This is a genomic window from Aeromonas sp. 600527, from assembly GCF_049175415.1.
In the GTDB taxonomy this organism is placed as follows: domain Bacteria; phylum Pseudomonadota; class Gammaproteobacteria; order Enterobacterales; family Aeromonadaceae; genus Aeromonas; species Aeromonas veronii_A.
Window position 1 is genome coordinate 403,701 of record NZ_JAAKVA010000001.1, and the last position, 386,720, is coordinate 790,420.

At 58.5% G+C, this 386,720-nt stretch carries 320 protein-coding genes, 1 tRNA gene, 3 other RNA genes, 3 pseudogenes and 1 riboswitch (1 of these 328 only partly in view); of the genes and pseudogenes, 147 read left to right on the plus strand and 180 right to left on the minus strand.

Features of this window, described 5'->3' with window-relative positions; genetic code table 11:
• The 3 genes from G5154_RS01790 to asd form a co-directional block, all read left to right on the plus strand.
• On the plus strand, nucleotides 1-1,151 hold the 3' portion of the coding sequence (locus tag G5154_RS01790) for a cryptochrome/photolyase family protein (protein WP_421250189.1). 370 nt of this gene lie to the left of the window's left edge; only the last 1,151 of its 1,521 coding nucleotides appear in the window; its start codon lies off the left edge, out of view; the stop codon is at nucleotides 1,149-1,151.
• 157 nt (nucleotides 1,152-1,308) lie between these two features.
• Nucleotides 1,309-2,616 (plus strand): D-amino acid dehydrogenase, encoded by a 1,308-nt coding sequence (locus G5154_RS01795; protein WP_421250326.1) that lies wholly within the window; start codon nucleotides 1,309-1,311, stop codon nucleotides 2,614-2,616.
• Between the two features lie 361 nt (nucleotides 2,617-2,977).
• Nucleotides 2,978-4,090 carry an aspartate-semialdehyde dehydrogenase gene (gene asd, locus G5154_RS01800; RefSeq protein WP_040065702.1) on the plus strand — a complete coding sequence of 371 codons (1,113 nt, stop codon included), beginning with the start codon at nucleotides 2,978-2,980 and terminating at the stop codon, nucleotides 4,088-4,090.
• 100 nt (nucleotides 4,091-4,190) lie between these two features.
• On the opposite strand, the gene fdhD is transcribed toward asd, so the two are convergent.
• From fdhD to G5154_RS01825, 5 genes are all read right to left on the minus strand, one after another.
• On the minus strand, nucleotides 4,191-5,051 hold the full coding sequence (gene fdhD, locus G5154_RS01805; RefSeq protein WP_421250190.1) for a formate dehydrogenase accessory sulfurtransferase FdhD: 861 nt from the start codon (nucleotides 5,049-5,051) through the stop codon (nucleotides 4,191-4,193).
• Nucleotides 5,048-7,177, minus strand: coding sequence for a sigma 54-interacting transcriptional regulator (locus tag G5154_RS01810; RefSeq protein ID WP_421250191.1), 2,130 nt, complete (start codon nucleotides 7,175-7,177; stop codon nucleotides 5,048-5,050). The genes fdhD and G5154_RS01810 overlap by 4 nt, the downstream gene beginning before the upstream one ends.
• Before the next feature lie 416 nt (nucleotides 7,178-7,593).
• A complete protein-coding gene (locus tag G5154_RS01815; protein ID WP_421250327.1) occupies nucleotides 7,594-7,992 on the minus strand; it encodes a hypothetical protein in 399 nt (132 codons plus the stop codon).
• A 97-nt stretch (nucleotides 7,993-8,089) separates the two neighbouring features.
• The gene (gene fdhF, locus G5154_RS01820; RefSeq protein ID WP_421250192.1) at nucleotides 8,090-10,234 is read right to left on the minus strand and encodes a formate dehydrogenase subunit alpha; all 2,145 of its coding nucleotides are present in this window, start codon (nucleotides 10,232-10,234) and stop codon (nucleotides 8,090-8,092) included.
• 46 nt (nucleotides 10,235-10,280) lie between these two features.
• On the minus strand, nucleotides 10,281-10,880 hold the full coding sequence (locus G5154_RS01825) for a 4Fe-4S binding protein (protein WP_040065709.1): 600 nt from the start codon (nucleotides 10,878-10,880) through the stop codon (nucleotides 10,281-10,283).
• A 565-nt stretch (nucleotides 10,881-11,445) separates the two neighbouring features.
• On the opposite strand from G5154_RS01825, the gene G5154_RS01830 reads away from it, so the two are divergent.
• The 19 genes from G5154_RS01830 to hypA all read left to right on the plus strand — a co-directional run bounded on the left by G5154_RS01830 (nucleotide 11,446) and on the right by hypA (nucleotide 32,851).
• Complete coding sequence (locus G5154_RS01830; protein ID WP_421250193.1) at nucleotides 11,446-12,294, plus strand: hypothetical protein; 849 nt, start codon at nucleotides 11,446-11,448, stop codon at nucleotides 12,292-12,294.
• A 48-nt stretch (nucleotides 12,295-12,342) separates the two neighbouring features.
• Nucleotides 12,343-13,197 carry a hypothetical protein gene (locus G5154_RS01835; protein WP_421250194.1) on the plus strand — a complete coding sequence of 285 codons (855 nt, stop codon included), beginning with the start codon at nucleotides 12,343-12,345 and terminating at the stop codon, nucleotides 13,195-13,197.
• 541 nt (nucleotides 13,198-13,738) lie between these two features.
• A complete protein-coding gene (gene kup / locus G5154_RS01840) occupies nucleotides 13,739-15,607 on the plus strand; it encodes a low affinity potassium transporter Kup (RefSeq protein WP_421250195.1) in 1,869 nt (622 codons plus the stop codon).
• 490 nt (nucleotides 15,608-16,097) lie between these two features.
• Nucleotides 16,098-16,763 carry a 4Fe-4S dicluster domain-containing protein gene (locus G5154_RS01845; RefSeq protein ID WP_005351526.1) on the plus strand — a complete coding sequence of 222 codons (666 nt, stop codon included), beginning with the start codon at nucleotides 16,098-16,100 and terminating at the stop codon, nucleotides 16,761-16,763.
• On the plus strand, nucleotides 16,763-18,634 hold the full coding sequence (gene hyfB / locus G5154_RS01850) for a hydrogenase 4 subunit B (protein WP_421263851.1): 1,872 nt from the start codon (nucleotides 16,763-16,765) through the stop codon (nucleotides 18,632-18,634). The genes G5154_RS01845 and hyfB overlap by 1 nt, the downstream gene beginning before the upstream one ends.
• A gap of 1 nt (nucleotide 18,635) precedes the next feature.
• A complete protein-coding gene (locus G5154_RS01855; protein ID WP_171280661.1) occupies nucleotides 18,636-19,589 on the plus strand; it encodes a respiratory chain complex I subunit 1 family protein in 954 nt (317 codons plus the stop codon).
• 80 nt (nucleotides 19,590-19,669) lie between these two features.
• Nucleotides 19,670-21,388, plus strand: a complete 1,719-nt coding sequence (locus tag G5154_RS01860; RefSeq protein WP_017784116.1) for an NADH-quinone oxidoreductase subunit C — start codon at nucleotides 19,670-19,672, stop codon at nucleotides 21,386-21,388.
• A 9-nt stretch (nucleotides 21,389-21,397) separates the two neighbouring features.
• Entirely contained in the window at nucleotides 21,398-21,943 is a 546-nt protein-coding gene (locus G5154_RS01865; RefSeq protein ID WP_421250197.1) for a formate hydrogenlyase complex iron-sulfur subunit, read from the plus strand.
• The gene (locus G5154_RS01870) at nucleotides 21,943-22,758 is read left to right on the plus strand and encodes an NADH-quinone oxidoreductase subunit B family protein (RefSeq protein ID WP_335841364.1); all 816 of its coding nucleotides are present in this window, start codon (nucleotides 21,943-21,945) and stop codon (nucleotides 22,756-22,758) included. The genes G5154_RS01865 and G5154_RS01870 overlap by 1 nt, the downstream gene beginning before the upstream one ends.
• On the plus strand, nucleotides 22,751-23,164 hold the full coding sequence (locus G5154_RS01875; protein ID WP_160880495.1) for a formate hydrogenlyase maturation HycH family protein: 414 nt from the start codon (nucleotides 22,751-22,753) through the stop codon (nucleotides 23,162-23,164). Before G5154_RS01870 ends, G5154_RS01875 begins: the two co-directional genes overlap by 8 nt.
• Nucleotides 23,164-23,655 (plus strand): hydrogenase maturation peptidase HycI, encoded by a 492-nt coding sequence (gene hycI, locus G5154_RS01880; protein WP_421250198.1) that lies wholly within the window; start codon nucleotides 23,164-23,166, stop codon nucleotides 23,653-23,655. Before G5154_RS01875 ends, hycI begins: the two co-directional genes overlap by 1 nt.
• Nucleotides 23,656-23,868: 213 nt before the next feature.
• Nucleotides 23,869-23,960, plus strand: a tRNA-Sec gene (locus G5154_RS01885).
• Between the two features lie 314 nt (nucleotides 23,961-24,274).
• Nucleotides 24,275-25,753, plus strand: coding sequence for an L-seryl-tRNA(Sec) selenium transferase (selA, locus tag G5154_RS01890; RefSeq protein ID WP_421250199.1), 1,479 nt, complete (start codon nucleotides 24,275-24,277; stop codon nucleotides 25,751-25,753).
• A 4-nt stretch (nucleotides 25,754-25,757) separates the two neighbouring features.
• Complete coding sequence (gene selB, locus G5154_RS01895) at nucleotides 25,758-27,641, plus strand: selenocysteine-specific translation elongation factor (RefSeq protein WP_421263852.1); 1,884 nt, start codon at nucleotides 25,758-25,760, stop codon at nucleotides 27,639-27,641.
• Complete coding sequence (gene hypF / locus G5154_RS01900; protein WP_421250200.1) at nucleotides 27,638-30,076, plus strand: carbamoyltransferase HypF; 2,439 nt, start codon at nucleotides 27,638-27,640, stop codon at nucleotides 30,074-30,076. The genes selB and hypF overlap by 4 nt, the downstream gene beginning before the upstream one ends.
• Nucleotides 30,077-30,081: 5 nt before the next feature.
• Entirely contained in the window at nucleotides 30,082-30,333 is a 252-nt protein-coding gene (locus G5154_RS01905; protein ID WP_216962483.1) for a HypC/HybG/HupF family hydrogenase formation chaperone, read from the plus strand.
• Nucleotides 30,327-31,439, plus strand: a complete 1,113-nt coding sequence (hypD, locus tag G5154_RS01910) for a hydrogenase formation protein HypD (protein ID WP_421250201.1) — start codon at nucleotides 30,327-30,329, stop codon at nucleotides 31,437-31,439. The genes G5154_RS01905 and hypD overlap by 7 nt, the downstream gene beginning before the upstream one ends.
• Entirely contained in the window at nucleotides 31,436-32,440 is a 1,005-nt protein-coding gene (gene hypE, locus G5154_RS01915) for a hydrogenase expression/formation protein HypE (protein WP_421250202.1), read from the plus strand. Before hypD ends, hypE begins: the two co-directional genes overlap by 4 nt.
• Nucleotides 32,441-32,509: 69 nt before the next feature.
• Nucleotides 32,510-32,851, plus strand: coding sequence for a hydrogenase maturation nickel metallochaperone HypA (gene hypA / locus G5154_RS01920; RefSeq protein WP_421250203.1), 342 nt, complete (start codon nucleotides 32,510-32,512; stop codon nucleotides 32,849-32,851).
• Here the strand turns inward: hypA and G5154_RS01925 are convergent.
• Nucleotides 32,829-33,200, minus strand: coding sequence for a hypothetical protein (locus tag G5154_RS01925; protein WP_421250204.1), 372 nt, complete (start codon nucleotides 33,198-33,200; stop codon nucleotides 32,829-32,831). The two genes, hypA and G5154_RS01925, sit on opposite strands and share 23 nt — an antisense overlap.
• Here G5154_RS01925 and hypB point away from each other — a divergent pair.
• Entirely contained in the window at nucleotides 33,081-33,935 is an 855-nt protein-coding gene (hypB, locus tag G5154_RS01930; RefSeq protein WP_421250328.1) for a hydrogenase nickel incorporation protein HypB, read from the plus strand. The genes G5154_RS01925 and hypB overlap by 120 nt on opposite strands.
• A 392-nt stretch (nucleotides 33,936-34,327) precedes the next feature.
• Here the strand turns inward: hypB and G5154_RS01935 are convergent, their stop codons facing one another.
• From G5154_RS01935 to G5154_RS01995, 13 genes are all read right to left on the minus strand, one after another.
• Nucleotides 34,328-34,969, minus strand: a complete 642-nt coding sequence (locus G5154_RS01935) for an ATP-binding cassette domain-containing protein (RefSeq protein WP_421250205.1) — start codon at nucleotides 34,967-34,969, stop codon at nucleotides 34,328-34,330.
• Nucleotides 34,969-35,757 (minus strand): ATP-binding cassette domain-containing protein, encoded by a 789-nt coding sequence (locus G5154_RS01940; protein ID WP_421263853.1) that lies wholly within the window; start codon nucleotides 35,755-35,757, stop codon nucleotides 34,969-34,971. The genes G5154_RS01935 and G5154_RS01940 overlap by 1 nt, the downstream gene beginning before the upstream one ends.
• Nucleotides 35,751-36,566 (minus strand): ABC transporter permease, encoded by an 816-nt coding sequence (locus G5154_RS01945; protein WP_421250207.1) that lies wholly within the window; start codon nucleotides 36,564-36,566, stop codon nucleotides 35,751-35,753. The genes G5154_RS01940 and G5154_RS01945 overlap by 7 nt, the downstream gene beginning before the upstream one ends.
• Nucleotides 36,556-37,566 (minus strand): ABC transporter permease, encoded by a 1,011-nt coding sequence (locus G5154_RS01950; protein ID WP_421263854.1) that lies wholly within the window; start codon nucleotides 37,564-37,566, stop codon nucleotides 36,556-36,558. Before G5154_RS01950 ends, G5154_RS01945 begins: the two co-directional genes overlap by 11 nt.
• Nucleotides 37,551-39,161: an ABC transporter substrate-binding protein gene (locus G5154_RS01955; RefSeq protein WP_421250209.1), complete on the minus strand. Its 1,611-nt coding sequence runs from the start codon at nucleotides 39,159-39,161 to the stop codon at nucleotides 37,551-37,553. The genes G5154_RS01950 and G5154_RS01955 overlap by 16 nt, the downstream gene beginning before the upstream one ends.
• 131 nt (nucleotides 39,162-39,292) lie before the next feature.
• Entirely contained in the window at nucleotides 39,293-39,832 is a 540-nt protein-coding gene (hybE, locus tag G5154_RS01960) for a hydrogenase-2 assembly chaperone (RefSeq protein WP_421250210.1), read from the minus strand.
• Nucleotides 39,814-40,344, minus strand: a complete 531-nt coding sequence (locus G5154_RS01965) for a HyaD/HybD family hydrogenase maturation endopeptidase (protein ID WP_005351464.1) — start codon at nucleotides 40,342-40,344, stop codon at nucleotides 39,814-39,816. The genes hybE and G5154_RS01965 overlap by 19 nt, the downstream gene beginning before the upstream one ends.
• Nucleotides 40,344-42,047, minus strand: a complete 1,704-nt coding sequence (hybC, locus tag G5154_RS01970) for a hydrogenase 2 large subunit (protein ID WP_421250329.1) — start codon at nucleotides 42,045-42,047, stop codon at nucleotides 40,344-40,346. Before hybC ends, G5154_RS01965 begins: the two co-directional genes overlap by 1 nt.
• A gap of 8 nt (nucleotides 42,048-42,055) precedes the next feature.
• Nucleotides 42,056-43,243, minus strand: a complete 1,188-nt coding sequence (gene hybB / locus G5154_RS01975) for a Ni/Fe-hydrogenase cytochrome b subunit (RefSeq protein WP_421208417.1) — start codon at nucleotides 43,241-43,243, stop codon at nucleotides 42,056-42,058.
• Nucleotides 43,236-44,282, minus strand: a complete 1,047-nt coding sequence (gene hybA / locus G5154_RS01980) for a hydrogenase 2 operon protein HybA (protein ID WP_421250211.1) — start codon at nucleotides 44,280-44,282, stop codon at nucleotides 43,236-43,238. Before hybA ends, hybB begins: the two co-directional genes overlap by 8 nt.
• Nucleotides 44,283-44,284: 2 nt before the next feature.
• The gene (hybO, locus tag G5154_RS01985; RefSeq protein WP_216978671.1) at nucleotides 44,285-45,418 is read right to left on the minus strand and encodes a hydrogenase 2 small subunit; all 1,134 of its coding nucleotides are present in this window, start codon (nucleotides 45,416-45,418) and stop codon (nucleotides 44,285-44,287) included.
• 957 nt (nucleotides 45,419-46,375) lie between these two features.
• A complete protein-coding gene (locus G5154_RS01990) occupies nucleotides 46,376-50,398 on the minus strand; it encodes an ATP-binding protein (protein WP_421250212.1) in 4,023 nt (1,340 codons plus the stop codon).
• Nucleotides 50,395-51,564: an HD domain-containing phosphohydrolase gene (locus G5154_RS01995; RefSeq protein ID WP_421250213.1), complete on the minus strand. Its 1,170-nt coding sequence runs from the start codon at nucleotides 51,562-51,564 to the stop codon at nucleotides 50,395-50,397. Before G5154_RS01995 ends, G5154_RS01990 begins: the two co-directional genes overlap by 4 nt.
• Before the next feature lie 362 nt (nucleotides 51,565-51,926).
• Between G5154_RS01995 and G5154_RS02000 the strand changes: the two genes are divergently transcribed.
• From G5154_RS02000 to G5154_RS02010, 3 genes are all read left to right on the plus strand, one after another.
• Nucleotides 51,927-53,540 carry a response regulator gene (locus G5154_RS02000; protein ID WP_421250214.1) on the plus strand — a complete coding sequence of 538 codons (1,614 nt, stop codon included), beginning with the start codon at nucleotides 51,927-51,929 and terminating at the stop codon, nucleotides 53,538-53,540.
• Between the two features lie 363 nt (nucleotides 53,541-53,903).
• Nucleotides 53,904-56,702 (plus strand): HD domain-containing phosphohydrolase, encoded by a 2,799-nt coding sequence (locus G5154_RS02005; RefSeq protein ID WP_421250215.1) that lies wholly within the window; start codon nucleotides 53,904-53,906, stop codon nucleotides 56,700-56,702.
• Nucleotides 56,703-57,004: 302 nt separating this feature from the next.
• Nucleotides 57,005-58,051 carry a diguanylate cyclase domain-containing protein gene (locus G5154_RS02010; protein ID WP_421250216.1) on the plus strand — a complete coding sequence of 349 codons (1,047 nt, stop codon included), beginning with the start codon at nucleotides 57,005-57,007 and terminating at the stop codon, nucleotides 58,049-58,051.
• 44 nt (nucleotides 58,052-58,095) lie between these two features.
• Here the strand turns inward: G5154_RS02010 and G5154_RS02015 are convergent, their stop codons facing one another.
• Genes G5154_RS02015 through G5154_RS02030 form a run of 4 tightly spaced genes read right to left on the minus strand, consistent with a single transcriptional unit; the run spans nucleotide 58,096 to nucleotide 63,226 of the window.
• A complete protein-coding gene (locus tag G5154_RS02015; RefSeq protein WP_421250217.1) occupies nucleotides 58,096-59,232 on the minus strand; it encodes a glycosyltransferase family 4 protein in 1,137 nt (378 codons plus the stop codon).
• Nucleotides 59,233-59,244: 12 nt separating this feature from the next.
• The gene (locus G5154_RS02020) at nucleotides 59,245-60,516 is read right to left on the minus strand and encodes a glycosyltransferase family 4 protein (protein ID WP_421250218.1); all 1,272 of its coding nucleotides are present in this window, start codon (nucleotides 60,514-60,516) and stop codon (nucleotides 59,245-59,247) included.
• Nucleotides 60,513-61,919, minus strand: a complete 1,407-nt coding sequence (locus G5154_RS02025; RefSeq protein ID WP_421263855.1) for an O-antigen ligase family protein — start codon at nucleotides 61,917-61,919, stop codon at nucleotides 60,513-60,515. The genes G5154_RS02020 and G5154_RS02025 overlap by 4 nt, the downstream gene beginning before the upstream one ends.
• A complete protein-coding gene (locus tag G5154_RS02030; RefSeq protein WP_040069216.1) occupies nucleotides 61,907-63,226 on the minus strand; it encodes a lipopolysaccharide biosynthesis protein in 1,320 nt (439 codons plus the stop codon). The genes G5154_RS02025 and G5154_RS02030 overlap by 13 nt, the downstream gene beginning before the upstream one ends.
• A gap of 299 nt (nucleotides 63,227-63,525) precedes the next feature.
• Here G5154_RS02030 and G5154_RS02035 point away from each other — a divergent pair, with 299 nt between their 5' ends.
• Genes G5154_RS02035 through G5154_RS02050 form a run of 4 tightly spaced genes read left to right on the plus strand, consistent with a single transcriptional unit; the run spans nucleotide 63,526 to nucleotide 68,502 of the window.
• Nucleotides 63,526-64,281, plus strand: coding sequence for an acyltransferase (locus G5154_RS02035; RefSeq protein WP_421250220.1), 756 nt, complete (start codon nucleotides 63,526-63,528; stop codon nucleotides 64,279-64,281).
• The gene (locus G5154_RS02040) at nucleotides 64,278-65,477 is read left to right on the plus strand and encodes a glycosyltransferase (RefSeq protein ID WP_421250221.1); all 1,200 of its coding nucleotides are present in this window, start codon (nucleotides 64,278-64,280) and stop codon (nucleotides 65,475-65,477) included. The genes G5154_RS02035 and G5154_RS02040 overlap by 4 nt, the downstream gene beginning before the upstream one ends.
• Nucleotides 65,474-68,014 carry a hypothetical protein gene (locus G5154_RS02045; protein ID WP_421250222.1) on the plus strand — a complete coding sequence of 847 codons (2,541 nt, stop codon included), beginning with the start codon at nucleotides 65,474-65,476 and terminating at the stop codon, nucleotides 68,012-68,014. The genes G5154_RS02040 and G5154_RS02045 overlap by 4 nt, the downstream gene beginning before the upstream one ends.
• An 11-nt stretch (nucleotides 68,015-68,025) precedes the next feature.
• Entirely contained in the window at nucleotides 68,026-68,502 is a 477-nt protein-coding gene (locus G5154_RS02050; RefSeq protein WP_100653878.1) for a hypothetical protein, read from the plus strand.
• Here the strand turns inward: G5154_RS02050 and G5154_RS02055 are convergent.
• Together G5154_RS02055 and G5154_RS02060 are read right to left on the minus strand one after the other, a co-directional pair.
• Complete coding sequence (locus G5154_RS02055) at nucleotides 68,480-68,926, minus strand: hypothetical protein (protein WP_421250330.1); 447 nt, start codon at nucleotides 68,924-68,926, stop codon at nucleotides 68,480-68,482. The genes G5154_RS02050 and G5154_RS02055 overlap by 23 nt on opposite strands.
• A gap of 90 nt (nucleotides 68,927-69,016) precedes the next feature.
• Nucleotides 69,017-69,784, minus strand: coding sequence for a hypothetical protein (locus G5154_RS02060; protein ID WP_258720639.1), 768 nt, complete (start codon nucleotides 69,782-69,784; stop codon nucleotides 69,017-69,019).
• Nucleotides 69,785-69,942: 158 nt separating this feature from the next.
• Here G5154_RS02060 and G5154_RS02065 point away from each other — a divergent pair, with 158 nt between their 5' ends.
• Complete coding sequence (locus G5154_RS02065) at nucleotides 69,943-70,788, plus strand: DUF1194 domain-containing protein (RefSeq protein ID WP_113739425.1); 846 nt, start codon at nucleotides 69,943-69,945, stop codon at nucleotides 70,786-70,788.
• 169 nt (nucleotides 70,789-70,957) lie between these two features.
• Here G5154_RS02065 and G5154_RS02070 read toward each other — a convergent pair whose 3' ends face one another.
• The 3 genes from G5154_RS02070 to G5154_RS02080 form a co-directional block, all read right to left on the minus strand.
• Nucleotides 70,958-71,581: a DUF6988 family protein gene (locus G5154_RS02070; protein WP_139478191.1), complete on the minus strand. Its 624-nt coding sequence runs from the start codon at nucleotides 71,579-71,581 to the stop codon at nucleotides 70,958-70,960.
• Nucleotides 71,582-71,871: 290 nt separating this feature from the next.
• A complete protein-coding gene (locus G5154_RS02075; protein ID WP_421250223.1) occupies nucleotides 71,872-72,801 on the minus strand; it encodes a hypothetical protein in 930 nt (309 codons plus the stop codon).
• A gap of 393 nt (nucleotides 72,802-73,194) precedes the next feature.
• Nucleotides 73,195-74,610, minus strand: coding sequence for a GumC family protein (locus G5154_RS02080; protein WP_421250224.1), 1,416 nt, complete (start codon nucleotides 74,608-74,610; stop codon nucleotides 73,195-73,197).
• Between the two features lie 157 nt (nucleotides 74,611-74,767).
• Between G5154_RS02080 and G5154_RS02085 the strand changes: the two genes are divergently transcribed.
• Genes G5154_RS02085 through G5154_RS02095 form a run of 3 tightly spaced genes read left to right on the plus strand, consistent with a single transcriptional unit; the run spans nucleotide 74,768 to nucleotide 77,776 of the window.
• A complete protein-coding gene (locus tag G5154_RS02085; RefSeq protein WP_421250225.1) occupies nucleotides 74,768-75,919 on the plus strand; it encodes a glycosyltransferase in 1,152 nt (383 codons plus the stop codon).
• Nucleotides 75,920-75,950: 31 nt separating this feature from the next.
• Nucleotides 75,951-77,144 (plus strand): glycosyltransferase family 2 protein, encoded by a 1,194-nt coding sequence (locus G5154_RS02090; RefSeq protein WP_042010803.1) that lies wholly within the window; start codon nucleotides 75,951-75,953, stop codon nucleotides 77,142-77,144.
• The gene (locus G5154_RS02095; protein ID WP_005333398.1) at nucleotides 77,141-77,776 is read left to right on the plus strand and encodes a sugar transferase; all 636 of its coding nucleotides are present in this window, start codon (nucleotides 77,141-77,143) and stop codon (nucleotides 77,774-77,776) included. Before G5154_RS02090 ends, G5154_RS02095 begins: the two co-directional genes overlap by 4 nt.
• Before the next feature lie 285 nt (nucleotides 77,777-78,061).
• Here the strand turns inward: G5154_RS02095 and G5154_RS02100 are convergent, their stop codons facing one another.
• From G5154_RS02100 to G5154_RS02125, 6 genes are all read right to left on the minus strand, one after another.
• Nucleotides 78,062-79,063 (minus strand): glycosyltransferase family 4 protein, encoded by a 1,002-nt coding sequence (locus tag G5154_RS02100; protein WP_421250226.1) that lies wholly within the window; start codon nucleotides 79,061-79,063, stop codon nucleotides 78,062-78,064.
• An 80-nt stretch (nucleotides 79,064-79,143) separates the two neighbouring features.
• Nucleotides 79,144-80,634 (minus strand): SpoIIE family protein phosphatase, encoded by a 1,491-nt coding sequence (locus G5154_RS02105; protein ID WP_421250227.1) that lies wholly within the window; start codon nucleotides 80,632-80,634, stop codon nucleotides 79,144-79,146.
• Nucleotides 80,635-80,657: 23 nt separating this feature from the next.
• The gene (locus G5154_RS02110) at nucleotides 80,658-81,326 is read right to left on the minus strand and encodes a tyrosine-protein kinase family protein (RefSeq protein ID WP_076493047.1); all 669 of its coding nucleotides are present in this window, start codon (nucleotides 81,324-81,326) and stop codon (nucleotides 80,658-80,660) included.
• Nucleotide 81,327: 1 nt separating this feature from the next.
• The gene (locus G5154_RS02115; protein WP_005360128.1) at nucleotides 81,328-83,433 is read right to left on the minus strand and encodes an SLBB domain-containing protein; all 2,106 of its coding nucleotides are present in this window, start codon (nucleotides 83,431-83,433) and stop codon (nucleotides 81,328-81,330) included.
• A gap of 18 nt (nucleotides 83,434-83,451) precedes the next feature.
• Nucleotides 83,452-83,868 carry a hypothetical protein gene (locus G5154_RS02120; RefSeq protein ID WP_005351415.1) on the minus strand — a complete coding sequence of 139 codons (417 nt, stop codon included), beginning with the start codon at nucleotides 83,866-83,868 and terminating at the stop codon, nucleotides 83,452-83,454.
• Entirely contained in the window at nucleotides 83,865-84,215 is a 351-nt protein-coding gene (locus tag G5154_RS02125) for an STAS domain-containing protein (protein WP_005333409.1), read from the minus strand. The genes G5154_RS02120 and G5154_RS02125 overlap by 4 nt, the downstream gene beginning before the upstream one ends.
• Nucleotides 84,216-84,553: 338 nt before the next feature.
• Here G5154_RS02125 and G5154_RS02130 point away from each other — a divergent pair, with 338 nt between their 5' ends.
• Nucleotides 84,554-85,045 carry a molybdopterin-dependent oxidoreductase gene (locus G5154_RS02130; protein WP_005351410.1) on the plus strand — a complete coding sequence of 164 codons (492 nt, stop codon included), beginning with the start codon at nucleotides 84,554-84,556 and terminating at the stop codon, nucleotides 85,043-85,045.
• Nucleotides 85,046-85,053: 8 nt separating this feature from the next.
• Entirely contained in the window at nucleotides 85,054-86,877 is a 1,824-nt protein-coding gene (locus tag G5154_RS02135; protein ID WP_227340675.1) for an ATP-binding protein, read from the plus strand.
• 325 nt (nucleotides 86,878-87,202) lie between these two features.
• Here the strand turns inward: G5154_RS02135 and ffs (G5154_RS02140) are convergent.
• Nucleotides 87,203-87,296, minus strand: an RNA gene (gene ffs, locus G5154_RS02140) — signal recognition particle sRNA small type.
• Nucleotides 87,297-87,565: 269 nt separating this feature from the next.
• Between ffs (G5154_RS02140) and G5154_RS02145 the strand changes: the two genes are divergently transcribed.
• On the plus strand, nucleotides 87,566-87,748 hold the full coding sequence (locus G5154_RS02145; protein WP_021230269.1) for a hypothetical protein: 183 nt from the start codon (nucleotides 87,566-87,568) through the stop codon (nucleotides 87,746-87,748).
• A 278-nt stretch (nucleotides 87,749-88,026) separates the two neighbouring features.
• Here the strand turns inward: G5154_RS02145 and G5154_RS02150 are convergent, their stop codons facing one another.
• From G5154_RS02150 to radC, 6 genes are all read right to left on the minus strand, one after another.
• Nucleotides 88,027-88,770: a hypothetical protein gene (locus G5154_RS02150; protein ID WP_421250228.1), complete on the minus strand. Its 744-nt coding sequence runs from the start codon at nucleotides 88,768-88,770 to the stop codon at nucleotides 88,027-88,029.
• 26 nt (nucleotides 88,771-88,796) lie between these two features.
• The gene (locus tag G5154_RS02155; protein WP_016350879.1) at nucleotides 88,797-89,348 is read right to left on the minus strand and encodes a recombinase family protein; all 552 of its coding nucleotides are present in this window, start codon (nucleotides 89,346-89,348) and stop codon (nucleotides 88,797-88,799) included.
• 240 nt (nucleotides 89,349-89,588) lie between these two features.
• Complete coding sequence (locus tag G5154_RS02160; protein ID WP_005345168.1) at nucleotides 89,589-89,732, minus strand: hypothetical protein; 144 nt, start codon at nucleotides 89,730-89,732, stop codon at nucleotides 89,589-89,591.
• On the minus strand, nucleotides 89,729-89,869 hold the full coding sequence (locus G5154_RS02165) for a hypothetical protein (protein WP_005324906.1): 141 nt from the start codon (nucleotides 89,867-89,869) through the stop codon (nucleotides 89,729-89,731). Before G5154_RS02165 ends, G5154_RS02160 begins: the two co-directional genes overlap by 4 nt.
• 5 nt (nucleotides 89,870-89,874) lie before the next feature.
• Nucleotides 89,875-90,243: a DUF2787 family protein gene (locus tag G5154_RS02170; protein ID WP_421250229.1), complete on the minus strand. Its 369-nt coding sequence runs from the start codon at nucleotides 90,241-90,243 to the stop codon at nucleotides 89,875-89,877.
• Nucleotides 90,240-90,707 carry a RadC family protein gene (radC, locus tag G5154_RS02175; protein ID WP_421250230.1) on the minus strand — a complete coding sequence of 156 codons (468 nt, stop codon included), beginning with the start codon at nucleotides 90,705-90,707 and terminating at the stop codon, nucleotides 90,240-90,242. Before radC ends, G5154_RS02170 begins: the two co-directional genes overlap by 4 nt.
• Before the next feature lie 206 nt (nucleotides 90,708-90,913).
• Between radC and G5154_RS02180 the strand changes: the two genes are divergently transcribed.
• A complete protein-coding gene (locus tag G5154_RS02180; RefSeq protein ID WP_421250231.1) occupies nucleotides 90,914-91,264 on the plus strand; it encodes a hypothetical protein in 351 nt (116 codons plus the stop codon).
• Between the two features lie 163 nt (nucleotides 91,265-91,427).
• On the opposite strand, the gene G5154_RS02185 is transcribed toward G5154_RS02180, so the two are convergent.
• The 7 genes from G5154_RS02185 to G5154_RS02215 form a co-directional block, all read right to left on the minus strand.
• Nucleotides 91,428-91,604 (minus strand): hypothetical protein, encoded by a 177-nt coding sequence (locus G5154_RS02185; RefSeq protein WP_254196548.1) that lies wholly within the window; start codon nucleotides 91,602-91,604, stop codon nucleotides 91,428-91,430.
• Nucleotides 91,601-93,304: a hypothetical protein gene (locus G5154_RS02190; protein WP_421250232.1), complete on the minus strand. Its 1,704-nt coding sequence runs from the start codon at nucleotides 93,302-93,304 to the stop codon at nucleotides 91,601-91,603. Before G5154_RS02190 ends, G5154_RS02185 begins: the two co-directional genes overlap by 4 nt.
• 2 nt (nucleotides 93,305-93,306) lie before the next feature.
• Nucleotides 93,307-93,825 carry a hypothetical protein gene (locus tag G5154_RS02195; protein ID WP_421250233.1) on the minus strand — a complete coding sequence of 173 codons (519 nt, stop codon included), beginning with the start codon at nucleotides 93,823-93,825 and terminating at the stop codon, nucleotides 93,307-93,309.
• Nucleotides 93,826-93,942: 117 nt separating this feature from the next.
• Nucleotides 93,943-94,461, minus strand: a complete 519-nt coding sequence (locus G5154_RS02200) for a hypothetical protein (protein WP_421250234.1) — start codon at nucleotides 94,459-94,461, stop codon at nucleotides 93,943-93,945.
• A gap of 70 nt (nucleotides 94,462-94,531) precedes the next feature.
• Complete coding sequence (locus G5154_RS02205; RefSeq protein ID WP_421250235.1) at nucleotides 94,532-95,071, minus strand: hypothetical protein; 540 nt, start codon at nucleotides 95,069-95,071, stop codon at nucleotides 94,532-94,534.
• A gap of 256 nt (nucleotides 95,072-95,327) precedes the next feature.
• Nucleotides 95,328-96,065, minus strand: a complete 738-nt coding sequence (locus tag G5154_RS02210) for a DUF4123 domain-containing protein (RefSeq protein ID WP_421250236.1) — start codon at nucleotides 96,063-96,065, stop codon at nucleotides 95,328-95,330.
• 1 nt (nucleotide 96,066) lies between these two features.
• On the minus strand, nucleotides 96,067-98,103 hold the full coding sequence (locus tag G5154_RS02215) for a type VI secretion system tip protein VgrG (protein WP_421250237.1): 2,037 nt from the start codon (nucleotides 98,101-98,103) through the stop codon (nucleotides 96,067-96,069).
• Nucleotides 98,104-98,580: 477 nt separating this feature from the next.
• Here G5154_RS02215 and G5154_RS02220 point away from each other — a divergent pair, with 477 nt between their 5' ends.
• Complete coding sequence (locus G5154_RS02220; protein WP_421263856.1) at nucleotides 98,581-101,256, plus strand: phage/plasmid primase, P4 family; 2,676 nt, start codon at nucleotides 98,581-98,583, stop codon at nucleotides 101,254-101,256.
• Nucleotides 101,257-101,386: 130 nt separating this feature from the next.
• On the opposite strand, the gene G5154_RS02225 is transcribed toward G5154_RS02220, so the two are convergent.
• The 10 genes from G5154_RS02225 to G5154_RS02270 form a co-directional block, all read right to left on the minus strand.
• A complete protein-coding gene (locus tag G5154_RS02225) occupies nucleotides 101,387-102,478 on the minus strand; it encodes a M14 family metallopeptidase (protein ID WP_421250239.1) in 1,092 nt (363 codons plus the stop codon).
• Nucleotides 102,479-102,809: 331 nt separating this feature from the next.
• Complete coding sequence (locus G5154_RS02230) at nucleotides 102,810-103,949, minus strand: tyrosine-type recombinase/integrase (RefSeq protein ID WP_421250240.1); 1,140 nt, start codon at nucleotides 103,947-103,949, stop codon at nucleotides 102,810-102,812.
• 84 nt (nucleotides 103,950-104,033) lie between these two features.
• Nucleotides 104,034-104,130, minus strand: an RNA gene (gene ffs / locus G5154_RS02235) — signal recognition particle sRNA small type.
• Nucleotides 104,131-104,232: 102 nt separating this feature from the next.
• Entirely contained in the window at nucleotides 104,233-105,021 is a 789-nt protein-coding gene (locus tag G5154_RS02240; protein WP_042052835.1) for a sulfite exporter TauE/SafE family protein, read from the minus strand.
• A 105-nt stretch (nucleotides 105,022-105,126) separates the two neighbouring features.
• A complete protein-coding gene (gene arcD, locus G5154_RS02245) occupies nucleotides 105,127-106,563 on the minus strand; it encodes an arginine-ornithine antiporter (RefSeq protein WP_421250241.1) in 1,437 nt (478 codons plus the stop codon).
• A gap of 358 nt (nucleotides 106,564-106,921) precedes the next feature.
• Nucleotides 106,922-107,701 carry an SDR family oxidoreductase gene (locus G5154_RS02250; RefSeq protein ID WP_042052836.1) on the minus strand — a complete coding sequence of 260 codons (780 nt, stop codon included), beginning with the start codon at nucleotides 107,699-107,701 and terminating at the stop codon, nucleotides 106,922-106,924.
• A gap of 52 nt (nucleotides 107,702-107,753) precedes the next feature.
• The gene (gene mmsB, locus G5154_RS02255) at nucleotides 107,754-108,674 is read right to left on the minus strand and encodes a 3-hydroxyisobutyrate dehydrogenase (protein ID WP_421250242.1); all 921 of its coding nucleotides are present in this window, start codon (nucleotides 108,672-108,674) and stop codon (nucleotides 107,754-107,756) included.
• A gap of 51 nt (nucleotides 108,675-108,725) precedes the next feature.
• Nucleotides 108,726-109,838, minus strand: coding sequence for an enoyl-CoA hydratase/isomerase family protein (locus G5154_RS02260; protein ID WP_421250243.1), 1,113 nt, complete (start codon nucleotides 109,836-109,838; stop codon nucleotides 108,726-108,728).
• Between the two features lie 18 nt (nucleotides 109,839-109,856).
• Nucleotides 109,857-110,639 (minus strand): enoyl-CoA hydratase, encoded by a 783-nt coding sequence (locus tag G5154_RS02265; RefSeq protein WP_421250244.1) that lies wholly within the window; start codon nucleotides 110,637-110,639, stop codon nucleotides 109,857-109,859.
• A 140-nt stretch (nucleotides 110,640-110,779) separates the two neighbouring features.
• Nucleotides 110,780-111,937 (minus strand): acyl-CoA dehydrogenase family protein, encoded by a 1,158-nt coding sequence (locus G5154_RS02270; RefSeq protein ID WP_421250245.1) that lies wholly within the window; start codon nucleotides 111,935-111,937, stop codon nucleotides 110,780-110,782.
• A gap of 319 nt (nucleotides 111,938-112,256) precedes the next feature.
• On the opposite strand from G5154_RS02270, the gene G5154_RS02275 reads away from it, so the two are divergent.
• The 9 genes from G5154_RS02275 (at nucleotide 112,257) to G5154_RS02315 (ending at nucleotide 123,881) form a co-directional block, all read left to right on the plus strand.
• Nucleotides 112,257-113,399, plus strand: a complete 1,143-nt coding sequence (locus G5154_RS02275) for an isovaleryl-CoA dehydrogenase (protein WP_139407787.1) — start codon at nucleotides 112,257-112,259, stop codon at nucleotides 113,397-113,399.
• The gene (locus tag G5154_RS02280; protein ID WP_421250246.1) at nucleotides 113,396-114,997 is read left to right on the plus strand and encodes a carboxyl transferase domain-containing protein; all 1,602 of its coding nucleotides are present in this window, start codon (nucleotides 113,396-113,398) and stop codon (nucleotides 114,995-114,997) included. The genes G5154_RS02275 and G5154_RS02280 overlap by 4 nt, the downstream gene beginning before the upstream one ends.
• Nucleotides 114,998-115,007: 10 nt before the next feature.
• Nucleotides 115,008-115,862: an enoyl-CoA hydratase-related protein gene (locus G5154_RS02285; protein WP_421250247.1), complete on the plus strand. Its 855-nt coding sequence runs from the start codon at nucleotides 115,008-115,010 to the stop codon at nucleotides 115,860-115,862.
• A complete protein-coding gene (locus G5154_RS02290; protein ID WP_421250248.1) occupies nucleotides 115,859-117,829 on the plus strand; it encodes an acetyl/propionyl/methylcrotonyl-CoA carboxylase subunit alpha in 1,971 nt (656 codons plus the stop codon). The genes G5154_RS02285 and G5154_RS02290 overlap by 4 nt, the downstream gene beginning before the upstream one ends.
• The gene (locus G5154_RS02295) at nucleotides 117,826-118,794 is read left to right on the plus strand and encodes a hydroxymethylglutaryl-CoA lyase (RefSeq protein ID WP_421250249.1); all 969 of its coding nucleotides are present in this window, start codon (nucleotides 117,826-117,828) and stop codon (nucleotides 118,792-118,794) included. Before G5154_RS02290 ends, G5154_RS02295 begins: the two co-directional genes overlap by 4 nt.
• A gap of 2 nt (nucleotides 118,795-118,796) precedes the next feature.
• Nucleotides 118,797-119,207, plus strand: a complete 411-nt coding sequence (locus G5154_RS02300; protein ID WP_266133925.1) for a MerR family transcriptional regulator — start codon at nucleotides 118,797-118,799, stop codon at nucleotides 119,205-119,207.
• 36 nt (nucleotides 119,208-119,243) lie between these two features.
• Nucleotides 119,244-120,005 (plus strand): substrate-binding periplasmic protein, encoded by a 762-nt coding sequence (locus G5154_RS02305; protein ID WP_421211266.1) that lies wholly within the window; start codon nucleotides 119,244-119,246, stop codon nucleotides 120,003-120,005.
• Nucleotides 120,006-120,057: 52 nt separating this feature from the next.
• A complete protein-coding gene (locus G5154_RS02310; RefSeq protein ID WP_421263857.1) occupies nucleotides 120,058-123,060 on the plus strand; it encodes a DUF748 domain-containing protein in 3,003 nt (1,000 codons plus the stop codon).
• A 224-nt stretch (nucleotides 123,061-123,284) separates the two neighbouring features.
• Complete coding sequence (locus G5154_RS02315) at nucleotides 123,285-123,881, plus strand: acetate uptake transporter (RefSeq protein WP_005345103.1); 597 nt, start codon at nucleotides 123,285-123,287, stop codon at nucleotides 123,879-123,881.
• Between the two features lie 80 nt (nucleotides 123,882-123,961).
• Here G5154_RS02315 and G5154_RS02320 read toward each other — a convergent pair whose 3' ends face one another.
• Entirely contained in the window at nucleotides 123,962-124,732 is a 771-nt protein-coding gene (locus G5154_RS02320) for a zinc-dependent peptidase (protein WP_421250331.1), read from the minus strand.
• 71 nt (nucleotides 124,733-124,803) lie between these two features.
• Complete coding sequence (locus G5154_RS02325) at nucleotides 124,804-125,241, minus strand: GNAT family N-acetyltransferase (protein ID WP_216978638.1); 438 nt, start codon at nucleotides 125,239-125,241, stop codon at nucleotides 124,804-124,806.
• Between the two features lie 349 nt (nucleotides 125,242-125,590).
• On the opposite strand from G5154_RS02325, the gene G5154_RS02330 reads away from it, so the two are divergent.
• The gene (locus tag G5154_RS02330) at nucleotides 125,591-127,090 is read left to right on the plus strand and encodes an alanine/glycine:cation symporter family protein (RefSeq protein ID WP_421250251.1); all 1,500 of its coding nucleotides are present in this window, start codon (nucleotides 125,591-125,593) and stop codon (nucleotides 127,088-127,090) included.
• 70 nt (nucleotides 127,091-127,160) lie between these two features.
• Here G5154_RS02330 and G5154_RS02335 read toward each other — a convergent pair whose 3' ends face one another.
• Nucleotides 127,161-127,967, minus strand: a complete 807-nt coding sequence (locus G5154_RS02335; RefSeq protein ID WP_337072130.1) for a crotonase/enoyl-CoA hydratase family protein — start codon at nucleotides 127,965-127,967, stop codon at nucleotides 127,161-127,163.
• 168 nt (nucleotides 127,968-128,135) lie between these two features.
• Between G5154_RS02335 and G5154_RS02340 the strand changes: the two genes are divergently transcribed.
• The 5 genes from G5154_RS02340 (at nucleotide 128,136) to G5154_RS02360 (ending at nucleotide 134,391) form a co-directional block, all read left to right on the plus strand.
• Entirely contained in the window at nucleotides 128,136-129,923 is a 1,788-nt protein-coding gene (locus tag G5154_RS02340) for a putative nucleotidyltransferase substrate binding domain-containing protein (protein ID WP_421250252.1), read from the plus strand.
• 2 nt (nucleotides 129,924-129,925) lie between these two features.
• Nucleotides 129,926-130,552 (plus strand): 3'-5' exonuclease, encoded by a 627-nt coding sequence (locus G5154_RS02345; RefSeq protein ID WP_157160655.1) that lies wholly within the window; start codon nucleotides 129,926-129,928, stop codon nucleotides 130,550-130,552.
• A 105-nt stretch (nucleotides 130,553-130,657) separates the two neighbouring features.
• Nucleotides 130,658-130,969, plus strand: a complete 312-nt coding sequence (locus G5154_RS02350; protein ID WP_157160654.1) for a DUF485 domain-containing protein — start codon at nucleotides 130,658-130,660, stop codon at nucleotides 130,967-130,969.
• Between the two features lie 11 nt (nucleotides 130,970-130,980).
• Nucleotides 130,981-132,633 (plus strand): cation acetate symporter, encoded by a 1,653-nt coding sequence (locus G5154_RS02355; protein WP_026035062.1) that lies wholly within the window; start codon nucleotides 130,981-130,983, stop codon nucleotides 132,631-132,633.
• 165 nt (nucleotides 132,634-132,798) lie between these two features.
• A complete protein-coding gene (locus G5154_RS02360) occupies nucleotides 132,799-134,391 on the plus strand; it encodes an ABC-F family ATPase (RefSeq protein ID WP_005336974.1) in 1,593 nt (530 codons plus the stop codon).
• A gap of 230 nt (nucleotides 134,392-134,621) precedes the next feature.
• Here the strand turns inward: G5154_RS02360 and ppiD are convergent, their stop codons facing one another.
• The 6 genes from ppiD to tig form a co-directional block, all read right to left on the minus strand.
• A complete protein-coding gene (ppiD, locus tag G5154_RS02365) occupies nucleotides 134,622-136,535 on the minus strand; it encodes a peptidylprolyl isomerase (RefSeq protein ID WP_421250253.1) in 1,914 nt (637 codons plus the stop codon).
• Between the two features lie 150 nt (nucleotides 136,536-136,685).
• A complete protein-coding gene (hupB, locus tag G5154_RS02370) occupies nucleotides 136,686-136,958 on the minus strand; it encodes a nucleoid-associated protein HU-beta (protein WP_005315375.1) in 273 nt (90 codons plus the stop codon).
• A 240-nt stretch (nucleotides 136,959-137,198) separates the two neighbouring features.
• On the minus strand, nucleotides 137,199-139,553 hold the full coding sequence (gene lon, locus G5154_RS02375; RefSeq protein WP_421250254.1) for an endopeptidase La: 2,355 nt from the start codon (nucleotides 139,551-139,553) through the stop codon (nucleotides 137,199-137,201).
• Between the two features lie 141 nt (nucleotides 139,554-139,694).
• Nucleotides 139,695-140,969, minus strand: coding sequence for an ATP-dependent protease ATP-binding subunit ClpX (clpX, locus tag G5154_RS02380; RefSeq protein ID WP_201938413.1), 1,275 nt, complete (start codon nucleotides 140,967-140,969; stop codon nucleotides 139,695-139,697).
• A gap of 70 nt (nucleotides 140,970-141,039) precedes the next feature.
• A complete protein-coding gene (clpP, locus tag G5154_RS02385) occupies nucleotides 141,040-141,663 on the minus strand; it encodes an ATP-dependent Clp endopeptidase proteolytic subunit ClpP (protein ID WP_005336979.1) in 624 nt (207 codons plus the stop codon).
• A gap of 86 nt (nucleotides 141,664-141,749) precedes the next feature.
• A complete protein-coding gene (gene tig / locus G5154_RS02390) occupies nucleotides 141,750-143,060 on the minus strand; it encodes a trigger factor (protein ID WP_005345092.1) in 1,311 nt (436 codons plus the stop codon).
• Between the two features lie 441 nt (nucleotides 143,061-143,501).
• Here tig and G5154_RS02395 point away from each other — a divergent pair, with 441 nt between their 5' ends.
• Entirely contained in the window at nucleotides 143,502-143,936 is a 435-nt protein-coding gene (locus G5154_RS02395) for a YccF domain-containing protein (protein WP_421250255.1), read from the plus strand.
• A 92-nt stretch (nucleotides 143,937-144,028) separates the two neighbouring features.
• Nucleotides 144,029-144,619, plus strand: a complete 591-nt coding sequence (yfbR, locus tag G5154_RS02400; RefSeq protein WP_139401703.1) for a 5'-deoxynucleotidase — start codon at nucleotides 144,029-144,031, stop codon at nucleotides 144,617-144,619.
• An 87-nt stretch (nucleotides 144,620-144,706) separates the two neighbouring features.
• Here yfbR and lolE read toward each other — a convergent pair whose 3' ends face one another.
• The 3 genes from lolE to G5154_RS02415 form a co-directional block, all read right to left on the minus strand.
• A complete protein-coding gene (gene lolE, locus G5154_RS02405; protein ID WP_005336986.1) occupies nucleotides 144,707-145,948 on the minus strand; it encodes a lipoprotein-releasing ABC transporter permease subunit LolE in 1,242 nt (413 codons plus the stop codon).
• Complete coding sequence (lolD, locus tag G5154_RS02410; RefSeq protein WP_198303926.1) at nucleotides 145,948-146,646, minus strand: lipoprotein-releasing ABC transporter ATP-binding protein LolD; 699 nt, start codon at nucleotides 146,644-146,646, stop codon at nucleotides 145,948-145,950. The genes lolE and lolD overlap by 1 nt, the downstream gene beginning before the upstream one ends.
• Before the next feature lie 97 nt (nucleotides 146,647-146,743).
• A complete protein-coding gene (locus tag G5154_RS02415) occupies nucleotides 146,744-147,979 on the minus strand; it encodes a lipoprotein-releasing ABC transporter permease subunit (protein WP_005345085.1) in 1,236 nt (411 codons plus the stop codon).
• A 76-nt stretch (nucleotides 147,980-148,055) separates the two neighbouring features.
• On the opposite strand from G5154_RS02415, the gene G5154_RS02420 reads away from it, so the two are divergent.
• Nucleotides 148,056-148,631 carry a hypothetical protein gene (locus G5154_RS02420; RefSeq protein ID WP_005336991.1) on the plus strand — a complete coding sequence of 192 codons (576 nt, stop codon included), beginning with the start codon at nucleotides 148,056-148,058 and terminating at the stop codon, nucleotides 148,629-148,631.
• A gap of 55 nt (nucleotides 148,632-148,686) precedes the next feature.
• Nucleotides 148,687-152,154 carry a transcription-repair coupling factor gene (gene mfd / locus G5154_RS02425; RefSeq protein WP_421250332.1) on the plus strand — a complete coding sequence of 1,156 codons (3,468 nt, stop codon included), beginning with the start codon at nucleotides 148,687-148,689 and terminating at the stop codon, nucleotides 152,152-152,154.
• A 100-nt stretch (nucleotides 152,155-152,254) separates the two neighbouring features.
• On the opposite strand, the gene fbp is transcribed toward mfd, so the two are convergent.
• The gene (fbp, locus tag G5154_RS02430) at nucleotides 152,255-153,289 is read right to left on the minus strand and encodes a class 1 fructose-bisphosphatase (protein ID WP_421250256.1); all 1,035 of its coding nucleotides are present in this window, start codon (nucleotides 153,287-153,289) and stop codon (nucleotides 152,255-152,257) included.
• A 382-nt stretch (nucleotides 153,290-153,671) separates the two neighbouring features.
• On the opposite strand from fbp, the gene G5154_RS02435 reads away from it, so the two are divergent.
• A complete protein-coding gene (locus G5154_RS02435) occupies nucleotides 153,672-155,288 on the plus strand; it encodes a peptide ABC transporter substrate-binding protein (protein WP_421211287.1) in 1,617 nt (538 codons plus the stop codon).
• A 105-nt stretch (nucleotides 155,289-155,393) separates the two neighbouring features.
• Here the strand turns inward: G5154_RS02435 and G5154_RS02440 are convergent, their stop codons facing one another.
• The 3 genes from G5154_RS02440 to sixA all read right to left on the minus strand — a co-directional run bounded on the left by G5154_RS02440 (nucleotide 155,394) and on the right by sixA (nucleotide 157,283).
• The gene (locus G5154_RS02440; RefSeq protein ID WP_421211289.1) at nucleotides 155,394-156,311 is read right to left on the minus strand and encodes a DMT family transporter; all 918 of its coding nucleotides are present in this window, start codon (nucleotides 156,309-156,311) and stop codon (nucleotides 155,394-155,396) included.
• Nucleotides 156,312-156,475: 164 nt separating this feature from the next.
• Entirely contained in the window at nucleotides 156,476-156,682 is a 207-nt protein-coding gene (locus G5154_RS02445) for a DUF1107 domain-containing protein (protein WP_005336998.1), read from the minus strand.
• 133 nt (nucleotides 156,683-156,815) lie between these two features.
• Complete coding sequence (gene sixA, locus G5154_RS02450) at nucleotides 156,816-157,283, minus strand: phosphohistidine phosphatase SixA (RefSeq protein ID WP_021230584.1); 468 nt, start codon at nucleotides 157,281-157,283, stop codon at nucleotides 156,816-156,818.
• Between the two features lie 162 nt (nucleotides 157,284-157,445).
• Here sixA and G5154_RS02455 point away from each other — a divergent pair, with 162 nt between their 5' ends.
• Nucleotides 157,446-160,232 carry an insulinase family protein gene (locus G5154_RS02455; RefSeq protein ID WP_421250257.1) on the plus strand — a complete coding sequence of 929 codons (2,787 nt, stop codon included), beginning with the start codon at nucleotides 157,446-157,448 and terminating at the stop codon, nucleotides 160,230-160,232.
• 330 nt (nucleotides 160,233-160,562) lie between these two features.
• Here G5154_RS02455 and G5154_RS02460 read toward each other — a convergent pair whose 3' ends face one another.
• The 3 genes from G5154_RS02460 to G5154_RS02470 all read right to left on the minus strand — a co-directional run bounded on the left by G5154_RS02460 (nucleotide 160,563) and on the right by G5154_RS02470 (nucleotide 163,906).
• Complete coding sequence (locus tag G5154_RS02460; RefSeq protein WP_421250258.1) at nucleotides 160,563-161,210, minus strand: thiopurine S-methyltransferase; 648 nt, start codon at nucleotides 161,208-161,210, stop codon at nucleotides 160,563-160,565.
• Between the two features lie 282 nt (nucleotides 161,211-161,492).
• A complete protein-coding gene (locus G5154_RS02465) occupies nucleotides 161,493-162,863 on the minus strand; it encodes a leucine-rich repeat-containing protein kinase family protein (RefSeq protein ID WP_421250259.1) in 1,371 nt (456 codons plus the stop codon).
• A gap of 251 nt (nucleotides 162,864-163,114) precedes the next feature.
• Nucleotides 163,115-163,906: an alpha/beta fold hydrolase gene (locus G5154_RS02470; RefSeq protein ID WP_216978623.1), complete on the minus strand. Its 792-nt coding sequence runs from the start codon at nucleotides 163,904-163,906 to the stop codon at nucleotides 163,115-163,117.
• A 117-nt stretch (nucleotides 163,907-164,023) separates the two neighbouring features.
• Between G5154_RS02470 and G5154_RS02475 the strand changes: the two genes are divergently transcribed.
• The 3 genes from G5154_RS02475 to G5154_RS02485 are packed head-to-tail and all read left to right on the plus strand — an operon-like array spanning nucleotide 164,024 to nucleotide 165,273.
• Nucleotides 164,024-164,407, plus strand: a complete 384-nt coding sequence (locus tag G5154_RS02475) for an MmcQ/YjbR family DNA-binding protein (protein WP_216978622.1) — start codon at nucleotides 164,024-164,026, stop codon at nucleotides 164,405-164,407.
• Nucleotides 164,404-164,880, plus strand: a complete 477-nt coding sequence (locus tag G5154_RS02480; protein WP_216978621.1) for a GNAT family N-acetyltransferase — start codon at nucleotides 164,404-164,406, stop codon at nucleotides 164,878-164,880. The genes G5154_RS02475 and G5154_RS02480 overlap by 4 nt, the downstream gene beginning before the upstream one ends.
• Before the next feature lie 57 nt (nucleotides 164,881-164,937).
• Nucleotides 164,938-165,273: a DUF3802 family protein gene (locus G5154_RS02485; protein ID WP_216978620.1), complete on the plus strand. Its 336-nt coding sequence runs from the start codon at nucleotides 164,938-164,940 to the stop codon at nucleotides 165,271-165,273.
• A gap of 245 nt (nucleotides 165,274-165,518) precedes the next feature.
• On the opposite strand, the gene msrA is transcribed toward G5154_RS02485, so the two are convergent.
• Nucleotides 165,519-166,151, minus strand: coding sequence for a peptide-methionine (S)-S-oxide reductase MsrA (gene msrA / locus G5154_RS02490; protein ID WP_005352745.1), 633 nt, complete (start codon nucleotides 166,149-166,151; stop codon nucleotides 165,519-165,521).
• A gap of 270 nt (nucleotides 166,152-166,421) precedes the next feature.
• Here msrA and argA point away from each other — a divergent pair, with 270 nt between their 5' ends.
• Both argA and lysC read left to right on the plus strand, forming a co-directional pair.
• Complete coding sequence (argA, locus tag G5154_RS02495; protein WP_005345063.1) at nucleotides 166,422-167,750, plus strand: amino-acid N-acetyltransferase; 1,329 nt, start codon at nucleotides 166,422-166,424, stop codon at nucleotides 167,748-167,750.
• 107 nt (nucleotides 167,751-167,857) lie between these two features.
• A riboswitch (Lysine riboswitch) is annotated at nucleotides 167,858-168,081 on the plus strand.
• 90 nt (nucleotides 168,082-168,171) lie between these two features.
• The gene (gene lysC / locus G5154_RS02500; RefSeq protein WP_421250260.1) at nucleotides 168,172-169,524 is read left to right on the plus strand and encodes a lysine-sensitive aspartokinase 3; all 1,353 of its coding nucleotides are present in this window, start codon (nucleotides 168,172-168,174) and stop codon (nucleotides 169,522-169,524) included.
• A gap of 82 nt (nucleotides 169,525-169,606) precedes the next feature.
• Here lysC and G5154_RS02505 read toward each other — a convergent pair whose 3' ends face one another.
• Nucleotides 169,607-170,692 carry a hypothetical protein gene (locus tag G5154_RS02505; protein ID WP_421250261.1) on the minus strand — a complete coding sequence of 362 codons (1,086 nt, stop codon included), beginning with the start codon at nucleotides 170,690-170,692 and terminating at the stop codon, nucleotides 169,607-169,609.
• A gap of 255 nt (nucleotides 170,693-170,947) precedes the next feature.
• On the opposite strand from G5154_RS02505, the gene G5154_RS02510 reads away from it, so the two are divergent.
• The gene (locus G5154_RS02510) at nucleotides 170,948-173,203 is read left to right on the plus strand and encodes an LTA synthase family protein (protein ID WP_421250262.1); all 2,256 of its coding nucleotides are present in this window, start codon (nucleotides 170,948-170,950) and stop codon (nucleotides 173,201-173,203) included.
• A 92-nt stretch (nucleotides 173,204-173,295) separates the two neighbouring features.
• Here G5154_RS02510 and aroG read toward each other — a convergent pair whose 3' ends face one another.
• From aroG to G5154_RS02535, 5 genes are all read right to left on the minus strand, one after another.
• Nucleotides 173,296-174,351, minus strand: a complete 1,056-nt coding sequence (gene aroG, locus G5154_RS02515; protein WP_005345047.1) for a 3-deoxy-7-phosphoheptulonate synthase AroG — start codon at nucleotides 174,349-174,351, stop codon at nucleotides 173,296-173,298.
• Nucleotides 174,352-174,571: 220 nt separating this feature from the next.
• Entirely contained in the window at nucleotides 174,572-175,855 is a 1,284-nt protein-coding gene (gene aroA / locus G5154_RS02520) for a 3-phosphoshikimate 1-carboxyvinyltransferase (protein ID WP_005351267.1), read from the minus strand.
• 224 nt (nucleotides 175,856-176,079) lie between these two features.
• Complete coding sequence (gene serC, locus G5154_RS02525; RefSeq protein WP_120414429.1) at nucleotides 176,080-177,168, minus strand: 3-phosphoserine/phosphohydroxythreonine transaminase; 1,089 nt, start codon at nucleotides 177,166-177,168, stop codon at nucleotides 176,080-176,082.
• 225 nt (nucleotides 177,169-177,393) lie between these two features.
• The gene (locus G5154_RS02530; protein WP_421250263.1) at nucleotides 177,394-178,320 is read right to left on the minus strand and encodes an electron transfer flavoprotein subunit alpha/FixB family protein; all 927 of its coding nucleotides are present in this window, start codon (nucleotides 178,318-178,320) and stop codon (nucleotides 177,394-177,396) included.
• The gene (locus tag G5154_RS02535) at nucleotides 178,317-179,084 is read right to left on the minus strand and encodes an electron transfer flavoprotein subunit beta/FixA family protein (RefSeq protein ID WP_139412005.1); all 768 of its coding nucleotides are present in this window, start codon (nucleotides 179,082-179,084) and stop codon (nucleotides 178,317-178,319) included. The genes G5154_RS02530 and G5154_RS02535 overlap by 4 nt, the downstream gene beginning before the upstream one ends.
• Nucleotides 179,085-179,253: 169 nt before the next feature.
• Between G5154_RS02535 and G5154_RS02540 the strand changes: the two genes are divergently transcribed.
• From G5154_RS02540 to G5154_RS02590, 11 genes are all read left to right on the plus strand, one after another.
• Complete coding sequence (locus G5154_RS02540; protein ID WP_421250264.1) at nucleotides 179,254-180,897, plus strand: electron transfer flavoprotein-ubiquinone oxidoreductase; 1,644 nt, start codon at nucleotides 179,254-179,256, stop codon at nucleotides 180,895-180,897.
• 292 nt (nucleotides 180,898-181,189) lie between these two features.
• On the plus strand, nucleotides 181,190-182,137 hold the full coding sequence (gene corA / locus G5154_RS02545; protein WP_421250265.1) for a magnesium/cobalt transporter CorA: 948 nt from the start codon (nucleotides 181,190-181,192) through the stop codon (nucleotides 182,135-182,137).
• 150 nt (nucleotides 182,138-182,287) lie between these two features.
• Nucleotides 182,288-182,764 (plus strand): DUF2919 domain-containing protein, encoded by a 477-nt coding sequence (locus G5154_RS02550; protein ID WP_421250266.1) that lies wholly within the window; start codon nucleotides 182,288-182,290, stop codon nucleotides 182,762-182,764.
• Nucleotides 182,765-183,013: 249 nt separating this feature from the next.
• Entirely contained in the window at nucleotides 183,014-183,463 is a 450-nt protein-coding gene (locus G5154_RS02555; protein WP_421250267.1) for a hypothetical protein, read from the plus strand.
• Nucleotides 183,464-183,467: 4 nt separating this feature from the next.
• Nucleotides 183,468-186,458 carry a YncE family protein gene (locus G5154_RS02560; RefSeq protein WP_421250268.1) on the plus strand — a complete coding sequence of 997 codons (2,991 nt, stop codon included), beginning with the start codon at nucleotides 183,468-183,470 and terminating at the stop codon, nucleotides 186,456-186,458.
• Nucleotides 186,458-187,297: an FTR1 family iron permease gene (locus G5154_RS02565; RefSeq protein WP_371177720.1), complete on the plus strand. Its 840-nt coding sequence runs from the start codon at nucleotides 186,458-186,460 to the stop codon at nucleotides 187,295-187,297. The genes G5154_RS02560 and G5154_RS02565 overlap by 1 nt, the downstream gene beginning before the upstream one ends.
• Before the next feature lie 102 nt (nucleotides 187,298-187,399).
• Nucleotides 187,400-188,824, plus strand: coding sequence for an NAD(P)/FAD-dependent oxidoreductase (locus G5154_RS02570; RefSeq protein ID WP_421243710.1), 1,425 nt, complete (start codon nucleotides 187,400-187,402; stop codon nucleotides 188,822-188,824).
• 34 nt (nucleotides 188,825-188,858) lie between these two features.
• Nucleotides 188,859-189,419 carry a hypothetical protein gene (locus G5154_RS02575; protein ID WP_421250269.1) on the plus strand — a complete coding sequence of 187 codons (561 nt, stop codon included), beginning with the start codon at nucleotides 188,859-188,861 and terminating at the stop codon, nucleotides 189,417-189,419.
• A gap of 106 nt (nucleotides 189,420-189,525) precedes the next feature.
• The gene (locus tag G5154_RS02580; RefSeq protein WP_421250333.1) at nucleotides 189,526-190,854 is read left to right on the plus strand and encodes a hypothetical protein; all 1,329 of its coding nucleotides are present in this window, start codon (nucleotides 189,526-189,528) and stop codon (nucleotides 190,852-190,854) included.
• 58 nt (nucleotides 190,855-190,912) lie between these two features.
• The gene (locus G5154_RS02585; protein WP_421263858.1) at nucleotides 190,913-192,607 is read left to right on the plus strand and encodes a hypothetical protein; all 1,695 of its coding nucleotides are present in this window, start codon (nucleotides 190,913-190,915) and stop codon (nucleotides 192,605-192,607) included.
• 113 nt (nucleotides 192,608-192,720) lie between these two features.
• Nucleotides 192,721-193,932: a Bcr/CflA family multidrug efflux MFS transporter gene (locus G5154_RS02590; RefSeq protein WP_337072109.1), complete on the plus strand. Its 1,212-nt coding sequence runs from the start codon at nucleotides 192,721-192,723 to the stop codon at nucleotides 193,930-193,932.
• Nucleotides 193,933-194,022: 90 nt separating this feature from the next.
• Here G5154_RS02590 and nhaD read toward each other — a convergent pair whose 3' ends face one another.
• Both nhaD and G5154_RS02600 read right to left on the minus strand, forming a co-directional pair.
• Nucleotides 194,023-195,447: a sodium:proton antiporter NhaD gene (gene nhaD / locus G5154_RS02595; protein ID WP_421250271.1), complete on the minus strand. Its 1,425-nt coding sequence runs from the start codon at nucleotides 195,445-195,447 to the stop codon at nucleotides 194,023-194,025.
• A 107-nt stretch (nucleotides 195,448-195,554) separates the two neighbouring features.
• On the minus strand, nucleotides 195,555-196,022 hold the full coding sequence (locus G5154_RS02600) for a DUF4357 domain-containing protein (protein WP_158112251.1): 468 nt from the start codon (nucleotides 196,020-196,022) through the stop codon (nucleotides 195,555-195,557).
• Between the two features lie 197 nt (nucleotides 196,023-196,219).
• On the opposite strand from G5154_RS02600, the gene G5154_RS02605 reads away from it, so the two are divergent.
• The 5 genes from G5154_RS02605 to G5154_RS02625 all read left to right on the plus strand — a co-directional run bounded on the left by G5154_RS02605 (nucleotide 196,220) and on the right by G5154_RS02625 (nucleotide 202,612).
• A complete protein-coding gene (locus G5154_RS02605) occupies nucleotides 196,220-196,900 on the plus strand; it encodes an ABC transporter ATP-binding protein (protein WP_421250272.1) in 681 nt (226 codons plus the stop codon).
• A 30-nt stretch (nucleotides 196,901-196,930) separates the two neighbouring features.
• Nucleotides 196,931-199,360, plus strand: a complete 2,430-nt coding sequence (locus G5154_RS02610) for an FtsX-like permease family protein (RefSeq protein WP_421250273.1) — start codon at nucleotides 196,931-196,933, stop codon at nucleotides 199,358-199,360.
• A gap of 185 nt (nucleotides 199,361-199,545) precedes the next feature.
• The gene (locus tag G5154_RS02615) at nucleotides 199,546-200,586 is read left to right on the plus strand and encodes a lipocalin-like domain-containing protein (protein WP_421250334.1); all 1,041 of its coding nucleotides are present in this window, start codon (nucleotides 199,546-199,548) and stop codon (nucleotides 200,584-200,586) included.
• Nucleotides 200,587-200,969: 383 nt separating this feature from the next.
• Nucleotides 200,970-201,734, plus strand: coding sequence for an SDR family oxidoreductase (locus tag G5154_RS02620; RefSeq protein ID WP_337072106.1), 765 nt, complete (start codon nucleotides 200,970-200,972; stop codon nucleotides 201,732-201,734).
• Nucleotides 201,735-201,784: 50 nt separating this feature from the next.
• Nucleotides 201,785-202,612, plus strand: coding sequence for a bifunctional transcriptional activator/DNA repair enzyme AdaA (locus G5154_RS02625; protein ID WP_216978599.1), 828 nt, complete (start codon nucleotides 201,785-201,787; stop codon nucleotides 202,610-202,612).
• A 316-nt stretch (nucleotides 202,613-202,928) separates the two neighbouring features.
• On the opposite strand, the gene G5154_RS02630 is transcribed toward G5154_RS02625, so the two are convergent.
• The 4 genes from G5154_RS02630 to guaB form a co-directional block, all read right to left on the minus strand.
• The gene (locus G5154_RS02630; protein ID WP_337072105.1) at nucleotides 202,929-206,777 is read right to left on the minus strand and encodes a hypothetical protein; all 3,849 of its coding nucleotides are present in this window, start codon (nucleotides 206,775-206,777) and stop codon (nucleotides 202,929-202,931) included.
• Between the two features lie 299 nt (nucleotides 206,778-207,076).
• Nucleotides 207,077-207,349 (minus strand): hypothetical protein, encoded by a 273-nt coding sequence (locus tag G5154_RS02635; protein ID WP_010633780.1) that lies wholly within the window; start codon nucleotides 207,347-207,349, stop codon nucleotides 207,077-207,079.
• A 378-nt stretch (nucleotides 207,350-207,727) separates the two neighbouring features.
• A complete protein-coding gene (gene guaA, locus G5154_RS02640) occupies nucleotides 207,728-209,317 on the minus strand; it encodes a glutamine-hydrolyzing GMP synthase (RefSeq protein ID WP_019445882.1) in 1,590 nt (529 codons plus the stop codon).
• A gap of 84 nt (nucleotides 209,318-209,401) precedes the next feature.
• Nucleotides 209,402-210,865, minus strand: a complete 1,464-nt coding sequence (guaB, locus tag G5154_RS02645; RefSeq protein WP_005360033.1) for an IMP dehydrogenase — start codon at nucleotides 210,863-210,865, stop codon at nucleotides 209,402-209,404.
• Nucleotides 210,866-211,491: 626 nt separating this feature from the next.
• On the opposite strand from guaB, the gene G5154_RS02650 reads away from it, so the two are divergent.
• Nucleotides 211,492-212,238 (plus strand): lysozyme inhibitor LprI family protein, encoded by a 747-nt coding sequence (locus G5154_RS02650; RefSeq protein ID WP_337072103.1) that lies wholly within the window; start codon nucleotides 211,492-211,494, stop codon nucleotides 212,236-212,238.
• A gap of 147 nt (nucleotides 212,239-212,385) precedes the next feature.
• Entirely contained in the window at nucleotides 212,386-213,765 is a 1,380-nt protein-coding gene (gene xseA, locus G5154_RS02655) for an exodeoxyribonuclease VII large subunit (RefSeq protein WP_337072102.1), read from the plus strand.
• Nucleotides 213,766-213,892: 127 nt separating this feature from the next.
• On the opposite strand, the gene G5154_RS02660 is transcribed toward xseA, so the two are convergent.
• Complete coding sequence (locus G5154_RS02660) at nucleotides 213,893-214,612, minus strand: GntR family transcriptional regulator (protein WP_043851054.1); 720 nt, start codon at nucleotides 214,610-214,612, stop codon at nucleotides 213,893-213,895.
• 247 nt (nucleotides 214,613-214,859) lie between these two features.
• On the opposite strand from G5154_RS02660, the gene mngA reads away from it, so the two are divergent.
• Together mngA and mngB are read left to right on the plus strand one after the other, a co-directional pair.
• Nucleotides 214,860-216,806, plus strand: coding sequence for a PTS 2-O-a-mannosyl-D-glycerate transporter subunit IIABC (mngA, locus tag G5154_RS02665; RefSeq protein WP_337072101.1), 1,947 nt, complete (start codon nucleotides 214,860-214,862; stop codon nucleotides 216,804-216,806).
• A gap of 86 nt (nucleotides 216,807-216,892) precedes the next feature.
• On the plus strand, nucleotides 216,893-219,547 hold the full coding sequence (mngB, locus tag G5154_RS02670) for a mannosylglycerate hydrolase (protein ID WP_421250274.1): 2,655 nt from the start codon (nucleotides 216,893-216,895) through the stop codon (nucleotides 219,545-219,547).
• 168 nt (nucleotides 219,548-219,715) lie between these two features.
• Here mngB and G5154_RS02675 read toward each other — a convergent pair whose 3' ends face one another.
• Nucleotides 219,716-220,705, minus strand: coding sequence for a D-alanine--D-alanine ligase (locus G5154_RS02675; RefSeq protein WP_040066371.1), 990 nt, complete (start codon nucleotides 220,703-220,705; stop codon nucleotides 219,716-219,718).
• 204 nt (nucleotides 220,706-220,909) lie between these two features.
• Nucleotides 220,910-221,518: a 2OG-Fe(II) oxygenase gene (locus tag G5154_RS02680; RefSeq protein ID WP_337072099.1), complete on the minus strand. Its 609-nt coding sequence runs from the start codon at nucleotides 221,516-221,518 to the stop codon at nucleotides 220,910-220,912.
• Between the two features lie 349 nt (nucleotides 221,519-221,867).
• Between G5154_RS02680 and G5154_RS02685 the strand changes: the two genes are divergently transcribed.
• On the plus strand, nucleotides 221,868-222,344 hold the full coding sequence (locus G5154_RS02685) for a glutathione peroxidase (protein WP_337072098.1): 477 nt from the start codon (nucleotides 221,868-221,870) through the stop codon (nucleotides 222,342-222,344).
• A gap of 182 nt (nucleotides 222,345-222,526) precedes the next feature.
• On the plus strand, nucleotides 222,527-223,921 hold the full coding sequence (locus tag G5154_RS02690) for a DEAD/DEAH box helicase (RefSeq protein WP_421250275.1): 1,395 nt from the start codon (nucleotides 222,527-222,529) through the stop codon (nucleotides 223,919-223,921).
• Nucleotides 223,922-224,032: 111 nt separating this feature from the next.
• On the opposite strand, the gene hutW is transcribed toward G5154_RS02690, so the two are convergent.
• Nucleotides 224,033-225,394: a heme anaerobic degradation radical SAM methyltransferase ChuW/HutW gene (gene hutW, locus G5154_RS02695; RefSeq protein WP_421250276.1), complete on the minus strand. Its 1,362-nt coding sequence runs from the start codon at nucleotides 225,392-225,394 to the stop codon at nucleotides 224,033-224,035.
• A gap of 255 nt (nucleotides 225,395-225,649) precedes the next feature.
• Between hutW and G5154_RS02700 the strand changes: the two genes are divergently transcribed.
• Nucleotides 225,650-227,245 carry a methyl-accepting chemotaxis protein gene (locus G5154_RS02700; RefSeq protein ID WP_421250277.1) on the plus strand — a complete coding sequence of 532 codons (1,596 nt, stop codon included), beginning with the start codon at nucleotides 225,650-225,652 and terminating at the stop codon, nucleotides 227,243-227,245.
• A gap of 102 nt (nucleotides 227,246-227,347) precedes the next feature.
• On the opposite strand, the gene G5154_RS02705 is transcribed toward G5154_RS02700, so the two are convergent.
• The gene (locus G5154_RS02705) at nucleotides 227,348-228,364 is read right to left on the minus strand and encodes a S66 family peptidase (RefSeq protein ID WP_421250278.1); all 1,017 of its coding nucleotides are present in this window, start codon (nucleotides 228,362-228,364) and stop codon (nucleotides 227,348-227,350) included.
• 265 nt (nucleotides 228,365-228,629) lie between these two features.
• On the opposite strand from G5154_RS02705, the gene G5154_RS02710 reads away from it, so the two are divergent.
• The 5 genes from G5154_RS02710 (at nucleotide 228,630) to cysG (ending at nucleotide 234,171) form a co-directional block, all read left to right on the plus strand.
• Nucleotides 228,630-229,472 carry a patatin-like phospholipase family protein gene (locus G5154_RS02710; protein WP_042053080.1) on the plus strand — a complete coding sequence of 281 codons (843 nt, stop codon included), beginning with the start codon at nucleotides 228,630-228,632 and terminating at the stop codon, nucleotides 229,470-229,472.
• A 200-nt stretch (nucleotides 229,473-229,672) separates the two neighbouring features.
• Nucleotides 229,673-230,731, plus strand: a complete 1,059-nt coding sequence (gene asrA, locus G5154_RS02715) for an anaerobic sulfite reductase subunit AsrA (protein WP_043819574.1) — start codon at nucleotides 229,673-229,675, stop codon at nucleotides 230,729-230,731.
• 1 nt (nucleotide 230,732) lies between these two features.
• A complete protein-coding gene (gene asrB / locus G5154_RS02720; RefSeq protein WP_216978590.1) occupies nucleotides 230,733-231,572 on the plus strand; it encodes an anaerobic sulfite reductase subunit AsrB in 840 nt (279 codons plus the stop codon).
• 11 nt (nucleotides 231,573-231,583) lie between these two features.
• Nucleotides 231,584-232,594, plus strand: a complete 1,011-nt coding sequence (gene asrC, locus G5154_RS02725; RefSeq protein WP_040066440.1) for a sulfite reductase subunit C — start codon at nucleotides 231,584-231,586, stop codon at nucleotides 232,592-232,594.
• Nucleotides 232,595-232,791: 197 nt separating this feature from the next.
• Complete coding sequence (cysG, locus tag G5154_RS02730) at nucleotides 232,792-234,171, plus strand: siroheme synthase CysG (protein ID WP_216978589.1); 1,380 nt, start codon at nucleotides 232,792-232,794, stop codon at nucleotides 234,169-234,171.
• 108 nt (nucleotides 234,172-234,279) lie between these two features.
• Here the strand turns inward: cysG and G5154_RS02735 are convergent, their stop codons facing one another.
• From G5154_RS02735 to G5154_RS02770, 8 genes are all read right to left on the minus strand, one after another.
• Nucleotides 234,280-234,597, minus strand: a complete 318-nt coding sequence (locus tag G5154_RS02735) for a heavy metal-binding domain-containing protein (RefSeq protein WP_216953896.1) — start codon at nucleotides 234,595-234,597, stop codon at nucleotides 234,280-234,282.
• A gap of 171 nt (nucleotides 234,598-234,768) precedes the next feature.
• Nucleotides 234,769-235,563: a cell division protein DedD gene (dedD, locus tag G5154_RS02740; RefSeq protein WP_337072093.1), complete on the minus strand. Its 795-nt coding sequence runs from the start codon at nucleotides 235,561-235,563 to the stop codon at nucleotides 234,769-234,771.
• A gap of 74 nt (nucleotides 235,564-235,637) precedes the next feature.
• Nucleotides 235,638-236,897: a bifunctional tetrahydrofolate synthase/dihydrofolate synthase gene (folC, locus tag G5154_RS02745; RefSeq protein ID WP_421263859.1), complete on the minus strand. Its 1,260-nt coding sequence runs from the start codon at nucleotides 236,895-236,897 to the stop codon at nucleotides 235,638-235,640.
• 2 nt (nucleotides 236,898-236,899) lie between these two features.
• Entirely contained in the window at nucleotides 236,900-237,763 is an 864-nt protein-coding gene (accD, locus tag G5154_RS02750; RefSeq protein WP_005344944.1) for an acetyl-CoA carboxylase, carboxyltransferase subunit beta, read from the minus strand.
• 119 nt (nucleotides 237,764-237,882) lie between these two features.
• Nucleotides 237,883-238,692 (minus strand): tRNA pseudouridine(38-40) synthase TruA, encoded by an 810-nt coding sequence (gene truA / locus G5154_RS02755; RefSeq protein WP_337072091.1) that lies wholly within the window; start codon nucleotides 238,690-238,692, stop codon nucleotides 237,883-237,885.
• A gap of 188 nt (nucleotides 238,693-238,880) precedes the next feature.
• A complete protein-coding gene (locus tag G5154_RS02760) occupies nucleotides 238,881-241,073 on the minus strand; it encodes a FimV/HubP family polar landmark protein (protein ID WP_216978585.1) in 2,193 nt (730 codons plus the stop codon).
• A gap of 271 nt (nucleotides 241,074-241,344) precedes the next feature.
• Complete coding sequence (locus G5154_RS02765; protein WP_216978584.1) at nucleotides 241,345-242,361, minus strand: aspartate-semialdehyde dehydrogenase; 1,017 nt, start codon at nucleotides 242,359-242,361, stop codon at nucleotides 241,345-241,347.
• Between the two features lie 193 nt (nucleotides 242,362-242,554).
• Complete coding sequence (locus G5154_RS02770; RefSeq protein ID WP_216978583.1) at nucleotides 242,555-243,676, minus strand: 4-phosphoerythronate dehydrogenase; 1,122 nt, start codon at nucleotides 243,674-243,676, stop codon at nucleotides 242,555-242,557.
• Nucleotides 243,677-243,922: 246 nt separating this feature from the next.
• Between G5154_RS02770 and G5154_RS02775 the strand changes: the two genes are divergently transcribed.
• The 26 genes from G5154_RS02775 (at nucleotide 243,923) to G5154_RS02900 (ending at nucleotide 277,574) form a co-directional block, all read left to right on the plus strand.
• Nucleotides 243,923-244,666 (plus strand): phosphatase PAP2 family protein, encoded by a 744-nt coding sequence (locus G5154_RS02775; RefSeq protein ID WP_421250279.1) that lies wholly within the window; start codon nucleotides 243,923-243,925, stop codon nucleotides 244,664-244,666.
• 99 nt (nucleotides 244,667-244,765) lie between these two features.
• Nucleotides 244,766-245,443: a ribonuclease T gene (gene rnt, locus G5154_RS02780; protein WP_005344934.1), complete on the plus strand. Its 678-nt coding sequence runs from the start codon at nucleotides 244,766-244,768 to the stop codon at nucleotides 245,441-245,443.
• Between the two features lie 262 nt (nucleotides 245,444-245,705).
• Entirely contained in the window at nucleotides 245,706-247,028 is a 1,323-nt protein-coding gene (locus G5154_RS02785; protein WP_421263860.1) for a Na+/H+ antiporter family protein, read from the plus strand.
• A 364-nt stretch (nucleotides 247,029-247,392) separates the two neighbouring features.
• Nucleotides 247,393-248,151 (plus strand): flagellar motor protein, encoded by a 759-nt coding sequence (locus G5154_RS02790; RefSeq protein WP_335843154.1) that lies wholly within the window; start codon nucleotides 247,393-247,395, stop codon nucleotides 248,149-248,151.
• Nucleotides 248,126-249,004: a flagellar motor protein MotB gene (locus G5154_RS02795; protein ID WP_181363243.1), complete on the plus strand. Its 879-nt coding sequence runs from the start codon at nucleotides 248,126-248,128 to the stop codon at nucleotides 249,002-249,004. Before G5154_RS02790 ends, G5154_RS02795 begins: the two co-directional genes overlap by 26 nt.
• Nucleotides 249,005-249,166: 162 nt before the next feature.
• Entirely contained in the window at nucleotides 249,167-251,305 is a 2,139-nt protein-coding gene (locus G5154_RS02800) for a TonB-dependent hemoglobin/transferrin/lactoferrin family receptor (protein ID WP_335837487.1), read from the plus strand.
• A complete protein-coding gene (locus G5154_RS02805; RefSeq protein ID WP_304520818.1) occupies nucleotides 251,305-253,311 on the plus strand; it encodes a prolyl oligopeptidase family serine peptidase in 2,007 nt (668 codons plus the stop codon). Before G5154_RS02800 ends, G5154_RS02805 begins: the two co-directional genes overlap by 1 nt.
• Nucleotides 253,308-255,755 carry a proprotein convertase P-domain-containing protein gene (locus G5154_RS02810; RefSeq protein WP_421250280.1) on the plus strand — a complete coding sequence of 816 codons (2,448 nt, stop codon included), beginning with the start codon at nucleotides 253,308-253,310 and terminating at the stop codon, nucleotides 255,753-255,755. Before G5154_RS02805 ends, G5154_RS02810 begins: the two co-directional genes overlap by 4 nt.
• Before the next feature lie 59 nt (nucleotides 255,756-255,814).
• Nucleotides 255,815-257,254, plus strand: a complete 1,440-nt coding sequence (locus G5154_RS02815) for a DUF1566 domain-containing protein (protein WP_421250281.1) — start codon at nucleotides 255,815-255,817, stop codon at nucleotides 257,252-257,254.
• A 13-nt stretch (nucleotides 257,255-257,267) separates the two neighbouring features.
• On the plus strand, nucleotides 257,268-257,837 hold the full coding sequence (locus G5154_RS02820; protein WP_421250282.1) for a DUF1566 domain-containing protein: 570 nt from the start codon (nucleotides 257,268-257,270) through the stop codon (nucleotides 257,835-257,837).
• A gap of 377 nt (nucleotides 257,838-258,214) precedes the next feature.
• Nucleotides 258,215-258,619 carry an NADH-quinone oxidoreductase subunit A gene (locus tag G5154_RS02825; RefSeq protein WP_005344919.1) on the plus strand — a complete coding sequence of 135 codons (405 nt, stop codon included), beginning with the start codon at nucleotides 258,215-258,217 and terminating at the stop codon, nucleotides 258,617-258,619.
• A 29-nt stretch (nucleotides 258,620-258,648) separates the two neighbouring features.
• Nucleotides 258,649-259,323: a NuoB/complex I 20 kDa subunit family protein gene (locus G5154_RS02830; RefSeq protein WP_005344917.1), complete on the plus strand. Its 675-nt coding sequence runs from the start codon at nucleotides 258,649-258,651 to the stop codon at nucleotides 259,321-259,323.
• A 2-nt stretch (nucleotides 259,324-259,325) separates the two neighbouring features.
• Nucleotides 259,326-261,131: an NADH-quinone oxidoreductase subunit C/D gene (gene nuoC, locus G5154_RS02835; protein ID WP_103251695.1), complete on the plus strand. Its 1,806-nt coding sequence runs from the start codon at nucleotides 259,326-259,328 to the stop codon at nucleotides 261,129-261,131.
• 87 nt (nucleotides 261,132-261,218) lie between these two features.
• Nucleotides 261,219-261,761, plus strand: coding sequence for an NADH-quinone oxidoreductase subunit NuoE (gene nuoE / locus G5154_RS02840; RefSeq protein ID WP_005337236.1), 543 nt, complete (start codon nucleotides 261,219-261,221; stop codon nucleotides 261,759-261,761).
• Nucleotides 261,758-263,143 carry an NADH-quinone oxidoreductase subunit NuoF gene (gene nuoF, locus G5154_RS02845; protein WP_421250283.1) on the plus strand — a complete coding sequence of 462 codons (1,386 nt, stop codon included), beginning with the start codon at nucleotides 261,758-261,760 and terminating at the stop codon, nucleotides 263,141-263,143. The genes nuoE and nuoF overlap by 4 nt, the downstream gene beginning before the upstream one ends.
• 41 nt (nucleotides 263,144-263,184) lie before the next feature.
• On the plus strand, nucleotides 263,185-265,941 hold the full coding sequence (gene nuoG, locus G5154_RS02850) for an NADH-quinone oxidoreductase subunit NuoG (RefSeq protein ID WP_421250284.1): 2,757 nt from the start codon (nucleotides 263,185-263,187) through the stop codon (nucleotides 265,939-265,941).
• Nucleotides 265,938-266,906 (plus strand): NADH-quinone oxidoreductase subunit NuoH, encoded by a 969-nt coding sequence (nuoH, locus tag G5154_RS02855; RefSeq protein WP_005337244.1) that lies wholly within the window; start codon nucleotides 265,938-265,940, stop codon nucleotides 266,904-266,906. The genes nuoG and nuoH overlap by 4 nt, the downstream gene beginning before the upstream one ends.
• 10 nt (nucleotides 266,907-266,916) lie before the next feature.
• Nucleotides 266,917-267,459: an NADH-quinone oxidoreductase subunit NuoI gene (gene nuoI, locus G5154_RS02860; RefSeq protein WP_005337245.1), complete on the plus strand. Its 543-nt coding sequence runs from the start codon at nucleotides 266,917-266,919 to the stop codon at nucleotides 267,457-267,459.
• Between the two features lie 10 nt (nucleotides 267,460-267,469).
• Nucleotides 267,470-268,021, plus strand: coding sequence for an NADH-quinone oxidoreductase subunit J (gene nuoJ / locus G5154_RS02865; protein ID WP_005359828.1), 552 nt, complete (start codon nucleotides 267,470-267,472; stop codon nucleotides 268,019-268,021).
• Nucleotides 268,018-268,326: an NADH-quinone oxidoreductase subunit NuoK gene (nuoK, locus tag G5154_RS02870; protein ID WP_005337247.1), complete on the plus strand. Its 309-nt coding sequence runs from the start codon at nucleotides 268,018-268,020 to the stop codon at nucleotides 268,324-268,326. Before nuoJ ends, nuoK begins: the two co-directional genes overlap by 4 nt.
• Nucleotides 268,323-270,170 carry an NADH-quinone oxidoreductase subunit L gene (gene nuoL / locus G5154_RS02875; protein ID WP_421250285.1) on the plus strand — a complete coding sequence of 616 codons (1,848 nt, stop codon included), beginning with the start codon at nucleotides 268,323-268,325 and terminating at the stop codon, nucleotides 270,168-270,170. Before nuoK ends, nuoL begins: the two co-directional genes overlap by 4 nt.
• Before the next feature lie 98 nt (nucleotides 270,171-270,268).
• On the plus strand, nucleotides 270,269-271,813 hold the full coding sequence (gene nuoM, locus G5154_RS02880; RefSeq protein WP_421250286.1) for an NADH-quinone oxidoreductase subunit M: 1,545 nt from the start codon (nucleotides 270,269-270,271) through the stop codon (nucleotides 271,811-271,813).
• Nucleotides 271,810-273,273, plus strand: a complete 1,464-nt coding sequence (gene nuoN / locus G5154_RS02885) for an NADH-quinone oxidoreductase subunit NuoN (RefSeq protein WP_421250287.1) — start codon at nucleotides 271,810-271,812, stop codon at nucleotides 273,271-273,273. Before nuoM ends, nuoN begins: the two co-directional genes overlap by 4 nt.
• Nucleotides 273,274-273,464: 191 nt before the next feature.
• Nucleotides 273,465-274,595 carry an FIST signal transduction protein gene (locus tag G5154_RS02890; protein ID WP_216978569.1) on the plus strand — a complete coding sequence of 377 codons (1,131 nt, stop codon included), beginning with the start codon at nucleotides 273,465-273,467 and terminating at the stop codon, nucleotides 274,593-274,595.
• Nucleotides 274,592-276,022, plus strand: a complete 1,431-nt coding sequence (locus G5154_RS02895) for an HD domain-containing phosphohydrolase (RefSeq protein ID WP_216978568.1) — start codon at nucleotides 274,592-274,594, stop codon at nucleotides 276,020-276,022. Before G5154_RS02890 ends, G5154_RS02895 begins: the two co-directional genes overlap by 4 nt.
• Nucleotides 276,023-276,038: 16 nt before the next feature.
• Nucleotides 276,039-277,574, plus strand: coding sequence for an HD domain-containing phosphohydrolase (locus G5154_RS02900; RefSeq protein ID WP_254204468.1), 1,536 nt, complete (start codon nucleotides 276,039-276,041; stop codon nucleotides 277,572-277,574).
• Between the two features lie 64 nt (nucleotides 277,575-277,638).
• Here the strand turns inward: G5154_RS02900 and purL are convergent, their stop codons facing one another.
• A complete protein-coding gene (gene purL, locus G5154_RS02905) occupies nucleotides 277,639-281,562 on the minus strand; it encodes a phosphoribosylformylglycinamidine synthase (protein WP_421250288.1) in 3,924 nt (1,307 codons plus the stop codon).
• A gap of 149 nt (nucleotides 281,563-281,711) precedes the next feature.
• Here purL and mltF point away from each other — a divergent pair, with 149 nt between their 5' ends.
• Both mltF and G5154_RS02915 read left to right on the plus strand, forming a co-directional pair.
• Nucleotides 281,712-283,196, plus strand: coding sequence for a membrane-bound lytic murein transglycosylase MltF (gene mltF, locus G5154_RS02910; protein ID WP_421250289.1), 1,485 nt, complete (start codon nucleotides 281,712-281,714; stop codon nucleotides 283,194-283,196).
• 176 nt (nucleotides 283,197-283,372) lie between these two features.
• Nucleotides 283,373-283,519, plus strand: coding sequence for a hypothetical protein (locus tag G5154_RS02915; RefSeq protein WP_227273859.1), 147 nt, complete (start codon nucleotides 283,373-283,375; stop codon nucleotides 283,517-283,519).
• A 50-nt stretch (nucleotides 283,520-283,569) separates the two neighbouring features.
• Here G5154_RS02915 and G5154_RS02920 read toward each other — a convergent pair whose 3' ends face one another.
• The 20 genes from G5154_RS02920 to trmJ all read right to left on the minus strand — a co-directional run bounded on the left by G5154_RS02920 (nucleotide 283,570) and on the right by trmJ (nucleotide 302,669).
• The gene (locus G5154_RS02920; protein WP_005344872.1) at nucleotides 283,570-283,794 is read right to left on the minus strand and encodes a zinc ribbon domain-containing protein; all 225 of its coding nucleotides are present in this window, start codon (nucleotides 283,792-283,794) and stop codon (nucleotides 283,570-283,572) included.
• A gap of 123 nt (nucleotides 283,795-283,917) precedes the next feature.
• On the minus strand, nucleotides 283,918-285,414 hold the full coding sequence (der, locus tag G5154_RS02925; RefSeq protein WP_043823902.1) for a ribosome biogenesis GTPase Der: 1,497 nt from the start codon (nucleotides 285,412-285,414) through the stop codon (nucleotides 283,918-283,920).
• A gap of 74 nt (nucleotides 285,415-285,488) precedes the next feature.
• Nucleotides 285,489-286,673: an outer membrane protein assembly factor BamB gene (gene bamB / locus G5154_RS02930; RefSeq protein ID WP_421250290.1), complete on the minus strand. Its 1,185-nt coding sequence runs from the start codon at nucleotides 286,671-286,673 to the stop codon at nucleotides 285,489-285,491.
• Nucleotides 286,666-287,316, minus strand: a complete 651-nt coding sequence (locus G5154_RS02935) for a YfgM family protein (protein ID WP_421250291.1) — start codon at nucleotides 287,314-287,316, stop codon at nucleotides 286,666-286,668. Before G5154_RS02935 ends, bamB begins: the two co-directional genes overlap by 8 nt.
• A 3-nt stretch (nucleotides 287,317-287,319) precedes the next feature.
• Nucleotides 287,320-288,597 (minus strand): histidine--tRNA ligase, encoded by a 1,278-nt coding sequence (hisS, locus tag G5154_RS02940; protein ID WP_005344864.1) that lies wholly within the window; start codon nucleotides 288,595-288,597, stop codon nucleotides 287,320-287,322.
• A 138-nt stretch (nucleotides 288,598-288,735) separates the two neighbouring features.
• A complete protein-coding gene (gene ispG / locus G5154_RS02945) occupies nucleotides 288,736-289,851 on the minus strand; it encodes a flavodoxin-dependent (E)-4-hydroxy-3-methylbut-2-enyl-diphosphate synthase (protein WP_288728027.1) in 1,116 nt (371 codons plus the stop codon).
• A gap of 10 nt (nucleotides 289,852-289,861) precedes the next feature.
• On the minus strand, nucleotides 289,862-290,830 hold the full coding sequence (gene rodZ / locus G5154_RS02950) for a cytoskeleton protein RodZ (protein WP_421250292.1): 969 nt from the start codon (nucleotides 290,828-290,830) through the stop codon (nucleotides 289,862-289,864).
• Nucleotides 290,820-291,611, minus strand: coding sequence for a PilW family type IVa pilus biogenesis/stability lipoprotein TapF (gene tapF, locus G5154_RS02955; RefSeq protein ID WP_085943024.1), 792 nt, complete (start codon nucleotides 291,609-291,611; stop codon nucleotides 290,820-290,822). Before tapF ends, rodZ begins: the two co-directional genes overlap by 11 nt.
• A gap of 11 nt (nucleotides 291,612-291,622) precedes the next feature.
• Nucleotides 291,623-292,726, minus strand: coding sequence for a bifunctional tRNA (adenosine(37)-C2)-methyltransferase TrmG/ribosomal RNA large subunit methyltransferase RlmN (locus G5154_RS02960; protein WP_033136073.1), 1,104 nt, complete (start codon nucleotides 292,724-292,726; stop codon nucleotides 291,623-291,625).
• A gap of 167 nt (nucleotides 292,727-292,893) precedes the next feature.
• A complete protein-coding gene (gene ndk / locus G5154_RS02965) occupies nucleotides 292,894-293,322 on the minus strand; it encodes a nucleoside-diphosphate kinase (protein ID WP_005333805.1) in 429 nt (142 codons plus the stop codon).
• A 267-nt stretch (nucleotides 293,323-293,589) separates the two neighbouring features.
• Nucleotides 293,590-294,873 (minus strand): aminopeptidase PepB, encoded by a 1,284-nt coding sequence (pepB, locus tag G5154_RS02970; RefSeq protein WP_421250293.1) that lies wholly within the window; start codon nucleotides 294,871-294,873, stop codon nucleotides 293,590-293,592.
• The gene (gene pepB / locus G5154_RS02975; RefSeq protein ID WP_421250294.1) at nucleotides 294,870-296,174 is read right to left on the minus strand and encodes an aminopeptidase PepB; all 1,305 of its coding nucleotides are present in this window, start codon (nucleotides 296,172-296,174) and stop codon (nucleotides 294,870-294,872) included. The genes pepB (G5154_RS02970) and pepB (G5154_RS02975) overlap by 4 nt, the downstream gene beginning before the upstream one ends.
• Nucleotides 296,175-296,347: 173 nt before the next feature.
• Entirely contained in the window at nucleotides 296,348-296,686 is a 339-nt protein-coding gene (gene fdx / locus G5154_RS02980; protein WP_042063440.1) for an ISC system 2Fe-2S type ferredoxin, read from the minus strand.
• A gap of 1 nt (nucleotide 296,687) precedes the next feature.
• Nucleotides 296,688-298,535, minus strand: a complete 1,848-nt coding sequence (gene hscA / locus G5154_RS02985) for a Fe-S protein assembly chaperone HscA (RefSeq protein WP_005344848.1) — start codon at nucleotides 298,533-298,535, stop codon at nucleotides 296,688-296,690.
• 28 nt (nucleotides 298,536-298,563) lie between these two features.
• On the minus strand, nucleotides 298,564-299,082 hold the full coding sequence (gene hscB, locus G5154_RS02990; protein ID WP_042013204.1) for a co-chaperone HscB: 519 nt from the start codon (nucleotides 299,080-299,082) through the stop codon (nucleotides 298,564-298,566).
• 236 nt (nucleotides 299,083-299,318) lie between these two features.
• A complete protein-coding gene (gene iscA, locus G5154_RS02995) occupies nucleotides 299,319-299,642 on the minus strand; it encodes an iron-sulfur cluster assembly protein IscA (protein ID WP_005333812.1) in 324 nt (107 codons plus the stop codon).
• Nucleotides 299,643-299,657: 15 nt separating this feature from the next.
• Nucleotides 299,658-300,041, minus strand: coding sequence for a Fe-S cluster assembly scaffold IscU (iscU, locus tag G5154_RS03000; protein ID WP_005333813.1), 384 nt, complete (start codon nucleotides 300,039-300,041; stop codon nucleotides 299,658-299,660).
• 41 nt (nucleotides 300,042-300,082) lie between these two features.
• Entirely contained in the window at nucleotides 300,083-301,297 is a 1,215-nt protein-coding gene (locus G5154_RS03005) for an IscS subfamily cysteine desulfurase (RefSeq protein WP_013723838.1), read from the minus strand.
• A 53-nt stretch (nucleotides 301,298-301,350) separates the two neighbouring features.
• Nucleotides 301,351-301,854 (minus strand): Fe-S cluster assembly transcriptional regulator IscR, encoded by a 504-nt coding sequence (gene iscR / locus G5154_RS03010; RefSeq protein ID WP_026035025.1) that lies wholly within the window; start codon nucleotides 301,852-301,854, stop codon nucleotides 301,351-301,353.
• A 92-nt stretch (nucleotides 301,855-301,946) separates the two neighbouring features.
• Nucleotides 301,947-302,669: a tRNA (cytosine(32)/uridine(32)-2'-O)-methyltransferase TrmJ gene (gene trmJ, locus G5154_RS03015; protein ID WP_407957894.1), complete on the minus strand. Its 723-nt coding sequence runs from the start codon at nucleotides 302,667-302,669 to the stop codon at nucleotides 301,947-301,949.
• Nucleotides 302,670-302,856: 187 nt separating this feature from the next.
• On the opposite strand from trmJ, the gene G5154_RS03020 reads away from it, so the two are divergent.
• Nucleotides 302,857-303,273, plus strand: a complete 417-nt coding sequence (locus tag G5154_RS03020; protein WP_005359788.1) for a hypothetical protein — start codon at nucleotides 302,857-302,859, stop codon at nucleotides 303,271-303,273.
• On the opposite strand, the gene ubiT is transcribed toward G5154_RS03020, so the two are convergent.
• Entirely contained in the window at nucleotides 303,226-303,759 is a 534-nt protein-coding gene (gene ubiT / locus G5154_RS03025) for a ubiquinone anaerobic biosynthesis accessory factor UbiT (protein WP_101530750.1), read from the minus strand. The two genes, G5154_RS03020 and ubiT, sit on opposite strands and share 48 nt — an antisense overlap.
• Nucleotides 303,760-303,948: 189 nt before the next feature.
• On the opposite strand from ubiT, the gene ubiU reads away from it, so the two are divergent.
• Both ubiU and G5154_RS03035 read left to right on the plus strand, forming a co-directional pair.
• The gene (ubiU, locus tag G5154_RS03030) at nucleotides 303,949-304,944 is read left to right on the plus strand and encodes a ubiquinone anaerobic biosynthesis protein UbiU (protein ID WP_042080116.1); all 996 of its coding nucleotides are present in this window, start codon (nucleotides 303,949-303,951) and stop codon (nucleotides 304,942-304,944) included.
• 11 nt (nucleotides 304,945-304,955) lie between these two features.
• On the plus strand, nucleotides 304,956-305,828 hold the full coding sequence (locus G5154_RS03035) for a U32 family peptidase (RefSeq protein ID WP_323935154.1): 873 nt from the start codon (nucleotides 304,956-304,958) through the stop codon (nucleotides 305,826-305,828).
• Between the two features lie 82 nt (nucleotides 305,829-305,910).
• On the opposite strand, the gene ppsA is transcribed toward G5154_RS03035, so the two are convergent.
• Nucleotides 305,911-308,283, minus strand: a complete 2,373-nt coding sequence (gene ppsA, locus G5154_RS03040) for a phosphoenolpyruvate synthase (protein ID WP_421250295.1) — start codon at nucleotides 308,281-308,283, stop codon at nucleotides 305,911-305,913.
• 347 nt (nucleotides 308,284-308,630) lie between these two features.
• Here ppsA and ppsR point away from each other — a divergent pair, with 347 nt between their 5' ends.
• Complete coding sequence (gene ppsR, locus G5154_RS03045; RefSeq protein ID WP_005344832.1) at nucleotides 308,631-309,443, plus strand: posphoenolpyruvate synthetase regulatory kinase/phosphorylase PpsR; 813 nt, start codon at nucleotides 308,631-308,633, stop codon at nucleotides 309,441-309,443.
• A gap of 239 nt (nucleotides 309,444-309,682) precedes the next feature.
• Here ppsR and G5154_RS03050 read toward each other — a convergent pair whose 3' ends face one another.
• Nucleotides 309,683-309,979, minus strand: coding sequence for a hypothetical protein (locus G5154_RS03050; protein ID WP_421250296.1), 297 nt, complete (start codon nucleotides 309,977-309,979; stop codon nucleotides 309,683-309,685).
• Between the two features lie 386 nt (nucleotides 309,980-310,365).
• Here G5154_RS03050 and G5154_RS03055 point away from each other — a divergent pair, with 386 nt between their 5' ends.
• Nucleotides 310,366-311,748 carry an amino acid permease gene (locus tag G5154_RS03055; protein WP_005352966.1) on the plus strand — a complete coding sequence of 461 codons (1,383 nt, stop codon included), beginning with the start codon at nucleotides 310,366-310,368 and terminating at the stop codon, nucleotides 311,746-311,748.
• Between the two features lie 99 nt (nucleotides 311,749-311,847).
• Here the strand turns inward: G5154_RS03055 and G5154_RS03060 are convergent, their stop codons facing one another.
• Nucleotides 311,848-312,174: an ArsR/SmtB family transcription factor gene (locus G5154_RS03060; RefSeq protein WP_005344826.1), complete on the minus strand. Its 327-nt coding sequence runs from the start codon at nucleotides 312,172-312,174 to the stop codon at nucleotides 311,848-311,850.
• Nucleotides 312,175-312,280: 106 nt separating this feature from the next.
• On the opposite strand from G5154_RS03060, the gene G5154_RS03065 reads away from it, so the two are divergent.
• Entirely contained in the window at nucleotides 312,281-313,351 is a 1,071-nt protein-coding gene (locus G5154_RS03065) for a permease (protein WP_216962066.1), read from the plus strand.
• Between the two features lie 127 nt (nucleotides 313,352-313,478).
• Here G5154_RS03065 and G5154_RS03070 read toward each other — a convergent pair whose 3' ends face one another.
• The gene (locus G5154_RS03070; protein ID WP_421250297.1) at nucleotides 313,479-314,189 is read right to left on the minus strand and encodes an HAD family hydrolase; all 711 of its coding nucleotides are present in this window, start codon (nucleotides 314,187-314,189) and stop codon (nucleotides 313,479-313,481) included.
• A 203-nt stretch (nucleotides 314,190-314,392) separates the two neighbouring features.
• On the opposite strand from G5154_RS03070, the gene G5154_RS03075 reads away from it, so the two are divergent.
• Nucleotides 314,393-315,946, plus strand: coding sequence for a methyl-accepting chemotaxis protein (locus G5154_RS03075; protein WP_421243758.1), 1,554 nt, complete (start codon nucleotides 314,393-314,395; stop codon nucleotides 315,944-315,946).
• A gap of 90 nt (nucleotides 315,947-316,036) precedes the next feature.
• On the opposite strand, the gene gcvP is transcribed toward G5154_RS03075, so the two are convergent.
• The 6 genes from gcvP to G5154_RS03105 form a co-directional block, all read right to left on the minus strand.
• Nucleotides 316,037-318,913: an aminomethyl-transferring glycine dehydrogenase gene (gcvP, locus tag G5154_RS03080; protein ID WP_421250298.1), complete on the minus strand. Its 2,877-nt coding sequence runs from the start codon at nucleotides 318,911-318,913 to the stop codon at nucleotides 316,037-316,039.
• Between the two features lie 298 nt (nucleotides 318,914-319,211).
• Nucleotides 319,212-319,601 (minus strand): glycine cleavage system protein GcvH, encoded by a 390-nt coding sequence (gene gcvH, locus G5154_RS03085; protein WP_005333898.1) that lies wholly within the window; start codon nucleotides 319,599-319,601, stop codon nucleotides 319,212-319,214.
• A gap of 85 nt (nucleotides 319,602-319,686) precedes the next feature.
• Nucleotides 319,687-320,784: a glycine cleavage system aminomethyltransferase GcvT gene (gene gcvT, locus G5154_RS03090; RefSeq protein WP_421250299.1), complete on the minus strand. Its 1,098-nt coding sequence runs from the start codon at nucleotides 320,782-320,784 to the stop codon at nucleotides 319,687-319,689.
• A gap of 416 nt (nucleotides 320,785-321,200) precedes the next feature.
• Complete coding sequence (locus tag G5154_RS03095) at nucleotides 321,201-322,469, minus strand: FAD-dependent 2-octaprenylphenol hydroxylase (RefSeq protein ID WP_421250335.1); 1,269 nt, start codon at nucleotides 322,467-322,469, stop codon at nucleotides 321,201-321,203.
• A gap of 122 nt (nucleotides 322,470-322,591) precedes the next feature.
• Entirely contained in the window at nucleotides 322,592-323,815 is a 1,224-nt protein-coding gene (gene ubiH, locus G5154_RS03100) for a 2-octaprenyl-6-methoxyphenyl hydroxylase (RefSeq protein ID WP_421250300.1), read from the minus strand.
• A gap of 177 nt (nucleotides 323,816-323,992) precedes the next feature.
• A complete protein-coding gene (locus G5154_RS03105; protein ID WP_005346580.1) occupies nucleotides 323,993-324,562 on the minus strand; it encodes a UPF0149 family protein in 570 nt (189 codons plus the stop codon).
• A gap of 173 nt (nucleotides 324,563-324,735) precedes the next feature.
• Here G5154_RS03105 and zapA point away from each other — a divergent pair, with 173 nt between their 5' ends.
• Together zapA and ssrS are read left to right on the plus strand one after the other, a co-directional pair.
• On the plus strand, nucleotides 324,736-325,068 hold the full coding sequence (gene zapA / locus G5154_RS03110) for a cell division protein ZapA (RefSeq protein ID WP_005333910.1): 333 nt from the start codon (nucleotides 324,736-324,738) through the stop codon (nucleotides 325,066-325,068).
• Nucleotides 325,069-325,084: 16 nt separating this feature from the next.
• A non-coding RNA gene (gene ssrS, locus G5154_RS03115) (6S RNA) lies at nucleotides 325,085-325,266 on the plus strand.
• 165 nt (nucleotides 325,267-325,431) lie between these two features.
• Here ssrS and G5154_RS03120 read toward each other — a convergent pair.
• Together G5154_RS03120 and G5154_RS03125 are read right to left on the minus strand one after the other, a co-directional pair.
• Nucleotides 325,432-327,723, minus strand: coding sequence for an FdhF/YdeP family oxidoreductase (locus G5154_RS03120; RefSeq protein WP_421250301.1), 2,292 nt, complete (start codon nucleotides 327,721-327,723; stop codon nucleotides 325,432-325,434).
• Nucleotides 327,710-328,403 (minus strand): annotated as a pseudogene (locus tag G5154_RS03125) (formate dehydrogenase accessory sulfurtransferase FdhD). The gene G5154_RS03120 and the pseudogene G5154_RS03125 overlap by 14 nt, the downstream one beginning before the upstream one ends.
• Before the next feature lie 161 nt (nucleotides 328,404-328,564).
• Between G5154_RS03125 and G5154_RS03130 the strand changes: the two are divergent.
• Nucleotides 328,565-329,358 (plus strand): annotated as a pseudogene (locus G5154_RS03130) (LysR family transcriptional regulator); the annotation flags it as partial.
• A 128-nt stretch (nucleotides 329,359-329,486) separates the two neighbouring features.
• Here G5154_RS03130 and emrD read toward each other — a convergent pair.
• The 3 genes from emrD to G5154_RS03145 form a co-directional block, all read right to left on the minus strand.
• Complete coding sequence (gene emrD, locus G5154_RS03135; RefSeq protein ID WP_005333920.1) at nucleotides 329,487-330,683, minus strand: multidrug efflux MFS transporter EmrD; 1,197 nt, start codon at nucleotides 330,681-330,683, stop codon at nucleotides 329,487-329,489.
• 261 nt (nucleotides 330,684-330,944) lie between these two features.
• On the minus strand, nucleotides 330,945-331,607 hold the full coding sequence (locus G5154_RS03140; RefSeq protein WP_421250302.1) for a glutathione S-transferase family protein: 663 nt from the start codon (nucleotides 331,605-331,607) through the stop codon (nucleotides 330,945-330,947).
• 168 nt (nucleotides 331,608-331,775) lie between these two features.
• Nucleotides 331,776-332,231 carry a hypothetical protein gene (locus G5154_RS03145; RefSeq protein ID WP_421250303.1) on the minus strand — a complete coding sequence of 152 codons (456 nt, stop codon included), beginning with the start codon at nucleotides 332,229-332,231 and terminating at the stop codon, nucleotides 331,776-331,778.
• A gap of 199 nt (nucleotides 332,232-332,430) precedes the next feature.
• On the opposite strand from G5154_RS03145, the gene suhB reads away from it, so the two are divergent.
• The 7 genes from suhB to pseC all read left to right on the plus strand — a co-directional run bounded on the left by suhB (nucleotide 332,431) and on the right by pseC (nucleotide 339,441).
• Nucleotides 332,431-333,234, plus strand: a complete 804-nt coding sequence (gene suhB, locus G5154_RS03150) for an inositol-1-monophosphatase (protein ID WP_033137241.1) — start codon at nucleotides 332,431-332,433, stop codon at nucleotides 333,232-333,234.
• Between the two features lie 323 nt (nucleotides 333,235-333,557).
• Entirely contained in the window at nucleotides 333,558-334,490 is a 933-nt protein-coding gene (locus tag G5154_RS03155; RefSeq protein ID WP_421250304.1) for a ZIP family metal transporter, read from the plus strand.
• Between the two features lie 168 nt (nucleotides 334,491-334,658).
• Nucleotides 334,659-335,351: a 5'-methylthioadenosine/S-adenosylhomocysteine nucleosidase gene (gene mtnN, locus G5154_RS03160; protein WP_005333935.1), complete on the plus strand. Its 693-nt coding sequence runs from the start codon at nucleotides 334,659-334,661 to the stop codon at nucleotides 335,349-335,351.
• Nucleotides 335,348-336,310, plus strand: a complete 963-nt coding sequence (locus G5154_RS03165) for a cobalamin biosynthesis protein CobD/CbiB (RefSeq protein ID WP_421250305.1) — start codon at nucleotides 335,348-335,350, stop codon at nucleotides 336,308-336,310. Before mtnN ends, G5154_RS03165 begins: the two co-directional genes overlap by 4 nt.
• Nucleotides 336,303-337,148 carry a cobalamin-binding protein gene (locus tag G5154_RS03170; RefSeq protein ID WP_421243763.1) on the plus strand — a complete coding sequence of 282 codons (846 nt, stop codon included), beginning with the start codon at nucleotides 336,303-336,305 and terminating at the stop codon, nucleotides 337,146-337,148. The genes G5154_RS03165 and G5154_RS03170 overlap by 8 nt, the downstream gene beginning before the upstream one ends.
• Nucleotides 337,149-337,303: 155 nt before the next feature.
• A complete protein-coding gene (gene pseB, locus G5154_RS03175; RefSeq protein WP_005346596.1) occupies nucleotides 337,304-338,308 on the plus strand; it encodes a UDP-N-acetylglucosamine 4,6-dehydratase (inverting) in 1,005 nt (334 codons plus the stop codon).
• Nucleotides 338,305-339,441 carry a UDP-4-amino-4,6-dideoxy-N-acetyl-beta-L-altrosamine transaminase gene (pseC, locus tag G5154_RS03180; RefSeq protein ID WP_421250306.1) on the plus strand — a complete coding sequence of 379 codons (1,137 nt, stop codon included), beginning with the start codon at nucleotides 338,305-338,307 and terminating at the stop codon, nucleotides 339,439-339,441. The genes pseB and pseC overlap by 4 nt, the downstream gene beginning before the upstream one ends.
• Before the next feature lie 26 nt (nucleotides 339,442-339,467).
• On the opposite strand, the gene G5154_RS03185 is transcribed toward pseC, so the two are convergent.
• The 25 genes and pseudogenes from G5154_RS03185 to G5154_RS03305 form a co-directional block, all read right to left on the minus strand.
• Nucleotides 339,468-340,742 carry a radical SAM protein gene (locus tag G5154_RS03185; protein WP_216978539.1) on the minus strand — a complete coding sequence of 425 codons (1,275 nt, stop codon included), beginning with the start codon at nucleotides 340,740-340,742 and terminating at the stop codon, nucleotides 339,468-339,470.
• Nucleotides 340,743-340,783: 41 nt separating this feature from the next.
• The gene (locus tag G5154_RS03190; protein WP_144715584.1) at nucleotides 340,784-341,563 is read right to left on the minus strand and encodes a cephalosporin hydroxylase family protein; all 780 of its coding nucleotides are present in this window, start codon (nucleotides 341,561-341,563) and stop codon (nucleotides 340,784-340,786) included.
• Complete coding sequence (locus tag G5154_RS03195) at nucleotides 341,553-342,281, minus strand: WbqC family protein (RefSeq protein WP_216978538.1); 729 nt, start codon at nucleotides 342,279-342,281, stop codon at nucleotides 341,553-341,555. Before G5154_RS03195 ends, G5154_RS03190 begins: the two co-directional genes overlap by 11 nt.
• Entirely contained in the window at nucleotides 342,281-342,967 is a 687-nt protein-coding gene (locus G5154_RS03200) for a formyltransferase family protein (RefSeq protein ID WP_216978537.1), read from the minus strand. The genes G5154_RS03195 and G5154_RS03200 overlap by 1 nt, the downstream gene beginning before the upstream one ends.
• Nucleotides 342,964-343,656 (minus strand): class I SAM-dependent methyltransferase, encoded by a 693-nt coding sequence (locus G5154_RS03205; RefSeq protein ID WP_421250307.1) that lies wholly within the window; start codon nucleotides 343,654-343,656, stop codon nucleotides 342,964-342,966. The genes G5154_RS03200 and G5154_RS03205 overlap by 4 nt, the downstream gene beginning before the upstream one ends.
• A gap of 4 nt (nucleotides 343,657-343,660) precedes the next feature.
• Nucleotides 343,661-344,773: a DegT/DnrJ/EryC1/StrS family aminotransferase gene (locus tag G5154_RS03210; RefSeq protein ID WP_144715576.1), complete on the minus strand. Its 1,113-nt coding sequence runs from the start codon at nucleotides 344,771-344,773 to the stop codon at nucleotides 343,661-343,663.
• Entirely contained in the window at nucleotides 344,770-345,993 is a 1,224-nt protein-coding gene (locus G5154_RS03215) for a class I SAM-dependent methyltransferase (protein ID WP_144715574.1), read from the minus strand. The genes G5154_RS03210 and G5154_RS03215 overlap by 4 nt, the downstream gene beginning before the upstream one ends.
• Nucleotides 345,990-346,550: a dTDP-4-dehydrorhamnose 3,5-epimerase family protein gene (locus G5154_RS03220; protein ID WP_216978535.1), complete on the minus strand. Its 561-nt coding sequence runs from the start codon at nucleotides 346,548-346,550 to the stop codon at nucleotides 345,990-345,992. Before G5154_RS03220 ends, G5154_RS03215 begins: the two co-directional genes overlap by 4 nt.
• Nucleotides 346,547-347,650, minus strand: a complete 1,104-nt coding sequence (rfbG, locus tag G5154_RS03225; protein ID WP_319890029.1) for a CDP-glucose 4,6-dehydratase — start codon at nucleotides 347,648-347,650, stop codon at nucleotides 346,547-346,549. Before rfbG ends, G5154_RS03220 begins: the two co-directional genes overlap by 4 nt.
• Nucleotides 347,611-348,384 carry a glucose-1-phosphate cytidylyltransferase gene (gene rfbF, locus G5154_RS03230; protein ID WP_216978533.1) on the minus strand — a complete coding sequence of 258 codons (774 nt, stop codon included), beginning with the start codon at nucleotides 348,382-348,384 and terminating at the stop codon, nucleotides 347,611-347,613. Before rfbF ends, rfbG begins: the two co-directional genes overlap by 40 nt.
• A 5-nt stretch (nucleotides 348,385-348,389) precedes the next feature.
• The gene (locus G5154_RS03235) at nucleotides 348,390-349,226 is read right to left on the minus strand and encodes a glycosyltransferase family 2 protein (protein WP_216978532.1); all 837 of its coding nucleotides are present in this window, start codon (nucleotides 349,224-349,226) and stop codon (nucleotides 348,390-348,392) included.
• 57 nt (nucleotides 349,227-349,283) lie between these two features.
• A complete protein-coding gene (locus G5154_RS03240) occupies nucleotides 349,284-349,919 on the minus strand; it encodes a class I SAM-dependent methyltransferase (protein ID WP_216978531.1) in 636 nt (211 codons plus the stop codon).
• A complete protein-coding gene (locus G5154_RS03245) occupies nucleotides 349,885-351,054 on the minus strand; it encodes a glycosyltransferase (protein WP_005346631.1) in 1,170 nt (389 codons plus the stop codon). The genes G5154_RS03240 and G5154_RS03245 overlap by 35 nt, the downstream gene beginning before the upstream one ends.
• 78 nt (nucleotides 351,055-351,132) lie before the next feature.
• Complete coding sequence (locus tag G5154_RS03250; protein ID WP_421250308.1) at nucleotides 351,133-352,320, minus strand: glycosyltransferase family 2 protein; 1,188 nt, start codon at nucleotides 352,318-352,320, stop codon at nucleotides 351,133-351,135.
• Nucleotides 352,321-352,327: 7 nt separating this feature from the next.
• A complete protein-coding gene (locus G5154_RS03255) occupies nucleotides 352,328-353,443 on the minus strand; it encodes a class I SAM-dependent methyltransferase (RefSeq protein WP_005346638.1) in 1,116 nt (371 codons plus the stop codon).
• 40 nt (nucleotides 353,444-353,483) lie between these two features.
• Nucleotides 353,484-354,707, minus strand: a complete 1,224-nt coding sequence (locus tag G5154_RS03260) for a hypothetical protein (protein WP_337073748.1) — start codon at nucleotides 354,705-354,707, stop codon at nucleotides 353,484-353,486.
• A gap of 71 nt (nucleotides 354,708-354,778) precedes the next feature.
• Nucleotides 354,779-355,714 (minus strand): glycosyltransferase family 2 protein, encoded by a 936-nt coding sequence (locus G5154_RS03265; RefSeq protein WP_419772936.1) that lies wholly within the window; start codon nucleotides 355,712-355,714, stop codon nucleotides 354,779-354,781.
• A gap of 39 nt (nucleotides 355,715-355,753) precedes the next feature.
• A pseudogene (gene glf / locus G5154_RS03270) lies at nucleotides 355,754-356,851 on the minus strand (UDP-galactopyranose mutase); the annotation flags it as partial.
• A gap of 44 nt (nucleotides 356,852-356,895) precedes the next feature.
• Nucleotides 356,896-357,867, minus strand: coding sequence for a glycosyltransferase family 2 protein (locus tag G5154_RS03275; RefSeq protein ID WP_421250309.1), 972 nt, complete (start codon nucleotides 357,865-357,867; stop codon nucleotides 356,896-356,898).
• Between the two features lie 169 nt (nucleotides 357,868-358,036).
• Nucleotides 358,037-359,242 (minus strand): acyl-CoA reductase, encoded by a 1,206-nt coding sequence (locus tag G5154_RS03280; RefSeq protein WP_421250310.1) that lies wholly within the window; start codon nucleotides 359,240-359,242, stop codon nucleotides 358,037-358,039.
• Entirely contained in the window at nucleotides 359,221-360,276 is a 1,056-nt protein-coding gene (locus G5154_RS03285; protein ID WP_421243766.1) for an acyl-protein synthetase, read from the minus strand. Before G5154_RS03285 ends, G5154_RS03280 begins: the two co-directional genes overlap by 22 nt.
• The gene (locus G5154_RS03290) at nucleotides 360,273-361,631 is read right to left on the minus strand and encodes an AMP-binding protein (RefSeq protein WP_421243767.1); all 1,359 of its coding nucleotides are present in this window, start codon (nucleotides 361,629-361,631) and stop codon (nucleotides 360,273-360,275) included. Before G5154_RS03290 ends, G5154_RS03285 begins: the two co-directional genes overlap by 4 nt.
• Entirely contained in the window at nucleotides 361,628-362,377 is a 750-nt protein-coding gene (locus G5154_RS03295) for an SDR family NAD(P)-dependent oxidoreductase (protein WP_337073751.1), read from the minus strand. Before G5154_RS03295 ends, G5154_RS03290 begins: the two co-directional genes overlap by 4 nt.
• Nucleotides 362,377-362,610, minus strand: a complete 234-nt coding sequence (locus G5154_RS03300; protein WP_005346661.1) for an acyl carrier protein — start codon at nucleotides 362,608-362,610, stop codon at nucleotides 362,377-362,379. Before G5154_RS03300 ends, G5154_RS03295 begins: the two co-directional genes overlap by 1 nt.
• Nucleotides 362,607-363,143 (minus strand): GNAT family N-acetyltransferase, encoded by a 537-nt coding sequence (locus G5154_RS03305; RefSeq protein WP_041234299.1) that lies wholly within the window; start codon nucleotides 363,141-363,143, stop codon nucleotides 362,607-362,609. The genes G5154_RS03300 and G5154_RS03305 overlap by 4 nt, the downstream gene beginning before the upstream one ends.
• Before the next feature lie 163 nt (nucleotides 363,144-363,306).
• Between G5154_RS03305 and pseF the strand changes: the two genes are divergently transcribed.
• From pseF to G5154_RS03335, 6 genes are read left to right on the plus strand one after another with little or no spacing between them, the layout of a single operon-like run.
• The gene (gene pseF, locus G5154_RS03310; RefSeq protein WP_337073752.1) at nucleotides 363,307-364,002 is read left to right on the plus strand and encodes a pseudaminic acid cytidylyltransferase; all 696 of its coding nucleotides are present in this window, start codon (nucleotides 363,307-363,309) and stop codon (nucleotides 364,000-364,002) included.
• On the plus strand, nucleotides 363,992-365,248 hold the full coding sequence (gene pseG / locus G5154_RS03315; protein ID WP_421250311.1) for a UDP-2,4-diacetamido-2,4,6-trideoxy-beta-L-altropyranose hydrolase: 1,257 nt from the start codon (nucleotides 363,992-363,994) through the stop codon (nucleotides 365,246-365,248). The genes pseF and pseG overlap by 11 nt, the downstream gene beginning before the upstream one ends.
• A gap of 6 nt (nucleotides 365,249-365,254) precedes the next feature.
• Nucleotides 365,255-366,301: a pseudaminic acid synthase gene (pseI, locus tag G5154_RS03320; protein WP_421250312.1), complete on the plus strand. Its 1,047-nt coding sequence runs from the start codon at nucleotides 365,255-365,257 to the stop codon at nucleotides 366,299-366,301.
• Complete coding sequence (locus G5154_RS03325) at nucleotides 366,294-367,589, plus strand: motility associated factor glycosyltransferase family protein (RefSeq protein ID WP_421250313.1); 1,296 nt, start codon at nucleotides 366,294-366,296, stop codon at nucleotides 367,587-367,589. The genes pseI and G5154_RS03325 overlap by 8 nt, the downstream gene beginning before the upstream one ends.
• Nucleotides 367,586-367,846, plus strand: a complete 261-nt coding sequence (locus tag G5154_RS03330; RefSeq protein WP_010635733.1) for a hypothetical protein — start codon at nucleotides 367,586-367,588, stop codon at nucleotides 367,844-367,846. The genes G5154_RS03325 and G5154_RS03330 overlap by 4 nt, the downstream gene beginning before the upstream one ends.
• Nucleotides 367,846-368,592 (plus strand): crotonobetainyl-CoA--carnitine CoA-transferase, encoded by a 747-nt coding sequence (locus G5154_RS03335; RefSeq protein ID WP_421243772.1) that lies wholly within the window; start codon nucleotides 367,846-367,848, stop codon nucleotides 368,590-368,592. The genes G5154_RS03330 and G5154_RS03335 overlap by 1 nt, the downstream gene beginning before the upstream one ends.
• Here G5154_RS03335 and G5154_RS03340 read toward each other — a convergent pair.
• The 12 genes from G5154_RS03340 to flaA form a co-directional block, all read right to left on the minus strand.
• Nucleotides 368,574-369,935 (minus strand): DUF4910 domain-containing protein, encoded by a 1,362-nt coding sequence (locus tag G5154_RS03340; protein WP_421250314.1) that lies wholly within the window; start codon nucleotides 369,933-369,935, stop codon nucleotides 368,574-368,576. The genes G5154_RS03335 and G5154_RS03340 overlap by 19 nt on opposite strands.
• On the minus strand, nucleotides 369,932-370,336 hold the full coding sequence (locus tag G5154_RS03345; RefSeq protein WP_421250315.1) for a VOC family protein: 405 nt from the start codon (nucleotides 370,334-370,336) through the stop codon (nucleotides 369,932-369,934). Before G5154_RS03345 ends, G5154_RS03340 begins: the two co-directional genes overlap by 4 nt.
• Complete coding sequence (locus tag G5154_RS03350; RefSeq protein WP_419772935.1) at nucleotides 370,333-371,088, minus strand: AAC(3) family N-acetyltransferase; 756 nt, start codon at nucleotides 371,086-371,088, stop codon at nucleotides 370,333-370,335. The genes G5154_RS03345 and G5154_RS03350 overlap by 4 nt, the downstream gene beginning before the upstream one ends.
• Nucleotides 371,085-371,318, minus strand: coding sequence for an acyl carrier protein (locus tag G5154_RS03355; RefSeq protein ID WP_216954016.1), 234 nt, complete (start codon nucleotides 371,316-371,318; stop codon nucleotides 371,085-371,087). Before G5154_RS03355 ends, G5154_RS03350 begins: the two co-directional genes overlap by 4 nt.
• The gene (locus tag G5154_RS03360; protein ID WP_421250316.1) at nucleotides 371,311-372,930 is read right to left on the minus strand and encodes an HAD-IIIC family phosphatase; all 1,620 of its coding nucleotides are present in this window, start codon (nucleotides 372,928-372,930) and stop codon (nucleotides 371,311-371,313) included. Before G5154_RS03360 ends, G5154_RS03355 begins: the two co-directional genes overlap by 8 nt.
• 85 nt (nucleotides 372,931-373,015) lie before the next feature.
• Nucleotides 373,016-375,100, minus strand: a complete 2,085-nt coding sequence (locus G5154_RS03365) for a 6-hydroxymethylpterin diphosphokinase MptE-like protein (RefSeq protein ID WP_421243776.1) — start codon at nucleotides 375,098-375,100, stop codon at nucleotides 373,016-373,018.
• Nucleotides 375,101-375,106: 6 nt separating this feature from the next.
• Complete coding sequence (locus tag G5154_RS03370; protein WP_005346693.1) at nucleotides 375,107-375,415, minus strand: hypothetical protein; 309 nt, start codon at nucleotides 375,413-375,415, stop codon at nucleotides 375,107-375,109.
• Complete coding sequence (fliS, locus tag G5154_RS03375) at nucleotides 375,412-375,834, minus strand: flagellar export chaperone FliS (protein WP_005346697.1); 423 nt, start codon at nucleotides 375,832-375,834, stop codon at nucleotides 375,412-375,414. The genes G5154_RS03370 and fliS overlap by 4 nt, the downstream gene beginning before the upstream one ends.
• Before the next feature lie 25 nt (nucleotides 375,835-375,859).
• On the minus strand, nucleotides 375,860-377,278 hold the full coding sequence (gene fliD, locus G5154_RS03380; protein WP_421250317.1) for a flagellar filament capping protein FliD: 1,419 nt from the start codon (nucleotides 377,276-377,278) through the stop codon (nucleotides 375,860-375,862).
• A 26-nt stretch (nucleotides 377,279-377,304) separates the two neighbouring features.
• Nucleotides 377,305-377,745, minus strand: coding sequence for a flagellar protein FlaG (locus G5154_RS03385; protein WP_216978512.1), 441 nt, complete (start codon nucleotides 377,743-377,745; stop codon nucleotides 377,305-377,307).
• Nucleotides 377,746-377,778: 33 nt separating this feature from the next.
• Complete coding sequence (gene flaB / locus G5154_RS03390; RefSeq protein WP_005346708.1) at nucleotides 377,779-378,684, minus strand: flagellin B; 906 nt, start codon at nucleotides 378,682-378,684, stop codon at nucleotides 377,779-377,781.
• A gap of 580 nt (nucleotides 378,685-379,264) precedes the next feature.
• Nucleotides 379,265-380,176, minus strand: a complete 912-nt coding sequence (gene flaA / locus G5154_RS03395) for a flagellin A (protein WP_005346712.1) — start codon at nucleotides 380,174-380,176, stop codon at nucleotides 379,265-379,267.
• A 382-nt stretch (nucleotides 380,177-380,558) separates the two neighbouring features.
• Here flaA and G5154_RS03400 point away from each other — a divergent pair, with 382 nt between their 5' ends.
• Both G5154_RS03400 and G5154_RS03405 read left to right on the plus strand, forming a co-directional pair.
• Complete coding sequence (locus G5154_RS03400) at nucleotides 380,559-381,191, plus strand: trimeric intracellular cation channel family protein (protein ID WP_033138630.1); 633 nt, start codon at nucleotides 380,559-380,561, stop codon at nucleotides 381,189-381,191.
• A 101-nt stretch (nucleotides 381,192-381,292) separates the two neighbouring features.
• A complete protein-coding gene (locus tag G5154_RS03405) occupies nucleotides 381,293-381,685 on the plus strand; it encodes a hypothetical protein (RefSeq protein WP_005346723.1) in 393 nt (130 codons plus the stop codon).
• Between the two features lie 98 nt (nucleotides 381,686-381,783).
• Here the strand turns inward: G5154_RS03405 and G5154_RS03410 are convergent, their stop codons facing one another.
• The 3 genes from G5154_RS03410 to G5154_RS03420 form a co-directional block, all read right to left on the minus strand.
• Nucleotides 381,784-382,503: an SIMPL domain-containing protein gene (locus G5154_RS03410; RefSeq protein WP_421250318.1), complete on the minus strand. Its 720-nt coding sequence runs from the start codon at nucleotides 382,501-382,503 to the stop codon at nucleotides 381,784-381,786.
• Between the two features lie 55 nt (nucleotides 382,504-382,558).
• On the minus strand, nucleotides 382,559-383,119 hold the full coding sequence (locus tag G5154_RS03415) for a hypothetical protein (RefSeq protein ID WP_236348911.1): 561 nt from the start codon (nucleotides 383,117-383,119) through the stop codon (nucleotides 382,559-382,561).
• A gap of 85 nt (nucleotides 383,120-383,204) precedes the next feature.
• Nucleotides 383,205-386,705 (minus strand): type I secretion C-terminal target domain-containing protein, encoded by a 3,501-nt coding sequence (locus tag G5154_RS03420; RefSeq protein WP_421250319.1) that lies wholly within the window; start codon nucleotides 386,703-386,705, stop codon nucleotides 383,205-383,207.
• Nucleotides 386,706-386,720: the final 15 nt, after the last annotated feature.

Below are 386,720 nucleotides of genomic sequence, written 5' to 3' on the forward strand. Positions count from 1 at the left end.
AGGTGGAGAGCGAGCATTTTCTCACCCCCCGCGATGGCTGGCAGCGCTATCCTCACAGCCGGATGGAATTCTTCTACCGCGCCCTGCGCAAGCAATATCAAGTGCTGCTCGATGAGCGCGGCCAACCCCTTGGCGGGCGCTGGAACTTCGATGACGAGAACCGCGCCAAGCTGCCGGAGCGTCAGCCGATCCCGGAACCTCTCACCTTTGCCAACGAGGTGAGCGAGATTGATACCATGCTGACCCGCCACGGGGTCAGCACCATAGGCGAGGCGGATGCCAGCCAACTGCCTTGGCCCATCACAAGACGTCAGAGTCGCGAGCTGCTGGCCCATTTTCTCACCCACTGCCTGCCCCACTTTGGCCGCTATCAGGATGCCCTGAGCGAGCGGGGCTGGAGCCTGTTTCACAGCCGTCTGTCGTTTTCACTCAACAGCAAGATGCTTCATCCGCTTGAGGTGATCCGCGTCGCCGAGACCCACTGGCAGGCCAATCAGGCCACCATCACGTTGGCGCAGGTGGAGGGTTTTATCCGCCAGATCCTCGGCTGGCGCGAGTTTGTCCGTGCCCTTTACTGGGAGAAGATGCCCGACTACCAGCAGACCAATTTTCTCGGGGCCAACCGGCCGCTGCCCGGTTTCTTCTGGAATGGAGAAACCAGGATGGCCTGCGTGCGCCACGCCATTCGCCAGTCTCTGGAGCATGGTTACGCCCACCATATCCAGCGGCTGATGGTGACCGGCAACTTTGCCCTGCTGTCGGGGATCGATCCTGACGAGGTGGATGACTGGTATCTCGGCATCTATGTGGATGCCATCGAGTGGGTGGAGCTGCCCAACACCCGCGGCATGAGCCAGTTTGCCGATGGCGGCCTGATGGGCAGCAAGCCCTACGCCAGCAGCGGCGCCTATCTCGAGCGGATGGGCCACTACTGCAAGGGGTGCCACTATCAGATCAAAGCACGCCACGGCGACGGAAGTTGCCCCTTCAACAGCCTCTACTGGCACTTTCTCTGGCGCAATCGGGACAAACTTGGCGGCAATCCCCGCCTCGCCCTCCCCTATGCCAACTGGGATGGCCAAGCCGCAGCGCAGCAGCAGGCCATTCTGGCCACCGCGGAGCACTACCTGATCAAGCTGGAGCAGTTGTAAGCGGGCCATGTCCCCTGGCACAGTCACACTGACAAGAGCGCAGCGATTTACGCTGGCAATCAGGCTCACCATCGCACCAAACACCAGCTTGTGACTGGCAAGCAGACGGAGATCCCAATCCTGCGTAGAGCGGTTGAATATCCTGTGGCGGCTGATTATGGTGGTGGCCACATCAGGAGATCAGTCAAGGAAAGACGATATGGAGATAGTGGTTCTCGGTGGCGGCGTGATTGGGGTAACCAGCGCCTGGTATCTGGCCAAAGCGGGCCACAAGGTGACCTTGCTCGAGCGACAGGGGGGCGTCGCCCTTGAAACCAGCCATGCCAACGCCGGGCAGATATCCCCGGGCTATGCGGCCCCCTGGGCGGCCCCCGGCATCCCGCTCAAGGCCGCCAAATGGATGCTGCAAAAGCATGCCCCCTTCACCGTGCGCCCCACTGCCGACCCCTTCCAGCTGCGCTGGATGCTCAGAATGCTCGCCAACTGCACCCCGACCGCCTATGCCACCAACAAGGGCCGCATGGTGCGCCTTGCCGAATATAGCCGCGACTGCATGAAGCAGCTGCGCGACGAGCTGAACATCGATTACGAAGGGCGCCAGCTCGGCACCCTGCAGCTGTTTCGCAGCCAATCCCAGCTCGATGCCAGCCAGCGCGATATCGAGGTGCTGGAGGAATACGGCGTCCCCTACCAGTCCCTCGATGCCAGCGGCTGCGAAGCGGCAGAGCCTGCGCTGGCGCGGGTGCGCGGCAAAATCGTTGGCGGCTTGCGTCTGCCCGGCGACGAGACCGGCGACTGCTTCCGCTTCACCAAGGCCCTTGCCCTTGAAGCCGAGAAGCTCGGGGTCAAGTTCGTCTTCAACTGCGACATCGACGAGATTGAGCAAGCCCGCGGCCGCGCCGTGGCGGTGCGGGCCGGCGAGCAGCGCTATCGCGCCGATGCCATCGTCTGTGCGCTGGGCAGCTATGCCACCGGCTTTTTGCGGCCGCTGCTGCGCCCGCTCGGGCTGGAGCTGCCTGTCTATCCGGTCAAGGGCTACTCCCTCACCCTGCCGATGATCAATGCCGAGGCCGCGCCGCGCAGTACCGTGCTCGACGAGACCTACAAGGTGGCCATCACCCGCTTTGACGAGCGGATCCGGGTCGGCGGCATGGCGGAGCTGTCGGGCTACAACCTCGCCTTGAATCCGAGACGCCACGACACGCTGGCAATGGTGGTCGGCGATCTCTTCCCCGCAGGGGGCGATATCAGCAAGGCCGAGTTCTGGACCGGCCTGCGTCCCATGACACCGGATGGCACCCCGCTGGTGGGGCCGAGCCCCATTCCCGGCCTCTGGCTCAATACCGGCCACGGTACCCTGGGCTGGACTATGGCGGCCGGTTCGGGTCAGCTGTTGTGCGATCTGATCAGCGGCAGCGAGCCCGCCATCAGCGATGAGGGGCTCACCTTGGCCCGTTACGGCTAAGCGCCTACGCTGTCAGGCTGTTTCACTCGCCAACTACGCACTCAGACAACAGCAGAGGACGTTCCCAACCGCTTTATTGACAGGCCACCGCCAAAAACGGTGGCCTTTTCGTCTGATGTTGACCTTCTCCCTCCCCGTCTGCCTGAGCGGTGCTCTGGCTGCCGGTTAATGCAGCAAACGGCACAGAATATTGCGCAATTCGACTTGCGCAAGCCGTCACAATCCGTAATGTGGATAGACGCATTTTTCGCAGCGCATATTTTTTAAATGGCCTGTAAACCGCTTGTAAACAGGCGTCGCCAGACAAGGGGTTACGGGTGTCACCGCGAGTTTCTTTAGCAGCAATCCAGGGTAGGACAATATGAAAAAAGTAGGTTTGGTCGGTTGGCGTGGCATGGTGGGATCGGTTCTGATGAGCCGGATGCAGGAAGAGCAGGATTTCGCCCATATTCAACCCACATTCTTCACCACCTCCCAGGCCGGTGAGGCCGCTCCCAACTTCGGCGTCGATGCCGGTACTCTGCAGGACGCCTTCGATATCGAGGCGCTGGCCAGGCAGGATATCATCATCACCGCGCAGGGCGGCGACTACACCAAGGATGTCTATCCGCGCCTGAAAGCCGCTGGCTGGCAGGGTTACTGGATTGACGCAGCCTCCTCCCTGCGGATGGAGAAAGACGCCGTCATCATTCTGGATCCGGTCAACGGCGACGTCATCGAGCAGGCCCTGAACGATGGCATCAAGACCTTCGTTGGCGGCAACTGCACCGTCAGTCTGATGCTGCTGGCCCTCGGCGGCCTGTTCAAGGCCGATCTGGTGGAGTGGGTGAGCGTGGCCACCTATCAGGCTGCCTCCGGTGGCGGTGCCCGCCATATGCGTGAGCTGGTGACCCAGATGGGGATGCTGCGCGACGAAGTGGCGGTCGAGCTGGCGGATCCCGCCTCCGCCATTCTCGACATCGAGCGCAAGATCACCGAGAAGACCCGCTCCGGCACCCTGCCGGTCGACAACTTCGGCGTACCGCTGGCCGGTGGCCTTATCCCCTGGATCGACACCAAGCTCGACAACGGCCAGAGCCGTGAAGAGTGGAAGGGTCAGGCCGAGACCAACAAGATTTTGGGTATCGAGAACGCCGTCATTCCGGTGGATGGTCTCTGTGTGCGGATCGGTGCCCTGCGCTGCCACAGCCAGGCGTTCACCATCAAGCTGAAAAAAGATGTGCCGCTGGCGGAGATCGAAGCGCTGCTGGCTGCCCACAACGACTGGGTGAAAGTGATCCCCAACGATCGCGACATCACCGCCCGCGAGCTGACCCCGGCGGCCGTTACCGGCACCCTCAGCATTCCGGTGGGTCGTCTGCGCAAACTCAATATGGGCCCTGAGTATCTGGCCGCCTTTACCGTGGGTGACCAGCTGCTGTGGGGCGCCGCCGAGCCGCTGCGCCGCATGCTGCGTATCCTGCTGGCGCGCTAATCCGCTCAAGAAGCAGATACAACAAGGGCGGGGAGTCACACTCCCCGCCCTTTTTTATTGCCAGTTTTCGTGCCCTGTTTAGCGGGTCACGGCCTTGTCACTACTTGAGCAGAATGCGCTGGCAGCCGCTGTAGATCTCGGCCCGCCCGGGACGGCAAAAGCCCACCAGCGTCAGCCCGGTCTGCTCGGCCCGCTCGACCGCAAGCTCGGTGGCAGCGGAGATGGCGAGCAGGATCTCGACCCCGGCGCTGGCGCACTTTTGCACCATCTCGAAACTGGCGCGGCTGGTCACCAGAATGGCACCGTCACGGCGGCCCGTGCGGCACAAGTGGCCCACCAGCTTGTCCAGCGCAATATGGCGTCCCACATCCTCGCGGATGGCGAGAATGTTGCCCTCACCATCCAGATGCACCGCCGCATGGGTGGCGCCGGTGCGCTGACCCAGCAACTGGAGCGGGCGCAGCGCGCTCAGCACCTTGTCGATATGCCCTACCGCCAGACGCTGACTATCGGGCAAGCTTGGCTGGGTGCGGATCACCTGATCCAGACTCTCGCTGCCACAGATGCCGCAACCGGTGCGCCCCGCCAAGGTGCGCCGCTTCTCTTTGAGGCGATGGACGCAGCGGTTGGCCAACGTGATATGCAGCTCAATCCCCTGACAGCCGTCAATCTGCTCAATGTCGTGGATATCGAGCAGGCTGTCGATGATCCCCTCGGATAGCGAGAAGCCGATGGCAAAATCCTCCAGATCGGAGGCCGAACACATCATCACGCTGTGGGCGATACCGTTGTAGACCAGCGCCACCGGCGTCTCGGAGGGGAGCGCCATCTCGCTGTCGCAGGTCAAGGTATCGGCGCGGTAGTGCACCACCTCGCGGTGGATGGCGCAGCGGGCCAGTTCGTTCTGTTCGCTCTGCTCGCTAAGCTCGTCACGCACCTCAAGCTCAAGTAGCTCTCTCATGGTGCAACCCCGTCAATGATCTCGGGATCTCTGGCCGAAATGCCGAGCCGCTTCATTTTCGAAAGCAAGGTGGTGCGCTTCATGCCAAGGCGGTTGGCCGCTCCCCGCTCGCCAGCGACGATGCCGTTGCAATCGCGCAGGGCGGCGATGATCGCCTCGCGCTCATCCTCCGGCCCCTCGGCAAAGAGCGGTGTAGCGGGCTCGTCATAGACCAGGGTCTCGATCTTGTGGTAGCCCTTGAGGGGCATCAGCTCCTCCGGCGAGAGGTTGAGCACATGACCGCGGGTCATCACCACGGCGCGCTCGATGACGTTCTCCAGCTCGCGGATATTGCCGTACCAGGGGAGCGATACCAGCATTTTCATCGCATCGGCGGGGATCGAGGTGATGGTGCGGCGCATCCGCTTGGCGATCTTCTTGATAAAGAAATTGACCAAGAGCGGAATGTCCTCGCGCCGCTCGCGCAGCGGCGGCAGCTCGATGGGAAAGACGTTGAGGCGATAGTAGAGATCGCTTCGAAAGCGCTTGTTCTTGACCATGGAGAGCAGATCGCAGTTGGTGGCGGCCACCAGCCGCACATCCACCGCGATGGGGTTGCTGTTGCCGACCCGCTCCAGCTCGTGTTCCTGCAATACCCGCAAGAGTTTGGGCTGCAGATCCAGCGGCATATCCCCCACTTCATCGAGGAACAGGGTCCCCTTGTGGGCCCGCTCGAAGCGGCCGATGCGCTGGGTCAGGGCGCCGGTAAAGGCCCCCTTCTCATGGCCAAACAGATCGCTCTCGATAAGGCCGGTCGGGATGGCGGCGCAGTTCACCTTCACCATCTCGTGATCGTGGCGGGCACTCAGGGCGTGAATGGCCTGGGCGATCAGCTCCTTGCCGGTGCCGGTCTCGCCGAGGATCAGCACGGTGCTGTCGCTCTCGGCAACCAGCCGCACCTTCTCCAGCACGCTCTCCATCACCGCGCTCTGGTAGATGATGTGGGGGAACTCCCCCTGCATCTGGGGCTCGTTGATGCGAATGGTCTTCTCTTTGGCACCGTTGGTGTTGGAGATCTCCTGCTGTGCCTGCACGTTATTCATGGCTATGGCCGTGCGCGCCGCCACCTGCTCCAGCAAGGAGATATTGATATCGGCAAAAAAGTCGGCGTTGGGGTGCGAGAGGATCAACACCCCCAGCAGGTTGCCCCGATAGCGCAGCGGCAAAATGCAGGAGCTGTCGGCCTCGGGCGGCAGGATCTGGGAGGTAAACCGGCAGCGATTGCTGCAGCCGTGACCGTGTTCGCGATAGACAAAAAACGGCTCACTGTGGCCAAGGGCCCCCTGCAGACACTTCTTTTCAAAACAGGAGTGATCGATGATGCCCGGCTGATCGATCTGGTGCTGATTGACCAGATAGCTCTTGAAGCTGTCGGAGGTGGCGTTGTATTCGGCCAGACACAAGCTGCTGATGCCGAAGTGGTGGTGCAGGATGGCAAACAGGCTCTTGGGCAGTTCGGCGATGCGCACCAGCTTGATCACCGCGTTGGTCACATCCACCAGAATTTTGCAGCTGTCGCGCTCAAGGCGCAGGGAGTTGGCCTGCTCCAGGGTGCGCTCCTTGTCGAGCACGTTTTCCAGCGCAATGGCGATAATGGCCGCCAGCTGGGTCAGCTTGGCGAGGGTCTCCATGGTGAAACTGTCGAGCTGGGTGTTGATAAACTCGACCCCGCCAAGGTGGCTGCGGGCGGTGGTGATGGGGAGCTGGCAGTAGGAGCGCAGCCCCCCGTAGACCCCTTCGCGATCCAGCGCCGGGCAGCGATTCTCAAAGCGGGCGGCAGCGAGAATGATGGCCTGTTCCGGGGTCTCTTTGGTCGGACGGGGGGAGAGGTGCAGCTCTGCCTTGGGGCAGACAAGATGCTTTGGGCCGGAATGTCCCATGAAGTAGAAGATGGCCTCCTCGTCCGCACCCATGTTGAGGATCAGGTTGACCCGGGTCACGCCGCCGAAGCTGGCATCTATCTTGTTGAGTTTGTGGATAAAATCATCGAGCGTCACGGCCGACAGGAGAGATTTGGAGAGCAGGAGGAAACCGTCGTCCCAGATGGGAGAGATCTCGTCCAGGGGGATGGCACTCACATTTAGCATTGCGGCCTCACGTTATATCGATTTAGTCACCAGTCAGGCTGTCCATGCCATCGCATCACGACAAGCACTCGTCACCAAAATAAATAGCCGCAGCCCGTAAAAGCGGCTGCCAATAAGAAAAGCGGTGACGAAAATTGTCGCATGTTGCAATTCCAGAGTTGTTATTAACGAACGACAACAAAAAGTAACATCGTTATCGGGGGATATATTGGAATGGCGACTCATCATAGATGAGCTCAAATTTCATTACAATCCGATTTAATATATCTGATGGCCATATTTAACCGGTTATTTCATCAGTTCTTGATCTCAATTAAGGCGCCCGAAAAGTGGGCCGCCGTCAACTGTCAGATCTGCCTCTCCTCTTCGCTGACTGCGGGTTTCAAGATGGCATTTGCTGCCCATCCATTAGCAATTTACGAAGTGATGATCCGGCTATGGCAGCACTTCAGGCCACCGAAGATAAAGAGGGCCGACAAGCTCTGGAAGGCCATCAGCAGCCAGCTGGCGTTGTCGGCAAGCTCGGCGGTGACGCTCTGGTGCGTGAGATAGATCAGCAGGGTGATCGCCCCCAGCAGCAGGCCGTTGATCAAGGTGGTGTAGATAAACCCGATCAGCCAGGCACTGGAAATACTCAAGGCGGAAAAAACGCTGCCCATGGCGAGTCGTGCTGCCATAAAACAGCCGAAAAAACCGAAGCCGAGCAGAAATATCATCTCGTCGCGCCAAATATAGCAACCTATTCCCAGCAATATCGCCGCCAGATAGGTGCCAATATAGAAAAGTCCGAATAAGCGACCAATTTCATGTTGCATCATTTATCCCCTGTTTTTGGGTAATAAAAGGGTGCCCGACTCGATAAATCCGAGTCGGGTTCCCTTATTTGTGCAGAACGTCCTTTTTTAGGGCGGGTCAGCCTTTGGCTGCGCTGCGCAATTTCGCCTTGAGCGCGCTGTATTCAGTCTGGACGTACACTTCCGCCTCAGGCTGATTGTCGATGCGCTCGATCTTCACCGCGCAGTACTTGTACTCCGGCGTGTGGGAGACGGGATCGACGTGCTCGATGGTGAGCTCGTTGCAGGCCCCGATCCACCACTGGTAGGTCATATAGACCACCCCGGCGTTGACCCGGTCGTTGTAGTTGGCGCGGGTGATCACCTTGCCACGGCGCGACGAGATCCAGACCAGCGCCTGATCCTTCACCCCGAGCTTTTTGGCATCGCTCGGGTGGATCTGCACATAGCCCGGCTCATCGGCCAGGGTCTGCAGCGCCGAACAGTTGCCGGTCATGGAGCGGCAGGAGTAGTGACCCACCTCGCGCACGGTGGAGAGCACCAGCGGGTACTCGGCACAGGGCTGCTCCAGCGGCGGCCGCCACTCGGAGGCAATCAGCTGGCCCTTGCCGCTCGGGGTGGTGAACACGTTCCCCTCGAACAGAGTGCTGGTGCCCGGGTGATCCTCGGTCGGGCAAGGCCACTGCACACTCTTGAGATCGGCCATCTTGTCGTAGCTGACCCCGGCATAGAGCGGGCAGAGCGCTCGCATCTCGTCCCAGATCTGTTCGGTGTTGTGGTACTCCATGGGATAACCCATGGCGGTCGCCATCAACGAGAAAATGGCCCAGTCCGGTTTCACGTTCTCAGGGGGCGTCACCGCCTTGTAGAAGCGCTGGAAGCCGCGATCCGCCGAGCTGTAGACCCCTTCATGCTCGCCCCAGCTGGTGGCGGGCAGAATGACGTCAGCCATCTCGGCAGTCTGGGTCATGAAGATATCCTGCACGATCACCAGCTCCATCCCCGCCAGAGTGCGGCGGAACTGCCCCAAGTCAGCCTCGGTCTGGGCCGGATCTTCACCGAAGATGTAGAAGGCCTTGCACTTGCCCTCCTCCACCTTGTGGCCAAGCTCGGTCAGGCGATAGCCGGGTTTCTGGGAGAGCGACGCCACGCCCCACGCCTTGGCGAACTTGGCGCTGATGGCGGGATCGGCCACCGACTGATAACCCGGGAACTGGTGCGGCAGCATCCCCATGTCACAGGTGCCCTGCACGTTGTTCTGACCACGCACCGGCCCGCAGCCGGTGCCACGGCGACCGAAGTTGCCGGTCAGCAGCGCCAGACCCGCCAGCCCCTTGACCACGTCCACTGCCTGACCGTACTGGGTCACCCCCATGCCCCACAGGATCATGGACGCAGGCGACTCGGCATAGGTGCGAATGGCGGCGCGGATATCGGCGGCTTTGAGGCCAGTGATCCCCTCCACATATTCCGGGGTGTACTTGGCCACCGTCGCCTTGAAGGTCTCGAACCCTTCGGTGTAGTTGGCGACAAATGCCTTGTTGTAGAGCCCTTCATTGATCAACACGTTGGCGAAGGCGTTAACCAGCGCCATGTTGGAACCGTTTTTGAGCGGCAGCCACTGATCGGCGATACGGGCGGTCTCCACCATACGGGGATCACACACAATCACCTTGGCCCCGTTTGCCTTCGCCTTGAGGATATGGCGGGCGACGATGGGGTGAGAGTCAGCAGCGTTGTAACCAAACACCAGCAGGCACTTGGTCTCTTGAATTTCGGGAATGGCGTTGCTCATGGCGCCGTTGCCTACAGTTGTCTCCAGACCGGAGACTGAGGGTGCGTGTCACACCCTCGCGCAGTGGTCGACGTTGTTCGTCCCAATCACCGCACGGGCAAATTTCTGCATCACATAGTTGGCTTCATTGCCCGGGCCACGGGCAGAGCCGGTGGTCATGATGGCGTCCGGGCCATATTTCGCCTTGATGGCAGAGAGACGGCTGCTGGCGAACTCGATGGCTTCGTCCCAGGAGACTGCCTCGAACTTGCCACCGCGCTCGCGGCGGATCATCGGGCTCTTGAGACGGGGGGTCAGCAGGTTGGTGTCGTTCAAAAAATCCCAACCGTAATAGCCCTTGAGGCAGAGCTGCCCCTCGTTTGTCCGGCCGTTGGCGCCTTCGGCCCCCACCACCTTGTCGTTTTCAACCAGCAGGTTGATTTTGCAACCGGTGCCGCAATAGGGGCACACGGTAATGACTTTTTTCATGACTCACACTCTTGTTTGTTAACGAAAAACGGCTCGGCAAGCCCGCTCACACCCGCGCCGGCATCGCCAGCAGTGCCTCGGCACTGGCCAGCTGTTTCTGCCGATTCAGGGTTTCAAGATGCTCCGGCGTGACCAGCCGCAGCGCCTGGGTCGGACACACCTCGACACAGGCCGGGCCCGCCTCACGGTGACGGCAGAGATCGCACTTGAGCGCCTGCGCCTTGGTCTGCGGACGCTTGAAGAGCGAATCGGCAGCGGGTGCCACCTCTTTGAGCACCACCGCCATGGCGCCGTAAGGACAAGCCACCACGCAGGACTTGCAGCCGATGCAGCGCTCCTGCAACACCTTGACACAACCATCCTCACTGACGATGGCATTGTTCGGGCAGGCCATGGCGCACGGCTTGTCTTCACACTGGCGGCAGAGCACCGGCGTGGTCACCTTGCTGCCCACGATCACCTTCAGGCGCGGCTGAAAGTAGCTGTCCTTGGAGACCAGATGTCCATCCTCGATGGCAAGATGCAGGCCGCCCTCCCGCTCAAGGGTCCCGCTGCAAGACCCTGACTGGTGTGAAACGGCGCAGGCCACCTCACAGGTACGACACCCAATACAGAGACTGGGATCTGCAATCACGAAGCTGTTCATAGAGAGGGATCCTAAATGGTTCGTTACACCGGGCCGCCCGCCGACAGGCAAAGAGGCGGCCAGCCCCCCACAAAGCATTTATCAGACCAAAACGGGAAAAGGGTGCAATAAAAATTTACAACCAACTGAAAATAAAGGAGTAATCGGCAAGAGTGGCTTGCTGTTTACCACTACTGACGAGAGTGACGACGGGCTGGGAAGTGTGATCGACACGACAAAAGTGACGAGCTCGACACCGGCTGACCAAGGTGTATCACCCTGCCTTTCAGCACAAGCGGGCAAACAGCGACCAATCAATGACTAATTTATTGATCTTGGACAGATTTTGCGCAGATCAACCTTTTTACCCCCTACCCGATTGGATAGCATGCTTCAGTTGGCAACCAGCTTCATTAGGGAAGTTTTTCATAACACTGCTGGAGCTAACACAGAGATTCATCTGAAAGGCCATAAATAGGGATTGAACATGACCTTTCATTTAACTTTCAGAGGTAGCATGTACGTAGCATCATCATTATCTAGTTTATGTAACTATTACCGCGAAGGCCTATCACGAGAAAGTGTGATGAAGCGATATGCTCTTCTTTACGATAACGTTATTTTTAATCGTCGCGGAATTGGTATAGGCCCTGGCAACTTCGCGGAAAGTCTAGGTGAAGCCGTATCAATGATTATTCATCCTGGAAAAACTTTAGCTGAAAGAAAGTCATATGGTAAAAATGATGAATTTTGTAAGATATTTATCGATTGTTGGGAGTTTACAGAAAACGCTGCTAAATTCGAAAGTAGAATTCATGATGCAATGTCAAATGAATCAAAAAAAAGAATTGGTGAGTTCTGTCATGAAGAGTTGAAAAGAGTTCATGGTGATCATGGTTATAACATTGACGACGCCAGAGAATTGTACGGCGATCTAAGCGCAGACCTTGGAATAAACCAACTACTTCAAGATGAAGGGGTTGGCATTATTTCAAGTTATGCCCCAATAGTTGGACGAGCTTTAAAAAATGAATATACCCATAACAAGATAGATTGCCATGAATTATTTAAAAATGATTTGTTAATTCCTAATTTCGATGATTTAACATGGGATGAAATAATTGAGTTAAGAAGTGACAAACACATTCATCATTTTCGAGAAATGGTCTTTGAGAATACCATTGACACTCCTGAAAAACCTGATTTAGCATTAATTTACAAAGTTCAATCTGACCTCAGGAATTTAGCTAGAGAAGTCAAACCAAACATAACAGAAACTTTTCTTACAGGCTTCCTTGGTAATCTACCAAGTCCATTGATACTAAATCCGGTTGGTCTATGCTCAGCAATTGCGCAGACATATGAGGCAAAACAGAGATCTGATAAGTATGGCCATGTATTCTTCATACAAGATGTTCGAGATAAAATAAACTAGTATGAATACTCGGCCTGCGAATCGACAAATAATACCTAGAGAATCACAATGAACAAAATGCAATTTAAGATTGACGGCAAAAAACTTAAGGATGGTGTTCCATTGCACATAGCAGTTGCTGCATTAGATCAATTTCAAAAGATTGTCGATAAATCATATCTAGGTGTAAGTGGAAGTAAACGCCTCACTCAGAGGGAGCGAGATAAATTTTTCATTCGTACAACAGAGATTAAGCATGGTTCACTTCTCACCTACTTTGACATTGCACTACAAGGTGTCCAATTAGGACTACCTTTTGTTTCCGCATATGGCCCTCAAAACATTTGGGATGCGACAAAGGATACGTTTAATTTTTTGAGGACTGTTTGCACTGCTGTGCAAAATGGCAAACAGCCAGTCTACGAATTCAACAACGATGGAGATGCCGAAGTGCATATAGGAGATGAAGTTCATCACTATCATGGCACTGTAATTCAAATTGGCAAGATGGCTCTTCCAAACTACCAAGAATTAGCAACATTGCTGGGAAAAAACAAGTTAAATGAAATATCTGCTGGCCCAATTAATAATGAAGTGAAAGATATTTTCCTTGGTGCAGAGGATAGTGATGCTTTTCGTATACCAACAAAAATACAAAAAGATACTATTGAGTTATATTGCGAAGTATTTGACTTCAATAAATATAAAAATGCAGGAAAGCTAAATGTCAGTGTGGCGGGGCAAGACATTCCTGTTGGTGAATATAGCTTCTCTATTTTTGGAAACCAAGATAACGTTGATTATATTTACTCAATGCTGAAACCTGTTGTAATACTAAATTGTCTAGTTGAATTAGCCATAAGCCCATTTGGTGGTGAGGAAATTCATCTATTACACGTAATAGGAATTGGCACGCAGTCGTAATCAAAATGTACGTACTACGTAGGGTGCAATAAGCGCAGCGCATTGCACCTCTTGCCTCTTTTAATATTTGGTGCAATTCACTTCGTTCATTGCACCCTACATTTTCCCCTCCAAAATAAAGACTCCATTGCTACCCAGCGCCCTCCCCTTTGCCGTCCTGCCAGCAATTAATTAGTCACTATTTTATCGTCTGTTTTTCACTCACTTCGGTAAAAAATAGTGGCCAAACCACTTCCCCAGATAAAACAAACGGTTGCCCGCAGAGCGGGTGAATATTTCAATCAACGGCCAATTAATAACCTTACTCAAAAGGGCGTTTTGATTATTTATACCTGAGCATGAACCCGCAGAGTGTGTGTCATTATAAGCTTAACGACAGATGAACAGACTGTGTCCCATGAAACGCATCTTTATATCCGATTAGCTCCCTTCCCATCGCAATCCTTTGATTTCCCCCCGATGTTGTATCCACACATACCTGATGTGTTCGGGGCGATCTGCTGTGGCAAACGTGTAAACATCAAACTGACAAGATGAACTCATGAACTGTGATAAACAACAAGCCATGTCCGGCGTCATGCTGGCGGCGATTGGCGTAGTCTATGGCGATATCGGCACCAGCCCGCTCTATACCTTGCGCGAGTGCCTGTCAGGTCAATTCGGGTTCGGCGTCGAGCCGGCCTCCATTCTCGGCTTTCTCTCGCTGATCTTCTGGCTGCTGATCCTGGTGGTGTCGGTCAAGTACCTCTCCTTTGTGATGCGGGCCGACAACGCCGGCGAGGGTGGCATTCTCACCCTGATGTCGCTGGCAACCCGCAACGCCTCCACCCGCTGGACGCCGCTGCTGATCATCCTCGGCCTGATTGGCGGCAGCTTCTTCTATGGCGAGGTGGTGATCACCCCGGCGATGTCGGTGATGTCAGCCATCGAGGGTCTGAGCATTCTCACCCCCGCCCTCGCCCCCTATATCGTCACTCTCTCGGTGCTGGTGCTGACCCTGCTGTTCGCCATCCAGAAACATGGCACCGCCATGGTGGGCAAGCTGTTTGCCCCCATCATGCTGATCTGGTTTATGACGCTGGCGGTGCTGGGGCTGCGCGGCATCATCCACAACCCCGAGGTGCTGGGTGCGCTCAACCCCATCTGGGCGGTGCGCTTCTTTGTCCAGTACCAGACCACCTCCTTCTTTGCCCTCGGCGCCGTGGTGCTGGCCATCACCGGGGTGGAGGCGCTCTACGCGGATATGGGCCACTTTGGCAAAAATCCAATTCGCCTCGCCTGGTTTATCGTGGTGCTGCCCTCTCTGGTGCTCAACTACTTCGGTCAGGGGGCGCTGCTGCTAAGCAACCCCGCCGCCATTGCCAACCCCTTCTTCCTGCTCGCGCCGAAATGGGCGTTGGTGCCGCTGCTGCTGCTGGCAACCATGGCGACGGTCATCGCCTCGCAGGCGGTGATCTCCGGGGTCTTCTCCCTGACCCGTCAGGCGGTGCGGCTCGGTTATCTCTCCCCCATTCGCATCGTTCATACCTCCGAGCAGGAGTCCGGCCAGATCTATATTCCGGTCATCAACTGGATGCTCTATATCTCGGTGGTGATCGTCATCATGAGCTTCGAGCACTCCAGCAATCTGGCGGCGGCCTACGGCATCGCGGTGACCGGCACCATGGTGCTCACCTCCATCCTCTCCTGCTCGGTGGCCAAGAACAGCTGGCACTGGAACAAGTATCTGGTGGCCATCCTGTTTGCCGCGCTGCTCTGTATCGACGTGCCGCTGTTTGCCGCCAACCTCGCCAAGATCTTCTCCGGTGGCTGGTTGCCGCTCACCCTGGGCGCGGTGATGTTCACCGTGATGACCAGCTGGAAGAGCGAGCGTTTCCAGCTTATTCGTCGCCTGAACGAACACGGCAACTCCCTTGAGCCGATGATCGCCTCGCTGGAGAAATCCCCGCCGACCCGGGTGGCCGGCACTGCCGTCTATATGTCGCGGGTGGTCAATGTGATCCCCCATGCGCTCCTGCACAACCTCAAGCACAACAAGGTGCTGCACGAGCGGATCATCCTGCTCACCCTGCGGGTGGAGGATGTGCCCTACGTCCACAATGTGCGCCGGGTCTGCATCGAGCAGCTCTCCCCCACCTTCTGGCGGGTGGTGGCAAGCTACGGCTGGCGCGAGACTCCGAACGTGGAGGAGATCTTCCACCGCTGCAACGCCGAGGGGCTCAGTTGCCGGATGATGGAGACCTCGTTCTTTATGGCCCACGAGTCGCTCATCATGAAAGACCGCCCCTGGTATCTCTATCTGCGCGGCAAGCTCTTTATGCTGCTGCAGCGCAACGCCCTGCGCGCCCCGGATCAGTTCGAGATCCCGCCCAACCGGGTTATCGAGCTGGGTTCGCAGGTGGATATCTGATATCGGCTTGCTGGCCTCTAAAAGGCATAGAAAACCTCAGCAAATAGAGAGGGAGGCATTGGCCTCCCTCTCTTGTTTCCGTTAACCCAGTTACCGGCCCCCTCATCCCCACCCCTTCTCCCGCAAGGGGAGAAGGGAGCAAACCACGGCAAATCGAACCAGCTCATTTCCCCTCACACAACAGCCGTAGGGTGCAACAAGCGCAGCGCCGTGCACCGCACACATATGTTGGAGAGCGGTGCAATTCACTCCGTTCTTTGCACCCTACTCATACTGCTTTTTCCATGGTGACGAACCCTCCCGATGGCTTCGTCACAAGTGACGAACGTCACAGTTCGACAGCCACATTCACGCGTTCACTCACCCACATGAAGATTTTTATTTATTTAAAAACATACACTTAAAATCAATTTTGCTGCAAAAACCATTCTGGCCCGTATCTTGCCAACCTGCCCCTACTTTCTCCGTTCGCGACACGACAAGGTAGGCTATGAACCGCTTCGTTATCGCTGACCCCAAGCTTTGTATCGGCTGTGGCACCTGTATGGCGGCCTGCAGCGAGGTACACAAGGCGCAAGGTTTGCAGCAAGCCCCCCGTTTAACCGTTATGCGACACGAGCAGGCGACCATGCCGGTTCAGTGCCGTCACTGTGACGATGCCCCCTGCATCAAGGTGTGCCCGGTCGAGGCAATTCGCCAGACCGGCGATTGCGTGCAACTCAACGAGTCGCTCTGCATCGGCTGCAATCTCTGCGCCGTGGCCTGCCCCTTTGGCGCCATCCAGAGCGGCGGCAGCCGTCCGGTGGCCGTGGCCACCAGTTACGACACCTATATCCCCTGCTCCATCCGCTCCAGCAACCCCTCCACCTCCGCCGGCCTGCGCTGCTTTGGCGAGGATCTGCTGAGCTGGGAACCGGGGGTGCGCAGCATCGCGGTCAAGTGCGACCTGTGCGAGTTTCGCGCCGATGGCCCAGCCTGTGTCGGTGCCTGCCCCTCCCAGGCACTGAAGCTGGTCAATGACGGCGACACCGAACGCGCCGCCCGTATCCGTCGCCAGCAAGCGGCCGACACCAACCCGCAAGGGGCCTCTGCCTTCTCGGCGCCTGCCACGGCGCTCCCTGCATCCGATTTATCTACCACAGAGGGAGTTCGCTGATGTTGTCCCCCCTTGTAATGGCCACGCTCCTGCTCTTTTTGCTGGGCGCTGCCGCCGGTTTGCTCCTGCAAAAGCTGCCCGCACTGGCCAACCGTCTCAACAGCGGTTTTGCCCTGCTGGGCTCGCTCGCGGGTCTGGTCGCCGCCATCCAGATCTTTGCCCAAGGCGCCCCCGTCGACGGCCAGCTCTGGCTGCTGGGCTCGGTTCATCTCGACATGCTGGCCGCGCTGATGCTGCTGGTGATTAGCACTGTCGGCGTCGCCGTCGCCCTCTACTCCTTTGCCTATATCCGCGAATATCAGGGCAAGGGGGATGTGGCCATCGGCGCGCTGATGAACCTCTTCCTCTTTGCCATGGTGGGCATGGTACTGGCCGACAATGCGCTCGGTTTCTTGCTCTGTTACGAGCTGGTGACCCTCACCACCTACTGGCTGGTCAAGACCAACCCCGAGGCCGCCAAACAGAGCCGCCTCTATCTGGTGATGAACCATATCGGCATGGCTCTGGTGCTGATCGCCTTCTGGCTGCTCTGCCGCGAAAGCGGCTCGCTGGAATTCGCCGCGCTGCGCGAGCACCATCTGGCGGGCGGATTGGCCTCTCTGGTGTTCCTGCTCAGCTTCTGCGGTTTTGGCCTGCGCGCCGGTTTCGTGCCGCTGCACGGCTGGCTGCCGGTGGCCGAGCCCGTTGCCCCCTCCCATATCTCGGCGCTGATGTCCGGCGTGATGGTAAAGCTCGGTCTCTTTGGCATCTTGCGGGTCAGCATCGATTTTCTCGGCGCCAGCCAGCTCTGGTGGGGCTATGTGGTGCTGATCTTCGGCGCCTGCTCGGCAGTGCTCGGGGTGCTGTTTGCGCTGGCCGAGCATGACCTCAAGCGGCTGCTCGCCTACCACACGGTGGAGAACATCGGCATCATCCTGATGGGGATGGGCATCGGCATGATCGGCATCGCCAACCAGCAACCGGCACTGGTGGTGCTGGGGCTGCTCGGCGCCCTCTATCACCTGCTCAACCACGCCATCTTCAAGAGCCTGCTCTTTATGGGCACCGGCTCTGTGATGTTCCGTCTGCACACCCGTGACATGGACAAGATGGGGGGGCTGGCCAAGCTGATGCCCTGGACTGCGCTGGCGTTCCTGATCGGTGCCATGGCCATCTCGGCGCTGCCGCCGCTCAACGGCTTTGTCAGCGAGTGGTTTATCTACCAGTCGCTGCTCTCCATGACCAAACTCGGCACCTCTGTCGTCGCGCCGCTCGCGGTAGTAATGCTAGCGGTAACCGGCGCCATGGCGGTGATGTGTTTCGTCAAGGTGTACGGCATCTGCTTCTGCGGCGCACCGCGCAGCGAACACGCGAGCCACGCCCGCGAAGTGCCGGGCACCATGGTGGCAGGCACCCTGCTGCTGGCCGCGGTCTGTTTGGTGCTGGGTCTGGGCGCCCCCTGGATTGCCCCCCATATCGCCAGCTATGGCCAAGCCTTGGTTGCCAGCCAAATGAGTGTCGCCACCGGCGCCACCCTGCTGCCACTCGATAGCAGCCAGGCGATCCTCTCCCCACCCGTTATCGCCATCACCTTGCTGGGTCTGTTCCTCATCCCGTTGCTGGTACTGGCCATCTTCAAGGGCCCCAAGCTGGGTCGTCGTCACGCTGGCACCCCGTGGGCCTGTGGTTACGCCTATGAGGAGCGCATGAGCCTTACCTCCGGCGGTGTCACCCACACCTTGCGCCAACTCTGCGCGCCGCTCTATCGCAAGCAGCCGCAGCTCGATCTGGCCAGCGCCCTGCACGGGGTGAGCGATACCAGCGGGACGACCGGCTGGCTGCTGCACGGCATTGTGCTGGCGCTCTTTATCCTGATGGCTGTAGGAGTCTGATATGCCTGTTCTTGAAATGCCGAGCTGGGGCATGGTTGCCCTCGCCCTGACCCAGGCCATCGCCATGCTGGCGCTGGCGCCGCTGGCCACCGGTTTCAACCGGGTGCTGCGAGCCAAGATGCACTCCCGCCAAGGGCCGGGCCTGCTACAGGATTACCGGGATATCGCCAAGCTCCTGCGCCGTCAGGAGGTAACTCCCGAGCCTGCCGGCATCATCTTCAACCTGATGCCTGCGCTGCTCATCGCCGCCCTGTTGCTGGTGGGGATGGCGCTGCCGACCCTGACTCATGAGTCCCCCTTCCCCATCGCCGGGGATCTCATCACCGATATCTATCTGTTCGCCATCTTCCGCTTCTTCTTCTCCCTCTCGGGGCTCGACAGCGGCAGCATGTTTGCAGGGATCGGTGCCCGCCGCGAACTGACCCTCGGCATTCTGGTGGAGCCCATTCTGGTGCTCGCCTGCTTCATCATGGCGATGATGGTGGGCAGCTCGGATCTGGGCAACATCAGCAGCTATGTAGCGACCCAGCCACTGGCCGCGCCCATCGCCACCCTCTTGGCCGGCGCCGCCTGTGCCTTTGCGGTGTTTGTCGAGATGGGCAAGCTGCCCTTTGACTGCGCCGAAGCCGAGCAGGAGTTGCAGGAGGGGCCGCTCACCGAGTATTCCGGTGCGGGCCTCGCCCTGCTCAAGCTCTCCATCGGCCTCAAGCAACTGGTGGTGGTGCAGCTCTTTCTGGTGATTTTCCTCCCCTTCGGCAAGGCGGCCAACTGGAGTCTGCCCGCGCTCATCGGTGCTGCGCTGCTCCTCGCCTGCAAGCTGCTGGTGGCCTTTTTTCTGGCCGGCATCATCGAAAACGCCATGGCCCGCACCCAGTTCGTGCGCACCCACAAGCTCACCCGCTACGGGTTGGGGCTGGCCCTGCTGGCGCTGCTCGCCTATCTGGTCGGGATCTGAACCATGCCCGCCAGCACAGCAACTTTTTCCGATTTCATCATTTGTGAATGCTCATTCCCGAACATTAAAGTGAGAACTGCATGACCATCGCCATTTCGGATCGCATCGGCTGCGACTACATCCAGCAGGTGCGAGCACAACTGCCCCACGCCATCGTCGACGAGGAGTGGCAAACCGCCGATCAGGCCACCATTACCGTCAAGCCCACCAGTCTGGTCGAAACGGCCAGCCTGATCTTCCACCAGCTGGGGGGCTGGCTTCCGCTCTCCTTTGCCAATGACGAGCGCAGCCTCAACGGCCACTTCGCCGTCTACCACGTCTTCTCCATGGAGGGCGACACCAAGTGCTGGATCACCGTCAAGGTGCTGGTGGATGCCGATACCCAGGAGTACCCCTCCATCACCCCGACCATTCCGGCGGCGGTATGGGGCGAGCGGGAGATCCGCGATATGTATGGCCTGCGCGCCATCGGTCTGCCGGACGAACGTCGTCTGGTACTGCCGGATGACTGGCCGGAGGATATCCACCCCCTGCGCAAGGACGCCATGGATTATCGCCAGCGCCCTATGCCCACCACCGACACCGAGACCTACCCCTTCGTCAATGAGCTCGGCAGTGATGCCAACCGCATCGTGCCGGTCGGCCCGCTGCACATCACCTCGGATGAACCGGGCCACTTTCGTCTGTTCGTCGATGGCGAAGACATCATCGATGCCGACTACCGCCTCTTCTATGTCCATCGCGGCATGGAGAAGCTGGCGGAAACCCGGATGGGCTACAACGAAGTGGCGTTTCTGACCGACCGGGTCTGCGGCATCTGCGGTTTTACCCACAGCGTCGCCTACACCACCTCGGTGGAGAACGCCATGGGCATTCCGGTGCCGGAGCGGGCCAAGATGATCCGCGCCGTGCTGCTGGAGGTGGAGCGCCTGCACAGCCATATCCTCAACATCGGCCTGTCGAGCCACTTCACCGGTTTCGACACCGGCTTCATGCAGTTCTTCCGGGTGCGGGAAAAATCCATGACCCTGGCCGAGCTGCTGACCGGCGCGCGCAAGACCTATGGTCTCAACCTGATTGGCGGGGTGCGCCGCGACATCTTCAAGGAAGATCGCATCAAGGGTGCCCAGCTGGTGCGGGAGCTCCGTGATGAGCTCAAACCCCTGGTGGCCATGCTGCTGGATACCGCCAACATCTCTTCCCGCCTCATCGGCATCGGCAAGCTCGACCCGCAAATTGCCCGCGATTTCAGCTGCGTCGGCCCCATGGTGCGGGCGAGCGGCTTCAAGCGCGACGTGCGTCGGGTCCACGACTTTGCCGGCTACCGCGAGCTGCCGATGGAGATCCAGACCAAGGCGGGTTGCGACGTGCAATCCCGGGTGCTGGTGCGGATCCACGAGCTCTACGACTCCCTCGACATGATTGAGTTCGGCCTGGAGCACCTGCCGGAAGGGCCGCTGTTGACCGAAGGGTTCACCTACCAGCCGGGCAAGTTTGCGCTGGGCTTTACCGAAGCGCCCCGCGGCGAGAACGTCCACTGGAGCATGACCGGGGACAACCAGAAGCTGTTCCGCTGGCGCTGCCGCGCCGCCACCTACGCCAACTGGCCTGCCCTGCGTTACATGCTGCGCGGCAATACCGTAGCGGATGCGCCGCTCATCATCGGCAGTCTGGATCCCTGCTACTCCTGTACCGACCGGGTCACCCTGGTCGACCCCAAGAAGGGCAAATCCACCGTGGTCTCCTACAAGGAGATCGAGCGCTACGGCATCGATCGCAAAAACTCTCCGCTGAAATAAGGGGTCATCATGATCAAGCTGTTCAAGACCATCCTCAAGGCTGGCACCCCGACCGCCAAGTACCCCTTCGCCCCTTACGAGGTGAATCGGGATTTTCGCGGCAAACCCAAATATCAGGCGGATCAGTGCATCGCCTGCTCCGCCTGCACCAAGGCCTGCCCGGCCAACGCGCTGGTGATGGAAGTGGATATGGAGACCGGCGAACGGCGCTGGGAGATCTCCATGGCGCGCTGCATCTTCTGCGGCCGCTGCGAGGAGGTTTGCCCGACCCGCGCCATCGCCCTCTCACCCGAGTTCGAGCTGGCGGTGACCAACAAGGCGGATCTCTATGAGGAGGCCCGCTTCGCGCTGGCCCCCTGCACCCTGTGCGGCACCTACTTTGCCCCGAGCAAGCTGGTGGCGCTGGTGGAGGACACCCTCAAGCAGGCGGGCACACCGCTCGCGACCCCGGAGCGGCTGCATCACTGCCCCGACTGCAAACGAAAACAGAGCATGCTGAGCCAGCCTGACTCGGCCCTGATCACACCGATGGCCGCACAAAAGGAGTGGATGTGATGAGCAAGATCAAAGGCATAGAACCGGTTGTCGGCCATGCCCATACCCGCGCCGTGCCGCTGGCACAGGATCCCGAGATCACCAAACTCAAGAAGACCCTGCTCAAAGACATTCGCCGCTCGGCCTATGTCTACCGGGTCGATTGCGGCGGCTGCAACGCCTGCGAGATCGAGATCTTCGCCACCATCACCCCGCTGTTCGATGCCGAGCGTTTCGGCATCAAGGTGGTCGCCTCCCCCCGCCACGCCGACATCCTGCTCTTTACCGGCGCGGTGACTCGGGCGATGCGGGTGCCGGCCATGCGCGCCTACGAGGCGGCACCCGATCCCAAGATCTGCATCGCCTACGGCGCCTGCGGCTGTGACGGTGGCATCTTCCACGACCTCTACTGCGTCTGGGGCGGCACCGACAAGATCGTGCCGGTGGATGTCTATATCCCCGGCTGCCCTCCGACACCGGCGGCCACCATCTACGGCTTTGCCGTGGCGCTCGGTCTGCTTGAGCAGAAACTCAAAGCCACCAGTCACGAGGTGCAACCGGGTGAGCGGGTCGAACTGCGCCACACCGGCATCCCCAATGAAATCCGGGTGATGATCGAGCGCGAAGCGCGCCGCATGGCCGGTTATCGTCAGGGGCGGATCATCGCCGACGAGTTTATGGCCCTGCTTGAAGGGGCGACCCAGCAGGATGTGGATCTGCGTATCCAGAGCTACCTCGATCAGCACGACGATCCGCGCCTCTCGGAGATCGTCAACAACCTCGCAAACGCCTGCCTCAACCGGGCGGCCGGCAAGGGAGAGGCGGTACATGGCTGACGAGGTTTTTTTCTATCGCCTCTCGCGCAAGTTCGTCGATGAGCAGTTCGACGTGCCGGAAGAGGCCAAGGAGGTGATGTACTACAGCCTCGCCATCGGCCACCACCTCGGCATCGTCGATTGCCTGCGAGCAGACCTGGTCTGCTCGCTGACCGGTTATCGCGACTGGGTGGCCAAGCTGCCCGTCGGCAGTGAAGCACGCCGCAAGATGGAGGGGTTTCTCACCTTTGGCGAGATCACCATCTATCGCGAGCACTGCCATATGCTGGCCTGCGCCTTCGACCGACTGCGCAAAGCCGACAATCTGCTCGATGAGCAGGAGCTGGGCTGGACCAATACCTTTATGGATCAGCTCACCGCCCTCTTTAACGACCCCCATATGTACCTGATGGTAAGGAGCCGCTGATGGGCTGCAATCTCGTGTTGACCGTGGGCAATGCCATGATGGGGGACGACGGTGCCGGCCCCTATCTTGCCGACAAACTGCAAGCCGCCCCCCTGCCCGGCTGGATCCATATCGACGGCGGCATCGCGCCGGAAAATGTGGTCTACAAGGTGCGGGAGCAGCAACCTGAGCGGGTGGTGCTGGTGGATGCCGCCGAGATCGGCGAGAAGGCGGGAACCCTGCAGGTGATCCCCCCCGAGACCATCGCCGAGATGTTTATCTTCTCGACCCACAATATGCCGCTCAATTTCCTGATCGACGAGCTCAAGACCTTTGTCCCCGAGGTGATCTTTGTCGGGGTACAACCGGCCATCGTGGCGTTCTCCTTCCCGATGACCGAGATGGTGAGCGAAGCGATGGATTATCTTTATCAGCATCTTGATGTCGCCAGGGATACCGGTCTGTTAATAGATAAACTGGATCAGTGGAATATTGCCAACGCCAACCGGTGATTATTTATCGAGTTGTTAACGACCGTTATTGACCGACGGTTCCGGCAATGTGATCGAGGCCCGATGTTAAATTAAAAACATCGGGCTAATTGTGCTGAACTTGATATAAAACAAGGTTCTTTGATTTTTTCAAAAAATCGCTAACTCTCGATTTTTTATGACAAAAAAAGCGTTGCCAGTCACAGAAATTTGCCACAAAATGGCGACCGTTACGGAAGTTGATGGGGTCTGGTGGCCTCCTCGGTCTTCAAAACCGATGTGAGCCGAGAAGGCTTTGGCAGGTTCGATTCCTGCCTCTTCCGCCAAATTCATCTATTGAACAAATACTCTCCCGCTGAATTTTTCGGCCTGGATGTTATTTCCATTGTTTGTTCAATATGTTTGAAGTAATACCTTAAAAAAGGTGCTTGCCGCTTGCCAATATAATCCGAACTCAGGTTATCTCGCTGGCCAAAAATTAATTTATCAGCATCGATGCAGCATTAATTTATACCCGCTCATTGATGCATCCAGTTTGCAGTCATCCGCAAAGCGCCAGCAGTGCCATAACCCGTCAGCTCGGCCTCTCTATCGGCAAACCGGTGCGCATCCCGAACCCACGCACTGCACTGGTAATCCCATGCCGAACTCGTCTCACGCGTCAGCCATCCCCCACCGCCAGCCCGCATCAGGTACGGCTGCCGACGATTCACTGCCAGATTCACAGCAACAGCCCGGCCAGCAACAAACGCGCCGTTTGCCGCAAGTGGAGCAGCTGCTGCAGCAACCCTTTCTCGCCGGTTTTATCGAGGCGCTGAGCCGCCCGCTGGTGACTCAGGCGGTGCGCGACACCCTGAGCGAGCTACGCCAGAGCGAAGATTTTCGCCAGCATGGCGTTGCCCCCGAGCAGATCGAGGCGCTGATTGCCAAGCGTTGCCGACAGCAGTTGCGCCAGCGTCAAACCCGGGTGATCAACGCCACCGGCACCCTGGTGCATACCAATCTGGGGCGCTCGCCATTAAGTCACGAGCTGTGGGACGAGGTGCGCGACCTCAACACCGGGTACAACAATCTGGAGCTGGATCTCGCCACCGGCAAGCGCGGCGGGCGCAAGGGGCTGATCGCCCCCCTGCTCCGTTGCCTCACCCGGGCCGAGGATTCGCTGGTGGTCAACAACAACGCCGCCTCGCTCTTTTTGCTGCTGCAGGAGGTGGCCAAGGGGCGCGAGGTGATCGTCTCGCGCGGCGAGCAGATCCAGATTGGCGGTGGCTTTCGCATTCCCGATATTCTGGCGCTCTCCGGTGCCAAACTGGTGGAGGTGGGCACTACCAATATCACTACCGCCAAAGATTACCTCGATGCCATCACCGATCAGACCGCGCTGGTGCTGATGGTGCACAGATCCAATTTCGCCATTCGCGGCTTTACCGAATCCCCCGATATCGGCGAGGTGGCCCGCGCCCTGCCCGAGCACGTGGTGCTGGCGGTGGATCAGGGGTCGGGCTTGACCACCGAAGAGTTTGCACCGGATGAAACCTCGGTGCGCCAGTACATCAAGGCGGGGGCGGATCTGGTCTGCTACTCAGGCGACAAGCTCTTGGGGGGGCCGCAATCGGGCATCATCAGTGGCCGCAGCGACCTTATCAAGCGACTGGAAAAACATCCCATGATGCGCACCTTCCGCCCGAGCCGCATCGTCTACTCCCTGCTCGAACGCCTGCTCATCCACAAGCTCAACAAATCCCCCATCGGTGAGGGTATTGCCCAGCGCACCTTGAGCAACCCAGCAGCCATGCAGGCGAGAGCCTCCCGGCTGATGGCCGCCCTGCCCGGCTGCTTTGTGCCGGTCCCAGCCCAGCTGGTGGTGGGCGGTGGCACCTTGCCGGACGAGTTTTACCCGGCCCCTGCGCTGGAGTGCACCGACCCGCGTCCGGCCCAGCAGCTGCTCGATGATTTGCGCGAACTGCCGGTGCCGGTCATCGCCACCGTGCGCCAGCAGAAGGTGCTGCTCAATATGGCCACCCTGCTGCCGACCGAGATGGAACTGCTGATCGCCCAACTCAAGGAGTTGCTGCTCCCCGCCCCGTTCAATGCAACAAATGCGACCGAGGAGCCCTGATCCCATGACCCCCTATCGCGCCGTTATCGGCCTTGCCGGCCACGTGGATCACGGCAAGACCCTGGTGATCAAGGCCCTCACCGGCATCACCACCGCCCGTGCCCACGAGCAGGCCATCGGCATGACCCAGGATCTCGGCTTTGCCCACTTCGACGACGGTCAGGGCAACACCATTGGCGTCATCGACGTGCCCGGCCACGAGCGCTATATCCGCAACATGGTGGCAGGGCTCTGGAGTCTGGATCTGGTGCTGCTGGTGATTGCCGCCGACGAGGGGTGGATGCCGATGACCGGCGATCACCTGCGCCTGCTCAGGGCGATGGGGGTGCCGCGCCTCTTGGTCTGTATCAACAAGTGCGATCTGGTCTCCCCTGACGAGCTTTTGCTGTTGGAAGAGAGCCTGCTGGAGCGGGTAATGGACGAGAGCGGCATGGTGCTCGATATCGTCAGCGTCAGCGCCAAAACCGGTGAGAATATGGCGGCCCTGCACACCGCCATCGTGCGCCAGCTTGCCGAACTGCCAGCCTCACACGCTGCCCGCGAGCAGAGCGCCCCGCGACTGTATGTGGACAGAGTCTTTACCGCCAACGGCACCGGCACCGTGCTTACCGGCACCTTGCAGCAGGGCAACCTCAAGGTGGGGGACAAGCTGCGCCTCTACCCCGCCGATCGGGAGGTGCAGGTGCGCTCCCTGCAAGCCTATCACCAGAGCGTCGACGAGATTGGCGCCGTCTGTCGGGTGGCGGTGGGCCTTAAAAAAGTGCCCCACAAGGAGGTGGCCCGCGGCCATTGCCTTACCAGCGCCGCTGGCCAGTGCGAGGCGGCAACCCACCTTATCGTGCGACTCAACGCCGAGAGCCTGAGTAGCAAGACACTGCGCACGCAGGAGGTGGAAGTAGCCCTCGGCAGCTGGCATGGCCGGGCCCGTTTCGTGCCCATCAAGGATACCCGGCTGGCGCGGCTGATCTTTACCAGCCCCATTCCCTGCTTCTTCGGCCAGCCGCTCGCCATCATTCGCCACGGCAGCAGCGAACTGCTGCACGGCGCCCGCATCGTCTGGTGCGGCGACATCCACCCCGCCAGACGCAAGGCGCTGCACGCCCTGCTGGGCGAGCTGCCTGATGACTTGGAGCACTACAACCCGGCCACCCTGCAACTGGGGCTCAATGGCTATGTGCTGGCCAGCCGCTTTGACCAGCAGCCAGAGCAGGTCACCCCCCTCGGTGACTGGCTGCTGGACAACCACTGGCTGGCCCAAAGCCGCGACCAGCTGCTGGCTACGCTGGCCAGCGAACCGCTGAGTGCCGCCGAGCTGGCAACCCGCTTTGGCATCGCCCTGCCAGTCATTCAGGCCCTGCTCCAGAAGCTCAAGAGCGAGCAGCTTGTTCGCCTGCACCATGACAAGTGGCAGCAGGGCAGCGGCGAGTCGGAAGATGATCTGGGGGAAGAGGCACAGCTGGTGCTCAAGGTGGTGCGAGATCAAGGCAAGGAGGGTTACGAGCCCGGTAAACTGGGCCCCGGCGGCGTAGAGCTGGATCCCTTTATCACCCGCAAGCTACCCGCCGCCCTGCAGCAGGGCTTACAGCAAAAAGGCGCGTTGCAAAAGCAGCTGCGCAATCTGGCGCGACTCAAGTATCTGGTGCAGCTCGATGGCCCCATCTACTACGACGCCGAGCTTTACAACCAGATGGTCGCCGCCGTGCTTGCGGGCCAGCAGGTGGGAGATCTGATCGACATGGCATCCCTCAAGGAGATCACCGGCTTGTCGCGTAAATACGCCATTCCGTTCTGCCTGCGCATGGAGATGGATGGCTGGGTGCGGCGCGAGGAGAACGAGCGCCGAGTGCTGCGTCTGCCGCAGACTCAAGATGAGATGGAGCCGGCATGAGCGCCACCATCGCCCCCTCTGGCTCTGCCAATCCTGTGGCCAACCGGCTGCGCCGCGAATTTCATATCGACGGCATCGTACAGGGGGTCGGCTTTCGCCCCTTCGTCTATGGGCTGGCGCTGCGCCACGGCCTTGCCGGTTATGTCTTGAACGATGCCAACGGCGTCACCATAGGTGCCGAAGGATCGCCTGAGCAGCTCGCCGCCTTTGCCCGCGAACTGCGGGAACTGGCGCCGCCACTTAGCCGCATCGATCGTTTCAGCGAGCGGGAACTGCCCCTTGCTCATGATCCCGACTTCGATGGCCAATTTCATGGCCAGTTTCGAATTAAAGCGAGCCAGCAGCAGAGCGCGGCCACGGTCGCCATCTCGCCGGATCAGGGAATGTGCGAGGCATGCGCCCGGGATGTGGCCAGCCCCAACGATCGCCACCATCGCTACCCTTTTACCAACTGCACCCACTGCGGCCCGCGCTACACCATTATCCGCCGCCTCCCCTACGACCGCCCCCATACCGCCATGGCGGGCTTTGCCATGTGCCCGCGCTGCGCGGCAGCCTATGAAAACCCGCTGGATAGACGCTACCACGCCCAGCCGGTGAGCTGCCCCGAGTGCGGGCCCCATCTCAGCTGGCGCAGCGGCCACGGCGATGCGCTGGCCGAACGCGAAGAGGCCCTGCAGGCCGCTGCCCGCGCCCTGCAAGCGGGAGCACTGATCGCAGTTAAGGGGATGGGGGGGTATCACCTGATATGTGATGCCCGCAATGAACAGAGTGTGGCTAGATTGCGAACACTCAAGCGGCGCGCGCGCAAGCCGCTGGCGGTGATGATGGGCTCCCTTGCCGAGGCCAAATTGCATGTCACCGGCAGCGAAGACGAGTGGAAGCTGCTCGCCTCTCAGGCCAGACCCATCACCCTGCTGCGCAAGCGCAAAAATGATGATCGGCACTCAGAATCTGGACCGTCAGCCGCGCCGCTGGCCGAGGGGATCGCCCCCGGCATCCCCTACCTTGGGGTCATGCTCCCCTATACCCCGCTGCACCAATTGCTGCTGGACGCCTGCGCCATGCCGCTGGTGGCCACCAGCGCCAATGGTCGCGGCAGCCCGATCCTTATCGAGTGCGAGGCGGTGGTCAGGGAACTCGGCAGCGAGATTGACGGCATCCTGGATCATAACCGCCCCATCCTGCGCCCGTGCGACGACAGTCTGGTGCAGTGGGCGGGCGGACGGCGCCAGACGTTGCGGCTGGCCCGGGGCTATGCCCCCTGCACCCCCAGCCTGCGAGAGGCGGTCAGGGTGCCGCTCTTGGCGGTCGGGGCGCAGCAGAAGAACCAGCTGGCGCTCGCCTTCGGCCGCCTGCGCATCTACAGCCCCTATATCGGCGATCTGCATAGCCTGCCGATGCAGGAGCACTTCGAGCAGACCCTGGCGACCTTCCGCGATCTCTACGATCTCAAACCCCAGCTGCTGGTATCGGATCGCCACCCGGGCTACCTCAGCCACCAGTGGGCCAAACGCTATTGCCAGGATCAGGGTGCAACTCACCTCGAGGTGCAGCACCATCACGCCCACCTGCTGGGGGTGATGGCCGAGCACGACATCACGGGCCCGGTGCTGGGTGTTGCCTTCGATGGCACCGGCCTTGGTGATGACGGCACCCTCTGGGGCGGCGAGCTGCTGATCGCAGACGTTAAGGGATTTGAGCGGGTTGCTCACCTCGCACCTTTCAAGCTGATCGGCGGCGAGGCGGCCATTCGCGAGCCGGCGCGCCAGCTGCTGGGGCTGCTGTTTGAATCGCACAGCCCTGAGCAGATCAGTGCCCTCGATATTCCGTTGATCAAGCAACTGCCCCTTAAGCGGATCAACAACCTGCACCAGCTCTGGCAGCTGGGTCGCAACGCCCCCTACACCAGTTCCATCGGTCGGCTGTTCGATGCGGTGGCGGCGCTCTTGGGAGTGATCGACACCCCGGATTACGAGGGCGAAGCGGGGCTATTGCTGGAGGCGGCTGCCTTGCAGCTGGCTCCCGATGAACAGCCCTTCCCCCTCTCCTTTGATCTCAGCCAATCAGCGGAAGGGCCGCTGCAGATCAAGTGGGCCGAGCTCATCAATACCCTTGTCAGCGAGCGGCGCAAAGGTACCTCCACCGCCAGCCTGGCCGCCGGTTTTATCCGCGCCATCAGCAATCTGGTGGTTGCCCTGGCCGAGCGCTTCCCCGGCTATCCGGTGGCGCTCGGGGGCGGCGTCTTTCAAAACCGGGTGCTGATGGACCAGCTGGTGCCCGCTCTCAAAGCGGCTAGCTGGCAGGTATTGACCAGCGAAACCCTGCCGCTCAATGACGGTGGCATCGCCGCCGGTCAGCTCTGGTTTGCCATCCACCATCTTGCCACGCATCAGCCTGCCACAGCCGGTTGTGCCACCTTGTCGGAGTCCTGAAATTCATGTGTCTATCCATCCCCTCTCAGGTGGTGCAGCTGCACCCCGAAGATAACTGCGTCACCGTCGATACCCTGGGGGTGCAGCGGCGCGTCAGCTGCATGCTGCTCGAAGAGCCTCTCCAGGAGGGCGACTATGTGCTGCTCCATATCGGCTTTGTGATGAGCAAGATTGACGAAGAGGAGGCGCAGGCCAGCCTCGAGAGCTTCCGCCAGATGGTGGCCCTGATGCCAAAACAGGATATCTTGCCATGCTGACCTTGAATGATCTCTTTCAGGGCTTTCGTCAGCCCGAGGTGATCCGTGCCCTCGCCGCCCAGATCACCGAACTGGCCAAGGATCTGCCCGAGCCGCTGCGGGTGATGGAGGTGTGCGGCGGCCATACCCACACCATCATGAAGTACGGCCTGCACCAGCTGCTGCCCGCCAGCATCGAGTTCGTTCACGGTCCCGGCTGCCCGGTCTGCATCATGCCCAAAGAGCGCATCGATCAGGCCATCGAGCTGGCGAGTCAACCGAATGTCATTCTGGTCACCCTGGGGGACATGATCCGGGTGCCGGGCTCCAAAGGCACGCTGGCCCAGCAGCGGGCCAAGGGGAGCGATATCCGCCCGGTCTATGACCCCCTCGACGCCCTGCGCATCGCCCGTGAGAATCCGGAGAAAACCGTGGTCTTCTTCGCCATCGGCTTCGAGACCTCTACCCCGATGACAGCGGCGCTGCTGGCTGCCGCTGAAGCTGAGGGGGTCGAGAACCTCCTATTCCATATCAACCATGTGCTGGTGCCGCCAGCCATTCATGCGGTGATGGCCGATGGGGTGGCCAAGGTGAACGCCTTTATCGGCCCCTCCCACGTCAGCGTCATCACCGGCGCCGATATCTACCTGCCCATCGTCGATCGTTATCAGGTGCCTGTGGTGGTGAGTGGCTTCGAACCGGTGGATGTGATGGAGGCGCTCTTGATGATGGTGCGCCAGAAGGTGGAGGGTCGCTACGCGCTGGAGGTGCAGTACAGCCGAGCCGTCACTGCCAGCGGCAATAAAGCCGCCCAGCGGCTGGTCGAGCGCTTTTTCGAGACCCGCGAGCACTTTCGCTGGCGAGGTCTGGGGGATATCAACGCCTCCGCCCTGCGCCTGCGCGATGCCTTTGCCAAGCGCGATGCAGAGCGCCACTTCCAGCTTGATCAGACGCCCATCGATGACCACAAGGCGTGCCAGTGCGCCGATATCCTGCGCGGCCTGGCCAAACCGAACCAGTGCAAAGTCTTTGGCCGGGGCTGCACCCCGACCCAGCCCATGGGCAGCTGCATGGTCAGCTCCGAGGGGGCCTGCAATGCCTACTACCGATATATGGGGATCCAATGAGAGAAATTCAGTTAAGCCACGGCGGCGGCGGTGTCGAAATGAACCAGCTGATCAATCAGCTCTTCTTTCGCCACTTTGGCAACGAGATCCTGCTGCGCGGTGAAGATGCCGCGCTGCTGCCGGTAAGCGGCCCCGTCGCCTTCACCACCGACAGCTTTACCGTCTCGCCGCTCTTCTTCGAGGGGGGTGATATCGGCAAGCTGGCCATCGCCGGCACGGTCAACGATCTCGCCATGATGGGGGCCAAACCGGAATACCTCAGTTGCAGCTTTATCATCGAGGAGGGCTTCCCCTACGCCGATCTTGCCCGCATCGTCGAGTCGATGGCCTCAGAGCTGGCCAAGAGCGGTGCCCGCATCGTCTGCGGCGACACCAAGGTGGTGCCCAAAGGAGCGGCCGACAAGATCTTTATCAACACCAGCGGGGTCGGCACCTTCCCTCTGCCTGAGCAGAGCCGGGGCATCTCGGTACGCAACCTCAAGGCCGGTGACGCCATTCTGGTGTCGCGGGATATCGGCAGTCACGGCGCCTGCATCCTGATGGCCCGTGACGCCCTGCAACTGGGATCCGATCTCAAGAGCGACTGCACCACCCTCTGGCCGCAGGTCGAAGCGCTGCTGCAGGCTGGCATTACCCCTCACGCCCTGCGCGACGCCACCCGCGGTGGCCTTGCCGCCGTGCTCAACGAGTGGAGCTGCGCCTCCGGTGTTGCCATCGAGCTGGAGGAGTCAGCCATTCCGGTGTGCGATCCGGTGCGCGGCCTGTGTGAGCTCTACGGTTTCGAGCCCCATGATCTCGCCAACGAGGGAACCATGGTGCTGGCCCTGCCTGCCGAACAGGCGCAGGACGCGCTGGGCATCTTGCGGCAATTCAACCCCGCCGCCAGCCAGATCGGCGTGGTGCAGGCGAGCGATCGCCACAAGGTGATCCTCAACAACCCCTGGGGCAGCCGCCGCTATCTGGAGCTGCCGCAAGGGGAGCTGCTGCCGCGGATCTGTTGAGCAGCCATGCCGTTTCGTCAATTACAGGGAGGAGTCACTGCTTCTCCCCATAACGGTTAAGGAGTCACCATGCACGAAATGTCTCTGGCCATGGCTGCCATCGATCTGGCGGCCGAGCAGGCCACCCAGCGGGGGTTTACCAGGGTGACCGCCCTCTGGCTCGAGGTCGGCAGCTTCTCCTGCGTCGACCCGGACACCATTGCCTTCTGTTTCGAGGCGGCCGCCAAGGGCACTGCCGTCGAAGGGGCCCAGCTTCACTTTCAGCACCAGGTGGCCGAGGCCTGGTGTTACGACTGCAACCAGACGGTCACCCTCACCGAACGCGGGCAGGCCTGCCCCGGGTGTGGCGGATACAAATTACGAGTCGCGCAGGGTGATAGCCTGCGCATCACCGACATCGAGGTAAGTTGATATGTGTAGCGTATGCGGATGCGGCCAGGCGCGGATCGCCGGCCATGAGCATGATCATGAGCACGGTCATGAGCATCATCACGAACATGCTCATGAACATCACCATGAACATGGTCATAAGCACGACCATCATGACCACGAGCAGAGTGCGCCGCGCACCCTGATCATTCACCACCACTACCACCATCAGGGGGATGTCCATCACCACTACCACGGGGTGCGGGCTCCCATAAGCCATGAGGGGCATGATCAGCCACATGATCACCCCCACGACCATCATCATGAACATGCCCACTCTCATGACCACGGCCATTCCCACGCACATCCCCATGATCACAGCCACGACCATGACCATGACCATGACCATGACCATGACCACCAGCAGGGTGATCTGCACTATGGCAAAGGGGAAGCGGGACTGTCGGTGCCCGGCATGGGGCAGCGCCAGCTGATCGCCATCGAGATGGATGTGCTGGCCAAGAACAATGCGCTGGCCGCCCACAACCGCGAGCACTTCACAACCGCCGACCAGCTGGTTCTCAATCTGGTCTCTAGTCCGGGTTCAGGCAAAACCACTTTGCTGTGCGAAACCCTGCGCCTGCTGGCCGAAAAACGCCCCTGCGCCGTGATCGAAGGGGATCAGCAGACCAGCGCCGATGCGGATCGCATCCGCGCCACCGGCGTCCCTGCCGTGCAGATCAACACCGGCAAGGGCTGCCATCTGGACGCCAAAATGGTTCACGACGCCTGCCACCAGCTGCCCGCCAATCAAGGGGGTATCCTCTTTATCGAGAACGTGGGCAATCTGGTCTGCCCCGCCAGCTTCGATCTCGGTGAGAAGTACAAGGTGGCGATCCTCTCCGTCACCGAGGGGGAAGAGAAGCCGCTGAAATACCCGGACATGTTTGCCGCCGCCCAGCTGATGGTGATCAACAAGATCGATCTGCTGCCCTACGTCAGCTTTGACGTGGCCCGCTGCATCGAGAACGCCAAACGGGTCAACCCCTATATCCAGGTGATCCAGGTCAGCGCCACCACAGGCGAAGGGATGGATGCCTGGCTCAACTGGCTGGCGACTGCCTGAGTGCGGATAGATCACAACCGCTGATAACGGTGGATAACAAAAGAGGGAGGCTGATGTCTCCCTCTCTTTATCTGCGAAATCTGCGAACCTTGTCAGGCGCTCTCTCTATACCGAATAGCCAGCGTTTCATACTCGCCCCCTCACCCTAACCCTCTCCCCAAGGAGAGGGAACCGGTTCGTGGATGCCACCTTCCGCTCCCGTCTCAACAGGGAAAGGAGAACCTGTTCATGGATGCTGGCAATATGCTCGAAATATTCGCCCCCTGAGAGGGTCTGCGAGCATACACCTGCCATATTTCCCAAATTCCAAACCCCGAGCCTGGCGAAATGGCACCGTCTGCTCCCTTCTCCCCTTGCGGGAGAAGGGTTGGGGATGAGGGGAAAGCCAATCCTCAGGCCACGCTACGGGCCATCGCCTCCTGCTCCGCAGGCACCTCACCAAAACGCAGCACACGATGGCAGATCTGGCGCAATAATGCCTGCTGGTGACTGAATATCACCATACCAAGCCCGCGCTGCTCGCACTCCATCATCAACTCCCGCCAGAGCTGGCGCTGGATTTGCGGATCCAGCTGGGCGGTCACCTCATCGGCAATCAGCAGACGGGTACGGGGATCGAGGGCGCGCAGCAACGCGATGCGGGCCAGCTCGCCGCCGGAGAGTTGACCGGGTTTACGGCCGAGCCACTCAGGTTTGACCATAAAGCGGGCCAGTATGGCGTCATCGGGGCGCCATACATCCCACAACGCCTGCCCGGTGGTGCGATAGGGATTGAAGGTGAGTTCCGGGTGCTGGGGCACCAGCTGGATGGGGTTATAACCTTTTACCTGTTCAGGTACTGGCTGCCCATCCAGCAGGATCTGCCCGCCGGCCCCAACCGGTTGCCAACCCGCCAATACCCGCCCCAGCGTGGTCTTGCCATAACCGCTCGGGGCGGAGATACCGAGCCGTTCGCCCGCTTTCACCGTCAGCGATAACCCCTGCCAGAGGGGATGTTCCCCCTGGGCGATAGTGAGATTTCGTACTTCAAACATCAGGACACCTCCGGCACAGAGAAGAGCGCGTTGAATTCCGGCAGTGCCTGCCAGTGGGCGCGGAGCATCTCGCTCCCCTGCCCCTGGCGCAGATGGTGGCAGCTCAAGGTATCGCTCACCTGCCCCTGATGCAGCGCCACAATGCGATCGGCAAAGCGGGCCGCCAGCGCCAGATCGTGGGTCACCCAGAGGATACCGCTGCCCTGATTGGCCAATTCACGCAACTGGCCGAGCAGCAGACAGGCTAACCCCTCGTCGAGCCAGGCAGTGATCTCGTCTGCCAGAATGTAGCGGGCACCGCCAAGCGCCGCGGTGCAGGCCAGAATGCGCTTGGCCATGCCGCCGGAGAGCTGGCGTGGGTACCTGTCCAGGGTGGTCGCGGGCAGCTGGTAGCGCAGCAGCTGCTCGCCGAGCCGATCGCGAGAACCGCTCTGGCCGCAGAGGCGTGCCGCACGTCCCAGCTGACGCTCCACCGTCAGCAATGGATTGAGGGCGCTTACCCCCTGTGGCACATAGCAGAGGGTGTGACCGCGCAGACGGGCCCGGCTGGCGTCGCACAGAGGCGTGCCATCGAGGGAGATGCTGCCGCGCATCCGCAGGTTGTCCGGTAGTAGGGTCAGAGCGCTTTGCAGCAGCAGGCTCTTGCCCTCGCCGCTCCCCCCCACCAGCGCCACTATCTCCCCCGGTGCCAGTTGCAGGCTGATATCGGTCAGCAATGGCTGCCAGCTGCGTCGCCCCAGCCAGGAGTAGTGGGCCGCCTCTATGGTCACCTGGTCAAAACTCAGCATGGTTCACTCCTGTGCCACAGCAGCTGTTGCAGAGCGCGGGTAGCCTGATCAAACAGCAAAACCAGCAGCAGCAACATCAGCCCCGGGAAGAGGGCCAGCCACCAACCGCCACCGGCCAGATAACGCAGGGCATCGGCCAGCAGCAGGCCCAGCGAGGCCTCGTGGGCCGCCAGCCCAAAGCCGAGAAAGCTCAAGGCCGCGCTGTGCAGCACCGCATGGGGAAACATCAGCAAGGTGCCAATAAACCACTGGGGCAACAGCCCCGGCAGCAGGTGGATGCGCCAGCGACGCAGCGCCCCCATCCCCTGACAGCGGGCCAGCACCACATAGTCGCTGCAGGCGATCCGCCGCGCTTCTGCGCAAAGGATCAGCGCCAACTTGGGCCAGTGGGTGAGCGCCACCGCCAGGATCACCCCGCGCATCCCCCCTCCCACGGTAAAGCAGATCAGGATCAGCAGCAGCATATGGGGCAGCGCCAGCATGGCGTCGATCACCATTCGCACCGCCGCATCGCACTTGGGATGAACCAGCGAGAGGCTCGCTGCCACCATAGCCAGCAGACCGCTGCACAGGGCCGTGCTGATGCCGAGTTCCAGACTGGTGAGGGTGCCCTGAAAGGCCCGCAACCAGAGATCCCGCCCCATCTGATCGGTGCCGAACCAGTGGGTCAGCGAGGGAGGCTGCTGGCGCGCCAGCAGATCCATCGGCACATCCTGATGAGAGAGGCTCCAGCCGTAAGTGGCCAGCAGCGCCAGCCCGATCATTGCCACGGCCAAGCGCACCATAGAGGGAAGCGGGTTAAACAGCATGCTCGCCCTCCCAACCCCGATTGATGCGCGCCAGCAGCAAACTGGCCACCGTGTTGCCAATAAAGACCAGCAGGGTGCAAAAGAGCACTATGCCCATCAGCAAGGGGATATCCCCCCGCAGCCCCGCATCCACGGTGGCCTGGCCGAGCCCCGGGTAGGAGAAGACCTTCTCGGCCAAGAGCGATCCGCCAATCAGTTCACCAAGGGAGGCAAACTGCAGGCAGAGCGCCGGGGTCAGAGCGTGGCGCAGCACATGAAAACGCAGCATGGGCCAGCCGCCATCCCCCTGAGCACGGGCGTAGCGGATAAAGTCGCTCTCCAGCACCTCGGCCACCCGCGCCCGGGTATGCAGGGCAATGTTGCCCACCCCGAGCAGCGCCAGGGTCGTCACCGGCAGCAACAGATGGCGCGCTCGCATAGCCCAATCTGCCTCATCGGCGGAGAGACCCGGCGTCCAGGCGCAGCAGACCGGCAGTAGTGGCCAATGCACCGCAAACAGGGCGAGCAGCAACAGGCCGACCCAGAAGGTGGGCAGGGAGGCGAGCAGGTAGGCGAAGCGGCAAATCAGGCGATCGGGCCAGTGATTGAGATAGCGACCGGCGCAGAGGCCCAGCAGAATGCCGAAACAGCCGGAGAGCAGCCAGGCACCCGCCAGCAGCAGGAAGGAGGCAGCAAAGCGCTGGCCTATGACCTCACCCACAGGTGCGTTATAGAGCATGGAGTAACCGAGATCCCCCTGCAGCACCTGAGTAAACCAGTGCCAATAGCGCAGCCAGAGCGGCTGATCCAGCCCCCAGCGGGCGGCGATGCGGGCGTACTGCTCCGGTGGCACATGGAGCAGATCGTTGCCGATATAGGCCTTGATGGGGTCGATGGGGGAGTAACTCAGCAGCACAAAGGTGGCGACCGAGACCAGACATAACAGCCCTGCCAGACGCAGCAGGGCTTTTAGCAACAGATAACCTGAATGACTCAAGGGCGAACTTAACGGCACGTCCACCGCCAATCCTGCAGGTTGTTGAGGAGTGACCAGCTACCGTGGATTTCCGGCGCCCCCTTGCCAAGATCGATGCAACGGTTAGCGAGATAGGTGTGCTGCACATTGAGCAGCCAGGCCCAGGCGGCATCTCCCTGCACTCCGGCGCCCGTTTTGCCATCCCACTCCACCTGCTGCCAGAACGGCACGGCCGCCTGCCAGTTCGGGGCATCCAGCGCCTGCTTGAGGTGACCATCCACCACAGGGTTGCTGTAGTAGCCCGGATTGTAGAACTCCACGCCACCGGAGCCGCTCTGGTAGTGGTGATAGAGCTCCATGGGATCCAGACTCCCCCACCCCATCAGCACCGGATTGGCGTGCATCTCCCGCTCCACCTGCTCCCAGCTGCCGGACTTGAGGCTCACCTCAAGACCGATGGGCTTGAGCATGGCACGCACCGCTTCCGCCAAATCCCGGCGGGTGCTGTCGCCACTGGTGTACCAGAGGGTAAAGGCGGCGCGCAGGGAGCCCTTGTGGCGAATGCCGTCACTGCCCATCTTCCAACCCGCCTCGTCGAGCAGGGCGTTGGCGTGGGCGGCATCGCCATCCTTGAAGGCGGTGGCCTTGTTCAGCCAGGGCAAACCTTCCACCGCGCTGTAGGCGGGGATGGCATGTCCTTCCAGCAGCTGATCGGCCAGCAGCTTGCGATCGATGGCGTAGTTGATGGCGCGGCGCACCGCCACGTCCGAGGTCACGTCGTTGCCGATGGGATAACCCTTGGCATCTTTGCTGCCCGCCGGCGGAATGGGGAAAACGATGCCGCGATTCTCCACGCTCGGCCGCACCCACAGCTTGAGGGAGGCAGGCACGGTGGGCGCCAGTGACGGGGCAATGCGCACCACATCGAGCTGGCTACTCTGGGCCGCGGCGTAGGCGCTCTCTTCATCGATAAAGACAAACACCAGCCGCTTGAAGTCATTGTTGCCACCGGCGTAATAGGGGTTCGCCTCTACCACCAGCTGTTGGCCGGGCAGGAAGCTCACCAACCGGTAAGGGCCGGCACCGACCGGCTTTTGGGCATATGCTTTTGCGTCGTAATCCTTCTTCGACACTATCCCCAAGGATCCCAGCACGTTGACGAAGGTGCTCTGGGGGGCACTCAGGGTGATGGCAACCTCGGTGGGCGAGAGCACCTTGGCCGAGACAAAGTTGCCCATGTCGATCTTGCCGCCACCCTTGGCTGCGCTGTTGTAGGTAAAGGCCACATCCTCGGCGGTAAGCGGTGCGCCGTTGGAGAATTTCAAATCCGGCTTGAGGGTAATAAGCCACCCCTTGCCATCCTTGTTCGGGGTCACCGCTTGGGTGAGCACATTCTGCCAGCTGAGATCGGCGTTCTGCTTGAGCAGCGGGCTATGCAGCAGCAGGTAGCTGCCGTGGCTCCAGCCAAGCAGAGGGTCAAACCCTTCGGTGGGTTCAGCTCCGATGGCGAGCTTGAGCTCGGCAGGCACAGGTTGGGCTGCGGCCAGCGCCGCGTGAGAGGCAGTGCCCAGCAGCAGAGTCAACAGGGCGGCAGCACTGGTGCCACAGTAATGGCGAAGGGAATTGCGTGGAACAGTCATGGGGATCCTTCTTGTTTTGTACCACTCACGGATCATCACTCAAAAAAGAGGTGGAATGCGTGTCTGAACATGGGAGTGAGGGGCCAAAATGGCCCCCTATTCTAAACTTGATTTCGCGTGAAACCTAGCGACTATGCCGGTTGACCGCGCCGGGCACCGAATAGTCGTCTGCGACCCAGATCCACGCCGCCAGTCCCTTGCTGCACCGGCAAGGAGAGCAGCATCTTGAGGGTGCTGCTCACCAGCGCCCGCCCCTGCTCGGCACCGAGATGGGGATCGAGCGGCGACATCAGGGAGCAAGCCAGCAGCTGTCCCGTCTCGGGCAATTCACCCACCATAAAGGTCATGTTGCCGCAGGGGAGCTGCAGGGCGAGCCGATCGCTGCTGCTGCGAACCGGCCAAAGCTGATCCGGCCCCGGCAACACCACCACGCTCAACATCCAGGGGGTGAGCACGCAGCCGAGCCACTGACCTTCAAACAACGTGCACTCCGCCACTATAGGCATGTCCGGGTGATAGAAAGGCAACGCCTGCATCTCCTCCCGAGCGATCCGCTCGTACTGGGCTACCAGCAAGGGTGCTGGATTGGTGGCAAAACCGGCAAACTCCTGCGCTGTCTCCGGTACTATCTCCAGCACTCTCTCAGCCTCGCTTAAATGGGACTGCGCCATAGGCCCTCCCGTGCTTGTTCAGCTTTCTCCTGCTCAGAGAGCACAATGGCGGGCGCACCAACGGCAGCCAGCAGGGTCAAAATCCGATCCGTCGCCTCACCCATGGCAGCCGCCACCACAGGGGTGAGGCCGATGCGGGGCTCGAGGGATTCAGGCTCGACCCCGATCAGGGTGAGCCGCTTGGGCGACTCCCCCGTCATGTGCAGCGCCGAGAGCACGTCCGCCAGCCCCAGCTGGTGCGGGGATATCTTGCGACCAAACAGGGTCGGGATCTCCTCATCCTTCAGGGTCACGACGGTGCCCGGCGGATTACCGCTGCGCACCGCATCCACCAGAATGATGTGATCGCGACTGGCCATCGCTTCGAGCAACTCCATGCCGGCGGTACCGCCATCGAGCAGCTCGATACCGGGGGCGAAACGGTATTCACGCCCCAGCGCCTCGACGATGCGCACACCGACGGCTTCGTCGCTCAAGAGCAGGTTGCCTACGCCCAGGATCAGGGTATTCATCACAACACCTTCACCTGAGTCGTTTCGCCATTCTGGGTATCCACCACGTGGACCGCGCAGGACATGCAGGGGTCGAACGAGTGGATGGTGCGCACCACCTCCAGCGGTTTGGCCGGATCGGCCACCGGGGTGCCCACCAGCGCCTGCTCGTAGGGGCCGGGCTCGTCATTGAAGTTGCGCGGGCCCGAGTTCCAGGTCGATGGCACCACCGCCTGATAGTTCTCGATCTTGCCCCCCTTGATGACGATCCAGTGGGAGAGCATGCCGCGCGGAGCCTCTTCAAAGCCCACTCCGCGAAACTCCTTGTCCGCCGGGATCTCCGCCTTGATATAGGCGGTGGTGTCCCCCTTGCCGATGTTGTCCACCAGCGCCTTCCACTGATGAGACAGGGTGTCTTTGAGCACACAGCAGCGCACCGCGCGGCCGATGATGCGGCCCAGGGTCGAGTGCAGCTGTTCAGTCTTGATGGCAGAACCGGTGAGCGTTTTGTAGAGGCCGTTCAGCTGATCGAAGTGCGCCACCGTCTCCGGGTGTTTGGCGGCGAGCTTCACCAGCAAATCGGCGAGGGGCCCCACCTCCACCACCTTGCCGTAGAAGGTGGGGGACTTGACCCAGGAGTATTTGCCGTCATCCTGCCAGCCGGTGTAGTCGGGCTCGGTCTTGCCCTCCCACGGCTTGAGGGGCTCGTCATCCTTGTACCAGGCGTGCTTGTTGCTCTCGGCGATGCCATCCATCAGCCAGCCATCCTGATGGCTCTCGATGGGGCGATAACCCGCCAGATTGCCATTCTCGATATAGCCGCCCGGCATCAGGAAGCTGCCGCCGTTGGCATCGGTGGGCAGCTCCGGCACGCTCAGGTAGTGCTTGGCACCCTGCCCCAGCGTCAGCCACTCGGGATAGTGCGCGGCTATGATGGCGGCATCCACCTTGTAGACCTGCTCGATAAACTCGCCGAGCCGGTCGATAAAGCTCTTCACATAGAGCAGCCGTTCCAGGTTGAGCACACTCGGTGCATCCAGATTGATGGGGTTGGCCACGCCGCCCACCGCCAGATTCTGGATGTGCGGGCTCTTGCCACCGAGGATGGCGACAATGCGGTTGGCATCGCGCTGGCACTCCAGCGCCTGCAGGTAGTGGGCCACGGCGATGAGGTTTACCTCCGGGCTCAGCTTCATCTCCTTGTGACCCCAGTAACCGTTGGCAAAGATGCCGAGCTGGCCGCTCGCCACCAGCGCGCGGATCTTGTCCTGCACCTTGGTCAGTTCATCGGCACTGTTGAGGGACCAGGTTGATACCCCCTTGAGCATGTCCGCCGCTTTTTGCGGATTGGCCTCAAGGGCCGCGGTGATGTCCACCCAGTCCAGCGCGGAGAGCTGGTAGAAGTGGACGATGTGATCGTGGATGTTGTGGGCCGCGATGATGAGGTTGCGGATGTACTGGGCGTTGACCGGCACCTTGGCGCCAATGGCGTTCTCCACCGCCCGCACCGAGGCGATGGCGTGAATGGAGGTACATACCCCGCAGATGCGCTGCACTATCATCCAGGCATCGCGCGGGTCGTTGCCCTTGACGATCTCCTCCATGCCGCGCCACATGGTGCCGGACGACCAGGCTTTGGTCACTTTACCGCCTTCGATTTCGCAGTCGATACGCAGGTGCCCCTCAATGCGGGTGATGGGGTCTATGGTGATACGTTGGCTCATACGTTGGCTCATACGTTGGCTTTCCCTCGGGCCTGATAATCTTGGTGAACACGTTCAAGTGATGGCAGTACCGGCAAGAGCCGGATCAACAGCAAATAGGCACACACCTCGATGGCAACAAAGCCCAGGGAGATCAGCACCTCCTCCGCAGAGGGGAAGTAGTGGTAGCCATTGCCGGGGTTGAAGGCGAGCAGGGAGTAATCCAGCCGCCAGAGGGCGGCGCCCAGCAGCATGCTGAGGGCCCCCAGGAACAACATGCGCGAATCCCGGCGGCTCTTGTCCCAGTGGAACACCAGCAACGGGAAGATCATCAGCGCAATCTCGCTCCAGAACATGATGGAGTAGCGATTGAACTCGGAGAGGTAGGCCGACTTGTCGTGGATGACGATCTCGGCAAAACGCAGCGCCACAAACAGGATCAGGAAGATATCGATCACCTGGGTCAGCTTGTAGAAGAGCGACTTCTCGTTGGGGCCCCGCCCCGCCAATCCGGCCTGCACCAGGGATCCTTCAAACACCACAATGGAGAAGCCCATGATAAATGCGGTCAGCAGCGAAAAGACCGGCAGCAGCTCGTAGCTTTGCCAGAGCGGATGGATCTTCTCCCCTGCCACTATCATCAATGAGCCCATCGAGGACTGGTGCATGGTGGGCAGCAACGCCCCCAGCGCCAGCACGAAGAACATGATCTTGTTGAGGCGAATAAGTGACGCCTTCCAGCCGAACTTCTCCAGCAGCACGGGAGCGAACTCCAGCGCCATCACCCCGATATAGATGGTCATGCAGACCGCAGTTTCGAACAGCACCGAGGAGGTGTTGAAGTGACCGGGCAGGTAGAAGTACGGCAGGTTCCAGTAACGGCCGACGTCAATGGTGATGGAGAGGCCGCCCAGCGAGTAGCCAAACAGGCTCGCCAACAGGGCCGGTCGCACCAGCGGGTGATACTCGCCCCGGTTGAACACATAGACAGCCCAGGCCAGCGCCCAGCCGCCACAGGCGAAACCGGTACCGATCAAGAGATCAAACGAGATCCAGAGCCCCCAGGGGTAGCCGCCATTCAGATCTGTGACCGAGCCCAGCCCGAAGACGAGGCGTTTTAAAATCAACATGCCGCACAGCACGGCAAAGGGGGCCAGCACCAGTACAGGCCAGCTGACCAGCTTGCCACCGAGGGGATACGCCTTGTGATTACTCATGATCCTTGCCTCCCTTTGTGGTGCCCTGATCCTTGATCTGCGCACTCCCCTGATCATGGCCATCGTCATGATGGTGTTCGTGACCATTCTTGGTGTTGCGGCGAATGAGCACCGAAAGGCCGGTCAGCACCACCATGGGCAGCACCATCCCCTTGTAGAGGGTGTGCTGGATATGCTCGGAGCGGGCACCGGAGGAGAGCTCCGGCAAGTCGGGCATGTCGAGCTTGGTATAGGGCACCCCGGCCAGCACCAGCACCTGGGTGCCGCCCCCCTCCTTCTCGCCATAGACGTAGGGCTGGTAGTTGGGCACTTCGTGCAGGTAGGGGTCGTTGGCCTTGAGGGTCTGGCGCGGATAGGCATATTCACTGCCCGGAGTCGCCAGCAACCGGCGCTTGGCCTCGGCCATCAGCTCCTCGCGGGTGCCGAAGATGACGGCGCCGGTGGGGCACACCTCGACACAGCCGGGCAACTTGCCCTGATCAATTCGCTCAAGCCCCTTCTGGTTGCAGAGCTCGCACTTGTGGATCGCCCCCAGCGGATTGTCATAGTCATATTTGGGTACATCGAACGGGCAACCCACCATGCAGTAGCGGCAACCGGTGCAGACGCTCGGGTCGTAGTGAACGATGCCGGTCTTGGGATCTTTTTTAAGAGCCTGCACCGGACAGACAGAGACGCAGTTGGGATCGACGCAGTGCATGCACTGCTTCTTGATGTAGGCATAGCCATCCACCAGCTGATCCTTGTGCTCGCCAGTGCCGCTTTTCCACACCTGAATGATGTTGTTGGTGTAGGGGGTCAGCTTGTCGTTGTTGGACCAGGTCTGCGCCCCTGCCGGGTTGACAGGATTGCCATTGAGGCGCTGACACTCCGCCACACAGGCCTGACAGCCGACGCAGAGGGTAGAGTCGTAGAGCATGCCGAGCGCGCCGGGAATGGGCGGCTTGTTCTCGGCCGCCGCCAATGCGCTGCCGGAGACGGTGGTGCCCGCCGCCAGCGCGCCGACGGAGGCAAATTTGAGGAAGTTGCGTCTGTTCACGGTCACTCCTCCCGTGATGGGTGCTGCCCGGCTTCGTGGCGCTTCTGCTGGCGACCGAGTTCACGCACCGTCATCAGACTCACCCCGACCAGCACCCCGAGGGCGCCACCGATCAGGCCGGTCGCGGTGGGCGAGGTATAGCCCCCCTCCTGGATCTTCACATCTGGTTTATCCACCCTCGGAGTCGGGTTCTCGACCTTGGCGAGCTGGAAGATCCCCTTGCTAAAACCGACCCCCTGCTCGTTGCAGCCATAACAGGGGTGACCGATGCCGACCGGCCAGATGCCGCCGCCCACATCGCAGAACTCCAGGGTCGAGCAGTTGCCGTAGGTCTCCGGCCCCTTGCAGCCCAGATGGTAGAGACACCAGCCCTGACGGTGCCCCTCATCGCCAAACTCCTTGGCAAAACGCCCTGCGTCGAAGTGCGGACGACGCTCGCAGTTCTCGTGGATCAGTCGCTCATAGGCAAACAGCGGACGTTTCTTGCTATCCAGCGCTGGCAGCTTGCCGTAGGTGATGTAGTAGGCAACCGTGGTGAGGAAGTTGTGAGGATTGGGCGGGCAACCCGGGATATTGATGATGGGGGTGCCGATATTGCCGAGCGCCTCTTCAAGGCTGACAGCGCCGGTCGGGTTGCCACCACTGGCAGGGACGCCACCCCAGGCTGCACAGGAACCAATGGCAATGACGGCAGCCGCATCGGCAGCCGCACGGCGAATATGGTCGACGATGGGCTCACCGGCCACCATGCAGTAGACGCCACCATCCTTGAGCGGAATGGAGCCATCCACCACCAGCACATACTTGCCTTTATAGCGCTTGATGGCGTTGTGCTTGTTCTCTTCCGCCTGATGACCAAAGGCCGCCGAGAGCACCTCGTGGTACTCCAGCGAAATGGTATTGAGGATCAGGTTCTCGATGGTGGGGTGGGTGGCGCGCAGCAGCGACTCGGTACAGCCGGTGCACTCCTGCGCCCCTATCCAGATCACCGGCGGCCGCTCGGGGCTGGTGAGCGCAGTGGCCATCTTGGCGACGGCATTCTGACTTAATCCCAGGGTTGCGGCCATCCCGGCACACAATTTCATAAAATCACGGCGATTAATCCCATGAGCCGATAAAAAATTATCCTCGACCATTCTTCTTATTCCCGTAGTGAGCACTTGTTTGGTAAATGCTTAATAGGAGAAATGCTAAGGACTCACCCACATCACAGTATTGATCTCTATCAACTTCGACCGGCTTACCCCTATTTCCATAGCGAGCCACATCACAAACGAAATTAATTACCCCCAAAGAGATATTTGGCTGCCTAATAAATTTTATGCACTTAATTGGATATAAAATAATTAATCGCCGCATCTCCCTCTCTTTCGCTGCGAGCCAAATTAACATGACTGAAATCTTGGCTGTACCGCTTATTTAACAATACTGATGCCCACCAATAAATGATCCATTGAATATATCTTTACTCATCTCATTGCATATTCCATACAGTCATCCACGGGACAACCTCCTGACTTGCCTCCCCATACCAGAACGGTCTCACGGCCAGCTACCACCGGTAGCAAGCACGGCCTGCACGGCACGATTTACCTGAATGTCGCTTGGTTTCAGTTTGCATTTTACCTGCGCTTCAGTGCGACCGTTCTACTGCTAGCCCACACAGCACAACCCCGCTTGTCCTCCCTGACGTTTAACACCGCTTAATGAAAATATGCCGCCGAGGTATGCATATCAGTATGACCTCCCACCACTATTTATTGTCTTGGATGCGGGTGAGTAAAATATCGCACTCACGGATATGTTTACGCATCATCGTGAATCTGCATTCAAATTAACAGTGAGAGAAATGGCAAGTTGGACGGCTGCAGCAACATAGTTATCGATATTTAAATCGAGATATATTTGCTCATCCGGTTACAGATGTTACCGCCCACAGTCACACTATTTACCTTCACGTCACCCTGCGTAATTAACCAGAGCGTAAATATCCACCTCCATCGATGTGGATGATAATTATTCTTGTTCAATGGTAACAAAAAGAAATGAGTAGGGGTGACGATGATCATGACAAACGATCAATGTATTAATCATCAGCCGAGCAGTGGCTCCAGCAACTGCAACGCCTGATCGAACTCAAACTCGTTGACCACCCGACTCACCTCTTGAAACGCAGTCCGCAGCGGCAATTCACTGCCAGCCAGATCAGCCTCTATCTGCTGACAGAGCGCCAACGCCTGGGCATCGCTCTGTGCCAACAAGGCCCTCAACTGCCGCAGTTGCAACGCCAGCATCTCGGTATCGATACCCCGGGAAGTTACCACCGCCATGGTGGACGATGCCAGCACGGCTTCCAGCCCAGACAACAGCGGTATCAGCTCTGCCATCAGGGATGGCAAGCGGGTTGCAACCCCTGCGCAATCCGCCTCTTCACAGGCGCGCTCGAGCAGCGCAGCCTGTGCCGCCACACCGGTTGCGCCTATGGTGCTGGCACTGCCCTTGAGGGTGTGAGCCAGACGCCGGGCCGTCCCCTTGTCATCCGAGGCCCACGCTGAGTGGAAACTGGCTTCAAATCCCTGCTGTCCCTGGCAGAAGCGCTGCAACATATTTCGGTAGAGCACACTGTCCCCCCCCATTACTGTCATGCCCCATTGCACATCAAGACCGAGCACATCTTGCCAAGGGGTCACATCGTCTGACACCTGCGAGTTGCTAGCGGCTCCCAGCGGTCTGGCAGGTTTAATCCAGTGCGAAAGGGTCGCCAGCAACAGCGACATATTCAAAGGCTTGGCGATATGAGCATTCATGCCGGCCGCCAGCGCCTTCTCTTTATCTGTGGCCATGGTGCTGGCAGTCATGGCGATAATGGGGATCGCGGACAGCGCCGGATCGGCGCGGATCAACCGGGTCGCGGTATATCCGTCCATCACCGGCATCTGGCAATCCATCAGGATGCCGTCAAACCCGCGATCTTGCGCCAGCAGGGAGAGCGCTTGCGCCCCATCACAGGCACAGACCAGCGTGATCTGCTCCTTGCCCAACAGGGCCAATGCCACCTCCCGGTTCATGTCGTTATCATCTACCAGCAGCAGACGAGCCCCCGCCAGCCCATGACCGGGCAGCGCCACCGGATGATGAGGGCTTGTATCAGATAACGCCTCCCCCACGACGGCGTTGCCACTCAGCGCCTGGCGCAATGCCTGCGGAGTAAACGGATGGGCAAGTACATCACTCGGCGACAGCCCCTGCACCGCGACATGACTGGCAACCAGTGCAGGATCGCCAGAGGTGATCAGCAAGATCGCGGGCGACACTGCCAGCATGGCAATCTCCTGCAACACCTCTGACAACCAGCTCTCCCCCTCCTGCCAGCCCAGCACCACTCGCTCACAGGGTTTACCCGCCGCGATACCTTGATGCAGCAGTGCCAGCACTGCTGCGGGAGCGTCCGCGTAGACAAGCTCAACCGGCTGCGCCGACAGCTGGTGAAGGATGGCTGCTCGCGAAGCAGGGTGCTGCTCCAGCAACATCACTCGCCGTGGCGCCAGCGGCATCTCAACACATTGCTCTTGCCGCTTATCCTGATCCGCCACGATCGCAAGCCGAATACGGAAGTGGAACCCGCTGCCCTGCCCAAGGGTACTCTCCACCCGGATCTCCCCATCCATCAGCTGCACCAGATTGTTTGTGATGGCCAAACCAAGGCCGGTGCCACCATATTTGCGGGTGGTCGAGCTGTCAGCCTGCTCAAAGGAGTGGAAGAGACGCTGACACTGCTCTGCCGTCATGCCGATACCGCTATCCTGGACACAGCCCTGCAGCCAGATCGCACAATCATTCTCGTCACTGCGTGCCAGCCGGACAATCACCTCTCCCTGCTCGGTAAACTTGATAGCATTGCTGGTCAGGTTGAGCAGGATCTGGCCAAGTCGCAGGGGATCACCGCGCAAACGCTCAGGCAGATCACCAGCCAAATCGAACAGCAGCGCTAGCCCCTTTTCCCGCGCCCGAAACGCCGTCAGATCAGCTAGCCACTCGAATACCTCGTTGAGCCGGAAATCCACCTGCTCCAGTTGCAACTTGCCCGCCTCCATCTTGGAAAAATCGAGGATGTCGTTGAGGATCCCCAGCAAGTTGTTCGCCGCACGGTCTATTTTGCTTACATAGTTATGCTGCTCGGGGGAGAGGCTGGTTTGTAGCGCCAGATGGACCATTCCGATGATGGCATTCATCGGCGTGCGGATCTCATGGCTCATGTTGGCCAAAAATTCGCTCTTGGTTCGGGTGGCGTCTTCGGCGATCCGCCGGGCTTCAAGCATGGCGTCCTCCGCCTGCTTGCGGTCGCTGAAATCGAAGATGATCCCGTCCAGATAGGCGGCCTTACCATTTGCGTCATAGGTAGCGAGCCCGATGGAGTAGACCCAGCGGATCTGGCCCCAGCGATCGAAGATGCGATACTCGTTGATATATTGCCGGTGTCCGGCAATCGCCTCGATGGTGTTGCGGTTGCTCAGTTCGAGATCATCGGGATGGATCAAGTCAACAAAATCGCGACTGTTACCATCACCGACAAAATCGCTGGCAGGATAGCCAGTCAATTTCTCCGCCTCGTCGCTGACGAACAACATGGTCCAGGGGGGATGAGGCAAACAGCGATAGACCATACCCGGCACGTTGCGCACCATGGAGTGGATCCGTTGTTCGCTCTCATGCAATCGCTGGCGATCCGCCGCTATCCGATCATGGGCCTCCCGCATGGCCTGCTCGGCAGCACGGATCGGGGTGATGTCGACCAGGCTGCCGACCGCACCGCTTCGCTCGCTCTCGGCAAGTTCAATTCCCGAAAGAAAATAGAGCATGTCCATAGGAAGCCCATCCTGCGAGAACATACGCACTTCATGCTGTGTTCTGACCTGACTGCCAACCACCCTCTGTATGGTGCTGTCCTTATCTGCCTCATCCAGTACAGCCAGCTGGGGCAGCTCAGCCAGCCGCTTGCCCTCGACTGGCTGGACACTGCCAAATGCGCTGGTAAAAGCGCGATTTACGCCCAACAAACAACCCTGATTGTCGGTATAGAAGAGAGGATGTGGCAGGGTATCGATCAACGCCTGTTGAAAGGCAAACTGCTCGTTGCGCTCGCGAATGCTGCGGCGACGCAACATCCGGCCCTGCCAGAGCAGAGCAGATATCAGACAGATCAACAGAGCTGTGCCGAACAAGGCCACTCGCCGCCATCCTGATACGGCCTGCTCAGCATTACCCAGTAACAGCAGCGTCCATTGCCCTTTGGCATCGTGCCACTCGATGGGCAGGCGGCTTACCAGATAGCTTTCCTCCCCTATCCTCACCTCACTGCCATCAAGCACAGGCAGGATCACCGGCTGGCGATCCGCTGCAAAATAATGTCCGTACTGGCGAGATGCCAAGAGCTGCTGCTGCCTTGCGACAGAGTTTGGCCCCACCACTGCCATTTGCCATTCACTCTTGTTGCTGGCCATCACCACACCATCTGGCGAGACCAACAAGCCGATGGTATTACCCCACCCTGCCAGAAAGGTATCGAGCAGTGTCATCTCGTAACGAGCCACCACCACTCCGGAAATTTCGCTTCCTTGCGCCCGATCGTGAGAAACTGGCGCAGCAACATAGATCATCCGCTTGCCGGTATTGAGGCTCACCCCGGCATCCACCGTTTCCATCCCCCTGATCCCTTGCCTGAAGTAAGAGCGAAAAGATACATCCTGCCCAACAACATGTCGGCCGAGCGCATCCCAGTCACGGACGATCACCCCTGCCTTGTTGGTAACAAAGGCATGATTGGCTTTCACCCCTTGCGCCAGTACCTGCAGTGCCTCGCTGGGGCTCAGGTCCCCCCGCTCAAGCAGTGACGATTGCTGGATCTCGCGGTTGAGACGGCCAGCCAGTTGAACGGCCCCCATCCCCTTGCTTGAGAGGGTCAATTGCTGCAGATTCTCGCCCTCGCGCTGAATGCGGGTATCCAGCGACTGGCGATACTCCTGCCGCTCCAGTTCCAGATAGAAAGCATCAACCAGACTGGCCACCATCAAGGAAAGCAACAACACGGCGACCATATGCCAAAGACGGGATTTCATGGTGTATGGCATGCTCCGTCAGCCACTCCGCCAAGCGGGAATGTCGGCGCCAGAGCGACAAAACAATCCAGCAGCAGAGGATCAAACTGGCTGCCTCTCCCAGCCATCATTAGTGCCAGTGCCTGCTCGCGGGAGAAAGGCGGACGATAGGGTCGTTCACTAAGCAGAGCACCATATACATCGACGATAGCCATCAGGCGCGCTACCAACGGGATCTTTTCTCCCGCCAGACCATCGGGATAGCCGTTGCCATCCCAGCGCTCATGATGATGACGAGCCAATATCCCGGCGAGGGCAAACCCGGTGAGTAGCCTATTAGTACTGTTATCAGCACAACACTCTTCCCCCAGGTTCTCAGAGGCGACAGACTCCTCAACCCACCCCGCCAACCGGGCGATCGCAACTTCTCCCCACTCAGGATGGCGGACGATCTGCTCACGCTCTGACAGAGTCAGTGGCGCAGAGTTACACTGGACGGTTTCCGGAACACTTAACATCCCCACATCCCTCAGCAAAGCGGCCTGATAAAGCAGCTCGAGATCGAGCCCAGCCAACGCATCCCGATAGTGCGACTGATTTACCAGCTGGCTAACCAGCGCTTTGAGGCAGGATTGGGTGTAAAAGACATGAGGTTGCACATCAAGGACACGCTGCGCGGCAAACGTAGCCAGCAACAAAGCGGCACCCAGTGCAAGGGCGTGATGAGGCGTTGCTTGCCCTGCATGCTGACACGCCAGCTGGTGACGAGATGCACGCAGTTGATCCGCCGCTCGCTTGAGCATCAGGTGAGTGTCGATGCGGGCCAACAGGATCGGCGGGCTGATGGGTTTGGTAATGTAGTCCGCGGCACCTAGTGCAAATCCCTGCCGCTCATCCTCGATCTGCGCCATGGCGGTCAGAAAAATCACCGGGATTTCGCTTGTCTTTGGATCGGCTTTCAGTTGACGGCACACCTCATGTCCATCCAGATCCGGCATCATGATATCGAGCAGCACAAGGTCGGGAGGCGTGTCGGCAAGGGCTATCTCCAGCGCCTTGCGACCCGTGGTCGCCAGCTTGATGATATAGCGAGCACTGAGCAGTGCATTCATCAAATTGAGGGTGCCGGTATCATCATCAACCACCAGCACCACAGGACGAATTGCGTCCAGGGCAAGATGTTCCATATCTTGTGATTCTCCCTGCCATGATGGAAGGCTGTGAACCTTTACAGCCCTTCTCACACCATAACGGATCCACCGGCTGGCAGCCATGGCAACCCGGTTGAAATATGCGGTCTAACCAATGGAGTCAACAGTTGGCCAAGAAGACAGCGGATATGTGATTGCGGCAGTTTTGTTGCGTCACAGGATGGCTTACGCCCACTGTCGCTGTGACATCAGATCAGATTGAGCCGTTAATCCAGTTGAAGATATGTGCCTCTGTATAGATTTAGATCTCCAGCACAAGATAACCGCAGTATCGGTTGACCAAGGTCATGCACTCTATATTATCATGCTCAGAATGAGCTGGCAGGATACAGCAACAGATGGGCACATCAGATAGCCATATGGACATAGCAAAAATCATTGCCGGGCCCACGCTGGTACTGGAAAAAGATAATGTGCATAGTGATGCGCTCTGCCAGCAGTTACGTGCCATTGGCATAAGCCAGATTACGGTGGTGGAGAGTGTAGAGGCGCTGGAACGTTGCATATCTGACGGCCCCGTTGCCATGATCATCTGCAATATCGATATCGACTCGGCGAATCTGCTCACACTGCTGAAAAATATCCGCAGCACAGCCCCTTATCACACACTGCCTTTTTTGACCCTGACCTCAGGGATCGATCGCTCACGGATCGAACAATTTGTTCAGGCGAAAGTCTCTGACATTATTTTGACCCCGCTCAAACCCGATGTACTTAAAAACAGGATCGCTCGGCTGCTTTTGGCAACCAGTCAATCGCAACTCCAGCTATCTCAATTCGATTTTGGTCGTTTGCACCGTTTTTCCAACAGCGATCTGATCGCCAGCAATCAGGACAGTCCCACTATTCTGGTGGTTGACGATGTTCCAGATAATTTGATGCTGATCACCTCGGTATTTCGCAAAGAGTTTCATCTCAAGCTAGTCAAGGATGGCGAAAAGGCGATCAATATCTGCCAGTCGGATAATCCACCCGACCTGGTGCTGCTGGATATCATGATGCCCAAGCTGAACGGATTTGATGTCGCCAGAATTTTGCGTGAACACCCCCATTCAGAACATATTCCCATCGTCTTTATGACGGCACTGGATGATATCTATTCCCGTAAACGGGCGATGAAACTGGGAGCAGTCGATTTTATCACCAAGCCGATCGACATCGAGATGCTGCGTTTCCGTATTGCCAATCTGATGCGGCTGGTGCATGCCAGAAAAGACCTGCAAAAAGAGTTCGATCAGATGCTGGAGCTCAACAGGCTCAAAGAGAGCCTCGAGTTCAATATCCGCTATGAAATCCGGGAGCCCCTGCTCAATGCGGTGCATCTGTTGGAAGAGCTGGCGGCCGATCCATCGCTCAACATGATCCAGAAGACACAGCTCTCCATTACCAGAAAATCAGTGGGCGATGCGCTGGAATTGACCCGTCTGGCCACCGAGATCTATCAGATTGAAACCGGTGCCTTTGTTTTGAAAGCGGGAAAAGTCCAGCTCTTTGAGATATTCAACCGGCTCTCGGTACAATTCAAAAATCTCTATGCCGAGAAAAAGCTCGATATCAAGCTGACCAAACCCAAAAATTATCTCTATGACGAGCTGTTCATCGCCGGTGACGAATTTCTCTGTTATTCCGCATTTCAAATATTGATACGGCTCGCTTGTGAACATGCAGCGCCCTCCTCCTGCGTGGAGATTGTCTGTCTGAAAAAACCAGACAGCATTATCTTGAATATTGATAGCTCTAGCATGCTGGATATCAGCAGTGTCTCATCTCTGTTCGATCAACTCTCCTCCTCAGATAATAAAGAAATGCACAGTCGCAATGGTTATCATGGAAAAATCATGCTGGAAGCTAATGGCGCTACCGTTACTGCATCGCTTGACGAAGAATCCCATCTGCTTAATATCTCAGCAATTTTCCCGCAAAAAGAGGATTTCAATCCATATCCAGAATGAACCGGATCAAGGTCCCCGTGTTCAGCCGTGACACCGCCGCAAATTATTTTCTGCTTATGTGATGGGTGAGTAACACACGATGGGTTTTCTCCGTCCTTTCCATTGATCTTCATCTTGTGGTGTAACACAACGGGGTAATCTTCATGTATGCAGCAGGCAGGATGAACACAATAATACTGTCAATGATCCCGTTGGGTTGTCTGTTCTATGGCTCATTTCATGACCCCATTTACCTGAGGAGATAACATGAATCTTTTTCGCCGTGTTATCCCCTTGTATGTCCATATTGCACATCTTTTCTTAGGTTTGTTGCTGGTGTTTGCCCTGATCACTCTCGGCCACCAATACCGACAGACAAAAATCATGCTGATGAAGGAAGCCGAAGATAGATTCAGCCTGATCGGCCAACTGACGATTCAAGAGCTGGAGGGGCTATTTCGACCTGCGGCACTGAGCACCAATATGCTCGCCCAGCAACGCTTGATCGAGGCAACAACATTAGCTGCTCGCATGGCTAACCTTCCTTACATGGCAACCTTGCTAAAAGGACAGCGCTCAGCCAATGGGGTTTATGCCGGGTACCACAACGGCGATATGTTCTGGCTTATGCGCTGGCCTGCCGATGCAGAGGTGCAACGCCTGACCCCTCCAGCCAATACCCACTGGATATTGAAAAGCGTTCGGCACCAAGAGACTGCGACCCTCACGGACATCTTCGCGCTGACCGACAATCTCACCATCATCGAACACAAACAGGTATCAGGGCAGCTCTTTGATGCCAGAACGCGCCCATGGTTTATTCAAGCCAAACAGGCTGGACGACTGGTGCAAACGCCACCTTATATCTCGATCGATACTCAGGAGATAAACCTGAGCTTTGCCAAACCGATGCAGAACGGGGCTGGCGTCGTCGGGGTAGACCTGAGTCTGAGATCCATCGAACGCTTGCTCAAATCTGCCATGATCACCCCAAATATGCGGCAGGCCATCGTCAATGAGATGGGGGAATTGGTTACCAGTCATAAAGGCGGCATGATCATTCACGGTGAGAACGGGGCATATCGGCTAGCTAAGGTCGCTGAGGCAGAGCTCCCCATGCTGCAACATCTGATAGATGCCAGCCAACACCAGAACATAGATAAACTGACGTTTCACTCGGAAGGGCACGATTGGCAAGGAATGCGCATTGATCTGCCGGATGCGGATGAATCACGGCTATCACTCTGGATTGCGGCACCTGTCGATGAATTACTGGCTACCGCCATCACCATTCGCAACCAGACCTTCCTATTGTCGGGGATATTTCTGATTCTTGCCCTTTTCGCAGCAATAATGCTTGCCAGAACCGCCGCCAAGCCTCTTGATGCCCTGACGCAAGAGGCAGGAAAAATTGCCAGCTTCGACTTCCATGACCCTGTCCGGGTCAACACATATATTGCCGAAATCATCGATCTATCCCAGGCCATGGGTAACATGAAATCGACGATCCAGCACTTTTTGCAGCTTTCCACGTCACTCTCAAGCGAGACCAGCTTCCCCCGCTTGCTTTTACGGCTACTCAGCGAAATGCAGCAACTCACCGGTGCAACAGGCTGCATGCTCTACCTCTCCGATAACGGCAACAAGACGCTGGATCTGGCTGGGTTGTGCTGGAATGGTGAGGTACAGGAGCAAAAGCCAACCCACAGTATCGGGTCCCTCAATCAACCCAAACATCCACTGTTCCAGAGCTTGCAAGGAGTTGAACTGGAACCCGTCGCGTTGGTCACCAGCGAATTGCAGATCCTTTTTCCATACATCGAGGAAAGTGACACACCATTGACTTTCTGGCCGATAGCCCTGAAAAACCGCGATGGCCAACTGCTCGGCACCCTGGTGTTTTTGATCGATGAACAGCAGAAATCCCTGACCCCGCAGCGGATGTCCTTTGTCAAAGCCCTCTCCTCCACCGCCGCCGTAGCGCTCACCACCCAGCGACTGCTAGAGGAGCAGCGCAATCTGCTGGAAGCCTTTATCCAGCTCATCGCAGGGGCCATCGATGCCAAGAGCCCCTATACCGGTGGCCACTGTCAGCGAGTCCCCGAACTGACCAAGATGCTGGCAGAAGCGGCATGTGAGGCCAAGGAGGGCCCCTTCCAACACTTTTCGCTCGATGAAAAACAGTGGGAAGCAATACATATCGCGGCTTGGCTGCACGATTGCGGCAAAGTCACCACTCCGGAGTTTGTGGTCGACAAGGCCACCAAGCTGGAAACCCTGTGCGATCGCATTCACGAGGTCAGGATGCGCTTTGAAGTGCTGAAACGGGATGCCGAGATTGCCTACTGGCAGGCACGTCTCCATGGGGGTGATGAGGCCACGTTACAGGCCACGCTGCAACAGCAGTGGCAACAGCTGGATGAGGAGTTTGCCTTTATCGCCCGTTGCAACGAAGGGGGCGAATTTATGGCCACAGAGGATATTGCAAGGCTGCAGCAGATCGCGGGCCGCACCTGGCAGCGCACGCTCTCCGATCGGATTGGGATCTCTCAGGATGAACTGGCGCGCAAACAGCGGGCCGCGGAGTCACCGCTGCCGGTCACCGAACCCTTGTTGGCCGATCGCCCGGATCACCTCTTCACCCGCAGCAACCGCGACCGCCTTGCCCCTGACAACCCTTGGGGATTTCAGGTCAACACCCCTGAATACCTCTATAACCGCGGCGAGCTCTACAACCTCGCCATCCGCCGGGGCACCCTCACAGATGAGGAGCGCTACAAGATCAACGAGCACATGATCCAGACCATCATCATGCTCGAAAAACTCCCCTTCCCCGCCAACCTGAAACAGGTGCCGGAAATCGCAGGGGGACACCATGAGAAGATGGATGGCACTGGTTATCCCAAGCGGCTGAAACGGGACGAGATGAGCATCCCTGCCCGGATGATGGCCATCGCCGATATCTTCGAGGCGCTGACCGCTGGCGATCGCCCCTACAAGAAAGCCAAATCTCTTTCGGAGGCCATCCGCATCATGGGATTCATGCAACAGGATCACCATATCGACCCCGAGATGTTTGCGCTCTTTCTCCGCTCTGGCGTCTACCTGCGCTATGCCAAGCGTTACATGAGCCCGGAGCTCATTGACGAGGTGGATATCAGCCCCTATCTCGCCAGCCATTGATCGCCGCGAGGCACTCTGGGTTACCTGATGCCTGCAATCTGGGGATCTGCATGCAGACCCGCCGTCTTGTCACCGGTGGTCACCCCGATGCGCAATAGAGATGGGGAGGATATGCACCGGACAGCCATGCTAATCCTCTCCATGGCACCTTGTTCTGACTGACCTTACGGACACTTGCCAATAACGGTAATCGAACAAAAAAACGATAAAAATCAAGATAGATAGCCAATTAAAACGACATAATTGACTATAGTTCAATCGAACGTTTTAAAAACGTGACCACTTCACATGGGCCCAGCGCAATGACCACTGAACGGGAACCGTTGATCCGCTCACTGTTTGATGAGTACATCGAGCTGTATTCATCACGGGATGATCGGCTCACCACGCGGTTTAGCGACAATTTCAGCGGTTTTGCCGGCAGCAGTGATGTTCTGGTTACCGATAAAGATGAGTGGATCCGGATAACCCGCCGCGATTTTGCCCAGATCCCGAGCAGGATCCGCCTGGAAATACTCGATGTAACCCTGCAAGATCTGGCCGCTGATGTGGTGGCTGTCACCGCCTTCTTCCATATCCATCTACCGAAATCAGAACCTATCCTCTCCCGCAGAACCGCCAGGTTGGTGCTGATTTTTCGACACGAAGCCATGGCGTGGAAAATTGCTCACAGCAGTATCTCCATCCCTTACAGTGCTGCTCGGGAAAGCGAAATTTACCCGATGACCAGTCTGGAGGAGCGCCAACATGAGCTGGAGCTCATTATCGAGCTCAGAACCAAGGAGCTGGCGGAAGCGAACCGGAAACTGGAAGCGCTCAGCAATACCGACGGGCTCACCAATATCGGCAACCGTCGTCTGTTCGACAACTCATTGAACCAGGCCTGGGAACACTGTATTCAGACAGAGATGCCGATTGCGCTCATCATACTCGACATCGATCATTTCAAGCAGTTCAACGATCTCTATGGCCACGTTGCTGGTGACGAGTGCCTTCGATTGCTGGCCCATACCCTGGCGCAATCCGGGCGCCGCTCGGGGGAGTTGGTGGCTCGCTACGGCGGAGAGGAATTTGTCATCCTGCTGCCACATGTCGAGCGTCAATCCGCCTATGAAATTGCCCAACATATCCAGCGACTGATTTTTGCACTGGCGCAGCCACACGCACAAAATGCCACCGGTCTGGTGACCGTTAGCATGGGTGTTGCCTGCCTCAGACCATCGAGTCACTGGCAGCCGTCTGAACTGGTCAAACTGGCTGATTCTGCGCTCTACACCGCCAAATCATCCGGCCGTAACTGCATCAGAGTGGCGGAGTCACCCAGCCTCCCGCAACCAGTCTGCCCATAAGTCCCTCATACGCCCCCATCCTCCTCACGGGAAACCACTGCGCGCTAACCATGCACGGCAAGGCTCAACGCATCCCATCGCAACATACCTTCCCACTGATCCAGTGTGCTTTGATAGGTATCCGCCGCGTTGTAATGGGCCATGGCATGCAGGCGGGCATGATGGCCAAGTCGCTTGACCACATCGGGCATGGTGTTGAGGCTGGCCAGCACCTGCGCCAGATCGCCGGGATCGTTTGGCTGATATTTGCGGCAATTCACGTCATCGGTGAGGTGTCGATCCCACCAGGCGCCATCGGCCGGGATCACTACGCATAATCCCGCCGCCATGGCCTCCAGAATGGAGAGACCAAAGGGTTCCTGGTGACTCGTGGAGACAAAAATGCCGCATTGAGATCGGATCTCGTCAAGATTGGCGGGGTTGGCATACCAGTGCGTGTCTGGCAGCTGTGGCTGAGGCTGGCTACAGGGCTGCAGCGTGCCCTTGGGCTGCAGATAGCACACCATCAGCTCGGGGCGAGCATCAGGGATCAGTTGATGGGCGGCCAGCATGGTCTCCAGCCCCTTCCAGCGCAGCAACGAGGCCGCCCACAAAATACGAGGCCCCCCCAGAGTCGCTTTGGGCCAATCAATCTCGCTCAAACCGTTGGTAAATGGCTGCCAGTGTGACGGGAACTCGGTCTCGCCAAGCCGGGCCAGCAGCGCCGCCAGGGAGCTGCGGGTCGATTCGAGATAAAACACAAAACTCGCCCGTTGCAAGGCTCTGGCAGAGAGCCCCGAACACCCCACAGGGCCATGGATCAGCTGAACCACCCGGCACCGCAACCAGCGGGCCGCCCAGTAACAGCAGAGATCCACCCCCGGCCCGGACGCCGCCACCAGACACTTCACCTGCCCCAAGCGCAGCACAAGCCAGAGGATCAGCAGGGTCTGCCACCCCTGTTTGAGCAGATAGCCGATGCCGGACTCCCGCCCCTTCAATATGTGGGGCAGCCAAAGAGGATGATGCTGACAACGGGACCAGGAGTCGGGATCCTGGGTCAACACATGGCATGTTAGCCCGGGCATCCGTTTGGCCAACTCATCGAGCAGCACTTCGGTCGCAACCTTGGAGCCACCGCGAAACGGGATGGGATCCACGACGATGACCTTTCCAAACACCGGCTCAGTTTGCATGCTCATCTTGCTGCTCCCTTACTCTGGTACCTTGCGGCGGCCAAACCCCAACTGCACTTTTTGCGCCACTCTTGCCATCCCACTCGCCAGCATATTGCGCCCTCTGGCAAGGAGTCGTTGCCCCGCCCAGTGAATGAGTGGTCGGAAGGGTGTGGGGGCCGTGGCGTGCCAACGACCAGCCAGCGCGGCGTCCCACACCGCCGTGACCCCGTCGACATAGCGCGCCACCGTGAACAACTGTGCAGCACGCAACTGAGCGGCCCGCCCCATCGCACATCGGCGCTGCGGATTGCTCAATTGCCGCCAGTGATCAGCCATCTCGGCCCAATCCCCCGGGGTTGCCAGCAAGCCGGTCACTCCCTCCTCCACCACTTCGGGGATGCCGCCCACTTGGTAGGCACTGACCGGAAGCCCCAACATGCCCGCCTCCGCCAACGTCAGACCAAACACCTCCTCACGGGCGCCGGAGACCAGCAGATCCACCCCGCCCCGCAAGATAGCGGCACTGTCCGGTCGCTCGCCGAGAAAGTGGACGCGCTCGGCCACCCCGAGCTCGACAGCCAACGCCATCAATGCTTCCCGCTCCGGGCCGCTGCCAATAATCAGCAACTGAGCCTCCTCCCCCGAGGCCATCAGGGCAGCCAGCGAGCGGATCAGCAGATCAATCCCCTTGCGTTTGATCAATGAGCCGACGGTGGCGATGATCATATCCCCCGGGGGTAAGCCCAACATGCCGACGACCGGCCAGTGAGCACCGCCATTCAGGCGAGCGGCATCCACCCCGTTGGGTACCCGGATCAACCGCTCGGCCGCGCAGCCATCCTGGCGCCAACCGGTCAACACCGGCTCGCTCACCCCGATCAGCACGCTTGCCTGATGAACCCGCAGGCTGAATCTGTCTCTGGGCTGATAACGGGCATGGAGGTGGCACACCAGCGGTACCTGCAACACTCGACAGACACCCACCAGCCACTGACAAGGGGCCGCGCTGTTTGCATGTACCAGCCCAATCTGCCGCTCGGTGATGAGCTCTCTGGCTCGCCCGGAGAGGCGCCGATGGGCTGCAAGATCAAAACGGGGCGCCTGCCATCCCAGCAGCAGGCTGAACGGCTCGACCATGGTTTCTACCCCGAGGGTGGCCGCCTCTGCCGCCAGCGTCGGGCTATTGCACCAGAGCAGGGGCGTAAACCGGCTGCGATCGAGGTGGGCCAGCAGATCCAGCAGGCAGCGTTCGCTGCCGCGGATCCAGTCCTCTCCGTAGTGAACCAGCAAAACAGGGGTTGCGTTCATCCTCTTGCTCCCTTTGGTGGCACTGCCGGCAACCGGGTTGCCTCCTGATGATCCGCAGCGGTGGCCTTCACCTCTGTGGCCGCCTGCTGCACGTACTTGATGGCGGCGACGGCCAGCGCCAGCTCCAGATAGATGGGCCAGGTAAAGCCCTGGGTCAGGAAGGATCCCGAAATCACAAACCCCACCATGCTGGCCATCACCCCCTGCACAGCCGTGATCACTGCAGGAGGCATGCCAGCAAGCTGGCAACGCCAGCAACTGCGCAGGGTCACCGTCACCATGCCGATAAACAGCGCCAGCCCGACAAAACCGGTTTCAGCCAGCACCCCGAACCAGGTGGAGTGCACCGCATGATTGAGCCCGTCCCAATGGGGGCTGTAGAAGAAGTAGTTGTAATAGAAATTGGACAAGCCCACCCCCACCAGCGGATGGCCCAGCGCCATGCCCCAGGCCGCTTGCCAGGCGTAGATCCGCCCCATGGCCGAGGCATCGACCCCGCTCTCGGCGGCGCCGCCAGATGCCCGATCGCTGATCCCGGCGGCGGCAAACAGCACCACCAGCGCGACCATCCCCATCGAGATCAACAGGGTTTTCGACTTCACCCGCTGCCAGGCAAACAGGCCGCTGACCGCACACACGCCAAGCAAGCCACCGCGGCTCTGGGTGGCGATAATGGCGGCCGCAGTCAGCGCAAAGCCGAGCCCCCCCAGTAAACGCCCCCCCACCCCATTGCCCTGATTGAGCAGCAAGCTCAGCGAAAAGCCGGCAGGAAAGAGCAGCACCAGCGCCAGATCGTTGGGATCCCCCAGCACAGAGCCCAGCTCGCGCCCTATGGTTACCCGGGTCCCCTCCACCAGCCCAATTCCGCTCGCCTTGTTGTAGAGGGCCACCAGCGCCACCAGACAGCCCGCCACCACGAAGGTGCGCACCGCCAGCGCAAAATCCCCCGGAGTGCGCACCAGCCAGGCGGTGGCCAGGGTCATCAGATAGATCTTGCTATAGCTGCCGGTCCAAGTGGCGATCGCCTCGCCCCGGTTGCTGGCAGACAGCACACCGATGGAGACCATCACAAAGAAGGCCGTCAGCCAGCTCAGGGCTGGACTCCAGTAGGGCTTGATCCGGCCGGTCAGCAAAATGTGCCAGACCAGCGCGCCGATGGCGGCCAGCGAGAAGAGCAGCGGGATCTTGAGGGGATAGAGCTGGGGGAACACTTCATGCAGCCGAAAGAAGGAGAAAGTAACAAACCCCAGCACCATCAAGAAGGGCCAGCGCAGGGCAAACCAGATGGCGGGAATGGCAAGGCCGAGCACCGGTAGCAGCAAGGGATGGGGCAGCCGCCACCAGAGCAGGGCCAGCACCAGACAGATGGCGCTTGCCCAGATGGCTGGCGTTAGACGAGCCATGATCCTGCCCACCATTGGCCGAGCCAGACCATCGCCAGCGCCCCGAGCGAACTGGCCCAGAGGGTCGAGAGGCGATACGGCAGCGGCAGCAACCGCTGGCTCACCAGATAAAAGGCGAGCGCCCGCACCAGATAGACCAGCAGCAGGGTCCAGATCACCCCGGCAACCCCGAAGGGGGGGATGGCGAGCAGAAAGCCTGCCACCCCAAGGGCGCTGCAGCCCAGATTGATCACCATCTGGGCATTGCTCTTCTCGCCGCTAAAGCAGCCGACATTGAGCAAGTCCGAAACATTGCGCACCGCCATACCCAGCACCAGCAGCGGAATATAGGCGATCGCCCCGTGATAGCTCTCCGGGGTCAGCCAGCGAATGAGCAAGGGGGCCGTGAGCCCGACAATCCCCGCGGTGACAAACCCCAGTACCGACCCCATCACGCTGTAGTGGGCATTGAGCCGCAGTCCATCCGGCTCGCGCAGCAGCATGAAACGGCGGGGATACCACCAGAGGGCAAAGGGTTGCAGCAACAACCCCACTGCCAGCGCCAGCTTGCCCGCCACCGCGTAGTAGGCAAGCAGCGCCTCACCCACCACATCGGCCAGCAGCCAGCGATCCAGTCCGCTCAGGGCAAAGCCTGCCAGCCCGCTCACCACCAGGGGCAATCCATAGCGCAGCAGCGGCCGATAGTGTTGCCAGTCAAAGCGGATCCCGCTATCTCGCCACTGCCAGAGGCTCAGCAGCAGCGCCAGTGCAACGCAGGTCAGGGTGCCGGAGGCCAGCACCCCGCTCACGCCCCAGCCGAGCCAGAGCCACCAGCCGGTCAACACCGACTGGATCACCGCCTTGCCTGCGGTCGCCACGAAAAAGAGCTGCGCCTGATTGCGCATCCGCAGCCATGCCAGTGGCACGCCGATCACCCCTTCAAACGGCAGGGCGCAGAGCACCCAGCGCACATCCGCAAGACGGGTTTCCACCGGCAGCCAGGCTTGCACCACAGGCGCCAGCAGCCAGAGCAGCACCAGACTGGCCAGGGCGATCAGCCAGACCAGCCCAAACATGCGGGCCACCACCTGCTGGCGCTCCTGCTCATCTTTCGCCAGTCCGGCAAAGCGGTAGAGGGCATCCACCAGCCCGAATCCAAGGATCAGGGAGCCCAGATTGATAAGGGTGAGCAGCACCTCCAGCTGACCGTATTCACGAGGGAGCAGCTGATGGGTCAGCACCGGCAACATCAGCAGGGAGATCCCCTTCATCAGGAGCAAGCCACCGGCGTAATAGAGCATGGCAATCTGGTTCACACCAAGTTTCATAGGGCCTCCCAGCCTCCCGAAGCATCCTGCTCCGGGTCAGCTACCGCTAATGCAAAGCCCACGCCACTCACTCCCGCCCAGAAGCGATAGCCCCTCTGCGCGGCTTAACCGGTCTGAACAAGCCCAGAATGAGACTGGCATTTGCGTTTTGCACAATGCGGGCTGCAAATTGCACCGACCGGCGCAATCTGCCCCTCCTCTTAGCCCCATTTAGCTCGTTCTAACAGGGGTCGTCCTGTTGGCCCGATCCCTGCTTTCTGCATAGCGAGCAACGGACTGCACCAGAGGGAGAGGTCGCCATGAACACCATCAACCTGCACCGGATGAAAAGCTGGGCCAAACAGGGGGAGACGCCACTGGCCCGCCGGGTATGGCGACTGGCCAAAAGTGCCCGCTACTGGTCATGCCCCGTGATCCCTCCCCTGCATCGGCTGCTTTATCGGCTCTATCTGCTGGGCAGCAACGCGCTGGCGACCCTGACCCGCACCCTCTGGTGGACCCCCTTGTTTCAATCTCGCCTGACGGCCCCCGCCCCGCGCCTCTACCTCTATGGCGGCATCCCCTATATCAGCGGTCCGGTCACCATCGAGATCGGCGCCGACTGCCGCCTCAGCGCCGCCATGACCATCAGCGGCCGGGCATCGAGCCAGACACCAAGGCTGGTCATTGGCCGCAATGTCGGGATTGGCTGGCAGACCACCCTGGCGGTGGGCAGCAAGATAGTACTGGGGGATAACGTCAGAATTGCTGGCCGTGCCTTTCTGGCGGGCTACCCGGGGCACCCGGTCAACGCCCGCGATCGCGCCCTTGGCAAACCGGATCGCGATGAACAGGTGGGGGCCATTGTGCTGGAGCAGGATGTCTGGCTTGGCACCGGGGTGATGGTGATGGCCGGTGTCACCATAGGCGCGGGCACCATTGTCGCCGCTGGCAGCATCGTCACCCGGGATCTGCCTGCAGGTGTGCTGGCAGCGGGTGTACCGGCCACAGTACTGCGCCCGTTGCAGCCACAAGATCACAGCGACCCCGCACACGCTTCGGAGACCTTTGCATGAAACTACACTCACTGCCGCAACTGGTGGTATTGGGAGAGGATTGGGGCCAGCACCCCTCCAGCACCCAACACCTGATCAAGCGTCTGTTGCTTGATTATCAAGTGCTCTGGGTCAACTCCATCGGCATGCGCTGTCCCCGCTTTACCCTTCACGATCTCACCCGTATCGTCCACAAACTGGGGGCGGTGCTGCGCGGTGCGCGCCATGCTGGCGGCCAGTCGGTTGCGCCATCACAGATCAGCAGCCCCCGGGTTCTGCCGCCGCTCGCCTTGCCACTGCCGGGCAGTCGTCTGGCGGGCAAAATCAATGGCCACTGGCTGGCGGCGCAGATCCGGCGTCAGCTGCCCGAGCTGGATCGCCCCTTGCTCTGGATCTCCCTGCCCAGCGCCGTCGATCTGATTGGCAAGCTCGAAGAGCGGGCGGTGATCTACTACTGCGGCGATGACTTCTCGGCGCTGGCAGGAGTGGATCATCAGGCCATTGCCCACTGCGAGGCCCGACTGGTGGAAAAAGCCGATCTCATTCTGGCCGCCAGCCCCGCGCTGGCCAGCCGGTTTCCGCCCCATAAAACCCGGCTGCTCAGCCACGGCGTGGATCTCGAGCTGTTTATGCCCCCCAGAGAGCGCCCAGCGGATCTCCCCTCCGGCCGTCCCATTGCCGGATTTTACGGCAGCCTGAGCGACTGGATTGATATCCCCCTGCTGGCAGAGACAGCTGCCGCCCTGCCCCACTGGGATCTGGTGCTGATTGGCCCGGTCCAGACCGATATCTCCCCCCTCAAGGGGCTCCCCAATATCCATCTGCTGGGGCCCCGTCCCCACCACACCCTGGCGGCCTATGCCCAGCACTGGCAGGTGAGCCTGCTGCCCTTTGTCGACAACGCCCAGATCCGTGCCTGCAATCCATTGAAATTGCGCGAATATCTGGCCGCAGGGCGACCCATCGTCAGCACCGATTTTCCGGCCCTCGATGGCTATCGGGATCAGATCCAGCTCCCCCAGGATGGGGAGAGCCTGGCCCAGGCCATCAACCGGGCCGCCTTTGATCAATCCAATCCGGGCTGGTTTCAGGAGAGTGGCTGGGAGGGGCTCACCCGCAGCGAAGGGCGCCACACTCGCCAACAGCAGGTGGCCCTGCAAAGCTGGGATCACAAGGCTGCCGAGCTGAACAACTGGTTGAAGGGGCTGCCCGGATGAGCAGAGGGCTCTGGCTGGTTATCCTGCTCTGCGCCAATGCAGCGATGGGCGCCACCCGGCTGGAGGGACAGACCCCGCTGTCCCTGACGGGCAACCAGACACCCCAGCGGCTCGATCTGAGCTCCCACAACTGGCCAATAGGCAGCGATGATGAACTGGTGATCGAGGGCCATAACCCCAGCGCTCACCCGCAAACCCTGATCCTGCGTATCGACGATAACGCCTCGGTCAACTACCGCAGCCGGGTCAATCTGGAGCGGATTGTCGCCCCCGGCCCCTTCACCCAGCGCTTTGCCTTGAGTGAGTGGCGCACCAGCCAGCCCAGAGCGCTGGCGCTGGACAAACTCACCAAGCTCTATCTCTTTATGGCCGATAACGCCCCCTCAATGACCATTCACCGCTGGTACTGGGAGCCCGGTCTGACTCTGCCTGCGGGCACCATTGCGCTGGATCTGGGGGCGGCGGCTGCGCCCCGCTTTACCGGCTTTGAGCCCCTGAGCCCGGGGGATCCCCGGCTGATTGGCCACCCCACCGCCATCTTGCGCCCCTCCGGCGATGCCCTGGTGCGCGATGGGCTGCGCAATCTGGATGGCGTACGGTTGGAGGTCGCCAAGGGGCGCTACCAGCTCACCCTCTGGCTCGATGACCCCGGCGAGTGGGAGTATCTGCCCCACCCCTTCGAGCGCAGCGTGCTGGTCAATGGCGAGCCCATCTGGGCCGAGCAGTGGCAACCGCAGGAGTGGCTAACGCAGCGCTATCTGGCGGGACAATCCCGCGAGGCACTGCCAAACCCGGATCCCTGGCAGCTGTTCGGGGCACGACAGGGCGGCCCCGTTCATGTCACCCTGAACCACCCAGGCGGCCCGCTCACTATCACACTGGTAGGTCACTCACCGGATGCCAAGTACCTGGCGGGACTGCTGCTTGCCCCCTATCCGGCCCCCACCAGCAAAGAGGCGCTCCCGAATAGTGGGAAAGATCACGCTGTATTGGCCGACGCTACCGCCATCGTGCTGACCAAGCAGCGCCAGCTGTTTTTGGAGAAGTGGACTCTGGCCCCCTATTCCCCAACCCCAGCCCCTGCTTCGCAGCAACTGAGCCTCACGCCGATTACAGATGCCGCCCCAACCCTGCAGATCGCCCCGCTATCTGCGGCCGATGCGTTGCAGCAGGCTTCACAACCGGTGCTGGCCGCCCGTGGCAGCCAGCTGTTGCTGGAGTTTGCCATACACGCCGCCACCGACGATCCGGCCCCCTTGCTGGTGATCCAGCCCCCCGAACAGGCAGGATCACCGCTGGCGCTGATCCCCTATTACGGCAAGTGGCATCTGGTTCGCCCGCAGGCGAGCGGCACCCTGTTGGCCCCCTCGGATCAGGAGCTGGTCGAGGGGATCGCCGGGCTCACCCTACTGGCAGGGGTGCCACGGCGTCTGGTGCTGCAAATGACCGTCCCCAGAGACGCCCCGGCGGGACGCTATCTGGGCAATATTCAGCTGCTCAGCCAACAGCAACTGGTGCAGCTGCCACTGACTATCGAGGTGCTGCCGTTGACCCTGCCCGCGGCCAGCAAGCCGGTCGGCATCTATGTCGAAGCGCCCCCCTATCTGAACTGGCTAAGCCCAAACCCCGAGGCGCTAAAAGAGCAGATCGCCACGGCCAGTCGCTGCGATCTGGAGCGGCTCGCCAAGCTGGGGATCAGCGGCCTCTCGCCCGCCCTGCCACAAGATGAAGCAGGGATGCGGGAGATCATGGGAGAAGCGGCCGGGCTCGGCTTTGTGCCCCCCCTGCTGGCCTATACCCCGCTCAAACGCTGGGGGGGCGACCCTGCCAGCCAGCTTGATCAGTGGCAAGCGCGGCAACAGGGGCTGACCGCCAGCGGCTTGCCCCCGCTGGCATGGAGCCTGTTTGATGAGCCGGATCTTGCCACTCTGCCCGCCATTACCAGCCTGGCGCGGGAGATGAAACGGCGGGATCCGGCGGTGCTCCGCGCAGGTCACTTCAATCATCCGGGTCAGGCTGGTCTGCTGGCAGAGGTGGAGATTGCCTTGATCAACGCAGGCTTTGGCGCCGACAAGGCCGATGTGGCGCGGGTACGCCAGCACAAGGTCACCCCCTGGTTTTACAATCTGGGCACCCTGAGAGCCGCCGGGTTCTATCTGTGGCAAAGCGGCGCCGAAGGCTATTTGCAGTGGCATGGCCGCATGCCCACCGCCCTGCCCTATGACCCCACCGACGGGCGGGAGAGCGACTTTATGCTGCTCGGCCCACAAGCCTGCGAGGCGCACCGCCTCTCTCACGATCTGCTGCTGTTGCAGCAAGCCATCGAAGATCTGCGCTGGCTCGCCTGGCTGGAGCAGGAGGCCCGCTATCAGGTGGAAGCCGCCCTGCTGCTGGAGCGTCTGCGCGATCAGCTGCCGACCCGCTGGCAGGTGGCAGAGCAACTGCCCTCTGCCGCCTGGATCCAGTGGCGCCGCGAGATTGAACAACTGGCCAAGGGATTGAAAACATTGCAAACTGGTGCCAACTCATCCTCCTGAAGTGACTGCGTATGGCCAACCAGACTCCCCGCTCCACAGCCAAAGACAGCGCCCTGCGCTGCCTGTTGCCCCTAATGCTGCCATTGCTGATCCTCACCGGTTGCGCCCGTCAGGAGCCGGTCAATGAGACCCTGCCGATCCTCAACCAGTTGCGGGAACAGCAACTGGCCGAACAGCCCCAGCTGCAACTGCAGTACCAGCAAGCGGAGACACAACTGCCAGCGGATCAGGAGCAGCTGCTGCATCAGTTTTTAGGACGCAAGGATCCGGCCCGAATTGCGCTGGTAAGCGGCCCCGGGCTGCAAACTGACATGCTGGAGAGTGCGCGGATGGCGAGCGTGCGACTGACCGCCCTCACCCGTTTGCTGGGAGCTCGCGCCATTGAGCTGGAGCCCCGCTATGACCCCATGTTGGCTCCCAATACCTTGCTGATCCGCATTCTGCCAAACGGTGAATCGGGGTCGGTCACCCCAGCGGCGGCGCAATAAGGCCGAGGCAAGAGGTTGGCAAAGCCACCCGATAGAGGGGATAAGGGGCCAGCCCCCACAACTTGCGCCAACCCTGGGTAAGACGGTACGAGAGCAGCGGCGGGCTCTGGTGCAGCTCGCCTAAAAACATCACCCCCTGACTCATCCCTTCACCCGCCAGCGTCACTGACATCGCCTCGCTATCAGGCGCCACCAGCATGGCCTGCAGCAGGCCGTCACAGCGGGGATGGGCCAGCTGATAGCTGACATAGGTGCCGCCCAATACCGGCGTGGCCACCCGCAAGCGCCAGCCCAACTGGACCAGCTCCAGCAGCATGGGTTTGGCCCCCTCATTGATCGCCCGGTTCTGATAACGCCAGCCCATAGCGGCAGCACTGAGCAGTGCCACCAGCAACAGCAACAGATATCCCCTAGATAGACCCATCACGGCGCCCCCTTAGAAAGAGGATGGTCATCACCAGCAGCATCATATTGACCACCCGGCTCTGATAACGCCACCAACCGCAGATATCCCTTAGACAGACCCATCACGGCGCCCCCTTAGAAAGAGGATGGTCATCACCAACAACATGATGGCCCACTGGTAGAGCTGGGCCAGCGAGCCGGTATGCAGCCAGCCATACCAGCGCAGATCCAGGCTCATCAGCACCAACCGCAGCTGATTGGCCCCGATATAGAGCAGGCAAACCAGCAGCAACATGGGCCACTGCCGGTAGAGGGGGCGCTCCGGCGCCAGCCAGCAGCAGGAGACCAGCCAGGAGAGCACCACCAGATAGAGTTGAGAAAACGAGGAGCACCCCTTGAGCACGATCAGCGCATGGCCCCCCAACCGCTCGATACGATTGCCATCAAGGCGAGTCTCCCAGCCCAGCAGCTGCAACCACTGGCCCACCCCCCAGGCATCGAGCGCCAGCACAGGGCCAGAGAGCAGGGCAAACACCTGCTGCCCCCACAACACCGCCACGGTAAAGGCGAGCACAATCTGCAACACCGCCCGCTCATCGCCACTCTGATGACGGCGCCACAGCGAGGCCACCAGCAACAGACAGGCCAGCGCCTTGCAACTGGCGCTGGGGATCAGGATCAGCAGGATAAAGAGGGCGAGCGCCAGTGGATGCGGGCGCCAGCTCGGTGCAACCCGCGATGCAATTTGCCACCAGATAGCAATCAGCAACACCACCAGCAGGTTGAAGTGGCCCATATTGAGCCACACCATGCCCCACTGATTGGCCAAACCAAGTAGCAGCCAGTTGGGTGCCCACTGCCAGGGACGGATCTCCATCGCAACTCCTGCCGGTTATCAGCGCTTTTGACCGCTGTCGCAAGTTCCATGCCTGCCCGCTCTCACCCGGACCAAGCCAAGTCAGAGGATGCAACAAAGCTGGCACGCTTTATTCATTCCACCCTGCTGGCACTAGCGCCAGGGAGAAGGAGTGAGCAATGAAACTCAAACCGTTGGCAGGGCTGCTGGGGATGTTGTTGGTAACCTCCCCCGCATACGCCTTGACCGAAGTCGATACCGAACTGCAACTGCTGATGGATGTGTCGGGCAGCGTCAGTTCATCGGAATTCAATCTGCAATTACAGGGGTATGTGGACGCCTTTTACAGTCAGGATGTACAAAGCGCCATCCTCGACACCAGTGGTGGCAAACTCGGGTCCATCGCCGTACAGATGATCATGTGGAGCAGCAGCAACCAGCAGAGCGTGATGACTGACTGGTTCCACCTCTACGACATGACCTCCATCAACAACTTCGCCGCCACCCTGGATGCCCTGGTGCGCCCCTATGCGGGGATGACGGCCCCCGGTTCGGCCATGGCCTTTGGTGCCCAGCAGTTTGATACCAACAACTACACCGCCGCCCGCCAAGTGATGGATGTGTCGGGTGACGGGATCCAGAACAACGGGCTGGATACCTCTACCGTGCGGGATCAACTGCTCGCCTCCGGCATCGATACCATCAACGGCATCACCATAGGTCAGGACTATGCCGATGGGGTGTTGCAAGAGTGGTATGTGGAAAACGTGGCGGGCGGTCAGGATGCATTTGTCATCAATGCCACCACCTTCGCCGACTTTGGCAATGCGCTGGAGCTCAAACTGGCTGCCGAAATTGAGGGGGGCATTATTCCGGAAGGTGCACTGGCCGCCCCCATCGAGGAGATCCCGCTGGCCGCCCAGCTGCTGCTCGGTATGCCGCTACTGCTAGCCTGGCGCTATCAACGCCGTAATCAGGGACGCCTGCAGCCCGCCAACGGGCAACTGGCACCCGCCATCGGCTGATTTATCCCCCCGTGTGTTGCGATTAGGGAGCTATGGCTCCCTGATTTTTATCTGGAAACAAGGATAAGTGGCTGAGCATATACAGCAGTTGTGCTCATGATTGGGCTGAGGCAGGCTACTCGACTAAAACATGGGGCTGGCGGCTCTTTACGACACTTCTTATTGAAATTTACAACTTGGTATCAGGTAGACAATCAGCAAACTCTCTTTGAATACGTGGGATTTTACCTACCTGCTCACCACCACCATGCAATATAACTAACAGCATGCCCACCATTAACGACACCCCGTTGGATATTCTGACCATCTGTTCAAGTAAAGGAAGTGGATAACCCTTACTGTGGCGATGGATTGCATGAAGTCCACCGTGGATGAACGAACTAAGAGGTTTCCAAGAATACTCTTTGAATTCTCTCAACATATCCAACGGTTCTTGAGGGGACTTTCCTTGTAGTTTTTCTAACATTTCGCTGAGCATAGGAAGCTTATTTGCCTTATTTGCCGTCTCCTGCGTCAGCTCGCTGGTTAACTTTAAAACATCTGTATCGGTTGCAGCGTAGAGCAGCCACATTGCCCGAACCAGTGCCTCATATTGAAGACGAACAAGCCCCGTAGACGAGGTTAGATTACCTGCTGATATAAGCATTTTAGCACTTTCAGCATGCTCGAAAGCAATACTACACATGACTCTGCTCACCATGATTCTTTGTGAGTCATCGAAGGGAGGCAGTACTAAAAATTCCAGTAAGTTTTTTTCAAGTTCAGCAGAGCGTGACAACAGATGATTTATCAATATAGTCTCTCCTCATTACGATTTTTTAAGGGCAGTAGGTTCGATTAGCGAAGCGTAATCGGACGTTCGCGGTCTTTCTGCAACATTTCTATTTAACTCGCTAAAACCCTTCCATCTTGCCACTTCTCCCCCTCCCACAAAAAATCACCCTCGAACTGGCACCGGTCGGGGCGTAGTTACAGCATTGAAGTGGAGTGTCACAGCGAGCATCCGATTATTCCTACCACCCGCTAATCGAACCTACGCGCTGTAAACACCATACGTTGGCAGCCCCCCTATTCAAGGGCTTGTTAGGCTACCTGACCACCGAACAAATCAATGAATTTTATTGGCTGGCGCGCTTTAGAACGTTTATCAAGATACTCTTTCTGCTCTTTTTCATGCCGTTCTCTCTCAATTTGGGCACTTTGCTTAATAACAGATTTATCTAGGCTCAATAAGTATTTATCTAATGCTTCAATTGTATCAACTGAAGATATGACATCTTCGACCGTCGGCTCAAGGCGGCCATGTGCTGCCATGTTTCTTAATCGACGTGCTTCATGGAAACGGTCACTCAATCCATCAGGTACCGCTACACCGAATCGCTCCCAACGACCATTGACCAGATCTGTGGTTGCAGGGCGACGTTGGAGAAATTTTATGCCTGTTTCCTCTGCAAATACTTCAACTTCTTTTTCGAGATATGTCCAAGCCGAGAGTAATGCACCTAAAGGATGTATTTTAGCTAAATCTTTAAGCTTGTCTAATTCTTGGTCATTACTTGGATCACTCAATTTATACTCAAGCAAGTCAGACTCATACGAAAACTGCACTATAATTTCATCATACTCCTGACTGTAATATTTTTTCAGAACCTCTCGAAAAAAGTTCTCTGCTATATTTATGTAAAAAATACTGGTCAATTCATTCGGAGAACCAAAACGATGCTGTAGAGCATTTCTTTCGTCAACTAACAACTCTATCTTATTTAGTAAGGGTAGACTTATAGACTTATCTTGCAATACTTTTATACAACCTTGAATAGTAATTGTTTCCTTTGGCCCTTTGTATATAGATTCACCAGAGTCAAGCACTAAATCTTTCAATATTAATTCCACTGCATTTGCCAAATGCAAAATCAACAATTTTCGGTCTAGCTCTTTCTTACCATTGTAATGTGTAATAGAGTGACCAAGTAACTCCATTGCACTCTGAAATAATGGTGATTCTATTGCCAAAGTTTATCCCTCATAATTTCAAGCCAGCCTTAATATCGCCTAACGGTAATAGGATGGAAAACACTATTAATGCCTTCGTAACGCCTTCCATCTAGCTCTGCCCTACCACTCGTCATCACAACCAATAGATAATATTAAAATCACTGTATTACCAACCAGCATCTGACTTATAAGTCCTTCTTATAGGTCTATTATCAATAGCCTTGCGCCGGTTCCACTTGTACCACTGGATAAAACCACAGTCAACAAACGGAAATATAAAATGCAGCCTATCTCCTCTTTTATCGGCTTGCCGCGATGTTTACTCCGCTATTTGCATGATATAAAAAGGCCTCATTAAGAGGCCTAATCAGAAATATTCAGATTCCGGCTGATAGCCAGCTTTTGTGGCAATCAACTCGGTTCTGGTGACAAGGGCAACACCTGCCCATCGAGCGCCTGATCACTATGGGATGGATAGTCCGGCACCGGCTCGCAGTAGGGAATCCGGCTTAGAACCGGTGCCTTGACCAGGGCGGCCAGCTGATCGGAGCGGCGCAGGCTGGCATCCGCCAGTTCGGCCACCAGCGCAAGACCGCAGCCGAGCCCCAGCCCGCCAACAATGCCCGCCAGCAGAAACAGCCAGAGCGGGTAGTTGCTCGGCTTGCTGGGGGCAAAGGGCTTGTCGATCACCTTGATCCGCTCCCCCTGCTCGAAGTTGCCCAGATCGCCGGTCACCTTGGCCTTCTCATAGCGCAGCAGCAAATCCTGATAGAGAGTGCGCTTGACCGCAAGATCCCGCTCCAGCTCGGCGAGCTGGCGCTCGGTATCCCCCTGGGAGTCGACCACCTTGTCCAGCCCATCCAGCTGGCTCTTCAAGCCGGCGGCGTTTTGCTCCGCCTCCGTCAGCTGCGTCTGGGCTAGCTGCCACTCGGGCCCGCGGGCCATATCCGGCTGGGATTTGAGCTGCTCGAACTCCTGCTGCAACTGGTCAATCTGATAGCGCAGACTCTGCACCTTGCTGTGCTCGTCGCTGTAGCGGGCCCGCAGCAACACCAGCTCGGTGCGCATCAGCTGCAGCTTCTCATCCAGCTGGCGGGCCAGCTGACTCTCCTGCCCCAGCGATAGCTGATCGACCCGGGCCTTGGCCTGCTGCAAGGTGATCAGGCTCTCGGCATAGCGCTCCTGCAAACCATAAAGACGGGCGACGTTGGTACTCTGCTGCTGGGGCAAGGCGCTGGCATGCTCCCGTTTAAAATCGGCGAGCAGCTGCTCGGCCGCTTGCAGTTCGCTGCGGCGGCTGTCGAGCTGGCTTTGCAGGAAACGTTCGGACGATTCCGCCGACTGGCGCCCCTTGCTGAGCAGGTTGAAGAAAAAGCGCCGCGAAATGGCTTCGAGCAAACCGGCGCTGTTGGCCGCCGAATCCGCCTTGACCTTTATCTCGATCACCTCATCGCCGATCAGCCGCAGCGAGACGGCACTCGAGAGCCAGTCCATGATGGCATCGCGCTGGGCTGGGGGGGTCTCATCATTGACCAGACCGCGATCCCGCGCCACCCCATCCAGTACATAACGGCTGCGCAGCAGGGCTTCAAGCACCGCAAAGCGATCTTTCAGGCTCTCCTGAGTGATCAGATCCTTGAGGGTCGGTGTCTGGTTGGCATCTTGCGGCACCATAAAGGTGGTGCGGCTCTCATACTCCTTGGGGGTGAGCAAGCCGACCGTCACGCCCACCAGCGGCATCACCAGTACCGGGATCACCAGCAGATAGCGACGGCGCCAGGCGGCAAAGAGAATGATGTAGAGGTTGTAATAGAACTGGACAGGCATGGCATCACTCCCTGAGAAAAGCGCTCCCCTCGCACGATGCAAAGGCAGTGCCACCAGAGGAGCTGATCGCCTCTGTGGGCAGATCGCAAGAGTGGTACAAGATTCGCATTCTCCCGCTATCCGGGGTGTTACCCCTTCCCTTGCCGGAGCGCGAACCATGTTGTCATCAACCCCGTCGCACAGACCCCATCCCCGCGGGAGCGCCAGCGCCAAGCCCATCGTGCAACCTGCCCTGCAACCTGTCGTACAAATCGTGCAGCACCTGCAGCCCGGCGGGCTGGAGACCATGGTGCTCAACCTCACTCAGGCAAGCCCGGCCGATCAGCCGGTGCATATCATCTCCCTTGAAGGGCGCAAAACGGATGTGCTAAACGCCTGGCCCGCCCTGCATCCCTTTGCTGGCAATATTCACTGTCTGGAAAAGCCTGCGGGCTGGTCGCTGGCGACCCTCTGGCGGCTCACCCGGCTGCTGCGCCAACTCAAGCCCATCGCGGTACATACCCACCATCTGGGGCCCATGCTCTATGGCGGCTTGGCCAGTCGGCTGGCCCGGGTGCCCACCCTAGTACACACCGAGCACGATGCCTGGTATCTCGATAACCCGCATCAGCGCACGCTGGCACTCTTGGGTGTGCGCATCTTGAAACCCGTTCTGGTGGCGGATGCCACTTTGGTCGCCAGTCAGCTGCAAGCCAAGCTTGGCCAACTGTCACCGACCGTCATTCCCAATGGCATTGATGAACAGCGCTTTGCGCCGGGCGCCATCAACCCCGCCCGCCATGAGTTGGGGCTGCCCCAAGAGGTCAAACTGATTGGCTGCGCCGCCCGCCTTGAGTCGGTCAAGGGTCACACTCTGCTGCTGGAGGCGATCCGCGCCCTGCCGGAGGAGGTGCATCTTGCGTTGGCTGGGGTCGGCAGTTTGCAAAATGCGTTGCAACAACAGTGTCAGCAACTGGGGATCGCCCATCGGGTCCATTTTCTGGGGCTGGTCGAAAACATGCCGCGCTTCTATCAGGGGCTGGATCTCTTCTGCCTCCCCTCGCTGGCGGAGGGGATGCCGCTTTGCGTGCTGGAAGCACAGGCCTGCGGGGTACCGGTGGTGATGAGCGATGTGGGGGCGGCCAGAGAGATCGTCTGCCAGGCCAGCGGCCATATCCTGTCGGAGCGGGATCCCGACCGCCTTGCCCAGCTTCTGGCACAAGGGTTGCTGCAGTGCCATAGCCTGCGTGCCGTCACCCGTGAGTTTGTGTGCCAGCAAAGCAGCTTGAGCCGGATGGCTCAGGCCTATCAGCAGCTTTACAGCCGCTGATCAAGCGACCCGATGACCAGAGGTGCATCCCATGGAATGGATCATGATCGTGTTCTGGCTGTGCGCTGTACTGGTGGTCTACCACCATGTCGGCTATCCCCTGCTGCTCAAATTCGGTGGTCGGCAGGCGCGCAAGGTAGCCAATCCACCGCGCCCTCTGGATCGAGGGTTCAAAGCAGACGCCACCGATGAGGCGCTGCCGACCATCACTTTGCTGATGCCGGTCTACAACGAGGCGGCGACCATCGCGGCCAAGCTGCAAAACCTCGCCAGCCTCGATTACCCCGCCGACAAGCTGTGGGTACATGTGCATTTCGACGGCTGCAGCGACAACAGTTACCCCATTGCGCTGAGCCAGCTCGGTGATCCCGCCCTGCAGCAGTTGCAGATCAGGCTGTTTGATCACCCCCGCAATCGCGGCAAGGTCGCCGTGCTCAACGAGGCCATGACCCGGGTGCACAGCGATCTGGTGGCCCTCACCGATGTCTCGGCCCTACTGCCCATCGACAGCCTGCTGCTGGCGGTCGCCCATTTTGCCGATCCCAAGGTAGGGGTGGTCGGGGAAGCATACCGGTTCTGGCAACCGGGCTCTCAGGGCGAGGAGAGTTACTGGCACTATCAAAGCCAGATCAAGCTCTGCGAGTCGGCCCTTGGCGGCATGCTGGGGGCCCATGGGGCCTTTTACATGATGCGCCGGGAGTGCCTCACCCCACTGGCCGCCGATACCATCAACGACGATTTCATCCTGCCGATGCAGGCCATCGCCAAGGGGTATCGGGCGGTCTATGACAATCGCTGCGCCGCACTGGAGCTGGAAGTTTCCGATGCCGCGCTGGAGGCGACACGGCGCAAGCGGATCGGGGCTGGCAACACCCAGCAGCTGTTGCGGTTGCTGCCCCTGCTGCACCCCAAGTTCGGCTGGGTTGCCTTCAACTTTGCCAGTGGCAAGGGGCTGCGGGTGTTGATGCCGCTCTGCCTGACCCTGCTGTGGCTCTGCGCCATCCCGCTGGCTACCCAATCTCTGCTGTTTCAGCTGCTGCTGGGGCTGCAACTGTTGGGGTATCTGCTGGTCATCCTGATCCAGCTGACCCCTGTCCACCCCTGGCCCAATCTGTTTCGCAAGATCCACTATCTGGTACTCGGACACTGGTACAACGGCATGGGCACCCTGCGCTACTGCCTGCGCGCCCCCATACGTTTCATGTCACAGGAGAAAGCCGTATGACACACCCCATTCCAAGATTGACCCTGGTGGTCAAACGCAGCATGGATCTGCTCGGTGCCACTCTTGGCCTGCTGCTGACGCTGCCGCTGTGGCCACTGATCATGCTGGCCATCCGGCTCGATAGCCCGGGGCCAGTGTTCTTTCGTCAGTTGCGGATCGGGCGCAGCCACGCCACCCATACCGAGCTCTTTTTCATGATCAAGTTTCGCACCATGCGCGCCGATGCCGAGGCGGCCACCGGGCCGGTCTGGTGTGGCAAGGGGGACAGCCGGATCACCCGCAGCGGCGACTTCCTGCGCAAAACCCGGCTCGATGAGCTGCCGCAGTTTATCAATGTGCTCAAAGGGGAGATGTCGCTGATCGGCCCCCGTCCGGAGCGACCCGGGATCGCCAACCGGCTGGAAGATGCGGTGCCGTACTTTATCGAACGCACCTATGAAGTGGCCCCCGGCATTACCGGTCTGGCACAGGTCAATCAGGGTTACGACGAGTCGCTGGATGATGTGCGCAGCAAGCTGGCGTTCGATCTGGCCTACTCGGTCGCCCTGCTCCACCCCTGGCGCTGGCTGGTGCAGGATGTGCATATCATCGGCAAGACGATCGCCATCATGGTTGGCAAGAAGGGGCGCTAATCCCGCCAATCTCAGCCACACCTCGAGACCATCAGGCCATTGTCACTGCAATGGCTTTTTTATGGCGCATCCTTGTGGTACGTCCGCGGTGATCACAGAGAAGTCAGCGACCTGATCGCCATCATCTGGCCTCATTCATCCAAAGGCCTGATGTCCGCTTGCCCCACCGCAGAAATCCGAGCGTTGCGTGATCACAGAAGCAATCCGCCTCCTGCTCCCTATAGCACCGGCACATAAAAAAATGAGTGGCCAGCGGCCACTCGTTTTGACAGGTTTCTCCGTGATTCAGGCGCCGTAGACGGCCAGAATATCGGTCACTCTGTTGTTGACGCTATACCCGCGGGCTATGGTGTTGCGGGCCGCCTGACTCATTTTGCTGCGCACCACCCCATCGCTGCGCAGCCAGTAGTTGACCAGCTCCGCCATATCCCTCACATGGCCGGGCTCCACCAGCCAGCCATTGGATTTATGGTCGATCAGATTGACCAGGCCCCCCACCGCAAAGGTACAAACCGGTATGCCGTGAGCCATCGCCTCCAAGGCCACCAGCGGTAGTCCTTCAAAGCGGGAGGTGATGCAGAGCAGGTCGATGTTGTGCCACTCATTGGCCATGTTCTGGAAACCATGAAGTTGGACGCGATCACCATACTGCTGCAACAAGCCGCTTTTCATGGGGCCATCCCCGTAGAGATGAAACGCTCCGTCCGGGCAGAAGGCGGCCAGCTGGCAGAACGCCTCCGGCCCCTTTTCCGGCGAGAGGCGGCCGACAAATGCAATCCGGTTGCCAGTTACCGATGCAGGCGTTGCAGGCATAGGCACAAAGTTGCTGATCACCGTGCTTGGCACTGGCAATTTGCGAGCGATGGGCTCGCTCACTGCAATACACTTCGCAAAACGCGCTGTGGTGCGATCCAGCCAGCTGTAAAACTTCAGCAAACCTTCCCCGTCATCCCCACTGTGAAAGGTCGAAACCACCGATTTACCGGTGAACCAGGCCGTCAGCCGCCCCAGCACCCCGGCCTTGTAGCCGTGGGTATGGATCAGCACAGAGGCTGGCTGGCGGGCCAGACGGCGCATAAAATCGCGGCTGTTTTGGCACACCTCGTAGGGCAAGCCCTGTTGTTTGAGCAGGGTCGTAAAGGGGGTCATACCGTGGTTGCTCACCAGCACTATGGTGGGGCGAAATCCCCTGGCCAGCAGATCGTTGGCCAAGTGGATAATGTGAACTTCTATTCCACCGACCTGACGCGCATCGATGGCCAGCCAGATCTGCTGCATGGGTAACATAGGCACCTCCTCCCGTGGCTCCATGCCACCTGAAATGAGGCGCTGCATAGAGCGGGCCAGTCAGGCAAAGAGGGGCTGGATCAGGCGCCGGGACAGGCGACCAGCAGGAGGGTCATGTCATCGAGGGCGGCATCATTGACGCGCTCATCAAACCAGCGGGCGATGCGATGAGCCAGTTGCTCAAGACCGGGCCCCGAAGTCAGGCAGATCTCCTTGAGCTGCGACTCCCAGCGCTGGCGCTCTGCGGCATCACGGCTATCGAGCAGACCGTCGGTCCAGAACAGCAGGATCTCGCCGGGCTTGAGCTGACGCTCATTGGTCACGAAGTGGGGATCCGGGCGCAAACCGGGCAAGGGGCCGGTCACGCCGACCTGACGGATGGTGCCGGGCCCAACCAGCCAGGGCGCCGGGTGGCCCGCGCTGGCCCACTGCACCCGCCCCTCGTTGCCGAGTTCAATGCAGAGGGTGGTGAGCAGGGTAGCCCCAAGGAGCGGATCACTGTGAACCGCATTGGACAAGATGGTCAGCAAACGGGCGGGGGCGCGCTCCAGATCGTGCGCCGTCAGCAAACCGCGCAGATAACCGGCATAGGCATGGGCAAAGAACTTGGCTTCTGCATCGTGACCCATCACATCCCCGAGCCACAGCACCCGATCCTTGACCAGCAGAAAGTCCCCGCCCCCCACGGTGGCCGCGCGGGTTTGCAACGCCAGCTGGTATCCCCCTATGGAGGTGGCGGGCAATAACGGGCGCAGCGCCGAGGTCATGCGCTGATCCAGCTGTTCGCCCCATTGCGACTTGAGCTGCTGCGAGCGTTGCAGCACCCGCGAAACCGCCAGCAACAGGTCCTGCTTGGTGATGGGCTTGACCAGAAAGTCATCGATCCCCAGCGCCCCCGCCCGACTCTGGGTCCACTGATCCTGATGACCGGTCAGGAAGATAAAGGGCACCCCCTTCATCTTGGGATCCTTCATCAACTGCTGGCGCAGCCCAAAGCCATCGATCCCCTCCATCTCGATATCGGAGAGCACCAGCGCGGGGGGCTGCTTTCCAAGCGCCAGCAGGGCGGCATGGGAGTCGGCATAACTTTCAACCCGGTAGTGCTCATGGAGATAGGCGGTGAGCAGGGCACGCATCACCTTGTCATCGTCGATCACCGCGAGCACCGGCAGTTGGTTGACCGGGCCCTGCTGGCGAAGAGTCACGCGATTGCGCTCACCGTCGCGAGAGAAGTGCACCTCGGCAAACAGCTGGTGCACCAGCGCCAGCCCGTATCCCCCCTCCTGCAGCTCATCGGGTAACGGCGCGCTGGCAAGACCGGGTTGCGGGCCGCCATCATCCTCCAGTATCAGACTCAAGCCCGTTTCATCTTCTTTCAGCGTGAGCCAGAGCCGGGTCGCAGGAGGAGCTGTGTGTTTGACGCTATTGGTGGCCAGCTCACTGAAACAGAGCAGCCAGTTGGCTTGATCCTTTGGGGAGACCTGAAACAGGGAGAGTCCCTGTGCCAGCCGGTTGCGCAGTTCGCGCACCGCCTGCAGGGTTGCCGGAGCAGATCGCAACCAGTCATCCATATCGGGCCTCCATCAGCGAGCGATCAGATCCGGAAATTGAGCAAGGCGCTGCGCCGACACCAGCGCTTGAGCCATTCGGTCACCCGGTTACTGGGCAGCCGGTTGAGTTCGCGCAGGATCTCGCTGGCCAGCCCCGGGTTGAGTTTGTCGTTATAGACAGCGCCAACCAGATTGGCCTCGGCACGGGTCAGTTTATCCACCGCACTTTGTACCACGGTCGTCGGGGTCACCCCGGCCAATACCACCAGCAGCGCCCCTTCACAGGCCCCACACACCTGATCGGCCGGAATATTGCCCCGATTGAGGGCGGTGAGCGGCGAGGTATCGAAGATCACCACATCGTAATGCTCCAGCCAGCGAACCAGCAGCTGACGCAAGGTATCCTTGTTGCGAAAGGCCATCAGATCCTTGCCCGGCGCCGGGAGCAAGGACAAGGAGCGGCCAGTGGCCACAGGCTCGGGCACATCATTGGGACCCCAGGCAACCGCCGTGGCGCGGCCGGGGTGATAGAGATTGAGATCCACCAGCAGGGTGCGCAGCCCATCCGCCTCCGAGCGCCTTGCCAGCGCATCGCAGATGGAGCTCACCCCCTCTCCCCCTTCTGACGAGGTGACCGCCAGCGAGCGGATCCCCCGGGCGACCGTCGCCGCGTAGAGGGATTCGAGCTCCAGATATTGAATGGGGATGCTCATATCAAAGCGTCCCGACCAGGGCCACCACCGAAATCGTGGTCAAAATGTCGCGCATGCCATCCATGAAAATGGCCCAGTTGCTGCTCTTGCTGTCAGGGATAAAGACGGTGTCCCCTGCGCGCAGCACCGGTAACTGGCTAAAGTCGGGCTCTTTGGCAAAGCCGTCGAGATCGAAGCTGCGGGCCTGATCCCCCTGACCACTGGTGGCCATGTTGATCACCACAATCTTCTTGATATAGGCGCTGCTGGTCGGGCCCCCTGCCTCGGCCAGCAGATCCAACAGGGTCATGGAGGAGTCAAAGCGGTAGCGACCGGGACGGGCTATCGCTCCCAGCACCCGAATGGTGTTCTCCTTCGGCTCGTCGAGCCAGGGACGATTCTTCTCCGGCAGGTAGATGGAGTCGCCGGGCAGCACCTTGGGCAGCAAGGTTTCATCGCCGGTTTCAAAGTAGAGAGCAAGGTCGAGCTTGCTGACCCGCGCCGTGCTGCCACTGCGATGGGCGATACGCACATTGCGCAGATCCGCCGCCGCAGTCGGACCATCGGCGGCAGACAGGATGTCGATAAAGCCCATCTGCTCATTGAAGGCATAGCGACCGGGGGCTCCGACCTGACCGAAGATATAGATGGAACTGTCCGGTGACTGGCGCACCCACTGGGACTTGTTGTCACTGGGATCGGTGGGCAGCTCGGGGATCATGATGGTGAATCCGGCCCGGATCTTCGGCAGGCTGGCCAGCGCCCCGCCCTGATGAAGGAACTTGTCGAGATCAAACAGGGTCGGCGTGGCCTGCCCCCCTTCGGCGGTCAGGATCTGCACCTTGGCGATATCGGCCCGCTCGTTGGGTCCTCCGGCGTGGGCGATCAGATCCAGCAACGACATCTCGTCAGACCATTCATAGCGGCCCGGGATCCGCACCGCCCCCATCACCATCACCGCCCGTCCGGGTGCCACTTTCAACCAGGACTTCTCGTTGATATCGGTCTTTTCCGGCACAAAAATGGCATCACCGGGTTTGACTTGGGGAAGCGCCTTTTGCATCCCTTCGGTATAGGCCTGCAAGTCGATGGGTTCGATCGTGCCATCGGTGCGCAGCAAACGGATCTGGCGACTCTCGGCATAGCGGGTCGGGCCGCCGGCATTGGCCAGAATATCGAGGAAGGAGTCCCCTTCCCGCCCCTCATAGGCGCCGGGTTTGAACACCTCGCCCATGATGTAGATGGTGCGCGCTCCCCGTTTTATCTGCTCTTCATCCTTGGGCACGAAGATGGTGGCGCCCGGCGCCAGATTAGGGAGCAGCTTGTTGTTGCCGGAGTCGAGATAGGCTTTGAGATCGAACAGTTCGGGGGCATCACCATTGATCACCCGGATCCGCTCCACCCCGGCAAAGCGGGTCACCCCACCGGCTCGCATCAGCAGATCCACGATAGAGTTGCCGCTCTTGAAACTGAAGGCGCCGGGGCTGTTGACCTCGCCAAATACCTTGATCGCCTTGCCGGTATCGCCATCCCCACCTGCCGCCAGGGTCGCCGCATCAAAATCGATCTGCACGTTGCCGATCAAAGGCGATGCGGGCACGAACACCACATCGAGGGATTGCAATGGCGGCAACACGCTGGCATCGCCGGTATCGAGATAACGCTTGTAGTCGAAGCTAGAGACCGTGCTGCCACGCCGCACCTGCATATTGTTGAGCTGGGCACCGGGCACCAGACCGCCAGCGGCATCGAGGGCCATCTGCACGTTGCCATCGGGCGCCAGATCATAACTGCCGGGTTTTTTGACATAGCCCATCACGCTGATCAGCAGCCGCTTCTCCAGCAAGGTGACGGTCAATTGAGAGAGGTTGTTGTAAACAGGTTTGAGGGCAGTGCGGATCAGCTCATCCGCCTGTTGCAGGGTCTTTCCCCCCACCACGACGTTGCCGACCTCAGGCAGTGCAATCTCCCCCTGCTTGTTGATCTGGAAAGGCTGATCAAAAGCAGGCTCACCGGGTTGCACTATTGCCAACCGATCACCGGGAGCCAATAAGGTGGAGGCCAGTAACGGGCAGGTGAACAACAGCAAGAGAACACAGATCAATCCTTCGAGAGCGCCCCGTTTCATAGACATCCTTTTCGTCTGTTACGTCTGCCCCCATTGGCGTAAGGGGAGCCCTGACCAATCAGCACGACAGCCATCCGCTGTTGTCTGTTGCAGCCGCAAACGTACTTGTTGTAGTGATTGTGCCAACACGGTCTGACGCCAGGCTACATCCGACCAGAGCCGTCCGTGCATATCCCGTTCGATATCAATACGTTGAGATTGTAGTCGTTTCAACTCGGCAGGCATACACCCCTGCAGACTCGCTTGCTTTAATTCCGTCAGCTGCAAGTCGAGTTCCTTCTGACGCTCATCATAACGAGACCAAACCCGCCGTTCATCCTCATTGACCGGAATACGGGTGGGTCTTGCCTCGGCCATGCCGCCATATCCCTCCGGCGGCCACTGCGCGCAACCCGACAGCAGAATGGATGAGAGCAGGATACCAAAGCGTTTCATGATGCAGCGGCCATCATGCCACGGGAGCGCATATAGGCCTTGATGCTCTCATGGCAGGGGATCACCCGATCGATATGCAGCATCTCCAGCAGGTCATGAGGTTGACCGGGTCCACAGACAAGGGCCATCTGATGCCCGTTCATAATCAATCTTTTATAGAGAAATACCAAGGCTCCGATCCCCGACGAGTCGATAAAATGAACATCGCTGATATCGGCCAGGATATCTCCCGGGTGGGTCGAGAGGGTTTCAAACAACGGGCGGAGCTCACTGACGGCCATCGCGTCAAACTCGTTTTCCAGTACCACTACCTGGATATCATTAAGGGTGTAAGTCATGCTTTCCATCGCTAGCTCCTTGTCGATTCTCAGACTATTTGCTGTCACGGCATTCAGCACGTTGCAAATGTTATGCCGGGCAGTGCCACGGCTCTTGTTCTCCAAATGATACTCTTTGCGCCTTATTCACCGACACCCACTCCTCGTTTTGATTGCCAAATTGCAATTAACCTCCCCCGAACGTTGCAAACTGCAATTCACCTTGGCCGAGATCGCCCGATAACAGGCTAAATGGCTGATAATTCAAGCCCATTAGACTGGGCCCGATTATTGCTTGCCTTTGGACACACTTCACAAGCCACCGTTGGCTCGGCCCCCATGCCGCCATTTTCCAGGAAGGAGAGATCATGAAAGCAGGCCTTTACATCGCACCACTGCTGGCAGCCCTTTGCGGCACCGCATACGCAGCCCCCTCCCCTGACAGTGCCGTGTTGAAGGTTGAAGGCGCCATCAGCAGCCCCACTCATCAGGCTCTGGCCCTGTGGGACAGCGCCATGCTGGATCAACTGCCGGTACACGAAATCAAAACCCATACCCCCTGGTATGACGAAGCCAAGACCTTTCGCGGCCCGCTGCTGCAAGATGTATTGGCCAAGGTCGGGGCAACCGGCAAACAGCTCACCATTACCGCGCTCAATGACTACTCGGTACAGGTGCCGACAAGCGATGCCGAGCAGTATCGGGTCATCCTCGCCCGCACGATCAATGGCAAGCCACTGTCGGTGCGTGACAAAGGGCCGCTGTTCCTTGTCTATCCGTTCGATCAATATCCCGAACTGCAAAACAAGCTCTATTACGGTCGGGCTATCTGGCAGATCAGTGCGATAAAAGTGGAGTAGATCCCATCATGCGTTCCATGGCGGCCAGTCAACGTTTCTTGTTTGTGGTGCTCTGCGTGCTGCTCCTAGCCTTTGCCGGTATTGGTACCATCCAGTACCGGCAATTTCAGGATCTGCAGCGCAGTACCAGCCAGGGCGAAGACAACGTGATGTGGAACTATTTCCAGCTCTATAACGAAGCGCTGCGTTTTCAAAGCTCGCTGCTCCATGAGTCGCAACCGACCTTCCAGCTCAGATACGATATTCTGGTCAGCCGCATGGATCTGGTGCTGGAGAGCAAGGATCGCAGCCTGCTTCAGCAAACAGAGATATATCAGCAGGCAAGCAAAGCCATTCGATCCTACATCTCTCTGGCGGATATCTGGCTCGGCCCGGAAGCCACCAAGCCGCTCGACAATCTTGCCCATCAGGAGCTGCGCCAACAGCTTGCCTCCCTGCTCCCCCTGCTCCATCAGCTGACTCTGGAGGTGAACCAGCAGGCGACCCTGTTTGATGTGGCGCGTCGCGACAGCGTGAGGGAGCAGATCATCACGACGACACTCATCGCGACCCTGCAATTTGCGCTGCTCTTTGTGCTCGCCCTGCTGATCTGGCGGCAAATGAATATCTCGTTTCTGCAGCACAAACTGATGCAGCAGCTCAATGACAAACTGCTGCGGGCAAATCAGGCGGCAGAGGCAGGCACAAGAGCCAAAAGCAGCTTTTTGGCCAACATGAGCCATGAAATTCGCACCCCCATGAATGGCATTCTCGGCATGCTCTCACTGCTGGCCGACCGGGATATGGACCCGAGGGAGCGAGACTATCTGGAGACGGCGCGGGAATCGGCAAATCATCTGCTCGGTCTGCTTAACGACATTCTGGATGTATCCAAGCTGGAAGAGGGCAAGATCGAGCTGCAACTGGCCCCCCATCACTTGCCCCAGCTGCTGGAGGATATTCGGGCCCTGATGCAGAGCAACTGCGATGCAAAAGGGATCAAACTGACCCTGACTGTTGCCTCCGATACGCCGGAGTGGTTGATGATCGACCCGCTGAGAGTGCGCCAGATCCTCTTCAACCTGGTGAGCAATGCCATCAAGTTCACCCATCAGGGGGAAGTAAAGATCCATGTTGATAGCACCCTGTTGGAGCAGGATCGCCACTCGATACGCATCTCGATCCAGGACACCGGGATCGGCATGAGCAAAAGTCAGCTAAAGAACCTGTTTCAACGATTCGCCCAGGCGGATGTCTCGATCACCCGCCAATATGGCGGATCGGGCCTGGGACTTGAAATATCCCGTAATCTCGCACGCCTGATGGGCGGCGATATCTCGGTAGAGAGCAGCGAAGGGCATGGCAGTACCTTTACCTACATCTGGCCCGCCAGAGCCACGACCCCCTCGATTGTTTGCCTGCCGTCCAAACCGCTGGATCAGGAGAGTTATCGCATCTTGCTGGTTGATGACAATGCCACCAACCGCAAGGTGATCGGCGCCATGCTCGACTCCGTGGGCCATCAGGTCACACTGGCCGTTCAGGGAGAAGAGGCGCTGGAGAAACTGGGTCACACCGAATTTGATCTGGTGTTGATGGATGTCCAGATGCCAGTGATGGATGGCCTGGTGGCCACCACCCGGATCCGCACCTCCCAGATGCCTTGGGCAGATATCCCCATCATCGCCCTGACGGCTGATGCGATGCCGGAATCCAAGCAATACTATCTCTCCCATGGCATGAACGGGTATATCACCAAGCCCATCAATAAAGAGACGCTGCTAAGCGAGATAAACAGACATATTTCCCATGGTCGGCTCAAATACAACGCCACCCTGCGTGTCACCAAGTAATAACCCCCCCCCCCTGATTCCGGGCTACTGATTGCTCATGTGGAGCAACATTGACCTCTGCAGGCAACTGAATTGGCTTGGGTCTGGAACGCGCACAGGCAGGCAGTTTCACAACAGCTGCACGGGCCGTCGGCTTGTCTCGGGGACGCAGGGATTTATTGATCTCTTTACGACGACCACAGGGGAGCGTGGTGACTTTCCGGTAATACCAGATGCCGTGGGGACTGAGCCAGAGATTCATCGATGAGCTCCTCGTCGTCCACACAAAGTGGATGACCAAGGGCTTTAGAAAGCTAACTTATTGAATGGCAGAAACAAGTGGTGGCCCTACCAGCCACATCCCGGCACTCGAGTCCCCCGCCTTGGCTGCTACCTTCCGGTCCTGACCAGGTCGACGGGTTATCAATGCGAGCCCAAATAAATCAGGCACTTGGGGATGGAACTGATTGCCATCACAGTGTTCTGAAACCTCAACAAGCGAGAATCCGCCGCAAGTACGGTCATCCACATCAAGTGGACATGCTTAAATTGGTAACAAACAGGCCAATCCTACCCGCCCTCTCCCGTACCCTGCAAGCACCTCATTACAGGTCCCATCCCCTCCCTCAACAGCTCAACAATCAACCCAATATTGAGCAAAATGAAATCTAATGGTAACTTTGGGTCTCACTTAACCCCGAGGTGACATATGGCTACGAACACAGGCAAAGGCTATCGACAAGGTTCCGTCAACGACCGTACCCAAGTTCAGAACCCGGTTAATGGGAACTGGACGAAACGTGATACGGATAGCGGCAAGTTTATCGAGCAGAAACAAGGTGGGGAGCCCTTCAAAGGGGTAGCCAAAGAAACCGACAACCGCCGGAAGTGAGTTCATCGATGACCGACCAGTGTTCTTGTGGCCAGCCCCTCAACCATTCAGTTGTGTTCCATCAAAACGGGCAGAAACTCAAAAGCTGCCCGAGCTGTTCAGAACAGGCTGGCGTTCATGTGTTCTATCGGGCAGGAGAATTCGGATTCAGACGGATGGCTGGTGTAACCAGGATACAATCATGGTGCCGTGGTTGCCGAGCCAAGCACCGCTACCGGCTTGATGCCTTGCATACCTGCTAAAGAAAAGGAGCTCTGATATGAGCTCCTTCAAGTCTACTAGGCCAGAATCGCCACTGCCGGAAACAGCAGAAGCAAATGGAACACCAACAGGATCGGGGTCGGATAGCCCTGCACCTTCCCCAGCTCCTCTTTTACCCCCTCTGATAACGCATCGCTATTACGGTAGCAAGGCAGTACGAAGAGCATGGCAAAACCGAGGTAGATCATACCGGCACCTATCTGACCCACAGCTTCGTACTGTGACATCGCGAAATCAATCAAGGGGTTCCCAGCCATGCCATCACGTTTAAAGCGGATAAACCATCCGAACATGATGCCTGCTGTTGTCATACCAACCGACGCCAGGGCAATGACTCGTAGCTTACTCTGAGCCATCCCTATCGCCCTCAGCCGCTTTTCGAGGCAGATAAAGCTGATCAGGGCCCAGTGGAATGACCAAAAGGCCGCGACCAACAGCATGATCGGCAAGCCTGGGAAGCGATTTGACCGAAAGCCTGCCATTCCCAACCCAAAGTAGAACACGATGACTACCACTGCAGTTAACCATATCCCCCACAAGTGAGCCTTTAACATCCCTGAGAGGTAGGCGTTGTAACTGCATATGCCCCCCCGCTGGTAGGGATTATTGTTGACCTCACTCGAATCTAGCTCAGGGTCTCTACGCAGCGACTGCTTCAGCCACAGACGATAACGGGCCCATTTGCTCGCCATCTGTGTCGAAAACGTCTCCCGCTGCTCGAAGAACCGGCCGGACTCTTGTTTCGTCTTCTCTTGTTCCATGTCGTTTTCCTTGTTGTCAAAACTATTCATTCGCCAGACAGTCCACGCAAGATCCGCTGCACACTGGAGAGACTGATCCCCGTTCGACGTGCGATTTCGGCCTTGGCTAGTCCCCGTTCAGCGAGTGACAGCACCTCCTCCCCTTTAGCCATGGCGGTCGGCTTGCGACCTTTGTAGACCCCACGCTGTTTTGCCATAGCAATCCCTTCTGCCTGACGCTCCAGCATCAGCTCCCGCTCAAACGTGGCGATGGCACCGATCATGGTTAACATCAGTTTTCCGGTAGGTGTCGAGGTATCGATACCCAGATTCAAAATCCTCAGAGCAACCCGCTTAGCGTGCAGGTACTCCGAGATCTCCAACAGGTGGCGAGTGTTGCGAGCCAAGCGATCCAGCTTGGTCACCATCACCACGTCTCCCTCACGAACAAAATCCAGCATCAACGAGAGCTGCGGGCGATCATCCTTGGCCCCGCTCACCTTCTCCTGAAATATCTTGCTGCACTCGGCCAGTGCCTGAAGCTGGGCATCCAGGCTCTGCCCCACAGTGCTGACACGTGCATATCCCACCAGTGCCATGGTCTCCTCCTGGTCAATAGGGCAAGGTACACTGACGCGACCGGTCAGAAGGTCGAAAGGAACCCATATGACCGGCAAAAAGTGGCACTTTCGCTCGCGTCACACGGGCTTGGTCTATTGACCTGCGCCAGTGATACAAATGAAAACGGGCCGCTCCGTGATGGAGGGCCCGCAGGGGTAGTCAACCAGATGCTCTGGCTGCTCTATCTATTGGTCATGCAGGGTGCCGACCGGGGGATCTCAATGACGCGTCGCTCCGCCCGGCATCCGCAATACCTTGGCCAGCTCCTCAGCGTGAGCCTTGTCACGGGCGATTAGGCGGATCATCAGGGTTCCCCCTGCAATGGCAACCAGAGTCACCGAGGTCAGGATCATTTTGTTCATGGGTAGTCCTCTTCGTTCATGTTGTAGAAGTGTGGCGGCATGTAGCGGGCCATCATCGCGTTGACGATGACTGACGCAAACGCCGTCAGGGCTGCCTTCAAGGCGTCCAGCAGCAGGGCTTTCGTGAAGTCGTTCATGGCGATTACTCAGGGGTTATCTTCAGGCGGTAGACCTCCATCCGGTGATAGTCGAGAAAGTTCCTCTCCCAAAGCCGGTAGAGGTCCATGGTGGTGGCCAACGGCCGCTCTCCACACCAGAGCTGTGAGGCAAGCCCGGCGTTGAAGTCGAAGTCAAGATCCTTGACCAGCTCGCCATCGAGGTAAGTGAACTCGGTGACGTAGGCCATCCCCCAGCTACCAGCCCGTTTTTCCAGACGGATTTCGACCGGACGGTAACCACCGGTGTCGGCGGAATAATCGGGGCTGCGGAAGTTGAGGGTCAGGGCGGTGGCGTCGGGGTAGCTGCCGATGATCTTGGTGAACAAAGCCTGTAGCGGTTTGGATGGGGTCATAGCAACCTCCTATCGGCAAACGAGACGATGTCGTGCTGTCCCACCACAAAGTGGTCGAGCACTCGCACATCTACCATCTCAAGCAGATCCTTGAGACGAGCGGTAACAGCCTTGTCGGCATCCGAGGGGTTGACCATGCCGGAGGGGTGGTTGTGGGCCAGAATGACCGCTGCGGCGTTTCTGTTGAGAGCCGCCTTGACCACCTCACGGGGGTGAACGGTGCCCGCATTGATGGTGCCGAAGAACAGCTCCTGGTAATCGAGCAGTCGGTGTTGATTGTCGAGCAGCATGACGGCGAACACTTCCCGCTCGTACTCCCCCATCTTGAGCCGAAGGAAGTCTGCTGCCGCTTGGGGCTGAGTGAAGGCTTGGCCCAGATGCCGCTGTCGACTCTCCAAAATGGCCAAGGCCTGATTGATGATGTGATCACCCTGTCCGGGGTGATCATCATAGTGGTGTGACATAACAGTAACCTCGCGTCGTTTTGGTACACGAGTTACTTATGCCAGGGGGAGGAGTAGATATTGAACGACGGTTTCCCGCCGGTGACTTTGTCAGATTGCGTCGGTCAGGGTATAAGTACCCTGGAGGGGCACCCTTAAAATGTCAAGGATGCACCAAAAAAATATCTAACCGAAACGCCAACTTAGCGATGATGTAAGGAAACAGCATGATTTACGAGCCACAAATCCACCCCACCCATATCATGATGGATGAAGAGGTCGAGAAGAGCCCGCTGGGCCAGAAGATGAAGAGCGAGCTGATCGAGCGTTGCAGTAGAAGTAACACTCCGGCACTCTGGATCATCGAGAACTACCACCAGAAGGGCTACCTTCGCGGTGATTTCGCCATCACCCCCGAGCAGGTCCAGCTAGTCCAGTCCTTCCTCCATCGGAAAGGGCTACCGGATGCATTCGTCACGACTCACATGCTGGATTCTGGTTACGCTGACGGGCTGAAGTTAGAGCACATCGCCAAGGCGGTTTATGCGATGCTGTCCGAGGAGGAGGTGGCTGCGTAAATCTGCTGATTTTGGATCGGGCCCTTTTGCCCGCCATCAAAGGCAAAGGGGCCATTTAGGATGTTCAATCTGCTGAAATTTCAGCTATTTATAGAACTTTTTCTGTATGAAATCTCGTAGAAAAAGTTCTTAAAAATGCCAAAATTTCAGCAGATCGGCAGACCTACTCAACCTGTCCCAGATGGCTTTCCCGTACCTGCTCCCACTTCTTTTGTTCGGTGGCATTATCGCGAGCCTGCCAGAACAGGCAGATAGAGTGGGCCAGATCGGCGGCCATGGCATGATCACCGTCTCGGCGGCAAACCAGATAGTGGGCCAACCAGTTCTGGTACTGCTTCACGCTGCGGCCTCCTCATCAGCTTCCACCGTCTCAATGCCACGGGGAACGAAGAAGTTGTTGCTGCTGAGCATGGTGTTGGCCTGAGCGTCGAGCGTAGCGTGCTTGAGCTCCTTCGAGCTGAAGTCATGCATGAAGTAGTTGAAGAAGGCGTCAACCGCTGGTGGAACCCGCATTGACTCATTGAAGAATTTCACCCGCTTGGCAGCCTGCACGGTCTTGCTGTTGTACCGCTGCCACATCACGATGTCATCGGCATCCTTTCCTACTTGCTCAAGCCAACCCCAACGCTCCTTGAGTTCATCGCGTTCACTACCCCGAGCCACTTTCAGGCGAGCCCTGTAGTCATGTAGCTTCTCTCCGAGCCAGATACAGTACCCGGTCATGTGCATCTCAAACCCGGCTGGAGTGGGGTCACTCCTGCCGACCCACTTCTGGTAATAGTCGCTGAAATCCTGCACTGAGCGTCCCGCCAAGTTGTCCAGCATGACGAAGTATTGAGCTACACGGGGGTTCTTTGCATCAAGAGTTCGGAAGTTGGGGAACGGCACCTGAGCCCGACGAGCGGTATCAAACATTTTTCTAAGCGGCACCCGGCAAAGCTCGGCACTGGGCCGCTGTTCGTTAGGCAGCAGACCCCCAGTAACGTCCTCGCTGATGCCAGGGCAGAGCTCCTCCCGCCAACCTGACTTGAGCGGCCCAAGGGGTAGCAGTGGGCGATAGTCACGGCGCTCGTGGGCAGCCACCAGATGCAGGGCTCGCTTGACGGCAGGGTGAAGGGGCTTGTTATAGTCGATCACCTTGGCACCCGCTACCACGCCTAACGGCACGCCAGCCGGATTCTTCGTCAACAGACCTGCCCAGTCAGACACTTCAGCAACAGTGTCCCCCATATCGAGCAGGCTACGCCGTGAGCTGTCGAAGAGGCCAGCGAAGATCACCTCGACCTTGCTCTCCTCGTAGCGGTACTCGTTGCCCACCTTGGTACAGACCGACTCCAGCAACTCCTCGATAAAGCGGCGAGCCAGAGCGGCCCCCAGGTCGGCCCCGAAGACCGATACCTGGATCAACTTGATGGGAAGCTGGTTCAGTTCTTTGGAAGCTGACACGTTCTTTTTGAAGCGGTTCTTGGCAAAGTCGACTCTGGCGTCCACTCCGGTCATCAGCAGGTCAGCGACCAACGGGTTATCCCGGATGGGAGCTACCGCTTCGACCAGAGCTCGTTTGGCCGCATTCTTGGCGGCGGAGAATGATGCCTCGAAACTACTCTTCAGGGTCAGCATATCGCCGAGCTTATTGGTCAGAACCTTGCTCCAATCCCCTTTGACAGCCTCGACCACCGTTTCTTTAGCCTGACCTTTCAAATCGTCAAGGTAATCACCAGCCAACGCCTTCTGCCTTGCATCCAGAATGCTGTCCAGTTGCTCAGAGGTCGTATCGTTGAGCTCTGTGCCCAAGCCTGGAATGTAAACCTTGGCGTATGAATAGGATGAGGTGAGTGGAGCATTTATCTCAAGCGGATGAGCTCGAAACAGACGTCCCACATTGGTCAGCCGCTGGATCTCTTCATCTGTGTAGATATTCCGCTTGCTGCCATCGAAGAAAAAACCTATTTGCAACGCCAGCGAGCAGGTGCCGATCCCCGCCTTATGAAGGCTCTCTTCTCGATCAACACGACACTTCAGGTCATCCCTATCCACCATCACTATTTCCTCGTCCGATAGGTATCAATCACGTCATTCATCACAGGCTCAGCCCACCCCCCCCATCGCACCATCACGTTGTTGTCGGGCAAAAAGAGGACATGAAAGTTATTCTGCCCCTTTTCCCTCTTGGGCATGGGTAAGGTTATCGAGTGCTTTTCAGGCCGCAATCCTTCTTTTTCCAGCTGGTCAAGCGTGGTACTCAGCAACCAGTCAATTTTCACAGTATCGCCATCAATCTTATAGGGGCCCGCACTACCGCCCCCACCAGCACTGAACCCGTCAAATGCAAATGTGTTGCTCCCCATCTTGCCATTGACGTAGACGTAGCTAATTGGGCGGTCTATCACAGAATGGACCACGATAGAGGCCCCACCATGTCGCTCCTGCAACAGAAACGCCCATCCCAGCCAAAGCACCAGTACAATTGCACTCAACCAACGCCCCCAGCGGGGCATCAGGTCCCACGCAGCCGTGGCCATGGTGGAGATAAATCGGGTAAGGCTTCTTTCTACTGTCATGCTTGTCTCTTTCTTGTTATCCCTGAGCCAAACGCTCAACCAGCGAGCAGGTCCCCGCCTGATGGAGGCTCTCTTCTAGATCAACACGGCACTTTGGATCATCCCTATCCACCATCACTATTTCCTCGTCCGATAGGTATCAACAATGCTATCCAGCTCAACAGGGCAGCTATGGGCCCAACGTACCATCGGGGTATTGTCAGGCAGCATCAATACACAGAAATCATCCTGCCCCTTTTCCCGTTTGGGCATGGGTAGAACAACGTTATACACTTCAGGCCTGTAACCAAGCTCGTCATACTGCTTGCGGGTCATCGCCAATTCCCATTTGATCTCGACCGTATCGCCCTCAATCCGGTAGGGACCCGCACTGCCGCCCCCACCAGCACCAAATCCGTCAAACGCATCCGTGTTACTACCCATCTTGCCATTGACATAGACGTAAGTGATGGGGCGATCAATCACCGACATGAGCACGATAGCGGCCCCGCCATGACGCTCCTGCACCAGAAACGTCCATCCTAACCAGAGCACCAGTACAATGGCACTCAGCCAGCGTCCCCAACGAGGCATCAAGTTCCACACAGCCGTGGCCATCGTGGAGATAAATCGTGTCAGGCTTCTTTCTACGCTCATGTTTATTTCTTTATGTCTATACGCACTAAACCCAAAGTATTTATTACAATATCAGGGACACATAAAAGCATCATCCATTATGTGAAGCTTTTCTTTTATACCAACAAATCACGCCTTTTGTACTGGTAACATGACTGTCTTTCAACATTGCTAGAACAGACAGGAAAGCTGCCGCACGAAGCAACTCACTTACGGATCTAAATATAAAAGAAAATAAATTGAGCCATTGGACTCTAGGATCATTTTTACTCACCCACTGCTCAACACAATCTTGATATTCAAAACTAAGTGGTTTTATTTCTTCAGAAAAGATGTCATCATCAAGTACCGCATGATCATTTTCTAATTTTTGAGGGCTTGCATCTTTAAATTCAGAGCAAACACCCAATGCCTCAGCCTCACTTGCAAACTCTCGTTGAATTAATACGTTAGCCGTGGAGACGACCGACGTGCTCTCTATGAACATAAAGACAGCCGCCAGAGCAACTAAATAACAAGCCGAACGACCCTTTGCTATCCCCCACAAACTAGCCAAAAGTATCATTACATACGACCAAGATATCCATGACAAAAAATATGGGTCTAAGTCTAATAAAATTCTATCGAGCATACCGGGTCCTTACGTTCAATAACAGAAGGCCGACCATCACTACTACCAAAGTCACAACGTCATAAGCACGCCATATTAAATCTATGAAATTAGCCAAAAGTAGAGATCCCTTTTCTTGTGCACAGACAGTCAAAAATGCCATTAACACTTGACATGAGATGAGAATAATTAACCCACGATGACGTCTAACACAGAGCAAAAAGAAGAGTGCCAGGATGATATTCATGAATGGGAATACATAGTAATCAATCATCAACTAAATACGTCCTTTAGATAAACGTTGCTCTTCAATAAGTGCATTTTTCCCACCCTCCAGGTAGGCCAATCCCCAGTACACGAGCTGGGCATCGGCAGCACCAGCCTGCTTGGCCTTGTCGAGTGCTTTACGCACCATGGCCATCCGCTCACAAGGCGGAAACTGAGCGATGTTTTCCCCTGACTGCCAAAGGGCCAGCAGTCGATGGGCTTGCGGTGATCCTTCCAATGCTTGATAGAGTGCCGGGGTCAGTTGCACCAGAACTGGTTCTGCCGGGGGGACAGACAAGTCCAGCTCACGCCAATCGCCATTGCACTCTCGCAGCCACCAACGGTTGATGCCGCCAAAGAGTCCACCAAGCCAAGGGGCATCCTGCTGGTCAAGCAGCAAGGGCAAGGCATCAGGGGTATAGAACCGCAGCAGCATACTGAACTTACCATCCGGCTCTATCACTCTTGCACCCAGAGCCAACTGCTCTTGCAGGACTTCTACAGGTTGCTCGCTGTCCATCAGCCCCACGACATGCCCCTGCTCGGCGAGTTCGGCCAGCAAGCCTTCATCCTGTTGTGAGCACTGCCAGAGCCAGGGGCCGAGATTGACCAGTTCAAACAGGTCGTCATGCAGATAGAGCGGCAAAAACTGACCCTCACTCAGCTTCTCTCGCTGCTCGGCACTGAGATGGGCTGCTTCGAGAAGTGCTACCGTCTTTCCTTCACGCCAGATTGATTCCGGTAGCATCTTACTCTCCCTTCACCACGGCATCGCCCTGAGCCATGGCCCTCAGCATGCAAGGGATACAGACTGGTTTTTCCAAGGGCGGCATGGCCTTAAACAGTGGGGGCTTGGGTGGAGGGACGACCTCAACCGCACCGGGCAGGCTCGGCAGTTGACCCGCCCAACCAGAGCCAGAACCCGGACTGCCGCCAGAGTTCATCTTTATGCTGGGACCAACCAGCGTCACCCCACTGGGGTCAACCTTCACAAAGCTGCTGCCAACCTTGAGTGTCAGCTCGGCACCGGCTTCCAGCACGATCTTGTTACCGGATTTCAGGTGCACCTCTTGCCCAGCATCAACTAGCAGGGATTGGCCCAGCTTCTGATGCAGGGAGGCATCTACGGTCAGCGAATAGTCTGCCTTGATGTGATCCCGCTTCTCACCCTCTACCGTCAGGTGGTCATTGGCCTTGATACGGGTCACCCGTTCGTTGTCGATGTCGGAGTGCTGGTCATGCTTGATGTGCCACGCCACATCATTCTCAATCAGGACGTTGATGTCTTTCTGACCGTGGATGTAGATCTCTTCCTGTCCCGCCTGGTCTTCGAAACGCAGCTCGTTGAATCCCTCCCCCTGATGGGTCTCTGTACGCAGCACGGTGCGGGTCTTGTTCGCTGGCAGCTCGTAAGGTGGGCGGTTAGTGGCATGGTAGGTACGGCCCGTGACGATAGGCTGGTCAGGGTCTCCTTCCAGAAACTCGACGATGACCTCGTGGCCGATACGCGGGATGGCCATCATGCCGTATTGACCACCGGCCCAACCTTGCGAGACTCGTACCCAGCAGGAGCTTTGGTCTAGGCCATCACTGTAGCGGTCCCACGGGAATTGCAGCTTCACCCGGCCATGTTCGTCGCAGTAAATCTCCTCGCCTTCAGGGCCGACCACGATAGCAATCTGGGGACCATCCACCATAGGTTTGTGGGGCATCAATGCTCGCCAGGGACGGTCTGCCTTGACCACTTGAAAGTCGTTAAAGTAGACGGTCGGTTCGCTACCGCCCTCTTCTTCCAGGGCTTGAGGCTGTTTGCCTGTGTGGGAGACCTGCACCACCTGCCAAGCAGAATTGAGGGCTGGATTTCGGTGCTCGCTCAAGGAAAATGTCTGGCCGGGCATCAGTGCTGCCGCATTGGAGCGACCCTGCCCACGGGCAGCATCAGCCCGAAGGGCATCCAGCCGATGTTGGGTAAACGCCTTGCCACTCGGGTCCTGCTTGAAACGACCGGGATAATCGAAGTGCTGGTAGGTATCCCGCTGATGCGTCAGATCGCGGCCCTCTTTCTGATGTGCAAGAGCATAATCAGGCGTTTTGAAGCTGTAGTCCTTGAGGACCACCTCGCTGGGGCGAACCGCTTCCAAATAGCGAAAGCTGCGGACAAATGAGCCATGCGAAAGGGTCTGATTGGCGGAGTTGAAGAACAGCTCCGGCCCCTTGCCAAGGGCTGCGGGATCATCTGCAAAGACGATACGATGCTTGCCTTGCTCGAACTCGTGGAAGTAGAACATCCCCTCTTCGGCGGCGAGCCGGTTGAGGAAATCGATGTCAGTCTCACGGTACTGGACGCAGTATTCCCGCTGGGCATGGTCATGCTTGAGGGCAAAGGCATAGTCGGTGATGCCGTGCTCTTGCAGCAGGATACTGAGGATTTCATCCGGCTTCTGTGCCTGGAATATGCGGGAGTTTTGGCGAAGGCCCAGCCGCCATAATGCCGGTTTCACTTCAAGGCTATAGCGAGTACGACGAAAGCCGCTGTCCCCTTGAGCAAACTCGCTGACAACGCCGCAGACCCGACGCTGTAGCTCGCCGTTGTACCACACCAGCAGCTCGCACGGCTGGTCCAGCACATCAGCGAAATCGATGTCTGGCTGGTAGCTAGCCAGCTCAAGGGTGAGAGAAAAAGGGGCGTTCAGTTGTTCGTCGAGCTCAAACGCCGCGACCGCAAACGTGTTGTCAGGGAGAGCCCCCACGGTTGCGGTGAATTGAAGTCCGGTTTGATTTGCCATCAGCAACTCCTTTGTGCTTTGCAATCAGGCCACTGATAGCCGGATGGCAAAGCATAAAGTGGATACGCTCAAAAAAACGACTCGATTGTACCTATGCGGGAGAGGTCAAAACAATACTTCTTGGCCATATGCGACATTTTCTGTCAAGAAATCAGAATCGTCTGGCATGTTAGACTATATATTCCTTTAGGGCATTCATGGCAACCAAATTATGAATACATTTCATATCTATTGATTTTGCGTTGTTCACAACGAAAACTCGAAGTGGGGTCTTGGGGATGAAAAATGAGGGGTTGTATTGCTTCTGCCGATCCGTATAGTCGGGGTTGTCGGCGGGCAAACGCCCCCGCACATCGCACCTTGGCTCACGCCATAGGCCCACGGGGGGCGCTGTTACCCGACCTGATTACCGCCGCTTGGAACACACTCATCCTAATTTTAGTTCCACAGCAGCGGTCATCTAAGAGGAGAGACATCATGTCTCAATCCACCAAGTTTGACCTTGAATTTGCCCTGGCCGATGCAGGCCACTCCCTGAATATCGACTTCGCCGCTGTCAAAGAGCAGTTCCCCATCATTGATGTCGCCTCAGCCCTGACCGGGCAAGACGTCAAGAAAGTCGGCTCCAACACCTATCGACTAGATGATGCCAGTTGCCCACTGTGTGGCCATAACGACTGCTTCACCCTCTACCCTGACGACGATAGCTTCCACTGCTTCAGTTGTGAGGAGAACGGGGATGTGTTCGACCTGATCGTCAAGTGCGACGAAGCCCGTAGCCCTGCTGATGCCGCCCGCTTGCTTCTGCTGGGCGAGCTGTCAGTCACCCCGACCGTTCGCAAAGTGGTGAAGCTGGAGCAGCCGATCTACACGGCCCCACCTGCTCGCCTGCAAGAGCTCTTCAAGCTGGCCGCTAACTACTACCAAGCTCGCCTGGATGTAGAGGAGCTGATGAAGTTGCGTGGCCACTCTGAGGATGTGTTGGTGGGGCTGGATATCGGCTTCTCAGGTGGCCTGAACAAGGCACTTAAGGATGCAGGATTCAGCCAAGAGGAGCGACTGGCCTCCGGTCTGGTCAAGCTTCGCAACGATGCCCCAGATCTGCTTCGTGACTTTTTCCCGAGCGGTGTCTATGTGTTCCCGCACTTCGACCGCAACGGACAAGTCAGCCGCTTCACTTTCAAGGACCCAAACAAGCAGTATCAGTTCCAGTTGCCGAGCCAGCACTGGCTTAACGGAGTGCAGTTCTACGGAGAAGAGAGCCTGAATGCCCCCGGCCCTGTCGCCCTGGTAGAGGGAGAGAATGACCGCCTGTCGCTGGTGGATGCAGGTTGGCCGGGCCCTGTGCTGGCTACCATTGGCACGCTGTCGCAGACCCAGTTGGCGTGGCTGGGGCGTGAGCTGACTGACCGAGACGTCGTGACCTTCTTCGACACTGACGAAGCTGGCGACAAGTACCGCTCTAAGGTAGTCCAACTCGGTCTCAAGCTGACCCAAGTCAAGCTGCCGGAAAGTGTGAAGGACATCGACGAATACCTGCATGGCGACAACCCCTTGCCTCTGACCGAGCTGGTAGCGGCATTCACCTTGGTTGAGCCTGTGGCCGAAGCCGAAGCCGAAGCCGAAGCCGAAGCCGAAGCCGAAGCCGAAGCCGAAGCCGAAGCCGAAGCCGAAGCCGTTCAGGACGATGATCAGCAGCCGGAAGTCGTCAAGGTCATGCCACGTACAGCCATCTTTGAAAACGAGCTCAACGATTCGGCCAACGCCGAACGGTTCGTGCAGATGCACGGGCATAACCTGAAGTTCGTCCCTGAGTTAGGTGGCTTTATCTACTTCGATGGTACGCACTGGACCCAGAATGACTTGACGCCCATGATCCTTGCTCAAACCGTGGGCAAAGAGATCCAGAACATCGGGCAGGCGTTGATCAAGCAGGCATGCAAGAAAGAAGAGCTGTCTTGGGCCTATGCAGTGCTCAGACACGGCTCAAGCAGCCTTAACCGGGCAGGCATTCAGAACATGCTGGAACTGGCCAAGCCGATGATGACGGCAAGACTGCACGAGCTGAACGCCAATCCGATGCTGTTGGGCACGGCCAATGGTGTCATCGACCTGAAGTCGGGTCGCCTGTTGGCACCGAGACGGGCATTCATGATGACCCACCATAGCCCAGTGGCCTATGACCCGACCGCCACTTGCCCACGATGGGAGCAGTTCATCGGCGAGATCACCTGTGGCGATGCCGAGTATGCGGCCTTCCTGCAACGTTGTGTGGGCTACTGGATCACCGGCCGCACCGACGAACAGCTCCTGTTCTTCCTCCACGGGGGCGGCTGCAACGGCAAGAGTACCTTCATGTCGGTCATCCAGCAGTTGCTGGGAGAGTTCAGTCGGCAGATCAGCAGTAACGTCTTGCTGTTCAACCGCAACGGCAATACTGGTCCAAACCCGTCCCTGACCAAGCTGGTGGATGCACGCCTCGTGGTCGCCAACGAGCTGCCAGAGGGTTCTCGCATGGATGAGAACTTGGTGAAGGCCATGACAGGGGATGACGTGATTGTCGCTCGTGCTCCCTACGCCAAGAAGGAGATGGAGTTCCGCCCATCCTTCTCTCTGGTGATGGTGGGCAACCACAAGCCCGAGATCCGCGATACCAGCAATGGCATGTGGCGTCGGATGTTGATGCTGCCCTTCAATGCCTCCTTCACGAAGGCACAACTTGACCCCATGCTGATGGAGAAGCTGCAAGCCGAGATGCCCGGCATTCTGAATTGGGCCATCCAGGGCTGCCAGATGTGGCAAGAGCAGAGACTCAAGGCATCGATTCCTGCTCGCCTCAAGCAGGATGTCGAGACCTACCGTGCCGAGTCGGATATGGTCGGTTGCTTCCTGGAAGAGTGCACCCAGGCCAGAGCAGGGGCCAAAGTGCCCATGAGCGAGGTCTATGCGGCCTACAGCCGCTGGGCACAGCAGAACGGTGAATGGGCCATGAAGCAGCTGGCCCTCAAGAAGAAGCTGATGGAGAAGGGCTTTGCTGTCCCCCGCTACAACAGCAAGGCAACCGTCATCGGGTTGACCCTGCTCGATAGCGAGATGGCTGACATGACGGCATCATCCAGTAAGACAGATCTCGGTGCTAACTACACCGTATAACCAAACGAGGGGCCTACGGGCCCCTCATACTTTGATCTAAAAGTGACGCTCAATATAGAGTGTTTGGTCGTGCATCCAAAGCTGACCTTAACGGAAACATGTTCCTTGTCGCGATAGCAACATCTCTTACTTAGCAACCATTTTTGCAAGTGTCCGCAGGATTTTGCCCCAGAATCCGAACCAGTAACGCCCGAGGCTCACGTACAGCATCAGTGCCGACTGCAAGCACTTTACCGTCCATATTCGCAGTATATTCGGCCACTACATCACCAAAAGCATTACGCTGCAAAGCAACCTTCTGGCCCTTCCTCACATCGTCCCCCAACTTGACGAGAACTTCTGCAAAACCACCTGTCGTTGCCCGAATCGAGCTCATTTCATTACCTATGTATGTCTTATGACTCTCGGCGGTGGCCCCAAGCTTTCCGTCTATCACCTTGTAGTGACTCAACACGTTTAAGGCCCCCTGTAAACCTCGATCAATCATATCCTGTTGATACACCCGTGGCTCGCCTACTTCTGCGGTTATAGCCGGAATGCCATTCTCAACAAACGTAGTTTCCATCGACCCCGCTTCGCCAGGATCCTTTTTAATTTGGTCGGCAGGGAACAGTTCCGCAATGGTCTTTACATCCGCATTGCGATAATCGGCATAAATAAAGAGTGGGTATGCCGTCCCAGTAGACTGAGTGTGATAGTCGATGGCCAAATCGACATTCCCTTTGTAGATTTTGTTCCACATCAGCCATGCCTGACGCTCGGGAGCATTACCTGTCTCTTTACCTGGATGAATCCGGTTGTAATCGATCACATCACCACCGTCAGTCGATATTGCCCATGTACGCGACACTCGCTCTAAACCGGAACGATTGGGGCCAATAACCCCAATGACGGTCCCTTTCATCTTGGCTGGTTCAAGTTGTGCCATCGCCTTTTGTACGATCCGAACACCATTGAGTTCGTCACCATGTACTCCAGCCTGTAGCAATACTTTTTTACCATCGGTAGCCCCTTTGGCCACCATGACAGGCACATACCAACGTTGCCCGGTTCCGGTCTCGACGCCCTCGAACATAAAACGGTGCTGGCCTGTAGCAAGATCAGCGACATCGAGTGCTGAAATCACAGGTATACCTTGGACCTTATCGCCTGTGTACTGAGTGGCTGCATGGGCAACCGAACCAAAAAGTGCTAATCCAACAGCAAACGCAACATAACGCATACGACTCTCCATGATGCTCAATATGATTAGTAAATCCCGACTCGATAAGCTGGCAGGCAGTCCAAGGCTAAAAACATGTCGAGGTGACTAAGCTATCAAGGAGATATGTCGAGTATCTACTTTGGGTTAGAAGAAATGTGATGCAAAGACATAGTCTCGGACACATTGAAGACGAATGAATCCACTCTCCCTTGTGCTGACATGCAAGACCACAAAACCAAATCACATCTGCCGTTTTTGATTTTCCCGTTTTGCCCGCCAACAAAGGCAAAGAGCCCAAATAAAGCCGTAAATCTGCCGAAATTTCAGCAGTTAGCCAGGCCCCCTCCATTTAACTGGCATCAGGAAAGGATGATAGGGCGGTCTCTATCACCTCATGGAGCTTATCCAGCGAGATATCCCCACCGTATCGGTCATAGCTGATCGCTCCGTTGGTGTGACCCAAGATCGCCGCCGCATACTGCAATGGCACACCGTGATCTTTGAGGGCTGTCCCCACGGTATGCCGCAGGCTGTGGAAATCCTTGTCGACGGGGCGATGGCGGCTAAACCACTGCCCCCACAGGTGGCTGTATCCATCCTGGCGATGGGGCAGTTCATGGAAGAGGCGCCCCCCTTCCCTCCCCTTAACAAACTCGATGAAACCGCTCTGGAGGAGATATCGATGGAGAGGAACGAGGCGAGCACTGTTGACCGTCTTGAGTTTCTGGTCTGGCCGTCCATTGCGAATATTTAGGCACCATATACCGTCAACCTGTTGCACATCATCGGCATAGAGCTGACAGATTTCGTTGGCACGAGCTCCGGTGAACAGACCCAGCAGAGCAATCCACCTACGGTGGGGCTCTTGCTGCTTAGCCCACCCGATAAACTTGCGACGTTCTTCCGCTGTGTATCCACTTCGTGAGTTCACCTCCTTGGCTCGCTGCAGCTTCAATCCGGCGAAGTGGTTGATGATTCCCTCCTGATGGTTAGCCAGCCAGCTAAACAACAGGGAGAGCTTCTGGAGGTACTTGTTGATGGTGGCCGGACTCTTACCCGAGTTCAGTAGCCCATCCTTGAACATGACCACGTCAGCCTTGCTGTAGCCGGTCACAGGGCGATCCCCCAGTGCCTCGATAAAGGAGCCGAGATAGTTTTTCTGGTTCTTTCGCTCTTTGGGAGCCCAGGATAGGGCCTTCTCCTTCTGATAGCGGTCACTCAGGACTGACAGGAGCGGAGCAAGCGGTTTAACCGCCCGAGCTACCGGCTTGGTGCTCGATTGATTTGGTGGGGTCTCTGATGCCTCAGCAGGCTCAACGCCAGATTTCGGTCTGGAACGCACGCAGGCAAGCAGCTGGGTCACCTTGTTACGTGCACAAAGTTTGTCTCGGGTATGCAGGGATTTTTTGATCTCTTTACGACGACCACAGGGGAGCGTGGTGACTTTCCGGTAATACCAGATGCCGTGGGGACTGAGCCAGAGATTCATCGATGAGCTCCTCGTCGTCCACACAAAGTGGATGACCAAGGGCTTTAGAAAGCTAACTTATTGAATGGCAGAAACAAGTGGTGGCCCTACCAGCCACATCCCGGCACTCGAGTCCCCCGCCTTGGCTGCTACCTTCCGGTCCTGACCAGGTCGACGGGTTATCAATGCGAGAGGACCAATAGGACCACCGGCGAGGAGAATAGGCAAACTGGGCGTTCAATGCAACGGCTTTCTACCCTCCAACAGATCGTTTGCCTTATTTTTCAACAATCTGCTGAATGAATCAGCTAAACAGCATAAATTTCGCCCCCACCAGCAGCATCAGCAGGGCAAAGGCCTGCTTGAGGCGTGTGGGTGACAGGCGGTGTGCCAGCTTGGCGCCAATGCGTGCGAACTGGGTACTGGTCAGCACAATGCCCAGCAGGGCGGGCAGATAGATGTAGCCCACACTCCACTCGGGCAGATCGGCATGATCCCAACCCGCATAGAGGTAGCTGAGGCTCCCCGCCAGCGCGATGGGTATGCTGCAGGCTGCAGAGGCCGCTACCGCATTGCGCATTGGCACCGAGTTCCAGCTCAGATAAGGGACAGTGAGCGAGCCACCGCCAATACCAAACAGGGCTGACATCCAGCCAATGATGGTACCGGCAATGCCTGTGCCGAGCGGCCCCGGCATATGGCGCTCCGCTTTGGGTTTAAGGTTGAGCCCCATCTGTAGCGCCATGCTCCAGGCGAAGCAGCCGATAATGATATTGAGGGTGCTGGTGCTGAGCAGATTGGCGGTCATGCCGCCGAGCCAACCCCCGATCAGCATGCCGGCGCCGAGTCGGCGGATCATCACCCAATCGACGGCGCCCGCCTCCCGGTGGGCCCGCAGCGAGCTGAATCCGGTAAAGATCATGGTGGGCAACGAGGTGCCAAGGGCCAGATGAGTAATGATTTCAGGGTCGATGCCCTGGGCGCGAAAGGTAATGACCAGCACGGGGACAATGATAAGACCGCCGCCGATCCCGAACAGTCCCGCCAGCATACCGGCAAAGGCGCCCAGCAGGAGGTAACCCATAAACAGCATAAAAATTCCTGTGTTAAACAAAAACTGGCCAACACGGCCGGGCAACAGTGGATATCTGCATGAAAAAAAAGAGATGGCGCGAGGGCCATCTCTTCATTGTGCCGGTTAGTGCAGTGGAATGGTACCGTCCATCACCTTGTAGAAGGCCAGCACGGCACAGCCGAGCAGGGCCGCCGTCATCCCCTGCTCCAATCGGTTAAGGCCGCGCAGACCGTGATGCTGACGCGCCTTCCAGTAGATGAAGATGCCCGGACTATAAAGCAGCGCCACCAGCAGCAGGTACTCCACACCGGCAGCATAGACCAGCCAGCAGCCGTAAACGGTCGCCACCAGGGCCAGCAGCAGGTCACGCTTGCGCTGATGAGGTTGACCCTGATAGGTCTCCCCTTTCAATGCCAGCTTCAGGCCATAAGCGCCCGAAAAGACGTAAGGCACCAGCGCCGCCGAGGTTGCGATGTTGACCAGCGCCAGATAGGTGCTGCTCTGGAAGTAGATGATGATCAGGAAGATCTGCACCAGACAGGTGGAGCACCAGAGGGACACCTGCGGCGAGCCGTTCTTGTTCTCCTTGGCAAACCAGCCCGGGAACACACCGGTCTTGCCCGCGATGTAGGGCACTTCAGCGGCCAGCACGGTCCAGCTGAGCAGAGCACCCATCACAGACACCACCAGACCAATGTTGATAAGCCAGGCGCCCCAGGGGCCGACCACTGCTTCAAGGATCATGGCGGTCGAAGGGTTCTTGAGCGCCGCCAGTTGCGGCTGGCTCATGACACCCAGCGAGAACAGGGTCACCATCACGTAAAGCGTCAGGGCGCCGAGCAGCGCCAGCACGGTAGCTCGGCCCACATCCTTGCGATGACGGGCACGGGCAGAGACCACCACGGCCCCTTCAATCCCGATAAAGACCCAGAGGGTCACCTTCATGGTGGACTTGACCTGATCCATCACGGAGCCAAGCTCCATGTTGTTCTGGCCCCAGATATCCAGAGTGAAGGTATCCATGTTTAAGGCCAGCAGGATCGCGACACAGAAGACGATGAGCGGCACCATCTTGGCGATGGTGGTGACGATATTCACCAGCGCAGCGACCTGCACCCCGCGCAGCACCAGCGCATGCACCGACCAGATCAGGATGGAGGCCAGCGTGATGGCCACCGGCGTATTGCCGTCACCGAAGATGACGTTGTCAGGCGTATCGAAGAAGTAGCTCAGGGCGCTGAACACTACGATGGCGTAAGAGACGTTGGCCAGCAGTTGGCAGAGCCAGTAACCCCAGGCGGCGTTGAAACCGATGAAATCGCCGAAACCGGCCTTGGCATAGCTGAAGATACCGCCATCGAGATCGGGGCGGCGCATGGAGAGGTTCTGATAGACCAGCGCGAGACAGATCATGCCAAGACCGGTGATGGCCCAACCCAGGGCGACCGCCCCGGCACTGGCATGCGCAGCAATGTTTTGTGGCAGACTGAAGACCCCGGCGCCGACCATGGAGCCGATCACCAGCGAAATGAGGGCGCCCAGCCCTAGTTTCTTGTCCATTTCAATCCTGTTTATTTAGGCGGCGGCAGAGCGTCCGTATTCATACTGCGCGCAATATGGGAGGGGCTGGGAATCCTGACCCCGTGAAAAAGGCGGCAACTATATTGCATGACTATTCCGACCGCAATCCCTCGTCCCGTCAATCATGCACCGCCTTGACCGCGCGCAATTTTACAGCACTGACCCATATGGCCTGTGAGCTGGCTCAAATTAACCAAGACCCATTGATATTTCTCATTTTTCTGCCAACACAACCTGACTCGCATGGTTCCTATGCATCGCCATTCAGGCACTCTCTGTATAAATAATCTGCATAAAAAAGCCCCGGTGGAAACACCGGGGCCCATTATGTAAATCCCTATAAACGCAAACCGCCATCCAGTTCTATCATCCTTCCCGACAGATAGTCGTTGGCAAAAATAAAGCTCACCGTCTCGGCCAGCTGCTGCGCCTCGCCAAGGGTGCCGACCGGAATGGCCTGCTGCATCCGCGCCATCGCCTCCGGCTTCATCGCCGCCGTCATGTCGGTGGCAAACACCCCGGGGGCAATCCCCATCACCCGAATGCCATGGCGCGCCAACTCCCGCGCCCAGGTCACCACCAGCGAGGCAACCCCTGCCTTGCTGGCGGCATAGTTGCTCTGGCCAATATTGCCGGCGCGGGCGATGGAAGAGATGTTGATGATAACGCCCCCCTGCCCTCCTTGCGCCATCAGCGCCGCCCCTTCACGACCGCAGAGGAAGGTACCGGTGAGGTTGACGTCAATCACGCTCTGCCACTGGGCCAGCGTCATCTTCTCCACCAGCTCACCCTCTTTCACCTTGATCAGCATGCCATCGCGCAAAATGCCGGCGCAGTTGATAAGACCGTGCAGCACGCCAAAACGCCCCTTGATGGCAGCAAACACGGCCTCAACCTCGGCTTCGCTCGCCACATTGCAGACAAACAGCTCGCACTGGCTATCTTGATCGCACTGATCATTCTGGCTGCGCACCAGGGCTGCGGTCGCCTCCAGATCGGCGCGATTGATGTCGAGCAGCGCCAGCGTCGCCCCCTGTGCGCCCAAGGCCAGCGCAATGGCACGTCCCAAGCCACGTCCGGCACCGGTAATAACGATGACCTTATCTTTGATATCCATCAATGCTCCTTGTAGCTGGTCGAAGGGAGATGCCTTGAAGAGAGGTGGCCCGTCAGGCGGGACCCTGTTTATCCAGATAGAGTTCGACGATGCTGGAGAAATCGCGGCTCCCCTGCCCCTGAGCGGCATGCAGGTTGAACAGGTTACGCGCGAGCGCCCCCATGGGCACAGCGCTGTGAGCATGCTCGGCCAGCGCCATGGCCAGCCCCAAATCTTTCACCATCAGACGGGTCATAAAGCCCCCCTGATAGTTGCGGGCGGCAGGGACATTCTCCATCACCCCGGGCCAGGGGTTGTAGCGCTCCAGACTCCAGTTGTTGCCGGAGCTCTTGCCCATGATGGTGGAGAGCACGGCGGGATCCAGCCCCTCCTTCACCCCGAGGGCCAACGCCTCGGCGGTGCCCGCCATGTGGATCGCAAGCAGCATGTTGTTGCACATCTTGGCGATCTGCCCTGCCCCCAACGCCCCGGCATGAAACAGATTCTGCCCCATGCAGGCGAGCAGGGGCTTGGCTGACTCGAAATCCGCCCCGTCGCCACCGACGATAAAGGTGAGCGTCCCGGCGGCCGCACCGGCGACACCACCCGAGACAGGGGCATCGATAAAACGCAAACCACGCGCGCGGGCCGCCTCCCCGACCTGACGGGCAGAGTCGACATCTATGGTGGAGCAGTCGATCACCAGTGCACCAACCGGCAGTGCTGCCAGCAGATCCTGCCCACCTCGCTCACCGGCGCTCTCGCCCAACCAAAGATCGCGTACATGCTCCCCCGCAGGTAGCATGCTGATCACCACCTCGCAGCCGGTCACCGCCTCGCGGGCATCCCCCGTGGCGATGCAGCCAGCGGCGATGGCGCGCTCAATGTTTTGGGCAACCAGATCAAACACCTGCACCGTGTGCCCGGCCCTGGCCAGATTGGCCGCCATGGGCCCCCCCATGTTGCCGAGCCCGATAAACCCTATCCTTGTCATCCCGCTTGCTCCTTGCGTTGCTGATGGCGGCGTGCGCCGGTTGCCAAGATGTTATTCCTTGCAGGTCAACGGATTGCGCCCCAGCGGCCAGCGATAGAACTCGTCCAGCCACGCCCCCTCCGGTAGTAGCTGCTGCCAGCGGGGATCTTTATCCTTGTCGATCAGCAGTGCCCGCACCCCTTCCACAAAATCCCCCTTGAGCACGCAGTTGACCGAGAGGGTCAGTTCCTCGGCAAATACCTCTGCCAGTGAGTTGCGACGAGCCTGCCAATACTGGCGCCACAAAATGGCGCGGCTGATGGGGCTGCCAGTGCGGCAGATCTGTTGCGCCTGCTGAAGTACCGCCTCCTGTTCATCGAACTGGGCCTCGAACAACCGACCCAATACCCCTTGCAACGAGCGTCCCGCCAGCAAGGCATCGATCCTTTGTTGATGGGGCAGCAATACTGGCGCAGGCAACCGGGCCACCACCTCACCATGCAACCCGCTGAGCAGCAGCTCGATCTGCTCACGGGGATCACCACTGGCAGCCCAGTCGAGTACGGCGAGGCGTGACAGCAGCGCACTGCGCTCGCCACTGGCGATGGCGTGATCCGCCAACCCCACCCCAAGGGCATCGGCGCCATTAAAGCGGGCACCAGTCAGACCGAGCCAGAGCCCCAGCCGCCCCGGCATCCGGCTTAAAAACCAGCTCGCCCCCACGTCGGGGTAGAGGCCGATGGTCACCTCCGGCATGGCGAACAGGCTTCTTTCGGTCACCACCCGAAAATCGGCTCCGGCAAACAGGCCAATACCGCCCCCCATGCAGATACCGTCCGCCACGCAGATCAGGGGCTTGTGGTAAGAGTGGATGTGGTGGTCGAGCCGGTACTCCTGCTCGAAAAAGTCGCGGGCATATTCGAACAGTTCCGATCCGCTTGCCTCCTGCTTGCGGTAATAGAAGGAGCGGATATCGCCACCGGCACAAAATGCCTTCTCACCCATCCCCTGCAGCAGTACACAGACGATGGCGGGATCCTGCTCCCAACGGGTCAGCGTCTGTTGCAGGATCTGGATCATCGGCAGGCTCAATGCGTTGAGAGACGCAGGGCTGTCGAGGGTCAACACCCCGATCTGATGGCCATCTTCGGTGGGATAACAGCTAACCTTGACCGGCTCACTCATAAACGGCTCCGTATGGATTTATTCTGTTGGGCCATATTGCCAGCGCGGTAAGCGTTTCTCCAGGAAGGCGGCCACCCCTTCACGTTGGTTGGCATCGCTAAAGAGTTCGAGAAACAGCGACCGCTCAAGGGGCAAGGCGGCATCCCGCGGGCCACTGCGGCCCAGATTGATCAGGGTTTTGCAGGCGCGCAGGGCGCTCGGGCTCTGGCGCTCCACCAGATGGGCCATCTGGTGCGCGGCCTCCCACGCCTGACCGGTTTTCACCACCTCCTCCACCAGCCCCATCTCGTAGGCCAGCGAGGCACTCACCTTCTCGCCGCAGAGGATCATCCGCTTGGCCCAGCCCGGCCCCACCAGCTCGGTCAGGCGCTGGGTGCCACCGGCACAGGGAAGCAAGCCCACCGAGGCTTCCGGCAGTCCCAGCAACGCCTGCTGCTCGGCGATGCGGATATCACAGGCCAGCGCCACTTCCAGCCCGCCGCCCATGGCATAACCATTGATGGCGGCGATACTGACGCCATGAAAACGGGCCAGCGCCTCGAAGGCCTTGCCAAAGGCCTCGGCTACTTCGCGGGCCAGCTCGACATTCCCCTCGACAAACATATTTAGGTCGGCACCGGCGCAGAAAAATTTGTCGCCTGCTCCGCGGAGCACCAGCGCCACCACATCGGGACGACTGTCGAGCTCCACCATCATCTGCAAAAAGGCCTGCAGGCTGGCGAGGGTCCAGGTGTTGGCAGGGGGATGGTCGAGGGTGATATAGGCCACGTGGCCATGATATTCGAGTCTGATCCTTGTCATAACATTGTCCTTGTCGATGAAGCTGCCGCCATGATGACAGGCTTGAATGACACCAACCTGTGGCTGGCTCACAAAGCCGAAACCGGCATGGCATGGTGCAAATCGGGTGGCAGGCAACACACCCTTGATGCGACCATCGGTTAGCCCAGCGACAAACCGTGATCGGCCAGCATGCGGCGCGCGATGATGAGTCGCATCACCTCGTTGGTGCCCTCCAGAATGCGGTGTACACGGGTATCGCGCAGATAGCGCTCGAGCGGATACTCGCGGATATAACCATAGCCGCCAAAGAGTTGCAGAGCCTCATCACAGATTCGATAACCCACATCGGTGGCAAACCGTTTGGCCATGGCACACCAGGCACTCTTGTCCGGTGCCCCGCGATCCAGCTTGTCGGCGGCCTGACGCACCAGCAGACGGGCGGCAGCCAGCTCGGTCGCCATATCGGCCAGGCGAAATTGCACGCTCTGGAATTCGCTGATCGGGTGACCAAATTGCTGGCGCTGCTGCACATAAGCCAGCGCATCGTCAAGCGCCTGCTGGGCGGTGCCCACCGAACAGGTGGCAATATTGATGCGCCCCCCATCGAGGGCCTGCATGGCGAACTTGAATCCTTCCCCCTCCGCACCCAACCGATAGCAGGCAGGAATGCGAACCCCATTAAAGACAACCTCCCGGGTCGGCTGGCTGTTCCAGCCCATCTTCTCTTCTGCCTTGCCATAGCTCACACCGGGGGCATTAGCCGGTACCATAAAGGCAGAGATCCCCTTCGCACCTTCACCACCGGTGCGCGCCATCACCACCAGCACATCGCTGCTGCCTGCTCCCGAGATAAAGACCTTAGTTCCCTCGATGAGGTAGCTGTCACCCTCGCGCACCGCCCGGGTCTTGAGGGCCGCCGCATCTGAGCCTGCCCCCGGTTCGGTGAGGCAATAGGAGCCCAGCAGCTCGCCACTGGCCAGCTTGGGCACCCACTCTTTGGCAACCTCGGTGGGCAACCAGCTACCCAGCATCCAGCTCACCATGTTGTGGATGGTCAGATACGCAGTGGTCGAGGTACACCCCATGGCGAGGCGTTCAAAGATGAGGCTCGCATCGAGGCGAGGTAGCCCCAATCCGCCAAACTGCTCCGGGGTATAGAGACCGCAAAAACCGAGCTCGGCCGCCTGCTTGATGGTCGGGATCGGAAACTCATGCTCCTTGTCCCAGCGAGCGGCATGGGGTTTGAGCGCCTCATCGGCAAAGGCGGCGGCCGCCTCCACATACGCCTGTTGATCATCGGTCAGGGTAAAATCCATCTCGTCGTTCACTCCCTTGTTGCCTCACGCTTATTTTCCCGCGCTTACTTTCCTGAGTTAGTGCTTTATGACGCGACGCCCACACGCTGCGTCAGTCGGATCTGCCACTATGGCGCTGTTGTCGTGGTAGCTGATGACGCTCTCATAACTACCTCTCTATCGACACACAACAGATTAACAATTGATTTACGTTTACGCTAACGTAAACTTGTGGCAGAAGTGAAGTACAAAATGGACCGACCACTGCCAGCCGTAACGCCGAGTCAGCCGGTCGAATCAACCTTCCTACCCGACTGTCATATCCGCAAGGAGAGCATGGATGCAGATGGATGAGACCCTGAATGCCCTGACCGAACAGGTTGCGGCCTTCTGCCAGAAAGTGATCGCCCCGCGCGCCAGCGAGATCGATCAGAGCAATGCCTTTCCCCGTGATCTCTGGCCCCGGATGGGTGAGCTGGGGCTGCACGGCATCACGGTGGCGGAGGAGTATGACGGGGTGAACCTCGGCTATCTCGCCCACGTGCTGGTGATGGAACAGGTAAGCCGCGCCAGCGCCTCGGTCGGCCTCTCCTACGGCGCCCACTCCAATCTCTGCATCAATCAGATCCACCGCCACGGCACGGCGGAACAGAAAGCGCGCTACCTGCCACCGCTGGTGAGTGGCGAGCATGTGGGGGCACTGGCCATGAGCGAGCCGGGCGCAGGCTCCGATGTGGTTAGCATGCGCCTCACCGCGGAGCGCGAGGGCGATCACTTCGTGCTGAACGGCAACAAGATGTGGATCACCAACGGTCCCGATGCCGACACCTTCGTCATCTATGCCAAGACAGATACCAGTGCGGGCCCCAAAGGAATTTCTGCCTTTATCGTTGAAGCCGGCACTCCCGGTTTTTCTACCGCCCAGAAGCTCGACAAGCTGGGGATGCGCGGCTCCAGCACCTGCGAGCTGGTGTTCGACAACTGCCGGGTGCCGCAGGAAAACCTGCTGGGCACCTTGCATGGCGGAGTCAAGGTACTGATGAGCGGGCTCGACTACGAGCGGGTGGTACTGGCGGCCGGCCCCCTTGGCATCATGCAGGCCTGCATGGATGTAGTACTCCCCTATGTGCGCGAGCGCAAACAGTTCGGCCAAGCCATCGGCGAGTTCCAGCTGGTGCAGGGCAAGCTCGCCGACATGTATACCCGTCTGGCCAGCAGCCGGGCGCTGGTCTACTCGGTGGCGAGCGCCTGCGATCAGGGTCGCACCAGCCGTAAAGATTGCGCCGCAGCCATCCTGTTTGCCGCCGAAAACGCCACCCAGATGGCGCTCGATGCCATCCAGTTGCTCGGCGGCAACGGTTACATCAACGAATACCCCACTGGCCGCCTGCTGCGAGACGCCAAACTCTACGAGATCGGCGCTGGCACCTCGGAGATCCGCCGCTGGCTCATCGGCCGCGAGCTGATGGGGGATAACGCATGAGCAGGCTCCACTCCCGTCTCGACACGGCGAGCCCGGAATATGCGGCCAATCGGGCTGCAATGCAGGGGCTGGTCGACGATCTCCATGCCCGCATTGCCGAGATCGCGCTAGGGGGCGGCGCGGCCAACAACGCCCGCCATCAGGCCCGTGGCAAGCTGCTGCCCCGCGAGCGCATCAATCAGCTGCTGGACCCGGGCTCCCCGTTTCTCGAACTGTCGGCGCTGGCTGGCTGGCAGGTCTATGACGAGCCGGTGCCCGCCGCCGGCATCATCACCGGCATCGGCCGGGTTTCGGGCCGGCTCTGCATGCTGGTGGTGAACGACGCCACCGTGAAAGGCGGCACCTACTACCCGCTCACGGTGAAAAAACACCTGCGCGCCCAGGCCATCGCCGAGCGGCTGCGCCTCCCCTGCCTCTATCTGGTGGATTCCGGAGGCGCCTTCTTGCCGATGCAGGACGAGGTGTTCCCCGACCGGGATCACTTTGGCCGCATCTTCTACAACCAGGCCCGCATGTCGGCCCAAAACATCCCTCAACTGGCAGTGGTGATGGGGCTCTGCACCGCCGGGGGCGCCTACGTGCCCGCCATGGCGGACGAGTCGATCATGGTCAGGGAGCAGGCCACCATCTTTCTGGCGGGTCCGCCGCTGGTCAAGGCTGCCACCGGCGAGGAGATCAGCGCCGAGGCCCTGGGCGGCGCCGAGGTACACTGCGCCCACTCGGGGGTAGCTGATCACATGGCCCGTGACGATGCCCACGCGCTGGCCATCGCCCGCACGCTGGTTACTCATCTGGGTAGCGAGCCGGTAGAGAGCAGCCCCGGCTACGAGCCCCCCTGCTACCCGATCGAGGAGCTCTACGGTCTGGTGGGCACCAGTCTCAAACGCCCTTACGACGCCCGCGAACTGATTGCACGACTGGTGGATGGCTCTGATTTTGACGAATTCAAGGCGCTGTTCGGCACCACACTGGTGACCGGCTTTGCCCGTATTTGCGGCATGGAAGTGGGGATCCTCGCTAACAACGGCGTGCTGCACAGCGACAGTGCCCAGAAGGGGGCCCACTTTATCCAACTCTGTAATCGCCGCGCCATCCCACTGCTCTTTTTGCAGAACATCACCGGTTTTATGGTGGGGAGTAGCGCAGAAAAAGAGGGGATCGCCAAGCACGGCGCCAAGCTGGTAACCGCAGTGGCCTGCAGCCGGGTGCCCAAGATCACCCTGATCGTCGGCGGCAGCTTTGGTGCCGGCAACTACGGCATGTGCGGCCGCGCTTATGAACCCGATTTTCTCTTTAGCTGGCCCAACAGCCGCATCTCCGTCATGGGGGGCGAGCAAGCGGCCGGGGTGCTGGTGCAGGTGCGCCGGGACAAGCTGGCTGCCGAGGGCAAAGATTTGAGCGAGCAGGAGGCGGCCGCCATCCGTGCCCCGGTGATCGAGCAGTATGAGCGGCAGGGTCACCCCTACTACGCCAGCGCCCGCCTCTGGGATGATGGCGTCATTGACCCGGCCCAGAGCCGCACCGTGCTGGCGCTGGCGCTCGCCGCCTGTCAGGGTGCCCACATTGAACCCGAGCAGTACGGCATCTTTCGGATGTAAGGAGCAACCTATGTCAGATCCACTTACTTCCTCAGCACTTGGCTCTTCAACACAGGGCCCGTTTCGGCTGGAGCGGCACGGCCCAGTGGCCGAGCTGGTGCTGTCGCGCCCAGCCCGCCACAACGCCTTTGATGCCGACCTGATGCTGGGGCTGCTCGACTGCCTCGATGATCTGGCCCATCTCCATGGTCATGATCTCGCCGAACGCCCTCACGCCCTGCTGCTACGGGCAGAGGGCAAACACTTTTGCGCGGGCGCCGATCTCAACTGGATGCGCAATCTGGCTCACGCCGATTTTGAGCACAATCGCGAAGACGCCCGGGTACTGGCGCGGCTGATGCAGACCCTCGATGAGCTCCCCTTCCCCACGGTGGCGCTGGTGCAAGGGGCCGCCTATGGCGGGGCGCTGGGCCTCATCTGCGCCTGCGATCTGGTGCTGGCCAGCGACGATGCCCGCTTTTGCCTCTCCGAGGTGAGCCTTGGTCTGGTGCCTGCGGTGATCAGCCCCTACGTGGTACGCGCCATGGGAATGCGTCAGGCGCGCCGCTACATGCTCAGTGCCGAACCATTCGATGCCATCACCGCCTGTCGGCTCAATGTGGCACATCAACTCTGCCAACCGGATCAACTGCTGGCGGAGGGACGGGTGCAAGCCCTTCGTCTGTGCCGCAACGGGCCGGAAGCGATGAAAGAGACCAAACGGCTGCTGGCGGCGATAGAGGCCCATCCTTCCCGCCTGCACGAAGAGAAAACTGTCGAGACCATCGCCCGGGTTCGGGTGGGGCTCGAAGCCCAGGAGGGGATGCAGGCCTTCTTTGACAAACGCCCTCCCGCCTGGCGTCCCCGTTTCAAGGATGAGACATGACCCATCACACTCAAATTAAGCGCCTGCTGATTGCCAATCGCGGCGAAATCGCCGTGCGCATCATCAAGACGGCTAAACGCCTCGGCATCCACACCATCGCCCTCTACTCCGGTGCCGACGCCCACGCCATGCACACCCGTCTGGCCGATGAGGTCTGGCATCTGGGGCCCGCACCGGCCAGAGAGAGCTATCTCGACACCGGCAAGGTGCTGAAGATTGCCAAAGAGGCGCGCGCCGATGCCATCCATCCCGGTTACGGCTTTCTGTCGGAAAACAGCGATTTTGCCACCGCCTGCGAACAGCGCGGCCTGCGCTTTGTCGGCCCAAGCGGCGCCGCCATTCTCGCTATGGGCGATAAATCGGGCGCCAAGGCGCTGATGCAGGCTGCCGGTGTACCTGTGCTGCCCGGCTATCACGGCACGGATCAGCGGCCGGACTTTTTACGCGATCAGGCGAGCCAGATTGGCTTCCCGCTTCTTATCAAGGCCGCCAGCGGCGGCGGTGGCAAGGGGATGCGCCGGGTCGATCAGCTGGCCGACTTTGACGAGTCGCTGGCGGCAGTCAAACGGGAAGCCAAGGCCGCCTTTGGCGACGATCGGGTGCTGCTGGAGCGCTATCTGCCCCAGGCTCGCCATGTTGAGGTGCAGGTCTTTGCCGATAGCCTCGGCAACGCCATCTATCTGGGGGACAGGGACTGCTCCTTGCAACGACGCCATCAGAAGGTGATCGAAGAGGCGCCCGCCCCCGACATCCCTCCGGCTCTGCGCCGCGCCATGGGGGAGGCAGCCGTGGCCGCAGCCAAGGCCATCCACTATCAGGGGGCTGGCACCATCGAGTTCCTGCTCTGCAAGGATGAGTTCTTCTTTATGGAGATGAACACCCGGCTGCAGGTGGAGCATCCGGTCACCGAAGCGGTGACCGGGCAGGATCTGGTGGCTTGGCAACTGGCCGTGGCCGAGGGCAAGCCACTGCCACTCACCCAGGATGAGGTGGTGCTGCGCGGCCATGCGGTGGAGGCGCGCCTCTACGCCGAGGATGTGGCGGCCGGTTTTTTGCCTGCCAGCGGGCCTATCCACTGGCTCCACTGGCCCGTTGGCGTGCGCATCGACACTGGCGTCACCGCTGGCGATGAGGTGAGCCCCTATTACGATCCCATGATCGCCAAGCTGATCGCCCACGGCCAGAGCCGCACCGAGGCGTTCGCCAAACTTGCCGATGCGCTGGCTGCGCTGGATCTCGGCCCGCTGGTGCACAACGGCGCGCTCTTGCTACGCCTTTGTGAAGAGCCTGACGTCTTGGCCATGGGCCACCATACCCAGTGGCCCATCCCCACCACAGCGCAGCCCATTCCTGAACTCGCCTGGCCGCTGGCCACCCTCTGGCTGGTGAGCCGCCCTGCGGGTCACTCCCCCTGGCAGCAAGCCTGCGGATTTCGGCTGGGACCGGATCGCTGCTGGACGGCGGCGGTGCGCATCGGTGATGAGCACCGGGTATTGACCCTTAACGATCATGGCGGCCAGTTCGAGTGGCAAGGGGAGACTCATTGCTACCAGAGAGGTGACGATCATATCCGGCTGCAGCAGGGTGGCTGCTGGCAACAGATCCCCATTCAGACGGTCGCAGGCTCGGAGGCAGCCTTCATCATGACCCTGGGGGGCCAGCGCATCCGCTTCGCGGCCGATGATCGGCAGCACAGCCACCACCATGAGCAGGCAAACGAGAAGGCGCAGGGCGCCATCGCGCCCATGCACGGCATAGTGGTAGCCGTGCTGGTCGAGCAGGGGCAAACGGTCAGCAAGGGGCAACCCCTGCTGGTACTGGAGGCGATGAAGATGGAGCACCAGTTGCGCGCAGAGCGGGACGGGGTAATTGAAGCCCTGCAGTGCAAACAGGGCGAGCAGGTAAGCCAGGGGACCGTGCTGGTGCGCTTTGCCGAAGAGACTGCTTCACAGGAGGAACACCCATGAACCGATCACAGGACGTCCGTGACGACAGGGTCAGTCTGGTGGAGATGGGGCCGCGCGATGGCCTGCAAAATGAAGCTGCGCCCCTCTCCTTGGTACAACGGCTGGAGTTGATCCAGCGACTGGCAGACAGCGGCCTGCAACGCATCGAGGTGGGTGCCTTTGTCTCTGCCAAAAAAGTGCCGCAGATGGCGGACTCCGCAGCGCTGTTCGAGGCACTGCCGCGCAAGGGCTCAACCCGTTACGGCGCTCTGGTGCCCAATCTGCAAGGCTTGCAGGCAGCCATTGCCGCCCGCGCCGACGAGATTGGCCTCTTCACCGCCTGCTCCGACGGTTTTACCCGCGCCAATATCGGCATCAGCGTGGAAGAGTCGCTGGTGCGCTTCGCCCCGCTGGTGCAGGAGGCGCGCCGCCTCGGCATCAAGGTGCGCGGCTACCTCTCCACCGTCATCGCCTGCCCGTTCGATGGCCCGACCCGGCCGAAACGGGTCGCAACCATGGCCGAGCAACTGCTGGATCTCGGTTGCCACGAAATTTCGCTGGGGGACACCATCGGCGTCGGCACTCCGGGCACCGTGGCCCCCATGCTGGATGCGGTGCTGCACGAGATCCCGGCGGGGCGACTCGCGGTCCATTTTCACGACACCTACGGCCAGGGGTTGGCCAACCTGCTACCCGCGCTGGAGCGCGGCATTCGCACCATCGACTGCTCGGTGGCGGGGCTTGGCGGCTGCCCCTATGCGCCGGGCGCTTCCGGTAATGTGGCGTCAGAAGAGGTGGTTTACCTGCTGCACGGCCTTGGCATGACAACCGGAGTGGATCTCGACAAACTGGCGGCCACCGGCCAGTGGGTCTGCGAGCAGCTCGGTCGCCCCAACGGCTCACGGGTCGGTCAGGCCTTGCACGCCAATGCCGAGCGGCTGCGTGCCAGCCTCTGCCAGCCACACGCCCAGCGACAGGAGTCATAACCATGTCGCGTTCCCTGTCCGGCAAGGAGATCACCTACAGCATTTCGGAGCTGGCCCACGAGTTCGATGTCACGCCGCGCACCATCCGCTACTACGAGGACGAGGGTCTGCTCACTCCCCAGCGGGAGGGTCAAACCCGCATCTACAGTCATCGGGACAAGATCCGGCTCAAGTTGACCCTGCGCGGCAAACGGCTGGGGTTTAGCCTGGCGGAGATCCGCGAGCTGTTCGAGATGTATGACACCGACCGGTCAAGCAAAACCCAGCTCCACTCCATGATCCAGCTGATCGAGGCAAAACGCGGTGTGCTGCACCAGCAACTGGAAGATATCCAGATGGTGATGGCCGAGCTGGAAGCCGCCGAACAACGCTGTGTTAATTCCCTTAACAGCTTGAAAACCGACACAGATTAACCGAATCTGGGATCATGTCATTACCTTGGTGATCTCATGAAATATTGGTGCTGGTTATTGTTGTTCCTCAGCCTGCCCGGTTGGTGCCATTCCCTCGTCAAGGTTGGTGGCTATCCCTATGCGCCCTTCGTGGTCAAACTCTCAGATGCGCACTATGAAGGGCTGACACTGGATCTTATCGAGCAGCTCAACGCGGTGCAAAAAGAGGTGACCTTCGTCTTTGTCCCCACCTCGGCTGCCAACCGCTACAAAGCGCTTGATATGGGTCGCTTTTCGTTGATGCTGTTTGAAGACAGCAACTGGGGCTGGCAAACGGAGAAACTCAAGATGACTGCGCCTTTTCTCGGTGGTGGCGAAGTCTATGTGGCCCTGAGCAAAGAGGGCCGGGATCAGCGCTTTTTCGATGACCCCTCTCGGCACCACCTTATCGGGGTGACCGGCTACCACTACGGCATCGGCCAGTTCAATGCCGATCCCATCTACCTGCAGCGCAAGCTCAATATCACCCTGGTCAAAGACAATGTCAGCGCCCTGCAAGCACTGCTCAAAGGGCGTGGTGAGGTGGCCATTATCAACGTCTCTTACCTTAACCAGTATCTGCTGGCCCATCCCGACACAGCCAACCAGCTGCTGATCTCGAAAAAATGGGATCAACAGTATCAACACCGCGCCATTCTTCACCCTGCGGCACCCATTACTCCTGCCCAGCTGGAACAATGGCTGGCAGCCCTGCAACAAAAGGGTGAACTGGATCGCCTTTGGACAAAGTACGGCGTACAACAGTACGCAACCCCATGATTACTATCCAGCTTTTCTGTACCATGGTGGGAACCAAATGGGAGTGCACCAAATGAACACTACCGAGCCAGCGTCCCACAAACCCCGCTTTCTGCGCTACCTTGCCTACGCTTTCCTGCTGCTTCTTATCCTGATTACACTGCTGCTGTGGCAGACCCCCCGTCTGCTCCAACGCTATCTGCCAGGCTGGCTGGCCGAGCACTACGGCCTGCAACTGACGCTGGGGGAGATTGATGTTGGACTGCGCACCCCTTCTCTTACCCTCGGCGCGACTGCCCTGCTCGATGCCAAACAGCAACCTATCATCCGTTTTGAGCAGCTCTTTATCACCCCCGACCTACAAGCCAGCTGGCAGCAGAAAGGGGTCGTGCTTTCCGCCGTCACCCTGATCAAACCCGTAGTGCTGCTGCAACGGCTGGCAGACAAAAAGGGGGATGTTCGACTCAATCTGACCGATGCGCTGGCGACCGTGCTCACTTCTGCCCCCTCCCCCGAGCCCGAGACAGCCAGCGCCCCGCTACTGGTCGACATCGCCAGCATCGCTGTCACTGATGGGCATGTGCGCTATCAGGATCAACGCAAGGAGAGCGAACCCGGCTGGTTGCCGCCTCTCTATATGGAAAAAGTGACCATCAAGCTCGATAACCTGCGCACCAAGGCAAACCATCCGACTGCCTATCAGCTGAGTGCCGCCATTAACGGCAAAAGCAGCCTCGCCGCTCACGGCAAGCTCGATGTGATGAGCGGCATGGGTCAGGGCAAGGTGAGCCTCAAGCTGGTCGAGCTGAAACCCTTCGCCCCGCTCTGGGCACCCTATCTCAAGCTGGATCTGGCCAAGGGCCACGCTAATGCGGAGGTGGAGTACCAGCTCAAAGAGGGCAAGCAAGGGGTGCAGTGGCAATTGTCCAAAGGCAAGCTGACCCTGGACAACTGGCAGCTTAAAAAACTCAAGGGCGACGAGTTTGCCCGCTTCGGCCAGCTGGCTCTTAGCGATCTGGCTGTCGATGGCCAGAAACAGTCGCTCCAGATCGGCAAGATCACCATGCAACAACCCCTGATCAAGGCCACCCTCAACCCACAGCAGGAGCTGGATCTGGCCGACTTGCTGATTGAACAGGCTCCCGCCAAGCCCGTCAAAGAAGCCTACGCCGCAAACGAGGTGGCCAACAATGCGGCGCCCAAGTCGGCACAAAAAACAAAGGCTGCAGGTAACGGCAAGAAACACAGGGCAGACAAACCCTGGCAGTGGCAGATCAAGCAGATCCTTATCGACAAGGGTGATCTCACCCTCACCGAATCGAGCAGCGGCAAACCGCAGGCACGTCAGATCTCAGGCCTCAAGCTAGCGCTGGGGCCACTGGGCAGCAAGGGGGAGCAACCGAGCAAACTGACTCTGGCCACCCAGTTCAAACAGAGCAGTCCCCTCGCCTTTGATGGCCAACTGACCCTGAGCCCCTTCACCCTAAGCGGCGACATCAACCAGCAGGGGCTGCCCCTGACGCTGGCGCAACCCTATCTGGCTGATCTGGTGCGTATCAAGGTGCAAAACGGGCTGCTGAGCAGCAAGACCCGACTCGATCTCGCCACCACCGCCCAGGGAGATCTCAGCAAGCTGACCCTGCAAGGGGGGCTCGATGTCAACGGGCTCAAAGTGGTCGATCGGGCAGACAATCAACGGCTGCTGGAGTTCAACACCCTGGCCCTCACCGGTCTGACGTACGACGGCATCAGCCAGCAGATGCGGATCAAGGACATTGCCCTTAACAAGCCCTTCGCCCGCATCGAGATCAACGAGGATGGCACCACCAACCTGCAACAGCTGCTGCTGCCACAACCGGCGTCAGCCAAAAGCACTCAAGCGGCGGCAGGCAGCAAGGCTCCCGACTTTCGTTTCACCATCGACCAGCTGCGCACCGAGCAGGGCAACCTGCGCTTTGCCGATCGCAGCCTGAGTCAGGATTTCGTGGCCGATATTGCCTCGCTGGGCGGCCAGAGCCGCCATATCAGCAATATTCCGGGGCAACGCTCCGATCTCGCCTTCAACGGCAAGGTGGATCGCTATGCGCCGGTGACCATTCGTGGCGGCACCAACCTGCTGGTCGCCAACCCGATCCTCGACATCGCGGTGGCCTTCCACAATCTGGAGCTCACCACCTTCACCCCCTACTCGGGCACTTATGCCGGTTATGCCATCGACAAGGGGCAGCTCTCCATGAAGCTGCACTACAAGCTGGAAGGCAACCGACTGGAGGGGGATAACGACATCACCATCAAGAAGCTGCAACTGGGCGAGAAGATCAAGAGCGATCAGGCCAAGGATCTGCCGCTGGGGCTGGCCATCGCCCTGCTGAGCGATGCCAACGGGGTGATACAGATGAACCTCAAGGTGAAGGGAGATCTCGATCAACCGGACTTCAGTATCGGCAATATCTTCTGGGATGTGCTGGGCAACACCCTGAGCAAGGCGATCACCTCCCCCTTCTCCCTGCTCGCCTCGCTGGCCGATGGCACCGACGATCTCGACGAACTTCCCTTCCTGCCGGGGGAGCCCGATCTCACCCCCACCCAGCAGGAGAAACTGGTCAAGCTGGCACAGGCCCTCAAGGAGAGACCCAAGCTCAGCATGAACATTCGCGGCAAGGTCAACTTCAACGAGGAGCGCCCCATCCTGCAACGGCAAAAGCTGGAGCGGGTACTGGCCAAGCTCACCGGCAATCAGGCGGATCTCGACCTGCTGGAACAGGATCCCGCACTGCAAGAGGCGCTGGCCCAAGCCTATGAAGAGCGCTTTGGCGAAGATCTAAATGATCTGGCGGACCGCCTCCATCTGGATGAAGAGAGCGCGGCACTGCGGGCACAAGCAGTGATCCTGCTGCGGGATCAACAGCTCATCACCGCCAAATCCCTGCGCAATCTTGCCATGCGCCGGGCGCAAAATACCAAAGAGTTTCTGGTCGACAACCAGGGGATCGCTCCGGAGCGGCTGTTCGTGCTCGACAGCCAGGTCAAGGAAGAGGACAAGGAAGCCAAAGTGATCCTGACACTGGATCAGTGACGCCGCCGCACTGCGCAAAAGCGTAATAAAAATACACCCCCTCAACTATTTTGACACCTTTTGCTCACCAAACAGCCTGCTTTGGTGAGCGTTTGGCCTCTGATGCAAATAATCACGTAGTTTTTTTACGATTTATCCCCCTTGCCCCCTTGCGGGCGCGCCGCAGCCTGCCTAAAATCGCGCGTCTTTTGTTAACCCCCACCTCTATTTTTGGAGAATGCCACGTGAGCGAAAAATTGGCCAACCCTGCCCCTCTGGGTCTGATGGGTTTCGGTATGACCACCATCCTGCTGAACATCCATAACGCAGGTTTCTTCCCCATCAGCGCCATGATCCTGGCCATGGGCCTGTGCTACGGTGGTCTGGCCCAGATCATCGCCGGCATCATGGAGTACAAGCGTGGCAACACCTTCGGTGTGACCGCCTTCATCTCCTACGGCACCTTCTGGTGGAGCCTGGTGTTCCTGCTGGTGATGCCGACCATGGGTCTGGCCGAAGCCACTCCGCACGCTTACATGGGTTGGTATCTGCTGATGTGGGGCATGTTCACCCTGTTCATGCTGGTTGGCACCGTCAACTACCCGCGCGTGAAGCAGTTCGTGTTCGCTTCCCTGACCGTGTTGTTCTTCCTGCTGGCCGCCCGTGACTTCACCGGCAGCACCCTGATCGGCACCATCGCCGGTTTCGAAGGGATCATCTGTGGTGCCAGCGCCATCTACCTGGCCATGGCCACCGTGATCAACGAGCAGTTCGGCCGCACCGTAATGCCGATCGGCGATCACAAGAAAGCCGCCGCCGTACAGCTGAAAGCCGCTGCCTGATAGGCAAGCCCTCAGATTGTGAAAAAGGCACCCGAGGGTGCCTTTTTGCTATCTCGAATAACCGTTCAACAGATCGGTTATCAGCCAAGTGACCCAGTGTCCCCCTCCCCCGCCAGCAAGCGGGTTGCGGGGAAACGCAGTGCAGGATCCTGACTGAAGAACTGGCTCAGTTGTCGGTATACCGCCGGATAAACCTGCTGCAACCGCAGCGGGTCGGTAAAGAAGCACTCGCAGCTGACGGCAAAAAATTCGGCGGGATGTTCGGCCGCATAGGGATCGATGGCGGTTACCTCGTCCCGATCAAGCTGCTGGCACAGCGTATCGAAGGCGCTCTGAAAGGCCTGTTGCCACAGCTGGCTGCTCATCAGCCCCGGCAACGGCGGCGCACCGTCCGCCTCACCACCCAGCATGTCGAGTTTGTGGGCCAGCTCGTGGATCACCAGATTAAAGCCGTCCCAGTCGCCATCTTGCTGCAGTTCGCTCCAGGCCAGCACCAGCGGCCCTTGCGGCCAGGATTCGCCAGCATTCTTCTCTTCAAACTCACTCACCAGACCGAACTCATCCTGTACCTCCTGGCGCCGGGTCACGGGTTCGGGAATGATGATGATTTCGTGAAAGCCGCGATACCAGTCAAGGCCGAGGTGCAAGATGGGCAACGCCGCCTGCAGCGCCAGCACCGCCTGTTGACGGCGGCTGAGCTCTACCCCGATCAGGGTGAGGGTCTTGCGCTTGAGCAGCTGTTGCCCCAAGCCGATAAGCGTCGTCTGCTCGGTGTTGCTGAGCCCTTGCAAGATGGGCACAGCCGCCAGCGCCTGACGCCACAGTGCCAACTCATCCTCACTCATGGGCATTTTCGGGCGACCACCCAGCCATTTGAACCATCCCAGCACACCTACTCCTTCTTTTGATGTAAAAAAACAGGTTACAGCAGTTTGACGAACCGTTTCGGCCGCTCCTGATAATCCTGCGCCAGATAGAAACGGTGTGCCGCCTCGCGCTTGAGACTGCTGGAGAGCTCCAGCTGGGCGCAACCAGCGGCCCGCGCCATCGCTTCGGCGCCCTTGAGCAAGGCTGTGCCCACTCCCGCCCCTCTTGCCCCTTCATCGACAACCAGCGCCGAGATCAGGCCCCAAGCTGGTGCAACATGCAGTGGAGCCAGCTTGTGCCACACCAGCACGCCGACCACCTTGTCAGCCTGGGAGGCGAGCAGCACGGAGCTCGCGGGATCAGGCGCCAACAGGCGCGCCGTCACGTCAGCGCCTTCGGCAGGATACCCCAATTGGATGAACAGGTGGGCGATGGCGCTCCCGTCGTCGGCCTCAGGGGGACAGATCGTCAAGGTGTCAGGGTCATTGTTCATTGTTGGCCTCATGTTTGCTTTCCATTGTGTTACGCCCGTCACATTGTCCGGCGCAGATCAACAAGGAGGATTTCATCTTTACTCATAGAAAACGCTGCCTGCCATTATCCACCCACCCTTGTCAATTCACAAATTTGCAACAAAACAACATTTTTAGCTGGGAAGAATGGATTCAACTCGATATGTTACCTCCCATGCATGGCGCGGGTTTGCGCCCTGCCAAACCACTTGGAGCCACCCTCGTTTGCTTACCTCGGACTGTTAACAAATGAGCCCCAAACTGTGACAGAGAGCGAGGCCAAGATCTCGCCAAGACAGCGCCACAAACACAACAAAGGAGTTGTTGTACATGAATGAAATCGTCAATGCCATCAATGGTGTAATATGGAGCCCAGCGCTCATCTACCTGTGTCTGGGGGTCGGTCTTTACTTCTCCCTGCGCACCCGTTTTTTGCAACTGCGTCATATCAAAGAGATGGTGCGCCTGATGTTTGATGGCAAGAGCACCGATGCCGGTGTCTCCTCCTTCCAGGCGCTGGCCATGACCCTGGCAGGTCGCGTGGGGACCGGTAACATCGCCGGTGTGGCGACCGCCATCACCTTCGGTGGTCCGGGCGCCCTGTTCTGGATGTGGATGGTTGCCTTCCTTGGCGCCAGCTCCGCCTTCGTGGAGTCCACCTTGGGTCAGGTTTACAAGGAGAAGATCAACGGTGAATACCGCGGCGGCCCGGCCTTCTATATCGAGAAAGGGCTTGGCATGAAGTGGTACGCCTGGACCTTCGCCATCGCGACCGTCTTCGCCTGCGGCGTGCTGCTGCCTGGGGTGCAGGCCAACTCTATCGGCTCCAGCCTGCAGACCGCCTTTAATATCGATCCGAACGTCACCGCCGCCGGTCTGGCGCTGCTGCTCGGCTTTATTATCTTCGGTGGCGTCAAGCGTATCGCCAACTTCGCCAGTACCGTAGTGCCCTTCATGGCGCTGGGTTACATCATCGTGGCTTGCGTCATCATCGCCCTCAATATCGGCCAACTGCCAGGCGTGATCCTGCTGATCTGGAAGAGCGCCTTCGGTCTGGATGCCGGTTTCGGTGCCATTTTGGGTCTGGCCATCATGTGGGGGGTAAAACGCGGGGTCTACTCCAACGAAGCGGGTCAGGGTACCGGGCCGCACGCCTCCTCTGCTGCGGCAGTGAGTCACCCGGCCAAGCAGGGTCTGGTGCAGGCGTTCTCCGTCTATATCGACACCCTGTTCGTCTGCTCCGCCACCGGCTTTATGCTGCTGATCACCGGCCTCTATAATGTACAAGGGCCGGACGGCGCCGCCATCTACACGGGTATTGCCGGTATCGCAGCAGGCCCGGGCTATGTGCAGACCGCCATGGAGAGCATGATGCCGGGCTTTGGCAGCATTTTCGTGGCCATCGCGCTGTTCTTCTTCGCGTTCACCACCATCGTTGCCTACTACTACATCGCCGAAACCAACATCGCCTACATCAACCGCAAGATTAATCGCCCCTGGCTCACCTTCTTGCTGAAGATTGCGTTGATGGCTGCCACTGTCTACGGCACCGTCAAGACCGCAGATCTGGCGTGGGGCATGGGTGATATCGGGGTTGGCCTGATGGCATGGCTCAACATCATCGCCATTCTGCTGCTGCAAAAGACCGCCTTCACCTGTCTGAAGGATTATGAAGCGCAGCAGGCGCAAGGGCTGGATCCAGTGTTCCACCCGGAGAAGCTCGGCATCAAAAATGCCGATTACTGGGTGGGCAAGCGCTCCGAAGAGAACCTGGAGCTGGAGAAATCGGGCCATCAGTTCGAGCCGGATCAGGATCGCAAGACCTCCTGAACCAGAACGACATAAGACATCAATTTAAATGGCAGCCTCGGCTGCCATTTCTTTTTCCTGTCACCTTATCTCAGAGCGGATTACGCCGCGGCCCGAAGGGCAGACGCCAACGAAACAGGCTGTTAAGGGTGGCCCGCCACTGATTGGGTCGCCCCAGGATCTGCTTTTGCAGCCGGGTCTCCTCTTTGAGCATCGCCTCGTCACTGCGGGCCCAGGCCTGGCTGTAGAGCTGCTTGATCCCCGCCAGTGCATCCGGCGACTTGGTGATAAGGGTGCGGGCAAACTCTCGCGCCTCCACCAGCGGATCGGCGCAGACCCGGCTCACCATCCCTAGAGCTTTGGCCTCGATGGCATCGAGCTCGCGCCCGCTCATGGCCAGCTCCATGGCTGTATCCAGCCCCATCAGGTTACGCATGGTGACGCTACCGCTCATGTCGGGGATGATCCCCCACTTGATTTCCATCACCGAGAAGCGGCAATCGGGGGTGCTGAAGCGAAAATCGGCGCCGAGCGCAATCTGCAAGCCACCGCCAAAACAGACTCCCTGGGTCACTGCAATCACCGGCACCGGCAGCTGGTGCCAACCATAGGCAACACGCTGGGCCAGATTGGTCGCCTCGTCCGCCTCGCGCTTGAGAATATCGAGTGCCGCCACTGGCTGCTTGAGCATGGATTTCACATCCAGCCCGGCACAGAAGGCCCGCCCCTCGCCATGCAGGATCACCGCCCGCAACCCCTTGTGCCGGGCGAGCTGCGTCAATGTCTCATCGATGGCACTGAACATGGTGCGGTCCAGCGCATTGAGTTTGTCCCCCCGCGTCAGCATCACTTCGGCAATCCCGTCGTGGATCTCGCACTTGACCCTTGGTTTTTCCATCTTCCTTGTCCTCTCCTTGATCCCTGAAACTGACTCACTGGTCATACCACTACGTTATCAGAGTGTAAACAGGCGGTACAGCTGAGACTAAAGTCGGCTGGTCGCCTCCCTCTCCCTTTGTCACACTGGGAGCTGCATGAGTGCCGCAAGCCAGCAGAGGACGCTGTCATGTCAACCCTGTTCAATTTTGCCAGACCACCGTTCGACCGACTGGGCGAGGAGGCGCGCGAGCGGCTCTCCCGTCACCTCTCGCTCTGCTATTTTCGGGCCGGGGATCTGCTGCTCAAGGAGGGGGACGAGCCTCCCGGCCTCTATCTCATCATCAAGGGGGCGGTGGAAGAGTCGGCCCCTCACCACCAGTTTGGTGATTACGGGGTTGATGACCTGTTCGATGTGCGCGCCCAGTTTGATGGTCGCTGCCGCCACCGCTTCACCGCACTGGAAGATAGCCTCTGCCAACTCATTCCTCGCCACACCTTTCTGGCGCTCTGTGAGCAAGATCCGCAGTTTGCCAGCTACTTCACCGCCAATCTGGCCGAGCGCCAGCGCCAGCAGGAGCAACGCGAACAACTGGGTCAGAAGAATCTGGCTGAATTTATCCTGACCCGCATCGAACCCGGCCACCTGCAGGCACCGCTTATCGTCGACAGCAAGCTGTCACTGCTCGCGGCGACCGAAGCCATGGTGAGCAAGGGGACCGATTGCCTGCTCTACCCGGCCCACGACGGCTCCCTCACGCTGGCAACCCGCAAGACCTTGCTCCACGCCCTGACCCTCAAGGGATTGCCGCTGACGGCCTCCCTCTCGGTGCTGACCCCCACGCCGCTGATTGGTCTGCCGCTGGAGAGCTATCTGTTTGATGCCCTGCTGCTGATGACCCGCCATCGCATCAAGCGACTGGTGGTGTGGCGTGGCAACGAAGTGGCGGGCATCTTGCAACTGACTCAGGTGCTGGGGCTCTTCTCGACCCACTCCCACGTACTGACCCTGCGCATTGCCCGCGCCGACAGCCTGCCGGCACTGGAGGCGGTGGCCCGCGAGCAGCAGCAATTGACCCGCTCGCTGTTTACACAGGGGATCCACACCGCCTTTTTGATGAAGCTCATCGCCACCATCAACGAACAGCTGATCGCCAAAGCCTTTGCGCTGGTGATCCCCCCCGAGGTGCAGGATAAGGTCTGCCTGCTGATGCTGGGCTCGGAGGGGCGCGGCGAACAGATCCTCAAAACCGATCAGGACAACGCCCTGATCCTGCCAGAGGGGCTGGCATGGCCCACCCAGGCAGCCGATCTGGCCGAATTCAGCGCCCTGCTGGAGCGCCTCGGCTACCCGCTGTGCCCCGGGCAGGTGATGGTGAACAATCCGGCCTGGGTAAAAACAGGCAGCGAGTGGCAAAGCGCCATTGCCAGCGCCTGCACCACGGCAAAAGAGGATGAGCTACTCTGGCTCGCCACCCTGGCCGATGCTCACCCCATCGCGGGGGATCGACAGCTCCATCTGCCGGTTGCCAGAGCGCTGCGCGAACAGTTGGCGGACAGACGGGACCTGCTGGCGGAGATGGTGCGACCGGCAGTGGCCTTTCATGCCCCCCTCACCCTGTTTGGCCGGCTGGAGCAGCCACCGGAAGGGCTGGATCTGAAGCGGGGCGGCTTGTTCCCGCTGGTGCACGGTATCCGCATGCTGGCCATTGAGGCAGGCATTCTGGAGACCTCGACCCTGGGACGCATCGATGCGCTGGTGGCCGCCGAGCGGCTCAGTACCGACTATGGCAGCAATCTGGCAGAGGCGTTTCGGCTCTTTATCCGGCTGAGGCTGCGCAGCCAGCTCAAGGGGGGCAATAGTCGGGTGCAGACAAGCGAGCTTAGCCACAGTGAGCGGGATCTGTTGCGTCAGGCGCTGCATCAGGTTAAGAAGTTCCAGCAGTGGCTCACCTTGCACTTTCGTCTGAGACAATAGTCATGTTGAGCCGCGCTCGACGCTACTGGTATGGCCGCGGGTTCCGAACGGGCGAGTTCGCGCCGCTCTTTGCCACCCCACCGAAAGATGAACGGATCGCTCTCGATTTCGAGACCACCAGTCTCGATCCCGAGCAGGCTGAGATCGTCTCCATCGGGGCGGTGCGCATTCAGGGCAACCGGCTGCTGACCGGCGAGGCTCTCGCCATCAAGGTGCAGCCACCGGCCAGCCTGACCGGCCAATCGGTGGTGATCCACGGTCTGCGCCATCAGGATCTGCAACAGGGGATGGAGCTGGAAGCCGCGCTGCGCCTGCTGCTCGACTTTATCGGCCCCCGTGAACTGGTGGGCTATCACATCGCCTACGACCTGCGCATTCTCAATCTCGCCTGCCAGAAATTGTGGGGATTGACCCTGCCCCAGCGAGGGATCGAGGTGAGCCAGCTCTATCACGACCACCTCTATCGTCGCTATCCCGATGCGGCCATTGACCTCCACTTGAACGCCATCTGCAGCCACCTTGAACTGCCATCCCTGCCCGCCCACGATGCCCTTGCCGATGCCACCACGGCCGCGCTCATCTACCTGCGCCTGACCTGCGGCTCGCCGCTCACTTATCCCAAAGTCTAATTGTCGGAAAATAACATTTAATTCACATTTTGCTTACATGAGCAGATTGCCTGCTCGTCGGGGTTACCCCATCCACCGCTGACACTCATGTCATGGAGAACTGCAATGGAACAGCAAAGCTATCTGAGGATCCAGCAAGATCCCAACTTCCAGGAGCTGGTCGCCAAGCGCCAGCGTTTTGCCTGGGCCCTCTCGGCTCTGATGCTGGGACTCTACCTGGCGTTTATTCTGCTCATCGCCTTTGCCCCCGGTTGGCTGGGCACCCCCTTGAGCGAAGGGTCGACCATTACTCGCGGCATTCCGGTCGGGGTGGGACTGATCCTCTCCTCCTTCGTGTTGACCGGCATCTATGTGTTTCGGGCCAACGGCGAGTTTGACGAGCTGAATCAGAAGATCCTCAAGGGAGTGCAGTCATGAGCGCAAAAAGCATGAAAGGCAAGTGGCTGCTGTTGGCCTCACTGGCCTCCTCCCCCCTGCTGGCAGCGGATGCGCTGACCGGCGAGGTACAACGCCAACCCCTCAATGTATCGGCCATCGTGATGTTCGTGGTCTTTGTGGCCGCCACCCTGTTCATCACCTATTGGGCCTCCAAGCGCAACCGCTCGGCTTCCGACTACTATGCGGCCGGTGGCCGTATCACCGGCTTCCAGAACGGTCTGGCCATCGCCGGTGACTATATGTCCGCCGCCTCCTTCCTCGGGATCTCCGCGCTGGTCTACACCTCCGGCTACGATGGCCTGATTTACTCCATCGGTTTTCTGGTGGGCTGGCCCATCATTCTGTTCCTGATCGCCGAGCGGCTGCGCAACCTCGGCAAATATACCTTTGCCGATGTCGCCTCCTATCGTCTCAAGCAGACTGAAGTGCGTACCCTCTCCGCCTGTGGTTCGCTGGTGGTGGTCGCCCTCTACCTGATCGCCCAGATGGTCGGTGCCGGCAAACTGATCGAGCTGCTGTTTGGCCTGCAATACCATGTGGCCGTGGTGCTGGTCGGTATCCTGATGGTGCTCTACGTGCTGTTTGGCGGCATGCTGGCCACTACCTGGGTGCAGATCATCAAGGCAGTGATGCTACTCTCCGGTGCCAGCTTCATGGCCATCATGGTCATGAAATCGGTCAACTTCGATATCGGTGCCCTGTTTAGCGAAGCGGTCAAGGTGCACGAGAAAGGGATCGCCATCATGAGTCCGGGTGGCCTGGTTGCTGACCCCATCTCCGCCATCTCGCTCGGGCTGGCATTGATGTTCGGTACCGCCGGTCTCCCCCATATCCTGATGCGTTTCTTCACCGTGAGTGACGCCAAAGAGGCGCGTAAATCGGTGTTCTACGCCACCGGCTTTATCGGTTACTTCTACATCCTCACCTTCATCATTGGCTTTGGCGCCATCTTGCTGGTCAGCACCAACCCGGCCTTCAAGGACGCCACCGGCGCCCTGCTGGGCGGCACCAACATGGCAGCCGTCCACCTGGCCAATGCGGTTGGTGGCAGCCTGTTCCTCGGCTTCATCTCCGCCGTGGCATTTGCCACCATTCTGGCGGTAGTTGCCGGATTGACCCTGGCCGGTGCCTCTGCGGTCTCCCATGACCTCTATGCCAGTGTGCTGAAGAAGGGCAAGGCCAACGAGACCGATGAACTGCGTGTCTCCAAGATGACGACTCTGGTGCTGGGCGTGGTTGCCATTGGTCTGGGGATCCTGTTCGAGAAGCAGAACATCGCCTTCATGGTGGGTCTGGCCTTCTCCATCGCCGCCAGCTGCAACTTCCCGGTACTGTTCCTCTCCATGTTCTGGTCACGCCTGACCACCCGTGGCGCCGTCTACGGTGGCTGGCTGGGACTGGTGAGCGCCGTAACCCTGATGATCCTGGGCCCGACCGTGTGGGTGAAAGTGCTGGGCCATGCCCAGGCCATCTTCCCCTACGAATACCCTGCCCTCTTCTCCATGGGGTTGGCCTTCGTCGGGATCTGGTTCTTCTCCATCACCGACAGCTCCCAGAACGCCGCTGACGAACACGCCAAGTTCCTGCCGCAGTTCGTTCGCTCCCAAACCGGGCTGGGTGCCTCTGGCGCCACCTCCCACTGATGAGTCAATCACACTCCCAAGCCGGCCTCGTGCCGGCTTTTTTTATTGCCCATCAATCGGCTGCACGCCCCGCTTGCCCCGATCAAGATCACACTTCTCGCTAAAACTTTCGGGGGATCTGTGCCATAATGCGCGCCATTTGACAGACCAATCGGGACACATACCTTGTTAAGTAGCAACAACATCACCATGCAGTTCGGCGCCAAGCCGCTGTTTGAGAACATCAACGTCAAGTTTGGCGGCGGCAACCGCTATGGCCTTATCGGCGCCAACGGCTGTGGCAAGTCCACCTTTATGAAGATCCTCGGCGGTGATCTGGAGCCCACTGGCGGTAATGTGAGCCTGGACGTCAACGAGCGCATCGGTAAGCTGCGTCAGGATCAGTTCGCCTACGAAGATATGCGCGTACTGGACGTGGTCATGATGGGTCACACCGAGCTGTGGGCGGCCATCGCCGAGCGCGATGCCATCTACGCTAACCTCGAAGCGACCGACGACGACTACATGAAGGCCGCCGAGCTGGAAGGTCTGGTCGCCGAGTATGACGGCTATACCGCCGAATCTCGCGCAGGCGAACTGCTGCTGGGTGCCGGTATTCCCATCGAGCAGCACAACGGCCCGATGAGCGAAGTGGCTCCTGGCTGGAAACTGCGGGTGCTGCTGGCACAGGCACTGTTCTCCAACCCCGATATCCTGCTGCTGGACGAACCGACCAACAACCTGGATATCAACACCATTCGCTGGCTGGAACAGGTGCTCAACGAACGTGAAAGCACCATGATCATCATCTCTCACGACCGTCACTTCCTTAACTCCGTCTGTACCCACATGGCGGATCTGGACTACGGTGAGCTGCGCGTTTATCCGGGCAACTACGATGACTACATGCTGGCCGCCACTCAGGCGCGCGAGCGTCTGCTGGCCGACAACGCCAAGAAGAAGGCCCAGATCGCCGATCTGCAATCCTTCGTCTCCCGTTTCAGTGCCAACGCCTCCAAGTCCAGCCAGGCGACCTCCCGCCTCAAGCAGATCGACAAGATCAAGATTGAGGAAGTGAAGGTCTCCAGCCGTCAGAACCCCTTCATCCGCTTCGAGCAGGAGAAGAAGCTCTACCGCAACATTCTGGAGATCGAAGGCCTGTCCAAAGGTTATGGCGAGGCGCCCCTGTTCAAGGGCCTCAACATGATGCTGGAAGTGGGTGAAAAGGTCGCCATTCTGGGTACCAACGGTATCGGTAAATCGACCCTGATCAAGACGCTGGTCGGGGATCTGGCACCGGATACCGGTACCATCAAGTGGTCCGAAAACGCCCAGATCGGTTACTACGCTCAGGATCACGCCGAAGATTTCGATACCGACCTCAACGTGTTCGACTGGATGGCCCAGTGGAAACAGGATAACGAAGACGAGCAGGCTGTGCGCTCCGTACTGGGCCGTCTGCTGTTTTCCCAGGACGACATCAAGAAGCCGGTCAAGGTGCTCTCCGGTGGTGAACAGGGCCGCATGCTGTTCGGCAAGCTGATGATGCAGCGCCCCAACATCCTGATCATGGATGAGCCGACTAACCACCTGGACATGGAATCTATCGAATCCTTGAACCTGGCTCTCGAGATGTACAAAGGCACCCTGATCTTCGTCTCCCACGACCGCGAATTCGTCTCCTCTCTGGCGACCCGCATTCTGGAGCTGAGCGAAGATGGTATCCGCGACTTCGGCGGCACCTACGAGGATTACCTGCGCACCCAGGGCGTGGTATAACCCCACTCCTGCGCAAGTGCGCAATGCAAAACCGGCACTCAGGTGCCGGTTTTTTTATATCCCGTATCAGGACGTATAGCCGCGATGTGACTACACGAAGAGCAGAGAGCAGAGAGCAGAGAGCAGAGAGCAGAGAGCAGAGAGCAGAGCTTAAATATCCCCCCCTCTTGCCCACAGATAAAAAAACGGCTCCATCAAGGAGCCGTTTTCAATGGATTGGGCAGTGCCGATTACTCGACGGTCGCTTCCACACTGGTGAAGTACTCGATCTTGGCCGCTTTGCGCAGCTCGTCGATCAGAGACTTGTAATCCACCTGGGCTTTGCCCTGACCCAGCTGAGCTTGCAGCATGGCGGCCATGCCGGATGCGGCGGCAGGGACGTTGACCTTGTCCAGCGCAACTACCACGCGATCACCATTGTTCTCTGCAACCAACCCGACACTGGGCTTGCCATCTTTGGGATGGGGCAACATAAAGGCTTCTGTGACCAGATTCTCATCCATCGCCCGTTCGAAGCGGGAAACCCCTTTGTGGGTTTCTACTTTCAGCCCCAAAGCAGCCAGGTCCCCATCTATGCTCTCACCGACCTTCAGCTTGTCCAGCAAACCCTGAGCCTTGCCACGGGCCACTTCGCTAGCCTTGTCATGCTTGATGGCGGCAATCACCTGCTCTTTCACCTCGGCCAACGGCTTGACCGCTTTGGGCTTGTGACCGGTGATGTGCAGTACCAGCGCCTTGCCATCGGTGAGTTCGATCACGTCGGAGTTGGTGTTGTCCTCGCGCAACTGCTCGGAAAACGCCACAGAAAGCACCTTGGGATCGTTCAGCGGTGCTGGGGCATTTGTTTGAGTGAAGTAATCGGTAGAATCGACCTTCATCCCCATTGCCTCGGCAGTCAGATCCAGCGAGTCCGGGTTCTCGAAGCTATGGTCAGCCATCTTCTGCTGCTCAGCAAAGAATTTCTCCTTGGCCTTGTCAGCTTGCAGACGAGTGATGGTCTCTTCCTTCACATCGGCAAACGGCTTGGTCTGGGCAGCTTGAACCCCCAGCAGCTTGATGATGTGGAAACCGAACGGGCTCTTCACTACGGTGGAGAGATCACCAGCCTTGTTCAGGGCAAAGGCCGCCTTCTCGAAAGCCGGATCCATCACCCCTTTCTCGAACCAGTCCAGCTCGCCGCCTTTTTTGGCAGAGAAGGTATCGGAGGAGTCAGCCTTGGCCAATGCAGCAAAATCATCTCCAGCTTTGGCTTTGGCCAATACGGCCTCGGCCTTCTGCTCAGCCGCTTTCTCATCCTTGCCAAACGGGATCAGAATATGAGCCACGTGGCGACGCTCGGCACGCTGGAACAGATCCTGGTGCTGATCGTAGTAATCCTGGGCATCCTGCTCGGTGACCTTGATATCTTTGGCGAGGTTGGCGGCGTCCAGCAGCAGATAGTCGACCTTGACCTGCTCGTCGTTCATGAAACGGGCACCATTGGTCTTGTAGTACTGCTCCAGCTCGTTGTCGGAGACCTGAACGTCAGCCATGTAGTTGGCGGCAGCCAGACGAACCAGGCGCAGATCGCGAGTCTGGTTGTAGAGCTTGTCGAGCTGCTCCGCTTCACCCTTGAGGGAGAATTCGGTGCCCAGCAGGGCGCTCATCAGCTGTTGACGCACCATATCCTGACGCAGGGAGTCACGGAACATTTCGGGAGTCATACCAGCACGACGGATCAACTGAAGATAGCGGTCATTGTTGAACTTGCCGTTCTCGGCAAACTCCGGCATGGCAACGATGGCCTGCTTGATCTGTTCATCGCTGATGCGCAGACCCAGTTCACGGGCCTTGCTGTCCAGCAGCGCCTGATCGATCAGCCGATCCAGCACGCCACGGCGGAACTGTTTCATGTAATCGGGGTTCGCGGCCAGCTGGCTGAATGCCTCTCCCATCTGGGATTCCATGCGGGCGCGCTCGTTACGGTAGGCATTTTCCAGTGCCGCAGCACTGATCTCGGTGCCATTGACGGTGGCGGGGGCGGTACGGGCCGGGCCGTTCAGGTAACTACCTACACCAGCCAAGGCAAAGGAGAGGATGATCAGGCCCAAGATAACCTTGGCTACCTTGCCCTGCGCCCCTTCGCGTAGTTTATCCAACATCATGTTTGTACTTATGCTCCCGAACTCGATGGGCGTAAACAATAAAAAGGCGCACCGATTGCGATGCGCCTTGGTCAATCAGTATGAGAGAAGACTCTCTAACTTGTCTGGTCTGCGACCAAGGACGGTAGCCGACGGATATCAGCGACCGACTTAGTTAACAGCGTCTTTCAGGGCCTTACCAGCTTTGAAGGCAGGAACTTTACCAGCAGCGATTTCGATGGTCGCGCCAGTCTGCGGGTTACGGCCTGAACGGGCAGCACGCTCGCGTACAGCGAAAGTACCAAAACCGACCAGAGCAACCTGGTCACCCTCTTTCAGCGCTTCACCAACAGCATCAATGAAGGCATCCAATGCACGGCCAGCGGCAGCTTTGGAGATATCGGCACCGTCTGCAATCTTGTCAATCAGTTGAGATTTATTCACTCTTATATTCCCCTTTTATCGAACACCGCTGCGGCGCTGATTTCCCTGGCCACAACAAGTGGAGGTTTTATAGCAAGCCTCCTGATCAGTTGCAAGTGACAATCTGGCGCAAACCCGCGCCACACAACGCATTGCGACTCATCACGAGTACCCGATCGGTGGTCAAGGCTACTTCCGTTATCGGGCGCATGCAAGCCTTAACCACCCGCCGAATGCGCCAAATTTGCGGCGCATCAACATTTACACGACAGAAACGCGCTCAAACCCCTGCGGATTGTCCTGCAACGCCAATTCCAGCACCTCGTCAATCCAGCGAACAGGATAAATTTCAAGGTCTTGTTTGACGTTTGCCGGGATCTCCTCAAGGTCACGCTCGTTCTCTTTCGGAATAAGCACTCGCTTGATGCCGCCACGGTGGGCTGCCAGCAACTTCTCCTTCAGACCACCAATGGGTAGTACTTCGCCGCGCAAGGTGATCTCTCCTGTCATCGCCACATCAGCACGAACCGGATTACCGGTCAAGCTGGAGACCAGTGCGGTACACATGGCGATACCGGCGCTCGGACCATCTTTCGGGGTGGCCCCTTCCGGCACGTGCACGTGGATATCACGCTTCTCGTAGAAGTCGGCGTTGATGCGCAGCTTCTCGGCACGGGTGCGCACCACCGTCATCGCCGCTTGAATGGACTCCTGCATCACTTCACCGAGGGAACCGGTATAAGTGAGCTTGCCCTTGCCCGGCATGTTGGTGGTCTCGATGGTGAGCAGATCGCCCCCCACTTCGGTCCACGCCAGACCACACACCTGACCCACCTGATTCTGGTCGGTGGCCTTGCCGTAATCGAAACGCTGCACCCCGAGGAACTCCTTGAGGTTCTCCTGATTGACCTGAACATGCTTGATGCTCTTGTCCAGCAGGATACGCTTGACCGCCTTGCGACAAATCTTGGAGATCTCGCGCTCCAGACTCCGCACACCCGCCTCACGGGTGTAGTAGCGGATCACTCCGACCAAGGCAGAATCTTCGATGGTGATCTCGGAGGCTTTCAGGCCGTTGCGCTGGATCTGCTTGGCAACCAGATGCTGCTTGGCAATGTTGAGCTTCTCATCTTCGGTGTAACCGGAGAGGCGGATCACTTCCATCCGGTCCAGCAAGGGGCCTGGGATGTTCATGGAGTTGGAGGTGGCCACGAACATGACGTCCGACAGGTCATAATCCACTTCCAGGTAGTGATCGTTGAAGCTGTTGTTCTGTTCCGGATCAAGCACTTCCAGCAAGGCGGATGCGGGATCGCCACGCATGTCCGAGCTCATCTTGTCGATTTCGTCGAGCAGGAACAGCGGGTTCTTCACGCCAACTTTCGCCATCTTCTGGATGAGCTTGCCTGGCATGGAACCGATGTAGGTGCGACGGTGACCGCGGATCTCCGCTTCATCACGCACCCCACCGAGGGCCATCCGCACATATTTGCGGCCGGTCGCCTTGGCGATGGATTGGCCCAGCGAGGTCTTGCCCACACCGGGAGGGCCAACCAGACAGAGGATGGGGCCCTTGAGCTTATTGACGCGCGCCTGCACCGCCAGATATTCGAGGATGCGATCCTTGACCTTCTCGAGGCCATAGTGATCGGCGTCCAGCACCTCTTGCGCCTTGCCAAGGTCTTTTTTGACTTTGGAGCGCGCCTTCCACGGCACCTGTACCATCCAGTCCACATAGCTGCGAACCACGGTAGCCTCGGCGGACATGGGAGACATCATCTTCAGCTTGGCAAGCTCGGCCTGGGCCTTTTCACGGGCATCTTCCGGCATGCCAGCCTCTTCAATCTTGCGATTGAGGGCTTCAAACTCATCCGGGCTATCTTCCAGCTCACCCAGCTCTTTCTGGATGGCCTTCATCTGCTCGTTGAGGTAATACTCGCGCTGACTCTTTTCCATCTGCTTCTTGACGCGAGTACGGATGCGCTTCTCGACCTGCAGCAGGTCAATTTCCGACTCCATCATCGCCATCAGGAATTCGATGCGCTCGGAGACCGAGACTATCTCCAGCACCTTCTGCTTGTCTTCCAGCTTGAGCGGCATGTGGGCCGCCATGGTGTCAGCCAGACGCGCAGCATCGTCGATCGCCGAGATCGAGGTCAGTACCTCGGGCGGGATCTTCTTGTTGAGCTTGATATAGCCTTCAAACTGACCGATGGCGGAGCGAACCAGCACTTCCTGATCCTTCTCCTCAATGGCTTGGGAGGGAATGTACTGGGCCTCGCAGACAAAGAAATCCTTGTCGTCGATCATCCGCTCCAGGCGGGCACGCTGCCCCCCCTCTACCAGCACCTTGACGGTGCCGTCCGGCAGCTTGAGCATCTGCAGAATATTGGCCACTGTCCCGACGGAGAAGATCTCCTCCACCGTCGGCTCGTCGGTTGACGCATCCTTCTGGGCCACCAGCAGAACTTTCTTGTCCTGCTCCATGGCCGCTTCCAGACAGCGAATGGATTTTTCCCGCCCCACAAAGAGTGGAATGACCATGTGGGGGTAAACCACCACGTCACGAAGAGGCAGGACGGGAATCTCGATGCGTTCTGAACGCTCTAGGTTCATATATGTCCTCTCGGCTTGTTATACCGTTGGCAAAGCGCTTGGCTGAGTATATGGGGGCGCAGAGATGAGATTCAATCGCCGAAACCGCAAAAAGCATGAAAGGGGCAAAAAGCCCCTTCCATTTGATTAAAAATCAGACATTTACTCTGATGCAGCAGCCTGGGTCTCGGGATTTTCGTAGATCATCAAGGGCGCAGAGTCCCCTTTGATCACGGTCTCGTCGATCACCACCTTGCTGACCCCTTCCAGAGAAGGCAGGTCATACATGGTATCCAGCAGTACGGCTTCCACGATGGAACGCAGACCACGAGCACCGGTTTTACGCTCCATCGCCTTGCGGGCTATGGCGTTGAGTGCGTCGTCACGGAACTCGAGCTCAACCCCTTCCAGATCGAACAACGCAGCGTACTGTTTGGTCAGTGCGTTTTTCGGCTCTTTCAGGATCTGGATAAGGGCAGCCTCGTCCAGTTCGGTCAGGGTCGCGACCACCGGCAGACGGCCGATAAACTCGGGGATCAGACCATACTTGATCAGATCTTCCGGCTCTACCTTGGCGAAGGTCTCGCTCAGGGTGGCCTTGGCATCCTTGGATTTTACCTCGGCGCCAAAACCGATACCGGTCCCCTTCACGGAACGCTGCTCGATCACCTTGTCCAGACCGGCAAAGGCACCACCACAGATGAAGAGGATCTTGGAGGTATCAACCTGCAAAAACTCCTGCTGCGGGTGCTTGCGACCACCTTGCGGTGGCACGGAAGCGATGGTTCCTTCGATCAGCTTGAGCAGTGCCTGCTGTACCCCTTCCCCGGAGACATCGCGGGTGATGGAGGGATTGTCCGACTTGCGGGAGATCTTGTCGATCTCGTCGATGTAGACGATGCCACGCTGAGCCTTTTCTACGTCGTAGTCGCACTTTTGCAGCAGCTTCTGGATGATGTTCTCCACGTCCTCGCCCACGTAACCTGCTTCGGTCAGGGTGGTCGCATCGGCCATGGTGAACGGCACATCCAGCAGGCGAGCCAGAGTCTCGGCAAGCAGGGTCTTGCCGCTGCCGGTCGGGCCAATCAGCAGGATGTTGGATTTGCCAAGCTCCACACCACTGTTTTCGCCGCTGTTGCGCAGACGCTTGTAGTGGTTGTAGACGGCAACGGCCAACACCTTCTTGGCATACTCCTGCCCGATCACATAGTCATCGAGATGAGCGCGGATCTGATGAGGGGTCGGCAGCTCGTTACCATCGCGCTTGGGCGAGATCTCGCGGATCTCTTCGCGGATGATGTCGTTGCACAGCTCGACACACTCATCGCATATGTAGACGGAAGGGCCAGCGATCAGCTTGCGCACTTCATGCTGGCTTTTGCCGCAAAAAGAGCAGTAGAGCAGCTTATCACCCTCACCCTTGCGTTTTTCTGTCATTCAGCAACCTCGTTTTATCAATAGAGGATGGATCGGCCTGTTGAGTTTACAACAGACCGGGACACCCTGCTCAGCTACGCTGGCTCAGGACACCGTCTACCAAGCCATAGGCCACAGCCTGCTCGGCGGACATGAAGTTGTCACGATCGGTGTCACGCTCGATAGTAGCCATGTCCTGACCGGTGTGGAACGCCAGGCGCTCGTTCAGGGTATTTTTAATCTTCAGGATCTCCTGGGCGTGGATCTGGATATCAGATGCCTGCCCCTGGAAGCCACCCAGCGGCTGGTGGATCATCACACGGGCGTTAGGCAGGCAGAAACGCTTGCCCTTGGCGCCACCAGCCAGCAGGAAGGCACCCATGGAACAGGCCTGCCCCATGCAGACGGTGCTGACATCCGGCTTGATGAACTGCATGGTGTCGTAGATGGACATGCCCGCAGTCACCGAACCACCCGGCGAGTTGATGTAGATATAGATGTCCTTGTCCGGATTCTCGGACTCGAGGAACAGCAGTTGGGCAACCACCAGATTGGCCATGTGATCTTCAACCTGACCGGTCAGGAAGATCACCCGCTCTTTCAGCAGACGGGAGTAAATATCGTAGGAACGTTCACCCTTGGCAGTCTGTTCGACCACGATGGGGACCAGCGCATTGCTGGGAGAATCGGTCATATCGTTATAGTTCTTGTACATAAGGCATTGTCCCTAAAATAAAATGGCCCGAGTGGAGATCACACGAGCCATTATACTTAACAGTCTTGACCTTAAGTCAAATGTTCTTAGGCAGCGGCGCCAGACTTGTTGATCACTTCGTCAAATGCAACTTCTTTTTCGGTCACTTGCGCTTTGGACAGGATCAGGTCGATGGCTTGATCTTCTACTGCCAGGTTACGAACGCCGTTCAGCATCTGTTCGTTCTTCTGGTAGTACTCGATCACTTCCTTCGGATCTTCGTAGGCAGTCGCCATGGACTCGATGATGCTGTTTACACGGGCATCGTCAGCCTTGATCTCGTTGGTGCGGATCACGTCACCCAGCAGCAGGCCTACACGTACACGACGCTCGGCTTGAGCCTGGAACAGTTCAGCCGGCAGCTCGGGAGCGTTGCCGCCCTGGAAACCACCGAAGCGCTGCAGAGCCTGCTGACGCAGTGCGTCGATCTCTTGAGCAACGGCAGCTTTCGGCAGGTCGATTTGGTTGGCTTCAACCAGACCGTTCAGAACTTGCTCTTTCACGCTGTTTTTCAGGGCTTGAGCCAGTTCGCGCTCCATGTTCTTGCGCACTTCGGCTTTCAGCTCTTCAACAGAACCGCTTTCGATACCGAAACGCTTCACGAACTCTTCGGTCAGCTCAGGCAGGATCTGCTCTTCAACCTTGATCAGCTTGGAAGCGAACTTGGCCTCTTTGCCTTTCAGGTTTTCAGCGTGGTAGTCAGCCGGGAAGGTCACTTCGATGGTGAACTCGTCGCCCGCTTTCTTGCCCAGGATGGCGTCTTCGAAGCCCGGGATCATGCGGCCAGCGCCCAGCACCAGGTTGAAGCCTTCAGCTTTGCCGCCGTCGAACTCTTCACCGTCGATGGAACCGACGAAGTCCATGGTCACACGCATGCCATTGGCAGCGGCAACATCGGCATCAGCCCAGGTAGCGTGCTGCTTGCGCAGGGTGTCGATCATGTTGGCCAGATCTTCGTCCTTCACGGTCGCAACCGGCTTCTCGACCTTGATGGTCTCGAGACCTGCAACTTCGAACTCCGGATACACTTCGAAAGTGGCGGTGAATTCGAAATCCTGACCTTCTTTGATCTCTTTCGGATCCATGGTCGGGGCACCGGCCGGGCTCAGTTTGTTTTCGATGATGGCTTTGATGAAGTTGCTCTGCATCATTTCATCAGCAACGCGGGCGTGAGCCATGGCGCCGAACATCTTCTTGATGATGGCAACCGGAGCCTTGCCAGGACGGAAACCGTCGATGCGACGAGTTTTGGCCAGGCCATTCAATTCTTTACGCACAGCGGCGTCTACGGTAGCGGCCGGTACAGTGATGGTAAGACGGCGTTCCAGACCCTGGGTTGTCTCTACAGAAACTTGCATTCTTCTACCTCGTTCAACTCAGCACTGTGTGCTGACCCTTTATTGCCCCTGGGCAAAGCCCGGAGTCTTCCTGTTTATAAAGACAACGATATGTCTTTGTGATGAGAAAATATGACGCGGCATTATAGCGGCGCACTTTGGTCGAGTCGAGCCACACATCCCCCACATTGAGCGGCGTGCAAGCACAATTCGTGCAAAACTGCCCTTTATATGGGGAGAGAGGTGCCAGACTTCAACTATCCGATGGCAATAATTTTGCGTTTGTTCACCTTTTTTCATCCGAACGCCGCTTTATTGCCCATCTTTCACCGAAAAACAGCCCACCGTTGCGGGCGGCGACTCAATTTGTCCAGCCAAATGGCGATTGGGCCAATCAACCATTGCGTCCCTACCCCTCCCTCGTTATGGTGGCAACCAAATTGATGTTCTGGAGTCACTCACATGGCCTTTTTCCGCTTCTTGTTCAATCTGCTCTGGTTTGTACTGGGAGGTGTCTTTATGGGCCTGGCCTGGTGGCTGGCCGGTCTTGTCTGCTTTATCTCGCTGGTCGGCATTCCCTGGGGACGAGCCTGCTTCGTGATCGGCACCTTTACCTTCTTCCCGTTTGGCAAGCAGGCGGTCAATCGCAAGACCATGACCGGCCAGAGTGATATAGGCACCGGCACTCTGGGGCTGATTGGCAACATCCTCTGGTTCGTGCTGATCGGTGTCTGGCTGGCCATCGGCCACATCGCTTCCGCACTGGCCAGCTTTGTGACCATTATCGGTATCCCGTTCGGTATCCAGCACCTCAAGCTGGCGCTGATCAGCCTGGCGCCCATTGGCCAGATGATTGTGACCAATCAGGAGGCGGAATCGGGCCGCTATATCCGCTAACGGCGGGAAATACGCGGGCAGACGCTGCCCTGCAACGAAAAAAAGGGCAGACTAGAGTCTGCCCTTTTCTATTCTCTTTTGTTGAGGCCATCATGTTACCCAGCCACTTTTTCGCCAATCTCGCCCGCATGAAACTCATCTACCGCTGGCCCCTGATGCGCAACATCCAGCCGGAAAACATCGCCGAGCACAGCCTGCAGGTCGCCATGGTGGCCCATGCCCTCGGCATCATCAAAAACCGGCTGTTTGGCGGTAGCGTGAATGCCGACCGCGCCGCCGTGATGGCCCTCTATCACGACAGCAGTGAGGTGCTGACCGGCGATCTGCCTACCCCGGTCAAATACTTCAATCCCGAGATCGCCCGCGAGTACAAGAAGATAGAGCTGGCCGCCGAACAGCGTCTGCTTGGCATGCTGCCGCCAGAACTGATCGATGACTTTCGCCCCTTGCTCGATTCGGCAGCCCAGGATGACGAGCTGGCCAGACTGGTCAAGGATGCCGACACCCTCTGCGCCTATACCAAGTGTCTGGAGGAGATCAACGCGGGCAACCGGGAGTTCGAACCGGCTCGCAAACGCCTTGAGGCCATGCTGGAAGCGCGGATGAGCGATGAGATGCGCTACTTTATCGACACCTTTGTGGCCAGCTTCTCCCTGCCACTCGATGAGCTGAACGCTCACTAAGCCAGTCTACATGACCAGAAAACAGAAGGGCCCGCCGGTTTGCACCGGCGGGCCCTTCGTTCTTTATTGCGCATTAGATGCAACGCATCAGTGACCCAGCTCGCGGGAGGGTACCAGACCGCTCGCCCGCCAGGCGGGATAGAGGGTCGCCACCAGACTCATCAGGATGGCGGCGCCCGTCACGATGAGCAGGTCCTGCATATGCAACTCGGTCGGCAAGAAGTCGATAAAGTAGATATCCGGATTGAGGAAGCGATGGCCGATGAGCTTTTCGACAACGCTCAGGATCTGGGTCAGCTTGCTCGAAAGCAGCCCGCCCAGCAGGGCGCCAAGCAGCGCACCGGCTACACCGTTGACCATCCCCTGAATGACGAAGGTAAGCCGGATCTGGCCGGGGCTCGCCCCCATGGTCTTGAGGATGGCGATCTCGCTGCGCTTCTCGTTCACCGCCATCACCAGGGTGGAGACGATGTTGAAACAGGCGACGGCCACCACCATCAGCATCACCACATACATGACGGTACGCACCATCTGGATGTCCTGATAGAGGTAGCCCTGGCTGTTCATCCAGCTGCGGATATAGACGTGATGAGGGAACTGCTGCGCCGCGGCGATCGTAATATTTTGTGCATTAAGCACATCGCTCACCCGCAGGCTGAAGCCCTCCACATCGCTGCCCATGCCGGTGATCGCTTGCGCATCGGCCAGATGCATAAAGCCGAGCAGGCCGTCGAGCTGACCGCCGATCTCCAGCAGCCCCACCACGGTCAGGGCTTCGCGGCGGGGATTCTTAATCCCGGCCTGATCGCCCCCTTGCGGCAGCAGCAGGGCAACAGAATCCCCCACCTTGACGCCCAGCTTGTCGGCGATGGTCTTGCCAAGGATCACGCCACGTTCACCCGGTTGCAGCTCACGCAGGCCACGGCCCGTCATGTATTTGCCCGCATCCGACAGATTGGCTTCCAGATCGGGCAGCACTGCGCGCAGTTGCACCCCCTTGAGGGCAGAGCCATGCTCCAGCAGGCCATTGAGGCGAATGACCGGCGCTGCCGCCTCAACGCCCGGCTGAGCCAGCAGGTAGTCACGCAGACGTGGCCAATCCGGCAACGGCCGCTCGACGGCGTCCAGCTCACCTTGCGGCACGACCGAGAGCACCCGATCTTTAAGCTCCCGCTCGAAACCGTTCATGGCGGAGAGGCCCAAGATCAGCGCCATCACCCCGAGGGCGATACCGATCAGGGAAGAGGCAGAAATAAAGGCGATAAACCCGTTGCGACGGCGGGAGCGGCTGTAACGCAGGCCCAGAAAGAGGGGCAGCGGTTTGAACATCAGGCAACCTCCGCCATCACGCCGCTCACCAGGTTCACCCGGCGATGGAGCTTGGCCGCCAAGCTCAGGTCGTGGGTCACCACCACAAACGCAGTGCCCAGTTCACGGTTCAGTTCACACAGCAGTTCGTAGACAGCAGTAGCACTGGCGTGATCCAGATTGCCGGTGGGTTCGTCCGCCAATACCAGACTCGGTTCGTTGACCAGCGCTCGGGCGATCGCCACCCGCTGACGTTCGCCACCAGAAAGCTCGGAGGGACGGTGATTCAAGCGATGGGAGAGCCCCACCCGCCCCAGCATCTTGGTTGCCTTTTCGGTGGCAACCGCCACCGACTCACCGGCGATCAGCAGCGGCATGGCCGCATTTTCCAACGCACTGAACTCGGAGAGCAGGTGGTGGAACTGGTAGACAAAGCCCAGCTCGCGGTTGCGAAAGCGAGCCTGGGTACGACTGTCCCAGTGGTGGATATCCTCACCCTTGAACAGCACGGCGCCGCTGGAGGGGTTGTCCAGCGCCCCCATCAGGTGCAGCAGAGTGGTCTTGCCGGAGCCCGAGCTCCCCACCACCGCCAGCATTTCACCGGGCGCGACACAGAGATCGATCCCCTTGAGCACCTGAGTCTCCAGCTCCCCCTCTTTATAGACATGATTGAGCGCCTGGCAGCGCAGCAGAGGTTCACGGGATACGGCTTCATTCATAACAGGGGCTCCACTTACGCCAGTGACCACAGAGGCACCAGTAACAACGCCGGTACTCGCACCGGAGGTAACAACAGAAGATGTATTATTCACGGCATTACTCATAACGCAGCGCCTCGGCCGGTTTCACCCGTGCGGCGCGGGCCGCCGGATAGAGGGTGGCACTGAAGCTCAGCAGCACGGCGCCCAGCAAGATGGTGATGACCTGAGCCGGTTCGACGATGACCGGCAGGCCACTGCCGCCCGCCGCCATATAGAGGTTGAGCCCCACCGCATTGAGCAGAGGGTTGAGACCCAAAGAGAGCGCAAGGCCAGCCAGCCCGCCAAACAGGGCACCAATCACCCCGCTGGAGGCACCAAGCACCATGAAGATTTTGACGATCCCTGATTCACTCATGCCCATAGTGCGCAGGATGGCCACTTCGCCCTCCTTGTCCGTCACCACCATCACCAGCGCAGAGAGGATGTTGAAGGTGGCGACGGCGATGATCAGCACCAGCATCAGCCCCATCATCCGTTTTTCCATGGCGACCGCCTGGAACAGCTCGCCCCGCTCGCGGCGCCAATCCTGCCACAGCAGCCCATCCGGCAACGGTGTCTTGATCACCTCGTCAGCGGCAAAGGGATCATCGAGCCAAAGGCGAATGCCACCGACGGTTTCTGGCGGCAGGCGCAGCAGTCGCTGGGCATCCCCCAGCGCGATCAGCGCAATCTGGTTATCCACATCGGCGCCGACCCCGAAGATGCCGGAGACGGTAAAGAGGCGCTGGGCCGGTACCCGGCCAAACGGGGTGAAGCGGGTCCCTTCGGTCAGGATCAGCCGAACCTGATCGCCGATGGAAACATTGAGGCGGCGTGCCACCCCCTGCCCCAGCACGATGCGGTAGTGGCCAGCCTGCAGGGTATCGAGGCGCCCCCCCAGCATCTGGCTGTGGAGGATGTCATCCTTGGGCCACTTCGCAGGGTCGATCCCCTGCACGCTCACCCCGGTCAGCTGGCCGGGGCTTTGCAGCATCCCTTCGCTGTCGAGCATGGGGGCCGAGGCGACCACATGGGGTAATTTGGCCAGATCCGGCAAGCCTTGCGGGTCGGCATCAATGCGGCCAGCCTGATTGGTCACCACCACATGGGGGATCACCCCGAGGATGCGCCCTTTGAGCTGCCCTTCGAAACCGTTCATCACCGAAATGACCACCATCAGGGCGGCAACCCCGATGGCGATGCCAAAGGTAGAGAACAGGGAGATAAATGAGACGAAGCGATTGCTGCGCTTCGAGCCTGCATAACGCAGGCCGATGGCCAGCGAAAGGGGCTGAAAAAGTCCGGTCTTCAAGGATATGTACGTTGCCAACAAAATAAGATACCGGATAATAAAGGGAAACCGTCCATGACAACAAGGGATAGCCTCCATGCAGGAACAGTTCTTCAGCGTCACTCATGCCACGCCGGTCAATGTGATCCCCATGCCGGCCGACTTCCACCTCCCCTCGCTGGAGGAGCTGGACGCTGAGCTGCCGGAGCCCTTTCGGATCTCTTCGGCCATTACCTCCATCGATCTGGTGACCACCCGCCTGCTGCGCAACCAGAACGAGTCGATGCACGACCTGATCGAGATCGTCAATCAGCAGTCCCGCAAGATCGACATGATCATGGGCTATGTGCTCTCCCTGCAGGACCATCCGGAGCAGCGCTTCCACACCCTGCGCTTCGGGGCTGGCCAGCTCACCTACCTGCACCCCTATCATGATCACGGGGCTGCGCCGCACCTGCACCAGATAGTGCGCCTCAAGATCTTCCTGCGGGAAGAGGCGGCCGCCATCTACTGCTATGGCCAGGTCAAACAGCTCGACGGCGGTGAACATGGCACCCATGTGCAGCTCGACTATGTGCGGATCCGCGAAGATGACCGTGAACTGCTGGTTCGTGCCAGCCTCCACGTGCAATCGAAGCAGCTCAAGCTGCGCGCCCAAGAACGTCAGCGCTAACCAGAGCGAACGTCGCGATAGATAACGTCAACGTTAAAAGAATCGAATCATGCCAATGACACTCCCCGCCTTGCCCGCCAAAGCGGGCCAAAAGATCACGCTCGGCCAGCTGGTCGGCAGCAGCCTCTCGCTGATTGCAGCCCGTCTCACCAGTGAAGCCAAGGGGCCGGTACTGCTTATCACCGCCGATACCCCGAGCGCCCTGCGCCTGGAGCAGGAGCTACAGTATTTGCTGGCAGACAAGCAGCTAGCCGATCAGTCCGCCCCCGTATTGCTGTTCCCCGATTGGGAGACCCTGCCCTACGACACCTTCTCTCCCCATCAGGACATCATCTCCCAGCGACTCGAGACCCTCTACAAGCTGCCGCAGATGAGCAAGGGGGTATTGATTGTCCCCATTTCCACCCTGATGTTGCGCTGCGCCCCCCGGGTCTATCTCGACAAATACAGCCTGATGGTGAAGGCCGGTCAGCGCCTCAACCTGCAACAGCTGCGCGGGCGGCTGGCCGAGGCGGGTTACGTGGCGGTGGATCAGGTGCTGGAACATGGCGAATTTGCCGCCCGCGGCTCCCTGCTCGATCTCTTCCCCATGGGCAGTAGCAGCCCCTATCGCATCGACTTCTTCGACAATGAAGTGGACTCCATCCGCCCGTTCGATCCCGAGACCCAGCGCTCCAGCGAACCGGTCAAGACAGTCAGCCTGCTGCCCGCCCGGGAATACCCCACCGACGAGGCGGCCATCGAACTGTTTCGCGGCCAGTTCCGCGAGCAGTTCGAGCTGTCGCGGGCCGAGGGTTCCGTCTATCAGGAGGTGAGCAAGGGACGCTGGCCCGCCGGCATCGAGTACTATCTGCCGCTCTTCTTCAACCAGACCGCCAGCCTGTTTGACTACCTGCCGGAAGAGACCCTGCTGCTCACCGTGGGGGATATCTACCCCGCTGCCCAGCGCTTCTGGAACGATATCGGCCAGCGCTATGAAGACAGACGCTGGGACAACACTCGCCCCCTGCTACCCCCGGCCCAGCTCTATCTGCCGGTGGAGCAGCTCTTTGCCGCCCTCGGCCAATATGGCGCGGTGCGGCTGCAAGAGGCCGCCACCGCGGGCGATGCCGGTCAGCACGATCTGCCCATCGAGGCGCTGCCGGATCTGCAACTCGATCACAGCAAGGAACAACCCCTGCTGGCGCTCAACCAGTTCCTGCAAGGTTTTGCCGGGCGCACCCTGTTTGCGGTGGAATCCGAGGGGCGGCGGGAGGTGCTCGGCGATCTGCTGGCGCGTATCTCGCTGCAACCCAAAGAGTTCCCCTCCCTCGACGCCTTTATGGCGAGCCCGGATCGACACGGCCTGCTGGTGGCACCGCTTGAGCGTGGCTTCCTTTGGCAGGAGGCTGGTCAGGATCCAATGGCGCTGATCACCGAGACCGAGCTGCTGGGCGGCAAAGTGCGCAGCAAGCGAGCACGGGAGAAGAGCAAAAATTTAAGCTCCGATGCGGTGATCAGAAACCTGGGCGAGCTGACCCAGGGTCAGCCGGTGGTCCATCTCGATCACGGGGTCGGCCGCTATCTGGGGCTGGAAACCATCGACGCCGGTGGCCTGCCCACCGAGTTTTTGACCCTCGAATATGCCGGCGGCGACAAGCTGTTCGTGCCGGTTACCAGTTTGCACCTTATCAGCCGCTATACCGGTTCTGATAACCCGCCCAGCCACAAGCTCGGCGGTGAAGCCTGGAGCAAGGCGCGGCGCAAGGCGGCGGAGAAGGTGCGCGACGTGGCAGCCGAGTTGCTGGATGTCTACGCTCATCGCGCCGCTCGCGCCGGTTTTGCCTTCAAGCACGACAAAGAGGCCTATCGCCAATTTGCCGCCAGCTTCCCGTTCGAGGAGACCGACGATCAGCTCAACGCCATCAATGCAGTGCTGGGGGACATGTGTCAGGCCAAGAGCATGGATAGACTGGTGTGCGGCGACGTGGGTTTCGGCAAGACCGAAGTGGCGATGCGGGCAGCGTTTGTGGCTGTACACGGCGGCAAGCAGGTTGCCGTGCTGGTGCCCACCACCCTGCTGGCGCAACAGCACTACGACAACTTCCGCGACCGCTTCGCCAACTGGCCGGTGCGGGTCGAGGTACTGAGCCGCTTCCGCTCCGCTAAAGAGCAGAGCGCAGTGATGAAGGAATTGGCCGAAGGCAAGGTGGACATCATCATCGGCACCCACAAGCTGCTCGGCTCCGAACTCACCTTCAAGGATCTGGGGCTGCTCATCGTCGATGAGGAGCACAGATTCGGGGTACGCCAGAAGGAGAAGATCAAGGCGCTGCGGGCCGATGTGGATATCCTCACCCTCACCGCCACTCCTATTCCACGCACCCTCAATATGGCAATGTCCGGCATGCGGGATCTCTCCATCATCGCCACGCCGCCCGCCAAGCGACTCGCCATCAAGACCTTCGTGCGCCAGCACGAACCGGCGGTGGTGCGCGAGGCTGTGCTGCGGGAACTCAAGCGCGGCGGTCAGGTTTACTACCTGCACAATGACGTGGAGAGCATCGAGAAGTGCGCCGCCGATCTTGCCGAATTAGTGCCCGAGGCCCGCATCGGCATCGCCCACGGCCAGATGCGCGAGCGCGACCTTGAGCGGATCATGTCCGACTTCTACCACCAGCGCTTTAACCTGCTGGTCTGCACCACCATTATCGAAACCGGCATCGACGTGCCGAGCGCCAACACCATCATCATGGATCGGGCGGATCATCTCGGACTGGCCCAACTGCACCAGCTACGGGGCCGGGTTGGCCGCTCTCATCATCAGGCCTATGCCTACCTGCTCACCCCCCATCCCAAGCTGATGACCAAGGATGCGGCCAAGCGGCTTGAGGCGATCGCCTCGCTTGAAGATCTCGGCGCCGGTTTTGCGCTGGCGACCCACGATCTGGAGATCCGTGGTGCAGGCGAACTACTCGGCGACGATCAGAGCGGCCAGATTGAATCAGTCGGCTTCACCCTCTACATGGAGATGCTGGAGCAGGCGGTCGAGGCGCTGAAAAATGGCAAAGAGCCGTCGCTCGAGCAGCTGATGAGCCAGCACACCGAGGTGGAGCTGCGCCTGCCTGCGCTGCTGCCGGATGACTATATTCCGGACGTCAACATGCGCCTCTCCATGTACAAGCGGATCGCCAGTGCGGCGGACGAGCAGGAGCTGCGCGAGCTGAAAGTGGAGCTGATCGACCGTTTCGGCCTCTTGCCGGAGGCGACCAAAACCCTGCTGGAGCTGGCTGCCTTCCGCCAGCGGGCCACCGCCCTTGGCATTCGCCGGGTGGAGATGAGCGAGCGCGGCGGCTATCTCGACTTCACCCAGGAGACCAAGGTTAATCCGGCCTATCTGGTCAAGCTGCTCTCCAGCCAGCCCCGGGTCTACAAGATGGACGGGCCGACCCGGCTGCGTTTCCAGGTGCCGACTCAGGACAGGGCCATGCGCCTGAAGTTGGTGGATGGCTTGCTGGCGGATCTGGCCAACAACAGCCTGTGAGTCTCTGCAACACTGGCGTCGAGCCAGAGAGAGAATGCCAACTAAAACGGGAGCCAAATCGGCTCCCGTTTTTGATTTGCTATCTGACTACTGCGTACGTTCAGTTCTGATTGGCCGGATCCTCATGGGCAGAGAACTCGCGCATAAAGGCCTCGGCGCGCTCCACCATTTTGGTCGAGCCAACGAAGTAAGGGGTACGCTGGTGCAGCGCGGTGGGCTGGATATCCATGATCCGACCAAAGCCGTCGGAAGCCTTGCCACCGGCCTGCTCCACCAGAAACGCCATCGGGTTGCACTCATAGAGCAAGCGCAGCTTGCCGCTCGGCGAGTTGGTGCCGGACGGATAGATGTAGATGCCGCCCTTGAGCAGGTTGCGATGGAAATCGGAAACCAGGGATCCGATATAGCGGGAGGTGTAGGGTCTGTGGGTCGCCTCATCGCGCTCCTGACAATATTTCAGGTACTTCTTCACCCCGTCCGGGAACTTGATGTAGTTGCCCTCATTGATGGAGTAGATCTTGCCCTCTTCCGGGATGCGGATGTTCTCGTGGGAGAGGCAGAAGCAGCCGATGGAAGGATCGTAGGTAAAGCCGTTGACGCCAAAGCCGGTGGTGTAGACCAGCATGGTGGAGGATCCGTAAACCACATAACCGGCGGCGACCTGACGGTTGCCCGGTTGGAGGAAGTCTTCCAGCGTCACCGGCGATCCCTGCGGGCTCAATCGGCGATAGATGGAGAAGATGGTCCCGACCGAGACGTTGACGTCGATATTGGAAGATCCATCGAGGGGGTCGATCAGCACCACATACTTGGAGTTTTTGGAGAGTGGTGAGTCAAAGGCCACGAAGTCCTCTTCCTCTTCCGAAGCCATACCGCACACCTCGCCACGAGCTTCCAGTGCCGCCTTGAAACGTTCATTGGCGTAGACATCCAGCTTCTGCTGCACCTCACCCTGTACGTTTTCAGCGCCCATGGAGCCGATGATGTCAGCCAGCCCCGCCTTGTTTATCTCCCTGTTCACCACCTTGGCAGCGAGACGAATCGAGCTGAGCAACGAGGTCAACTCGCCGGTCGCAGTAGGATAATCTGCCTGCTTTTTGACGATGAACTCGCCCATGGTGATCATGTTTCGCATTTTTGGTCCTTTAAGATCATTTCCGTTGGCATTGAAAACGTTTGCAAGCATCGACAAAAAAAAGCCGATCCTCGGCCGCTTTGTTTTGTAACCTAATGTAACGTCTGTTTTTTATTTTTGCAGCGAATTAAGCAGCCTGATAAATAGCCAATTTCCCCTTGCCCGATGATCATTCATGCTTTTTGCACGGTGTCATTCGATTACTTGCACCCCCTTAATTCGTGGTAATAACCTGCAGCAAGCCATAAGCTGACTGACCTTGAACCATTAAAAATGGAGTCTGATGGGCCTGTGCAGGCCTCAGCCATTGCCTCTTGAGATCCAATCGCCAATCCAGCACACTGATTTCGCTTTGGAAGCAAATAAAACTCAAGGATTATCAATGAACAAGACTCTCATTGCCGGCATGGTAGCCGGACTGTTTGCCCTTCCCGCCTGGGCTGCCCAAGTGCCTGCCGGTACCAAGCTGCTGCCAGATGCCCAACAAATCTATGTGACCAATATCGGCACCGAGCCCACTACCATCGACCCCCAGCTGGTGGAAGAGAGTGCCGGTAGCGAGATCGTCAACGATCTGTTTGAAGGGCTCTATGTACTGGATGGCAAGGGTAAACCCCAACCCGCAGGCGCTCTCAGCTACGACATCGACAACACCGGTACTGTATACACCTTCAAGCTGAGGCCGGAGGCCAAATGGTCAAACGGAGAGCCGGTCACTGCCGCAGATTATGTCTATGGCTGGCAACGGGCGGCCGACCCCAAGACCGCCTCCAACTACGCCTGGTTTATCGAATTGATGGGTATCACCAATGCCGGTGAGGTGATCCAGGGCAAGAAGAGCCCGGATACGCTGGGTGTCAAGGCACTGGATGACCATACTCTGCAGGTCACCCTTAACACTCCGGTCCCCTTCTTCCTGAAGATGCTGGCTCACTACACCACCTTCCCGGCCCCCAGAGCCACCATCGAAAAATTCGGCAAGGAGTGGGTCAAACCGGGCAACATCGTCTCCAACGGCGCCTTTGTGCTCAAGGAGTGGACCCCCAACGAGCGGCTGAGTGCCGAGCGCAATACCCACTACTGGGACAACCAGCACACCGTCCTGAACAAGGTGGTCTATCTGGAGATCGTCTCCGAAACCGCCGCTTACAACCGCTACCGCACCGGCGAGCTGCACTACACCACCTACCCACTGGAGCAGTACAAGCACATCAAGAGCCAGAGCCCTCAAGATCTGGTCAGCGCTCCCATGCTCGCCACCTATTACTATGTGTTCAATGTGAACCGTAAACCGTTCGATGATCCCAAGGTTCGCAAGGCGCTCTCGCTGGCCATCGATCGGGAAACCATTACCGACAAGATCCTGGGACAGGGACAGCTACCCGCCTTCAGCCTGACCCCACCGAGTGTCGATGGCTTCGATTTGAAAAAACCGGCCAGCCAGCAGCAGAGCAAAGAGGAGCGGATCAAGCAGGCCAACGCCCTGTTGGTCGAAGCGGGTTATGGCCCGGACAAACCGCTCAGCGTGGATATCCTCTACAACACCAACGAGAGCCATAAAAAGATCGCGCTGGCTGTCTCCTCCATGTGGAAGCACAACCTGGGGGTCACCGCCACCCTCAACAACATGGAGTGGAAAACCATGGTCTCGGCACTGAACGAGGGGGATTTCGGGGTGAGTCGCTACTCCTGGAACGGGGACTATAACGATGCCTCCACCTTCCTCGATATCCTGACCTCCAGCAGCAGTGCCAACAGCGGCAAGTGGTTCAACAAGGAGTACGATGCCCTGCTGGCCAAGGCTCACGACTCGCAGGATGCAGCCGAGCGCAATCAGCTCTACCAGCAGGCAGAAGCACTGATCGAGGCTGACGCCCCTATCGCGCCGCTCTACTTCTACGTCAAATCGCGACTGCTCAAGCCGTTCGTCAAGGGTTATCCCTATGAGAGCCCGCAAGACATCGTCTATAGCCGGGACCTCTATCTGGTCGCCCAGTAACCGGTCTGGCACTACCTGATCATAAAAAAAGCGCCTGCATTGCTGCAGGCGCTTTTTCATTGGCGGCCAGCGGGCCATTGGGCCCACTTACGCGTTCGCGCAAGCTTACTCTTCGGGACAGGGCGCCAACGCCCCCCGGCGACTCCCCGCCACCACCGGACGCACCAGCAGCTGTGCCAGCAAAACACCCAGCAGAGTCAGACCGCCCCCGATCAGGTGATAGCTGGTCAGCCGCTCGCCCAGCAGGGTGATGGCAAGGCCAGCCGTCATCACCGGCAGCAGGTTCATAAAAATGGCGGTACGGTTGGCGCCGAGCAGGGTGATCCCCTGCATCCAGAGCCAGGGACAGAGTGCCGAGGCAGGGATCCCCGCATAGAAGATCAGCCAGAGCGCCCGCCCCTCGGGCAGCTGACCATCCACCAGCAGAAAGAAGGGGGTCAGGATCACCACACTGCAGAGCACCTGACCATAGAGCAGCGACCAGTTGTCGAGCCCCAGCTCCCACTTCTTGAGCAGCACGCTATAGAGGGCATAAGTACCCGCCGAGAGCAGCATGTAGACCGAGCCGATATGAATACCCTGGGTAAACAGCCGGGTAGGATCCCCCTGCCCCAGCAAGATAGACAAGCCGAGGATCGAGAGCAGCGCCCCCAGCACGGCACCCCAAGTGGGCAGCTCGCGCAGCAGCCAGATGCTAAGCAACACCGTCAACAGTGGCGTCAGCCCCATCATCAACCCCATCTCGGTGGCCCCCATGGTTTGCGCCGCGTAGTAACCAAAGGTCTGGTTGAGCACCATGCCCAGCAGCGCCAGCATGGCGATCTGCCAAAGACCAGCACACAGGCGAGCGCGTACACGCCATACCCGACGGGCCAGAAACGGGCTTAATACCAAGGCAGCCACCACCCAACGTGACCAGGCCAAGGCCGCGGGGGACAACATGCCGACCGCCAGTTTGCTGACGATGCCATTGCCAGCCCAGATGGCAATGCAGGAGAAAGGAAACAGAATGGCAAGGGGCATGAAACGATCCAGACCGAAGAGACAACAGCGGGCCAGTATAGGGAGCGACGGAAAATAAACAAAGGTGCGGAGCTGACCAGGCATCGCGCGAAAGCCAGTCGCCAGAAACAAATATGCCCGCAAAGGTGCGGGCATATCAGTGCAGAAACAGGTTCAGAAGCGCATCACGCGGCATCCATGTGCAATCTTGAGATCAGCTCGTTGACCTCGGTGACTGTCTGGCGGTGGGGAATATCCGCCGGATTTGGCATCAGCAACAAACCGGATTGGAAATCAAACCGCCCCCGACCATGAATGTAAATCCGACCTTTAAAGAAGGTTTTGACATGCTTTGCCACCATCAGTGGCAGGTACTTCTTGAACACTCTCATCGTTTGCAACCTCTTGCAGTTGTATCCGTATGACAGCAGCTTCTGCGAATTAATTCCGAAAAACATTTATAAAAATCCGGAAAACTCGCCCATCTCTTCCCAAAAAATTCAATCTATAACTTTTTATTAACTTTTAACCTATTGTATGCGGCCCTTCGAGCCAGAGCAAGGCTCCTTTGCCATCATGCCACTCGATACAGGCAATCCCCGAAGTGGCGAACATGGGTGCTCCTGCGGCCGGGCAGAGGCTTTGCACCAGATAACCCACCAGAGGCAGATGGCTGACCATCAGGATCTGGTCATGTTGCTCAGCCAGAGTAGTGAGGTAGCTGGCCACGAAAGCGGGATCACCATAGGGAGTAATGTCGCCACTCTCTTCGACGGCTGCGGCGTCAGGTAACTCACTGCATATAGCTTGCCAGGTCTGGCGTGCCCGCAGATAGTTGCTGTGAATCACCCGATCCAGCGGGCCAATCAGCTGAGGCGCCAGCCAGCGAGCCATCTGGATAGACTCTTCAATACCCTGCTCGGTCAATGGACGCTGTTCATCTGTTTTCGCATTCATGCCAGCCTGGCCATGACGCATGATATAGATCTTCATTACAACCTCGCCCAAAGGGCCTGTTTTGATAGCCGGGGGATCTTACCCCGCTACGGGTGTGGAAACAATTGCGCTACCTCTCAGAAAAGGGTTTGCCTGACGGGATAGCGGGGTCGATAATCATGTTTAAATTCAAATAAATCCAACGTGAGTCACACGCCAATGAGCCCATATGCCAGTCCCAATGACCATCGGCAATACCATTTTCTGGAGCTGGCTAACCGGCTCAGGGTCTTGTTGATTTGTGATCCCGACACCGACAAATCGGCCGCCTCGCTGGCGGTCAATACCGGCCATTTTGACGATCCTGTCGACCGGCAGGGGATGGCCCATTTTCTGGAACACATGCTGTTTCTCGGCACCGCCACTTACCCCAAGCCTGGTGAGTACCAGCAATTTATGAGCCGTCATGGCGGCAGCAACAACGCCTGGACCGGCACCGAATTCACCAACTTCTTCTTCGAGATCGACAACGGCTTCTTCGAAGCAGGGCTGGATCGCTTCTCCCAGTTCTTTATCTGCCCCACCTTTGATCCGGAGTGGGTGGACAAGGAGCGCAATGCGGTCGACTCCGAGTATCGCCTCAAGCTGCAGGACGACATGCGCCGCAGCTATCAGGTGCATAAAGAGACGGTCAACCCGGCGCACCCCTTCGCCAAGTTCTCGGTGGGCAACCTTGATACCCTGGCCGATCTGCCGGGACGGGATCTGCGCTCCGACCTTATCCGTTTTTACGAAAGCCACTACAGCGCGGATCGCATGGCACTGGTGATGATCTCGCCGGAATCCATCGATACCCAGTTGCAGTGGTGCTGTCGCTACTTTGCTCCCATTTTGAATCGCAATTTGGGAACCCCGACCCTCACCATGCCGCTCTACCGGCTCGACGATCTCGGCGTGCGCATCCACATCAATCCGGTCAAGGAGACCCGCAAGCTGTCGCTCAGCTTCCCCTTGCCTAATGTGGACGAGTTTTACGACAAAAAGCCCCTCACCTTCCTGAGCCATCTGATCGGTTATGAGGGGGATGGCAGCCTGCTCTCCCTGCTCAAGGCGAAAGGCTGGGTCAATCAGCTCTCGGCGGGCGGTGGCATAAGCGGCGCCAACTTCAAGGATTTTGGCGTCAACTTCGGCCTCACACCTCTGGGCCTTGAGCATGTGGACGACATCCTCGCCGCCCTGTTTGGCTATCTGAAACTGATTGGCCGCGAAGGGCTGCAGAGCTGGCGCTACGACGAAAAACGGACCGTGCTCGAATCGGCGTTCCGTTTTCAGGAGCGCGGCCGCCCCCTCGATACGGTGTCGGGGCTGGTGCTCAACCTCTTTAGCTACAAACCTGAGGATCTGCTCTACGGCGACTACATGATGCGCGAATATGACGAGGGGCTGATCCGCCGCTTCCTCGCCAAGCTCACCCCGCACAACCTGCGTATCACCATCACTGCGCCGGAAGTGGCAACCGATCGGCTGGCCCGCTGGTATCAGACCCCCTACAGCGTGGCAACCATTACCGAGGCCGAGAAAATTCGCTGGCAGCAGAGCGAACCGGATCCGGCGCTGGCGCTACCCAAGCCCAACCCCTTTATCAGCAGTAGGCTCGATCCGCGCACGCCAGAGCTTACGGCCGACATGCCCGCCTGCCTTATCGATCGCCCCGGTTTTCGCCTCTGGCACCTCCATGAGCACCTGTTCAGCGTGCCCAAGGGCAATCTCTATATCTCCATCGACAGCGAACATGCGGTCAAAAATCCGCGTAATATCGCCATGGCGCGCCTCGCCGTGGAGCTGTTGGCAGACCACCTCAACGCCCTCACCTATCCGGCGGAGCTGGCGGGGCTGGGCTACCAGATCTATGCCCATCAGGGGGGCTTTACCATCAACCTGAGCGGTTTTGCCGACAAGCAGCCGCTGTTGCTCGACATGATCCTCGGCAACCGCACGCTGGGGTATCCGGATCCGGGCCGCTTCGCCGAGATCAAAGAGCAGCTCATCCGCAACTGGGACAACCAGTCCAAGGCGCGCCCCATCTCCCAGCTCTTTAACCAGCTCACCAGTTTGCTGCAACCGAACAACCCGCCGTTCGAGCAGTTGCTGCGCCACCTGCGCACCGTCGAGCTGGAGGAGATGCCCGGCTTCGTGGCCCAGCTGTTTGGCGAGGTGCATGTCGAGGCGCTGGTACACGGCGACTGGACTGCCGCCGAAGCGCTGGAGCTGGCCGCCCTGATGGAGCGCCACCTGAGCGATATCAATGGCACCAGCAGCAAGCCGAGCGGCGAGACCCGTCGTCCGCTCATCTCCATTCAGGACAGGGGCACCCTTATTCGCGAGCAGGGTTGCGATCACGAAGACTCGGCACTGCTGGTCTACTACCAGTCCCGTACCACCCGGGCGCGGGATCTCGCCTGCTTTACCCTGGCGAACCACATCATGTCCTCTACTTTCTTCCACGAGCTGCGCACCCGCCAGCAACTGGGGTATGTGGTGGGTGCCGGCAACCTGCCCCTCAATCGCCATCCGGGGCTGATCTTCTATATCCAGTCGCCGGTGGCGGGGCCGCAGATCCTGCTCGATGCGGTGGAGGAGTTTATCGACCTCTTCCCGCTGGCCATGCTCGAATTTACCGAGCAGCAGTGGCAAGAGAGCAAGGCGGGGCTGCAAGCCCAGCTGAGCGAGCGGGATGCCAACCTGCGCAGTCGCGGCCAGCGGTTGTGGGTCAGTATTGGCAACAAGGACCTGGGGTTCGATCAGCGGGAACGGGTCTGCGATGAGGTGGGCAAGTTGAGCCGCGCCGATCTGGTGCGCTTTATCACCCAGCTGCGCTCGCGCACCTCCGATCGGCTGATCCTCTGCAGCTATGGTCAGGGGCACGAACATGACGAGCGGATCACCGGCCAGTTTATCGATGATCCACGGGCATTTCGGCTCAATGCCGCCACCTTCGAGGCCTGATCAGGCCTCGACATCCTCCATTTTCCTGCCCGCGGCAAATCACAGACAATAAAAAGCCGACCCATCAGGGTCGGCTGGAAAAACCATAACAATTGCGACCAAAGCCGCCAAAAGTGAACATGAGCGTGAAAATCAGACACTGAGTTGCTGATCAGCGAGCGGGAAAGACCCGATACTCGCTTTGCAATGCCAACAGTGATTGAGAAACAGCCTCATATTAGGCACTCCCCCCGCCAATCACGTTGATCTACGTCAAAGGAGGTAGCGAAGAGCGCATAGCCCGATGATTTGTCGGCGCAGATCACCCTTTGCTCGCCCGTTAGCTGCCCGTTAACCCCGGCGAACCAGCCGGTAGGCTACCTCATCGAAGTAGGAGAGCTGGCCCGACAACACCCGCGGGTGATCCACCTCGGCGGCGCGCCCCAGCACCTCGATACGAAAATCGCGCTCGAACAGGGCTCGCACCTCCATCTCACCCACCGAGAAGGGGGGCTGACTCTGCTGCTCAGGCTGATATTCGAGGGTCACCAGCAAGATCTGGCCACCGGTCTCGACCAGCGAACTGATCAGGGCTGCATACTGGCGGCGCATCGCGGTCGGCAGGGCGATCAGCGCCGCGCGGTCATAGACCAGCTGGTAACGGCGACCCAGACTGGGGGCGGCGAAAAAATCCCCCTGGAAAATGCGCAGGCTGTCCACCTGATGGCACTGATAAGGGCCCACTTCGCTCACGGTCGCGGCGAGCTGGTTTTCACTGAAGAACTGGTTGACGGCAAGGCTCGATAACTCGAAACCGTCGACCGGATGGCCCTGAGCACTCAGCCAGAGCATGTCGCGGGACTTGCCGCACAGGGGAACCAGCACCGGCTCGTCCGCTTGCTGGGCTGACCACCAGGATTGCAGCCAGTGGTTGAAGTCCGCCTGATGAAAGCCAATCCGGTTCTCTTCCCAACGCTGATGCCAAAACGCAGCTTCCATCGTTATTACCCTTCTGTACTAAAGATGCCTCAATATCACAACTTAACCGGCACCACGCAACCCTTTGCCCTTCCCTTTTTGCCGCGCAGCCTCTGCGTGTTATCCGGCAAATGACGGGACCTTCCCTTGCCCTGCGCCTCGCTGTCGCAATCGGCGCTATTGGGTACGTTTATGACGGACAGAGGTATACCAACCCATGCAAAAACGTCATGGGTGTATGGCGATGAATGAATAAAGGGAATGACGTTGGCAGGCCAAACGTGCTCGCCAACGCCAGAAAGATCACGACAGCGTGGCGCGAGCGGCCGCCAGCTGGCGCTCTATATAAGCAAAATCGGGGCGTTCGGCGGGGAGTTCCGAGAGGCAGGCCGCTTTGAGTTGATGCAACCCATCGAACAGTGAGTCTTGCATATCGCAATGGGCCAACAGCTCCTCCAGCAGACAACCAAAGGCGCGCACTTCCAGTCGCTCAAGGCCCACGGCCCGCTCGCGGTTGCTGCGCTCATACAAAGAGGCGGCACCGAAATCCCCCAGCAGGGCGCGAGCCGGTGCGTCAGAACCACGGGCAAAAAGAATATTGTGACCGTAGAGGTCCCCGTGCATGATGCCCGCGCGGTGCAGATGGCCAGTCACCGAGGCAATGCCGTGGGCCATCGCCAGCGCATCCGGCACACTCAGATGCAGCCCCTCGGGATAGATATCCCGGGTGCAGGAGTCCAGGCTCGGCGGCCCGGCCAGATTGGCAAAGGCCGGGTCGATCAGCTCCATCACCAGCGCCGGAATGCCGGAGGGGTGATCCGCCACCTTGCCTATCACCTTGATAAGGTTGGAATGAGTGCCCGCCGCCAGCGATGCCGCCATCTCGCAGCGGGGCAGTCCATCGCTGGTCACCGCCCCCTTGAACAGCTTGACCGCCACCTGACTGGCATCGGCTCTGCCGCTCGCCTGAGTCACTTCATCAGCACTATTACCCACAAGGGTGGCGCGATGGATAACGCCGGATGCTCCCTGCCCCAGCAGATCGCCCAGCGCCAGCGTCTCCCAGGCAATCGGCGTGACATGGGCATCATCGATGGCCCGCGCCTCCTCCCCTTCGCTAAAGGGGTTGCCGGAGTAGGCAAGCCATGAAAGGCGCGGCAGCGAGAGCAGCCACTCGGGGAAGCGTTCGATGCGGTTGGCGGCGATGCGAAGCAGTTCCAGATTGCGGCAGTTGGCAAGGCTCGTCGGCAGCTCGCGCAGGCGGTTGCCCGCCAGCATCAACTTTTGCAGGGCGTCGCACTGGCCCAGCTCATCGGGCAGCCTTTCAATTGCGTTATCGGTCAGGATCAGCCAGCGCAAACCGGCGGGCAGCGCCCTGGCCGAGACGGTGGCAATCCGGTTGGCCTTAAAGCCCACCATGGTGAGCGCCGGGCAACGCCCCAGCACCTCGGGCAGCTCGGTAAAGCGGTTCTCGGAGCAGAAGATGATGCGCAGTTTGCCAAACCCGGCCAGCTCGTCGGGGAGCGCGCTTAGCTGGTTGCCGGTGAGATCCAGCACCTCCAGCGTCTCTTTCAGGCTCAAAATCTCGGTGGGGAACTCCGTCAGGTTTTCACAAAGCTTCAGATGGCGGGCACCGCACAGTTCACCTGCGCGCAGCTGTTCCAGAGTATGCATAACCGTTTCTCAATCCTGATGATCTGCCTGATGACGTAGCCAGCCATCAGCGCGCGCCGAACCCGGGTCCGGCGATTTTAAAGGGGGGCATTATAAAGAATCAGAGGGGCAGATCACCCCTTGTAGCTTGAAAGTATGCGGCTTATACGATCGCCAAGACAGCGACATCTATTGCACGTTGGCAGCGCTTTGCTCACGGCCTGCTTGCAATGCCGCTGTAGCATGACCTGAATGCACAGCGTAACGAATCCTTATTTCCGTCCGCACCCCAGCGATTGAATAAATGCCAGCGTACGACGATTAAACTGTTCCGGCTGCTCCACATTGCAGACATGGCCGCACCGCTGGATCACCGCCAACGAGGAGCTGGCATCGATGGCCACCTGTTCGCGCACCGGTGCCAGAAACATATGATCCTCCTCCCCCATCACATAGAGGGTGGGAATGGGCAGGGAGCGTTCGCGAAAATAGCGCATCAGCGGGTTGACCTCGGTGGCGAGGCGGAACCAGCGCTTGAACTCTTTCTGGCAGAGCTTGCGGGCCTCGCGCACAAAGAGGTTGCGCGACTCCTGATGGTGCTGGCGCGGCATGATGATGAAGGCAAACAGCCGGTAGAGCCACATATAGGGCAGGAAGTGCTGGCCGAGTCGGCCCAGCTGCACCAGCACCCGCGATCGGATATCGAGCCGCAGGATGGCGCCCCCCAGTACCATGCTCTTGACCCGCTCCGGGCAGAGCTCGGCCAGATGGCGAATCAGGATGGTACCAAGGGAGATGCCGACAAAGTGGGCGCGGCGGATATCGAGATGATCGAGCAGCCGAACGATATCTTCGGTCACTTCCCGAAAGCTGTAGTGGCCCTTGACCACCTGTTGCAGCTGGTGGGACTGGCCGTGGCCGCGCAAGTCCAGCAGCAGCACATTGAAGTGCTCGCGATAGGCGCGCAGCTGCTTGAACCAGATGGAGGAGCTGCCACCGGCGCCGTGGACAAACACCACCCAATCCCGCTCGGGACCTAGTTCGAAAGTCTTGTGATACAACATCCAATAGGCTCCCTTGGTGATGGGGGGTATACTCGGCTGGCGCATATTAACAGAACAGGCCCGCCGATAGATATGCGCCTGACATGACCCGGATCACCCCTTGCGCGAGAACCCACCATGGATTTGACCCGTTTGCGCCACTTTCTGCTCTCCCTGCCGGGCACCACCGAAGATACACCGTTTGGCCCGGAGATCCTGGTCTACCGCATCGCGGGCAAGATGTTCGCGCTGGTGGATTGGCAGGCCGAGCCGCTTACCATCAACCTCAAGTGCGAGCCCGAGCTAGCGTTGCTGCTGCGCGAGATCCACCCCGAGGTCAAACCGGGCTGGCATATGAACAAACAACACTGGAACACAGTGACCCTGAACAGCACCTTGCCGGATGATCTCTGGCAAGGCTGGGTGCTCCACTCCTATGAGCGGGTTGTCGCGGGTTTGCCCAAAGCCAAACGGCCACAGGCGCCGCGCACCCTCTCCCCCACTGACGACCCAACCTTATGACGCCAGCACTGCGTATTATCCCCCTTGACGAGACACATATCCCCGCCCTCGTGACCCTGTTTGAACAGGCGGTGCGACACAGCGGCCCCGAGCACTACAGCGCAGAACAGGTGGAGCAGTGGGCCCTCGGTTCACAGCATCCGGGCTTTGTCGGCCAGCTGCGTGAACACCACGGCTGGGTGGCAGAGCAGGCAAATGTGCCCCTCGGTTTTGTCACTCTGAGCTCCGATGGCCACCTCAGTCTGCTCTATGTGAGCGCCGACCATCAGCGCCAGGGACTGGGCAATCTGTTACTCACCACGGCGCTCGCGGGAGCCAGAGGGCTCGGTCTGACGCTCATCACCACCGAGGCCAGCGCCTTCAGTTATGAGCTATTTTTACGACATGGCTTTACGTTGACCGGGCTGGAGTGCGTGGAGCGGGGCGGAGTCAGTTTTACTCGCCATCGCCTGCACTGCAGCTTGCCAAGCTAGAGCAAGCCACTAAAATACGCTCAATTTTCGTATTGTTACTGTATTGAGGCAGCAACCATGGTGGTAGAAAGTGAAGGCTATATCTCGCTGATCGAGTATCTGGTGGAGAGTTTGGGATTGTTTGAATCCCAACAGCAGAGCGATGGTGAAGAGACCATCGAAGACCTGGTCAGTGGCCGTGTTGCCAGCAACCTGATGGCCATTTGCGAACAAAACCCCCAGCTCGATCCCAAGGTGCGTTTCGCCATCATGCAGGAGGCCGACGCCGTGGTCGCCGATCTGGAAGAGGTGCTCTCTGCTGTCTGGCTGCGCGCCCCGACCCCGGAACAAAAAACCTTCCTCATCGAATTTATCGATCTCATCAAGAACCTGTTCGACAGCGCGATCGCCTGACCGATCGCCCCTCCCGAGCGAAAACAAGCAGATATGAAAAGGGCCGCCTTGGTGGGCAGCCCTGCTTGCTATCATTTTCAACCCGCCAGTGCGTTCATTCATCAGGCGGTTATCAAGGCAAGAAATGTGTCTGGACTTTGCATCCGATCCCTGGACGCTACCTAGTTAGTCCCGACTGGTCGCAATAAGTTCCCTCCTCCGACCATTTATTTTCACTTTTATTAAGAAATCGACTACAAACCTGTTCAGCGGTTCAGGCTTGGCGGCAAACAGACTCCAATGCCACCCAATCCGCAGTAGCCATCCGGATTTTTCTCCAGATATTGCTGATGGTAATCCTCGGCGTAGTAGAAGGGCGCCAGCGGCAGAATGCGGGTGGTAATGGCACGACTGTCGCCGCTTGCCGCCATCGCCTGCTGATAGGCCGCCATGCTCTGCTGGGCAATGATCTGCTGGCTCTCATCGCCATAGAAGATCACCGAGCGATACTGGGTACCAATGTCCCCGCCCTGACGCATCCCCTGCGCCGGATCGTGCTGCTCCCAGAACAGTCTGAGCAGATCGCCGTAGCTGATCACCGCCGGATCAAACACCACCTGCACCGTCTCGGCATGACCGGTCAGGCCGCTGCACACCTCTTTGTAGGTGGGGTTCTGGGTCACACCGCCCTGATAACCGGCCGCGGTGGAATAGACGCCCGGCTGCTGCCAGAACAGGCGCTCCACGCCCCAGAAACAGCCCATACCAAACCAGGCGATCTCCATGTTCTCGGGCCAGGGACCCTGGGTCGGGTTGCCATTCACCGCATGCTGCTGACCAATCACCATCGCTTCGCGTCGTCCCGGCAGGGCATCTGCCGGTGAAATAATCTGTTCCATGAATTCTGTCCTTGTATAAAACCCTGTGAAATCACACAGCTGACGAAAAGGAGCATCGAAGATAGCAGTTTATCGCGCTGGATCAACCGGCGGGCCCCTCCCCGCTCGCCCCAACAGCCATCTGCGCTTCCAACCATCCTTTCCCGATCTGCACGGCCAAGCCGCCCCTCGTAGAGACCAGAAACGGCCAAAATCAATATTTAGTCTTGATTTGTGAATTAATTTTCATATATTGAGCCAATCGCTGTTTTTTTATGGAAGAAATATCAAGTGCGTGAACGCGAACCCAGTCTGGTCAATGCCTTCCGGCAATCCACCCCCTATGTCAATGTGCATCGGGGTGCCACCTTTGTGCTGATGATGGGGGGAGAAGCCATCTGCCACCCCAACTTCGCCAATATCGTCAGCGATATCGCCCTGCTGCAGACACTGGGCATACGCCTGGTGCTGGTGTTTGGTTCACGTCCGCAAAACGATGAGGCGCTGGCCCGCGCCGGTATCGAGGCCCAGTATCACAAGCGGATCCGGGTCACCGATGACGAGAGTTTCACCATCATCAAACAGGTGTGTGGCGGCCTGCAATATGACATCACCGCCCAGCTCTCCATGGGGCTCGCGAACACCCCCATGCAGGGGGCGCGGATCAGTGTGGTGAGCGGCAACTTCGTCACTGCCCAGCCACTGGGGGTGGATGATGGCATCGACTTTTGCCACAGCGGCCGGGTGCGCCGCATCGACGTGGAGGGGATCACCCGCCAGCTCGATCAGAAGAGTCTGGTGCTCATCTCCCCCATCGGCTGCTCGGTCACCGGCGAGAGCTTTAACCTGAGCTCCGAAGAGGTGGCCCGCCGGGTGGCGGTCGATCTCAAGGCAGACAAGCTCATCTGCTTTAGCAGCACCCAGGGGGTGATGGACAGGCGCGGCGAAGCCATCTCCGAGCTCTTCCCCGAGCAGGCCGAAGAGCTGCTGGTGGAGCTGGAGCAGGCAGGGGAAGAGATGTCCGGCACAGCACGCTATCTGCGCGCGGCCATTGCCTCCTGCCGCGGCGGGGTGCCCCGCTCCCATCTGGTGAGCTATCAGGATGATGGCGCCATGCTGCAGGAGCTGTTCAGCCGTGACGGCCTCGGCACCCAGATAGTTCGGGAAAGCGCCGAACAGGCCCGCGCCGCCACCATCGAGGATATCGGCGGCATTCTGGATCTGATCCGCCCGCTGGAGGAGGAAGGGATTCTGGTGCGCCGCTCCCGCGAGCAGCTGGAGATGGAGATCGACAAGTTCACCATCATTGAGCGCGATGGCCTCATCATCGGCTGCGCGGCCCTCTACTGCTTTATGGAAGAGGCGATGGCGGAGATGGCCTGCGTCGCCATACACCCCGACTACCGCAACTCCAACCGGGGGGATCAGTTAGTGGCCAAGGTGGCCGAGCGGGCCAAGCGGCTCGGCATCCGCCGCCTGTTCGTGCTTACCACCCGCTCCATCCACTGGTTCCGGGAGCGGGGCTTTGATCCGCTGGAAGTGGAAGATCTGCCGGTGGCGCGCCAGCGTCTCTACAACTGGCAGCGCCGTTCCAAGGTTTTGTCAAAGACCATTGCCTAAGTCATTGATCCTGCGTTGAGTTAGCTGACAATTTGAACTTTTTCACAAACTCGATTGACAGTGCAATCCAACGCAGGGTATTTCTAAATGCACTCCACCACCCTGGTGGAGCCAGAAGAGGAGCGCTGCCCAGGCAGCCCAAGGGAGGACGCCAGCGTCCGGTGAACTTGGGTCAGGGGGAGCAGCGCCGAGACGAGTGAGGAGACTGGTAACCTCAACGTCGGCTGCGGGGGCTGAATCCCCCGGGTTGTCATCGGTAGTGATCATCCCCCACCGCGCCCTGTCAGGGGCGGTACGGGATGGGCTCTGCAGGTGGAGTGCTTCTGGCCGGGATAGCTTCGTTCATTCCTGCCATTTTCAGCCTCCTCCTCTCTTTTTTGCCCGATGGAACCGGAATCTTAAAATAAGACAGGAGTAAGCAATGAGCCCGATCAATGTCGCCAAGTTTGGCGGAACCAGTGTCGCCAACTTCCCGGCCATGAATCACTGCGCCGATATCGTGCTGGCCAATCCCGCCACGCGGGTGGTGGTACTGAGCGCCAGCGCCGGTGTCACCAACCTGCTGGTCGCTCTGGCACAAGGTGAGCTGGACGAAGCGGGCCGCGACGAGCAGCTGGCCAAGCTGTCCGACATTCAACAGGCAATTCTGGCCGACCTTGGCCACCCCGCCGAAGTGACGGCGCTGATCCACGATCAACTCGGCGAGATCCGCACCATGTCGCAGCAGGCCAGCCAGCAGACCGATGCCGAACTGGCTGATCGCCTCATCGCCTGTGGCGAGCTGATGTCTACCCGTCTCTTTACCGAACTGCTGCGCCAGCGCGGCGTCAAGGCCCACTGGCAGGATGTGCGCCAGCTGATGCGCACCGACAGCCGTTTTGGCAAGGCCACCGTCGATCTGGCCACCACCCGAACCCTCTGCCAGCAGACGCTGGGCCCGCAGCTTGGCGACAGCCTCATCATCACTCAGGGCTTTATCGGCGCCGATGGCGATGGGCGCACCACCACGCTCGGTCGCGGCGGCTCTGACTACAGCGCAGCCCTGCTCGCCGAAGCGCTCGATGCCGCCAGTATCGAGATTTGGACCGATGTGCCCGGCATCTACACCACGGATCCACGCCTCGTCACCCGCGCCCGCCCGATCCCCGAAATCAGCTTTGTCGAAGCGGCCGAGATGGCCACCTTCGGCGCCAAAGTGCTGCACCCCGCCACCCTGCAACCGGCGGTGCGCCAGAATATTCCGGTGTTTGTCGGCTCCGCCAAGGATCCTGCCGCCGGTGGTACCTGGATCCGCGCCAGCACAGATTCAAACCCGCTGTTTCGCGCCGTAGCCCTGCGCCGCCAGCAGGTGCTGGTGACCCTGCACAGCCTCAACATGTTCCACGCCTACGGCTTTCTGGCCGAAGTGTTCGGCATTCTTGCCCGTCACCGTATCTCGGTCGATCTCATCACCACGTCGGAGGTGAGCGTGTCGCTGACACTGGATCACACCGGCAGCCAGAGTAACGGCGAACCGATCCTGAGCGACAAGGTACTGGCCGAGCTGGGGCAGCTCTGCAAGGTGGAGGTGGAAACCGGTCTGGCACTGGTGGCGCTGATCGGCAACCGGATGAGCGAAGTGAACGGGGTGGGCAGTCAGGTCTTTGACGCCCTGCGCGAGCACAACATCCGGATGATCTGCTACGGCGCCAGCGCCCACAACCTCTGCTTCCTGGTCAAGGAGAGCGAGGCGGGCAATATCGTCAACCGCCTCCATCAGGAGTTGCTGGACTGACCCTCACCGCGAGGAAATTCTGGCCATGCAACAGGGCGCCAGCAAGGCGCCCTGTTCATTTGTATTCCGCGGATGTGTTGGCTCAGGCAAGGCTGGTAGCAGGCAACTGGCAGGCCACTGCTTCCCGGCGCAGCTGCTGCAAGCGGGCCAGCAGCCCGGTCAGGCCCAGCTCCGTCTCCTGAGTCGAGAGATTATCCACCAGCAGCGGATAGTGATCCGTCACCGCCTGCATCAACCAGTCGAGGCGACGCAGGGTGAGCGGGCCGCAGCTCTGGCCGCTCAGATCATCGGCCACATCGAGCCGGTGGCTGCGATACATGTCCCGCCACCAGTTGGCGACCAGCGCCTCGTCGCTCGCCAGCGCGGCGCTCCACTCCCCTTGCAGGGCGTGCAGGCGGGCCAGCACGGGCGCGCTGGCCCCTTCGCGGATCAGGTGGTGGATCTCCCGTTTCACCCATTTCAGGCAAAGCTCGCGCCAGTAGCGAAATTGCGGCAGAGGATCGGCTTCATCGAGCCAAAGCCCCGAGAGGGTACGGGTCTCCAACCGCTCCGGTACATGGAACTGCGGGTCGACCAGACCGTTGGAGTTGTATTCAAAGCGGGGATCGAAGGTCCACATATAGCCAAAGTCGAACACGCAGATCTGCTCGCCGTCATCGAGCAGGTTGCCCGGGCTCGGGTCCCAGTCAAACCAGCCCCAGCGGGCCAGCTCCCCCTGCACCTCCAGCATTTGAGCCAGATTGCGTTCGTTGAGCTGATGGACCGGCACACCCCGCAACCAGGGGGAGACCAGCACACCGGCCCGCGCCGAGCCGAAGCTGGTGCAGACCACGTGGGAGAGGACAGTAGGATGCAGCTCGCGCAGCGCCTCGATTTCACGCCGCCGCTCCAGCTCGGTCAGAAAGGCAGTCTTGCCATCGCGGTTGGCCACCAGCGAATCCTGACGGCGCCGCTTGAGGCACCAGTGATGCCCCTCCACCTTGAGGTGAAACACCTCGGCGGTGAGACCGTGGCGATAGACCTTGACCACAGCCGGATGGCTATCCTTCAGCTTGACCAGTTGGGCCAGCGGCAGCGGGCAGTCGCGCTCGCGTCCGATCCGGATCTCTTCCTTGCTCTCCAGCATGCGCAGCAATCTGGCCTGACGTGCCATCACTTTGGGATTCATACATGTACCTCCAGTCGCTATCGAGAGACTAAACAGCAGCTCCCTCCCAAGCCAGTGGCAAAACCCCATGATGACGCTTTCATCACATATTCCGAACAGCCCCTCGATCGGGATCACAATTTGCAAGGTTGAGCTGTAACCAAATATTCATTAAGTGGTCATTAAATTGACAAGCTGAAACAAGGCCCGCACCATCGGGTCAAACTCTATGCGGATGAACGATCTCTCCCTCACTCGCTCAAAGGATGAGCTTATATGAATCGCCCCTCCTCAGGCCGCCCCCGCGTCCTGAGTCTGCCCTCTCTACTGCTTGCCCTGCTGGGCGGATTGCTGCTGCTGACCCTGTTATTGCCGCTGATCAATCCCGGTAGCTGGCTGGGCCGTGCCCAACCGCTGGTGCTGGGCCCCGCCGACAATCCGCTGGCTACCCTCACCCGCCACGCCCTGCTCTATAAAAGCGACAGCCGCGGCCTCTATCTGGTGGTACGGAGCCAGTGGCAGTTGCGGGGGCCGCTGCAAGCGGGGGACAAGGTGCGGGTGGAGCTGCTCAACGACAAGGGGGAGCGGATTGACCAGCTCAGTCAAGCGGTGGATAAGCGTCAGGTGTGCCGCAATAACCGCTGTACTCTGGATCTCAACAGCACCCTGCGCGCCCCGGACGATGCGCTGGCCAGCCGCTATCAGCTGCGCATCGGTCTGCTGCTCAAAGATCGCCCCGAGAGCGGCAATTTCAGCCAGATCCTGCAAACCCTGCCGGAGCAGGGCTTCAACCTCACCTATCTGGTGGTGAGCCTGACCCTGGTGCTGGCCCTGAGCGCCGCCGTGCTCAAAACGGTGCTGCCAAAGCTGCGCCGCAGCCTGCGCTGGCGGATCATCGGCAGCCTGCTGCTCGGCAACCTCACCTTCGTGCTGCTGCACGGCTTCGTGGTGTTCAAGCTGGGGGAGTTTCTGCTCTGGTCAGGCTTTCGGCCGGAGCACTACTATCTCGCCTGGGGCAGCATGGTGCTGGGCTGGAGCCTCTGCGCGCTGGCGGGCTTCAACCTCTATATGGGGCTGGTCTTTACCGCGCTGTCTGGCATCGGTCTGCTCGCCAACTTTATGAAGATCGCCATCTACGGCGTGCCGCTCGGCGGGGACGATTTTGGCAACCTGCTGGCGCTGCTGCGGATCCTGCTCGATCAGCACCCCATCCTACCCATCTTCACCCTTTTGCTGGCACTGTTTCTCTGCTGGCGCTTTGCCCTGTCACGCTGGGTGCTGCGCACCGCAGCCGCCACCGTCGCCTTCTTTGCCCTCTGTGTCTTTGCCACCCAGACCGGCAACAAGTTGCTGGGGGCCAACATTCGTTACGTGGATCGCGCAGTCAACTACCACAGGGACATCATCCGCTCCGGCCCCGGCCTCTATCTGTTCAATCTGGTGGACGAGATGCTGCAAAGCGGCAGCGTGTTTCGCTACCCCTTGCAGATCAACGAGCTGACCCCGCAGTTGAGCCATCCGCCCCAAGGCATTGCGCCGCGCTGGGATCTGGTGATCGTGCTGCAATATGAGTCGCTCTGGCTCGACTGGAAGGGGCGTATCTGCGCCCCGGCCCCCACCCTATCCCTGCCCGCCAGCGTGCAGCAGTGGCAAAAGACCATCCACTCCCCCACCACTGGCGGCATGACGGTGCTGGCGGAGTTCGAGATGAATACCGGCCTGCCGGTGGGCTTGCTCAAGCAGGGGGTGGTGCCCTACTACTACCTCTCGGAGCAGGTGCCGGGGCTGGCCCAGAGCGCCAGACAGAGCGGCTATAAGACGCTGTTCGCCCACCCCTACGTAGAAAAATTCTGGGGCCGCGCCAAGGCAATCCCGGCGCTCGGCTATGAGGAGCGTTGGTTCGATACCCGTTTTACCACCCTTGAGTACAAGGGGCTCTATATCTCAGATGATGCGCTGATCGACCACCTGCTCAAGCGCAGCGAACAGGATGATAAGCCGCTGTTTGCCTATGCGGTCACCATGCAGGGGCACGGCCCCTTCGATGGCCCCCGCTATCAGGGGCAGGAGCGCAGCGGCGCCTGCCCGAACCAGAGCGAGAGCGACACCCAGTTGCTCAACACCTACTACACCGGGGTGGTGGATGCCATGGCCTCGCTTGAGCGTCTGCTCAAGACCCTCGACCAGTCGGGCAAGCGCTATCTGGTGGTGGCCTTTGGCGATCACCAGCCGTTTTTGATGTCCGCCGGCAAGGGTATTCACGGCGACAAACCGGCGCGCGATGCCACCTACCAGATCCCCATGATGGCCTTTGCCCGCAGCGATGATCCTCTTATCCTCGAGGAACAATTTGCTCCGGTGCGCCAGCTCTACCAGATGGGTCAGGCCACCCGCCAGCTGCTGGCGGGGGATATCACCCCCATCGAGGACAAGCCTCTGCTCCATCCGGTGCTGGGAGAAGAGAAGGGGTTCGACCCCTCGAGCCTGGTTCCGCAGATCCGCGCCAGCTTCCGGCCCGATGCCCAACCCTGAGCCTTAAGCCCTGCAACACGAATAGATGAGGCCGCAATAGCGGCCTCTGGTTATTACTTTCTCTTTGTCACTGCGACTGCAAAATCCCGTCTTTAGCGGGCGTTGCGGGTTGCAACGGCATCCGCCAGATTGCGCAGCAGCACTTCTGTATCGGCCCAACCGATGCAGGCATCCGTGATGCTCTGACCGAAGGTAAGCTCGCAGCCCTCGACCAAATCCTGACGCCCTTCCACCAGATGGCTCTCCACCATCACACCAAACACCGCCTTGCTGCCGGCACGCAGCTGACCGGCTACATCTTCGGCCACCACCATCTGGTTCTTGAACTGTTTGCTGCTGTTGGCGTGACTGAAGTCGATCATCACCTTCTGCGGCAAACCGGCCTTCTCCAGCCCCTTCACAACTTCGCTGACATGGGCCGCACTGTAGTTCGGCTCACGACCACCACGCAGAATGATGTGACAGTCCGGGTTGCCGCGGGTCGCCACGATGGCGGAGTGACCGTATTTGGTGACCGACAGGAAGTGGTGCGGCGCACTGGCAGCGCCAATGGCATCGATGGCCACCTTGATGGTGCCATCAGTGCCGTTCTTGAAGCCCACCGGGCAGGAGAGACCGGAGGCCAGCTCGCGGTGTACCTGGGATTCGGTAGTACGGGCACCGATCGCGCCCCAGCTCATCAGATCCGCCACATATTGCGGGGTGATCATGTCGAGGAACTCGGAGGCAGTTGGCAGCCCCATGTCGTTGAGATCCAGCAACAGCTTGCGACCAATGCGCAGACCGTCGTTGATCTTGCAGCTATTGTCGAGGTACGGATCGTTGATCAGCCCCTTCCAGCCCACTGTGGTGCGCGGTTTTTCGAAGTAGACCCGCATCACGATCTCCAGCTGACCTTTCAGCTCGTCGCGCAGCGCCTTGAGGCGCTTGCCGTACTCCAGCGCGGCAACCGGATCATGGATGGAGCATGGGCCAATCACCACCAGCAGACGATCATCTTCGCCAGCCAAGATATTGTGAATGGCCTGACGGGATTCAAAAACGGTGGACGAGGCCACCTCGGTAGCCGGAAACTTCTCAAGCACCGCAACCGGGGGTAATAACTCTTTGATTTCACTGATACGAACGTCGTCGGTTTGATGCTGCATGACAAGGCTTCCTGCTAGATGACTGCGATTAGGAAATCTCAACATAGCCCGCGACAGGGCATGTGTAAATAGGAAATTACAGCAATCACAAAACTATTTTATATATCAAACTTGCAAGTTATTGAAATGATGCTATGCGAAATGGAAGTGCGGATGAGGAAGGCAAAAAGGCCCGCTCAGCGCGGGCCCGAAGCGTCGGTGATGACGGGTTTGTCAGTGATCAGCCACGCTGGCTGATACTGGCCAGCTTGTCGAAGTAATCAGGGAAGGTCTTCGAGGTGCACTTGGGATCATTGATGGTGACCGGGGTATCCGACAGCGCCACCAGCGAGAAGCACATGGCGATACGGTGATCGTTGTAGGTATCGATCTCGGCATGTTTGAGCTGGGTCGGCGGGGTCACGGTGATGAAGTCATGCCCCTCCTCCACTTCAACGCCCAGCTTGCGCAGCTCGGTCGCCATGGCGTGCAGACGATCGGTCTCTTTCACCCGCCAGTTGTAGATATTGCGAATGGAGGTCGGCCCCTCGGCAAACAGTGCGGCAACGGCGATGGTCATGGCCGCATCGGGAATATGGTTCATGTCCATATCCACTCCGTGCAGCGGTGCCTGCTCCGCCTCGATAAAATCATCGCCCCAGGTGATGCGCGCGCCCATCTTCTCCAGCACGTCGGCGAAGTGGATATCACCCTGAATGCTGTGCTTGCCGATACCGGTGACCCGCACCTTGCCCTTGATGGCGCCCGCTGCGAGGAAGTAAGAAGCGCTGGAGGCATCTCCTTCCACCAGAAAGTCACCCGGACTAATGTAGGTCTGGTTGCCCTTGATGTAGAACAGCTTGTAGTTGTCGTGCTCGATGACCACCCCGAACTGCTTCATGATGTGCAGAGTGATGTCGATGTAAGGCTTGGAGACCAGCTCCCCCTTGATGTGGATCCGGGTATCACCGGCCGCCATCGGCGCCGCCATCAAAAACGCGGTCAGAAACTGGCTGGAGACGGAGCCATCGACGTGCACATCGCCGCCCCACAGCCCCTTGGCGTCCACCACCAGCGGCGGATAACCATCGTGTTTCAGGTACTGGATATGGGCACCCGCTTCACGCAGGGCATCCACCAGATGGCCGATGGGACGCTCTTCCATACGCGGCTCGCCACCCAAGGTATATTCACCGGAACCGAGGCATAGCGCGGCGCACAGCGGTCGCATGGCAGTACCGGCGTTGCCGAGGAACAGATTGACCGGCTCTTTTACCGCAAAGCTGCGGCCCAGACCCTGCACGGTACACTCGGTCTTGTCTGCGGAGAGCTTGTACTTGACCCCGAGCTGGGTCAGCGCAGCCAGCATGTGACGAATGTCATCGCTGTCGAGCAGGTTGGTCAGACGAGTGGTGCCACGAGCCAGCGCCGCCAGCAGCAGCGCTCGGTTAGAGACACTCTTGGAGCCGGGCAAATTGACCTCACCGGCCACACGTGAAATGGGTTCCAAACGCAACGAATTCATAGACTTCCTGTGCTATCTCAAAAATAAACGCCTGTCCGGACGTTAACAGCCTGCGTCCCGCTCGGCAAGGGCACTTTCAGCGGAAATCGCACGGCAAACGCCAGCGCGCTGGTTCTGTTGAAAAAAACGCCGGGGTATACCCGGCGTCTTGAATCACTGCAATAGCTGTAAGCGGCTCACGGGTTGTCACGAGAGGCCGCCAGCAAACAGGTGGAGCTCTCTTCTCAGCCGTTGCGCTTGGCAAAGCCATCCATAAAGCTAACCAGGGCCTTCACCCCCTCCAGCGGCATGGCGTTGTAGATGCTGGCGCGCATGCCACCGACGATGCGGTGTCCTTTGAGGGCCAGCAGGCCGGCCGCTTCCGATTCGGCCAGGAACTGCTTGTCCAGCTCGGCATTTTTCAGCTGGAACGGGATGTTCATCCGCGAACGGCAGCTGACATCCACCTGATTGCCATAGAAGCTCGACTGATCGAGATAGTCATAGAGGAAGTCGGCCTTCTCCTTGTTGCGCGCTTCCATCGCCTCGAGGCCACCCTGTTCTTTCAGCCACTCGAACACCAAACCGGCCAGATACCAGGCGTAGGTGGGCGGCGTGTTGAACATGGAGTCGTTCTTGGCAGTGAGCTTGTAGTCAAAAATCGAGGGGACATCGGCTCTGGCCTGATCCAGCAGGTCATCGCGCACGATGGCGATGGCAAGCCCGGACGGGCCGATATTTTTCTGGGCACCGGCATAGATGATGCCAAAGCGGCTCACGTCGAGAGGACGGGAGAGAATGGTGGAGGAGAGGTCTGCTACCAGCGGCACCTCGCCGGTGGCCGGGATGTCGAACATCTCGATGCCGTCGATGGTTTCGTTCGGGCAGTAGTGAACATAGGCCGCATCGGCGCGAAACGCCGGGGTCGGCAGCAGGTGGGAGATCCCCTGCTCGTTCTTGGCAACCCCCTGGAAGGTCTGGATATCGCCATACTTTTTGGCTTCATCCACCGCGCTCTGGGACCAGACGCCGGTCAGCAGGAAGTCCGCTTTCTTGTTGGCCCCGCCCAGCAGGTTCATGGGTACGGCGGAGAACTGACCGCGGCCGCCACCGTGCATGAAGAGCACCTTGTAGTTGTCCGGCACCGCCAGCAGTTCGCGCAGATCCGCTTCGGCCTTCTCGGCAACCGCCATGTAGGGCTTGCCGCGATGGGAAAGCTCCATGACCGAGGCTCCCAGCCCCTGAAAATTACAAAATTCGCGCTGGGCGCGCTCCATGACTTCAACCGGCAGCATGGCGGGGCCGGCGCAGAAGTTGTAAATCTGTTTGCTCATGACGCTTTCCGTGAGTGGATGAGAGTAATCGATGACTTGTCAGGTTTTACACAAGAGCAGCCAGCGGATCAAAGGCTTTTTGGGAGCTGGCTCAACCTTTTACCGTCACTCTGCATCCCCCTTGCAGTAGAAAAAGCCCTGAACGGGTCAGGGCTTGCAGGGAACATGCACAGAAATGGCGGGCAGAGCGCATAAACGACCACAGCTCAGCCATTTCTGACAAATTTACAGTTTGGCGGTGAGCTCCGGCAGCAGGGTGAAGAGATCCCCCACCAGCCCGTAGTCCGCCACCTGAAAGATGGGGGCATCGCTGTCCTTGTTGATGGCCACAATCACCTTCGACTCCTTCATCCCCGCCAGATGCTGGATGGCGCCCGAGATACCGACCGCGATATAGAGCTCCGGCGCCACCACCTTGCCGGTCTGCCCCACTTGCAGATCGTTGGCGACATATCCTGCATCAACGGCAGCCCGCGACGCCCCCACCGCGCCACCCAGCTTGTCGGCCAGCGCCTCAATCAGGGCAAATTGCGCCTTGGAGCCAAGCGCGCGGCCACCGGAGACCACCACCCTGGCGGCGGTCAGTTCGGGCCTGCTGGAGCGCACCGCGCGGCGCTCGACCAACCGAGTACGACCAGCGAATTCGGGCACGGCCAAGTGCTCGATGGGAGCCTGCCCGCCCGTCGCCGCCTTGGCAAACGCGGTAGCCCGCACCGTCATCACTTTGACGGGCGCCGAGCTTACAACTCTGGCAATGGCATTGCCCGCATAGATGGGGCGCAGGAAGGTGTCGCTGCTCTCGATAGCCGTCACCTCGGAGAGCATCTCCACCCCGAGCCGAGCCGCTACCTGTGGCAGCAGCGCCTTGCCCATGGTACTCGCCGCCATCAGGCAGTGGCTGTAACCTTCGCACCAGCTGGCCAGCAGCTTGTCGACCCCATCCAGCAGCCCGTCGGCCAAGCGGGGATGTTCGGCAAGCAGAACCTTGCCGACACCGCCAATGGCAGCCGCCTGTTCACCCGCCTCGGTCAGCCCCTGCCCCAGCAACAGCAGGTTAACCTGACCGCCGATGGAAGCGGCGGCGGTGACCAGTTGTGCCACGTTGTCGGCCAGATGACCCTGATGATGTTCGGCAATGATCAGCACGCTCATGGCAGCACCTTCGCTTCGTGTTTGAGTTTGTCCACCAGCTCGTCCACCGAGCCCACCTTGATCCCGGCGCTGCGGGCTGGCGGCGCCATCACCCCGAGCAAACGGGTCTGGTTGGCCACCTCAACAGCGAGTGTCGAGAATGGAGCACTATCAAGCGGCTTACGCTTGGCCTTCATGATGTTGGGCAGCGAGGCAAAGCGCGGTTCATTCAAACGCAGATCGGCGCTCACTACCGCAGGCAACGGCATGCCGAGGGTCTCGAGGCCACCGTCGATTTCGCGGGTCACCAGCAGCTCCCCAGCTTCCACCTTGAGGGCGGACGCACAGGTCGCCAGCGGCCAATCATTGAGGGCAGCCAGCATCTGGGCCACCTGATTGTTGTCTGAATCGATGGACTGCTTGCCGAGCAGCACCAGATCTGGCTGCTCCTGCTCACACACCTTGTGCAAGGCGCGGGCGACAGTCAGCGGGGTGAGCGTCTCATCGGTGACACTCTCACCGGTTATATAGTGCAGTGCCCGATCCGCCCCCAGCGCCAGTCCATGGCGCAGTTGCTCGGCGGCAGCGTCAGGGCCGAAGGTCACCACCACCAGCTCGCTGGCAACCCCGGCTTCCCGCAGCCTGACCCCCTCCTCCACCGCAATTTCACAAAAGGGGTTGATCCCCATCTTCACATTGGCGAGCTCCACGTCGGAGCCGTCTCCCTTCACCCGGATCTTGACGTTGTAGTCGACTACCCGTTTGATCGCGACCAGCAGCTTCATGGGGTCATGCCTCGTCTCTTTGGATTGAATTCATTAGTGTGCCTCTGCGTTTGTTGCAGTACGCTCTTCCCTGATTTTTTGCTTTTTCTTGCTCAGTTTTGCTTACAACTGCTTTACGTTTACGTAAACTACCAGCATTACCCTAGGCCAACCAGAGCGCAGAGGCAAGATGGAACGGGAAGCAATGGAATTTGATGTCGTCATCGTCGGCGGCGGTCCGGCGGGGCTCAGTGCAGCCATCGCCCTGAAACAGCAGGATGCCACTCTCTCTGTCTGTCTGCTGGAGAAAGGGGCGGAAATTGGCGCCCATCTGCTCTCCGGCGCCCTGTTTGATCCCGTCGCCTTGCAAGAACTGCTGCCGGATGGCTGGCAGCAAGCACCGCTCGGCGTACCGGTCAGCGACGATCAGGTGCATCTGCTGCAAAGCGAGCAACGCTCCCTGCAACTACCCGCCTGGGCCGTGCCACCCCGGATGCACAATCAGGGTTGCTATGTGGTCAGTCTTGGCAATCTCTGCCGCTGGCTTGGCCAACAGGCGGAGCAGCTGGGAGTCGAAATATACCCGGGATTTACCGCCAGCGAACTTATCATGGAAGCGGGCCGGGTCAAGGGGGTGCTCACCGGCGATCTGGGGCTGGATCGGGCTGGGAACCCAAAAGCTGATCATGTGCCCGGCATGGCGCTGCTCGGTCGCTACACCCTCTTTGCCGAAGGGGCACGCGGCCATCTCGGCAAGCAGCTGATCGCCGAGTTCAATCTGGAAAACCCAGCCCAACCCCAACACTACGCCATCGGCTTCAAGGAGCTGTGGCAACTGCCAGCAGGTCGGGGCAAGGCGGGACAGGTGCTACACGGTAGTGGCTGGCCCCTTGGCAAGCAGGGGGGCGGCAATAGCCACGGTGGCTTCTATCTCTATCACATGGAGGGGGATCAGGTGGCAGTCGGGCTGATTGTCGATCTTAACTACCAGAACCCCTGGCTCAGCCCGTTCGATGAATTCCAGCGCCTCAAGCATCACCCGCTTATCGCCGACCAGCTGCAAGGGGGTGAGCGCATCAGCTACGGCGCCCGCGCCATCACCAAGGGGGGCTGGCACGCCCTGCCCCGCATGCACTTCCCGGGCGGCCTGCTGATCGGCTGCGATGCGGGCACCCTCGACTTTTCCCGCATCAAGGGGATCCACACCGCTATGAAATCGGGGATGCTGGCGGCAAAAACCGTCGCGATGGCACTGCGGGGGGGCGATGAGGGAGGCCGGGATCTGGCCCCATATGGTGACGAGCTGCACCAGAGCTGGCTGGCCCGCGAGCTCAAGGCGGCGCGTAACTTCGGCGCGGCGCTTCACAGCTATGGTCCCTGGTTGGGCGGTGCCTTCAACTGGCTGGAGCAACGGCTGTTTGGCGCAAACTCGCCCTTCAAGCTGCTCGATAAAGCTCACGACTACCGTCAGCTGCGCGTGGCCAGTCGCTGCGAGCCCATCCATTACCCCAAACCCGATGGCAAGCTGAGCTTTGACAAGCTCTCGTCTGTGTATCTGGCCAACACCAGTCACGACGAGGATCAGCCTTGCCACCTCAAGCTGCAGGACGAGCGCATTCCGGTCGAGGTCAATCTGCCCACCTGGGCCGAACCCGCCCAACGCTACTGTCCGGCCGGGGTGTTTGAGGTACTGGAAATGGAAGGCGCGGCCAAACTGCAGATCAACTCCGCCAACTGCATCCACTGCAAGACCTGTGACATTAAAGATCCCAGTCAAAATATCGTCTGGACACCGCCACAGGGGGGCTCCGGGCCCAATTATCCCAATATGTGATGAAGCGGGGCAGCGGCAACAAGCAGCCCCAGCTAGCCCTCCCCCAGCCAAAGGCGGGTTCTACCCCGCATAGCCGCTCAGGTGCTCCGACCTCGCTGATTTTTTGAACAAACAAGCTGAATCCCTGATGAATAGCCCCTGACAAGCGCGGCCCGCCCCTGTATAGTTCGCCGCATTCAGGTTTTCCATCGGCCCGATCTGCTTATCCACGGGATCGCCTTCTGCTGCGATCTAAGGCCGCATGACCTGTGCAACCATCCCTGATTACCCATGACTTTTTAAGGGGGGACAGATGATCACCGCCTACATTCTCAACAACAAGGTGCTGGACATAGTCACGCTCGGGCCTGACGACATAGTACCTGGCAACACGGTCTGGCTGGATGCCTACAAGCCGGACACGGCAGAGCGAGAATGGTTGACGGGCCTGTTCCTGGAAGAGGTCCCCGACAAAGAAGAGCTCGACGACATCGAAGCATCCGCCCGTTTCTACTGGGATACCGATGGTCTGCACATTCACTCCCTGTTTCCCCAGCGGATCGGTCGTGACACCAAGGGTGTCCACGTCTCTTTTACCCTGCGCAACAACCTGCTGATCAGCATTCGTGAAGATGACATCGGGCTGGTGCGCCTGCTGCGCCACTATATGCGCCAGGATCGGCTGGAGGTGGAGGATGCCCTCGATATCCTGCTGGAGGTACAAAACCTCAAGGTGGAGTACCTCTCCGATCTTATCGAAGATGGTTACAAGACGTTGGAAAACACCGCCGATCAGATCTTCGAGCCGGATCAGATCAACCCTATGCTCAAGGAGCTGTTGGCACAGGAAGAGGCCAACGGCCAGATCCGTCTCTCCCTGCACGATACCCGCCGCGCCCTGCGTTTCCTCAAACGCAGCCTGCGCCAGCGCATGAGCCTGGAGCAGAACAAGTGGATCGACGAGATGCTGCACGACGTGGAGTCACTACTGCCTCACACCCAGTTCCTGTTCGACAAGATCAACTTCCAGCTGGAGGCCTCCATGGGGGTGACCAATCTGGAGCAGAACAAGGTGATCAAGATCTTCTCGGTTGCCGCCGTGATCTTCCTGCCGCCGACCCTGATCGCCAGTATTTATGGCATGAACTTTGGCCGCATGCCTGAGCTCGCCTGGGAGTATGGCTATCCCCTCTCGCTGGTGCTGATGGTGATGTCATCGCTGGGCACCGGGCTCTTCTTCAAGCGCAAGGGGTGGCTGTAACGCCAGCCGCTCGGCACAAGACAACTTTTCGCGGATTGGGGGGCATGGCCCCCCGATTAATTCCCGCTCTCTCCCGCGCCTTGCAAAGGGCTCGCCTTCGCCCCATATCCCTTGCATCACTTGCACTCTATGAATGGATATCGGGCAACCATGACCCTCTACCCCGAACATCGATATGACGATCACGGCCAGTTGCGCCCTCCCCTCTGGTTCTGGCCCATCGCCCTGTTGCTGACCCGCTCGGTCTGGCTGTTTCTGATGGCCGGCGTCACCCGCGAGAGCGGCAGCGAGATCCTGACCCTCTTTTATCCGGACAAAATCACCCTCTACATCAGCCTGCTGACAGACGTACCCGCCATGCTGGCGTTGCTCGCCTGCGGGGGCACCTATCAGCAGACCCAGAGCATTCGCGCCAGACTCCGGCGCCACAGCCCGCTGCTGCTGCTCTGCTCTGCCGTCAGCGGCCTGCTGATGCAGTTGCACAGCCTCAATCTGCAGAAGTGGTCATTCAGCTGGCCCACCGCACTGGTGCTGGTCGCCAGCCTCTGGTCACTCTGGTATCTGCTGCGCAGTCGCCAGCTACGGGAATATGCTGCTGATGATCCTCATCAGGAACCCTCCATCTAGCCAGACACGTGGTCATAGCATCGGACCGTAAACATGAGGAGGCCGCTGCCCCGCTGTCGAGGGGCGAAAGCGCCCGCACTCTAACCCCATTGGTGACACCCAATTGGATAAGGGATCATCAATATAGGTGTTCGGTCACTGCATTCAGCTTTGATTCATCAGCAATACAATTGATAACACTTTTCATTACTCTTACAGCGTTATAAACTTGCTCCCCCCGGGCGGCCCCGCCCGGGTGCTGGAGCCTTTATGACAAGCCTTTCTCTCTCACCCCGACAATTCTGGCAGTGGCTGGCCTACCACCATCAGGCTGCCGAGGGCTCCCTCTACCTGATGTTCTTCTCCGGCCTGCTGCTGTGGGAGCCGCTGACCCCGCTCTGGTCGCTGGCGCGCTGGAATCTGTTTTTCCATGTGATGCTCTCACTCACCCTGTTTCCCCTGCTGTTTGGCGCCTTCTGGCTCTCCCATCGCAGCTTGTTGAACCGCAGCAACAAACCTTTTTTGCGCACCACGGGACGGATTATCGAAGCCCTGCTGCTGGTCTGTCTGGCCAGCGGCCTGCCGCTGGTGCTGCACGGCACTCCGGGCGATGCCATAGGCAACCTCGCCAGCTGGGCCCACTGGCTGAGCGCACTGCTGCTCACTCCTCTGGTGCTGCGCCACGCCTGGCGCTGGACCATCTTGAAATGGCGATCCTGATCCCATGTTGAAGTCATCGTTCTCTGCATTTTTGTCACCCCTGCTGGCCCTCATCTTGCTGCTGGCCAGCCCCTTTGCGTTGGCCCAGCAGATGGGCGCCGGGATGATCGCTTATGAGGAGGGGCAAAGCCCGCGCCTCGTCACCGCCAACCTGAGCGCAGGCTCGGTCACCCTGCTTGAGCGCGATAGCGGCAAGCGCCTGAAAGAGGTGCAGCTGGGGGGCGATCTGCGCCAGCTTGCCCGCGCCGATGACAGCACCCTGCTGATCACCGACTACAGCGGTGATCGCCTGCTGCTGCTGGATGATGATCTCGAGCTGGAACAGGCGATCCCAACCGGCCATCGCCCCTACGGGGTCATCTTTGACCCCAAGCGGCAGTGGTTCTGGGTAACGCTGTTCGAATCCGCTCGCCTGCAGGCCTACGACACCGCGGGCAACCTCCAGCTGGATGCAGAAACCGCCGAGACGCCCCGCGGGCTAGCATTGACCAACGACGATCGCCTGCTGCTGACCCACGCCATGACAGGCCAGCTCGCCATCTATGATCTCACCAAGCTTGGTCATGGCGCCGAGGGCGCTCCGCTTCCCAAGCCAAAGCTCATCACCCTGGCCGAGACCCATAGCGACACGCCGAGCGACTCGCAGGGCTTGCCGCGCCTGCTCGATGGCATCGCCCTCTCCCCCGATGGCAGCGAGGCCTGGCTGCCCCATGTGCTGTGGAGCTTCGATCACCCCTTCCAGTTTCAGAGCACTGTCTTTCCGGCCGTCTCTATCATCGATCTCGATGAGGAGAAAGAGCGGATCGATGAAAGAAAGCAGCTCTTTTTGCAGATCAATCTGCCAAACGTCGGCAACCGCAGCCAGATCGTCTCCAACCCGTTCTCGGCCCGCTTCGCTGCCGACGGCAAGCGGGTCTATCTGACGCTGGCGGGCTCGGAAGATCTGCTGGTGTTCGATCTCTCCCGCAGCGGCAAGTCCAACAACAACCGTCACCGCCGCAAGAAGTTTCAGGGGGGAGCCAAGGCAACCCAGCTCTTGCGTCACCTGCCGGGCCAGAATCCGCGGGATCTGCTGATCGACGGTGACCATATTCTGGTGCACAACGCCATGGGGCAGGATCTCACCCGCCTCAATAGCGGCGGCAGCGGCCCGTTTGCCCGGGTCACCGTCGATGTGCCCCACTTCGCCAAGCTGGTAGAGACGGATCCGCGCCCCGAGCCGCTTCAGCGCGGCGAGCGGCTATTCAACCTTGGTAACACAGCGGCCAACTCACGCTTCCCCATGGCTGGGGACAACTGGATGAGCTGCAACTCCTGCCATCTGGACGGATTCAATTTCACCAATCGCTATCTGATGGCGGCCCATCGCCAGAAGAGCGGCGACAACGCCATCAACGGCCACGCCAACCTCACCAACATGGTGGCGGGGGATTTTGTCGGCGAATACCTGCGCATGACCCAGCAGACCCAAGGCGGCATGGGCCATGACACCCGCGATGGGGCCGAGGCAGTTGACCCCGCCAAGCCCCAGCCCGAGGTGAAGGCGATGATGGAAGATCTGCACGCCTTCGTCACCGCCGATGGCAACCTCCCCTATCTCGCCAACTGGCTGCGACTCGATGCCCCGCGCACGGATCCCGCCAAGGCGCCGACTACCCACCCGAAGGAGTGGCTCAACTCCGCCTCCTGCCAGAACTGCCACCAACAGGCGTTCAAGGATTGGAGCGAGAGCAACCACAGGCTGATGGGCAACTCCCACCCCTACTACAAAGTGGTGCAGGCGCTGGCCCGCGAAACCGAAGGGGAAGCGTTCGGTCAGTGGTGTCAGGGCTGCCACATGCCCCAGCAGGTGATGACAGGCCAGCTGGATCTGCCCAATGGCTCCCACATGTTCGAGCAGGGCGGCGCCTCGCTGATTGGCGCTCACAAGGCGGGCGAACCTGTGGTGGAGGAAGGGACCGGCTGCGTGCTCTGCCATCGCATCACCAAGGTAGAAGATGCGGGCGGCAACAGCGCCTTTACCGTGAATTTGAAAGACCGCGAGAGCTATGTGTTCGAGGATGCCCCGGGCGGCAGCCTCCAGCACTGGATGGCTGAGCGGCAGATCAACGCCCGTCCGGCGGCCCACAAAGCCTCCTATCAAAAGGATTTCTACCGCGATGCCGCTCTGTGCAAGTCGTGCCACAACGAGTTTGCCCCGGGCACCGGCGCCAATATCGTCAACACCTGGGACGAGTGGGAAAAATCCAGCTTCGCGAACGCCGAGGATCCTGCCAAGCGGCGCACCTGTATCGACTGCCATATGAACCCGGAGCCGGGCAATGGCGGCGCGCCAGTGGCGGGCCAGTCCACCGAAAACGGCACCATGAAGGCGCGGCTCTATCGCCACAACTTTACCGGCGCCCAGCATCAGCTGGTGGGGCTGCGCAATCCCGACCTTGAGCAGGAGAGTCTGGCGCTCTTGCGCTCCAGCGCTACCCTCTCGGCCCGTATCGAACGGGGGGCAGACAGCCCGCAACTGGTGGTGCGGGTCGCCAATACCGGCGCGGGCCATGCCCTGCCCACCGGGGTGGCCGATTTCCGTGAACTCTGGCTGGAACTGACCGTCACTGACGCCAGCGGCAAGCTGGTGCTTGCCAGCGGCCAGCCGGTGGATGGCGCAGTCCCCGAAGATGCGCGACTGTTCAGAAAAGTGTTCGGCGATGCCGAGGGCAAGCCGGTGGGGCTCAAGTTCTGGCGCTACGCCAAGCTCTTGGAAGATACCCGCATTCCGGCCGATGGCTGGCGAGATGAAGCCTGGCCGCTGCCCGCAGATGCCCAAGGGCCCTTCAAGGCCGATATAAAACTCAATTTCCGCACCTACCCCAAGTGGGTCAATGATGCGGTGCGCGCCGCCGAGCCGAGCTTGCCGGAGCCACCCATAGTGCAGCTAAATCGGTTGCAACTTGCCTTGCAGCCTCTCCCCGTCACGCCCGCTACGGAGCCTCAATCCTGATGTTTGCAAGTTTTCTGATTACCCTGCGCGAGGGGCTGGAAGCCTTCCTGCTGGTCGGCATCTGCCTCTCCTACCTCGCCAAGCTGGGGGCGAGCCGCTACAACAAGTTCATCTATCTGGGGGTGGGGCTTGGCCTTGTCGCCTCCCTTGTGGTCGCCTTCCTGTTCCAGGTGGTGGTGAGCCAGTTCGAGAGCGAGCGTTACAACCACCTCTTGATGGCGGGGATCCTCATCTTCGCTACTCTGGTGCTCACCTATATGGCGATCTGGATGCAAAAACAGGCCAAATCCCAGGTCGGGGCCATGACAGCGCGCATCGATGCGGCCATCGATGGCGGCAACCTGTTTGGTCTGGTGCTGCTTGCCTTTCTGGCGGTGATGCGCGAAGGATTTGAAACCGTGCTCTTCTTCTCCGCCCTGCTCTATTCGGGCCAAGGGGTCGATCTGCAATCCGGCCTGATGGGCGCGCTGGCGGGGTTGCTGGTCTCCATCGCGCTGGTGTGGGGACTGCTGCGCTCCACCCGCAAGGTGGCGCTGGCTCCTTTCTTCCGCTGGACCGGCCTGCTTATCATCATCATAGCCGCAGGCTTGCTCTCGTCCGCCGTCAACATGTTGCAGGCGGCAGAGATCATCACCTTCTGGACCACGCCGGTGTTCGACATCAGCCACATTCTCGACGATCAGGGGGTATTTGGTACCTTCCTGCGCGCTCTGTTTGGCTACAATGCCTCACCCGCTGGCTTGCAGCTGCTGACCTGGTCCCTCTATCTGGCGATCTTCGTTACCCTCTGGCAGCGCAGCTATCGCCCGCAGGTGAGCGCCGCATCCAGCAAGAGCTGAACCCGCACGCCCTGTGGCAACAAGGCCACGGGGTAACAACACTATTCGGGAGCCGCGCCTTGGCGCGGTTCCCTTATCTATCAAGCAGTTTCGGAATAGGTCATGAGCGATAACAACAAGAAAAGCATTGCAGTGCTGGGCGCTGGCCCCGCCGGTTTGATGGCGGCCTGGCGCCTGCGCCGCGCCGGTTTTGCCGTCACCCTGTTCGAGCAGGAGCCGGTGGTCGGTGGCATGTGCGCCACCCAGACCTTCAAGGGGCGCGATGGGGAGTATCGCTTTGACTACGGCGGCCACCGCTTTATCACCAAGAACCCCGAATTGCTCGCCTTTATCGACGAGCTGATGGGGGACGATCTGCTCCATGCCGAGCGCAAGAGCGTGATCCGCTTTGGCGGACGCACCTATGACTACCCCCTGAACCTGCCCAACCTGCTCAAGACGGCGCCGCTCGCCCTGATGGCCGGGGCGGTGAAAGACTTGCTGCTGTTGCCCTTTGCCAAGAAGCCGGATGATTTTGCCAAGGCGAGCTTTGCCGAGTGGATCCAGAGCCACTTTGGTCGCACCCTCTACCGCCAGTTTTTCGAGGGCTACACCGGCAAGCTGTGGGGCATCAACCCGGACAAGCTCTCCGCCGACTGGGCCGGTCAGCGCATCAGCCTCATCGATCTCAAAGACGTGGCGCGCCGCCTGCTGCCAAGACGCAACGGCAGTATCTCGGTGCGCACCTATGCCCGCAAATATCGCTACCCCAAGTATGGCTTCGGCCAGATCTTCACCACCCTAGGGGAGCGGCTGGTGGCAGAGGGCGTTGAGCTGAAAACCGGCGCCACCATCACCCGCCTTGAGCAGGCTGATGGCCGCATCGAACGGGTTTATTGGAAACAAGATGACGTTGAGCAGAGCGAGCAATTTGATCAGGTGATCTCCACCCTGCCGCTGCCACTCACCTGCCAGCATCTGGGCTTGCCGTGCGATCTGCACTACCGGTCGCTTCGCTTCGTCAATATGCCGCTTAAAACAGAGAACCTGTCGGACAACACCTGGCAGTACCTCTCCGACCCCCATATTCTGGCGACCCGCTTGCAGGAGCCGCGCCGCCGCAGCCCCTTTATGGCGCCCCAAGGCCAGACCTCGGTAATGCTGGAGATCCCCTGCAATCCGGGGGATGCCACCTGGCAGGCTCCGCTTTCTGATCTGCGCGGTCGGGTTACCGCCGATCTGGCGAGCCTCGGCGTCGATACCCAGAAGCTTGGCGATGAGACCTTCGAAGCCCGCAGCGAGTACGCCTATCCGCTGATGGATTTGGGCTATCAGGCACGCCGTAACGAAGCCATCAAGGCGCTGATGCCGATCAGTAACCTCATCATGACCGGCCGTCAGGGGACATTTCGCTACATCTTCACCGACACCGCCATGGAGATGGGGATGATGGCGGCCGACATGGTGATCGACGGGGTGGACAGACGTCATGCCATCTTTAACCATCGCAACGAAAATACCGTAATCGAAACCCAGAGCGTGGCCTGAGTGCCGCGCCATTGGCATAAGTAAGGAGAACAGGATGACCATCCGCCCGGGTTTACTCGCCCTCACCCTGCTGCTGACCCTGAGCGGGCAGGCGCAGGCATACTCCTACGCCGCCGCCGGCAAGGAGCCACTGATCGACGCCCGCGAGGCGCTGCTGGGCGCCGCCACTGACGGCAAGGATGCCAGCGCCACCTTGAGCGAGATTGCCGACGAGCTGACCTATCTGGAACAGCACCACAAGGTGGAATTGCAAGCACCGCTGGCCGCCGCCATCAAGGGGAAAGACGCCGCAGCAACCGCCGCCCTGCTCAACCGGGCCTACAAGGCGGAGATCGAGCGCCGCCTCGAAGGGGCCAGCCAGAATCTTGGCGACTACCAGACCGCCAAGGTGCTGGTGGTCAAGAGCAAGCGCTTCCTCGATCTGATCCTCCCCTCCCTTAGCGAGGGGGATCGCAAGGCGGCCGAACAGGCGTTGGCCAAGGTGCTGGATGCCATCGGCAACCCGGGGGTATTCGGGGTGGGCGCCAAGCCCGCCGACGCCGCCGCCTTTGCCGCAGCGGAAAAAGCGCTGATGGCCGTGCTGGCGCCGCTTTGATGACCTCTCATTGATGCCGACGGCCCCCCTCATCCCCGGCCCCTCTCCCGCAAGGGGAGAAGGGGGGCGTCACCACGGCCGATTACGCTTCGCTAATCGACCCTACTTGCTGATCCTGCTGCAACTGGTCTGGCTAGGCTGGCTGCTGGCCTTCCCGGTGGCCCTCGATTCCGACGATGCCCTCAATTTCGCCCACGGGGTGACGCGCTTTAGCGTGCTGGAATTCTCCCCCCACTTTCCGGGCTACCCCGCCTTTATCTGGCTGGCACGGCTGATCAATCTGGCGGTGGACGAACCGGCCCGCGCGGTGCAGTGGGCAAGTCTGCTCGGTAGCAGTTTGCTGGCGCCGCTCGCCGCCTTGCTGGCGGTAAAACTGTGGCAACGGCCCAGCCTGCTCGCCCCAGTCTGGCTGCTGGTATTGGCCCTGCCGCTCACCCCGACGCTCGCCCTCTCCGGCCTTTCGGATGGGCCGGCGCTCGCCGCCTGGCTCGGGACGCTGCTGGCCTTGCAGCAGCGCAGAATTGCACTGGCGGGTCTGTTACTGGGCCTTATGCTGGCGCTGCGCCCCTCCTATTTTGTGCTGGCGCTGCTGCCCCTGTGGCTCGGGCTGGCGCAGAAGGAAACGCGCATCAGATTTGTGCTCCCCATCGCACAGGTTGGACTTATCAGCCTGCTCTTTGTCTGGCAGGCCGATGGCTGGGCCTATTTCAGCGAAGGGCGGCGCTTTACCGACGGCCACTTTACCCTGTGGGGCAACACGGCAGCGGCCCACGGCGATCGGCTGCTGAGCTGGGCGAGCACCTTCAACGATCAGCTCACCCCGCTTTGGCCCTTGGCTGTTGGGGCGCTGCTGGTACTGCCGCTTTGGCAAAGATCAAAAAACCGCCCTGCTGCCCTCCCCCCGCTCTGGACGCTCTACGGGCTCGCCCTGCTGCTCTGGACCCTGTTTGGCCAGAATCCCGACAATCCCCGCCATCTGGCCCCCATCACCCTGCTCGGTATCGTGCTACTGGCAGGCTGGCTGCCACGCCGTGGCGAGGGGGTGGTCGCGGTGGCCGGATTGCTGCTGATCGGCGTGACCTTCACCCTGCCCCGTCCGCCCGCCATGGTGCAGGCAACAAGGCTCGCAGAAAAAGCATGTCCGGCATTGGTGACCCAGTGGGGCGTGCGGCTGCTGCGGGATACCACAGCCTTGGCCGTCACCGATGGCTGGTACAAGGGGGATGCAGCGCTGGCGCTCTCTCAGGGAGCCTGCCGCCTCAGTCGCCGCCCCATCGCCGCGAGCGAAATGCCCACTGCGGTGCGCCAGCACTGGTTTGCCCCGCGCTTTGCCGCCGAGCCCGGACTCTGGCTCGCCATTCCCTCGCGGCAGACACCCCATAGGGAAAGTGACAATAAACACAAAAAGAGCACAAAAATACACCGAGACAGCTAAAAAAGAGGGGAACAACTCGGGTACACTCACTGCGCATCCATAACAGACGAGTCTCCTTATGCGTGTAACCAGAGAGTGGCTGTGGGTTTTGTCGGTGCTGACCGGGGCCTGTGCCCTCCTGTTGCTGCCATTCTGGCTGCGTGGCGGCAGTCAGGGCCATGATCTGTTTCACCACCTGCTCTCCGGTCACTTCTTTGCCGTGCAACTGTGGCAAGGTGAGCTCTATCCGCGCTGGTTGATGGAGATGAACGGCGCCTTCGGCAGCCCGGTCTTTTTCTTCTATCCCCCCCTACCCTACTATGTGAGCGCCCTGTTCGCCGGCCCCACCCCACTGGCCCACGAGGCGATGACGCCGCTGCTCTGGAGCAGCAGCGTTGCACTCTGGCTCTCCGGCCTGTTTGCCTATCTCTGGTTGCGCCCCTTTGCCGGCCACGGACGGGCGCTGGCAGCCAGTTTGCTCTATATGGCGCTGCCCTATCATCTGGCCATCGATATCTACGCCCGCTTTGCCCTGGCGGAGAGCTGGGCCTTCGTCTGGGCACCGCTGGCACTGCTGGCGCAGGATCGCCTCTGCCGCGGCGCCCCCTTTGCGCTACTGCTGCTCGCACTGGCCGTCTCCATGCTGACGCTTTCCCATCTACCAAGCACCCTGCTCATTCTGGGCTTGCTCACCCTGCGCAGCCTGCTACTGGTCTGGCGCTACAAGGGGAGCACAGCGCTTGTCAGTGTCCCTGTCACCGCCTCCCCGCTCATTGGCACCCTGCTGGGCCAGCTCTGGGGGTTGGCGATGGCCAGCCTGTTGCTGCTGCCCGCTCTGCTGGATCAGGGGGGGATCTCCATGGAGCAGATGCGCACCGGCATGTTCGAATTTCAGCGCAACTTTCTCGATCGTTTGCCCCAAAGCCGTGATGACTGGCGCTTTCGCGGCCATCTCGCCTGGCTGACGCTGCTCACCCTGGCTCTGCTGCTGGTAGCTTGGGCTGCCGCCCGCGAGCCGCGCCATCCCGAGTTGCTGCTCTGGGGGGTCATTGGCACCCTGAGCTTTCTGATGATGCTGCCTCCAAGCGAGCCCCTGTGGCGCCTGCTCACTCCGTTGCAACTGGTGCAATTTCCCTGGCGCCTCAATCTTCTGCTGGTCATCGCTACCGTCGCCGTGGTGGCGCTGGGTACCCCCACCTATCGCCCGTGGCTGTGGGTCTGGTGGTTACTGCTTGCCCTCACCCTGCTCTCGCAGGGACTCTATGTACGCGAGGCGCCGCTCACCCAGGCTCCCGTAAAGAGTCAGCTCGACGGGGAGTTCGACAGCAAGCGCAGCGCCCGCGAATACCGACCAAAGCAGGTGCCACGCGGCATGTTTGCCCCCACCCTGCTGGCCTGGAAAGAGGAATTCCAGCCCGCCATCACCAGCGACCATCAGGGGGTGAACTGGCAGATCCAGCGCTGGCAGCCTCGTCATATCGAATTGACGGTGGATGCCCCGGCACCCGCCAAGCTGGTCCTGCACCAGTTTGATTACCCGGGCTGGCAGGCAAGGCTCGACCAGCGCCTGCCGCTGAGCGTCAGCAGCACCCGCAACGGGTTGGTGCAGGTCTGGGTGCCCGCCGGACAACACAGCCTCACCTTCACCCTCACCGCCCGCTGGCCGGAGCGGCTCGGTTACGCCATCTCGTTGCTGGCCTGGCTGCTCTGGCTGGGGGGAGTGATCCGCGCAGCGCGCCGACATGACCGAAAGCTTGATCCCCAAGGTGCCTGAGCGATCGGACACCACCCCCTTTTGAGGGGGTAGGAACGTCATGCCGAGCGGGGGCAAACCTGATAGACTCGCCCTTCTCCCTTTTTCAACCAAGGTTCACCAGCGGATACCCTATGCCCCACGCACAGTCCCCCCAGGCCACCATGCTCTCTCCCCGTTTCCTGTTTATCCTGCTCGGCTCTCTGGCGGGTCTGACCCCGCTGGCGGTGGATATGTATCTGCCCGCCATTCCGGCCATCGCTCGGGATCTAGCCACCAGCATCGATGGTGCCCAGCTCACCATCAGCGCCTTTCTGGGCGGTTTTGCCATCGGCCAACTCTTCTACGGCCCGCTGGCCGACAGCTATGGCCGCAAGCCGGTGATCTTGGCGGGGCTGGTGATGTTTGCCATCGCCTCGGTGGGCTGCGCCATGGCGGACTCCCTGCCCGAATTGCTGGCCTATCGGATGTTGCAGGCAGCGGGCGGTGCGGCGGGCTCGGTGGTGGTCAATGCCCTGCTGCGCGATCTGTTCGAGAAGGATGCGTTTTCTCGCGCCATGTCGTTCGTCATTCTGGTGATGACCTTGGCGCCGCTGGTAGCCCCTGTGGTGGGCGGCTATATCAGCGCCCACGCCGATTGGCGGGTGATCTTCTGGCTGCTGGTGGGGATCAGCCTGCTGATCTGTCTGGTGATGCAGTGGAAAATTCAGGAGACCCTGAAACCCGAGCACCGTCAGCCCCTTAATCTGGGCCAGATCCTCAAGAACTACTGGGGGGTACTCTCCCATCGCGGCGCCATGGGCTACGTGCTGTGCGGCTCCCTCTCCAGCTCCGGCATGTTCGCCTTCCTGAGTGGCTCCCCTTATGTCTATATCGAGTATTTCAAGGTGCCGACCGAGCACTACGGCTGGCTGTTTGGTCTCAATATTTTGCTGATGATGGTGGTCACTTTCGTCAATAGCCGACTGGTAAAAGGGGTGGGTGCCGAGCGGATGCTGCAATACGGCCTGCTGGTGCTGCCCTGCGCTGGCGCCCTGCTGATCTACAACGCCTGGAGCCAGACCGGCGGTCTGTGGGGCATCGTCATTCCGGTGGTACTCTTTATCGGCCATATCAGTCTGGTGGGGGCCAACGCCATGACCGGCCTGATGGGCCACTTCCCGCAATCTGCGGGTACCGCCTCGGCACTGGCGGGTACCCTGCGCTTTGGCATCGGCGCCCTGGTCGGGATTCTGGTCAACCTCAATCCGCCCCAATCGCCGCTGCCCATGGCCATCGCCATCGCATGCTGTGGCGTGGGTTCCACCCTGAGTTACTGGCTGCTGGCGGGCAAGCGGGGCGATTGACCCCCCCTATCCCCCTCGGCCAGGAAAACGAAAGAGGCTTCCATCAACGGAAGCCTCTTTTCGTACTGGCTCGTACTGGCGCCCAGACCTTCAGAACTGGGCACTGTTGAGCCAGAGGTGCGCCCCTATGCTCACCAGATAACCGAGCAAGATAGCAGGCAGCCACTTCAGGTGGCCAAAGAAGGTATACATGCCGTGGGCCTGTCCCATCAGGGCCACCCCGGCCGCAGAGCCGATGGAGAGCAGGCTGCCGCCCACTCCGGCGGTCAGGGTCACCAGCAGCCACTGCCCCAGCGCCATGTCCGGGTTCATCGACAGCACGGCAAACATCACAGGAATGTTATCCACGATGGCCGACAAGACCCCGATGAAGATGTTGGCCATGGTGGGCTCCCCACCGGCATACAGCCAGTGTGACACCAGCTCCAGATACCCCATAAAGCCCAGACCACCGACACACATCACCACCCCGTAGAAGAAGAGCAGGGTATCCCACTCCGCCTTGGCCACCTTGTTGAACACATCAAATGGCACCACAGAGCCCAGACTGCGCAACCGCACCTCATCACCATTCCGTTCATAGAGCGCACGCTTGCGGGCAAGGGATCGTGGCAGCGACTTGCGCAGATAAAACCCGAAAAACTGCAGATAACCGAGCCCCAGCATCATGCCCAGTACGGGTGGCAGATGGAGGAAACTGTGGCATAGCACCGCCGTGATGATGGTCAGCAAGAACAGCACGACGATGCGACGGGCACCCCGCTTGAGATCGACCACCTCGTTATCAGCCTCCGGCACATGACGCGGCACCATCAGGCTCATCAGGATGGCTGGCACCAGAAAATTGAGCAGAGAGGGAATAAGCAGGGTGAAGAACTGGCCAAATTGCACCTTGCCCGCCTGCCACACCATCAGGGTGGTGATATCGCCAAAGGGACTGAACGCCCCTCCGGCGTTGGCGGCGATCACTATGTTGATGCAGGCAAGATTGACAAAACGCCGATCACCGTTGGCCACCTTCAACACCACGGCGCACATCAAGAGCGCTGTGGTCAGGTTGTCTGCTACCGGCGAGATACAAAAAGCAAGCCCGCCGGTCAACCAGAACAGGGTGCGCAAGTGAAAACCGGATCGCACCAGCCAGGCACGCAGGGCATCGAACAGCCGCCGATCCTCCATGGCGTTGATATAGGTCATCGCCACCAGCAGGAACAGCATCAGCTCGGCATATTCCAGCAGGGTATGGCGAAATGCCTGCTCGGCGACAGGGCTCATCCCCTGTTGTGCATAGGCGATACCGATCAGGATCCAGATCACCCCGGCGGCCACCAGCACGGGTTTGGACTTGCGCAGTTGCAGATACTCTTCAGCCATCACCAGGGCGTAGGCCAACACAAACAATCCGACACAAAAAAGTCCGATTGAGGAGGATGTCAACAGAACTGGGCCACTACTGGCATGGGCGGGAGGGATAAACAGGGACAGCAGCAACATAACAGGGGTGAGCGCAGACATGGTCTCTTCCATTTAGAACCATCTGGCAATCATGCTAGCACCTGGATGAAAAGAAAAATTCATCCAGGTCAATTAACGCTTAATTGGTTTGCTGTCGAAACGCGGGATTATTTCTTGCCGAAACCCGACTGCTTGAGGGTATAGCCGGCGCTGTTTTGCCAGGCATCCAGACCGCTGCGGTTATTGCCCGCCACCAGACTGGCGGCCAGACTCGGGCTGTTGAACAGCTGATCGGAGGTAAAGACAAAGCCGCCCTGACTGCGGGGCACTATAACCCCCTTCTCCAGCAGTTCGTGACGCAGCTCGATCACCGCTTCACGCAAAGAGGCGGCATCCTCGCCATTGGCGGTGGAACCGGCCAGCACCATAAAGCCCGGATTTTGCCGCTTGCCCACCGGATAACCGTGGGCCTCGGCCCCTTTGCCGTTGAAGTGGTAGAGCTCGCGCTCCCCCGGCCGGTTGTCGGAGAGTGCCTTTTGCAGGGTCATCAGCTCGTTGTAGATCTCGATGGGGACGACGGCAGCCTGCTTGTTGCCCTTGCTATCGATGATAAAACTGACTTGCTTGTGTAACATCCTTGCTCATCCTGTGACCCATGGAAGCCCCTATTCTAACCACCTCGGGCAAGCGGGATCCAGCGAGGATCCACTGCTCTTTTGCCGCCTTGATCACTAACTGGCACTCTTGATCAACCGTAAGGGGTGTTGATCATTGCCGGCCGTGCTAGCGTACCAAGCATGATGAAAGCCATTGACCATCAAACGGTTATCCCATGCTGACCCTGCGCAACCTCTGCAAGAGCTTCGATAACGGCAGTGAGCGACTGCCGCTGTTCCACCATCTCGATCTCGCCCTCCCCGCTGGCGAGATCACCCTGCTGCTGGGCCAAAGCGGCTGCGGCAAGTCCACCCTGCTCAATCTGATCGCCGGGCTGATTGCACCGGACGAGGGGGAGATCTGGCTGGGGGAGACCCGGATCGACAACCGCTCCCCCGACGAGCGGGCGCGCCTGCGGGGCCGCCATTTCGGTATCGTCTATCAGGATTTCAACCTGCTGCCGACCCTGAACGTGGCCGAGAATCTGGCCCTGCCGCTCGCCATCAACGCTCTGCCACCGGATGAGACAAAGATTGACCAGTTGCTGCATCGGCTCGATATGAGCCACAAGCGCCATGCCTGGCCGGAGCAGCTCTCCGGCGGTCAGCGACAGCGGGTGGCGCTGGCCCGCGCCCTTATCCATCAGCCCAGTTGGCTGCTCGCCGACGAACCCACCGGCAGCCTCGATGAGCACAATGCCGAACAGGTGATGGCGCTGATGGTGGCGGCGGTACGCGACACAGGCGCAGGCTTGCTGCTGGTGAGCCACAACCCGGCCTATGCTGCGCTGGCAGACAGGGTGCTGCGCCTTGAAGGGGGGCAACTTATCGAGCTTAAGGGACCCCGTCATGACTAGGCAGCGACTGCGCCAGCCGGAGACACGCTGATGTTGCCCCTCAAGGCGCTGCTGCGCCTCTATCGCAGCCACCCCTGGTTGCTGCTGATGAGTCTGGCCGGGCTGGTATTGGGAGTGTCGCTGGTGGTGGCTATCGAGCTACTCAATCACAGTGCCCGCACCAATTTTGTCGCAGCCCGCAGCCAGCTGGCAGGGGAAGCCAACTACCGGCTGGCCCCCGCTGGCGGGCTGGATGAGCAGCTTTACGTGCAGCTGGTGACCAGCCAGCCCGCCTTGGATGCCATGCCCCAGCTCCATGGCTGGCTCAAGGATGAAGAGGGGCGCAGCTTTCAACTGCTGGGGATGGATCTCTTCAACCCCGGCCCCCTGCGCCAGCTGTTTGGCGCCCAACCCGCGAGCGAGCCCGACTTTTCCCTAAACCGTGCCGACAGCATCTGGCTGGCAACCCCCGAAGCGGAGCGCCTTGGCTGGCAAGCGGGCCAGAGCCGCCGCTTTGTATTGGGTGGCAACGATGGCGCCAGCGCCCGCCCTCTGACCCTGACGCTGGCGGGCACCTTTGAACCGGGCGCCGTGCCCATGGAGCGGCTGCTGATAACCGATATTGGCCTCGCCCAGCCGCTGCTGGATAAAGCGGGTCGGCTCGATCGCATCGTCTTCAAGCTAAGCGAAGCCGAGGCTCGCACCCTGCAGGCCACCCTGCAAACCGATTACCCAAACCAGCCCTTGTGGCTTGAGCCCATCAGCCCGGCGCTCGATGCCAGCCAGCTTGGCGATGCGCTGGCCCTTAACCTGACGGCGCTCTCATTGCTCGCCATGGCGGTGGGACTGTTTCTGGTGTTCAACGCCCAGCGATTTGTCCAGAGCGTGCGCCGCCCCCAGCTGGCCCAGTTGATCATTCTGGGGATGGGGCCAAGCCGGGTGCTCCGCTGGCTCATTCTGGAGCTGCTTATTCTTGCCACCATCAGCACCCTGCTCGGGGTGCTGCTCGGTAGCGTGCTGGCGCTGGCGCTGATGGGGCAGCTGACCCAGGCGCTGGCCGATCTCTATGGGCCCAACCCCATCGATCTGTTGCGCCTCTCCCCTGTGAGCCTGCTCAAGGCACTGTTGATCGGGCTGCTCGGCACGCTGGCCGCCAACCTGCCCGGCTGGTGGCAACTGCTGCGCCAATCCCCCCTCGAACTGCGCGCTGGCAGCAGCCGCCCCCCCGCTCACCCGTGGCGACGGCGCGTGCTGGCCATCGCCATCCTGCTGCTGTGCGCTCTGTGCCTGTGGCTGCCGCAAACGGGTCTGACCGGCGCCCTCTTTATCGCCGGCGGCTGGCTGCTGGCCATGGCGCTCTGGCTGCCCGATGCCCTGCGCGGCCTGCTTGGCTGGTTGCGACGGCGCGCGGGCGGTCCCCTCACCGCCCGGCTCGGGGTGGCCGAGACCCTCTATCATCTCGATCGCACCGCTATCGCGGTGATGGCGTTGCAGCTCGCCATCGCGGCGGCCATCGGCATCGGGGTCATGGTGTCGAGTTTTCGCTCAAGCGTGGAGATCTGGCTCGGCCAGCGTCTGGCCGCCGATCTCTATGTCACCGCCCCCAAGGGGGTGGCGGGCAACAAGGGCACCTTAAGCGATACAACCCTTAAGACCCTGCTCGCCAATCCGCTGGTAAGCGCCGCCTCGCGCCGCTCGGTGCATCCTGCCCGCTGGCAGGGGCAGCCCATCGAGTGGGCACAGATGGATTTTATCCCCCAGCTTAAAGCAGCCTATCCGCTGCTGGCTGGACGCTGGCCCACCCGTCCCGACGAAGTGCTGGCGAGCGAACCGCTGACGGTGCGCCTGGGGGTCAAGGTGGGCCAGACCCTTGAGGTGAGTGGCGAACAGGGGCCACGGCAGTTCACCGTCACCGGCGTCTATCAGGACTACGGCAGCGACAAGGGACAGATCCTGCACGCCTTCGAAGGGGGGGCGGTGCAATCCCTCGCCCTCTTTAGCAACGACCCCGAGCAGCTGGCCGACCGCCTGCGCGAGCGCTTTGGCGAGCAGCTAAACCTGCTCTCCGCCCCCGCCATCCACAGCGCGGCGCTCAAGGTGTTTGACCAAACCTTTGTGGTGACCGAGCTATTGAAACTGCTGATCCTCGGCATCGCCTTTGTCGGCATTGGCTCGGCCTTTATGGTGCTGGGGCTGGCGCGCCGTGGCGAGCTGCAGACCTTGCAAAGTCTGGGTTTGAGCCCCCACCACTGCCGCCAGCTGCTGGTGTGGCAAGGAGCGGGATTGGGGCTGCTCACCGCCCTGCTGGCTCTGCCGGTGGGATATGGCCTCGCCTGGGTGCTGATCGAGGTGGTCAACCCCCGCGCCTTTGGTTGGCGCCTCGCCTTCGAGGCCGCTCCCCTTCATGCGGTCACCGCCCTGTTGCTGGCACCGGTCTGTGGCGCATTGGCATCCTGGTATGCGGCAAGGAGAGTGGTATGAGATATCGGTTAGCGCACTGGCTCAGCCATGGTTGGAAGACCCCATTGACCACTTCCCTCTCTCCGCCCCTTCTTCAGCACAGAGAAGAGCTGAGTGCGGCATTGAACCATCCCCTCTCCCTTTGGGAGAGGGCCAGGGTGAGGGGAAGCTTATCCTCCTTACGGCCCCTGTGGCTCACCGCCCTCTTGATCCCGCTGATTGCCATGATCGACAGCGTGCAGGCCAGCGATCTGGGCGCCCTGCTCGGCGGAGGCAACGACAGCTTTAAAAAGGTGCTGCCGGGGCAAACAATAAAACTGCCGGAGGATCACGCCTCTCACCCCGATTACCGCTCCGAGTGGTGGTATCTCACCGGCAACCTCAAGGATGAGCAGGGGCGCGAATATGGCATGCAGTGGACCCTGTTTCGCCAGGGGATTGAACAAGAACTCCGCACCAACAACCCCTGGCTCACCCCCCAGCTCTGGCTGGCCCAGTTTGCCATCACGGATCTCGACCGTGGCAGCCACCAGCAAGATGAACGGGCCAGTCGGCAGGGGCCGGGGTTGGCGGGGGCCAGCGGCGGCCAATATTGGCTCAGGGAGTGGCGGCTTGCCTCCCAAGGGGCAGCGCTCTTCCCCGCCACCCTCAAGGTGCAGAGCAAGATTGGCGAGCTGAACCTCACCGTCACCGCCGCCAAGCCGCTGGTGCTACAAGGCAAGGCCGGTTACAGCGAGAAGAGCCCGGGCAACGCCTCCTTTTACTACTCCTACCCGCGCCTCACTCTTCGCGGCACGCTGATCCGCGATGGCGAGACCCGCACCGTCACCGGACAAGGGTGGTTTGATCACGAGTGGAGCAGCTCGGTATTGGCCGAGTGGCAATCGGGCTGGGACTGGTTTTCGCTGCAACTGGCCGATGGCCGCGAACTGATGCTGTTTCGCCTGCGCACCAAATCGGGACGCACTGAGCCTGAGAACCGCTACGGCATTTTGATTGAGCGGGACGGCAGCAGCCGGGTGCTCGCCCCCGACGCGATTCGCCTTACGCCGGGCAACACCTGGCGCGGCCCCAAGGGGCAGGATTACCCCGTCGAGTGGCAATTAAGCGCCGCCGGAATGAGCCTCACCATCAAAGCCCGTCAGCCCAATCAGGCCATGACAGGTCGCTTTGACTACTGGGAGGGCGCGGTCTCTGTCTCGGGGGATGCCAAGGGGGTCGGCTATCTGGAGATGACGGGCTATTGATCCAGGAGCGTGTCTGTTGATTGCAATCGCCGTCAATGCCCTGCCAGGCAGGCTTGATGATGCACGCAGCCACCATGGCGCCGGGGCTCTCGCCCCTCACTGCAGCACACAGGGCGCGCCGCACCTGGATCCGGCGATTTTAAAGGGGGCATGATAAAGAATTCGGGGCGCAGAACGCCCCTTTTTGTTGCCGCGAAGGACTGTATCGACATGTCGCAAAACGACTTGGGGACAAAGAGAGCAAGATTCGGGTCGTTCCAGCGAGGAGTGGTTGCCATAGTGGGGGCCAAACCCAAGTCGGTTGGAACCTACTGGGGTTCCAACCCACAGCCAACCCTGTGCCCCACTGATTTGGCGCACAACACACCTGCGAGGAAACTGTCATGTCATCACTGTCCAACAAGGTCGCCATCATCACCGGCGCCAGCTCCGGTATCGGCCGCGCCAGCGCCATCCTGTTTGCCCGGGAAGGAGCCAGCGTCGTCGTCGGCGCCCGCCGCCAGCCCGAACTGGATCTGCTGGTGGAGGAGATCCGCCACGAGGGGGGCCAGGCGGTGAGTCTGGCGGGAGATGTGAAAAGCGAGACTTACGCCCGCGATCTTGTTGATCTCGCGCTAACCCGTTTCGGCGGGCTCGATATCGCCTTCAACAACGCAGGTACCACAGGCACGCCGGGCAGCATAGAGGAGCTTGAGCTGACGCAGTGGCAGGAGATTCTGGATACCAACCTCACCAGCGCCTTTGTGGGAGCCAAGTACCAGATCCCCGCCATGCTGGCGCGTGGCGGCGGCTCGCTTATTTTTACCTCTACCTTCGTCGGCAACACCCTGGGGCTGCCCGGCATGGCGGCCTATGCGGCGAGCAAGGCGGGCCTCATCGGTCTGACCCGGGTGCTGGCTGCCGAGTATGGGGCACAAGGGGTGCGGGTCAACGCCCTGCTGCCGGGGGGCACCGATACCCCCATGGGGCGGGCTTTTGCCAATACGCCAGAGAGCCTCGCCTTTGTGCAGAATATGCATGCGCTCAAACGGCTAGCCCAACCGGAGGAGATCGCCCGCTCGGCCCTTTATCTCGCGTCCGATGCATCCAGCTTTACCACCGGCATTGCCCTGCTGGCCGATGGTGGGGTATCAATTTGTCGCACATGACTTGTCGTCCCTAAGATCCTGCGACCGCAAACTTATCGTGAGAGCGCCTTATGTCTGATTACGCCCGCATCGCCGATGCCATCCGTTTTATCGCAAGTCAGGTGGAGCGTCAGCCCACTCTGGACGAGATAGCGGCGCACGTTCACTTAAGTCCCTTTCACTTCCAGCGGCTGTTCAGCCGCTGGGCCGGGGTGACGCCCAAACGCTATCTGCAGGTGCTGACCCTGGAACGGGCCAAGGCACTGCTGCAGGAGTCGCGCCCGCTGCTGGAGGTGGCCGATACCCTGGGCCTTAGCAGCGGCTCGCGGCTCTACGATCACTTCGTGCAACTCGAAGCGGTGACGCCGGGCGAGTACAAGCAGCGCGGGGCCGGGCTGGTTATCGATCACGGGGTGCACGACACCCCCTTTGGTCAGGCATTCGTCGCCCTGACCCCGCGGGGGGTGTGCAACTTCTCGTTTCTCGATGACAAGGCCCCAGAGGCGCCGCTGGCCACCCTCGCCCGCAGCTGGCCTGAGGCAAGGCTGCAAGAAGCCCCATCACGCACCCAAGGGGTCATCAACACCATGTTCGATGGCAGCAAGGCACCGGATCGCCCCATATCCTTGTACGTGAGCGGCACCAACTTTCAGATCAGCGTCTGGCGGGCGCTGCTGCATATCCCGCCCGCCAAGGTGGTGAGCTACGCCCAGGTGGCGAGCGCCATCGGCAATCCCAAGGCCGCCCGCGCCGTGGGTCTGGCGGTGGGCGCCAACCCCGTCGCCTTGATGATCCCCTGCCACAGAGTCATCCAGCAAAACGGCAGACTCGGCGGCTATCACTGGGGCGAGACCCGCAAACAGGCGATACACGCCTGGGAAGCGGCGAGGTATGAGTGAAGGTGGCCTTTTTCTGTCCGGCCTAATGAGGAAAACAGGCATCTTGGTAGTGAGTCAGCAGACAATCAGGCCGCGCCGAACGAGCATTCACGGTCTAAAGCGAGGGCATTAGCAGAGTAGGGGCGCAGATCGCCCCTTTTGTTGCTTTGGCGAGGCTCAGCACTCAGCCGCCCCACCTCAGCGAATTGACGAAACAGGTAGGGTGCAATAAGCGCAGCGCATTGCACCGCTTGTAGGACATCTTTTGTGCAAGGTATAAGGAACAAAAGTAGAGGTGCAATTTCATTGCACCCTACGGGCTTGAAACAGACAGTTCTTATTCAAACCGCTGCTCGTGTTCCATATCCTCCCGCTGCTCTCGTTCTTTCTGGCGCTCGATTAGCTGAGCCAGGTTTGCAGAGACTGTTTGAGCCGCAGTCGAAATATCTGCTCTTTCATGTTCAACCAACTTATGAATTGCCTCCGCTCTGGACTGCATTACTTTGGCTTGGCTACCAGACCAAGATGAAGGAGTGACACGCTCGGCGAATATTTCCAGAACAATAGTAGGGTCAGGAGATGACTCAAGCAGCCTGAGAGCTAACTCTGACATCCTGAGTCCTTCAATCTCGTCATCCTTTTCCCACAAGTTAATGCTTGCTGCAATAGCTACCCATACGCGGGGCTCATTTCTGGCACAACACCACGAAATCAGAAAATCCATATTAATATGGGCAAGAGGTGAGAATCGTAAGTCTCTATTACAAATAAAAAACTGCCGTCTTTCTTGTTGCTCTTCAGTGCCTTCAAAGACTCGATTTAAAAATGCTTCTGGCATCAGCGCAGCTGTTGTCTCAATGGCGCTTTCATATGAATGAACGTAACCATAATGCAGATCAACAACAGCAAAGATCGCGTCCAACCACTCCTGTTTTTCTGGCTCATTGCCATCGAAACGTAATGCAGTATTGATGACGCATTCCATGTTGTAACCATCCCCCCCATAGGAGTCACAATGATCCTTTGGCAAACTCAACCTCGCAGCTTTAAGACCTATTTGTCGAAAATCAGGGCCAAGCTTGTCCACGGTCCCTTCTTCACCGTGTAACCACATACTTAACGCACGCAGCACCACATCACTACCTCCCGGTTTACTCAGGAGCCGCATCGCTAGATCGAGTACTCGGCCTCTGGACAAATCCTCGTATTCATCACGCCATAGAATTGTTTCATACATATTCGGGTGAATATCAGGGTCATCCATAATCGCCATACAACGATCCAGGTCGGCTTCTGTGAAGCTCCTTCGAGGATGTAGCTCAACCAAACCGTGTCGAAGTTGAGGATGTTGTGCACACTGATCAAGTAATGCCTTTGCAAGAGCTGGCTCGATACGGTCAACTTCTTCGATAAAGCCCTCAAACACTGACAAATTTTTATGTCCTGCAGGCTGTATATCAAGATACTCAACAAGTTTTAGCCAAGCGGAATATAAATCCTCCCCCCCCTTGGCCAAACCTCCCCCGAATGCTGCACGGTAAGGCATGTAGTCATTAGAAAATAGGTTAGGTCCCAGCTCATCGAGCTCATGACTTGAGACAGCAAACCCCTCACCCAATTGAAATGCCTTGGATTTAAGCCGCCTTTCAGCTTCCTGATATTTGTTATGATCGTTGTGATCAAAATCGGCATCCAGCGTCCAAGGACCATGCGCTCTGCTGAGCACATACATCATGATTGTCGGAAGCAAATCATGAGGCTCCAGCTCTTTCTCCAGTACAATAAGGGAATCTGGTATGGACTCAACATTATTCGTTTTTTTGCTCTTGGTATGATGATGGAAATAGATCATCGTACGAATGGCTTTCCAACCTTCGCCCCAAGGATGATGTTCATGTAATTTTCGAGCAGCATCGATAAGCTTTTCCCTTATCGCTGACTGGCCCCACATCCCTCGAAACGTATTAGCCATGATCTGCCGCGCGGGAACTTCAATAGCGGGATCGCCAGAAGTGCCAAATTGTGTGGCCACATTGATAAAAGCGCAGCGCCACTGCACAAACTCATCATGACTGAGGTGAAGCCCATAGTCTCTCGGACGAGCACCAAATGCATTACTTCCAAAGCCTGTGTAACGATTTCCCAATGCTGCTGAAAGCATTTTGAAACCCAATGCTCTACGTCTAGAAACATTAGATAGACAACATTCATTCATAATGGCAATGCGTTGTTCTAAAGTAGCATGCGTTCCGGATAGATATGCTTGGAAGAAATTCGTTATCTGCCTTGTCAGCGAGTTGTTACCATCGTTCTCCTTCTCATAATCGGCCAGATGAATAAGAAGTCTGATACACCGTCCGAAGGTGTTTGATTCATAAGCCAATAAACATAACAGATTAATAATTGACGTTCGTCGTGAATTATAACCCGGCTTCATACCCTTAAAATTAGAGGAAACAAGTACAGTCTCAATTCTATCGAGAAGCATTTCTGGAGAAACAGGTGCAATATAATCCAGCATTCGTGCCGATATATCGTCCAACGTAGTTATCCGCCCTAATAACCCATCAGGTTCAAGCCAAATTTCAACAATTTCTTTCGCAACTGGGTGGTCGTGCAATAGCCCTAACCTGTGCGCAAATGACATGAGTAAGCGTTGGTTGCCATGGATTTCAAAAATCGCTCTTAGTTGATTAACCGGGATACAATTCAGTGCCGATGACGCCAGCCTATTGGCAATTGCATGAGGCAAAATGGCCCGCCAATGAGCCCTCTTCTGTACGATATGGCGTTCTGACAACCTGCTTGTTGCTCGGAACAACTGGCTTACGGAATGCCCCGAGATTGATCCCAAAACCTCCAGTTCGTTTTGCCCTTCCTCAACCGATGAAACTGAAAATGAATAGACCAGAGACAATATTTCAGCTTGCTCCCGTAAACCATCATCCGGATTGTTTCGCTGTTCGAACAAACGGTTAAATAACTGTGCATCTGAAAGCTGGGCCAGACTTTCACCTTCCTCCACTCTCTCGGCAATAGCCAAGGAAACGCGTGCATTACCATCAGAAAACTCTGCTATTCGGCGGGCGTTGTTCCGACCGATATTGGGAAAACGACAGAGAAGAAGCTGTTCGGCAACCTCAGGCCCCACCGCTTCAATCTGGATGACCTCTGTGGTCTGAGGCTTGTCATCTTTAATGTCATACTCAACAGTAATAAGGCTGATCGTACTATTGGCCGCTACTTTACTGGCTAGAAGTGTGTGCAATTCAGAAGGGCAATTATCAAGGATCATAATGGCCCGTCGCCCCTCAGCAATCAGTCGCTCCAGCATTGCTGTTGCAGAGGGCTCTGGGTTTTCACCTGTATCAACATAAACTGCGATAGTCCGATCAAGCGCATCTGCTCCGACCGTTTCATCGAAAAGAGCCTGTACAATTCGGGTCTTTCCAACACCGGATAATCCCGTAATGCGGACTGCTTTATTGGTTGAACGAACCAGCTCACGCATTGGCCCGATAGCCTCCTGAATGGCTAGCTGTTGCCCTTTTCCTGATGGCAGAGTAATTATCACCCCTGGTGCTGAAATCAAGGTATCTTCTGACCCCTGAGGCGGATTACTCCAAGCCCCATATGGCTGCCACCCAGAATATCCCTGACCGAGTATTTTTTGGGCCCAGAGCATGACTGACGGGTGCTGCCGCAACCATTGCGCCAGTTTCGAGCGGTCGTAAAAATCCAAGTGAATATTGGAGCGGTTAAGTTCATCCGCTACCGCATACTGCATTGCTTGCAGGCGATCCACTTTCATAAGAGGAGAACAATCATCATCCAAGCTGACGATGATATAGCTCCCTCCCTTTGCCACTTGCTCAGAGATCGTCGGTGATAATGCCCCATCAGTAGTCATTTCTGAGGTTATCGCAGCCCTCGGCATTGGATGCTTTTTGGCTTGAAAAATCGTATCAGGTCTCTCAATAAAGCCAGTGCTCATTTGCTCGACCGGTACTTTAACGTGCACATCGATACCGCCATCGGGAGCATTTATAGAGCCTGACCAGTGTACATAAGCAGGGCTATGACCATGGGATGCAATTTCCGCCTCGGCAAGGCGCGCTATTAACTCTTCAAGCTGGGTATCAGAGAGCCGGAGTAAGTCGTCTTTCTCAATATCAAAAATCGCCACGATGCCCTCTGATGCTTCCGAGTTAGAAGACCACTATGTTATTCACATGCAAATCAATTATCTACTTGTACAGGAAATGGTGTGACCTATATCGGGGGGGGTGATTAAATTTCGACCAAAAAATCTACCCATATTAACAGTCACATGAGTTTCATTCCTCCACAGTTCTGTTGTCTGAAAAATATTGACATGCAAACTCCTGTAATAAGAAAGACGCCCTAGGGCGTCTTTCTTATTAGTGGGTTTGGAGCCAACAGGTTGGAGGCTATTCCCTCTCCCCGCCTTGCCCCACCACCCAATCAGATCGGGGTGATGGAGGTGATATGGGCCGAGCCATCCAGGGACTGGAAGATCTGCACCACGGCTTCTCCGTGGATCGGGTTGGGCAGCGGCACCGTGGTTTTGCATTTGAAACGGTAGTTGGTGCCGGCGACGACCTGGGTGGAGACTTCAAAGGGGGTGTACTGCACCCCGACAAATCCTTCCAGCGCCTGGTTGAATACGGCCTGATCTTTGGCGCTCAGCTTGTGGTAGGCAGTCCATCCGCCCAACAACACTGCTTGTTCTGACATAACAAACCCTCCGTGATCTCTTGTCCCTACTCGTTTGGCTGTTCGGGTTCCGCCCCGTTTATTCAAGTGGTGTCCGGACTCCACCGGGGGCCATACCAGATATCGGTATGTCTGGTGTCGACAGCACACATGAAGGCGTTGCTGTCGTCACCCTCCCCTGCTGCCACGACCATTGCCTCACAACATCGGTCTCAATTGGCATGGCTGAGCCTAGTGCGAGATCCATAACCCCCCCCTGTCATATCTGACAGAGGCAGGGAGGCGAGAAAGCGGCTAGCGAGGGGAAAAATGAGGCGCAAACGATTGGAAAAAGAAAAGACGCCGCAAGGGCGTCTTTTTTACATTTTTATGCTTGAAGGGTGTAAGGGCGTTAGCCGCTTATTCCCATTCGATGGTTGCGGGCGGCTTGCCGGAGACGTCGTACACCACGCGGGAGATGCCGTTGATCTCGTTGATGATGCGGTTCGACACGTGACCGAGGAAGTCGTACGGCAGATGGGCCCAGTGGGCAGTCATAAAGTCGATGGTCTCGACCGCGCGCAGGGCAATGACCCAGTCATATTTGCGGCCATCGCCCATGACGCCAACGGAGCGCACCGGCAGGAACACGGCGAACGCCTGGCTGACCTGGTTGTAGAGGTCGGCCTTGCGCAGCTCTTCGATAAAGACGGCATCGGCGCGGCGCAGGATATCGCAGTACTCTTTCTTCACTTCGCCAAGGACCCGCACGCCCAGACCCGGGCCCGGGAACGGATGACGGTAGAGCATGTCGTAGGGCAGACCCAGCTCGAGGCCAACACGGCGCACTTCGTCTTTGAACAGCTCGCGCAGCGGCTCGACCAGACCCATCTTCATCTCTTCCGGCAGGCCGCCGACGTTGTGGTGAGACTTGATGACGTGGGCCTTGCCGGTCTTGCTGGCAGCAGATTCGATAACGTCCGGATAGATGGTGCCTTGCGCCAGCCACTTGGCGTTTTTCAGCTTTTTCGCTTCATCATCAAACACTTCAACGAAGACGCGGCCGATGATCTTGCGCTTGGCTTCCGGCTCGTCAACACCGGCCAGGGCAGAGAGGAAGCGCTCTTCCGCTTCAACCTTGATGATGTTCAGACCAAAGTGATCGCCAAACATCTCCATCACCTGCTCGCCTTCATTCAGACGCAGCAGACCGTTGTCAACGAAGACGCAGGTCAGGCGATCGCCGATGGCGCGGTGCACCAGCATGGCGACCACGGAGGAGTCGACACCGCCGGAGAGGCCGAGGATCACTTCATCGTCACCCACCTGCTCGCGGATGCGGGCAACGGCGTCGTCGATGATGGTGGCCGGGGTCCAGAGGCATTCGCAGCCGCAGATGTCTTTGACGAAGTGCTCCAGCATGCGGGCACCCTGACGGGTGTGGGTCACTTCCGGGTGGAACTGCACGCCGTAGAAGCGCTTGGCCTCACACGCCATGGCCGCGTGCGGGCAGGTCGGGGTCTGGGCAATGGTGGTGAAGTCGGCCGGAATGGTGGTGACCTTGTCACCGTGGCTCATCCAGACATCCAGCAGGGCATTGCCGTTGTCAGCGATGGCATCTTCGATATTGCGCAAGAGCGCGCTGCTCTTGCCAGCTTCGCCCAGCACTTCCACCTTGGCGTAACCGAATTCACGCTCGGTAGAGGATTGCACCTTGCCACCCAGCTGCTCGGCCATGGTCTGCATGCCGTAGCAGATACCGAACACAGGGACACCGGCGTTGAACACATACTCGGGGGCGCGCGGGCTGCCCGCCTCGGTCACGGACTCGGGGCCGCCGGAGAGGATGATGCCGCTCGGATTGAATTCGCGGATCTGCTCTTCGGTTACGTCCCAGGCCCACAGTTCGCAGTAGACGCCGATTTCGCGCACACGGCGGGCGATCAGCTGGGTGTACTGGGAACCGAAGTCGAGGATAAGGATACGGTGCTGGTGAATGTCTTTAGTCATTTTATTCCTGCATCAGGCTGATGTTGTCACAAAGGGCACGGGATAAAAAAAGGGTGGAAAAACGGGGCGCAGGGCCCCGTTTTATCAGCCCATCCGATAGTTGGGGGCTTCTTTGGTAATGGTCACATCGTGGACGTGGGACTCTTTCATCCCGGCGCCGGAGATGCGCACGAACTCTGCCTTGGTGCGCATGTCGTCGATGGTGGCGCTGCCGGTCAGGCCCATGGAGGAGCGCAGGCCGCCCATCTGCTGATGGATGATCTCTTTGAGACGACCCTTGTACGGCACGCGACCTTCGATGCCTTCCGGCACCAGCTTGTCGGCGGCGTTGTCGGTCTGGAAGTAGCGGTCGCTGGAGCCTTTGGACATGGCGCCCAGGGAACCCATACCACGGTAGGATTTGAAGGAGCGACCCTGATAGAGCTCGATCTCGCCCGGCGCTTCTTCAGTACCGGCGAACATGGAACCTACCATGACGCAGCTGGCGCCCGCGGCAATGGCCTTGGCGATGTCGCCGGAGAAGCGGATACCGCCGTCGGCAATCACCGGAATACCGGTGCCTTCCAGCGCGTCAACAGCGTCGGAGATGGCGGTGATCTGGGGCACACCCACGCCGGTCACGATACGGGTAGTACAGATGGAGCCCGGGCCGATACCGACCTTGACCGCATTGACACCGGCAGCAGCCAGCGCCTTGGCGCCCGCAGCGGTCGCCACGTTGCCACCGATGATCTGCAGATCCGGATAGGCGTCGCGAGTGGCCTTGATGCGATCCAGCACGCCCTGGGAGTGGCCGTGGGAGGAGTCGATCAGCAGCACGTCAACACCGGCTTCCACCAGCGCAGCGACGCGCTCTTCGTTGCCGGCACCGGCACCAACCGCAGCACCGACCCGCAGACGACCCTTGTCATCTTTACAGGCGTGGGGCTTGCGCTCGGCTTTCTGGAAATCTTTAACGGTGATCATGCCCTTGAGTTTGAAGTCGGCGTTCACCACCAGCACTTTTTCGATACGGTGCTTTTGCATCAGGGCAACCACCTCTTCACGAGGGGCCCCTTCACGTACGGTGACCAGACGATCTTTCTGGGTCATGATCTGTTCAACGGTCTGGGAGAGGTCAATCACGAAGCGCACGTCACGGCCGGTGATGATACCGACCAGCTGATTACCGTCAGTCACCACGGGGTAACCGGCGAAGCCGTTCTTGTGGCTCAGCTCCTTGATTTGGGCGATGGTCATGTCAGGGCGCACGGTGACGGGGTCAGTGACCACGCCGCTCTCGTACTTCTTGACCTTGCGCACTTCGGCAGCCTGCTGCTCGATGGACATGTTCTTGTGGATAAAGCCGATACCGCCTTCCTGGGCCAGTGCGATAGCCAGACGGGCTTCGGTCACTGTGTCCATGGCAGCGGAGATCATCGGGATGTTCAAGCTGATGGCGGAGGTCAGCTTGGTACGCAGATCGGCAGTATTGGGAAGAACTTCGGAGTGGGCGGGAACCAACAGTACATCGTCGAAGGTTAACGCTTCTTTGGCAATCCTGAGCATGGCAATATCTCACCGTTGAGGAAGTGGGGGTGTAAAATATTGCCGACGAAGTTTACTCACGCATTGGTCACTGGTAAAGAAGTTTTTTGAATTTTTTATGGCATAGCCCTCTTTTAGGCGGCCAAAACGCCAAAAAACCAAGATTATCAGTACGAAAAGCGCCATTTCGGGGCAAAAGAGTTGGCTAAGTGGTATTTTATGCACCCTGCCCGTTTGCCAGATGCCCCTCTCAGAGCGGTCAGAATGGCTCCCCTCGCCTTACCTATCCCACCAAAAAGAGCGTCAAATCGCTTGTTTTTTGAGCGTTTTTTTTCTTGTTCGAATCGCGCCTCGCATGGCACATATTTCCTATTCGGGTACGGTTTTGCCACCGCAGCAGCACCTAAAAACAACAACTATTTTCGCCATTGTCATACCTATGAGACAACATACAGGCCATTTGTTGCACAGGTGAAAAATTAGTGGTGCAAAACATCATGAGCTCCGTATGATTACTCACATATGCCGTGGTTACGAACCCACCGCACCAATAGCTGAAGCTTGTTTTCATAAGGGGTTACCTCAGCGCCATAATCTAGCAACAAATCAACATTTTAATTTTTTTAAAACCCCAACACGGAGTTGAAATGTCTCGTAAGAAATCAATCATAAATCTGTTTGTCGCAGCATCATTCATTATCTCACCCTATTTATCTCATGCCGCCAGTTTTGATTGTAAGAAAGCAAAAACATCAAATGAAAAGTTGATATGTATGACGCCTGAGCTGAGTAAATTAGATGAAGAACTTGCCAAAACATATCTACTCTCACTCAAAAATAGCGCAGATAATGATATTATAAAAAAATCACAACGAGCTTGGCTGAAACAGATTAAGAAAGAGTGCTCATCTGCTGACTGTCTCATAAAAAATTATCGGATCAGACTGGAAACACTGAAAAATTGGGAAAAGAGCATCCCTGCCGATACAACAATGATTGGTACGCATTATCTCTCGCATTCAGTACCAATAATAAGTAACTCGACAAAGGAAGGATATTACTTGATTGATGCTAAAAATTACATATCAATTGAAGCGAGAGACAATATAACCATATCTTTCTCCATATTAACATTTAATACAAACGGGCATATTTGTGATATTAATGGCATAGCCAAACTTGTTGGAAATGAATACCAATATATACCCTCATCGGATACAGATGAACTAGATAAAGCATGTTCGTTACGCATAGTTAATCGGGCTGGCAGTATCTTGATACTCGACCCTGATATGAAATGCCGGGAATATTCCTGCGGTATGAGAGCCGGCCTTGATGGCACCGTTTTTCCTAAAAATTTGTCGATGACAACAGGCTGTGACCGTGGATACTGAATGTCTTCATGCGTGGCAAGTTATATATGGCCTGAATACCCGTAACGCATCACTTCCAGATAGAGGCTCGGCACCTGCCCCGCACTGGGGTAAGATAGTGTCCATCGTTTTATCCCGGCCCCGCCGGGGCAGACCACAGGTACGCCATTGAACCGATTTACCCCATCCAGTGCGGCGAACGGCCGCGAGCAGCAGGTCTTTACCGTCACCCGCCTCAACAGCGCCGTGCGCATGATCCTGGAGCAGGATCTGGGGCTGGTGTGGCTGACCGGCGAGCTCTCCAATCTGGCGATGCCAAGCTCCGGTCACTGGTACTTCTCCCTCAAGGACATGTCGGCGCAGGTACGCTGCGCCATGTTCAAGGGCAACAACCGGCGGGTGGCCTTCCGCCCGCAGGATGGCATGCAGGTGCTGGTGCAGGCGCGGGTCTCCCTCTATGAGCCGCGCGGCGACTACCAGCTGATCATCGAGTCGATGCAGCCGGCGGGCGACGGCGTATTGGCGCTGCGTTTTGAAGAGCTCAAGCGCCGCCTCGGCGCCGAGGGGCTGTTTGACGAAAGCCGCAAGCGGCCGCTGCCCCGTGAACCGCGGGCGGTGGGCCTTATCACCTCCGCCACCGGCGCCGCCCTGCACGATATGCTGACGGTGCTTAAACGGCGCGCGCCGGATCTGCCGGTCTTTATCTACCCGACTCAGGTACAGGGGAGCGCCGCCATCAGCCAGATCGTCGCGGCGATCGCCAAAGCGAACCAGCGTGCCGAGGTGGATGTGCTTATCGTCGGGCGCGGCGGCGGCTCGCTCGAAGATCTCTGGTGCTTCAACGAAGAGGCGGTGGCGCGTGCCATTGCCCACTCAGCCATACCGGTGGTGAGCGCAGTGGGCCACGAGGTGGATGTCACCATCAGCGACTTTGCCGCCGACTTGCGCGCCCCTACCCCGTCGGCCGCCGCCGAGCTGGTGGCGCCGGATCAGAGCGCCCGCGCCCAGCGTCTCGTTCACCTCAAGCAGCGACTGCTGCAGGCGATGAACCGCCAGCAGACCGCTGCCCGCCACGATTTCATCCTGCTGCAAAAGCGGCTCGATCATCAGGATCCGAAACGGCGACTGGAGCAGCAGTCCCAGCGCCTCGACGAGCTCTCCACCCGTTTGCAGCAGCTATTGCGCCAGCGCCTGCATCAGGGTGAGCGGCGCCTCGCCAACCTTGAGCTGCGCCTGCAGGGCAAGAGCCCGGAGCGCCTCTTGGCAGCTGGCAAGCGCCGCCACCAGCTGGCCGAGGAGCGGCTCTATGCCCTGATTGCCAAGCGGCAAGACCTTGCCAGTCACCGCCTCGCCATGCTCACCACCCGTCTCGACGGGGTGAGCCCGCTCGCTACTCTGGGGCGCGGCTACTCCATCACCCGCACTGCGCGTGGCGAAGTCATCAGCCGCGCCGATCAGGTCAACAGTGGCGACCAGCTCATCACCACCCTGGCGCAAGGGAGCCTGCAGGTGCGGGTCGAGGAAGTTATCAAAGACTCAGCGCAGTAGATCAGCAGCATCAAACCACCAGCCAATCTGCTATTTAGCCCGGCATCGACCCGTTAATCGGTCAAACAAAAAGGCCACCACCGCAAACTCGGTGGTGGCCTTTTTTATCTCGGGTGCTGCCGCCCGCTCACCCCTTGGCGCGGCGAGCGACCAGGGTGAACTTGTAATCATCGCTCTTGAAGAAGTTGCGACTGAACTCGAACACGGTGCCATCTTGCAAGAAGCCGCGGGAGACCTTCTCGATAATGGGCTTGGCGGGATCGATACCGAGCGCCTCCACCACCTGCGCCGAGGGGAGCACCGGAATGATCTCCTGCTCGCTGCGGTCAATCACCAGCTGCTTCACCTCTTCGATGTAGTGGTACTTGGAGCCCTGCATCACCGCATAGCTGAGATCGGGGAAGAGGGCGAGCGGCATCCAGGTCTCCTCCAGCGTCACCGCGATCTGGCGAATAAAGCGTACCCGCTTGACGTAATAGACCAGCGCCCCCTCCACCAGATTGAGCCGCTCGGCCAACTCACTGCTCGCCTTGATCACCTCGAAGGCGAGAATGTCGCTGTGGGTCTCGGCCGCCGGATCGGTCACCTTCTCATAGAGGCTGGTGAGCTGATAGATGTCGTAGTTCACCTTCTCCTGCCGCACATAGCTGCCGCTGCCCTGAATGCTCTCGATGACGTTGAGTTCGGTCAGCTGCTTGAGGGCCTGACGCACCGTTACCCGGCTCACCCCGAACTGCTCGCGCAGCTCGGCTTCGGTGGGCAGGGCATCGCCGGGGGCCAGCTCCCCTTGCGCAATCCACTGCTGGATGGTGTCGGCTATCTGGCGATACATAGGTTTTTTCGACACGAAAGGCCACCTCGTCGGCTCTGCGCCATGATAAATGGAAGAGGCGTCATTCTACCCCAGTTACCCGGCAGACAAAACGGCTCAGCCTCCTTTGACCTAACAAATCACCTCGACCAAACAATACAAAAACAATACAAATAATGAATTGTATGATACCACTCACAAAAATCAGTCGGCCGGTTTGTTAGCATCGCAGTCACTTTCACCATGACGGCTTGCTGGCAAGCCAACCTGACAGAGGATCATCATGAATCTGACCAGTCTTACCGGCCCCCATCTCATCACGCTGCAAACCCGGTTTGCCGATCGGGATGCGGCCATTCATGCCCTGGCTGATCGGCTCGATCAGGCCGGCAAGCTGCACGACAAGGCCGCCTTTCTGGCTGCGGTCATGGCCCGCGAGGCGCAGGGCCCCACCGCCCTTGGCGAAGGGCTGGCGGTACCCCACGGCAAGTGCGATGCGGTGCGTGAAGCAGCCTTTGCCGTCGCGACCCTGAGCGAGGAGCTGGGCTGGGAGGGGATCGACGGCCCCGAGCCGGTCAACCTGATCTTCATGCTGGCGATCCCAACCGATCAGGCGGGCTCCACCCACATGCAACTGCTCACCACCCTCACCACCGCCCTGGTGGATGACGATACCCGCGAGGCAGTGCTGGCGGCCCAGAGTGCCGAGCAGCTGATGGCGCTGCTCGATGGTGAAGGGGATAGCGGCAAGCAACCAGCAAAAGAAGACAACTTAGATACAAATAAACCCACTGTGGTCTGTGTCACCGCCTGTCCGGCGGGGATCGCCCATACCTATATGGCCGCCGAGTATCTGGAAAAAGCGGGGCGCAAGCTGGGCATTCGGGTACTGGTCGAAAAGCAGGGTGCCAACGGCATTGAGGATCGCCTGCCGCAAGAGGCGCTCGATGCTGCGGTGGCCTGCATCTTCGCCGCCGAGGTGGCCATCAAGGAGCAGGAGCGTTTCGCCGGTATCCCCCGGATCGAGACGCCGGTGGCCGAGCCCATCCGCCATGCCGAGCGGATCCTGAATGACGCGCTGGAAGCGGCCAAGGCCGGTCGCACCGCCCCGACGCCCAACACCAGCCAGAGCGACGCGCAGACCGGCAAGAAGGTGAGCCTCAAGACCGAGCTCAAGCAGGCGCTGCTGAGCGGCATCTCCTTTGCCGTGCCGCTCATCGTGGCAGGCGGTACCGTGCTCGCCGTCTCTGTGCTGCTGGCCCAGATCTTCGGCCTGCAGCATCTGTTTGATACCGAGAACTCCTGGCTCTGGATGTACCGCAAGCTGGGCGGTGGCATGCTGGGCACTCTGATGGTGCCGGTGCTGGCGGCCTATACCGCCTATTCGCTGGCGGACAAACCGGCGCTGGGCCCAGGCTTTGCAGCGGGACTGGCCGCCAACATGATTAGCTCCGGTTTTCTCGGCGGCGTGGTCGGTGGCCTTATCGCCGGTTACCTGATGCGCTGGGTCAAGCAGCATGTGCGCCTTAGCCCCAACTTCAACGGCTTTCTCACCTTTTACCTCTATCCGGTGATCGGCACCCTGGTGGCGGGCAGCCTGATGCTGTTTGTCATCGGTCAGCCAGTGGCCTGGCTCAACAACAGCCTCACCGAGTGGCTCAACGGCCTCTCCGGCACCAATGCGCTGGTGCTGGGCGCCCTGCTCGGCTTTATGTGCTCGTTTGACCTAGGTGGCCCGGTCAACAAGGCGGCCTACGCCTTCTGCCTCGGCGCCATGGCCAACGGGGTCTACGGCCCTTACGCCATCTTCGGCGCGGTCAAGATGGTCTCGGCCTTTACCGTCACCTTCTCCACCCTGCTGGCACCGCGCCTGTTCCAGACCTTCGAGATCGAGACCGGCAAATCCACCTGGCTGCTGGGGCTGGCTGGGATCACCGAGGGCGCCATTCCGATGGCCATCGAAGATCCGATCCGGGTGATCGGCTCCTTCCTCGCAGGCTCGGTGGTCACCGGCGCCATGGTGGGTGCCATGGGGATTGGTCTCTCCACCCCGGGGGCTGGCATCTTCTCCCTCTTCCTGCTCCACGATGGCGGCCACGGCGCCCTGATGGCTGCCGCCGTCTGGCTCGGAGCGGCGCTGGTGGGCACCCTTATCTCCACTGTGGTGCTGATCGGCTGGCGCCGTCACGCCATGCAGCGCGGCACCTATCAGGTGGTCGCTGCAGAGTAAGGCGCATCTTCACCACCGCTTTTTCAACAGACTATTTTTCCGCACGGCAGGCAAGGGCCGCCGTGCGTCAGCAAAGGATCATTGTCATGACAGTTTCACGAGTTCACATCACGCCACACATGCACTGGGATCGGGAGTGGTACTTCACCACCGAGGAGTCCCGCATCCTGCTGGTCAACAACATGGCGGAGATCCTGGCGCGGCTTGAGTCCGACCCCGACTACAAGTTCTATGTGCTGGACGGCCAGACCGCGGTGCTGGAGGATTACTTCGCCATCCAGCCCGAGAACAAGGCCCGGGTGAAGGCGCTGGTGGAAGCGGGCAAACTCATTATTGGCCCCTGGTACACCCAGACCGACACCATGCAGGTGAGCGGCGAGTCCATCCTGCGCAACCTGCTCTACGGGATGCGCGACTGCCTTAGCCTTGGCGAGCCGATGAAGATCGGTTACCTGCCCGACTCGTTCGGTATGTCCTCCCAGCTACCCCACATCTTCAACGGCTTCGGGATTGACCGGGCCATGTTCTGGCGCGGCTGCTCCGAGCGTCACGGCACCGACAAGACCGAGTTCCTCTGGCAGAGCAACGATGGCAGCGAGGTGACCGCCCAGGTCCTGCCGCTCGGCTACGCCATCGGCAAGTACCTGCCGGAAGATGAAGCGGGCCTGCGCAAGCGGCTCGAATCCTACTTCGAGGTGCTGGAGAAGGCCTCGGTAACCAAGGATATCCTGCTGCCCAACGGCCACGACCAGATGCCACTGCAACAGAACATCTTCGCCATCATCGACAAGCTGCGGGAGATCTACCCCCAGCGTGAATTCCACATGAGCCGCTTCGAGCAGGTCTTCGAGCGTATCGAGGCATGCCGCGACCAGCTGGCCCCCCTCAAGGGGGAGTTCAACGACGGCAAATACATGCGGGTACACCGCACCATCTCCTCCACCCGGATGGATATCAAGCTGGCTCACGCCGCCATCGAGAACAAGATCGTCAACATCCTCGAGCCGCTGGCGAGCATCGCCTGGGCGCTCGGCTTCGAGTACCACCACGGGCTTTTGGAGAAGATGTGGAAGGAGATCATGAAGAACCACGCCCATGACAGCATCGGCTGCTGCTGCAGCGACAAGGTGCATCAGGAGGTGATGACCCGCTTCATTCTGGCAGACGACATGGCCGAGAACCTGATCCGCTTCTACATGCGCAAGATTGTCGACAATATGCCGGTGGCGCTCTGCGAAGACGGCGTGCAGGTGGCCGACAAACTCTGCCTGTTCAACCTGATGCCCTTCCCCCGTCAGGAGGTGATCAACACCAGCATCCGCATTCGCGCCCGATCCTTTGCCCTGCGCGATGAAGCGGGCCAGCCGGTCCCCTACTTCATCCGCGCCAAGCGCGAGATTGACCCGGGACTGGTGGACCGACAGATCGTGCACTACGGCAACTACGACCCCTTTATGGAGTACGACATCCAGCTCTGTCATCCCCTGCCCGCCATGGGCTACTGCACTCTGCATATCGAGGGCAACCAGCCGGGACTGGAGCAACCGGTGACGGCCAGCGGCGAGCTGCTGGAGAACGATTTTTATCGGATAGCCCTCAATGACAACGGCACCCTGCAGATCCTGGATAAACTGCGCGGCACCACCTTTGATCAGGTGCTCACTCTCGAAGAGGGCTCCGATGATGGCGACGAGTATGACTACTCGCCATCGCGGGACGAGTGGCTGCGCTACTCCACCGAGTTTGCGGTGACCCGCGAGGTCACCCATCAGGCGTGGCAGAGCATCGCCACTCTCAAACTGCGTATGGCCTTGCCGGCCAACCTCGCCGAGCGGGCCAGCCGCCAGTGCAACGGTCACCTCGATGTCACCTGCCGTATCACGCTGGCGCACCAGAGCCCGCGTATCGATATCGAGCTGGAGCTCGACAATCAGGCCGATGATCATCGGGTGCGAGTGCTGATCCCCACCCCCTTCCCGAGCGACACCGTGGTCTCCGACAACCAGTTTGGCTGCATCACCCGCCCCACCCGCGACAGCGCCATGGCGAACTGGGAAGCGGAGGGGTGGAAAGAGGCCCCCATTCCGGTCTGGCAGCTGATGAACTTCGTCGCCCTGCAAGATGGCAAGCAGGGGCTGGCGGTGCTGAGTGACGGTCTGCGCGAGTTTGAAGTGATCGGTGAGCAGTGCGACACCCTGGCACTCACCCTGCTGCGCGGGGTCGGCGTACTCGGTAAAGAGGAGCTGCTGCTGCGCCCGGGTCGCCCCTCCGGCATCAAGCTGCCCACCCCGGACTCCCAGGTGCGTGGCAAGCTCAGCTGCCGTTTCAGCCTGCTGGCGTTTGCCGGTGATCACATCAGCGCCAACGTGATGCAGGCGGCGCGCAGCTACCTCACCCCGGTGCGCTGCTACAACAAGATCCCGTTCGATGCCATGAAGCTCAACAAAGCGAGCTTCACCACCCCGCTCCACTTCAGTCTGCTCGCCATGGATCCCTCCGGTCCGGTGCTGAGCGCCCTGAAAAAAGCCGAGGATGAAGAGGCGCTGGTGATCAGGGTCTACAACCCGAGCGAACAGGCGGTGCTGGAGGGAGGCAAGGTGACCAGCCAGCACACCTTGAGCGACTGGCAAGCGGTGCGGATGGATGAACAACCCCTGCCTCTTGAACTGGCCGCTGGCGAGTTTGGCGATCTGGCGCCCTGCCACTCCCGCAGCGTGCGCTTTCGGGTGGCTCACGGCTAACCGCCGGTAACACCCACAGGTAGCAACAGGCGGGGAAGAGTCATCCCCTCCCCGCCTGTTTATCCCTTCAGCTGGCCTGCCCCGCTTGATAAAGGCATAAAAAATCCCCGCCGATTGGCGGGGATTTTTTATTGGGTTCTTCTTCATCCCGCGAGCGGGAGATCGCGCTTAGCTGGCCTTGCGCAGGATCTGCTCAAGGTAGTCGGCGAAGCGGTGACCGTGATGCTCCAGCAGTTTCGGGAACATGGAGATGGAGGTCATGCCCGGGAAAGTGTTGATTTCATTCAGCAGGATCTCCCCCTCCTCGGTCAGGAAGAAGTCGATGCGCGAGAGGTGAGTCAGTTTCAGCTGACGGAACGCCTTGAGGGCGTACTCGTGGATCGCATCGGCCTGCGCCTCGGTCAACCCCTCGGCACGCAGTGCCGTCTCGGTATGGCTGGCGCTGCTGTACTTCTCTTCATAGGTGTAGAACTTGTCCTGCGGCACGCAGATCTCGCCCGGATAGGTAGCCACCAGCTCGTCACCATACTGGTAAACCGCCACTTCCAGCTCGCGCGGCTTGACCGCCTTCTCAATCAGTACCTGTTCGGAGTAACCAAAGGCATCGGCAATGCCTTTTACCAGATCCGCTTCGTTGCTGGCGGAGTAGCAGCCAACGGAAGAGCCTTGGGAAGCAGCCTTGATAAAGACCTTGCCCCACTTGGCCAGCGCAGCTTTGGCCTCGGCGAGCGCCGCCTCATTTTGCTCGGTCAGGAACAGGTACGGGGTGTTGGGAATACCGATAGCGGAGAGCCACAGCTTGGTGCTGATCTTGTTGAAGCAGATCTTGCTCGCCTCGGCATCGCAACCGAGATAAGGCAATCCGGCCAGCTCGAGGAAGGATTGCAGATCGCCGGTCTCACCCGGGTAGCCGTGGATGCAGGGCACCACGTAATCCACCGGACGGGCCACGCTGTCAAACGAAAGCAGCTTGTCGAGCCCCAGCTTGCACTCGCGGCCATCGGCACTGAGCCAGCGATCGGCGAACATCTCGACGCGGGTCACTTCGACACCGGGCAGAAGGCCCAGTTGTTGCTCGAGGAAATTGGCGCTGCGCAGAGAGACTTCGTGCTCGGAGCCACCGCCGCCGCACAGCAGCAAGACATGCATGTTCTTCATTAGATGTGATCCCTTGGGAAAAGCGGCCTCGTCATGACCATTTGATAAGCCAACCACCATAAAAACCGGACGAAGCCAGATACGAACATAAGTGCGCGCCAGTGTAGCAAGGGAGATCAACCCTTGTCAGCTGATGGGAGACCCATGACCCCACTTCTTGCAGTGAAAAGTCTCCCCTGTGTCAAAATCGGGACACATTGCCCCTCAGCGCGGGGGATCGACCCTTCCCATGCCGTTGCCATTGACCCGAAACCAGCCGGCAATGCTGTAGCGCTCGCGATTGGCAGGCAGCACCTCATGGGGAAACTCCTCGGAGAGAAACATGACCAGCCGCCCCCCCTTGGGGCTGACATCCATCAGAAACTGCTCCTTGTCGTCATACATACGCAGCACTCCACCCGCTTCGGGCAGCCAGTCGTTGTTGAGGTAAAACACGGTGGTAAGACGGCGGTTGGAGCGACCGGCAAAGGCATCCCGATGGGGGGCGTAAAAATCCCCGCTGCGATAGCGGGCGAAGTGGGCCTCGTAGTCGAACAATCCCAGCATCAGCATCCGGTTGGCGGCAAGACGCAGGGACTCCATCCGGGCGAGGTAGTCGGCCACCGGCGCACCGAGAGAGGGCTCCAGCCAGTGGATCTGGTCACGGCGAATATCGGGATTGCCCTGGTGCAGGGCGTCACGGCCGATCCCGGCCGGTTGCCATTCGCCTGGCAAACAGGCTTTGAGGGCATCCACCTCGGCGGCGGTCAAAAAATCATCCACTATCACCCATCCCCGGGTGTAAATGGCATCCATGGCAGCTTGATAGTCCAAGATTGGCTCACAATGAGTGGAAAGAGGGCGCTTTGTAGCGACTTACCGGCAAAGTCACAAACCGGTTTACTTCTCTTGAGAAGTCCCAACATCAATACGCGAGTTGCTGCCCGCCTCCCCGCTTTTTATCGCCAGTTGTGATCCCGCTCCGCCAACAGGCGTATTGGCTGTCGAAACTGTGATGGCCCTTGCAATCGGGACGAGGAGGCGCCGCGGCCTCCTTGCGGTACCAAGAGCCAACCGATACCGTATCCGCATCGCCATGTTGCTGTTCATCCGGCGCTTGTCTCTGTCACCGACCGAACCACTCACGGCACAACCCGCGCATCACCCACGAAAGGATCTTCATATGCCTCTGCCCGATCTCACTTTGCAACGACTGGATGGTACCCCCTACCCGCTGACTCAACTGGCGGGCAAGGTAGTGCTGGTGGTCAATGTGGCCAGTCGCTGCGGTTTTACTCCCCAATATGAAGGGCTGGAAGCCCTCTATCGGGAGCTAGGCCACAAGGGGCTGGTGATTTTAGGCTTCCCCTGCAATCAGTTTGGCAATCAGGAGCCGGGGGATGCGGACGAGATCGCCCGCTTCTGCTCCCTCGACTATCCGGTCAGCTTCCCCATCATGGCCAAGTGCGATGTCAACGGTGAGCATGCCCACCCCTTCTACCAGTGGCTCAAGCAACAGAAACCGGGATTTCTTGGGCTGGAAAACGTCAAATGGAACTTCACCAAGTTCCTGATCGACCGTGATGGCAATGTGGTAGAGCGTTTCGCCCCCCAGGCCAAACCGGAGAGTCTGGCCGAGCAGATCCGCGAGATACTCTGACTCTCCTGAGCCGTTTTACGCCACGGCGTTGAACGATTGTGTGGCGGCCGGTGCGACAGCTACTGCGCAGCGGCCGCTCTTTTGCTATATTACGGCCCCACTATCTTTTCCATATCGTGGCTGGCCCCAACATGCTGGCTGCCCGTTGAGCCAAAGGCTCATCTCAGGAGTTTCTCTCGAACATGTCATTCAACGAACTGGGTCTGTCTCCGCATATTCTGCGGGCCGTCAAGGAGCTGGGTTACGAACAGCCAACCCCCATCCAGCAGCAAGCGATTCCGGCCATTCTGGCCGGTCAGGATGTGCTCGGCGGCGCTCAGACAGGCACAGGCAAAACGGCCGGTTTCACCCTGCCGATGTTGCAGCGTCTGCTGGCCAACCACGGTCGTGGCCGTCGTCAGGTACGCGCACTGGTACTGACCCCGACCCGCGAACTGGCGGCACAGGTGGGTGAGAGCATCATCAAGTATGCCCACCACCTGCCGTTCAAGACTCTGATCGCCTATGGCGGTGTCAGCATCAAGCCCAATCTGGACGCCATCAAGCTGGGGGTGGACATTCTGGTCGCCACCCCGGGCCGTCTGCTGGATCTGCTGACCCAGGGCGCCCTGACTCTGAGCCAGCTGGAAGTGCTGGTGCTGGATGAAGCGGATCGCATGCTCGACATGGGCTTTATCGTCGACATCCGCCGCATCATGAAGGCGCTGCCTGCAGAGCGGCAAACCCTGCTCTTCTCTGCCACCTTCTCAAACGATATCAAGGCGCTGGCGGACGATCTGCTGAACGACCCCACCCTGATCGAGGTGGACCCCAGCAATACTGCCGCGGAGCAGGTGACCCAGCGCATCATTCAGGTGGATCGGGAACGCCGCCGCGAGCTGCTCTCCCACATGATTGGCCGTGGCAACTGGCAGCGGGTGCTGGTGTTTGTCCGCACCAAGCAGATCGCCGACCGCCTCGCCCAGCAGATGCAAAAAGATGGTCTCAATACCGTGGCGATCCACGGTGACAAGAGCCAGGGAGCCCGCAACCGGGCGCTGGCCGATTTTCGCAGTGGCGAGGTGCGGGTGATGGTGGCGACCGATATCGCCGCCCGCGGTCTCGATATCGATCAACTGCCCTACGTGATCAACTTTGAACTGCCCCAGATGGCGGAAGATTACATCCACCGTATCGGCCGTACCGGCCGCGCCGGTCGTGGCGGCGAGGCCATCTCGCTGGTCAGCCAGGATGAGCTGGGTCAGCTCAAGGCTATCGAAGCCCTGATCGGCCAATCCCTGACCATGGAGATCCTGGAAGGGTATGAGCCCAGCGGCAAGCCGAGTCGCCAGACTCTGCCGGGCAGCAAGCCGGTGCAGAACCCGCCTCGGGCTCGCGGCCATGCCAACGCCAAGAGCAGCAATGCCAAGGGCAAGCCAGCCGCGGGCAAGGGCAAGGGCAAAGCCAAAGGTGACGCCAGCAAAAAACCTGCACCGGTCCGCAAGCGGGAAGTAGTGGGCGAGGATATCGGCTTTGCGCCAATGCGCCGCTTGCCCAAAGCAATGCGCGACAGCTATCAGGAGAGCAGCGACGAGTAAGCTCGCGCGACGCTAACTGCCAAGCCAAAAGAGGGGGCCTGCAAGGCTCCCTCTTTCGTTATGGATCGCTCGGAGCCATGCAAGTGCTCCGTGCAAATGCTCCGCTCGGGCTCAAACCAGCGAATGGCGTACCGCGGCAGTACCATGGCTGGGCGGCGCAGAACCATCAAGCGGATTGAGCTGCAAGAACTCGAACAAGCCAGCCTGCATATTGACGTTCCAGAAGCGTCCGGCGAGGGTAAGTTGCAAGCGTGCGCTCCCGATCTCGGCCAGCCCGTGCTGCTGCCAGGCGGAAAAAAGCGGCATCAGATGGGTCAGCAAAGGCGCTGGCAGACGATCCAGCGCCAGCACACCGCTGTCGAGGGCGCCACGGAGCAGACCGTCCATCCTTGCATTGGGATTGCGCCCCATCACCATCCCGGGCGCCCGCTTGCCACTGGCCAGCGCGTCGTGCCAGGGGGCCAGATCCCGACCATACATCAAGCCGTGGCCAAGAATGCTGCCCCCCGCACCGGCGCCAAAGGGGAGGATCTCGGCGCCGCGCTTGGCCATCTGGTTATAACGGCTCTGCTCGGCCGGGCTGCGCCGCCAGTGACTGCAAGAGAGACGCTCCCAGCCGTGGGCTTCCAGTTGCGCCCCGCCATAGGCATACATGGCCGCCCGCTGCTGGCCATCGGCGAGCCAATCCAGGGTGCCCTTCTCCTGCGCTCGCTCCAGATTGGTGCCCTGCATGGCGATGAGCTGGTAGAGATCGACCCCGTGTACGCCGCTCGCCATCACATCGCGGATATCCTGCTGCCATACGACATCATCCTGACCGGGCAGACCAAAGATGAGATCCGCCACGATCACGGCCGCATCATCCCGGGTCAGCTCACCCAAACGGGTCAGCAAGGTCTCCCTGTCATCGAAACGGGCCGCCTGCTGACGCACCCGGGTATCAAAGCTCTGCACCCCGAAGGAGAAGCGGTTGAAGCCCCCCGCCAACGCCACCTGCCATTTCTCATCATCAAAGCCGTTGAGGCGTCCCTCCAGCGTCACCTCGGCATCCGCCGCCAACGGGAAACGGCGGATCACGGCGGCCAGCATGGCCAGCTCGTCGGCGCTCATGTCGGTCGGCGTACCGCCCCCCACATAGACGGCTGAAAACGGCATGCTCTGCGCCAGCGGGGTGTCAGCCGCCTGCGCAAGAGAGGTACAGAGGGCGTTGACATAGCGGTTGATCCGCGCCGGATTGGCGCCATTTTCGAAAAAATTGCAGAAGCTGCAGCGCTTGCGGCAAAACGGAATATGGATATAGAGGGCGCGCTCCTCAGCTTCACTCTCTCGCTGCCACCAGCTCTGCCAGCCAGCCTCATCCAGCGGGAAGGGGCGCATCCCTCCCCGACTGGCGTGAGCCGAGGTCTTGGCACTAAAGGCAAACTTGAGGGGATCCGGCGAGGCAATGCCGGTCATTGAAGGGGTCAGATTCATGATGGTCACTATTATCAGCAAATAATGACAATGATAACGATTATCGTTACTGGCGATTTGTTCTGGATCAACCCGAGGAGCAGCCCCCTCTCGAAAGGCATTTTGGCAACCTGCATTACCGATCTGCTTAACAGATTATTTACTCAAGAGTGGTTATCGTGTGCCGATAGAGAACCATCTCCCGCCGTTTCTTCGTCTACGATCAAGATGATACGGGATCACATAACAACACCAAGCGCATGGAACTTGCCCAAAATGCATAACCTCTCCTTGAACTGGAAAATATTCCTCCCTCTTGCGCTGGTCATCAGCACCACCTTTGGCCTCTGCTTCGAACTCTCCGCATGGCTGCAACGGGATCTCGCTATCCGGCTGGCGGGCGAAAAAGTGGAAAGTGCCGCCAACACCTACATGGACCAGCTCAACGTCCTGATGATGACCGGTGGCATGGCCAACCGACAAATCGTGCAGACCAAGCTCAAGAGTGAAGCGGGCATCGTCGAGGCTCGCCTGATCCGCGCCCCTGCCGTCAGCAACCTGTTTGGCCCGGGTCACCCAGACCAGAAAGCGCAGGATCCCCTCGATGAGCGCGCTATCAATCAAGGCGAAGCCATTCTGGAGCAGCAGGGCAACCGGCTCACCCTGATCAAACCGTTCAAAGCCTACAAGGAGTATCGCGGCACCCAATGTCTCACCTGTCACCAGGTCAATGAAGGGACCGTAATGGGGGCAGTGCGGATCAGTTATGACCTCAGCCACACCTTCGGCGAGATCCGCCACAACAACCTTATCCTGAGCGGCAGCTTGGCCGCCGTCTTCAGCATCGGCTTCGGCTTGCTCTGGTGGGTATTGCAACGCTACGTGAAACACCCACTGCGCCAGTTGCAGCTCACCATGATTCGGATGGCCAAAGAGCGCGACCTCGCCCTCCCCCTGGTCAATCACAGCCGGGATGAACTGGGCCAGATGACCCGCGCAGTCAATGACATGGTGCAGGGATTCCGCCACAGCCTGCAGGAGGTGGAAGAGGCAACCCACCAGCTCTATCAGGAGTCAAACCAGATCCGTCAGGTGGCGACCCAGACCGAAAACTCGGCCCGCCAGCAAGAGGGGATGACCACCCAGGTCGCCGCCGCCGTCAGCGAGCTGGCCGCCAGCTCTCATGAGGTGCGCGAACATGCCCGCCATAGCGCCGAGCTCTCCGCACTCACCAATCAGGATGCTGCCAACACCAGCCGCCTAGCCCAGCACTCCATCACCGATATGGGCGAGATGTCGGCAGAGATTGATCGGGTGGATCAGGTGATCCAGCAACTCGACAGCCGCTGTCTTGCGGTTGACGGCGTACTCGAGGTGATCAAGGGGATTGCCGATCAGACCAACCTGCTGGCCCTCAACGCAGCCATTGAAGCAGCCCGGGCGGGCGAGCAAGGCCGTGGCTTTGCGGTAGTGGCCGATGAAGTGCGGGCCCTCTCCAATCGCAGTCGCGCCGCCAGCGAAGAGATCTCCCAGATGATCGCCGCCCTGCAAAATGAGGCCCAGAGCGCAGTTACGGTGATCGGGGATGCAAAAAGCAAAGCCGGTGAGAGCATCAGCAAAACCGAGGCGACCCTGGCCGCCATGCAGAACATCATCGAGCGCATTGCCCGCATCAACGACCTCAACGCCCAGATGGCGCAGTCGGCCGAAGAACAGGACAGGGTATGCCATGAGGTAGACAGCTCGGTGAGCGATATTCGCAACACCTCCAACGACACCCTGGGTCAAGCTCACGCCGCCAACCTCGCCAGCATCCAGTTGGTGGAGCAGTGTCAGAAACTGGAAGCACTACTGAAAACCTACCGCTGGTAATACCGCCAACTGCAACAAGCGCGACTCTCAGTCGCGCTTGTTATTGCACATGGTTTTTGATGAGCAGTATCAATCACTTCTCAATCCTCTGAGCACATAGCCTCAACAACCATCCCACCAGGGCTCCAGCAAGGTGAGCTGCTGGCGGTCAAGATCGAGTGCCACCTCAATGCCAAGCGGCAATGTCAGCATGGGGTGGGTATGGGCGCAGTCAAACTCCGCCAGAATGGGGAAGCTCGGCTCCCCCACCACCTCCAGCAGGATATCGAGGGGGCGCTTGCCGCTACCCTGATCGTTGAACAGCTCGTGCTTGCCAAGGATAAGCGCGCCGATCCGCTCAAACACCCCGCACAGCTTGAGATGGGCAAAGGAGCGCTCCAGCGTCTCGGCAGATTTCAGGCTGTCCTCCAGCAGCAAAATGTCACCGCGTTCGATGGCCGGCATATAGGGGGAACCCCAGATCCCCGCCATGGTGTTGAGGTTGCCGCCGATCAGCCGCCCCGCTACCCGACCAGTCCCCACCGAGATCAGCCGGTTGGGCTGGCACTGCTTGGCCCGGGTCTGATTTTCCCAATCGAGCCGTTCATCGCTCCACTTTGCCGGGGTGGGCAACGTGCAGGGAACGCCAGCCTCCTCGGCCAGCACAATCTGTAAAAAACTGGCCAGCGTCTCCTCCACCAGCGGCGGCAACTCGCCGAACGAGGCCACCAGCGCCGGGCCATAAAAGGTAACCAGGCCAGTTTGGGCGTGGATGCCGAGCAGCAGTGCCGTCACATCGGAGTAGCCGACGATGATCTTGGGATCGCGCTTGAGCGCCTCAAAATCGAGGTAGGGCAGCAGGGAGTTGGAGTTGCTGCCGCCAATCACCGACATGATGCAGCGCACTTCTGGGTCGCGAATAAGGGCGTTGAGCTCCTCGGCCCGCGCGGCGATGGAGCCGGATCGCCAGTGATCCTGCTGGCCGGTGAGGCTGCCCGCCTTGAGCCTAAAGCCCTGCCCCTCAAGAAAGGCTTTTGCGCGGGCAAAACGGTTGGGTGCCCAGGCGGTCGCCGCGCTGGAAGGGGAGAAAAAAGCGATGGTATCGCCACGTCGGAGCAGCGGGGGAACCAATAACGTCATGACACACTCATCCTTGCCAATATCCAGCCATCACAGAGTCGTTGAGACTCCTACACAACCCCTTTGATCACAACGGGTTTATCAGTGTCGTTTAGAAATACAAAACACTTGATTCATTATTAACAGATATTCTAAACACTATCCCCTTCCTAGAATGACCTCATTGCGATGGCCAACCCCGGTTGGTTGTCAGAACGGTCGGCCTGACAGCCCGGACGTTCTCTTTCCCACTTTTTCTCTCTGACTTATCAATGAGGTGCCTGTCATGAACAAAAACGCATCCCCCAGCGCATTGGTTGTAGAAGGCGGCGCCATGCGCGGCATATTTGCCAGCGGCGTGCTGGATGCGTTTATCGAGCATGACTATCGCCCCTTTGACTTCGCCATCGGCGTCTCGGCGGGGGCCACCAACTTGCTGGCTTATCTCGCCAGCCAGCATGGCCGTAGCCACGAGATCCTGACCAAACTGGCGTGCAGCCAGCAGTTTATGGATCCCCTGCGTTTTGCCAAGGGGGGCAATCTGGTGGATATCCACTGGCTGTGGAACACCAGCTGCAGCAAGTATCCTCTCGACATTCACGCCTACCGGGAGACCGGCATCCCCTTCTATGCGGTGGTGACCAATACCCTGACCGGCAAGGCGGAGTACATCCGGGTCAAGCCGGAGAACATGAACGAGGTGCTGCCCGCCAGCTGCGCCATTCCCCTCGCCTCCCACGAATACCCGGAAGTGCACGGGGTACCGATGACAGATGGCGGGGTAGCCGACTCCATCCCGGTGATCGAGGCCTACCGCCGCGGTGCCCGTCACCTGACGGTGATCCTCTCCGAGCCCCTTGGCTATCGGCTAAAGCCGATGCCCTTCCCCTGGATGATCCGCACCCTGCTCAAGACCCGTCCCGCGCTGGCACAGGCGCTGGAGCAGCGGGATCGCAGCTACAACGAGGCGCTCGATTTTATCGCCAATCCGCCGGAGGACTGCCAGATCGAGGTGATCGCCCCGGCTGACTACTTCCCCGTTTCCCGTTTTACCCGCGATATCAACAAGCTGGAGATGGGATACGTGATGGGCAAGTGCGCAGGCTATCAGGCCGCCCTGCTCAATTGATAAGGGTTTTACAGGCATGACCCGACCTGCCGCGACGCACGCGCCGCCAACACAATAACAATCGGGTCAGTTGAGCAACATGAGTCATAAAAACAGACCGTGGCGAGGCAAGCGCGGCCAGAACCGGTGCCAGACACCCTGACCGGCCCGCGCCTCATCCCTATGCCAGGGCATCTCACCCTCATACAAGGTGTTTATTTATGTCGTTTCTTCTCACCCATCCCGCGCTGGCGCAGCTGTTCGAGCGGCTGCTGCCCGATTACCGGATCATGGCGCCCGCGGCCGAATATCGAGGCGGCCGCTTCTCCGACACCGACAACGTCACCTACCACAGCATCCGCCATCCGGCCGATCTGGTGTGGCAGGAGAAGTCCCACTTCTCCCCGAAAGAAGTGGTGCTCCCCATCACCCAGACCCTGTTCCACTTCGACAATCTGGAGCTGCGCGAATCAAAGGTGGAGGCCAAGCCCACCCTGCTGTTCTTGCGCAGCTGCGATATCCACGCTCTGCGCAGGCTGGATCAGGTCTACCTGAAAAATGGCCAGAACAGCGACGTCTACTACGCCAGACTGCGCAGCAAGCTCAAGCTGGTGCTGCTGGAGTGCCGCGAGAGCTTCGAGAACTGCTTCTGCGTCTCCATGGGCAGCAACGAGACCCAGGACTACGCCGCCGCCATTCGTCTGAGCGATGAGGGTGCCCGTATCGAGGTAAAGGATCCCGAGCTGCTCGGCTACTTTGCCGAGCTGGGTGAATCCGATGACTTCACCCCGGAATTTGTCCAGAGCAACCCGGTCAAGGTACGCACCCCGGACAGCGTCTGTGACGACCCCCAGCGGATCCGCCAGATCCTCACCGCCCATCCGGTCTGGGCCGAGTACGACAGCCGCTGCATCGGCTGCGGCCGCTGTACCACCTCCTGCCCGACCTGCAGCTGCTACAGCGTGCACGACCTCACTTATGCCGAGAACCCCAAGCAGGGCGAGCGCCGTCGCCAGTGGGCCAGCTGTATGGTGGATGGCTTTAGCGACATGGCCGGTGGCCACGGTTTTCGCGCCAAACATGGCGAGCGCCTGCGTTATCGCGCCCTGCACAAGGTCAACGACTACAAGGCCCGTCAGGGAGAGGAGCACATGTGCGTCGGCTGCGGCCGCTGCGACGATCGCTGCCCTCACTACATCTCCTTTAGCAACATCATCAACAAGATGACCGATGTGGTCGAACAGACCATCGCAGCCGACAACGCGCAGGGGGCGAACTGATATGTGCCAGTGCCAACAAACCGCAACAGCAGAACCGCAGCAGGACGTGGTCGAAAACCGCCTGCTGCCCAAGGCCTACACCATTCTGGCCATCGAGCGCCACACCGAACTTGAGTGGAACTTTCGAGTATCACGCGACTTTGATGTCCACTACGGCCAGTTTGTGGAGATCTCCCTGCCCACCGTGGGCGAAGCGCCCATCTCGGCCTCCGACTATGGCGATGGCTATGTGGATCTGTTGATCCGCAAGGTCGGCAAGGTAACCGATGCGCTGTTTGCCCTCGATGTGGGCGACAAGGTGTGGATGCGCGGCGTCCACGGCAACGGCTATCCGCTGGAGACCTATCGCAACCAGCACCTCATCGTGGTGGCGGGCGGCACCGGCGTAGCGCCGGTCAAGGGGCTGCTGCGCCGCTTCAGCAAACATCCGGAAGAGGTGAAATCCCTCGACATGATCCTCGGCTTCAAGAACGAGCAGGCGGTGCTCTATCGCCACGAGATGCCGCTCTGGGCCGAGCAGCAGAACCTTATCGTCACCCTGGACGAGGGCAAGGAGAGCGAGCAGTTTCGCATTGGCCGGGTCACCGACTACATCGACCAGCTGGATCTCGCTGACAAGGAGGATATCCAGGTGATCGTGGTCGGCCCCCCCATCATGATCCGCTTCGTGGTGCTCGCCTTCCTCGAGCGGGGTATCCCCAAGGATCGAATCTGGGTCGACTACGAACGCCGCATGGCCTGCGCCGTGGGCAAATGCGGCCACTGCCGGATGGGCGACACCTATATCTGCGTAGATGGACCGGTCTTTCGTTTTGACCAGGCCCAGCATCTGATCGACTGAGGGAGAACACCATGAGTCTCGATATCGACATCATCAAGGCCCGCGCCAAGAACGAATACCGCCTCTCCAAGGTGCGCGGCGAAGCGATGATCAGCGTACGCATTCCCGGCGGGATCATGCCCGCCCACCTGCTGGCGGTGGCCCAGCAGATCGCCGAACAGTACGGCAACGGCCTGATCCACCTCACCACCCGCCAGAAGCTGGCGATGCCCGGCATCAAATATCAGGACATGGACAAGGTCAACGCCGCCCTCGAACCCTTTATCAAGGAGATCGAGGTGGAGACCTGCGGCATCGAGGTAGAGGACACAACAGCCGGTTACCAGACCATCGGCGGGCGCAATATCGTCGCCTGTCAGGGCAACACCATCTGCCAGAAGGGCAATATCGACTGCACCGGGCTGGCTCAGCGGATGGAGAAACACCTCTACCCCAACCCCTATCACCTCAAGATGGTGATCGCCGGCTGCCCCAACGACTGCGCCAAGGCCAACATGGCCGACTTCGGCATCCTCGGCATCGCCAAGATCCACTTCAATGCCGAGCGCTGCATCGGCTGCGGCGCCTGCGTCAAGGCATGCAGCCACCACGCGGTGGATTGCCTCGCCATCAAGCATGGCAAGGCGGTGAAGGAGGAGAGCAAGTGTATCGGCTGTGGCGAGTGTGTGCTGGCCTGCCCGACCCTGGCCTGGCAGCGGGATCCCAAGCAGCTCTACATGGTCAAGCTGGGGGGGCGCACCAGCAAGAAGACCCCCCGTACCGGCAAGCTGTTCCTCAACTGGGTCACCGAAGAGGTGCTGCATGCGGTGATCAAGAACCTGTTCGAGTTCGAGGCCGAGATGCTGGATGGCAAGCCCATCTACCTGCACATGGGTCACCTTATCGACCGGGCCGGTTATCACAAGTTCAAGGAGCGGGTGCTGCGCGGCGTCACCCTCAACCCGGAAGCCATGGTCGCTGACCGCATCTTCTGGGCCGAAGATCAGTACGTCGCCAACATGCATGTCAAAGCGGTGCAATAGGAAAAACCTCGTTTGGGGAAGCGTGATCAAGTGGCCGACACCGGTGGGGATCTGTCGTTGGCCCGGGCGTAGATCACCCTTCCCCTTTTTTATTCCCGTCGGGGGATCTTTCCCCCGACCATCAGGGGTACGTCACGGCGTGCCCTGCTATCTCGCCCGGCGCGGCATTGCGAGCGGGCCAGCATCCGGAGCCTGTTATGGACTTTCTCCCTCTCTTCTGTCAGCTGCAACACAAGCCGGTGCTTATCGTCGGCGGTGGCGAAGTCGCTGTGCGCAAGGCGCGCCTGCTGCTCGATGCCAAAGCCCGGGTGACCATCAATGCCCCCCATCTGGAACCCCAGCTGATGAGCTGGGCCGAGCAGGGAGTGCTGACCGTCTGCGCCGCCGACTTTCACCCCGAACTGCTCGATGGCAAGTGGCTGGTGATCGCCGCCACCAACCAGCCCGAGGTCAACCAGCAGGTTTTCAACGAAGCGAATCGGCGCCAAATCTTCTGCAACGTGGTGGACTCTCCGGCCCACTGCAGCGCCATCATGCCCGCCATCATCGACCGCTCGCCGCTGATGGTGGCCATCTCCAGCGCAGGCGCGGCGCCGGTTCTAAGCCGCCAGCTGCGGGAAAAACTTGAAGCCATGCTGCCGCAACACCTCGGCCAACTCGCGGCGCTGGCGGGCAAGCTGCGCGAGCAGGTCAAACTCATTCCGGACAAGCTGGCCCGCCGCCGCTTCTGGGAGCGGCTCTTTAGCCATGAGCGACTGGCATGCCAGCTGGCCCGCGGCCAACAACAGGCCGCCGAGCAGAGCGTCGCCGAGCTACTCGATGAGCAACCGCAGAGCAAGGGAAGCGTAACCCTGGTGGGCGCAGGCCCCGGCGATGCGGGCCTGCTTACCCTGAGCGGTCTGCAGCAGCTGCAGCAGGCGGATGTGGTGGTCTATGACCGGCTGGTGTCGCAGGAGGTGTTGGCGCTTGTTCGCCGGGATGCCGAGCGGATCTTTGTTGGCAAGGAGGCAGGACGCCACTGCGTACCCCAGCAGGCGATCAACCAGCTGTTGCTGGAACAAGCGCAGCTGGGCAAACAGGTGGTGCGGCTCAAGGGGGGCGATCCCTTTATCTTTGGCCGGGGTGGCGAGGAGCTGGAAACCCTGGCCGAGGCGGGCATCCCCTTCTCGGTGGTACCGGGCATCACCGCCGCATCGGGCTGCGCCGCCTACAGCGGCATTCCCCTCACCCACCGCGATCACGCCCAGCGGGTGCAGTTCATCACCGGCCACGACAAGGAGGGCAATATCGCCCAGGAGTGGTCGGCGCTGGCGGCCCCCCGCCAGACCCTGGTGTTCTACATGGGGCTGGCCCATGCCGCCCGCATTCAGGATGCGCTGCAAACCCACGGCATGCCCGGTCACACCCCGGTGGCGCTGGTGGAGCAAGGCACCCAGCTCAGTCAGCAAGTGGTGCGCGGCGAGCTGCAGCAGTTGGCCGAACTGGCCCGTCAGGTGAAGAGCCCGAGTCTCATCATCATCGGCTCGGTGGTCACTCTGGCCGACCAGCTCGACTGGTATGGCAACGGCAGAAATTGATCAATAAACGAGAAGGGCAGACAACCGGGTTGTCGGCCCTTGGGCAGCCGGCACTTTATCCGTGACCCTGCCTGCGACGGCAGTTGTCGGCAACCCTTGCTTGGCGCATCACACCAGCACGGCGGTGCCACTGATGCTGACCATCAGCATGCTGCCATTTTGCCCCACCACCTCGTAGTCGATATCGATACCGACCACCGCATTGGCACCAAGGGCGGCGGCACGCTCTTTCAGCTCATCGAAGGCGATGTCGCGGGCGCGAGCCAGCTCTTTTTCATAGGCGCCGGAGCGGCCGCCGATGATGTCGCGGATCCCGGCAAAGAGATCCTTGAAAATGTTGGCGCCGAGAATGGCTTCGCCAACCACGATACCGCGGTATTCACGAATGGTTTTGCCTTCCAGCGTGGGGGTTGTCGAGAGGATCATCTTGAACTCCTGTGAGTAGCAGAAGGCCCCAGACTACCCCAACTGCCAGCAAATCCCAACCGGGTGGTGTCCTGTACGACGCCGACCTTAAAAATCACGACAGCCAGATAAAAAAACACCGCGCACGGGGCGCGGTGTTGATGGCAGAGGGTCTAGCCCGCGGCAACGCCGTTACGGGTTGTAGGAGACCACCGAGCCACTGAGGCCGGTCATCTGAGAGATCCGTCCCTGCATCCCCTGCAGTTTGGCCTTGGAGACATCCGGCCCGATAAAGACCCGGTTGAGCTGCCCCTGCACCGGTGTGCGCGGCGAGGTGTGGGCAGAGTAGCCCGCTGCACGCAGCTTGCTCACCAGCGCATTGACGCTGTCGACGTTCTTGAAGGCGCCAAGCTGGAGGATCCAGCTACCCTGCGCTGGCGCGGCAGCGGGTGCAGGTGTGGTCGGCTGATTCATCTTGCTTTCAATCAGATCGTCGAGGGACTTGATCTGACCAGCCTGCGGTTTGGCTGGCGTAGGAGCCTTGGCCACTTCAACCGGTTTGGCTGGTGTCGGCTTGGGTGCTGGCTTGGGCGGTTCGACCGGTTTTTTGGCCACCACTTCCGGCTTGGGCTGTGGCTTGGGTTGGGCATTCGGTTGCGACTGTACCGGTGCCGCAGGGGTTGTAGCCGGCTGTGCGCCGCTGCCCTGACCGGCGAGGGTCATGGGGTCCGCCACCTCTTCCACTTGCCACTGCTGGGCCGCAGAGGCCTGTTGCTGGCTGGCCAGATGATCGGCCGGCAAGGTGCTGGCTGCCGAGACCTGCAGCGCAGGCTTGGCAGGCTCCAGCTCGGGGCGCAGCGGGATCTTGGCAAAAGCCTCCTCCTTTTGCGCCAGCTTGTGACCATCCAGCAAGTCCGGCAGGAAAATAACAACCAGGGCCACCAGGATGACGGTGCCCACCAGACGGTTTTGAAACTTCGAGGCCAAGTTGAATCCTACCTTTACGTAACTCAATATGCGATTTGGCTCCCCGCCCGAGGGCTGGGGATCCGGGGTGTGGCCTAGACGGCGACACCCGCCAGAATGTCGGCGACAGTGTAAAACGAACCAAACACAATGACCATATCGTCCGGACTCGATGCGGCCAACGCTGCCTGATAAGCGGCGCTGACATCATCAAACTCCCTGGCAGGCCCCTTCCCCCCCCCCAGCGCGGCAGCCAGCTGCGTTGCGGTGGCGGCGCGCGGGCCGGTGAGACTGGCTAGATACCACTCGCCAATCAGGCCATCGAGTTCGGCAAGGGATCCCGCCATGTCCTTGTCTTTGAGCATGCCGACCACGGCGCGGCGCACACCCGAGCAGGGCATTTTGCGCAATTGCGCTGCCAGATAAGCTGCCGAATGGGGATTGTGGGCCACATCGACGATCACCAGCGGCGCGCTTTGCAGCTGCTGCATCCGGCCAGCCAGCCGGGCATTGGCCAGCCCGTCACGAATGGCAGACTCCGGCAGCGGCAAGCCGAGCGATTCCAGCGCCGCCAGCACAGTCACTGCATTCATCAGCGGCAGCGCCGGTTTGGGCAGATCCCGCCACTGGTTGAGGCCCAGATAATCCCAACCGCTCTCGCGCTCATCGCCACGAAAATCGATACCGACCTGACGCAGGTTGGCACCAAGACGCTGTGCTTCGCTCGCGATAGTCGCAGGTGGATTGGGCTCACCGCTGATGGCGGGTTTGCCGGCGCGATAGACCCCAGCCTTCTCCACCGCCACGGCTTCACGGGTATCACCCAGCCAGTCGCAGTGATCGAGGGCAATGGAGGTGATCATCGCCACATCGGACTCCACCACATTGGTGGCATCGAGCCGGCCACCCAACCCCACCTCCAGCAGCAGCACATCGGGCGCGGCGCGGCGGAACAGCCACAGCCCAGCCAGCGTCGCGAACTCGAAGAAGGTAAGGGCAATTTCGCCGCGAGCCGCTTCCACCTCGGCAAAGGCGGCGCAGTGGTCGCTGTCGGGCAGCTCCTGCCCGTTGACCCGCACTCGCTCGGTAAAGTGCAGCAGATGGGGCGAGGAGTAAACGCCGACCTTATAGCCTGCGGCCATCAGAATGCTGGCCACCATGGCACAGCTGGAGCCCTTGCCGTTGGTGCCCGCCACCGTGACCACCTTGAACGGCAGTTGGGTAAGCTCCATGCGGCGGGCAACGGCACCGACCCGATCCAGTCCCATGTCGATATTGACCGGATGGATCTGCTCCAAATAAGAAAGCCAGTCGACAAGCGACCGGCTTTGGGATTGTTGCATGTTTGAACTCATCTTCACTCTTCGATGACGTGAGTATTCAGCATTTTGGCGAGCAGGCTGGCCAGACGGTTACGCATGTCGCGACGATCGATAATCAGGTCGATGGCCCCCTTCTCCAGCAGAAACTCGGAACGCTGGAAGCCTTCCGGCAGTTTCTCGCGTACGGTCTGCTCGATAACCCGAGGGCCGGCAAAACCGATGAGCGCCTTGGGCTCGCCCACGTTGATGTCACCCAGCATCGCCAGACTTGCGGAGACCCCCCCCATGGTGGGGTCGGTCAGTACAGAGATAAAGGGCAGGCCAGCCTTGGAGAGTCGGTCCAGCGCCGCACTGGTCTTGGCCATCTGCATCAGGGAGAAGAGGGCTTCCTGCATGCGGGCACCACCAGAAGTGGAGAAACAGACCAGACCGCGGCCCTCCTTGATGCACTCCTCGACGGCGCGCACGAAGCGGGCACCGACCACGGAGGACATGGAGCCACCGATAAAGGAGAACTCAAAGGAACAGGCGACAACCGGCACCCCTTTGAGGGTCCCTTTCATTACCACCAGCGCATCTTTTTCTCCTGTCGCTTTCTGGGCGGCAGACAAACGATCCTTGTAGCGCTTGGAATCCTTGAATTTCAGTACATCCTGCGGCTCCAGCTCGGCACCGATCTCGGTACGACCCTGCTCGTCGAGGAAACTCTCGAGACGGGCGCGAGCGCTGATGCGCATATGATGATCACACTTGGGGCACACTTCGAGGTTGCGCTCCAACTCTGCCCGGTAGAGCACCTGTTCACAAGCACTGCACTTGGTCCACACCCCTTCCGGAATGTTGTGACGACGGGGTGCAGTGATCTTGCTCTTGGGAAGAATCTTCTCAAGCCAGCTCATGGAATTCCTTAATGCTTTTGTGCCTGACAAAACGCATCGAGCCTAGATTGTTCAATGACTTAATAGCTCGATGGCAACAAATGACGGGTCATTAAACCACAATTTTTCGGGCGCAGTTACTAAAAACTGGTCGTACCCGGTGCCGAGTCCGGCAGCCACAGCGGGCCGAGCGGCAACTGCGGCAGAGCAAACTCGGCCGGGTAATCCACGTCGACCAGATAGAGGCCACCAGCCTTGGCGGTCGGCCCGGCCAGATTGCGATCCTTGGCCGCCAGCACCTCGGCAATCCACTCCACCGGTTTGAGCCCCTGCCCCACCAGCAGCAGGGACCCGGTGATATTGCGCACCATGTGGTGCAGGAAGGCATTGGCACGAATATCGAGCACGATGTAGGGCCCCTGACGACTGACGCACAGATGGGTCACATTGCGCCACGGGGTATTGGATTGGCAAGCGACGGCGCGAAAAGTGCTGAAGTCGTGCTCCCCCAGCAGGCTCTGGCCCGCCTGGTGCATCAACTCGGCATCAATGGTCTCGTGATAATGACTGACGCCACTGCCCAGGATCGCCGGACGGAAGTTGTGGTTGTAGATGACATAGCGGTAGCGACGAGCGGTGGCACTGAAGCGGGCGTGGAACGTGTCGTCCACCTCCTTGACCCAGCGCACGGCGATATCAGGCGGCAGGTTGGAGTTGAGCCCCAGGGTCCAGGCACCTTCGGCACGGTTCGCCTCGGTATCGAAGTGGATCACCTGGCCGGTCGCATGGACACCGGCATCGGTGCGTCCGGCACACTGGATGGAAACAGGGTGGTTGGCGATCCGGCTGATGGCCTTCTCCAACTCCTCCTGTACGCTGATCACTTCACGCTGACGCTGCCAGCCGAAATACCGGCTGCCGTCATATTCAATACCTAGGGCAATTCGCATGGATAAACTTGTCTTGTTGTGAAACGCAGTGAAAGAAACGGGGCGGATTATACGCGCTCAGCTAGAAAAGTCCCATAAAGCGCACAATTGGCTGGCATGCCTGGCCTCAACCCCATCAAACATCACCATAAAGAAGAGGGCAGCCCACTGGCTGCCCTCGTCATGCTCATCTCGTTATGAAAGATGACTCACCCCAGCCGTTTGAGCAGTTTCTCAGCCTCGGCACGCTGATGATCAGTTCCCTGCGCTGCCGCCTCTTGCAGCAATTCGCGGGCGCTGTCCTTGTCATCAATCTCGAGGTAGGCGCGGGCCAGATCCAGCTTGGCTCCCACACCACCGTCGTCGGCATCCACGTCAAACCCGGTGGATTCCGGCAGCACCTCGGGGAAGCCATCGAGCCCCACATCCAGCGAGAAGCCCTGATAAGGCTCCTGCTCAGTGGTGCTGGCATCGGCATCGGCCAGCAGCTTGTCGATCTCGACGTAGCCGCTCTCCTGCGCTTGCTCACGCGGCTGCACATCTGCCGGATGAGACTCCACTTCGGTGAAGGCATCCTCAAAATCGGAGAGCGCCAGTTCATTGGGATCCCACTCCAGATCCAGCTCGGTCTCCTTGCCTTTGGTTGACTCAAGCCCCAACTCGGCCAACATATCATCAGCCGAACCATCCACGCTCAAGTCGATGGCATTGTTGCCCTCGCCCGCAGCCGGTTCATCCACCTCGTGTTCAAAATCACCCAGATCAAAACTGGCCAGATCATCAGCAGCCGAACTCTTGCTGCTTGCACTCAACTCCGGTTCCAGATCAGCCGAAAGATCCGCATCAAGCTCGGCAAACAGGGCTGCCTGCAGCTCCTCTTCACTCATGAGCTCATCAGCCCCCCTGGACTTGGGGTTGAACTCGCTGGCCAGATCCATGTCGGGTTCATTGGCCAACGCGACAGGCTCATCCAGCGAGAGATCGAGATCCGGAACCAGATCAGGGTCACGGCTGGTTGGCTGGGCAGCCATTCGCTCCGGCTCGAAACCTTGCAGATCTATCTCGCCATCGTCGCTGAAGACCAAGTCAACATCAGGCTTTTTAGCTGACGCATCGGGCTCGACCGGCATAAAACCATCAGGAGTGTTGAGATCCGGCATCGGGCGCACCGGCTCGTTATCAGTCAAATCGACGCTTAGCAGATCATCGAACTCGCTCTGCTCCTGATCCATCATCATGGCGGTGGACTCGGAGAGGCTCTTCTCCTGCTCCTCCAGCTCGCGACGAGCCCGAGCCCGCAGCCACAGGGTCACCAGCGCCAATACCAGCAGCACCGGCAACAAGATGATCATGGCGAGATTGAGCGGCGAGGAGAGTAGCTCCATCAGCCAGTGCTGCTTGGGTTCAGGCTCTGCCACCACGGGGGGGACAGGTCTGGCCTTCAACTCGGCTAGCTCTTTTTGCAGTGCTGTCTGATCCTGCAACTGGGCCTTGAGGGTCTCGACCTCTTCGGTCAGGGATTGCAGGCGCAGTTTGAGCCTGTGGTTCATCTCGGTCACCTGACCGAGCTGGGCGTTGGCATCTTCCAGTGCCAGCGCCATCTCGGTGGCCGGTTTGCCCACCGGTTTTTCAAGATCGGAAGGCAGAGGCGCCGGTGTGGTGTTTGCTGCGGCGCTCGTCGCCGGGACTGGGGCCACCGCCTCTTTTGACGCGGGCTCGCTCGCCTTGACAACATCTTTGGTTTCAGCAGACGGTTGCGGTGCTACAACAGGAGCAGGAATGGGGGCCGCTTTTGCCGCAGGCAACGGAGCTGGCGCGGTTTTCACCGGTTCGGCTTTGGCAGTCTCAACCTTCACGGGCTTGGCCGCCGGTTTGGCACCATGGGCCTGCTTCTCGGCGAGATACTTGGGACTCAGCCCCTTCCAGCTGGCGTTGTCACTGCGGAATCTGGCTCGCGCCTGAGCGTCGGTGATGACGCTCGCTTCGGCCACGGTCGGCAGCAAAATGCGGGACCCCACCAGAATGTGGTTGATGTTGCCATCGGCAAAACTGCGGGGGTTTTTCTCGTAGATCGCTACCATGGTCTGGTAGACGCTGACATTACTGGAGGGGCGGTATTTGCTCGCCAGACTCCAGAGGGTATCGGTTGGACGAACAGGGCCATAACTACCGGCATTGGCCGTGACCTGACGAACCACAGGCTGGGCGGTTGCACGTACCGGTTGCGCAACGGGTCTGGCGACCGGCTGCGCCAGCGGTTGGGTATTGACGGCGGGAGGTACGGGCTCGTCAGGGCCTTTTAGCTCGACAAAAAAAGGCTCCCGCGCCGAATCTTCAGCCTGGACGTTGCCCAGCAGACCCAATGCGAAAAGCGTTGCCAATGTTATGCGGGAATGTCCCATATTCGTTCCTTCGTATGACGGCCCTATCACATTGAAAAATCTGGATAGTTACCCCAAAACAGTCGGTTCAATATAAATCAGGCTCGCGTCGCAAGCCAGTAGTCCGACACATTTAGCACCCGACTTGACTCTGAGTGTAGGAAAAAACTTAATCAGTTGATATCGCAACAGAATCTTGATGTAACGGAGTGCGGCATGGGTCACACCCCGGTTTGATCACAGGCCGGATGCGCAGCACTCCCTGCTGCGCATCTGTGACATCTCTCCAGCCTTACAGATAGTCGCGAACCAGCAGCTCGGCAATCTGTACACTGTTGGTTGCCGCGCCCTTACGAACGTTATCGGCCACGATCCACATATTGATACCACTCGGATGAGAAATATCCTGGCGCACCCGACCGACCAGCACCTCATCCTTGCCGGTGGCATCACGCACCGGGGTCGGATAGTCCCCTTCGTCATCAAACAGGGTCACGCCCGGTGCATTGCGCAGCAGGTCCTTGACCTGTTCGGCATCGAGCGGCTGGTGCAGTTCGACATGTACCGCCTCGGCGTGGCCGTAGAAGACCGGCACCCGCACGCAAGTCGGATTCACGGCAATGCTGGCATCGCCGAGGATCTTCTGGGTCTCCCACACCATCTTCATCTCTTCACGGGTGTAGCCGTTGTCGGTGAAGTTGTCGATCTGCGGGATCAGGTTAAAGGCGATCTGCTGCGGATAGAGGGTCGGTTCTACCGGACGACCGTTGAGCAGATGAGCGGTCTGTCCCGCCAGCTCGCTGATCCCCTCTTTGCCCGAGCCGGACACGGATTGATAGGTGGCAACATTGATACGGGCAATGCCCACTTCGTCATGCAGCGGCTTCAAGGCCACCAACATCTGGATAGTGGAGCAATTGGGGTTGGCGATGATGTTGCGATTGCGAAAATCGGCCAGCGCATCCGGGTTCACTTCCGGGATCACCAGCGGGATATCTTCGTCATAGCGGAAGCAGGAGGTATTGTCGATAACGATGCAGCCGTGCTCGGCAGCAATCGGTGCCCACTTGGCAGATGCCTCGGCACCGGCGGAGAAGAGTGCGATCTGCACCTGGCTCCAGTCAAACTCCTCCACATCGAGGATCTCGAGGTTCTTGCCGCCAAAACGCACGGTATCACCGGCACTGCGGCTGGAAGCCAGCGGATAGAGGGTCGCTACCGGAAATTCGCGCTCTTCCAGGATCTCGATCATCGCCTGACCCACGGCGCCGCTGGCACCCAATACCGCTACGTTAAACTGCTGGCTCATTCTGTTCTCCTCTGATAATGCTGCAATGGCGCCGGCTGGCACCATGGTCGGCATACTCTCGCGCTGCGAGATGACGCTGCCTGATATAGCTGAGTTGGCGCAGCAGGATCTGCGCCAACTCAGTAAAAAATGGTTTCAGTATGGCCAGTACGGCTCACCTCTTCCCGTTATCTTCCAACAATTTGCCCCCTGTTCAGGAGCGTGACAGCGCAAATCCCAAGGCGCCGAGCGCCTGACAGGCAAAGGCCCCCTCAATCTGCAGGGAGGACAGTTCACGGCGCTCGGGATAGTGTTTGCGCTGCTCGTCAAAGCTGCCGGACTGGCCGAGTCGTACCCGAAAACGGGCATCATCGCGGCGCACGTCATAGACCAGATGCACCAGCTGCTTGATCAGCGCCTGATCCGGTATGCGGCCCGGCACCACTGCCTGCACATCGGGAGCTGGCAACAGCTGACTCAAATCCTGACGAGGCTCGCGCCCCAGCTGCTGGCAGAGCGCCTGATAGAGCATCCAGGTGCCACGCGCCTTCCCCTCCAGGCTGTAACCGGCGATATGAGGGGTGGCAATCTCGGTATGGGGCACCAGCGCTGCCAGTGGCTCGGGCTCGTTCTCCCACACATCCATCACCAGTCGCAACGGCGCATCGCTCAACTGGCGTGCCAGCAGGGCCCGGTTATCCCACACCTCACCGCGGGATGCGTTGATCAGGATCTGCCCGGCAGGACGGACAGCTATCTGTTCTGCATCCAGCAGATGGTAGGTGGCATCCGGCCCTTCACGGGTAATGGGTACGTGAAAGCTGACAATATCGGCATCAAGAGCGGTCTGATAGTCGACAAAACCCGCATCCGGATTATCCCGCGCCTTGGGCGGATCACAGCGCAGCACCTTCATGCCGAGCGCTTGGGCCTTGCCAGCCACGCACTCACCGGTATTGCCCGCGCCAATCACCGCCAGCGTCATCGCCGAGAGGTCGAGCTCGTAACGCTCCGCCAGTACCAGCAGAGCCGAGAGTACATAATCCCCCACCGAGTACTTGTTGCAACCGGGGGCGCTGAAGAAGGGAATATTGCGACTTGCCAGCAGGGCCTTGTCCACATGGTCGGTGCCGATGGTGGCGGTGCCGACAAACCCGAGTTTGGGGCTGGTTGCCAGCAAATCGCCGTTGACGCGGGTGACCGAACGCACCAGCAGCACATCAGCATCCAGCAGATCGCTAGCCTGCATCTGCCGTCCGGGCAAGGCGACTACCTCGCCAAATTCGGCAAACAGCTCAACGGCATGGGGCATATTCTCATCAACGACTATCTTCATCGGGCTCTCTTTGGTCACAACCGCCACGGGGGCGCCATTCTAGCGCAAAGCCGCCCGAGATTTCAGCCTGTGATGCAATCGGCAGAGAATCGGCATCCATTGCGCGGTGACGGCTCGATCCGACTGTTCAAACAGAATATTTCGCTACAAATGTGTAAGCAGAGGTAACAAACCCTCGGCTCGGCTTGGTCTGTACATGCCCCGATGGCACAATGCCTCCTCATTTTGCGATAGCCCATACTAGCCATGCCGCCACACTCATCATCGCTCTCAGCCCCAGTCCCATCACTCACGCGCAGTCAGGTGCTCGGGTTTAGCGCCCTATTGATCCTGCCGCTGCTGTTGCTCACTACGCTGCCCTGGCAGCCTTTTCTGATCGACTCCCTGCATTCAGGCTGGTTATGGTGGTCATACGCCCTGACCCGCATGGTCGATATTCCCGGGATCGGGGTCAGTGGCGCCCTCTTGCTGCTACTGACCCGCTACAAACTCAAACTGGAGTGGGCCTCCTTCATTGCGCTGGGGTGTGCACTGGCGGCCCTGCTTGCCAGCGACTGGGTGATCAAGAGCCTGGTCAAACACCTGACCGAAGAGCCCAGACCCTACCTGCTCTGGCTGGAGAGTCAGGGGCTGATCCCGGCCATTAAAAGCTTCTACGCCAGTAGCGTCGATGTACGCAGTGAGCAGGTGCATACGGCCAGTCAGTTGCTGGCCCTGCCAGAGTGGCTCGGCCACCACTGGCAAAAGGAGGTGAATTACGCCTTCCCCTCTGGCCACAGTATCGCCGCCATCAGCCTGGCCCAATTCTTTGGCCTCATCTGGCTGGCCCGCGCCCCCACGGGCGTCTGGCTACTGCCACTGTGGGCCCTGGGGGTTGGTCTGTCGCGCATGGTAATGGGGATGCACTGGCCGGTGGATGTGCTGGCCAGCGCCCTGCTTGGCACTGTCACGGCGCTGATCGCCGCCCGCTGGTGGCTGCACAGATATTGAATCCAGCGCCATCTTGCATAGGCTTCCTGCGTGGGATGGGAGGACAAGCCAACGCTTTTTTGCCATAATGCCGCCTCATTTTATCCCGACCGAGATCCCATGACCGACGCAGTTCATACCCTCAAGGGCCGTTTCCGTGGTTTTTACCCCGTCGTCATCGATGTTGAAACAGCCGGGTTCAACGCCAAGACCGATGCTTTGCTCGAAATCGCGGCTTACACCCTGAAAATGGATGAGCAGGGCTGGCTCGTTCCCGACCAGGTGTTCCACTTTCATGTCGAGCCCTTCGAAGGGGCCAATCTGGAAAAGGCCGCGCTGGAGTTCACCGGCATAGACCCCTACAACCCGTTGCGTGGCGCAGTCTCGGAAAAAGAGGCATTGACCGAGATCTTCAAGGGGATCCGCAAGGGGATGAAGGAACAGGATTGCGGCCGCGCCATCATAGTGGCCCACAACGCCACCTTCGATCACGGCTTCGTGATGGCCGCCGCCGAACGAGCAGGCCTCAAGCGCAATCCGTTCCACCCGTTTGCCACCTTCGACACCGCCGCCCTCTCCGGGCTTGCGCTGGGTCAGACCGTGCTGGCCAAAGCGTGCCAGAGCGCCCGCATCCCGTTTGACAATAAAGAGGCGCACTCTGCCCTCTATGACACCGAGCGCACCACCGAGTTGTTCTGTCATATCGTCAACCGCTGGAAGAGCATGGGGGGCTGGCCGCCAGCGTATCCGGATGACGACACACCGGATACCCCTGCCGATGACGACGTGCAGACATAAACAAATGAAGGCTGCCACTGGCAGCCTTCGCTTTTTGCGAAACGGGTTTGAACGCACAGCGCACCGATAATCACTATCAACCGTTATGTATGCGATCTATGGAGACAAACAGGTCGGAAAGCCTCATGTTGATCAACCCGGCGCCACAAGCAGCAGTGATATGGCCGGCTTGACCGATTTTTTACTCGACATTTGTCACATTTTTCGCAAACTAACCCCCCTTCATATGACAGACAGCAATAACAAACTATAAGGAAATCAAATGAATCCTGTTGTTATCGCAGTCGGGCTGATGCTGGTGCTCAGTCTGCTGCGGATCAATGTGGTGGTCTCGCTGGCGCTGGGGGCCATTGCTGGCGGCCTGGTGGGCGGGCTGTCGTTGACCGATACCCTCACCACCTTCAGCGGTGGCCTGGGCGGTGGCGCCGAGATTGCTCTCTCCTACGCCATGCTGGGCGCCTTTGCGGTTGCCATCTCCCGCTCCGGGATCACCGACCTGCTGGCCCGCAAGGTGATCAGCCAGTTGGGCAAGGGTGCCAGCTCGACCCGCATCATGTGGGTTAAAACCCTGCTGCTCTCTTCCGTGCTGGCCGTGGCCATCTCGTCCCAGAACCTGATCCCGGTTCATATCGCCTTTATTCCCATTCTGATCCCGCCGCTGCTGCATGTAATGGCGCAGATGCAGATCGACCGTCGTCAGGTGGCCTGTGTCATCACCTTTGGCCTGACCGCCACCTATATGGTGCTGCCGGTCGGCTTTGGCGGCATCTTCCTGAACAACATTCTGGCCAAGAACCTGATCGATAACGGCGTGCCCATCACCACCAGCCAGATCCCGCTGGCGATGGCCATTCCGGTTGCCGGTATGGTACTGGGCCTGCTGATTGCGGTATTCATCAGCTATCGCAAACCGCGCCAGTACGATCTGGCCAAGATCCTGGATGCCGAGCCCGAAGCGGTCGAGCTCAACCTCACTCATATCTGGGTGGCCCTGCTGGCCATTGGTGTAGCACTGGGGCTGCAGTTGATGACCAACAGCATCGTACTGGGTGCGCTGGCCGGTTTTGTCATCTTCACCTGCGGCGGCGTCATCAAGTTTCGCGAAAGCCAGGATGCTTTCACCCAGGGGGTGCGCATGATGTCGCTGATCGGCTTCATCATGATCTCCGCCGCCGGTTTTGCCGCGGTGATGAAGGCAACCCACGGGGTCGACTCTCTGGTACAGGTGGTCGCCTCCGGCATCGGCCAGCACAAGGGGATCGCCGCCTTCCTGATGCTGCTGGTGGGCCTGCTCATCACCATGGGGATCGGCTCCTCCTTCTCCACCGTGCCCATCATCGCCACCATCTATGTGCCGCTCTGTCTGCAGCTCGGCTTCTCACCGATGGCGATCATCGCGCTGGTCGGTACCGCTGGCGCGCTGGGGGATGCGGGGTCACCGGCCTCCGACTCTACCCTGGGCCCGACATCCGGCCTCAACGCCGATGGCCAGCACGACCATATCTGGGACAGCGTGGTGCCCACCTTTATTCACTACAACATCCCGCTGGTGATCTTCGGCTGGATTGCAGCCATGGTGCTCTGATCGCCCCTCTGACATCGAGCCATATACTGCAAAATACGAAACAAGAAGGCGACCTGATGGTCGCCTTCTTGATGATGACGTCACCTAATCACCAGGATATGGTCCCGAGAGGAGAAGCTCTTTATTGTGCTTCATGGATTCCCGGCTCTGGATGATTGCGCACTATAGTAGCCGCAGACTGTTTCGCTCTTAGTCAGTCTCTCGCCACTGATGCCATAACAACGTTTGCCTCTCCCCGCTTTGTGCGCGACACCCGCAGCCACATACCACGCCGATTAATTGCTCAGCGATTGGATATCATTTTGAAAAACTGATACTTAACTAGCTACACTAGCCATTATCAACATACAGGGACGTGTAAAAAATGAGCTTGATTGGCTTGGTGCTGGCATTGATCGCCATCCTTGGCGGCAACATGATCGAGGGTGGTCACCCCAGTGCACTGCTCGATCTGCCCGCATTCCTCATCGTGATCGGCGGCACCATAGGCGCTGCGCTGACCCAGTTCCCCTTCTCTGTCGTCGGTAGCACCATGAAGCGTTTCAAATGGCTGCTCTCTCCCCTCAAACTCGACATGCTGGAACAGGCCCAGTTACTGGAGACCCTGGCAGGCAATGCTCGCCGCAGCGGCATGCTGGCGCTGGAAGGGATGATCGAGGAGATCAAGGATCCCTTCCTGAAGAAAGGGGTGCAGATGATGGTCGATGGCTACGAGAAGAACAAAATCCACGAGGTGCTGGAGAACGAGATCGAATTTGAACAGGAAGATCTCGAACAGACGGTCAAATTCTATGAAGCCATGGGAGGCTACTGCCCGACCATGGGGATCGTCGGCGCGGTATTTGGCCTGATCCACGCCATGGGTCTGCTGGATGCCCCCGACAAGCTGGGTGGCGCCATCGCGGTGGCTTTTATCGCCACCATCTACGGGGTATCCGCCGCCAACCTGATCTTCTTGCCGTTCGGCAACCGCTACAAGGGGTTTGCCCACCAGATCCGCCACTACAAGGAGATGACTCTGACCGGCATTCTCTGCATCGTGGATGGCGAGTCCCAAGCACGCCTGCAAGTGACCCTCGAACCTTATCTGGGAGGCCATGGTGGCGAAAAAGAAAAAGGCTGAAGCGCCGGAGAACCACGAACGCTGGCTGGTCTCCTATGCCGACTTCATGACATTGCTGTTCGCCCTGTTTGTGGTGCTCTACTCCTTTGCCATGGCCAAGCAGTCCGAAACCCGGGTGCTTATCCAGGGCTTTATCGAGTCGCTGGGTAAAATCGGCCTCATCTCCCCGCCTGCCGGCTCACCCTTGATGCAGGGGGGCACAGGGATTCTCGAGCCGGAATCGAAGACCACGCCGAGCAGCCCGAAAGAAGAGACTGTACTGGAAAAAGATGCCCCCATGGCGGCATCGGACCCCTTCAACGAGACCATAGGTGCCTCGGAAAAACCGAGCGCCACCGAAGCCTGGCCCCACAAGACCAAGGAGCAGGAGTGGGTGCAGGTGACCAAGCAGAAGCTTGAGCAGCAACTCAAGGCCCAGATTGAATCGAAGGATCTCGAGGTCGAGCAACTCGGCAGTCAACTGGTGATCCGCATCGGCGAGAAGGCGCTATTCCCCTCCGATTCGGCGTTCCTGCAGCCCCAGTTCATCCCGCTGGTCAACAAGATCGCAGGCATTCTGGCCAATATCCCGGGGCAAGTAGTGGTCACCGGTCATACCGACAACTCCCAGGCGCCGGTGGAGCTTTATCGCAATAACTGGGAGCTCTCGGTGCTGCGGGCCTCTTCCATCGTGCAGACCATGCTGACCAACCCCCAGCTGGATGCCAGACGAGTCATCGCTCAGGGGGTTGCCGACACTCAACCCCGCTTTGCCAATGACACCCCTGAACATCGCCAGGCGAATCGCCGGGTCGATATCACCCTCTCTCAAGGCAAGGCCGCAGAAGAGTCGCTGCAACTGCTCAAGCCCTGATCCCCCCGCTCCTGCCTCGCGTGGGAGCCTCTTTTTAAAAACAAATAGCTCAATAATATCAACACCACAAGATCTTAATGATAATGATTGCCATTTATTGTCAAGTGGTCAGGCCTCTGCAATAATGCCGCCCCTCAGGCTTAAATAAAAACAATTATCATTATGAACAAACTGCTTCAGGCATGGCCGGCACTCTTGTGTGCCTCCGCTGGCGCGGCCGATCTCCCCCCTGTGGAGAAGGCTCGCAGCGACGACACCATCATTGTCACCGGGCAACGGGTACAACAGAAACTCTCCGATGTTTCCGGCTCCATCACCGTCATCACCCAGGAAGAGCTGGACCGTCAGGTCGCCAGCGAGCTGACTCATGTGTTTCGCAAGATCCCCGGTGTCTCGGTCACCGGCTCTGCCGGGCGACCGCAAAACATCAGCGTGCGCGGCATCGGGGGCAACCGTATCCTGCTGATCAAGGATGGGGTGCGCGTCAGCGACGGCTTTGGCGCCGACAACATCAATGACAAGGTGGGTCGCTTCAACTTCGACCTTGATGACATCAAGCAGATTGAGGTGGCCAAGGGGGCCGGCTCCTCCCTGCATGGCTCCGATGCCATCGGCGGCACCGTGGTGATGAATACCAAGCAGCCGGAAGATTATCTGCAACAGCAAGATAGCTATCTGGCGGCCAAAACCCTCTACGGTGGCGACAGCAACAAGAAGAAGCTCAGCATGACCGGCGCGGTACGGGCACTGGAGAGCGAACATCTGTTGCGCCTCTCCGGCTGGCGTGGCAACGAAACCGCCAACTTTGAGGAGAACCGCATTCCGGCTGATTTGGATGGCATGAGTGCCTCCACCAGCAGCCGCCTCCCCCTCAATGCCCATCACGCTCTGCGGCTGGAGCTGGACTACTACGAGGATCACGCCAAACGCCAGATGGGGCCCAAAGCGGTGCCCCAACCCGATGGCAGCTGGGACGTGGTCGGTTTTCAGGAAGATGGCGATCAGCACACCCAGGGCGGCAAGTTCAGCTGGGAGGCCAACGATCTGGGCATGATCGATACCCTCAACTGGAGCTTGTTTGGCAACCAGTCACGCAACGAAGCCAACCAGCGCCAGTTGCTGCGCAACGATGCCCTGAGCGGCTATCCCAGATATCGCAGCCAGCGCACCCTCTCCACCTTCGAGGAGCTGCGCCTTGGCAGTGAGCTGGAGCTGCAGAGCAAGCTGAGCACCGGCTCGCTGGATCACACCTTCAGCTACGGTGTGGAAGTGGAGCAGGCCAACCACGAGCGGCCGGTCAGCAATCTGACCCTGGAAGATGGCGTCACCACCCAGGGACAGAAAGCCCCCTTCAGCAAGGCCGAAACCCGCCGCGATGGCATCTGGCTGAGCGATGTGATCGATCTGGGCAACTGGCAGTTTACCCCGACCCTGCGCTTTGACCGCCAGCGCCTGCGCGCACCGGACAGCAATCTGGCCGAGAACCACAGCGACCACATCTCCCCCAGTGTGGCGGCCAGTTACCGCTTCAACGAGACATGGCGCAGCTGGCTCAGCTATGCCAACGGCTTCCGCGCCCCCGCTTACGATCAGGTTTACGGCAACATTCCTCACTACTTTGCCATGCCGCCGTTCGAGATCATTGCCAACCCCAACCTCAAGGAGGAGACCAGCCACAGTCTGGAGTGGGGAGTGAATGGGCAAAGCGACAACTGGAGCGTCAAACCGGCCGTTTTCTACAACCGCTACTACAACTTCATCGACTGGCGCCAGACCGGTTTTCGCCTCGATGACGGTGTCTTCCTGCGCCAATATCGCAACGTTGCCAAAGCAGAAACCTGGGGCGCCGAGCTGGCCGCCAGCCTCTGGCTGAGCGACGAGTGGGAGCTTTCGACCAATCTGGCCTGGATGGATGGCAAGGATCACCGCGGCGAGCCGCTGCGCACCCAGACACCGCTGGAAGGCAACACCACCCTGCGCTGGCAACAGCTCGACTGGGGGGTTGAGCTCAGTGGCAACTATGCCGCCGCCATGACCAAGGTGCCACAGTGCGCCAATGCGCAGACTGGCTACAACGGTGCCTGCCAGAGCAGCGCAGGCTGGTTCAGTCTGGATCTCACCGGCGACTGGCAGATCACCGAGGCGCTCAAGGTCAATGCCACCATCGGCAACCTGCTCGATACCCGCTACGTCCGCTATCAGGATGTGGCCGGACTTCCGGCTGGCAGCGATACCTCCCTCTACAGCCAGAGCGGCCGCTACCTGTCAGCCAGCCTCAGCTACCGTTTCGTGGGGATGTGATGAAGCATCATGCAATCATGGCGGCCCTGTTGGCCGCCCCGTTGGCGTGGGCGCAAGAGGCCCTGCCACCGCCGATCCCGTCCCAATCGCACCTGATTTCAGGCAATCCCGTACGCCAGGATCCCTACTTCTGGTTGCGGGACGAGAGCCGTAGCAACCCGGCCATTCTCGCCCTGCTCAAGCAGCAAAATCGCTGGAGCGAGCAGCAACTCGCCGCGCAGCAGCCGCTGGAGGCAACCTTGCGCGCCGAGTTTGCCCGTCATCCGGCGGGGGAATCTGTGCCAGAGAACTGGCTTGTCCGCGGCGATCAGGCATGGCTGCTGCGCCCGGATGGCTCACTCTGGCAACGCCACGGGGGCAAGGTGCAGCAACGGCTTCCCGCCAGAGCGGGTGAGGGCTATTACGACGCGGGCGGCTGGGCCCTGAGCCCGGATAACCGCACGCTGGCCATCGCCGAAGACAGGCGCGGCGATCTCGACTATCAGGTCACCCTGCTCGATCTCCAGAGCGGCAAGGTGCTGTCCAGTTTGGCGCAGCGCAGCGCTGATCTCGCCTGGTCACAAGATGGTCGCACCCTCTACACCATCGCCAACGAGCGCTACACCCTGCGCCCCTGGCAGCTGCGCGGCTGGCAGGATGGCCAGGAGCAGACTCTCTATGAGGAGCAGGATCCCGCCTGGCTGCTCAGCCTCTATCGCACCACGGATGGCCAGCATCTGGTGTTGCAGGGCAACAACCACGACAGCTCGGAGCAATACCTGCTCGACTCGGGCAAGCCGCAGCAGGTCAAACCCCGCCAGCGCGGGGTGGAATACTATCTGGACAGTCAATCCGGCTGGGTGATCAAGAGCAACCGGGAGGGGGCGTTTGCCCTCTACTCAGCCAGCACGCCGCTCGGTGAGTGGCAGCGCCTGTGGCCCGCCAAAGGGGAGGATCTCGGCGATCCCGAGAAGTGGCGGCTGTTTGATCGCCATCTGGTGGTGCAGTTTCGCCAGCAGGGGGAGGATTGGCTCGCCCTCCTCGATCGCAACGGCCATGAACGCCAGCGCCTGCCGCTGGCCAGTGGCGCAGGAACCGGCTGGCTGCAAGGAGAACATGACCCGGCCAGCGACCGCATTCTGGTGCGCAGTCAGGGCTTGAGCCAGCCCCCCGGCCAGCGCTGGCTGGATTTGACCAGCGGCCACTGGATCAACGACCGGCACATCGGTGACGACAAGGCATTGCCCTATCAGAGCGAGCGGCGCTGGATCACCTCTGCCGATGGCACCCGGGTACCTGTCTCTCTGGTGTGGCGCAAGGATCTGGCCCCTCGCGCCGTACTGCTCTACGGCTATGGCGCCTATGGCACGCCGATGCGCCCCTACTACCAGAAAGAGCTGTTGAGCCTGCTGGATCGGGGTTTTGTCTACGCCATCGCCCATGTGCGCGGCGGCGGCATGCTGGGGGAGCAGTGGACCCGCGACGGACGGAGCATCCACAAGCAGAACGGCATCAGCGACTTTATCGCAGCCGGTCACGCCCTGCGCCACTGGTCGCCCGACTCTGCTCCTCTGCCCCTGTTTGCCATGGGGGGCAGCGCGGGGGGCACGCTGGTTGCTGCGGCCCTCAACCAGCAACCGACACTCTTTAGCGGCGCCGTGTTGCAGGTTCCCTTCGTCGATATGCTCGGCACCATGAGCGATCCTGCCCTCCCCTTGACCCGTCAGGAGTATCAGGAGTGGGGCAACCCGGCCAAGCCCACAGAGTATCAGGCGATGCGCCGCATCAGCCCCTACGACAACCTGCACCGCGCCCCCTACCCGCCCCTGCTGGTCACTACCGCCCTGCACGATAGCCAGGTCCCCTACTGGGAGCCGGTCAAGTGGCTGGCTCGCCTGCGGGAGCACAGCACGGGCTCCGGACCCTACCTGCTGCTGACCGAACTGGAGGGTGGCCACCGCGCTGGTGGCGGCGATCGGGCTCGTGAATTTGCCTTCTTGTTGCATCTGGCGGGGATCAATCAATGACCCTGCCGCTGATTGGGAGTACCACTATGAAACCCCTGTTGCCCGCCCTCTTGCTGGGGCTGGCTGGCTTTGCCACCGAGGCCGCCGAACTGCGTTTTGTCGAACAGGACGCCCCGGCCGATCCCCGCCTCTGGCTCGAACAGCAGCTCGGCGTCACCCTGAGTGATGCCCCGGCCTATCAGCGCCAAGGCAAGCTGGGCCACTATCTGCATTATCGCCAGCAGCTCAATGGCGCACCGATCGCCGGCCTGATGGCCGCCGTCAGTCTCGATGAGCAGGGTCGCCCGTGGCGCCTTTATCACAATACCCGGCTGATGCAGGCACAGGCGGCTCCATGTGATGAAGCAAGCCGCGCCGGGGTGGATGCCTATACCGCCACGCTGGATGGTACGGTGTGGCAATTCGCTGGCAGTGACGAAGCCCAGCCCTGGTACTGGCAGGATGGCGACACCCTGACTGCGGCCTGGCGTCTGCTGGCGGTGGAAAGCCAGCCGGGCAACAGCAAGAGCAGCCACTGGCAACTGTTTGTCACCTGCGATGGCAGCGCCCTGCTGGGGCGCACGCTGCAAGAGGCCAGCACCCGTGCCGAAGCGGCCCCGCTGGCAGGGGAAGCGGCCACGGTGCAGGCCCGCATCTTTGCCCTAGACCCACGCACCCAACTGCAAGATGGCAACCTGCTGTGGCGCCACGATCTGGTGCTGGACAACCGGGCCTATCGCACCGTCCCGCTCAGGGTACAAAAGGTGGATGACACCTACCAGCTAAGTGGCCCACGCGCCCGGGTCGTGGATGGCACGGAACCGGAAACTGCCCCCTTTAGCAGCCCTGATGCCGATGGCTTCCAGCTGGATCACCAGCAGCCCGCCTTCCTCGATATCAATGGCTACTACCATCTGGATCTGGCACAGCGCCATGTGGAATCCCTTGGCTACCCGACGCTGATGGGCGGCCCCCTGGCCATCGATACCGATGCCGGGGAGCAGGACAACTCCCTCTATGACCCCTTCCTGCGCCGGTTGGAAATTGGCCGGATAGGGGTACCCGATGCGGAAGATCCCATGGTGATCTGGCACGAGTTTGGCCATGCGGTGCAGCACCATATCCTGCCCGACATGGGAGAAGAGGGTGACTGGGGCGCCATCGGCGAGGGCTTTAGCGACTATCTGGCCGCCAGCTGGCGCCAGCGCAGTCCCGAAGCCCGCCAGTTCGAGCCTTTCATGGTCTTCAACTGGGATGCCAGGATCAGCGGCCGGACGCCCCGTCAGCTCGATGATCTGCGGGCGCGCTATCATCCGGGCTTCCTCTATCCGGCTCACCTCACCATCAACGGCAGCAACGGCGACCAGCTGTGGGGCACCCCGCTCTTCACCGCGCTGCGCCAGGCCGTTGAACAGTATGGCGAGGTAGCCCGTGACGAGTTCGATACCCTGCTGATTGAATCCCACTTCGGCCTCGGCCCGCAGGTGCGGATGCCCCAGCTGGCGCGGGTCACCGTGGATACCGCCAACCGCCTCTATCCGGATCGCAGTTATGGCAAGCTGCTGGAGCAGGCCTTCCGCCACCACGCCCTGCTGCCCACGCCCATCGCGGCCCGCCTTGCCGATGACAGCTACCTGTTGCCCGGGGAGAAAAAGAGCCTCGCCATCGAATTGACCAACCAGAGCGGCCGCCCCCTGACCGTGGCTGACGCCAGCCTGCTCCCGAGCAAGGGGCTCATGGGTGACGGTCACTGGCAGGGAGAGCTCAACGCCGATGGCAGCGCCCGCTGGACCCTGCCGCTGGAAGCGGCGAGCAACCTGACCTGTGGCGAGGCAGTCACCTTGCCGCTGCAGTTCCAGCTCACCCTGCCCAGCCCCACCGAGCGCCAGACCCGCCTTGACCTGCAACTGCCGATCGGTGAACCGCTCTGGCAGCGGGCCATCGGTCAGGGTGGCCAGATCAAGGATGCGGTGAGCGATGAGCGGCACGGCCTGTCCCGCTTCACTCTCACCCTGCCCGAGAGCAAGGCCCGCATCGACAGCGGATTCGTGGTTGCCCTCGATCTGGAGCACAGCAAGCTGGAGCAGCTGGAGATCTGGCTCACCTCCCCTTACGGCACCCGGATCAGCCTGTGGAACAAGGGCTACGCCAGTCATACCCGGCTTAAGGGGGAGTTTCCCCGTGAACTGGTACCGTTCGAATCGCTAGACAAGCTGCACGGCGAACCGCTCGCTGGCCGCTGGCTGCTGGAGATCAACGACACCATCGCCGGTGACACCGGTCAGTTGCGCAACTGGCGGGTCGCCCAGCAAGTCGGCGCCCGCTGCGACAAGGATGAAGCCCTGCCCAACACCGGCATCATTCCCCTTGAGCAGGATGAAGGGGGTGGCGGCACGGCTTCCCCCCTGCTGCTGTTGCTGGCCCTCTGGCCCCGCCTCTGGCGCCGGAGCACCCCGCGCCGCTGAATCCTGCACCACGGGGGTTACCGCCCCCGTGAACCTGTGACCGAATCAAGGAATGTGAAGTGAAACCATCCGTACTGGTTATTGCAACCCTCTCAGCCCTGCTCAGCGCCTGTGGCGGCGGGGAAGATAACGCACCACTGGCCATCCCGGACTACCGGGTCGATGTCGCCCTGCCGACTGCCGGTACCCTGTGCGCCGATCTGGATCAGAACTGGCAATGTGATCCTGCCGATCCTGCCGTCAGCGGCGAAGGAGTTGTGGCCCTGGTCAGCCGTTCGGCCAACATCGTCAACTCGCCCCTGCTGTTCGTACCGAGGAGCGGAGGCCTGCTGCTGGCACATCCGGCCGCCAAAGGGGATCCACAACGGCTGCAACCGACCCTGCTCAGCACCCTGTTGCAGAGCCGCATTGCCGAAGGGCTGGCCGCCGATCGCGCACTGACGCAGCTGCTGGCCGATCTAGCGCCGCTGCAACCGGGCAGCGACCGCGCGGCCCTCGCAGGTCTCGGCCAGTTTGATCAGGCGCTGCAACAGGTGGCGATCAGTTTGCAGCAACAGGCCCGCACACGCCTTGCCAACGCCAAGGAGACCCAGTTGCTCACCACCAGCTATCGCGCCATCAGCCTGATGCTGGCGCAATTGGCTCAGGAGTGGCAGCGCAACGGCCAGTTTGCCGAAGAGACCCAAAGCGAGCTGCTGACCCTGCTGGTGCAGCAGCAGCCACGCAACCTGCTGACCGTCACCGGCGTCACCACCTTCAGCGATGGCAACGACCCGCTGCTGGAACAGGAACCCGCCGACTATCCGGGACAAGATGCCAGCTGGAATCGCACTCGTCCCCAGCTTGCCTATCGCAAACTCGATGATCGCGGTCAGGTTCTCCCCGACAACGCGCCGAGCTGGCAGTGCGTCAAGGATCTCAATACCGGTCTGGTGTGGGAGGTCAAATCGGATGATCCCTTGAGTCCTGACTGGAAAAGCAGACCCTTTGCCTATGAGGATGAGCAGTTCAAGGCGACCACAGGCGAGCAGCAAGCGGCCTACCAGCATATTCATAACAGGATCGAACAGCTCACCGCCGAAGGGGACCTGGCAGCCCTCGCCAGGGCCCAGGCGCTGACCACCCTGCTGACCACCCGCGCGTATCAGCAGTGGCTCAATGGCAAGCAGCGCTGTGGCATCAGCCAGTGGCGGCTACCCACCATGGGTGAGCTGATGTCACTGATGCACTACGGCAGCTTGGCCAGGGACCCGCTGGGTCAGCGCATCATCATGGATACTCGTTACTTCCCGGATATCGCCCCCTCGGAAGAAGGCTTCTTCCATGGTTACTTCTGGAGCGCCACCAGCAACACCGCCCAGCGCTTCTCCGGTGGCCCCATCAGCAAACGCACTGCCCTGTTCCTGGGAGACGATGCGGGCACCACCTATCCCGCGCTGGTGCAGCAAGATACCTATATCGAACTGATGCAGGTACGACTGGTCGCCACTTCCCAATAATCCGAGGAATATCATGAGCCTTTATCGCTTTTCGTTCGCCATGCTAGCACTGCTGGCCCCCCTGGCCCACGGTGCTGCCATTTGTGATGACACCATGGATCGCACCGCCCCCTCTGCCCGTTTTCTTGACCATGGCAACGGCACCGTCACGGATCAACACACCGGCCTCACCTGGATGCGCTGCAAACTGGGGCAGACATGGAGTGGCAACAGTTGCCTGGGGGAACCGACCGTTTACTACTGGCAGCAGGGGTTGCAAGTGGCGGAGCGGATCCGCAGTGACAGCAGCCATGCTCTCTATCACTTCGGCGGTATCAGCCAGTGGCGCCTGCCCGACATCAAGGAGCTGGCGACCCTGGTCGAGCATGCCTGCTACCAGCCCTCTCTCAATGAAGCCATTTTCCCGCGCGCCATGGCGGGGGACGGTAAAGAGGTCAATGAGGGCTATGTCTATCTGATGAGCAGCACGGTAACCTCCGCCAATGGTCAGCGGGCGTATCTGGATATCACCTCGGGAGATATCGGTCTTCGCGCCATTGGCGCCTACCCGGATCAGGTCTTGCTGGTCGCCAATAAACCCTGACCGCCCCACGCTCGAAACCGGAACGCTATGACAGGAGAGGCTTGAAAGCCTCTCTTTTTATTGACTTTTGAGCGTGCCCGTCTCACCCGTCTCCATTTTTCTCACCCCGACTTTCCCAACCCGCAATACCGATCAGCTCTGGTTTCATTCTCGGTATTTACCCCTTTAAGGTGATGGCAAGGATCAGCATTCTTCGCTCTCCCAGCCTTTCTCGCCCACCATAACCAACAAAAAAGTGCGCTTCTTAACAAAATTTAATTACCGGTTAACCGATTAATAATTAACCCGTAAAAATGACATGTAAATCAGTGCGAAAGTGTCATAATGCGTAGCATTATTGTTAAGTCGCTTGATTAATTTGGTTAGGAAAAACCTCTATGTTTGCTGATATTTCTGCTCAACATTGGGCTTTTGCCATTTATGTCATCGGTGCCATCACCATCTGTCTGGTGATGATAGGTCTCGCCGCCCTGCTGGGAGGTCGCGCCTACGGCCGCACCAAGAACAAGCCATTTGAATCTGGTGTCGACTCGGTCGGCAGTGCCCGCCTGCGTTTTTCCGCCAAGTTCTATCTGGTCGCCATGTTCTTCGTCATCTTCGACGTCGAGGCGCTCTACCTGTTTGCCTGGTCTGTTTCCGTGCGGGAGAGCGGCTGGGTCGGCTTTATTGAAGCCACCATTTTCATCGGACTGCTGCTTATCGGCCTGATCTACCTCTGGCGCATCGGCGCACTGGACTGGTCACCGCGCAAACCGCAGTTGAACAACAAAAACAGTGATTGAACCACAGACCCTTTCCTTGAGGTTGCACCATGAAGTACACCCTGACCCGGATTGACCCGGATGCACCCGTTGAGCGCTACCCCCAGGAGCAGCGCCAGACCGTCGATGACCCACTGGCGCAAGAAGCGACGCGCGGCATCATGATGGGCCGCCTCGAGGAGGTGCTGCAAGACACAGTCAACTGGGGCCGCAAAAACTCCCTCTGGCCTTACAACTTCGGCATCTCCTGCTGCTATGTGGAGATGTGTACCGCCTTCACCTCCCCCCACGATGTGGCCCGCTTCGGCGCCGAAGTTATCCGCGCCTCGCCCCGTCAGGCCGACTTCATGGTGATTGCAGGGACCCCCTTCATCAAGATGGCACCGGTCATCCAGCGCCTGTATGAACAGCTGCTCGAACCCAAGTGGGTGATATCCATGGGGGCCTGTGCCAACTCCGGCGGCATGTATGACATCTATTCCGTGGTGCAGGGGGTGGACAAGTTCCTGCCGGTCGACGTCTACATTCCGGGTTGCCCGCCCCGTCCAGAAGCCTTTTTGCAAGCCCTGATGCTGCTGCAGGACTCCATCGGCAAAGAGCGCCGCCCCCTCTCCTGGGTAGTGGGCGATCAGGGGATCTACCGTCCCCAGATGCAGGCCGAAAAAGAGCGCAAGCGCGGCGAACGGATCAATGTGACCAACCTGCGCACGCCGGATGAGATCTGACCATGAAACTGACTCGTGATTTTCCCAGCAATTACGCCATGGCCCAGTGGCAGCCCAGCGACCACAAGGATGCCAAAGTCATTGGCGAACTGTTTGCCCACTTCGGGGCCGAGCACTTCACCGTGCAGACCACGCGCACCGGCGTGCCGGTGGTCTGGCTCCCCCGCGAACTGCTTCAGGATGTGATGGGCTTTTTGCGCAAGGTGCCCTCCCCGTTTGTGATGCTGTTTGATCTCAGCGCCACCGATGAGCGGCTGCGCAGCCATCGCGACGGTCTGCCCCAGAGCGATTTCACCGTCTTCTATCACCTCATCTCCATCGACCGTAACGCCGATGTGATGTTGAAAGTGGCGCTGGCCGAGAGTGACCTGCATCTGCCCACCATCACCAACCACTTCCCAAATGCCAATTGGTACGAGCGGGAAGTGTGGGATCTGATGGGCATCACCTTCGATGGCCACCCCCATCTGACCCGCATCATGATGCCCAAGAGCTGGCAGGGTCACCCGCTGCGCAAGGATTACCCGGCGCGCGCTACCGAATTCGATCCCTTCATGCTCGATGCCGCCAAACAGGACATGGAGCAGGAGAACCTGCTGTTCAAACCGGAAGAGTGGGGCCTGGCCCGCGGCAACGAGAACGAGGACTACATGTTCCTCAACCTCGGCCCCAACCACCCCTCTGCTCACGGCGCCTTCCGGTTGGTGTTGCAGCTCGATGGCGAGGAGATCCGCAACTGCGTGCCCGACATCGGCTACCACCATCGTGGTGCCGAGAAGATGGGCGAGCGCCAGTCCTGGCACAGCTACATCCCCTATACCGACCGGGTCGAGTATCTGGGCGGGGTGATGAACAACCTCCCTTATGTGCTGGCGGTCGAGAAGCTGGCCGGCATCAAGGTGCCCCAGCGGGTCGACATGATCCGGGTGATGATGGCGGAGCTGTTCCGTATCCAGAGCCACCTGTTGTTCCTCGGTACCTATATTCAGGACGTGGGGGCCATGACCCCGGTCTTCTTCACCTTCACCGATCGGCAGAAGATCTACACCATCATCGAAGCGATCACCGGTGCCCGCATGCATCCGGCCTGGTTCCGTATCGGTGGTGTGGCCCACGACTTGCCGAAGGGATGGCAGCGGCTGGTGCAGGACAACCTGTTGAGCTGGTTGCCCAAGCGCTTGATAGATTACGAAAAAGCGGCGATGCGCAACAGCATTCTGCGCGGTCGAACCATAGGCGTCTCGGCCTACACCACCGAGCAGGCGTTGTCCTGGGGCACCACGGGGGCCGGATTGCGCGCCACCGGCCTCAACTTCGACGTGCGCAAGTGGCGTCCCTATTCGGGCTATGACCAGTTCGACTTTGAAGTGCCGGTCGGCAGCAATGGCGATGCCTACGACAGAGCCACCGTGCGGATCGAGGAGATCCGCCAGAGCATGTCGATCATCGAGCAGTGCATGAAGAACATGCCGGAGGGGCCGTTCAAGGCGGATCACCCCCTCACCACTCCGCCGCCCAAAGAGCGCACGCTGCAGCACATCGAGACCCTGATCAACCACTTCCTGCAAGTGTCGTGGGGCCCGGTGATGCCCGCTGCCGAATCGTTCCAGATGATTGAGGCGACCAAGGGCGTCAACAGTTACTACCTGACCAGCGATGGCTCCACCATGAGCTACCGGACCCGGATCCGCACCCCGAGCTTTGCTCACCTGCAGCAGATCCCCTCGGTGATCAAAGGCAGCATGGTGTCGGACCTCATCGTCTATCTGGGCAGTATCGATTTTGTTATGTCGGATGTGGACCGTTAAGTGATCCGCCCTCCCGGCCATGGCCGGGAATCGGGAATAGGGATCGCCGGACGAGCAGTAAAAGGACAAGCCACCAAAGGTCAAGTCATGAGCCAGCAATGTCAGTGTCACAATAATCAGACCCCACAGGGGCAAGGGGCATGCAGCAGCAAACAGGACGACTTCGTTCTGAGCCAGGCTGAACGCGATGCCATCGAACACGAGAAACACCACTACGAAGATCCCCGCGCCGCCAGCATCGAAGCGCTCAAGATCGTGCAGCAGGCCAGAGGCTGGGTACCCGACGGCGCTATTCACGCCATCGCGGCCGAGCTCGGCATTCCCGCCAGCGACGTGGAGGGGGTCGCCACCTTCTATAGCCAGATCTTCCGCCAGCCAGTAGGGCGTCACATCATCCGCGTCTGCGACAGCATGGTCTGCTACATCAATGGCCATGAAGATCTGCTGGCCGGTCTCAAGGAGGTGATGAACCTCGGCCCCGGTCAAACCACCCCGGATGGCCGCTTCACCCTGCTGCCGGTCTGCTGCCTTGGCAACTGCGACAAGGGGCCAGCCATCATGATCGATGACGATACCTATGGCGGCCTCGATCCGGTGACCTTGCTGAAAACCCTGGAGGCTTACCCATGAGCCTGCCGCAGAACAAAATTCTCGCCTCTCTTGGCACCGCCAACCGCACGGCACGCACCGCCGAGACCCACCCGCTCACCTGGCGGCTGCGGGACGACGGCCAGCCGGTGTGGCTGGAGGAGTATCAGGCCAAACAGGGCTATGAAGCCGCCCGCAAGGCGCTCGGCCAGATGAGCCCGGACGAGATCGTCAGTACCGTCAAGGATGCCGGTCTCAAGGGGCGTGGCGGCGCGGGCTTCCCCACGGGTGTGAAGTGGGGGCTGATGCCCAAAGACGAGAGCATGAACATCCGTTACCTGCTCTGCAACGCCGACGAGATGGAGCCCAACACCTGGAAAGATCGCCTGCTGATGGAGCAACTGCCCCATCTGCTGATCGAGGGGATGATCATCAGTGCCCGGGCGCTCAAGGCCTATCGCGGCTATATCTTCCTGCGCGGCGAGTATGTGGATGCTGCAATCCACCTGCGCCGTGCGGTGGAAGAGGCCAAGGCCGCCGGTCTACTGGGCAAGAACATTCTGGGATCCGGTTTTGACTTCGAGCTGTTCGTCCACACCGGCGCCGGCCGCTACATCTGTGGTGAAGAGACGGCGTTGATCAACTCGCTGGAAGGGCGCCGTGCCAACCCGCGCGCCAAACCCCCCTTCCCCGCCGTCTCCGGCGTCTGGGGCAAACCCACCTGCGTCAACAACGTCGAAACCCTCTGCAACGTCCCCGCCATTATCGGCAACGGAGTCGCCTGGTATCACGGGCTGGCGCTGCCGGGCTCGGAAGATCACGGCACCAAGCTGATGGGCTTCTCCGGCAAGGTGAACAACCCCGGGGTCTGGGAGCTGCCCTTTGGCATCACCGCCCGCGAGCTGTTTGAACATTACGCCGGCGGCATGAAGAGCGGCTATCGCCTGAAAGCCTGGCAACCGGGCGGCGCGGGCACCGGTTTCCTGCTGCCGGAGCACCTCGATGCCCAGATGTATACCGCCGGTATCGGCAAGGTCGGCACCCGGATGGGGACCGGCCTCGCCATGGCGGTGGATGACTCCATCAGCATGGTGAGTCTGCTGCGCAACATGGAGGAGTTCTTCGCCCGCGAGTCGTGCGGCTGGTGCACGCCCTGCCGCGACGGCCTGCCCTGGAGCGTCAAGCTGCTGCGGGCACTGGAACGTGGCGAAGGGCAATCCGGCGATCTGGCGACCCTGGAGCAACTCTGCGGTTTCCTTGGCCCGGGCAAGACATTCTGCGCCCACGCACCGGGCGCCGTCGAGCCGCTCGCCAGCGCCATCAAATATTTCCGCTCCGAATTCGAGGCCGGGATCAAAGGCAGCGGTGATAACCGCAAGCCGGTCAAAGGGATCCAGCCCAATCTGCTGGGCGAGCGCTGGTAACGACACCACAGATTTCACAAAACAGGTTTCAGGGAAGTTGTATGGCAACCATTTATGTAGACGGCAAAGAGTACGAGGTAGACGGAGCAGATAACCTGCTGCAAGCCTGTCTGTCGCTGGGTCTGGACGTCCCCTATTTCTGCTGGCATCCGGCGCTGGGTAGCGTTGGCGCCTGCCGCCAGTGTGCGGTCAAACAGTATCAGAATGCCGATGACAAACGCGGTCGTCTGGTCATGTCCTGCATGACCCCGGCCACCGATGGCAGCTACATCGCCATCGAGGATGAAGAGGCTAAAGAATTTCGCAAGAGCGTGGTGGAGTGGCTGATGACCAACCACCCCCACGACTGCCCGGTGTGTGAAGAGGGCGGCGCCTGCCACCTGCAGGATATGACGGTGATGACAGGCCACAACAGCCGTCGCTACCGCTTCACCAAACGCACCCACCAGAATCAGGAGCTGGGCCCCTTCATCGGTCACGAGATGAACCGCTGCATCGCCTGCTACCGCTGCGTCCGCTACTACAAGGATTATGCCGGTGGCGAGGATCTCGGGGTCTATGGTGCCCACGACAACGTCTATTTCGGACGGGTCGAGGATGGCACCCTGGAGAGTGAATTTTCCGGCAACCTGGTGGAGGTCTGCCCCACCGGCGTCTTCACCGACAAGACCCACTCCGAACGTTACAACCGCAAGTGGGACATGCAATTTGCCCCCAGCATCTGCCAGCAATGCTCCGTGGGCTGCAACATCAGCCCGGGCGAGCGTTATGGCGAGCTGCGCCGCATCGAAAACCGCTTCCACGGCAGCGTCAACCACTACTTCCTTTGTGACCGTGGCCGCTTTGGCTATGGCTACGTCAATCTGGCCGACCGCCCGCGCCAACCGCTGCTCAAAGATGGCAACGACCAGCTGACCATCACGGTCGATGGCGCCCTCAACCGCGCCGCCGATGCCCTGCGCAGCGCTAGCAGCCTCATCGGCATCGGCTCGCCCCGCGCCTCGCTGGAGAGCAACTTTGCCCTGCGCGAGCTGGTGGGTGAAGCCAACTTCTACGCAGGCGTCGAGCAGGCCGAGTGGGCCTGTCAGCTGAAGATGCTGCAGATCTTGCAACAGGGCGGCGTGCCAACCCCGAGCCTGCGGGACATGGAAGAGGCCGACGCCATTCTGCTGCTCGGTGAAGATGTCACCATGAGCGCCGCCCGTATCGCGTTGGCGCTGCGCCAAGCCGTCAAGGGCAAGGCCCGCGAGCTGGCCCGCAAGATGAAGGTGGATCTGTGGCAAGTCGCCGCCGTTCAGACCCTGGGGCAGAACGAGCGCTACCCGCTGCTCATCACCAGCCTCGACACCACCCGTCTGGACGATGTGGCGGCCGACAAGCTGCACGCCCCCTATGCCGATCAGGCGCGCATTGGCTTTGCCATCGCCAACCTGCTCGACCCGAGTGCACCGGCCGTGGCCGACCTCTGCCCCGAGCTGCAGGCACAAGCGACTCGCTGGGCCGAGCTGCTCGGCAACGCCAGGAAGCCGCTCATCATTGCAGGCTCCAGTGCCCGCGATGTGGCGCTGGTTGAGGCGGCCAGCAACATTGCCCGCGCCCTGAAAGGCCGAGGTCTGGAAGCCAACATCGCGCTGGTTGGCCAGGAGGCCAACTCGCTGGGTCTGGCCATGCTGGGCGCCCAAACCTTGTCAGACAAGCCACTCGAAGCCGCCCTTGCGCGTATCGAGTCAGAAGAGGGGTTGGCGCTGGTCACCCTGGAGAACGATCTCTACCGCCGCGCGCCGCGCAACCGGGTGGATGCTGCTCTGACACGGCTGCAGCACCTGCTGGTCATCGACCATCAGGCGACCCCGACCGCCAACAAGGCAGATCTGGTGCTGCCAGCGGCCAGTTTTGCCGAGGCCGATGGCACCCTGGTGAACATGGAAGGGCGCGCCCAACGCTTCTTCCAGGTCTATGCACCCGCCTTCTACAACGCCGATATTCAGGTGCGTGAAGGGTGGCGCTGGCTGGCGGCGCTGCAAGGGGCGATCGAACGCAAGCCGCTGCGCTGGCAGAACTTCGACCAGGTCAACCATGACTGCGCCACCAGCAATCCGCTGCTGGCTACCATGCTGGAAGCGGCGCCCAACGCAGGCTTGCGGATCCGTGGCATGCGACTGGCCCGTGAGCCGCATCGTTACAGCGGTCGCACCTCCATGCTGGCGGATCAGAACGTCAGCGAACCGCGGGTAGCGCAAGATCCCGACTCCCCCTTCAACTTCTCCATGGAAGGGTATGCCGGAGCCCGTCAGCCGCTGCCGCAAGTACCGTTCGCCTGGGCGCCGGGCTGGAACTCTCCCTCCGCCTGGAACAAGTTCCAGGATGAAGTGGGTGGCAAACTGCGTGCTGGCGATCCGGGTCGCCGTCTGCTGGAAGCAACAGACCCGCAGGCAGAAGGCAAGGAGCCGCTCGGCTGGTTCACCACCATCCCCGCCCCCTTCAAGGCCGCAGAGGCGCTGCAAGTGGTCAATTATGCCCAGCTGTTTGGCGGTGAGGAGCTCTCCGCTCGCAGCCCGGTTATTCAGGCCCGGATGAATGAACCCGAGCTGGTGCTCAATCCCCTTGATGCAGAGCGTCTGGCCCTGCATGCCGGTAATCAGGTCTCCTTCTCCTGGGGCGGGAGCCACTGGCAACTTCGCCTGCGCCTGAGCGATCAGCTAAGCGCCGGTCTGGTGGGGCTCCCCCTTGGGGTGAACGGCCTGCCGACGGCCCTGCAACAAGCCTCAATCACTAACCTGCAGGAGGTGATCGCATGAGCGAGTCGCTGATCGATCTGTTGCTGGAGGTGGGCAAAGCACTGATCGTGCTGGTGGGGATCGTGGGGGCTGGCGCCTTCATGAGCTTCATCGAGCGCCGTCTGCTGGCCCTGTGGCAGGATCGCTACGGCCCCAACCGTGTGGGGCCGTTTGGTCTGCTCCAGCTGGCCGCCGACATGATCAAGATGTTCTTCAAGGAGGACTGGATCCCGCCCTTCGCCGATCGCCGGATCTTTATCCTGGCCCCCATCATCGCCTTCACTGCCTTTATTCTGGCGTTTGCGGTGGTGCCCATCACCCCCACCTGGGGCGTGGCGGATCTCAATGTGGGGCTGCTCTACATCCTGGCCATCGCAGGGCTGGCGGTCTATGCGGTGCTGTTCGCCGGCTGGTCGAGCAACAACAAATACTCATTGCTTGGCAGCTTGCGCGCCTCGGCCCAGACCCTCTCCTACGAGGTGTTTCTCGGGCTATCCCTGATGGGGATTGTGATCCAGACCGGCAGTTTCAACCTGCGGGATATCGTCGAGGCACAGGCAGACTTGTGGAACGTGGTGCCCCAGATCCTGGGCTTTGTCACCTTCCTGTTTGCCGGTGTCGCCGTCACCCACCGTCACCCGTTCGATCAGCCAGAAGCCGAGCAGGAGCTCGCCGACGGCTATCACATCGAGTATGCGGGGATGAAGTGGGGTCTCTTCTTCGTGGGCGAATATATCGGCATCGTGCTGATCTCCTCGCTCATCGTGACCCTCTTCTTCGGTGGCTGGCACGGCCCCTGGCTGCCCCCCTTCATCTGGTTTGCCCTGAAGACCGCCTGTTTCATGGTGTTCTTCATCCTGCTGCGGGCCTCCCTGCCTCGCCCGCGCTTTGACCAGGTGATGTCGTTTGGCTGGAAAGTCTGCTTGCCGCTGACCCTGATCAATATGCTGGTCACCGCGGCAGTTGTACTGATAAGTACGCAGTGAGGCACTCAATATGAAAATTGTTAGCATTATTCAGGGTGTCGGCACCCAGTTACGCAGTCTGGCCATGGTCTTCTCCCATGCCTGGCGGCCCCGTGAAACCCTCAACTATCCGGAGCAGGCAGTCTATGCGGCCCCCCGCTACCGCGGTCGCATCGTGCTGACCCGCGACCCCGACGGGGACGAGCGCTGCGTGGCCTGCAACCTCTGCGCAGTTGCCTGCCCGGTCGGCTGCATCTCGCTGCAAAAATCCGAGCGGGAAGATGGTCGCTGGTATCCGGAGTTCTTTCGCATCAACTTCTCTCGCTGCATCTTCTGCGGCCTGTGTGAAGAGGCTTGCCCCACCACCGCCATCCAGCTGACACCGGATTTCGAGATGGGTGAGTATCGCCGCCAGGATCTGGTGTACGAGAAGGAGGATCTGCTGATCAGCGGGCCCGGCAAATACCCGGACTACAACTTCTATCGCATGAGCGGGATGGCCATCGACGGTAAGCCGAAAGGGGATGCCGAAAACGAAGCCAAGCCCATCGATGTCAAGAGCCTGCTGCCCTGAGGAGTCAATCATGGAACTGGCATTTTATGCCTCGGCCCTGGTGGCCATTTACAGCACGCTGCGGGTGATCAGCACCAGCAATCCCATGCATGCGCTGCTCAATCTCATCATCTCCCTCATCGCCGTGGCCATGATCTTCTTCTGCCTGGGTGCCGCCTTTGCGGGCGCCCTGCAGGTGATCGTCTACGCCGGCGCCATCATGGTGCTGTTCGTGTTCGTGGTAATGATGCTGAACCTGGGGAGTGCCCAGGCACAGGAGAAAAAGTGGCTCACCCCCATGACCTGGGGGGGCCCAGCCCTGCTCTCGCTGATCCTGCTGGGCTTTCTGGCCCACGGCATTCTCGGGGTGACCGGGGGCCTGATCGGAGTGACCGAGGTGACCGCCAAGCAGGTAGGTGTCGAGCTCTTTGGCCCCTATGTGCTGGCGGTGGAGCTTGCCTCCATCCTGCTGCTGGCGGGTCTGGTAACCGCCTATCACCTGGGTCGGGAAGAGAAGAGCGGTGAAGTGCTCTCCGTCCCCCGCACAGCATCCCGCTCTGCACAAGAAGGAGGTCAGCAATGAATGGAATCCCTATGGAGCACGGCCTCCTGCTGGCCGCGGTGCTCTTCTGCATCGGCTTGTGCGGTCTGCTGATCCGCCGCAACCTGCTCTACATCCTGATGAGTATCGAGATCATGATGAATGCCTCGGCACTGGCGTTTGTGGTGGCGGGTAGCCGCTGGGCCCAGGCCGATGGCCAGATCATGTATATCTTGGTGATTTCTCTGGCGGCAGCGGAGGCCAGTATCGGCCTTGCCCTGTTACTGCTGCTCTATCGTCGTTACCACACCCTGAACGTGGACACTGTGAGTGAGATGCGCGGATGAGCCTCTTATATCTGACTTTTCTATTTCCGCTGCTGGGATGGCTGGTATTGGCCTTCTCCCTCGGCCGGTTTGGCGAGCGTACCTCGGCGCTGATCGGGGTGGGCTCCATTGGCCTGTCGGCCCTCACTACCCTGTGGGTGGGCATCGACTTTCTGGGCAACCCGCCCGAGGGGGGCGTCTATGTCCAGCGCCTGTGGCAATGGATGGCGGTGGGCAACTTTACCCCGAGCTTCTCGCTGGCACTGGATGGCCTGTCGCTGACCATGCTGGGGGTAGTGACCGGGGTGGGTTTCTTTATCCACCTGTTCGCCTCCTGGTATATGCGCGGTGAAGAGGGCTACTCCCGCTTCTTTACCTACACCAACCTCTTTATCGCCAGCATGCTGTTTCTGGTACTGGCCGATGACCTGCTGTTTGTCTACCTCGGCTGGGAAGGGGTAGGGCTGTGCAGCTATCTGCTGATCGGCTTCTACAACAAGGATCGCAACAACGGAGCGGCGGCCCTCAAGGCATTTGTCGTGACCCGGGTGGGTGATGTCTTCCTCGCCATCGGCCTGTTTATCCTCTATCGGGAACTGGGCACCCTCAATATCCACGAGCTGCTGGTTCGTGCCCCGACCCTGTTTGCCGAGGGCTCCCCTGCCCTGTCGCTGGCCTGCCTGATGCTCTTGGGCGGCGCAGTCGGCAAATCGGCCCAGCTGCCGCTGCAAACCTGGCTGGCGGATGCGATGGCAGGCCCGACCCCGGTCTCCGCGCTGATCCACGCCGCCACCATGGTGACCGCCGGTGTCTACCTGATTGCACGTACCCACGGCCTGTTCCTGCTGGCGCCAGAGATCCTCCATCTGGTCGGACTGGTTGGCGCCATCACCCTGGTGCTGGCAGGCTTTGCCGCGCTGGTTCAGACCGATATCAAGCGGATCCTCGCCTACTCCACCATGAGCCAGATTGGCTACATGTTTCTGGCACTGGGTGTCGGCGCATGGGAAGGGGCCATCTTCCACCTGATGACCCACGCCTTCTTCAAGGCGCTGCTGTTCCTCTCCGCCGGTGCCGTTATCGTTGCCTGCCACCATGAGCAGAACATCTTCAAGATGGGTGGCCTGCGCAAGAGTTTGCCGCTGGTCTATGCCTGCTTCCTGGTGGGGGGCTCGGCGCTGGCGGCGTTGCCGCTGGTCACTTCCGGTTTCTACAGTAAGGACGCCATCCTGTGGCAAGTAGAAGCCTCTGGCCAAAGCGCGCTGCTGTGGGCAGGTCTGGTAGGGGCATTCCTCACCTCGCTCTATACCTTCCGGCTGATCTTTATCGCCTTCCATGGCAAAGAGCAGACCAAAGCCCACGCTGGTCACGGTCTGGCTCACCATCTGCCGCTGCTGGTGCTGCTGGTGCTTTCTACCGGCATAGGCGCGCTGATCACCCCGCCACTGGCAGGTGTACTGCCCGCAGGCCCGGGGGACCATATCGAAGAGGGTCGCCATGCACTGGAGGTAGCCTCCGGCATCATCGCCATTGCGGGCATCACGCTGGCCGCGTTTCTGTTCCTTGGTGAGCGCCGTCTGGCCACCGCCATTGCCAACAGCGCGCCAGGCCGCCTGCTCAGCACCCTCTGGTTCAACGCCTGGGGCTTTGACTGGCTCTACGACCAGCTGTGGGTCAAACCCTATCTGCTGGCGACCCGGCTGCTGGCCCGAGACCCGCTGGACTGGATGATGGGCCTGCCCGCCTGGTTTGCCCTGCGGGGCAACCAGCTGCTGGCCTGGACAGTCACCGGCAAGTTGCGCTGGTATGCCGCCTCCATGGGGATCGGCGCCGTGCTGGTGCTGGCGCTGTTGCTGTTGGGGTAACGCGATGAACAACACGAAGACCGTACAGCCGGGCTGTTTGCTCTCCCTGATGGAACAGGGAGCGCAATCTCATATGAACTTGAACGAGAGCTGATACCGTGACCTTACTCTGGATCTTGCTAATTCCTTTTATCGGCGGCTTGCTCTGCTGGCAGATGGAGCGTCTCGGCGGGCAGTTTGTCCGCTGGGTAGCCCTCCTCTCCATGAGCGCCAGCCTGCTGCTCTCCTGTGCCATCTGGCTAAGTGGTGACTTCTCCCTTGCCACCACGGGTCTCGACAGCGCGGGCGTCTCCGGTGCTGCCTCCGCCTGGGCCGCCGAGTGGCGCCTGCCGTGGATCCCGCGCTTCGGCATCTCTTTGCATCTGGCGGTGGATGGCCTGTCGCTCTTGATGGTGATCCTCACCTGCTTTATCGGGGTACTGGCCATTCTCTGTTCGTGGAAAGAGATCGTGCAACGCATCGGCTTCTTCCATCTGAACCTGCTCTGGATCCTGGGTGGCGTGCTCGGCGTCTTTATGGCGCTGGATCTGTTCCTCTTCTTCTTCTTCTGGGAGATGATGCTGGTTCCCATGTACTTCCTGATTGCGCTCTGGGGCCATTCGGTCACTGACGGCAAATCACGGATCAACGCGGCGACCAAGTTCTTCATCTACACCCAGGTGAGCGGCCTGATCATGCTGGTGGCCATCATCGGGCTGGTGCTGACCCACCAGCATGCTACCGGTGTCTTCACCTTCAACTATCTAGATCTGCTCAATACCCCGATGAGCAAGGGTGTACAGTGGCTGCTGATGCTGGGCTTCTTCATCGCCTTCGCGGTCAAGATGCCGCTGGTGCCGCTGCACGGCTGGCTGCCGGATGCCCATAGTCAGGCGCCGACCGCAGGCTCCGTGGACCTCGCCGGTATTTTGCTGAAAACCGCGGCCTATGGTCTGCTGCGCTTTGCCCTGCCCCTCTTCCCGGAGGCCTCCGCCGAATTTGCTCCCTACGCCATGGTGCTGGGTCTTGTCGGCATCGTGTATGGCGCCATCGTGGCCTTTGCCCAGACCGACATTAAACGCCTGGTGGCCTACACCAGCATCTCCCACATGGGTTTTGTGATGATCGCTATCTACTCAGGTAGCGAAGTGGCCCTGCAGGGTGCCGTTGTGCAGATGATCGCCCACGGTCTCTCGGCTGCCGGCCTCTTTATCCTCTGCGGTCAGCTCTACGAGCGGTTGCACACTCGGGATCTGCGCCAGATGGGCGGCCTGTGGGGACGCCTGCGCTATCTGCCCGGCGTGATGCTCTTCTTCTCGGTAGCGTCGCTCGGCATGCCGGGCACCGGCAACTTTGTCGGCGAGTTCCTGATCCTGGTCGGCAGCTTCCAGGTTGCCCCTGTCATCACGGCGGTCGCCACCTTCGGTTTGGTACTGGCCTCGGTCTACTCCCTCATCATGTTGCAGCGCGCCTGCTTTGGCCCCGCCAAGGATGAGAGCATGCTCAAGGGACTGGATCGCCGCGAGCTGACCATGATGATGGTGATCGCGGGCCTGCTGGTTCTGCTTGGCCTCTATCCCCAACCCGTGATTGACACCGCCAGCAGCAGCCTTATCAACGTGCTGCACTGGTATCTGCTGCCGACTGCTGGAGCCCTGCAATGACTTTCTCCGCTTCCCAACTGCTGGCACTGCTTCCCCTGCTGTTGACCACCGGGGCCATGGCGGCCCTGATGCTGGCCATCGCCTGGCGCCGCTGTGTCACCACCGCCTTTACCGTGACCATCGTTGGCCTCAACCTTGCTCTGTTCTCGCTGCCCATCGTGATGGCGCAAGGGGATCAGGGGGTCACCCCGCTGCTGCAAGTGGACAGTTACGCCGTCTTCTACATGGGACTGGTGCTCATCGGCGCCCTGGCCACCTGCACCTTCGGTCAATCGTGGCTGAAAGCCTACCCGGACAACCGGGAGGAGTTCTTCCTGCTGCTGCTGATCGCCACTGCCGGTGGTCTGGTGCTGGCCTGCTCCCGTCACCTCGCCTCTCTCTTTATCGGGATCGAGATGCTGACCCTGCCGATGTTCGGTCTGGTGGGTTACGCCTACCGCGAGCGCCACTCGCTGGAAGCGGCAGTGAAGTACATGGTGCTCTCTGCCGCAGCTACCGCCTTCCTGCTGTTTGGCATGGCGCTGCTCTATGCACAGGCAGGCAGCCTGAGCTTTGCAGCCCTGGGGCAGACCCTGGCCGAGAGCCCGGCTCACCACCCGCTGTTGATGGGCGGTTTGGGGCTGATGCTGGTCGGCTTTGCCTTTAAACTCTCCCTGGCCCCCTTCCACCTCTGGACCCCGGATGTCTACGAAGGTGCCCCGGCACCGGTCGCCACCTTCCTCGCCACCGTCAGCAAGGTGGCGGTCTTTGCCGTGCTGCTGCGCTTCTATCTGGCGGTACCGGCGGCGAGCGATCCCATGATCCACTGGCTGCTGGCAGCCATGGCGGTTATCTCCATCCTGGTCGGCAACCTGCTGGCCCTGGTGCAGACCAACGTGAAACGGATGCTGGGTTACTCCTCCATCTCCCACTTCGGTTACCTGCTGACGGTGATCGTGGCGAGCCGATTCGGCCAGATGCCGGTGGAAGCGGCCGGGGTCTACCTGCTGATGTATCTGTTCACCAGCCTGGGTGCCTTTGGGGTGGTGAGCATGATGTCAAGCCCCTATCGCGGCAAGGATGCAGACTCCCTGCACAGCTATCGCGGTCTGTTCTGGAAGCGTCCTTACCTCACAGCCGTACTGACGGTGATGATGTTGTCACTCGCGGGCATCCCGATGACCCTCGGCTTTATCGGCAAGTTCTACCTCATCGGCGTCACCGTCGAGGCGCAGCTCTGGTGGCTCTCCGGCGCCATCGTGCTCGGCAGCGCACTGGGTCTCTACTACTACCTCAAGGTGATGGTGACCCTCTATCTGCGCGAACCAGGCATGCAGCAGCGGGATGCCAGCGCCGACTGGGCACTCTCCTCCGGTGGTGTGGTAGTGCTGCTCTCTGCCGCACTGGTGGTCTTGCTCGGCCTCTACCCACAACCCGTCATCTCTCTGGTACAGGGTTTCCAGAACGTGGTACTGCAGTAATATCAAACAACCTCTCAATCAAAACCGGTCCCTGTGGCCGGTTTTTTATTGCCACATAACCGATACCCCCTGCCACGACTCAAATTTGCCTGTCTTTAGAAAGGCTTATACTGACACATCAAATATTGATGGGTATTCAGCCAGCCCCCTTGCTGATATATTGATGACTGGCAGGAATGGAGTTCCGAGCGATGATGCAGCCTACTTTTCATCAATTTGATGCGCATCCACTGACCGATACACTGCTTCCCTACCGAGGGGGACGACTCGATGTGTTGCTGGCCGAGCGGGATGCCGCACGTGTTGCCGAACTGCAGCAGCAGTGTCAGCGCCTCGATATTCAGCTCTGTGGCGCCATCTTTCCAAGCCTGGTCAGCCGACATGGTTTCCACGAACGGGGGGCCTGGCTGTTGCCCAGATCCACATCTCACAACCCTCTGCTGATCCCGCTCTCTTCTACAGCCAGCGCCGATGAACTGGCCGCCATCATCTGCGAGCGACTGGCCTCCAGACTTTCCGAGTGGCCGGATGCACAGAAAATTCCTACCCTCTTTCTCACTTTCGACGCCATGATCCCCAATATCGCCTCCATTCTTGAAGGGCTCTATTTGCGGCTGGCAGATAGGGTCAACTATGCCGGCGTCAATGCGGGCAGCGGTCAGTTCACTGCCATGCCCTGCCTGTTTGATACCCGGACATTGCTGGATCATGGGGTCAGTTGTGTACTGCTTCCCCACCAAAGTTACTCCCTGCTCGAGCACGGCTACCAGCTCACTGCTCAACCCATGCTTGCCACCAGCAGCGAGGGCAACAAGATCTCCTTTATCGACTGGGAACCCGCCTTCAGCCGCTATCAATCCCTGATCCGGCAGCAATTCCAGCAGAACCTCACCCCGGAGCAGTTCTACCAGTACGGCGTCCACTTGCCGCTCGGGTTGCTCAGAGCCAATGGCGATGTAATCGTGCGGATCCCGGTCGCCGTCACCGAAGAGGGTGCCCTGCTCTGCGTGGGAGAGGTCCCTGACCACAGTATTCTCACGCTGCTCAAGGCGCCGCAAAGTCCGACAACCCATGCCATTGAGCTGGCCGGAAAACTCAGCCAGCATGGTGTGCCTGAATACATCGAGCTCTACTACTGCGCCGGGCGTCAGCAGCACTTCGGTACGCAGAGTGCGCTTGAGCTGGAAACCCTCTTCACTCACAGTGGGGCACATGAATTGGCTGGTGCCCTCTCCCTTGGTGAAATAGGGAGCCTGCGACCAGGGGACTACCCGCTGTTTCACAACGGCGCCATTCTCTGCAACGGGGAGGGACCGCGGTGAACAACGATCACGCCATGGCCATTGTCTGCGATCTCGCCCTCTGTATTGGTCGGGAGGTCACACTCGATGCCCTGCTCACCAAGGTGTTGCAGCGTTTTATGTTTCACTGTGCCACACCGGTTGGTGTGGTATTGCAGCAGCAACGGGAAGGATATGAGCTGCTCAAGGTCATTGGTGATGATCAGCTATCCCGGCACTGTGGCTCTCGGCTCTCCTTGCCGACCTGGGTTGGTGAAGGAGATCAGTGTGCGCTGCAAACAACTGTGCCTCTCCCCGGTGGCCGGCCATACCACTTTGCCTATCGGCTCAGGGTTGACGGGGGATATCTCATCTTGCTGCTGGCACCCCACCCCCAGCAGCATACTGTACCGGTCTGCCATCTGTTCAGCCCGGTACTTGGTAATCTGGCTCGAGCCATCCAGCTATGCAAGGACAGCGAACAGCTCGCCAGGCGCCAGCAGGCCGAGCTGGTCGACATGCAGCGCCTCAACGAGTCCCTGCTCAAGGCCATCCCCATCCCGGTATTCTACAAGGATGTTGAAGGGCGCTTTATCAGTTGCAACCCTGCCTTTACTCAAGTGACCGGGATCAGCAGGACCGATCTGCAGGGGAAGCGAGTAGACGAAATCCTGCCGCCAGAGATGGCGGACGAATATACCCAACGTGACATGGAGGTGCTGCGCAGCAGGCAGCCGCAATATTTCGAACATACGCTGTTTGATCGCAGCGGCCACCGCTACCAGGTGCTGAACTTCAAGGATCTCTTCTATGACCATCAGGGCGAGGTGGCAGGTATCATCGGCGCCTTGGTCGACATCACTCATATCAAGGAGAGCGAGCAGCGCCAGCGCACCCTGCTGTTTCAGACCATAGCGGCCCTCTCCTCCGCGATTGCCCACAAAGATCCGGTCACGGCAGGACACGAACGGCGCGTGCACGATCTCGCGCTGGCCATCGGTCAACAGCTGCAACTGCCGCAGGAGCAGCTGGATGGGCTGGGCCTTGCGGCCATGGTGCACAACATCGGCCTGTTGCAGATCCCAGCAGAGATCCTCACCCGCCCACGGGAACTGAGACAGGTGGAGTTCGAACTGATCAAACAGCATCCGGAGACAGGTCGCGAGATCCTGCAACAAATTGACTTCCCCTGGCCCATCACCACCATAGTGCAGCAGCACCATGAAAACATGGATGGTAGTGGCTACCCGCAGGGGCTGCAGGGGGATGCCATCTCTCTGGAGGCGAGAATTATACGGGTCGCCGACTCCCTCGCCGCCATGACGGCCCACCGTCCGTTCCGGCGTGCCCTCCCCCTCACCGAAGCCTTCGCCGAGCTGACGCGCTATGCCGGAGTGCATTACGATGAACGGGTGGTCGATGCCTGTTTCGCCGTCTGGCAAGCGGGCTACCGCTTTACTACCACCTGACTCTGGTTGCACCAAGATGATGTTTAAAAATATACCGCCATCCACTCAGCCACCGGGCGTCAGCGATCACCCTACCGCAGCCCTGCTCCATCAGGTGATGGAACAGCTGCCCTATCGCGTCCTGCTGAAAGATACCCGTTCACACTTCATCGCCTGCAACCGTCTCTTGGCCAACGATCTTGCCCTCACCCCGGCAGAGCTGGTTGGCAAGTGTGATGCCGACTTTTTTCCGGCCGAACTGGCACAACGCTATCGGGATGATGATCTCCAGGTCATGGCCAGCGGCAAAACCCGGCATCACGAAGAACCCTATCTGAAGGGAGGGGAAGGCCGCTGGCTCAGTACCACCAAGTTTCCCCTGTACGATGAGCTGGGCAAGGTGATCGGCGTCGGTGTCTTTTTCGAAGATATTACCGACCAGAAGCAGCAGCAGGAGCGTCTCCAGCAATATACCTGGACGCTTGAAGCCATTACCCGCGCCCACCATGCCATGCTCAAGCAGGGGGACGAGCAGACACTACTGCAGGAGATCTGCGATGCCATCACCTTCGATGGTCGCTTTCCTCTGGTGATCGTGCTGCAGGCCGCTGATCAGGACAGAATGCAGATCCTGGCGCAGGCAGGTCAGGCTATCTGGTTTGCCAGCGATGACTGGCTCACCCGGGATGTGGCCCTGATCCGGGCCATCAGCTCAGGCGAGATGCTTAACGAAGCACTCGGCATCGAACTGGTTCACCACTCCGCCACCCTGAGGGGCCGGCTGCTGCTGCCATTACCGTGGCAAGCCGCAGTGCCAGGTGGCCTGCTTATTCACAGCACGCAGGCCAGAGCCTTCACCGATGAGGAAGTACACCTCTTCAACGGACTGGCTGACTACCTGACATATGGCCTGCAAGCTCGTCGTACCCAGCAAGCCTATCTCGCCGCTCAGCGAGAAAAAGCCATGCATGCCCGCCAACTGGAGCTGGCCCTGGAGGATGCGCTGGGAGCCATCGCTGCCGTGCTGGAACAACGCGATCCCTACACCGCTGGTCACCAGAAGCACGTCGCTACTCTGGCGTTGGCCATCGGTCGGGAACTGGGGCTGGGTGACAAACAGTTACGTGGTCTTTATCTGGGCGCCATGGTGCACGATATCGGTAAAATCCAGGTGCCTGTCGAGATCCTGACCAAACCGGGCAAGCTGACCCCCCAGGAGTTCAATCTGGTCAAGGAGCACCCGACGGCAGGTTATCTGGTGCTCAAGGATATTGCTCTACCCTGGCCCATCGCCCGGATGATCCACCAGCACCACGAGTATCTGGACGGTTCCGGCTATCCAGGGAAGCTAAAGGGGGATGAGATCCTGCTGGAGGCCCGCATCCTCACCGTCGCCGATATCGTCGAATCCATGTCCTCGGATCGTCCCTATCGCGCCGCCCTCGGCATTCCCCAAGCAAGGGAGCAGATCATCCAGATGCGTGGCCATCAGCTCGATGCGGATGTGGTGGATGCCTGTCTGCGGATCCTAGACCGGGGAGACTTTATCCCCCAACCGCTCGGCAAGCCGTAACGACACGGATAAAAAAACCGGCCAATTGGCCGGTTTCTGTTTTTATGCGCTGGTGCTGTCTCTATTAACCCAGACGAACCCGGGCGTTGCGGAACATCCGCATCCAGGCGCCGTCCTCGCCCCAGTTGTCGGGGTGCCAGGAGTTGGCCACGGTACGGAACACCCGCTCCGGGTGCGGCATCATGATGGTGGCGCGGCCATCGGTGGTGGTCACGGCGGTGATACCATCCGGCGAGCCATTTGGGTTGGCCGGGTACTGCTCGGTCACGCTGCCGCGGTTGTCGACAAAGCGCAGCCCTACCAGACCGCTCTGCTGCAGTGCGCTCAGGTGAGCGGCATCGCGCACCTCGACACGCCCTTCCCCGTGGGAAACGGCGATGGGCATCACGGAGCCTGCCATGCCGGCGAAGAAGGCCGACGGGGACTCCTGTACCTGCACCAGACTGAAGCGGGCCTCGAAGCGCTCGGAGCGGTTGCGTACAAAGCGCGGCCAGAGATCAGCACCCGGGATGAGATCCCGCAGGTTGGACATCATCTGGCAACCGTTGCAGACACCCAGAGAGAGGGTATCGCCGCGCTCGAAGAAGCGCTGGAACTGCTCACGGGCGTTGTCATTGAACAGGATGGACTTGGCCCAGCCTTCACCGGCACCCAACACATCACCGTAGGAGAAGCCGCCACAGGCCACCAGGGTCTGGAACTCCTCCAGCTTGATGCGACCGGAGAGAATGTCGCTCATGTGCACGTCCACTGCCGCGAAACCGGCACGATCGAACGCCGCCGCCATCTCCACGTGGGAGTTGACCCCCTGCTCGCGCAGCACCGCCAGACGGGGGGAGACCCCGCGGGCAATGTAAGGTGCAGCCACATCCTCGGACGGGTTGTAAGTCAGCTTGGCATGCAGACCCGGATCGGTGGCGTCCTGACGGGCCGCGTGCTCACTGTCGGCGCACTCGGGGTTGTCGCGCAGGCGCTGCATCTGCCAGCTGGTCTCGCCCCAGATGGTGCGAAGTGCGGTACGGCTGGCACGATAGACCTCCTGACCGCCCCGCAGCAGGGTGATGAGATCCCCTTCGCGCACGGTACCGAGCACATGGGAGCAGGCCGCCAGACCGTGACCGGCCAGCAGGGTCATCACCGCCTCTTTATCTTCACGACGTACCTGAATGATGGCGCCCAGCTCCTCGTTGAACAACGCAGGCAGCAGCTCGCCGCCGATGCGATCGAGCTGGATGTCGAGGCCGCAGTGGCCGGCAAACGCCATTTCGGTCAGGGTGACGAACAGGCCACCGTCGGAGCGGTCGTGGTAGGCAATCAGTTTGCGATCGGCCACCAGCGCCTGAATGGCGTTGAAGAAGCCCTTGAGCTGGACCGGATTGTCGAGATCCGGCGCCTTGTCACCCAACTGGCGATAGACCTGCGCCAACGCCGAGGCGCCGAGGCGCTGCTTGCCATTGCCAAGGTCGATGAGGATAAGGTCGGTTTCACCGAGATCGGTACGCAGTTGCGGAGTAACCGTGTTGCGCACATCCTCGACCCGGGCAAAAGCGGAGATGAGCAGGGAGAGCGGCGAGGTGACGCTCTGCTCCTTGCCATCCTGCTGCCAGCGGGTCTTCATGGACATGGAGTCCTTGCCCACCGGAATGGTGATGCCAAGGGCCGGGCAGAGCTCCTCGCCCACCGCTTTGACCGCCTCATAGAGACCGGCATCTTCACCCGGATGACCGGCAGCGGCCATCCAGTTGGCGGAGAGCTTGACCCGCTTGAGGGAACCGATGTGGGCCGGTGCCAGGTTGGTAAGCGCTTCCGCCACCGCCATGCGAGCGGAGGCGGCGTGGGAGAGCAGCGCCACCGGGGTACGCTCGCCCATGGACATGGCTTCGCCGTGATAGCTGTCATAGGTGGCAGCGGTGACGGCGCAATCGGCCACCGGGATCTGCCAGGGGCCAACCATCTGGTCGCGGTTGACGAGGCCCGTTACGCTGCGATCGCCGATGGTGATAAGGAAGGACTTCTCCGCCACGGTCGGCAGACGCAGAACCCGCTCGGCCGCATCACTCAAAGTGATGCCATCGAGCTGGAGCGCTTTGCCTTGGGCAGGCAGAGTCACCACGTCGCGGTGCATCTTGGGCGCCTTGCCCAGCAGCACATCCAGCGGCAGATCGATGGGCTGATTGTCAAAGTGGCTGTCAGAGAGGGTCAGATGCTTCTCTTCGGTCGCGGTACCGATGACGGCATAGGGGGCGCGCTCACGCTCGCACAGCGCCTTGAACAGCGGCAGCTTGTCCTGCGCTACCGCCAGCACGTAACGCTCCTGGGATTCGTTGCACCAGATCTCCAGCGGGCTCATGCCCGGCTCGTCGCTCTGGATGGCGCGCAGATCGAAACGACCGCCACGCTCACCGTCGTTGACCAGCTCCGGCATGGCGTTGGAGAGACCACCCGCCCCCACATCGTGGATAAAGACGATAGGGTTGTCGTCACCCAGCTGCCAGCAGCGATCGATCACCTCCTGGCAACGGCGCTCCATCTCGGGGTTGTCACGCTGCACCGAGGCAAAGTCGAGATCTTCGGCCGACTGGCCGGAGGCCATGGAGGATGCGGCACCACCGCCCAGACCGATGTTCATCGCCGGGCCGCCCAGCACGATCAGCGCCGCACCGACCGGGATATCCCCTTTCTGGACATGTTCGGTGCGGATGTTGCCGATGCCGCCAGCCAGCATGATGGGTTTGTGGTAGCCACGCACCTCGACGCCGTTGTGGCTCGGCACCTCCTCTTCGAAGGTACGGAAGTAGCCGAGAATGGCCGGACGGCCGAACTCGTTGTTAAACGCGGCGCCGCCGAGCGGCCCCTCCTGCATGATGTCAAAGGCGCTGACAATGCGGCTCGGCTTGCCGAAATCCTGCTCCCAGGGCTGCTCGAAGCCGGGAATGCGCAGGTTGGAGACGGAGAAACCGACCAGACCCGCCTTGGGCTTGGCACCACGACCGGTGGCTCCCTCGTCGCGGATTTCGCCGCCGGAGCCGGTGGCTGCCCCCGGGAACGGGGAGATGGCGGTCGGGTGGTTGTGGGTCTCCACCTTCATCAGGATGTCGACCTGTTCCTGGTGATACTGGTATTCGCCGTTGGCCGGGCTCGGGAAGAAGCGGCCACCCTGGCTCCCTTCCATCACGGCGGCGTTGTCTTTATAGGCAGAGAGGACATGATCCGGCGTCTGCTCGAAGGTGTTCTTGATCATCTTGAACAGCGACTTGGGCTGCTGCTCACCATCGATGGTCCAGTCGGCATTGAAGATCTTGTGACGGCAGTGTTCGGAGTTCGCCTGGGCGAACATGTAGAGCTCGATATCGTTGGGGTTGCGACCCAACTTGGTGAAGTTCTCCACCAGATAGTCGATTTCGTCGTCGGCCAGCGCCAGACCCAGCGCCACGTTGGCTTCGGCCAGGGCTACGCGACCACCGCCCAGCACATCCACCTGGGTGAAGGGGCGAGGCTCGTGGTGAGCAAACAGGGCGGCAGCTTCGCTCATCTCGGCAAACACCACTTCCATCATCCGATCATGGAGCACGGCGGCAATGGCGCTGCGCTGGGCGGCACTCAGCTCACCCGGCCCCTTGATGGTCAGGTAATAGGCAATACCACGCTCCAGCCGCTTGACTTGTTTCAGGCCGCAGTTGTGGGCGATGTCGGTTGCTTTGGAAGACCAGGGGGAGATAGTGCCGGGGCGGGGGGTAACAAGAAACAGCTGACCACTGGGGGTGTGTTCGGGGATGGTCGGGCCGTAGCGCAAGAGCTGGCCCAAGGTCGCTCGCTCGGGGGGAGAGAGGGGGCTTGTCAGCTCGGCAAAGTGCACATACTCGGCATAGACATCCTCTATCTCTACTCCGCTCTCTACTCCACTCTCGTTTTTCATCTGTGCGAAGCGTTGCAGCAGTTTTTGGACACGAAAATCAGACAGTGCTGGGGCACCACGCAAGATATCCATATGACCTTTCTCACCAAGTTTTAAAGTGGGGGGGAATTGAGACGCGCGTATTATAGGGATCTGGCTCACAGCGGACAAACGTTTTTCTCACTTCACGCAGTGTGACTCTGCGCACACTCTCTGGTATAAAGGTGCCTCTTTTTTGACAAATGCCGATTTTTTCAACAAAGGTACTCACCTACTTGCGCTGCATTTTTCGACTGTTTATCGGGCTGTTGTTGACGCTGACGCTGGTTGGCTGCGACTTCTATACCCCCTCCAGCCAGCTGGAGCAGATCCGCCAACGAGGCGAGATCAGGGTTGGCACCATCTATGGCCCCACATCCTATTACCAGCGTGACGACCTCGCCCAGGGGTTCGATTATGAGCTGGCGCAACATTATGCCGAATGGCTGGGGGTGAAACTCACCATCATCCCGGTCAACACCACTGACGAACTGGTTACCCTGCTGAAAAAGGGTAAAGTCGATCTGGCGGCAGCCGCCATCATGGTCACTCAGGAGCGGCGCGAGCTGTTTCGCTTCGGCCCGGGCTTCTACCAGGTCTCTCCCAAGCTGGTATACCGTAATGGCAAGCCCAAGCCGGCCTCGTTGAACGATATAAAAGGCAAGCTGGTGGTGGCCGCCGGCTCCACCGGGGAAGATCTGCTCAAAGAGATGAGCAAAGAGAATCCCAAACTGACGTGGAGCACCAGCCACAACGCCGATGTGGAGGAACTGCTCAAGCAGGTGGTGGATGGCAAGATTGACTACACGGTGGTGCAGGATACCGTGCTGGCCCGTACCCAGCGCTACTACCCGGAGCTCACCGAGGGGCTGACCCTGGCACAGAAGCAGACCGTTGCCTGGGCCATGAGCAAGCTGCCCGATGACAGCCTCTATGCCAGCGTCATCGACTTTTTCGGTCAGCGCTTTATGGACGGCGCTATCGCCAAGCTGGACGAGAAGTACTTCGGCCACGTGCAGAACTTTGACTTCGTCGATACCCGCACTTTCCTGCAGCGGGCCAAGAGCCTGCTGCCCAAGTACCAGCCGCTGTTCCAGACCCACGCCAAGAATATCGACTGGCGCCTGCTGGCTGCCATCAGCTATCAGGAGTCCCACTGGGACCCGCAGGCGCGCTCCTACACCGGCGTGCGTGGCATGATGATGCTGACCGAGCCCACCGCCAAGGCGATGGGGGTCAATGATCGGCTTCATCCGGAAGAGAGCATCAAGGGGGGCTCTCTCTATCTGCAGCAGATGATGGAAAAGGTTCCCGACTCGGTGCCCGAGGACGAGAAGGTGTGGTTTGCTCTCACCGCCTACAACATCGGCTACGGCCATATGATGGACGCGCGCCGTCTGACCAAGGAACTAGGCAAGAATCCCGACGCCTGGAGCGACGTCAAGGATGTGCTGCCGCTGCTGCAGCAAGCACGCTGGCATCGCAAGGTGCGTTACGGCTATGCCCGCGGCAGCGAGGCGCGCAACTATGTCAACAACGTGCGTCAGTACTACCAGAGCCTGCTCTGGCTCGATAACGAGCAACAGAAGGCCCACCAACGGGAGAGTCTCGACAACGACAGCGAGCCGGAGATCGCCGAGCGCCCGACTATCATCGCCGAAGTGGTCAATCAGATCACCATGCGCTAACCAGCCATTATTCGGCTGTTTTCACGCAAACTTCTCTGTTACCATCGATCCACATCGGAGCCTATCCGAAATCGCATTGTTTTCATTATGTTGAGAGAGTAAATAACAGCAATTTCGGATGGGCGCCATCAATGACCCAAGGCCGGGATGGCCACCTGAGTTGGGAGGAGACCAAGATGCAAAAACGTAGAAAAATCAGTCTGGTCAGAAAAGCGAAGTGCAGCTGGAGCCCCAGACGCAAACTCAAGCTTAATGACATCAAGCGCAACCTGTGGCGCAGAAATCGATCCTATACCCTGCTTATTGCAGAGCACACAGCATAAACCCGGCATTCGCCGGGTTTTTTTATCTTCTTTCTCACCTGAAAATCGTCTTACACCAGCGCCGCCTTGAACTGTACCGTCCGCTTGGAGATCAGTGAGTTGCAGTGGTTGCAGAAGTAATCCACCGCGCCGCACGCCTTGAGACGCTCCAGCTCCTGCTGGCAGGTCGGGCAGATGGCCGTGACGCGAACAGGTGCCTGGCACTGACCACAGGTTTGCTCCTTGCTGCGGGTATCCAGTTCAGCCTGGCATGACGGGCAAAGCAGGGCTTCCATTGTAGACTCCTCATAAAGTGAACCTGCGATAGGCTTGCCCATGGCGGGTTCCCCTCCCCTTATTCCTCACCTTAACATGGCGAGGATAACAAAGCGGCTGCCGGTGAGGGCAGCCGCAAGGACTTATTTCTTCTTCATCTTCAGCAGGCGTTTGCGCTGACGTTCCTGACTCAGGGTCATGGTGTTCTTCTTGCCTTCAAACGGGTTGACCGACTCCTGGAACTCGACCCGGATCGGCGAGCCCATGATCTTGAGGGACTTGCGGAAGTAGTTGATGAGATACCGCTTGTAGGAGTCCGGCAAGTCGTTCAGCTGGTTGCCGTGGATCACGATGCGTGGCGGGTTGTAACCACCGGCGTGGGCATACTTGAGCTTGACGCGGCGACCATTGACCATCGGCGGCTGGTGATCTTCCTGCGCCATCTGCATGATGCGGGTCAGCATCGCCGTACTGGTACGACGGGTGGCGGACTGATAAGCCTCCTGAATGGATTCAAACAGGTGGCCTACACCGCTACCGTGCAGGGCGGAGATGAAGTGAACGCGGGCGAAGTCGATGAAGCCCAAGCGACGATCCAGCTCGTTCTTCACATCCTCTTTAACCTTCTGATCCAGGCCATCCCACTTGTTCACCACCAGCACCACGGAGCGACCGGCATGGAGCACATAGCCCAGAATGCTCAAGTCCTGATCGGTGATGGTCTCCTGAGCGTCGATCACCAGCAGGCAGACGTTGGCATCTTCGATGGCTTTCAGGGTCTTGATAACGGAGAACTTCTCCACCGTCTCGTGCACCTTGCCACGACGACGCACACCGGCGGTGTCGATGACCACATACTTCTGCTCGTCACGCTCCATCGGAATGTAAACGGAGTCACGAGTGGTACCGGGCATGTCATAGACGATGACCCGATCTTCACCCAGCATGCGGTTGGTCAGGGTCGATTTACCGACGTTGGGGCGACCGACGATGGCAAACTTGATGGGCAGGTCGGCGAACGGCGTCTCCTTGGTGTCCTCTTTGGTATCGAGTTCACCGGCAGCCACCATGCGCAGCAGGGCTTCTTCGTCGAAGTCCTCCTCTTCCTCATCCTGCGCATCTTCATCGGTAGCGGCATCAACCAGGGTCTCCAGATGGGGGGCCAGGGCCAGTTCCAGCAGGCTCAGTACGCCACGACCGTGGGCGGCCGCGATCTGGTAGACCTCGCCCAGGGCCAGACCGTAGAACTCGGAAACCGCGGAATCACCGTCGATACCGTCGGTCTTGTTGGCCACCAGAAATACCTTTTTGTGGGCCTTGCGCAGGTGCTCGGCGATGGCTTGATCCGCCGCGGTCAGACCGGCACGGGCATCCACCATGAACAGCACGACGTCCGCTTCTTCGATGGCCAACAGGGATTGCTCGGCCATCTTCAGCTCGATCCCCTCTTCGGTACCATCGATACCACCGGTATCGACCACGATAAATTCCAGCTCGCCCAGCTTCGCCTGACCGTATTTGCGATCCCGGGTCAGACCGGGAAAATCGGCAACCAGGGCATCCCGGGTACGAGTCAGACGGTTAAACAGGGTGGATTTCCCCACATTTGGGCGGCCCACCAGGGCTACTACAGGAGTCATAAAAGCCTCATTCTCAAGACGACAAAGGCTCCGGGTCCGAAGACCAGGAGCCGTATATTCACATTAACGGACGATCAAGGACGCTTGAGGGCGTACAACTTGCCGCCACGGCTCTGTACATACAGGGTCTCGCCATCCACCAAGGGAGCGGCGTAGAGACCACTGCTATCGAGCTGCTGCATCGCCTTGATGGTACCGTCGGTACGATCAAGCCAATACAGGTATCCTTCCACATCGCCTACCACCACATAGTCACCGAAGATGACAGGTGCGGTGACGGTGCGGTTTTCCAGCTGGGTATTGGACCACAGCTCCAGACCGTTGCGGCGGTCCACGGCAAACAGGTGGCTGCGGCTGTCGGTCAGCACAATGGCATTACCGGTAATCGCCAGATCGCGATAGCCGGAATACTTGCGCTTCCACACCTCGTCACCACTCATCAGTTTGCGTGCCATCAACTGGCCATTGTAGGCGATGGCATAGAGCTCATCACCGGCAATCAGCGGGCTGGCATCGACGTCCACCATACGGTCAAGCTCGGTGGCACCGCGCGGGTCGGCGACCTTGGACTGGCGCACCGGTTGGCCGTTACCGAGCAGGGCAATGCCCACCTTGCCATCGGCGCGGCCATAAATCACGGCACCATTGGTGATCACCGGCGCACCTGCACTGCGCAGGGTCAGCGGCGGCTGCTCTTCAGAGAGAGTCCACTGAACCTTGCCTTCGTCAGTATCGAGGGCAATCAGGCGACCGGAGGTAGTCAGCACTACCACGCGGCCATCTTCCACCGCAGGGCTCGCCACCACTTCGCCGGGCACATTGGTCTGCCACAGCACATCACCATTCTCTTCGTTCAGGGCGTATACCACTCCGTTCTCGGAGCCGAGGAACAGCTTGCCGTAACGGGATACCAAGCCACCCGAGAGGCGCGCGCTGCGCTTGTCGGCGTTGACCGGCAGGTCAGCCAGATCGACTGTCCAGAGGCGATCGCCACTGGCACGATCAAAGGCGCTGACATCGCCGTCGCGGGCAGCCGCGTAGATGCGGTCCTCTTCCACCACCGGCTTGAGCTGGGAGTAGAAGTCACCGATGCCATCACCCACGGTGGATGACCATGCGGTGTCGGCAGTGAAGGAAGATTCAACCTTGGGCAGCGGCGCCATCGGGTTGAGATCCTCTTCCGAACTGAACAGGGAGCAACCCTGCAGAGCGAAGGAGACCGCAGCCCCCAGCGCCACCATCTTGAATAGATTACGCATCCGGTGCCTCACCAGTCGCAACGGCCGGCAGGGCCAGATCATCCATTTTCAGCTTGAGCTCGGCGCTACCCTGCAGGCCGCCGGCATCCGCCGCCGCCTGATAGGCGTCGCGAGCCTCCTCAATCTTGCCCTGCTTTTGCAGGATGTCACCGCGCACTTCGGCCACCTGGGCCTTGAAGGCGTCGCTGTTGATCTTGCCAAGTTGGGCCAGCGCTTCATCTGCCTTGCCCTGATCATTCAGCACTCGGGCCAGACGCAACGCCGCGATGGGACGAATGCTCTCGTCACCTGTGGTCGCCACCAGCTCCAGCTGCTCGGCAGCCAGATCCAGCTTGCCCGCCTTGACGGCAGCAGCAGCCAGTTGCAAAGCGGCCAGTTCGCCGTAGGAGTCGCCCTTGTTGGCGGTGACAAACTGCTGTGCCTGCTCGAAACCGGCGACATCGCCCTTGGCCAGCAGCTCAATCACCTGGTTGTAAGAGTTGGAGGAGGCCTCCATGGTCTCTTGCTGGTGCTGGTTGTAATAGCGCCAGCCGAACAGACCGACCAGACCGATCACGGTCCCGGCAATCACCGAGGTTCCGTTCTCTTTCCACCACTCCTTGATAACCTCAACCTGTTGTTCTTCGGTGGTATAGACTTCCACAGCTTACTCTCCTTTGGCTGCCAGCAGGGCAATGGCGGCGTCAACCTTGACGGTCTGTTGCTCGGCCTGACCACGCAGATATTTGATAGTGATCTCCCCGTTTTGCACCTCGGTTTCACCAAGGATCAGGGCGATTGCCGCACCGCTCTTGTCGGCACGCTTGAGTTGTTTCTTGAAGTTGCCACCGCCGCAGTGGCTCATGAGGCGCAGGTCAGGCAGGGCATCGCGCAGACGCTCGGCCAGCTGGAAGCCAGCCTGCTCGGTCCCCTCGCCCACCATCGCCAGATAAACATCCACCGCCGGGCGGATATCGGCGTTGAGCTCGAGGGTCTCCAGCATCAGCACCAGACGCTCCATGCCCATGGCAAAGCCCACGGCCGGGGTCGGTTGACCGCCCAACTGCTCTACCAGACCATCGTAGCGGCCACCGGCACAGACGGTGCCCTGGGCACCCAGACTGCTGGTGACCCACTCGAACACGGTCAGGTTGTAATAGTCAAGACCACGCACCAGACGCTCGTTCACTTCGTATTTGATCCCGGCAGACTCAAGCAGGCGCTTGAGCCCCTCGAAGTGGGCCAGGCTCTCTTCGCCCAGGTGATCGAACAGACGCGGGGCACCCGCCAAAATGGCCTGTACTTTTTCATCCTTGGAGTCGAGCACCCGCAACGGGTTGCTGTACATGCGGCGCTGGCTCTCTTCGTCCAGCTGGTCCTTGTACTGCTCCAGATAGGCTACCAGCGCATCACGGTAAGCGGCACGCTCGGCACTCTGCCCCAGGGTGTTGAGCTGCAGGGTGACATGTTCGCTGATGCCAAACAGACGCCACAGGCGGTGGGTCAGCATGATCAGCTCCGCGTCAATGTCCGGCCCGTTGATGCCAAACAGCTCGACACCGAACTGGTGGAACTGGCGGTAACGGCCCTTCTGGGGACGCTCGTGACGGAACATGGGGCCCATGTACCACATCCGGCGTTCCTGGTTGTAAAGCAGACCGTGCTCGATACCGGCACGGACGCAGCTGGCGGTCCCTTCCGGACGCAGACTCAGGCTGTCGCCGTTGCGGTCTTCAAAGGTGTACATCTCTTTTTCGACCACGTCGGTCACTTCACCGATGGCGCGCTTGAACAGATGAGTCTGCTCGACAATCGGCATGCGCACTTCGCTGTAGCCATAGCTGGCAACGACCTGGCGCAGGATCTGTTCAACTTTCTGCCATACCGGGCTCTGCTCCGGCAGGCAATCATTCATACCGCGAATAGCTTGGATCTGTTTTGCCACGTTGATACTCGAGAAAAAGAGGTAAAATTTGGCCGCATTATAGGGAGTTTCACCCCCGAGGTAAAATCAGGGAGTCCGGATGCGGGGTGTAAAATCAGTCACCTGGAAAGAGGGCCACCCCATGTGGCCCTGTTTCGCTCACTCCTTGTCCATCGGGATCCGGTTGGCCGGATCCAGCATGGCGGCGCGGGCACGAATGCGGCGCTCCAGAGTAGGAATGAGATCCTTGTTGTCGAGCCGATCGACCCGCTGGCCCCCCTCATAGAAGGCACTCTTGTTGGCGGCACCCGCCAGACCAAGGTCGGAAACCAGCGCTTCGCCCGGCCCGTTCACCACACAGCCGATGATGGAGACATCCATCGGGGTGATGATGTCTTCGAGCCGCTCTTCCAGTGCATTGACTGTGCCTATGACGTCGAACTCCTGCCGAGAGCAGGAGGGACAGGCGATAAAGTTGATGCCACGGGAGCGAATACGCAAGGATTTGAGGATATCGAAACCGACCTTCACCTCCTCCACCGGATCCGCCGCCAGCGAGATACGCAGGGTATCGCCGATGCCGTCGGTGAGCAGCATACCCAGACCGATGGCAGATTTCACCGCGCCGGCACGGAAACCGCCCGCTTCGGTGATGCCAAGGTGCAGCGGCTGCTCGATCTGCTTGGCCAGCAGGCGATAGGCGCCGACTGCCAGGAAGACGTCGGAGGCCTTGACGCTCACCTTGAAATCCTGGAAATCGAGGCGATCGAGATACTCCACGTGCCGCATGGCGGACTCCACCAGCGCTTCGGGGGTCGGCTCGCCGTACTTCTCCTGAATATCTTTCTCCAGCGAACCGCCATTGACCCCGATACGGATCGGAATATTGAGGTCGCGCGCGCAATCGACCACCGAGCGCACCCGCTGCTCGTTGCCGATGTTACCCGGATTGATACGCAGGCAGTCAGCGCCGTATTCCGCCACTTTCAGGGCGATGCGATAGTCGAAGTGGATATCGGCGACGATGGGAATGCGGGTCTGCTGTTTGATCAGCCGGAACGCTTCCGCCGCTTCCATGGTGGGCACGGAGACACGAACGATATCGGCACCGACCCGCTCGATCCGCTGGATCTGCTCGACGGTGGCGGCAACATCTGTGGTCTTGGTGTTGGTCATGGTCTGCACGGTAATGGGGGCATCGCCCCCAACCGGTACATTACCAACCATGATCTGTCTGGATTTACGACGAATAATGGGAGATTCGTGAGATGACATGGGAAACAGATTACTCCTGCGGCAGTGAGAAGCGGGCTGTACGACCGTTGTTGTAACGGCTCATATCAAACGACTGACCCTTGTAGTCAAGCTTGACCGCCATCGGCGCGCCAATGATGAACTTCAGGGGCTCGGCGCCTTCCAGCACCAGCTCGTCGTTGGCCTTCTTCAGACCACTGAACAGGGTCTTGCCGTTGGCATCCTTAACATCCAGCCAGCAATCGGCGGTGAAGCTCATCTTCAGTTGCGGCGCAGTCGCCGGATCAACGACAGCTTCATTAGATTCGGTGCCATTGGCGCCGGATACCACAGCATCGGTCGCAGTGCCGACAGCCGCGCTGACATCGGTCGGGGCCACGGCCGCAGAGGCCGGCGTCAGGGTGGTGCTTGCTCCAGAAACCATCGCTGGAGTATTTACATCAGGGGCGGCAGGGGCGATAGGAGTACCTTCCGCCGGAACGCTATTGATTGCATCAGGCACCGTGGTAGCAGACGCTACCGGTGTTGAACTGGTTGCACTCATCTCGGTGGCAGCCAAGGCTTCATCACCGGCGGAGCGGCGTGAAGTACTCTGCCACCACCAGGCGACCGAGAGCGCAATCAACACCAGAATAACCAACCAGGTGACCACCTTGAGGCGATTGTCGTTGGCTTGCTGGCGAGAACGACGGGAGAAGCTCTGCATGTCGATATTGTCGGGAGGAGTCAGACCCAGCTTGTCGTAAGCGGCCAGAATGGTCTCGTCGGGGATCCCGACCAGCTTGGCATAGGTACGCAAATAACCCCGAATAAAGGTGTGGGACGTGTGCTTGTCGTAGGTATCCGATTCGATAGCGGCGATCAGGGTCAGACGAAGGTGAATGCGGGACGCAACCTGTTCTCGTGTCCAGCCAAGCTGTTCACGGGCGTTGCGCAGCAATTGGCCTGGGCCTACTGCCTGGGAGTCGTCTTGGAAATCGTGTTGCTGTTCAATAGTCATTGGCTAAATAACGCTTGGCTTGTTGCGAAGTGGGATATTGCCTTACCAGCTCAGTCCCGAATTGGTGAAGTAATGCCGGCTTGTCCATCGCCTGTGCCAGCCGAAGTCTCAACCAGAGACTCTCCTCGTTCTCGTCTGACACATCGGCAAAACGGGCGAGGTAGGACTGCACATCAGGCAGCTTGCCATCTTTCATGGAAAGCTCGGCCAAGTCCAGCAATAACCCTGGATTGCGGGGATTATACCCCAAGGCCAGGCGATAGTACTCGCCTGCTTTATCATTTCTGCGATTTTGCAGCGCACAAAGTGCCGCATTTTCATAGGTATCGGCAATTTTTACGTAGCCTGGCTGAATAACAGCCTGGTTGAACGCCTGATCTGCCTCGGCATACCTGCCGCGATCACAGAGGAAGGCACCATAGTTGTTCATTGCGTCAGCATTGGACGGATCCATGGCAAGGGCGTTCTTGTAATGGGTCTCGGCTGCCTTGAAATCTCCTACCTTCTGGTAAAAGTAGGCAAAACCGATCTGGATCTGGGGGTTGGAGGGGTCATACTGGAGGGCGCGGTCAAGATTGAACTTGGCCTGCTCGGCATTGCCCTGACGCAAGTACTGGATACCCAAGTCGAGGCGGGTTTGGGCAGCCGCCTTGAGGTCAGGACCCACTTCACGCTGGGTCGAGTTCTGGCCAGCGTAAGTGGTCTCGGTCACACAGCCTGGCAGCGCGCAGAGCGCTGCCACTACGATCAATGTACGTGTATCCATTCCCTGTCTATACAATGGCTTAGCATTTAAACCATTTTGACGGAAATCCCATCCTGTTGCATCCGATTTTTGATAGTTCGCTTGGTACGGTCAATCACGTCCCCCACCAGCTGACCACAGGCGGCATCGATGTCATCACCACGGGTCTTGCGGACAATCACGGTGAAACCGTACTCCATCAGCACCTTGGAGAAGCGATCGATACGGCTGTTGCTCGGCTTGCCATAAGGGTTGCCCGGGAAGGGGTTGAACGGGATCAGGTTGATCTTGCTCGGAGTGTCCTTGAGCACCTTGGCCAGCTCGTGGGCATGCTGCATATCGTCATTGATATGATCGAGCAGCACATACTCGACGGTTACCCGACCACCGTTGGCATTGGACTTTTCGAGGTAACGACGGACACCGGCGAGGAACTCCTCGATGTTGTACTTGTCGTTGATCGGCATGATCTCTGAACGCAGCTTGTCGTTTGGGGCGTGCAGGGAGATAGCCAGCGCCACGTCGATCTGGTCGCCCAGCTTGTCCAGCGCAGGTACCACGCCAGAGGTGGAGATGGTCACCCGGCGCTTGGAGATGCCAAAGCCGTAGTCATCCATCATCAGACGCATGGCGGGCACCACGTTGGCGAGGTTGAGCAGCGGCTCGCCCATCCCCATCATCACCACGTTGGTGATGGGACGCTTGCCACCGACCACGCGGGCCGCACGCCACACCTGACCGATGATCTCGGAGACTTTCAGATTGCGGTTGAAGCCTTGTTGAGCCGTGGAGCAGAACTTGCACTCCAGCGCACAGCCAACTTGAGAGGAGACGCAGAGGGTCGCGCGGTCATCTTCCGGGATGTAGACGGTCTCGACCTCCTGATCGCCCACCTGCAGGGCCCACTTGATGGTGCCATCGGCAGAACGCTGCTCGCGGCTGATCTCGGGCGCCTTGATCTCGGCGATCGCCTTGAGGCGCTCTTTGAGCACCTTGTTGACGTTGGTCATCTGATCGAAATCATCACACCCAAAGTGATAGATCCACTTCATGACCTGATCTGCCCGGAATGGCTTCTCGCCCAGTTCGACGAAAAAGGCACGCATGGCATCCCGATCAAGATCCAGCAGGTTGATTTTTGTTTCGCTCATCAATGGCCTCAGTTCAAACACTTCATCAATTATTGGCTGACGACGTCAGGGGGCGGCATTGTACAAATAATGGGTCTGGCTTTCCACCTGGAGAATAGAGGGATATTGCGTAAACGGCGAAAACAACAAAGGGAGCCGAGGCTCCCTTGGGTCATCATCCACAAAAATCAGCCGCGCGGGCAGATCTCGTTGTCAGAGAAGAAGTAGGCAATTTCGCGGGCTGCGGATGCCGGTGCATCGGAGCCATGCACTGCGTTGCGATCGATGCTCTCGGCATAACAGGCACGCAAGGTACCAGCCAGCGCCTCTTTCGGGTTGGTAGCCCCCATGATCTCGCGATTGCGACGGATGGCGTCTTCCCCTTCCAGCACCTGCACCATGACAGGGCCAGAGGTCATGAAGCTGACCAGATTGTCATAAAAAGGCTTGCCCTGATGCTCGGCATAGAAACCGGCAGCCTGTTCACTGCTCATGTGCAGCATTTTGGATGCCACCACTTTCAAGCCTGCGCTTTCGAAACGGCTATAGATGGCACCGATCAGGTTCTTGCTGACAGCATCCGGTTTAACGATAGAGAAGGTACGTTCGATGGCCATTGATATCTTTCCTTAACTACAGAGTTTTATTGTTAGAATCCATGTTCGCTGGCGATTATACGTAAACAAAAACCGGAAAAACACACAAACGAGCAACTTTTTATTAAACATCACTCCCTTGCAATCAACATCCACACTCATCTTGACCGAGCAGAGCCGGAAAATATGTGCGCTTGCGCACGATAGTTACCTTAAGCCGCCAAAACCCCATCTTTTGTTCACAATTCGAACAGCATGAAAAAGGCACCCGAAGGTGCCTTGTCTCGCCTATTTGGCTTCCGCCAGCAGGGCCCGCGCTATGGTGCGCATCCCCAGGGTATTGGCCCCCGGCGCCCAGAGGGCATCGCCGTTGTCACTGAAGCAGGCGGCCAGATCGATATGCAACCAGCCCATCCCTTCGTTGGCAACGAAACGGGAGAGGAAACCCGCAGCGTTGGAGGCGCCACCCGGCCCGCCCCCCTTCACCGGACGGCTGTTGGCCGTGTCGGCGTAATGGGAGGGGCACTGCTGGCGGTGCCAGGGCTCCAGCGGCAGCGGCCAGGCAGGCTCATGCTCAGCATCGGCATAGGTCATGGCCCGGCTTACCAACCCTTTGTCGAGGCCTAACAGAGCATTGTAGCGCCCACCCAGCGCCATCACGGCTGCGCCGGTCAGGGTCGCGGCATCGATGATCAGCGGTGCGCCGGACTCGCTCGCCAGTTGCAGGCCGTCGGCCAGCACCAGCCGCCCCTCGGCATCGGTATTCACAATCTCGACCGTGGTGCCGTTCTTGTAGGTGAGGATGTCGCCCAGCTTGTAGGCGTGGCCGGAGACTAGGTTCTCGGCGCAGCAGAGGATCAGCTTCACCCGCTTGTCGAGCCCGCGCAGCATGGCCAGCGCCAGTGCACCGGTGACAATCGCCGCGCCCCCCATGTCGCACTTCATGGTGAGCATCCCCTCGGAGCTCTTCATGGAGTAGCCGCCGGAGTCAAAGGTGATCCCCTTGCCCACCAGCGCTGCCGCTACCGGCGCCTTGGGGTCACGTCCCGGGTTGAAGTCGAGCTCCAGCAATACCGGTTCGCGCGCACTGCCGCGGCCCACCTGATAGAGGCCGACCCAGCCCGCCTGTTGCAGCGCTTCGCCTTTCAAAATGCGATGACTCACCTTGTCCGGCGCCAGCTCGGTAATAAAGGAGGCCGCTTCCACCGCCAGCTCCAGCGGGCCCAACTGCTCCGGGGTGGCATTGGTCATCTCGCGCACCCAGCGGCCACAGAGCCAGCGCGCTTCCAGCTCCTCTCGGTCCTCTTCCGAGGACATGGCCCACTGCAGTTGCACCTCCGCCTTGGGGGTTTGCAGCCCTTGTGCAAATGCCCACTGCTGTTCACGCTCCCAATGACCAGCCAGGGTCACTTTCTGGATCCCTTGCTGGCAGAGGCGACGGGCCGCCTGCTGGATATCGAGCAGCGGATTGGCCGTCACCAGATGGATCACCATGCCGTCGGCACGGTGAGAGAGCAGCGCCCCCTCCCCCCACTCGGCCGGTGCAAATTCACGACTTAACCAGACATTCATGCGGTCACCTCCTGCAGCCAGCGGGCGATGGTGCGCAGACCGTGCCCCTTGGCGCCGGTTGCCCAGAGATCGTTACCCGATTTCTGATAAGAGGCCGCCAGATCCAGGTGCACCCAACCCTTGCCCTCATCACGTACGAAACGGGAAAGGAACGCAGCAGCCGTGGTGGCACCGGCCGTGCCTTCGGCTGAGGCGACGTTGCCCAGATCGGCAAAGGCCGAGGTGAGCTGGCTGGCATGCCAGGGCTCCAGCGGCAGCGCCCACGCCTGCTCGTTTTCCACCTTGGCGGCGGCCAGTGCGCGCTGCTGCTCGGTCTCATCGAGGGCAAACACCGCATTGTAGTCGCGCCCCAGCGCCATCTTGGCGGCGCCGGTCAGGGTGGCTGCGTCAAGGATAAAAGCTGCACCGCTGTCGGAGGCCGCCATCAGGCCATCGGCCAGCACCAGACGCCCTTCCGCATCGGTGTTCTGGATCTCGACCGAAATGCCGTTTTTGTAGGTAAGGATGTCGCCCAGCTTGAAAGCGTGGCCGGAGACCAGGTTCTCGGCGCAGCAGAGAATGAGCTTCACCCGCTGGTTCAAACCGCGGCTGATGGCCAGCGCCAGCGCGCCGGTGACCATGGCGGCGCCGCCCATGTCGGACTTCATCGGCAGCATGTTGTCAGAGGACTTCATGGAGTAGCCGCCAGAATCAAAAGTGATCCCCTTGCCCACCAGCGCCGCCACCACGGGCGCATGGCGATCACCGGTCGGGTTGTAGTCTAGCTCCAGCAGCACAGGCTCGCGCTCGCTGCCACGGCCAACCGACCAGATCCCGATATGGCCAGACTCACGTAGCGCTTCACCGGCGGTGATGCGGGCAGTAACCTGATCCCCGGCCAGACCACGAATAAGCAACAGGGCCGATTCCGCCAGACTCATGGGGTAGATCTCTTCCGGACAGCCATTGGTGATGTCACGTACCCAGCGAGCAGCCTTGAGCAGCGCATTCAGTTCACGGGCGTCCGCGTCGCTCTGCTGGCCGAAATCCAGTTCACGGGCTCCCTTGGCGGCGTAGAACCCCTGGGCGAACGCGTAGCGACGCTCCAGATCCCACCCCTCTCCAGCCAGCGTCACCCGCTTGATCCCGCTCGATTCGAGGCGACGGGCAGCGCGCTGAACGGTGCGCAGGACATCCTTCTCCTGACCGGCGGCACCGAGATGGATCAGTGCCTCGTCGCCATTGAAACTGAGCTGGGCGCCCTCGCCCCAATAGGTAGCCGCAGCCTGGGTGGATAACGCTACCTTCATCATGTCAGCCATCGTGTTTGCTTCCTTTTTACTGGCACTATGTATAAGCACTCTTTATGGGAAAGAGCTTATTAGCAAAGAGAGAATAACGAATACAAAAAAGGCCGTGCCCCCGAGGGTCACGGCCTTCCACCATATCACTGAAGCACCACAGGATGCTGCACGTGCAATTCACTCATGTGTAATTAATGGCGTTCAGAGGCAAGGTTCAGGGTGTACTTGGGCAATTCCACCACCAGATCCTCGTCCGCCAGTTTTGCCTGGCAGCTGAGACGGGATTCCGGCTCCAACCCCCACGCCTTGTCCAGCATGTCGTCTTCCAGCTCGTCGCTTGGCTCGAGCGAGTCAAAGCCCTCGCGCACCACGCAGTGGCAGGTAGTGCAGGCACAGGATTTCTCGCAGGCATGCTCGATTTCGATACCATTGCGCAGCGCCACATCCAGAATGGTCTCGCCGCTTTGCCCCTCGAGGGCGGCGCCATCCGGACAGAGTAAGGGATGAGGAAGAATGATCAGTTTTGGCATATTACACCTTGTTGACGTTTTGTCCGGTCAGCACCTTGCGGATGGAAGCATCCATCCGGCGGGCTGCAAACTCGCCACTGACAGCATCGGCTGCCTCAATGGCTTCTTTGATTTGATGGGTTGCGCCGCTGTTGCGCATGATCAGCAGATGGGCGATGGCGGCATCAATCTCGGCACGCTCGGCTGCATTGAGCAGGGCATCACCATCGGCGGCAAGCGCCGCATTGAGACTCTCGACCACCCGATCGGCTTCAACCTGCTGCTCGGCCAGCATGCGGGCATCCATATCCTGCTGGGCGTTCTCGATGGAGGCACTCAGCATGTTGAGGATATCCTGCTCCGCCAGCCCGTAAGAGGGCTTGACCTGGATCTCGGCCTGCACGCCGGAGGATTTCTCCATGGCGCTCACCGAGAGCAGACCATCCGCATCCACCTGGAAGGTGACGCGAATATGGGCGGCACCGGCGGCCATCGGCGGAATACCGGTCAGGGTAAAGCGTGCCAGGGAGCGGCAATCGGCGACCAACTCGCGCTCACCCTGTACCACGTGAATGGCCATGGCGGTCTGACCATCCTTGAAGGTGGTGAACTCCTGGGCGCGGGCAACCGGAATGGTGGTGTTGCGCGGGATCACCTTCTCGGCGAGGCCACCCATGGTCTCCAGACCCAGCGACAGGGGGATAACGTCCAGCAACAGCATCTCGGCATCGGGCTTGTTGCCCACCAGAATATCGGCCTGGATGGCGGCGCCGATGGCGACCACCTTGTCCGGATCGATGCTGGTCAACGGCGTGCGCTGGAAGAACTCGCCCACCAGTTCGCGCACCAGCGGCACCCTGGTGGAGCCACCAACCATCACCACTTCCAGCACTTCCACCTGCTCAAGGCCCGCATCGCGCAGGGCGCGGCGACAAGCCAGCAAGGTCCGTTTCACCAGCGGGGTGATGAGCTCATCAAACTGGCTACGGCTCACTGAACCCTGCCAGCCCGCAAAGGTGCACGCCACCTGCTCGGCATCGGTCAGACCGTGCTTGACGGCAGCGGCCACATCCAGCAGCTCGCGCTGCAGATGGGCATCCAGCTCACCGGTGAGGCCCGCCTGTTCCTTGATCCAGTCCGCCAGCAGGTGATCGAAGTCATCACCGCCGAGGGCGGAATCACCGCCGGTCGCCATCACTTCAAACACACCGCGATGCAGACGCAGGATAGAGATATCGAAGGTACCGCCCCCCAGATCGTAAACCGCGATCACCCCTTCCTGACCGGAGTCAAGGCCATAGGCAATCGCGGCCGCAGTCGGCTCGTTGAGCAGGCGCAGCACGTGCAGACCAGCCAGACGGGCGGCATCCTTGGTGCCCTGACGCTGGGCATCATCGAAATAGGCCGGCACGGTAATGACCACGCCATCGAGATCGCCCCCGAGAGTCTGGGCGCCACGCTCGGCCAGCTTTTTGAGAATTTCGGCCGAGACCTGCACCGGATTGACCAGCCCCTGACGGGTTTGCAGTTGCGGCATGCCATTGTCGGCGGCAACAAACTGGTAAGGCTGCTGGCGGGTATCGATATCGGCCAGCGCCTTGCCCATCATCCGTTTGACCGAGACGATGGTGTTGTGAGGATCGAGTGCCGCTTCGCGCTTGGCATCAATTCCGACTCGAATAGCGTCGCTTTGATAGTGCACCACCGACGGGAGCAGGTCGCGCCCTTGCTCATCGCAAAGGGTATCGGCGTGACCGCTGCGAACCGCAGCGACGAGAGAGTTGGTGGTGCCGAGATCGATGCCGACGGCACGTTTGTGCTGATGAGGAACAGCGCTCTGGCCGGGTTCGGCGATTTGCAGTAATGCCATGGGTAATGAAACTTCCAGCGTTAAAGGATCAAGACTCGAGAAGCGAGTCTTCGAATCGTTCCAGCTCTTCAAGGAGCTTGTCGACAAACTTGAGTTTGCGAACGCAATCAGCGGCAACAAGATCTTTACCGGCGGCAAGAGACTCGGTCAGCTGCTGCATCAACATCTGGTGATCATGCCTGATCTCACTGCGAAAATCCTTGATGGCGCGCTCAGGGTCGGCGTCATCTTTCAGATCGGCCAGACGCTCGCGCCACTCCAGCTGCTGCATCAGAAATGCGGTATCTTGCAGGGTCTGCTGTTCACCACGGATATCAGTGCCACGCAGGGAGAGCAGATATTCTGCACGGCGTAGCGGCGCCTTGAGGGTGGTGAATGCTTCGTTGATCTGGGCGGCACGTTGCACCGCAGCCAGCTGCTCCCGTTCGGGGGCGGTGGCAAAACGATCAGGATGGAATTGGGTTTGCAGCTGGCGGTAGGTATCAGCCAACTGACGGGTATCGAGCTCGAAGCCTTCAACCAGCCCAAACAGCTCGAAATGATTCATGCAAACCTCTTGGAAACGTTCGCCACAACCTCACTCGCCCCTGGCAAATGAGATGTGGTTGAACGGGTCATGGGCGACCCGCTCAACCACAGACGAAGGATCATTGACGTCAAACATCTCAGACACTGAAGCTTTCGCCGCAACCACACTCGCCTTTGGCGCATGAGAAGGTATTGTTGAACTACGCATATCTGACCCGTTCAACAACAGACGAAAGATCATTCACGTCAAACATCTCAGACACTGAAGCTTTCGCCACAACCACACTCGCCTTTGGCATTGGGATTGTTGAACTGGAAGCCCTCGTTGAGGCCCTCCTTGACGAAATCCAGCTCGGTGCCATCCAGATGGATCAGGCTCTTGGCATCAACAATAATCTTGACGCCCTGCTGCTCGAACACCTGATCCTCATCGGTCAGTTCATCAACGAACTCAAGCACGTAGGCAAGACCGGAGCAGCCTGTGGTTTTGACGCCGAGGCGCAGGCCAATGCCCTTGCCCCGGTTAGCCAGAAAAGAGGAAACCCGTGCCGCGGCGGCATCTGTCATGGTAATAGCCATACTGCTCTCCGGCGCTTAGAGACCTTTCTTCTGCTTGTAATCGGCGATGGCGGCCTTGATGGCGTCCTCAGCCAGAATGGAGCAGTGGATCTTCACCGGTGGCAGGGCCAACTCTTCAGCGATATCTGTGTTCTTGATGCCAGCCGCTTCGTCCAGGGTCTTGCCCTTGACCCATTCGGTTACCAGGGAGCTGGAGGCGATGGCGGAACCGCAGCCGTAGGTCTTGAACTTGGCATCTTCGATGATGCCTTCGTCGCTGATCTTCAGTTGCAGCTTCATCACGTCGCCACAGGCGGGCGCACCGACCATGCCGGTTGCAACGCTGGGATCATTCTTGTCGAAACCACCGACGTTGCGAGGATTCTCGTAGTGGTCGATTACTTTTTCACTGTAAGCCATATCTCACTCCTGCTAATTCTGTTGCTCACTAACCAAATAGATCAGTGATGAGCCCATTCGACCGTGTTCAGATCGACGCCGTCTTTGTACATCTCCCACAGAGGGGACATCTCACGCAGACGACCGATGGAGTCACGAATAAGCTTGACCGCGTAGTCAATCTCTTCCTCGGTGGTGAAGCGACCCATGCTGAAACGGATGGAGCTGTGTGCCAGCTCGTCGTTCAGGCCCAGTGCGCGCAGCACATAGGAAGGTTCCAGGCTGGCGGAGGTACAGGCCGAACCGGAAGAGACCGCCAAATCTTTCAGCGCCATGATGAGGGATTCCCCTTCCACATAGGCAAAGCTGACGTTGAGGTTGCCCGGAACACGCTGCTCAAGATCGCCATTGATGTAGACGGCTTCAATATCCTTGATGCCATTCCACAGACGCTGGCGCAGTGCCAAGATACGCTCGCCTTCACTCACCATCTCTTCTTTGGCGATGCGGAAAGCTTCGCCCATCCCGACGATCTGGTGGGTCGGCAGAGTACCGGAACGCATGCCGCGCTCGTGGCCACCGCCATGCATCTGGGCTTCCAGACGAACGCGGGGTTTGCGGCGAACAAACAGCGCACCGATCCCTTTCGGACCATACACCTTGTGTGCTGAGACGGAGAGCAGATCCACTTTCAGTGCTTCCACATCTACCGGGATCTTGCCCACACTCTGAACGGCATCCACGTGCAGCAGGATCTTGCGGGAACGGCACAACTCGCCGATGGCGGCAATGTTCTGAACCACACCGATTTCGTTGTTCACATGCATGATGCTGACCAAGATGGTGTCATCACGCATGGCATTCTCGATCATCTCGATAGTGAACAGGCCGTTGGGCATCGGCTCAAGATAGGTCACCTCGAACCCTTCACGCTCCAGCTGGCGACAGGTATCGAGCACCGCCTTGTGTTCGGTCTTGGAGGTGATGATGTGCTTGCCCTTGCTGGCATAGAAGTGGGCAACACCCTTGATGGCCAGGTTATTGGATTCGGTCGCACCGGAAGTGAAGACGATCTCGCGGGGATCGGCACCGATCAGATCTGCCACTTGATTACGGGCCAGATCCACCGCCTCTTCGGCTTGCCAGCCAAAGCGGTGAGAACGGGAAGCCGGATTGCCGAACAGGCCATCCATGGTGAGACACTGCATCATTTTTTCTGCGACACGCGGGTCCACCGGACAGGTTGCCGAATAATCAAGGTAAATAGGCAGTTTCATGTTTTTCTCCGTCACAGTCCGGGTCATACAGAGTCCCGCTGTGGAAAGCACGTTTATAGTTGGACTTTCAAGCTCACATCGCCGTGTTCTGCCCGATCAACCAGGGACAACACGGTCTTCATTTGTTCATCTTGCTTGCCGGCAATGCGGCGCACATCGGCCTGGCGTACCAGCTCGGCCAGCGTGATATCCCCGAGGAAGCTGGAGATCCGCTCACTCAGGTCGCGCCACAGGGAGTGAGTCAGACACTGGGTACCACCGTGGCAGCCGCCCTTGCCGAGGCACTTGGTGGCATCGACCGACTCATCGACCGCGGTGATCACCTGACCAACCGAAATCTCGCCTGGGGCCAACCCGAGGCGATAACCACCGCCTGGGCCACGCACGCTGCTCACCAGACCATGTTTGCGCAGGCGGGCAAAGAGCTGCTCGAGATAGGACAACGAGATGCCCTGGCGCTCGGAAATATCGGCAAGGGGGACGGGCCCCTGCTCTGCATGCAGCGCCACGTCGAGCATGGCGGTTACAGCGTAACGTCCTTTTGAAGTCAGTCTCATGTGCCTTACCGTCTTGCGAAGCAATTTAATGGGGCACATGGTCACATACCCGACCAAATCAGTCAAGTATATGGTTGAGTAAATCAGTCGGATTAATCCGGTATGCGCGCTTTCTGCACCGAGGTCAGAATACCGCGCAGAATGTTGAGCTCAGCAGCTTCCGGCCGAGCTCGATTGAACAGGCGACGCAGCTTGCTCATCACATGACCCGGATGGTCATCGGCAATAAAACCGGTCTTCATCAGGGTTTGTTCCAGGTGCTGATAAAACCCTTCCAGCTGGGCGGCACTCGGATAGGCCATCTCCTCTTCAGGCTCGGCGGCCTGCCCCTGCAGCCAGCGCATCCGCACTTCGTAACAGAGGGTCTGCACCGCCATGGCCAGATTGAGGGAGCTGTAATCAGGATTGGCCGGAATGGCCACGTGGTAGTGGCACTTTTGCAACTCGTCATTAGTGAGACCGGTGCGTTCACGACCAAACACCAGCGCAACCGGGTGCTGCATCCCCTCGACCACCGACTTTTCGCCGGCCTCACGGGGATCGAGCATAGGCCAGCTCAGGGTTCGCGAGCGGGCGCTGGTGCCAATCACCAGACCACAATCGGCGATCGCGTCATCCAGTGTCGGGACGATACGGGCATTGGCAAGCACATCGCTGGCACCAGCCGCCAGGGCGAAGGCATTGTCATCCGGCAAGGCTTGCGGATCAACCAATACCAGCTGGGTCAACCCCATGGTCTTCATGGCACGTGCCGCAGACCCCATGTTGCCGGTATGAGAGGTGTTTACCAAAACGATACGAATCTGATCCAACATGCCCAGTCAATCTTCAGTCAAAAATGGCGCGCAATTGTAACATAAGAGAACACGATGTTGGCACCGTAAAAGCCGAGCCATTTCAGAACAAAACCACCCGTTTGTATAACAAACCAGCATGAGGGAAGTGAGAGGGGGGGACTAAACTTGATGGATATCCGATAAACGGCACAGGAGACACCGCGCCATGCTTCCTCCCTTTATCTATGAGAGATTGCCCAGCCTCTACCTGCTGGCAGCCATTGCCATTATTACGTTGAGTGATCAGCCCCTGCTCTGGTTTGCAGGAGCCTTACTGTTTATCGCCGGAGCGGTGACCTGGATGATGCGCTCCAGCTACCGACGTACCGATCTGATTATCTTTCCGAGCAAACGCTGGCTACAGCCGGAGTGGCTGTATGAAGCGCAGCCCTTCATCTGGCTGGCTGCGGGGCTAGCCATGTCACAGCTGCCCGCCCCTGCGGCACTCATCGCCTTGGTGCCCTGTCTGTGGGCCTGTCGTTGCCTCTGGGCACGGCACCATTATCGTCGCCATGCCCATGGGGTGATTGTCCACTTAAGACGGGATCCCGCCCGGCGCCGTCTGCACCGGAGCCTGCGCTGACGCGGTACGGGCCCGTTCGATAAACGTCGCCAGATCCATCAGGGGATACTTCATCAGGCTTGGCAAGCCATCGAGATCCAGACTGTCCATCAGGTTTTTCACCTCAAGGCCCAGTTCGGTATCCCCTTCTATCTTCAGCTTGCGCTGGAAAAAGAGCGAATCCGGATCCTCTTTGCGACCGGCAATCAGGATCAGGTCGTTGGCGGTACCGCTGAAGCAGACATCGGCCTTGTCACACTCGCGAGCCACCACCAGCTGGCCATTCTGCTCACTGATAAACCAGCACAGCTCCAGATCAGAGACTTCGACTTTCAGCCACTTGTCTGCCAGAAACTCGAAATCGCCATCTTCGATAGCCTCTTTGAAAACCCGGGCCAGCAAACTCTCCATCAGCTGCTTTTGCAGATTGAAGGGAACCAGCTTGAGGGGATGGCGCAAGAAGCGCGGAGCCTGTTCGACCAGGCGGCGTTGCAGTTGTTGAAACACGATAGACTCCCTTTTTTGCGCATTCAAACACAGGGAGAGTGTCAAGATCCTGTTGGAAATCAAACTTGTGCAGGGTTACCTCAAGAAGGGTAAAGCCACACAAAGCTGCCTCAGGTCAAAAAGCGGGAGTGCATGGCTGCATACAATCAGGGCTCGTTTGCCCTTCATATGCACTCTCGGAGCGTACCAATGGAATTACTCTGTCCGGCAGGCAGTTTGCCGGCACTGAAAACCGCCGTGGATAACGGGGCCGATGCCGTTTATATCGGTTTCAAGGATGACACCAATGCCCGCCACTTTGCCGGTCTCAACTTTACCGACAGCAAACTGGAGAAGGCGGTAGATTATGTGCATCAACATGGTCGCAAGCTGCATATTGCCATCAATACCTTTGCCCATCCCGGGGCCGATACTCGATGGAAACAGGCGGTTGATCGCGGGGTGGCCCTCGGCGCCGATGCGTTAATCATCGCCGATCTCGCCGTGCTGGAATATGCCAGCCGCCACTACCCCGAGATGGAACTCCATGTCTCGGTGCAGGCCAGCGCCACCAATGCCGCCGCCATTCGCTTCTATCAGCAGCAATTCAATGTCACACGGGTGGTGCTGCCCCGGGTGCTCTCCATGCATCAGGTCAAGCAGCTGGCCCGCGAGACCGATGTTGGCCTTGAGGTATTCGCTTTTGGCAGCCTCTGCATCATGGCCGAGGGGCGCTGCTATCTCTCCTCCTACATGACTGGCGAGAGTCCCAACACCGTCGGCGCCTGCTCACCGGCCAAGTTCGTCCGTTGGGAAGAGACCCCGAATGGTCTCGAGTCGCGGCTCAACGAGGTGCTGATCGACCGCTATGGCCCGGGCGAAAATGCTGGCTATCCGACCCTGTGCAAGGGGCGTTTCGACGTGGATGGCCAGACCTACCACGCGCTGGAAGAGCCCACCAGTCTCAATACCCTGGGTCTCCTGCCCGAGCTCTTCAAGACCGGGATCCAGTCGGTCAAGATTGAAGGGCGCCAGCGCAGCCCCGCCTATGTGGAGCAAGTGACCCGGGTCTGGCGTGCAGCCATCGATGCCTATCAGGCCAATCCCGAGGCCTATCAGGTTAAAGCTGAGTGGGATGCCCAGCTCGCCCGCGTCTCCGAAGGTAGCCAGACTACCCTCGGTGCCTACCATCGTCAGTGGCAATAAGGAGTCCACCCATGCAATTTTCTCTCGGGCCTCTGCTCTTCTACTGGCCCAAAGCCGATACCGAAGCTTTTTACCATGCCGCTGCCGACAGTCAGGCCGACATCATCTATCTGGGGGAGACAGTCTGCAGCAAGCGGCGCGAACTCAAAGTCGATGACTGGATTGCACTGGCCCGTCAGGTGGCCAGCTCCGGCAAGCAGGTGGTGCTCTCGACCCTCGCCCTTATCTCCGCCCCTTCCGAGCTCAAGGAGGTGAAGCGACTGGTCGACAATGGCGATCTTATGGTCGAAGCCAACGATCTCGGTACAGTGCAACTCGCCAGGGAGGCAGGGATCCCCTTCGTCTGTGGTCCCGCCATCAACGCCTATAACGCCGATGTGCTGCGCATGTTGCTCAAACAGGGGATGAAACGCTGGGTCATGCCGGTGGAGCTCTCCCGTGACTGGCTGATCCAGCTCAATCAGGATCTGGGCCCCCTGCGCGACCAATTTGAGGTGGAGGTGTTTGCCTACGGCCATCTGCCGCTCGCCTACTCGGCGCGCTGCTTCACCGCCCGCTCCCTTGACAAACCGAAAGACAACTGCGAGCTCGCCTGCATCAACTACCCCACCGGACGACTGGCCAACAGCCGCGAGGGGCAGCGGGTGTTCAATCTCAACGGGATCCAGACCCAGTCCGGTTACTGCTACAACCTGGGTAACGAGCTGGCTGGTATGGAAGGTCTGGTAGATGTGGTCAGGCTTTCGCCGCAAGGGATGGAGACGCTGGTGATGCTGGCCCGCTTCAAAGTCAACCGGCAGGGCCAGGCTCCCCTCTCCTTGCAGCAAGGAAGTGACTGCAACGGCTACTGGCGCCAGATCCCCGGCATGAGCCTGGTGGAATAAGCCCAAGGGCAAAACATAAGATAATATCGATCAAAAGGGGGCCATTAGGCCCCCCTTTCTAATCACTCATGTCGATAGTGACTTACTTGGCACCATGCTGCTCCGCCAGATAGAGCCAGGTATCGACCACGGTATCGGGGTTGAGAGACACCGAATCGATCCCCTGCTCCACCAGCCAGGCGGCAAAGTCCGGGTGATCAGATGGCCCCTGACCGCAGATCCCCACGTACTTGCCCGCCTTGCGCGCGGCCTGAATCGCCATCGACAGCAGTGCCTTGACCGCCTCGTTGCGCTCGTCGAACAGGTGGGCAATCAGCCCCGAGTCCCGATCCAGCCCAAGGGTCAGCTGGGTCATGTCGTTGGAACCGATGGAGAAGCCGTCCACGTGTTCGAGGAACTTGTCTGCCAAGAGGGCATTGCTCGGGATCTCGCACATCATGATCACCTTGAGCCCCCGCTCGCCACGGCGCAGACCGTTCTCGGCCAGGATGTCGATCACCTGCTCCGCCTCGCCCACGGTGCGCACGAAGGGGATCATCACCTCGACGTTGGTCAATCCCATCACATCGCGCACCCGCTTGATCGCCTCGCACTCGAGGGCAAAGCAGGGGCGGAAGCTGTCGGCGATGTAGCGGGATGCGCCACGAAAACCGATCATCGGGTTCTCCTCGTGGGGCTCGTAGCCACGACCGCCCACCAGATTGGCGTACTCGTTGGACTTGAAGTCCGACATCCGCACGATCACCCGCTCCGGCCAGAAGGCGGCCCCCAGAGTGGCGATCCCCTCGGTCAGCTTGGCCACATAGAACTCCCGCGGGCTGTCGTAACCGGCGATCATCTTGCCGATGGAGGCCTGCAGCTCTGGGGTTTGCTGGTCAAACTCCAGCAAGGCCTTGGGGTGCACGCCGATCATCCGGTTGATGATGAATTCAAGGCGTGCCAGTCCTACGCCAGCATTAGGCAACTGGGCAAAGTCGAACGCCCTGTCCGGGTTGCCGACGTTCATCATGATCTTGATGGGCAGGCGTGGCATATTGCCCACCTCGGTCACTGCCACATCGAAGTCCAGCTCGCCGTCATAGATAAAACCGGTATCCCCTTCCGCGCAGGAGACGGTGATCCGCTGGCCCGGCTGAATATGGTCGGTGGCGTTGCCACAGCCCACCACTGCCGGAATGCCCAGCTCGCGGGCGATAATGGCAGCATGGCAGGTGCGGCCGCCACGGTTGGTGACGATGGCGGAGGCCCGCTTCATGATGGGCTCCCAGTCCGGATCGGTCATATCAGTCACCAGCACGTCGCCGGGTTGCACCTCGTCCATCTGGCTGATGGAGGAGATGACCCGCGCCGGGCCCGCGCCAATCTTGTGGCCGATGGCACGCCCCTCGATCAACACCTTACCCGCTTGCTTGAGTGCAAAACGCTCGAGGGTGTTGGCCTCCTGACGGCTGCGCACGGTTTCCGGGCGAGCCTGCACGATATAGAGCTGGCCATCCTGACCATCCTTAGCCCACTCGATATCCATCGGGCGGCCATAGTGCTGCTCGATGATAAGGGCCTGTTTCGCCAGCGCCATCACCTCCTCATCGCTGATGCAGAAGCGGCTGCGCTCGGCCTCATCGGTGTCGACAATCTTCACCTGACGGCCGTGACCGGCATCGTCCGAATAGGTCATCTTGATAAGCTTGGAGCCGAGGGTCTTGCGCACCACCGCCGGGCGCCCCCCCTTGAGGGTCGGCTTGTGCACATAGAACTCGTCCGGGTTGACCGCCCCTTGCACCACCATCTCGCCAAGACCATGGGCCCCGGTGATAAAAACCACGTCGTTGAAGCCGGACTCGGTATCCAGAGTAAACATGACGCCGGAGGCGGCGAGATCGGAACGCACCATCCGCTGCACCCCGGCCGAGAGGGCAACGCCCTTGTGGTCATAGCCCTGATGCACCCGATAGGAGATGGCGCGATCGTTGAACAGGGAAGCAAACACATGCTTGACCGCCGTCATGACGGCATCAATGCCACGTACGTTGAGGAAGGTCTCCTGCTGACCGGCAAAGGAGGCGTCCGGCATATCCTCGGCGGTGGCGGAGGATCGCACCGCAAACGAGGCCTCGACTCCTGCACTCAACTTTTCATAGGCAACCCGGATCGCCTGCTCCAGCTCGGGCTGGAACGGGGCTTCGATCACCCAGTCGCGGATCTGCTGACCGGCCCGGTTGAGGGCGGCGATATCGTCCACGTCCAGATTGTCGAGAAGATGGTGGATCTTGCCGTTGAGGCCGCTTGACTCCAGAAACTCGTGAAACGCAAAGGCGGTGGTGGCAAAGCCCCCCGGCACGGATACGCCGGCGCCAGAGAGGTTGCTGATCATCTCGCCAAGGGATGCGTTCTTGCCGCCAACTCGTTCTACGTCCTGCATTCCGAGTTGTTCGTACCAGAGCACGTACTGTTGCACTTGGATGTCTCCAGGTTGGTGGGCACCGATGCCATAGCACCTCGTGCGCCCGATTTAATCGATGAGGTTATGGGTAAGTCAGGTGCGTTATTGTCTGTTTCTTCTGTTGCCAACGACCATGAAAACGTTTTCTATTGGTTTTCAAAAAAATCCCCGAGCAAGCATTGGGGATGGTCGAATGACCGGAACATTCTACAATGGCGACACAAAAAGATAACGATTCAGGTTTGCAAGCCACTTCACAACTTGGGCACAGCAGACTGGTTGACAAAACTGATATGGTTTCGGGAGATACTTCTCACCCTTTACCCCATGCGATCCCACCCGCGGTATCACAGGAGCCCTACGTGCACACCGTATTTTATGTTTCAGACGGCACCGCCATCACCGCCGAAGTGTTCGGCCACGCGGTACTGAGCCAGTTTCCGCTGGCCTTCGAGCAGATCACTATCCCCTTTGTGGAGACACTGGAGAAAGCCCGTCAGGTACGGATGCGGATCGACGAGCAGTTCCGCCAGACCGGGGTACGCCCCATCCTGTTTCACACCATCGTCGACCCGCTGGTACGGGAAGAGGTACTGAAATCGGAGGCGTGCGGCCACGACTTTCTCAATACCTTCGTCAGCCCGCTGGAGCAGGAGCTGGGGGTAAAAGCCGAGCCCCGCCTCCACCGCACCCACGGTATGGAGAATCGCAAGCTCTATGACGATCGCATCGAGGCGGTCAACTTCGCACTGGCCAACGACGATGGCATCACCACCAAAGAGTACGATGAGGCGGACATCATCCTGATCGGGGTCTCCCGCTGCGGCAAGACCCCCACCAGCCTCTATCTGGCGCTGCAGTTTGGCATTCGCGCCGCCAACTACCCCTTTATCGAGCAGGACATGGGGATGCTGGAGCTGCCCGCCCCCCTCAAGGCCAACCGTCACAAGCTGTTTGGCCTCACCATAGCGCCGCAGCGGCTGCACGAGATCCGTAACCAGCGCCGCGCTAACAGCCGCTACTCCTCCATCGAACAGTGCGAGCAGGAGCTGGCCTGCGTGGAGAGGCTGTTTCGCCAGGAGGCGATACGCTTCCTCGATACCAGCTCCCACTCGGTGGAGGAGATCAGCGCCAAGGTCCTCGAGGCGACCGGTCTGCGCCGCCAGCTCTGTTAATCCAGCTTGACAGCTATCGGCATCAACAAAAGATAAAAGTTACAGTGTCTCGGCGAAAGTCAGCTGTTGCTAACTGCGATTCACATAGATGACAGTGAAAAGCATGGATAAAAAAGGGATAAGCACCACAAATGCTTATCCCTCTTCTTGTCGACCTTGCCGTTGTGCCCTTGTCACCCGCTGCCAGTTAGCTGCTATTCGATTCCGTTCTGCTGCGCTCGGCAAACAGCCAGCGTTAACTAACGATTGAGCTCAGGGTTGTTCATCAACCGGGCATAGAAGGCCAGCAAACCGTGGCGCAGGCGAACCCGCTCCGCCAGCCAGCCGCCAACGAGCGCCCCCGTTACCCCACCAACCAGCAACAGCGACTGCCAGTAGTGCAGCAATCCCTGATCACCGAGTAACAGCCAACCCAGCAGCATGGTGGCGACCACCAGCAACAGCAGCGGACTGGCAGCTATCGCCAGCCAGAGCGTCACCAGCCCCCCCCGGGCAACCCTTTGTTGCAGCACGCTTTCGCGCTTTCTGTACTCCAACTCCCTGCACTCTTACCTGTACTCTCGCTTGTTTGGCATCATTTGCATCCATTTGTGGCTTGGCACCACAAAAGCACACCAACAAGACAAAATGTCAATAAAACAGAATTCGATTGCACAAACATCAACCAAAAACTACCAAGAAGCCTCTTCAGATCATGAAAAAGCTGCCTTTGGTACAAAACACGGCCATTAGAGATGGAAAACAGGTGCATTCATGGCGGATTATCACTATTCTGCTTCGGTTGCCAGCCAACACTAAAAATTGAAAATGGCATGGCGTAACGAAATAAATACAGCTTTCGTCAGGTTTTGGCTACGCACTGCGGCCTGCTCAGGATGAGCCCAACACCGACCAGAGACAACAGAGACGTAAGGACAGACCCATGGATTTGAAACAAGACGGTGAGGAGCTGAAGCGCGGCCTTAAAAACCGCCACATTCAGTTGATTGCTTTGGGCGGCGCCATCGGCACCGGCCTCTTTCTGGGCATTGCCCAAACCATCAAGATGGCAGGCCCCTCAGTCCTGCTGGGGTATGCCATCGGTGGCTTTATCGCCTTCCTGATCATGCGCCAGCTCGGTGAAATGGTGGTGGAAGAGCCGGTAGCCGGCTCCTTCAGCCACTTTGCCTACAAATACTGGGGCGAGTTTGCCGGTTTTGCGTCCGGCTGGAACTACTGGGTGCTCTACGTGCTGGTGAGCATGGCCGAGCTGACCGCGGTGGGCATCTATGTCCAGTACTGGTGGCCCGAGATCCCGACCTGGATGTCGGCAGCCTTCTTCTTCGTGCTGATCAACGCCATCAACCTCTCCAACGTCAAAGCGTTTGGCGAAATGGAGTTCTGGTTCGCCATCATCAAGGTGGTCGCCATCATCGGCATGATTGGCTTTGGCGGCTATCTGCTCCTCTCCGGTGCCGGCGGACCCGAGGCGAGCGTCACCAACCTGTGGGCACAAGGGGGCTTCTTCCCCAACGGCATCAGCGGTCTGGTGATGGCGATGGCGGTGATCATGTTCTCCTTCGGCGGTCTGGAGCTGGTGGGCATTACCGCCGCCGAAGCGGACAACCCAGAGAAGAGCATTCCCAAGGCCACCAATCAGGTGATCTACCGCATCCTCATCTTCTACATCGGCGCCCTGGCTATCCTGATGTCCCTCTATCCCTGGGGTAAAGTGGTGGAAGGCGGCAGCCCGTTCGTGATGATTTTCCACGCTCTGGACAGCAATCTGGTCGCCACCGTACTCAACATCGTGGTGCTGACAGCGGCACTGTCGGTCTACAACAGCTGCGTCTACTGCAACAGCCGGATGCTGTTCGGTCTGGCCAAACAGGGCAACGGCCCGAAAGCCCTGCTCAAGACCAACAAGAGCGGCGTGCCACTGGTTGCCCTCTCGGTCTCGGCCATCGCCACCCTGCTCTGCGTGCTGATCAACTACCTGATGCCGGGCAAGGCGTTCGGCCTGCTGATGGCGCTGGTGGTCTCCGCACTGGTGATCAACTGGGCGATGATCAGCCTCGCGCACCTCAAGTTCCGCAAGGCCAAGGTCGCAGAAGGCGTCCAGCCCAAGTTCAAGGCGTTCTGGTATCCCTTCGGCAACTACCTCTGCCTCGCGTTCATGGCTGGTATCCTGGTGATCATGTACATGACCCCCGATTTCCGCATCTCAGTCGAACTGATCCCCGCCTGGCTGGTGGTACTGGGCATTGGCTTTGTCATCAAGCGCAAGGGACAAGCCCAAAGCAAGGTCGCAGCCAATCTGGGTTAATGCCCGTAGCTGAGAAAAACAATGCAAAACGCCGATCACATGATCGGCGTTTTTTATTGCGCTCAGCGCAACTGACCGCACTACTAGCAGCCATAGCCCTCAGGAAGGCAGCTCTTGCCTTTGATCTTGCCGATGCTCCGGGCTATTGACGCAACACTCATCACGGAAAAAGGCGATGATCTCCTCCAACACCGCGTATTGAGAGACGCAAAGCAGGGTGCGACTCTCCCGGTTTTGCTTCACCAGCCCCACCGAGACCAGCGCCGCGATATGGTGGCTGAGGGTAGAAGCGGGGATCGCCAGCTGCTTTTGCAGCTCCCCCACCGGCAGCCCCTGCTCTCCCGCCTTGACCAGATGTTTGAAGATAAACAGCCGGGTCGGATGACCCAGCTCTTTCAATGCCTTGGCGACCTCTTCCAGTTGCATCTCTGCGCCCTCCACAAATTTGATATTTCGATAATACCAGAAATATCTTGACCGGCCATTCATTTCGATTATTTTGGAAATATAGAAACCAAGTGAGGATACGACAATGAATGAGTGGTTAACCATGCTGACCGATGCAGCCCAGATGTTCCTGTTTCTGGCTGTCGAGCTGTCGGTGCTGTTTCTGGTCATTAGCGCCGGGGTCAGCCTGATCCGCCAGAAGATCCCCGACGAGAAGATCCAGCGGATGCTGGGGGCGCGCCATGGCAAGGGCTATCTGCTCTCGGCCCTGCTCGGTGCCGTCACCCCCTTTTGCAGCTGCTCCACCATCCCCATGCTGAGAGGGCTGCTCTCGGCCAAAGCTGGCTTTGGCCCCACCCTCACCTTCCTGTTTATTTCGCCACTGCTGAACCCCATCATCGTCGGCTTGATGTGGGCCACCTTCGGCTGGAAAGTGACCCTGCTCTACGCCGTGATCGCCGCCAGCGTCTCCGTCATGGCGAGCATGCTGCTCGACAGGCTCGGGTTCGAGCGCCACGTCATCGACCCCAAAGAGGCCACCCCCTCTTGCGGTAGCGACTGTGGCCCGGCGACCCGCGCCACAACTCAAACAAATTGCAGTGACAACCAACGCGGTACCATTCGCGCAATCAAACAACTCAAGGGGACGGCGTGCTGCCCGGCTCCGCAACCAGAGATGGCAGAACAGGCTACCCTCCCCTGCTGCGGCGATGGCACGGCTGCCCTGACCAGAGCGCCACAGCTCCCCACCGCCTGGGTCAAAGCTCGCATCGATGCCTGGCAGCAGTTCAAAACGGTATTGCCCTTCCTGCTGCTGGGGGTGCTCATCGGCTCGTTTATTTACGGTTTTATTCCGGCCGAGTGGATCGCCGCCCATGCTGGCGCCGACAACCCGCTGGCCATTCCATTCAGCGCCATCGTCGGGATCCCGCTCTACATCCGCGCCGAGGCCGTGATCCCGCTGGCGTCGGTACTGCTGGGCAAAGGGATGGGAATGGGCGCCGTCATGGCGCTGATCATCGGCAGTGCCGGTGCCAGTCTGACCGAGGTGATCCTGCTCAAATCCATGTTCAGAACCCCGATGATTGCGGCCTTCCTTACCGTGATACTCGGTATGGCGATCCTGATGGGCTACCTGACGCAACTGTTGTTTTAAGTCGCCCATCATTAAACAGACAGGGTGTTAAGCCAGCAGAGTGTGAAACCATCAGGCATCCCATAGACAAAACGCCGATCAACTGATCGGCGTTTTGCATGTTCCGTACGACAATCTGCAACCGGCGTTACAGATATTGCCCGATAATGGGGAGCAGATCCTCGACGTCACGGGCGATATGGTCGGGTTGGTGTTCCCAGCGCTCCGGGGTCGCGCAGCTATAGGCGACAGCCACCGAGATCACACGGCTCTGCTCGCCAAGCGCCCTTTGCAAATGACGGGCAAACTGCACATCCGCTTCATGGTCACCGATATAGATCAGCGACTGGCACCTGGCTGGGCCGAAGATAGACTCCAGACATTTGAGGCCACCGAAAGGATGAGGTTTTTGCTGCTGTCCGGGCACGTCATCATAGCCGACCACAGCCTTGAACAGGCTGTTCACGCCATGCTGCTCCAGTACCCGGCGAATGTTCTTTTGGGAGTTCTGCGAACAAATTCCTTGGGGAATGGCAGAGAAATGGTCAATCACCGCCTCCAGCCCCGCAAAAAAACGCACCTCGGTCCGGTTCATCTCCTGATGCTTGGCCCACAGACTGCCAGCCAGCACCATCTCGTCCCGCGACAAACCGTAGTAATCCATATAGAGCGCCTGCCAGTTCTTGGCGGAGTGATTGGCATGGTGATACTCCGCTTCGCTGCGCAGATAGCGCGGCAGATGTTCTCCGGTCAGATGGGGGGCGACCTCAGCCAGGATCTGCTTGGTGATATCGATATTCTTCGGCACCGAATTGACCAGAGTACCGTCATAATCCCATAAAATCGCATCCAACTTCATTGCGTTACCTGTCTCGCTGCACAGCCATAAGTCACGCCATGTTACTTGGCTTGCCTTTCCTCGCCAAACCGCGCTGTAAAAATGTGAGACCCGTCCCGTCCCCACGCAGTAGCACAAGAGTTAATGTGTAACAACACAATAAATGAACATCCTCTGCCATACTCAGGCGAAGCATTCCGTTATGGCAAAACCGGAGCCTGAACATGGTAACCAGTACACTTCACACCACAGATACCGAGGTTGAATTTACCGATAATGTGCAGTTGGTATCGACGACCGATCTCAAAGGGGACATCACCTATGCCAATCCGGCATTCTGTCAGGTGGCAGGCTATCGTCTGGAAGAGATGCTGGGGCAGCATCACAACCTGGTGCGCCACCCCGACATGCCCAAAGCAGCATTTGCCGATCTCTGGGCCCACCTGAAGGCGGGCAAGCCATGGCGAGGCATGGTAAAGAACCGCTGCAAAGATGGTCGCTATTACTGGGTAGATGCCTACGTCACCCCGATTTATGAAGATGGCAAGATGGTTGGTTATCAATCCGTCCGTTGTCGCCCCACTGCGGAGCACAAAGAGCGGGCCAGCAAGATGTACAAGGCTCTTAAAGCCCGCGAAACCGGCTCTGCCATTCACATGGGACAGCGCCTGATCACGCCAACCATGATGACCATCCCCCTGCTGTTAGTTTGTGTTATCAGCGCAGGCTGGCTACTCCCACCACTGCAAGCGCTCTGGATCATCATTCCCCTGTTGACCGCCATCTGGTTCAACCGTAATTCTCTCTTCCGCACGCCGCGATACTTGCAGCAGCTCGAGCAAGACTACGACAGCATTAGCCGCCTCATCTTCTCGGGGGATGCACCCCATAGCATTGCCGATTTCCATATCAAGCTGTGGCAAGCCAGAATCCGTACCGTGCTGGGAAGGGTCGATGACACGACTGTCTCGCTCAACGCCATGGCCAACAACTTGAGCGGTTCGGCAGCATTGGCCAGCCAGGATATCTCCGCACAGGATATGCAAATTCAGCAAGTCGCCACCGCAGTCACCCAGATGGCATCGGCTGCCGAAGAGATTAGCCGCAACATTCAGGACAGCAGCCACCAGATCGAAGAGGCCCGCAGCCACTGCATCACCACCAGCGAGCAGCTTTCGGAAGCGGGAGAAGAAATGTCGGCGCTGGCAACCCAGGCGGAGCAAGCCTTTCAGTCAGCCGTCGAACTGGCAAGTGAATCCGAGCGTATCGGCAGCATAATGAGCGAAATTCGCGGTATTGCGGATCAAACCAACCTGCTGGCGCTCAATGCCTCCATCGAAGCTGCGCGGGCTGGCGATCAGGGGCGCGGCTTTGCGGTGGTGGCAGACGAGGTACGCAGCCTTTCGACCAGAACCCATAAGGCGACAGAGCAAATCCAGAACAGCATTGGCCATATCCAGCAAACCCTGGGGGAATGGAAAGAGATGATGCATCTCAATGTGACCAGAACCAACGCCTGCCTCGCCACCACCCAGGCAAGTACCGGCAACCTCAATCAGGTTGTGGTCGAGATAGACAAGGTCTCTGATTTTTCCAACCAGATAACCGCCGCAGCTACCGAGCAACAAGCGGTCATCGAGGAGATCAGCCGCAATATCAACCAGATATCCTCGCTCTCTCACGATAATAGCCTCAAAATCGATCAGGTCAGTGAAACCAGCGCCAACTTGCAGACCAAAGCGAGCCAGCTCAAGGACTTAAGCCGGACCTTTGGATAGCCGTAGCAATCAGATGACATATAAAAAGGGCCACCCGTTTGGGTGGCCCTGTTGTTTAGTATTGTTTAGTACGCGATTCTGAACACGCCTTTACTTGGCGTATTCCTCGGTCGGGATGCAGGAGCAGAACAGGTTGCGATCGCCGTAGACGTCGTCGATGCGGTTGACTGACGGCCACAGTTTGGCGGCACGCACGGCGTTGGACGGGAAGACCGCCTCGGCGCGGCTGTAGCCACGATTCCACTCTGCATCCATCACGTCATCCTGAGTGTGCGGTGCATGGACCAGCGGATTGTCGGTGAGGCTCCACTGCCCCTCCTGCACCTTGGCAATCTCGGCGCGGATGGAAGTCATCGCCTCGACGAAGCGGTCCAGCTCGCGCTTGGATTCCGACTCGGTCGGCTCGACCATCAGGGTACCCGCGACCGGGAAGCTCATGGTCGGTGCGTGGAAACCGTAGTCCATCAGCCGCTTGGCCACGTCCATCTCGCTGATGCCGGAGGCCTCCTTGAGCGGGCGGATATCCAGAATGCACTCGTGGGCGACACGACCGTTACGACCGGAGTAGAGCACCGGGAAGGAGTCACCCAGCTTCTTGGCCAGATAGTTGGCGTTGAGGATGGCCACCTGAGTGGATTTCTTCAGCCCCTCATCACCCAGCATGGCGATATACATCCAGCTGATGGGCAGGATGCTGGCCGAGCCGAACGGTGCGGCCGACACGGCGCCGTTGTTGCGGCTCTCCTTGTCGGTCTTGACCACGGCATGGCCGGCCACGAACGGCGCCAGGTGTTTCTTCACGCCGATGGGGCCCATGCCCGGGCCGCCACCGCCGTGAGGGATGGCGAAGGTCTTGTGCAGGTTGAGGTGAGAGACGTCCGCCCCGATAAAGCCCGGTGCCGTCAACCCGACTTGCGCGTTCATGTTGGCGCCATCCAGATAGACCTGACCACCGTGCTGGTGAACGATGTCGCACACCTCCTTGATGGTCTCCTCATACACCCCGTGGGTGGAGGGGTAGGTCACCATCAGGCAGGAGAGTTGATCCCCCGCCTCGGCCGCCTTGGCGCGCAGATCGTCGAGATCTACGTTGCCGGACTTGTCACAGGCGGTGACGATCACCTTGAGCCCCGCCATCTGGGCAGAGGCCGGGTTGGTACCATGGGCAGAAGCCGGAATGAGGCAGATGTCGCGATGCCCCTCGCCGCGGGATTCGTGGTACTTCTTGATGGCCAAGAGACCAGCGTACTCGCCCTGCGCCCCGGAGTTGGGCTGCATGCAGACCGCATCGTAACCGGTCACCTTCACCAGCCAGTTTTCAAGATCAGCCAGCAGCAGCTGATAGCCCTTGGCCTGCGCCAGCGGCGCGAACGGGTGCAACTTGCCAAACTCGGGCCAGGTCACCGGGATCATCTCGGCGGTAGCATTGAGCTTCATGGTGCAAGAGCCCAAGGAGATCATGGCGTAGTTGAGCGCCAGATCCTTGGCTTCGAGACGGTGGATATAACGCAGCATCTCGGTTTCGGAGTGGTACTTGTTGAACACCTCGTGGGTCAGCACGGCATCGGTGCGCAGCAGATCCTGCGGGATGGCATGATGAGCCTGAGCCGCCTTGTCGAGGGCCTCGATATCGAGCCCGTGACCTTGACCGAGGAAGAGCTCGAACAGCTCGGCCACATCAGCGCGGGTGGTGGTTTCAGAGAGTGACACCCCTACTGCGCCATCTAGGTCTGCACGCAGGTTGATGCCGAGCCCCTCGGCCTTGGCGATCAGCGCGGCCTTGTCAGCGCTCTGCACGGTCAGGGTATCGAACCAGCTGGCATGCTTGAGGGCCACACCCTTGGCCTTGAGGCCGAGCGCCAGAATGGTGGTGAGACGGTGCACGCGGGAGGCGATGGTTTTCAGCCCTACCGGGCCGTGGTAGACGGCGTAGAAGCTTGCCATGTTGGCCAGCAGCACTTGTGCGGTACAGATGTTGGAGTTGGCCTTCTCGCGGCGGATATGCTGCTCGCGGGTCTGCATCGCCATACGCAGCGCGGCCTTGCCACGGGCATCCTTGGAAACGCCGATAATGCGGCCCGGCATGGAGCGCTTGTAGGCATCGCGGGTGGCGAAGAAGGCGGCGTGGGGGCCACCGTAGCCCATGGGCACACCAAAGCGCTGGGCGGAGCCCAACACCACGTCGGCCCCCAGCTCGCCTGGGGATTTGAGCAGCAGCAGGGAGAGCAGATCGGCGCTGACGCAGGCCAGTCCTTTCTGGGCCTGTACCGCGGCAATCAGGGCACGCAGATCTTTCACCTCACCTGTGGTGGTGGGGTACTGGAACAGGGCACCAAACACCTCTTCGCTCACCGCATCGCTCGCGGCGCCAACCGCCACGTCGAAACCGAAGTGAACCGCGCGCTCCTTGACCACGTCGATCACCTGCGGGTGCACATCATCGGCCACGAAGAAGAGGTTGGATTTTGACTTGGCCATCCGCTTGGCCAGCGCCATCGCCTCGGCGGCGGCGGTCGCTTCATCCAACAGGGAGGCACTGGCCAGATCCATGCCGGTGAGATCCAGCGTCAGCTGCTGGAAGTTGAGCAGGGCTTCGAGACGGCCCTGCGCCAGCTCGGGCTGGTACGGGGTGTAGGCGGTATACCAGCCCGGGTTTTCCAGCACGTTGCGCAAAATGACGTGGGGCACATGGGTATCGTGATAGCCCATGCCGATATAGCTCTTGGCAATCTTGTTCTGGGCGGCATAGCCCCTGAGCTTGGCCAGCGCCTCTACTTCGGTCATGCCGGCACCGATGCCGAGCGGGCCCGGCAGGCGAATGGCGGCGGGCACGGTCTGTTCAATCAAATCGTCCAGGCTTTCGGCCCCAACGGTCGCCAGCAGTTGGCGCAGCTCTTCCTCGCCCGGGCCGATATGGCGGCGGACAAAATCGGTTTTTTGCTCGAGTGCAAACAGTGACTGGGTCATTTCCCTATTTCCTGATAAATAAGTCCTGGCATGACATCCTGATAACCAAGACCTGATGTTCCTGATCGTCGGCTGATACCGACTCCACTCATGTTCTGGGTCCCGCAGACAGGGTGCGGCACCAGATGCTACGGCAGCATCAAGAGGGGATCGCCTTGTTGCGGACCGGCCCGTTTGCCCCCTAGGCACCTAGGCTGGCAAACGGCAGGCGCGGGCGACTTCACCCTTCCACCGGCCGGTGCTTGCCCGGCTGGCTGTCATACAAAGGGGCCCTGCTGTGTTGGCAGGGCCCGGGGCATTACTCTTCGTCCACCACGTTCTGGTAGCCTTCGGCATCCAGCAGGTTGGCCAGCTCGCTCTCGTCATCGAGCTTGATGCGGAACAGCCAGCCAGCGCTGTAGGGATCGGAGTTGACCAGCTCGGGGCTCCCTTCCAGCTCTTCGTTGACGGCAATGATCTCGCCGCTCACCGGGCTGTAGATGTCGGAGGCCGCCTTGACCGACTCGGCCACGGCGCAGTCGTCACCGGCACTGACCTGCTTGCCCACTTCCGGCAGCTCGACAAACACCATGTCACCCAGCAGCTCCTGGGCGTGCTCGGTGATACCGACCACGGCCTCGCCGTTGGCTTCAACACGGATCCACTCGTGGGAAGTGGCATATTTCAGTTCGCTCGGGATATGGCTCATTTGTGCTTCCTTTGATCTTTGAGTCGCGTTTAAAAACGAATATGAAAAGGGATGGGGGGAGGCACAGCCCTCCCCCAAGACGATGTTAAACCAGCTTCTGGCCGTTACGGACGAAAGCGGGCTTGGTGACCTTCACGGTGACCAGCTTCTTGCGGATCTCCACCTCGGCCAGCTCACCGATATCACGGGGCACCCGCGCCAGGGCAATACTGTAGCCCAGGGTGGGAGAGAAAGAGCCGGAGGTGATCACACCTTCCCGCTTCTCACCGTTTGCCGCGGTGAAGGTAACGGGCATACCGGCACGCAGCACCCCTTTCTCTTCCATCACCAGACCCACCAGCTTGGGCTGGTTGCCCGCCGCTTTCTGCGCTTCCAGCACGTCGCGGCCGATGAAGTTGCGATCGCTCGGCTCCCAGGCGATGGTCCAGGCCATGTTGGCGGCGAGCGGAGAGACTGACTCGTCCATATCCTGACCGTAGAGGTTCATGCCCGCTTCGAGGCGCAGGGTATCGCGGGCACCGAGACCACACGGGGCCACGCCATTATCCAGCAGTGCCTGCCACAGCTCGCAGGCTTTCTCTTGCGGCACCACGATTTCATAACCATCCTCGCCGGTGTAGCCGGTGGTGGCGATAAAGAGATCGCCAGCCTGCACGCCGAAGAAGGGCTTCATCCCCACCACGGCAGTGCGCTGGGCGGCGCTCAGCACGGTAGCCACCTTGAGCTTGGCGTTGGGCCCCTGCACCGCGATCATTGCAAGCTCGGGACGCTCGGTCACGGTGACATCGAAATCGATGGCGTGATGGCGGATCCAGGCCAGGTCCTTCTCGCGGGTGGCAGAGTTGACCACCAGTCGGTAGAAGGTATCGGTCAGGTAATAGGTGATGAGGTCATCGATCACGCCGCCTTCCGGGTTGAGCATGCCGCTGTAGAGGGCCTTGCCGGAGACGGTGAGTTTGGCCACGTCATTGGCCAGCAGGTGTTGCAGAAAGGCTTTGACCCGTTCGCCGGTCAAATCGACGATGGTCATGTGGGAGACATCGAACATACCGGCATCGCTGCGCACCACGTGGTGCTCTTCCAGCTGGGAGCCGTAGTTGATGGGCATTTCCCAACCGTGGAAGTCCACCATCTTGGCGCCGGCTTCCAGGTGTTTGGGATGCAGTACAGTAGTCTGGATCATCGCATTCTTTCCTTAGCAAAAAGCCTTTTCGCTTTGGCGACCACCCTTGCGACCCGCGCCACCGCTCTGACTGCACTACGTACAGCAAAAAGCGACCGGATCCAAAAGTGTGTGCTCGCTCCTGCCCTTGCCAGGCAAGAGGGATTCCTTGAACGGAGCGGATTATATGATAAGCAGGCGAGCGTGCCGCTCAAAAAAAACTAATCCTCTCCTGTAAAACTGACTCCAGACACTAAGATAAATGCAGTGATAAAAACAGCTATAAGCCGACTCAGGCGAGATTAAATTTTGATTTTTACCGTTTCGTCACAATTTGCAGAAAAACGTTTCGCTCCAGAGCAAAATTAAAGGCTGACACCCAAAACGGGTCATCAGCCTTGTCGGATTACTTTTGTTGTCAAAAACGGCGAGTAATATTAGTTTTTTTCACCCTTGGCCTGCATGGCACTGCCCTTGGTCGCCACAACGACCCAGTCAGGACGGGCCAATGCGGGCAACTCTCCCTCCAGCCCCATGGCGGCGCGGATCACCCCCTCCTTGAAGGGCGTCAGCAGATTGGCCGCGCGCAATCCCACGCCCCGCACCAGCTTCTTGAGCGGGTTGGCCCCGCTGAACAGCCGTTTGAGCCCTTCCATCGCAGCAAGCATGCGAGCCGCTTCGCTCTTACGCCAGCGCTCGTAGCTGCGCAGGTTGGCGAGCAGGCCGATATCCTCGCCCGCGGCATGATTTTGCAAGATCTGCTCCGCCAGCGCGGCAGCATCCAGCAGGCCAAGGTTGACCCCCTGCCCCGCCAGGGGGTGGATGGTATGAGCTGCATCCCCCACCAGCACCAACCGCTCGCGAGCAAAGTCGCGGGCATAGCGGGCAGTGAGGGGAATGGCGCTGCGCGGCCCCTCCACCTTGCACAGACCGAGCCGAGCGTCGAAGGCGGCAGTAAGCTGGCGATTGAACTGCTCGTCATCGCAGGCGCAGAGCGCCTCGGCGCGGGCCGCAGGCAGCGACCAGACGATGGAACAGAGGTTCTCTTGCCACAGCGGCAAAAAGGCGAGCGGGCCATCCGGGGTGAAGATCTGGCGAGCAACAGCTTCATGGGGTTCGGCGCAGCGCACCGTCGCCACCAGGGCGTGGTGACCGTAATCCCAGCTGGTGAGCGGGATATCAGCCTGACGGCGCACCCAGGAGTGAGCGCCATCGGCGGCTACCACCAGTTTGGCCGAGATGGCCTGACCATCTTCAAGGAGCAGCAGGGCGCCCGCCGGGCCGCTCTGCAGGCTCTTGGCTCTGGCGGGGGTCAGCAACTGGATATTGCTGGCACCTTCCATTGCCTCAAGCAGCGCCAGCTGGATCACCCGATTCTCGACGATGTGGCCGAGGTTGGCCTGACGCAGGCTGGCGGCATCGAAGTCGATATGGCCAAAACTGTCCTGCTCCCACACCGCCATCTTGTCGTAGGCCTGCAGGCGACGCGCTTCAATGCCGTCCCAGGCGCCGACATGGCGCAGGATCTGCTGGCTGGCCAGGCTCAGGGCACTGACCCGGTTGTCGGCCACCTCCCCCAACTGCGGGTCGGGCAATTGCCCCTCCACCACCAGCACCTTGAGGGCGCTATGTTTCAGGGCCGCAGCGAGCCCCAGCCCCACCATGCCGCCACCGACAATCACCACATCCACATTTTGCATCTGCATCATCTCATCCTTTCAGGGCTGACCGGCTGGCCAGCGAGGGGACGCCCGCAGGCATCACCTCTTTATTCAATAGGTTTTGATCAACGAATGGTGGTCAAGAGGTTCCACTCAACAAGTGCTGGCTAGTTGCCGCACACATCAGCGACAAAGCCCAAGGTGCGCGAGGCAAGCGGCGCCTTGAGGCACGGGAATCGCCCCATCAGGGTGAGCGCCAGATTGCGCCCCGCCACCAGCGGATCGTGACCATTGGAGAAGAGCTGGGCCAGCGAAGAGGTGAGCCAGACGGTCTGCTCCTGATCGCGCTGACGCTGCTGCCAGTAGCCACTCAGTACCTTGAAGCTGCCGATATCCTCCCCCTCTGCCAACGCCTTGGCTACGGCGCCGGTAAGCAGGTCGAGATCCCGCATCCCGAGGTTGAAGCCCTGTCCGGCAATCGGGTGCAAGGCGTGGGCGGCATTACCGACCAGCACGGTGCGCTGGGCCAGCGGGTAGTCGCAGCCGGTCAGAATGAGCGGATAGACGTTACGCACACCACATCGCTCGAAGCGACCGAGTCGCCAGCCAAAGGCCTGCTGCAAGCGGGCAAGGAAGGCGGCATCATCGAGCGCCATCAGCTCATCGACCTCGTCCCGTCTGACACTCCACACCAACGAAGAGAGGCCGCCCTGCATCGGCAGCAACGCCAGCGGCCCGCTCTCGGTAAAGCGCTCGAAGGCACGGCCCGCCGGATCCTGCCGGGTTTTAACGGTGGCGATGATGGCGCTCTGCTCAAAGTCGTGGCGGGTCACCGGCAACTTGAAGTGCTGACGCACAAAGGAGTTGCCGCCGTCTGCCGCCACCAGCAGGCGGGTCTCAATCTGTTCACCGCTCTCAAGGGTGAGGGTCACCTTCTCCTCATCGGGCACAATCTCGCTCACCCGTGCCGGACAACAGACCCGGATATTGGGAGAGGCCGCCATCGCCCGTTGCAGCTCCTTGCCAGCGGATGCAAGCTCGATCACCTGGCCCAGCGCGGGCAGACCGTATTCGGCAGCCGACAGGCGAGCCTGACCGAAGTGGCCCCGATCCGAGACATGGATCTGGGTAATGGGGGCGCAATGGGGGGCAAACAGCGGCCAGAGTCCGCGTCGCAACAGCGCATCACAGGTACCGGCCGAGAGCGCAATGGCGCGGGCGTCGAACCCTGAATGGGTGTGCTGTTCGGGGACGCTTGCCTCCAGCAGCAGGATCTCGAGGGGGGAGCCATCGGATCGAAGCAGGGCTGCCAGCGAGAGGGCCAGCACGGCACCGCTCATTCCACCGCCGACCAGGGTGACATCGACCTGTCGCACATCAGATTGAGACATAAGCAGAGAGGAAGAAGTGAAAAAGGTGGCCTCATGCTATCACAAAGCCGCAGGCCGAATGCGAGGTCACCGGCAAAAAACCGGTTGTGCCTCACAGGGTTAGCCACAACAGCGCCATAAAAAAGAGCGCCATCAGGCGCTCTTGCAGATTCAGTAAGGGTCGCGTTGACCCGCACCTCAATGAAGGGTCGGCGGCGCGCTCGGGGTATCGGGGCGCTTGCCAAACTCTTCGAAGGCCATCATGACCCCCAGCTTGACGTGTTCGTAGAGCACCAGGAAGGAGGCTTCGTTCTCGTCATCTTCCTGATCGAACTCGGCAGAGACCTGAGTGATGCTGGCGATATCCTGGATCATCTCCTGCAGCTCTTCCGACGCGCGGGAGAGCTCCTGCTGCACCACGCCGAAACCGGCCAGAAACGCCTGTGACCAGTCCACCAGCGAATCGATGCGCTCATCAAGGGGGGCATCATCACTTGGCAGCAGCAGCTCGACGCCTTTCTGGGCCATCAAGCTCTCGACCACATTGTGATAAAGATCGGTCATCACCTGGCGCACCGGGGCCGGCAGGCCAAAACCGTCGTTCACCAGATCGTTAAAATGGGGCACCCAACTCTTGTCGTCCAGTGCCACACCGCCGCACACCAGACCGCAGATCACACCATGGGCCTCTACTGCGCTGGCCATCAGCTCATGTTGTTCCATGATGTCGGCCACTGCCGCATATTTAAGGGGGTTCGTTTTGCTCATCGAGGATCCGCTCAAAGTTCAGTCAAATTTGCAGAATTAATGGTCAGGATCCTAGCATTCTCCCTCTTGCAGAGCCAGCAAGGCCTTGAAACTTATGCATCTGCGCTATATAGTCCCGCCCAGTTGTCCACGTGGATAAAGGCGGAAATCAGCTCCGCCGTATTGAGGAAGGCATGAGCACAGAGGCCGTAGAAATCGTCATTTTGGGACGTCCCTACAAGGTATCCTGTCCCTTGGGACAACAGGATGCCCTGCGCCAGGCCGCCGAGCAGCTGACCGACAAGTTGATCGACCTGCGTCAACGTTCCAAAGTCTCCAGCAACGAGCAATTGGCTATCATGGCGGCGCTCAATTTCTGTCATGAGCTCTGCCTTGAAAAAGAGAAGAACCACCAATACTCTGAGACCATGGACAAGCGGATCAAGATGCTGCAGCGCACCATCGAAGCGGCCCTGATCGAGCACGGACAATATGGTGATTCCAGCGAAGAGGGGCAGCAGCCCTAATCGCAAACCGTTTTAAAATTCCCTGGGATGTTTGTCAGCCGGTTCAAGTCCCCGAGCCGATATTCATACCAAACAGGGGATCTGCCTTCTGGCTATTGCGCATGCTCGGCACGACCGAGAAGCCTGCGGTCAGATCCGATCCCCGCCTTGAACCGACGGTTCAAGGGCCCAAACCGGCAACGGCATCTCGGGGTACCAACAGCAAAAGCCCGTCACCAGCGTGACGGGCTTTTTCTTTGCCTGATGATTAACGCCCCCTACCCCTTTCAGAGCTGAAAAAATGCCCCGGATGACAAGCTCACCCGGGGCATCACCGCATTCACAGTGCATGCTGTGTTAGCGCAGCCAGTCGCGTTAGCGCTTCTATTTGACCAGCAACAGGTTCTTCGGCTGGCGGGAGGCTGTCACCAGCACCGGAATGGACTTGGAGGTGGGGGTAAACGAACCGGCGCCGATACTGTCGATAGGCACCAGCGGGTTCGTCTCCGGATAGTAGGCCGCGATGTTGCCACGCGGGATCTCGTAGATCACCACCACAAAACCTGTCACGCTACGCTCGCGCCCATCGTTGCAGATGGCCGCCATGTCAACCCGATCCCCTTCGGCAAAGCCAAGCTGGCGAGCATCAGCCTCGTTCATGAACACCACGTTGCGCTGGCCCTTGATGCCGCGATAGCGATCGTCCATGCCGTAGATAGTAGTGTTGTACTGATCGTGAGAGCGCAGGCTCTGCAGCAGCAGTACCGGCTGATCCGCCATCTGTTCGGCATGGCGGGTACACTCCGGCAACACTGATTGCGGTAGGGTACTGGCGCGAAACTCGGCGCTGCCGCTGGCGGTATTCCAGGTCAATAGCGCCGCGGAGTTATCGAGATGAAAACCGCACGGCTGCTGGATGCGGGCATTGAAATCGGCAAAGCCGGCGATGGTCTGCTCGATGAGCTCGCGAATACGGGCATAGTCATCGCGCAGAACCAGCCAGTCGACCCGCTCGCTGCCCACGGTGGCATGAGCCATCCGCGCCACTATGTCGGTCTCGGAGAGGCAGAGGGGCGACACCGGCTCGGCTGCGCCGGTCGAGGCGTGCACCATGCTGAAGGTGTCCTCCACCGTGATTTTCTGGTTGCCGCTGCGCTGGATATCGAGCTCGGTACGGCCGAGGCAGGGCAGGATCAGCGCTGCATTGCCCACCTGCAGATGGCTGCGGTTGAGCTTGGTGCTGATCTGCACGTTGAGCTCTGCCTTTTTCATCGCCCCATAGGTGAAGTCGGTATCGGGCGCAGCTGCAGCCAGGTTGCCGCCCAAGCAGATGAGTACTTTGCTCTTGCCTTCGTGCAGCGCCTTGAGCGCCTCATAGACATTGTGGCCGCGGGCCCGTGGCAGGCTCACCTGCAGGTGATGCTCGAGCCGGTCGATAAAGGCGGCGGTGGGCTTTTCGTTGATCCCCATGGTGCGGTTGCCCTGCACGTTGCTGTGACCCCGAACCGGACAGAGCCCCGCACCCAGCTTGCCAATCTGGCCACGCATCAGGTGCAGGTTGACGATTTCGCGAATGGTATCAACCGAGTGCAGGTGCTGGGTCACCCCCATGGCCCAGCAACTGATAATGCGCTGGCTGGCGGCAAAGACCCGGGCAGCCTGCACGATGTCGGCGCGGGTCAGGCCGGATTGCTGCTCGATCATGGCCCAGTCGGTGGCACGCACCTGCGCCTCGTACTCGGCAAAGTGGCGGGTGTGGCGGGCGATAAAGTCGCGATCCACCGCCTCCGGCGCCTCTTCCAGGATGTACTTGGCCATGCCGCGGATGGCGGCCATGTCGCCACCCAGTTTCGGCGTCAGGTATTGGTGGCTGATGGTGGTGGCAGCCGGAGTCAGCAGCTCCAGCGGGCTCTGCGGGCTGGCGAAGCGCTCCAGCGCCACCTCTTTCAAGTTGTTGAAGCTGACGATCTTGCAGCCGCCGCGCGCCGCCTGGCGCAGGGCATTCATCATGCGCGGGTGGTTGGTACCCGGATTCTGTCCATAGACGAACACCGCATCGGCCTGGTCAAAGTCATCCAGCACCACAGTCCCCTTGCCGATGCCGACCGACTGGATCAGCGCCACCCCGCTCGCCTCGTGGCACATGTTGGAGCAGTCGGGGAAGTTGTTGGTACCAAACAGGCGGCCAAACAGCTGATAAAGATAAGAGGCCTCGTTGCTGGCACGCCCCGAAGTGTAGAACTCCACCTCATCCGGGCTGGCAAGCCCCTTGAGGGTGTCGGCAATCAGGGCAAAGGCGTCGTCCCAGTTTATCGGCTCGTAGTGATCGGTCGCCGGGTTGTAGCGCATCGGCTCGGTCAGCCGCCCCTGATACTCGAGCCAGTAGTCGCTCTGGGTAGCCAGCTGGCGCACCGAGTGGGCGGCGAAAAACTCGGCCCCTACCGTCTTGCCGGTAGACTCCCATGCCACCGCCTTGGCGCCGTTTTCACAAAACTGGAAGGTACCGTGGTCGTTGTCACCCCAGGCACACCCCGGGCAGTCGAAACCGTCGGTCTGGTTGACCCGCAGCAGGTTCTTGATGTTCTGACGGGTCTTCTGGCTGCGCAGCACCTGTTTCATGGTGGATTGCAGGGACGAAAAACCGCCGGCTTTGGCGGGCTTTTCAATATGACTCATGGCACTCTCCGATGGGATCCGCCGGGCGATAGCTCGAATAGCTGACCGGGGGATCAAACTTGGGAATATGAACGACGTTGAGGTTGTATTTGAGGGCCAGCCTGACCGCCAGCTGGCTGGGCGATGCCAGACAGATGAGATGACGGGCACCAAAGCGGGCGGCTTTTTGCACCAGCTCGCTACCGCAACGGCTGGTCACCACCAGGGTGTCGCACGCACTGTGTTGACGCAGCAGCATTGTCGAGAGCATTGTGGCGCCCGATATCTTCCCGGCAGTGGAGGATCCGGCCCTCGGCATCCAGCGGCGGCGTCAGCGGCAACACCGACAGAGCGGGCAACGCCTGCTCTACCGCCGCTACGCCGCAGATGCCGCAGCCGGTCACCCCGGTCAACCGGCGCTTGTGCTCGGTCAGGGCGGCCAGAGAGCGGTTGGCGATGGTCATATCCAGTACAATACCCTGTTCGGCTGGCGCAACCTGGATGTCGTGGACTTCGTGGTTATGCCGGATAATCCCCTCGCCAAACAGAAAGCCGACGGCAAAGTCGTCGAGATCGTCCGGGGTCGCCATCATCACCGCATGGTTGATGCCATTGATGTTGATGGCGACGGCTACCTCCTCTACCAGATGATCCAGTGACGGCAAGTTGGCGGGGGTTGCGACGGGAGAATGGGCAGGCATGCAGGTTGGCCTAAAAATGCAAACTGCATTCAAGTTTAGAGAGGCGACTGACGCAAAACCAATGAAATAAATCTATATCCTGATAGAGTTATTCTATCGAAGATGTTTTTTCAATTAATTAATTCTTCAATAGCCGGTTCCACTGCCTCCACTACAACCAGATGAACATCAAGCAACTTCACTACTTTCACGAGCTGGCCAAACACCGGCATTTTGCCAAAGCGGCCAAAGCCTGCCACATCACCCAACCCACCCTCTCGGCCAGCATTACCGCGCTGGAAAAGAGTGTCGGCACCGATCTGGTGGTACGCACCAGCCAGTTTGTCGCCCTGACCGAGGCCGGCGAGCTGGTACGCCAGTATGCCGAACGAATGTTGCTGGAACAGGAGGCGCTCAAGCAGGAGCTGGCGCTGTTTCAGGGCGAGCTATCCGGCACCCTGCGCATCGGCATCGTGCCCCAGTCCAATCTAGACATCATGCCGTTTATCGCCCGCTGCAAGCAGCGCTATCCCGACATCGTCATTCGCCTGTCGGTGCTCAGCAACGAAGCCCTGCTATCACAGCTGGAGCTGCATCAGTGCGATATCGGACTGGGATTTGATGAACCCGCCGGCGGAGCTGGCCGGCGCGCCTTTCATGTCTACCCGCAAGGCGCCAACCAGATGGCGGTGCTGATGAACCGTGACGAAGCGGATCTGTACCCGCACAGCGGCGACATTGCGCTTGCTGAACTACAGCAACAGCCATTGGTGCTGCCCAGCCGCACCATGCAATTTCGTCAGTATCTGGATCGCGCCGCCGAGCAGGGGGGAACCTCGCTCAACGTGGTACTGGAGACCGACTCGCTGTTCCATCTGGTCAGCGCCGTACGCCATCGGCTGGGCTGGGCTGGGCCATCGTCAGCGCCGGCCTCGCCCGCTCTGCCAGCAGAGCATCACCCCCGCCATGCGCGCCTTTCTTGAACTGGTGGCTGAAGGTGAACCGGCAAACGCGCCTTGATGCAGGCCAAGCGGTAAACCTCATCCGGTTCTGGCAAAGAAAAAGCCCGCCAGAAGGCGGGCTTTCAGAGAACAAGCGCGGGCATCAAATCGCCATCTGCTCGTGCGGCGAGCCGTGGTGGCGCAACCAGACAAAGCTCAGCGCCACGATCAGCACCATCAGGGTCATAATGGCCCCCAGGGTCACCTGTCCAGTCATCGGGAAACCGGCGGCCAGCAGGGTCACCACGCCCGCCCCCAGATTCTGCATCCCGCCGAGAATGGCCCCCGCGGTGCCGGCCTGACCCGGGAAGGGCTCGATGGCGCAGGAGGTGGCGGTCGGGTAGAGAATACCGCTACCGATGAAGTAGACGGCCGCACCACCGACCAGCGAGGCAGCACTCACCACCCCGAACAGCCCCGGCACCAGAATGATGAGGGAGCCGAGCGCCAGAAAGGCGATGCCAAGCCGCATCAGTTTGCCCTGAGTCAAACGGAAGCTCAGCTTGGCAGAGAGCCAGGCCCCGAACAGATAGCCGGGCAGCGGCAGCACGAACAGCACGCTCACGGTACGGGCGCTCAGTTTCAGCACATCGCCGAGCAGCACACCGGCTGCTGCCTCGAATACCGCCAATCCGGCAAAGGTCGCCATCAGGCAGAGCAGGTTGCCCTGAAACTTGGGGTTGCCCAGTACATGGCGATAGGCAGCACCGACGCGCAGCGGCTGACGTGCAGCAGCAGGCAGCGTCTCACCAAACCAGGCCATGATCGCCAGGGTTGCTACAGCACCAAAACCGAACAGGAACCAGTAACCGGCACGCCAGTTGAACAGCTCGGTCAGCCAGCCGCCCAGCACCGGTGCCAGCAGCGGGGAGAAGATCACCCCCATGCTGACCAGACTGTTGGCGCGGTTGAGCTCGGCACCGTTGTAGCGATCGCGCATCACGGTACGGCTCATGGCGCCACCGGCACCGGTACCCAATCCTTGAATAAAGCTGCCCACCAGCAAGGCGGCAAAATGGGGGATGACCTGAATGATCAGGGTGCCCACCAGAAACACCATCATGCCGACGATCAGCACCGGACGACGACCGATGCGATCCGACAGCGGCCCGTAGACAAACTGGGAGAGGCCATAGGGGATCAGGTAGCAGGCCATCACCGCCTGCAGCTGGCCCGAGGCCACATTGAAGTCTCCCGCCATCATGGGAATGGAGGGGACATAGAGGGTCTGGGTCATCTGGCCCACAGCGACCATCAAAATGGTCAGTAAAAACAACGGATAAAAACTGTGCCGATCCATATCAGTCCCAAAAAATCGAAAAAATGCTGCCGCCCTCTGGCACAAAATGGCCCAGAGGAATCTGATCACAGAGGCTGTGATGCAATCAAAAACAGTGTTGGAAACAGTAGGCGGGGAGCCCGCCAGACCACCGCACAGGACGCTTGGTGGTATGGGGGCATCATAGTGATTCAGCTCACAGAAAACGAACGAATCTTTATAATCGGCTTGCCTTAGTTTTTCTAATATTACGGGGCAATACACCCCGTCTGAGGTTAAAAATCAACGTGTTACCATCTGTTGTGCCTGCTTGATCAGCTCATCCGGCTGCTCTTTGCGCGGCGGTATGGTGATCCCCTTCTGGCAGGCAGGCTTCTCGGCCATCCGATCCATCCAGGCTTGCAGATGGGGTAACCCCTCGATGGAGATGCCGCTCCAGTCATAAATCCGCACCCAGGGCCAGGTGGCGATATCGGCAATGCTGTACTCGTCCGCCAGATATTCGTGATGAGCCAGATGGCTATCGAGCACCTCGAACAGGCGGCGCCCCTCCTTCTGGTAGCGTTCGATGGCGGCGGAGATCTTCTCGGGGAAGTAGCGGTAGAAGACATTGGCCTGCCCCATCATGGGTCCAACCCCGCCCATCTGGAACATCAACCACTGAATGGCCTGAGAGCGGCGCTTGGGATCGGCCGGCAACAATTTGCCCGCCTTCTCCGCCAGATAGATAAGGATGGCGCCCGACTCGAATACGGCGAAATCGTCGTTATCCCGATCGACGATAGCCGGAATACGGCCATTTGGGTTGATGGCGAGAAACTCGGGCTTCTTCTGATCCAATGCAGACAAATCGAGAGGAATGACCCGATAGGGCAAACCCAGCTCTTCGAGGGCAATCGCCACTTTGAAACCATTGGGGGTCGCGGCGGTGTAAAAGTCGATCATGATTCACTCCTTGTTGGTCATAGCCAGATTGCACGGTTGGAACAGGGTGCAACACCATAGCCGCCTCATCTTGCAACAAGTGACCGGCTCCAGACCATTAAAAAGCGGCGCACCGTAGGCCACACAAGGCCACAGTGCGCCGCTGGTGCGCTCTGGCAATGGTAAATATTAGTTGATCATGGCGACCGGCTTGCGCTGGCGCAGCATGATCAGGCGGGAAAGCAGCGGGAAGTAGGACTCCAGCTTGCGCAACAGCACTCGGCTACACGAGGGGTCTGCCAGCTCTGACTCCTCCAGCACGATGCCGTTGGAGACAAAGTAGAAACGGGGGTCGCGCACATCGGGGCCGCAGATGGTGAGATCCTTGTCCCCCTTGCGGATCAACAGCGGCAGTACCGGCAATCCGATGGCATCGTCTTCGCCACGGATAAACCCGGCATCCTGCCAGGGGGTATCGCCATCGATCAGCAGGATCGCCGCTTCAGCCTTGGCCGGTTGCCACTCGGTCAGTGGCGTCACGCTGATGTGGGCAAAATGGTCACCATACTCGGGTGATGACCGCAAAATGGCCAGCAGACCTTCACTGGCGCCAGACACGTTTTGACTCACTAATGACAAATTCATGGCTCATATCCCTATGCTCATGACAGCCTGTATCCGGCTGCCGGGATAAGACTAGCGCAGATCTGGTCTATATTGGAGCCGTCAGATCTGGCAGTCACAATCAATTGGTCGTAGGGTGATAACAGTTGCCATCGCACAAAATACTGGTACTATACCGCGTCCTTTTGTCTCCCGTTCTTTAACATCCAGTGGTGAACCTATGCATCCGATGCTGAATATCGCCGTGCGCGCTGCGCGCAACGCCGGTCAAGTTGTAGTAAAAGCCTTCTCCCAGCCCGAGAATATTGAGGCTATCCAAAAAGGCAGCAATGACTTCGTGACCAACGTTGACCGTGAAGCTGAAGCGGCCATCATTCACACCATCAAAAAATCTTACCCGGAGCACAGCATTGTTGCTGAAGAGTCTGGTGAGATTGCCGGTACCAATCCGGACTACCAATGGATCATTGACCCGCTGGATGGCACGACCAACCTTGTCAAAGGCATTCCACACTTTGCCGTATCCATCGCCCTGCGTGTGAAAGGCAAAACAGAACAAGCCGTTGTTTACGATCCGATCCGTGACGAACTGTTTACTGCTACCCGTGGTAGCGGCGCCCAGCTGAACGGCTACCGTATCCGTGTCGGCAAAGCCAAAGAGCTGGCTGGCACCGTACTGGCCACCGGTTTCCCCTACAAGCAGAAGCACCACATCGAGCCGTACCTGAAGATGTTCCAGAGCATGTTCATCGAGTGTGCTGACATCCGTCGCTCCGGCTCTGCTGCACTGGATCTGGCCTACGTGGCTGCCGGTCGCGTCGACGGTTTCTGGGAAATTGGCCTGAAACCCTGGGACACCGCTGCTGGTGAACTGCTGGCCAAAGAAGCTGGCGCCATCGTCACCGACTTCGTCGGTGGTCATAACTACGAAAACTCAGGCAATATCGTGGTTGCCAACCCGCGTGTGTTGAAAGAGATGCTCGGCAAAATCCGTGAAGAGCTGCCGGAGTCCCTGGCCAAATAAGCCAGCTCCCCAGCATTCACCAAGACAAAAAAACCGGCGCAAGCCGGTTTTTTTGTCTCTGTTATCCGAACACCAAGGCAGACATCTACAGCTGATTTAAAAGAGTTAGCGATGCATCCCCACTTGCCACTCAACATCCACCTCAGTCATTTGCAGACCCCCTCTTGCCCCCGCCTTTGGCTTCCGATAAGAGTTCCCATGTGGTTGCTTGGATAAACTATTTCCAGATTTTCAGATAGTGGCAATCGCCTTGCAGGCATGGACAAGGGGCGGCCAAGTGGATGTAATGCCATTATCCGCTTTGCTCACCTTGAGGCCATGCCATGGACCATCTCTCTGCCCTTCCCCCGTTATCCTGGTCGCAGCAACTGCGCAGCCAGATGCAAAGCCGGCCACTCACTGCTCTCGGTCTCTTTATCGCGCTGGTTGCCGTCTTGTTGCTGCTGTTGCAGAGTCTCATCATGCTCGCTACCGGCGAGGTGACCAGCGGCGTGCGCTACGGCCTGATCGGTGGTGCCGCCGGGTTTGCCGCCACCGCCATTGGCGCCCTGCCCGCTCTGTTTCTGCGCTCGGTACCACAAAAGGTAGAGGACACCATGCTGGGCTTTGCCGCCGGCATGATGCTGGCGGCCAGTGCCTTCTCCCTGCTGCTGCCGGGGCTGGAGGCCGCCGAGGGGATCACCGGCAACGGCTTTAGCGCCGCCGCTGTGGTGGTGGTCGGCATGACCCTCGGGGTGCTGTTGATGCTGGGACTGGATCAGTTCACCCCGCACGAACATGACAAAACCGGCCCCTGCGGCCCCGGCCACGAGAGCTGCTCCCGGGTCTGGCTGTTCGTCTTTGCCATCGCCCTGCACAACCTGCCGGAGGGGATGGCCATCGGGGTCAGCTTCTCGCAGGGGGATATGTCGGTGGGGCTGCCGCTCACCACCGCCATCGCACTGCAGGATATTCCCGAAGGACTGGCGGTAGCGCTGGCCATGTGCGCCGCCGGTTTTCGCCCCTCGGTGGCGGTGCTGGTTGCCATCGCCAGCGGCCTGCTCGAACCGGTTGGCGCCCTGCTCGGAGTGGGGCTCTCCAGCGGCCTTGCCATCGCCTACCCCATCGGACTTGGGCTCGCCGCCGGCGCCATGTTGTTTGTGGTCTCGCACGAGGTGATCCCGGAGACCCACCGCAACGGTCACCAGACCTATGCCACCCTCGGTCTGATGGCAGGCTTTGCCCTGATGATGACCCTCGATACCGCGCTCGGCTAAAGGCCCTCGCCCCTCCTCATCAATGCTTTTTGTCACCTGCGGCGCTCCCATATGGAGCGCCGCGCTTCATCTCTCCTTTCGCTTGTGCCTCTCGGCGCCGACGCCATCTTTTGTTATGATCTACAGCAACTTAAATTCAGCCACACGGCTATCAAGACGAGGTCAGCAATGAAAGTAGGTATTATCGGCGCCATGGAGCAAGAAGTTGCCCTGCTGCGCAGCCAGATGAGCAACCCCACCACCCTGCAACTGGGCGGCTGCGAGTTCTATCAAGGGATGCTGGCAGGCAAAGAGGTGATCCTGACCCGCTCCGGTATCGGTAAGGTCGCCGCCAGCGTGGCCACCAGCCTGCTGCTGGAAAAATTCGCCCCCGACTGCGTCATCAATACCGGCTCTGCGGGCGGCTTTGCCCAGGACCTGCACATCGGTGATGTGGTGATCGCCAGCGAGATGCGTTTCCACGATGTAGATGTAACCGCCTTTGGTTACGAGATGGGCCAGATGGCGCAGCAACCTGCCGCCTTCCCCTGCGACGAGAAGCTCATCGCGGTCGCTCAGGATTGCATCGCCGAACAGGGCAAGCACCAGACCAAGGTCGGCCTTATCTGTACCGGCGATCAGTTCATGTGCAAACCGGACGCCATCGCCAAGGCTCGCGCCGACTTCCCGCAGATGCTGGCGGTCGAGATGGAAGGTGCCGCCATCGGTCAGGTGTGCCACATGTTCAACGTGCCCTATCTGGTGGTGCGCGCCATGTCCGATATCGCTGGCAAGGAACAGGTTGAATCCTTCGATGCCTTCATCGAAGTGGCCGGCAAGCACTCCGCCGAAGTGATTATCAAGATGCTCGGCAAACTGTGAGCGAGACCGGCTCGCTTGATTTGATGGCCGACGCCCTCCTCTCGACGACGGCGGCCATTCTGGTGGGGGCAGCCCTGCTGGAGGCGGTGATCCCGTGGCCATCCCATCTGCGTCTTTCGGCCGTCACGCCCCTGCTGACCCGGCTGGGGCACAAGGTACACAGACCCGATGGCACGCCACGCCAGCAGCTACAAGCAGGTATGCTGGCGATGCTGGTGGTCTGGGTACCCTGCGCCGCCGGGCTCTGGTCATTACGCAATCTGGCCCTGAGCGAGCCGATCTTCGACCTGCTGTTCCTGCTGCTGATGCTCGAATCCCGCCCGCTGCGCGAACTCGCCCATGCCACCCGCTCGCTCGCCACCCAGGAGACCCTGCCGCTGGCACGATTGCAGTCCGCCCCCTGGCTCAAACGGGAGACAGGCAAACTCTCGGCCATGGGGCTCGCCAAAGCGGTGACGGAGAGCAGCGCCCTGCGTCTGGTCGGCCAATGGGCTGGCCCGCTGCTGGGATATGCCCTGGCTGGCGTACAGGGCGCCCTGCTCTGGCGGCTGGTACAGCTGATGAATCAGAGCTGGAGTCGCAAAGACCCCGCCTTCGACCACTTTGGTCACGCCGCCAGTGCCCTCTATCAGGTGCTCAATGCCTCCGTCATTTTGCTGCTGGGGCTGCCACTGCTGGCAAGCCGTCTCAAACAGGCAGCACAGCTGCTGCGCAGTGGCGCGCTCTGGCCCTATCCCGCCATGGGGATGCTGCTCACTCTGCTGGTAGACAAGTGCCGGATCCGACTTGGTGGCCCTCGCTACTATCAGGGGGCTCTCCAGCGTTGGCCCGTCATCGGCACTGGTGCTGATCCAGATAGCGAGACACCGCGCAAGGTGCTCAACATTCTGCAAGGGTGCGGCTGGGGCTGGTTGATACTGGCGCTGGTTGTCACGGTAGCGGGGTTATTTCATGGGTAGAGTGTTGCGCTTGGCTGTCTGGCTGCCCTGCGTGCTGCTTGCCTGGTTGCCCGGTGCCCTGCTTGCCGCCACACCGACCCGGGTGGTGAGCGTTGTTCCTCACCTGACCGAACTGCTTTATGACATCGGTGCCGGCGACAAACTGGTGGCCATTGACGATGCATCCGACTACCCAGCCGAGGTCAAAACCAAGCCAAAGGTAGCGAATTATCGCAGCATCAATGTCGAGGCAGTGCTGGCGCAAAAGCCGGACTTGATCCTCGGCTGGCGCTCGGCCCAGTCTCGCATGCTGGCCCCGCTGGAACAGCTCGGGATCCCGATCTTCTACTCGGAGCCTACCGATTTTGCATCGCTGGCCACCGAGATGCGGGCGCTGGGCAAATTGCTGGGTGTGGAAAAGAGTGCTAACGAGGCCGCCGAGCGCTATCTGGCACGCCTGCATGAGCTACAACAGCGCTATGGCCAACCAACCGGCGTCAAGGTGTTCTACCAGCTCTGGTACCCTCCGCTCACCAGCGTCAGTGGCAATGCCTGGCCTGCTCAGGCCATCGAATTCTGCGGCGGGATCAACGTCATGGCGAATGCCAAGACCCCCTACCCTCAAGTGGACATGGAACAGGTGATCAGAGCGAACCCCGCGCTGATCCTGGCAGGGAGTCAAGATCCTGACGCCCTGCGTCACTGGCAGAAGTGGCCCAATCTCAATGCGGTGCAGCATCAACGACTCGATTTAATCAACTCGGATGAACTGCACCGCTTCACCCCAAGAGCCCTCAAGGGGGTTGAAGAGGTTTGCCAAGCTATTCAGCTAAGCACGCAGAGCTCCAGCACATCTTGATAAAGCTCTACTAATGCGAGCCAATCCGAGGTGGTCTGGTGCGCCCAAATCTTTAAAACTGTTTTTGTGAATGGATCACACTCTTTGCCAAAAAAGCTGGTACTTTATTTGCTAGCATATGATTCATCTACTGTTTTTATGACGAGATGCCCACAATGTTCAACGATAAAACGCTACTGATCACAGGTGGCACCGGCTCGTTTGGCCAACGATTGGTCAAGACAGTACTGGAACGTTATAAGCCGAAACGGCTCATCATCTATTCTCGTGACGAACTGAAACAGTTCGAGATGCAGCAGGAGTTTAACGACCCCTGCATGCGCTATTTTATCGGTGATGTCCGAGACGCCAACCGGCTCACCATGGCAATGCGTGGCGTCGATTACGTGGTTCATGCAGCAGCACTGAAACAGGTTCCAGCCGCTGAATACAACCCCATGGAGTGTATTAAGACCAATATCCATGGTGCTGAGAACGTCATCCAGGCCGCTTTGCTCAATCAAGTCAAAAAAGTTATTGCCCTCTCCACTGACAAAGCTGCCAATCCAATCAATCTCTACGGTGCCACCAAACTGGCATCAGACAAGCTCTTCGTGGCAGCAAACAATATCGCGGGGCAGGATCCCACCCGTTTTGCAGTGGTTCGTTACGGTAACGTGGTGGGTTCTCGCGGCTCTGTCGTCCCCTTCTTCCAGAAGCTGATTGACCAGGGTGCAGATGCGTTGCCCATCACCCATGAGGAGATGACGCGTTTCTGGATCACCTTGCAGCAAGGGGTGGATTTCGTGCTGGACAATTTTGGCCGCATGAAAGGAGGAGAGATTTTTGTTCCAAAATTGCCATCGGTCCGTATTACCGAGCTCGCCAGCGCCATGGCCCCTCACCTGCCACACAAGATCATCGGTATTCGTCCGGGAGAGAAGCTCCATGAAGTGATGTGTCCTGCCGATGACTCTTATCACACCTTCGAGTTTGATGACTTCTTCGTGATTGGCCCAACCATCAACTTCAATAATCGCAACAACGATTTCTCCAAAACAGCGGCGGGCGAAAAAGGAAAAATGGTAGAACAGGGCTTCGAATATAACTCTCGCAGCAACCCTCACTTTTTTACCATTGAACAGCTTTTGAAAATGAACCAAAAGGGGAGTGCTGAATGATCCCTTATGGCCGCCAATCCATCAGCCAGGCAGATATCGATGCTGTTGTGGATGTTCTCAAGTCCGACTTTCTGACCCAGGGGCCCGTTGTCCCCCGCTTTGAGCAAGCAGTAGCCGATTACTGTGGCGCTAAATTCGGGGTTGCGGTCAATTCAGGTACAGCAGCACTGCATATCGCCTGTCTGGCACTTGGCGTTGGCCCCGGCGACTGGGTCTGGACATCCCCCATCAGCTTTGTTGCATCCGCCAACTGTGCTCTCTACTGCGGTGCACAAGTCGACTTCGTCGATATTGAGCCAGATACCGGCAACATGTGCGCCTTGGAGCTGGAAAAGAAACTAATTGTTGCTAAAGCGGCGGGTAAGTTGCCCAAAGTCGTTATCCCGGTGCACTTTGCCGGCCTCCCCTGCGACATGCAGGAGATCCGCCGCCTGGGACAAGAGTATGGCTTTCGGATCATCGAAGATGCCTGCCACGCCTTGGGAGCTCGCTATCACGATGAACCAACCGGTAATGGTCGCTACAGCGATATAACCGTTTTCAGCTTCCACCCGGTGAAGATCATCACCACCGGTGAAGGGGGGATGGCCATGACCAACGACCCTGTGCTCGCCAAGACGATGCGCATGCTCCGCAGCCACGGCATCACCCGCGAACCGGAAGACTTCATCAATGAACCGGATGGCCCCTGGTACTACGAGCAGCAGATGCTCGGCTTCAACTACCGCATGACCGACATTCAGGCTGCACTGGGGGTGAGCCAGATGGTACGCTTGGAGGAATTTCTGACCAAGCGCCGCACCATTGCCGCACGTTATCAGGCCAAACTGCCTAGCCTGGGGCTTGAGATCCTAGCCAACCGAGAGGGGCGTCTCTCGGCATGGCATCTGTTTGTAATAAAGATACCCGCAGATGATCGAAAGGTTTTTTTTGAACAACTGCGTTCTGCAGGACTCGGAGTTAATGTGCACTACATGCCAATCTATTCTCAACCATTTCACCATATGGTAATCAAAAAAAACCCAACATCCGAAATATTTTATCAACAAAGTATATCAATCCCTATCTATCCCGATTTGACCAAGCAACAGGAGAAGGTCATATACCATTTGAAAAATATCAAATCCAAATAAGTCGAATACCATCAAAAATATGAAAACTATATGTTGATTTCGAATTTTATAATAGGGTTAGTTATTTTAAATTCACGACGAAGCATATGATATATCTCATCGATTGACTTGGATGACAACGAAGCTATTAATACTTTTTGACTTGGATTATTTTTTAGCACATCAATATTTTCAACTTTATGACCTCTAAAAAATATATTTTTTTCTACAGACTGCCCATGAATTACACCATTCACATTAAACAATTTATTGTTCAAAAATGAGCCAAATAAGGCATCGGCAGTTTCACCCGTGCCATACACATATATATCCCCCCCCATCTGTTTCTCGTTGCTATCGTAATCAACAATGCTGAACAACTCGCCATACAGCCTGAGGAAATCAATAATCCCAATCGAATTATGGCCTATATAATCAATAGCAAGGGATGTACATTCATCACAAATGGTCATCTCTCTCTTTCGTTCTTGGATGTCGTTGAAATCCATCTTAAATAAATCACCAACGAGTCCCCTATCGCCACATGTTTTTTCCATCCCGCAACACATAAGTACATTGCAGCTTTCATCGATCGAAAGTCGTTCGAATTGTGGGCAAATATAATCGGTAGGTCTTTGTCGCTGCATCTTCCCCAGATGTTCTGTGAAAACTTCCGTCGAAATCACCTCAATTTGGTTAGGTTTCATAGCCTTTGTCAGAAAGTGGCGAAACATGTTGTAACCATTTAAATATGCAAGTGACGGAACGAAATTTATGCAAACTTCCTTTGCAAAATTTGCTGCCAAGCTTATTTCATGCAGATTAAACTTGTATATATGATAAGCAAGATTTATGGGGCCTGTATAGCGACTAGAACGAAGAGATAAAACCATATCAGAGATATTGTTTTTGATCCTGTCAAATTTGAAACCATGAATCCTATCGTATGAGTCCTGACTAAAGCCAGGCATTGAAAAGGTTATATTTTTTAGACGAGATATCTGTTCCTCATTAAATGATATACATATAGATGCATTAGTACTGAGGCTATAAAATAGCTCATTGCGATTTAAAATATCTATTATCATTTTTAGATCTTTGTGTAAGAATGGCTCCCCCCAGCTATATAGAATAACTTCACAGTCAGGAGCAATTATTTTTTTGCTCAGCATATGAGTGATGGCCCCAGAAAAGGTATCAATATCGATAAACTTTCCCTGCTTACGATGTTCAGAGCCAGATATTGAATCTTTACCACTCACACAATATCGACAGTGTGCATTACAAACCCCAGAAATGTCGAAATAAATTCTTTTATACATATAGCTCCTGTATTTTATATCTGATGTTGTAGTGTCGCTGATTATTTGAGTCGCTTCAAAAATCCACTTGGAGCTACAGTTATAAGCAGCTTATGGGCAATATTCTCGTCGATACAAAAATCAGAGCAGTTTTTCATAAACTCGAAAACAGCTGTTTTAGGATTATTACCTTTCCCCCACGGTCGGTCTGGAAACAGACTATCTGGCATATCTTCAATGATGGTATCAAATACAACACAGTAACTACCGACGCTGACCAATGATGCATACGCGTTTAACTCGGCAAGAACATGGTCATGCGTATGGTTGCTATCTAGACAAACGAGTACTCTGTTATATTTCCGTGCAAGCTCTCTGACTTCAGAAATCACCTTTTCATCCGTACTTGATCCTTGAATCATGTGAATCCTTGATGACATTGGATGTTTTTCAATCGCTTCTCGATTATGACTCCGAATATCAATATCAATTCCAATGACTTTCCGTTCTGATCGTTTAGCATCAAATTTTTCATCACGTTCAATGGCTTCGCACAAATCTAGTTGTGCCAGCATCGAAGCACTAAATATAAGTGATCCACCATGAGCAATGCCGGTCTCAATAATAAGATCTGGACGTATTTCCCAAATCAACTCCTGCATTGCCCATGCGTCATTCGGAAACTGTATAGCAGGCCTTCCCATCCATCGAAAGTTATATGACCATTTATGGGGGGCTATCTCCCTAATCCAGATCCTTGATAAAGCTTGTAGATCCATATCTGACGCGAGAGAGCGAATATTTGTCTCAACTTCTTCTTTGAATAGATCATTATGATTCATCAGCAAACTCCTGCCAAGGTATAGTTCCAGAATGGATAAATTTTTTCCCATGAGCCCCACAATTTGCAATCAGATCAAGAGCTGACACGTAAGGAGTAAAGTTTCCGAATAATTGGGGGTATGCTGCTTTCTGATAGTTCATATATTCAACAGAAATACCAGATGTTAAAAATTGCTCATGGTTTAAGTAATTTTTAGCACCGTGCCCAGTGACATATATATTTCCACCAAGTCTTTTAACAATTCCAAGTAATCTGTCAGTGCTATTGCCGGACACATTTAATTGGCTAGATTCATAAAAAATAGTGGATGGAACGAGTTCAAAGTACTCGGCCAATGCGATAGTCGAACGTCTTGATAGGTCATTTAATGTATTACAGGGTAAAGAGAAAACTCCATCTACAATATCCATAACATCTTGGCAATAGGGAGCAAATGAAAATGCCTCCTTGAGAAGGATTTTGTGTTGTCTTTGCCAATCTATTGAGTTGTCAATTTCTATTTCATTTATTTTTTCTTTCTGATGATGTTTTTTTAGAGGAACAGTCATCCAGACAATGCCTCTTGACGTTTTAATTTGTACACGGTTGAAAAAACCACGAGAAAACTGAACATCATCATAGTGTACAAAAATATCAGCTAGACGGATTTGCTCAAGCAATCCAACCCATGGGAAGTACATGGATTGTGATATGACAACTCGTTTGTTATCGACCATTACCGTATCCAATATATTTTCTCACTTTTCAAAAAGTCTTCGAAGGCATCTGCTAATTTTTTACTCCTGAGAGACTGGCTGTTCCATGAATGCGCGGGGTATGTGTTTAAGTTGTCTTTAGACTTGTATAAATAACTAACGCCATCCAGAAGTACTGACTCACACAAAACAAGAAATATATATAGCTTCTGCGCAAAAGAGAGCCGCTCTAATTGCTGTATATCATGCATATTGACTACAGAGCCAACCACTTGAGCCACGAGCTCGCCACCATCCGTACTTCCATCAACAAAGTGAGCTGTTGCGCCAACAAATCGGACCTTTTTTTCAAAGGCCCGCTGCAGAGAGTTAAATCCAGGAAACGCAGGCAACAAAGAAGGATGTATATTTATGCACGGTTTAAATGAATATATCGACGAGCTGATCAGCCTGGTAAAAAAAAGACAAACCCAGTCGACATTATTTTCAAAAAATAACCACTGGCTGGCTTTACATGAAAAGCCAACATTATCATTATCAATTATTCTAGTGTAAGAGACACCTAACTCGTCACAGGCTCTTTCTATCCCACATTCACGATCCGTAACCACATATGCAGATACTTCATAGCCACACGACTTTAGCAAGTTAATGCCTGTCGCGAATACAGAACCACCGCTTGAAGCAATAATACCAAGCCGCATCATACTGAACTTATCGCCGAATTATATTTCATATCACAATCCTTATCTTTATTATCCACATCCCGATATAAATAAATAGTGTATTCGAATAAAGGATAAGAATGATCAATTCTAACTTTCGATGATAACTCACTCATACACCAGGCGAGCAATTCCGCCGGGTTTCGGTAATACAAATTATCAACTTGAAAGTTAACATGGGTTGTCATGACATTGAAGGCAATCCCAACACGACACAAGCTAAACATTTTTTTTATTAGTTCATGAGCATAGCGATCCATTAGTTTATGACTGACATTCAGTTTTTGCGTCAAAATACCATTGCAAACGACATAATCATATTGCCCAGAACACGAATCATTCAATATATCAATACACCTCCATTCATCGTTAGGATGGAGGCTCTTTGCTGAATTAATCATGGGCAAACTGATATCGATTCCAGTGTATTTTACGGGCATTTTTTTTTGTCTGATCAACTCAAGCAAACTTCCATATCCGCAGCCGACATCCAAGATTGAGCTGGCGGTTGAAACACTAGTCACATCTATGACATTCAGCATTTTCTCAAGGCGCAATAAATGACCTTTTTTATTATCACCCCAATCAACCCCTTTGGAGTTTCGGCCATGCTTAATGAATGTATTTGAATAGTGTTCACATAACAACTGACTAATTTTTTGATTATTCATCTCTCTAATTACTCTTCAGCACGGAACGAATGATTTTGATGATTTTCTCTAGAGATTCATCGCTCATATCATGATAGCTTGGAAGATTTAGCGCACTTTTAGATATAAATTTCGCGAGAGCATTACAGTTATTTTGCATGAACATGGGCAGAGATGACAATGGATGAAAAAATACTCGCGCATCTATATTTTCAGTGCTGAATTTAAATTTCAGCTGTTCAACTGCCTCCGAACCTGATTTTTCAATCAGAATAGTTGGCATCCAGGCACCGTTAATCGTACCGCTCGGTTCTGGATTCATTTTGACTCCATCGACACACAATAATTCACGCCGATAGCAATCTAAAATATATCTCTTCCGCGAAACTAACTCTTCGATTCGTTCCATCTGGCCACAGCCAATCGCAGCCTGAATGTTCGACATCTTGTATTTATAACCCACAACGTCAGGCCAGAACTGACGAGTCTGTCCACGAGCCCGGCCGTGGTTGCTGAGCGTTAACACACGTTCATAGAGGTCAGCATCGTTGGTAACAAACATGCCGCCCTCCCCAGTAGTCAGGGTTTTGGTTCCATGGAATGAGAAAGCACCAAAACAACCCATGGAGCCAGCTCGCCGTCCGTGATACACAGAGCCAATCGCCTCAGCGGCATCTTCAATCACCGGAATGCCATATCTCTCACCAATAGCCAACAACTGATCCATATGGCAGAGATTACCATACAGATGTACTGCTAGGATGGCCTTGGTGCGTGGCGTAATTGCCGCCTCAACCAATTCAGGATCAAGGCACCAAGAGTCCGGCAAGATATCGACAAAAACAGGCGTCGCCCCCAGATGGACGACGGGTGCAACACTGGCAATCCAGTTGCTATCAGCCAATATTACTTCATCGCCAGCACCTATTCCTAACGCAGCCATCCCCATATGCAAGGCGCCGGTACAACTTGACGTGGCAATCGCATATTTCACCCCCAAATAGTCACGAAAAAGCAGTTCAAAGCGGTCAATATATTCGTAACAGCGCTCACCCCATCCGTTAGTCGCCGCATCTGTGGCGTAGCCAATTTCTAGCTCGGTGATAGATGGTTTGGTATATAAGATACGCTCACTCATAGGAACTCCAGATGAGGAACCGCAACGACAAAACGAGTTCCTGCTGCCCTCAGGTGCGCCAATTGATGGCTGATTTCATCAGCCAAATTCCAAGGTAAAATCAGGACAAAATCTGGTGGATTAGCCATCAGTACTTCTGGCGACAAGATTGGAATATGGCTGCCAGGCATAAATCGCCCCTGTTTCGAGCCGGCTGCATCGCAAACATAGGGCAGCAGATCTGGACGAATACCGGCATAGTTCAACAATGTATTGCCTTTAGCAGCAGCACCATAGGCTGCCACCGTCTTCCCCGCTTGATACTGTGTTAATAAGAAAGAAAGTAGTGAATTTTTTACTCTGTCCACATGCGCTTGAAATTCCAGATAGAGGTTCAACTGATGTAATCCAGCTACAGCCTCCTGATACAAACAATCTGCGACAGCCAGAGTATCCGGTCGTTGTTCATCGGCATGACAGGCAAATACCCGTAAACTTCCACCATGGGTCGCTAATGACTCGACATGAAACACTCTCAGGCCAACCGAAGCCAACATCCGCTGCACCGTCTGCAGCGACAGATACGAAAAATGCTCGTGATAAACCGTATCAAACTGAACCTGCAGCAGTAATTGCAGCAGATGAGGAAACTCCAGCGTCAGCGTTCCACCAGGATTAAGCAGATACTTCAAGCCACGACAAAAATCATTGATATCCGGCACATGAGCTAGAACATTATTACCGATCAGTAGATCCGCCCCTTGTCCTTTTCCTCTCATTTGTTGAGCTAACTCGGAACCAAAAAACTCCCGGATAATCGGAATATCCAGCGATTCAGCCGCAGCGGCAGTACCAGCGGTAGGTTCCACTCCTAGGCAAGGAATCTCTGCGGCGACAAAGTTCTTCAGCAAATACCCATCGTTGGCTGCAATCTCAACCACATGACTCTTGGACGTAAGAGACAATTCGTCAATCATACGCGCACAATAACGGGCTGCATGAGCTAACCAGCTGGTCGATGTACTTGAAAAATATGCATAATCTGCACAAAAAAGCTGATCTGCCGAAGCAAAATCCTCCGTTTGTACCAGCCAGCACCGGTCACACACGCACAAGCGTAATGGGTAGGTTACTTCTGGTCGGGAGAGATCGCTGGCAGACAGATAGGCATTCGATGGCGGAGCAAAGCCCAGATCGAGAAAACGATGGACCAGCAGGGTACCGCAGTGTCGGCATCTCATCTAACTATCACTCCCTGAAAACTGTCGTTTAATGCAGAATGCTGGCGATCTCGTGCGGAGATTTCTGTTATCGGCATCGGCCATGAAATCTGAAGATACGGATCCAACGGATCGAGTCCTCCTTCTGCTGCTGCAACATAGGCTGCCGAATGACAATAAAGCATTTCGACATCATCACTCAGAGCCTGAAAACCGTGCGCAAATCCTTCTGGAATCAGCAAAGAACGATGGTTATCACCCGAAAGCTCCTCCGCATGCCACATCAGAAAAGTCGGTGAACCAGCCCGAATGTCGACAATTACGTCCCAAACCCGACCTCGAGTACAAGTCACCAACTTTTTCTCGGCATGCGGTGGATATTGGAAGTGAAGACCACGGACAGTGCCGCAACGGGACGTACATGTCAGATTGACCTGTGCCACGCATGCCCCCCACCCCAGCACAAACAACTCTTCGACACAGAAGAGTCTGCTCAAAGCACCGCGTGAGTCACCATGCACTTCACGCTGCAACAATCTGGCACCAAGCGGCTCTGACAATAGGGTAAAACGATTCATGGCTGAGCCTCGTAGGCTTTAATTTGTTGCTCACACAAGTCTCGGGCCCTCCCCCCCTGATACCAGTCGCGATACCAAGACATGGTCTTCTCAACGGCCTGTGGCAATGACCACCGAGGTGAAATGTTCAGAGTATGTCGCGCCTTGGCTGTCTCCAGCGCCAGCCAACTGGTCTCATGAGGGCCTGGTTCACCCACCAAACGCCAAGCCTTATGACTGAGCCCATAACTTAAAGCCGCCAAATCCACCACCTGCGCCACACTCGCAGCATCCCGGCTATCTGGACCAAAGTTATAAGCCCCCGCCAACCGAGGCTCTTGATACAGACGTTGTGCCAACACCATATAGGCAGCAACAGGCTCCAAGACATGCTGCCACGGCCGAACAGCCTCAGGGCGCCGAATGGATAAAGTCTGACCGCCTTGCCAGGCCCGTATTGCGTCAGGAATCAAACGATCGACGGACCAGTCCCCTCCACCGATAACATTGCCTGCTCGCGCGGTTGCAATCGCAACGCCTCGTGCTGCCAGAAAAGCATCACGATAACTGGTAATAACCAGTTCGCTGGCCGCCTTACTCGCACTATAGGGATCATGTCCTCCCAATAGGTCGGTCTCGCGATACGGCCAGATGGACTCCTGGTTGTAATAGACTTTATCCGTGGTCACCATGACAACGCTCTTAACCGAATCCAACGTACGGAGCGCTTCTAATAGATAAACAGACCCCATCAAATTGGTTTCAAATGTCCGCGCAGGCTCACGATACCCCTCGCGCACTAATGACTGCGCCGCCAGATGGAATACCACTTCAGGTTGCGATTCCTGAACCAGTGGCACGAAATGTTCCGGTGCACAGACATCACAAATATGGTGTCGACATATCTTCGCAACCTCTGCAGCCTCGAACAGATTTGGCGTTGAATGGGGCAGCAAGCTAATTCCCGTCACATCCGCCCCGAGGCGATGCAACCATATAGTCAGCCAACTCCCCTTAAACCCTGTATGCCCGGTAACGAGCACTCTCTTTCCTGACCAAAAGGATGCATCGAGACCTCGTCTCATTCCCAAACCCTCCAGGGAGCCTTGTGACTGGCCCATAGCTCCTCCAGTTGATTTTTCTCGCGCAACGTATCCATCGGCTGCCAAAAACCTTGATGCTCAAATGACATCAACTGCGACATATCGGCCAACTCAACCAAAGGTTCTCCTTCCCAGCTACAGTGGTCGCTATCCAACAACTTGAACACGTCAGGAGAAAGCACAAAAAAACCGCCATTAATCAGGCCCCCATCACCGCGCGGTTTTTCAGAAAAACCTGTCACCAAATTTCCGTCTCGAGTCAAAGCCCCATAACGACCTGGCGGTGAAACAGCGGTAACAGTCGCCAGCTTGCCGTGGCTATGGTGAAACTCTATCAGTTTTCCAATATCAATATTGCTGAGACCATCACCATAGGTAAAGCAAAAAGCCGATTCACCTTTCACATACTCTTCGACACGCCGCAATCGTCCACCTGTAAGCGTATCTTCACCGGTGTCGACTAATGTCACTCGCCAGGGTTCTACATGGTTATGATGGACCTCCATTCGATTATTCGGCATATCAAACGTGACATCAGACATATGTAAAAAATAATTTGCGAAGTATTCTTTTATCACATAGCCTTTATAACCAAGGCATATTATAAAATCATTAACACCATAGTGAGAATATATTTTCATAATATGCCAAAGGATCGGTTTACCACCAATTTCAATCATGGGTTTAGGTCGAAGATGAGACTCTTCGCTGATCCGGGTGCCTAAACCACCCGCTAGAATAATTGCTTTCATTATTTTCACCGATCATCGTTAATCATCAGGCTATGTATACCTCGGTATTGCTGCAAGGCATGGATGATTTCATATTCTAGATATTGCTTTATTCGCGGGTCTCCATCATATAAATTAGCTAATGAATCTAACTGGTAAATGATGAAATCATAATTACTCAAATATATATCTTTTTGACCAGTAACTCGCTCATCCGAGGTTTCCGACGTTGCAGAAAAAAAGCGGGCATAATATTTATGCCCTTCAACAAATTTAATATTTCCATACCAAAGCAAGTGACAAATCATTACGAAATCCGCACCAAGCTTCATTCTGAAATCAAAGTTTTGCAAAAGTTCTCGTCTAAATAAAGCCTGACACATAGCACACAGAGTTATGTTTTTTGTCGCTTGAAGAAAACGAGCAATTCGTCTTTTTGAAAACGTATGGATAGCCTTTTCCATTCGACCATAATCGATGCCATCCAGGATCTTATGTGGTATACCAAATGCCATTGACAGTGATTCATCATGATCGAGGGTTTCTTTCATCGCAGACAGGTAACCATCCGAAATATAGTCATGCCCCCCAAGCCACATAAAATATTGTGAGTCAGAAATATCATATAACTGTTTGAAGTTTTCAAATGCACCTACATTTTTCTCTTGCCTAGTCAGGATAAATCGTTTATCGCGAGCACAGATATCATTGATAATGTTCCATGTATTGTCGGTTGAACAATTATCAGACACGTGAAAGCAAACATTGTCTTCATCTTGCCTAATTAAAGAAAGTAGAGTCTGCTCTATATATTTTTCTTCGTTGAAAACAGGAACACCAACATAGCATTTGAATTTTGGCATCTTTCAACCACCATTTAACTTTGATAAGATTTAAATCTGTGCAAATGGAAAACAAACTCATCTACGTTGGTAGATGTAAAAGTCCGAGAACGAACCAGTTAAATGGTCTCCTGTATATGGATATATATTATTTATTTTATTAGTCTGCAACCAATTCGGGAAATGCCCGGAAATATATTTTTCAATGTTTCGATGCTTAATATGCTTCGGGGATGACTCGTTATCATCCGTATTGCTAGAATATATAACAACATATTTATCTGCTACACTAAAAAGCTGTTTCATGTAATTAAAGAACACAACATCCTCAACTAAATGAAATATTACATCAAGCGATATAGCCAAATCTGCCCGATGTTCTTTCAGCTCATCAGAGATTAAAAAACTTTTTCTTACATCATTTATGAATTTTTGCTTACAGATGTTTATAGCTGACGGACTGACGTCAACACCTATATAGAAATTATAATCTGCATACGACAATTGATTCCCATCGCCACACCCAAGTTCGATAACGCTATCAATATTGTTAACCTTTACGAATTCGTTCAATACTGCAGATTTGAACTCGGCAAATTTTTCATATGAACCAGCGCCAGAATTTCCACCAGTTGCATATCTTTTTTCCCAATATAGTTTTGAATTAAACTCCTCCATATCACCCCCGATTAAACTCACTAACAACGTCATCATAAAATGACTCTAGAATTTCGGTCTGCCTGACGATGTCAAAGTTATTCTTTACAAAAGCATACCCTTTTTTCCCCATGGCATGGGCTAGCTCATCATCCATCAGAAGCCGATATAAATATTCTGCTAACGATTTATCATCTCTTTCATCAAACGCATATCCGGTCTCCCCATGAATCAGTCCCTCCCCCTTCCCCCCTCTGGATGATGTGATGACAGGCACCCCTAAACTCTGAGCCTCCAACAAAACCAACCCGAATGCCTCCGATTCCCCATTACCGATAGTGATACTGGGCAAGCATAAAACCTTTGACTCTGATATTTCTCTCATCACATTAGCACTAGGTAGCACGCCTAAAAAAGAAACATTTAGATTGTATATTTTGGCAAATTCTTCCAATCCATTACGCAGAGGACCATCACCGATGATTCGCAGATGCACACCATCAATCCTTTTTTGCAAGATGCGCATGGCCCTTAACAAAAAAATACAGCCTTTATTTTCTGTCAGTCTACCAACAAATATAACTTCCTTGTTGTGCTGTTTGAACTTAAGATTAAATTTTTCAGCATACGAAACATCCACCCCTATCGGGATATGGGTCACTTTGGATGGAGATATACCAAACTCTATGGCTCTCTGATGGATAGCCTTTGAGACGGCAATAAACCTTACTTTGGGGTCTGTGGACATTTTCACCAGTTCTTCGGGATAAGTAATCATGCTCCGACCACCGAGCCCATTCTGCCACCAATCATGATTTCTATTAATATCATAACCATGTAGTGTTACAACCAACGGAACATCCATTTCCTTAGCTAATGGATAAACGCGCAGTGCATCGACAGCAAAATGCGCATGAATTAGCTTATAACCGGCATTCTTAAATGAATTAGCCTTTGACAACAGGGACGAACGAACAAATTCATTTACAGCCCGGTTCATTGATAAATTTTTATAATGCTCCTCGTTTTTCAGCAACGTATCAACCTCCAGCCCCTGAAGCGACAAGCCGTTATCTAATCTGACCTCTCCCAAGATGGCTGCATGCCAACGTTTCAAATGACAAACCTGAGCCAAGACAAATGTTTCAGAATATGGAAGAAGATGAGTTCTAAAAACCAGAAGCTTGTTCATTATCAATTAACCACCATAATTAAAATTCCGCCGCAATGGCTTAATCATGCAAGGGCATAAAAGTGACAATAAAATTCATCAAAAAGCAACAACAGGTATATTTTCTGCATATACCTTTATATCACCACTCATGCTTTCATGATGTTTATCAGTCATAGTTACCACGCAATCTAAACTTTCCCATAATACTGGAGCGAGATCTTTCACGGAAAATACACTCCAACCATAAAAATACTCTCCATGCTTATTTTTATCAATCAGTCTTTGAATTGATAAATACGAAGCATAGTTTTTGATAAAAAAGCATGTGTAATCATTGCATCCCATTAACGCAATATTCTTTTTGTTGTGCCAGCGACACCACAAAACCAACCGTATACAGCGCCAATGTAGATGCAGCTGTTTTATTTTCCAGTTTCCGATCAAAATTGGGTAAAACAGCATAGCCAGCCATTCATAGCGATTAAATGCTTGAACATTAGCTGTCATTTTTTTAGGTAACAAGATATGGGCCGCATACCCGGCCTGAGCTTGCCATGAAAAATAGTGTTGGTTCTCACGTAGAAAGGCCAACGAGTATGCGTAGTCAAGAGAACGGGACACCATGCCAGTCGCTGCGTCAGCGACATGACGCAGCGTCAACACCTGATCGATAAACAAGAAGCGATCCGTTTCTGCGCCAAGCCGCAATGCAAAATCCCAGTCCTGATGCCCTCGCAACTTGTCATTGAAACGTACCCTCTGCGCGAGTTCACGCTTGACGATGAGACAGCTCGATTGAATACCCCCGACACGATTAGTACAGAACGAGTATTCAGCAACGCTCTCATCGGTGCGGCGGGCCTCCCGAGGAAAGGGTGCACTACGCTCACCATGGCTCACGTTCTGATACGGATGATGAATCACCTGCCAATGTGGCTCAATCGCTAATATCTGGTCGATGCGCTCCAGTTTCTCCGGTAACCACTCATCATCCGAATCCAAAAAACATAGATACTCGCCTCGAGCAACCTCGATGCCACGATTACGCGCATAAGCGCCATTTCGGTTAGGCTGGTAGCAGATCAGCGAAAAGCGAGAATCAGATAAAGTGGTCACTAAAGCTTGTATTCGCTCACCAAACTCGGGAGTTGAACCATCATCGATTATGATGACCTCAAAGTTTCCGAATGTTTGCCGAGAAAGTGAATCCAGCGCCCGCTGTAACGGCTCATCCCGGTTATAGACCGGAATAATAATACTAAACCGCACAAATGCTGCGCTCATCCCGACCTCACACCTTTTCCGCGATAACGATCATGAAACAGCCATCGCTGCCAGGAACAATCTCTGGATTCTGGAGGTTTTGCTGCTTGCTGACTTGCTGGAGGCGGAAACCACAGCGCGTCAGCATCGACTCCAATTCGGCATAGGTATAGTGCTTCACGTGATAGGGAAATTGTGCGGCACTAAAAGGCATGACACTCTCGTTCGGCGTCGACATCACTAGCTTGCCCCCAGCACGTAGCCATTCATGAAACTGACCCAGTAGGGCTTCATCAAACGTCACATGCTCAATGGTTTCAAAACAGACAACCGCATCAAAGGAAGCTGAATCCAGCTGCAGAGTTCTAGCATCGGCACACAGATGAGTAATCTTCGGAGAACTATAGTGTTTTCGCGCATAAGCAAGCGCTTCGGGTTCAATATCGACGGAGGTGACCTGACAATTAAGCTGGTTAGCCAGCAGTTGGCTGCCGTAGCCGATCCCGCATGCCAAATCGAGCACTCGTTGTGGCATAGCTGCGCGTAGGCACTCTGCCGCGAACCGATAACGATTCAGGTGGTCCTGGCGGATATTACGCAAATCCGGTGCCACTTGTCGCTCACCACGCACCATCGACTGCCGAGCCGAAGCCTGTAATAGGTGGGTATCATCAGTCACGATGTTGATGTCAACCAACCCCTGGCGGGCAAGCAAAAAAGCCAGTCGTTTACTATTATAACCAGACTTGTTGCAGCCCGAATAATGCGTCGAATAGCCCGGTAGCATGGGATTACCATCGTGCTGGGGGCCAAAGAGCCCGGCGAAGCTCTGACGAGCGACTGAGGTCACATCGCGTAAAGTCCCTTCATCCCACTCAGCCTGTAGCCATTGGCCCACGACGTAATCCAGATCGGGGACCGTAACCTGTAAGTGACCATTAACTGCAAGTTTATCGACTAGACGTGTTAACAGTGTATCTGCTTCCATACTGGTCAAAAATTGCAAATCCAGTACTTGGATCAACTCAAACTCGCTATCCAACTGATGTGCAATTTCAGGGATCGGACAACTCACCTCGGACTGTCCCTCGACCCGCAGAGTGACCTGCCCACAGGTTGCACGGGTTACCACCAGCGTTCTCATTTTATACATCCTTTAACTGTCCGATATTGAATAAACATCGTTATATTTCAATTCCAAACTGCTGCATGTAAGGCCCGATTTTTCGTACTAAATCGCTCCCATCAACCCGGAACTGGTTTTGAACCATTTGCAGCATCACCTCTTGCTCATCGGGACACTCGCTTAACAATGAACGACCGTAAAAGTGCACAGGAATTCCAACCAGACGAGCCTCAAACAGAGTGCTGGAGTTGATACCGCAAATAAACTTGCTCGATAGCGCCAGCGTCATGAAATCGCCACTAACAATTTCACGGCCATGAAAATCATATGTGTCTCCCAGAGGATCCAACGGGTGGGGCTTAAAGAGCAGTCGTTCGTTTCCGTAATCGCGGATTACATCGTCAATAAACTGCTGCATTTTGTCTCCATAGTTGGAATAGAGACGCACATTGGTGTCAGTAGCAATCTGTAAAGGCACAAGAACAGCATCCCCAGGAACCCATAGGCGCCCGCCCAGAAGCCGTTCCCTCACTCTCACCAACTCCTGCTCAGCGTCATCTTTCTGGCATGGCATTAGCCCCATGCATCGCCCCAGGTTGACGCCTTGTCTATCGAGATAAACATGCTCCCTTTGCGGGAAAAAACCCAGTTCGGCATAGAGATATTGCTTCCCCATATCCTGAAGATACTGTTTTACGCTGTCATAGTAGGCCGGTGTACCATTCCAGATGATGGCGCCAAGTAGGCGTGAAGGGGGAATAGCCATAATCGCATGCGCATCATAAGAGCGGACTACTCTGCACAAAATCTGCCGCTGATGTAGCCAAATCATAAGACTAGCCAACTGCTGAACATGGTGATCCAACATGCAGACAAGTAACAACACCGGCCAAGTCTCTGTATCGGCCAACGAATCGGCCAAAGGATCAAGTAAGGGTGGCAGGATCTCTTCCGGCTCAAGAGCCACCAGCCTATGACAGCCATGTCGCCGCAATTTGGCCATCACCTCCTGCTCATAGTCATAGGGAGAAGAACCAATGATGATGCTCAGATCATGCTGGCTCGCCTGCGTCATATCGATCACCGGAAGACCGAACTTTTCCGAACAATCGCTCGTCATGGTATCGATCAGGGCAACAGGCAGTGGACGCTGCATCTCTTGTAACCGTTGCAGGATCAGTTGACTGTAATTTCCCATACCAGCCAACAGGTACCCTGATGAAGGCAGCTCAGCAATAGATAATGAGCAGACCCCTTGCCGACCGACGATCTCAAATCTCATGGCAACCCCCAACCATAGCTATCTCTGATCCTGGGGGGATGTTTTTAACGACCATGTCCATCTTCCCTTCATTACGCAGACATCGGTGGAAGCCAGCAAATATCGAACTCTGCGTGATAGCGCTTATAAATATCTAGGCGGGCTCGGTTCTTTTGACACAGTTGATGCCAGCGCTCGGCCAATACACCATACTCATCTGGCAGCGCACTATGCTTGAGTACCGCAATATGGTTCAGCCAATTGGCCAAGCGATATAGCTGCGAATCCGACAAGTTAGTCGGTTGATCCACCAGCCATTCATGAGCCTCCATATCTTGCTCAGTAGCTGAAACACCTAGCGAATCCAGATACTTGCTGACAATACGCCGGTAAAGCTCTCGTTGTCTGACTTTGCGCAATATGGACGATTGGGCGCCATGAATACGATACAGCACCAACACCTCACGCAAGTTGGCGAAACGAACTTCGGGCTTGCTGATAGCCATTCTGGTCCACAACTCGGTATCTTCAACATCCGTAAATTCGGGGTCATATCGAAAACGCTTGTAAACATCAGCACGCACCAGAATCGCGTTGTGTCCAACTCCATTACTAAATAGCAGAATCGCATTTTTGATAAAGTTATCATAAGGTCGGTAATGCCATACCTCATCACGGGCACCGAACAGTTTGAGCCAACACCCCACCAGATCTATATGCGGATGTTCGTGTAAAAACGCCATCTGTTTCTCTATCCGCTCTGGTAACGAAATATCATCCCCATCCATCCTGGCTATAAATTCTCCCCGAGCTAGCAATAGCGCTTCGTTCAGACAATTGGCTATTCCCTGCTGCCGCCGGTGATAATGAAGGATTCGACTGTCTTTTGCTGCCATCCTGCCAATGACGGTTCCAGTTTCATCAGTTGATCCGTCATCAAATATTATTATTTCCAGATTCTTATAGGTCTGCTTCAATATGCTATCTAGCGCATCTTCGATATAATTAGCACAGTTATGAACAGACATAATGACCGAAACCAAGGGGTTACTTGGTATTTTCTCAATATTTTTACCAAAAATATTTAATGCATTACTCACCGCATCATCCATATCGAAATAGCGATACTCGGCAAGGCGGCCCAGCGCAATTAGTTGCGGGAACTGGGCCAATTCATCGCGGCAAGCCTGATAGTTCTGTTTGGCTGCGTCGGTAAACAACGGGTAGTAAGGCTCCAGCCCCTGCTCTGGCTGATAGTCACAGGGATATTCGTACACTATGCTGGTACCGGGATGCACCTGCCCACTGAAATGCTTGAACTCGGTGATCCGGGTGAAGGCTTCTTCATTCGGATAATTGACGGTGGTGACAGGTTGAAATTGCTCTTGCGCCAGATGGCGATGTTCAAAACGCAGTGAGCGGTATGGCAAGCAATTCCCTTCCGCCGGCATCAACTGATCCAGCATACCTGTATAGATCAGTGGACCATCGAAAAGTGCACCATCCAACCACACCAACTTCTGCTGCCAATCCAGCCTGACATGCTGTGCCATGGGGGTAGACAGCTTCACGTCAATCAACGGGTGCGCGAACATGCGCTCAAACATGGCGGTATAGCCTGCGGCCGGCACCGCTTGCCAGGGATCGGTGAAGTAGCGATCATCCCGACTCACCACCACGGGTACCCGCGCCGTCACCTCGGGGGAGATCTGCTCGGGCGGCACACCCCACTGTTTGCTGGTGTAGTTGACGAAAGCCTTCTGATAGATGAAATCCGCCAGTTCACCCAGCAGGGGATGCTGCTCTTTGCGCAGCTCCAGAATCGGCACTCTGGCACCATCACCAAACCGAGTACGCAGGGCCTCAATCATGGCGCCGGCCTTGTCTGCGGGGAAACAGCGCTCGATGCTGGTCAGGTTGAACGGGATAGGCACCAGTTGCCCGTCGATACGTGACAGCACCCGATGCTCGTAAGGCAACCACTCGGTAAACTGCGACAGGTAATCCCACACTTCCTTGCTGTCGGTATGGAAGAGGTGCGGCCCATAGCGATGGATCAGCACGCCATGCTTATCATACTCGTCGAAACAGTTGCCACCGATATGGTCGCGCTGTTCCAGCACCAGCACCTTCCAGCCAAGCTGGCTGGCCATTCGTTCAGCCATGACGGCGCCCGAAAGCCCGGCGCCGATGACGATCGCCTGATAGCTCACGCTCTATCTCCAAACAGTTGCTGCATGACACGCGCGGGATGGGCCCGCTCTGCCCATGCCAACTGATGTCGTTCATCGAAGAACCAACCGGGGGCTAGCCTGGCCACAGCATCGACCGACTGCTCGATAAGCTGCGTGAAGCGGGCGACATCATCCTGCCGCAAAAAGTAGAGAGCGGCAGAGTAGTAGTGATGGGCACGCCCCTGAGCAATGACCACGGGATCAGCGCCAAACGCAGCCGCATTGTCACAGGCACGCAGCAGATCGCGCAGCGACTGTTCACGACGTTCAGTCGACTTGCGGGTTTGCCCGCCAAAACTCTGGGTATGGAAGCGATAGCGGCCCAATAATTCGGGGATACAATCCAGCGTCCCCGGATTGTGGGAGAGGTTCAAGATGTGCCAGGGATAATCGAGGATGATCTTGCACCCCTCATCGATGGCGTTCTCCATCCCTTCATAACGGCGAAACATAATGGAACTGGCATTGACGAATACCCCGAAGCGAATAAGTGCCTCCCGCGTCATCACGGATTCGAGGTAACGGGCGTTGTAGTAATCGCGGGTGAAGAGCTTGATGCGCGCATCGGTCTCATCATCAAACATCTCCGCCTCGTGATAGCAAAGGGTGCAGCCGGGGTGTGCGTCCAGATAGTCGGCCTGACGCTGCAGCTTGCCCGGCAGAGCCAGATCATCCCCGTCGACATAGGCGATATATTCACCGTCCGCCTCTCTCAACAAGCGTTTCTGGGTTTTAGCCAACCCCATATTTTGCGCGTTCTGGAGTGCCCGTAGCCGAGGCCACTGTGACGCCAACCGCTGCATAATGGCCCAGGAGTCATCGCTCGAGCCGTCATCAATGGCGATCACCTCGAATTCGAAATCCGTTTTTTGTTCCAGCAGGCTAAGCAGGCAAGGTTCAATGAAGCGCCCGAGGTTGTATACCGGCACCAGTACGCTGATTTTCATAAGGAAACCCAGGATTTGAGTAAAAAAGAAGCAAAACAAAGAAAATGGACAAGGCTACCGCACGGTCTCTGTCAACCTTTCCTGCCCTTCATCACAATAATTACTGCAAGAGCTGTGCCTGACCAAGCTAATTGATTGATATGACTTGATTTATGTGACCTGGAATCCACTATTCAATGCGGGCAAGCTGACGGCTGCAGGCCACCAGCATGTCGATGCCGTCCCAGAGCCATTCGAATGCCAGCGCTTGTCCCGGACTTGCCACCCTATCGATACGACAGCCTGGCGATACCAGGAGCGCATGCTCAAGCTGCGTTTTATCCGGGCCAACCCAGACACAAGTCTGCATATCCCAAGGCTGTAGCAGCAACTCATCAAGGTTATCGGCAACAAATTCGGCGACTGTACCTCCTCCGATGTGTGCAAGCCGCAAAGAGGCGGTGGGAGTCAATAAGGTGACGCCAGAAAAGGTCTCCAGCTTCATCTGGCCATCATGGGCGGCATTTTGTTGACTATTGATAAGGCGTTCCATCATCAGGGAGGGATTATCTGCAAATGGAGCGAAGATCCCTTCAAGCAGACAACGGCGCAACGCACTGGTGGGAGTGCCCAGCCAGCAAATGGTGGTGGGTGAGGCGCAGGCTTGTTGATTGAAACGGGTAAAGTCTTGTTGCAAAGCCGCGACCACTTGCCGCCACGCAGCAGCATCCAGGTTGGCGAGCCATTGGCTATCCAACACCGCCATGGAGCGGCGATCCGGAAACACGATTTCCTGAGCGCGGGGTGAGAGCGGAATAGCCCGTACCCGGCTGATGGTTTCATCACCTCCCCAGATAATACGAAGCCGACACCGGGCCGACAGCCAGGCGGTGATGCCCTCGTCGTGGTCATAGCGGATAAAACGGGTACGGGAGGCAATCTCTTGCCACTCGGGCAGAGAGAAGAGCTCGTTCAGGATGGCCAACATAGCCTCTTGCACCGGGTCGATGCGCGATGAGAGACGTACCACGGACGCATTGCCCATCAGCAGCGCCATGATCCAGGAGTAGAATGCAACGGTCGGCACGTTGGAGGGGACCAGATGAAAAACCATCCCCAAGGGTGCACGCCCTGCCATGCGTTTGTGCTGTACCTCAATCTGGCGTGGCCGCAACCAAAAGCCAAAGGCGGCCAGATCCGGGCTCTCTCGCCCCTCCTTCAGCAGACGTGCAGAGAGCGCAGCCACAAAATCGCAGATGACGGGCGCAAAGCTTGGCAGCGGGCGAGTGACAAAACCTTGCCAGCCGCTGACGGGAGCCGCGAAAGCAACCTCTGGCCCCGCTTGCCACACGGCATCTTCTACATCTGACCGGCTCACTGGAAAGTGTCGCTGCATCCCCTCACCTCTGCGCCTTGCTGACGTCCTGATACCTGAAAATAACGGCCACGACGGCCGCAGGGGCAATCATCCTCCCCCAGCAGCACACCAAGATCCTCGCTGAGCAAACTGTGGCCGGGATAACTTTGGGGAATGGCGGAGATCACCTGCAACAAGCCTGGCTGGCCGACCCCGAGTGGTCGATGAGTCAGCGGATCCCGCACCAGCAGATCGGCAAAAAGGGGGGCGTGCAGATGGCCCTGCTCACACTCGACAAACACCGACCCCACCTGCTCCACCATGCCGTAGAAGTTATGCACCCGCTTCAGCCCCAGCTGTTCATGGCAGCGCTGCTTGAAGGCAGGATTATCCACCGCGAGGTGTTGCAGCTTCTTCCAGCCACCGCTGTGAAAAAGCGTGCCCTGCGTCAGCTGCAATTGCAGACCGCGCTCACGCAGCGGTTCCAGCAAACATTGCCATACCATGAAGGTAAAGCCGAACAACAGGACCGGCTGGCCCGCATATTTGTCACAAAACGCCTCGATGACCGGCCAGTTGGGCCGCATCTGCTCATCGAGAGCATAGGTATGGTCACGGCCAAGGAAGGAGAGGCCCAGCGCACCGGCTCCGCGGGCTGAAAAGCCGCTGCGGTTTTGAATCAGGGCAGGCTGCTCCACCAGCAGCATGGGCAACCGTTGCTTGCCGACAAACTCTTGCAGGATCTTCACCAGCACCTTGCTCTGTAACGCGGCGGTATCCCGATCCAGCACAATGCGTGACGGCGTTCCGGTAGTGCCAGAGGAGGTGAGCACCTTGAACACGTCTTCTTGCGGCACACTCTGCCATTGGTCCAATTTGAACAAGCGGGCGGCCAGATAGGGAAGCTCTTGATAAGTCGAAGCCTGCCCCCAACCAAACGCCGACAGAATATTGGCAAAAGCTGGACACCCCTGCGCATGGCGCTGCGTCAATTCATTCAGGCGAGCAAGGAGCAGCCCACTTTTTTCCTGTTGGGGCAGCCCGAAAACCGGCGCATCAAACAGCCTGTTCATAGCTGCTCCAGTTGTGTTAACAGGGCAGGATAATCAATCTTCATATTGCTGCGTCGTGGCAAATGATGCCGATAAATGCGAACGCTTGATGGCGGCACCATCAGCCAGCGGGCCAGCTCCAGCTGTAGTGCATCACTGGGGCACGCGTCTGCCTCGATGGCTACCAGCAGGCGATCATCGATGCCGGTCGCAGCGCAGGAATAGCCCCTCCCCTGCAACCAGGCTTCCACTTCAGCCAAGCTCACCCGTTTGCCAAACAGCTTCAGGAAACGGTTGAGCCGTCCGGTCAAATAGAATCGGCCCGCCTCATCACAACGAGCCAGATCGCCAGTAAAGAGCGCATCCATATCACGCCCCCGAGCCAGATCTTCAGGGAGCTCCGCATAGCCCAGCATCACGTTTGGCCCTTGGTAGACTAACTCCCCTTCCCCGTCGGGAAAGCCGGGCTCATGACGCAGAGAGAGACGCCCGCCCGGTACGGCACGGCCGATGGCATCCGGGGCAATCATCACTTCATCGTGCGCCAGCCAGGCGATGCGTGGTGCCGCTTCGGTCTGGCCATACATCACGAAAAAACGGCGTCCCAGCGCAGCTGCCTGTTCGGCAAATTGCTTTGCCAGTGCTGGCTCAAGTCGTCCTCCCGCCTGGGTCAGTGTCATCAGGCTGGGATAGCGGGCCCAGTCAAAACGCAAGCGGTTTAGCATCTGAAAGGTAAAGGGTACCCCTGCCACGCTGGTGACCTGATGGCGATTTACCTCATCCCAGAAGTGGCGCTCAAGGGGACTGGCAGTACATGAAACCAGCGAGGCGCCAGCCAAAAGATGGCTGTTGAGCACCGACATACCGAAGGAGTAAAAAAGTGGCAACGAGGTGATGGCGCGCTCACGCCCGTTCAGCGCCAAGTATTCGGCGATGGCCGCGGCATTGGCATCAAGATTGGTTCGCGACAATCTCACCCATTTGCAGGACCCCGTGCTGCCCGACGTGGGCAGCAGCATGGCCAGCTCAGGGTGAAGTGAAGGCGCATCGCCAAGATGCGCAACTGCCCCATCCTCTAATACCCGCAGACTAACACCAAAGCGCTGGCACTGCTCATGGTGCAACCGGGCATCCTGTGCAGGATCGGCCAGCATGATGGCGTGGCCATCCCGCAGGGCCAGCAAGTAGTGCAGCAGATGCATGGTAGACGTCACAAATGGCAGGTAGACCAAATGGCGGCCAGCAGGATAGATGGTGGCCAACTGCGCCACACGCCGAGCCAGCTCACCATAACTGAGCCACCCCTCTTGCGGGTCTCGCCAGGCGGGCTCGCTGTTACCCTCAACCAGATGGGCCAGCAAATCAGGCCGGTTCAAATCACCATCCCCCCATCGACCCCAATCACCTGCCCGGTCACATAGCTCGACAAGTCGGACGCGAGAAACAGGGCCACTTTGGCCACTTCATCTGGCGTGCCAATCCGTCCCATGGCGATGCTGGCCACCCGCTCGGCAAACTTCTCTTGCGGGATAGCATGCGCCATATCGGTATCGATAAACCCGGGGGCAATGGCATTGACCCGGATCTGGCTGGCGGCCAGCTCCTTGGCCAGTGACTGGGTAATACCGATCACCGCCGCCTTGCTGCCGGCATAGCAGCTTAGCCCGGCGGCCCCCACCTGCCCCATCAGGGAGGCGAGATTGATGATGCTGCCACCACCACTGCGCCGCATCAGGCGGGCGGCATACTGGCTGCAGTAGATCACGCTAAAGGTATTGTTGCTGAATGTCTTTTGCAGATGGGTCTGGTTAGCCATCCCCAATAACGCCTCTTCCAGCATGCCGGCATTGTTGACCAGCACATCCAGCGATCGGCTCTGGGTAAAAAGTTGTTGAAAGGCCTGCTTGACCGCCGACGGGTCAGCCACATCAAAACAGAGAGGCTGGCAGGGCACGCCAAACTCGGTACCAATCGTGGTCGCCAGCTGGCTCATCGTCACCTCATCACGGCCTCCCAGCCACAGTTCAGCCCCCTGAGAGGCAAACTGACGGGCGATGGCAAGACCGATGCCACGCCCGGCACCGGTGATCAACACCCGCTTGCCCTGCAACAGCCCCTGCATCAGAAAGCGACCCCGTACTTGACCAGGATCTCGCGTGCCTTGGCGACTGAACTCATGTCGATAATGTCATCGGTGTCGAGCAACACGCCGTAGTTATCCTCCAACTGGGCAATCAGCCCCATGTGGGCGACAGAATCCCACTGCGGGATGCTGTTGTAGGCCAACCCATCGCTGACGCTGCCGATATCAATACCCAGCGCCTCGGCAAAAACCTGTTCCAATGCGATTGTCATCTGAAAAATCTCCGTAGCCGCTCACGGGCGGCATAGTAATTCGCCGGCAGCAGTTCCAATGCAAAAAATCCGTTCTCTTGTCCTATCTGGCTATAACCCAGTTGTTCATTCAAGCGTAGGGCAGAGCGATTGTTCTCCCGAACCAGAGTGCGAATACAACCGATATGCAACTCATCAAAACCCTGATCAAGCTGGGATAAGGCAGCAGCAACGGCCAACATGGGATGCCGCACGGTTGAGTTGCCCAGATAGAGCCCCGCATCGGCGATCGCCTGACCCTGCAGCTCGCCCTGAGACTCACCTTTCAGATTGACGTAACCCGCTCGCACGCCCTTGCACCAGAGCACCCAGTGCTGCTGATCCCGCCGCTCACGGGTGGCGGCAAACCATTGGCGCTGTTGCCGCGGTGAAATACGCGTCTGGGATACCATCTGCATTCGCACCTCATCCTGATTGCGCCAACGCCGCAAAGCAGGAAGATCCCACAGCGCTATCGGGCGTAGCTCAACGCCATAACTCATCTTCAACGCCATCCAGTTCCATGACCCGTCTCTCTTATCGACCACACTGCTGCCATTCCGTAGCAAAAATCGATAATACAAGCAGAAAAACCAGTATAATATCAAAAATAATCAAAGAGTTGTCATCGATTATCCTGGCTTTGGCCAGTCATTAATCCAGCAGAGAGAGCCCATCATGGCCATCGCCATTATCCCGGCCCGGGGTGGCAGCAAACGCATTCCACGCAAGAATATCCGCCCCTTTTGTGGCCAGCCCATGCTCGCCTATGCCATCCTGGCGGCGCAACAATCAGGCTGTTTTAACAAGGTGGTGGTCTCCACCGATGATGAGGAGATTGCCGAAGTTGCTCGTCAACTGGGCGCGGAAGTGCCATTTCTTCGGCCTGCAAGCCTCGCCGATGATCACACAGGTACCACCCCTGTGGTGATCGACACTATCCAGCGGCTCGATCAGTTAGGCATCCAGGCAGAGCACTACTGCTGCATCTATGCCACGGTCCCGCTTATCCAAGCCGATGGCCTGAAGGCCGCCTATCAGCGGCTGATCGCAAGCAAGGCTCCCTTCGTCTACACGGTGGCCGAATTCGGCTTCCCGATCCAGCGGGCGGTGCGCATGGACGCGCAAGGCAGGGTCACGCCGTTCTGGCCGGAGCAGATGGCGAAACGCTCTCAGGATCTGGAGCCTGCCTATCAGGATGCCGGCCAGTTCTATTGGGGGACGCGGGCTGCCTGGCTGGGGGGGATCAGCCCGGTGGGCGGGGAAGGGATCGGCCACATACTGCCGAGGCACAGGGTAGTCGACATCGACACGCCGGAAGATTGGCACCTGGCCGAACTGCTCTATCAAGTGCTGGCCCAAGATGACGTTTAGGGTTGCCTTCCGGCTCGACGCCGGCGCCGAGATCGGGCTGGGCCACCTGATGCGTTGCCTGGCCATCGCCGATCGGCTGCACGCCGCCGGGGCCGAGTGCCACTTCCTCTGCCACGATCTGCCGGCGCACCTGCTGTCGTTGCTGCGGCCCCATCACCATCATCCCCTGAGCGCGCTGGACGCCGCTGGCCCGTTGCCTGGCTTGCAGCCCGATTGGCTAGTGTTTGATCACTACCAGATTGACCAGCGGCTCGAAACCCAGCTGGCCGCCCACTGCCGCCGCGTGCTGGTGATCGATGATCTGGCCGACCGACCGCACCACTGCCAGCTACTGCTGGATCAGGGCCCCTTGCGCCGCACCGCCGATTACCAGCCGCTCACCCCAGCCGATTGCCGGCTGCTGCTGGGCACCGACTATGCCCTGCTGCGCCCCGCCTATCGCCGGCTGGCTCGGCAACACGCCAGTCAGTGGCGACGGGGGCTTGTCTGCTTTGGCGGCGCCGACCCGGCCGGCGCCTGCCTCATCACCCTCAACAGCCTGGCCCGGCTGTCCTGGACCCGCACCATACGCTGGACTCTGGTGGCGGGCGGTGCCAATCCCTTCTGGCCCGAGCTGGAACAGAGAGTGGCCGAACTGGCCGACCTCGACCTTGTGCTGCTGCGCCAGAGCGACCAGATGGCCGACCTGATGAGCCGGCACGACTTCGCCATCGGCGCCGCCGGCGGCATGACCTGGGAGCGGGCCTGTCTCGGCCTGCCGACCCTGGCGGTGCCCATCGTCGACAACCAGCAGTTCAACGACCAGGTGATCGCCCGCTTTCAGCTGGCCGAGCGGCTGACCCTGAGCGAGCTGGCCGAGCCTGAGCGGCTGCTGCAGGTTCTACAACGGCTTGAACAACAGTCAGACGACTACCGCCGCCGCGGCCAGCAGCAGGTGGACGGGCTGGGGCTGGATCGGCTCACCGCCTGGTTGCAGCAACAATCGGATTATCAGCTGTTACCAGATGGCCAGCAGTGGCAACTACGCCATGATGACCGCCCGCTGCTCACCCTGACCCTGAACGGCCAGCGGCTGACATGGCAGGCCACCCGGCCACTGCAACCAGCGGAGTGGCAAGAGCTGGCACATCGCTTGCAAACAATTTTCTCCCAATTTCCCCTCTATCTTGCCGAGCCACCGCAGATAGCGCCCCCTGCCCCCTGGCAGTTGGCGCCGCAAGGCTGGCAACTTGGCACAGGAGTCTGAACACAGATGCAGATCGCCCATCAATCCATCGGCCCGGCGCAGGCTCCCTACGTGATCGCCGAGCTGTCGGCCAACCACAACGGCAACCTGGATCGCGCACTGGCCATCATGACCGCCGCCAGGGAAGCCGGGGCCAGTGCGGTCAAGCTGCAGACCTACCGGCCCGACACCATCACCCTCAACAGTGATCGGCCCGAGTTCCAGATCCACGGCGGCCTCTGGGATGGTCGCAACCTGTACGACCTTTACGAGTGGGCGCACACCCCCTGGGAGTGGCACCAAGCACTGTTTGCCAAAGGGCGCGAGCTGGGGCTGACGGTCTTCAGCAGTCCGTTCGACTTCAGTGCGGTGGATCTGCTGGAATCCCTCGACTGCCCGGCCTACAAGATCGCCTCCTTCGAGCTGGTGGATCTGCCCCTCATCCGCTACGCCGCCCAGACCGGCAAGCCGCTTATCATGTCCACCGGCATGGCGAACGAGGCCGAGATCGCCGCCGCGGTCGATATTGCGCTCAAGCATGGCAACGGCCAGCTGGCCCTGCTGCACTGTGTCAGCGGCTATCCGGCGCCGGAAGCCGAGTACAACCTGCGTACCATCCCCATGTTGCGCCAGCGCTTCGGGGTCGAGGTGGGGCTCTCCGATCACACCCTCGGCTCTGCCACCGCCATCGCCGCCACCGCGCTCGGGGCCACCCTGATCGAGAAACACTTCACCCTGGCCCGCGCCGACGGCGGACCGGATTGCGCCTTCTCCATGGAACCGGCTGAACTTACCGAACTGGTAGCCTCGGTCAATACCGCTCATGCCGCCCTCGGTGTGGCAGATTACCAGCTCACCGCCAGTGAACAGGGTAACCGCGCGTTTCGCCGCTCCCTCTATCTGGTCAAGGAGATGGCCGCCGGCGAGCAGCTCACCGCAGCGCATATCAAGTCGGTGCGCCCCGCCCTCGGCCTGCCCCCGGCCGATTACGATCGGCTCATCGGCAAGCGGGTCAACCGCAGCCTGAGTGCCAATCAACCGCTGAGCTGGGAGTGGATAGATAACGATGAGTGATGATCTCTTCAACCAGCACGGCAGGCTCATCAGCCAGCGCTGGCCCGCCCTCTGGCCCCGCTTGCTGGCACAGGACGTTGAAAGCCTGCCGGCCGAGCTGACCGAAGGGCTCGGCTCCACCCTAAGCCTCCACGGCATCCAGCTCACCAGCCGGCACGATCGGGTGAAAGAAGCCGAGCAGCAGGCCGCCAGCCTGCCCGAGCAGCCGGTGCTGCACCTCTACGGCACCGGGCTCGGCGATCTGCCGCGCGCTCTGCTGGGGCGCAGCAGCCTCAAGCGGCTGGAAGTGAAGATCATGAATGGCGCCCTGTTTGCCCTGGTACTGCGGCTGCTAGACCAGCAGGACTGGCTGACTGACCCCAGGGTCGAGCTGATGATGGCCGGCGACGAAGGGGAGGTGCGGCTGCCCTTCTTCGCCCTGCCGCCCGAGCTGCTGCTGGTGGAAGATGCCGCCGCCCGCATCCGCGACCGGCTGGTGAGTGAAATCGACTTGCCGTTCGCCCGGGCTAGGTTCGACGCCGAGCACCCCGACATCACCCGGCGGCTGGCCGAAAACCGCGATCTCCTGGCCGGCGACGGCGATGTGGCCTCCCTGTTCGGTCTGGCTCAGGGCAAGCAGGCGCTGATCGTGGCGAGTGGCCCAACCCTGCAGCACAACCTGGCCACCCTGCAGGCCCAGTTGCAGCGCCGTCGGCAGGATTACCTGCTGATCAGCGTCGATACCGCGCTGGCGTTTTTGCTCAGCCACGGTATCCGGCCCGACATCGTCGTCACCATCGATGACGCCATCCACGGCAACCGGCTGCCCGCCGCCCAGTCGGCCCAGACCACCCTGGTCTATTACCCCACGGTTCCCACGGCAGCCCTGCTGGCCTGGCAGGGGCCGCGCAAGACCGCCTACTCCCGCAGCCCCATGTATCAGCAACTGCGGCAGACGCTCCCCAAAGGCGTGCTGCACTCGGGCGGCAGCGTCATTCATCCAGCCGTGGATCTCGCCGTGCAGATGGGTTGCCACCAGGTCATCCTGCTGGGCACCGACTTCGCCTTTCCCGGCGAGCTCACCCACTCGGGCTGGGCCGACGGTGCCCTCGGCCCCAGCGCCGCGCTGGCACTCAGCTGGGCCCTCGACGGCCATGGCCGGCGGGTCAAGACCAATCCGAACTTTTCCGCCTACCGCACCGAGCTCGAGCGCTACATAGCGCGCCACCCCGAGGTGCAATTCTGGAACTGCAGCAGAGAGGGGGCGGAGATCGCCGGCTGCCACTATCACCCGGAGTACGTGCAATGAAAAACGGCCAGATCACCCGTCTCACCGCCCTGGCGCACCAGTTTCGGCTGGGGCAGTCGGTCGCCGCGAGTCAGGCACTGCCGGAACTGCTGCAAGAGGTGCTCACCGAGCAGGGCAACCTGCCGCCCGGACTGGTAGCCGCCCTGCTGCAGTGCCAGGAACGCCAGGACTGGCTGGGGCTGGCCGACTACCTCGAATATGAAGTGGTGCACTGCCTGTCGACCCCGGCCGGCGACACCACCACAGGAGACCATTGATGATCAAGGCCATTTCCAACGCCTCCGATGAAGAGCTGTCACGCCGCCAGACCTTCAGCGAGTTGCTGCACACCAGCCCGCTGCCCGCGGCCGAGTTGCAGAACAACCTGGGCCTCTACCTCAAGCGCCAGTCGCTCTCCCGCATCCTGTTCATGCACGAGCTGTATCAGAAGATCGTGCCGGTCCACGGCGTCATCATGGATTTCGGCACCCGCTGGGGTCAGAACCTGGCGCTCTTCTCCTCGTTTCGCGGCATGTATGAACCCTACAACTACAACCGCAAGCTGGTGGGGTTCGATACCTTCAGCGGCTTCCCTTCCCACGCCCCGCAAGATGGCAGCGACGCCGCCATCCAGCCCGGTGCCTACGGGGTGACGCCGGGCTATGAGCAGCATCTGGCCCGGCTGCTCGCCGCCCATGAGGCGGAAAGTCCGCTGGACCATATCGTCAAGCATGAGCTGGTGAAGGGAGATGTGACCGAGACGCTGCCGGCCTATCTGGCTCGTCAGCCGGAGACCATGGTTGCGCTGGCCTATTTTGACTTTGATCTCTACGAGCCGACCCGCCGCTGCCTCGAGCTCATCAAGCCGCACCTGACCAAGGGATCGGTGCTGGCATTCGATGAGCTCAACTGGCCCGCCTTCCCGGGGGAGACCCTGGCCCTCAAGGAGGTGCTGGGGCTGGATCGCTACGCCATCCGTCGCACCCCGCACAACCCGGGACCGGCCTATCTGGTGATCGAGTAGTCCGGTTGCGGGCTGAGGCGACGCAGCAGCCCGGCCTCCAGCAGCATCCGCGCCAGCGGCTCCACCCGCCAGAACGGCGCCCCTATGGTCTCGGCGATCTCGAACAGGGTCAGCTTGCCGTCGCTGTAGGCCAGCAGATTCATCATCTCCCGCACCTGCCAGCCCGAATAGCGGGTCGACAAATCCGGGTAGAGCCCCCGCTTGCCGAGCTGGGGTTCGCCCAGCACGGTGACCTCGCAGCGCTCGTCCAGCTCCAGACACTCGATGGCCCGGCGCAGCGCCATGAAGCCGCCCGCCAGACCGGCCGGCGTCACCAGCGAGAGGTCATCGAGCGAGGTGTGGTACTCGGCATAACAGCCGTATCGGCTGCGCATCACCGAGGTGACCGGCAGATCGATGCCGGGCGCGCACAGCTGCCGCTCGTTGGAGCCCCGCTCCAGGAAGCTGTAGGCTTTATAGCCCGGTGCCAGATGGCCGAGCACATGGCGACCGATGCGATCCGCCAGCGTGTTGCCCTGGCGGGAAGGCAGGAAGGAGTAGCCACGATCATCGCCAAGGCAGGTCAGATTGAACCCGGCCAGAGTACGCTGCTTGAGCTGGTCCAGATGGCGGGAGAGATAGACGATGGCCCCCAGGGTTTCAGGGACCAGCATCAGCCGGTAGCTGTAGCGACGTGTTGGCAGTGACGCCAGCCAGGCCATCAGGAAGACGCCAACGCAGGGGCCGGAGAGCTCGTTGTTGGCCATGGAGGGGTGGCAGGTGTAGCTCGACAGCAGGATCTCCTGCTCGCTCTCCCCCGGCAGCACCCAGTCGCCATAGGTGAGCGAGCCCGGTGCCAGGGTGGCATCGATCACCACCTGATATTCCCCCTCCGGCAGCGCCTCTCGCAGCCGATGGGGCAGACAGAAGCCCCAGCGGCGCTTGTAGTAGGAGGTCACATAGGGAATGGCGTCCGGCTGCTCGGGCAGAGAGTGAAGATGGGGCTGCAGCTCGGCCAGTGAGAGGGTGCAGCGCACCGGCTCCGAGTAACCGACCAGATGCAGGTTGTGGTCCTGGAAATCCACCACCCTGCGTCCATCCGGCCCCACTATGTAAGCCTCCCGCACGTTCCACTCGTCAGGCACGGTCCAGTCGAAACACTCGGTGCCGCTGGCCACTTCATGGATCTGCAGCCCGGGCAGGCAGTGCTCGCGCCACAGGGCCAACGACTGTCGAACCCCGTCCCCGGTCAGGCTGCGGTTGAGCGGAAACAGCAGGGTGAGCAGTCGATGCAGCTGTTCACCGACCTGTGCCTGGTCGTCCCAGTCGGTGGGCAGATAGCCGCTCTTGGGTAGAAAACTCATGGGGTGGGTGCCTCGATCAATTCGACAATGTGGCCAAGGGGGCTCAGGAAAAACTGGACGTGGGCGCCGCCAAACGCGATGGCCGGCTGGCTGGGCCCTAGGGGAAGATGACGCTGGGCCCGCAGTTTTTCGGCAGCCATTGCCAGGTCTGCCACCTCATAAGCCAGATGATTGAGCAGGTTATGACGGGTACGTAGCGCCTGACTGACGGGGCTATCATCACTGGCCGGTGCAATCAGTTCATAGCAAATCCCCGCATCATCATAAGCAAAACAGATATGCACCCGCTGCAACGGATCGAGCACCGGCTCGCTAAAGCGGGAAAGCCCGAGGGTCTCGCCGCAATAACGTACGCCAAGATCCAGTTCGGCCACCACCAGTCCAATATGGTGCAGTTTCATCTCCCCTCCCTGATAAGCGCATGGGGGTGGACAGCGATCAGCTCTTTTGCCACCGCGGCAAAGTCGGCGCAGCGAACTGCCCAGACAGGTAACCGGCCAAATAACCCCTGGTGCCATTTGTCCTGATTTTTAAGGGCTTCAACCAGACGGGAAAGATCTATCTCGCTGGCCAGATCGAGTCTTCGCACAAAGTAGTCACAATACCAGGGGCGCACCATTCCCTGCTCGCGGACATCCCCCTCAAAACGTTTCATAAAGCGATAATCGACACCTAGTTGCTGCTCGACATAGTGGGTGAAGGTAATGCGATCGGGATGACAGGCAAAACCGGCAATCCAGCCATCGTGAGCCGCCAACCAGGCGAAGGGGCTCTCTTCACCAAAGCAGTCATGACCCCCTGCTGCAACCACCTGGTCACGCCCCGCTCCCCATACCGCAACGCTGAAGATAGGATCGCGGGTCCGCGCAACCCCTGGCAGAGTGCGAAACAGCTCCGTCATCAGGCCCACTTCACTGGGAGACGTCGCCCTGTCGAAACAGGTCTGACGAGTCAGGCTATACGTGAATGTTGGCACCAGCAGAGTGCCCTCGTTTCCAAGCCACTCCTGCATTCCGAGCCAAAAAGCATGTATGCCGGCTTCATTGCCCCGTCCTGGAAACTGGGCCACAGCCATGGCGTCAGAGTGAACCATTATAGCGCTCCCTCGCGCGATCCCAAGGGAGCCAAGAACATGAGAGAGAGCTTCAATCACAGCACAAGACCACGCCGCAACAGCGCCTCACGAATATCCTGAAGCTGTTTCATCGTCGCCAGCTCTTCAGGCTCGAAGCGTACCGAGAACGTCTGTTCAACCAGTAACAGAAAATTGAAATGGCCGAGCGAATCCCATTCCGGAAAGGCCCCAAGTCCCAACTGATAGTCGTCTCGCGTGACGGTTGCAGAAGGAAACTGCTGTTCCAACAGAGTGAAGAGATCAGTCATGGTGATAAAACTCCAAAAAAGGCAAATTCAGCTGTTCGAGCGCCAGACTATGGTAATGCTCATGGGAAAAACGGGCGGGATCCGGATTATCACAGGGGGTCAACGGCAGGGATGCCAACCATGTCAGCGCAGGTTCATTACGTGCACAACGATTCGAGCCAATAACCAGACGCTCGATCCCCGCCTCGCGCAATGCAGCCGAGACTCTATCCAGTAACCAATATTCGAGTCCTCTGGACAACACTCTGCAACTCAGAGCCAGCGTATCGAGCAATGCCAGTTTGGGCGTGATGTTTATGATCAGCACCAAGCCAACCAAGCCATGATCGGCAAAGCGATCCTGCAACGACACTAGCCAGCACCAGCCAAACTGCGCCAGCCGTTTGAGCTCGCTCGCCTCATATCGCTGACAGGAGAGATTAAACTGGTTGGTTTTATGGATGATCTGCTCGGCACGAGCAAGGTTATCCATCGCCAACGGCTGTATCGCCGCACGCAACGACAAGGAGGCGAGAAAATGTTGTTCACTGCCAACCTCGCTACGTAACCGGGCGGCGTCTGCCAATGCCAGATAGGAGGCCTGACGAAGAGCGTCATCACCACTGAAGATGCGCGAGAACCCCCCATAAGTGAGCAAGGTTGTAGGCCATGCCCAAATATCTGCTGGTGGTTCAATGACATCGACTTGTGGCAGGGCATGGCGAACTTCAGCCCTTTCCAGGGGGGAATCATCCCAGAAGACCAAGGCCTCAAGCCCCAGATTGAGGCTGGCAGCAATATGTCGCAAACCTTGAGATTTAGAGCCCCAACCAATGGCAGATGCTGCAATATTTCGCCTTTTGAGTCTCATGGCGCCATGCTGCTCAAACACCAGCCAAACATCTGCAGGCTCGTTTTTAGAGCACAATGCCAACAACACGCCGCGCTGATACCAGTAAAGCGCCGCATCCTGAAACGACTGATAGAGTTTGCCGAGACCGTCCTGACCAAGGTAAAGGCCAGTCAACCCCTCTTCACCCACTACCCCCCCCCACAGGGTATTGTCACAATCGAGCACCAGCACCTTGCGTATTGGCGCCTGATCAAGCATCCAACGCGCGGCAATCCAGTCGGCAAGGCTGGTCAAGCCGTGCATCGAGAGAGGACAAGAAAGAAGGTAACGATTACGCTCGTCCACACAATGGGCTCGCCCCTGCTCAGAGAGCCAGCGACCCAGCCCCAAATCCCTAATGTGGTGACGTGCAAGCGCTCGGGTAAAGCAGACATCCAGCTGCATCATCCAGGGATGAAGAGCGCTACTCACACCGCCGCCTTGCAGTGAACAGGCACCGAGATAAAGATGAGGGAGCCCCCGCAGTGGCGAGAGCAATGCTTCCAACCAGGTGTCGATGGTCTCGGACAATGCGGGTTCAGCCAAGGTGTACCAATGCTGGCATTCGCTGTCGGTCAGCAGTTGCTCCCAAAACCAGAGCACCAGATGTCCGTCACAAGCGGCCATCGGCTGCCATTGACCTTGAGGACAAAATTGCAACTGTGCATGTCGGGCCAAAGGAGCCCATGCCACATTACCGGGCATGAGAAATGCGGTGGATGCCAGGGAAAGGGTGGCCATATATGCACCTGAAAGGATTAAATACTTCTATATCATACTGTTAGGGAATGGAGATGAACAGAGTCATCCCCATCCGATTCAAGGACTAGCGCTTGAACACATCCAGGCCGGTAAAGTAGGTGGTATCATGGCCATCGAACGCATCGGCATACATCACTTTGCTGTCCTCGAAAAATAACTCCAGGATTGCCTGCGCCTCTTTTATCTTGACCGCCAGTACCTCGGGTTCTGCTGTCACCTGCGACATCATCAGGCTGATGATATTGGCGTAGAAATAGTTCATTGAACCGATCAAGACCCGATAGAGATGGGATTCGCGGCTCATCAACAGATAAAGCAGATAGTCGTGATGGCGTTGCATCATAGCCAGCACCGCGTTGTGCTCACAGGCTACCTGGCGCCAGTCATCACGGAACTTGTCCACAAGCTCAACGAACAGCGGCACCTGCAACGCAGCGGCAAAATCAAAACTGGCCATGTCAAAAGGCTGGAAACAAGTCGCCATCACTTCATCCATGAGTGCGATCTTGTCAAGTACCGGCCATTCTGGTTGCAACGATTCAACACGGCGAGGGATCGCCCCTTCGATATAAGCGCCGTCACTACTGTTGACGCACTGCATCTCGGGATAATCACGCAATACACGGGCCATATTATGAATGGCCAGTCCAAATAGATGGTTGATACGCACTTCGTCGCCAAAGTTACCCGGTGCCGGGAAAGTATTCTTTAAGTTTTCCTGGTATTTAGCCTCTTGCTTGTCGTTGTAATAGAGACTCAGGCTGGAGTGATGCTGTCCGGCTGTTTTATAGCCATTGTCGATACCAAACAAATACACCTGCTTGAAGCCAAGCAAGGCCGCATAATTGAGGCCGGTATTACCAACGAACGGATTGGAAAATTCGATATTATCGTACTCGAATGCCTGACCAAACGCGCTAATCAGCATGGAGAACATCGGCTCATTGGGCTTGAATGCCAATCCTGTTTTGCGAAAAAAACGCTTGCATTCAGGATGGATGACATCAACGCTCAGAAACACCGTATCCTTGATAAAGTCATCGGCATTGAGAATATTCAGAAAATCCGCAGAGCTTTTAGTTCGCTCCACTGCAACGTAGATATCCGGTTTGACGCCAGCTTTATACAGCGCACTGACCGCCGTACCACATGCGATGATGATGGCCTGCTGCTGATGCTGCCGGATGAACTCGATGCTCTGATCCAGTGAGGGACCATTGCCAACCACAAAGACCGGGACCTGTTCGAAGGGGCGGCTATCCCGCCAGCGTTTCAAAAAGGGGGTGCCATCTTGCAGATGGGTGTGGCTATGGGCAAGTGCATAGATGTTGTCATCAAAGAACCCCCACCCCGTCTTAAGCAGATAAAACTCCCTTTCTACCTGTGTTATCAAGGCGTCTAGCTTGGGAGAGTGGTAATGGCAGAAGGAGAAATAGCTTGCCGACCAGAATGCGCCCTTGCGATGCAGCGCCTCCATCATGTCAGCGACCAGTAATTGCTCGTCAACACCGATAAAGAGATGAAGGCTGATCGACTCCTCATCCATGTAGGCGAGCAGCTGATGCCAGTCAAAGCAGAAAAGCGAGGCATAAAACATGTCAAGATCAGGCTCAAAAGCAAACAGATTCTTGATCTTGCACTGTTCATACAAGCAACCGAGCTGGTAGCCCAAACCAATGCCATACATCAGTGCCAGAGGAATATCGGAATGTAATGCCGCGTTGAGACGCAATCCTTCCAGCGCTGACTTCTCTTTTAATTTGGAGATTTCATTGTTGTATTTGATATGGATTTGGCCGTCAATATACCACTGAGGCACAAAATCGATGCACTGCAAAACGCTTTGTTCAATGACCTCGGCAATCTGCGACTGAACCTCGCTAAATGGATCGTCCCCATAAAGCGAGACGCCCTCGTCAAGCCACAGAATATTGGGAACGCCATTTTCATTACAGAAGAAACGAAAAGGCCTGGCAGGCTGGTATGCTTTGAAAAAGTCATGAATGGCGGGCATGAATTTGGCAAATGCAGCCATATTGAGATCATAACGAACAGGGAGTACTTCCAGCATGGCGGCTTCCTGCTGCTTTTGCAGAGCCAGGCGTGCCAGTTCACTTTCTACATCATGAATTTTGTGATGGATATCCATGTCAAACTAACCTGCATTCAGCTTGTAGAGACCGGATGCACGTCCAGCCTGGGAGAATTGTCGTAATTGTGCTTCAGCCTGCTGCTTTTCCTGACCCACCCAATCATGAATAAGCTGGAACTGCAGCAGTGCCTGCCGCTGTTCCACATTGATTGCCTCTTCCCGAGGCAGTGACCCGAACACCTCTTCCAGATCATGCAGATAACGTTCAGCCAGCTGTTCTGCAGCAACCAGCTCACCTTGTACCAGTAGAGACTGCAACTGTTCGCCCAGTCTCATCAAGGCTGACACAGAAGTGTCGTTGACCTCATTCATGCCGGTCTGCCTACCTTTTGCTGTGCCAGCGCCTTGTCGCGCTCATCGACAGGGATGGCATCCCAACCGCTCTTGACCGTCAGCATGAGGTTCATAACCTCATCAATAGCGCCTACATCCATGTCACGGCTGGCATCCATCATGCGCACTTTCATATAGTCATAAAGTGCGAACAGATCTTCGGGTACCTTGCCATAAGAGAGATCAAGTGAATCTTGCAGACCATTGATAATGGCCAGCGTCTTGGAGATAGATTGGGACTTACCCTCGAAATCGCGACGCTCGACTGCACCGCGGGCCTGAGCGAGACGCTCGAGACACCCTTGCATCAACAACTGGATCACGCGATAGGGATCCGCCACAGCCAGCTCAGACTGCAAACTCTGGGTTGTATAGGCCTTGATCGTTTTTCGATACATATGAGACACCGCTCCTGACTACAAATTAACTGGTTTTGGTGTTGGTATTGAGCAGGTTGAGATAGGAGGCAGACTTGTTCATCTTGGCCAGCAAGGTATCCAGACTGCCGTAGCGGGCCCTCAACGTCTCTTCATATTTGGTGAGCTGCGCCGCAACATCTGATTGTTTGCGGTTGACATCACGCAGGTCCGAATTGAGCGTCTCTTCCCGCTTGGCAAGTAGCCCCCCTGTCTTGGAGTAGGTCTCAAGCTGGCTAGCCAACTTACCAGCAACTCCGTCCTTGCCACCAAACACAGCCACTACCTGGTCGAAGTTCTTCTCGACCGCTTCATCGAATTTCGTCGAATCAAGTGAGAGCACTCCCTTGTTGTCCATCTTGACCCCCAACTGAAAGATGGTCGAGAAGGTTGAGGAGTTGTTCGAAGGCTCAGTGACGGTGCCACTCATCAGGTTGGTCACTGCCTTGGTCGTTGCATCCCCCGCCAAGGCGCCACCATCATTCTGACTGACGCCGGCTACGATAGAGCTGCGTTTGCCCAGATCGTTGCTCTTCTTCACCAGAGCGTTATAGCCATCGATAAAGCTCTGCACCATGGTCTTGATGCCAGCCTTGTCTGTCGTCACATCCACTCTGTTTGGCGTGTAAGTGGTCGTCACGGTACCATCACTCGGGCTCGTGGTAGTGGTGCTATCAGACTCTTTCAACACCGTAATTTTGAGACCCACAATGGTGCCATCGAAGGTGTTGGTCGAACTGGTCAATTTATTGCCATCCACGCTTATCTCAGCATCACGGGCTTGTTGCTTCTGGGTCAGCTTGGAGATGAAATTGTCAGCCAGCTCTGGTGTACTGCCGGTTATCTGCAGATCCTTACCTGTTCCACTGACACCAGAGTCAATCACAAGTGCCGCCTTGCCATCGGAGGTATTCATGATATTGACGCTAAGACCAAAGTTGTCACTATCATTGTTGATGCGCTTGCGAATGGACTGGAGTGAATCTCCTGCTTTAACATCTACATCAAAGGTCTTGTCGCCAGCCTTAAATGTCAGGGTGCCATCTTGAGTGATCATAGATGTGGTCGAAGAGGCGAAACTGCCTTCAAATTTGCTGGTCTTCGCCAATTTTTCGACACTGATGTCATATTGCCCGTTTGAAGCGCCGCTCTTACTCTCCACCTTCAGGACCGGATTATCTTTATCCTGGGTGATGTTTATCGCACGTTTGTTAAACGCATCATCCTTTGACATCGCCTTCAGAGTGGTGACAAAAGTCGCGATTGCTGACTTCAGCTGTCCTACCCCTGAGAGAGTGATCTGGGCGTTGGTCTTTTTGGTGGTAATTGGCTGCAAAAGCTGCGCTTTCTTGGCATCAACACTTGCAGCGATGACAGACTCCAAGTCCAGTCCAGAGCCCGCACCAGCAGACGTAATAGTGGCCATACTCACTCTCCTCGCAAACGTAACTATTAAATCTCTTTATCAAGCAATAACCCGACTCGGGAGCCGCCACCAATCACATCCCCTTCGCGGAGATCCTGGATTCGTTTGCTGATAGCCAGCAACTCTTCGCTTGGTATCTGACGGATCATTGATTTGGTATTGGCATCCATTACCTTGATAACAACCTGCTCCAGTTCCTTTTCGACACTAAAATTGACGGTCCATCCTTGCAACTGACTGAACTCTTGCAAGTTTTGTACCCCTTTCTCAATTTCCTTGTCTGAAATCTTCGGCTTGCCCGCCTTCTCCTGCTCAGGCAGTCCCTGTTGCTTTTCAATATCCTTGGCCGCCCCCCGCTGCTCTTCTGCTGTGCCAGATAGCACTTGAGCGGCCGATTGGCCGCTCTTGCTACTTGACTGAAGAGAAGAAGGAGTGACCGATGACGGAATTCCAATTTCATTGGCCATATCGTCGCTCCTTTTTTATCTCATCACAGCCTGTTAACCCAACAGGGACAGGGCTGATTGCGGTCTTTGGTTGGCTTGGGCCAGGATGCTGGAGGCGGCCTGCTGCAAAATGTTCTGCTTGGTCAGGTTGGCTGTCTCGGTCGCAAAGTCTGCGTCACGGATACGGGAACGAGCTGCGCTCAGGTTCTCAGAGACGTTGGACTGGTTGCGAATGGTGGAGTCAAACCGGTTCTGCACAGCACCCAGCTCTGCCCGTTTGCTGTCCACAGCCTTGATCATGAAATCAAGGTTGGCCATGGCTGTCTGAGCATCTTTAGCGGTTTTAATACTGCTGACACTAGTTGTAGTAACTGCTGAAGTTGCTTTGCCAATCGTATACGGCTCACCTGTGGTAGTGGTCGTGACTGTTGCACTTCCTTTTGTCGCAGATGCAATACCCTTGATGGTGAAAGCCGATGTCATCTTGAAGGTAATTGTTTGTCCTGCATCTGCACCGACCTGGAAGGACCCCTTATAAGTACCATCAAGCAGCTTTTGACCACCAAAAGTGGTATCGCCAGAGATACGATTTATCTCAGTCGTCAGTTGGTCATATTCCTGCTGCAAAGCAACACGATCATCCGTGTTGTTTGAACCGTTCGCCGATTGCTGAGCCAAAGTGCGCATCCGTTGCAACATGGTGGTCACTTCATCCATCGCACCTTCTGCAGTTTGTGCTACTGAAATACCATCGTTAGCGTTACGGTTACCTTGATCCAACCCGTTAACCTGTGAAGTCAAACGGTTAGAAATCTGCAAACCGGCAGCATCATCCTTGGCTGTATTGATACGAAGACCGGATGCCAACCTGGTATAGGAGGTGTCCAGCGACTTGTTGGTGTTCATCAGGTTACGCTGGGCGTTCAGTGATGAAACGTTGGTGTTAATGTACATAGCCATAAAATATTCTCCCGAAGAACATGCGACTGCGGGTTGCGCCAGCAAAGCGGCATCCCACCGTTAGAAGAACAGGTTGAACAAGCCTGATCCTTCTGGCGGGTGTCTGTTTGAACGGACAGGTCACCCGCAGTAGTGCAAACGTTGGATTCCGAACACCCCTCGATTGCTTCACTTTGTTTAACGGCAGTACAGAGACAAGCTTTAGGAAAATTGTTGCCTAACGCGGCAATTTTTCTCCGGTATATGGCAAGGAAAAGCCAGATGGCCAACACAGCATAAGAGGAGAGAGAGGAATTGCCGGATGGCATGACCGAATTATGTATGTGGCACGGTTTGTGCTTAGGTTGTGTAGAGTGACGTCAATTTGGCGACACAATAAAAAGAGGCCGGTAAACCGGCCTAAAGATGAGCATATGCTCAGGAGAATATGACCAAGCGTGACAGAACTGAACAGCTGGACAACACTTGGCATTACTAGTAGAGAATTATATCTCTCCCGATAGAACAGAGTGCGAACCGAACACCCCTTTGTTCCATCTCTTGACCAGGGCGGCCTGAACAACCGCCCTGTTTTCTTTTGTTAGCCCTGCAGCAACGAAAGGGCTGACTGGGGACGCTGGTTCGCCTGTGACAGGATTGTCGAGGCAGCCTGTTGCAAAATGTTCTGCTTGGTCAGGTTTGCAGTCTCGGTGGCGAAGTCCGCATCACGAATACGTGAACGCGCAGCACTGACGTTTTCAGAGACGTTCGCTTGGTTGCGAATAGTTGAATCAAACCGGTTCTGCACAGCACCCAGTTCCGCACGCTTGCTGTCCACCACCTTGATCATGTAGTCAAGGTTAGCCATGGCGGATTGTGCATCTTTGGCTGTGGTAATAGTACCAATGCTTGTGGTCGTCACTGTCCCGCTCGCATTTTTCGCTATCGAATAGGGCTCACCCGTTGTAGTTGTTGTTACCGTAGCATTACCTTTCGTAGCCGATGCCATACCGGAGATACTAAAAGCGGTGGTCATCCTGAAAGTAATTGTTTGACCAGCATCAGCCCCCACCTGGAAAGAGCCAACATAACCACCATTAAGCAAGGTTTGACCACCAAAAGTGGTATCTTTGGCTACCCTGTCAATTTCTGTCATCAACTGGGTATACTCTTGCTGCAACGCGGTTCGGTCATCAGTATTATTAGAGCCATTAGCTGATTGTTGAGCCAGCGTCCGCATCCGTTGCAGCATGGAGGTGATCTCCTCCATGGCCCCTTCAGCAGTCTGCGCCACAGAGATGCCATCGTTGGCATTACGGTTACCCTGATCCAGACCGTTGATCTGGGAGGTCAATCGGTTTGAGATTTGCAGACCGGCAGCATCATCTTTGGCACTGTTGATACGCAGACCGGATGCCAGTCGGGTGTAGGATGTATCCAGTGATTTTGTCGTATTCATCAGGTTACGCTGAGCGTTGAGTGATGAAACGTTAGTGTTGATATAAAGGCCCATGACTATTCTCCTAAGCTATTAAATTTACTCTTCTATTTGCTCAGGCTTTATTATTTTCTGTGCCCGATGCGTCTTATTTAACGGCTCGTTTTTGGATGTCTTTAGCATTTTTTTCAACGCTTCATCGCATTAACGCCGCTTACCCTATATATCGACAGGTCGGGGATAAACTTAAGGAAAAAAACGCCCACTAAAACGTGGCAGAAACTCATCGCGCCCCTCCTCCAACAAGGAGGTAAACAGGCACACTCGAGCCCCTCCCTGTCCATGATGCGAGAAAAAAGCGGTGTCGACTCTCAATTTTGTCGAGCACAGTTGGCGATTGGGCTCTCCAGCCCCTAAAATCGCGGCCCCATCAACAATTTGGCGTGAGTTGTTTTCCATGCAGACACTGGTTGAGCAGATTGTTTACATCAGCGACATGTTTGGTACTGCGGTATTCGCGTTTTCAGGGGTTCTGGTGGCGGGCCGGCTCAGAATGGACGGGTTTGGTGTCATGGTATTAGCCGCAGTTACCGCCATAGGCGGTGGCACCATACGTGACATGATCCTGGGAGCAACACCGGTGTTCTGGGTTCGGGATCCTCTCTATATCTGGGTGGTCATTGCAACGGCGCTGATCGGGATGTGGATGGTCAAACTGCCCCGAAGAATGCCCTGGTATGTACTGCCCGTCGCAGATGCATTCGGGCTGGCTCTCTTTACGGTGATCGGAGCCCAAAAAGCTCTCAATTTTGGCACCTCGGGGCTAATCGCGGTGCTGATGGGGACCATGACTGGAGTAGCTGGCGGCATGATCCGGGATGTATTGGCACGTGAAGTGCCTATGGTGCTGCAAAAAGAGATCTATGCAACAGCCTGTATTCTGGGTGGAATCCTCTACACTCTGGCCCTAGAGGCAAACATGGACAGGGTAACAGCCATGCTCATCTGCATGACGGCCGTATTCGGTTTGCGGGTGGCAGCCATCTACTGGCACCTGTCACTGCCCACCTTCTCGCTGCAACGCAACTGAAAAAGCACACCCACAGGGACATATGCCTCCGTGGGTTGTGCGTTGAACCAAATGGGCTTTTCTGTTGTCATAGAAGCAGTCGTTGTTAGCCGGATATTCTCATGTACAAAATCGGTATGCTTACCACTCTCCTCCTGGCGAACGTGACAGCAGCACATGCCGAAGCACAAGCCGTTTTTGGACGACTAGCCTCGGCGCCAGTGCAGCAGTTCAACCAGCAGATACGTCAGGCGAGCGAGCAACATCAAAAATGGGTCAATGACTACCGTGAGGTAGCGCTCCGTTTTGTCGGCCATAGCGACATCCCCAGTCGCATCCATGCACAGCAACTGGATAATGACTTGGTGCTCTCGGTTGCGCTCGATGGAGGCAAAAGCGACATGCTCTATATTCTGACTCTTTATCGCAGCGATAATCTCTGGCAAATGAGAGGAGCGGAAATGGGTTGGCGTTGCCTGGGAGATCACTCCTTCACTCCCGTACCCTGTCCATAAACTCGATCTCTGACTTGTAAAATGAAAATCCGGCACATTGGCCGGATTTTTTATGGCTCTGTCCCACTACAGTGTTCATCTGCTGAAGAGGGAAGGGGTTACTCCAGCAGGAAAACAGCCTCGATATTGTCAATGACCGTAATCTGCTGTTGCTGATAACTGCTATCCGCCATATCCGGCACCGGAGCAGCCGCCATTGCCATGGGTTGTGCCATCTTGAAGTTGCGACTATAGCCGGTGATGGGCGATGTGTTGCGATACTCCACGCTGTACACCTTGCCAAGCTTCATCCCGAATGCCTTGGCCAGAGATTCAGCCTTGATTTTTGCATCCTCAACGGCATTAAGTCGAGCCTGTTCCTTGATAACCTGTGGAGATTTCAACCCGTATTCAATCTGGGATACGGACTCCAACCCAGCTTTGAGTGCGGTGTCCATCAAGGGGCTCAACTTGTCGAGCTGATAGAGCTTCACCGCCAATTGTCGCTGGGCACGGTACCCCAGCAAGACCGGCTTTTTGTTATCACCATACTGATATTCCGGCGAGACCATCAGGTTACCAGCTTCGACATCGTTGCGCTTGATGCCCAACCCTTCCAGCTTGCTAAAAAAGGCGGCCACCTTGGTATCAACCTGCTGCTTGGCCTTGAGGCCCTGCTTGTCCAACGCACTCACAGCCACATTGAGGGTGAGCATATCGGGCTCGGTCTTCTGTTCAGCATAACCACTCACCACCAGATGGGGCGCTTGCGGAACTTCAATCGCCAGCACCGGAGCACTGACAATCAGAGCGGAAAGAGTAAGAAGGGGACGCCACATAGAAAAAACCTCTATCGGAAAGATTGAGGTCATTATGCCCGTGCAGCCAATGGATTCATATATCGTGCAAGGGCGGGAGCTGATCCAGTATCTGATTGGTCAAATCGAGACTGATGGTGACCACGCTGCCGGTATCTGGGGTCTGCTCTACTTTATCCAGTGGTGATGTCGCACCACAGACCAGCACCTCATCATCAAAATGGAAGGAATCCCACGACAGAACATGTCCCTGTCCCCCTGCGCTACAGTCACGGCCTTCACCGCGATATCCCTCTGTGGACCAAGCAATGGTATCTGACTGGCCCAGCAAATCCTGCAACAAAGGAGCATGAAAACTGCTCAATGGATACTCCTGCTGCCCCAGATCATGGCCAACCAGAATCATGTTCTGAGCTGACTCGGCCCCCATCAAGGGCACATAGGAAATAGATGCAGAGGCAAAATCAACATAGAGTGATCCGGCTACATCTCCGGCATCATTCTCTATCTCCATCCCATCCAGCCTGTCTCCCGCGATCGAGGCCTGATAGCCAAACTGGCCTGCGCAGGTAATATTCCCCTGTCCATCCCAGCTATAACGGATGCCATCAATGTCGACCCAGTTGAATGACTGCATGATTACCCTCTCCTCTACAGCCGCTATCTTATCCATCCACCTTGAGAAAAAACAGGGGCCAGGCCAGCCCGGCCCCGAGACAAGGTTACGGATCGACCTTCAGATTGCCCTGATTCAACAGGTCTTCAATGATAGTCTGATCATTACGTGTACCTCCCAGCGTCAGATCGATGTTGTCAAACTGGATAACATGGGTCGTTGTGCCACTACCCGCGCCATCAAGGTCGATCGTGAGCGTAGACTTGCCAGTACCCGGACCGCTGGTGAAAGTGAGATAGGCATCTAGCGACTCCTTACTGGCATGTTCGCCAGTGAGCAACTCACTGATATCCAGCACATCTCCTCCAGTTCCAGTGGTGAAGTCCTTGATCACATCGGTCCCCCCCACATCCCCAGCCAGCCACTTGAAGGTATCGCTGCCAGCCCCCCCGGTCATGATATCGCTTCCCAGACCGCCGAGCAGGATGTCACTCCCCAGCCCACCGATCAGGATATCGTTGCCCGCGCCCCCAATCAGAGAGTCATTTCCTGATCCACCATCCAAGTAATCATCTCCATCACCCCCATCGAGGATATCGCTCCCTTCCTGACCGAAGAGAAGGTCATTGCCACTGCCTCCTGACAGAGTGTCATTGCCGCCACTACGACCACTCTCCTCACTCAGCTCGGTAAGATGGGTTCGGATGTAATCCACAGTCTGTGCTCGCGTCCAGCCATGATTGGTTTCCAAGGTTTCAAAAACCAGCCAACCGGAGCCAACTGGCAGACTCAAACCAAGCTGGGTAGCCAGTGCGTCTGTATTGAGCACATCACCAAACAGGATGTCATTGCCTGCACCGCCATCGACTACATCATTGCCAGCCCCCAGCAACACAGTGATCTGATCCCCCTCGGTCAGAGCTGCCGTCAGCTGCTCTGCACTGGTCACAATCTGGGCCTCTCCAATCGGGGCGTTGAATCCCTGCTCGATCCGGATGTTGTCTATCCGCACTTCAGCAGTCCGTGAGCTGGAGCTATCGAGCAGCTCAAACACAAACCCGTATTGCCCAACCTCCAACCCATTGGTAGTAATGGTGCTGGAAGAGGTAGTACCAGAATTACTGATACCTGTGACAGTACCGCTTTGCAGAGGGTTGGCCAGATCCCAGACCCCGCCATTCAGCCTTACAAGTTTCCATGTGAAGCTGTCACTCGCATTGACAGAACTCAATGCGTACTGGAACTGCAGGCTTGCTCCGGCTTGCGCAGCTGAAATCTGGATCGCATTGGCCACGGCCAGCGCCAGCACAGTGCGATCCGTATCGGAATTTGTGCGATCCTCACGGATTCGCAAATAACCGTCGGTAACCGTGTGCGTTCCCTGTTGATCACCGCTACGCACCCAGCCAGCAGCCGCATTGATGCCACTGCCTCCAGAACCAAAAGTAGCCAAATCAAGGTAACTGCCGGCAGAGTAGAACTGTGAGCCGGTTTCCGTTGTGTTGTCAAAGAACTTGAGCAGTTCCTGGTTGACGCTGCTGGTTACCCCGATGGCATTGACCTGACTGATGCCACTTAGCGATTCAAACGCATCGACAGACTCCTTGATCACCGTGTAGGTCGTGCTATCGCCCGGACCGGCAACCTGATTGCTGTCGTTGATGTAGTAGGTCGGATTGCCATCCGTGACGAAGAAGGTCAGATTCTCATAGTCGGGATCTGCCTGAGTGCCGTTGTTGAACCACTGCACGGCCTGATTGAAGGCTGCCTCATAGTTGGTCCCGCCGTTGGCAACCAGGGCATCAATGGCATTGGTCAGATTGATCACGTTGCTGGCGTCCAGACCTACAATGGTCACTCGTTCACTGGCATTGGTGGCAAAACTGATCAAGGTGACATTGATCTCGCCATCATGCTCCTTAAGCTGATTGGCCAGATGGGTCAGGGATGCCTTGAGCATGCTCAGGCGGGCCCCAGCCATGCTGCCAGATACGTCGACCAGGAGGGCGATATTGTAGTTCTGACCTGGAATGAAATTGGTGGTGGTACCACCCACATCTCCTACCAGAATATCGTGACCTGCACCGCCAGCCACAACACCATCAACACTACCATCCGAGTTGGGTACCTTGTGATCATCCCCGGTCGTCGGCGTCCCCGTACTGTCTGGGATATCCGAGGTATTGCTGCCAACCACCAGAATGTTTGAGGCAACAGGGGGCTCATTGCTATTGACCGATACGGTGAAGTTGGCGCTGGCCTGATCGCCATCACCGTCCGTCAAGGTAGCGCTGAAGTCGAGTTCAATGTCGGGGGGAGTTATCTTGTCTATCACCCCGAAGTTTTCGATGCGCACCGAGTCATTGCCATCCAGCACAAAGCGCACATAGAGCTGACTGAACTCTCCATCTGGTTCTATGCTGGCCAACTGCATAGCTCCTTTGAGTCCCGACAGGACAAGCTCGCCGGAGTCAATGACGGTCACTCCATCGGCGGCATAAGCTACCCACTGTATGGTGCTGGTATTGGTGTTACCGACCCCATAGACATTGAAAGAGAGCCCGTCAACAGCCGTTGTGGTGGATACCTTGAACCCTTCGTTATTGTCCAGATTGCCATTCTTGATCCCGAACCCGTTATTGTTCGGATTAAGATCATCCAGATCACCGCTCGGCAGATTCTGGGGGTTGTTCACACTGCCATTGAACAGCAAACCATCAAACAGAACTCCAATGCCGCCAGCAGTCACCCCGATAGTCTCGACCGGCCCACCGGCACCAAACTGTGAGCCGATCGCAAATGTTTGCGTTGGCTGGGGTGTAACCAAATTGAAGCTGTAGGTATTGTTCTCATTGAGTGTCAAGGTATAGAACACTTTAGGTGGCAGCCCGCTGTCATCGATAGTAGCCACCAGAGTCTTGCCATCTGCTGACAAGGTCTCGGTGATCCCTACCAAATCAGGCCATCCGGTCAATTTCAATCCACCGGTAGCCAGGGGACCATCTGCACCGAAAGAAACGCCAAACAGCCCACCGGTGGTGATGGCGGCGACATTCATCACCTCCAGACTTTCAATGCCGGTAATCACGGGCATATCGTCTTCAATCACCACGTTGACCTGCTTGGTATCACTCAAGTCACCGTCGCTGACCGACAGATTGAAGGTAAATGTCTTCAATCCTTCCTGATCGTCTCCAAACGCATGGTCGACAGGGCCCAACAAGGTGACTGTATATTTGCCTGTGAGATCCACAGAAACTTGAATAACAGGATTACCTCCCACAGAACCTACCAGGGTTGTAGATCCCATACCGCTCCACACAACAGGCTGCCCACCGGAGCTCAAGCCTGATGGTGCAGAGAGAGTGAAGGTAAAGGCACTACTGTCGATATCCGTCACACCTGCCGTGGCCTCTGCGGATGTGCTATCAGTGGTATCGCTCGGATTGGGTGAGTTATCCGGATTGGCTCCAAGCAAACCCTCTTCAGATATGCGCAGATCCGAAACGGTCAGCATGGGCGCGTCGTTGGTCGCATTGACGGTCACGGTGAAGGGCTTGTTGTCTGCCCCGCCCTCGTCCGTGGTCCCCGCCACGTTGCCATTCACAACCCCGCTCCAGTC

Coding starts and splice junctions, on each gene's coding strand:
- G5154_RS01795 (WP_421250326.1), top strand. CDS start 1,309: ATGGTGGTGGCCACATCAGGAGATCAGTCAAGGAAAGACGATATGGAG.
- asd (WP_040065702.1), top strand. CDS start 2,978: ATGAAAAAAGTAGGTTTGGTCGGTTGGCGTGGCATGGTGGGATCGGTT.
- fdhD (WP_421250190.1), bottom strand. CDS start 5,051: ATGAGAGAGCTACTTGAGCTTGAGGTGCGTGACGAGCTTAGCGAGCAG.
- G5154_RS01810 (WP_421250191.1), bottom strand. CDS start 7,177: ATGCTAAATGTGAGTGCCATCCCCCTGGACGAGATCTCTCCCATCTGG.
- G5154_RS01815 (WP_421250327.1), bottom strand. CDS start 7,992: ATGCAACATGAAATTGGTCGCTTATTCGGACTTTTCTATATTGGCACC.
- G5154_RS01825 (WP_040065709.1), bottom strand. CDS start 10,880: ATGAACAGCTTCGTGATTGCAGATCCCAGTCTCTGTATTGGGTGTCGT.
- G5154_RS01830 (WP_421250193.1), top strand. CDS start 11,446: ATGAAGCGATATGCTCTTCTTTACGATAACGTTATTTTTAATCGTCGC.
- G5154_RS01835 (WP_421250194.1), top strand. CDS start 12,343: ATGAACAAAATGCAATTTAAGATTGACGGCAAAAAACTTAAGGATGGT.
- kup (WP_421250195.1), top strand. CDS start 13,739: ATGAACTGTGATAAACAACAAGCCATGTCCGGCGTCATGCTGGCGGCG.
- G5154_RS01845 (WP_005351526.1), top strand. CDS start 16,098: ATGAACCGCTTCGTTATCGCTGACCCCAAGCTTTGTATCGGCTGTGGC.
- hyfB (WP_421263851.1), top strand. CDS start 16,763: ATGTTGTCCCCCCTTGTAATGGCCACGCTCCTGCTCTTTTTGCTGGGC.
- G5154_RS01855 (WP_171280661.1), top strand. CDS start 18,636: ATGCCTGTTCTTGAAATGCCGAGCTGGGGCATGGTTGCCCTCGCCCTG.
- G5154_RS01860 (WP_017784116.1), top strand. CDS start 19,670: ATGACCATCGCCATTTCGGATCGCATCGGCTGCGACTACATCCAGCAG.
- G5154_RS01865 (WP_421250197.1), top strand. CDS start 21,398: ATGATCAAGCTGTTCAAGACCATCCTCAAGGCTGGCACCCCGACCGCC.
- G5154_RS01870 (WP_335841364.1), top strand. CDS start 21,943: ATGAGCAAGATCAAAGGCATAGAACCGGTTGTCGGCCATGCCCATACC.
- G5154_RS01875 (WP_160880495.1), top strand. CDS start 22,751: ATGGCTGACGAGGTTTTTTTCTATCGCCTCTCGCGCAAGTTCGTCGAT.
- hycI (WP_421250198.1), top strand. CDS start 23,164: ATGGGCTGCAATCTCGTGTTGACCGTGGGCAATGCCATGATGGGGGAC.
- selA (WP_421250199.1), top strand. CDS start 24,275: ATGCCGAACTCGTCTCACGCGTCAGCCATCCCCCACCGCCAGCCCGCA.
- selB (WP_421263852.1), top strand. CDS start 25,758: ATGACCCCCTATCGCGCCGTTATCGGCCTTGCCGGCCACGTGGATCAC.
- hypF (WP_421250200.1), top strand. CDS start 27,638: ATGAGCGCCACCATCGCCCCCTCTGGCTCTGCCAATCCTGTGGCCAAC.
- G5154_RS01905 (WP_216962483.1), top strand. CDS start 30,082: ATGTGTCTATCCATCCCCTCTCAGGTGGTGCAGCTGCACCCCGAAGAT.
- hypD (WP_421250201.1), top strand. CDS start 30,327: ATGCTGACCTTGAATGATCTCTTTCAGGGCTTTCGTCAGCCCGAGGTG.
- hypE (WP_421250202.1), top strand. CDS start 31,436: ATGAGAGAAATTCAGTTAAGCCACGGCGGCGGCGGTGTCGAAATGAAC.
- hypA (WP_421250203.1), top strand. CDS start 32,510: ATGCACGAAATGTCTCTGGCCATGGCTGCCATCGATCTGGCGGCCGAG.
- G5154_RS01925 (WP_421250204.1), bottom strand. CDS start 33,200: ATGGTCGTGGCTGTGATCATGGGGATGTGCGTGGGAATGGCCGTGGTC.
- G5154_RS01935 (WP_421250205.1), bottom strand. CDS start 34,969: ATGTTTGAAGTACGAAATCTCACTATCGCCCAGGGGGAACATCCCCTC.
- G5154_RS01940 (WP_421263853.1), bottom strand. CDS start 35,757: ATGCTGAGTTTTGACCAGGTGACCATAGAGGCGGCCCACTACTCCTGG.
- G5154_RS01945 (WP_421250207.1), bottom strand. CDS start 36,566: ATGCTGTTTAACCCGCTTCCCTCTATGGTGCGCTTGGCCGTGGCAATG.
- G5154_RS01955 (WP_421250209.1), bottom strand. CDS start 39,161: ATGACTGTTCCACGCAATTCCCTTCGCCATTACTGTGGCACCAGTGCT.
- hybE (WP_421250210.1), bottom strand. CDS start 39,832: ATGGCGCAGTCCCATTTAAGCGAGGCTGAGAGAGTGCTGGAGATAGTA.
- G5154_RS01965 (WP_005351464.1), bottom strand. CDS start 40,344: ATGAATACCCTGATCCTGGGCGTAGGCAACCTGCTCTTGAGCGACGAA.
- hybC (WP_421250329.1), bottom strand. CDS start 42,047: ATGAGCCAACGTATCACCATAGACCCCATCACCCGCATTGAGGGGCAC.
- hybB (WP_421208417.1), bottom strand. CDS start 43,243: ATGAGTAATCACAAGGCGTATCCCCTCGGTGGCAAGCTGGTCAGCTGG.
- hybO (WP_216978671.1), bottom strand. CDS start 45,418: ATGGTCGAGGATAATTTTTTATCGGCTCATGGGATTAATCGCCGTGAT.
- G5154_RS01990 (WP_421250212.1), bottom strand. CDS start 50,398: ATGAAATCCCGTCTTTGGCATATGGTCGCCGTGTTGTTGCTTTCCTTG.
- G5154_RS01995 (WP_421250213.1), bottom strand. CDS start 51,564: ATGGAACATCTTGCCCTGGACGCAATTCGTCCTGTGGTGCTGGTGGTT.
- G5154_RS02000 (WP_421250214.1), top strand. CDS start 51,927: ATGGGCACATCAGATAGCCATATGGACATAGCAAAAATCATTGCCGGG.
- G5154_RS02005 (WP_421250215.1), top strand. CDS start 53,904: ATGCTGATGAAGGAAGCCGAAGATAGATTCAGCCTGATCGGCCAACTG.
- G5154_RS02010 (WP_421250216.1), top strand. CDS start 57,005: ATGACCACTGAACGGGAACCGTTGATCCGCTCACTGTTTGATGAGTAC.
- G5154_RS02015 (WP_421250217.1), bottom strand. CDS start 59,232: ATGAGCATGCAAACTGAGCCGGTGTTTGGAAAGGTCATCGTCGTGGAT.
- G5154_RS02020 (WP_421250218.1), bottom strand. CDS start 60,516: ATGAACGCAACCCCTGTTTTGCTGGTTCACTACGGAGAGGACTGGATC.
- G5154_RS02025 (WP_421263855.1), bottom strand. CDS start 61,919: ATGGCTCGTCTAACGCCAGCCATCTGGGCAAGCGCCATCTGTCTGGTG.
- G5154_RS02030 (WP_040069216.1), bottom strand. CDS start 63,226: ATGAAACTTGGTGTGAACCAGATTGCCATGCTCTATTACGCCGGTGGC.
- G5154_RS02035 (WP_421250220.1), top strand. CDS start 63,526: ATGAACACCATCAACCTGCACCGGATGAAAAGCTGGGCCAAACAGGGG.
- G5154_RS02040 (WP_421250221.1), top strand. CDS start 64,278: ATGAAACTACACTCACTGCCGCAACTGGTGGTATTGGGAGAGGATTGG.
- G5154_RS02045 (WP_421250222.1), top strand. CDS start 65,474: ATGAGCAGAGGGCTCTGGCTGGTTATCCTGCTCTGCGCCAATGCAGCG.
- G5154_RS02050 (WP_100653878.1), top strand. CDS start 68,026: ATGGCCAACCAGACTCCCCGCTCCACAGCCAAAGACAGCGCCCTGCGC.
- G5154_RS02055 (WP_421250330.1), bottom strand. CDS start 68,926: ATGGGTCTATCTAGGGGATATCTGTTGCTGTTGCTGGTGGCACTGCTC.
- G5154_RS02060 (WP_258720639.1), bottom strand. CDS start 69,784: ATGGAGATCCGTCCCTGGCAGTGGGCACCCAACTGGCTGCTACTTGGT.
- G5154_RS02065 (WP_113739425.1), top strand. CDS start 69,943: ATGAAACTCAAACCGTTGGCAGGGCTGCTGGGGATGTTGTTGGTAACC.
- G5154_RS02080 (WP_421250224.1), bottom strand. CDS start 74,610: ATGCCTGTCCAGTTCTATTACAACCTCTACATCATTCTCTTTGCCGCC.
- G5154_RS02085 (WP_421250225.1), top strand. CDS start 74,768: ATGTTGTCATCAACCCCGTCGCACAGACCCCATCCCCGCGGGAGCGCC.
- G5154_RS02090 (WP_042010803.1), top strand. CDS start 75,951: ATGGAATGGATCATGATCGTGTTCTGGCTGTGCGCTGTACTGGTGGTC.
- G5154_RS02095 (WP_005333398.1), top strand. CDS start 77,141: ATGACACACCCCATTCCAAGATTGACCCTGGTGGTCAAACGCAGCATG.
- G5154_RS02100 (WP_421250226.1), bottom strand. CDS start 79,063: ATGTTACCCATGCAGCAGATCTGGCTGGCCATCGATGCGCGTCAGGTC.
- G5154_RS02105 (WP_421250227.1), bottom strand. CDS start 80,634: ATGGATGACTGGTTGCGATCTGCTCCGGCAACCCTGCAGGCGGTGCGC.
- G5154_RS02110 (WP_076493047.1), bottom strand. CDS start 81,326: ATGAGCATCCCCATTCAATATCTGGAGCTCGAATCCCTCTACGCGGCG.
- G5154_RS02115 (WP_005360128.1), bottom strand. CDS start 83,433: ATGAAACGGGGCGCTCTCGAAGGATTGATCTGTGTTCTCTTGCTGTTG.
- G5154_RS02120 (WP_005351415.1), bottom strand. CDS start 83,868: ATGAAACGCTTTGGTATCCTGCTCTCATCCATTCTGCTGTCGGGTTGC.
- G5154_RS02125 (WP_005333409.1), bottom strand. CDS start 84,215: ATGGAAAGCATGACTTACACCCTTAATGATATCCAGGTAGTGGTACTG.
- G5154_RS02130 (WP_005351410.1), top strand. CDS start 84,554: ATGAAAGCAGGCCTTTACATCGCACCACTGCTGGCAGCCCTTTGCGGC.
- G5154_RS02135 (WP_227340675.1), top strand. CDS start 85,054: ATGCGTTCCATGGCGGCCAGTCAACGTTTCTTGTTTGTGGTGCTCTGC.
- G5154_RS02145 (WP_021230269.1), top strand. CDS start 87,566: ATGGCTACGAACACAGGCAAAGGCTATCGACAAGGTTCCGTCAACGAC.
- G5154_RS02150 (WP_421250228.1), bottom strand. CDS start 88,770: ATGGAACAAGAGAAGACGAAACAAGAGTCCGGCCGGTTCTTCGAGCAG.
- G5154_RS02155 (WP_016350879.1), bottom strand. CDS start 89,348: ATGGCACTGGTGGGATATGCACGTGTCAGCACTGTGGGGCAGAGCCTG.
- G5154_RS02160 (WP_005345168.1), bottom strand. CDS start 89,732: ATGAACAAAATGATCCTGACCTCGGTGACTCTGGTTGCCATTGCAGGG.
- G5154_RS02165 (WP_005324906.1), bottom strand. CDS start 89,869: ATGAACGACTTCACGAAAGCCCTGCTGCTGGACGCCTTGAAGGCAGCC.
- G5154_RS02170 (WP_421250229.1), bottom strand. CDS start 90,243: ATGACCCCATCCAAACCGCTACAGGCTTTGTTCACCAAGATCATCGGC.
- radC (WP_421250230.1), bottom strand. CDS start 90,707: ATGTCACACCACTATGATGATCACCCCGGACAGGGTGATCACATCATC.
- G5154_RS02180 (WP_421250231.1), top strand. CDS start 90,914: ATGATTTACGAGCCACAAATCCACCCCACCCATATCATGATGGATGAA.
- G5154_RS02190 (WP_421250232.1), bottom strand. CDS start 93,304: ATGGTGGATAGGGATGACCTGAAGTGTCGTGTTGATCGAGAAGAGAGC.
- G5154_RS02195 (WP_421250233.1), bottom strand. CDS start 93,825: ATGACAGTAGAAAGAAGCCTTACCCGATTTATCTCCACCATGGCCACG.
- G5154_RS02200 (WP_421250234.1), bottom strand. CDS start 94,461: ATGAGCGTAGAAAGAAGCCTGACACGATTTATCTCCACGATGGCCACG.
- G5154_RS02205 (WP_421250235.1), bottom strand. CDS start 95,071: ATGCTCGATAGAATTTTATTAGACTTAGACCCATATTTTTTGTCATGG.
- G5154_RS02210 (WP_421250236.1), bottom strand. CDS start 96,065: ATGCTACCGGAATCAATCTGGCGTGAAGGAAAGACGGTAGCACTTCTC.
- G5154_RS02215 (WP_421250237.1), bottom strand. CDS start 98,103: ATGGCAAATCAAACCGGACTTCAATTCACCGCAACCGTGGGGGCTCTC.
- G5154_RS02220 (WP_421263856.1), top strand. CDS start 98,581: ATGTCTCAATCCACCAAGTTTGACCTTGAATTTGCCCTGGCCGATGCA.
- G5154_RS02225 (WP_421250239.1), bottom strand. CDS start 102,478: ATGCGTTATGTTGCGTTTGCTGTTGGATTAGCACTTTTTGGTTCGGTT.
- G5154_RS02230 (WP_421250240.1), bottom strand. CDS start 103,949: ATGAATCTCTGGCTCAGTCCCCACGGCATCTGGTATTACCGGAAAGTC.
- G5154_RS02240 (WP_042052835.1), bottom strand. CDS start 105,021: ATGCTGTTTATGGGTTACCTCCTGCTGGGCGCCTTTGCCGGTATGCTG.
- arcD (WP_421250241.1), bottom strand. CDS start 106,563: ATGGACAAGAAACTAGGGCTGGGCGCCCTCATTTCGCTGGTGATCGGC.
- G5154_RS02250 (WP_042052836.1), bottom strand. CDS start 107,701: ATGGATATCAAAGATAAGGTCATCGTTATTACCGGTGCCGGACGTGGC.
- mmsB (WP_421250242.1), bottom strand. CDS start 108,674: ATGACAAGGATAGGGTTTATCGGGCTCGGCAACATGGGGGGGCCCATG.
- G5154_RS02260 (WP_421250243.1), bottom strand. CDS start 109,838: ATGAGTGAGCCGGTCAAGGTTAGCTGTTATCCCACCGAAGATGGCCAT.
- G5154_RS02265 (WP_421250244.1), bottom strand. CDS start 110,639: ATGACAAGGATCAGACTCGAATATCATGGCCACGTGGCCTATATCACC.
- G5154_RS02270 (WP_421250245.1), bottom strand. CDS start 111,937: ATGGATTTTACCCTGACCGATGATCAACAGGCGTATGTGGAGGCGGCC.
- G5154_RS02275 (WP_139407787.1), top strand. CDS start 112,257: ATGCAGATGGATGAGACCCTGAATGCCCTGACCGAACAGGTTGCGGCC.
- G5154_RS02280 (WP_421250246.1), top strand. CDS start 113,396: ATGAGCAGGCTCCACTCCCGTCTCGACACGGCGAGCCCGGAATATGCG.
- G5154_RS02285 (WP_421250247.1), top strand. CDS start 115,008: ATGTCAGATCCACTTACTTCCTCAGCACTTGGCTCTTCAACACAGGGC.
- G5154_RS02290 (WP_421250248.1), top strand. CDS start 115,859: ATGACCCATCACACTCAAATTAAGCGCCTGCTGATTGCCAATCGCGGC.
- G5154_RS02295 (WP_421250249.1), top strand. CDS start 117,826: ATGAACCGATCACAGGACGTCCGTGACGACAGGGTCAGTCTGGTGGAG.
- G5154_RS02300 (WP_266133925.1), top strand. CDS start 118,797: ATGTCGCGTTCCCTGTCCGGCAAGGAGATCACCTACAGCATTTCGGAG.
- G5154_RS02305 (WP_421211266.1), top strand. CDS start 119,244: ATGAAATATTGGTGCTGGTTATTGTTGTTCCTCAGCCTGCCCGGTTGG.
- G5154_RS02310 (WP_421263857.1), top strand. CDS start 120,058: ATGAACACTACCGAGCCAGCGTCCCACAAACCCCGCTTTCTGCGCTAC.
- G5154_RS02320 (WP_421250331.1), bottom strand. CDS start 124,732: ATGCCCATGAGTGAGGATGAGTTGGCACTGTGGCGTCAGGCGCTGGCG.
- G5154_RS02325 (WP_216978638.1), bottom strand. CDS start 125,241: ATGAACAATGACCCTGACACCTTGACGATCTGTCCCCCTGAGGCCGAC.
- G5154_RS02330 (WP_421250251.1), top strand. CDS start 125,591: ATGAATGAAATCGTCAATGCCATCAATGGTGTAATATGGAGCCCAGCG.
- G5154_RS02335 (WP_337072130.1), bottom strand. CDS start 127,967: ATGGAAAAACCAAGGGTCAAGTGCGAGATCCACGACGGGATTGCCGAA.
- G5154_RS02340 (WP_421250252.1), top strand. CDS start 128,136: ATGTCAACCCTGTTCAATTTTGCCAGACCACCGTTCGACCGACTGGGC.
- G5154_RS02345 (WP_157160655.1), top strand. CDS start 129,926: ATGTTGAGCCGCGCTCGACGCTACTGGTATGGCCGCGGGTTCCGAACG.
- G5154_RS02350 (WP_157160654.1), top strand. CDS start 130,658: ATGGAACAGCAAAGCTATCTGAGGATCCAGCAAGATCCCAACTTCCAG.
- G5154_RS02355 (WP_026035062.1), top strand. CDS start 130,981: ATGAAAGGCAAGTGGCTGCTGTTGGCCTCACTGGCCTCCTCCCCCCTG.
- ppiD (WP_421250253.1), bottom strand. CDS start 136,535: ATGATGTTGGATAAACTACGCGAAGGGGCGCAGGGCAAGGTAGCCAAG.
- lon (WP_421250254.1), bottom strand. CDS start 139,553: ATGAACCTAGAGCGTTCAGAACGCATCGAGATTCCCGTCCTGCCTCTT.
- clpX (WP_201938413.1), bottom strand. CDS start 140,969: ATGACAGAAAAACGCAAGGGTGAGGGTGATAAGCTGCTCTACTGCTCT.
- clpP (WP_005336979.1), bottom strand. CDS start 141,663: ATGTACAAGAACTATAACGATATGACCGATTCTCCCAGCAATGCGCTG.
- tig (WP_005345092.1), bottom strand. CDS start 143,060: ATGCAAGTTTCTGTAGAGACAACCCAGGGTCTGGAACGCCGTCTTACC.
- G5154_RS02395 (WP_421250255.1), top strand. CDS start 143,502: ATGGCCTTTTTCCGCTTCTTGTTCAATCTGCTCTGGTTTGTACTGGGA.
- yfbR (WP_139401703.1), top strand. CDS start 144,029: ATGTTACCCAGCCACTTTTTCGCCAATCTCGCCCGCATGAAACTCATC.
- lolE (WP_005336986.1), bottom strand. CDS start 145,948: ATGTTCAAACCGCTGCCCCTCTTTCTGGGCCTGCGTTACAGCCGCTCC.
- lolD (WP_198303926.1), bottom strand. CDS start 146,646: ATGAATGAAGCCGTATCCCGTGAACCTCTGCTGCGCTGCCAGGCGCTC.
- G5154_RS02420 (WP_005336991.1), top strand. CDS start 148,056: ATGCAGGAACAGTTCTTCAGCGTCACTCATGCCACGCCGGTCAATGTG.
- mfd (WP_421250332.1), top strand. CDS start 148,687: ATGACACTCCCCGCCTTGCCCGCCAAAGCGGGCCAAAAGATCACGCTC.
- fbp (WP_421250256.1), bottom strand. CDS start 153,289: ATGCGAAACATGATCACCATGGGCGAGTTCATCGTCAAAAAGCAGGCA.
- G5154_RS02435 (WP_421211287.1), top strand. CDS start 153,672: ATGAACAAGACTCTCATTGCCGGCATGGTAGCCGGACTGTTTGCCCTT.
- G5154_RS02440 (WP_421211289.1), bottom strand. CDS start 156,311: ATGCCCCTTGCCATTCTGTTTCCTTTCTCCTGCATTGCCATCTGGGCT.
- G5154_RS02445 (WP_005336998.1), bottom strand. CDS start 156,682: ATGAGAGTGTTCAAGAAGTACCTGCCACTGATGGTGGCAAAGCATGTC.
- sixA (WP_021230584.1), bottom strand. CDS start 157,283: ATGAAGATCTATATCATGCGTCATGGCCAGGCTGGCATGAATGCGAAA.
- G5154_RS02455 (WP_421250257.1), top strand. CDS start 157,446: ATGAGCCCATATGCCAGTCCCAATGACCATCGGCAATACCATTTTCTG.
- G5154_RS02460 (WP_421250258.1), bottom strand. CDS start 161,210: ATGGAAGCTGCGTTTTGGCATCAGCGTTGGGAAGAGAACCGGATTGGC.
- G5154_RS02465 (WP_421250259.1), bottom strand. CDS start 162,863: ATGCATACTCTGGAACAGCTGCGCGCAGGTGAACTGTGCGGTGCCCGC.
- G5154_RS02470 (WP_216978623.1), bottom strand. CDS start 163,906: ATGTTGTATCACAAGACTTTCGAACTAGGTCCCGAGCGGGATTGGGTG.
- G5154_RS02475 (WP_216978622.1), top strand. CDS start 164,024: ATGGATTTGACCCGTTTGCGCCACTTTCTGCTCTCCCTGCCGGGCACC.
- G5154_RS02480 (WP_216978621.1), top strand. CDS start 164,404: ATGACGCCAGCACTGCGTATTATCCCCCTTGACGAGACACATATCCCC.
- G5154_RS02485 (WP_216978620.1), top strand. CDS start 164,938: ATGGTGGTAGAAAGTGAAGGCTATATCTCGCTGATCGAGTATCTGGTG.
- msrA (WP_005352745.1), bottom strand. CDS start 166,151: ATGGAACAGATTATTTCACCGGCAGATGCCCTGCCGGGACGACGCGAA.
- lysC (WP_421250260.1), top strand. CDS start 168,172: ATGAGCCCGATCAATGTCGCCAAGTTTGGCGGAACCAGTGTCGCCAAC.
- G5154_RS02505 (WP_421250261.1), bottom strand. CDS start 170,692: ATGAATCCCAAAGTGATGGCACGTCAGGCCAGATTGCTGCGCATGCTG.
- G5154_RS02510 (WP_421250262.1), top strand. CDS start 170,948: ATGAATCGCCCCTCCTCAGGCCGCCCCCGCGTCCTGAGTCTGCCCTCT.
- aroG (WP_005345047.1), bottom strand. CDS start 174,351: ATGCAGCATCAAACCGACGACGTTCGTATCAGTGAAATCAAAGAGTTA.
- aroA (WP_005351267.1), bottom strand. CDS start 175,855: ATGAATTCGTTGCGTTTGGAACCCATTTCACGTGTGGCCGGTGAGGTC.
- serC (WP_120414429.1), bottom strand. CDS start 177,168: ATGAGCAAACAGATTTACAACTTCTGCGCCGGCCCCGCCATGCTGCCG.
- G5154_RS02530 (WP_421250263.1), bottom strand. CDS start 178,320: ATGAGCGTGCTGATCATTGCCGAACATCATCAGGGTCATCTGGCCGAC.
- G5154_RS02535 (WP_139412005.1), bottom strand. CDS start 179,084: ATGAAGCTGCTGGTCGCGATCAAACGGGTAGTCGACTACAACGTCAAG.
- G5154_RS02540 (WP_421250264.1), top strand. CDS start 179,254: ATGGAACGGGAAGCAATGGAATTTGATGTCGTCATCGTCGGCGGCGGT.
- corA (WP_421250265.1), top strand. CDS start 181,190: ATGATCACCGCCTACATTCTCAACAACAAGGTGCTGGACATAGTCACG.
- G5154_RS02550 (WP_421250266.1), top strand. CDS start 182,288: ATGACCCTCTACCCCGAACATCGATATGACGATCACGGCCAGTTGCGC.
- G5154_RS02555 (WP_421250267.1), top strand. CDS start 183,014: ATGACAAGCCTTTCTCTCTCACCCCGACAATTCTGGCAGTGGCTGGCC.
- G5154_RS02560 (WP_421250268.1), top strand. CDS start 183,468: ATGTTGAAGTCATCGTTCTCTGCATTTTTGTCACCCCTGCTGGCCCTC.
- G5154_RS02565 (WP_371177720.1), top strand. CDS start 186,458: ATGTTTGCAAGTTTTCTGATTACCCTGCGCGAGGGGCTGGAAGCCTTC.
- G5154_RS02570 (WP_421243710.1), top strand. CDS start 187,400: ATGAGCGATAACAACAAGAAAAGCATTGCAGTGCTGGGCGCTGGCCCC.
- G5154_RS02575 (WP_421250269.1), top strand. CDS start 188,859: ATGACCATCCGCCCGGGTTTACTCGCCCTCACCCTGCTGCTGACCCTG.
- G5154_RS02585 (WP_421263858.1), top strand. CDS start 190,913: ATGCGTGTAACCAGAGAGTGGCTGTGGGTTTTGTCGGTGCTGACCGGG.
- G5154_RS02590 (WP_337072109.1), top strand. CDS start 192,721: ATGCCCCACGCACAGTCCCCCCAGGCCACCATGCTCTCTCCCCGTTTC.
- nhaD (WP_421250271.1), bottom strand. CDS start 195,447: ATGTCTGCGCTCACCCCTGTTATGTTGCTGCTGTCCCTGTTTATCCCT.
- G5154_RS02600 (WP_158112251.1), bottom strand. CDS start 196,022: ATGTTACACAAGCAAGTCAGTTTTATCATCGATAGCAAGGGCAACAAG.
- G5154_RS02605 (WP_421250272.1), top strand. CDS start 196,220: ATGCTGACCCTGCGCAACCTCTGCAAGAGCTTCGATAACGGCAGTGAG.
- G5154_RS02610 (WP_421250273.1), top strand. CDS start 196,931: ATGTTGCCCCTCAAGGCGCTGCTGCGCCTCTATCGCAGCCACCCCTGG.
- G5154_RS02620 (WP_337072106.1), top strand. CDS start 200,970: ATGTCATCACTGTCCAACAAGGTCGCCATCATCACCGGCGCCAGCTCC.
- G5154_RS02625 (WP_216978599.1), top strand. CDS start 201,785: ATGTCTGATTACGCCCGCATCGCCGATGCCATCCGTTTTATCGCAAGT.
- G5154_RS02635 (WP_010633780.1), bottom strand. CDS start 207,349: ATGTCAGAACAAGCAGTGTTGTTGGGCGGATGGACTGCCTACCACAAG.
- guaA (WP_019445882.1), bottom strand. CDS start 209,317: ATGACTAAAGACATTCACCAGCACCGTATCCTTATCCTCGACTTCGGT.
- guaB (WP_005360033.1), bottom strand. CDS start 210,865: ATGCTCAGGATTGCCAAAGAAGCGTTAACCTTCGACGATGTACTGTTG.
- G5154_RS02650 (WP_337072103.1), top strand. CDS start 211,492: ATGTCTCGTAAGAAATCAATCATAAATCTGTTTGTCGCAGCATCATTC.
- mngA (WP_337072101.1), top strand. CDS start 214,860: ATGAATCTGACCAGTCTTACCGGCCCCCATCTCATCACGCTGCAAACC.
- mngB (WP_421250274.1), top strand. CDS start 216,893: ATGACAGTTTCACGAGTTCACATCACGCCACACATGCACTGGGATCGG.
- G5154_RS02675 (WP_040066371.1), bottom strand. CDS start 220,705: ATGAAGAACATGCATGTCTTGCTGCTGTGCGGCGGCGGTGGCTCCGAG.
- G5154_RS02685 (WP_337072098.1), top strand. CDS start 221,868: ATGCCTCTGCCCGATCTCACTTTGCAACGACTGGATGGTACCCCCTAC.
- G5154_RS02690 (WP_421250275.1), top strand. CDS start 222,527: ATGTCATTCAACGAACTGGGTCTGTCTCCGCATATTCTGCGGGCCGTC.
- hutW (WP_421250276.1), bottom strand. CDS start 225,394: ATGAATCTGACCCCTTCAATGACCGGCATTGCCTCGCCGGATCCCCTC.
- G5154_RS02700 (WP_421250277.1), top strand. CDS start 225,650: ATGCATAACCTCTCCTTGAACTGGAAAATATTCCTCCCTCTTGCGCTG.
- G5154_RS02705 (WP_421250278.1), bottom strand. CDS start 228,364: ATGACGTTATTGGTTCCCCCGCTGCTCCGACGTGGCGATACCATCGCT.
- G5154_RS02710 (WP_042053080.1), top strand. CDS start 228,630: ATGAACAAAAACGCATCCCCCAGCGCATTGGTTGTAGAAGGCGGCGCC.
- asrA (WP_043819574.1), top strand. CDS start 229,673: ATGTCGTTTCTTCTCACCCATCCCGCGCTGGCGCAGCTGTTCGAGCGG.
- asrB (WP_216978590.1), top strand. CDS start 230,733: ATGTGCCAGTGCCAACAAACCGCAACAGCAGAACCGCAGCAGGACGTG.
- asrC (WP_040066440.1), top strand. CDS start 231,584: ATGAGTCTCGATATCGACATCATCAAGGCCCGCGCCAAGAACGAATAC.
- cysG (WP_216978589.1), top strand. CDS start 232,792: ATGGACTTTCTCCCTCTCTTCTGTCAGCTGCAACACAAGCCGGTGCTT.
- G5154_RS02735 (WP_216953896.1), bottom strand. CDS start 234,597: ATGATCCTCTCGACAACCCCCACGCTGGAAGGCAAAACCATTCGTGAA.
- folC (WP_421263859.1), bottom strand. CDS start 236,897: ATGAGTTCAAACATGCAACAATCCCAAAGCCGGTCGCTTGTCGACTGG.
- accD (WP_005344944.1), bottom strand. CDS start 237,763: ATGAGCTGGCTTGAGAAGATTCTTCCCAAGAGCAAGATCACTGCACCC.
- truA (WP_337072091.1), bottom strand. CDS start 238,692: ATGCGAATTGCCCTAGGTATTGAATATGACGGCAGCCGGTATTTCGGC.
- G5154_RS02760 (WP_216978585.1), bottom strand. CDS start 241,073: ATGGGACATTCCCGCATAACATTGGCAACGCTTTTCGCATTGGGTCTG.
- G5154_RS02765 (WP_216978584.1), bottom strand. CDS start 242,361: ATGAGCCAGCAGTTTAACGTAGCGGTATTGGGTGCCAGCGGCGCCGTG.
- G5154_RS02770 (WP_216978583.1), bottom strand. CDS start 243,676: ATGAAGATAGTCGTTGATGAGAATATGCCCCATGCCGTTGAGCTGTTT.
- G5154_RS02775 (WP_421250279.1), top strand. CDS start 243,923: ATGCCGCCACACTCATCATCGCTCTCAGCCCCAGTCCCATCACTCACG.
- rnt (WP_005344934.1), top strand. CDS start 244,766: ATGACCGACGCAGTTCATACCCTCAAGGGCCGTTTCCGTGGTTTTTAC.
- G5154_RS02785 (WP_421263860.1), top strand. CDS start 245,706: ATGAATCCTGTTGTTATCGCAGTCGGGCTGATGCTGGTGCTCAGTCTG.
- G5154_RS02790 (WP_335843154.1), top strand. CDS start 247,393: ATGAGCTTGATTGGCTTGGTGCTGGCATTGATCGCCATCCTTGGCGGC.
- G5154_RS02795 (WP_181363243.1), top strand. CDS start 248,126: ATGGTGGCGAAAAAGAAAAAGGCTGAAGCGCCGGAGAACCACGAACGC.
- G5154_RS02800 (WP_335837487.1), top strand. CDS start 249,167: ATGAACAAACTGCTTCAGGCATGGCCGGCACTCTTGTGTGCCTCCGCT.
- G5154_RS02805 (WP_304520818.1), top strand. CDS start 251,305: ATGAAGCATCATGCAATCATGGCGGCCCTGTTGGCCGCCCCGTTGGCG.
- G5154_RS02810 (WP_421250280.1), top strand. CDS start 253,308: ATGACCCTGCCGCTGATTGGGAGTACCACTATGAAACCCCTGTTGCCC.
- G5154_RS02820 (WP_421250282.1), top strand. CDS start 257,268: ATGAGCCTTTATCGCTTTTCGTTCGCCATGCTAGCACTGCTGGCCCCC.
- G5154_RS02825 (WP_005344919.1), top strand. CDS start 258,215: ATGTTTGCTGATATTTCTGCTCAACATTGGGCTTTTGCCATTTATGTC.
- G5154_RS02830 (WP_005344917.1), top strand. CDS start 258,649: ATGAAGTACACCCTGACCCGGATTGACCCGGATGCACCCGTTGAGCGC.
- nuoC (WP_103251695.1), top strand. CDS start 259,326: ATGAAACTGACTCGTGATTTTCCCAGCAATTACGCCATGGCCCAGTGG.
- nuoE (WP_005337236.1), top strand. CDS start 261,219: ATGAGCCAGCAATGTCAGTGTCACAATAATCAGACCCCACAGGGGCAA.
- nuoF (WP_421250283.1), top strand. CDS start 261,758: ATGAGCCTGCCGCAGAACAAAATTCTCGCCTCTCTTGGCACCGCCAAC.
- nuoG (WP_421250284.1), top strand. CDS start 263,185: ATGGCAACCATTTATGTAGACGGCAAAGAGTACGAGGTAGACGGAGCA.
- nuoH (WP_005337244.1), top strand. CDS start 265,938: ATGAGCGAGTCGCTGATCGATCTGTTGCTGGAGGTGGGCAAAGCACTG.
- nuoI (WP_005337245.1), top strand. CDS start 266,917: ATGAAAATTGTTAGCATTATTCAGGGTGTCGGCACCCAGTTACGCAGT.
- nuoJ (WP_005359828.1), top strand. CDS start 267,470: ATGGAACTGGCATTTTATGCCTCGGCCCTGGTGGCCATTTACAGCACG.
- nuoK (WP_005337247.1), top strand. CDS start 268,018: ATGAATGGAATCCCTATGGAGCACGGCCTCCTGCTGGCCGCGGTGCTC.
- nuoL (WP_421250285.1), top strand. CDS start 268,323: ATGAGCCTCTTATATCTGACTTTTCTATTTCCGCTGCTGGGATGGCTG.
- nuoN (WP_421250287.1), top strand. CDS start 271,810: ATGACTTTCTCCGCTTCCCAACTGCTGGCACTGCTTCCCCTGCTGTTG.
- G5154_RS02890 (WP_216978569.1), top strand. CDS start 273,465: ATGATGCAGCCTACTTTTCATCAATTTGATGCGCATCCACTGACCGAT.
- G5154_RS02900 (WP_254204468.1), top strand. CDS start 276,039: ATGATGTTTAAAAATATACCGCCATCCACTCAGCCACCGGGCGTCAGC.
- purL (WP_421250288.1), bottom strand. CDS start 281,562: ATGGATATCTTGCGTGGTGCCCCAGCACTGTCTGATTTTCGTGTCCAA.
- mltF (WP_421250289.1), top strand. CDS start 281,712: ATGCCGATTTTTTCAACAAAGGTACTCACCTACTTGCGCTGCATTTTT.
- G5154_RS02915 (WP_227273859.1), top strand. CDS start 283,373: ATGCAAAAACGTAGAAAAATCAGTCTGGTCAGAAAAGCGAAGTGCAGC.
- G5154_RS02920 (WP_005344872.1), bottom strand. CDS start 283,794: ATGGAAGCCCTGCTTTGCCCGTCATGCCAGGCTGAACTGGATACCCGC.
- der (WP_043823902.1), bottom strand. CDS start 285,414: ATGACTCCTGTAGTAGCCCTGGTGGGCCGCCCAAATGTGGGGAAATCC.
- bamB (WP_421250290.1), bottom strand. CDS start 286,673: ATGCGTAATCTATTCAAGATGGTGGCGCTGGGGGCTGCGGTCTCCTTC.
- ispG (WP_288728027.1), bottom strand. CDS start 289,851: ATGTCATCTCACGAATCTCCCATTATTCGTCGTAAATCCAGACAGATC.
- rodZ (WP_421250292.1), bottom strand. CDS start 290,830: ATGACTATTGAACAGCAACACGATTTCCAAGACGACTCCCAGGCAGTA.
- G5154_RS02960 (WP_033136073.1), bottom strand. CDS start 292,726: ATGAGCGAAACAAAAATCAACCTGCTGGATCTTGATCGGGATGCCATG.
- ndk (WP_005333805.1), bottom strand. CDS start 293,322: ATGGCCATCGAACGTACCTTCTCTATCGTTAAACCGGATGCTGTCAGC.
- pepB (WP_421250293.1), bottom strand. CDS start 294,873: ATGAATGTCTGGTTAAGTCGTGAATTTGCACCGGCCGAGTGGGGGGAG.
- pepB (WP_421250294.1), bottom strand. CDS start 296,174: ATGGCTGACATGATGAAGGTAGCGTTATCCACCCAGGCTGCGGCTACC.
- fdx (WP_042063440.1), bottom strand. CDS start 296,686: ATGCCAAAACTGATCATTCTTCCTCATCCCTTACTCTGTCCGGATGGC.
- hscA (WP_005344848.1), bottom strand. CDS start 298,535: ATGGCATTACTGCAAATCGCCGAACCCGGCCAGAGCGCTGTTCCTCAT.
- hscB (WP_042013204.1), bottom strand. CDS start 299,082: ATGAATCATTTCGAGCTGTTTGGGCTGGTTGAAGGCTTCGAGCTCGAT.
- iscA (WP_005333812.1), bottom strand. CDS start 299,642: ATGGCTATTACCATGACAGATGCCGCCGCGGCACGGGTTTCCTCTTTT.
- iscU (WP_005333813.1), bottom strand. CDS start 300,041: ATGGCTTACAGTGAAAAAGTAATCGACCACTACGAGAATCCTCGCAAC.
- G5154_RS03005 (WP_013723838.1), bottom strand. CDS start 301,297: ATGAAACTGCCTATTTACCTTGATTATTCGGCAACCTGTCCGGTGGAC.
- iscR (WP_026035025.1), bottom strand. CDS start 301,854: ATGAGACTGACTTCAAAAGGACGTTACGCTGTAACCGCCATGCTCGAC.
- trmJ (WP_407957894.1), bottom strand. CDS start 302,669: ATGTTGGATCAGATTCGTATCGTTTTGGTAAACACCTCTCATACCGGC.
- G5154_RS03020 (WP_005359788.1), top strand. CDS start 302,857: ATGCTTCCTCCCTTTATCTATGAGAGATTGCCCAGCCTCTACCTGCTG.
- ubiU (WP_042080116.1), top strand. CDS start 303,949: ATGGAATTACTCTGTCCGGCAGGCAGTTTGCCGGCACTGAAAACCGCC.
- G5154_RS03035 (WP_323935154.1), top strand. CDS start 304,956: ATGCAATTTTCTCTCGGGCCTCTGCTCTTCTACTGGCCCAAAGCCGAT.
- G5154_RS03055 (WP_005352966.1), top strand. CDS start 310,366: ATGGATTTGAAACAAGACGGTGAGGAGCTGAAGCGCGGCCTTAAAAAC.
- G5154_RS03060 (WP_005344826.1), bottom strand. CDS start 312,174: ATGCAACTGGAAGAGGTCGCCAAGGCATTGAAAGAGCTGGGTCATCCG.
- G5154_RS03065 (WP_216962066.1), top strand. CDS start 312,281: ATGAATGAGTGGTTAACCATGCTGACCGATGCAGCCCAGATGTTCCTG.
- G5154_RS03070 (WP_421250297.1), bottom strand. CDS start 314,189: ATGAAGTTGGATGCGATTTTATGGGATTATGACGGTACTCTGGTCAAT.
- G5154_RS03075 (WP_421243758.1), top strand. CDS start 314,393: ATGGTAACCAGTACACTTCACACCACAGATACCGAGGTTGAATTTACC.
- gcvP (WP_421250298.1), bottom strand. CDS start 318,913: ATGACCCAGTCACTGTTTGCACTCGAGCAAAAAACCGATTTTGTCCGC.
- gcvH (WP_005333898.1), bottom strand. CDS start 319,601: ATGAGCCATATCCCGAGCGAACTGAAATATGCCACTTCCCACGAGTGG.
- gcvT (WP_421250299.1), bottom strand. CDS start 320,784: ATGATCCAGACTACTGTACTGCATCCCAAACACCTGGAAGCCGGCGCC.
- G5154_RS03095 (WP_421250335.1), bottom strand. CDS start 322,469: ATGCAGATGCAAAATGTGGATGTGGTGATTGTCGGTGGCGGCATGGTG.
- ubiH (WP_421250300.1), bottom strand. CDS start 323,815: ATGTCTCAATCTGATGTGCGACAGGTCGATGTCACCCTGGTCGGCGGT.
- G5154_RS03105 (WP_005346580.1), bottom strand. CDS start 324,562: ATGAGCAAAACGAACCCCCTTAAATATGCGGCAGTGGCCGACATCATG.
- zapA (WP_005333910.1), top strand. CDS start 324,736: ATGAGCACAGAGGCCGTAGAAATCGTCATTTTGGGACGTCCCTACAAG.
- G5154_RS03120 (WP_421250301.1), bottom strand. CDS start 327,723: ATGAGTCATATTGAAAAGCCCGCCAAAGCCGGCGGTTTTTCGTCCCTG.
- emrD (WP_005333920.1), bottom strand. CDS start 330,683: ATGGATCGGCACAGTTTTTATCCGTTGTTTTTACTGACCATTTTGATG.
- G5154_RS03140 (WP_421250302.1), bottom strand. CDS start 331,607: ATGATCGACTTTTACACCGCCGCGACCCCCAATGGTTTCAAAGTGGCG.
- G5154_RS03145 (WP_421250303.1), bottom strand. CDS start 332,231: ATGAATTTGTCATTAGTGAGTCAAAACGTGTCTGGCGCCAGTGAAGGT.
- suhB (WP_033137241.1), top strand. CDS start 332,431: ATGCATCCGATGCTGAATATCGCCGTGCGCGCTGCGCGCAACGCCGGT.
- G5154_RS03155 (WP_421250304.1), top strand. CDS start 333,558: ATGGACCATCTCTCTGCCCTTCCCCCGTTATCCTGGTCGCAGCAACTG.
- mtnN (WP_005333935.1), top strand. CDS start 334,659: ATGAAAGTAGGTATTATCGGCGCCATGGAGCAAGAAGTTGCCCTGCTG.
- G5154_RS03170 (WP_421243763.1), top strand. CDS start 336,303: ATGGGTAGAGTGTTGCGCTTGGCTGTCTGGCTGCCCTGCGTGCTGCTT.
- pseB (WP_005346596.1), top strand. CDS start 337,304: ATGTTCAACGATAAAACGCTACTGATCACAGGTGGCACCGGCTCGTTT.
- pseC (WP_421250306.1), top strand. CDS start 338,305: ATGATCCCTTATGGCCGCCAATCCATCAGCCAGGCAGATATCGATGCT.
- G5154_RS03185 (WP_216978539.1), bottom strand. CDS start 340,742: ATGTATAAAAGAATTTATTTCGACATTTCTGGGGTTTGTAATGCACAC.
- G5154_RS03190 (WP_144715584.1), bottom strand. CDS start 341,563: ATGAATCATAATGATCTATTCAAAGAAGAAGTTGAGACAAATATTCGC.
- G5154_RS03195 (WP_216978538.1), bottom strand. CDS start 342,281: ATGGTCGATAACAAACGAGTTGTCATATCACAATCCATGTACTTCCCA.
- G5154_RS03200 (WP_216978537.1), bottom strand. CDS start 342,967: ATGATGCGGCTTGGTATTATTGCTTCAAGCGGTGGTTCTGTATTCGCG.
- G5154_RS03205 (WP_421250307.1), bottom strand. CDS start 343,656: ATGAATAATCAAAAAATTAGTCAGTTGTTATGTGAACACTATTCAAAT.
- G5154_RS03210 (WP_144715576.1), bottom strand. CDS start 344,773: ATGAGTGAGCGTATCTTATATACCAAACCATCTATCACCGAGCTAGAA.
- G5154_RS03215 (WP_144715574.1), bottom strand. CDS start 345,993: ATGAGATGCCGACACTGCGGTACCCTGCTGGTCCATCGTTTTCTCGAT.
- G5154_RS03220 (WP_216978535.1), bottom strand. CDS start 346,550: ATGAATCGTTTTACCCTATTGTCAGAGCCGCTTGGTGCCAGATTGTTG.
- rfbG (WP_319890029.1), bottom strand. CDS start 347,650: ATGGGCCAGTCACAAGGCTCCCTGGAGGGTTTGGGAATGAGACGAGGT.
- rfbF (WP_216978533.1), bottom strand. CDS start 348,384: ATGAAAGCAATTATTCTAGCGGGTGGTTTAGGCACCCGGATCAGCGAA.
- G5154_RS03235 (WP_216978532.1), bottom strand. CDS start 349,226: ATGCCAAAATTCAAATGCTATGTTGGTGTTCCTGTTTTCAACGAAGAA.
- G5154_RS03240 (WP_216978531.1), bottom strand. CDS start 349,919: ATGATGACGTTGTTAGTGAGTTTAATCGGGGGTGATATGGAGGAGTTT.
- G5154_RS03245 (WP_005346631.1), bottom strand. CDS start 351,054: ATGAACAAGCTTCTGGTTTTTAGAACTCATCTTCTTCCATATTCTGAA.
- G5154_RS03250 (WP_421250308.1), bottom strand. CDS start 352,320: ATGAGCGCAGCATTTGTGCGGTTTAGTATTATTATTCCGGTCTATAAC.
- G5154_RS03255 (WP_005346638.1), bottom strand. CDS start 353,443: ATGAGAACGCTGGTGGTAACCCGTGCAACCTGTGGGCAGGTCACTCTG.
- G5154_RS03260 (WP_337073748.1), bottom strand. CDS start 354,707: ATGAGATTTGAGATCGTCGGTCGGCAAGGGGTCTGCTCATTATCTATT.
- G5154_RS03265 (WP_419772936.1), bottom strand. CDS start 355,714: ATGTCTGTTCATAACTGTGCTAATTATATCGAAGATGCGCTAGATAGC.
- G5154_RS03275 (WP_421250309.1), bottom strand. CDS start 357,867: ATGAAAATCAGCGTACTGGTGCCGGTATACAACCTCGGGCGCTTCATT.
- G5154_RS03280 (WP_421250310.1), bottom strand. CDS start 359,242: ATGCAGCGACACTTTCCAGTGAGCCGGTCAGATGTAGAAGATGCCGTG.
- G5154_RS03285 (WP_421243766.1), bottom strand. CDS start 360,276: ATGAACAGGCTGTTTGATGCGCCGGTTTTCGGGCTGCCCCAACAGGAA.
- G5154_RS03295 (WP_337073751.1), bottom strand. CDS start 362,377: ATGCAGGGGCTGTTGCAGGGCAAGCGGGTGTTGATCACCGGTGCCGGG.
- G5154_RS03300 (WP_005346661.1), bottom strand. CDS start 362,610: ATGACAATCGCATTGGAACAGGTTTTTGCCGAGGCGCTGGGTATTGAT.
- G5154_RS03305 (WP_041234299.1), bottom strand. CDS start 363,143: ATGGCGTTGAAGATGAGTTATGGCGTTGAGCTACGCCCGATAGCGCTG.
- pseF (WP_337073752.1), top strand. CDS start 363,307: ATGGCCATCGCCATTATCCCGGCCCGGGGTGGCAGCAAACGCATTCCA.
- pseG (WP_421250311.1), top strand. CDS start 363,992: ATGACGTTTAGGGTTGCCTTCCGGCTCGACGCCGGCGCCGAGATCGGG.
- pseI (WP_421250312.1), top strand. CDS start 365,255: ATGCAGATCGCCCATCAATCCATCGGCCCGGCGCAGGCTCCCTACGTG.
- G5154_RS03325 (WP_421250313.1), top strand. CDS start 366,294: ATGAGTGATGATCTCTTCAACCAGCACGGCAGGCTCATCAGCCAGCGC.
- G5154_RS03330 (WP_010635733.1), top strand. CDS start 367,586: ATGAAAAACGGCCAGATCACCCGTCTCACCGCCCTGGCGCACCAGTTT.
- G5154_RS03335 (WP_421243772.1), top strand. CDS start 367,846: ATGATCAAGGCCATTTCCAACGCCTCCGATGAAGAGCTGTCACGCCGC.
- G5154_RS03340 (WP_421250314.1), bottom strand. CDS start 369,935: ATGAGTTTTCTACCCAAGAGCGGCTATCTGCCCACCGACTGGGACGAC.
- G5154_RS03345 (WP_421250315.1), bottom strand. CDS start 370,336: ATGAAACTGCACCATATTGGACTGGTGGTGGCCGAACTGGATCTTGGC.
- G5154_RS03355 (WP_216954016.1), bottom strand. CDS start 371,318: ATGACTGATCTCTTCACTCTGTTGGAACAGCAGTTTCCTTCTGCAACC.
- G5154_RS03360 (WP_421250316.1), bottom strand. CDS start 372,930: ATGGCCACCCTTTCCCTGGCATCCACCGCATTTCTCATGCCCGGTAAT.
- G5154_RS03365 (WP_421243776.1), bottom strand. CDS start 375,100: ATGGATATCCATCACAAAATTCATGATGTAGAAAGTGAACTGGCACGC.
- G5154_RS03370 (WP_005346693.1), bottom strand. CDS start 375,415: ATGAATGAGGTCAACGACACTTCTGTGTCAGCCTTGATGAGACTGGGC.
- fliS (WP_005346697.1), bottom strand. CDS start 375,834: ATGTATCGAAAAACGATCAAGGCCTATACAACCCAGAGTTTGCAGTCT.
- fliD (WP_421250317.1), bottom strand. CDS start 377,278: ATGGCCACTATTACGTCTGCTGGTGCGGGCTCTGGACTGGACTTGGAG.
- G5154_RS03385 (WP_216978512.1), bottom strand. CDS start 377,745: ATGGCCAATGAAATTGGAATTCCGTCATCGGTCACTCCTTCTTCTCTT.
- flaB (WP_005346708.1), bottom strand. CDS start 378,684: ATGGCTATGTACATTAACACCAACGTTTCATCACTGAACGCCCAGCGT.
- flaA (WP_005346712.1), bottom strand. CDS start 380,176: ATGGGCCTTTATATCAACACTAACGTTTCATCACTCAACGCTCAGCGT.
- G5154_RS03400 (WP_033138630.1), top strand. CDS start 380,559: ATGCAGACACTGGTTGAGCAGATTGTTTACATCAGCGACATGTTTGGT.
- G5154_RS03405 (WP_005346723.1), top strand. CDS start 381,293: ATGTACAAAATCGGTATGCTTACCACTCTCCTCCTGGCGAACGTGACA.
- G5154_RS03410 (WP_421250318.1), bottom strand. CDS start 382,503: ATGTGGCGTCCCCTTCTTACTCTTTCCGCTCTGATTGTCAGTGCTCCG.
- G5154_RS03415 (WP_236348911.1), bottom strand. CDS start 383,119: ATGCAGTCATTCAACTGGGTCGACATTGATGGCATCCGTTATAGCTGG.